Origin of the sequence: Bacillus sp. FSL W8-0519 (assembly GCF_038005585.1) — a bacterium.
GTDB classification, from domain to species: Bacteria; Bacillota; Bacilli; order Bacillales; family Bacillaceae_G; genus Bacillus_A; species Bacillus_A paranthracis.
Genome location: NZ_JBBOTL010000001.1, coordinates 2579092 through 3040464, shown reverse-complemented (window position 1 = coordinate 3040464; position 461373 = coordinate 2579092). Strand labels below are relative to the sequence as shown.

Annotated in this window: 476 protein-coding genes, 24 pseudogenes, 2 riboswitches and 5 other annotated features (2 of these 507 cut by a window edge); of the genes and pseudogenes, 341 read left to right on the top strand and 159 right to left on the bottom strand. The window is 33.7% G+C overall.

Annotated features, from left to right (window positions below):
* A protein-coding gene (locus NST14_RS15975; protein WP_061536548.1) for a serine hydrolase domain-containing protein crosses the window boundary here: on the top strand, positions 1–149 show its final stretch. 1927 nt of this gene lie to the left of the window's left edge; only the last 149 of its 2076 coding nucleotides appear in the window; its start codon lies off the left edge, out of view; its stop codon occupies positions 147–149.
* Positions 150–302: 153 nt separating this feature from the next.
* Here the strand turns inward: NST14_RS15975 and NST14_RS15970 are convergent, their stop codons facing one another.
* Positions 303–623 carry a hypothetical protein gene (locus NST14_RS15970; RefSeq protein ID WP_229142799.1) on the bottom strand — a complete coding sequence of 107 codons (321 nt, stop codon included), beginning with the start codon at positions 621–623 and terminating at the stop codon, positions 303–305.
* A gap of 69 nt (positions 624–692) precedes the next feature.
* Positions 693–1085 carry a VOC family protein gene (locus tag NST14_RS15965; protein WP_001145273.1) on the bottom strand — a complete coding sequence of 131 codons (393 nt, stop codon included), beginning with the start codon at positions 1083–1085 and terminating at the stop codon, positions 693–695.
* 111 nt (positions 1086–1196) lie between these two features.
* Between NST14_RS15965 and NST14_RS15960 the strand changes: the two genes are divergently transcribed.
* A complete protein-coding gene (locus NST14_RS15960) occupies positions 1197–3506 on the top strand; it encodes an AAA domain-containing protein (protein ID WP_229142798.1) in 2310 nt (769 codons plus the stop codon).
* Between the two features lie 75 nt (positions 3507–3581).
* Positions 3582–3683: riboswitch (SAM riboswitch) on the top strand.
* Between the two features lie 88 nt (positions 3684–3771).
* Positions 3772–4977 (top strand): M20 family metallopeptidase, encoded by a 1206-nt coding sequence (locus NST14_RS15955; protein ID WP_000501353.1) that lies wholly within the window; start codon positions 3772–3774, stop codon positions 4975–4977.
* Between the two features lie 65 nt (positions 4978–5042).
* Here NST14_RS15955 and NST14_RS15950 read toward each other — a convergent pair whose 3' ends face one another.
* Complete coding sequence (locus tag NST14_RS15950; protein WP_001178573.1) at positions 5043–5483, bottom strand: Lrp/AsnC family transcriptional regulator; 441 nt, start codon at positions 5481–5483, stop codon at positions 5043–5045.
* Between the two features lie 168 nt (positions 5484–5651).
* On the opposite strand from NST14_RS15950, the gene NST14_RS15945 reads away from it, so the two are divergent.
* The 3 genes from NST14_RS15945 (at position 5652) to NST14_RS15935 (ending at position 7728) form a co-directional block, all read left to right on the top strand.
* A complete protein-coding gene (locus NST14_RS15945; protein ID WP_229142797.1) occupies positions 5652–6416 on the top strand; it encodes an SDR family oxidoreductase in 765 nt (254 codons plus the stop codon).
* A 439-nt stretch (positions 6417–6855) separates the two neighbouring features.
* Complete coding sequence (locus NST14_RS15940) at positions 6856–7038, top strand: hypothetical protein (RefSeq protein ID WP_001037653.1); 183 nt, start codon at positions 6856–6858, stop codon at positions 7036–7038.
* A gap of 243 nt (positions 7039–7281) precedes the next feature.
* Complete coding sequence (locus NST14_RS15935; protein WP_000577089.1) at positions 7282–7728, top strand: hypothetical protein; 447 nt, start codon at positions 7282–7284, stop codon at positions 7726–7728.
* A 310-nt stretch (positions 7729–8038) separates the two neighbouring features.
* Here NST14_RS15935 and NST14_RS15930 read toward each other — a convergent pair.
* A pseudogene (locus tag NST14_RS15930) lies at positions 8039–8197 on the bottom strand (DUF2812 domain-containing protein); the annotation flags it as partial.
* Positions 8184–8309: pseudogene (locus NST14_RS15925) on the bottom strand (PadR family transcriptional regulator); the annotation flags it as partial. The pseudogenes NST14_RS15930 and NST14_RS15925, both read right to left, overlap by 14 nt.
* Here NST14_RS15925 and NST14_RS15920 point away from each other — a divergent pair.
* Both NST14_RS15920 and NST14_RS15915 read left to right on the top strand, forming a co-directional pair.
* Positions 8309–8539, top strand: a pseudogene (locus NST14_RS15920) (CorA family divalent cation transporter); the annotation flags it as partial. The pseudogenes NST14_RS15925 and NST14_RS15920 sit on opposite strands and share 1 nt — an antisense overlap.
* A gap of 139 nt (positions 8540–8678) precedes the next feature.
* On the top strand, positions 8679–9116 hold the full coding sequence (locus NST14_RS15915; protein ID WP_048556935.1) for a MarR family winged helix-turn-helix transcriptional regulator: 438 nt from the start codon (positions 8679–8681) through the stop codon (positions 9114–9116).
* Positions 9117–9667: 551 nt separating this feature from the next.
* On the opposite strand, the gene NST14_RS15910 is transcribed toward NST14_RS15915, so the two are convergent.
* Entirely contained in the window at positions 9668–10246 is a 579-nt protein-coding gene (locus tag NST14_RS15910; protein WP_001190900.1) for a TetR/AcrR family transcriptional regulator, read from the bottom strand.
* A gap of 363 nt (positions 10247–10609) precedes the next feature.
* On the opposite strand from NST14_RS15910, the gene NST14_RS15905 reads away from it, so the two are divergent.
* The 5 genes and pseudogenes from NST14_RS15905 to NST14_RS15885 all read left to right on the top strand — a co-directional run bounded on the left by NST14_RS15905 (position 10610) and on the right by NST14_RS15885 (position 18505).
* Positions 10610–11800, top strand: a complete 1191-nt coding sequence (locus NST14_RS15905) for an MFS transporter (RefSeq protein WP_048556936.1) — start codon at positions 10610–10612, stop codon at positions 11798–11800.
* 231 nt (positions 11801–12031) lie between these two features.
* Positions 12032–12306: pseudogene (locus NST14_RS15900) on the top strand (protein adenylyltransferase Fic); the annotation flags it as partial.
* Positions 12307–12721: 415 nt separating this feature from the next.
* Complete coding sequence (colA, locus tag NST14_RS15895; protein WP_001038986.1) at positions 12722–15604, top strand: collagenase ColA; 2883 nt, start codon at positions 12722–12724, stop codon at positions 15602–15604.
* A 419-nt stretch (positions 15605–16023) separates the two neighbouring features.
* Positions 16024–16590 (top strand): TetR/AcrR family transcriptional regulator, encoded by a 567-nt coding sequence (locus NST14_RS15890; protein WP_229142796.1) that lies wholly within the window; start codon positions 16024–16026, stop codon positions 16588–16590.
* 58 nt (positions 16591–16648) lie between these two features.
* Positions 16649–18505, top strand: coding sequence for an alpha/beta fold hydrolase (locus NST14_RS15885; protein ID WP_048556938.1), 1857 nt, complete (start codon positions 16649–16651; stop codon positions 18503–18505).
* Positions 18506–18830: 325 nt separating this feature from the next.
* On the opposite strand, the gene NST14_RS15880 is transcribed toward NST14_RS15885, so the two are convergent.
* The 3 genes from NST14_RS15880 to NST14_RS15870 form a co-directional block, all read right to left on the bottom strand.
* The gene (locus NST14_RS15880) at positions 18831–19772 is read right to left on the bottom strand and encodes a ketopantoate reductase family protein (RefSeq protein WP_001269750.1); all 942 of its coding nucleotides are present in this window, start codon (positions 19770–19772) and stop codon (positions 18831–18833) included.
* A 296-nt stretch (positions 19773–20068) separates the two neighbouring features.
* Positions 20069–20236 carry a hypothetical protein gene (locus tag NST14_RS15875; RefSeq protein ID WP_162837235.1) on the bottom strand — a complete coding sequence of 56 codons (168 nt, stop codon included), beginning with the start codon at positions 20234–20236 and terminating at the stop codon, positions 20069–20071.
* A 107-nt stretch (positions 20237–20343) separates the two neighbouring features.
* A complete protein-coding gene (locus NST14_RS15870; RefSeq protein ID WP_229142795.1) occupies positions 20344–20889 on the bottom strand; it encodes a dihydrofolate reductase family protein in 546 nt (181 codons plus the stop codon).
* A gap of 347 nt (positions 20890–21236) precedes the next feature.
* On the opposite strand from NST14_RS15870, the gene NST14_RS15865 reads away from it, so the two are divergent.
* The 6 genes from NST14_RS15865 to NST14_RS15840 all read left to right on the top strand — a co-directional run bounded on the left by NST14_RS15865 (position 21237) and on the right by NST14_RS15840 (position 25541).
* A complete protein-coding gene (locus NST14_RS15865) occupies positions 21237–21746 on the top strand; it encodes a DinB family protein (protein WP_001076313.1) in 510 nt (169 codons plus the stop codon).
* Positions 21747–22260: 514 nt separating this feature from the next.
* Complete coding sequence (gene arsR, locus NST14_RS15860) at positions 22261–22566, top strand: arsenical resistance operon transcriptional regulator ArsR (RefSeq protein ID WP_001982246.1); 306 nt, start codon at positions 22261–22263, stop codon at positions 22564–22566.
* 60 nt (positions 22567–22626) lie between these two features.
* Positions 22627–23064: an ArsI/CadI family heavy metal resistance metalloenzyme gene (locus tag NST14_RS15855; protein WP_229142794.1), complete on the top strand. Its 438-nt coding sequence runs from the start codon at positions 22627–22629 to the stop codon at positions 23062–23064.
* An 18-nt stretch (positions 23065–23082) separates the two neighbouring features.
* On the top strand, positions 23083–24123 hold the full coding sequence (gene arsB / locus NST14_RS15850) for an ACR3 family arsenite efflux transporter (RefSeq protein WP_000826568.1): 1041 nt from the start codon (positions 23083–23085) through the stop codon (positions 24121–24123).
* 26 nt (positions 24124–24149) lie between these two features.
* On the top strand, positions 24150–24554 hold the full coding sequence (gene arsC / locus NST14_RS15845) for an arsenate reductase (thioredoxin) (protein ID WP_163257972.1): 405 nt from the start codon (positions 24150–24152) through the stop codon (positions 24552–24554).
* Positions 24555–24707: 153 nt separating this feature from the next.
* Positions 24708–25541 (top strand): GNAT family N-acetyltransferase, encoded by an 834-nt coding sequence (locus tag NST14_RS15840; protein WP_048556940.1) that lies wholly within the window; start codon positions 24708–24710, stop codon positions 25539–25541.
* A 90-nt stretch (positions 25542–25631) separates the two neighbouring features.
* Here NST14_RS15840 and NST14_RS15835 read toward each other — a convergent pair whose 3' ends face one another.
* Positions 25632–26114: a hypothetical protein gene (locus NST14_RS15835; RefSeq protein WP_048556941.1), complete on the bottom strand. Its 483-nt coding sequence runs from the start codon at positions 26112–26114 to the stop codon at positions 25632–25634.
* A gap of 147 nt (positions 26115–26261) precedes the next feature.
* Here NST14_RS15835 and NST14_RS15830 point away from each other — a divergent pair, with 147 nt between their 5' ends.
* Positions 26262–27272, top strand: coding sequence for a phosphotransferase (locus NST14_RS15830; protein WP_229142793.1), 1011 nt, complete (start codon positions 26262–26264; stop codon positions 27270–27272).
* Between the two features lie 5 nt (positions 27273–27277).
* On the opposite strand, the gene NST14_RS15825 is transcribed toward NST14_RS15830, so the two are convergent.
* The 4 genes from NST14_RS15825 to NST14_RS15810 all read right to left on the bottom strand — a co-directional run bounded on the left by NST14_RS15825 (position 27278) and on the right by NST14_RS15810 (position 32434).
* Entirely contained in the window at positions 27278–27886 is a 609-nt protein-coding gene (locus NST14_RS15825; protein ID WP_139120474.1) for a response regulator transcription factor, read from the bottom strand.
* Entirely contained in the window at positions 27864–29453 is a 1590-nt protein-coding gene (locus tag NST14_RS15820) for an ATP-binding protein (RefSeq protein WP_076867892.1), read from the bottom strand. Before NST14_RS15820 ends, NST14_RS15825 begins: the two co-directional genes overlap by 23 nt.
* 231 nt (positions 29454–29684) lie before the next feature.
* Entirely contained in the window at positions 29685–31655 is a 1971-nt protein-coding gene (locus tag NST14_RS15815; RefSeq protein ID WP_048556943.1) for an FtsX-like permease family protein, read from the bottom strand.
* A gap of 23 nt (positions 31656–31678) precedes the next feature.
* Positions 31679–32434 (bottom strand): ABC transporter ATP-binding protein, encoded by a 756-nt coding sequence (locus tag NST14_RS15810; RefSeq protein WP_048556944.1) that lies wholly within the window; start codon positions 32432–32434, stop codon positions 31679–31681.
* Positions 32435–32759: 325 nt separating this feature from the next.
* Between NST14_RS15810 and NST14_RS15805 the strand changes: the two genes are divergently transcribed.
* From NST14_RS15805 to menA, 3 genes are all read left to right on the top strand, one after another.
* The gene (locus NST14_RS15805) at positions 32760–33755 is read left to right on the top strand and encodes a CgeB family protein (RefSeq protein WP_048556945.1); all 996 of its coding nucleotides are present in this window, start codon (positions 32760–32762) and stop codon (positions 33753–33755) included.
* 167 nt (positions 33756–33922) lie between these two features.
* Positions 33923–34807 (top strand): alpha/beta fold hydrolase, encoded by an 885-nt coding sequence (locus NST14_RS15800; protein ID WP_048556946.1) that lies wholly within the window; start codon positions 33923–33925, stop codon positions 34805–34807.
* Between the two features lie 186 nt (positions 34808–34993).
* On the top strand, positions 34994–35905 hold the full coding sequence (gene menA / locus NST14_RS15795; RefSeq protein ID WP_048556947.1) for a 1,4-dihydroxy-2-naphthoate polyprenyltransferase: 912 nt from the start codon (positions 34994–34996) through the stop codon (positions 35903–35905).
* A gap of 80 nt (positions 35906–35985) precedes the next feature.
* Here menA and NST14_RS15790 read toward each other — a convergent pair.
* Positions 35986–36093, bottom strand: a pseudogene (locus NST14_RS15790) (GNAT family N-acetyltransferase); the annotation flags it as partial.
* 188 nt (positions 36094–36281) lie between these two features.
* Between NST14_RS15790 and NST14_RS15785 the strand changes: the two are divergent.
* The 8 genes from NST14_RS15785 (at position 36282) to NST14_RS15750 (ending at position 45968) form a co-directional block, all read left to right on the top strand.
* Positions 36282–37211, top strand: a complete 930-nt coding sequence (locus NST14_RS15785) for an AAA family ATPase (protein ID WP_000353260.1) — start codon at positions 36282–36284, stop codon at positions 37209–37211.
* A complete protein-coding gene (locus NST14_RS15780; RefSeq protein ID WP_048556949.1) occupies positions 37208–38305 on the top strand; it encodes a DUF58 domain-containing protein in 1098 nt (365 codons plus the stop codon). The genes NST14_RS15785 and NST14_RS15780 overlap by 4 nt, the downstream gene beginning before the upstream one ends.
* A 12-nt stretch (positions 38306–38317) precedes the next feature.
* Positions 38318–39013, top strand: coding sequence for a hypothetical protein (locus tag NST14_RS15775; protein ID WP_000362141.1), 696 nt, complete (start codon positions 38318–38320; stop codon positions 39011–39013).
* Positions 39014–39423: 410 nt separating this feature from the next.
* Positions 39424–39786, top strand: coding sequence for a DUF2294 domain-containing protein (locus tag NST14_RS15770; protein ID WP_000798157.1), 363 nt, complete (start codon positions 39424–39426; stop codon positions 39784–39786).
* A gap of 626 nt (positions 39787–40412) precedes the next feature.
* A complete protein-coding gene (locus NST14_RS15765) occupies positions 40413–41945 on the top strand; it encodes an NADH dehydrogenase subunit 5 (RefSeq protein WP_229143725.1) in 1533 nt (510 codons plus the stop codon).
* A complete protein-coding gene (locus NST14_RS15760) occupies positions 41945–44569 on the top strand; it encodes a DUF2309 domain-containing protein (RefSeq protein ID WP_048556951.1) in 2625 nt (874 codons plus the stop codon). Before NST14_RS15765 ends, NST14_RS15760 begins: the two co-directional genes overlap by 1 nt.
* Positions 44570–44641: 72 nt before the next feature.
* Positions 44642–45154 carry a carbonic anhydrase gene (locus tag NST14_RS15755; RefSeq protein ID WP_229143724.1) on the top strand — a complete coding sequence of 171 codons (513 nt, stop codon included), beginning with the start codon at positions 44642–44644 and terminating at the stop codon, positions 45152–45154.
* 103 nt (positions 45155–45257) lie between these two features.
* The gene (locus NST14_RS15750) at positions 45258–45968 is read left to right on the top strand and encodes an alpha/beta hydrolase (protein ID WP_000758802.1); all 711 of its coding nucleotides are present in this window, start codon (positions 45258–45260) and stop codon (positions 45966–45968) included.
* An 87-nt stretch (positions 45969–46055) separates the two neighbouring features.
* Here NST14_RS15750 and NST14_RS15745 read toward each other — a convergent pair whose 3' ends face one another.
* A complete protein-coding gene (locus NST14_RS15745) occupies positions 46056–46421 on the bottom strand; it encodes a YxeA family protein (RefSeq protein ID WP_001992554.1) in 366 nt (121 codons plus the stop codon).
* Positions 46422–47104: 683 nt separating this feature from the next.
* Between NST14_RS15745 and NST14_RS15740 the strand changes: the two are divergent.
* Together NST14_RS15740 and NST14_RS15735 are read left to right on the top strand one after the other, a co-directional pair.
* A pseudogene (locus NST14_RS15740) lies at positions 47105–47705 on the top strand (DUF1349 domain-containing protein); the annotation flags it as partial.
* An 11-nt stretch (positions 47706–47716) separates the two neighbouring features.
* Positions 47717–47950 (top strand): transcriptional regulator, encoded by a 234-nt coding sequence (locus tag NST14_RS15735; protein WP_011181751.1) that lies wholly within the window; start codon positions 47717–47719, stop codon positions 47948–47950.
* A 568-nt stretch (positions 47951–48518) separates the two neighbouring features.
* Here the strand turns inward: NST14_RS15735 and NST14_RS15730 are convergent.
* Positions 48519–49415: a DMT family transporter gene (locus NST14_RS15730; protein ID WP_000802593.1), complete on the bottom strand. Its 897-nt coding sequence runs from the start codon at positions 49413–49415 to the stop codon at positions 48519–48521.
* Positions 49416–49535: 120 nt separating this feature from the next.
* Here NST14_RS15730 and NST14_RS15725 point away from each other — a divergent pair, with 120 nt between their 5' ends.
* Complete coding sequence (locus NST14_RS15725; protein ID WP_048556953.1) at positions 49536–50408, top strand: LysR family transcriptional regulator; 873 nt, start codon at positions 49536–49538, stop codon at positions 50406–50408.
* 191 nt (positions 50409–50599) lie between these two features.
* Here NST14_RS15725 and NST14_RS15720 read toward each other — a convergent pair whose 3' ends face one another.
* Complete coding sequence (locus NST14_RS15720; protein WP_001055915.1) at positions 50600–52030, bottom strand: IS4-like element ISBce2 family transposase; 1431 nt, start codon at positions 52028–52030, stop codon at positions 50600–50602.
* 472 nt (positions 52031–52502) lie between these two features.
* On the opposite strand from NST14_RS15720, the gene NST14_RS15715 reads away from it, so the two are divergent.
* Together NST14_RS15715 and NST14_RS15710 are read left to right on the top strand one after the other, a co-directional pair.
* Positions 52503–52874, top strand: a complete 372-nt coding sequence (locus NST14_RS15715) for a hypothetical protein (protein ID WP_157408159.1) — start codon at positions 52503–52505, stop codon at positions 52872–52874.
* Positions 52875–52972: 98 nt separating this feature from the next.
* Positions 52973–53272 (top strand): annotated as a pseudogene (locus tag NST14_RS15710) (alpha/beta hydrolase); the annotation flags it as partial.
* A 103-nt stretch (positions 53273–53375) separates the two neighbouring features.
* On the opposite strand, the gene NST14_RS15705 reads toward NST14_RS15710, so the two are convergent.
* A complete protein-coding gene (locus tag NST14_RS15705) occupies positions 53376–53495 on the bottom strand; it encodes an acyl dehydratase (RefSeq protein ID WP_074541039.1) in 120 nt (39 codons plus the stop codon).
* 119 nt (positions 53496–53614) lie between these two features.
* Here NST14_RS15705 and NST14_RS15700 point away from each other — a divergent pair, with 119 nt between their 5' ends.
* From NST14_RS15700 to NST14_RS15675, 6 genes and pseudogenes are all read left to right on the top strand, one after another.
* Positions 53615–54001, top strand: a complete 387-nt coding sequence (locus NST14_RS15700; RefSeq protein WP_000549420.1) for a general stress protein — start codon at positions 53615–53617, stop codon at positions 53999–54001.
* Positions 54002–54076: 75 nt separating this feature from the next.
* Positions 54077–54469, top strand: a complete 393-nt coding sequence (locus tag NST14_RS15695; RefSeq protein WP_000683204.1) for a hypothetical protein — start codon at positions 54077–54079, stop codon at positions 54467–54469.
* 35 nt (positions 54470–54504) lie between these two features.
* Positions 54505–55530 carry a ParM/StbA family protein gene (locus NST14_RS15690; RefSeq protein WP_000839467.1) on the top strand — a complete coding sequence of 342 codons (1026 nt, stop codon included), beginning with the start codon at positions 54505–54507 and terminating at the stop codon, positions 55528–55530.
* Positions 55531–55986: 456 nt separating this feature from the next.
* A complete protein-coding gene (locus NST14_RS15685) occupies positions 55987–56937 on the top strand; it encodes a magnesium transporter CorA family protein (RefSeq protein WP_000388894.1) in 951 nt (316 codons plus the stop codon).
* Between the two features lie 460 nt (positions 56938–57397).
* Positions 57398–57830: pseudogene (locus NST14_RS15680) on the top strand (MarR family winged helix-turn-helix transcriptional regulator).
* Positions 57831–58055: 225 nt separating this feature from the next.
* Positions 58056–58934, top strand: coding sequence for a LysR family transcriptional regulator (locus NST14_RS15675; RefSeq protein ID WP_061402447.1), 879 nt, complete (start codon positions 58056–58058; stop codon positions 58932–58934).
* A 309-nt stretch (positions 58935–59243) separates the two neighbouring features.
* Here the strand turns inward: NST14_RS15675 and NST14_RS15670 are convergent, their stop codons facing one another.
* From NST14_RS15670 to ycaC, 4 genes are all read right to left on the bottom strand, one after another.
* Complete coding sequence (locus tag NST14_RS15670; protein WP_163257965.1) at positions 59244–61079, bottom strand: amidohydrolase; 1836 nt, start codon at positions 61077–61079, stop codon at positions 59244–59246.
* A 13-nt stretch (positions 61080–61092) separates the two neighbouring features.
* Positions 61093–61686: an antibiotic biosynthesis monooxygenase gene (locus tag NST14_RS15665; protein ID WP_048557733.1), complete on the bottom strand. Its 594-nt coding sequence runs from the start codon at positions 61684–61686 to the stop codon at positions 61093–61095.
* Positions 61683–62327, bottom strand: coding sequence for a hydrolase (locus NST14_RS15660; protein WP_229142792.1), 645 nt, complete (start codon positions 62325–62327; stop codon positions 61683–61685). The genes NST14_RS15665 and NST14_RS15660 overlap by 4 nt, the downstream gene beginning before the upstream one ends.
* A 182-nt stretch (positions 62328–62509) precedes the next feature.
* The gene (gene ycaC / locus NST14_RS15655; RefSeq protein ID WP_000131219.1) at positions 62510–63154 is read right to left on the bottom strand and encodes an isochorismate family cysteine hydrolase YcaC; all 645 of its coding nucleotides are present in this window, start codon (positions 63152–63154) and stop codon (positions 62510–62512) included.
* Positions 63155–63646: 492 nt separating this feature from the next.
* Between ycaC and NST14_RS15650 the strand changes: the two genes are divergently transcribed.
* The 5 genes from NST14_RS15650 (at position 63647) to NST14_RS15625 (ending at position 70506) form a co-directional block, all read left to right on the top strand.
* Positions 63647–64483: a bromoperoxidase gene (locus NST14_RS15650; RefSeq protein WP_048557734.1), complete on the top strand. Its 837-nt coding sequence runs from the start codon at positions 63647–63649 to the stop codon at positions 64481–64483.
* Between the two features lie 113 nt (positions 64484–64596).
* Positions 64597–66237, top strand: coding sequence for a catalase (locus tag NST14_RS15645; RefSeq protein WP_048557735.1), 1641 nt, complete (start codon positions 64597–64599; stop codon positions 66235–66237).
* A 547-nt stretch (positions 66238–66784) separates the two neighbouring features.
* Positions 66785–68374 carry a bifunctional metallophosphatase/5'-nucleotidase gene (locus NST14_RS15640; protein WP_061184489.1) on the top strand — a complete coding sequence of 530 codons (1590 nt, stop codon included), beginning with the start codon at positions 66785–66787 and terminating at the stop codon, positions 68372–68374.
* A 528-nt stretch (positions 68375–68902) separates the two neighbouring features.
* A complete protein-coding gene (locus NST14_RS15630) occupies positions 68903–70168 on the top strand; it encodes a Y-family DNA polymerase (protein ID WP_000272631.1) in 1266 nt (421 codons plus the stop codon).
* Complete coding sequence (locus NST14_RS15625; protein WP_001243172.1) at positions 70165–70506, top strand: YolD-like family protein; 342 nt, start codon at positions 70165–70167, stop codon at positions 70504–70506. The genes NST14_RS15630 and NST14_RS15625 overlap by 4 nt, the downstream gene beginning before the upstream one ends.
* A gap of 77 nt (positions 70507–70583) precedes the next feature.
* Here the strand turns inward: NST14_RS15625 and NST14_RS15620 are convergent, their stop codons facing one another.
* A complete protein-coding gene (locus tag NST14_RS15620) occupies positions 70584–71717 on the bottom strand; it encodes a zinc-dependent alcohol dehydrogenase (RefSeq protein WP_229142791.1) in 1134 nt (377 codons plus the stop codon).
* 246 nt (positions 71718–71963) lie between these two features.
* On the opposite strand from NST14_RS15620, the gene sasP reads away from it, so the two are divergent.
* Together sasP and NST14_RS15610 are read left to right on the top strand one after the other, a co-directional pair.
* A complete protein-coding gene (sasP, locus tag NST14_RS15615; protein ID WP_000002841.1) occupies positions 71964–72176 on the top strand; it encodes a small acid-soluble spore protein, SasP family in 213 nt (70 codons plus the stop codon).
* A 293-nt stretch (positions 72177–72469) separates the two neighbouring features.
* A complete protein-coding gene (locus tag NST14_RS15610) occupies positions 72470–72985 on the top strand; it encodes a DUF3231 family protein (RefSeq protein WP_000512141.1) in 516 nt (171 codons plus the stop codon).
* Here the strand turns inward: NST14_RS15610 and NST14_RS15605 are convergent.
* The 3 genes from NST14_RS15605 to NST14_RS15595 all read right to left on the bottom strand — a co-directional run bounded on the left by NST14_RS15605 (position 72982) and on the right by NST14_RS15595 (position 75499).
* Positions 72982–73497 carry a YndM family protein gene (locus NST14_RS15605; RefSeq protein WP_341118920.1) on the bottom strand — a complete coding sequence of 172 codons (516 nt, stop codon included), beginning with the start codon at positions 73495–73497 and terminating at the stop codon, positions 72982–72984. The genes NST14_RS15610 and NST14_RS15605 overlap by 4 nt on opposite strands.
* A 288-nt stretch (positions 73498–73785) precedes the next feature.
* Positions 73786–74643, bottom strand: coding sequence for an MBL fold metallo-hydrolase (locus tag NST14_RS15600; protein ID WP_000368272.1), 858 nt, complete (start codon positions 74641–74643; stop codon positions 73786–73788).
* Between the two features lie 193 nt (positions 74644–74836).
* The gene (locus tag NST14_RS15595) at positions 74837–75499 is read right to left on the bottom strand and encodes a DUF1796 family putative cysteine peptidase (protein WP_001997746.1); all 663 of its coding nucleotides are present in this window, start codon (positions 75497–75499) and stop codon (positions 74837–74839) included.
* A 446-nt stretch (positions 75500–75945) separates the two neighbouring features.
* On the opposite strand from NST14_RS15595, the gene ppsA reads away from it, so the two are divergent.
* The gene (gene ppsA / locus NST14_RS15590; protein WP_341118919.1) at positions 75946–78552 is read left to right on the top strand and encodes a phosphoenolpyruvate synthase; all 2607 of its coding nucleotides are present in this window, start codon (positions 75946–75948) and stop codon (positions 78550–78552) included.
* 56 nt (positions 78553–78608) lie between these two features.
* On the opposite strand, the gene NST14_RS15585 is transcribed toward ppsA, so the two are convergent.
* Positions 78609–79226, bottom strand: coding sequence for a TetR/AcrR family transcriptional regulator (locus tag NST14_RS15585; protein ID WP_001205689.1), 618 nt, complete (start codon positions 79224–79226; stop codon positions 78609–78611).
* A gap of 171 nt (positions 79227–79397) precedes the next feature.
* On the opposite strand from NST14_RS15585, the gene NST14_RS15580 reads away from it, so the two are divergent.
* Together NST14_RS15580 and NST14_RS15575 are read left to right on the top strand one after the other, a co-directional pair.
* Positions 79398–80579 carry a YhgE/Pip domain-containing protein gene (locus tag NST14_RS15580; protein WP_000475860.1) on the top strand — a complete coding sequence of 394 codons (1182 nt, stop codon included), beginning with the start codon at positions 79398–79400 and terminating at the stop codon, positions 80577–80579.
* Between the two features lie 159 nt (positions 80580–80738).
* On the top strand, positions 80739–81236 hold the full coding sequence (locus NST14_RS15575; RefSeq protein WP_000417624.1) for a GNAT family N-acetyltransferase: 498 nt from the start codon (positions 80739–80741) through the stop codon (positions 81234–81236).
* Positions 81237–81280: 44 nt separating this feature from the next.
* On the opposite strand, the gene NST14_RS15570 is transcribed toward NST14_RS15575, so the two are convergent.
* Complete coding sequence (locus NST14_RS15570) at positions 81281–81436, bottom strand: hypothetical protein (RefSeq protein WP_002170213.1); 156 nt, start codon at positions 81434–81436, stop codon at positions 81281–81283.
* A gap of 159 nt (positions 81437–81595) precedes the next feature.
* On the opposite strand from NST14_RS15570, the gene NST14_RS15565 reads away from it, so the two are divergent.
* The 4 genes from NST14_RS15565 (at position 81596) to NST14_RS15550 (ending at position 86389) form a co-directional block, all read left to right on the top strand.
* Complete coding sequence (locus NST14_RS15565; RefSeq protein WP_229142789.1) at positions 81596–82924, top strand: YjiH family protein; 1329 nt, start codon at positions 81596–81598, stop codon at positions 82922–82924.
* A gap of 613 nt (positions 82925–83537) precedes the next feature.
* On the top strand, positions 83538–84125 hold the full coding sequence (locus tag NST14_RS15560; RefSeq protein WP_000402574.1) for a GNAT family N-acetyltransferase: 588 nt from the start codon (positions 83538–83540) through the stop codon (positions 84123–84125).
* Between the two features lie 330 nt (positions 84126–84455).
* Positions 84456–85088 (top strand): YdcF family protein, encoded by a 633-nt coding sequence (locus tag NST14_RS15555; protein ID WP_000662214.1) that lies wholly within the window; start codon positions 84456–84458, stop codon positions 85086–85088.
* Between the two features lie 152 nt (positions 85089–85240).
* Complete coding sequence (locus tag NST14_RS15550) at positions 85241–86389, top strand: acyl-CoA dehydrogenase family protein (protein WP_001218397.1); 1149 nt, start codon at positions 85241–85243, stop codon at positions 86387–86389.
* A 137-nt stretch (positions 86390–86526) separates the two neighbouring features.
* Here NST14_RS15550 and NST14_RS15545 read toward each other — a convergent pair whose 3' ends face one another.
* A complete protein-coding gene (locus NST14_RS15545; protein WP_000716631.1) occupies positions 86527–86886 on the bottom strand; it encodes a nuclear transport factor 2 family protein in 360 nt (119 codons plus the stop codon).
* A gap of 138 nt (positions 86887–87024) precedes the next feature.
* Positions 87025–87495, bottom strand: a complete 471-nt coding sequence (locus NST14_RS15540) for a DinB family protein (RefSeq protein WP_000991268.1) — start codon at positions 87493–87495, stop codon at positions 87025–87027.
* Positions 87496–87564: 69 nt separating this feature from the next.
* Between NST14_RS15540 and NST14_RS15535 the strand changes: the two genes are divergently transcribed.
* The 12 genes from NST14_RS15535 to NST14_RS15480 all read left to right on the top strand — a co-directional run bounded on the left by NST14_RS15535 (position 87565) and on the right by NST14_RS15480 (position 97700).
* Complete coding sequence (locus NST14_RS15535) at positions 87565–88269, top strand: ArsR/SmtB family transcription factor (protein WP_001103828.1); 705 nt, start codon at positions 87565–87567, stop codon at positions 88267–88269.
* A 203-nt stretch (positions 88270–88472) separates the two neighbouring features.
* Positions 88473–89603 carry a stage II sporulation protein P gene (gene spoIIP, locus NST14_RS15530; RefSeq protein ID WP_001045277.1) on the top strand — a complete coding sequence of 377 codons (1131 nt, stop codon included), beginning with the start codon at positions 88473–88475 and terminating at the stop codon, positions 89601–89603.
* Between the two features lie 195 nt (positions 89604–89798).
* Positions 89799–90476, top strand: a complete 678-nt coding sequence (locus tag NST14_RS15525; RefSeq protein WP_163257958.1) for a copper homeostasis protein CutC — start codon at positions 89799–89801, stop codon at positions 90474–90476.
* Between the two features lie 23 nt (positions 90477–90499).
* A complete protein-coding gene (gene lepB, locus NST14_RS15520; protein WP_000662493.1) occupies positions 90500–91051 on the top strand; it encodes a signal peptidase I in 552 nt (183 codons plus the stop codon).
* A gap of 257 nt (positions 91052–91308) precedes the next feature.
* A complete protein-coding gene (locus NST14_RS15515) occupies positions 91309–92061 on the top strand; it encodes an IclR family transcriptional regulator (RefSeq protein WP_029438826.1) in 753 nt (250 codons plus the stop codon).
* A 14-nt stretch (positions 92062–92075) separates the two neighbouring features.
* Entirely contained in the window at positions 92076–92789 is a 714-nt protein-coding gene (pxpB, locus tag NST14_RS15510; protein WP_000672250.1) for a 5-oxoprolinase subunit PxpB, read from the top strand.
* Positions 92780–93769 (top strand): 5-oxoprolinase subunit C family protein, encoded by a 990-nt coding sequence (locus tag NST14_RS15505; RefSeq protein WP_220779284.1) that lies wholly within the window; start codon positions 92780–92782, stop codon positions 93767–93769. The genes pxpB and NST14_RS15505 overlap by 10 nt, the downstream gene beginning before the upstream one ends.
* An 18-nt stretch (positions 93770–93787) precedes the next feature.
* Positions 93788–94549, top strand: a complete 762-nt coding sequence (gene pxpA, locus NST14_RS15500) for a 5-oxoprolinase subunit PxpA (protein WP_000190811.1) — start codon at positions 93788–93790, stop codon at positions 94547–94549.
* Between the two features lie 23 nt (positions 94550–94572).
* Positions 94573–95268: a DUF969 domain-containing protein gene (locus NST14_RS15495; protein ID WP_000239804.1), complete on the top strand. Its 696-nt coding sequence runs from the start codon at positions 94573–94575 to the stop codon at positions 95266–95268.
* Between the two features lies 1 nt (position 95269).
* Positions 95270–96232: a DUF979 domain-containing protein gene (locus NST14_RS15490; RefSeq protein ID WP_001021671.1), complete on the top strand. Its 963-nt coding sequence runs from the start codon at positions 95270–95272 to the stop codon at positions 96230–96232.
* 16 nt (positions 96233–96248) lie between these two features.
* Entirely contained in the window at positions 96249–96896 is a 648-nt protein-coding gene (gene pcp, locus NST14_RS15485) for a pyroglutamyl-peptidase I (RefSeq protein WP_229142788.1), read from the top strand.
* A gap of 75 nt (positions 96897–96971) precedes the next feature.
* Positions 96972–97700 (top strand): NAD-dependent protein deacylase, encoded by a 729-nt coding sequence (locus tag NST14_RS15480; RefSeq protein WP_061536510.1) that lies wholly within the window; start codon positions 96972–96974, stop codon positions 97698–97700.
* 55 nt (positions 97701–97755) lie between these two features.
* Here NST14_RS15480 and NST14_RS15475 read toward each other — a convergent pair whose 3' ends face one another.
* A complete protein-coding gene (locus tag NST14_RS15475) occupies positions 97756–98337 on the bottom strand; it encodes a hypothetical protein (RefSeq protein WP_000132272.1) in 582 nt (193 codons plus the stop codon).
* A gap of 289 nt (positions 98338–98626) precedes the next feature.
* On the opposite strand from NST14_RS15475, the gene NST14_RS15470 reads away from it, so the two are divergent.
* Together NST14_RS15470 and lepB (NST14_RS15465) are read left to right on the top strand one after the other, a co-directional pair.
* A complete protein-coding gene (locus NST14_RS15470; RefSeq protein ID WP_001249210.1) occupies positions 98627–100780 on the top strand; it encodes a peptidoglycan D,D-transpeptidase FtsI family protein in 2154 nt (717 codons plus the stop codon).
* Positions 100781–100862: 82 nt separating this feature from the next.
* Positions 100863–101384 (top strand): signal peptidase I, encoded by a 522-nt coding sequence (gene lepB, locus NST14_RS15465; protein WP_000806877.1) that lies wholly within the window; start codon positions 100863–100865, stop codon positions 101382–101384.
* Between the two features lie 33 nt (positions 101385–101417).
* On the opposite strand, the gene NST14_RS15460 is transcribed toward lepB (NST14_RS15465), so the two are convergent.
* Positions 101418–102050, bottom strand: a complete 633-nt coding sequence (locus NST14_RS15460) for a CmcI family methyltransferase (protein ID WP_071713438.1) — start codon at positions 102048–102050, stop codon at positions 101418–101420.
* A gap of 195 nt (positions 102051–102245) precedes the next feature.
* Between NST14_RS15460 and NST14_RS15455 the strand changes: the two genes are divergently transcribed.
* Positions 102246–102770, top strand: coding sequence for an NUDIX hydrolase (locus NST14_RS15455; protein ID WP_229142787.1), 525 nt, complete (start codon positions 102246–102248; stop codon positions 102768–102770).
* Between the two features lie 143 nt (positions 102771–102913).
* Here NST14_RS15455 and NST14_RS15450 read toward each other — a convergent pair whose 3' ends face one another.
* Positions 102914–103675, bottom strand: coding sequence for a class I SAM-dependent methyltransferase (locus tag NST14_RS15450; protein WP_048557747.1), 762 nt, complete (start codon positions 103673–103675; stop codon positions 102914–102916).
* 197 nt (positions 103676–103872) lie between these two features.
* Between NST14_RS15450 and NST14_RS15445 the strand changes: the two genes are divergently transcribed.
* Positions 103873–104364 carry a DUF2716 domain-containing protein gene (locus NST14_RS15445; protein WP_000800375.1) on the top strand — a complete coding sequence of 164 codons (492 nt, stop codon included), beginning with the start codon at positions 103873–103875 and terminating at the stop codon, positions 104362–104364.
* A 63-nt stretch (positions 104365–104427) separates the two neighbouring features.
* Here the strand turns inward: NST14_RS15445 and NST14_RS15440 are convergent, their stop codons facing one another.
* The 3 genes from NST14_RS15440 to NST14_RS15430 all read right to left on the bottom strand — a co-directional run bounded on the left by NST14_RS15440 (position 104428) and on the right by NST14_RS15430 (position 107269).
* On the bottom strand, positions 104428–105198 hold the full coding sequence (locus NST14_RS15440; RefSeq protein WP_229142786.1) for a DNA alkylation repair protein: 771 nt from the start codon (positions 105196–105198) through the stop codon (positions 104428–104430).
* 33 nt (positions 105199–105231) lie between these two features.
* Positions 105232–105537, bottom strand: a complete 306-nt coding sequence (locus NST14_RS15435) for an iron-sulfur cluster biosynthesis family protein (RefSeq protein ID WP_001026180.1) — start codon at positions 105535–105537, stop codon at positions 105232–105234.
* Positions 105538–105802: 265 nt separating this feature from the next.
* Positions 105803–107269 (bottom strand): amino acid permease, encoded by a 1467-nt coding sequence (locus tag NST14_RS15430; protein ID WP_001083374.1) that lies wholly within the window; start codon positions 107267–107269, stop codon positions 105803–105805.
* Positions 107270–107381: 112 nt separating this feature from the next.
* Positions 107382–107574, bottom strand: a riboswitch (Lysine riboswitch).
* A 323-nt stretch (positions 107575–107897) separates the two neighbouring features.
* Between NST14_RS15430 and NST14_RS15425 the strand changes: the two genes are divergently transcribed.
* Positions 107898–108359, top strand: a complete 462-nt coding sequence (locus NST14_RS15425; protein WP_000764614.1) for a GNAT family N-acetyltransferase — start codon at positions 107898–107900, stop codon at positions 108357–108359.
* Positions 108360–108379: 20 nt separating this feature from the next.
* Here the strand turns inward: NST14_RS15425 and NST14_RS15420 are convergent, their stop codons facing one another.
* Positions 108380–109282, bottom strand: coding sequence for a sulfite exporter TauE/SafE family protein (locus NST14_RS15420; protein WP_048557749.1), 903 nt, complete (start codon positions 109280–109282; stop codon positions 108380–108382).
* A gap of 206 nt (positions 109283–109488) precedes the next feature.
* On the opposite strand from NST14_RS15420, the gene NST14_RS15415 reads away from it, so the two are divergent.
* The 6 genes and pseudogenes from NST14_RS15415 (at position 109489) to NST14_RS15390 (ending at position 113639) form a co-directional block, all read left to right on the top strand.
* Positions 109489–110286, top strand: a complete 798-nt coding sequence (locus tag NST14_RS15415; RefSeq protein WP_048557750.1) for a VOC family protein — start codon at positions 109489–109491, stop codon at positions 110284–110286.
* A 14-nt stretch (positions 110287–110300) separates the two neighbouring features.
* Positions 110301–111227: an aminoglycoside phosphotransferase family protein gene (locus NST14_RS15410; RefSeq protein WP_048557751.1), complete on the top strand. Its 927-nt coding sequence runs from the start codon at positions 110301–110303 to the stop codon at positions 111225–111227.
* A 13-nt stretch (positions 111228–111240) separates the two neighbouring features.
* Positions 111241–111984: a metallophosphoesterase family protein gene (locus NST14_RS15405; RefSeq protein WP_000410980.1), complete on the top strand. Its 744-nt coding sequence runs from the start codon at positions 111241–111243 to the stop codon at positions 111982–111984.
* Positions 111985–112155: 171 nt separating this feature from the next.
* A pseudogene (locus tag NST14_RS15400) lies at positions 112156–112293 on the top strand (uridine kinase); the annotation flags it as partial.
* A 126-nt stretch (positions 112294–112419) separates the two neighbouring features.
* Positions 112420–113244, top strand: a complete 825-nt coding sequence (locus NST14_RS15395; RefSeq protein WP_061403031.1) for a DUF2785 domain-containing protein — start codon at positions 112420–112422, stop codon at positions 113242–113244.
* Positions 113245–113324: 80 nt separating this feature from the next.
* Positions 113325–113639 (top strand): DUF3892 domain-containing protein, encoded by a 315-nt coding sequence (locus NST14_RS15390; protein WP_000358184.1) that lies wholly within the window; start codon positions 113325–113327, stop codon positions 113637–113639.
* 76 nt (positions 113640–113715) lie between these two features.
* Here the strand turns inward: NST14_RS15390 and NST14_RS15385 are convergent, their stop codons facing one another.
* Positions 113716–114156: a YaiI/YqxD family protein gene (locus NST14_RS15385; RefSeq protein WP_000708752.1), complete on the bottom strand. Its 441-nt coding sequence runs from the start codon at positions 114154–114156 to the stop codon at positions 113716–113718.
* A 163-nt stretch (positions 114157–114319) separates the two neighbouring features.
* Between NST14_RS15385 and NST14_RS15380 the strand changes: the two genes are divergently transcribed.
* Positions 114320–115099 (top strand): GNAT family N-acetyltransferase, encoded by a 780-nt coding sequence (locus tag NST14_RS15380; protein WP_103102606.1) that lies wholly within the window; start codon positions 114320–114322, stop codon positions 115097–115099.
* A 92-nt stretch (positions 115100–115191) separates the two neighbouring features.
* Here NST14_RS15380 and pdxR read toward each other — a convergent pair whose 3' ends face one another.
* Positions 115192–116634 carry a MocR-like pyridoxine biosynthesis transcription factor PdxR gene (gene pdxR, locus NST14_RS15375; protein WP_229142785.1) on the bottom strand — a complete coding sequence of 481 codons (1443 nt, stop codon included), beginning with the start codon at positions 116632–116634 and terminating at the stop codon, positions 115192–115194.
* Positions 116635–116759: 125 nt separating this feature from the next.
* Here pdxR and NST14_RS15370 point away from each other — a divergent pair, with 125 nt between their 5' ends.
* Positions 116760–117671: a DMT family transporter gene (locus NST14_RS15370; RefSeq protein WP_229142784.1), complete on the top strand. Its 912-nt coding sequence runs from the start codon at positions 116760–116762 to the stop codon at positions 117669–117671.
* A 33-nt stretch (positions 117672–117704) separates the two neighbouring features.
* Here the strand turns inward: NST14_RS15370 and NST14_RS15365 are convergent, their stop codons facing one another.
* Complete coding sequence (locus NST14_RS15365; RefSeq protein ID WP_103102609.1) at positions 117705–118157, bottom strand: NUDIX hydrolase; 453 nt, start codon at positions 118155–118157, stop codon at positions 117705–117707.
* A gap of 96 nt (positions 118158–118253) precedes the next feature.
* Between NST14_RS15365 and NST14_RS15360 the strand changes: the two genes are divergently transcribed.
* Genes NST14_RS15360 through NST14_RS15345 form a run of 4 tightly spaced genes read left to right on the top strand, consistent with a single transcriptional unit; the run spans position 118254 to position 121051 of the window.
* Positions 118254–118661 (top strand): DUF3980 domain-containing protein, encoded by a 408-nt coding sequence (locus NST14_RS15360; protein ID WP_000610502.1) that lies wholly within the window; start codon positions 118254–118256, stop codon positions 118659–118661.
* A gap of 17 nt (positions 118662–118678) precedes the next feature.
* Positions 118679–119149, top strand: a complete 471-nt coding sequence (locus tag NST14_RS15355) for a GNAT family N-acetyltransferase (RefSeq protein WP_103102610.1) — start codon at positions 118679–118681, stop codon at positions 119147–119149.
* 48 nt (positions 119150–119197) lie between these two features.
* On the top strand, positions 119198–120088 hold the full coding sequence (locus tag NST14_RS15350) for an AraC family transcriptional regulator (protein ID WP_103102611.1): 891 nt from the start codon (positions 119198–119200) through the stop codon (positions 120086–120088).
* Positions 120089–120112: 24 nt separating this feature from the next.
* Positions 120113–121051, top strand: coding sequence for a serine hydrolase domain-containing protein (locus NST14_RS15345; protein ID WP_061536647.1), 939 nt, complete (start codon positions 120113–120115; stop codon positions 121049–121051).
* A 220-nt stretch (positions 121052–121271) separates the two neighbouring features.
* Here the strand turns inward: NST14_RS15345 and NST14_RS15340 are convergent, their stop codons facing one another.
* A complete protein-coding gene (locus NST14_RS15340) occupies positions 121272–122027 on the bottom strand; it encodes a CPBP family intramembrane glutamic endopeptidase (RefSeq protein WP_073541993.1) in 756 nt (251 codons plus the stop codon).
* A gap of 226 nt (positions 122028–122253) precedes the next feature.
* Here NST14_RS15340 and NST14_RS15335 point away from each other — a divergent pair, with 226 nt between their 5' ends.
* Positions 122254–123291 (top strand): SDR family oxidoreductase, encoded by a 1038-nt coding sequence (locus NST14_RS15335; RefSeq protein ID WP_000697743.1) that lies wholly within the window; start codon positions 122254–122256, stop codon positions 123289–123291.
* 59 nt (positions 123292–123350) lie between these two features.
* Here the strand turns inward: NST14_RS15335 and NST14_RS15330 are convergent, their stop codons facing one another.
* Complete coding sequence (locus NST14_RS15330; protein ID WP_229142783.1) at positions 123351–124142, bottom strand: DUF4240 domain-containing protein; 792 nt, start codon at positions 124140–124142, stop codon at positions 123351–123353.
* 193 nt (positions 124143–124335) lie between these two features.
* On the opposite strand from NST14_RS15330, the gene NST14_RS15325 reads away from it, so the two are divergent.
* Both NST14_RS15325 and NST14_RS15320 read left to right on the top strand, forming a co-directional pair.
* On the top strand, positions 124336–124803 hold the full coding sequence (locus NST14_RS15325; RefSeq protein ID WP_061536648.1) for an NUDIX hydrolase: 468 nt from the start codon (positions 124336–124338) through the stop codon (positions 124801–124803).
* A 21-nt stretch (positions 124804–124824) separates the two neighbouring features.
* Positions 124825–125469 carry an alpha/beta family hydrolase gene (locus NST14_RS15320; protein ID WP_061536649.1) on the top strand — a complete coding sequence of 215 codons (645 nt, stop codon included), beginning with the start codon at positions 124825–124827 and terminating at the stop codon, positions 125467–125469.
* A gap of 47 nt (positions 125470–125516) precedes the next feature.
* On the opposite strand, the gene NST14_RS15315 is transcribed toward NST14_RS15320, so the two are convergent.
* Entirely contained in the window at positions 125517–127460 is a 1944-nt protein-coding gene (locus tag NST14_RS15315) for a GTP-binding protein (protein WP_061536650.1), read from the bottom strand.
* Positions 127461–127724: 264 nt separating this feature from the next.
* Here NST14_RS15315 and NST14_RS15310 point away from each other — a divergent pair, with 264 nt between their 5' ends.
* From NST14_RS15310 to NST14_RS15265, 10 genes are all read left to right on the top strand, one after another.
* On the top strand, positions 127725–128153 hold the full coding sequence (locus NST14_RS15310; RefSeq protein ID WP_000204172.1) for a MarR family winged helix-turn-helix transcriptional regulator: 429 nt from the start codon (positions 127725–127727) through the stop codon (positions 128151–128153).
* An 18-nt stretch (positions 128154–128171) separates the two neighbouring features.
* Positions 128172–128810, top strand: coding sequence for a nitroreductase family protein (locus tag NST14_RS15305; RefSeq protein WP_048557760.1), 639 nt, complete (start codon positions 128172–128174; stop codon positions 128808–128810).
* 46 nt (positions 128811–128856) lie between these two features.
* Positions 128857–129150, top strand: coding sequence for a putative quinol monooxygenase (locus tag NST14_RS15300; protein WP_048557761.1), 294 nt, complete (start codon positions 128857–128859; stop codon positions 129148–129150).
* A 272-nt stretch (positions 129151–129422) separates the two neighbouring features.
* Positions 129423–129950, top strand: coding sequence for an SMI1/KNR4 family protein (locus NST14_RS15295; RefSeq protein ID WP_103102614.1), 528 nt, complete (start codon positions 129423–129425; stop codon positions 129948–129950).
* Between the two features lie 176 nt (positions 129951–130126).
* The gene (locus NST14_RS15290; protein ID WP_000694018.1) at positions 130127–130513 is read left to right on the top strand and encodes a hypothetical protein; all 387 of its coding nucleotides are present in this window, start codon (positions 130127–130129) and stop codon (positions 130511–130513) included.
* Positions 130514–130711: 198 nt separating this feature from the next.
* Positions 130712–131218, top strand: a complete 507-nt coding sequence (locus tag NST14_RS15285) for a DUF3902 family protein (protein ID WP_229142782.1) — start codon at positions 130712–130714, stop codon at positions 131216–131218.
* A 258-nt stretch (positions 131219–131476) separates the two neighbouring features.
* Positions 131477–132643 (top strand): serine hydrolase domain-containing protein, encoded by a 1167-nt coding sequence (locus NST14_RS15280; RefSeq protein WP_073535843.1) that lies wholly within the window; start codon positions 131477–131479, stop codon positions 132641–132643.
* Positions 132644–133260: 617 nt separating this feature from the next.
* Positions 133261–133737 (top strand): YbaK/EbsC family protein, encoded by a 477-nt coding sequence (locus tag NST14_RS15275; protein ID WP_000278064.1) that lies wholly within the window; start codon positions 133261–133263, stop codon positions 133735–133737.
* A gap of 22 nt (positions 133738–133759) precedes the next feature.
* A complete protein-coding gene (locus NST14_RS15270; RefSeq protein WP_001143350.1) occupies positions 133760–134521 on the top strand; it encodes a YqcI/YcgG family protein in 762 nt (253 codons plus the stop codon).
* On the top strand, positions 134514–135152 hold the full coding sequence (locus tag NST14_RS15265) for a LysE family translocator (protein WP_000624905.1): 639 nt from the start codon (positions 134514–134516) through the stop codon (positions 135150–135152). The genes NST14_RS15270 and NST14_RS15265 overlap by 8 nt, the downstream gene beginning before the upstream one ends.
* Before the next feature lie 287 nt (positions 135153–135439).
* On the opposite strand, the gene NST14_RS15260 is transcribed toward NST14_RS15265, so the two are convergent.
* On the bottom strand, positions 135440–135778 hold the full coding sequence (locus NST14_RS15260) for a DapH/DapD/GlmU-related protein (RefSeq protein ID WP_103102615.1): 339 nt from the start codon (positions 135776–135778) through the stop codon (positions 135440–135442).
* A gap of 218 nt (positions 135779–135996) precedes the next feature.
* On the opposite strand from NST14_RS15260, the gene NST14_RS15255 reads away from it, so the two are divergent.
* The 6 genes from NST14_RS15255 (at position 135997) to NST14_RS15230 (ending at position 142926) form a co-directional block, all read left to right on the top strand.
* On the top strand, positions 135997–137745 hold the full coding sequence (locus NST14_RS15255; RefSeq protein ID WP_229142781.1) for an adenine deaminase C-terminal domain-containing protein: 1749 nt from the start codon (positions 135997–135999) through the stop codon (positions 137743–137745).
* Positions 137746–138081: 336 nt separating this feature from the next.
* On the top strand, positions 138082–138561 hold the full coding sequence (locus tag NST14_RS15250) for a MarR family winged helix-turn-helix transcriptional regulator (protein WP_001044428.1): 480 nt from the start codon (positions 138082–138084) through the stop codon (positions 138559–138561).
* An 89-nt stretch (positions 138562–138650) separates the two neighbouring features.
* The gene (locus NST14_RS15245) at positions 138651–140096 is read left to right on the top strand and encodes an aryl-sulfate sulfotransferase (RefSeq protein ID WP_000509954.1); all 1446 of its coding nucleotides are present in this window, start codon (positions 138651–138653) and stop codon (positions 140094–140096) included.
* Positions 140097–140270: 174 nt separating this feature from the next.
* Complete coding sequence (locus tag NST14_RS15240; RefSeq protein WP_109629738.1) at positions 140271–141293, top strand: ABC transporter substrate-binding protein; 1023 nt, start codon at positions 140271–140273, stop codon at positions 141291–141293.
* Positions 141294–141307: 14 nt separating this feature from the next.
* Complete coding sequence (locus tag NST14_RS15235) at positions 141308–142087, top strand: ABC transporter ATP-binding protein (RefSeq protein WP_000255349.1); 780 nt, start codon at positions 141308–141310, stop codon at positions 142085–142087.
* Between the two features lie 14 nt (positions 142088–142101).
* A complete protein-coding gene (locus NST14_RS15230) occupies positions 142102–142926 on the top strand; it encodes an ABC transporter permease (protein ID WP_000114663.1) in 825 nt (274 codons plus the stop codon).
* A gap of 81 nt (positions 142927–143007) precedes the next feature.
* Here the strand turns inward: NST14_RS15230 and NST14_RS15225 are convergent, their stop codons facing one another.
* Positions 143008–144384 carry a catalase gene (locus tag NST14_RS15225; protein WP_103102618.1) on the bottom strand — a complete coding sequence of 459 codons (1377 nt, stop codon included), beginning with the start codon at positions 144382–144384 and terminating at the stop codon, positions 143008–143010.
* A gap of 272 nt (positions 144385–144656) precedes the next feature.
* Here NST14_RS15225 and NST14_RS15220 point away from each other — a divergent pair, with 272 nt between their 5' ends.
* Both NST14_RS15220 and NST14_RS15215 read left to right on the top strand, forming a co-directional pair.
* A complete protein-coding gene (locus NST14_RS15220) occupies positions 144657–145874 on the top strand; it encodes an aspartate aminotransferase family protein (RefSeq protein ID WP_061536730.1) in 1218 nt (405 codons plus the stop codon).
* Between the two features lie 238 nt (positions 145875–146112).
* Positions 146113–147570, top strand: coding sequence for an MFS transporter (locus NST14_RS15215; RefSeq protein ID WP_001186942.1), 1458 nt, complete (start codon positions 146113–146115; stop codon positions 147568–147570).
* Between the two features lie 56 nt (positions 147571–147626).
* On the opposite strand, the gene NST14_RS15210 is transcribed toward NST14_RS15215, so the two are convergent.
* From NST14_RS15210 to NST14_RS15200, 3 genes are read right to left on the bottom strand one after another with little or no spacing between them, the layout of a single operon-like run.
* A complete protein-coding gene (locus NST14_RS15210; RefSeq protein ID WP_103102619.1) occupies positions 147627–148736 on the bottom strand; it encodes a DUF4018 domain-containing protein in 1110 nt (369 codons plus the stop codon).
* A complete protein-coding gene (locus tag NST14_RS15205; protein WP_229142780.1) occupies positions 148711–149874 on the bottom strand; it encodes a DUF58 domain-containing protein in 1164 nt (387 codons plus the stop codon). The genes NST14_RS15210 and NST14_RS15205 overlap by 26 nt, the downstream gene beginning before the upstream one ends.
* Positions 149871–150800, bottom strand: a complete 930-nt coding sequence (locus NST14_RS15200) for an AAA family ATPase (RefSeq protein WP_103102620.1) — start codon at positions 150798–150800, stop codon at positions 149871–149873. Before NST14_RS15200 ends, NST14_RS15205 begins: the two co-directional genes overlap by 4 nt.
* A 206-nt stretch (positions 150801–151006) precedes the next feature.
* Between NST14_RS15200 and NST14_RS15195 the strand changes: the two genes are divergently transcribed.
* On the top strand, positions 151007–151324 hold the full coding sequence (locus NST14_RS15195) for a PadR family transcriptional regulator (protein WP_001092642.1): 318 nt from the start codon (positions 151007–151009) through the stop codon (positions 151322–151324).
* Positions 151325–151331: 7 nt separating this feature from the next.
* Positions 151332–151868, top strand: a complete 537-nt coding sequence (locus NST14_RS15190; protein WP_000448685.1) for a DUF2812 domain-containing protein — start codon at positions 151332–151334, stop codon at positions 151866–151868.
* A 335-nt stretch (positions 151869–152203) separates the two neighbouring features.
* Here the strand turns inward: NST14_RS15190 and NST14_RS15185 are convergent, their stop codons facing one another.
* Positions 152204–152449: a hypothetical protein gene (locus tag NST14_RS15185; RefSeq protein ID WP_000433609.1), complete on the bottom strand. Its 246-nt coding sequence runs from the start codon at positions 152447–152449 to the stop codon at positions 152204–152206.
* Positions 152450–152732: 283 nt separating this feature from the next.
* Here NST14_RS15185 and NST14_RS15180 point away from each other — a divergent pair, with 283 nt between their 5' ends.
* The 8 genes from NST14_RS15180 (at position 152733) to NST14_RS15145 (ending at position 158041) form a co-directional block, all read left to right on the top strand.
* Entirely contained in the window at positions 152733–153116 is a 384-nt protein-coding gene (locus NST14_RS15180; protein WP_001049851.1) for a VOC family protein, read from the top strand.
* Between the two features lie 14 nt (positions 153117–153130).
* Positions 153131–153673, top strand: a complete 543-nt coding sequence (locus NST14_RS15175; RefSeq protein ID WP_000506659.1) for a GNAT family N-acetyltransferase — start codon at positions 153131–153133, stop codon at positions 153671–153673.
* Complete coding sequence (locus NST14_RS15170) at positions 153673–154254, top strand: kinase (RefSeq protein ID WP_000107742.1); 582 nt, start codon at positions 153673–153675, stop codon at positions 154252–154254. Before NST14_RS15175 ends, NST14_RS15170 begins: the two co-directional genes overlap by 1 nt.
* A gap of 162 nt (positions 154255–154416) precedes the next feature.
* Positions 154417–155151, top strand: coding sequence for a response regulator transcription factor (locus tag NST14_RS15165; RefSeq protein ID WP_000021630.1), 735 nt, complete (start codon positions 154417–154419; stop codon positions 155149–155151).
* The gene (locus NST14_RS15160; RefSeq protein WP_061130954.1) at positions 155151–156467 is read left to right on the top strand and encodes a GHKL domain-containing protein; all 1317 of its coding nucleotides are present in this window, start codon (positions 155151–155153) and stop codon (positions 156465–156467) included. Before NST14_RS15165 ends, NST14_RS15160 begins: the two co-directional genes overlap by 1 nt.
* An 89-nt stretch (positions 156468–156556) precedes the next feature.
* Positions 156557–157240, top strand: a complete 684-nt coding sequence (locus NST14_RS15155) for a YhfC family intramembrane metalloprotease (protein WP_001013699.1) — start codon at positions 156557–156559, stop codon at positions 157238–157240.
* On the top strand, positions 157237–157623 hold the full coding sequence (locus NST14_RS15150; RefSeq protein WP_001230588.1) for a DUF3887 domain-containing protein: 387 nt from the start codon (positions 157237–157239) through the stop codon (positions 157621–157623). Before NST14_RS15155 ends, NST14_RS15150 begins: the two co-directional genes overlap by 4 nt.
* Positions 157624–157729: 106 nt before the next feature.
* Positions 157730–158041 (top strand): hypothetical protein, encoded by a 312-nt coding sequence (locus NST14_RS15145; RefSeq protein ID WP_000845529.1) that lies wholly within the window; start codon positions 157730–157732, stop codon positions 158039–158041.
* A 40-nt stretch (positions 158042–158081) separates the two neighbouring features.
* On the opposite strand, the gene NST14_RS15140 is transcribed toward NST14_RS15145, so the two are convergent.
* Together NST14_RS15140 and NST14_RS15135 are read right to left on the bottom strand one after the other, a co-directional pair.
* The gene (locus NST14_RS15140) at positions 158082–158297 is read right to left on the bottom strand and encodes a helix-turn-helix domain-containing protein (RefSeq protein WP_000974621.1); all 216 of its coding nucleotides are present in this window, start codon (positions 158295–158297) and stop codon (positions 158082–158084) included.
* 10 nt (positions 158298–158307) lie between these two features.
* Entirely contained in the window at positions 158308–158790 is a 483-nt protein-coding gene (locus NST14_RS15135; RefSeq protein WP_000809098.1) for a DUF2975 domain-containing protein, read from the bottom strand.
* A 267-nt stretch (positions 158791–159057) separates the two neighbouring features.
* On the opposite strand from NST14_RS15135, the gene NST14_RS15130 reads away from it, so the two are divergent.
* The 4 genes from NST14_RS15130 to NST14_RS15115 all read left to right on the top strand — a co-directional run bounded on the left by NST14_RS15130 (position 159058) and on the right by NST14_RS15115 (position 166163).
* Positions 159058–160731: an alkaline phosphatase gene (locus tag NST14_RS15130; protein ID WP_229142779.1), complete on the top strand. Its 1674-nt coding sequence runs from the start codon at positions 159058–159060 to the stop codon at positions 160729–160731.
* Positions 160732–160989: 258 nt separating this feature from the next.
* Positions 160990–163374 carry an immune inhibitor A domain-containing protein gene (locus tag NST14_RS15125; RefSeq protein ID WP_229142778.1) on the top strand — a complete coding sequence of 795 codons (2385 nt, stop codon included), beginning with the start codon at positions 160990–160992 and terminating at the stop codon, positions 163372–163374.
* A gap of 295 nt (positions 163375–163669) precedes the next feature.
* Positions 163670–164701 carry a fatty acid desaturase gene (locus NST14_RS15120; protein WP_229142777.1) on the top strand — a complete coding sequence of 344 codons (1032 nt, stop codon included), beginning with the start codon at positions 163670–163672 and terminating at the stop codon, positions 164699–164701.
* Positions 164702–164975: 274 nt separating this feature from the next.
* Positions 164976–166163, top strand: coding sequence for an RtcB family protein (locus tag NST14_RS15115; RefSeq protein WP_000916224.1), 1188 nt, complete (start codon positions 164976–164978; stop codon positions 166161–166163).
* Positions 166164–166223: 60 nt separating this feature from the next.
* Here the strand turns inward: NST14_RS15115 and NST14_RS15110 are convergent, their stop codons facing one another.
* The gene (locus tag NST14_RS15110; protein WP_000079971.1) at positions 166224–167648 is read right to left on the bottom strand and encodes an amino acid permease; all 1425 of its coding nucleotides are present in this window, start codon (positions 167646–167648) and stop codon (positions 166224–166226) included.
* Positions 167649–167915: 267 nt separating this feature from the next.
* Here NST14_RS15110 and NST14_RS15105 point away from each other — a divergent pair, with 267 nt between their 5' ends.
* Together NST14_RS15105 and NST14_RS15100 are read left to right on the top strand one after the other, a co-directional pair.
* Positions 167916–168665, top strand: a complete 750-nt coding sequence (locus NST14_RS15105) for an IclR family transcriptional regulator (protein ID WP_000250772.1) — start codon at positions 167916–167918, stop codon at positions 168663–168665.
* Between the two features lie 75 nt (positions 168666–168740).
* Positions 168741–170381, top strand: coding sequence for a M20/M25/M40 family metallo-hydrolase (locus NST14_RS15100; RefSeq protein ID WP_229142776.1), 1641 nt, complete (start codon positions 168741–168743; stop codon positions 170379–170381).
* A gap of 137 nt (positions 170382–170518) precedes the next feature.
* Here NST14_RS15100 and proC read toward each other — a convergent pair whose 3' ends face one another.
* Entirely contained in the window at positions 170519–171337 is an 819-nt protein-coding gene (proC, locus tag NST14_RS15095; RefSeq protein WP_229142775.1) for a pyrroline-5-carboxylate reductase, read from the bottom strand.
* Between the two features lie 341 nt (positions 171338–171678).
* Positions 171679–171889, top strand: a binding site (T-box leader).
* Between the two features lie 145 nt (positions 171890–172034).
* On the opposite strand from proC, the gene proB reads away from it, so the two are divergent.
* Together proB and proA are read left to right on the top strand one after the other, a co-directional pair.
* Complete coding sequence (proB, locus tag NST14_RS15090) at positions 172035–173138, top strand: glutamate 5-kinase (RefSeq protein ID WP_000744725.1); 1104 nt, start codon at positions 172035–172037, stop codon at positions 173136–173138.
* A gap of 29 nt (positions 173139–173167) precedes the next feature.
* Positions 173168–174415 (top strand): gamma-glutamyl phosphate reductase, encoded by a 1248-nt coding sequence (proA, locus tag NST14_RS15085; RefSeq protein WP_001006729.1) that lies wholly within the window; start codon positions 173168–173170, stop codon positions 174413–174415.
* Positions 174416–174464: 49 nt separating this feature from the next.
* Here proA and NST14_RS15080 read toward each other — a convergent pair whose 3' ends face one another.
* On the bottom strand, positions 174465–175658 hold the full coding sequence (locus tag NST14_RS15080) for a NupC/NupG family nucleoside CNT transporter (protein WP_000273608.1): 1194 nt from the start codon (positions 175656–175658) through the stop codon (positions 174465–174467).
* Positions 175659–175821: 163 nt separating this feature from the next.
* Between NST14_RS15080 and NST14_RS15075 the strand changes: the two genes are divergently transcribed.
* From NST14_RS15075 to NST14_RS15055, 5 genes are all read left to right on the top strand, one after another.
* A complete protein-coding gene (locus tag NST14_RS15075) occupies positions 175822–176865 on the top strand; it encodes an ArsR/SmtB family transcription factor (protein WP_000454568.1) in 1044 nt (347 codons plus the stop codon).
* A gap of 51 nt (positions 176866–176916) precedes the next feature.
* Entirely contained in the window at positions 176917–178137 is a 1221-nt protein-coding gene (locus NST14_RS15070) for an MFS transporter (protein WP_000769371.1), read from the top strand.
* Between the two features lie 96 nt (positions 178138–178233).
* Positions 178234–178560: a heme-degrading monooxygenase HmoA gene (gene hmoA / locus NST14_RS15065; protein WP_000469503.1), complete on the top strand. Its 327-nt coding sequence runs from the start codon at positions 178234–178236 to the stop codon at positions 178558–178560.
* A gap of 69 nt (positions 178561–178629) precedes the next feature.
* On the top strand, positions 178630–179322 hold the full coding sequence (locus tag NST14_RS15060; RefSeq protein ID WP_002163617.1) for a nucleotidyltransferase domain-containing protein: 693 nt from the start codon (positions 178630–178632) through the stop codon (positions 179320–179322).
* Between the two features lie 284 nt (positions 179323–179606).
* Positions 179607–180110: a GNAT family N-acetyltransferase gene (locus NST14_RS15055; RefSeq protein ID WP_000204931.1), complete on the top strand. Its 504-nt coding sequence runs from the start codon at positions 179607–179609 to the stop codon at positions 180108–180110.
* Between the two features lie 99 nt (positions 180111–180209).
* Here the strand turns inward: NST14_RS15055 and lsrF are convergent, their stop codons facing one another.
* Genes lsrF through NST14_RS15035 form a run of 4 tightly spaced genes read right to left on the bottom strand, consistent with a single transcriptional unit; the run spans position 180210 to position 183881 of the window.
* Positions 180210–180992, bottom strand: coding sequence for a 3-hydroxy-5-phosphonooxypentane-2,4-dione thiolase (lsrF, locus tag NST14_RS15050; RefSeq protein WP_000219760.1), 783 nt, complete (start codon positions 180990–180992; stop codon positions 180210–180212).
* A 6-nt stretch (positions 180993–180998) separates the two neighbouring features.
* A complete protein-coding gene (locus NST14_RS15045) occupies positions 180999–181361 on the bottom strand; it encodes a cupin domain-containing protein (RefSeq protein ID WP_000909989.1) in 363 nt (120 codons plus the stop codon).
* A gap of 25 nt (positions 181362–181386) precedes the next feature.
* Positions 181387–182949 (bottom strand): autoinducer-2 kinase, encoded by a 1563-nt coding sequence (gene lsrK / locus NST14_RS15040; RefSeq protein WP_000018831.1) that lies wholly within the window; start codon positions 182947–182949, stop codon positions 181387–181389.
* Positions 182949–183881, bottom strand: coding sequence for a sugar-binding transcriptional regulator (locus NST14_RS15035; protein ID WP_000192720.1), 933 nt, complete (start codon positions 183879–183881; stop codon positions 182949–182951). The genes lsrK and NST14_RS15035 overlap by 1 nt, the downstream gene beginning before the upstream one ends.
* A 197-nt stretch (positions 183882–184078) precedes the next feature.
* Here NST14_RS15035 and NST14_RS15030 point away from each other — a divergent pair, with 197 nt between their 5' ends.
* The 4 genes from NST14_RS15030 to lsrB are packed head-to-tail and all read left to right on the top strand — an operon-like array spanning position 184079 to position 188536.
* Positions 184079–185560 (top strand): sugar ABC transporter ATP-binding protein, encoded by a 1482-nt coding sequence (locus NST14_RS15030; protein WP_229142774.1) that lies wholly within the window; start codon positions 184079–184081, stop codon positions 185558–185560.
* Entirely contained in the window at positions 185557–186510 is a 954-nt protein-coding gene (locus NST14_RS15025) for an ABC transporter permease subunit (protein ID WP_048557978.1), read from the top strand. The genes NST14_RS15030 and NST14_RS15025 overlap by 4 nt, the downstream gene beginning before the upstream one ends.
* Entirely contained in the window at positions 186507–187496 is a 990-nt protein-coding gene (locus NST14_RS15020; protein WP_113732524.1) for an ABC transporter permease, read from the top strand. Before NST14_RS15025 ends, NST14_RS15020 begins: the two co-directional genes overlap by 4 nt.
* Complete coding sequence (lsrB, locus tag NST14_RS15015) at positions 187493–188536, top strand: autoinducer 2 ABC transporter substrate-binding protein LsrB (RefSeq protein ID WP_098487278.1); 1044 nt, start codon at positions 187493–187495, stop codon at positions 188534–188536. Before NST14_RS15020 ends, lsrB begins: the two co-directional genes overlap by 4 nt.
* Before the next feature lie 44 nt (positions 188537–188580).
* Here the strand turns inward: lsrB and NST14_RS15010 are convergent, their stop codons facing one another.
* Positions 188581–190083 carry a malate:quinone oxidoreductase gene (locus NST14_RS15010; RefSeq protein WP_000069168.1) on the bottom strand — a complete coding sequence of 501 codons (1503 nt, stop codon included), beginning with the start codon at positions 190081–190083 and terminating at the stop codon, positions 188581–188583.
* Between the two features lie 381 nt (positions 190084–190464).
* Here NST14_RS15010 and NST14_RS15005 point away from each other — a divergent pair, with 381 nt between their 5' ends.
* Positions 190465–191511: a DUF2332 domain-containing protein gene (locus NST14_RS15005; protein ID WP_001260248.1), complete on the top strand. Its 1047-nt coding sequence runs from the start codon at positions 190465–190467 to the stop codon at positions 191509–191511.
* A gap of 133 nt (positions 191512–191644) precedes the next feature.
* Here the strand turns inward: NST14_RS15005 and NST14_RS15000 are convergent, their stop codons facing one another.
* Both NST14_RS15000 and NST14_RS14995 read right to left on the bottom strand, forming a co-directional pair.
* Entirely contained in the window at positions 191645–191992 is a 348-nt protein-coding gene (locus NST14_RS15000) for a hypothetical protein (protein WP_000752495.1), read from the bottom strand.
* A 124-nt stretch (positions 191993–192116) separates the two neighbouring features.
* Positions 192117–192599, bottom strand: a pseudogene (locus NST14_RS14995) (hypothetical protein).
* A 365-nt stretch (positions 192600–192964) separates the two neighbouring features.
* Here NST14_RS14995 and entB point away from each other — a divergent pair.
* Positions 192965–194431 (top strand): cell wall-binding protein EntB, encoded by a 1467-nt coding sequence (gene entB / locus NST14_RS14990; RefSeq protein WP_341118911.1) that lies wholly within the window; start codon positions 192965–192967, stop codon positions 194429–194431.
* 57 nt (positions 194432–194488) lie between these two features.
* Here the strand turns inward: entB and NST14_RS14985 are convergent, their stop codons facing one another.
* Positions 194489–194998: a kinase gene (locus tag NST14_RS14985; protein WP_000070097.1), complete on the bottom strand. Its 510-nt coding sequence runs from the start codon at positions 194996–194998 to the stop codon at positions 194489–194491.
* A gap of 100 nt (positions 194999–195098) precedes the next feature.
* On the opposite strand from NST14_RS14985, the gene NST14_RS14980 reads away from it, so the two are divergent.
* The 3 genes from NST14_RS14980 to NST14_RS14970 are packed head-to-tail and all read left to right on the top strand — an operon-like array spanning position 195099 to position 196498.
* Positions 195099–195404, top strand: a complete 306-nt coding sequence (locus tag NST14_RS14980) for a YfzA family protein (protein WP_000387948.1) — start codon at positions 195099–195101, stop codon at positions 195402–195404.
* Between the two features lie 13 nt (positions 195405–195417).
* The gene (locus tag NST14_RS14975; protein ID WP_341118910.1) at positions 195418–195951 is read left to right on the top strand and encodes a GNAT family N-acetyltransferase; all 534 of its coding nucleotides are present in this window, start codon (positions 195418–195420) and stop codon (positions 195949–195951) included.
* Between the two features lie 16 nt (positions 195952–195967).
* Complete coding sequence (locus NST14_RS14970) at positions 195968–196498, top strand: cysteine hydrolase family protein (RefSeq protein ID WP_000709526.1); 531 nt, start codon at positions 195968–195970, stop codon at positions 196496–196498.
* Between the two features lie 189 nt (positions 196499–196687).
* Here the strand turns inward: NST14_RS14970 and NST14_RS14965 are convergent, their stop codons facing one another.
* Entirely contained in the window at positions 196688–197125 is a 438-nt protein-coding gene (locus tag NST14_RS14965) for a YndM family protein (protein ID WP_000997701.1), read from the bottom strand.
* 150 nt (positions 197126–197275) lie between these two features.
* Between NST14_RS14965 and NST14_RS14960 the strand changes: the two genes are divergently transcribed.
* The 10 genes from NST14_RS14960 (at position 197276) to NST14_RS14915 (ending at position 214451) form a co-directional block, all read left to right on the top strand.
* Entirely contained in the window at positions 197276–200788 is a 3513-nt protein-coding gene (locus tag NST14_RS14960; RefSeq protein WP_001997690.1) for a DUF4020 domain-containing protein, read from the top strand.
* A 108-nt stretch (positions 200789–200896) separates the two neighbouring features.
* Positions 200897–201133: a binding site (T-box leader), on the top strand.
* Between the two features lie 54 nt (positions 201134–201187).
* Positions 201188–201424, top strand: a binding site (T-box leader).
* Positions 201425–201619: 195 nt separating this feature from the next.
* Positions 201620–202696 carry a bifunctional 3-deoxy-7-phosphoheptulonate synthase/chorismate mutase gene (locus tag NST14_RS14955; protein ID WP_001273581.1) on the top strand — a complete coding sequence of 359 codons (1077 nt, stop codon included), beginning with the start codon at positions 201620–201622 and terminating at the stop codon, positions 202694–202696.
* 9 nt (positions 202697–202705) lie between these two features.
* Positions 202706–202925, top strand: a binding site (T-box leader).
* Between the two features lie 53 nt (positions 202926–202978).
* Positions 202979–204151: a chorismate synthase gene (gene aroC, locus NST14_RS14950; protein ID WP_001269408.1), complete on the top strand. Its 1173-nt coding sequence runs from the start codon at positions 202979–202981 to the stop codon at positions 204149–204151.
* An 18-nt stretch (positions 204152–204169) separates the two neighbouring features.
* Positions 204170–205270 (top strand): histidinol-phosphate transaminase, encoded by a 1101-nt coding sequence (gene hisC / locus NST14_RS14945; RefSeq protein WP_001197358.1) that lies wholly within the window; start codon positions 204170–204172, stop codon positions 205268–205270.
* The gene (gene tyrA / locus NST14_RS14940; RefSeq protein ID WP_000549200.1) at positions 205263–206363 is read left to right on the top strand and encodes a prephenate dehydrogenase; all 1101 of its coding nucleotides are present in this window, start codon (positions 205263–205265) and stop codon (positions 206361–206363) included. Before hisC ends, tyrA begins: the two co-directional genes overlap by 8 nt.
* A gap of 16 nt (positions 206364–206379) precedes the next feature.
* Positions 206380–207669: a 3-phosphoshikimate 1-carboxyvinyltransferase gene (gene aroA / locus NST14_RS14935; RefSeq protein ID WP_000664604.1), complete on the top strand. Its 1290-nt coding sequence runs from the start codon at positions 206380–206382 to the stop codon at positions 207667–207669.
* A gap of 134 nt (positions 207670–207803) precedes the next feature.
* On the top strand, positions 207804–208961 hold the full coding sequence (locus tag NST14_RS14930) for a GNAT family N-acetyltransferase (protein WP_001100974.1): 1158 nt from the start codon (positions 207804–207806) through the stop codon (positions 208959–208961).
* 289 nt (positions 208962–209250) lie between these two features.
* Entirely contained in the window at positions 209251–209817 is a 567-nt protein-coding gene (locus NST14_RS14925; RefSeq protein WP_001107293.1) for a TetR family transcriptional regulator, read from the top strand.
* Between the two features lie 253 nt (positions 209818–210070).
* The gene (locus NST14_RS14920) at positions 210071–213187 is read left to right on the top strand and encodes an MMPL family transporter (RefSeq protein ID WP_048557968.1); all 3117 of its coding nucleotides are present in this window, start codon (positions 210071–210073) and stop codon (positions 213185–213187) included.
* Positions 213188–213602: 415 nt separating this feature from the next.
* On the top strand, positions 213603–214451 hold the full coding sequence (locus NST14_RS14915; protein WP_000992226.1) for a hypothetical protein: 849 nt from the start codon (positions 213603–213605) through the stop codon (positions 214449–214451).
* A gap of 192 nt (positions 214452–214643) precedes the next feature.
* Here the strand turns inward: NST14_RS14915 and NST14_RS14910 are convergent, their stop codons facing one another.
* A complete protein-coding gene (locus NST14_RS14910; RefSeq protein ID WP_001997685.1) occupies positions 214644–215084 on the bottom strand; it encodes a hypothetical protein in 441 nt (146 codons plus the stop codon).
* A 233-nt stretch (positions 215085–215317) separates the two neighbouring features.
* Here NST14_RS14910 and NST14_RS14905 point away from each other — a divergent pair, with 233 nt between their 5' ends.
* Both NST14_RS14905 and NST14_RS14900 read left to right on the top strand, forming a co-directional pair.
* Positions 215318–216943: an ABC-F family ATP-binding cassette domain-containing protein gene (locus NST14_RS14905; RefSeq protein ID WP_000633868.1), complete on the top strand. Its 1626-nt coding sequence runs from the start codon at positions 215318–215320 to the stop codon at positions 216941–216943.
* A gap of 517 nt (positions 216944–217460) precedes the next feature.
* Positions 217461–219434, top strand: coding sequence for an LTA synthase family protein (locus NST14_RS14900; protein WP_000808752.1), 1974 nt, complete (start codon positions 217461–217463; stop codon positions 219432–219434).
* A 56-nt stretch (positions 219435–219490) separates the two neighbouring features.
* Here the strand turns inward: NST14_RS14900 and NST14_RS14895 are convergent, their stop codons facing one another.
* Entirely contained in the window at positions 219491–220165 is a 675-nt protein-coding gene (locus NST14_RS14895) for a TerC family protein (RefSeq protein WP_000346935.1), read from the bottom strand.
* Positions 220166–220470: 305 nt separating this feature from the next.
* Here NST14_RS14895 and NST14_RS14890 point away from each other — a divergent pair, with 305 nt between their 5' ends.
* From NST14_RS14890 to NST14_RS14875, 4 genes are all read left to right on the top strand, one after another.
* Positions 220471–222576: a BglG family transcription antiterminator gene (locus NST14_RS14890; protein ID WP_000599624.1), complete on the top strand. Its 2106-nt coding sequence runs from the start codon at positions 220471–220473 to the stop codon at positions 222574–222576.
* Positions 222577–222589: 13 nt separating this feature from the next.
* On the top strand, positions 222590–222859 hold the full coding sequence (locus NST14_RS14885; RefSeq protein WP_000757318.1) for a PTS sugar transporter subunit IIB: 270 nt from the start codon (positions 222590–222592) through the stop codon (positions 222857–222859).
* Positions 222860–222883: 24 nt separating this feature from the next.
* Complete coding sequence (locus NST14_RS14880) at positions 222884–224155, top strand: PTS ascorbate transporter subunit IIC (RefSeq protein WP_000459665.1); 1272 nt, start codon at positions 222884–222886, stop codon at positions 224153–224155.
* Positions 224156–224309: 154 nt separating this feature from the next.
* A complete protein-coding gene (locus tag NST14_RS14875; protein WP_000575898.1) occupies positions 224310–224735 on the top strand; it encodes a WapI family immunity protein in 426 nt (141 codons plus the stop codon).
* Between the two features lie 39 nt (positions 224736–224774).
* On the opposite strand, the gene NST14_RS14870 is transcribed toward NST14_RS14875, so the two are convergent.
* A complete protein-coding gene (locus NST14_RS14870) occupies positions 224775–225602 on the bottom strand; it encodes a peptidoglycan-N-acetylglucosamine deacetylase (protein WP_000551424.1) in 828 nt (275 codons plus the stop codon).
* 222 nt (positions 225603–225824) lie between these two features.
* Here NST14_RS14870 and NST14_RS14865 point away from each other — a divergent pair.
* From NST14_RS14865 to NST14_RS14745, 25 genes and pseudogenes are all read left to right on the top strand, one after another.
* A pseudogene (locus tag NST14_RS14865) lies at positions 225825–225989 on the top strand (hydrolase); the annotation flags it as partial.
* 191 nt (positions 225990–226180) lie between these two features.
* Positions 226181–226570, top strand: coding sequence for a VOC family protein (locus tag NST14_RS14860; protein WP_000800674.1), 390 nt, complete (start codon positions 226181–226183; stop codon positions 226568–226570).
* Between the two features lie 119 nt (positions 226571–226689).
* Positions 226690–227191, top strand: a pseudogene (locus tag NST14_RS14855) (pyridoxal-phosphate dependent enzyme); the annotation flags it as partial.
* 222 nt (positions 227192–227413) lie between these two features.
* Positions 227414–228097: a DNA alkylation repair protein gene (locus NST14_RS14850; RefSeq protein ID WP_000923435.1), complete on the top strand. Its 684-nt coding sequence runs from the start codon at positions 227414–227416 to the stop codon at positions 228095–228097.
* A 16-nt stretch (positions 228098–228113) separates the two neighbouring features.
* Complete coding sequence (locus NST14_RS14845) at positions 228114–228815, top strand: nucleotidyltransferase domain-containing protein (RefSeq protein ID WP_000646301.1); 702 nt, start codon at positions 228114–228116, stop codon at positions 228813–228815.
* 15 nt (positions 228816–228830) lie between these two features.
* Positions 228831–229376: a GNAT family N-acetyltransferase gene (locus NST14_RS14840; protein WP_001102434.1), complete on the top strand. Its 546-nt coding sequence runs from the start codon at positions 228831–228833 to the stop codon at positions 229374–229376.
* Positions 229377–229410: 34 nt separating this feature from the next.
* On the top strand, positions 229411–229911 hold the full coding sequence (locus NST14_RS14835) for a GNAT family N-acetyltransferase (protein WP_000620333.1): 501 nt from the start codon (positions 229411–229413) through the stop codon (positions 229909–229911).
* A 15-nt stretch (positions 229912–229926) separates the two neighbouring features.
* Positions 229927–230448, top strand: a complete 522-nt coding sequence (locus NST14_RS14830) for a DinB family protein (RefSeq protein WP_000654213.1) — start codon at positions 229927–229929, stop codon at positions 230446–230448.
* Positions 230449–230517: 69 nt separating this feature from the next.
* Positions 230518–231456, top strand: coding sequence for a DMT family transporter (locus NST14_RS14825; RefSeq protein ID WP_000643675.1), 939 nt, complete (start codon positions 230518–230520; stop codon positions 231454–231456).
* A 56-nt stretch (positions 231457–231512) separates the two neighbouring features.
* Complete coding sequence (locus NST14_RS14820) at positions 231513–231914, top strand: GNAT family N-acetyltransferase (RefSeq protein WP_001053313.1); 402 nt, start codon at positions 231513–231515, stop codon at positions 231912–231914.
* A gap of 112 nt (positions 231915–232026) precedes the next feature.
* Positions 232027–232638, top strand: a complete 612-nt coding sequence (locus NST14_RS14815; RefSeq protein WP_001242153.1) for a hypothetical protein — start codon at positions 232027–232029, stop codon at positions 232636–232638.
* Between the two features lie 20 nt (positions 232639–232658).
* Complete coding sequence (locus NST14_RS14810) at positions 232659–233906, top strand: glutathionylspermidine synthase family protein (protein WP_061184563.1); 1248 nt, start codon at positions 232659–232661, stop codon at positions 233904–233906.
* A gap of 176 nt (positions 233907–234082) precedes the next feature.
* A complete protein-coding gene (aacC, locus tag NST14_RS14805) occupies positions 234083–234880 on the top strand; it encodes a BA2930 family N-acetyltransferase (RefSeq protein ID WP_130776749.1) in 798 nt (265 codons plus the stop codon).
* Between the two features lie 15 nt (positions 234881–234895).
* Positions 234896–235585 (top strand): phosphopantothenoylcysteine decarboxylase domain-containing protein, encoded by a 690-nt coding sequence (locus tag NST14_RS14800; protein ID WP_000676710.1) that lies wholly within the window; start codon positions 234896–234898, stop codon positions 235583–235585.
* Positions 235586–235708: 123 nt separating this feature from the next.
* Entirely contained in the window at positions 235709–236182 is a 474-nt protein-coding gene (locus NST14_RS14795) for a tetratricopeptide repeat protein (protein WP_061536289.1), read from the top strand.
* A gap of 12 nt (positions 236183–236194) precedes the next feature.
* Complete coding sequence (locus NST14_RS14790; RefSeq protein WP_000117469.1) at positions 236195–237244, top strand: hypothetical protein; 1050 nt, start codon at positions 236195–236197, stop codon at positions 237242–237244.
* The gene (locus NST14_RS14785) at positions 237237–237731 is read left to right on the top strand and encodes an NUDIX hydrolase (RefSeq protein ID WP_000525962.1); all 495 of its coding nucleotides are present in this window, start codon (positions 237237–237239) and stop codon (positions 237729–237731) included. The genes NST14_RS14790 and NST14_RS14785 overlap by 8 nt, the downstream gene beginning before the upstream one ends.
* A 102-nt stretch (positions 237732–237833) precedes the next feature.
* The gene (locus NST14_RS14780; protein ID WP_001037865.1) at positions 237834–238343 is read left to right on the top strand and encodes a DUF402 domain-containing protein; all 510 of its coding nucleotides are present in this window, start codon (positions 237834–237836) and stop codon (positions 238341–238343) included.
* Positions 238344–238552: 209 nt separating this feature from the next.
* On the top strand, positions 238553–239143 hold the full coding sequence (locus NST14_RS14775; RefSeq protein WP_000822635.1) for a TetR/AcrR family transcriptional regulator: 591 nt from the start codon (positions 238553–238555) through the stop codon (positions 239141–239143).
* Positions 239140–239868 carry a hypothetical protein gene (locus NST14_RS14770; RefSeq protein WP_000699947.1) on the top strand — a complete coding sequence of 243 codons (729 nt, stop codon included), beginning with the start codon at positions 239140–239142 and terminating at the stop codon, positions 239866–239868. Before NST14_RS14775 ends, NST14_RS14770 begins: the two co-directional genes overlap by 4 nt.
* A 227-nt stretch (positions 239869–240095) precedes the next feature.
* On the top strand, positions 240096–240851 hold the full coding sequence (locus NST14_RS14765; RefSeq protein WP_000218629.1) for an ABC transporter ATP-binding protein: 756 nt from the start codon (positions 240096–240098) through the stop codon (positions 240849–240851).
* A 17-nt stretch (positions 240852–240868) separates the two neighbouring features.
* Complete coding sequence (locus NST14_RS14760; protein ID WP_000276922.1) at positions 240869–241855, top strand: aliphatic sulfonate ABC transporter substrate-binding protein; 987 nt, start codon at positions 240869–240871, stop codon at positions 241853–241855.
* A 16-nt stretch (positions 241856–241871) separates the two neighbouring features.
* Positions 241872–242720, top strand: coding sequence for an ABC transporter permease (locus NST14_RS14755; RefSeq protein WP_000432113.1), 849 nt, complete (start codon positions 241872–241874; stop codon positions 242718–242720).
* A 76-nt stretch (positions 242721–242796) separates the two neighbouring features.
* Positions 242797–243909 (top strand): FMNH2-dependent alkanesulfonate monooxygenase, encoded by a 1113-nt coding sequence (gene ssuD, locus NST14_RS14750; RefSeq protein WP_000422271.1) that lies wholly within the window; start codon positions 242797–242799, stop codon positions 243907–243909.
* Positions 243910–244047: 138 nt separating this feature from the next.
* Complete coding sequence (locus NST14_RS14745) at positions 244048–244140, top strand: putative holin-like toxin (protein WP_001289320.1); 93 nt, start codon at positions 244048–244050, stop codon at positions 244138–244140.
* A gap of 228 nt (positions 244141–244368) precedes the next feature.
* Here the strand turns inward: NST14_RS14745 and NST14_RS14740 are convergent, their stop codons facing one another.
* Entirely contained in the window at positions 244369–245190 is an 822-nt protein-coding gene (locus tag NST14_RS14740; protein ID WP_000189721.1) for an HNH endonuclease, read from the bottom strand.
* 149 nt (positions 245191–245339) lie between these two features.
* Between NST14_RS14740 and NST14_RS14735 the strand changes: the two genes are divergently transcribed.
* Entirely contained in the window at positions 245340–246425 is a 1086-nt protein-coding gene (locus NST14_RS14735) for an AI-2E family transporter (protein WP_048557962.1), read from the top strand.
* Between the two features lie 241 nt (positions 246426–246666).
* On the opposite strand, the gene NST14_RS14730 is transcribed toward NST14_RS14735, so the two are convergent.
* From NST14_RS14730 to NST14_RS14705, 6 genes are read right to left on the bottom strand one after another with little or no spacing between them, the layout of a single operon-like run.
* Positions 246667–246807, bottom strand: coding sequence for a YrzI family small protein (locus NST14_RS14730; protein ID WP_000142740.1), 141 nt, complete (start codon positions 246805–246807; stop codon positions 246667–246669).
* 25 nt (positions 246808–246832) lie between these two features.
* Positions 246833–246973, bottom strand: coding sequence for a YrzI family small protein (locus NST14_RS14725; protein ID WP_000669815.1), 141 nt, complete (start codon positions 246971–246973; stop codon positions 246833–246835).
* A gap of 25 nt (positions 246974–246998) precedes the next feature.
* Positions 246999–247142, bottom strand: coding sequence for a YrzI family small protein (locus tag NST14_RS14720; RefSeq protein ID WP_000668966.1), 144 nt, complete (start codon positions 247140–247142; stop codon positions 246999–247001).
* 25 nt (positions 247143–247167) lie between these two features.
* Positions 247168–247311: a YrzI family small protein gene (locus NST14_RS14715; RefSeq protein ID WP_000668983.1), complete on the bottom strand. Its 144-nt coding sequence runs from the start codon at positions 247309–247311 to the stop codon at positions 247168–247170.
* Positions 247312–247339: 28 nt separating this feature from the next.
* Positions 247340–247483, bottom strand: coding sequence for a YrzI family small protein (locus NST14_RS14710; protein ID WP_000142725.1), 144 nt, complete (start codon positions 247481–247483; stop codon positions 247340–247342).
* Between the two features lie 27 nt (positions 247484–247510).
* Positions 247511–247651, bottom strand: a complete 141-nt coding sequence (locus tag NST14_RS14705) for a YrzI family small protein (RefSeq protein WP_000156198.1) — start codon at positions 247649–247651, stop codon at positions 247511–247513.
* Between the two features lie 440 nt (positions 247652–248091).
* Between NST14_RS14705 and NST14_RS14700 the strand changes: the two genes are divergently transcribed.
* The 7 genes from NST14_RS14700 (at position 248092) to NST14_RS14670 (ending at position 252564) form a co-directional block, all read left to right on the top strand.
* The gene (locus NST14_RS14700) at positions 248092–248685 is read left to right on the top strand and encodes a DUF4825 domain-containing protein (RefSeq protein ID WP_229142772.1); all 594 of its coding nucleotides are present in this window, start codon (positions 248092–248094) and stop codon (positions 248683–248685) included.
* A gap of 14 nt (positions 248686–248699) precedes the next feature.
* The gene (locus tag NST14_RS14695) at positions 248700–249188 is read left to right on the top strand and encodes a DinB family protein (protein WP_000424651.1); all 489 of its coding nucleotides are present in this window, start codon (positions 248700–248702) and stop codon (positions 249186–249188) included.
* 125 nt (positions 249189–249313) lie between these two features.
* Entirely contained in the window at positions 249314–249694 is a 381-nt protein-coding gene (locus NST14_RS14690; protein WP_000805196.1) for a GntR family transcriptional regulator, read from the top strand.
* A complete protein-coding gene (locus tag NST14_RS14685; protein ID WP_000560908.1) occupies positions 249691–250563 on the top strand; it encodes an ABC transporter ATP-binding protein in 873 nt (290 codons plus the stop codon). Before NST14_RS14690 ends, NST14_RS14685 begins: the two co-directional genes overlap by 4 nt.
* Positions 250560–251231 (top strand): DUF4052 family protein, encoded by a 672-nt coding sequence (locus tag NST14_RS14680; RefSeq protein WP_000178194.1) that lies wholly within the window; start codon positions 250560–250562, stop codon positions 251229–251231. The genes NST14_RS14685 and NST14_RS14680 overlap by 4 nt, the downstream gene beginning before the upstream one ends.
* Positions 251232–251267: 36 nt before the next feature.
* A complete protein-coding gene (locus NST14_RS14675) occupies positions 251268–251747 on the top strand; it encodes a CcdC family protein (protein ID WP_073535816.1) in 480 nt (159 codons plus the stop codon).
* 190 nt (positions 251748–251937) lie between these two features.
* Positions 251938–252564, top strand: a complete 627-nt coding sequence (locus tag NST14_RS14670) for a CPBP family intramembrane glutamic endopeptidase (RefSeq protein ID WP_048557959.1) — start codon at positions 251938–251940, stop codon at positions 252562–252564.
* A 215-nt stretch (positions 252565–252779) separates the two neighbouring features.
* On the opposite strand, the gene coaW is transcribed toward NST14_RS14670, so the two are convergent.
* The 8 genes from coaW to NST14_RS14630 form a co-directional block, all read right to left on the bottom strand.
* Positions 252780–253610, bottom strand: coding sequence for a type II pantothenate kinase (coaW, locus tag NST14_RS14665; protein WP_098487199.1), 831 nt, complete (start codon positions 253608–253610; stop codon positions 252780–252782).
* Positions 253611–253703: 93 nt separating this feature from the next.
* Entirely contained in the window at positions 253704–254102 is a 399-nt protein-coding gene (locus NST14_RS14660) for a 3-hydroxyacyl-ACP dehydratase FabZ family protein (RefSeq protein WP_000547657.1), read from the bottom strand.
* Positions 254103–254157: 55 nt separating this feature from the next.
* Positions 254158–255357: an LL-diaminopimelate aminotransferase gene (locus NST14_RS14655; RefSeq protein ID WP_000222674.1), complete on the bottom strand. Its 1200-nt coding sequence runs from the start codon at positions 255355–255357 to the stop codon at positions 254158–254160.
* A 180-nt stretch (positions 255358–255537) separates the two neighbouring features.
* Positions 255538–255900: a hypothetical protein gene (locus NST14_RS14650; protein ID WP_000722267.1), complete on the bottom strand. Its 363-nt coding sequence runs from the start codon at positions 255898–255900 to the stop codon at positions 255538–255540.
* A gap of 170 nt (positions 255901–256070) precedes the next feature.
* The gene (locus tag NST14_RS14645) at positions 256071–256370 is read right to left on the bottom strand and encodes a hypothetical protein (RefSeq protein ID WP_033687998.1); all 300 of its coding nucleotides are present in this window, start codon (positions 256368–256370) and stop codon (positions 256071–256073) included.
* A 153-nt stretch (positions 256371–256523) separates the two neighbouring features.
* Positions 256524–257726, bottom strand: a complete 1203-nt coding sequence (locus NST14_RS14640) for an MFS transporter (RefSeq protein WP_000269249.1) — start codon at positions 257724–257726, stop codon at positions 256524–256526.
* Between the two features lie 304 nt (positions 257727–258030).
* Positions 258031–258465, bottom strand: coding sequence for an exosporium protein ExsC (gene exsC, locus NST14_RS14635; RefSeq protein ID WP_000148803.1), 435 nt, complete (start codon positions 258463–258465; stop codon positions 258031–258033).
* Between the two features lie 155 nt (positions 258466–258620).
* The gene (locus tag NST14_RS14630) at positions 258621–258773 is read right to left on the bottom strand and encodes a YqbF domain-containing protein (RefSeq protein ID WP_071729165.1); all 153 of its coding nucleotides are present in this window, start codon (positions 258771–258773) and stop codon (positions 258621–258623) included.
* Positions 258774–259251: 478 nt separating this feature from the next.
* Here NST14_RS14630 and NST14_RS14625 point away from each other — a divergent pair, with 478 nt between their 5' ends.
* The 8 genes from NST14_RS14625 (at position 259252) to NST14_RS14590 (ending at position 264417) form a co-directional block, all read left to right on the top strand.
* Positions 259252–259620, top strand: a complete 369-nt coding sequence (locus tag NST14_RS14625; protein WP_000067092.1) for a hypothetical protein — start codon at positions 259252–259254, stop codon at positions 259618–259620.
* A 196-nt stretch (positions 259621–259816) separates the two neighbouring features.
* A complete protein-coding gene (locus NST14_RS14620; RefSeq protein ID WP_000031333.1) occupies positions 259817–260602 on the top strand; it encodes a class I SAM-dependent methyltransferase in 786 nt (261 codons plus the stop codon).
* A gap of 70 nt (positions 260603–260672) precedes the next feature.
* Positions 260673–260861 carry a YvzF family protein gene (locus NST14_RS14615; protein WP_000621882.1) on the top strand — a complete coding sequence of 63 codons (189 nt, stop codon included), beginning with the start codon at positions 260673–260675 and terminating at the stop codon, positions 260859–260861.
* 77 nt (positions 260862–260938) lie between these two features.
* Positions 260939–261904, top strand: a complete 966-nt coding sequence (locus NST14_RS14610) for a nucleoside hydrolase (protein WP_000029504.1) — start codon at positions 260939–260941, stop codon at positions 261902–261904.
* 179 nt (positions 261905–262083) lie between these two features.
* Positions 262084–262326 (top strand): GlsB/YeaQ/YmgE family stress response membrane protein, encoded by a 243-nt coding sequence (locus NST14_RS14605; RefSeq protein WP_000638307.1) that lies wholly within the window; start codon positions 262084–262086, stop codon positions 262324–262326.
* A gap of 77 nt (positions 262327–262403) precedes the next feature.
* Positions 262404–262799, top strand: a complete 396-nt coding sequence (locus tag NST14_RS14600) for a hypothetical protein (protein WP_000847587.1) — start codon at positions 262404–262406, stop codon at positions 262797–262799.
* A gap of 99 nt (positions 262800–262898) precedes the next feature.
* Positions 262899–263744, top strand: a complete 846-nt coding sequence (locus NST14_RS14595; protein WP_061184503.1) for an aminopeptidase — start codon at positions 262899–262901, stop codon at positions 263742–263744.
* Positions 263745–263772: 28 nt separating this feature from the next.
* Positions 263773–264417: a YjgB family protein gene (locus NST14_RS14590; RefSeq protein ID WP_001267135.1), complete on the top strand. Its 645-nt coding sequence runs from the start codon at positions 263773–263775 to the stop codon at positions 264415–264417.
* A gap of 79 nt (positions 264418–264496) precedes the next feature.
* Here the strand turns inward: NST14_RS14590 and NST14_RS14585 are convergent, their stop codons facing one another.
* Positions 264497–265723, bottom strand: a complete 1227-nt coding sequence (locus NST14_RS14585; protein WP_001016135.1) for an MDR family MFS transporter — start codon at positions 265721–265723, stop codon at positions 264497–264499.
* A gap of 101 nt (positions 265724–265824) precedes the next feature.
* Here NST14_RS14585 and NST14_RS14580 point away from each other — a divergent pair, with 101 nt between their 5' ends.
* From NST14_RS14580 to NST14_RS14560, 5 genes are all read left to right on the top strand, one after another.
* Positions 265825–267561, top strand: a complete 1737-nt coding sequence (locus NST14_RS14580; protein WP_000470221.1) for an ABC transporter substrate-binding protein — start codon at positions 265825–265827, stop codon at positions 267559–267561.
* 160 nt (positions 267562–267721) lie between these two features.
* A complete protein-coding gene (locus NST14_RS14575; protein WP_000102247.1) occupies positions 267722–268345 on the top strand; it encodes a YhbD family protein in 624 nt (207 codons plus the stop codon).
* 13 nt (positions 268346–268358) lie between these two features.
* On the top strand, positions 268359–269069 hold the full coding sequence (locus tag NST14_RS14570) for a bactofilin family protein (RefSeq protein WP_001258377.1): 711 nt from the start codon (positions 268359–268361) through the stop codon (positions 269067–269069).
* A gap of 18 nt (positions 269070–269087) precedes the next feature.
* On the top strand, positions 269088–269795 hold the full coding sequence (locus NST14_RS14565; RefSeq protein ID WP_229142771.1) for a cytoplasmic protein: 708 nt from the start codon (positions 269088–269090) through the stop codon (positions 269793–269795).
* 23 nt (positions 269796–269818) lie between these two features.
* Positions 269819–271354, top strand: a complete 1536-nt coding sequence (locus NST14_RS14560) for an MDR family MFS transporter (protein ID WP_073535812.1) — start codon at positions 269819–269821, stop codon at positions 271352–271354.
* Positions 271355–271408: 54 nt separating this feature from the next.
* Here NST14_RS14560 and NST14_RS14555 read toward each other — a convergent pair whose 3' ends face one another.
* Positions 271409–271729, bottom strand: coding sequence for a hypothetical protein (locus NST14_RS14555; protein ID WP_001062732.1), 321 nt, complete (start codon positions 271727–271729; stop codon positions 271409–271411).
* Between the two features lie 237 nt (positions 271730–271966).
* Here NST14_RS14555 and NST14_RS14550 point away from each other — a divergent pair, with 237 nt between their 5' ends.
* Both NST14_RS14550 and NST14_RS14545 read left to right on the top strand, forming a co-directional pair.
* Entirely contained in the window at positions 271967–272746 is a 780-nt protein-coding gene (locus NST14_RS14550; RefSeq protein WP_073535811.1) for a BC_2878 family exosporium-associated protein, read from the top strand.
* Between the two features lie 287 nt (positions 272747–273033).
* The gene (locus tag NST14_RS14545) at positions 273034–273786 is read left to right on the top strand and encodes a GNAT family N-acetyltransferase (protein ID WP_073541758.1); all 753 of its coding nucleotides are present in this window, start codon (positions 273034–273036) and stop codon (positions 273784–273786) included.
* Positions 273787–274288: 502 nt separating this feature from the next.
* Here NST14_RS14545 and NST14_RS14540 read toward each other — a convergent pair.
* The gene (locus NST14_RS14540) at positions 274289–274720 is read right to left on the bottom strand and encodes a GNAT family N-acetyltransferase (protein WP_000027225.1); all 432 of its coding nucleotides are present in this window, start codon (positions 274718–274720) and stop codon (positions 274289–274291) included.
* Positions 274721–275575: 855 nt separating this feature from the next.
* Here NST14_RS14540 and NST14_RS14535 point away from each other — a divergent pair.
* The 4 genes from NST14_RS14535 to NST14_RS14520 all read left to right on the top strand — a co-directional run bounded on the left by NST14_RS14535 (position 275576) and on the right by NST14_RS14520 (position 278548).
* Positions 275576–276187: a spore coat protein gene (locus NST14_RS14535; protein WP_025991985.1), complete on the top strand. Its 612-nt coding sequence runs from the start codon at positions 275576–275578 to the stop codon at positions 276185–276187.
* A gap of 370 nt (positions 276188–276557) precedes the next feature.
* Complete coding sequence (locus tag NST14_RS14530; RefSeq protein ID WP_000342253.1) at positions 276558–276758, top strand: spore coat protein W; 201 nt, start codon at positions 276558–276560, stop codon at positions 276756–276758.
* Between the two features lie 14 nt (positions 276759–276772).
* Entirely contained in the window at positions 276773–277225 is a 453-nt protein-coding gene (locus NST14_RS14525) for a spore coat protein (RefSeq protein WP_000361679.1), read from the top strand.
* A 462-nt stretch (positions 277226–277687) separates the two neighbouring features.
* Positions 277688–278548: a DegV family protein gene (locus NST14_RS14520; protein WP_000538297.1), complete on the top strand. Its 861-nt coding sequence runs from the start codon at positions 277688–277690 to the stop codon at positions 278546–278548.
* A 150-nt stretch (positions 278549–278698) separates the two neighbouring features.
* Here NST14_RS14520 and NST14_RS14515 read toward each other — a convergent pair whose 3' ends face one another.
* Positions 278699–278902, bottom strand: a complete 204-nt coding sequence (locus tag NST14_RS14515) for a hypothetical protein (RefSeq protein ID WP_000498065.1) — start codon at positions 278900–278902, stop codon at positions 278699–278701.
* A gap of 463 nt (positions 278903–279365) precedes the next feature.
* On the opposite strand from NST14_RS14515, the gene NST14_RS14510 reads away from it, so the two are divergent.
* Positions 279366–280637, top strand: a complete 1272-nt coding sequence (locus NST14_RS14510) for a helix-turn-helix domain-containing protein (protein ID WP_000402339.1) — start codon at positions 279366–279368, stop codon at positions 280635–280637.
* Between the two features lie 88 nt (positions 280638–280725).
* On the opposite strand, the gene NST14_RS14505 is transcribed toward NST14_RS14510, so the two are convergent.
* Positions 280726–281160, bottom strand: a complete 435-nt coding sequence (locus NST14_RS14505; RefSeq protein ID WP_000343324.1) for an Lrp/AsnC family transcriptional regulator — start codon at positions 281158–281160, stop codon at positions 280726–280728.
* Positions 281161–281302: 142 nt separating this feature from the next.
* Here NST14_RS14505 and NST14_RS14500 point away from each other — a divergent pair, with 142 nt between their 5' ends.
* The 6 genes and pseudogenes from NST14_RS14500 (at position 281303) to NST14_RS14475 (ending at position 288124) form a co-directional block, all read left to right on the top strand.
* A complete protein-coding gene (locus NST14_RS14500) occupies positions 281303–282559 on the top strand; it encodes an APC family permease (protein WP_000064913.1) in 1257 nt (418 codons plus the stop codon).
* Between the two features lie 117 nt (positions 282560–282676).
* Positions 282677–284260: a M3 family metallopeptidase gene (locus NST14_RS14495; protein ID WP_000544309.1), complete on the top strand. Its 1584-nt coding sequence runs from the start codon at positions 282677–282679 to the stop codon at positions 284258–284260.
* 12 nt (positions 284261–284272) lie between these two features.
* Positions 284273–285022 (top strand): WecB/TagA/CpsF family glycosyltransferase, encoded by a 750-nt coding sequence (locus NST14_RS14490; protein WP_229142770.1) that lies wholly within the window; start codon positions 284273–284275, stop codon positions 285020–285022.
* Between the two features lie 17 nt (positions 285023–285039).
* Positions 285040–286420 (top strand): annotated as a pseudogene (locus NST14_RS14485) (5'-methylthioadenosine/adenosylhomocysteine nucleosidase).
* Between the two features lie 281 nt (positions 286421–286701).
* Positions 286702–287406, top strand: coding sequence for an alpha/beta hydrolase (locus NST14_RS14480; RefSeq protein ID WP_000910325.1), 705 nt, complete (start codon positions 286702–286704; stop codon positions 287404–287406).
* Positions 287407–287674: 268 nt separating this feature from the next.
* Positions 287675–288124: a GNAT family N-acetyltransferase gene (locus NST14_RS14475; protein WP_000651670.1), complete on the top strand. Its 450-nt coding sequence runs from the start codon at positions 287675–287677 to the stop codon at positions 288122–288124.
* 72 nt (positions 288125–288196) lie between these two features.
* Here the strand turns inward: NST14_RS14475 and NST14_RS14470 are convergent, their stop codons facing one another.
* Positions 288197–288598 (bottom strand): hypothetical protein, encoded by a 402-nt coding sequence (locus tag NST14_RS14470; RefSeq protein ID WP_229142769.1) that lies wholly within the window; start codon positions 288596–288598, stop codon positions 288197–288199.
* A 121-nt stretch (positions 288599–288719) separates the two neighbouring features.
* On the opposite strand from NST14_RS14470, the gene NST14_RS14465 reads away from it, so the two are divergent.
* The 3 genes from NST14_RS14465 to NST14_RS14455 all read left to right on the top strand — a co-directional run bounded on the left by NST14_RS14465 (position 288720) and on the right by NST14_RS14455 (position 292731).
* Positions 288720–289367, top strand: a complete 648-nt coding sequence (locus NST14_RS14465; protein ID WP_000865966.1) for a response regulator transcription factor — start codon at positions 288720–288722, stop codon at positions 289365–289367.
* On the top strand, positions 289360–290736 hold the full coding sequence (locus NST14_RS14460) for a sensor histidine kinase (protein WP_229142768.1): 1377 nt from the start codon (positions 289360–289362) through the stop codon (positions 290734–290736). The genes NST14_RS14465 and NST14_RS14460 overlap by 8 nt, the downstream gene beginning before the upstream one ends.
* 201 nt (positions 290737–290937) lie before the next feature.
* Entirely contained in the window at positions 290938–292731 is a 1794-nt protein-coding gene (locus NST14_RS14455) for a Xaa-Pro dipeptidyl-peptidase (RefSeq protein ID WP_229142767.1), read from the top strand.
* Positions 292732–292790: 59 nt separating this feature from the next.
* Here the strand turns inward: NST14_RS14455 and NST14_RS14450 are convergent, their stop codons facing one another.
* Positions 292791–293072 carry a hypothetical protein gene (locus NST14_RS14450; RefSeq protein WP_229142766.1) on the bottom strand — a complete coding sequence of 94 codons (282 nt, stop codon included), beginning with the start codon at positions 293070–293072 and terminating at the stop codon, positions 292791–292793.
* A 188-nt stretch (positions 293073–293260) separates the two neighbouring features.
* On the opposite strand from NST14_RS14450, the gene NST14_RS14445 reads away from it, so the two are divergent.
* From NST14_RS14445 to NST14_RS14435, 3 genes are all read left to right on the top strand, one after another.
* Positions 293261–294025: a class I SAM-dependent methyltransferase gene (locus tag NST14_RS14445; RefSeq protein ID WP_000490898.1), complete on the top strand. Its 765-nt coding sequence runs from the start codon at positions 293261–293263 to the stop codon at positions 294023–294025.
* 206 nt (positions 294026–294231) lie between these two features.
* Entirely contained in the window at positions 294232–294495 is a 264-nt protein-coding gene (locus NST14_RS14440; protein WP_001262613.1) for a hypothetical protein, read from the top strand.
* A gap of 311 nt (positions 294496–294806) precedes the next feature.
* Positions 294807–295037, top strand: coding sequence for a hypothetical protein (locus tag NST14_RS14435; RefSeq protein ID WP_000789033.1), 231 nt, complete (start codon positions 294807–294809; stop codon positions 295035–295037).
* A 254-nt stretch (positions 295038–295291) separates the two neighbouring features.
* Here NST14_RS14435 and NST14_RS14430 read toward each other — a convergent pair whose 3' ends face one another.
* Positions 295292–295723, bottom strand: a complete 432-nt coding sequence (locus NST14_RS14430; RefSeq protein WP_229142765.1) for a cytidine deaminase — start codon at positions 295721–295723, stop codon at positions 295292–295294.
* 153 nt (positions 295724–295876) lie between these two features.
* Here NST14_RS14430 and NST14_RS14425 point away from each other — a divergent pair.
* The 9 genes and pseudogenes from NST14_RS14425 to dltD form a co-directional block, all read left to right on the top strand.
* Positions 295877–295963: pseudogene (locus NST14_RS14425) on the top strand (ankyrin repeat domain-containing protein); the annotation flags it as partial.
* A complete protein-coding gene (locus NST14_RS14420; RefSeq protein WP_229142764.1) occupies positions 295960–296556 on the top strand; it encodes a DJ-1/PfpI family protein in 597 nt (198 codons plus the stop codon). The pseudogene NST14_RS14425 and the gene NST14_RS14420, both read left to right, overlap by 4 nt.
* A gap of 388 nt (positions 296557–296944) precedes the next feature.
* Positions 296945–297301: an FtsB family cell division protein gene (locus NST14_RS14415; protein ID WP_001228720.1), complete on the top strand. Its 357-nt coding sequence runs from the start codon at positions 296945–296947 to the stop codon at positions 297299–297301.
* A gap of 259 nt (positions 297302–297560) precedes the next feature.
* A complete protein-coding gene (locus NST14_RS14410) occupies positions 297561–297887 on the top strand; it encodes a DUF3870 domain-containing protein (protein WP_000271328.1) in 327 nt (108 codons plus the stop codon).
* Positions 297888–298030: 143 nt separating this feature from the next.
* Positions 298031–299092 (top strand): dipeptide epimerase, encoded by a 1062-nt coding sequence (locus tag NST14_RS14405; RefSeq protein WP_053083442.1) that lies wholly within the window; start codon positions 298031–298033, stop codon positions 299090–299092.
* 39 nt (positions 299093–299131) lie between these two features.
* Positions 299132–300133, top strand: coding sequence for a C40 family peptidase (locus tag NST14_RS14400; protein ID WP_000755452.1), 1002 nt, complete (start codon positions 299132–299134; stop codon positions 300131–300133).
* A gap of 20 nt (positions 300134–300153) precedes the next feature.
* Positions 300154–301776, top strand: a complete 1623-nt coding sequence (locus NST14_RS14395) for a peptide ABC transporter substrate-binding protein (protein WP_000758242.1) — start codon at positions 300154–300156, stop codon at positions 301774–301776.
* Between the two features lie 116 nt (positions 301777–301892).
* Positions 301893–302420, top strand: a complete 528-nt coding sequence (locus tag NST14_RS14390; protein WP_000461337.1) for a GNAT family N-acetyltransferase — start codon at positions 301893–301895, stop codon at positions 302418–302420.
* Between the two features lie 266 nt (positions 302421–302686).
* Entirely contained in the window at positions 302687–303868 is a 1182-nt protein-coding gene (gene dltD, locus NST14_RS14385) for a D-alanyl-lipoteichoic acid biosynthesis protein DltD (RefSeq protein WP_000782290.1), read from the top strand.
* Between the two features lie 38 nt (positions 303869–303906).
* On the opposite strand, the gene NST14_RS14380 is transcribed toward dltD, so the two are convergent.
* A complete protein-coding gene (locus NST14_RS14380; RefSeq protein WP_000558703.1) occupies positions 303907–304131 on the bottom strand; it encodes a hypothetical protein in 225 nt (74 codons plus the stop codon).
* A gap of 144 nt (positions 304132–304275) precedes the next feature.
* Here NST14_RS14380 and NST14_RS14375 point away from each other — a divergent pair, with 144 nt between their 5' ends.
* The gene (locus tag NST14_RS14375) at positions 304276–304764 is read left to right on the top strand and encodes a DinB family protein (protein WP_001982153.1); all 489 of its coding nucleotides are present in this window, start codon (positions 304276–304278) and stop codon (positions 304762–304764) included.
* 39 nt (positions 304765–304803) lie between these two features.
* Here NST14_RS14375 and NST14_RS14370 read toward each other — a convergent pair whose 3' ends face one another.
* Positions 304804–305409, bottom strand: a complete 606-nt coding sequence (locus tag NST14_RS14370) for a DedA family protein (RefSeq protein WP_048557940.1) — start codon at positions 305407–305409, stop codon at positions 304804–304806.
* A gap of 277 nt (positions 305410–305686) precedes the next feature.
* Here NST14_RS14370 and NST14_RS14365 point away from each other — a divergent pair, with 277 nt between their 5' ends.
* From NST14_RS14365 to NST14_RS14355, 3 genes are all read left to right on the top strand, one after another.
* Positions 305687–306799, top strand: coding sequence for an HD domain-containing protein (locus NST14_RS14365; RefSeq protein WP_048557939.1), 1113 nt, complete (start codon positions 305687–305689; stop codon positions 306797–306799).
* 35 nt (positions 306800–306834) lie between these two features.
* Positions 306835–307332 (top strand): GNAT family N-acetyltransferase, encoded by a 498-nt coding sequence (locus tag NST14_RS14360; protein WP_000454877.1) that lies wholly within the window; start codon positions 306835–306837, stop codon positions 307330–307332.
* Between the two features lie 64 nt (positions 307333–307396).
* Positions 307397–308233: a metallophosphoesterase family protein gene (locus NST14_RS14355; protein WP_048557938.1), complete on the top strand. Its 837-nt coding sequence runs from the start codon at positions 307397–307399 to the stop codon at positions 308231–308233.
* Between the two features lie 180 nt (positions 308234–308413).
* Here NST14_RS14355 and NST14_RS14350 read toward each other — a convergent pair whose 3' ends face one another.
* Positions 308414–309178, bottom strand: coding sequence for a DUF1836 domain-containing protein (locus NST14_RS14350; RefSeq protein ID WP_000447224.1), 765 nt, complete (start codon positions 309176–309178; stop codon positions 308414–308416).
* Between the two features lie 259 nt (positions 309179–309437).
* On the opposite strand from NST14_RS14350, the gene NST14_RS14345 reads away from it, so the two are divergent.
* Positions 309438–309887, top strand: a complete 450-nt coding sequence (locus NST14_RS14345) for a hypothetical protein (RefSeq protein WP_000914477.1) — start codon at positions 309438–309440, stop codon at positions 309885–309887.
* Entirely contained in the window at positions 309875–310183 is a 309-nt protein-coding gene (locus tag NST14_RS14340) for a YxcD family protein (RefSeq protein WP_000447759.1), read from the top strand. The genes NST14_RS14345 and NST14_RS14340 overlap by 13 nt, the downstream gene beginning before the upstream one ends.
* Positions 310184–310207: 24 nt before the next feature.
* On the opposite strand, the gene NST14_RS14335 is transcribed toward NST14_RS14340, so the two are convergent.
* From NST14_RS14335 to NST14_RS14320, 4 genes are all read right to left on the bottom strand, one after another.
* The gene (locus NST14_RS14335; RefSeq protein WP_229142763.1) at positions 310208–311443 is read right to left on the bottom strand and encodes an NAD(P)/FAD-dependent oxidoreductase; all 1236 of its coding nucleotides are present in this window, start codon (positions 311441–311443) and stop codon (positions 310208–310210) included.
* Complete coding sequence (locus tag NST14_RS14330; RefSeq protein ID WP_000087049.1) at positions 311440–311772, bottom strand: (2Fe-2S)-binding protein; 333 nt, start codon at positions 311770–311772, stop codon at positions 311440–311442. The genes NST14_RS14335 and NST14_RS14330 overlap by 4 nt, the downstream gene beginning before the upstream one ends.
* Positions 311769–312041 carry a (2Fe-2S)-binding protein gene (locus NST14_RS14325; protein WP_000182238.1) on the bottom strand — a complete coding sequence of 91 codons (273 nt, stop codon included), beginning with the start codon at positions 312039–312041 and terminating at the stop codon, positions 311769–311771. Before NST14_RS14325 ends, NST14_RS14330 begins: the two co-directional genes overlap by 4 nt.
* 74 nt (positions 312042–312115) lie before the next feature.
* Entirely contained in the window at positions 312116–313777 is a 1662-nt protein-coding gene (locus NST14_RS14320; RefSeq protein WP_048557936.1) for a sigma-54 interaction domain-containing protein, read from the bottom strand.
* Positions 313778–313957: 180 nt separating this feature from the next.
* On the opposite strand from NST14_RS14320, the gene NST14_RS14315 reads away from it, so the two are divergent.
* The 7 genes from NST14_RS14315 (at position 313958) to NST14_RS14285 (ending at position 321596) form a co-directional block, all read left to right on the top strand.
* On the top strand, positions 313958–315133 hold the full coding sequence (locus NST14_RS14315) for an NAD(P)/FAD-dependent oxidoreductase (RefSeq protein WP_001215270.1): 1176 nt from the start codon (positions 313958–313960) through the stop codon (positions 315131–315133).
* A complete protein-coding gene (locus tag NST14_RS14310; protein ID WP_001257530.1) occupies positions 315130–316167 on the top strand; it encodes a proline racemase family protein in 1038 nt (345 codons plus the stop codon). Before NST14_RS14315 ends, NST14_RS14310 begins: the two co-directional genes overlap by 4 nt.
* Complete coding sequence (locus tag NST14_RS14305) at positions 316164–317105, top strand: proline racemase family protein (protein WP_193635933.1); 942 nt, start codon at positions 316164–316166, stop codon at positions 317103–317105. Before NST14_RS14310 ends, NST14_RS14305 begins: the two co-directional genes overlap by 4 nt.
* Positions 317106–317127: 22 nt before the next feature.
* On the top strand, positions 317128–318024 hold the full coding sequence (gene dapA, locus NST14_RS14300; RefSeq protein WP_000789612.1) for a 4-hydroxy-tetrahydrodipicolinate synthase: 897 nt from the start codon (positions 317128–317130) through the stop codon (positions 318022–318024).
* A gap of 18 nt (positions 318025–318042) precedes the next feature.
* Positions 318043–319527, top strand: coding sequence for an aldehyde dehydrogenase family protein (locus NST14_RS14295; protein ID WP_193635932.1), 1485 nt, complete (start codon positions 318043–318045; stop codon positions 319525–319527).
* A 107-nt stretch (positions 319528–319634) separates the two neighbouring features.
* Positions 319635–321125, top strand: coding sequence for an alanine/glycine:cation symporter family protein (locus NST14_RS14290; protein ID WP_000436985.1), 1491 nt, complete (start codon positions 319635–319637; stop codon positions 321123–321125).
* A 30-nt stretch (positions 321126–321155) separates the two neighbouring features.
* Positions 321156–321596, top strand: coding sequence for a carboxymuconolactone decarboxylase (locus tag NST14_RS14285; protein ID WP_162837244.1), 441 nt, complete (start codon positions 321156–321158; stop codon positions 321594–321596).
* Between the two features lie 67 nt (positions 321597–321663).
* Here NST14_RS14285 and NST14_RS14280 read toward each other — a convergent pair whose 3' ends face one another.
* Positions 321664–322305 (bottom strand): HD domain-containing protein, encoded by a 642-nt coding sequence (locus NST14_RS14280; RefSeq protein WP_000875266.1) that lies wholly within the window; start codon positions 322303–322305, stop codon positions 321664–321666.
* A gap of 105 nt (positions 322306–322410) precedes the next feature.
* On the opposite strand from NST14_RS14280, the gene NST14_RS14275 reads away from it, so the two are divergent.
* The 4 genes from NST14_RS14275 (at position 322411) to NST14_RS14260 (ending at position 326647) form a co-directional block, all read left to right on the top strand.
* Positions 322411–322914 (top strand): GNAT family N-acetyltransferase, encoded by a 504-nt coding sequence (locus tag NST14_RS14275; RefSeq protein ID WP_001180575.1) that lies wholly within the window; start codon positions 322411–322413, stop codon positions 322912–322914.
* A gap of 224 nt (positions 322915–323138) precedes the next feature.
* Positions 323139–323804: a lytic polysaccharide monooxygenase gene (locus tag NST14_RS14270; protein WP_048557933.1), complete on the top strand. Its 666-nt coding sequence runs from the start codon at positions 323139–323141 to the stop codon at positions 323802–323804.
* A gap of 161 nt (positions 323805–323965) precedes the next feature.
* A complete protein-coding gene (gene ppaC / locus NST14_RS14265) occupies positions 323966–324895 on the top strand; it encodes a manganese-dependent inorganic pyrophosphatase (protein WP_000416843.1) in 930 nt (309 codons plus the stop codon).
* A gap of 105 nt (positions 324896–325000) precedes the next feature.
* Positions 325001–326647 carry a M3 family oligoendopeptidase gene (locus tag NST14_RS14260; protein ID WP_048557932.1) on the top strand — a complete coding sequence of 549 codons (1647 nt, stop codon included), beginning with the start codon at positions 325001–325003 and terminating at the stop codon, positions 326645–326647.
* An 18-nt stretch (positions 326648–326665) separates the two neighbouring features.
* On the opposite strand, the gene NST14_RS14255 is transcribed toward NST14_RS14260, so the two are convergent.
* Positions 326666–326863: a DUF4017 family protein gene (locus tag NST14_RS14255; protein WP_000789869.1), complete on the bottom strand. Its 198-nt coding sequence runs from the start codon at positions 326861–326863 to the stop codon at positions 326666–326668.
* Between the two features lie 293 nt (positions 326864–327156).
* Between NST14_RS14255 and NST14_RS14250 the strand changes: the two genes are divergently transcribed.
* From NST14_RS14250 to NST14_RS14240, 3 genes are all read left to right on the top strand, one after another.
* Positions 327157–327606 (top strand): DUF6884 domain-containing protein, encoded by a 450-nt coding sequence (locus NST14_RS14250; RefSeq protein WP_001253260.1) that lies wholly within the window; start codon positions 327157–327159, stop codon positions 327604–327606.
* 239 nt (positions 327607–327845) lie between these two features.
* Positions 327846–328580 (top strand): N-acetylmuramoyl-L-alanine amidase, encoded by a 735-nt coding sequence (locus NST14_RS14245; protein ID WP_000135297.1) that lies wholly within the window; start codon positions 327846–327848, stop codon positions 328578–328580.
* 404 nt (positions 328581–328984) lie between these two features.
* Positions 328985–329815, top strand: coding sequence for a GH25 family lysozyme (locus NST14_RS14240; protein ID WP_000540610.1), 831 nt, complete (start codon positions 328985–328987; stop codon positions 329813–329815).
* Positions 329816–329967: 152 nt separating this feature from the next.
* Here the strand turns inward: NST14_RS14240 and NST14_RS14235 are convergent, their stop codons facing one another.
* The 3 genes from NST14_RS14235 to NST14_RS14225 form a co-directional block, all read right to left on the bottom strand.
* Positions 329968–330420: a hypothetical protein gene (locus tag NST14_RS14235; protein WP_000877581.1), complete on the bottom strand. Its 453-nt coding sequence runs from the start codon at positions 330418–330420 to the stop codon at positions 329968–329970.
* A gap of 133 nt (positions 330421–330553) precedes the next feature.
* Positions 330554–330910, bottom strand: a complete 357-nt coding sequence (locus NST14_RS14230) for a hypothetical protein (protein ID WP_048557931.1) — start codon at positions 330908–330910, stop codon at positions 330554–330556.
* A 129-nt stretch (positions 330911–331039) separates the two neighbouring features.
* Positions 331040–331663 carry a hypothetical protein gene (locus NST14_RS14225; RefSeq protein ID WP_000287702.1) on the bottom strand — a complete coding sequence of 208 codons (624 nt, stop codon included), beginning with the start codon at positions 331661–331663 and terminating at the stop codon, positions 331040–331042.
* 1073 nt (positions 331664–332736) lie between these two features.
* Between NST14_RS14225 and recQ the strand changes: the two genes are divergently transcribed.
* From recQ to NST14_RS14210, 3 genes are all read left to right on the top strand, one after another.
* Positions 332737–334854, top strand: a complete 2118-nt coding sequence (recQ, locus tag NST14_RS14220) for a DNA helicase RecQ (RefSeq protein ID WP_073541734.1) — start codon at positions 332737–332739, stop codon at positions 334852–334854.
* Between the two features lie 25 nt (positions 334855–334879).
* Complete coding sequence (locus tag NST14_RS14215; RefSeq protein ID WP_000546576.1) at positions 334880–335263, top strand: gamma-glutamylcyclotransferase family protein; 384 nt, start codon at positions 334880–334882, stop codon at positions 335261–335263.
* Between the two features lie 184 nt (positions 335264–335447).
* A complete protein-coding gene (locus tag NST14_RS14210) occupies positions 335448–336185 on the top strand; it encodes an SAM-dependent methyltransferase (protein WP_001004313.1) in 738 nt (245 codons plus the stop codon).
* Positions 336186–336224: 39 nt separating this feature from the next.
* Here the strand turns inward: NST14_RS14210 and NST14_RS14205 are convergent, their stop codons facing one another.
* Complete coding sequence (locus NST14_RS14205; RefSeq protein ID WP_000127497.1) at positions 336225–337079, bottom strand: CPBP family glutamic-type intramembrane protease; 855 nt, start codon at positions 337077–337079, stop codon at positions 336225–336227.
* A 365-nt stretch (positions 337080–337444) separates the two neighbouring features.
* On the opposite strand from NST14_RS14205, the pseudogene NST14_RS14200 reads away from it, so the two are divergent.
* The 7 genes and pseudogenes from NST14_RS14200 to NST14_RS14170 all read left to right on the top strand — a co-directional run.
* A pseudogene (locus NST14_RS14200) lies at positions 337445–338029 on the top strand (HelD family protein); the annotation flags it as partial.
* A pseudogene (locus NST14_RS14195) lies at positions 338028–338780 on the top strand (hypothetical protein); the annotation flags it as partial. The pseudogenes NST14_RS14200 and NST14_RS14195, both read left to right, overlap by 2 nt.
* A 34-nt stretch (positions 338781–338814) precedes the next feature.
* Entirely contained in the window at positions 338815–339327 is a 513-nt protein-coding gene (locus tag NST14_RS14190; protein ID WP_000617502.1) for a GNAT family N-acetyltransferase, read from the top strand.
* A 144-nt stretch (positions 339328–339471) separates the two neighbouring features.
* Positions 339472–340248: a serine hydrolase gene (locus NST14_RS14185; protein ID WP_109629624.1), complete on the top strand. Its 777-nt coding sequence runs from the start codon at positions 339472–339474 to the stop codon at positions 340246–340248.
* Positions 340245–340607: a hypothetical protein gene (locus NST14_RS14180; RefSeq protein ID WP_076872152.1), complete on the top strand. Its 363-nt coding sequence runs from the start codon at positions 340245–340247 to the stop codon at positions 340605–340607. Before NST14_RS14185 ends, NST14_RS14180 begins: the two co-directional genes overlap by 4 nt.
* A 26-nt stretch (positions 340608–340633) precedes the next feature.
* Positions 340634–341050, top strand: a complete 417-nt coding sequence (locus NST14_RS14175) for a GNAT family N-acetyltransferase (protein WP_044792169.1) — start codon at positions 340634–340636, stop codon at positions 341048–341050.
* Between the two features lie 44 nt (positions 341051–341094).
* Positions 341095–341257, top strand: a pseudogene (locus NST14_RS14170) (N-acetylmuramoyl-L-alanine amidase C-terminal domain-containing protein); the annotation flags it as partial.
* Between the two features lie 80 nt (positions 341258–341337).
* Here the strand turns inward: NST14_RS14170 and NST14_RS14165 are convergent.
* Positions 341338–341550, bottom strand: coding sequence for a DUF3006 domain-containing protein (locus NST14_RS14165; protein ID WP_000820164.1), 213 nt, complete (start codon positions 341548–341550; stop codon positions 341338–341340).
* Between the two features lie 2 nt (positions 341551–341552).
* A complete protein-coding gene (locus tag NST14_RS14160) occupies positions 341553–342938 on the bottom strand; it encodes an S-layer homology domain-containing protein (protein ID WP_229142761.1) in 1386 nt (461 codons plus the stop codon).
* Positions 342939–343191: 253 nt separating this feature from the next.
* Here NST14_RS14160 and NST14_RS14155 point away from each other — a divergent pair, with 253 nt between their 5' ends.
* From NST14_RS14155 to NST14_RS14115, 9 genes and pseudogenes are all read left to right on the top strand, one after another.
* Positions 343192–343596 carry a GNAT family N-acetyltransferase gene (locus NST14_RS14155; protein WP_229142760.1) on the top strand — a complete coding sequence of 135 codons (405 nt, stop codon included), beginning with the start codon at positions 343192–343194 and terminating at the stop codon, positions 343594–343596.
* Positions 343597–343609: 13 nt separating this feature from the next.
* Positions 343610–343963: an MmcQ/YjbR family DNA-binding protein gene (locus NST14_RS14150; RefSeq protein WP_000994635.1), complete on the top strand. Its 354-nt coding sequence runs from the start codon at positions 343610–343612 to the stop codon at positions 343961–343963.
* Between the two features lie 21 nt (positions 343964–343984).
* Positions 343985–344692 carry a class I SAM-dependent methyltransferase gene (locus tag NST14_RS14145; RefSeq protein WP_061184394.1) on the top strand — a complete coding sequence of 236 codons (708 nt, stop codon included), beginning with the start codon at positions 343985–343987 and terminating at the stop codon, positions 344690–344692.
* Between the two features lie 65 nt (positions 344693–344757).
* Positions 344758–345153 carry a ribosomal maturation YjgA family protein gene (locus NST14_RS14140; protein ID WP_001093430.1) on the top strand — a complete coding sequence of 132 codons (396 nt, stop codon included), beginning with the start codon at positions 344758–344760 and terminating at the stop codon, positions 345151–345153.
* Between the two features lie 15 nt (positions 345154–345168).
* Positions 345169–345306: pseudogene (locus NST14_RS14135) on the top strand (aminoglycoside phosphotransferase); the annotation flags it as partial.
* A complete protein-coding gene (locus tag NST14_RS14130; RefSeq protein ID WP_000755804.1) occupies positions 345302–345820 on the top strand; it encodes a DNA topology modulation protein in 519 nt (172 codons plus the stop codon). The pseudogene NST14_RS14135 and the gene NST14_RS14130, both read left to right, overlap by 5 nt.
* Before the next feature lie 32 nt (positions 345821–345852).
* A pseudogene (locus NST14_RS14125) lies at positions 345853–346059 on the top strand (hypothetical protein); the annotation flags it as partial.
* Between the two features lie 100 nt (positions 346060–346159).
* Positions 346160–347353 (top strand): macrolide family glycosyltransferase, encoded by a 1194-nt coding sequence (locus NST14_RS14120; protein WP_000124899.1) that lies wholly within the window; start codon positions 346160–346162, stop codon positions 347351–347353.
* 357 nt (positions 347354–347710) lie between these two features.
* Positions 347711–349078, top strand: a complete 1368-nt coding sequence (locus tag NST14_RS14115) for a lytic polysaccharide monooxygenase (protein WP_000795733.1) — start codon at positions 347711–347713, stop codon at positions 349076–349078.
* Positions 349079–349208: 130 nt separating this feature from the next.
* Here NST14_RS14115 and NST14_RS14110 read toward each other — a convergent pair whose 3' ends face one another.
* The 3 genes from NST14_RS14110 to NST14_RS14100 form a co-directional block, all read right to left on the bottom strand.
* Positions 349209–349643: a GNAT family N-acetyltransferase gene (locus tag NST14_RS14110; RefSeq protein WP_000555715.1), complete on the bottom strand. Its 435-nt coding sequence runs from the start codon at positions 349641–349643 to the stop codon at positions 349209–349211.
* 107 nt (positions 349644–349750) lie between these two features.
* A complete protein-coding gene (gene rpiA, locus NST14_RS14105) occupies positions 349751–350413 on the bottom strand; it encodes a ribose 5-phosphate isomerase A (RefSeq protein WP_073541730.1) in 663 nt (220 codons plus the stop codon).
* Between the two features lie 4 nt (positions 350414–350417).
* Complete coding sequence (locus tag NST14_RS14100) at positions 350418–350738, bottom strand: 2Fe-2S iron-sulfur cluster-binding protein (RefSeq protein WP_001125380.1); 321 nt, start codon at positions 350736–350738, stop codon at positions 350418–350420.
* A gap of 143 nt (positions 350739–350881) precedes the next feature.
* Between NST14_RS14100 and NST14_RS14095 the strand changes: the two genes are divergently transcribed.
* Both NST14_RS14095 and clpP read left to right on the top strand, forming a co-directional pair.
* Positions 350882–351568, top strand: coding sequence for an RNA polymerase subunit sigma-70 (locus NST14_RS14095; RefSeq protein ID WP_000337494.1), 687 nt, complete (start codon positions 350882–350884; stop codon positions 351566–351568).
* Positions 351569–351589: 21 nt separating this feature from the next.
* Entirely contained in the window at positions 351590–352171 is a 582-nt protein-coding gene (gene clpP, locus NST14_RS14090; protein WP_000991625.1) for an ATP-dependent Clp endopeptidase proteolytic subunit ClpP, read from the top strand.
* A 45-nt stretch (positions 352172–352216) separates the two neighbouring features.
* Here clpP and NST14_RS14085 read toward each other — a convergent pair whose 3' ends face one another.
* Positions 352217–353074, bottom strand: a complete 858-nt coding sequence (locus tag NST14_RS14085) for a glycine betaine ABC transporter substrate-binding protein (RefSeq protein WP_001227647.1) — start codon at positions 353072–353074, stop codon at positions 352217–352219.
* Between the two features lie 170 nt (positions 353075–353244).
* Here NST14_RS14085 and NST14_RS14080 point away from each other — a divergent pair, with 170 nt between their 5' ends.
* The 8 genes from NST14_RS14080 (at position 353245) to NST14_RS14045 (ending at position 358410) form a co-directional block, all read left to right on the top strand.
* Positions 353245–354450 (top strand): quaternary amine ABC transporter ATP-binding protein, encoded by a 1206-nt coding sequence (locus NST14_RS14080; protein WP_000370624.1) that lies wholly within the window; start codon positions 353245–353247, stop codon positions 354448–354450.
* Entirely contained in the window at positions 354443–355279 is an 837-nt protein-coding gene (locus tag NST14_RS14075; protein ID WP_001084764.1) for an ABC transporter permease, read from the top strand. The genes NST14_RS14080 and NST14_RS14075 overlap by 8 nt, the downstream gene beginning before the upstream one ends.
* Positions 355280–355575: 296 nt before the next feature.
* Entirely contained in the window at positions 355576–355746 is a 171-nt protein-coding gene (locus NST14_RS14070; RefSeq protein ID WP_001992228.1) for a hypothetical protein, read from the top strand.
* A gap of 102 nt (positions 355747–355848) precedes the next feature.
* Positions 355849–356334 carry an HIT family protein gene (locus tag NST14_RS14065; protein ID WP_002163623.1) on the top strand — a complete coding sequence of 162 codons (486 nt, stop codon included), beginning with the start codon at positions 355849–355851 and terminating at the stop codon, positions 356332–356334.
* On the top strand, positions 356318–357154 hold the full coding sequence (locus tag NST14_RS14060; RefSeq protein WP_000557569.1) for a PP2C family serine/threonine-protein phosphatase: 837 nt from the start codon (positions 356318–356320) through the stop codon (positions 357152–357154). Before NST14_RS14065 ends, NST14_RS14060 begins: the two co-directional genes overlap by 17 nt.
* 41 nt (positions 357155–357195) lie before the next feature.
* Positions 357196–357534 carry a DUF4181 domain-containing protein gene (locus NST14_RS14055; protein WP_163258297.1) on the top strand — a complete coding sequence of 113 codons (339 nt, stop codon included), beginning with the start codon at positions 357196–357198 and terminating at the stop codon, positions 357532–357534.
* A gap of 35 nt (positions 357535–357569) precedes the next feature.
* Positions 357570–358010, top strand: coding sequence for an NUDIX domain-containing protein (locus NST14_RS14050; RefSeq protein WP_001082139.1), 441 nt, complete (start codon positions 357570–357572; stop codon positions 358008–358010).
* 19 nt (positions 358011–358029) lie between these two features.
* Positions 358030–358410, top strand: a complete 381-nt coding sequence (locus NST14_RS14045; protein WP_000381562.1) for a DUF4181 domain-containing protein — start codon at positions 358030–358032, stop codon at positions 358408–358410.
* A gap of 47 nt (positions 358411–358457) precedes the next feature.
* Here NST14_RS14045 and NST14_RS14040 read toward each other — a convergent pair.
* Together NST14_RS14040 and NST14_RS14035 are read right to left on the bottom strand one after the other, a co-directional pair.
* Positions 358458–358961 (bottom strand): annotated as a pseudogene (locus tag NST14_RS14040) (GrpB family protein); the annotation flags it as partial.
* 41 nt (positions 358962–359002) lie between these two features.
* Positions 359003–359848 (bottom strand): oxidoreductase, encoded by an 846-nt coding sequence (locus NST14_RS14035; RefSeq protein WP_001036864.1) that lies wholly within the window; start codon positions 359846–359848, stop codon positions 359003–359005.
* Between the two features lie 188 nt (positions 359849–360036).
* Here NST14_RS14035 and NST14_RS14030 point away from each other — a divergent pair, with 188 nt between their 5' ends.
* The 5 genes from NST14_RS14030 (at position 360037) to lpdA (ending at position 365358) form a co-directional block, all read left to right on the top strand.
* On the top strand, positions 360037–360516 hold the full coding sequence (locus NST14_RS14030; protein WP_000951610.1) for a DinB family protein: 480 nt from the start codon (positions 360037–360039) through the stop codon (positions 360514–360516).
* Between the two features lie 169 nt (positions 360517–360685).
* Positions 360686–361684, top strand: coding sequence for an acetoin:2,6-dichlorophenolindophenol oxidoreductase subunit alpha (gene acoA / locus NST14_RS14025; protein WP_000921306.1), 999 nt, complete (start codon positions 360686–360688; stop codon positions 361682–361684).
* 17 nt (positions 361685–361701) lie between these two features.
* A complete protein-coding gene (gene acoB, locus NST14_RS14020; RefSeq protein WP_000198894.1) occupies positions 361702–362736 on the top strand; it encodes an acetoin:2,6-dichlorophenolindophenol oxidoreductase subunit beta in 1035 nt (344 codons plus the stop codon).
* 27 nt (positions 362737–362763) lie between these two features.
* Positions 362764–363963 carry a dihydrolipoamide acetyltransferase family protein gene (locus NST14_RS14015; RefSeq protein ID WP_229142759.1) on the top strand — a complete coding sequence of 400 codons (1200 nt, stop codon included), beginning with the start codon at positions 362764–362766 and terminating at the stop codon, positions 363961–363963.
* 15 nt (positions 363964–363978) lie between these two features.
* Positions 363979–365358 carry a dihydrolipoyl dehydrogenase gene (gene lpdA, locus NST14_RS14010; RefSeq protein WP_000041197.1) on the top strand — a complete coding sequence of 460 codons (1380 nt, stop codon included), beginning with the start codon at positions 363979–363981 and terminating at the stop codon, positions 365356–365358.
* A gap of 82 nt (positions 365359–365440) precedes the next feature.
* Here the strand turns inward: lpdA and NST14_RS14005 are convergent, their stop codons facing one another.
* Positions 365441–366037: a hypothetical protein gene (locus NST14_RS14005; RefSeq protein WP_229142758.1), complete on the bottom strand. Its 597-nt coding sequence runs from the start codon at positions 366035–366037 to the stop codon at positions 365441–365443.
* A 221-nt stretch (positions 366038–366258) separates the two neighbouring features.
* On the opposite strand from NST14_RS14005, the gene NST14_RS14000 reads away from it, so the two are divergent.
* The gene (locus tag NST14_RS14000) at positions 366259–366915 is read left to right on the top strand and encodes a DUF4085 family protein (protein WP_000873325.1); all 657 of its coding nucleotides are present in this window, start codon (positions 366259–366261) and stop codon (positions 366913–366915) included.
* A gap of 48 nt (positions 366916–366963) precedes the next feature.
* Here NST14_RS14000 and NST14_RS13995 read toward each other — a convergent pair whose 3' ends face one another.
* Entirely contained in the window at positions 366964–367455 is a 492-nt protein-coding gene (locus NST14_RS13995; RefSeq protein ID WP_061184325.1) for a hypothetical protein, read from the bottom strand.
* A 250-nt stretch (positions 367456–367705) separates the two neighbouring features.
* Here NST14_RS13995 and NST14_RS13990 point away from each other — a divergent pair, with 250 nt between their 5' ends.
* From NST14_RS13990 to NST14_RS13930, 13 genes are all read left to right on the top strand, one after another.
* Entirely contained in the window at positions 367706–368476 is a 771-nt protein-coding gene (locus tag NST14_RS13990) for a DeoR/GlpR family DNA-binding transcription regulator (RefSeq protein WP_061184326.1), read from the top strand.
* Positions 368477–368488: 12 nt separating this feature from the next.
* Positions 368489–369031, top strand: a complete 543-nt coding sequence (locus NST14_RS13985) for a GNAT family N-acetyltransferase (RefSeq protein ID WP_080444394.1) — start codon at positions 368489–368491, stop codon at positions 369029–369031.
* Positions 369032–369058: 27 nt separating this feature from the next.
* Positions 369059–369397: an NIPSNAP family protein gene (locus NST14_RS13980; protein WP_229142757.1), complete on the top strand. Its 339-nt coding sequence runs from the start codon at positions 369059–369061 to the stop codon at positions 369395–369397.
* 23 nt (positions 369398–369420) lie between these two features.
* Positions 369421–369588 (top strand): hypothetical protein, encoded by a 168-nt coding sequence (locus NST14_RS13975; protein ID WP_061184636.1) that lies wholly within the window; start codon positions 369421–369423, stop codon positions 369586–369588.
* Between the two features lie 123 nt (positions 369589–369711).
* Positions 369712–371562 (top strand): sigma-54-dependent Fis family transcriptional regulator, encoded by a 1851-nt coding sequence (locus NST14_RS13970; protein WP_229142756.1) that lies wholly within the window; start codon positions 369712–369714, stop codon positions 371560–371562.
* Between the two features lie 112 nt (positions 371563–371674).
* Positions 371675–371932, top strand: coding sequence for a DUF3977 family protein (locus NST14_RS13965; protein ID WP_000873860.1), 258 nt, complete (start codon positions 371675–371677; stop codon positions 371930–371932).
* 149 nt (positions 371933–372081) lie between these two features.
* Complete coding sequence (locus NST14_RS13960) at positions 372082–372231, top strand: hypothetical protein (RefSeq protein ID WP_001997635.1); 150 nt, start codon at positions 372082–372084, stop codon at positions 372229–372231.
* Positions 372232–372516: 285 nt separating this feature from the next.
* Positions 372517–373359, top strand: a complete 843-nt coding sequence (locus NST14_RS13955) for a MurR/RpiR family transcriptional regulator (protein WP_000364407.1) — start codon at positions 372517–372519, stop codon at positions 373357–373359.
* Positions 373360–373376: 17 nt separating this feature from the next.
* On the top strand, positions 373377–374516 hold the full coding sequence (locus NST14_RS13950; protein WP_048557913.1) for a M20 peptidase aminoacylase family protein: 1140 nt from the start codon (positions 373377–373379) through the stop codon (positions 374514–374516).
* A gap of 41 nt (positions 374517–374557) precedes the next feature.
* Positions 374558–375364 carry a GNAT family N-acetyltransferase gene (locus NST14_RS13945; RefSeq protein ID WP_050587898.1) on the top strand — a complete coding sequence of 269 codons (807 nt, stop codon included), beginning with the start codon at positions 374558–374560 and terminating at the stop codon, positions 375362–375364.
* Positions 375365–375417: 53 nt separating this feature from the next.
* Positions 375418–376524, top strand: coding sequence for an o-succinylbenzoate synthase (menC, locus tag NST14_RS13940; protein WP_000635662.1), 1107 nt, complete (start codon positions 375418–375420; stop codon positions 376522–376524).
* Between the two features lie 82 nt (positions 376525–376606).
* A complete protein-coding gene (locus NST14_RS13935) occupies positions 376607–377683 on the top strand; it encodes a YkvI family membrane protein (RefSeq protein ID WP_073536465.1) in 1077 nt (358 codons plus the stop codon).
* 299 nt (positions 377684–377982) lie between these two features.
* Entirely contained in the window at positions 377983–378420 is a 438-nt protein-coding gene (locus NST14_RS13930; protein WP_000028082.1) for an NUDIX hydrolase, read from the top strand.
* A 35-nt stretch (positions 378421–378455) separates the two neighbouring features.
* On the opposite strand, the gene NST14_RS13925 is transcribed toward NST14_RS13930, so the two are convergent.
* A complete protein-coding gene (locus NST14_RS13925) occupies positions 378456–379067 on the bottom strand; it encodes a TetR/AcrR family transcriptional regulator (RefSeq protein ID WP_000799604.1) in 612 nt (203 codons plus the stop codon).
* Between the two features lie 159 nt (positions 379068–379226).
* Between NST14_RS13925 and kynU the strand changes: the two genes are divergently transcribed.
* From kynU to NST14_RS13905, 4 genes are all read left to right on the top strand, one after another.
* Positions 379227–380513, top strand: a complete 1287-nt coding sequence (gene kynU / locus NST14_RS13920; protein ID WP_073541721.1) for a kynureninase — start codon at positions 379227–379229, stop codon at positions 380511–380513.
* Positions 380514–380515: 2 nt separating this feature from the next.
* Positions 380516–381145: an arylformamidase gene (gene kynB, locus NST14_RS13915; protein ID WP_000858056.1), complete on the top strand. Its 630-nt coding sequence runs from the start codon at positions 380516–380518 to the stop codon at positions 381143–381145.
* Positions 381146–381178: 33 nt separating this feature from the next.
* Complete coding sequence (gene kynA, locus NST14_RS13910) at positions 381179–382018, top strand: tryptophan 2,3-dioxygenase (RefSeq protein WP_000661965.1); 840 nt, start codon at positions 381179–381181, stop codon at positions 382016–382018.
* A gap of 116 nt (positions 382019–382134) precedes the next feature.
* The gene (locus tag NST14_RS13905) at positions 382135–383052 is read left to right on the top strand and encodes a serine hydrolase domain-containing protein (protein ID WP_048557912.1); all 918 of its coding nucleotides are present in this window, start codon (positions 382135–382137) and stop codon (positions 383050–383052) included.
* A gap of 112 nt (positions 383053–383164) precedes the next feature.
* On the opposite strand, the gene NST14_RS13900 is transcribed toward NST14_RS13905, so the two are convergent.
* Positions 383165–383497 (bottom strand): DUF3889 domain-containing protein, encoded by a 333-nt coding sequence (locus NST14_RS13900; RefSeq protein ID WP_000734898.1) that lies wholly within the window; start codon positions 383495–383497, stop codon positions 383165–383167.
* A gap of 144 nt (positions 383498–383641) precedes the next feature.
* Here NST14_RS13900 and sleB point away from each other — a divergent pair, with 144 nt between their 5' ends.
* From sleB to NST14_RS13865, 7 genes are all read left to right on the top strand, one after another.
* Complete coding sequence (sleB, locus tag NST14_RS13895) at positions 383642–384421, top strand: spore cortex-lytic enzyme (protein WP_001249248.1); 780 nt, start codon at positions 383642–383644, stop codon at positions 384419–384421.
* 15 nt (positions 384422–384436) lie between these two features.
* Positions 384437–385777, top strand: a complete 1341-nt coding sequence (gene ypeB / locus NST14_RS13890) for a germination protein YpeB (RefSeq protein WP_000943715.1) — start codon at positions 384437–384439, stop codon at positions 385775–385777.
* A gap of 26 nt (positions 385778–385803) precedes the next feature.
* Entirely contained in the window at positions 385804–386400 is a 597-nt protein-coding gene (locus NST14_RS13885; RefSeq protein WP_000698002.1) for a YhcN/YlaJ family sporulation lipoprotein, read from the top strand.
* 112 nt (positions 386401–386512) lie between these two features.
* Entirely contained in the window at positions 386513–386869 is a 357-nt protein-coding gene (locus NST14_RS13880) for a hypothetical protein (RefSeq protein WP_000976537.1), read from the top strand.
* A gap of 25 nt (positions 386870–386894) precedes the next feature.
* Positions 386895–387392, top strand: a complete 498-nt coding sequence (locus NST14_RS13875; protein WP_048557911.1) for a GNAT family N-acetyltransferase — start codon at positions 386895–386897, stop codon at positions 387390–387392.
* A 108-nt stretch (positions 387393–387500) separates the two neighbouring features.
* A complete protein-coding gene (locus tag NST14_RS13870) occupies positions 387501–388568 on the top strand; it encodes an aromatic acid exporter family protein (RefSeq protein WP_229142755.1) in 1068 nt (355 codons plus the stop codon).
* A gap of 16 nt (positions 388569–388584) precedes the next feature.
* Positions 388585–389121 carry a DUF1697 domain-containing protein gene (locus NST14_RS13865; protein WP_048557909.1) on the top strand — a complete coding sequence of 179 codons (537 nt, stop codon included), beginning with the start codon at positions 388585–388587 and terminating at the stop codon, positions 389119–389121.
* Between the two features lie 44 nt (positions 389122–389165).
* Here NST14_RS13865 and NST14_RS13860 read toward each other — a convergent pair whose 3' ends face one another.
* Positions 389166–389570, bottom strand: a complete 405-nt coding sequence (locus tag NST14_RS13860; protein ID WP_001015806.1) for a hypothetical protein — start codon at positions 389568–389570, stop codon at positions 389166–389168.
* A gap of 209 nt (positions 389571–389779) precedes the next feature.
* On the opposite strand from NST14_RS13860, the gene NST14_RS13855 reads away from it, so the two are divergent.
* Both NST14_RS13855 and NST14_RS13850 read left to right on the top strand, forming a co-directional pair.
* On the top strand, positions 389780–390949 hold the full coding sequence (locus tag NST14_RS13855) for a ParM/StbA family protein (RefSeq protein ID WP_000025610.1): 1170 nt from the start codon (positions 389780–389782) through the stop codon (positions 390947–390949).
* A gap of 11 nt (positions 390950–390960) precedes the next feature.
* On the top strand, positions 390961–391296 hold the full coding sequence (locus NST14_RS13850; protein WP_001257754.1) for a hypothetical protein: 336 nt from the start codon (positions 390961–390963) through the stop codon (positions 391294–391296).
* Between the two features lie 110 nt (positions 391297–391406).
* Here the strand turns inward: NST14_RS13850 and NST14_RS13845 are convergent, their stop codons facing one another.
* On the bottom strand, positions 391407–392270 hold the full coding sequence (locus NST14_RS13845) for an alpha/beta fold hydrolase (RefSeq protein ID WP_048557908.1): 864 nt from the start codon (positions 392268–392270) through the stop codon (positions 391407–391409).
* A gap of 421 nt (positions 392271–392691) precedes the next feature.
* Between NST14_RS13845 and NST14_RS13840 the strand changes: the two genes are divergently transcribed.
* Complete coding sequence (locus tag NST14_RS13840) at positions 392692–393723, top strand: DnaA N-terminal domain-containing protein (RefSeq protein WP_048557907.1); 1032 nt, start codon at positions 392692–392694, stop codon at positions 393721–393723.
* 18 nt (positions 393724–393741) lie between these two features.
* Here NST14_RS13840 and secY read toward each other — a convergent pair whose 3' ends face one another.
* Entirely contained in the window at positions 393742–395046 is a 1305-nt protein-coding gene (gene secY / locus NST14_RS13835) for a preprotein translocase subunit SecY (RefSeq protein ID WP_000490140.1), read from the bottom strand.
* 448 nt (positions 395047–395494) lie between these two features.
* On the opposite strand from secY, the gene NST14_RS13830 reads away from it, so the two are divergent.
* The 4 genes from NST14_RS13830 (at position 395495) to NST14_RS13815 (ending at position 402081) form a co-directional block, all read left to right on the top strand.
* A complete protein-coding gene (locus NST14_RS13830; protein ID WP_048557905.1) occupies positions 395495–395995 on the top strand; it encodes an AraC family transcriptional regulator in 501 nt (166 codons plus the stop codon).
* 382 nt (positions 395996–396377) lie between these two features.
* On the top strand, positions 396378–398081 hold the full coding sequence (locus NST14_RS13825; protein ID WP_061536528.1) for a M4 family metallopeptidase: 1704 nt from the start codon (positions 396378–396380) through the stop codon (positions 398079–398081).
* A 482-nt stretch (positions 398082–398563) separates the two neighbouring features.
* Positions 398564–401110, top strand: a complete 2547-nt coding sequence (gene pulA / locus NST14_RS13820; RefSeq protein ID WP_229142754.1) for a type I pullulanase — start codon at positions 398564–398566, stop codon at positions 401108–401110.
* 371 nt (positions 401111–401481) lie between these two features.
* Positions 401482–402081, top strand: coding sequence for an undecaprenyl-diphosphatase (locus NST14_RS13815; RefSeq protein ID WP_048557902.1), 600 nt, complete (start codon positions 401482–401484; stop codon positions 402079–402081).
* 169 nt (positions 402082–402250) lie between these two features.
* Here NST14_RS13815 and NST14_RS13810 read toward each other — a convergent pair whose 3' ends face one another.
* Both NST14_RS13810 and NST14_RS13805 read right to left on the bottom strand, forming a co-directional pair.
* Positions 402251–402433, bottom strand: a complete 183-nt coding sequence (locus NST14_RS13810; RefSeq protein ID WP_000273226.1) for a hypothetical protein — start codon at positions 402431–402433, stop codon at positions 402251–402253.
* Positions 402434–402580: 147 nt separating this feature from the next.
* Complete coding sequence (locus NST14_RS13805) at positions 402581–403117, bottom strand: DinB family protein (RefSeq protein WP_048557901.1); 537 nt, start codon at positions 403115–403117, stop codon at positions 402581–402583.
* Between the two features lie 264 nt (positions 403118–403381).
* Here NST14_RS13805 and NST14_RS13800 point away from each other — a divergent pair, with 264 nt between their 5' ends.
* The 8 genes from NST14_RS13800 (at position 403382) to NST14_RS13765 (ending at position 409781) form a co-directional block, all read left to right on the top strand.
* Entirely contained in the window at positions 403382–404074 is a 693-nt protein-coding gene (locus NST14_RS13800) for an HAD family hydrolase (protein WP_048557900.1), read from the top strand.
* 136 nt (positions 404075–404210) lie between these two features.
* Entirely contained in the window at positions 404211–404579 is a 369-nt protein-coding gene (locus NST14_RS13795; protein WP_000403460.1) for a DUF4180 domain-containing protein, read from the top strand.
* Positions 404580–404687: 108 nt separating this feature from the next.
* Entirely contained in the window at positions 404688–405191 is a 504-nt protein-coding gene (locus NST14_RS13790) for a MepB family protein (protein ID WP_001058770.1), read from the top strand.
* Between the two features lie 138 nt (positions 405192–405329).
* On the top strand, positions 405330–406097 hold the full coding sequence (locus tag NST14_RS13785) for an arylamine N-acetyltransferase family protein (protein ID WP_048557899.1): 768 nt from the start codon (positions 405330–405332) through the stop codon (positions 406095–406097).
* Positions 406098–406245: 148 nt separating this feature from the next.
* A complete protein-coding gene (locus NST14_RS13780; RefSeq protein WP_229142753.1) occupies positions 406246–406899 on the top strand; it encodes a YdeI/OmpD-associated family protein in 654 nt (217 codons plus the stop codon).
* A 125-nt stretch (positions 406900–407024) separates the two neighbouring features.
* Positions 407025–408140 carry an NAD(P)/FAD-dependent oxidoreductase gene (locus NST14_RS13775; RefSeq protein ID WP_229142752.1) on the top strand — a complete coding sequence of 372 codons (1116 nt, stop codon included), beginning with the start codon at positions 407025–407027 and terminating at the stop codon, positions 408138–408140.
* Between the two features lie 202 nt (positions 408141–408342).
* A complete protein-coding gene (locus NST14_RS13770; protein WP_001202608.1) occupies positions 408343–408783 on the top strand; it encodes an NUDIX hydrolase in 441 nt (146 codons plus the stop codon).
* A gap of 335 nt (positions 408784–409118) precedes the next feature.
* The gene (locus NST14_RS13765) at positions 409119–409781 is read left to right on the top strand and encodes a serine/threonine protein kinase (RefSeq protein ID WP_130776739.1); all 663 of its coding nucleotides are present in this window, start codon (positions 409119–409121) and stop codon (positions 409779–409781) included.
* Between the two features lie 102 nt (positions 409782–409883).
* Here NST14_RS13765 and NST14_RS13760 read toward each other — a convergent pair whose 3' ends face one another.
* Both NST14_RS13760 and NST14_RS13755 read right to left on the bottom strand, forming a co-directional pair.
* Complete coding sequence (locus tag NST14_RS13760; RefSeq protein ID WP_048557895.1) at positions 409884–410063, bottom strand: hypothetical protein; 180 nt, start codon at positions 410061–410063, stop codon at positions 409884–409886.
* Positions 410064–410153: 90 nt separating this feature from the next.
* Entirely contained in the window at positions 410154–410411 is a 258-nt protein-coding gene (locus tag NST14_RS13755; protein ID WP_000173556.1) for a hypothetical protein, read from the bottom strand.
* Positions 410412–410547: 136 nt separating this feature from the next.
* Between NST14_RS13755 and NST14_RS13750 the strand changes: the two genes are divergently transcribed.
* The 4 genes from NST14_RS13750 (at position 410548) to NST14_RS13735 (ending at position 413781) form a co-directional block, all read left to right on the top strand.
* Entirely contained in the window at positions 410548–411978 is a 1431-nt protein-coding gene (locus NST14_RS13750; RefSeq protein ID WP_229142751.1) for a PQQ-dependent sugar dehydrogenase, read from the top strand.
* A gap of 181 nt (positions 411979–412159) precedes the next feature.
* Positions 412160–412732: a hypothetical protein gene (locus NST14_RS13745; protein ID WP_001079219.1), complete on the top strand. Its 573-nt coding sequence runs from the start codon at positions 412160–412162 to the stop codon at positions 412730–412732.
* Between the two features lie 27 nt (positions 412733–412759).
* Positions 412760–413323 (top strand): GNAT family N-acetyltransferase, encoded by a 564-nt coding sequence (locus NST14_RS13740; RefSeq protein ID WP_048557892.1) that lies wholly within the window; start codon positions 412760–412762, stop codon positions 413321–413323.
* Between the two features lie 77 nt (positions 413324–413400).
* A complete protein-coding gene (locus tag NST14_RS13735; protein ID WP_001048949.1) occupies positions 413401–413781 on the top strand; it encodes a nucleotide excision repair endonuclease in 381 nt (126 codons plus the stop codon).
* Positions 413782–413834: 53 nt separating this feature from the next.
* On the opposite strand, the gene NST14_RS13730 is transcribed toward NST14_RS13735, so the two are convergent.
* Positions 413835–414041 (bottom strand): hypothetical protein, encoded by a 207-nt coding sequence (locus NST14_RS13730; protein WP_001225592.1) that lies wholly within the window; start codon positions 414039–414041, stop codon positions 413835–413837.
* 132 nt (positions 414042–414173) lie between these two features.
* On the opposite strand from NST14_RS13730, the gene NST14_RS13725 reads away from it, so the two are divergent.
* From NST14_RS13725 to NST14_RS13705, 5 genes and pseudogenes are all read left to right on the top strand, one after another.
* Entirely contained in the window at positions 414174–414953 is a 780-nt protein-coding gene (locus tag NST14_RS13725) for an undecaprenyl-diphosphate phosphatase (RefSeq protein ID WP_001104267.1), read from the top strand.
* Between the two features lie 82 nt (positions 414954–415035).
* Complete coding sequence (locus NST14_RS13720; RefSeq protein WP_229142750.1) at positions 415036–416358, top strand: FAD-dependent monooxygenase; 1323 nt, start codon at positions 415036–415038, stop codon at positions 416356–416358.
* A 63-nt stretch (positions 416359–416421) separates the two neighbouring features.
* Positions 416422–416949, top strand: a complete 528-nt coding sequence (locus NST14_RS13715) for a GNAT family N-acetyltransferase (RefSeq protein ID WP_000708331.1) — start codon at positions 416422–416424, stop codon at positions 416947–416949.
* Between the two features lie 16 nt (positions 416950–416965).
* Complete coding sequence (locus NST14_RS13710) at positions 416966–417487, top strand: YfiT family bacillithiol transferase (protein WP_000999059.1); 522 nt, start codon at positions 416966–416968, stop codon at positions 417485–417487.
* A gap of 1 nt (position 417488) precedes the next feature.
* A pseudogene (locus tag NST14_RS13705) lies at positions 417489–417962 on the top strand (GNAT family N-acetyltransferase); the annotation flags it as partial.
* Positions 417963–418083: 121 nt separating this feature from the next.
* Here the strand turns inward: NST14_RS13705 and NST14_RS13700 are convergent.
* Positions 418084–418461 (bottom strand): PH domain-containing protein, encoded by a 378-nt coding sequence (locus NST14_RS13700; RefSeq protein ID WP_000522480.1) that lies wholly within the window; start codon positions 418459–418461, stop codon positions 418084–418086.
* 179 nt (positions 418462–418640) lie between these two features.
* Between NST14_RS13700 and NST14_RS13695 the strand changes: the two genes are divergently transcribed.
* From NST14_RS13695 to NST14_RS13675, 5 genes are all read left to right on the top strand, one after another.
* On the top strand, positions 418641–419492 hold the full coding sequence (locus NST14_RS13695) for a patatin-like phospholipase family protein (RefSeq protein ID WP_000789271.1): 852 nt from the start codon (positions 418641–418643) through the stop codon (positions 419490–419492).
* Positions 419493–419504: 12 nt separating this feature from the next.
* Positions 419505–419876: a YxiJ-like family protein gene (locus tag NST14_RS13690; RefSeq protein WP_000765967.1), complete on the top strand. Its 372-nt coding sequence runs from the start codon at positions 419505–419507 to the stop codon at positions 419874–419876.
* A gap of 253 nt (positions 419877–420129) precedes the next feature.
* Positions 420130–420495, top strand: a complete 366-nt coding sequence (locus NST14_RS13685) for a hypothetical protein (RefSeq protein ID WP_000428034.1) — start codon at positions 420130–420132, stop codon at positions 420493–420495.
* Between the two features lie 87 nt (positions 420496–420582).
* The gene (locus NST14_RS13680) at positions 420583–422208 is read left to right on the top strand and encodes a DnaJ family domain-containing protein (protein WP_000207492.1); all 1626 of its coding nucleotides are present in this window, start codon (positions 420583–420585) and stop codon (positions 422206–422208) included.
* A 78-nt stretch (positions 422209–422286) separates the two neighbouring features.
* Complete coding sequence (locus NST14_RS13675; protein ID WP_061130446.1) at positions 422287–423102, top strand: YwqG family protein; 816 nt, start codon at positions 422287–422289, stop codon at positions 423100–423102.
* Between the two features lie 724 nt (positions 423103–423826).
* Here NST14_RS13675 and NST14_RS13670 read toward each other — a convergent pair.
* From NST14_RS13670 to NST14_RS13660, 3 genes and pseudogenes are all read right to left on the bottom strand, one after another.
* A complete protein-coding gene (locus tag NST14_RS13670) occupies positions 423827–424222 on the bottom strand; it encodes a RidA family protein (RefSeq protein WP_001169703.1) in 396 nt (131 codons plus the stop codon).
* Between the two features lie 109 nt (positions 424223–424331).
* The gene (locus tag NST14_RS13665) at positions 424332–425417 is read right to left on the bottom strand and encodes a hypothetical protein (RefSeq protein WP_000494910.1); all 1086 of its coding nucleotides are present in this window, start codon (positions 425415–425417) and stop codon (positions 424332–424334) included.
* A 135-nt stretch (positions 425418–425552) separates the two neighbouring features.
* Positions 425553–426530: pseudogene (locus tag NST14_RS13660) on the bottom strand (LAGLIDADG family homing endonuclease).
* A gap of 249 nt (positions 426531–426779) precedes the next feature.
* Here NST14_RS13660 and NST14_RS13655 point away from each other — a divergent pair.
* Positions 426780–427181: pseudogene (locus NST14_RS13655) on the top strand (MBL fold metallo-hydrolase); the annotation flags it as partial.
* Between the two features lie 53 nt (positions 427182–427234).
* On the opposite strand, the gene NST14_RS13650 reads toward NST14_RS13655, so the two are convergent.
* The 13 genes from NST14_RS13650 to NST14_RS13590 all read right to left on the bottom strand — a co-directional run bounded on the left by NST14_RS13650 (position 427235) and on the right by NST14_RS13590 (position 437190).
* Entirely contained in the window at positions 427235–428068 is an 834-nt protein-coding gene (locus NST14_RS13650; protein ID WP_000269889.1) for an alpha/beta fold hydrolase, read from the bottom strand.
* Between the two features lie 45 nt (positions 428069–428113).
* Positions 428114–428635, bottom strand: a complete 522-nt coding sequence (locus tag NST14_RS13645; protein ID WP_229142749.1) for an NUDIX hydrolase — start codon at positions 428633–428635, stop codon at positions 428114–428116.
* 22 nt (positions 428636–428657) lie between these two features.
* Complete coding sequence (gene dnaN, locus NST14_RS13640) at positions 428658–429788, bottom strand: DNA polymerase III subunit beta (RefSeq protein ID WP_229142748.1); 1131 nt, start codon at positions 429786–429788, stop codon at positions 428658–428660.
* A gap of 30 nt (positions 429789–429818) precedes the next feature.
* Positions 429819–430262 (bottom strand): NUDIX hydrolase, encoded by a 444-nt coding sequence (locus NST14_RS13635; RefSeq protein WP_000757633.1) that lies wholly within the window; start codon positions 430260–430262, stop codon positions 429819–429821.
* A 214-nt stretch (positions 430263–430476) separates the two neighbouring features.
* Positions 430477–430902 carry a GNAT family N-acetyltransferase gene (locus NST14_RS13630; protein WP_214328907.1) on the bottom strand — a complete coding sequence of 142 codons (426 nt, stop codon included), beginning with the start codon at positions 430900–430902 and terminating at the stop codon, positions 430477–430479.
* 189 nt (positions 430903–431091) lie between these two features.
* Positions 431092–431718, bottom strand: coding sequence for a cadmium resistance transporter (locus tag NST14_RS13625; protein WP_073536480.1), 627 nt, complete (start codon positions 431716–431718; stop codon positions 431092–431094).
* Between the two features lie 270 nt (positions 431719–431988).
* Positions 431989–433197 carry an L-lactate MFS transporter gene (locus tag NST14_RS13620; protein ID WP_073536481.1) on the bottom strand — a complete coding sequence of 403 codons (1209 nt, stop codon included), beginning with the start codon at positions 433195–433197 and terminating at the stop codon, positions 431989–431991.
* A gap of 284 nt (positions 433198–433481) precedes the next feature.
* Positions 433482–433625 (bottom strand): hypothetical protein, encoded by a 144-nt coding sequence (locus NST14_RS13615; RefSeq protein ID WP_000653680.1) that lies wholly within the window; start codon positions 433623–433625, stop codon positions 433482–433484.
* 31 nt (positions 433626–433656) lie between these two features.
* Positions 433657–434673 (bottom strand): serine hydrolase domain-containing protein, encoded by a 1017-nt coding sequence (locus NST14_RS13610; RefSeq protein WP_229142747.1) that lies wholly within the window; start codon positions 434671–434673, stop codon positions 433657–433659.
* A 101-nt stretch (positions 434674–434774) separates the two neighbouring features.
* Positions 434775–435041 (bottom strand): heterocycloanthracin/sonorensin family bacteriocin, encoded by a 267-nt coding sequence (locus tag NST14_RS13605; RefSeq protein ID WP_001071388.1) that lies wholly within the window; start codon positions 435039–435041, stop codon positions 434775–434777.
* Between the two features lie 203 nt (positions 435042–435244).
* Complete coding sequence (locus NST14_RS13600) at positions 435245–435691, bottom strand: NUDIX domain-containing protein (protein WP_076873861.1); 447 nt, start codon at positions 435689–435691, stop codon at positions 435245–435247.
* A gap of 22 nt (positions 435692–435713) precedes the next feature.
* The gene (locus NST14_RS13595) at positions 435714–436172 is read right to left on the bottom strand and encodes a GNAT family N-acetyltransferase (protein WP_001025602.1); all 459 of its coding nucleotides are present in this window, start codon (positions 436170–436172) and stop codon (positions 435714–435716) included.
* Between the two features lie 106 nt (positions 436173–436278).
* Positions 436279–437190: a DMT family transporter gene (locus tag NST14_RS13590; RefSeq protein WP_103141138.1), complete on the bottom strand. Its 912-nt coding sequence runs from the start codon at positions 437188–437190 to the stop codon at positions 436279–436281.
* 145 nt (positions 437191–437335) lie between these two features.
* Between NST14_RS13590 and norG the strand changes: the two genes are divergently transcribed.
* Positions 437336–438772 carry an efflux pump transcription regulator NorG gene (gene norG / locus NST14_RS13585; RefSeq protein WP_445662294.1) on the top strand — a complete coding sequence of 479 codons (1437 nt, stop codon included), beginning with the start codon at positions 437336–437338 and terminating at the stop codon, positions 438770–438772.
* Positions 438773–438816: 44 nt separating this feature from the next.
* Here the strand turns inward: norG and NST14_RS13580 are convergent, their stop codons facing one another.
* Positions 438817–439347, bottom strand: a complete 531-nt coding sequence (locus tag NST14_RS13580) for a DUF4269 domain-containing protein (RefSeq protein WP_000495181.1) — start codon at positions 439345–439347, stop codon at positions 438817–438819.
* 173 nt (positions 439348–439520) lie between these two features.
* Between NST14_RS13580 and NST14_RS13575 the strand changes: the two genes are divergently transcribed.
* Entirely contained in the window at positions 439521–439982 is a 462-nt protein-coding gene (locus tag NST14_RS13575; RefSeq protein ID WP_000021740.1) for a DUF2306 domain-containing protein, read from the top strand.
* A 185-nt stretch (positions 439983–440167) separates the two neighbouring features.
* Here NST14_RS13575 and NST14_RS13570 read toward each other — a convergent pair whose 3' ends face one another.
* Entirely contained in the window at positions 440168–441031 is an 864-nt protein-coding gene (locus tag NST14_RS13570) for a glycerophosphodiester phosphodiesterase (RefSeq protein WP_101219219.1), read from the bottom strand.
* 45 nt (positions 441032–441076) lie between these two features.
* On the bottom strand, positions 441077–441877 hold the full coding sequence (locus NST14_RS13565) for a GNAT family N-acetyltransferase (protein ID WP_101219217.1): 801 nt from the start codon (positions 441875–441877) through the stop codon (positions 441077–441079).
* Between the two features lie 507 nt (positions 441878–442384).
* On the opposite strand from NST14_RS13565, the gene NST14_RS13560 reads away from it, so the two are divergent.
* A complete protein-coding gene (locus tag NST14_RS13560) occupies positions 442385–443083 on the top strand; it encodes a hypothetical protein (protein ID WP_000035797.1) in 699 nt (232 codons plus the stop codon).
* Between the two features lie 40 nt (positions 443084–443123).
* Here NST14_RS13560 and NST14_RS13555 read toward each other — a convergent pair whose 3' ends face one another.
* The 6 genes and pseudogenes from NST14_RS13555 to NST14_RS13530 form a co-directional block, all read right to left on the bottom strand.
* The gene (locus NST14_RS13555) at positions 443124–444428 is read right to left on the bottom strand and encodes an MFS transporter (protein WP_000202837.1); all 1305 of its coding nucleotides are present in this window, start codon (positions 444426–444428) and stop codon (positions 443124–443126) included.
* Between the two features lie 112 nt (positions 444429–444540).
* Positions 444541–445764 (bottom strand): MerR family transcriptional regulator, encoded by a 1224-nt coding sequence (locus NST14_RS13550; RefSeq protein WP_000690085.1) that lies wholly within the window; start codon positions 445762–445764, stop codon positions 444541–444543.
* 821 nt (positions 445765–446585) lie between these two features.
* Complete coding sequence (locus tag NST14_RS13545; protein ID WP_229142745.1) at positions 446586–447035, bottom strand: GNAT family N-acetyltransferase; 450 nt, start codon at positions 447033–447035, stop codon at positions 446586–446588.
* A 320-nt stretch (positions 447036–447355) separates the two neighbouring features.
* The gene (locus NST14_RS13540) at positions 447356–447988 is read right to left on the bottom strand and encodes a type 1 glutamine amidotransferase family protein (protein ID WP_001193573.1); all 633 of its coding nucleotides are present in this window, start codon (positions 447986–447988) and stop codon (positions 447356–447358) included.
* A gap of 74 nt (positions 447989–448062) precedes the next feature.
* Positions 448063–449025, bottom strand: a complete 963-nt coding sequence (locus NST14_RS13535; protein WP_001124121.1) for a helix-turn-helix transcriptional regulator — start codon at positions 449023–449025, stop codon at positions 448063–448065.
* Between the two features lie 63 nt (positions 449026–449088).
* Positions 449089–449620 (bottom strand): annotated as a pseudogene (locus NST14_RS13530) (recombinase family protein).
* Between the two features lie 594 nt (positions 449621–450214).
* On the opposite strand from NST14_RS13530, the gene NST14_RS13525 reads away from it, so the two are divergent.
* Positions 450215–450787, top strand: a complete 573-nt coding sequence (locus tag NST14_RS13525) for a DJ-1/PfpI family protein (RefSeq protein WP_000684439.1) — start codon at positions 450215–450217, stop codon at positions 450785–450787.
* A 173-nt stretch (positions 450788–450960) separates the two neighbouring features.
* Here NST14_RS13525 and NST14_RS13520 read toward each other — a convergent pair whose 3' ends face one another.
* The 10 genes from NST14_RS13520 to NST14_RS13475 form a co-directional block, all read right to left on the bottom strand.
* Positions 450961–451767 carry a DegV family protein gene (locus NST14_RS13520; RefSeq protein WP_000831948.1) on the bottom strand — a complete coding sequence of 269 codons (807 nt, stop codon included), beginning with the start codon at positions 451765–451767 and terminating at the stop codon, positions 450961–450963.
* Positions 451768–451966: 199 nt separating this feature from the next.
* Positions 451967–452473 carry a DUF3189 family protein gene (locus NST14_RS13515; protein WP_000576331.1) on the bottom strand — a complete coding sequence of 169 codons (507 nt, stop codon included), beginning with the start codon at positions 452471–452473 and terminating at the stop codon, positions 451967–451969.
* 254 nt (positions 452474–452727) lie between these two features.
* Positions 452728–453360, bottom strand: coding sequence for a VanZ family protein (locus tag NST14_RS13510; RefSeq protein WP_000281836.1), 633 nt, complete (start codon positions 453358–453360; stop codon positions 452728–452730).
* 142 nt (positions 453361–453502) lie between these two features.
* Positions 453503–454096 (bottom strand): GNAT family N-acetyltransferase, encoded by a 594-nt coding sequence (locus NST14_RS13505; RefSeq protein ID WP_000350625.1) that lies wholly within the window; start codon positions 454094–454096, stop codon positions 453503–453505.
* 4 nt (positions 454097–454100) lie between these two features.
* Positions 454101–455123, bottom strand: coding sequence for a serine hydrolase domain-containing protein (locus NST14_RS13500; protein WP_229142744.1), 1023 nt, complete (start codon positions 455121–455123; stop codon positions 454101–454103).
* Positions 455124–455234: 111 nt separating this feature from the next.
* Positions 455235–456473 (bottom strand): MFS transporter, encoded by a 1239-nt coding sequence (locus NST14_RS13495; protein WP_000792988.1) that lies wholly within the window; start codon positions 456471–456473, stop codon positions 455235–455237.
* 65 nt (positions 456474–456538) lie between these two features.
* Positions 456539–456797 (bottom strand) — a binding site (T-box leader).
* 55 nt (positions 456798–456852) lie between these two features.
* Positions 456853–457674, bottom strand: a complete 822-nt coding sequence (locus tag NST14_RS13490) for an SDR family NAD(P)-dependent oxidoreductase (protein ID WP_000504475.1) — start codon at positions 457672–457674, stop codon at positions 456853–456855.
* An 84-nt stretch (positions 457675–457758) separates the two neighbouring features.
* Complete coding sequence (locus tag NST14_RS13485; protein WP_001042680.1) at positions 457759–458355, bottom strand: TetR family transcriptional regulator C-terminal domain-containing protein; 597 nt, start codon at positions 458353–458355, stop codon at positions 457759–457761.
* A gap of 180 nt (positions 458356–458535) precedes the next feature.
* Positions 458536–460674, bottom strand: a complete 2139-nt coding sequence (locus NST14_RS13480; protein ID WP_000549357.1) for a penicillin-binding protein — start codon at positions 460672–460674, stop codon at positions 458536–458538.
* Positions 460675–460987: 313 nt separating this feature from the next.
* A protein-coding gene (locus tag NST14_RS13475) for an undecaprenyl-diphosphatase (RefSeq protein ID WP_001104979.1) crosses the window boundary here: on the bottom strand, positions 460988–461373 show its 3' portion. It continues 214 nt past the right edge of the window; 386 of the gene's 600 nt are visible here — the last part of the coding sequence; its start codon lies beyond the right edge, outside the window; its stop codon occupies positions 460988–460990.

The window sequence follows — 461373 nt, the reverse complement described above, 5'->3', positions numbered from 1 at the left end:
CAGGAAGTTCATTCGCGGTGTATGATGAGAATGGAGTATGCGTCAATTTTACTGTTGTTAGTGACAATAACAAAGTAAAACTACCAGAGAACGGAACCGTTGTATTTGCTGGCGCACCGAACTCAGAATTTACAGTCGCATTGAACTAGTTACAACTCGGGATAGACTTTAATAAAACAGTATTACTTCGAAAAGATATTTTATTTGTATCTTAAGTATTCCCTTAAATGATATTACATTTAAACTCTTAGCTTGATAGCAATGTGGCGCTACCCATTAAAAAAGAAATAGGAGTGGATATCCTATTTCTTTTTATTAATATAATAAAATGTAACGACTAAATCCAAAGTAATGATAATAATTAGAAGTAACAAGTGCATAAGTGCATCAGTTTTTCCGTTTAGTAAAGACTTTACAAAGAAATCCCATTCTGTTTCATAGGGAGGTTCTACCCAATTTCGTTGCAGTCCTAACATCATTCCATTTATGAAATAGACAATGCTTAATAGAATCCTTCCAACAAATAAAGCAGCTACTTTTATATTCCACTTCTTTATCAGTATTATATAAAGAAGTGGAAATAGTATAAGTATCCAAAAAACGATAATAAAAACTGTATTCATCAGTTTCTACTCCTTATGTGGATCATAAAGTTATAATCCCGTTAATTGTGGGCTGACTAAAGCTTCGTTTTATCTCTCCGTCTCAAAAAACTCAATCCATTCCCCATCAGGACCCGCGAAGAATATGTAACGTGTTCCATCTGGTAATGTTTCGATTTCTTCTCCTAGTAAGAAGGTTACTGCATGTTTCTTTAGTCTTTCAATTTCATCCTCTAATGAATCCACTTTAAAGCAAATGTGATGTACTTTTCCTTCTGCCGGAAGGGAAGAGTTGTAGCCTTCAATTAATTCGAGTATCGTTTCTTTTGATTCTTCCACACCTAAAAAAGCGAGTTTTAAGTCTGGATTCGGGTGTCCCATTCTCTTAATGAGTTGTAAGCCAACTACTTCTTCATAAAATGCGATAGATGTTTCTAGGTTTGCAACCATAAGTCCAACGTGTTCGATTCTTCTAACTGGCATGTAGATTCCTTCTTTCTGAAAATTATATACAATATGTTATTGAAAATTAAGAAAATAAGCAAGATAAAAACCTTACAAATTTTAGCGTGTTATATGGTATAGTGAGAAAGTATGTTTGGGGAGAAGGAAGGAGATTATACGATGAATACACCTACTCAAACTCCTTCATTATCGGAAACGATGAAAGAGTGGCATTATGCATTAGCGTATGAAATTAAACATTGGAAAACGATAGGTGGTAGTAAAATTTCTATCATGAATGGTCGTTTTTTATATACAGATTATGAAAGTACAGTATACGTATTTCAGCTTATTTCGGAAGTAAGCTTACCTGAAGGTTCACCGATTCGAATTGAGTTCGATGGTGAGGAAGCGACAGGGGAAGTATTATCTGTACATGGATTAGAAATAGAACTGAAATTAAATGATTATATACAAGGTGAAATACGAGAAGCTGTTTTATACAGTGAACCGTGGCAGCTTTTAGAGCAACTGCAAGAGAGGTTGAAGGAAGCGCGTAAAGATAAGCTGAAACGTAATCGTATAAAGCGTCTTGTTGATGGGACGAGTAGTCCGAAACATATTGAGAAGATGAAAAATCCGAAAAATGAATTGGCGTATCGCTCGTTTTATAATCCGACAACGTACGTATGGGGACCACCTGGAACAGGGAAGTCTTACAATTTATCACGTATTATTTCGGCTCATTATCAAAAAGGAAAGTCGGTACTTGTGTTAGCTCATAGTAATGCAGCAGTGGACGTATTAATGAGTGAAGTAACAAAGCAAATTGAAAAGAAAAAGAAATGGACGCCTGGTGAAATTGTTCGTTACGGTTATAGTCAGCATGAACATATACGAAATCATGAAACGTTACTTGCGTCGAAGTTAGTTGAAACGACGAACGGATCTTGGGGAGAAGAAAGACTCTATTTAGAAGAGACACGACAAGAGCTTCGTGAAAAGATTTTATCGTATAAAGCAACATCTGCTGATAAGAAGCGTATACAAGAGATAGAAAGTGATCTTCGAAAGCAAAAGGCAAAAATTAAAGAAGTAGAAAAAGAATATATTGAAAATGCGAAAGTAATCGGCGCAACTTTATCGAAATGTGCTATTGATTCACTTATTTATGAGCGTACATTTGATTTAGTTGTCGTAGATGAAGTAAGTATGGCGTTTGTTCCGCAAATTGCATTAGCTGCTTCACTTGGAAAACGTATCGTCGTTTGTGGTGACTTTTTACAGTTACCTCCAATTTCGATGGCAAACCATGAACTCGTTCGCAAATGGCTTGGCGAAGATATGTTTTACCATGCCGGGATTGTGGAGTCTGTTAATAAATCAGAAGCACATCCGAACCTGTTTATGTTGCAGGAACAAAGACGTATGCATGCGGATATATCTAAGTTTACAAACTCATTTATTTATAAAAATAGAGTATACGACCATCCGTCTGTTTCAGAACGTAAAGAACTTGCGCAATTGCAGCCGTTCGCAAATGAAGCAAGTGTTTTATTTGATACGAGCCAAATGGGAGCTTTTTCGTTAAAAGACGCTGCTTCAGGATCTCGTTTTAACATTATGTCTGGTTTAGTAGCAATGCAAATGATGTTAATTGGACTGTTAGATGGTGTGCAATCCATTGGTGTTGTGACGCCTTACAGGGCGCAGTCTCGCTTTTTATCAACGTGTATTAGAGAAATGTTACAGAGAACGAAATACCAAAACATACCTGTTTTAGCAGCGACAGTTCATAAGTTCCAAGGATCTGAAAGAGATATGATGATTTTTGATACAGTAGATAGTTATCCGCAAGAACGACCTGGCGTATTATTCTTTGACCATAAAAACCATCGCCTCGTCAATGTAGCAGTGACAAGAGCGAGAGGGAAGTTTATTCAATTATCAGATTGCCATTATATGCGTAAAAATCTTTCGAGAAAACAAGCGTTGTCACAATTAACAGCTCATATAGAACGTCACGGAGATGTGTATGATCGCACGACATCAAGACAATTGTGGGAACGAAAAATATCGAAACGATTACGTTGGTTTATGGAAATGAATCTTGAGGAAACGAAAGGGCTATTAAAAGATATTTTAGCAGCAAAACGAAAAATTATTATTTCGCTTCCAAGTACAAAACAAGTGGATAAGCGAGTATGGCAAGCGTTAATGCGTACAAATGCACAGATAACAGTGTATAGTGACGGACCAGTTCCACTGAAAAATGTAAAGTTACAAAGACAAAATAAAGCTTTCCCGTTTATCGTAATTGATGATGAAATCTTCTGGGCAGGCGCACCGCTCACATCTCAAATGATATTTGAAGGGAGTACGGAATTTCCGTACGTATGTGCAAGACTGCAAGCACCTGAGACAATTGGTGTATTAAAAGGATTTTTAGATATTCGGTAAATTCGGATAGGAATTTCTTGACTTTTATTTGGAATGAACTTAGAATGAATATAATTTAATATAATTTTATGAAAATTCTTATCACGAGAGGTGGAGGGACTGGCCCTATGATACCTCGGCAGCGGATTCGTTATGAATACTGTGCCAATTCCAGCAAGGTAACTTGAAAGATAAGAAAGAAGCTCAGTTTGACTGTATATACAGAAGCCTCTTTCTATCTTTTAGAAAGAGGCTTTTTTACGTGAAAATAAAAGGAGGAAGAAAAATGGGAGCGACAGGAGTAGCGTCACAAAGAAAAACAATTGAAGAGAGTATCGAAAGAAATAAGGAAAAGTACATAGAAACAAGTCATGATATTCATGCGAATCCGGAGATCGGTAACCAAGAGTTTTATGCATCTAGAACGTTAAGTTTATTACTAGGTAGTGCAGGATTTCAGTTGCAGCACAATATAGCTGGACATGAAACGGGATTTATTGCGCGAAAAAGTTCAGGAAAACAAGGACCAGCAATCGCATTTTTAGCGGAGTATGACGCTTTACCAGGACTTGGCCATGCGTGTGGTCACAATTTAATCGGCACCATTAGCGTTGCAGCAGCAATCGCGTTATCAGAAACGCTTGAAGAAATTGGCGGGGAAGTTGTCGTTTTCGGAACACCAGCTGAAGAAGGAGGACCGAACGGTAGCGCAAAATCGAGTTATGTAAAGGCAGGCTTATTTAAAAATATTGATGCGGCGCTTATGATTCATCCGAGCGGAAAGACAGCAACAACGAGTCCTTCACTAGCAGTCGATCCACTTGATTTTCATTTTTACGGAAAAACAGCTCATGCTGCAGCTTCACCTGAAGAAGGAATTAACGCATTAGATGCGGTGATTCAGCTGTACAACAGTATTAACGCACTTCGCCAACAACTTCCGTCAGACGTGAAAATTCATGGCGTTATTACAGAAGGCGGAAAAGCACCTAACATTATTCCCGACTACGCCGCAGCAAGATTCTTCATCCGTGCAGCAACGAGAAAAAGATGTGCGGAAGTAACAGAAAAAGTAAAAAATATCGCACAAGGGGCAGCACTAGCAACAGGCACAAAAGTAAAAATCCATCAATTCCAAAATGAAATCGATGAACTACTCGTAACAAAAACATATAACGACATCGTAGCTGAAGAACTAGAGTTACTAGGTGAAGATGTAAACCGTAAAGAAAGACTTGGTATTGGTTCAACCGATGCAGGAAACGTTAGCCAAGTCGTACCGACAATCCACCCGTACATTAAAATTGGTCCGGATGATTTAATTGCACATACGAATGAATTTAGAGAAGCGGCACGTTCAGAATTAGGGGATAAAGCATTAATTACATCCGCAAAAGCATTAGCAAATACAGCGTATCGATTAATTACGGAAGAAGGGTTGTTAGAGAAGGTGAAGGAGGAGTTTAGAGAGGCGCAGAGAAATCAGGGATAGGTGATTGAAAGGAGTGGATGATCCACTCCTTTTTCTTTTTTGGAAAGCTGGTGCCTATCACTTTATTAGAACGACAATTTCTCCTCAAACTCACTCTTTAAAACAATTAAAGGAGACGATAAGCCGAATTGCATTAAAGAGTCTAAAAATGCAGCGAGAGAATCCATCGAATCGCTCATGACCTTCATCATATAATTAAATTCCCCGCTAATTCGATATAAATCAGTTACTTCAGGAGCGGCATTACAATATTGGATAAAATCAGAGCATTGGCTCGTTTTAAACATGATGAATGCTTGAATGTTTTTATTAATTTTAGAAGGCTCAAATTTCGTTCGGTAAGCCGCTATAACGCCTTGATCTTCAAGTTTATTCATACGCTCCTTTACAGCTGGTTGTGTCATGGATATGATCCGTCCTATTTCTGAAACGGAAATTCTTGCATTTTCATACAACAAGTTCATTATTTTATGGTCGATTTCATCTAGTTTTACTGCATTTTGCATTGTGTAGCCTCCTTATTTTATTTTTTAAAGTGAATCACAAACTATAACTATAATATCATAAGTGAACGAACTAAATTACCTATAAATATATATTTAAAATAATTGGTTTTTACATAAAAATATAAGTATAGGTTTTTATCAAACGTAAATTTAGGAAGGATGGAAAAAATGAAGAATCTTGATGGGAAAGTAGCGTTAGTAACAGGAGCGAGTCGAGGAATTGGTCGCGCGATTGCGATGAGATTGGCAAACGACGGTGCATTAGTTGCGATTCACTACGGACGAAATAAGTCAGCTGCAGATGAAACAATTTGTGAGATTGAATCTAATGGAGGAAAGGTGTTCTTAATTGAAGCAGATCTCAAATCAATTGATGGTGTCAAAAAGCTAGTAGAACAATTAAAGAGTGAATTACAAATAAGAGTTGGTACATCAGAGATTGATATTTTAGTAAACAATGCAGGGATAGGTACACAAGGGACGATTGAAAATACGACAGAAGAAGTTTTTGATGAAATTATGGCCGTAAATATGAAAGCACCATTCTTTTTAATTCAGCAAACATTACCGTTACTACGAGCAGAGGGGCGCATTATTAACATTTCATCAGCTGAAGTACGACTTGGTTTTACAGGGTCCATTGCATACGGCTTAAGTAAAGGTGCTTTAAATACGATGACACTGCCTCTAGCTAAACATCTTGGAGAAAGAGGTATAACAGTGAATACAATTATGCCTGGATATACGAAGACAGATATCAATGCAAAATTGCTAGATGATCCGGAAATACGAAATTTTGCTACGAATTCATCTGTGTTCGGACGAATTGGGCAAGTTGAAGATATTGCAGATGCAGTAGCATTTCTTGCTTCTTCTGATAGCCGCTGGGTAACGGGGCAGAATATAGATGTTTCTGGTGGGTTTTGTTTGTAGGGGCACTACTCCATACCTATTAAGCTAACCAAGTAAATTACTAGATATGAGACGACCCTCGTTTCATATCTGGTGATGTATAGAAAGGTAGGGATGCTAAAGAAGCCTATTCAATTGATACTTTTGTTTTATAATCAAAAGAATACCTCCAGTATTTTGAAAAACCTCCACGTTAAGATTATGAACGATTTTATACAGTTTTTTGACTGATTCAGTAACAAACAAGGAACCTAAAACTGCACTATAATAGGGATGTATAAAAATTATATAGGTAGATAGAACACAAAAGGAGCTTCCCTTGTTAGAGTAGGGTTCCTCATTTTTCCTTGCTAACAATAATGAGACATTATGTTGACTTAACATGAATACCATATACACTCAAAATCACGCGAGATATCGTTTAATTATAATGTTAAAATGAAAGAGGAGGTGTAAGATAATGAATAAGCTTTTAGGTTTCTTGTTTGTTGCGGTTGGTATGTGCTTTTTCATGTTAACTTTGACAATGAACATTCAGAATGTTACATGGGCTGTAATGTTAGGAGTGAGCATTGTATCTAATATAGCGGGTACAACCTTATTGTTCAGATACATTAATGAGTATAAGAAACAAGCAATTTAATTGTTTTTATAGTGTTGAAAAAAGCAAACTCCTCTCTGTTCGGGGAAGAGTTTGCTTTAATATTAAAAATTAGTTTCCTATAACGAATTTTACGTCAATTAACATCTTTTGCGTGGGACTATTTATTTTTTACAGTAGTAAATATTACATTTTACTTTTAGTAACTATCTTAGCGTATAAAATCCGCGTTTTGCCACCAGTCCCCTAAGTAGTTGAATAATCACTTTTTAGAGGTGTTGTATTATGATTTTTAACTGGAAACCAAGTTGGTATGAATTAGATCAAACTATAGTTGTAGGTAACACTGATTATTTTTATCTTGTTAAAGATAAAAAATCATTTGCAAATAATTTAATTAACAATGAGGACATTGAAGTGCGTGGAGAGGTATTAAAGATAACGCATTCTGAATTAGGAGAATTGTTAGGGATATATACAATTGGGTTAAGCTATAAGTTCTTTTTAAAAGATGGTAAATATATAGCAGTAGACGCTGAACAGGATATTGGTCAAATTGAGTATCCCATTGATTATAAAATAAATGATTGGAATTTTAATGTTGAAATAAATATTCTCGAAGTGACTGGTTTTTCATCACAACAGAGGCATGAGAGTTTATTAAAAAACGAAAGATTAAGGGTAGCAAAGGAAAGAATAGAAAGATATAAACGATTATTAAATATTGAATAAGATGTCTTAAAGTCGGTTTCCTAATTTAGAAATCGGCTTTTGGGGATTTTTTTATAACAAACGGTGTCATAACTTAATGTTACTAATATTTTGCTTAGCGTGGTTTTTTCAAAAATACTGGCGATACCCTATACCCATCAACTTAAGAATTTTCACTACCCTTAAGTGTAAAAAAACGTTATTCTTTCTAAAAAAGCTAGACTAGAAAGGATGACATTTTCTTATGAATCTCTCGCTTCAAGAAGAACTACAACCATTTGCGGAAGAATTACAACGATATATTACACCTGTATTTTTAGAAGAACTTGCAATCTTGATAATCCAGTCGCATCACATATCTCTTGCCGGTTTTTTCGAAAGTGTATATTCCTAATCCACTAATATTTGTACAACGATAGCCTTTTTGTAATTGCTCATTCAGCCATTGCTCCTCTTTTTCTATATCAAAAAATATCTTAGCTTTCTTCATTCGATTCACTTCCTTCGTACAGGGATAAAATATGTAATAGCCTATTTTGCTCCATTTTCAAAATGGCACTTCCTTCCGCAGTTATCATATAAACTTTTCTCCGACCTGACTCTCTTGGACAGTATAACTGATTCATATTCATCGGTAATCTCAAATGAGATGAATAATATCATGAAAACTCTCACTTTATTCACCGTTTTTTTAACTGTTCCAACACTTGTATTTAGTTTTTTTGGAATGAATGTCTCTATACCTCAAACTTCATGGGGGGAAACAATTGTTTTATCAATAATTTTTATTATATGGATAGCGCTGGCGTTATGGAGAAGGAAAATATTCTAATTTATTACTACTTCAAAAGTATGAGCATCAGCAAACCTTTTTACGTAAGGATTGACGATTTTTTTATAGGTAAGAAATTACGCGTGTTAAATATTTAACTTTATTAAAAATTGACTGATTAAAATAAAGAGGTAATAAAATGAATAATCTTGATAAAATTCAAGCAATGGTAATTTCCATTGGAAAGAAAATGCAAATGGAGTTATTTGAGCAAATACCAGTACCAAAACTTACAACATCACAGTTTTATATTTTAAAAATTATAAACTATTACGGTGCATTAAGAGCAAGTGAGCTGGCGAGAGAAATGAATGTAAAGCCAAGTACAATTACAGTTACAATTAATCGATTAATTGAACAAGGATTAGTCAATCGTTATCACGATAGAGAAGATCGCCGCGCCGTTATCATTGAACTAACAAAAAAAGGAGAATCTGTAGTTGAAGAAACTATTATCGCTCGTAATGAGCATATTGCTAAATACTTATCCCTTTTAGAATTTCAAGAGAAAGAGAAATTATTACAATTACTTGAAAAGTTAAGGGCGATAATATGCGGGAAACCAGAGAAAGAGTAACAAGACTTGAGAGAGCTTTAAAGTGTATGTAGTTTGATTTTTCATGAACTGTTCTACATCTGTTAGGTTTTATGATGTATTCACGATAATAAATCGTAATATCGCATAATAAGATACATCTTTATTGCAAGATTCATTATTTTGTTATAGATTCTTACGCTGTGTTTTCAAAAGATAGAATGTCAATTTTGGTAATCCTAGCATTGTACACAATTTTATTACAAACATGTTATCTTTCACTTCATTCCAATATATCATAGCGGAACTTGGGTCTTTGTAGTAATGGAACAAGAACGGCAATAAGACTTAATTGTGTTAGCAAAAATCAGGGTTTTTTGCTAATGATAAAAACGGTATTAAATAAAGCTTGGATGTGTTAATACTACGTTATCAAAATAGCTTGTAGATTAAGCCTTTTTTAAAACTGATGCATATGGGGGAAAACCCCATATACAACAGTTTTAAAACATTAGATACTTTATTTACCAAGTTAATACTAGTTACATCAGTATAGGAAACAGTGGAAATCTAAATCTTTGTTTATATGTTAATTACCTCAAACGTATCCCTTCGAAGGCGTTTATAACCAAATCATGTACATAGGAATCATCCAACTTTTCACCAGTTACTAGCAAACGATAAAAAATTGGTCCGTAAATGAGATCGATGCTTAATTCAATATCGAGGTTTTCTTTTAATTCTCCTCTTTTAATTCCCTTCTCCAGAAGTTGCTTTGCTTGCAGTCGACGTGGTTGGAAGTATCGAACACGATATTCCTCTGCTAGTTTCGAATCAAATTGTCCTTCGCCAACTAACTCATTGATAATGGTTCCTTCTCGACTGATTAAAAAATTGGCTAAACTTGTGGCGTGAATTAAAATATCATTCAACGCTGAACCTGTGTCAGGTACAGGCAATCTGGCAGCAGCAGCAGAAAGAAAACCATCCATTACCACAGCAGCCTTATTTGGCCACCATTTATAAATCGTAGCTTTGCTGACTTTAGCACGTTCTGCAATTTTATCGACTGTGACTGCTTTAAAGCCACTTTCCAATAATAACTCATAGGACGCAGAAAGGATGGCCTTTTGGGTTTCAATATTACGTGGTCGACCTCTTTTACTTTGCACATTAATCATTCCTTTCAAAACATAAACTATACGTTTAGTATACTTAATACGAACAAAAAACGAAATAGCCTATTTACAAAACTGAACGTTTAGTATATATTTTAGTTAATTAATGAACTGTACGTTCAGTTTATTAATTAACTAACATCTTGTAATGGTATGGATATATTTAGGTTCCAAAAATCACAAATTACATTGCTAAAAAACATTTAGAAAAGGGGGGGAAAGAGAGGAAATTGGACCTTTTAAAAGCAGAATGGAAATTAGCTCAGACTTAATTTATTACAATAAAAAATGGCATCGCAGTAGTACTTGCCAAAGTGATTTAGTAATTTTGAAATAAAAGTATGGGAGGAAATACTTATGTCTAATTTTAAAAATAAAGCAATTGATAAGGACATTTCATCAGGTTTAATCATTCTTTTAGCAACTGCATGTGGTATTATTGTGGCTAATCTTTATTATGCACAGCCTTTAATTGGGCTAATTAGTAATGAAATTGGGCTTTCTAATAGTAGCGCTGGATTAATTGTAACGCTAACTCAAATTGGATATGTTGTTGGCTTATTATTTCTTGTGCCTTTGGGGGATATTGTTGAGAATAAAAAATTGATACTTATATTGTTATTTTTAAGTGCATTTGCACTCATTTCTATGGTTTTTGTAAAAAGCGCAACCTTGTTGTTAATTGCTTCATTCTTTATCGGACTGGGTTCGGTCGCAGCGCAAGTGCTCGTACCTCTTGTATCATATCTTTCATCTGAGAATGCACGCGGTCGCGTAGTTGGCAATGTCATGAGTGGTCTGTTATTAGGTATTATGCTTGCGCGACCGATCTCTAGTCTAGTAGCCGATATGTGGGGATGGAATGCAATATTTGCTTTATCTGCTACTGTAATTATTGTTTTAGCGTTTGTATTATCGAAAGTACTCCCTACTAGGAAACCAAAGGCAAAAACAAATTATATAGCCTTACTTAATTCAATGTGGCAACTGCTACGTACTACTCCAATTTTACGCCGTCGCGCCATTTATCATGCTTGTGTATTTGGGGCTTTTAGTTTATTCTGGACCACTGTTCCATTATTATTATCTAGTCCTGCTTTTCATTTTTCTCAGACTGCCATAGCATTATATGCACTTGTCGGAATTACAGGTGCAATAGCCGCTCCAATAGGTGGTCGTCTAGCTGATCTTGGCTGGACACGACCCGCCACTGGGATAGCTCTCACTGTTGTTATTATTTCTTTAATACTCCCACTTTTTATTCAAAGTAGCTCGCCCTTTGGAATAGCTGTTTTAGTAATTGCTGCAATTCTGTTGGACATGGGAGTATCTGCAAACCTTGTGCTTAGCCAACGTTTAATTTTCTCGTTGAGTCCAGAAATTCGTAGTCGATTAAATGGACTATTTATGGCTATTTTCTTTTTAGGAGGTGCTGTTGGATCCTTTATTGGAGGATGGGCATATGCCTTAGGAGGATGGAATCTAACATTATGGATAGGAATCGCTTTTCCGACCATAGCCTTGCTTTATTTTGCTAGAGAAAAATAGTTTTATAATCAAATTTAAACAGCCCAGATTCGTTTGAATGCTTCTTCATTAGTATGTCCGAGTTTTATAGATTAATTGCGGTTATTTTGAAGTTTTTATATCAGAACCAGACTTTTTTTCTATATTGCTGTAATTGAAAAAGACTCACCTTGTTGAATATATTTGAAATGCAATAAAAAAGAGCTTGTGCCAAAACACAGACTCTCTTTAAGTTGAAATGAATATATATATAGCCACCACTTTAGAGAAGGAAACGGTAGAGAGAATAGAATATGGCTAGATTTAATCTTTAAAAATGAACTTCATCAGGTGGTCGACTGCAATAAAATTGATAAAGAAGATTATTTACTGCAATGGAACGCAGCCCAATTAAAGATATTGAAATTAAGCATTTACTCCAAAATGCATTAGTAGACGAAATAAATAGTCATGAAATATTCATGAAAAGTATTAATATTATTTACTATCATGAGGGATATACCGAATATAATATAGAGGATTTATAAAACAAAAAGGGCTGAGATAGCCTTTTTGTTTTACACTTTGACGAGTATTTTTTATGAAAAAATACGTTATTCTTTTTGTAAAATTAATAAGAAAGGATGACGTTTTTGTATGTCTATTTCTGTATCCGATGAATTACAACTATTTACTTAAGAAATTCAAAGATTTTTATCGCTAAATATCTTACGAAATCTTGCCAGAGAGTTTGGTTTCTTGCGATGAACCCGTAAATTTCAAACAAAAGATATACCCAATTCATGAGTAAGAATGAAAAAAGAAAAAAATTCTATAATGTTTTATTTAATATCAGTTTATAGGGAAATTCATGTAATTAAATATGAAATAATACATATTATAATGATTTATTAAGATAAAATGTTATATTTTTGGATGGAATATATAAATGGAGGAAATGTAATGAACAAGAATTTAAAATTCACCCAAATGATGATTGGGATTAGTACAATGGCATTATCATTTGGAAGTATTCAAACACAGGTATCAGCAGAAGAAACAGCACCCTATAATATCTTACAGATGAAACCAATGGGGACAGAAACTTCAAAAGATGAAATTGTACATGCTACAAAAGCGGACGAAACTTTGACTTTTGAAGAGCGTTTAAAAATAGGAGATTTTTCACAACGTCCTACTCCGGTTATGAAACGTGATGAAATTCAATTAAAGCAAAGCTATACTTTGGCAGAACTGAATAAAATGCCTAATAGCGAACTCATTGATACATTATCAAAAATTTCTTGGAATCAAATTACGGATTTATTTCAATTCAATCAAGATACGAAAGCATTTTATCAGAATAAAGAACGCATGAACGTTATCATTAATGAATTAGGACAACGAGGAAGGACGTTTACGAAAGAAAATTCAAAGGGCATTGAAACATTTGTTGAAGTATTACGTTCTGCTTTTTATGTGGGATATTATAATAATGAATTAAGTTACTTAAAAGAGAGAAGCTTCCATGACAAGTGTTTACCCGCATTGAAAGCGATTGCGAAAAATCCAAACTTCAAATTAGGTACAGCTGAGCAAGATAGAGTCGTAACTGCGTATGGAAAATTAATTGGTAATGCCTCTAGTGATACTGAAACAGTACAGTATGCGGTAAATATTTTAAAACAATATAATGATAATCTTTCTACGTATGAAAGCGATTATGCGAAAGGACAAGCCGTATATGAAATTGTAAAAGGAATTGATTATGATATACAGTCTTATTTGCAGGATACGAATAAGCAACCTAATGAAACAATGTGGTATGGAAAGATTGATAACTTTATAAATGAGGTTAATAGAATTGCTCTCGTGGGGAATATAACAAATGAAAATAGTTGGCTAATTAATAATGGCATTTATTATGCAGGTCGTTTAGGGAAATTTCATAGTAATCCATACAAAGGATTGGAAGTTATTACACAAGCGATGAGCTTGTATCCTCGTCTAAGTGGACCTTATTTTGTAGCAGTAGAACAAATGAAAACAAACTATGGTGGAAAAGATTATAGTGGAAATGCAGTAGATCTACAGAAAATACGTGAAGAAGGGAAACGACAATACTTACCTAAAACATATACATTTGATGACGGATCAATTGTCTTCAAGACGGGAGATAAAGTAACAGAAGAAAAAATTAAGAAATTATATTGGGCAGCCAAAGAAGTAAAAGCACAATATCACCGTGTAATTGGTAATGATAAAGCGCTAGAACCAGGTAACGCTGATGATGTACTAACAATAGTAATTTATAATAATCCAGATGAATATCAATTAAATAGACAATTATATGGATATGAAACAAACAACGGTGGAATTTATATTGAAGAGAAGGGGACCTTCTTTACATATGAGCGTACGCCAAAGCAGAGTATTTATAGTTTAGAAGAGTTATTCCGTCATGAATTCACTCATTATTTACAAGGAAGGTATGAGGTTCCTGGTTTATTTGGAAGCGGAGAAATGTATCAAAATGAACGATTAACTTGGTTCCAAGAAGGAAATGCAGAATTTTTTGCAGGATCTACACGTACAAATAATGTTGTTCCGCGTAAAAGTATGATAAGTGGCTTATCATCTAATCCAGCAAGCCGTTATACAGCAAAGCAAACTTTGTTCTCAAAATATGGATCATGGGACTTTTATAAGTATTCCTTTGCACTACAGTCATATTTGTATAATCATCAATTTGAAACATTTGATAAGCTTCAAGATTTAATCCGTACAAACGATGTGAAAAATTATGACTCATATCGTGAATCATTGAGCAACAATACACAATTGAATGCAGAATATCAAGCGTATATGCAGCAGTTGATTGATAATCAAGAAAAATATAATGTACCGCAAGTAACAAATGATTATTTAATTCAACACGCACCAAAGCCGCTAGCTGAAGTGAAAAACGAAATTGTGGATGTAGCAAATATAAAAGATGCCAAAATTACAAAATATGAGTCGCAATTCTTTAATACATTTACCGTGGAAGGCAAGTACACAGGTGGTACATCAAAAGGTGAGTCTGAAGATTGGAAAGCGATGAGTAAACAAGTAAACCAAACTTTAGAGCAGTTATCCCAAAAAGGTTGGAGTGGTTATAAAACAGTTACAGCCTATTTTGTAAACTATCGTGTGAATGCAGCTAACCAGTTTGAATATGATATTGTTTTTCATGGTGTTGCAACAGAGGAAAAGGAAAAAACAACTACTACAGTAAATATGAATGGACCATACAGTGGGATAGTAAATGAAGAGATTCAATTTCATAGCGATGGTACAAAAAGTGAAAATGGAAAAGTTATTTCTTATCTATGGAACTTTGGAGATGGTACTACAAGTACAGAAGCAAATCCTACCCATGTATATGGAGAAAAAGGAACATACACTGTGGAACTAACAGTAAAAGATAGTAGAGGAAAAGAAAGCAAAGAACAAACAAAAGTTACTGTAAAACAAGATCCGCAAACAGGTGAATCTTATGAAGAGGAGAAGGTACTCCCGTTTAATACGCTTGTAAAAGGAAATCTGATTACTCCTGATCAAACAGATGTTTATACGTTTAATGTTACAGATCCAAAAGAAGTAGATATTTCTGTGGTAAATGAACAAAATATTGGGATGACATGGGTGCTTTATCATGAATCAGACATGCAAAATTATGTAGCTTGTGGTGAAGATGAAGGAAATGTTATAAAGGGGAAATTCGCAGCGAAACCAGGTAAATATTATTTAAATGTATATAAATTCGATGATAAAAACGGTGAATATTCATTATTAATAAAATGAATTTATTTCTAACATGTATAGAATGGCTATTTTAAAGAGGAGTCTGTTAATATAGGCTCCTCCTACTTTTTATTTACATATTGGGAGAGCACCACATCACCATCAAGCTAATACTTTCATATCCCCCTAAATTAAAATTTTCTTTCTCTACAGATAATTATTCTGAGAAGCCGTTCATTTTTTGTTTTGGGGGTATTTCTTTTTCTAAAGTTGTGATGGGTATGTATGGTGACCTCTATTAGACAATAGTGAATGAACAATTTCGGGGTTCAGTTCAACTTTATTCAAAATAAGATTTTTTTGCAGTAAAATCAATGTTAGTGGAACTTTTTTAATTAAACTTTTTTAAAAATTAACATAAATGCTTGCGATATTTAAATTAGTACTATATAGTTCTAATTATGACAAAGGTAAAATTAATGAATCAAAAACATGTGATTGAAGTAGCTGCAACATTATTTTTAGAAAAAGGGTTTGCTTATACAAGTATGGATGAATTGGTACGTGTAAGCAAAGTTTCAAAGTCTAATGTGTATTATCACTTTTCTAATAAGGAAGTATTATTAGAAGCGGTCGTTGATTATTGGATTGAAATGTATCAATCTGCAATTGATGACGTAATTTCTCAGAACCAATTTTTAGTTGAAGATCGTATCCAACTGTTTTTAAAGCAATTATCACAAGGAGTTCAATCGAGAGAGTATAAGGGAAGCTGTCCATTTATTACTCTTTATATTCAAAGTCCTACACAGGCCACGCAAATAAAAGAAAAAATAGGTCTTTTTTTTACAGGATTACAAAAGAAAATGTCTCTATTACTTAAACAAGGGGTAGAGAATGGAGAATTCAGAAATACGATTCATATTGATGAGGTTGCATCACTTTTTATTACAAATCTTGAAGGGGCGTTATTTATTTCAGAAACATTGAAGGATGCAACTGTAATCACGAAAACAGCAGATCATTTTTTAAAATTGCTTCGATAAAAGAAGCATTTTTTTTACATCAAATTAGTACTAAGTAGTACTAAAAAGGGGATCTTATATGAGAACAGTATTTTTAACTGGTGGAACAGGCTTTATTGGAAAGCAATTAGTGAAAGAATTAGCCAAAGAGGATGTTAAAATTCTTCTTTTAGTGAGGTCGAAAAGTAAAGCAACAAGCATTTTTCAAGAAAGAGACATCTTAAAAAAGGATGTTATGCACTTTATTGAAGGTGATTTGACGAAAATAGATTTAGGTCTAAGTGGTGAAGATAAGGAGAGGGTATTGAAAACGGATGTGATTATTCACGCAGGAGGCCCCATGGATATTCAAGCGACAAGTAAAGAGGCAGCTTCCGTATTTTTAAATGGCGCCAAACATATTAGTGAATTAGCTAAAAGTATTCATCAATTGAAGGGTTTGCAACAATTTATTCATGTTGTAGGTTATATGAGTCCCTTTGATGATAAAAATAGCAAGATTGCAATTGATGTGTTTAAAGAAGGAAACAATTATTTGAAAATAAAAAATCCATATGAGAGAACAAAATTTTTAGCAGATCTTTATATCCGTCAGCAGGCATCAGCAGTAGGTTACCCGCTTTCTGTAATTAATCCGCCAACTGTAGTCGGTAGTAGTAAAACAGGAAGTACAGAGCAGATAGCAGGATTAGGTTTGCTTGTGATGAGTATGCGAAGAGGGCTCATGCCAGTGATTCCTGGAGGTAAGGGATATAGGTTACCACTTATTTCAAACGATGAACTTGCGAAGTTTATTGTGCAGGTTTTGAGATTGGAGCAACCGACTCTTCAAACATATACACTTGTTGAAGACAAACAGCACGATCAAAACATTGCTGAATTATTAAGTATTATGTCGGAAAGTATGAATATGAGGGCACCAAAAATCTCTGTTCCAATGCCATTTATGAAAGCAATTATGAATAGTGGAGGAAGTAAAATAACAAAAATTCCTTCTGATGGACTGAATTTTATTACAAAACAAAAATTTTCAAATGTTTCAGCGAAAAAAATTATGGGAGGAGATTGGTTTAAGAAGACGAGTGTAATGAAATTTTTCCCTGCCGTAGTAGCTGATCTGGATTATCGAATGATGTATCAAAATGGCCGGCATAATCATTTATTTAAACGAACATTATGCGATAACACTACCCTTTACCAATTACAAGGAAAGGGTAAACCGTTTATTTTATTACATGGTTTATTGAGTGATGGAGAGGATTTATTTCCTTTAGCACAAGAGCTTCATGAAAAAACTGGTCAACCTGTATGGATTTTGGATCTTCCAGGTTTGGGACGTTCTCCTTTTAAACGAGAGAAAAATCTTCTAGATATCTATTTGAATGTAGTGAAAAAGTTATTGGAGAAAGCTACGAATGGTGCACATCTAATTGGACATTCATTCGGTGCGTTTCTTCTTCTGGAAGCATTGGTACAAGAGTACATAGATAAGAAGTATGCAATCACTTTACTTCAGCCACCTGTTGCTAAAAAAAATGCTAAATCGCTAAATGTTCCTCAATTTATGAACAAATGGACATTAAAATTAGCAACTACTAATTTGATAGGGCGTTATTTATTAAGTAATGGTTTGTTTGAAAGTACGGAGAGCATCCCTGAACATTATATTGAAAAAATAAGTAAAAGTTTTACTTCTCCTAGAATTTTAAATACTACGGTTCAGCTTAACAGTTTACTACTGAAAAACGATCAAGGTGATTCCAATGAAGTAACAAAGTATAATCTTCACATTATTTGGGGGGATTATGACAGAGCCTATTCTGCTCCATCGCATCTTGGTAAGGTTGATTTTGTTCCATATGGCCATCATTTTCCTCTTAGCCATCCGAGTGAAACGGCAACATTAGTAATAAAAAATAGTAATACTAGTAGATGAGAGTGTGGGATAAATAAAAAGTGTGTAGTAAGATCGTTGTGTCTTTGAAATAAAATCGTACTGTTTTGGGGTCCTACCCCATCGCTATCAAGCTATGAAAAGCAAATATCCCAAAACGAAAAAAATGACCTGAATTCTTATGAGTAACAGTAGAGATATAAAATTTTTCATTAATTAAAAACCAAGGAAAACTCGACAAAATGATTGGATTTACCTTGGTTTTTTGTGAGTGACTCAAAAAAGAACGAATTCTTGTCTTGCCCTATCAAATTTGATATCATTTATGTAAAATAATGTGAAACATTAAAATGAAATATCGAAGTTTTTAAGATTTTTTGAGCCATGACATAATGTATGGTTCATATGAAGCCCAATCATGCATAGATATTTCCATTTTTAATCCTTCTTTCAATACTTCGTTATATCCATATACCCATTCTGATAAGCCTTCTTTCATATGATTTTCCACCATTTCCATAGTATTTTCAGATAAAAACATTTTTTGTATTAAGTGTGCAACTATGAAAAGGGGAAGGTTAAAGAATTTAGACGGAAATATTTTATTTGTGGGTACACCATAAGCTTTACATACATTGATTCCTTCTCTAAAAGCTAAAACCATTTTTTTTACGCTTTTATAATCGTTTGCAAATTTTAAATATGAACCGGCTTCAAGAACCGCTCCTGCTGTAATAGATTGTTGTAAATAATGAACTTTTAACCAATCAAATATGTTTTTATCAAACTTGGTTTTAATATTAACTCTTTTTAGCGATTCCTCCATATTATTTATACTTCCTTTAGTTGAACCACCTAATCTGGTTGCTTCATCAAAGATAATTATTTCTGTTTTATTAGATTCACGTCCTCCACCTATAGAAGATGGAAATGCTATAATATATTCTTCATCACTAAAGTAATCTTCCAAGTCTTCTTTTATATTCCAATTATTTTGCATGAAAGCAAAGTAATTAGTGTTTTCTTTTAAAGAATTAAGTTGTGGGAGTATGTTACGTAATTGATACCGATTAACAGCTACTAAAATACCATCATATTTATTAGTTATTTCTGTTATACAATTTACAGAAATATTTTTCTCGCTGTACGTTGTTTCTTTTACACGCAGATCTTTTACATACAGTTTCCTTTTTTGAAATTCCTTTTTTTTATCTTCGTTTCTCACATAAACGTCTACTTCATGCTGGTGTGATAACAACCAAGCATAGGCTGTACCTATTGTTCCTGCTCCATAAATCAAATATCTCATGTCTCAACACTCCTAAAAAAATAATCATATACAATATTTTACAATAATACGTATTACAATAATACATATTACGATAAAAAAGACCCTTTAAAACCCGATCTTATTATAGGAGTACAGCCATATCGCTCTTAAGCTAATAAAAAGAAATACTCTTAAAATGAATAAAAGACGTTATTCTTTCCTATAATTCTACAGAAAGGATAACGTCTTTTTTGTTTTATAGATAGTGCAAAATCTTAGTTCCTCTTATATAATCATTAAACTCGGAAGTCAATAGAGCTACTAGTTTAATTAGATTATATGTTCTTCCCATAAAAAATCTTTAAAATGGTTTTATAATCTGGAATTTGTAACTTTAAGTATTGATTTATAAAGTTTTCGTTATCATATGGTACTTTTTTCAATTCAACAGAGAATTGCCCAGCATCAAAATTAACAATACCGTGTTGAGCGAAATGCTTCATGGTTACATCCTAGTGAGCCAGGATGTAAAAAAGTTTTGTCCATTGTTTGAAAAAACTCAACAGGATTTATTCTGATGAGTTTTTTTGTTTATATAATTTATCAATAATTATTCTTTTTTCTCCGGCTGATAGGAAAGAATAACGACACCTGAACTGGTCGTTCTTGTTTCTATAAGTTTTAATGCTTTTGTATTGCTCTGGTCTTTAAAGAGACGCTTTCCGCTTCCTACGATAACGGGATTGACTATAAAGTGATATTCATCAATGAGGTCATGTTGCATTAATGTTTGTGTAAGATCACCACTGCCATAGATTAAAAGGTTCTGACCGGGCTGTTCCTTCAGTTTCGATATTTCTTCTATAACATTATCCTTGATAAGATTTGCATTCCATTCGGTTTTTTCTAAAGTTGTTGAAGCAACAAATTTAGGAATGCTGTTCATCTTATCAGCAAAACCTTCTTCATCAGTCATAGAAGGCCAGGCAGCTGCAAAACCTTGATAGGTTACTCGCCCTAGTAGAAGAGCTTCACTTTCAAACAGTAAATTGGATTGAAACTTTGCTACTTCTTCATTGAAGTATGGAGAAGTCCAAGCTGGTTCCTCCATGACACCATCTAGTGAGAGGTACATCGATACAATTATTTTTCCCATTTTGTTCTCCTTTAGTTTTAAATTGAGATGTTTACATATTGGTAAAACAATTATTAATTCTCCAGCTAGAGAAAATTTACCTTTTTAATAGTTTCGACAAAATGTATTTATGTATGTTGTGGAATAAACTAATATATATTCATAACTTTGAAATATTGTATAACTTCTAATTTTTATGCATTATTGATTAGCATTGCTTATTGTGCTAACGAATCAGGATAGTGTGGCGACCGACTAAATAGTTGCTTATCCTCATTTATTAGAAGGGAAGTTTTATCATTTCACGAATTGATTAGACATAGACGAGTGCTATAATTTTCTATATATACATAAAGAGGTGACTACGCATGAATCAAAGACCGTCAGAAGAAGAATACGCTGGGAGCTCCGGCGAATATATCCGTTTGGTGCCAGACGGTAACATCATCGACATTTTGCTCGCTCAGGAAAAGCAAATGACCGAACTCCTGGCATCGTTGACCGAAAGCCAGGCCGCATATCGGTATGCGGAAGGAAAATGGACACTGAAAGAAGTTGTGGGCCACATTACAGACGCGGAACGCGTCATGACCTACCGCCTGCTCCGGTTCGCAAGAGGGGACCAGACGCCTTTGACCGGTTTCGATCAGGAATTATTCATACCTCCTTTCGGAAGCTGGACAACCGCGCAATTGGCCGAAGACTACCGGGCCGTACGGCAATCAACGATTACATTACTGCGCGGGCTACCAGCGGAGGCGTGGATCCGCAAGGGCACAGCCAACAACCTAAGCATTACGGCGCGCGCCCTCGCGTACAGCATTGCAGGACACGAGCTTCATCACATGGGGGTTATCCGAAACCGGTACTTGAGTTAATCGTCGGCAGAGGCCTTTGGAATGGAACGAACACCACTCATACAACCTTAGATACCGTTCTTATTAGGGTCCCGCCCCACAACCATCAACTTAAGGATTTAGACTATTTTTGAAATAAAAAGCACGTTACTATTCTCTTATGTTAATGAGAAAGGGTAACGTGCTTTTTATGAATATGCACCAAAAACAAGAGTTATATCGATTTTTCTCATTTTGGGGTATTTGTTTTTCTTAGATTGAGGGTGACGGGGCACTACTCTATAATGATCAAATTAAAATTAAAAATAGTTATAGAGACTCCATTTCTCGGAAATGTTGTAACTATTAAGTTGTAAAAAGAACCATAGTTTTTCATTTTTGAAAAGGCTATGGTCTTTTTTAGTTGTAGCAAAGTGATGATGCGAGGAAGTTTTTTTTATAAATCAAAAAAACTTGATTAACAAGTTGCATATAGAACTCATCTACGTATATACTAAAAACATCAAAAAAAGTTGATGAAGGGAAGTGAACTACAGTGGTACAAGATTTTCAGCTCTATGAGAAAAAGTTTAAAGCGTTGGCGGATCAGAAACGTCTAGAAATCATGTATGAGCTTTGTCAGAGAGGCCAAACGTGTGTATGTGATTTAACAGAGATTTTTGAAATGACGCAATCTAAGCTGTCATATCATTTAAAGATTTTATTAGACGCAGGTTTAATTGTAAAAGAAACAAAAGGTACGTGGAGTTATTATGATTTAAATGATACGGAAGTGAATAATTTATTATCAGAAGAATTGTGTTGTATCTTTAGAAAAACAGGCAAAGGTAGCTGCTGTTAAAATTTTAATTTATTAATCAAAAAAAATTGATTAATGATATGTAAAGAGGAGGAATAAGGTATGAGATATGTTCACGTTGGTATAAACGTTACGAATTTAGAGAAGTCCATTGAATTTTATGAAAAAGTATTTGGTGTATCACCAGTTAAAGTGAAAACGGATTATGCAAAATTTTTATTAGAGACGCCAGGACTTAATTTTACGCTGAACGTACGAGATGAAGTGAAGGGAAATCAGGTAAATCATTTCGGTTTCCAAGTGGATACAGCTGAAGAAATTACATTACATAAAGAAAGATTAGAAAAAGAAGGTTTCTTCGCGCGTGATGAGATGGATACGACTTGTTGCTATGCAGTACAAGATAAGTTTTGGGTAACAGATCCTGATGGGAATGAGTGGGAATTCTTTTATACGAAAGCACATAGTGATGTTCACAAAATTGAAGAGTCATCTTGTTGTACGACTTCTAATGAAGTAGTTAAAAATTCTTGTTGTTAATAGGAGATGGAAAATAAAATGAAACGTTTATCTTTTCTAGACCGATATTTAACACTATGGATTTTTCTAGCGATGGCTGTTGGGATTGGTTTAGGGTTTGTGTTCCCTAGTGTAGTAGACGGACTGAATACATTACAAGTTGGCACGACGTCTATTCCGCTTGCAGTTGGTTTAATTGTAATGATGTATCCACCATTGGCGAAGGTTCGCTACGAGGAAATGGGCCGAGTATTTAAAGATGTAAAAGTGTTAGTTCTATCATTAGTACAAAACTGGATTATTGGTCCGGTACTTATGTTTGTGTTAGCAATTATTTTTCTTCCTGATAAACCAGAATACATGGTTGGTCTCATTATGATTGGGTTAGCACGTTGCATTGCAATGGTCATTGTTTGGAATGATCTAGCTGATGGTGATAAAGAATATGCGGCAGGTTTAGTTGCTTTTAATTCGGTATTCCAAATGTTATTCTTCTCGGTTTATGCATACGTGTTTGTAACCGTAATTCCAGAATGGTTAGGAATTGAAGGTGCTATTGTCGATATTACAATGATAGAAGTAGCAAAATCAGTGTTTATCTATTTGGGAATTCCTTTTATAGCAGGTATGTTGACGCGCTTTGTACTAGTTAAGTTAAAAGGAAGACAGTGGTATGAAAAGGTTTTTATACCTAAGATTAGTCCACTTACATTGATTGCATTGCTATTTACAATCATCGTTATGTTCTCCTTAAAAGGGGAAATGATTGTTAGCGTACCATTAGATGTAGTAAGAATAGCGATTCCGTTATTAATCTATTTTATTGTAATGTTTTTTGTTTCTTTCTTTATGGGAAGAAAGATTGGTGCAAACTATCCGGTGACTACAACATTAGCATTTACAGCAGGTAGCAATAATTTCGAGTTAGCGATTGCTGTAGCAGTTGGTGTGTTTGGTATTCATTCGGGCGCAGCATTTGCAGCTGTTATCGGTCCTTTAGTTGAAGTACCTGTCATGATTGCACTTGTAAACGTTGCTTTTTGGTTTAAACGTAAATATTTTAATGATCAATCAGTCTAAATTTAAAAATAAAGGTGGAAAACAACATGGAGAACAAAAAGACAATCTACTTTTTATGTACGGGAAATTCATGCCGAAGCCAAATGGCAGAAGCATGGGGCAAACAATATTTAGGAGATAAGTGGAATGTATATTCTGCAGGAATCGAAGCACATGGAGTAAATCCAAACGCAATTAAAGCAATGAACGAAGTAAATATCGACATAACAAATCAAACATCAGATATAATTGATGCAAATATTTTAAATCGTGCTGATTTAGTCGTTACGCTTTGTAGCCATGCAGATTCTGTTTGTCCATCTACTCCGCCGGATGTGCATCGTGTTTATTGGGGATTTGATGATCCAGCAGGAAAAGAGTGGTCCGAATTTCAACGTGTTCGTGATGAAATTGGTGAACGTATAAAGCGATTTTCTGAAACAGGGGAGTAAATAAAGGAAAGAGTCAATCTTCTATTGTGTTGGAGATTGGCTCTTTTTTATTATATATTTCAATGATTTAAAACAACTATTAAAAAGAATAGAGAATATTCTGTCATGGTGTTAAAGTTATAATAAAGCGATTTCAAAAAGGTGGTTTAACTTATGATTTCTGAATTAAGCAAGAATGATTTTTATAAATGTAGTAGTTTAATAAATGAACGAGGTCAATTAGAAGTCAAAGCTGTAATTGCAGGGGTGAATCCTGGTCGTATATTTGTAGATAACATATCTTCCCCTAATTCGGGGCTTATTTGGTTAGGCAATAATGATGGCTTCTTTTTTATTGGAAATGCTGAAAATGAAGAGTTTAATAAAGAAATGAATCATCTTATTAATAATGTAATAAAACCTGAGGCGAAAAAGGTTGGACTAAATTGTTTTGAAGGAATCGGTAATCATTCAAAGTGGAACAAAACAATTGAAAGAATATTTCAGCACCGTAACTTAAAGAGTTGGAATCAAAGAGTGTATATGCTAAGAAAAGAGGATTATGAAAATCATCATGAGCCTAAATTTGAACAGGGATATACTGTGCTAAAAATGAGTAAAGCTCTCTATGAAAATAATAATAACACATTTAAGAACATTGATTTTTTACAATCAAAAATTTTAGAGTTTTGGTCTTCACCAGATTGTTTTTTCAATGAAGGAATCGGTTATTGCATTGTTTATGGTGATCTAATTGTGAGTGTTTGTTTTTCAGGATTTGTATTTGAAAATATACACTGTATAGATATTGAAACAATAGAAGAGCACCAGGGGAGAAAATTAGCTCAAACGATAGCTCATAGTTTTGTGAAAGATTGTTTGGAGAATGACATTACTCCATATTGGGACTGTATGGAATTGAACAAGTCTTCTATCGCAGTTGTGGAAAATGTAGGGTTTATAAATGTATGTAACTATGTAGGATATTATTTTCTATTTGATGAATAATTTGTTGATGCGATGAAACGATAGGCATGAGTTAGTTCTATAAGTTTATGAGCCGCAAATGCGGCTTTTTTATTTGTGTCGTAATTCGTTTTAGAATTCTTTTTCGAAAAACTGAATGATTTTTTTAGAATTATCTTCACTTAAATCATAACCTTCACAGTGTGTTTCATCGCTCGCTTTTGCTATTACGATGTCACCATCAGACTCTATCCAAACAAAGAATTCTTGTATAGAATTATCTTGATAAGTAACCTTCATTTTTGAATGTATATAGTCTTTGGCCTCTTGATCTAGAAGTAGTGTTTTTTTCTCTGCGCTTTCCATGCTTGTGAAAATTGTTTTCATATTTTTTTTATTTACTACTTGATTACTACTTTTTGAATTTACAGGACTAATCTCAAGTTTTCTCACTTCTTTTTGTTCAAACATAACGTTTTCATATACAAATTCTTTTTCTTTCACTGCTGTGGATGCTTCTTTATTGGAAGCTTTCGTCTCATTTGAATTACTTGTACATCCAATTAATAAAGTGATACTTAATGCTCCAATTATACCGAATGTTAATCTCTTCAATAATAGGCCTCCCATCTACTATTTTCTATAATTCTATTTCCTATTTGAAATATCCTAGCTATGCTTAATGAAGTGAAATACATTTTGTTATGGGAAGCGCAATGAATTACATGTACCCTAATTTTTTGTATGGAAGGAGAGAACGTGGTGAAACACATAATAAGAAATGTAGTAATGAATTATTTTAAAGAGATTCATTCATTAGCAGTGGAAGAAGAATTACATAAGAAAAGTTGGCATACAGATTTACACTATAAAATCATCGTAAATGGAAAGCGATATTCCGCAAGATTTATAAATAGCAAGCGAACAATCAATCCAGCTTTTGGGGCGTTATCAAACGAACAACTGATAGAGCAAGTACGGTTTACGTATTATGTACGCGAACATGGAATTCCTTTTATGCAGATAAACAAGAATAGGGCAGGAGAGCCATTTACACTTGTCGCTTGGAATGAGAAACAATACCGATTTGTCTTGTCTAATTGGATTGAGGGAGAACATATTACACATTGTACAGAAGCTATCGCAAAAGCCTTTGGAAAGGAATCAAGAAAGATTCATGACATATCTTGCGCATTTCAAAGCTCGATTTTTCAAAAGAAATCACATTTGGATGGGTATGCCCAGTTTATTCATATGTTAGAAAGTAAGGCAAGCGCATGCAAAGAATTACGGGAGTATATAAATCTAGCTACATATCATATAGAGTGTGCATATACGAGTGAATTAAAGTTTCACTTTATCGTACATACAGATTTAAATCCTTTGAATGTTTTATGGGACTCAAGTGAGCAGGTAAAAGGAATTGTAGATGTCGAATCGATTGGATATGTTGATCGTATTGAAGGACTAGCCTTTTTACTAAAGTGGTATTCTCGAACAGAAGGAATACATTCGCATGAAGTATGTTCAAGTGTTGCTAGTGCATTTTTAGAAGGGTATAAGGCTCATAATATTGTTACATCAAATGATTATAAAAGACTTTCTTCGTTACTATGGTTATCCGGTAGTTTAAATTGGAATTTTGTGAAGAAAACACTAAGTGTAATAAGTGATGAGAGGGAATTAGAAGAACATTTGGAAGTTTATAGAGTGAGGGGAGAAAGGTTGTCTTCATTAATAAGTAGAGAAGAAAGAGCCAACTCGTTTGAGTAGGCTCTTTAACGATAAGTAGGTTGAATATAACCTAATTTTATCCCTTTAGTGACAGCTTCTAAAGAAGATGAAACATTTAATTTATCAAATACGTGCTGAATATGATTGGAAATTGTACGTTCGCTAGCGTATAACATAGAAGCAATTTCTTTGCGCTTATAGCCATCACACAGTAATTGTAAAATTTGTTTTTCACTATGAGTCAATTCTTCAATTGTTTCTGTAGGGGTTGGAAAATGAGATGCGCCTTTATTAATATCGTGTAGTACTTTCACCAATACTTCAGGTAAAATATTTTTATTAATAAAACCACTTACACCTAGTTTTTGAGCTTCATACTGGTAAACAGGTAAATCATAACCGGTTAATATGACAATTTTTGTATCACATTTACTATCCAATATTATTTTTGCTATTTCTAAACCATCTTCACTACTTATATTGCTTAAATTAATATCTAATAAAATAATATCTGGTTTAAACTGGTTGATAATTGTAACGACATTTTCAACATTTTGTAATGAACGGAATTCATCTATTTCAGGATAATCTTCTAAGGCTATTTCCAAGCTTTTAGCAAACAAAGCATGATCATCTATTAATAAAATGTTTATAGGAATCGTCTCCTTTCATAGGAATGATAATAGTAATGCATAAACCAGAAGGGTTACTATTTGAAATGGTCATTTTACCATTTAATAAAAATAGCTGTTCTTTAATCGAATTCAATCCTTTATGACCATTCAAAATATCTGCTTCGGTAGTTGTTAAACCTTTGCCATTATCTTTCACAACAAGTTTTATTTCCCCATCTTCTTGTACTACATGTAAATGTAACTTTGAACAATTTGAATGTTTGAATGCATTCGTTACTAGTTCTTTTAATATTCGATATACGACAAGGTGATAGGGTTCTACTAAAAACAAGTCGTCGTTACACGTAAAGGATATATTAACATGTTTCGTTTCATATTTTTTTTGTATCATTTTAAGTAAATTACGATAATTTTCTTTTAATGTAAGTGTTTTTAATAGAGTTGGATGATACTCTTGCATTTCAATGCGTATTGTATGACTTAAGTTATCCAGTGTCGCTACGATCATATCATGAATTTCTTTTTTGTTAGATTTGTTCATCATATTTTTAACAGCTAATATGTCTTGTAGTATTTCATCATGTAAATAATTAGAAAAACCACTTTTTAATTGTTCTTCTTTCACTATTTGTACTAAGTTATGAATATAAGAACTGTCGGGTAAAGTTTTCAATTCTTTTGTATTCAAATTTGAAATAGTGTTTTTGGTGTCTTGAAATAATAATGTGAAATAAAGCTGAACGAACCAAATAATTGTATGTATAAAAATGAAATAAGTAATCATATTAAATTGAAATAGTACTCCAAGTGAACTCATAAAAATAAAAATGCATACAAACATAAAAGCAATTGCACTTTTTTTTAAGGGGAAATATTGTTTCATAGATATATGATTTTTAAAAGCAATTGCATGAATACTAAATAGGGGGAACAGAATTATTGTGTACCATCCTAAATTATTTACATATTCGGGACTCCTCCCAAATAACGTAACATATACGATAAAGGGGAAGATAAGAATTGCAGTAGATGTAAGTAAATGCTTTTTTTCAGTTTTAAAAACAAATTTAATTCGTTTGTTATGTTTCAGGAATAGAAAAATAATCCAACTAACACTGATAAGCCATTGAAATGAAAATAGAACGGAAAATATTCTATCGTTTATTAAATATGCACATAATGTTAGTAAACATGTAACTCGTAAAATCCAATCTTTTTCTTTTTTATAACTATAAATAGAATCTTGGAAAAAGAATAGGAGTATAAATTGCACGATTTTATATAGAATGAATACACTTAGTAGTGTACTGAATGTACGAAAAATCTGGTTGTCATTCAGTGTAAGTAAAAACTGCCAAGAAGTAAAAAGTAGTAAACTAGAAAACTGTGATAATAGAGTATTGTTTTTTAAGTTGATAAAACTAAGATATGATCCATAAATGGCCATGATCGTTATAAGCAGTAAAGGGAGTAATTTTGCTGTTCCTATAATATTGTCTATTGAAAATTCGTTGCATAGAAAAATAATCATACAAAGTTGGTTAATTAATATTAAAATTTGTTTTTGCTCATAGTACTTTTTCATAAAATCACTTACCTTTGTTAGATTACATACAGATAAAGTTGATGTTTTTTTATCCCGCTTTAATGGGCAGTAAGACCCCCACCTCAAAATTCAGCGAAAGCAAAGAATTTAGGTGGGGATCAACTGCCCATAAAAGTCCGATTGGTGAAGGCTAATAATCAGTGGGGGATGAAGAAAACCCCCACTGATTAAAGTTTCACTTTATTTATCATCAGCTTTATTTATAGTTTTTTACTTTTTATTGTTAAATATAATTTTATAACATGCTCTTTTTGTTAACAAATAATAAACGATATATACAACAGTAAAAATAAATATTGCAAAAAGAATCGGTAATATAAACGCACTACTTTTTCCTAATAGGTCATCCATTAAAGCAGTCTTATAAGCTATTAATGCAAAGATACTATGTGCTAATCCTATTATGTAAGGAATGCTAAACAAGGTGAAAATTTCTTTACTTATTATTCTTTTTATCTTCTTTTTGTTATAGCCCATTCTATTTAAAATAATAAATTCATTTTTATTTGCCATCATACTTGAAAGGTTATGGAAATAGAGAATACTGCCTGTTGCAATAAAGAAGATGATAGTAACAAAACTAATGAGCAAGAATGTTGAGCTATTTTGCTGAATAATATAATCATTTTTCTGGTAACTGCTTGTAAAATAACTATTATTTTTAAATAGTGGAGCTAAGTTTTCATAAACTGCTTTATTATTCCTCATATCTAATCCATTAAAACTCACTATCGTTTTTTCGGGTAATTCTAAAGTTTTTATTTCTTTATAAAGTTGATCCGAGATAATAAGTGTTGCGACACTATTTGCAAATCCAATTGAATTAAGTAACGTAGTGTCTTTTACTTTAATATCTATATTAGTTGTAGGCGTTAAATTTAAAGTATATATTTTCCCTTTATCTATATTTTCTTTTTCAGGTCGATATTTTACTAGGATGCTTTCATTTTTAGCTAGATGATTAAATTCTACATTTTTATCTTGAATATGTATTAACTTTCTGTAATCTGACTCAGAGATAAGGTCAAATCCGTGTTCCTTTTTTATACTATATTCTTTCGGTAAATTATCAGAATTAGATTTCCCGTTAATAATGGTTGTTTCTGTATATCTTGTATTTTCTTCACCGACAGTATTTTGTACAGTTTGTAGTGCTTTATTGGCTACGTCCTTATCGTCTAAAGGAAACTCGATAGCTGAAGGTACGATCCGTTCTGTAGCGGCAACAGGATAGTAAAGAGTCAGTAGAGTAGAACTGAATATAGCTAAAGTTCCTGCGGTTAATAAGGTTAATAAAATGAAAGTTTTTGCTTTTGAACGAATTTTAAATATAAAGTTTGGGATGACGATAATATTGGATTCTTTATAAAACCATATTTTATTTTTCTTTAGCTTTTGAATCGCATATGGTAAAAATGAATGAATAAAGAAGATCGTCCCTAATATTACACTGAACATTGTTAAGAGAGCGATTGGAGAAAAGCCAATTGTTTTCCACAAAGATTTCGTGCCCCTTGTAATATCGATTGCTAAGAAATAGCCAATTAAAATGAAAAATAATCCTAGTAGTGAAAAAACTGTATTGATTTTTATCTTTTTATCTTCTTTTTGTTCCATACGTACTAAAGTTAGTAAGGAACTTTTTCGAAGAATAATCCAATTTGATAAAGATAAAACAAAAAGAACAGCAAAGATAAAAGCAAAGGTGAATAGTACTGCATCAAGGTTAATAAATGGTACTTTAGAAGTATCGATTTGTAATTTTAATATTTTGATTATAGCTCCTACAATTCCTTTATGAGCAATAGCACCAAAAATAATTCCTACAAATAGGGCAGCAAAGCAAATCATAATATTTTCAAAAGTTAACAGTTTTAGCATTGTTGATTTTCTATATCCTAAAAGGGAGTAAATGCCGAGTTCGTTCATTCTTTTTTTCATAAAAAATGTATTAGAGTATGACATATAGAATAGTACAAATGCCATAACAAAGATTGCCACCGTTTTTGACATCGTTTCTACTCTACCATCAGACGAAATCTTTTCCATGACAATGTCGTTCATGGAAAAAGAGATAAAGGAGAAAAATACCATCAGTACAAAAGCTACTGAAATAAAATAGAATGAATAGAAGGAGAAGTTATTTTTTAAATTCTTTTTTGCGATTGTAAATAATCCCACAGTTCAATCTTCCTTTCATATTTCTAGTTATATCGATTTTCATCAATTTTAGAGATTTCTTTTAATATTTCTTCGAAAAATTCTTTTCTATTTTGTTTATTTTTCTTTAATTCTTTTATAATGTTTCCGTCTTTGAATATTAAAATTCTACTAGAAAAACTGGCTGCATAGGCATCATGAGTTACCATTAAAATGGTAGTTTGAAGTTCCTCATTTACCTCTTTTAATTTTTGAAGTAGTTCTGTTGCAGAATTTGAATCTAACGCGCCTGTAGGTTCATCTGCAAATAAAATACTAGGCTGCTTTGCAAGGGCTCTTGCAGCTGCAACCCTTTGTTTTTGTCCACCCGATAATTGACTAGGATACTTGCTTAATTGCTCAAATATCCCAAAACGCTTTGCTAAATTTTCTATTGTGGATTCAATTTCCTTTGGAGATTTTTTTAACAGAGTAAGTGGAACAGCAATATTTTCCTTTACGGTTAAACTATTAAGTAAAAAATACTCTTGAAAAATAAACCCTAAGTAATCCTTCCTAAAATCAGCAGATTTATTATTGTTAAGCGTTTGGATATTAATCCCGTTTATAAAAACATCGCCATCTGTAGGTGTGTCGATAGTGGATAAAATATTTAATAAAGTTGTTTTTCCGGATCCAGAGGCCCCCATAATCCCCACAAACTCACCCGCTAGAATATCAAAAGAAACTTTATTAAGCCCTGGTAATTGATTCTTGTTATAAATTTTTGTCACATTCCTTGCAGATACTAATGCATTCATTTTATTTACTCCTTTTCATCTATTTATATATGAAGTGTATCTTTTGATATAAAAAGAAGCATGAGTAAAAAGCGCAATCTTGTGCTCATATGCTGTTACTTTGTATTACGAAATTGTGTAAATGATAAAAAATATAGATACATCATGATAGGGAGTATGAATAAAAGAAACATCATCTTCCAAAATCCCATTACCTATAAAATGAGGGAAGTTCAACATAATGGACATAAACGGTGCTTATACATGTAAAGTAAGAGGTCATGAAAATGAATAAAGACTGCTAATTTTCGTGCGCTTTGATTATGTAGAAATAGGGGGAAGTGACATGAAAGACAACACTCCTAAGAAAATTTTATTTATTCAATCAGGAATTCCTTTTTATTATCCAATGATCGAAGCAGCAATTTTGAATAGTTTACAAAAGATAAACAGCGATACAAGTATGGTGAGTCCAGAAAAAGCTATAAAAACCGCATTGAAAGTGAAACCAGATTTTATTTTGGTATTAAGCGGTTTAAGTGAAGAATTTAATCATATTATGCCATTCTTAAAAAAGGCAGGGTTTACTACTGGGCTTTGGCTGACAGATGATCCTTATTATACGGATGTAACACAACATCTTGTTCCGTATTATGATTACATATTTACGCAAGATTTAAATTGTATCAAGTTTTATAGGGGAATAGGATGTAACAATGTGTTTCATCTCCCTTTAGCAGCAAACCAAGAGGTATTTAAACCTTCTCTTAAAGAAGATACATATAAGTATGATCTTAGTTTTATAGGAACCGCATTTGAAAATAGAATTAACTTTGTTGATTCTATTTCAGAGTATTTAGCAGAAAAAAATATAAAAATTGTAGGTTTCGGTTGGGAGAATTTAAAGAGTTATGAAAGGTTAAAGGATAAAATACAACTCTTGCCACTTGCAAAGTATGAAGATGCGTTACATTTTTACGTATCTACTAAAATCAATATAAATTTGCATCGTTCACTAATTGATCAGGAATTGAATTGTAACTCTGCAAATATTCAAGCGTATTCCGTAAATAATAGGACGTTTGAAATTAATGCCGTAGGTTCTTTTCAATTAACTGATATACGTCCAGATGTAGCAAAACATTACATACCAGGTGTTGAAATAGAAACTTTTAATAGTGCATCGGAGTTTATACAAAAAGCAGAGTATTATTTGGAACATGTACAAGAAAGAAAACGTATAGCAAAAAATGGACTGGATAGAACTTTGAAACATCACACATATGATAAACGTATAGTACAATTATTAAACTATATTAATTTCATAGGTGTGCAGATGTAGTCTAACCATTAACTGAAATGATAAGCATTTGGTGCTTTCTAACTCTCGTATTCTATAAAAATTATTTACGAAAAAGGGATTTGGATACATTTATAGAATTTGTTTATTCTGAAAAAACAATTTTGCATTCAAACTAATTTATATCTAATAATTAGAGGAGATTAAAAATGAATCACTTTTTTGTAGAATTTGGTGAATATGAAGCAAGTGGTTGTGAATGGGGGGATAAAAGTAACCCTCAAATCATTTGTTTTCATGGTTTAGGAAGTACAAAATTAAGTTTTATAGAAATGGCGGAATTTCTAAAAGATAACTATCATATTGTATTGTTTGATCTACCTGGACATGGGAAAACACCAAATTTTGAGAAGGATGAAGATTACGGTGCAGCCCATTTAATAAATTGGGTAGTAGCATTATTTGAGCACATAGGAAAAGAAACATTTCATATAGTAGCACATTCATGGGGCGCAAGCGTTGCGCTTCACTATGCAGCCGCATGTCCAGAAAAAGTGAATAAAATGGTTTTGTTAGATGGTGGTTATCATCATGGAAAAATGAATGCAGACTATTTTGCGAAGCTATATAAAAATGCGAAAGAAGGAGAGTGTCCACCGCGATCATTAGAAGAAGAAATCATTCATTACGAAAAAGATTTTGATGAATATATTTTTGACAGTAAAGAAGCGTTCATCCAATCAGAAAAAATGGTTTACAGCAGGTGGTCTCCATTATTAGAACGTGCGGTTTATGATTTAATGCGAGAAGAAGATAGTAAAGTGAAATGGCATGCTACTGGCGATACCGCTAGAGGTGTAATTAAGTTTCAATATACGGTGTATAAAACATTGAAATCGCATAAAATTAAAAGCGATATTTTATTATTGTATTGTGACCTTCCTAATAATTATTTAGAAATAAGAGAATTGCAGATAGCAGAATTTAAGAAGCGTATTAACATTACGACTAAGCTTTACAAAGATACAGGGCATTTAATGCACTGGGATAGACCAGAAGAGATTGCTAAGGACGTTTTAATTTGGTTACTATAAAAAAGGTCCGTTGTTCGCATTTGAGCAACGGATTTTCTTTTGAAAAACTGAATCTAAGAGAGATAAGCAAGAGCATTACAGTTCTATTACCAATTCATTTTTTGATATAATAGATGCGTGGCAGAAAACAGATAGAAAGATACTGCTAGGAATTTATACTTAAATGTTGGGAGATTGAACAGAGTTATGGGGACAGAAAAAGAAATTAGTTCCGCTAAATTAATATGGAAGATGACGCGCCCGCATACGTTAACGGCGACATTTTCTCCTGTAATTTTAGGAACAGTGGCATCACTTTATGTTGCCGAAATTGATTGGCTTTTATTTATTGCGATGATGGTTGCATGTTTAGCATTGCAAATAGCGACGAACTTATTTAATGAGTACTATGATTTCAAACGTGGATTAGATACAGCTGATTCTGTTGGAATTGGTGGCGGAATTGTCCGTCATGGATTGAAACCAAAAAATGTGTTAACAGTCGCACTTTTATTGTATGTACTAGCTGCACTTATCGGAATTTATATTTGTATGAATAGTAGCTGGTGGTTAGTCGTCATCGGTTTAATCGGAATGGCGGTTGGCTATTTATATACAGGTGGTCCATTACCAATTGCGTACACTCCGTTTGGAGAATTAGTTTCTGGATTGTTAATGGGGACATGCTTTGTACTTATTGCTTTCTTTATTCAAACGAATACGATAACGACTGAAAGTGTATTAATTTCCATTCCAATTGGAATTTTAGTCGGTGCAATCAACATGTCAAATAACATCCGAGATATCGAAGAAGATATTAAAGGTGGAAGAAAGACATTAGTAATCCTCCTTGGGAGAGAAAAAGCAATAGTAACACTAGCTGTAGCCTTTTTCATTGCTTATTTATGGATTGCGGTAATTGTATTAATGGGTTATATAAGCCCTTGGGCATTAGTGATGTTCCTAGGTTTAAGAAAACCAATCTCTGCCATTCAAAGTTTCCAAAAAGGAGCAAAGGATCCCGGATATATGCGCATCGCAATGAAATCAACAGCGATGACAAATACGATTTTCGGCTTTTTATTATCAGCAGGATTATTAATTAGTTATCTGTTTTAAATAACTTAACCCCAATTTCTCGATTTTAATATGGAGAGATTGGGGTTTTATTTTGGGTTTGTTTAATGTTAAGAACATTTTCATTCGAAGTGAAAATACCAATAAATTGCAACTTTTTCACTTGCCATATCCAAACCTTTATAAACAAGAAAATCAAACCCACCAATTACAAATTTGTATTTTACATAAATTAACAAAAATATTTACAATATACAGAATTTTTAGTATTTTTAAAGAGAAGGCTTTAAAATACATCTCTTTAATTTTATTTTTAGATACTAATATCGCTATATCAATTGCAATAGTTTACAAAACTAATAAATTGGGAGAATAAAGGTTTTCTTGTTAGAATTTCTGGATTAAAGGAGAGGGTTATATGGATATATTGAAGGCGGTTAAAAGTAATATTGCTCAGATCATTGTTGGAAATGACGCTGCAATTGAACTAGTCATGATTGCTTTGGTAGCAAACGGTCATATCCTTTTAGAGGATGTTCCTGGAACAGGAAAAACATCATTGGCAAAAAGTTTAGCAAGAAGTATAGATGGTAAGTTCCAACGTTTACAATTCACATCTGATACATTACCAGGTGATGTCATTGGTCTCGAATACTTTGATATGAAAGAATCTGATTTTAAAACTCGAATGGGTCCTATTTTCGCAAATATCGCACTGGTAGATGAGATTAATCGTGCGGTACCTCGTACACAATCAGCCTTATTGGAAGTAATGGAGGAGCGTACTGTAACTATTTCTGGTCATACTTACAAATTGCCGAGCCCGTTTTTAGTATTAGCTACACAAAATCCTTTGGAATCATCTGGTACATTTCCACTCCCAGATGCACAATTGGATCGTTTTTTGTTAACTGTTCGACAAGGGTATCCCAATAGGGAAAATGAAAGAGAAATGCTACGTAGATTTCGTCTAGGGAATCCAATGGAGTCTTTACAAAGTGTTTTATCATGTGAAGAGATTCTAGATTTACAACAACAAGCTCAGAATATTTTAATCCATGAAGAAGTAGAAAACTATCTATTAGATATTGTTAAGGCTACCCGCGAACATAATTTGGTGGAAATTGGTGTTAGTCCACGAGGTTCTTTAGCTTTTATGCGTGCCGCTCAGTCACGAGCATTATTAAATGGACGTAGTTATTGTACACCAGAAGATTTTCGATTTCTTGCAAAACCAGTTTGCTCACATCGATTAACGTTAACGATTGAAGGAGAAATGAAAACAACTAAGACACAAGTTATACAAGAAATTTTAGAAACTGTATCAGCCCCAGTGGAGTCAGTATGATGGAGACTATCGTTATAAAACATCGTATAGCAGAGTTATCTAGTATTATAGTATTTATAATTATAACTGTTATGCTTTGGTTAATTTATCAAAATTTCGTTGTATTTCTTTTGTTGTTTTCTTATTTTTTATTAATTGGGTTTGCCCATTGGTATGTTAGTAAAATCTCTAAAGTAAAATGGAGAATTGTACAGTATCATGAGCGACTTTTTATTGGTGAAAAGGGACATTGTAAAATATATATTCAAAATGATATGAAAATGCCTATTCCCTTTCTCAATTTCTGCTTTCGTTCACAAAGAGGGATAGACTGGCATATAAAAGAAAACTGGGTAAAGCATGGGGATTTTTATAGTATTCCATTATCTCTTTCGAAAAATGAGGAGATTGTCATTGATTTGTATGCGCAAGCTAGGCAACGTGGTAAATGGAAATGGGATCATATAGAAATTGTAATGAGTGATCCTTTTCGCCTCGTTACTTTACATTATACATACAAATATAAACAAGTGCCTTTATTTCATGTTTATCCAAGAATCGCGAAGGTAACTATCCCAGAAACGAAGCGATGGCAACAAGGATATCGTACAGCAACGGTTTCGCCTTTATATAACGAAACAAAAATTATAGGTGTAAAACCATATGAAGGAGAAGCGTTTCGATCTATTCATTGGGGAGCAACTGCAAGGACAGGTGTATTAAGTGCTAAAAAATACGAACCTTCGCAAGGGGACCGTTATGCGATTTATCTCAATCTTGTTGGTAAGAATTCTTATACATGGCGTACAGATATAGAATGGTTAATTGAGGTAACGACTGGGGTGTGTAAGCAGTTACTTGTACAAGATTGCTCTTTTGAACTATGGGTAAATAGTGTACATAATAACGGTATTTTACAAATCCATTCGGGAGGAAATCGCTCACAGTTATATAAAGCTTTACAATTGTTGTCTACAATTACGGAAAACGACCAGCCTGTGTCCTCAGAGGTATTTTATAAAACCGGTTTCCGAAAGCAAGAACCGGGTGCTATCCCACTTATAATTGGATATCCACCACAGCAGCAAACAAACTGGTTGCAGGTTGTAAAATAGAAAGGAGATAGTATGGACAAGTGGATGGTTGCTAGGTTTCGCTTAATTGTATTTTGTATTACTATAATTGTTGCCTTTTTTCTAACACAAGGAGCCCTATATTCACGTGAAATATTTCAGGAATGGATGATTAATAACACAAAATTTTATCTTATAGATGGTTTTGCAGAAACGTTGACCAGTGGAAAGAGTAAGGAAGACTTTTATGGTGAAGCGAGTAATAAATCAGATGACGAAAAGGGCGGGAAATTATGGATTGATGAACCTAGAGAAACAGGGGATGAAAGTTCACACATTCCGCTTGTAAAAGGAGAAATCACATCTAAGAATAATATAATAATTTACTTTTGTATTATAATATTATGTATTGTTGGGCTCATTTATAAGTCCAGAAGAAATAAAGAACAATTACTACAAGATAAGATAGATGAAAAAAAGCTTCCGTTCCAAATAGATCAATCTCCCATCGGAACGAAAAAAATAAATGCATTGCCTCATAATCCTATACGTGCAGAATTAGTGAAATGGGAACGGAATTTACCAGTATCTAAACAAAGACGTTCCTATGAAACGATTCAACAATGGTTAACACGTATCGGTTGTTCACATGAAATAGTAGAAGTGTACGAGAAAATTCGTTATGGGGATCTAGCCTTTACTCCAGATGAAAAACAATTTATACATGAATGGATACAAAAACATATATAAGCTGTAGAATGATATGATCGCATCAACTTAAGTCAGAAAAAAAGATCGTATGCCATCGTTTGGGGAGTACAACCTTTAGTGATACAGTTGATTCAACAGTAGTAGAGCTATTAAAAAGAGAAAGAGTCTACTCATCAGAGTAGGCTCTTTCGTTTATGTATTATGTCACAAGAAATCCCTTACTTTTGCCGGAATGTCCTTTTTAGAAATGTATGCAACAGAGTCCTTATAGTAAGAGTAGCTTATTTGGGATAATCAAAAAAACGTATATTGCAATATAAAAACTTAGTTTAATCCTAAAGGATACCCTACAACGATTCCTATAAATTGTTCTCAATAATTGAAAATAAAATCAATCCAGATTATTATATTGTTATTGTAAATTTATTTTATTGAAGGAGGATACATAAATGAAAAACTCAAAAGGCTCTATTGAATCAGAGATAAGCAAAGCAATTACGCACTGGGAAAAGGACTACCTAGGACGCGGGTCTATATCCGTTAAAACAGATATATTACGAGATATGATTATCGTAAATTTACAAGGTATTTTAACACCGGCTGAGTATACTGTTTGCGAAACGAAAGACGGTATGCTAACGATAAAGAAAAATCGATCGGAGCTAGTTGAATCTGGAATTGACGATTTGAAAGAGATTATACTAGAATTAACTGGAGAAGAAGTAAAAAGTTTTCATACGGATATAAGTTCTCGTACTGGTGAACGAGTAATGATTTTTAAATTGTTCCATAATCTTGAGGAGAAATTTTAAAAATTAAAACCACCGTAGTGTTAGTGGGAGATAATTAAGAAACCTAAAAGTTTTGCACTTTATTTATATTTATTAACATGATAATAATTAAAAACTTGAAATTATTTACGTATAATGAATTTTGATTGAAATAACGCTTGAAAAAATGGATAAATAAATTGACAAACTGCTTAATATGGTTTATCTTATAATTGTTTTAAAAATTAATAGATGCTTATTTTAACTGTTTGCTATAATTAAGGCTTTAGCATTTTTTTAATATGTAATATTGACTAAATGAAAAAGTTTCTTAATTAAAAGATAGCGCATAACATAAATTGATATATTGATTGCATAATCTAGGAGACCAGAGATATACTGTTATTTTTCATAGGAGTAATACATACATTATTATCCTCTATAAAATGGGAGCTCTTCAAAAAACTTTATTGAAGTTAGTTGAAGGGAAACCGACAATCTCCATAATTCAATGATGATATAAAATCATTGAATTATGGAAGTTGTCGGTTTTTTTTATGGAAAAAAACGATGTACGAAAAAGAGTGAATGAAAATTAAAATTAAAAAAATTATCGTAATGAAAAGGAATTTTTATAGGTTATTTTCGTTTGGAAGGGAGTATTTTACATGTTAATTTCGCTAAGTTCATCAACACTGTTAACATTATTTTTTATCGCGCTTAGTGCTTCTTGGCTAAGTGGATTATTGTTTTTACATGCAAGGATGCCTTTACGTTTTGTTCATATCCATATTGGTATCGCTGCTTTGCCTTCATTGGTTTCTTTACTTGCACTTGTTAATCACAATGGAGATAGAGTTGTGGGGCCTTGGCATTTAGATACTTTAGCTTGGTTCATGGCTTTCTTCGTTCTTACAATTGGTTTAATCATTCAGCGTTTCTCTGTACGTTACTTAATGGGAGATCGCTCATATCGAAAATACTTTGCACTTTTTACATTTACTACAGGTGTATCTTCGGTCGCATGGTTAAGTGATGATCTTCGCTTCATGATTATGTGTTGGGGAGCAACTCTTATAGGATTGGTTCTACTCATCGGGCTAAATAAAGGGTGGAAGGTAGTTAGTGAAGCAACAAAAATCTCAGGCTATTTATTTACAATAAGTTGGATTGCCTTGCTATCAGCTATCATTTGGCTGTTTCAAATAACTGGACAGTGGCAGTTAACATCAGTTGTAACGAATGAAAATGTAGCTCAATTTGGAACATTGGAGAAAACAGGAATTAACTTATTGATTATAGTAGCTGTGATGATTCCAGCAGCACAATGGCCTTTCCAAAGATGGTTAATTGAATCAGCTGTTGCTCCGACGCCTGTTTCGGCTATTATGCATGCGGGTTTAGTAAATGCTGGTGGTATCATGTTAACTAGATTTTCACCTCTTTTTCATGATGATATTGCACAAATCATTTTACTCATTTTCTCTAGTATTTCTGTCTTAATAGGAACAGGAATTAGTTTAGTCCAAGTTGATTATAAACGTCAGCTAGTAGGATCCACTATTACACAAATGGGGTTTATGCTGATTCAATGCGCATTAGGAGCGTATTTAGCAGCTGTTATACATTTAATGTTACATGGTTTATTTAAAGCCACACTGTTTTTACAAGCTGGTTCTTCCGTACAACGTTTTGAGGGAGTGAAGCAATCTAATGAAAAGATGTCCAATTTATGGATGATAGTCGGACGTGTTTTCGGATTATTTATAGCAATTGCTTTCTGGTTTATGACTTCTGGAGAGGGGTATCAATTCGTTAGTGCGTTCATCTTAGGTTGGTCATTATACGTTTCATGGAAACAGCTTGTTGTTTTTGGAGAGGGAAGAATGGGAAGAATTGCTGGCTTAATTGTTTTGAGTGGATTTTCTCTCATTTACTTTACCGTTCATAACTCTCTTTATAAATGGTTGCATACTGACATGTATCAAAATGTTCAACCTTCAGCTCCAGCCGTTATTTTTGTTATAAGTCTCTTATTATTTGGTAGTGTTATTAGTACTCTCGTTACTCGTAATCAATCTTCTACAATATTTGCTGTAATGTATCTTTGGTTCGTTCGAGTAGGTGAAGCGAGACAAAAGTCAGTAGAAAGTCATCCAAGCTATCTGAAACATGATGTATCAAAGGGAGGTAATCAGTGATGAGCATACAGTCAATCGTAACGAAAGAAACTTTAAAAAAGAAAGATACAAACATTGAAATACAAGAAAAGAATATGAATGATTTAGTTGAATCTGCTAGCCGAGTGATTGCACCACTTTGGCCTATCTCAACCTTTGCAGCTCATCACCCTTGGATGGGACTTGAAAAACAATCATTTGAACAAGTTGCAGATTGGTTAAAAGAAGCTCGTAATGTAGATATATATCCTAGTGCCTCCATGATTCATTCGGCAAAGATGAAAGGGGAGATTGAGGAATCATTTTTACAAATAGGCTTGTCTCGTTGGCTTGATTCACAATCTTTTCATATTCCTCGAGAGAGAGCAGAGCGTTTTTGCCAAGCAGCTTTAAAGTTAGAGAGATTACCTTCTAGTTTATTATCATCGCCAGAATTAAATAAATTAGCAGAAGAAATAAGTTATATAAATACAGGGAGTATGGAAGACTCTTCTATGCAACCAATCAGTTCACTTATAGAGAATCAAAAGGGTGACAACCTATCAGATGTTCTTAATTACCATATTATTAAATGGTGTAAATTATATCTTGATGACTCCGGATCAAGTTGGACGATGCCAAACCGAGAGAAAGGTTTGTATCGTGCGTGGCAACACCTTATTACATTTGATCCAGCGCTCAGTAAAACTGAACGTAAAGTTTTAAAAGATTGGCCACAGGATGCCCAGGGAGCTTTAACAAAAGCATTATCTGAATTAGGAATTTCTGAATCTAATAGGCAAGCTTACCTTGAAGGGCACTTACTTTCTTTGCCTGGATGGGCAGGAATGATACGATGGCGCTCGCAACAATCAATTAAGGAACAGGCACTTGTTATAGAATATTTAGCAGTTCGAATTTCTATGGAGCTAGCCATTGTAAAACCGTATTTACCTTTGAAAAATCAAAAGGTTGAGAAAAAAGTTTCGATCGTCCCACTGATAGCTTCTTGGATCTATTGGGGGGATATTTCAACCCGGGAATGGTCACAAATGTCTGCAACTGAACAAAGTGAATTATTAGCATTCGCTTATCGCTTTGATGAAAATACTCGCAAGAAACTTTGGCTGGAAGCTTGGGAACAGACGCATGCAGAGCAATTAAGGGAGAAGATCGCTTCTAAACAACGTGCAACGAATGATAAAAAGCATGTAGTAGCTCAATTAGCATTTTGTATTGATGTACGTTCAGAACCGTTTCGTCGCCACCTTGAAAAATTAGGTCCGTTTGAAACGTTTGGAATAGCTGGTTTCTTTGGGTTACCAATTGCGACTACTGAACTAGGCAGTAATAACAGCCATCCTTCTTTGCCAGTTATATTAAAACCGAAACATCAAATAAAAGAACTCGCGGATGAAAATGAATATAAATCTTATGAGCAACGTAAGAAGATAGACAGCTCAGTAAGTTATACGTTTAAGACGATGAAAAAAAATGTACTGACAAGTATGCTATTACCTGAGGTAAGTGGCCCTTTACTTGGTTTACAAATGATAACAAGGAGTTTTGTGCCAAGAAGAGTAGGTGGCTTCATTCGTAACCTTCGTAAAAATATGTTACAAAAACCTAATACAACATTCTCACTTAATCATGTCCATGATACAAAATGTGAGATACCTATCGGTTTTACGAAAGAAGAAAAAGTGAACTATGTGCGTCAAGCTTTAAAAATGGTGGGACTGACAGAAAAATTTGCGCCTTTAGTTGTAATGTGTGGACACAGTAGTCAAAGTACGAACAATCCTTATGCTGCAGCGCTTGAGTGTGGTGCGTGTGGCGGAGCAGCGGGAGGGTTTAATGCAAAAGTTTTCGCTACTTTATGTAATCTTCCAGAAGTAAGAGAGGCGTTGTCTGCTGAAGGCATTAACATTCCTGAGGACACTATTTTTGCAGCAGCTGAACATAAAACAACCGTGGATGAATTGGAATGGATTTACGTCCCAAAACTTTCGGAAGCTGCGCAAGAAGCATTTGATTGTATTGAGTCGATTATGCCAAATGTGAGCCAAGAAGCAAATAGAGAGCGTTTAACGCAATTACCTAATTTTAAAACGGAAATAAAAAATCCGAGTAAAGAGGCACATCGATTTGCAGAAGATTGGAGTGAAATACGTCCGGAATGGGGATTAGCTCGTAATGCATCTTTTATTATCGGGCAGCGTGAATTGACTCAGGATTGTGACTTAGAAGGTAGGGCTTTCCTTCATAATTATGATTGGAAACAGGATGAAAATGGCGATATATTAGCTAGCATCATAGCGGGACCAGGAACAGTAGCGCAGTGGATCAATCTCCAATATTACGCTTCAACTGTAGCTCCTCATTATTATGGTAGTGGAAACAAAACAACACAAACCGTTACGGCAGGTCTCGGTGTTATGCAAGGAAATGCAAGTGATTTGTTATCAGGCTTACCTTGGCAATCCGTTATGCAGTCAGATAGTGAGACGTATCACTCACCACTTCGTTTACTCATTGTAATTCAAGCGCCTATTGAATATATAGAACGCTTGCTAAATAAGGATTTCACATTTCGAGAAAAAGTTCAAAATGGATGGGTCAGACTTGCAAGTATTGATCCAGAGGGACGCTGGAAAAACTGGTAAAAATCATGTAATGAATCATTGTTACTAGCTTAAAAGTTTCATAAATACAATCATGAAGAAGGAGTGCTATATATGAATGCAAAGCATAAAAAGGTTTTATTGTTAACAGAGATGGAACAAGGAATAGAGCCTATTATCCAACAAGTAACTAACATTCAACGAGAAAATATGTTGACTATACACAGCTGTGATTCTGTAATTGTACATCCTTTTGGAGATATAATGAGGTCTATTATTATTGCTATTTATCAAGAAAATGTGGAAGAAATTGCTGTTGTCGGAATAGAGGATAAAGAAACTAATGTAGTTAATCTACAAATTCAACGTGATTCCATAAAAAATAACAAGGAACTAGACTATCTCTTTGAAAATTGTATGCCTGAATTTTCAAGTGGTAGCCTTGAGGAATGGCTAAGTGGAAAAGAAAATGTTAGTGAAAATATTGAGAAGAGTATAGATATGATTCGTCATCATCCATTAGTACCTTCTAATGTTAAAGTTCATGGCTTCATAATTGATAAAACAGGTGGAAAAGAAACGGTTGTTAAAGTTTCAGCTAATAAAGTAGCTGAATGCATAAATTAAAAACGTAAATAAAAACTTGAGCATAATAAAAATGCTCGAGTTTTTATGTGTATGAATGGTAATCTGAAATATAGAATATATACATCTTAGGGAGGTCATCTTTGTGAAGAAATGGATAAAAATTATTCTGTACTCTTTACTAGGTATTTTACTTATAGGAAGTATTAGTTTTTTTGTTTGGTCTCAGTTTAGTTACAAACCGACGAAAGAGGCTTTGTCGTTAGTGGATGATAAAAAAGATGAAGATTATATAGCTTTTGGAGAGAAAGATGCGAAAATAGGTGTTATTTTTTATCAAGGAGCGAAAGTAGAAGCCGAGGCTTATAGTTATTTAGGAGAAGCTCTTGCGAAAGATGGACATTTTGTAGTAATGCCTAAATTACCATTAAACTTAGCGATACTTGGAATCAATGAGGTAGATAGTGTAATTGAAAAGTATCCGGAAGTTCAAAAATGGTATGTTGCGGGGCATTCAATGGGCGGAGCTATGATTTCTAAGTATGCCTTTCAGCATGAAGAAAAGGTAGACGGAATCATTTTCTTAGGTTCTTATCCTGCAGATGATTTTTCTACGAAATCGATTCCGATGTTATCAATTTATGGGGAAGTAGATGCGTTAGCAACTGTAGAAAAAATAGAGAACAATAAAAAGTTCATGTCAAAAAATACAACTATGCACATGATAAAAGGGGGCAATCATGCTCATTTTGGCATGTATGGCGAGCAAAAAGGTGATAATGCGAGTTTAATTACGCCAAAAGCACAACGAGATGAAACAGTGAAAGTAATGGAAGAATGGCTATTGAAACAATGATAACGAATTTAATAAATCTACCGAAAGAATTCTCTAAACGATAGGTGGGAGAGATAATAAAGAGCCAACTCGTACGAATTGGCTCTTTTATTTATTTGCCATCTCCAATTGTCCCCTTATTTTCTCCGGAATATCCTTTTCAGCGATAAGATCGTAAGAATACACATACTTTCCTTTTACATGAATTTTCAAGTAAGTTTTTCTTATAAAATCATTAGGGGTGTTCGTTCCCACTTTATATTCTTTCTCATTGCTTAATTCATCGACACCTTTTAGTGAGTAAATAGCCTGGCCTTTATAATGATAATCTGGAATGCCATACCCCTGCGCAACGGCGTATACATTTTTTTCTTCAGCAATCGGATTAAATCTGTCTAAATCACCGCGTAATATGAAAGGTAGTAAGTATATAGGAAGACCTATTCCTATTATGCAAATTACAAATTTTTTCATGATCGTTTCTCCTCTTGTTAAATTACTTATTTTTAAGTATAGGAAAAAATTCTTATGAATTTAGAAGTGAATTTCTTAAGTTTTTCTTAAATAGATGTTTTAAGGAGCCATTGTATGGTTATTCTTTCGTACAAATCGTATTATTTTTTATTTATATCTTCGTGGCTTTTATGCAAAATACAATATTTCTAGATAAAATATAAACTCCTTATATATTAGGAAATGTAATTTCGTAAATTAATTATGAATATATTTTATTTTGAAAAACATCCCTTGATAAATACACAGAATTATTGTAAAGTGATGATAATTAAAATATATATTGTTTGAAAGCGATAAAGGGAAATAGTACAAGTAGTTTTTTTGGAGAGCCGGTGGGTGGTGTAAACTGATAGAAGGAACTTGTGAATCCGTCCTTGAGGGAAATGAGGAACAATTCAATGTGAAGTGCGTAATCGTTTCCACCTACAAGCAGTTAATAATTTAAGTGGAGGGCGTATATTTTTACGTTTTTAACTAGAGTGGCAACGCGGATTAGCTTTCGTCCCTTTTATAGGAACGGGAGTTTTTTGTATTTTATCTAGTTAAAATGCAAATTTGAAAAAGGTTAGTTCCTTCATTAATAAATATAAAAGATTAAGGGGATATTGTTCATTAATAATCAATATAAATTAATATAATAATTTAATAATGCGGAATTTGATAAAAGTTTAAAGTGGTTTTCTCCCCCCTAAAGATTGGGAGGTTAATAGCAATAAATCGAAGTTAATAGTCAAACCGGATAAAGAGACAGATTTCTGGCAAAAAACACATTATGAATTTCAAGTTGATAATGGACATTTTTTATACTATGAACTAAATGGAGACTTTAGATTGATCACGAAAGTAAAATCTAAACCAGCGAATAGATATGATCAAGCAGGTTTAATGGTTCGATTTTCAAAAGATACTTGGTTAAAGACATCGGTTGAGTATATACCTGATGACAATAGTAAATTAGGTGTTGTTGTAACAAAGAATGGATATTCTGATTGGTCTAGTCAGGAGTTTTTTGGAGATTTAAATTCTCTTTATTATCGCATAACAAGAAGGGGAAATAATTACTACGTTGATTATTCATTAGACGGGGATTTATGGAAACAAATAAGAATGGTTCACCTTTTTGAAGAAAAAGATTGCATGAAAGTTGGCATTTATGCTTGCAGTCCACAAGGAGATGGGTATGAAGCAGAGTTTGAATTTATTAAGATTGAAAATATAGATGATAATACAAAAGTTTATTAAAGTGGAACGTTTTGAGGTATCATATTGATGCAATCAATGCAGCTGGCATTCCAATTGTCATCTATCAAGGAATAAATAGTGGCGTTGGTTTGCCAGAAGGTTATCGTCTGGATCGAAATGTTCTAATAAATGATGAGCTTGCTGCTATCGTTACCGCTCTCCGTAGTATCTCCACTTCATATGGTAGAGAGCAATACCGACGTCTAGTAGAAAAAATACATAGTTATTATATAGCTATCATATGAAGAAGAATTTCAAAATAAAACAAACCGCGTACTAATCAATTATTCTTCTTGGGATGGTATTGGGTATTTTCGACCGAAACTAAAAGTATTAGACGAAGCGTTAGATGGCTATGTATTAGTAAACTTCACCTATTCAGATGCAAAAGGTGAAGTTTACAAGCGAATAGTAGAGCTACATATGCTCATTCTCAAAGGAAGAGAATAAGTATTAACAAATTTATTGCCTAGAGAAAGAAACGATCCGTCTTTTTAAACTAAAAAGAATGAAAGAGGTTGTGATAAATCGTGAAAGAATCTTCATTCGTCGGGATGCTACTATTCAGGAGCATATCAAAAGCGAGAGTAAATCTAAGCCATCCAATGTACCAGAAGTTCTCCTACGTTTCCAAGATGAAGCTCGCCATTTGGCAGAAGAATGGTTTGATATTTAAGTGCTTTTACCACTTGAGGATGGCAGTTGGCTAATAAAAAAGGCGTATCCTGAAAATATCAATTAAAAAAGTTTACTTAATTGTATTAGAATTTTATTGTAATTAGGAAAACTATATATAAATTAGGATTTATAGTACTACTCTGTGCATTCCATCTCTCTCTTTTTTGCTTTAAATGTAGATTTTCGTTTTACCTTTATCTCAGCAAGTATAACACCGCTTAGAATAAGTAATGCTCCGATATACCCTTGGATTGACAATAATTCGTTCATGAACAGGTATGCAAACAGTGCAGAAAATACAGGTTCTAATGAAAAAATGAGTCCTGTATGTGTCGGTGTTGTGTATTTCTGTGCCATCGCCTGAATGATGTAGGCAAAAGCACTGCAGAAAATACTTAACACCAGTACAGCGATCCAACTCTCTTTAGTGGATGGAAGTTGCGGCTCTTCGAAAATCAGGGCAGAGAGTACGCCAAACCCTCCTGCAAATCCCAACTGAAGAATCCCAAGCTGCAATGTATTGGCAACTTTAGCCGCTCTTCCGGTGACAATAATATGAAAAGCATAAAAGAGAGCAGCGAGTATACAAAGTAAATCTCCAGAATTGAGTGTTAATTGATTATTCAAAGTCAGTAAACCAATTCCAGTCATTGCAACAAGGGAACTAATGATCAGTCTGTAACTCAGTCGATCCTTGAACAGAACGATAGATAATAAAGGGATAAAGATTACGGTCAAACTGGCTAGAAAACCAGCATTTGAAGCTGATGTCGTTTTTAAACCTAAGATGACTGAAGCAGATACAACGAAAAGTAAAAATCCTAGAATAAAGCCGTATTTTAGAGTGACAAAATGAATTGAACGAAATTGTTTAAAAAAAACAGCAGCACAAACCAAAAAAGCAATACCAAAGCGCAATGCAACAAGAGAAAATGAAGGGACAGTTTCCAATCCGATTTTCATAAAAAGATAGGAAGTACCCCAGGTCATTGTAACAAGTAAGATCATAAGATTAGCCTTTATTGGTTTCATTTTTAGTTCTCCTTTAAAATTTTTATGTACTTAGTTTAATTGTGATTCAAGTATTAGTAAAACGAATATATGTAATGATATACTTGAATAAAATTCATACATGAGAAAGTAGGAGAATCGATGAGTCTGACTAAGTTAGAAATCTTTCTGAAGACGGTTGAAATGGGGAACTTATCAAGAGCGGCCGAAGCACTGAATTTGACTCAGTCAGGTGTCAGCCATGCGATTAGAAGTCTTGAATTGGAGTATGGTTTTCAATTGTTACTCCGGAATAAAACAGGTGTTCGATTAACGGAAAATGGTGAGCGTGTTTTAACGCATGTTCGTGAAGTAGTAAATCATAATGAGCGATTAAAGCAAACTGTTGCAGATATTAATGGCATAGTGGCAGGAACTTTGCGCATTGGTACCTTTACAAGCGTGTCTATCCACTGGCTGCCTACAATCATCCATCGCTTTCGCTTGGAGCATCCTCGAATTGAAATCAAATTAATGGAAGGTGATTATGGAATGATTGAAACGTGGATTCAACAAGGGGTGATTGACTTAGGTTTTATGTCACTACCATCATCGGGCCATCTAGAATCTATTCCACTAAGAAAAGATCGAATGTTATGCATCCTTCCTAAAAATCACTCATTAAGTAAACAATCCATAATTCAGTATGATCAGCTCGAGAAAGAGCCTTTTATTATGCCTGCTTCTTCATGCGGTTACGATGTTAGGAAAGTATTAGAAGCGGCTAGGGTTCAGCTCGATATCCAATTCGAAACCGGTGATGATCATGTGATTGTCGCGATGGTGGAGAACGGGCTGGGAATCAGTGTCATGTCTGAACTCGCATTACAAGGACAAAGCGAAAATGTTACGATTGTGGAGTTGGAAGATAAACCTGTACGATCACTTGGGCTGTCACTTACTTCAATTAAACACGCATTACCAGCAACAAAACGGTTTATCGAATATACTCAAAAATGGTTAGATGGTGATTGAATATATCGGCAATCAAAACAAAATCAACAGTCAATGATTTTCAGGCCATATAGGGGTAGCTCCACACATCCATCAACTTAACGTATATTTTTATATAAAATGCGGTCTTTCCACGTAGTTTTTTATTATCTTTTATAGATGTTATAAAAGTAGGCACATCAAATAAACCCTGACGGGTTTCAAATTTTTCGCTATGCTACCTGATGGGCAGAAGTGGTATACTCATACACAACACCTAAAATATCAAAGACTGTTTTTTTCTCATATCTGTGAGATTTTCGTCCGTTTCGCTGTAGGAGGTTAAACAGACGAAGGAGAATCTTTGATAATTCTTGGGTGTTTTTATGTAGTGCTTGATGAAAAAGTAAGAAATAATCTTTAATTATGTACATCGCTTTATATTCACTTAGTTCTTTCTGTTTCTTACGTAACAGGAGTTCTCTCATTTTAAACATAGTAGAAGAACATAATAGGATACTAATGAGTTGTCCATAAAGGTGGCATTCTAATCGCTCTTGTTTAATAGATTTACAACGATGAATTCGAAACCAAGATTTCCATATTTTAAATAACAGCTCAATTTGCCAACGCAGTGAATATAAATCATAGATTTTCTCTTTCGGTACCCATTCCGTAGGAATGTTTGTCATATATACCGTAATTCCTTGTAAAAGTTTCGTACGCTCTGTATATGTAATCCCTTTTTTCTTTTCACGAATAGCTCGATCATGTAGACGTTTCTGTTTTTGCTCCTCTGTACATCTATAAACCACAATGCGAGTGGGTAGTTTGTCTTTGCTCCCTACATATACATCATGTAATTCATACACTTGGCCAGGTTGTAATTGGTTCATGATGTCTTCCAAATGAATTTGTATATATACCGGTCTCAATTGAGCAGGTTTTGTTTTAAATACCACTGTTTCGAATTCTTTTCTATATATTTTAGTTGGTAATTTAAGACGCGATAAATAATACCCTTCCTTATCTTGGATCGATTTAAAGTCTTGTAAACGAAAATACCCTAAGTCACGAATATATAGTTCATTCTTTTGTGTCATGTCCATTCGAGTCGCCCCATATGCCTGATCACTTCGTTTTCCTGGTTCAATTTTCACATCAGAAAACTCTCCGCTCAACAAGTCATACTCTAATTGAATTTTCACACCAGCTGTATGACTACAGCCTCCGGCACCAGGATAAGTAGCTGCGAATCGATCTGGAACTTGAAAGGTTGTAGAATCAAGGATGCGAATCCGCTTAAAGTAAGCAGAAAGAGAATGAGAAATTGTAGATGATCCTCCAATTTTAGCTTGTAGAAGTGTAGTAAATACATTTCGAAAGAAGGCTACAGAAGCCGAGTTAAATCGTCGATTCAGTCCCTCAGGACTTAATAAAATTCCTGTTGAAGTTTCTAATTGACTACAAAGTTGAGTAAGAGAGGTTGTAGCGATTTGTTGATTTAACCATACACACAAAGATAAAAAATGGTGCCCATGGCACTTACGTTTTCGTTTCATTCCACCTGCTTCTATAGCTAATTGATTAAGTGTAGCGGGAGACATATATCGATATAACTCTTCGGCAAATAAAGACAGCTCTTGTTTTTGATGCATATTCATAAAAAGCACGTCACCCTTTCTCATTAACATAAGAGAATAGTAACGTGCTTTTAAGTTTAAGAATAGTCTAAATCCTTAAGTTGATGGATGTGGGGTAGCTCCACATACCCATCAACCTAAGAATCCAGAATTACCCCAAAACGAAAAAATGAGCTTTTTGTTACAAGTTAGCACAAATTTTCATTCTGGTGGGTACTATAAAATTTTAGCTTGATGGCGATGGGTTATAATCATAATAATGTAAGTAAATAGTTTTTTTGCGATACTTCAATAGTGAAGTATCGTTTTTCTTTGTATAACTAAAGCCCAACTATAGAGCTTAGATTTGCAATAATAAATGTTTTTTCATTAGATAATTACTTTACCAAGAATCGGGATGTTTGCGGATACATTTATTTTTGGGATACATAATTATATTTAGAGAATACCCAGTTACAGTATTTGAACTTTTAATAAGAAGGGATGCGAAGGAATGAACTCACAGAGACAAGGCTATGCAGGCTGGTGGCAAGGCGGACACGGTGGTTGGCCGGGTGGACACGGCGGTTGGCAAGGTGGACACGGCGGTTGGCAAGGTGGACACGGTGGTTGGCCGGGTGGACACGGCGGTTGGCAAGGTGGACACGGTGGTTGGCAAGGCGGACACGGTGGTTGGCAAGGCGGACACGGTGGTTGGCAAGGTGGACACGGTGGTTGGCAAGGTGGACACGGTGGTTGGCAAGGTGGACACGGTGGTTGGCAAGGTGGACATGGTGGCTGGCAAGGTGGACATGGTGGTTGGCCGGGCGGACACGGTGGTTGGCAAGGCGGACATGGTGGCTGGCAAGGTGGACATGGATATTAAAAAGGTACTATAAAATCATTTTTTTATGCAAAGTTTGTATATTTTCATTTGTATAGTAAGGATATAATGAAAACAGCAAAAAAATTCTGTGAAGTAAGGATTCTATCCGTAAAATGAAAGCAGTGGAAATGTCAAAAGAACAAAAGACACCGCTTTTTATTATTCAAGGAGAACGAGACTATCAAGTTCAATCGAAAATCGAAATCCCTCTTTGGAAAGAACAACTAAAAGAACGAGGTAACGTTGATTATCGACTATATCCAAAGTTAAATCCCTTATTTACAGAAGGTTATGAAGAAATAAGTAAAACGGATGAATATTATAATTCTGCTAATATCCCTGAGTATGTTATAAATGATATTACTGCTTGGGTGCAAGGAAGACTGCAATTAAATTAGCAACCATATGTTTTAATAAAGACTTTCTTTCTGCGATTAAAATAGAAACATTACTATTAGGTTATATATTTTTTTAAAACACTCTTTGAAAAGGAGTGTTTTTTTATTTTTCCAAATAGAAATTTTCTATAAAATAAAGGGCTTGCCTTCCAAACAAATCGTTATTTGTAACACTGCTATCAAAGGAAAGTGCTCGTGACATCTCGTTAATATTGAAAAACATTAATAACTTATTGTGTGAAGTTTTTTGAAAATTTAGGTTTAACATCTTTAAAATAGGTGTATTACATATTACATAACAACTAAATAAGAAAATAAAAAATCTAAAGGAGGAAAAATACAATGCATAAGAATGAAAGAAAACCGGTGGTTCATGAATATGATAATGAACATGAAGTAGTTATGAAAGTAAAAGAGCTAGAATTACAAGGGATTCACCAAGATGACATTTACGTCTTAACACATGAAAAACATCTAACAAAAAAGATTGCGGATGATACAAATATAAATACGATTGGAGTAAAAGAACAAGGATTGGGCACAAGTATTATCAACTTTTTCTCCAAAAAAGGGGACGAACTCCGAAATCAAATGGAGGAAATGGGGTTGTCGAAGGAGGAAGCTAACTTATATGAAGAAAAACTAGATCAAGGGAGAATCTTACTCCTAGTAACAGCTGAAACACCAACGGCGAGTGATAGGCAACCGCAAAACTATTATTCTCTCTAATAGACTGCAATAGGTAAGGTAATTATTTTAGCTTGTAGCATGGAAGAAAATAAAAGTGGAGAAGGGTGAGAAAAAATGAAACATACAATATTTAAATACGCTATGATTGGGATTACGACTGGAGTTATAGTCTCCTTATTAAAAAAGGAAAATCGGAAAGCGATACAAACAAAAGGAAAAAGCGTAAAAGAAAAATTGCAAGAAGGAAACATAAAGGAAACATTGGAGAAGGTAACCGAAACAAGTAAACAATTCTCTGTAACTGCAGCTAATGTTGCAAAACAAACATTACCACAACTGCTTACAGCCACACCAGTTGTCATTTCTACCATTAAAGACTTAACAGAAAACGAAACGAACAAAAAGAAAACAGATGAAAAGGATAACGAAATAAATCAAAACAGTAAGGACATAGACGGAGAAAAAACGAAAAATGAAAAGAAATATATGAAAGAAGAGAGTGCTTAGATTTAATTCTAAAAAGAGAAAGTGAGGAAGAAAGTATGAAATCTCTGTATGCAATTGATGTAGGAATTGGTTTTACTAAGCGGGCATATCGACAGGATGTAGATTCTGAGGTGACGATTAAGAGTGAAGCTTCCACACTAGCCCCTGTACCTAATCATGATGAAAGTGAAGATTTAACAAAGGTAAGTTTTATAGATTTAGACTTTGCATACTACATGGGAAATGAAGCGCATCAATCTGACGCTTCATTGCTTCCTCCATTTGACGAAGAAATAGAAAATTATTATGAAAGCGAACGGTTTAAACAACAAATATTTGGTTGCATTGCAAAGGATTATAAAGAAAATGTCGTGTTACCTTTAGTTGTTACCGGGCTTCCTGTCACTTATTTTGGTAGTCAGCATGAGCAATTACAACGTGCACTAAAAAAAGAAACTTCTGTGCAAATTGATGGGAAATTTATTACTATTACGGTGGAAAATGCTTTAATTCTTCAGCAACCGGTCGCTTTACATGCCTATTTCTTAAAAGAGGGAATCATTCAGGAACAAGATCGTATCTTAATTATTGATGGTGGATTTCGTACATTAGAAATGACAGATATGAAACAGAATGTCATTTTAAATCATTATGAGACGGAACTAGGATGTAGCAAGCCTTTGAAAAATATTAAGAATATCGTGCAGAATCATGCGGGTGAAAGTAATCAATTGCATATTAACGATATGCCAAACATATTAGAAAAAGGATATGGAGGTCGAGAAGAAGATCCTCAGACAAGTCAGGTTCATACTTTGATTCAAAAAGAGTTGGATGCACACTTCCAAGACGTTATGCGTGTATTACAAGAACAATTTAAGTTAGACCAGTATGACACTATTATTTGGACAGGAGGAATAGTAGATCTCCACAAAAAACGAATTGAAAAAATACAAGGTGAAATTTCTTCTTTCCGTATGGTAGACGCTTCGAAAGAGGCTGCACTTCATGGATACTACATGATTGGAAGTCAAGTATTTGACGACATCACCAATCAATCTGTATATGAATCTAAATTATAATAACGACCAAAATGGAGTTCGTTGAATAGACGTGCCCAATTATGTAGCTTCTTTTCCATATATAAAAAATGCTTTATAAGAAAAGATAAAAAGTGCTTGTATAGAGGAAATGTTTAAATTTGAGAATAAAAATAGCTAATATATAGGGGGTCTTCCTTTTAATAGAATAAGACCTCCTATGCCATTTATCCCACTTTAATGGGCAGTAAGACCCCCACCTCAAAATTCTGCGAAAGCAAAGAATTTAGGTGGGGGTCGGGCTCCCATAAAAGTCCGATTGGTTCAACTAATAATCAGTGGGGGATGAAGAAAACCCCCACTGATTAAAGTTTCACTTTATTTTGTAATTTAGTTGATCTAAAAACTTTTCCTCCAAGACATGAATACCTACATACAAATTTCATATTACGGATATGATTCGATCAAACATAAAACTGTTCAGAAAGGAAGAATAATATGGAATGCATAAAAATGCCGAAATGGAGTTGGTATCATGTGAAAACTAGTGAGCTTGAAAAACTTTCTTCTATAATTCCTCGTGATGTAACATCTTATTTCTCTCAATTTATAAAGAAAATAAGTTCTCCTTGTGAAAATGGATTATATGTTTATACGTTATCATCAAGTCAAACTTGTGTATATGGTTCGTTTTTATTTGATCAAGATAAAAAGGACGCCAAAATTCAAAAATTTCTTCATTATTTCGTAGCTCATGGAATACTCATAACGGTCCAGGAAAAAGAGGAAGAGGATTTCCAAAAATTAATACATAATTCCTCTTTTAGTGTGAAAAATTGTAATAGTTCCGCTGAAGGATTATGTGCTATCTTATCAATCTTTATATCTCACTACTTGCGAAAGGTTGACTATTTCGAAAACAATTTTAGGAATGTATTATGGGATTTTTATCATCATAATAACATAGCAGTTTTAGAAAGAATTTATCATATTCGTCATGAACTATTTATGAACACACATGTGTTTCGCTTAATACAAGAAGTGTTACAAGGCCTGAAAGAAGCTTGGTTAGAAAACTTAACAAACACTCTTTGTTATAAGCAAACAAACGTAAAATTAGAGCGTGGATTACAACTTGTTAAAGAGTACCAAGAAGAATTGGACACGATGATTCATTTACAAGAAGTTGTTTCTTCACATCGTGGGAATGAGATTATGAAAGCTCTTACTGTATTAACTGCTGTAAGTACGCCTTTGACGGCCTTAGGAGCATTGTGGGGGATGAATTTTAAATATATGCCTGAACTAGAATGGAAATATAGCTATTTAATTGCTCTCTTATTTATTATTTTCACAACAGGTGGTATGTATTTGTATATGAGAGTGAAAGGATGGACAGGTGACTTATTACGAGTAAAGAAAAAGAAATCCTTTTTTAAATCTAATTAATCTTGTTTATAAAAAATGTGATAGATATGTGGTTAGTAATATTATTAATTGAGGTAGTATCATATCCCCATCAAGTTAAAGTTTTGATGTCCCTGCAATGATAAAAATGGTGAATATTTATTATGAAAGATTAGAGCTCCCTTCTTGTAGGAGAGCTCTAATCTTTGTTTAAAAACTATATCATATACATGGGGGGTAGACTCATTATCTGAAATTTGTCCGGATCCAATTTAGAATATGGCAAAAGAGAACTTGCGATTAAAAACAAGCTCTCTTTAAAAGAAATAACGTAATTGAGATACTTATATAGTAACAATTGTTGTCTTCTAATTCCATATGTCTTATGTTGAGAAATAAATTATAAGTGGCTTGATAAAGCTAAAACGAATGATTGACATAATATTTTGACGATAATATAATAAATCTCGAATTCAAGATAATTTGTAAAGGATTGGTAATTATGAGCGTGATTAACGATGAGAGCTTATCTTTAAAGTTATTTGTTATATTATCAAGGGAATTACAGCCAATCACTAAACGTATTGAAAAGGATCAAAAAAATTTATGGACTTAATCCAACTGAATTTGCAGTGCTTGAGCTACTATACCGTAAAGCTGATCAGCCTATAAAAAAATGGGGGACAAAATATTACTTGCAAGTAGTAGTATCACGTATGTAGTGGATAGGTTGGAAAAGAAGAGGTGAAACCATGTTCTAAAGACCGCCGTGTCACGTATGCATCAATTACTTCAGAAAGTATTGAATTGGTGACACTAATTTTTCCTCAGCATAAAGAGGGGATTCGGAAAATATTTGGTAGTTTGGACTATATTGAGAAAAAATGATAATGAAACAGTTGAAAAAGTTAGGATATTACGCACAGAAATTGTAAGTTTTTAGAGGTTATTTCTGTTTAGTAATATCCTAATTAAATATAAATTAAATAAATAGGAGGGAAAATTAATAAATAGTAGTAAATGTATTGTAGTATAAAATAAAGAAATTATGTAATTGCAATTGATATAGTAGGAAAGATAGTTGTTATGCATAACGTATACATATTGTCCTTTTCATTATAAATCTTTCATAAAGCGGAGAGTGGGAGTGGGTATCAAGAATGGAATTACGTCATTTAGAGTACTTTATTCAAGTTTGTAATAATAATAGCTTTACTAAAGCTGCGGAAGTTCTAGGTATTTCACAGCCGACTTTAAGTCAACAAATCCGTGTGTTAGAAGGTGAACTTGATACACCTTTGTTTCATCGAGTTGGAAGAGGTATCAAAATGACAGAAGCGGGTAAGCTGCTATTTGATAAAGGAAAATTTATCATGCAACAATTTGATGACGTTTATAATGAAATTTTTGAATTAAAGGGTGTAAAAAGAGGTGTGATTACTATAGGAGGTTTATTAGAGGATCTCACTTATTTAACACCTTATATTATGAAGTTTCAACAACATTATCCGAACATCGTTGTAAAAATTATAGAGTCCGAAGTTGCGGTAAATCAAATCGTTGACAAAAATATTGATATAGGGATTACACGTAGTGCTCAAATTCCAGACACATTAACAAGCACCCTTTTGTATAGCGAAGAGCTTGTCCTTGTCATTCCAAAAAATCATCCTTTGAATGAAACATCATTTGTTTCTTTTCGAGAATTAGTAGGACTGAGTAGAATAATGGTTGCATGTAGTTGTCGTGAATCTATTAAAATATATTGTGAGAGTTTAGGGTTATCTTTATCTGAAGCAAATATAGAAACAAAATCTTCTATTTCTCTATTGAGCCTTGTATATAATGGGCATGGGGTTGCCATAATACCTCTTTCACTAGTTGACTTTGTTAATAATGATACTTTGAGCATAGTTCGTATTATTGATCCGACACCAAGGCAAGATATTAATCTTATTCACTTTGATGATAAATTTTTAAGTTTTGCAGCACGTATCTTTATGCAGAAGTTAAATGAACCTGAAAAGGTATTAGTATAATAATGATTATAGTGTGAGAATTAAAAATGATACATAATTCTTAGGATAAGACCTAAATTACAGTCAAAGGGCTAGTAGATTTATAGGTGTGGTGTAGTCGCTTCAAAAGGGAATATCATGGGCTTTTACTTAAGGGAAAAAGGGCAGACTTTGCAAGGAGAGAAGGCTGTTAAAAACAAGTCAATTTAATCAATTAACTCTTCGGTCTTATCGCATAGTAATAGATTCCATTAGGGATATACTGCTATTTCTTTCTACATATCCTTATTGCATAAAGAAAACCACCGGCATTATACCGGTGGTTTTGACTTAGAAAGCAAAGCAAGTACAACCAATACCCCATTTAGTTCCATCTTTTCCTATTACGGTATGAGTGTGTTGATGGAGAGGGTTACTGCAACTATGTAACTTGTTATCATGGGAATTTTGAGAAAGTATAGTGTGGGCTAGGTTAGCACCACCGTAACCATAAACTCCCGTCGGTGACCAATCAGGTGATGCTGGGGGCAATTCAGGTGATAAATTTTTAAATTCATCATTTCCATAAACAACCTGCCCACCCATAATTGTGAGTAATGATTCAAGGTTCTTGATTTCTTCTTCTGACACAGTAAAGTAGTCAGCAGACAATACAGCGATATCAGCAAATTGACCTACTGCAAGGGTTCCTTTTTTACTTTCATCACCAGAGAACCATGCACTTCCTTTTGAATATAATTCCAGGGCTACTTTTCTATCAAGTTTATTTTTTTCATCGTATATGGAAAGCCCACCAATGGTTTTTCCGGCAACCATCCAGTAAAGAGCGACCCAAGGGTTATAACTGGAAACCCTAGTTGCATCACTACCAGCGCCAACAGGTATACCTAGGTCTAACATACGATAAATTGGAGGAGTACGCTTTGCAGCTTCCTTTCCGTATAAATCAACAAAGTATTCACCTTGAAAAGCCATGCGGTCTTGGATGGCAATACCGCCATTTAAAGCCTTAACACGTTCCATACTACGATCTGAGATTGTTTCTGCATGGTCAAACCACCATCGTAGACCATTAAAAGGAATTTCTTTGTTGACTTCCTCAAATACATTTAAGAAACGTGTTATTGATTCGTCATAAGTTGCATGTAAACGGAATGGCCAACGGTTTTCCACCAATAAAGAAATTACTTTCTTTAAGTCAGCTTCCATCATCGTAGCTAGTTCGGGCCGTGGCATTTGAAATTTTTCAAAATCGGCTGCCGAGAATACTAACATTTCTCCGGCACCATTCATTTTATACTTATCATTTCCTTGACCTGGAGAAACAATTTTTGCCCATGAAGCAAAGTCTTCATATTCATGATTAGGATTTTGCGTAAATAGATTATAAGCAATACGCAAAGTTAATTGTTCCTTCTCGGCTAAATGTTCAACAACTTTGTAGTCGTCAGGATAATTTTGGAAACCGCCACCTGCGTCAATGGCACTTGTAATACCTAATCTATTTAATTCGCGCATAAAATGGCGAGTTGAGTTAATCTGATCGTCAAAATTAAGTATGGGAGCTTTACCCAAACTTGAATAAAGAATAGAAGCGTTAGGATTCGCAATTAAAAGGCCCGTTGGATTCCCTCGTTTATCTCGCTCAATTAAACAACCTGGAGGATCTGGGGTATCTTTTGTGTATCCCAGTGCACGAAGCCCTGCACGATTTACAAGTGCTCTATCGTAAAGATGTAGCACAAAGACAGGTGTGTCTTCAGAAACAGCATTAATCTCTTCCAAAGTTGGCATCCGTCTCTCTTTAAATTGAAATTCAGACCAACCTCCAACTACTCTTACCCACTGAGGAGCAGGAGTACGCCTTGCCTGCTCTTTGAGCATTTCGAGAGCAATGGTAATTGAAGGCACACCTTCCCATCGTAATTCCATATTATAATGAAGACCGCCACGAATAACGTGTATATGAGAGTCATTCAGGCCTGGAATAGCTCTTTTTCTTTTAAGGTCTATTTTTTTTGTTTTTTCTGTGGCACTATTAAGAAGCTCATCTCCACCTACTGCAGTTATTAAACCATCAGTTATGGCGATAGCAGATACCTCAGGTTGAGAGGGATCAAGAGTAGTGATTTTTCCGTTATATAAAATCATATCCGGTACATTCATATTCACACCTCATCTACTTCCTATTATTTTGTAACCATGGATGAAATAATTTACCGAAAATCGGCATAACTACCCATGATAGCAAGGACACTATACATACAGAAACGAAAAAAGCGGACATAATAGGATTCATATGTTTTATAATAGGTCCTATCAATTTAGGAACTAACATGCTAAGAGGCCATACACCCAGAAGGGTAACGATAGACATTTTCCATTTTGGCGGTGGAACTGGCGTTTTCGGAGTAACAAACCAATAAGCCAAACTGCTTTCAGTTTTGTAAGTTGGATTAGTAACTTGAAATTGTTCTGCCGTTTTTAATAAATCTCGGCGAACATCTGATTCTTGCCAAGCACGTAGATGCTCATACGTATCAAAGCGAAAAATAACAGTATACTCTCTGGATTCGTTATTGGGGACTATTAGATTTACACCTAAATGCCCTGGGAATTTAGTAGCGGCAGCTTCGATTTCATGTCTCCATGTTTCAAACTGTTTTTCTTTCCCTTGTTGAATTTCCCATGTAACAATTGTTGTTACTGGATCAGTAGCATCCATTGTGCCCCCTGTATAAGTCTCTTCGACAGCTATTCCTTCTTGTTTCATATTTTCCTGCTTGGAAGCGCGCCATGCACCATAGTATATGCGTATTCTACACCTTGACCATACGCACCAGTGTGTTCCTTTACAATCTCCATTACAGCATCATAAGTGTCTCTGTGTGCCCAGTCACGTTGGTATTCAAGTAAAACTTGAATGGCTGTAACTGGAATTGCACCAGCTTGCTCTACACGACGCATAGCAGCGTTATGTGCTGTCAAACTAGTACCACCTGAAGCATCATCAACTGCATACACCTCATAGCCAGCTTTAATTGCTTCAAGCACAGGGAATGCAAGGCAAACTTCAGTCCAAAGTGCTGCAAATATTAATTTCTTTCTACCTGTTGCTTTAACTGCCTCAACAAATTTTGAATCTTCCCAAGAGTTCATTGAACTGCGTTCTATAATTTCATGGTTTGGGAATATGTCAAGAATTTGTGGCCAAAAATAACCAGAAAAGCTGCGTGTCTCAACTGTAGTAAGAATAGTAGGTACGTTAAAAGTTTTTGCTGATTTAGCAAGCAACATAACGTTATTAATCAATGTTTGTCTATCAATACTTGCAACTCCAAAAGTCATTTGAGGTTGAAAATCAATCAAAATTAAGGCACTGTTCTCCGGATTTAACAATTCTAAATTACTCATAATAAAACACTCCTTTTGTAATTGTTCAAAATATTTTTGAAAGTAATGTTTTTTCTGTTAATTAAAGTTGTAATCATAAAAATAAAAGCTCTGCTATACTTTTTAATTTAAAAATCTAGTGCTGATTAAATCAGCACTAGATTTATACTATCCACTTAAAGAAGGGATTTAAAGCGGTACATTTATACATTTTGTTTACTAAGATCTCGTTGAGCTCCTAAATAGCTTCCAATTATATTTTGATAGCCTGGAAGATTACTAGCAAGCAAATTGCCAAAACCTTCGACATCGTTGCGCCAATCGCGTTGTAATTCGCAAGCTACGCTAAACCAGTTCATAAGTTGCACGCCATTATGTGCCATACGCGTATTGGCAGCATCCGCAACTTGTTTGCTGAAAGTTCCTGAAGCATCCGTAACAGCAAATACTTCATATCCAGCTTTTATAGCAGAAAGTGCCGGGAAAGCAACACAAACGTCCGTAACTACGCCCGCGATGATAAGTTGTTTTTTTCCAGTTTCTTCGATTGCTTTTACAAAATCATCATTATCCCATGCGTTAATTTGTCCAGGTCGAGCTATTTTTTGTGCGTGAGGAAAGAGATCAACCAATTCTTGCATTAAAGGTCCATTAGGTCCGTTTTCAAAGCTTGTTGTTAAAATAACTGGTAAATCAAAAAACTTAGCAGTGTGAGCAAGAGCTAAAACATTGTTTTTGAATTCATCAACACCATAGTCACGTACTAGTCCGGACATAAGACCAGTTTGATGGTCTACTAAAAGCACGACAGCATCATCTTTGTTAATACGAGAATAGAGATCAGTCATTATGTATTCCTCCTAAAAATTAAGTGATCGAAGAAAGTTTAAATAGTCGAATACTATCATAAGTTTCTTCGTTTATAACTAAGCTGACCAATAATATTGGTTATAGCAGCATTCACAGAACATGAAGTGCTATACAAATTTATAGTATTTGAAAACTGATTCGTTAATCAATTCTAAATTATCTATAATTTACATAGGTCGTAACTATAGTTGTTTTCACTCTAAAATAGATTGATTTTACCTATACATTCTATAGATAGAACGATATTGATAGTCACCTATTTTTGTTATTAGAATTGAATAGAAGGAATGTTCAGCAAATACTTCATGATGAAAAAGGTAGGGGATGGGGAATTATCCATAAACAGAAAATGAATGCATCGAAACAGTAGAGTTTCATACATAGAGTTCACAATATAAATGGGCATAAATAGGTTATGAGATTTATCCGGATTATTGAAGAAAAGGATACATATTAAAGGAGGTAGGACAATGGCAAAAATTACTGTAGGAACCGAAAATCAAGCACCAATTGAGATATATTATGAGGATCATGGCACAGGAAAACCAGTTGTACTCATTCATGGTTGGCCGTTAAGTGGTCGATCTTGGGAATACCAAGTTCCCGCTCTTGTTGAGGCTGGATACAGAGTGATAACATATGATCGTCGAGGTTTTGGAAAATCATCTCAGCCGTGGGAAGGTTATGAATATGATACCTTTACTTCTGATTTACATCAACTATTAGAACAGTTAGAGCTTCAAAATGTCACACTTGTTGGTTTTTCTATGGGTGGAGGCGAGGTAGCTAGGTACATTAGTACGTATGGAACAGATCGTATTGAAAAGGCCGTTTTTGCTGGAGCAGTTCCTCCTTATTTATACAAATCAGAGGATCATCCTGAAGGGGCATTAGATGATGCAACAATTGAAACATTCAAAAGTGGTGTGATAAATGACCGCCTTGCATTTCTTGATGAATTTACTAAGGGATTTTTCGCGGCTGGTGATCGAACAGATTTAGTTAGTGAGCCATTCCGTTTATATAATTGGGATATTGCAGCCGGTGCATCACCTAAAGGAACGCTTGATTGTATTACTGCCTTTAGTAAGACAGATTTTAGAAAAGACTTGGAGAAGTTTAATATACCTACTCTTATTATTCACGGAGACTCTGATGCAACTGTACCATTTGAATATAGTGGGAAATTAACACATGAAGCAATTCCTAATTCTAAAGTATCGTTAATAAAGGGTGGTCCACATGGGCTAAATGCAACGCATGCTAAAGAATTTAATGAAGCACTTCTATCATTTTTAAAGGACTGATTATAACTATATAATTGTTAATTGATACATTATAAATAAGTTGCAATTCTATCATATTTTTTCTAATAAATGGAAATACCTAAAGATGAATAATTTTGAGGAGGTTTTCAATTATGGCAGAAAACCAGGACAAGAATTCTCTAGAGGAACAAGACGTGAAACGTGAGACATTGACAACGCGACAGGGGCACCCTGTGAAGGATAATCAAAATATCCGAACAATTGGGAATCGTGGTCCAGCAACACTTGAAAATTATCATTTCATCGAAAAAATTTCTCATTTTGATCGAGAAGAGGTTCCAGAACGTGTAGTACATGCGCGAGGAGCTGGAGCATTTGGGTATTTTGAAACGTATGGAAAAGTTGGAGATGAGCCGGTAGAAAAATATACTCGTGCGAAAGTGTTTTCGGGGGCTGGCAAAAAAACACCGTTAATGGTTCGTTTTTCTACAGTAGCTGGAGCTAAGGACTCACCAGAAACAGCAAGGGATCCACGAGGCTTTGCAGTGAAAATGTATACGGAAGATGGTAACTGGGATTTAGTAGGGAATAATTTGAAAATTTTCTTTATTCGTGATGCGATGAAGTTCCCAGATATGATTCATGCGTTTAAGGTTGATCCGGTTTCGAATGTGGCGAATCCTCAGAGAATGTTTGATTTTGTTTCTCGTACCCCGGAGGCAACGCATATGATTACATTTTTATTTTCTCCATGGGGTATTCCAGCAACATATCGCCATATGCAGGGATCTGGTGTAAACACTTATAAATGGGTAAATGAAAAAGGCGAAGCGGTATTGGTGAAATATCACTGGGAGCCGAAGCAGGGAATTCGAAATTTAACACAAGAAGATGCAAACAGTATTCAAGCAATGAATGTTAGTCATGCAACACAAGATTTATATGAAGCAATTGAGCGCAAAGATTATCCAGAGTGGGAGCTATTTGTACAAATTATGGAGGATGATTATCATCCAGAACTCGATTTTGATCCGCTTGATGATACGAAGCTTTGGCCAGAGGAGCAGTTCCCCTGGTTACCAGTAGGACGTATGGTTCTTGATCGTAATCCAGTTGATTACCATTCAGAGATTGAACAAGCTGCTTTTGGTACAGGAGTACTTGTTGATGGCATGGACTTCTCAGACGATAAAATGCTACAAGGTCGTACTTTCTCTTATTCAGATACGCAACGTTACCGCGTTGGTGCAAACTATCTACAATTACCTGTTAATGCACCTAAAGCACCTGTTCGTACAAATCAACATCGTGGTCAAATGGATATGCGTAATCCGAAAGAGTCTGGAGAAAATCCGCATATTAACTATGAGCCATCTATGCTGGGTGGTTATAAAGATGCAAAACAAGAAAAGCACCATCCACACCAACCAACTTACAATGCGGCTGCTATGAGTGCACCAATCGATCGTCCTAATAATTATGGTCAAGCAGGTCACACGTATCGTAGTTTTGAGGAGTGGGAACGAAATGAGTTGGTTAAAAATCTATCTGAAGCACTTGCAGTATGTGACAAAAGAATTCAGAATGCGATGATTGAACACTTCACACAAGCTGATGAAGATTATGGCCGTCGTGTTAAAGAAGGTATTGAAAAGAAAATGAAAGAAGCTAAAACGGAAAACAAACTTCCAGGCCGCGAAGTAAGTAAATCAAAATATGGCCAAGGTTCATTAGCTGCAAACGAAGCAACAAAAGATGCAGTAAAGAAAAGCCATGAATCAGATGCTTATTAATTGAAGTGAGCACAGTAGAATACCTAGAGATTCCGTGAAAATAGTTAGGTAGCCTTCCATATGATTGTTAAAATGTTTTTTTATATGAGAAGTACTAAATATCATAAGATAGTTCATAAACAAATAAAAAATAAAGTTTCAAAAAGATGCTCTTGGATAAATCCAGGAGCATCTTTTTGAATGCGGCGTAGTGCACCACTGTAACCAATTTAAAGAATCGAAATCTTCTATAACGAAATTTTTGCTCATTTTTAAATGTTGATATTGAAATGTTAGGTTGATAAATCTCTATTAGTTTCGAGTTGAATATTTTTCTTAACGGCTAAAATTTATGGATTAGAGTTTTTTTGTCTCTTAGGTGGATTGCTATATTACTATCAAGATAATATTTTGAATAATCCTCAAAATAAAGAAATGTTTTTGTCAGAAAACGATAAAATCTTATTAATTTTTATAATTAGTAGAATTTTTATAGAAATAATCCTCTTAATATATTAAAATAACATCGTGTTATGTAAGATTTTAATTATTAGGGGAGAGAAATTTTATGTTGAAAAAAATCATTCCAGTTGCTTTAGCATTAAGTACAGTTACTTTTACTAGTGTATTCGCTGTGCCTTCAGCCCAAGCAAGTACAGAACCAAACCGCTACATAGATGTGCAAATGCTCGGTATTAACGATTTTCATGGGCAACTAGACACAGTAAAAAAAATTAACAATAAAGATGCAGGGGGAATCGAGTACTTAGGGGCTTATTTACGCGATCGTGAAAAACAAAATCCGAATACATTAAAAGTACATGCTGGCGATGTTGTTGGAGCAAGTACTCCTGTTTCAGCATTATTACAAGACGAACCTACCATTGAATTTCTAAATGATTTAAAATTCGATGTTGGAACAATAGGAAATCATGAATTTGATGAAGGTGTTGAAGAAATGAACCGCCTTATTTATGGTGGATACCATGAGAAAACAGGGAAATTTAAAGGAGCAAAATTCCCATATGTTGCCGCAAATTTCTATAATAAATCCACCGGTCGTTTATTTTTACCACCATTCACTATAAAAAAGGTACAAGGAGTTCCTGTTGGATTTATCGGAGTCGTAACAACGGATGTGCCTAATCTTGTTATGCCTACTATGCTAAAAAATGTAGAAATTACAGATGAAGTTGAAGCTATTAACAAATCCGTAAAGCAATTAAAAAAACTAGGTGTTAAATCTATCGTTGTTCTTGCACATAACGGGGGGACAACAGATGGGAACGGCGTAACAAATGGTGATATCGTCCGATTAGCAAATGAGACTGATCCAGAAGTCGATGTTATTTTTGGTGGGCATAGCCACACTTATGTAAATGGAACTGTTAATAATAAACTTGTCGTACAAGCAAATTCTTACGGTATGGCTTTTGCTGATGTTGATGTAAAGATTGATCGTAAAACACAAGATATTGTTGAGAAAAAAGCAGAAATTGTTACAACTTACCATGAAGGCATGGAGCCTGATAAAAAAATAAAGAAGAAGATGGAGAAATATCAAGCAAAAATCGCACCTCTTGTTAATGAAGTTGTAGGTAAGTCTATTGCTCCACTAGATCGCAAACTAAATACAGCTGGTGAGTCTACTCTTGGAAATTTAGTTGCTGATGCCCAGCGTGCAACAATGCAATCTCAAATTGCACTTATGAATCCTGGTGGTATTCGTAATGACTTAGATGCTGGTGATATTACATGGGGAGAGATATATGGTATTCAACCATTCGGAAATCAATTAATAAAAGTAAATTTAACGGGTCAAGATATTCGTGATATTTTAAATCAACAATGGCAAAAAGATATAACAAGAATGCTTCAAATTTCAGGGATCCAATACACTTGGGATGCAAACAAACCTAATGGAGAAAAAGTAACAAATATGCGCCTAACTAATGGAGAAGAAATTATTTCTTCTAAAACTTACAGCGTCGTTGCAAACGCATTTCTAGCTTCAGGTGGAGATGGATTTGTATCCTTTAAAAACGGTAAAGATGCTGAAACAGGACCAACTGATTTTGAAGCATTAGTAGATTACATAAAAAAATCAAAAGAACCAATTCAGTCTATTATTGATGGAAGAATTCAAAAAATAAATTAGGTTTTTATTAATCACAAAAACGAATAGATTACCTGTACTTTTTAGTGTACAGGTAATCTATTTTTTGTGGGTTTGAAATAACGTCTTACTGTGACCAATTAATAGTGACGGTAAATTTGGCCCCTATGGAACATTAAAATCAGATGATCCAAACAGTTAAAACTACATCTTTGTCCAAGATAAAAAAGGTCAATTTATCCCGCTTTAACGGGCAGTAAGACCCCCACCTCAAAATTCAGTGGAAGCAAAGAAGTTAGGTGGGGGATGAACAAAACCCCCACTGATTAAAGTTTCACTTTATATAAATTATGTTTTGACAATAAGGGGTTAATTGGTTTGTTTTAGTAGTTATATACTTATGAGTTATTTGAAATTCTAGCGGTTTTGTATACATAGTTTATCCTGCCTTAATTGATAGTGAATAGATATGACGGATATTTTAACCAAAATTTTCATGAAAATACCTTTAAAAAGAACGTTAGTTCGTATATAATAAGAACAAACGTTCTTTTGTTAGGGGTGATAACCTTGTATGATTATTCTCTTTTACCGAATCGTATTATTTTATGTGTAGATCTTCGTAGCTTTTATGCAAGCGTATCATGTATTAAAAAAGGACTTGATCCACGATATACAAAATTGGCCGTCGTAGGAGATGTAAACCGGAGTGGATCAATCGTATTAGCAGCAACCCCGCCATTAAAAGCGTTAGGAATTAAGAAGATGGCACGGTTGTACGAAATACCGAAGCGGTCAGATATTATTATTGTGAATCCAATTATGCATACGTATATGAAATGTTCAACTTACATAACAGGATTAGCTTTAAAGTATGTTGCGCCGGAAGATTTTCATCAATATAGTATCGATGAGTTTTTCATGGATATGACTGCAAGTATTCATTTGTTTGCGAGTAATCCGCGCGAGTTTGCATTAAAGTTTAAGAGAGAAATATATGAACGTACGCGAATTGAAAGTACGATTGGTATTGGTCCGAATTTATTATTGAGTAAAGTAGCGATGGATGTGGAAGCGAAAAAGAATAAGGATGGAATAGCGCATTGGACATATGACGATATACCCGAGAAGTTATGGCGTATTAGACCGCTCAGTAAATTTTGGGGTATATCGTATAAAACGGAAATAAAATTAAATCGAAAAGGTATACATACGATTGGGGATTTAGCACAGTACCCATTGAAGTATTTAAAGCAATCCTTTGGTGTAATAGGAGAAGAATTACATTTACATAGTAATGGGATTGATTTTAGCAGAATAGCAGAGAAATATGTTCCAGCGACAACATCTATAGCAAAAAGCCAAATATTATTTCGTGATTATTCCATAGAAGAATTCATCGTTATTTTATTAGAGCATGTAGAAGAAGTTTGTTATAGGTTGAGACGAGAAAAGAAATACGCGCAAACGATTCATTTTTCAGTCGGATATAGTAAGGAATACGGAGGAGGAATAAAAAAAGCACATACGTTAAACAGAGCAACAAATTTAACGATGGATATTTATAATGTTTGTACTTATTTTTTATACGAGAGACATGCAGGAGAACCGATTCGATCAATAAGTGTTTCGCTAACTAATTTAATACATGAAGGAGAAGAACAAATTTCACTTTTTGATAACATTATACAAAGGGAAAAAGAAATGCGATTAACGAAGGTTATGGACGAAATTCGAACACGATTTGGTAAGAACAGTATTTTACGTGGGATTTCCTACACGAGCGTCGCAACAGCAAGATATAGAAATACATTATTAGGAGGACACAAATCGTGAGGAATGCGAATATACCAAAAGGAAGAGGGATGGTAAAGTGGCAACCGTTTGCCAGTATGCCAGAGCAGTTCACCTGTATTAAAGAAATGATACAGGAGCAAACAACAGTTCCGCGTCCAATCTTAACGCAAGATGAAAAAGAAAGGATTGAAAATAAGCTGTTAATTTCATATTTAGGTGAGGAAGAAGTTTTACTTACATATTATAAAAATGGCTACCTATATAAAAATTACATAACAGTAGCTGAAATAAATCCATTAAATAAGACGATTATTTGTACCGACGCTTTTCATAATCAAAGAATGTTTAAGTTTGGTGATGTAATGGAAGTGAATTAGAGTATCTTTCTATGCAGTAGGGTATTTTTAGCAGTCTACTGCATAGAAAAATCAAAGATCCAGCCACATATCAATTTTCAAGGTTTTAAAATGACTTTTATACAATCATCTTCACGATTATTGAAAATTTGATAACCGTAGCTCGCTTCTTCAAGGGGGATTTTGTGCGTAATAATCTCTTTTGGATCAAATTCTTTATTTGTTATTTTTTCAAATAGTTCCGGCATAAAATGAATGACAGGTGCTTGTCCCATTTTAAGGTTAATATTTCTAACCCAAAATGCCCCGAGTGGAAAGGCATTATAATTACCGCCATAAACACCAGTCATTTGAACTGTTCCATATTTTCTTACAGCTTTCGTAGCGATTTGAATAGGACCGAGGGTACCGCCTTGTAATTTTAATTTTTGTTCCAGAAATTCTAGGGGAGATTTTTTCCCATCCATGCCTACGCAATCAATAACTACATCCGCACCGCCATGCGTAATTTCCTTTAAATGTTCTCCCATATCAGGAAATTTTGTAAACTCAAATACCTCAACATTGTTAATCTTTTTTGCATAATGTATTCGATAATCTAAATAATCCACTGCAATTACACGTTTAGCACCTTGCATCCAAGCGAATTTTTGTGTCATTAATCCAACAGGGCCACAACCAAGTACGATAACAGTATCGCCTCGCTTAACACCTGCATTTTTTACACTCCAATAGGCTGTTGGCAAAACATCAGATAAAAAGAGTAGGGATTCATCTTCCAGTTCGCATGATTCTGGTATAACAAATGGAGTGAAATTTCCAAAAGGAACTTTTAAATATTCAGCTTGTCCGCCTGGATGGTTACCAAATTTCTCTGTGTAACCAAAGTATCCACCAGAATCATAATGAGGATTGGAGTTATCACATTGACTTTCCATTTCATGTTGGCAATAGAAACAATGTCCACAAGCAACGTTAAAGGGGATCACAACACGGTCTCCTTTTTTTACTTTCGTAACATCTGGACCAACTTCTTCAACAATTCCCATTGGTTCATGACCAATAATGTACCCTGGAGGTAAAGGCATGTTGCCTTGATATAAATGTAAATCAGAACCGCAAATAGCGGTTGAAGTAATTTTTACAATAATATCATCTTTTTTTTCTAACTTTGCATCATCCACTTGTTTAACTTGTACTTTGTTTGGCCCTTGATAGGTTACGGCTTTCATCTCATATCTCCTTAGGAATCATTTTTTATAATTTATATGTATCTCTTGGCAAAACAGAAATCTTTAGTAAAGAGGAATCAATACATAGTGTTGTTATGACAGTATGTTATAGCAACTCTTCTTTCTTATGTCTTCTGCCCTATTTTAAGAAGAAACTCAATATTTATACATGATCTAATTCCCATAAAAAGGATAACTATTTTTTCATAATCCGTAGCATATTAAAAACATCGGAGGTGAAACGATATGGCAAACAATAATAGTGGAAGTCGTAATGAATTATTAGTTCGAGGCGCTGAACAAGCTCTTGATCAAATGAAATATGAAATTGCACAAGAGTTTGGTGTGCAACTTGGTGCAGATACAACAGCTCGTTCAAACGGATCTGTTGGTGGTGAAATTACAAAACGTTTAGTAGCAATGGCTGAACAACAACTTGGTGGTAGAGCTAACCGCTAAGGAAATTCGTATAAAATATAGCGAATATGTAAATCAATTTCTTTTGTATATGTATAAAAAACAAACCCTTATAGTAAATGAATTCTCACTCAAAGATTATTGATAATCTTCTTTCATAATCTTTGGGTATTTTATTTGTAAACTACTTTCCTAAACAATAAACACGCAGTGTTGGAAAGGTGTTTTCCATGCATAGTAGAAAAGCTTTTGCAGGAAAAAGCATACTTAAAAATTTGATTTCAATATTGAAATCAATATTTATTATGATATTTTCGAAAGGGAGGAATTTAAAAATGGGTATATTAAGTGGAAATCCTCAAAATGAGCCGTTACATTACGGAGAAGTATTCGACATTTGGAGTTATCTTCTTGCTGTACAAGGTGCAATCGCAAGTCATCAAGTATTTATGAATCATACAGGTGATGAAGATTTGAAGAAGTTTTTAGAAGGCTTAATTGAAAATGATATGAATTCGGAAATAGAAGAGTTAAAAACTCTTTTAAAGGTTAATGGTGTAGCTTTACCGCCTGCTCCGCCAGAACGACCAGTCGCATCTATCGAAGACATTCCTCCAGGAGCGCGTATTAATGATGCAGAAATTGCAGCAGCTGTTTCTACAGGATTAGCAGCTGGACTTGTCACATGTAGCCAAGTGATGGGAAAATGCCTTCGAGAAGATGTAGGCATGTTATTTGGACAATTTCATATGAAAAAAGCGCAGGCAGGTGTAACGTTGCTACGTTTAAGTAAGAAAAAAGGGTGGGTAGTTCCACCTCCGTTACATGTAAGAAATTCAGATCAAGCTTAATAAACAAAAATAAAAAAGTGGCGTTGGCCACTTTTATATTTTTTAGATGTATCCTCAAGCTTGGATTTATTTATTGTGGAAGAATCTATATATTCATCTGACATTTCCATAGCATATTTATCATGATGAATATGATTGTGATTTCTTAATTCATTGTCGTTACGCAATACTAGCCTCTTCATATAAATGTGGAAGAAAATTTCTGTTCCACCAATAATTAAAGCTGCTATAAATGAAGAAAGTCCAATATTACGAGTAGCATCTAAATCAGTAAATAAGGATGTTAGTAACCAAATGCCAAAGAAGCTTAAGCCTAAATCTGCTATTGTAGCAATCATATTTCCGTACTTAGGTAAAATGAAGAGATCTCCGATTAAATAGGCAGCTCCTGTAAGGAAAAGAGAAATTAGTAATACTCTAGGAATTGAAATGCCTGTAAAGATACTAAGTATGATTAGTAATACTGCAGTTATCGCTGTATATTTAATTAATAAAGCAACAATATGTTTCATCATTTTCCTCCATTGTTTAAACGTATATGGAATAAAATATTTCATTAAAAATGGGTTATGCTTTTATATAGCGTAACCCGTTTTAATCATCCTTAAATGGTAAGAAGTACAAGCCGGGTAAGAAGCAGGCTTATACTATGGATAGTATTTGCGGAATATCGAGCTTTATTCACAAAGGGGCGTTCCACTCTTATAATCGAGATGTTGCCTAAGTACAGTATTTTTTTACTAAACTTAATAATTTTTGCCGTTTTAATTCTTTAATATAAAAGCCAAAGTTTCTTGTGCTTAATGTATCTTTTTATCTACATATTTTCCGTAATCAGGTACAGCAATTTTATCAAATTCCTTAACGAGTGTGTTGAGGCTTGTTGATAGCAATTCACCTGACATAGGTATCCCATGTCCAGTAACAGTGACTAGAGGCTTTAATTTTTCTAATTTAATAACGGATTCTTTAGCAGCGTTCCAGTCTGTTGTTAAATAACGAGGCGGACCGCTGATTTCCTGTTCCTGAGTAATTACCTTATATAGATATTCTTGCTTCACTGTAATAAAAGCGTCCCCAGCAATTAAAGTTCGGTCTTTTTCTCGGAATAATGAAATATGACCTGGAGTGTGTCCTGGTGTATGCACCCATCTAAACTCTGGCATATGAGGAACAGTTCCATCTGCAGGTAGTACTTTTACGCTATTTCCTAAATCAATCGGTTCATTAGGGAACAGAGGCGACATTTTCGCTACCATACCACCTTCAACTGTTGGATCTGGTTCAGGATAGCCTTGTAGTCCAGTCAGGAACGGTATCTCCATTTGATGGGCATAGACTGGAATATCCCAATACTTAATGAGTTCAATTATTCCACCAACATGATCAAAATGCCCGTGAGTTAAAATAATTGCTTTTGGGCGACTATTTGTACCAAATCGCGTCTCAGTGACAGAGATAATTTCATTTGCACATTTAGGCATTCCAGCATCAACTAAAACAAAATCATTGCTCTTGGGATGTCCAACAAAACAGATGTTGACGATTTGAATCGTGTAACAAAATAAATCAGGCAATACTTCAATGCCATGACCACTTTCAATTGAAGTTGCCGGAATAAACTTGTAATCACTTCCATAATTCATTTCATTGTCCAATTTTTCTCCCCCTTAACTTATTCCAATATGACATTATAGTTCCCTAATTTTGAAAATCCATTTTGGAGCATTTGAGAAAAGAATGAGTGGGGGATTACAAAAAACAATAACTTAGTCTTAGAATTAAGGGAGAGATATGTCAATTTATATAAAATGTAAACAAAGAATATTGATTTTAAAGTCGTAGTTTATATTATTTTTTTGAGTTTAAGTGTATATCTTTTAAGAGGACATACCAAGTTCTTTTATTTTGATAATTACTTGAAACTTGAACGGGAAAAACATGATCAAGCGCCCATTCTAATTTGTTTATTTCATTTTCAAGTCCTGTTGGATAGAGTAAAAGGATCTTAAAATTATTTTTAACAATATTTGATAAAACGGTTTGTAATTCAAGCGCTTCAGTCAAGCTTCCGCCCCATCTAACAAATAAAATGGATTGTGAATTATGCATTCTTTCGTAAAGGTTATCAATTCTTTGATCTAATTTTTGTTTAAAATCATGGTATGTGATGAACCAATCTTCATTCGGAATAACAGGGAAATCATGATAAGATGTTACGTTATATTTTGTATCTTTTATAATATGAGAAAAAACAGGTTGTATCACGCCATCATTAAACACAATATTTTGCTCCGGCATTGATTGCATGTTTTTTAAATCCATAAAGTCTACGAAATTATTTTTCAATAATGTGTTGATAGAAGAAAGATTCGGTGATACAAACCAATCTAGAGGACCTGAATATTTCCGCAGCTTATATTTTTTTAGATGAATAGCAGTATAACAATTTTCCCCTAAACTAATAACATCATCATACATTCCTTGAAGCTTTTTCATTTCCAATACAATCATCCTTTTTTAGAAAAATTAGAAGGTATATATAAATTCTAAAAAGCGTTATTATGACACAAAATATGCTTTTGAAAAATAGGAGAACGAGTTAATTATAAATAATATATGTATGTATAAAACCTCCTGTGAAAAGGCTCACAGGAGGTTAAACTAAGGCGTATTTCAAGTTATGTACCATTTGTTGAGGTAAGAATTGTGAGTGATAATTCATGGCGTTCCTATAATAAAAGGGGAAAACAGAAATACATTGAAGTTAGTTGTGAACAAATTGTAATTTAAAATTGAGAGGAAATAAGAAGCCCTAGTTGCTTCATTATGCAACTAGGGCATTATTTAATCTCTTCCTAACTTAATTATATCATGTAAATCAAATTCGAAATAGACTGTTTCTTCTCCTTTACTCCTGCTACAATCAAGAACACATGCATAGTAAGGAGAGATGTTATATGAGTTCTTTCGTTCTCGATTTTCAGGAAATAGAAAAGGGGCAGCTTTCACTCGTCGGCGGAAAAGGGTTGAATTTAGGGGAGTTATCTAACATTCAAGGTATACAGGTGCCAGAAGGATTTTGTGTGACAACGGTAGGATATGAAAAGGCCATCGAGCAAAATGAAGAGCTTCAAACTTTGTTGCAGCAGCTGACCAAGTTGAAACTTGAAGACCGAGCTCAAATTGGTGAAATGAGTAAGGAAATTAGAGAAGTCATTATGGCAGTACAAATCCCTACTGATGTAGTGGAAGCAGTAACTCAGTATCTCTCACGTTTTGGAAATGAACACGCGTATGCCGTGCGTTCTAGTGCTACGGCTGAAGATTTACCGTATGCCTCGTTTGCAGGTCAACAAGATACGTATTTAAATATTATCGGAAAAGAAGCGATTTTACAGCATGTAAGAAAGTGCTGGGCTTCTTTATTTACAGAGCGAGCAGTCATGTACCGTATGCAAAATGGTTTTGAACATAATCAAGTTTCTATATGTGTTGTCGTTCAAAAAATGGTTTTCCCTGAGGCTTCGGGCATTCTATTTACTGCTGATCCGATTACATCTAGCCGAAAGATATTATCAATTGATGCCAGTTTTGGACTTGGTGAGGCGTTAGTATCAGGACTCGTCTCTGCTGATAATTATAAAGTAAAAGAGGGGGAAATCGTCGATAAGGTGATTTCAACTAAAAAAGTAGCTATCTATGCCTTAAAAGAGGGCGGAACAGAGACGAAACAGATTAATTCGGCTCAGCAAAAGATTCAAACATTGTCTGAACAACAAATATTACAACTAGAACAGATCGGAAGACAGATAGAAGCTTATTTTGGCTGTCCGCAAGATATTGAATGGTGTTTAGCCCGTAATACATTTTATATTGTTCAAAGCAGGCCGATAACGACTTTATATCCAATTCCGGAAGAAAATGATGGGGGAAATCATGTATATATATCAGTTGGTCACCAACAAATGATGACCGATGCGATGAAACCATTAGGGTTATCTTTTTTTCTGTTAACGACAAGTGCCCCAATGCGCAAAGCGGGCGGAAGGCTGTTTGTTGATGCTACGCAACAATTAGCTTCACCTGCTAGCAGAGATTACTTAATAAATACGTTAGGAAAATCAGATCCGCTCATAAGAGATGCATTAACGACTGTAGTCGAGCGAGATAATTTTATTACATTGTTACCGGATGAAGAAACGGAAAAGAGTGCTAGTAAAAGTAAGCCACCAGTAAGTTCGCGACCAGAAATCGAAAATGATCCAGCAATCGTTACGGAATTAATAAAGAATAGTGAAGTATCACTTGAAGAGTTAAAAGAAACTATGCAACTGAAATCAGGAGTGGACGTACTTGATTTTATTTTGGAAGATATTCAGCAATTAAAGAAAGTATTGTTTAATCCGCAAAGTATAGCAGTTATTATGGCAGGTATGAATGCTTCAACATGGATCAATGAAAAAATGGAGCAATGGCTGGGCGAAAAGAATGCAGCGGACACCCTTTCTCAATCGGTGCAAAATAATATTACGTCGGAAATGGGTTTAGCATTAATGGAAGTTGCTGATGTGATTCGGCCGTACGAAGAAGTTATTGCGTATTTACAACATGTAGAAAATGATAGCTTTTTAGATGAACTCGTTCAGTTTAAAGACGAGGAAAAAGCTCGAGAGGCAATAGATGCTTTTCTAAATAAATACGGAATGAGATGTAGCGGAGAAATCGACATTACGAAAACGCGCTGGAGTGAGAAGCCAACAACCATTATCCCGATGATTTTAAATAATATAAGAGATTTTGAATATGGTGCAAGTAAACGGAATTTTGAAGAAGGACTGCAAGAAGCTTTGAAAAAAGAAGAAGAGTTAGTAGATCGATTGCAGCAATTGCCGGATGGAAAACAAAAAGTAGAAGAAACGAAGCGAATGATTCGCAATATCCGTAATTTTATCGGCTATCGTGAATATCCGAAATACGGTATGATTAATCGTTATTTCATATATAAGCAGGCGTTACTAAAAGAAGCTGAGCAACTTGTGCAGAGCGGTGTCATTCATGAAGTTGATGATATATACTATTTAACTTTTGAAGAGCTTCACGAAGTTGTTCGCACGAAGAAACTAAATTATGAGCTTATTCATAAACAAAAAAATGATTATAAATTATATGAAAAACTAACGCCTCCTCGTATAATGACGTCTGATGGAGAAATCATTACAGGTAAATATAAACGAGAAAACCTCCCAGCTGACGCGATTGCAGGTCTGCCTGTTTCTTCTGGAGTAGTTGAGGGGAGAGCTCGCGTTATTTTAAACATGGAAGAAGCGAATTTAGAAGAGGGAGATATATTAGTTACAGCTTTTACTGACCCTGGCTGGACGCCATTATTTGTATCTATAAAAGGACTAGTCACTGAAGTCGGCGGACTTATGACTCACGGGGCGGTTATTGCACGGGAATATGGATTACCGGCAGTCGTTGGAGTAGAGAACGCTACGAAATTAATAAAAGATGGGCAACGAATACGAGTACATGGAACAGAAGGGTATATTGAAGTGTTGTAATGAAGTAAAAGATCATCCGCTATAAATAGTGGATGATCTTTTTATTTTGCAATAACTCACTTCTTTAAGCCAGCTGCATAAAAAGGTCCATGAACTGCGATTGTTGATAAAATACGAGCAATTTCCTCTGGTGTTTCTTTTTGGCCACTATTTAACCATTGCTGAATGACACCAATATGAGCAGATGCCATATAAGAAGCTAAATATTGGCTTGGAACAAGTAAATTTTCCTTATTAATGAGAGCACCATTCGTATCTTCAAATAATGTTTTCCACATAAAGTCTTTCAACTTTGTTTGAAAAGATAAATCTCCTTTTGGGCTTAATACAGCTTTCATAAAATCACTATTTTCATTTAGAAATTCAAGAATAGAAGTGATAAGTAGAAACGGCATTGTTGGAGAAGGATTCGATCCGAGATCCGCAATCACTTCTGGGAATCTCTTTTTTGCAATGCTAGAAAACTCATACATAATGTCTTCTTGGCATTTTGTCATTAAATCAAATTTATCTTGATAGTGCGTATAGAAAGTACCGCGATTAATGTTTGCTTTCGTTGTAATATCTTTCACTGTAATGGCGTCAAAACCTTTGTCCTCAATTAATTCCACCAATGCATTTCGTATGGCAGTTTTCGTACGAACAACACGTAAATCTAAATTACTATCGCGCAAAGCATGTCCCTCCTTAATTTTACTGAACACATTTAGAAAATGTGTCTTATAACCGACACATTCACGATTTTTGATTATTGTATAAGGTTCAACTCGAACATATAATTCAAAATATAAATAAACAACACGTTGTTGGTTATTATAAATCAAATGTAAGGAGGAGAAAAGAAAATGTTTAAAAATAAACTTTTATTATTATCACCAGTTATTGCCCTACTTGTTGTTTTTATTTTTTCATTAACGTTATTTCCAACCGTTCAACCTCAGCCGAAAAACTTGCCAATCGCAATTGTAAATGAGGATCAAGGAGTAGAAATTCCGGATCAACCGAAGATGAATATGGGGCAAACAATTGTTGATAATATGAAAAAGACATCAAAATCAGAAGAAGAACCTGCGGTGAAGTGGATAGAAGTGAACAATAAAGAAGCAGTTCAAAAAGGCTTAAATAATCAAGAGTATTACGCAGCATTAGTCATTCCGAAAGACTTTAGCGCAAAACAATCATCATTACGAACAACACAGCCATCTTCGCCAGAGGTAGAAATATTTATAAATCAAGGAATGAATACAGCAGCATCAACTATGGCAGGGCAAATGCTAAATGGTGTAGTTGATAATATGAACAATACTGTTCGCGCGCAACTATTAGAAGGATATAAAGAAAAAGGAGTTACGTTAACAGCAGATCAAGTTTCAAATGTAGTCACACCGATTGCAAAGAAAGTAACGAATGTAAATGAAATTGGCAAAAACAGTGCGAACGGTAACTCGCCAATTTCTTTATTCCAACCGTTATGGATTGCAAGTTTAGCGAGCGCAGCAATTATCTTTATTGCGATAAGTAAAATGCCAGTAGGTACAAGAAAAGAAAACTTCATATTAAAACTAAAACAAATCATAACAGGGGCTGTCGCAGCATTTGTCATTGGGTTCGGTATTACATGGATTGCGGATGGAATGGTAGGACTAAATATTTCAAATTTCACTGATACGGCACTGTTTTTAACTATTACGTCCTTTAGTTTCTTCTTAATGATATCGGCGGTACTTTCAATAGTCGGACTAAAGGGAATCAGTATATTTGCTCTCTTACTATTCTTTGGTGCACCGTTATTATCATTAGCGCCTGAAATGTTGTCTCCATTTTACCAAGACTGGGTGTATACATGGTTGCCGATGCGATTTATGATTGAAGGACTTAGAGAAATATTCTTCTTCGGAAAAGGGTTAAGCTGGAGTACACCTGTTATTGTGCTTATTTGGATTGGTGCGGTAAGTATCGTTATTATTTTAGCGACTGCTTTAAAACGTAGTGTAGTAAGGGGACATAAAACGGAATTACAGGCATAAAAGATAAAAACGTTTCACTATGAGTGAAGCGTTTTTTTTGTGATGGATACAAGTTATCAAATAGATAAATTTAAAAGTGCAGTAATTAATTTTGGTATATAATGTATAAAATGAAAATTAATAAAGAGCGAAGTAAGCATAGGAAAGGGGAACGGAAATATGGAGAAATATACAATTCGAACCGCTACTGAAGAGGAAAGCGATAACATTATTACTCTATTAAAAGAAGTAGCACAATGGCTACAACATAAAGAAGTGGACCAGTGGCAGTACCTTTTAGGAGGAGAAGCTACGGCTGAAATATTAGAAGGTATAAGAGAGAAATATACATATGTGGTTACGAAAGAAGATGAAATTATCGGTACAGTTACAGTATCTCCTAAACAAAATGAATGGGATGAATATATTTTTGGTAAAGAGGAAGTTTCTAATTCATTATATATTCATAGATTTGCGGTGAATCGGAAGTATAAGGGGAACGGAATCGGAGAATGGATGTTACGGTGGATAGAAGAGAATGTACAACATGACAAAGAGTTGTTAAAACTAGATTGTGTAGGGCATAATGTTACGTTGAATGATTTCTATAAGCGATGTGGTTTTGAATATGTCGGTAGTACGGATGGACATAGTATGTTTCAGAAGAGCATAATATAGTTGAAAAGAAATAAGAAAAAGCGTAGGAATTTCTACGCTTTTTCTTATTTCTTCTCACTGTCTTTTAAAACTTGATTTATTTTTAAGTTAACTACTTGGGCAGCTAGATATCCAAGACCTCTAGCAGCTTGCAGTTGAGTTTTTTTTACAATTTTCTTTTTGAGCAATGTTTTTTCATGATTAATATTTATTTTTTTCATAGTTTATATGCCCCTTTGAAATATCCTTATTATGGTTATTTTAATTTATTTATTCAGATAAAACAATCGATGTCTAAAATCTGTTTACATATTTGAATATGAAAGAAGGAATTCAATATAATTATACAGAATATTTAGATAAATAGGGGGTGTCGAATTTTGAGTGAAATTGAATTAAAAAGGAATGTAATTAAGACAGGGAGTGAGAAGAGCATCATTCTTCGGTTTATACTTGCTAGTCTCGTTGGGGTGTTTATGTTTTTCGTACCGGTTACGATAAACGGTGCTTCTTCCATAATGATTGATCATATCGTGTCGTGGATTAGAGCTTCGGTCCCGAGCGCCGTACCTTATTACGCACTACTCGTTATGGTAATGGGTGCAATTTATCCGTTTTATACGAAAAAATGGAATACATCTATCGTAGATATTTGCTTTTCGATTTTAAAAGTGGTTGGCGTCGTTTTCGGTGTATTATATTGTTTGAAAGTAGGGCCAGCTTGGTTCTTTGCGCCAGATGTTGGGCCGTTTTTGTATGAGAAACTAGTAATATCGGTAAGTTTACTCGTTCCGATTGGTTCGGCTTTTTTAGCATTATTAGTCGGGTATGGATTACTTGAATTTATCGGTACGTTTTGCCGTCCGATTATGAGGCCGTTATGGAAAACACCTGGACGATCAGCAATTGATGCGGTTGCATCCTTTGTGGGAAGTTATTCACTGGCTTTATTAATTACGAATCGCGTATATAAAGAAGGAAAATATACGACAAAAGAAGCGGCCATTATCGCTACAGGATTTTCTACAGTATCCGCAACATTTATGATCATCATCGCAAAAACATTAGACATCATGCATTTATGGAATGTTTATTTTTGGACGACTCTCGTTGTAACATTCATCGTAACTGCTATCACCGTAAGACTTCCACCCCTTAGTAGAAAACCAGATACATATGTAACAGAAGAAGGGTTCCCAGAGCCCGTTTATAAGGAGAAAATGCTAGAGCGTGCTTGGGAAGATGCGCTAGAAGTATCGAAATCTGCACCGAGTATTATAAAAAATATTGCAGTGAACTTAAAAGACGGTTTTATCATGACGATGGGAATTTTACCATCTATTATGTCTGTAGGGTTAATTGGTATTGTCTTAGCGAAGTTCACACCAATATTTGATTGGGTCAGCTATATTTTTTATCTTTTTACATGGGCTTTACAACTGCCAGAAGCAGACTTAGCTGCTAAAGCGGCATCCGTCGGTATTGCGGAAATGTTTTTACCATCATTATTAGTAGTTAGTGCACCACTTGTGACAAAGTTTGTCATTGCGGTTGTTTCGGTATCATCTATATTGTTTTTCTCAGCATCCATCCCATGTATTTTATCGACAGATATTCCGTTAAAAGTATCAGAACTTATTATTCTGTACGTACAAAGAACGATATTAACATTGCTTATCATTACGCCGATTGCTTATTTGTTACTTTAAAAAGGGGAAAAGTATAAAAAAGAATCCTTCTATAAAAGGAAGGATTCTTTTGTTTAGTGTTTTTATCAAGTAAATACTTTAAAATGTACACTGTTTTGATGTTTTATTTGTTTTTCGAATATGACGTAATACTTCTTAAGAAAATTCCTAATCCTGCAAAAAAGAATCCTAAGCATAATAAGCTGCCTGGCGTTCCCCAAGTAATTTGATCTAGCATTTTTATATCCTCCCATTTACCCCATATGAATTAACTGTAAAACTTTCACTTTATTATTATATAGTATTTTTTGGGTGTAATCCAGAATTATCCATACTACCAAATTGAAAAAATAATCTTTTTGTAGAAATAATAGCGTTTTTGGTGTGCAAATCTTTCAATAATGCACACTAGACCTTTAGAAAAAGAAAAACCTTACATGAAATGAAACCAATATAAATGTAGCTTGATATAATGGGATGGACACGGTATTTGTTACAGGCTTTTACGGATTATTATGTAAGAAGGTATTAAAACTTGAATTTTAAGTGCATTTAAAAGTTAGTGTTAATGTTTTAATATCTATATAATTAAATGTTTATTTCTGTGATATAGTAAGAAAAAGGGGGCTTACAAATGGAAATCATTCACGAAAGAGCAAAGCTACGGTTAATGGACGGTAATGATGTCGAAACTTTGTTTTCGATTGTAGAAGGAAATCGGGAAATTTGGGCGTATTTAATCTCTAAAATGGATAGTGTGCAAGATATGCAGCAATATGTTCAAAAAGCGATACAAGGTTATGGAAAAGGTACGCAAATACCTTTCGTTGTAGTGGATCAACAGACGAATAAGATTGTAGGAAGTACACGTCTATATAATATTTCGGTAGAAGATAAAACAGTCGAGTTAGGACAAACGTGGTATCATCCAAGTGTCCAGCGTACGAGTATAAATACAGAGTGTAAGTATATGCTTCTCCAGTATGCTTTTGAAAAACTCCATATGCTCAGGGTACAAATTAAGACGGATGCAAGAAATGAAAAAGCACAACGAGCAATTGAAAGGTTAGGCGCAGTAAAAGAGGGTGTGCTTAGAAATGAAAGAAAATTACCGAATGGTTATGTGAGAGATGCAGTTGTGTACAGTATTATCTCAAGTGAATGGCCAGACGTGAAAGAACAATTGTTAGAAAAATTAGAGTTGTATAAAGAAAAGCTATAATTCGTGTTTTGAAAGGTATATTGTTCGTAAGGCATGAAAAATATACCTTTTTTCTTACAAAATGCTACTTTATTTTAATTCCTTTTGTTTCATCGTTCCCTTCTGAGAAAAAATTCGTTACAATGTAGTTGTATGGTAATAAACTTATGAATTTAAAACATGTAATGAAAACCGCAAATGAAAATGAATTGATAATCCTCAATTTTAAATGAAAACCCTTTTATACATAAATAACAAGTAAAGTTCCTTCTTTTAAATAAACTCAAACAAAACGATTTGATATAAATGTTTTTTTATAGAAGTATGGATGATGTACGGAGGCAATTACAAATGAAAGAAAATAAGAAGAGTAAGAAAAGGCGAATCTTTCAAGTATTTTTACTAATGATTTGTTCTGCTATTTTATATGTAAGTTATGCAGCTTACGATATTTGGAGTTATCGTTTTAAAGCAAATGATGACGTAAAAACGGATGCTGGTATTGTACTAGGAGCAGCTTCATGGAACGGAAAACCATCTCCTGTATTTAAAGAAAGAATTAATCATGCGATTTCTTTATATAAGAACGGAAATATTAAAAAGATTATTTTTACAGGTGGTACAAAGTTCGAGGCCGAACTTGAGGAAGCTCGTACTGCAAGAGTATATGCAATGAAACAAGGTGTAAAAGACGAAGATATTTTAATTGAAACAAAATCCCTTTTCACTGAAGAAAACTTAAAGAATGCGAAGGAAGTTGGAGTAGAGAACGGCATACGCACATACACGATTGTAAGTGATCCACTTCATATGAAACGCGCAATGAGAATCGCAAAACATATTAATATTGAAGCGTATGCTTCACCAACGCCGACATCAGCATATAAAACGTTAGATACAGAAATACCATTCTTCTTTAAAGAATTATTCTCGTATATTGGATATGTAACCTCGTTGCCATTAAAGGCATTGAAGGGAGACTAATAAGAAAAGAACCTATCTTTAAATAGGAACTTTTCTTATTAGTCAAAAACATTGTATTTTTATCGGAATAGTGAAACAATAGAGAGGTAGCTTCATATAATCATAATGACAAAATGAACGGTTTATGAATCGAACATAAAGGAGATTATAGTATGGCACTCTCATTTGTTGAAACAGAAAAACAATCTTTCATTATTGAACAAATAAATAAATTGATTCCGAAGTTCATGGAAAGGGAGCATCAACTAAGTGAATTAGGATCATTTCCGTATGAAAATATAAATGATTTGAAACATATCGGATATACGAAATTAACGTTACCGAAGGAATTTGGTGGTAGTGCGATTTCTTTATATGACTTCGTTCTATTTCAAGAGAAAATTGCGGAAGGCTGCGGGGCTACTGCATTATCGATTGGCTGGCATCTTGGCATTGTGAAAGAACTAGCGGAAAATCGCTCTTGGAATGATGAGATGTTTAAATGGTTTTGCGAAGAAGTGCGAAATGGGGCGCTCTTTAATAGGGCAGCAACAGAACCGAAAACAGGGAGCCCGACGCGTGGCGGTAAACCAGAAACAATAGCGGTTCAACAAGGCGAGAAGTGGGTTATAAATGGAAGGAAAACTTTTACAACGATGGCGCCAGTACTTGATTATTTTATTATTTCAGCAAGTATGGAGGGCAAAGAAGAAGTTGGTGAGTTTGTCATTCCAAGAAATACAATCGGTGTATCCATTGAAGAAACGTGGGATAGCGTTGCAATGCGAGGGACTGCTAGCCACGACCTTGTCTTACAAAATGTAGAGATAGAAAGTCGCTTTTTTACGGATGTAAAAGGCGGGAAAGTGAAACAAAAGGGTATTGGCTGGTTGCTACATATACCAGCATGCTATTTAGGAATTGCACAATCAGCAAGAAATTATGCAGTTCAGTTTGCGGGATCATACAAACCAAATAGTTTAAACCATTCTATTAGTTTATTACCGAATGTTAGAAGATTAGTTGGAGAATTAGAACTCGAGCTTATGCAAGCTCGCGTCTTTTTATATCAAATTGCGAAAAAATACGATGAGGCAGAAGATAAACTGTCACTGCAAGCAGAATTAGCGGCAGTGAAATACGCCGTAACAAATGCGGCGATATCGATAGTGGATAAATCAATGCGCATCGTAGGAGCAAAAAGTTTATCAGAAAAAAATCCGCTTCATCGTTACTATTTAAACGTTAGAGCAGGACTACACAATCCGCCGATGGATGATGCAACACTATCTATGTTGGCGGATGCAGCGTTTCGGTCGTAGTTTTTTTAGCTTGAACTTTATTATTTAAGTACAATATAGTTGTTTTGAAAGCACGTGTTTGATTAGTAATCGAACGCGTGCTTTTTATTCGTTGGATATACTAGTTTAAAAAGCACGCGTTTTAATATAAATGGTTATCATGATTTTGTAAGTGTTCCTTGATGGAAAAACATTTGCCATCTTCCCTCTATCAGTTTCCAAATGGAGCTTCGCAAAGTATTCTGCATTCTAGTTTCATCTCTTACAAGATATGTCGCCAATACAGTATCCTTCGATAAAGGGTATATTTCAAAATTAGAAAGAGTCATTTCTCTCACACTAAGTCCGTCTCCACCAACAGAATCCTTCTTATACCAAACGTTTCCCGAACTTCCAAACTCAAAAAAGTCGTCTGCAAGTAATTTGTCCAGTTCTGCTGGATTTGTACGAGTTTTAGGTTCTGATAGTTTTTCTTCCAGTTCACATAAATGCTTTTTTAATTCAGAGTGCTTTTTCACGTGATCATCCCCATATATTAATTATCGTACAACAACTAAAAACTGCTCTTTTTAACTAACGAAAAGAATTTTGACTAGTTAGATAATTGGTTGCGTATTATAATGCCAGTTTGGAAGCTTTGTAAACATTTGTTATATTTAATCCCAAATTAAAGGTCTTTCCAAATCTACCATGCGTAAATATTGTAAAAATTGACCTGCATGGACCGCATCATGATAGGCAATTCGTAATAGCATATCGCCTAAATATCGTTGATAGCCAACATCGCTTCGATCAATAAGTCTTGCATCTAGCTCTGCTATGCTTATTGATTGAACATATTCTATGAAATCGGCAAAACATGATTGTGCTAATTCAATTTCTTTTTTAACACAAGTAATTGGCTCGTCATCATACGGGATATGTATGTCGTTTATTGAGCCGTTGTTTTTTAAAATCATATGATAGTAAAAAGTTGAGGTCCATACGTGACGAATCATTTCACCAAAGGACATAGCCTCGTGATCAGGCTTCCAATTAAGAAAATTATCGGGAAGAGAATTCCATAATTTTTCTGAGCGCCTTCTCGTTTCTTTCAAATTTAATATACTAAGATCAATTGCATTCATAATACATTCTCCTTTACTGTTAAATTTAAAATAATTGTATCAATTTAATAGTTAGGGTATCATCGAAATATGAATGTATATCCGAATATCTCATATATAGCTAAACTTATTGCTGAACCTACAAGAGCAATTATCTTAGAGTGTTTAATGAATAATCAGGCACTACCTGCTAGCGAATTAGCTTATATGGCAAAGGTGTCACATCCAACAATTAGTTCTCATCTTTCTAAATTAGTAGAGGGGAATCTACTTAAAGTTGAACAACATGGTAGACATCGTTACTATCGACTTGCTAATCAAGAGGTAGCAGAGGTTCTTGAAAAGTTAGGAACAATCGCACCAACAGTTCAAGTTCGGTCTTTAAAACAATCAGATCAACTAAAACAAATTCGTTATGCTCGAACTTGTTACGATCATCTTGCAGGTAGACTCGGTGTAGAGATAACCGAAAAATTATTAGATAAGGAATTTATCATTTTAGAGAAAGGAGAATACATTGTAACGGAACAAGGTAAGCGATGGTTTCTGAATTTTGGAATAAATATTGAAACGGCAAATATAAAGAGAAGAATATTTGCAAAACCTTGTCTTGATTGGAGTGAACGACGCTACCATATTTCTGGTTGGTTAGGATCTGCAATAGCAAAACTATTTTTTGAACAGGAATGGATTACAAAAACGGATAAGAATCGGGCTGTCCATCTTACAAGAAAAGGTATGAAGTTCTTGAAAGACGAATTAGGCATTGACATGGAAAATAAAGAAATGAAATAACCTGAGTCTATACAAATGTAGACTCAGGTTATTTCATTTCTTTTAAAAATCTTTAGTGATATTTGCGCACGGCAAATTAACCTCACTTGCTTTACGGAAAGAGATTAGCTGAAAAAATAGTAGTTGAGACGATTCTATTAAATTAGTAATCATATTCATTGAAAATTATGCGTAAGAATATAGTAAATGAAGGGAGATATAAAATGAATAAAGTGAAACTGAAAGTATTTAATATAAAGTATGTAATGATATGTCTTTTATTCACGATTATATGTATTCTCACTTCATTCTTCATTTCTAGTAATTCAAACGTATTTAAATCTTATTATATTAATCAATTATTAGGAACGAATTCTACGAAAGGCCTTATGTATATGATAGGCAGTGAAAATCGTTATTTTGCCGAAGAATTTCATAAAGAAAAAGGACGAGCGTCTTTGGAATCTTTTTTACTTTCACTTTCTACAAATATTAATGTAAATGACCTCCGGAGCTTATTAACTCGAGAACTTCCAAATATGAATCAATTTTATTCAGAAATATTAATTGCCGGGGAAGGAACAGATTATACGAACATTCCTGAAGAATCCAGCATTCCTTTAGAGAATATTCAAGATAAAGGTACTGCTGTTAAACACCCAAAGAGTGAGAAAGAAAACAATTCAAATACACAAAATAACGGTGAAAATAAAGTTTTTATTTATCATACACATAGTTGGGAGTCGTTTATTCCTCTCATTCCAGGTGCTACTAAACCTGATGATGCCTCTAGTACAAATAATGAAGTGAATATTACGTTTGTTGGAAATTATTTAAAACAAAAGTTAGAAGAAAAAGGAATAGGCGTTTCACATGATACGACAAATATGAGGGACTTTCTACGAAATAAAAATTTAAACTGGGCCCAATCTTACAAAGGATCTCGTCAAATATTACAAGAAAAATTAGCACAAGATAAAAATATTATGTTTCCCATTGATCTTCATAGGGACGATGCACGAAAAAATATTACGAAGAAAACGATTAATGGAAAGGATTATGCACGACTCTATTTTATTTTAGGTCGAGAAAATCCTAACTATGAAAAAAATAAAAAAATAGTAACGGCAATCAATTCATATTTAGACGAGAAGTATTACGGTTTAAGCCGAGGCATTTTTATTAAAGATCGTAAAAGCGGGAATGGAGTATATAATCAAGATCTTTCTCCAAATGCATTACTTATTGAAATGGGAGGGGTAGATAATACTCCAGAAGAACTGTATGCTTCCGTAGACGCATTAGTAGAAGCATTTAGCCATTATTATAATGAAGTAACTAAGAAAAATAACTAAAATAAAAAAGGAGTGACACCTAGTCGGAAGTGCTAGGAGGTTACTCCTTTTTTGTAGAAAATAAAATTACCAATAGATGTTAGTAGTTAAAAAATCTTTCTTTTCATTCTTCTTTTTATCGTTTTATAGGAGAATGCTATGCTTCTTATTTCACCTACTGTATAATAAGAAAAAAGCACGAAAAGAGGTTATCTCATGCTAGAGGTTATTGCAACATGTTTAGAAGACGTGAAACGAATTGAACGAGCTGGCGGGAAGCGAATTGAATTAATTTCATCTTATACAGAAGGCGGTTTAACGCCGAGTTATGCATTTATAAAAAAAGCGGTAGAAGCAGTACATATACCAATTCACGTTATGATTCGTCCGCATGCGAAGTCTTTTACATATACGGAAGAAGAAATTGAAATGATGAAAGAAGATATTGTAGTTGCTCAGAATTTAGGAGTAGCTGGTGTTGTATTAGGTGTATTAAATGAAAAGAATGAAGTGGATGAAGAGAAACTAGCGAATTTATTATCTGTGGTAGATGGGATAAATGTCACATATCACCGTGCAATAGACGACACGGAAAATCCAGTAGAAGCGATGAGAACGTTAAAGAAGTTTCATAAAGTGACTCATGTCTTAACTTCAGGTGGACAAGGGAATATAGTTGATAATATTCCGGTGCTTACAGATATGCAAAAGGTAAGCGATGGTCAAATTCAGCTTGTAGTTGGAGCTGGTGTAACGAAAGAAAATATAAAGCAATTGCTAAATGAAACTGGAATTTCGCAAGCTCATGTCGGTACAGCGGTAAGAGAAGGGAAATCATGTTTTGCTGAAATTAATCTGGATTTAGTACAAGAATTAGTTCAAATCATAAAATAAATGCGTAAGAAAGAGGAGAAACGATGAAGGAAAATACGAAGAAAGAATTATTCTCATGGGCTAAAACGATAGGATTTACTCTTGTATTAATCGCAATTATTCGCGGTGTTTTATTTACACCTTCATTAGTACAAGGTGAATCGATGATGCCCACTTTAGAAAATAACGAACGAGTTCTCGTGAACAAGATTGGTTACAGTATAAGTGGATTAGAACGTTTTGATATTATCGTCTTTCATGGAAAAGAAGGATACGATTTAGTAAAACGAGTAATTGGTTTACCAGGCGATACAGTTGAGTATAAAAATGATGTTTTATATGTAAACGGAAAAGCGATGGAAGAACCATATTTAAAAGAGTTTAAAGAAAAAGCAGCAGGCCGTGTATTAACTCCAGACTTTACGTTAGAACAAATCACAGGAAAAACGAAAGTGCCAGAAGGCCAAGTATTTGTTTTAGGGGATAATCGTGAAGTTTCTAAAGACGGTCGTATGTTTGGGTTTATTTCAGAAGATGAAATTGTCGGAAAAGGACAAGCTGTTTTCTGGCCGTTGAAACAAGTAAGAGCGTTATAAAGAAAAAGTATGGGAGAAATATTCTTCCATACTTTTTTTATGCCTATTTATTTAAACGTTTGGTTCTGCTATAACTTGAGGTTTTGAAAGAGAACCATCATTATTTCTAAATTTTATTTTGTATTGACCTTACATAAAGGTTAAGTAGCTGAAAAATATATTGATAGAATTGAAAGAATATTTTATAATTTTAAATTATATGTTTGTTTCGAAAAACGGAATTTAAGTTCCGAAATTCGGAACAAGAGGGAGATAGAATGAGTATAAATAAAACGGCAGTTAAGACAATGGACATTTTAGAGTTGTTTTATGAGCATGAAGAGCTCAGTTTAACAGAGATGGTTCAGCTTACGAGTATGCCGAAAACATCTGTTTATCGTTTAATTGGTTCGTTAGAAGAAATGGAGTTTTTACAAAAAAATGAGAAGGGGAAATATCGTTTAGGAGTTGTGTTTTTACGGTTCGGTCAACTTGTTTCACAAAGACTATCCGTAAGAAATATTGCGATTCCATATATGAAAGAGCTTAGAGATAGTTTAGGGCAGGCAGTTAATTTAATTATTCAAGATGGTAATGATGCGATTTATGTGGAAAAGATGGAAGGCGTTCAGCCTGTACGTGTGTATACGGCGGTTGGAAGAAGAGCGCCACTTTATGCCGGTGCATGTCCGAGAATTTTACTATCGTATTTTTCTGAGGAAAAGAAACGGAAATACATAGAGGAAACGAATTTAAAACAGTTTGCAGATGGAACAATCGTAGATAAGAAACAATTACTAGAAGTGTTACAAATGGCGAAAAAGGAAGGACACACCATTAGCTATTCTGAGTTAGAAAATCATACAGCAGCTATAGCAGCGCCCATTTTCGCAAATGATGGAACGGTTGTAGCAGGCATTAGCATTTCAGGATTAGCAATTGAGTACAGCGAAAGTAACATTCCATATTTTATCGCGAAGGTGAAAGAGACAGCGAATCGCATTTCGAAAGAACTCGGCTTTTTGGCATAGAAAGAGGGAGTAGGATGAAATTTTCTGCGTTAGGGGATCAAGCAATTATTGTTACATTTGGTGAAGAAATCGGGATGGATGTATACGAAAAAGTACAACGACTATTTCAAGCGTTGCAGCAACATCCGTTTGTAGGGATGGTTGAATGTGTTCCGTCGTTTACTTCATTAGCCGTTTACTACAATTTGTATGAAGTATGGAAGGGAAATGATAGAAAGATAAGACCATATGATTGCGTATGCCAATACATAGCTAGAATGTTAGATACGTATAAGGAAGAGCTGAAACGAGATGTGAAACATATTTCTATACCCGTTTGTTACGGGGGAGAATATGGACCTGATTTAGAAGAGGTGGCACATTATCACGGTTTACAAGTAGAAGATGTCATTCGCATACATAGTGAAACAACGTATTTTGTATATATGTTAGGCTTTACACCAGGGTTCCCATATTTAGGAGGACTATCAAAAGAACTAGAAACACCTAGAAAAGAAATACCGCGGTTACAAATCTCTCCTGGTTCGGTAGGAATCGGCGGAAATCAAACAGGTATTTATCCGCTTGAAACACCGGGTGGATGGAATATTATTGGCCGAACACCAATCTCCTTATTTAATCCGGAAGAAGAAACACCAACCTTTATTCAAAGCGGGATGTATTTACGATTTATCCCAATAACGAAGGAAGAGTACGTATCACTTGAGGGGGCTAAAGAATGGATGTAGAGGTTTTGCATGCAGGGATGTTTACAACAGTCCAAGATTTAGGACGATCTCATTATCAACAATACGGTGTGCCAGTTGGCGGGGCGATGGATCAAAGTGCACTTCGGATGATCAATATGTTAGTTGGTAATGAAGAGAATGAGGCGGCACTCGAAATGACGATTATGGGACCGAAATTGTTAATAAAGAAAACGACGTTACTTGCGATTGGCGGTGCAGATATGGAACCGTTACTAAATGGGGAGCGTATACCATTATGGCGTCCCATTTTAGCGGAAGAAGGTAGTATGCTTTGCTTTGGAAAAGTGAAAAGTGGTTGCAGAACGTATGTGACTTTTGCAGGTGGTATCCATATTGATCGTACGATGGGAAGCAAAAGTACTTACATACGTGCTGCGATTGGAGGTATAGAAGGAAGAATGTTGAAAAAGGGTGACTACTTCCAAATTGGTGTACAACCAGAAATGGCGAATCGTTTCGTTCAAGACTTACAAAAAGATGAGAGAATAAAAACGAAATGGGCAATTAGCAACAGCGTACTACCAAAGTATAAGAAACATCCTAAGCTTCGTGTCATAGCTGACTTTGAATATGATCAATTTACAGAAGAAAGCAAAAAGGCATTTTTTACGAAAGAGTATACAGTATCTAATTATGCTGACCGTATGGGCTATAGGGTTGAGGGAGAAGTATTAAATAGGATGGAAGAAAAAGAGATTTTATCGAGTCCTGTTACATTTGGAACCATTCAAGTTCCTAATGGTGGACAGCCGATTATATTAATGGCAGATAGGCAAACGACAGGTGGCTATCCGAGAATGGGAAATATCATTTCAGTAGATTTACCTCTTCTTGCCCAGCTAAAGCCGGGGGACTATGTTTCTTTTGAGAAAATTACGCTTGAAGAAGCGGAACAATTGTACATAGAACAAGAAGTAAATATGAATCTATTAAAGAAATTCATTGCTTTACGAAGCTGAAATTAGGAGGGAAACAGTGTGGCTACAATTGATTTGAATTGTGATTTAGGAGAAAGTTTTGGCGCTTATAAAATGGGGAATGATGATGAAATTCTTCCGTTCGTTTCCTCTATAAACGTTGCTTGCGGTTTTCATGCGGGTGATCCGTCCGTTATGCGGCAAACAGTCGAAAAGGCAATGCAACATAACGTTGCGATAGGGGCACATCCCGGATTTCCAGATTTAATTGGATTTGGTAGAAGGAACATGAACGTTCCAGCAAGTGAAGTATACGATTATGTTCTATATCAAATTGGTGCATTAGATGGTTTTGTAAAAGCAGCTGGCGGGAAGATGCATCATGTGAAACCACACGGTGCTCTATATAATATGGCGGCAACTAATCCGGAAATTGCAGATGCAATTGCAAAGGCAATATATCATATAAATCCAAGTCTATTACTTTACGGATTAGCAAATAGCGAGGCGTTTATACAGGCTGCGGAAAAATACAATATAATTCTCGTACAAGAAGCTTTCGCAGATCGTACGTATAAGCAAGATGGAACATTAACGAGTCGTACGGAAGAAAATGCGCTTATAAAAAATGAAGACGAAGCGATAAAGCAAGTGCTTCAAATGGTGAAAGAAGGCTATGTAAATTCGGTGAACGGGCAGAAAGTAGCAGTTCAGGCACAGACGATCTGTTTACATGGTGATGGAGAAAAAGCAGTACAATTTGCGAAAAGAATATACAGAACATTTGAACAAAATGGTATTTCTATTTGTGCACCGAAATAAAAAAATGTGGGGAAGTGTTGGAATTGGTGAAATTAATCGGGATATTACTAGTTGCAGTGGGCTTTTTATTTAGATTAAATACACTTTTAGTCGTTATGGTTGCAGGTATTGTTACTGGTATGGTTTCAGGATTAAGTTTTTATGATGTGATTAGCATGTTCGGTAAATTTTTCATAGAAAATAGATATATGTCTATGCCTATCATATTAACTTTACCGGTAATCGGAATTTTAGAGCGTTACGGTTTGAAAGAAAGAGCAGAAGCACTTATAACGAAATCAAAAGGTGCAACAACTGGAAGAGTATTAATGTCATATTTTACGATAAGAGAATCATCAGCAGCACTAGGGCTTAATATTGGTGGTCATGCACAAACGGTAAGACCACTCGTTGCACCGATGGCAGAAGGGGCTGCGCAAGGTAAATACGGTAAGCTCCCTGAAAAATTAAGAGAAAAGATTAAAGCAAATGCAGCGGCTGCGGAAAATACAGCTTGGTTTTTCGGAGAAGATATTTTTATCGCAACTGGTGCGATTCTATTAATGAAAGGGTTCTTCGATTCAGTAGGTATGCATGTCGGAGTATGGGATATGGCGCTTTGGGGTATCCCAACTGCAATATCTGCACTTATCGTAAGCTGGATTAGATTTAGAAGGTTTGATAAATATATAGCAAAAACGATGACATCAAAAGAAAAAGAAGAGAAGGAGGCGATATAAAATGAACATCATCACAATGGATACAATCTACTATGTATTAGGTATAATCGTTGCCTTTATCGCCGTTCGTATCGCATTCGATCGTGAACATCCAAATCGATTTGGTTCTAGTCTATTTTGGGCATTGTTTGCCGTTACATTTTTATTCGGAAATGTGATTCCTTCGTTTTACGTTGGCTGTATCGTACTCGCTATGGTTGTGTTAGCGTCAATGAATAAAGTAACAAAATCTCAGGAGAAAGAAGCACCAGTACAAGAACGTGTGAAACATGCGGAGAAATTAAAAAATAAAATTTTTATGCCTGCACTTTTAATACCTATTTTTACAATTATCGGTACGTTAACGTTAGGAAAAATCAAATGGGGAAATGTTTCTCTTGTTGATCCGGATAAAGTAACGCTAGTAGCATTAGCATTAGGAGCATTACTTGCATTCGTTGCGGCAATGCGTATTACAAAATCGAAAATAACAACGCCTGTACAAGAAGGAAGCAGACTATTACAAGCTGTCGGCTGGGCTGTTATTTTACCACAAATGTTAGCGGCACTTGGCGGTATTTTCGCAAAATCTGGCGTTGGACAAGTCGTTTCTGATTTAGTCGGACAAGTGTTACCGACAGAGTATCCGTTCGTTGCTGTTATGGCGTATTGTTTAGGAATGATGCTTTTCACAGTTGTAATGGGAAATGCTTTCGCAGCATTTGCTGTTATTACTGGCGGCATTGGTTTACCTTTAATTGTACAAATGCACGGAGGAAATCCGGCGATTATGGCAGCACTCGGTATGTTTGCTGGATATTGCGGAACATTGCTTACTCCAATGGCAGCAAACTTTAATATCGTTCCGGCAATGCTTTTAGAGCTAAAAGATAAAAATGCAGTTATTAAAGCGCAAGTACCAATTGCTCTTTCAATCTTTATCATCAATATGTTTATTATGTACGGCCTAGTATATCGTTTCTAATTAGGAGGGGAAAACTATGAAAACAGTATTATTAACAGGATTTGATCCGTTCGGTGGAGAAAGTATCAATCCAGCTTGGGAAGTCGCAAAAAGTTTGCATGAAAAAACAATCGGAGAATACAAGATTATTAGTAAACAAGTACCCACTGTATTTCATAAATCAATCAGTGTATTAAAAGAGTATATAGAAGAACTAGCACCGGAATTCATTATATGCATTGGACAAGCTGGAGGTAGACCAGATATTACGATAGAGCGTGTCGCAATTAATATTGATGATGCAAGAATTGCTGACAATGAAGGGAATCAGCCGGTAGATGTACCGGTTGTGGAAGAAGGACCGGCTGCCTATTGGTCTACTCTTCCGATGAAAGCAATAGTAAAAAAACTTCAAGAAGAAGGCATACCAGCTTCCGTTTCACAGTCAGCGGGTACATTCGTTTGTAATCATATATTTTATGGTCTTATGCATGAACTAGAGAAGCGTGATAAGAAAATAAAAGGCGGATTTATTCATATTCCGTTTTTACCAGAACAAGCGAGTAATTATCCAGGGCAACCGAGTATGTCACTTTCTACTATTCGTAAAGGGATAGAGTTGGCAGTTGGGGTAACGACGACCGTTGAGGTGGATATTGTAGAGGTTGGTGGCACGACGCATTAAGTAGAATGAATTGTACAACATCTCCTGTAAACAACTGGTATAATAAGTATAGCAATATACATAGAGGTGATTGTTGTGCAACAATTTGAAGAAGTACGTTTGATTTTAGAAAAAGCGAAGAAAATTACAGTATTAACAGGAGCTGGTGCAAGTACGGAAAGTGGTATCCCAGATTTTCGTTCAGCAAATGGATTGTATGCTGATGCGAATGTGGAAATGTACTTATCAAGAGGGTACTATAACCGAAGTCCGAAAGAATTTTGGAAGCATTATAAAGAAATATTTCAAATTAATACGTTTCATCAATATAAGCCAAATCGTGGCCATCGCTTTTTAGCTGAATTAGAAGAAAAAGGAAAAGACATTACGATTTTAACGCAAAATATTGACGGTTTACATCAATTAGGTGGTAGTAAACATGTCATTGATTTACACGGCACACTGCAAACTGCACATTGTCCGAAGTGTAAAACGGGATATGATTTGCAGTATATGATTGATCATGAAGTGCCGCGCTGTCAGAAGTGTAATTTCATTTTAAATCCAGACGTTGTTTTATACGGAGATACATTGCCGCAATATCAAAATGCGGTCAAACATTTATATGAAACAGATGTGCTTATCGTTATGGGGACGTCACTCAAAGTACAACCTGTTGCTTCATTCCCGCAAATCGCAAAGAGGGAAGTAGGAGCAACAACGATTTTAGTAAATGAAGAGTTAACAGGACAGGAATATAACTTTGATTATGTTTTTCAAAATAAGATTGGTGAATTTGTTGACGGATTGTCTTCAAGGAAATAAGTTATCGAAAAAACTGAGGTATCCGCCTCAGTTTTTTATTTGAGTAATCGTTATACTAAGCAGCGTGAAAACATGTCGATAATGTAGTAACAACATCTCTATAATTAATAAAAAAGTGTTTCGTAGGTAAAATAGCAGAGTAAGAAGTAGTATTATTTTTAACGAATACACAATCGTCATAAAGTAAGCTAATATGTAGCTGTTGTAAAGGTTTTATTTGGTGTTGTTTTATATATAAAACTAAGTCTTCGTAAAGTTGTCTACTAAAATCACTTACAGACCATTCTAATGAAAGCTGACCTGCTATGCTAGTCCACCATACTTTAAAACTACATATTAATTCTTTGAATAATTCTTTATTACATAAATGATTATCAAAAAGATTCTCATAAAAGATATGGTTTTCATCATAAAAAATTTGCGAATCATACTTGTCATTAGCCATTTGTTTGCGAAGTGAATGCCATAATTCTTTGAAATTTGCTTCAAAGTTAGTAGAAAAATTGAATTGTCTTGCTATGTAAGGAAATTTTAAATTTTCCTTTTTCTCTTTTTGGTTGAGATAAATATTTTGAATATAAATCATAAAGTTTAAACAATGGGGCGCATTAGTATGTATTGTAAATGAATCTGTCATTTTCGTTCTCTCCTTAAGTAATGTCTTTTATGAATTTATTTCTTTAGTATACAAATAAATGTAAACTAATGGTATAAAAATAACTTTGTACCATTTTTCTTTTAGAATAATATTCATGTTATTGTGCATTAAGGGAATGGTAATAAATAGGATATAAAATTAAAAAACTGAAAATTAAATCTTTTATTTCTTTTATAATTAATATAAAATTCTATATATATCATATAAATAAATTTGATACATAATGGTTCCATGTAGAAATGTTAATAGAATGAAGCGAGGGAGCGAAATGAGACAGAAAAAGGAGCAGAAGAAACAATCGAAAAAGAAAAAGACTCATATTCCTTTTCGGTTAAATGTACTATTTTTTATCGTCTTTCTTTTATTTTCAGCTATTATAATTCAATTAGGTAAAGTACAAATCATTGATGGAGAAACGTATAGAAATGAAGTGAACAAAAAGGAAGATGTAACGGTAAGTACACCTGTTCCTAGAGGGAAAATGTTTGATCGACAAGGTCAGGTGATTGTAAATAACAAACCACTACGAACCGTTACATATACGAAAATGAAAGGAGTAGATTCGAAAGAAGTTTTACAAGTAGCAAGACAGTTAGCCCAGTTAATTGAAATGTCGCCAGAGGATATAGACAAGTTAACAGAAACAGATAAAAAGGATTTTTGGATGCAGTTAAATGAAAAGCGGGCAGCAGAAAAAGTAACGAAAGAAGATGAGAGTAAATTTAGGAAGCAGGAGATAGAAGGGAAAGAATTAGATAAAAAAGTGGAAGAGTTACGTAGGGAAAGAATTACACAAGAAGAATTAAGCGAACTTTCAAAAGAAGACCTAGAAGTACTAGCTATTAAAAGCAAAATGAATGCGGGATATAAAATGACGCCGCAAATCGTTAAAAAAGATGTAAGTCAAAATGAATATGCAGTCGTAAGTGAAAGATTGGCAAGCTTGCCCGGAGTAGATACGACAGTAGACTGGGAACGTGAATACCCAAATGATAAAATACTTCGTTCTATTCTTGGTAGCGTTTCTACTGAAAATGAAGGATTGCCAAGGGAACAATTAGATTATTATTTAGTGCGTGATTATAACCGAAATGACCGCATTGGTAAGAGTTACATCGAAAAGCAATATGAAGACGCATTACATGGAACGAAAGAGCAATCTAGAAGCATTACAGATAAAGCAGGAAATATAATCCGGACAGAAAAAGTGACCGAAGGAAAAAGTGGAAATAATTTAATGTTAACAGTAGATATGGAGTTACAGAAAAAAGTAGAGGAAAGTCTTGAAAAGAATTTACGAGCATTTCATTCTGCAGAGCCGATGATGGATCGTGCATTCGTTGTAATGATGAATCCGAAAAACGGTCAAATTTTATCGATGGCAGGAAAGAAAATTGTAAATAAAGATGGCGGGATGCAAATAGAGGACTATGCTTTAGGGACGATGACAAGTTCTTATGAGTTAGGGTCAACTGTGAAAGGGGCTACATTATTAGCCGGCTATCAAACTGACACAATTAAGCCGTATACACATTTCTTTGATGCACCTATGTATTTTAAAGGAAGCTCTAAGCCGAAGAAATCGTGGAAAGACTTTGGTGATATTGATGATTTAAGAGCTTTACAAGTTTCATCAAACGTATATATGTTTAATACAGCATTAAAGATGGCAGGTATAAATTATGTGCCAAACAATCCATTAGATATTAAACAAGAGACATTTAATAAAATGCGCTACTATTTTAGACAATTTGGTTTAGGTGTACCGACTGGTATTGACTTGCCGAATGAATCGATTGGTCAAATGGGTAGAACGGATAACGTACCTGGTTTTTTACTTGATTATGCGATTGGACAGTACGATACATATACGCCGCTTCAACTTGCTCAATATATTTCAACCATTGCAAACGGTGGTTACAGAATGAAACCGCAAATTGTGCAAGAAGTGAGAGAACAACCACATAGACCAGAGGATGTTGGAAAAGTTATTCGATCTATTGAACCAGTTATTTTAAATCGAGTGGATATGAACACTTCATACATTAATCATGTAAAAGAAGGATTTAGAAGGGTTTTTCAAGAGAATGACGGAACAGGTACTGCAACGTTTAAAGGATTACCGTATAAACCAGCTGGAAAAACAGGGACAGCTGAAACTGTGTATGGTGGAGAAAGTGAAATTGGAAGAGATGAAAACAATAATCGAAAAAAATGTTATAATTTAACTCTTGCCGGTTATGCGCCGTATGATGCTGATCCGGAAGTAGCTTTTTCAGTTGTTGTACCATGGGTAAATGATGACAAATCAGGAATTAATTCCGCGATTGGTAAAGAGATTTTGGATGCGTATTTTGAATTGAAAGCGAAAAGAGCAGGTGGAAATCCAGTCCCAGTAGAGCAGCCGAACAAGGCCCAGTAAAAATAATATCACTGCATTGAGACATATGGTGCAGTGATATATTTTTTGATTTAAAAAGCGTTTGAATAAGGTGGGAATGGATATGAAACAGGAGATTAAAAGAGGTTGGGGGAAATACATACTCTTCGTGTTTGTTTTGGTAATAGCCTATCATTCTTTTACTTTATGTAAAGTGGAAGGGAAATCGATGCAACCGACTTTATATGAAGAAGACTACGTATTTGTAAATAAAGCAGCCGTACACTTTTCTGATTTAGAGCATGGAGAAATTGTCATTATAAAGGAAGAGGATGAGTCAAAATATTATGTAAAACGAGTAATAGGGCTTCCTGGTGACGTAATTAACATAACGAATGGATCTGTATATGTGAATGATAAAAAACAAGAAGAACCGTATACAAATAAAGATTTATTCAATAATACGCAAGTGTTTTATAACTTTCAAAAGACAAAAATCCCACCAAATAAATTATTTGTAATGGGAGATAATCGTGAACTTAGTAGAGATAGTCGAAACGGTTTAGGATATATTGAAGAAGATAATATAATAGGCAAAGTGGAATTTGTATATTATCCTTTTTCAAAAATGAAGATCATAGAATAAGTGGGGGTTTCTCTATCCCCACTTATTAACGTTTCACTTTATCTTCTTTAAAAAACCTTTTGGGTTAAACGATATGAAAAACTTATGCTTAGATTCATCGATTATGAAATTGTTGTTTGTAGCTAAAAACTCTTCAACAGCTTCCATTGGGCCAGGTCCCCAATCAGGAGAAACAGGATTTCCATTAATAGATGTATCTTCTACTATAATATAACTGCCTTTAGTAACGATAGATTTATAAAGCAACAATTCTTTTGCTACATGCTCTTTACTATGATCAGAATCTAAAATAACTAAAATTACATCATTAGGTTTGCGCATACTTAATATTGTTTGCACAGCGGTTACTGAAACAGAAGAAGCTGTTAAATACGTAATACGATCATGGGATGGACGATTTGGTTGTGGAAATATATCAATAGTAAGAACATGACCTTTTCCAATTAAATCTAAAATGGAAGCTAAATACAGTGCGCTACCACCATAACAAGTGCCACATTCAATAATTAAATCGGGTTTTAATTCGTAAATCATTTCTTGATACAAAAAAAGATCAGAAGGAAGTTTGAGAATGGGGACTCCAAGCCAATGTGTATCATATAACCAGACTCGACTATCGTAAAATTGTTTTAAAAATTCGCTGCTTATGTTATCGATTTTGAACACTCCTTTCTGGAAACGAAAGTTGTACAATATATTATGTGAGATATGATTGTAAGGAGAATGTTTTTGAATAAAAATGAGCAAAATACCTCATTAAAAAAACAGTTGTTTGTATAATAAGAATTTTTTTATGCAGCAAGTCTAATCAAAATGCTGTTTAAATTTTTAGATGAGGGGAAAAAGAAAGGAAAGGAACGTATGTATAAGTACACAATTTGTTTCATTAGAAAAGGAAATAAAATACTCTTATTGAATAGAAATAAAAAGCCGAATATGGGAATGTGGAATGGTGTTGGCGGAAAAATTGAAGATAATGAAACGCCATATGAAGGAATAATTAGAGAAACGCTTGAAGAAACAGGCATAGATCTTCCAAGTGTAACGTATAAAGGGAATGTCGTTTTTAAAAGTAAGGACGCGTCTCAGGGGCGTGAAGGAATGTATGTATTCCTTGCTGACCTGCCAGATGGAGTACATATGGACACGCCATTAAGTACGACGGAAGGATTATTAGAATGGAAAGAAATTGATTGGATATTAAATAAGGATAATAGAGGTGTAGTTAGCAATTTACCAAAATACTTACCAATAGTATTAACAGAAGAAAATAAGTTAGAGCATATATTCACGTACGATAAAGGGAATATTATTACTTACACAACTTCATATTTGACAGATGATAATGCGAACAAACGGTATGAAAAACAACTCGTTTCTCAATAGGGAAAATATGACAACAATCACTCTTATAATCTAGTAGATTGCAATTAGATAAAAAGTGGGATGATATAACTTTTCTTATTATGAAAGAGTAGAGAACATACGTAAACGGAGCAAAAAGGAGGTGCTTTGCCACCTCCTTTTTGCTAGCTGTGAATCGCCTTAATGATAAAGCGATGTTGCTTCACATCAAAATATCTTTTTTGCAAGATGATTTCATGTATACGATATAATTCCTCATAATACCTTTCGACAGTAAAATCAGAAATTTGCCACGGAATTGCTTTTAAATAATAGACGATAGCGCCAATATCATAAAAGCGTTGGAAAGGTAATTCTTCTTTTGCTTCTAAGATAGTAAATCCATTTTCCTGTAGTTCATTACATGCCGCTTCAAGCGACCAACTTGCAAATTCACTATTTAGTGGTGTGTCAAACTGTTCATTAAGTTCAGCGCAATCGAGACCACCAACTTGTTGTGTAAGGAACATTCCATTAGGAGAAAGAATTCTGTTTACCTCAGAAGCGGCATAGGATTCATGTTGATTCACAACTAAATCAAACTGTTCATCTTGAAATGGTAATACAGTATCGTCAGTCACCTCTACAACAGTAACCCCTAAAGGCTCTAATTTCTTTCGAGCAATTGGCACGTTTGGAGCGTAGCCCTCAGTCGCATAAATAGTTGGCGGGAATGGTTGTAACATAGATAAAAACTCTCCGCCGCCAGTCCCCATATCGAGCATTGATTCTGCACGCTGCATAAGCTGGAAAGCAGTACTGCCGTACGACCATGATAAAGGCTCGCTCTTCATTCGGCCAGTTTCTGAAATGAAAGAAAAATCCCAGCCGCTAAAATGTGTATTTGCACTTTCTAATAAAGTTAAAAATAATGGATCACGTTTCATAAATTTTTCCTCCTATTTCATAAATGAATGATATGATGAGAAAAGAAAAAGGGAGGACCTCTTATGAAAGAGAAGCGGTTTTACGTTTCGTGTTCGAATAGATTCATATAAATTCGCTCCTTGTGAAAATGGTTATTTATATATTCGGGATTTTTGAGTGGAATTCCTTTGAAATATAAAGAGAAGGTAGATATTTAATGAAAAATTGGATTGAGTTTACAGATAAAGAGTACGATCGAATTTGGGATAAAGTATATAGTGATTATGAGTTTTCACCAAGTGTTTCAATATTTCCATCGTTTAAAGTACCGGGACCGTTTATCACATATGACATCTCTCATTATTTTGGAGAGTTGGTAGATTTAAATGTATATGATGAACTTGAGGAAAAAGCATTAAAAGTTTTCAAAGAGAATACAGCATCGAATGAATATATGATGGCACTGGATTGGCAACATGAGTGTTATTGGGTGAATCCACATTTAGAGTTTGAAAGAAATGAATTTGATGAGTGGATGATACCCGTATTTCCGAATGGAGATTACTACTTCTTTATTCAGAAGGACTTTAAGTGGGGTTATTTAGGCCACCCTTGGGAAGAGAGTATAACGATATTTGGAGAAGAACTTATAGAAAGCTTTGAACGAAATAAGCCGGAAATGTTTCAAAATATTTTAAGGCAAGGATAATGTTTGAAAGAGAAAACCGCTTATACTTCATTTTTGAAGCATAAGCGGTTTTGTTTAAAATACTCAAAAATAAAAATCTTTTGGTAAAGTATCATTTTTTATTACCGTCCTTAACCCATGTTTTATAATCCAAGGATTAACTGGATGCTGTTTATCACGTAATTGCTGCAACCATTGAAAAACGAATTCTTTATCTTCTTTCGTAATATCGTTAATATGATTGGCTACAGATTTTTGAACATATTTAGAAGGGTCATTCATTAAAGGCTCAAGAAACTGTAAATTGTACTGAAAGTCACCTTTCAGAGCTCCTATTTTTTTAGCCCAAGGAAGTCTAGGTCTCGTACCTTCAGAAACTAATCTTCTAATGTGACTGTTTTCATCATGAATCCACTTTTGTAATATGTTTAGTGTGTCTTCATGGTATGTTTGAAGAAAAGGCCGAATGGCATATTCAGCAGTATTCCTTTTCGTTATTTCATACATGGCGTTGAATGAGGTTTCAAAATCGTTAAGCCCATATTTTTCAACGTATTTTGCAATAGGCATGTACATATATCCGTTTGTAAATGTGCCTACTTCTGTTGTATTTTCTGGTCCTAATGTTTTCAGTAATATATGTATTGCTTCATTAAAATCTTTTTGTAAAGCATTGTGTAATTCATCTGCCATTACTTCAATACGCTGCTTTAACTCTAAATTTTCAACTTTACATGTTACGGAAGACACAAAGTTTCTTTTAGAGAAAGTAGGATCGTGTTTACAAATAGAATCAGCCATTTTTTCTGCCAATTCTTCGTTAAATAAAAATTTTAATGGAACATATTTACCCATTTTTTCACCTCAGTGGTCAGTTGAAAACAAGTTTTATTTTTTAATCGACAATCCATAAACTAAAGTCTCACTCGGAGTCGTAATACTAAAACCTGTCGTCTTATAATCAAGCTTCACTGTATCACCAGTGTAGTCTTTCGTAAATGAATCCATTTGCAAGATAAGGTCTGCATCTTCATATACAACATCATCTGCAACATATGTATCCCAAATTAAATCGACATCAACGAAAATACTACAAGAGTTTGTCATTGTCCCTCTAATGCGAATGATTTTTTTATCTTCACGTTCTAATCTATGTATAGCTGCTTTTGCTTCATCAGTAATACGAATGTTCATTGTATCCCAACCTTTATTTATATTTCCTTTATTATTGCAAAAACAGGGGCAATAGGGAAGTAAAGAGGTTTGCAATAAAAAACGAGCAAACAAATTTGTTTGCTCGTTTCACTTTATCCGACTTTAATGGGCAGTAAGATCCTCACCTCAAAATGCAGCGAAAGAAAAGAAGTTAGGTGGGGGATCAACTGCCCATAAAAGTCCGATTGGTTCAACTAATAATCCGTGGGGGATGAAGAAAACCCCCACGGATTAAAGTTTCACTTTATTTCAGTTCACATTTATCAAGTGGAATGACTTTTGTTTTTTTCGTAAATTTGTATCCTAACCAAAGTACTAAGAAGAGTGGTAAACCGATGTAAGAAACGAGTACGCCGTTCCAATCGATTGATTCACCCATAAATGCGCCGTAGTTTTGACCTAAAATTACGATGACGCAAAGTGCAAATGCGAAGATTGGTCCGAATGGGAACCATTTTGCTCTATAAGGTAAGTCATTTAAATCTTTTCCTTGTGCGATATATGCTTTACGGAAACGATAATGACTAATTGCGATTCCAACCCATGCGATAAAGCCAGACATTCCTGATGCATTTAATAACCAAATGTATACAACACCGTCACCGAATAAAGAAGCAATGAAAGCGATACTACCGACAATCGATGTTACGATTAATGCGTTAACAGGTACGCCGCGGCTATCTAATTTACCAAGAAACTTCGGTGCTTTCCCTTGGCGAGCTAAATCCCAAAGCATACGAGTTGATGCATACATACCAGAGTTACCAGCAGATAGTACTGCCGTTAAAATAACAGCGTTCATAACAGAAGCAGCGAAGGCAACGCCCGCTTTTTCAAAAATAAGTGTAAATGGACTTACTGTTACATCACTTGCGGCAAGACTTTCAGTTGTATAAGGAATTAATAAACCGATAACGAGAATCGCAAGGATATAGAATAAAAGGATACGCCAAAAGATCGAACGAATTGCTTTCGGAATATTACGCTCTGGATCAGATGTTTCACCAGCAGCTACACCTAATAATTCAGTACCTTGGAATGAGAAACCAGCTGCCATAAATACACCGATAATTGCCATGATGCCGCCATTAAATGGTGCATCTGCAACAGTGAAGTTTTTAAATCCAACAGTTTCGCCGCCCATAATTCCGAAAATCATCATGAACCCGACAATTAAAAAGATAATAATTGTAGCTACTTTAATAAGTGCAAACCAATATTCAGATTCACCAAATCCTTTAACAGATAAGTAGTTTAAAAGGAAAATAATAGCTAAACATAATCCGCTCCAAATGAGGGAAGGAGTATCAGGAAACCAAAATTTCATAATTAATGTTACTGCAGCTAGTTCAGCAGCAATTGTAATGGCCCAGTTATACCAATAGTTCCAACCAAGTGCAAAGCCAAGTGATGGATCAACAAATTTTGTTGCGTACGTGCTAAAAGATCCAGTAACAGGCATGTAAGCTGCGAGTTCAGCTAAGCTTGTCATTAAAAAGTAAACCATAATTCCAATTGCAGCGTATGCAATTAATGCACCGCCAGGTCCAGCTGAATGGATGACACCACCGCTGGCAAGAAATAGTCCGGTACCAATTGTACCGCCGAGAGAAATCATCGTAAGGTGCCTTGATTTTAGACCGCGTCTTAATTCACCTTTTCCTTTTGTAGCTTCTGTTTTAGAGGTAGCTTGATTCGTTGCGCTATTCATGTTCAACACTCCTTTTCTTGTAAGATAGGAAGGAGCGGGGGAGAAAAATACAAAAAACCGCCAAAGGAATTTGGCGGAACGTTTCACAAATAACCACCCCATCATACCCTTCCGTTAAGATAGCACCCCACGTTTACACGGTAATTTTGTAAACGTGACAGTTCTGTTCCTTTCGGAGACAGCCCCAGCTCATATTTCCAGAGAAGAAATATAAACTTCGGCAACTTTTCCTTTCAAACGGAGTCGGTGACTTTCCCTGTGTCTCGTCCGTTTTACTCTTAAAAGTCGCAACCTCTACCTCATCGGATTGATGAGGATTTGATATATTGCTAAGATTTTTAATATATGGCAATTGTAATGAGTTTCTGAATATATTGCAAGATATTTTGTAGGAAAAAATCAAAAAATATCGGTTATTGTATAGGAAACGCTTGCAAAACTCCACCCGAACCTACTATTATGTAACAATAAGCAAAGAAAAAATTGTTATACAAATGTTTCGCAAAAAATATTGAAAAACCCTTCAAAAATTAAAAGAAAATTCAGAAAATATAATTCGACATTCATAATCAGGTCATATTTTTTGATATAATTAGAGTAACGTGTAAGTAAAAAAGGGGAAATCAAAATGAAATTAGAAACAGAAAGGCTCTATATAGTGCCGTGTACAGAAGAGAGTATTCACGTTGCTAACGAGCAAGGATATAATAGTGGCCCACATATTGTAGGGCATGTAGAAAATGTAAAACAGGATAAGGATTTATTACCTTGGGGCGCGTGGTATGTCATTCGAAAAGAAGATGACATCGTTCTAGGTGATATAGGTTTTAAAGGGAAACCAAATGAGGAACATACAGTAGAAGTTGGTTACGGATTTATTGAGAAATACTGGAATAAAGGGTATGCGACAGAAGCTGTACAAGAACTAATAGATTGGGCTTTTCAGACAGGAGAGGTAGAAACGATTATTGCAGAGACGCTCCTTGATAATTATGGTTCGATTCGTGTGTTAGAGAAGTTACATATGAAAAGAGTAGATTCGACAGAAACAATGATGAATTGGAAAATAGAAAAAAACCGCTCGAAGTAAGTTGAGCGGTTTTTTAGTAATTAAGGTAGCATCTGTTTTTGATCATTCGGATATTGGGCTGTTGATGTGTTAGAACGATTGGAATGATTGCGAACAGCAATGAAAATAGAAATAATAACGACAAGACCAATTGCCACGTAAGAAAGTGAAATAATAGTTGGATCCACCTTAAATGTAGTAAGTAGTGTACGAATGTTTGTAAAGATAATAAGGCCACCAACTAATACGCCAAGTAAATGAGAAGGAACGATGCGGACTAACCACGCAGCGATTGGTGCTGCGACAATACCACCAAGCATTAACGCAAATACCCAAACCCAGCTTACTTGTTCCCAGCCAAGTGAGATGAAGAAGCCAATTGTTGCAGCGAGTGAAACAGGAAATTCACTCGTATCTACAGATCCAATAACTTTTCTCGCTTCATTTCCTCTTGCTAGAAGAACAGGTGTCGTAATCGGTCCCCAGCCACCGCCACCAGTTGAATCAACGAATCCAGCGAATAAGCCAAGCGGAACAAGTTGTTTAGCCGACATACGTTTATTTGAAGTAACAATCTGTTTTTGAATAATGAATCGTAATAAAATATAAACCCCTAAAGTAAATAAAAATACAGAAATGTACGGTTTAATTACATCCCCAGGTAAATTGCTTAAAAAACATGCTCCAATAAATGCGCCAATTGCTCCTGGTAATGTAAGCCTGGAAACGGTGTATTTATCAACGTTCCCAAATTTGAGGTGAGATGCACCAGAAGCGGCGGTTGTAACAACTTCAGCTAAATGAACAGATGCGGAAGCTACAGCCGGTGCGATACCAAACATTAGTAAAAGTGAGGTAGACGTTACCCCGTACGCCATTCCAAGCGCTCCATCGATCAATTGAGCGAAAAATCCAATAATAGCAAAGACAATTAATTTCTGCATAAATAATCCCCCTGTAATAGTAAATGAAAAAGGCACTTTTCCCGTATGAGAAAAGTGCCTTTGGTTTTTCCAATCAGCAATAATTAAATTTGTTTCATTATAATACACATTAATCGTATAAATCAACTAGGTTTTAAAGTTTTTTGAATTGAACGAAAGAAAAATAAAATATACAATAAAAGGATGGAGAGAAAGGGGAGAAAGACATGTTATTATTTGATCATCTCGTTCACGCAGTTCATGGCACACCGGAGGAAGCGGCAAAACAAATGCAGGAACTTGGATTTCATACGGCACTAGGCGGAGAGCATACTACTTGGGGTACTTGGAATAGTTTAAGTTATTTTGATTTATCATACATAGAATTTTTAGCAGTTCAACATGAAGAAAAAGCGAAAGAAGCAGAAAATCCGTTAGTACAAGAAACGGTAGTGAAATTACAAGATGGTGAAGGGATGCTGCAAATCGCAATTCGAACAGATACCATTGAAGAATTAGCAGATAAGTTTAGTAAATACGGTTTACAAACAATAGGACCATTTGAAGGGAAACGTATGAGAAAAGATGGCCGCCTTTTAGAATGGAAAATGTTATTTGTAAAGCAAGAAGAGAATGGGCCGAAATTACCTTTCTTTATACAGTGGAATGAAACAGATGAAGAAAGAAGAAAAGATTTACGTAACATTGGAACAATCACTGAACATAAAAACAAAGTACAACAAATTGAAACGATTCATTACGCAGTGAAAAATGTTCGAGAAACAGTACGGAAATGGAAAGCAGTCATGGAGCTAACTGCAACTCCAGTCATGAAAAATGAAGAATGGAATGCGGAGTGTCAAAGTGTATCGTTTGGTGACATTCAAGTACAGTTTTGTGAACCGATTGGAGAAGGTCTAGTACAAGAATACATAAAGAATTATGGTGAATATCCATTTGCAGTAGAATTTAAAGGGGAAAATAAACGAGAGTATGAAGTGTTAGGTAGTTTGTACATATATTGATAGAGGTGAACGCTTTGGAAGAAATACTTAGAGAGATAGAGAGAAAACTAGAATGGCCTCGTATTGTAAAGTGTACAGCTATTTCAAAAGGTTTTTCACATGAAGAGAAATATAAAATAAAATTAGAAAATAGAGTAACATATTTTGTAAAAGTATGTGATGCTGTTTATTTTGAACGTAAACAAGAAGAATATACGTATATGAAACAATTAGAGTTATTACATATTCCAACGCCGAAGTTAATTCATTTCATAAAACTTGAGGAATTAAATAAATGTGTTCAAGTATTTGAATGGGTCCAAGGTGTAAATGGTCAAGAAGGTTTAAGGAAGCTATCGGCGGAAGAACAGTATCATGCAGGAAGAAAAGCAGGAGAAGTATTAAAGAGGATTCACTCGATAGAAAAAGAAAGTGCAAGTAATAAATGGAAAACATCTAGATGGAATAAATACGAAAGATACATAGAGGCATTAGCAAATTACGAAGTGAATTTTCTAGATTTGAAGCCAGTATTAACCTTTGTAGACAATCATAAAGACTTATTAAAAAATCGTCCAATCACATTTTTACACGATGACTTCCATCCAGCAAATAGTATGATTCATAATAAGGAATTTATCGTTATCGATTTTGGTGGATATGATTTTGGCGATCCTATACACGATTTTTATAACGTAGCGATTTTTACTACAAGAATAAGCAAACCATTTGCGGTTGGACAAGTCCATGGTTATTGCGGAGGGGAACCATCACTTCATTTTTGGAAACTGTACTCATTATATGCAGCAATGACATTCCCAGCTGATATCGTATGGACAAACCGAAGCACGCCGCATTTAGTAGATAATATGAAGGAAAGATTGAACCAAATTTTAGAAGATCATAATCAATTTTCATCCTATATTCCAAAATGGTATCAATCAAGTGAATTTAATAAATAACGGAGGAATTTATATGGAAAAAATAGCAGTAATTTCAGATATACATGGTAATATTCCAGCTTTAGAATCTGTACTACAAGACATTAAATTGAGAGGAATCAAACGCATAATTTGTCTTGGAGATTTAGTAGGGAAAGGTCCTCATTCTAGCGAAGTAATTGAAATCATTCGTAAAGAATGTGAAGTAGTCGTAATGGGAAACTGGGATGATTTTATTACAAAGCCGACTGAATTTGAAGCATTAAAATGGCATCAAAAACAACTATCGGAAGAACAAAATGACTATTTAAGAAGCTTGCCATTTTCAATCGAGTTTTATATGAGTGGAAAACTCATTCGAATGTTTCACGCTTCACCGAGAAGTTTATATGAAAGAATACAACCACACGCTTCAAGAGAAGAGCGTATTAGTATGTTCGAAAACAGTGAGCTCACGGAGAATATAGAAGGAGAAAGAAAACCAGATGTCGTTTGCTACGGTGACGTTCACCAAGCATTCGTTCAAAATTTCAGAGGGAAAACGTTATGTAATGCTGGTAGCGTAGGAAATCCGCTTGAAATTACACAAGCTTCCTATTTAATATTCGAAGGAACTTACAATGAAAAAGAAGCAGCAAGTTTTTCCATCCAACTTGTACGTGTACCGTACGATATTGAATTAGCTATCAGGCTGGCAGAAGAGCTCGATATGCCAGAAATTGAAGAATACAAACAAGAATTACGGACTGCTTTATATCGAGGGTTTAAGGGGAAGTAAGCTAATCAAAATATATCAACGATTTTTCAAATGTATCTATCGTAACTTAAAATATATCAACGATTTTTTCGATTTATCGACGATTCGACATAGGATATCGACTTACCGACAAATAGTGACATAGAAAGTTAATTATAATTTTGTTATGTAAACTAAACGGGGGGAAATATCATGAACCGAAAACAACAAATTAAAGAAATTGTAGATCATATTTTAAAATTAAACTTAACTCACCCAATAAGAGTTGGAGTAAGCGGTATTACAGCATCAGGAAAAACAACATTTGCAAACGAATTAGCGGAAGAAATACACAATCAAAAGTATATGTATAGCCTTTTATTAATAGTTATAATTCTCGTATAATTATATTAGCTTTAGAAAGTGAAAAACGGGGGATAAGGCAATAAGAAACGCAAAAAGGGGAGAAAAAATAGAATGAATGAAGTACTAGAATTAAAAGAAGAATTACTACAAATTAAAAATAATAATTATGCTGTACCAGAAGACGTAGATGCTTATCCATATGCGCAGTGGATGCTAGATTATATCGGATCACCAGATGCTGAATTACGCGATGATTTAATTTATAGTACGCTTCATACATGGATTACAACTGATGTGTTTAGACAAAAAGAATTACGAGGGTTAATGCTACAAGCAATTAGTCCTGATTATTTATTTTATAAAATTGGTGAAAAGGGAACAGACTCTGTTTTTAAACGTGCGTTCTCTGTTTTAATTCCACCACTTATTTTATCTGTTCATGAAAGAGAACCGTTGCTATCTGAAGAACAACTATACAGCGTAGCAGAACAAGTGCTGGAATATGTATATTTAGAAGAAGATGTAAGAGGTTATGTAGAAGGAAAAGGATGGGCACACTCTACTGCACATGCAGCGGATGCGCTCGATGCATTAGCACGTACCATACAAAATCGTGAGTTTTCATATGCAATATTAGCTGCTGTTCGTCAGAAGGTTCGATTGAGTGATTACGTATATGTACACTTTGAGGATGAGAGATTAGTAAAGCCAATTATGTCATTACGTAACCAAAATCTTTTAACGGAAGAAGAGTGGAGCAATTGGCTACATAGTATAGCCACTGTTGAAGACATCCGACATCCGCAGCATGCTATTTTAATACAAAATATTAGAACTTTCTTAAGAAGTTTTTATTTCAGAGTTTTAGAGACAGAAGGTAGTACAGCCTTTACAGATGATATATTGGAGACTTTGAAGGGTTTGCGTAGGTATTAAAAATACATTTTGCTAAAAGGAAATTACATAAAACCAACACCTCCCAACCATACTAATAAAATGTGTTGGAGGTGAGTTTAATGGACAAAAAAGATTTTGAAAAAGTGTATAATGATTATTTATATCAAGGAGAAGAACAAGCTCAATTCGAAGTAGACCATGAAGTTAATACAGGAGCAGAACAAATTGTTGCCGTTCGTAAAAATGATGATGGGGATTTAATAGCGTTTAAAACAAGTAGCGGGAGAGAGTTAGATTATATGACTGCTCTTAGTGAAGCAAAATCAGGGAAGTTAGCTCATGTGGACGTATTTCATAAGTATGGCAGAGATATTATACGTAGCGAACCTGATGGAATAAAAGAAAATAACTTAGATAATTTACCTTCATTTTAAACGGGTAAGTCTTAAGAAGAGAATGTTCATTTGGATATTCTCTTCTTTTCTTTCTTTACAAATAGACGGTTCATTTCTACAGTGCAATCATACTTTTAAAGAGCACTCTAAATTTTTCTTTATCTTCTGCTGTAAATGGTTTTGGTCCCTTTGTACGCTTACCGCTTTTTCGAACCATTGCACTTAAATATCGTGTTTGTAACAATTGTTCAATGTTATCATTCGTATACTTATAGCCTTTATGGTGTAGTACGATACAGCCTTTTGCTAAAGCAAGCGAAGCAAGACCGTAATCTTGTGTTATGATTAAATCTTCTTTTTGGGCTAACTGCATAATTCGGTAATCCGCAGCATCTGCTCCAGAATCAACATAAATTGTTTCTACGCCTTTTGGCTGCTCTGCATTAGAATAATGAGAAAAGCTTGTAACGAGGGTAACAGGAATTTCTGCCTTTGTAGCTTCAAAAATAATTACATCTTTTACAGGACAAGCATCTGCATCAACATAGATTTTCATTGGTATCACTCCTATAACTAGGTTCGTGTTGATGATAATGGTAGATTTAGGTTTTGTCAAACGAGGATTTTGTATTTTAACTTACAAAAATTGTATGTATTTAAAAATATATGTTAATATACAATTGGTGTAATAATAATAATTTTCAGAAATGGGGAATTGAATGATTTATAAAGCAGATAACAATAACAATGTAAGGCAAAAGTTAGTTGAGATGTTTGATGATTTCGATAGTACGATTGTACTTTCCTATCTCCAAGGGCATATGGGAAATGCGTGGGTAGACAATCTCGAAAATCCAACTGTTGCTCAAATAACTGTAGGAATTTTTGTGTTTTATGCCGGGAATCCAAACGCAGAAGAGGCGGAAGAATTATTATATAATCTACCTGATTTTACTCTTGCCATTGTTGATTCGGATGAATGGAAAAAACGGATAGAGACTGTTCACAAAGGATCAATTGAGAAGTTTCAAAGGTTTAGATTTAATAAAAACCCCGGCGATTTAGATAAAGAATACATACGGGATATATTGTCTACATTACCTCAAAATTACGAAATGAAAAAAATTGATAAAGATATAGCAAAGTCATCTTCATTTCATGCACTCTCAGAAGATTTTACTAGTCAGTTTGATTCAATCGCTGATTTTATTGATAGGGGCGTAGGGTACGCCATTTTAAATAAAGGACAAGTTGTTTCTGCTGCAACATCATTCAGTATATTTGATGATGGTATCGAGATTGAAATTGCGAGTCATCCTGAACATAGAAGAAAAGGCTTAGCTATGATTGTAGCATCTGCAATTATATTAGATTGTTTAGATAGAGGAAAATATCCTAGTTGGGATGGAGCAAATTCTGAATCTGTTGAACTAGCAAAAAAGCTAGGCTATACTTTGAAAGAATCTTATGATACATATTTTATTGAAATAAAAAAATGAACCAATACAAGTACATAAACTAAAGTGTTTTTTAGTTTATGTACTTAGTTAAAAATGAATTAAATTATATTGATGATATGCAAGGATACTACTTACTTTTCACAAACCAAAATAGCCTCCCGCAAACGAGAAATACCTTCCTCAATTTGATCAATATCCACTTTTCCATAAGATAAACGTATATAACCATCTTTCGCGCCGAAAATACTACCAGGCATAAAAGCAATTTCTTGTTTTAAGCTTTGCATAATGAGTTGTTTTTCGTTGATCGGTTCTTTTAATTTCCCCCATATGTATATACCACCGGTCGGATTTGAAAAAGAGATTTTATCGTGAAGTTGCTCGTTTAGAGCGTGGACGATAACGTCTCTTTTTTCTGCTAGTTGTTTTCGTAACGGTACGATATGAGACTGAAATGGTACGGTTTCGAAAAATTGCTGCATAAGCCACTGCGGGAAAATGCTCATACCTAATTCCATTTGGTGCCTTGCGTCGGATAACCTTTCTACTACCGATTGCGGGGCGACAAGCCAACCAACTCGTAATCCCGGTGCAATCATTTTTGATAAAGAATGTACATAGATGACAGTTCCATTTTCATCTATTGATTTCAAAGTAGGGCAAGGTTGTTTCTTTTCAAGCGTAAGTAAACTAGACGGATCATCTTCCACAATCGCAATACGTAAGTCTGCACAAAGTGATAATAGTTTTTTTCTACGGTTTGGATGCAGCATTGTGCCCGTAGGATTTTGGAAATTTGGATTTAAAAAGATCATTTTAATACGATGCTTTCTATATAGCTCTTGCACATCATCTGGATTAATACCGTGTTCATCAACAGGTAATGGGAAAATACGAATACCTGCTGATTGGAATAACGGTAAGGAATAACAGTGTGATGGACTTTCGAAAGCGACAGCATCACCCGGATTTAATAAACATTGTACGATAAGGTGAAGTGCTTGCTGTGCACCAGATGTAATCATTATGGATTGCTCAGTCGCTTCAACTTTTAAATGTTCTTTCATATATTTTACTACCGCTTGTCTAAGCGGGAGATAGCCTTGCGGATGATCGTAACTTAATGAATGTGTTAACGGTTGTTCCCGTAAAATCGTTTGTAGTTGATCGTGAGGATAGAGATTACAACCGAGTTCTCCGTTTGCAAAATCAATAATGTTTTCATTTTGTTGTACTTCTGCCCGAATATGGCGAAGTAACGGCAAGTTTGGTAAGAACGTACCGCCTTCTACGAAATTTCTCCAGTTCGGCGTTAATGTTGGAGAAACACCCCACATATGTGTACTCACGCGTGTTCCTTTACCAGTCGTACTTTCTACAATTCCCATAGCACGTAGTTCATTATAAGCAGTCGTTACTGTACTTCGGTTTACATTTAACTGCGTAGCTAATTTCCGTTCGGAAGGTAGGAAGCTACCTGGAGGAAGTTCTCCGTATGTAATACGTTTTTCAATAAAGTCAACAACTTGCTGATAAATAGGGATTTTACTGTCACTATCTAGCTTCCATTCCATAAAAAACGCCTCCGTATCTCTTATATACATCCAGTATAGCAAATTGGCTGGGTAAAAAAACAGCCAATTGGACGGTGTTTTATCCAGCCAATTTTACTATGCTAAATAGGGAAGGGGAGATTCGGATGAAACGATGGCAAATGGAATGGCTCCTAGTATCAGTTGCATTAGTATGGGGAGCAAATTATACAATAGGAAAGTATGGTGTGGCATTTATGTCATCCATTCAATTTAATAGTTTACGATTTTTAGTAGCATCACCGGTATTATTACTTATTACTTTTATGATGGAACGCTCATTACGTATTGAAAGAAAAGATTGGCTACGATTAGTAGCAGTCGGCATCGTTGGAACGACAATGTATCAAACGATGTTTATGCTATCTGTGAAATATACTTCAGCAACGAACGCCTCATTATTAATTGCGATGTCACCTATATTTACAGGGATATTAGCAGTATTACACAAACAAGAACGCTTTTTGATGAAAGTACAGATTGGTTCAATAGTAGCCTTTATTGGTGCAGCATTTGTCCTATTAACAGGACATACGGGAGGAGCTACTTACGAGTATGCATGGCTCGGAAATATAATTGGATTAGTCGCAGCAATTGCATGGGGATGGTATCCAATATTAGCGCAACCTCTTATTACAAAATACTCTGCAATGAGAGTCACATCATGGTCTACTTTAATTGGAATTGTACCTCTCATTATTTACTGTTTATTTAACGTAAATACATTAACGTGGCCAGTAGATACGCCAAGCTGGGGATCACTAGCATATTCAATTGTCTTTGCGACCATCTTCGGACTAGCAATGTGGTATGTCGGTATTAGTCAAATAGGCTCAACGAAAGTAATGGTTTATATGTATCTTGTACCGTTGTTCGCAGTTATTTTTGCGGCAGTAACAATAGGGGAGCAAATCAATATGATGCAACTCGTTGGCGGGCTTATAATCTTTATCGGTTTATATGTTGTAAAAAAAGGCGGAATCAAAAAGCCAGCTCTCAATTTGAAAAAAGTAAGTTAACAGTAAAAATGATCTCTTTCATATAGAAGGAGATCATTTTTTATTTGGTAATAAAAGTGCTTGTTCAACAGCCCATTTTTGATGATCGTGAATGAGAAGCTCTACAGCATGTAAAGGGGACATCCACCTTAGAACATGATCCTCCTCGCAGCTTTCAGTTTGTTTCTGCACCATGTTCGCAATATAAAAGAACCCATCGTTTAAATAATAAGTATCTTCTTTTTCCGCATAAAAATATCGCATTGCATTACCGATATATTGATTAATTTCAATTGCCCATCCTAATTCCTCTAGTAGTTCACGATGTAAGCATTCATCTTTTGTTTCGGTACCTTCCATACCGCCACCAGGTAAAAAATAACGGTCTCCTTTTTGGATAATAGCAATTTTTGAAGAAGTAGAGTTAAAAATAATTGCATAACAACTAGGGCGTAATACATATTGCTCAGTAGGCTTTTTATAACCAAAAGTAAGTTTAGATATCATAAAACACGTCACCTCTCTATAAAATACATAAAAGGAATAATAAGGTAAGGTTAGAATTATATAAGTACAATCTTAATAGATTGGAGTGATAACAAAATGATAAATCGAAAGTGTACTCGCTGTAAAGAAATTACAGGTACATTGCACGGTGGTAAAAAAATTAAGGAAGAATTTTTATGTGAAGACTGTTTGCAAAAAGGAATTGCGAGTGGGGAAATCGAATTATCACAAGTGGAAGAAAAACAAACTTCATATCTTTCTATAAAAATATTAAAAATAATGAGTGTGATTTATTTAATAGGATCAATTTTAATGGCTTTTTCAACTGGTCCATTTATATATAATCTTGGGTTTGATGAAATATCTATTTCGGGATCGGAATTAGGTTTAATAAGTATTGTTATGTTAGGTTCTATATTTCAGTCAGTTCTTGTATTTTGCGGGATATGGGTATTTATCCTTTTAGTAGAAACAGTCATTAAAATTTATGAAAAAATGAAGTGAGTGAGAGGGAGAAACGTATGCGAGTAAGAAACATCCAAGGGGAAGATTATGTAAAGATTCATTCTGTTTTAAATGATTGGTGGGGCGGGAGAGACATGGCTGCTATGCTGCCAAAATTATTTTTCGTTCACTTTCAAGAAACGAGTTTTATTCTTGAAGAAGATGGCGAAACGTTAGGTTTCTTATGTGGATTCTTTTCACAAACATATAAAGATGAAGCATACGTTCATTTTATCGGTGTGAATCCGAGGTATAGAAGAAGAGGAATCGCATCGACATTGTATTCTTACTTCTTTGATATCGCTCGTGCAAATAATCGTAAAGTTGTAAAAGCAATTACATCACCAGTTAATAAAAAATCGATACAGTTTCATAGGGAGATTGGCTTTCGAATTGAGGCTGGAGATGATGAGATAGAGGGTGTATCGGTACATACAAATTATGATGGGAACGGCGGTAGTAGAGTGTTATTTTTGAAAAATGTGTAAAAGTAGGCTAGCGCGAAGTTAGCCTTTTTGTTGTGAGGAGGTATGAATATGGAGAGTTCTCAAAGTAGAAATGAGTACATAAGGCGCATTTATAAAGTACAGGATTATATAGAGTCACACATAAATGATTCACTATCCATTGAAGATTTAGCCAATGTCGCAGGATTTTCAAAATATCATTTTCATAGAATTTTTAAAGGAATAGTAGACGAGCCGTTATCACGATATGTAAATCGATTGAAACTAGAAAGGGCAACAAACCTTCTTACATACCGTTCGGATATGACGATTACGGATATCGCTTACCATTTTGGTTTTACAGATTCCGCAGTTTTCTCTCGGACATTTAAAAATTATTACGGTGTAAGTCCGTCTCAATATCGAAACCATAATAGCAAGAATTGCAAAGACGTAAGAAGAACTTCACAATACAATGAATATAAGAAGGTTCGAGGTAATGTTGAAATTGTAACAGCGGATAATATAAACGTCGCATACATAAGACATACAGGTACATATGAAGAGTTAGCTATAGCTTTTCCAGAAATGATAGAAAAATTATTTCGTTACGCAGCTAAGCAAAACTATCATGTATTTGAGGATACGAAAGTATTAACCATTTACCACGATCATCATGAATTTACTGAGGACTATCATTTAAGAACAAGTTTATGTATAACAATTCCGGATGCGTCCACAGTAGAAACGAGTGATATTGGAATAATGATAATACCTTCAGGCAAGTATGCAGTAGGACATTTTGAAATATTCCAAGATGAATATAAGGGAGCGTGGGACTTTATATATGGTGAGTGGCTGCCAAATAGCGGATATAAACCGAGAGACTCGTATCCTTTTGAAGTATATAGAAATGATCCAAAGCAGCATCCAAAGCATAAACATTTAGTTGATATATATGTACCTATCGAACCTTTTTAATCATAGGTTAAAGGGGAAAGAATAATGAAAACTGCTGAAAAGTTAGATCAAATTATAAAAGAAGAATACAAAAATATGAATGGTATGTTAGTAGTGCAGAAAGGTAATGTTATTTTTGAAAACTATTATAACGGGCATGGTCCAGATGATGCATTTCATGTAGTGTCAGTCACAAAAACGATAATCTCGGCCCTAATTGGGATATGTATAGATAAAGGCTATATAAAAAGCGTTGATCAAAAAGTAATAGAGTTTTTTCCTGAATATAAACGTAAGGAATCTGAAATAACAGTGCGACACTTACTTGCAATGACAGCTCCATATCCTTTTGTAGACTGGCAGGAACCGTTAGAAGAATTATGTACACAACCAGACTGGGTACAGTATACACTTCATAGAATGGGGAACGGCGGAGAGATTGGAACTTTTAAATATTCATCTGCAGGAGCGCATGTACTATCAGCAATTATCACGAGTGCAACAGGAAAAAGTGCGCGTGAATTTGCGAATGAACAGCTATTTCAGCCACTCGACATGAGAGAAATTCCAAACTACAATATGAAAGCGTTTGGATTTGATGACTTATTCGGAAAAGATGTAAAAGGATGGGTTCATGATCCAAATGGTATTTCGACAGGCGGCTGGGGACTAACGTTAACAGTTAAAGATATGGCTAAGTTTGGACAGATGTATTTGAATGAAGGTATTCATAATGGAAAACAAATACTATCAAAATCATGGATAAAAGAATCAACAGAAATGAACCAAAATCAATATGGTTACTTATGGTGGTTACGAGAAGATGGAATCTTTTCATACTGTGCAATGGGTGATGGTGGGAATATGATTTGTTGTATTCCAGAGAAGGAATTGGTTGTAGTAATTACTTCTGAAGTTATGCCGAATGCACGGGATAGATGGGAGTTAGTTAAAGGATACATACTTCCTTATTTAAAAGATTAATATGGGTATTTTTATGAAAATAAGAATGAAAGGTTTAGTTAAACTTGTTTTGTACTTCATGATAGAAAAAAGTGTGGTGTTAACAAAGTTATGTAACTAAGATTATAAAACTTCAACACCTATACGATTATTAAATAATTGCAAGGTGTTGAAGTACTTTTTAATCTATTAAGGCTGCTTTCAACTAAAAGAAGAAACATCTTTTTTCTTAGCTGTTTAACTATTTTTTAACTTTGTGTAGCATAAGATACATCGTGCCCAGCACAATTGCTAGTAAGGTAAATTTAATTAATTCTATTAGGCTGGCATCCCACTTGTTTTGTACTACATCTGTTAAATAAAATACATTAAACATACCATGTAAAATTGCTGGTGATATTACGGAACCACCATATTCCCTTGTGTACGTCAAAATGATAGATAATATAAATAATAAAGCAAGATAACTTAATATTCCTACAAACCAAAACTCATAGTTTTTATAAAAGATTGCTACTGGAATATGCCATAAAGACCAGAGAAAAGCTATAATAATAGCTGTTTGTTTGAATGAATATTTTTTTCGTAAATAGTAATGAAAATTCCCACGCCATATAATCTCTTCTAATAATGCAGATAAAAATCCGACTGTAAGACCAACGAGCAAGAGAAATCCTAATTCATTCCAATGATGATATAAGAACTTTATATCATCATTATAAAAATAGAAATGGAGACATAGTCCTAGAAGTAGTGGCAATAATATGGAGAAAATTAGTGTTTTTATTTTGGGACGTGAAAATCCAAATGTGTGAACTAAGTTTTGTTTCTTAAATAATTTTTGAAATAAAATAACAGCTAAAAGTGGAACAACCATGGTAAACCCCAAATAATTACGACCATTTTCTATGTTCAGCAAGATGATATATACAAGTGATGTGAGAAAATAAATACATAATGTTGAATGATAAACTATGTGTTTATTCATATTCTTCACCTGCCTAAGTATGTAGAAGTGGTTAATCGAATATCCGATATTTTAATTATATATGAAATGGAAATCGACAGAATGAATATTTCTATATTATTGTTTTTAATATAGAAAAAGTGTCGAAATTACATATATTGAACTTGTAGAAAAAATTAAGCTTTCCCCGTAACTTTCCACAACAAAAAATCGTTTAACAAAAGAAAGGATTTTCAATCACGAATGGGGGAGAACTATGAAGATATTAATTCTAGGTGGTACACGATTTTTAGGAAGAGCTTTCGTAGAAGAGACTTTACAGAGAGGGCATGAAGTTACATTATTTAATCGTGGAACAAACCAGGAGATTTTTCTAGAAGTGGAGCAGCTTATCGGGGACAGAAATGGTGATGTATCCAGTTTAGAAAATCGAAAATGGGATGTTGTCGTGGATACATGTGGGTTTTCTCCACATCACATTAGAAATGTTGGAGAAGTACTTAAAGATAATATTGAACACTATATATTCATCTCAAGCCTTTCCGTATATAAAGATTGGATTCCGCATGACATAAAAGAAGACTATATATTACAACCTGAACCGACGGCTGAGCAAATAAAGACTGTAGAAAATGGTGAAATATCTCCTTATGAGCATTATGGTGCACTGAAAGTATTATGCGAAAAAGAAGCAGAGAAGTATTGGCCGGGGCGTGTTTTACACGTAAGAGCAGGACTTCTTTCAGGAATGTTTGATTATACGGATCGACTTCCATACTGGATTGGGCGTATAGCAAAGGGAGGAGAAGTGTTAGTTCCAGGAAGAAAAGACCGTCCAGTGCAGATAGTTGATATAAAAGACGTCGCAAACTGGGGACTCAACATGGCAGAAAACAATAAAGCAGGTATATTCAATGTTACAGGTCCGAATGATGAATTGACGATGGAAGAGCTATTAAATACGTGTAAAAAGGTTACGAATAGTGATGCTGAATTCATTTGGGTAGATGAGTCATTTATGAAGGAACAAAAAATAGAGCCTTGGACAGAGATGCCTTTATGGATTCCGGAAACTTTTCCATTAGAAGGGGAAACGAAGCCGTGGAAAGGTGGATTTTCAATTAGTATTGAAAGTGCTGTTAAAGAAGGACTTACTTTTAGAAGGTTAGAACATACAGTTACAGATGTGTATAAGTGGATGAAGAGTGTGGACGAATGGGAATTAAAAGCAGGTATTTCAAGGGAAAGAGAAAAGATGTTATTGGATAAGTGGTATGAAATAAAGAGAGCTTAAATAGGAATCTTATGAAAAAAGGACTCTGTTTATTGGTTAAACAGAGTCCTAATATGAATCTACCACTCAATCGGTTCTTCCCCATACATCTCCCATAGCTTAGGAAACATCTTTTTTAAACCTTCTTCATCGTCTTCATCCCAGTCAAATTCAAAATCAACATCGTCGAATTCTTCATTAGATAAGACATGGTAAAGTGTAAAGTAAGTATCATCTTCGTCACCAGTTTTTTCTACATATACAGTGAAACCGAGATATAAAGAAAGTTCTTCTATTTCTGGAACGTCATACTCACTCAAATTTTCTAATACAGGGATTAATCGTTCTGGATCTTCAATACAAGCTTCGTATGTCTCTTTTCCTTGATATAATAACCATCCACGGAAGTAATCAAAAGGATCATCTGAACAGCCACCCATAATAATATAAGCGGCTGCCCATAAACGGGAGGTATAGGAATCTTTCAAAATACGATGCATATGCGTATCAAAAGCAACAATTTCATGTACTGTACGTTTAGCAAGGTGGGAAGTAAGCCATTCTATTTGTTCTTCTTGGTCCTCACCTTTCGTTTTTGCACGAGCGAGTAGTTCCCAAAATTCTTCTTCGGTTATCGTCTTTTCTTTTATGTAATCTTCCCCTTGAATAGGGTCTATATATCCTTTTTTACGTTTGGAAGCAACTAGTTTATTAGCTTCTTTCATACATTCTTCTTCTGTTTCAAACTCTTTCGCTTTTACACTACCAGCTGTGCCAATTTTTCCGTAAAACACAACGTAGTCTTTTTCTTTCACAACGATTTTCCAAAACTTATTTGATTTCTCAGTTTGCTGGATTAATAACGTTTCCATCCGTACCCCCATAATGTTTTCTAGTGTGCAATGTGATTGTAACATATGTATATATAATTGTAATGATGAAAAACAAAAGTTTGGAAAATTCGAAAAAGATTGAATGAAGTGGATAAATTTAGTAACCTTATTTGTACAGTAATTACATAATTGTTTTGTGATAATTCGATATTTATATAAGGGGGCATTACGGATGGATCTTACGTTTAAAGTTGAGGAAACATGTTTTAATTACCGCGTCGGAGCAATTTGTAAATACGATAGTAAAATACTCATTCTGCAAGGTGACGGTGAAGATTTTTGGTATGTACCCGGCGGAAGAGTGAAAATGCTAGAGAATAGTGAAGATGCATTAAAACGAGAGCTTGCGGAAGAGATAGGTGTTCCTATTAAAAGGAAAAGGTTAATATGGTCAGTAGAAAATTTCTTTACACTTTCTGAGCGAAAGTTTCATGAGATTAGTTTTTATTATGAAGTAGAGCTACATGAATTACCTGCAAATGGAGCGGATCAATATATTTTGGAAGAAGAGGGTAGAACGTATTTGTTTAGATGGGTGCCAGTAGAAGAACTGCATACATATAACTTACAGCCTGCATTTATAAAAGAGAAAGTAAAGGATGTATCAGTTCACACAGAACATATCGTACTACAAAAGTAAATGTATTCGGAGGGAGAAACGATGAAGGGGACTAAAAAAGAGGTACATATAAATGACAAAGTAATTCGTTACACACATATCGAAAAAGGTTCTAGTAAGGTTTGCTTTATGTTCTCAGGTTCAGGATATAATTACGATAAGCCGTTATTTTATTACTCGACGATGCTTATGCTTGAACATAAAATTGATGTTGTACATATTCATTACTCTTACGATGAACAGGTAATGAATAAACCAATAGAAGAACTAACGAAAGTAATGATGGATGATATTAATCCCGTAATAAATGAAGTGTTGAAAAATGAACAATACAGCAAATCGATGTTTTTAGGGAAGTCACTCGGGACAATTCCGATTGCAAATGATTTAATGAGGAGAGAAGAATTCGCGCAGTCAAAAATGATACTACTTACACCTTTACTGACGTTTGATAAAATTTTTGATTCTCTCTTACATAGTCGACACGTAGGGCTTTTAGTTATTGGGGATAAAGATCACCAATACAATGCAAATCAAATTGATCAGTTACATAAAACGAATTTAACGATCGATGTTGTTAAAAATACAAATCATTCTGTAAATGTTGGGGAATATGAAACAGAGAATTCAATTGAAGCGATAGCAAATATAATAGAAAAGCTTAAAGAAGTTGTTAGGGAAAAATAACTTATCAATACATGCAAAAAGAGGTGCGAATTGCACCTCTTTTACTTTTAATAAGCCTTCAACACATGAAGCAAATAATCTTTACGATTCAGCGGATTATAATCAACACGTTTTCGAGTAGGGAAGGGAGCCGTAAGCTTTGTGAAACCAGCTGGCTGCGTTGTAAATATGCCTTCTCCTTCTGTAAATGAATGTAGTATTCGTTTGAAACTCTCTGTTTTCGCAACAGGTAATGATCCTGTTAACTGATAAGAATTGTTATTGAATATAGGCTCTGCAAAAGTTGCTGGAACGGCAGCGAGCTTATACATTGCAGTACTAATTGCATGCTCTGGTACAGTTAATTCAAACTTATTTACTGGTTCATATACATATGTTTCAGCTTGCTTTAAAGCATCCATTAAAACGAGTGGCGTTACGTTTCTAAAGTCACTCGCTGTTGTAACAGGACTAGCATAACCTGTATGCGTTAACGTGACAGAAATATCCGTAACTTCCCAACCGTATAAACCTTGTTTTAACGTTTGAAATACAGTATCTTCAATCGCTTTATGAAATGCTAAAGGTAGTGAGCCAAGTTCAACGCCTAATGTATATGTTATGCCAGAATTAAGTTCACCACGTTCGACTTTGAATCCAACTGTTGCGTAAAATGGATTCGTTTTTTCGCCCATTACTTCAACGGAAATCCCAATGCCAATTGGCTTCTCAATACATACAACTCGCGTATTTGAAAAAGTAACCTGCAAATTATATTTCTCAAAAAGAGTCGTTTCAATTACTTCTTTTTGTACTTGACCGAAAAGGCGAATGTATAGTTCATTATGAACATCATCTTTCCACACTTTAATGAGTGGATCTTCTTCACATAGTTCCATAAGAGCAGTGTATAAATCATGAATTCGTTCTTTAGGTACTGCATCGATGGCAGCTTCCATTTGTGGTTCGGCAAAGTGAATATCTTTTATATAATCAGTCCGTGCACCGATAATATCACCAATTTTAATATCACTTAGTCCCCACACTTTGCAAAATTCTCCGCTAGGAATGGTAGAAGTTTGAACAGCATCTCCATTATGAAACATGCACATTTTTTTAATCTTTTCCTTATGTGGTAGAGACTGATCGCGCTGTATATCAACATGTTTTCTAACGTGTAAGTTACCAGAAAAAACTCTTACATATGCAATCTTTTCTCCAGAAGGTTCACGTTCAATTTTAAAAACAATACCGGACAATTTTTCGTCTTGAGACAGATTATGAGCTGGAAGTAAGGTTGAAATATTTTCAAGTAGTTCAGATACTCCTATACCCGTCATTGCGGAACCGAAGAAAATCGGATACACATTTGCTTGCGCTATTTGTTTAATGAGTTCTTCTCTTAACATTGTGTCCGTTACGATTTCGTTATTTACATATGACTCAAGTAACGATTCATTATATGGTGCTAATCGTTCTATACAATCATCATATGATTTATATTCAATAATACGAGCTTCCTTTGTTCCTTCGTTTAGGACAGAGTAAAAGGGGAATGCTTCATTTGAAAGAATCGTTTTTATTTGCTTTACAACTTTTTCACTATTTGCACCACGACGATCAATTTTATTTACAAATAAAATAGTCGGTATGTTTAGTTTCTGTAACGTTCGCATTAAAATCTTCGTTTGTGCTTGCACACCTTCAACGGCAGAAATAACTAAAATCGCACCGTCTAAAACGCGGAATGATCGCTCCACTTCAGCGATAAAATCAGCGTGTCCCGGTGTATCGATGACATTTACTTTTAAGTCATCAATAAGGAAAGAAACGACGGATGCTTTAATCGTAATTCCGCGCTGCCTTTCTAATTCCATTGAGTCTGTTTGCGTACTTCCGCCATCAACTCGGCCAATTTCTTTAATCACATTCGTTTCATAAAGAATACGTTCAGTCAAACTCGTCTTGCCAGCGTCTACATGCGCGACAATCCCTATATTTATTGTTGTCATATATCAATATCCTCATTTCATTTTCCATTTTCATTTCCTCATTTCTATTTGTGTATTGCCGCATTACAATCACTCTCCAGTCATTTAAATTATTACTATTATAATGTAATTTACATTTTTTGTAACGCTACAAAGCGCCTTAATTTGGAAAAAATAAAATGAAAACAAAATGCTTGCATTCTTAATCGATATAGATTATATTAATTGACGTATCAACTATTGATATATCAAATGTTTTTTAATTGGATGTAAAGGAGGGGTAATTTGACAAGTTCATGCTCAAAAGAAGCGATTATTTTATATAAATTACACTTTCTAAATAAAGAAGTAAGTTCGAAGTTTGAAGGGTGTACAGGTATGAGCCAATCTCGTTTAGAGCTTATACTTCAGTTATATGAAGTAGGTGAAATTAGTCAAAAAGCACTTCAGCAAGAAGTGAATATTGATAATGCGGCGATTACGAGGCATTTAAAGCAGCTTGAGGCTAATGAAATGATTGTAAGACGTAAAAATCCAGATGATAACAGAATTACGTTAGTTTCTCTAACTGAAGAGGGACGAAATAAAATTCAAGCGTTTCAAGAGGAAAAAGAACGTTTTGCAGCATCGGCATTTAAAGGATTAAGTGAAGAAGAACGCGATAATCTTTTAAATATGTTAAATCACATTCAAGAAAATATAAAAGAATTATAAAAAAGGGAGAATACAACTATGACTAACTCAGTAAAAACAAATGATTTTAACGAAATTTTAACAGGACGTCGTTCCATTCGTAAGTACGATCCTTCAGTGAAAATTAGTAAAGAAGAAATGACAGAAATTCTTACAGAAGCAACACTTGCGCCATCTTCAGTAAACATGCAACCATGGAGATTCGTAGTGATTGAAAGTGACGAAGCGAAAGCAACACTTGCACCACTTGCGAAATTCAATCAATCTCAAGTAGAAACATCTTCAGCAATGATCGCTTTATTTGGTGATTTAAACAACTTTGATAACGCAGAAGAAATTTACGGAACAGCAGTAGAGCGTGGTTTCATGCCAGCAGAAGTAAAAGAAGACCAAATGAAAAAACTTTCAGCTTACTTCTCAATGGTTACACCAGAAGTAATGAAAGATACTGTACTTATTGACGGTGGTCTTGTAGCAATGCAATTTATGCTAGCAGCTCGTGCTCACGGCTATGATACTTGTCCAATTGGTGGTTTTGAAAAAGACCAAATTGCTGAAGCGTTCGGATTAGATAAAGAACGTTACGTACCAGTTATGTTAATTTCAATCGGAAAAGCAGCTGACAGTGGTTACCAATCAGTACGTCTTCCAATTGAAAAAGTTGCAGAGTGGAAATAATTTTATAAAAGAACTTCAATAAGTGAAAGATGAGAGGGGAAACACCATGATTATTATTCACGCAATATTTCAAGTAGATCCAGCGAAACAACAATCATTTTTAGAAGAAATTCAACCACTCATTCATAGTTCAAGAGAAGAAAGTGGAAATGTGTCTTATGATCTTTATAAAGATACAGAAAAAGAAAATGTGTATACGATGGTAGAAGTATGGAAAGATGAAGTAGCAGTTGCGAGTCATAATACGAGTGAACACTTCACATCTTTCGTTAGCAAAGCAAAACAGTATTTAACTGCTCCACTTGATATAAAAGCTTATAATGGAGAGTTAGTAAAATAATGAGGTAGAAAAAGATGACTTTAGCGTGTTGCTGGGGTCATCTTTTTTGTATAAGTGGAATCCATTCTCGACATAGCTATGTTGGAAAAATGGTGGTGTTCTTATCTTTGGAAATAGAAATTAATGATAAAATAAATAATTAGGACAAAGAAATTCCTTTTGTGTTTAATACAAATTAGATGGAAAATTGAATCTGCATAGTTGGTTAATTCTTGATGGACAGGCTAATAGATAAACCTACTGCACTTAAATTTATAGAGGAGGGCTAAAAGGTGATTAACTGGAAAGATAGGATAACAACTTTAGTTTTAGTGAAGCAAGAGTTAATGAAGCAAGATGTCGAGCAAATATGGCAACATCACTTTCCTGAAGTAGGAGCAAGTGAAGAGGATATATATGCTTTTGAACAAGAATGGGGGTATAAACATGATTTAAAATATCGAGATTTTTTAAATCATGTTAATGGTTGGAAAGGGTTGTATCAAACTGTGGACTTATTTGATATAGAACAACTGAAGAAATCAACTATAATGGAGTACGCTCAAATGTTATTAACAGTTATTGATGACGATGTGTTAAAAGAAAGTGGCGTTGTAAGGCAAGAGTTATTACCAATAGCGGTAACTGAATTTGATAAGGACTTATTTGTTTTATGTTTACCAAATTCATCTAGACCAGGTGAGATCATTTGGTTTGCTGGAGAAGAAATAGATAGGTTTAACAATTTTGACGAGTATTTCTTGGCAATGGTTGATTACAATAGAGAAGAAATATTGGCTTTAAAAAATTATATACAGTAGTAGGATGGAGAAGTTAGCATGAAAGTCTGAAATACATACTGCTGTTTTAAGGAATGTAGAGCAGCCTAAATCACAGAGTAATGTGGGGTACAACAAATACATCATTAACATGAAGAAGTATGAGATTATGAGCTAATAAAGAGTTTTATTAAAGTTCCAATTCAGAGGTGAAATCTGTGAAAATTAAAATTATAAAAAATGAAGGAATATATAATGACCAGAATGTAGTAAGCTTTTCTTCTCCGTTTGGTTGTGGAAAAGCTAGTTGGAATGGAGAAGCTCCAATAGAAGGTCGAGAATATTATGTCGAGCTAGAAATACGAGATACAGTAGCGTGGAGAAAAGATGTTAATAAGTCTGACAAAAAGCAATACTGTATTAAAAATAATAGAAATTCCACAATTATAGTATGTGAAGTGGAAACATTTTTTGAGCATGAATGTTATAATTTTAAAATTGGCCGAAGTATATTTACCCTTGATATTGAGGGAGTACCATATCCGAAAGGAACATTTGTTGAGATAAGTTCTCAGAATCTCATTTTGTATGATATAAATTTCTAAGTATGAGAAATAGGCGAAATACATATATTACGTTTTATTGAAGCCTTAATTGTTGTAAAAATGAAACCGCCTTTAAATAAGAAAATAAAATTAACTGTAAATTAACTTTATTTACTTATACTTCATTACATGTTAACCTATACTTAATTTTTATAAATTATAATTAATTTTTAAGTTTTTTAAGGGTGTGAAAATGTAATGAAATCAGTATTAAAAAGCATACTTATTTCCTTTGTTTTTTCTGCAGTAGGTATGTGTTGGTTGCTGTTCTTATTATTCAAAGGGGACGGAGACTGGTTATTGTCTTGGATAGGCGTATTAATGGCATATTTATCTTTATTCACTTTAATAGATTTATATTGTAAAACTACATACGACAAAAAAATAAATAAATGGCTTATAAAAACAGCGGTGACTAGCTTTAGTTTTGCTGTGTTAGGAATTTCATTTTGTATCATACACGAGCTATTAACACCATGGAGTCTCAGTTTAATGGTGTGGTATTGGTTGGTAATGTTAGTGTTATTTTTAACGACCATACTATCATTAGTCAGTCTCGTATTTGTTAATCGTAAAAATCATAATTTCACCGGTGGATATAGAATACTCATACTTCTAAATGTATTACTTACATTAGGACCAGTATTATGGCCACTATTACTTTCTATTATTGGAAATGGAATGAATGCTAGTGCGGGCTGGTAAAAAGGAATTTAGATTAGTTGTGTAAAGAATAGGATGACAAGTTGATATAGAATTTTAAATGTTTATGAGAACATGTTTACATAAAAAATGAAAACATGTTCTCTTTTTATTTGCATGCATAACTCTTCCTCAGTTAACTTTATTTAAATTTAAACGTAAGTATTTCGTAAGGAATGGATAAGAAAAAAGACAGTTTTATCATATAGGATGAAAGTATAGCTTGAATCAATACGATATGAATAGGGGAGAGAAATCCTTATGAAAAAACGTAATTCAATGAAGTTAGCGAGTTTGACAGTTTTATTAGCGGGTACTACTCTATTTACACCTGGTTTTACTGTGAAAGCAGAGTCTACTCAAAGTATTTCTAATTCGTCAAAAGTACATGATCAAAAGAATCGGAATGGCTGGAAACAAGTATTACAGGAAACAATCCAAATTGGAGCACCAGGGGTATTAGCTAAGACGTCTAATAAAGGGAAAATTAGTAGTTATACTGCTGGCGTAGCAGATTTAAGCACAAAGAAACCGGTGAAATCAGATTATCGCTTTCGAATTGGTAGTGTGACGAAAACTTTTACCGCCACGACGGTTCTTCAATTAGTTGGAGAAAATCGCGTACAACTTGACGATTCAATTGAGAAGTGGCTACCGGGTCTCGTTCAAGGAAATGGGTATGATGGCAATCAAATTACGATACGCCAACTTTTGAATCATACAAGTGGTATCGCTGAATACTTAAAGTCAAAAGATGCTGACATAATGAATTCGAAAAAAACGTATACAGCAGAAGAAATAGTGAAAATAGGTCTTTCTCTACCTCCAGATTTCTCGCCGGGTAAAGACTGGTTGTATTCAAACACAGGATATGTAATATTGGGAATGCTAATTGAAAAAATAACTGGTAATAGTTATGCGGAAGAAATCGAAAATCGGATTATTGAACCTTTGGACTTGTCAAATACGTTTTTACCAGGTAATTCACCCGTCATTCCAGGAAAGAATCATGCTCGTGGATATGTGAAAATGGACGAAACAGGCGAGTTGAAAGACATTACGTATTATAATCCGAGTTTAGCTAATGCAGCTGGAGATATGATTTCTAATGCGGATGATTTAAACAAGTTCTTTTCATCTTTACTCGGTGGTAAGTTACTGAAGGAACACGAGTTAAAAGAAATGCTTACTACAGTTCCTATAGAAGGAAAAGGGGTTGGTGATGGATATGGCCTTGGAATCTATGAGACGAAACTTCCAAATGGTGTCTCAGTTTGGGGGCACGGAGGATCAATTCCTGGGTTTATGACTTTTGCTGGTGGAGTAATTGGAGGCAAGCATACATTTGCTGTCAATGCTAATTCTTTAGGTCCGGTTGAAATCCTTACACAGTTTAATAAAATGATGCAAGTTGAATTTAATAAATAATAGATGAAAAGAGTTCTACTATAGAGGTATATAAGGACTTGTATGTGATTTAATTGTTATGAAAATATACTCTTAAAAAATCCCGAATCATGAGCAATTTACTTCCCATGATGCGGGTTTTTTATGTGCTGTTACAAGAAAAGTAATGATGTATTTAAATTTCTTCATTTTACTATAAATCTATTATGTTTATTTGATATTTCTTATTTATAGTGACTTTTACATTTTTAAAATATTGCAACATACAAAGGTAAGTAGTTCTAGATTTCGGGGTTAATAATAAGTGAATTCTGATTTTTGTTGAAAAATATTTAAATGTATTTCCGTAATTTACATAATAAGGTACTTTTATCGTATGAATTAATAACAAATAGAATTAAGTATACAAAAATAGATAATTATGATTTGTGTAAGAATGATTGACTATTATGAAAAATAATGATTAATATAAGTTTTATATTTTAGTTCCATTTATATCACAAATTTGTATTTTATTTCAAATTTAATTGTGTCGTAAACTATAATTGAATATATTGTGAAAAAGAATAGGGAGCGGGAACAGCAATAGAAAAGGCTATCTTTTCAAATTTTGTAATGAAATCAAAGGAAGGATAAATATGTATAAACAAGTAGTAGAACTGTTAGAAGAAGCGGCTATATCGTATACACAATATACACATGAGCCAATATTAGATTATGAAACAGATAGAAAAATTAGAGAAAGGTTTAAATTAGAAGGTGTACCCAGTAAAAGTTTATTTTTAAAAGATAAATCAAATAACTATTACATATTTGTAACTGTTGAAGGAGAAAAATTAGATTCAAAACTTATGAAAGATTTGGTTGGAAAAAAGATTTCTATTTGTTCAGCCGAGGAGTTAATAGAAAAAACTTCTTGTGTTCCAGGGTGTGTATCTCCATTTGGCTATTCAGATGAAATCACACTTATTATAGATCGAAAAATTTATAACTATAATAAATTTTTGTTATCTCCCGGTATACCTGAGATAACAATTGAAATACCTACAAAAAGTATAAATAAAATCTTAAATATTGTTGAGAATAATATTTTAATATATGAGAAAAGATCATAAATATATTAGGGGGATTTTAGTAATGCCAACTACAAAAATGTATTTATACGATCAAAAGAGAATAATTGAAGAACAAAATAAAGGGATTTTAGATGAGTGGAAAACTATATCTTTCAATAATTTTCACGATAGCATTTTAGATCAATCTAAACCATTTCCGTGTTATTTTGCAGTAGATTCTGAGAAACATGGTTGGTCTAGATATATATTTTCTGAATCGGCTTATGATGAAAATGAATTGTTCAAACTAAGAGATGGGATTTATGAATATATTAAAACATATCAACAAATTGCAAAGAGAACTACTTTAGTAATATTTTTTAAACCATCTAATAAACAATTACTGGCTGAAGAATACAAAAAACAATTTTGGAATGTATTACAATTTTTAATGAGAAATGATCCGGAGCCATGGAATGCAGAAATACCAATAGATCCTTATAACGCTAAATGGGAATTTTGTTTTGGTGGTGAACCTATATTTGTCGTTTGTAGGGCTCCAATATATTCTGAGAGAAAAAGTAGATATACAGGAACCGGCCTTGAAATTACGTTACAACCTCGAGGTACTCTAGATGATATTACAGGTGATACAAAACAAGGGAAACAAGTACGGAAAGTGATTAGAAAACGTTTGTTAGCATATGATGATATTCCAATGCATCCAGATATAGGGGATTACGGAATAAAAGAAACCTTTGAATGGAAACAATATATGTTACCAGAAACAAATGAAGAAAGTGTAATGAGATGTCCTATTACGGGGTTGAAGAAAAATGATTAGCATGATATTCAGTTATATATTATTAGGGATTTCATTGTCTGCACCAGTCGGTCCGATTAATGTTGCTCAAATAAATAAAGGAATAAAAAATGGTTTTTTGAGTGCATGGTTAGTAGGAGTTGGAGCAATGTCAGCAGATGTTGTAATGATGTTTTTAATTTACTTTGGTATTTCGACTTATTTAACAACTCCAGTTGCCCAGCTCTGCATTTGGATTTTTGGTTTTGTAACGATGATTTATTTAGGCTATGAAAGCATGAAAGAAGCTACTAAACAAGTTCAATATATTTCATCAGGTGAAAAAGAACATCCTTTAAAATCTTTTCTATCGGGGTTTGCTATCGCAATTTCTAATCCATTAAATATTATTTTTTGGATAGGGATATATGGATCAGTTCTAACTAGTGCTATGAATACTATTGGAAAAGAACAAGCTTTATGGTATAGTGCAGCCATTTTTGCTGGGATTATGCTTTGGGATATATTTATGGCTACATCTATTCATTTTGGTAGAAGATTTATTAATCATACAGTAATGAAATGGATTTCTATAGTAGCAGGAATTGTTTTAATTATGTTTGGAATATATTTTGGCTATGAGGCAGTAAGAGGGATTAATAGACTATTATGAAATGATTGATAATTAGAGTGGATAGTTATTTTTTAGAACTTTATTCATAGCGAACCTTTTGGTTTTTGAATTTGTTAATTGATAAGTATAGGTTAATTCCTTATAGTAAAAGACTTATAGAATCATTCTATAAGTCTTTTTATTGCTGTATAGAAAAATATATAGGTACATTCTCTTCTCACAAGAAGAAATAAAATTTTTAACAAGAGTGATAAAATAAATATATAAGCAGTAAAGCAAATTTCAATAAAAGTAGCTTGTTTGCATTTGAAAAATCTAGAATGTTTTTAATTGCTATGAATTACTTTCACAACTTTTGTGAGCACTCCTGCAACGACAATGTTTGCAGGTACATCTTTTGTAACAACTGCACCTGCAGCAATAACTGAATTGTTTCCAAGTGTCACACCAGGAAGTATGGTTGCACTAGACCCGATCCATACATTTTCACCAATTGTAACAGGGGAGGCGTATGTCGTGTTTCTTGTTTCTAAAGTTAGCCCGTGATTAAGTGTGGCAATTGTAACATTCATACCGATTATACAATTGTCTCCTATTTGAATCCCATCTCTATCCTGAAAAGAACATCCATTGTTAAAAAATACGTTTTTGCCCTTGCAAAATATTCATTATTCTTTCAAAGGTTCCAGTAAAACAACTTCACAGAAATGTTCATGTTCAAATGAGGAAGAAGTGAACAATAAAACGATTTATATTCCGAAAATTGTAATTTTTATGATTGTTAAATATAATAGTGGTATATATTGAGTGGACTTAAATAGAAAATAGTTTAGTTAATTAATTATTTTTCGTCTTAACTAATATGGCATTGGAGTGAAATACATTGGGACAAAATCAGTTCAGATGGAGTAACGAGCAATTACGAGAACATGTTGAAATAATAGACGGTACAAGAAGTCCTCATAAATTATTAAAGAACGCAACATACTTAAATTCCTATATACGTGAATGGATGGAAGCAAATATTTGGATCTATGATGACAGAATTATATATGTAGGAGAAAAACTACCAGAGCAACTACATGAATGTGAAGTTATTGATTGTGATGGAAAGTATGTCGTTCCTAGTTACATAGAACCGCATGCACATCCATATCAATTATATAATCCAGAGACGTTAGCGAATCATGCGATGCAATTTGGGACAACAACTTTTATTAATGATAATTTAACTCTATTTTTCACATTAAAGCGTGAGGAATCATTTCATTTATTAGATGAATTTAAAAAGCTTCCAGCTAGTATGTATTGGTGGTGCCGTTTTGATGGACAAACTGAATTGCAAAATGGGGAATCTTTATTTAATAATGAAGAAATAATAGAATGGCTACAGCATGAAGCAGTTCTTCAAGGAGGAGAGCTAACAGCATGGCCAAAATTATTACATGGCGATGATGAAATGCTAACTTGGGTGCAGGAAACAAAGCGATTACAGAAAAAAGTAGAAGGACATTTCCCAGGAGCATCTGAAGCAACGTTAGTAAAATTAAAACTGTTAGGTACAGACTGTGATCATGAAGCAATGACGGGGCAAGAAGTGTTAACTCGTCTTATGCAAGGTTACACTGTTTCTCTTCGAAACTCTTCCATCCGACCAGATTTAGAAGTTTTATTAAAAGAACTACTGGAATTAGGTGTGAAGCAATTTGATAGATTCTTTTTCACAACAGATGGTTCTCATCCGTCCTTTTATGAAAACGGAATGACGAATGTAATGATTACTACTGCTATAAAGCAAGGTGTTCCAGTAATAGATGCATATCATATGGCAAGTTATAATATTGCTCGTTATTATAATATGGAGCATATACATGGTTCGATTGGGACAGGGAGAATTGCAAATATCAATATTTTAGAAAGTAAAGAAAACCCAGTACCAGCGAGCGTTATTGCAAAGGGGAAATGGGTGAAGCGTGACGGTGTAAATACGCATGAAGCATTACATATAGACTGGAGTAAATGTAAAGTAACTCCATTATCATTAGATTGGTCCATAGAAAAAGAGGATATGATTTTCTCTAATAAAACGGGTATACACTTATTAAATAACGTTATTACAAAACCATATACTAGTAAAATCAACATAGAATGTAATGAATTGTCCACAGATCATGATGAATGTTTCCTTATGATGATTGCTCGTGATGGCAGTTGGCGAGTGAATACAGTTGTGAAAGGTTTTGCGAAAGAACTAGGTGGGCTTGCTAGCTCTTATTCTGGTACAGGTGACATCATTCTTATCGGAAAAAGAAAAGAAGATATGCTTATAGCTTTTCATAGAGTAAAAGAGCTTGGCGGGGGAATGGTAATAGCTGAGAAGAATGAAGTATTACATGAAATCGCATTACCATTGCTCGGAATTATGTCTAATTTAAAAATGAGTGAATTAATACAGGAAGAGAAACAGATGGTGAAATTACTACAAGAGCGTGGCTACGCGTATGATGATCCAGCATTTACAATTTTATTCTTTTCTGCGACGCACTTGCCTTTTATACGGGTAACGCCTATAGGGCTATATGATGTGAAAAGTGGACAGGTAGTTGCTTCGCCGGTGAATTTGATAAAGTAATATTAGAAAGAACTCCTCCGCTACAGTAGTTATGTAAAGTGGGGGAGTTTTATATTTTAGATGTATTGTTATAAATAGGGTTACATATAAATAACCTCAAAAATAACCTTAAACGAGAACAAATAGATAAATTAGGAAAATATATTTTTAAAACATACTTGACGCATAGGAATTAATGGATTAATATGTGGATATTACTTATTTTACCACTCATTATTTTAATGCTAAAACAAATTGAATAGCTGATTGGATAACCAAAGGCACGTATACATTTCATAATTTTGAAATGTGTTCGTGCCTTTTTGTATTATTCATAGAGCAAGGAGCGGAGGAGATATGAATAAAACGATGCCAACATTAATCGAAGAAACAGATTGGTTGTTTCGTAAAATGGTCCGTAAGTTTGTAAAGGAACGTGACAAAATTAAGATTGAAGGTATTATGTTGCCGGGCATCTTAATATTAAACAAAATTATTCGAGATGGTGAGCAGCGTCTAACTGATTTAGCAGAAGAACTGGATTTTACATCAGGAGCGATTACGGCATTATGCGATAAGTTAGAAGAAAGAGGCTTGGCTATTCGGAAACGTCATCAGGAAGATAGACGAATCACTTTACTTGATATTACTGAAGATGGCCTGAAATTTATAAAGCGAAATAATAAAATAAGAACAAGTTTTATGTCTGTTTTATTCGATGGATTTTCAACAGAAGAATTACAAGTGCAGACCGAAGTTTTTAAACGCTTAGCCCATAATTTAGAACACCTTTCGGATACAATTATGAAACTAAGCAATGAGAATACAGAGGAATAACAAAGAATACTATTACTCTAGTTATTTAGGTCTGAAAATTCAAACTGTTAAAAGGTGACTTATTAATAATATGAATAGGAGTGGAAAGAATGGGACATCCAACAATTTATCCAACAGGGGCAACAGTATATAATCCCGGGAAAGCTTGGAGTGGTTATACAATTTATCAAGCTGCAGATCATGGTGCGTTATTAATTGATATGAATGGAAAGGAAGTACACTTATGGAAAGGACTGCGTGGATTTCCAAATAAGTTATTACCAGGCGGATATGTTTTTGGTCATACAGCACAAAGAGATCCTGAGTACGGTTTTCAAGATGAAGTAGATTTAGTTCAAGTAGATTGGGAAGGAAACATAGTCTGGAGATTTAACCGTCTGGAACACATTGAAGACCCAGGCCATGATCCGCAGTGGATGGCTAGAGCTCATCATGATTATCAGCGTGAGGGAAATCCCGTGGGTTACTATGCACCAGAATTAGAACCGAAAACAGATGGTGGAAATACGTTAATTTTAGCACACAAAAATGTACATAATCCGAATATATCCGATAAGCCGTTATTAGATGATGTCATTATTGAGGTAGATTGGGAAGGGAATATTATATGGGAGTGGGCTGTCAGTGATCATTTTGAAGAACTTGGATTTGATGAAAGTGCTAAAAATGTACTATTCCGTAATCCTAATATTAGATCCTTTGGTGGTAATTCGGATGGAGATTGGATGCATATAAATTCTATGTCTACAATTGGTCCGAATAAGTTTTATGACCAAGGAGATGAACGTTTTCATCCTGAAAATATTATTTGGGATGCTAGGGAGTCAAATATAATTGCCATTATTGATAAGAAGACAGGAAATATAGTTTGGAAACTCGGTCCTGATTATTCTAGCCCAGATGTTAAGCATTTAGGATGGATCATTGGACAACATCATGCACATATCATTCCGAAAGGATTGCCTGGAGAAGGGAATTTACTTGTATTTGATAATGGTGGTTGGGCAGGATACGGTCTTCCAAACCCTGCATCTCCATACGGTTCCAAAAATGCTGTTCGTGATCACTCGAGGATTCTAGAAATTAATCCAGTAACTTTAGAAATTGAGTGGCAATATACGCCAACTGAAGCTGGATATCAAGCTCCTTTAGATTCGTATCGATTTTACAGTCCATATATTAGTTCTGCCCAAAGGCTACCAAACGGAAATACATTGATTACAGAAGGAGCAGATGGTCGGATTTTTGAAGTTACTCGTGAGCATGAGCTTGTATGGGAATATATTTCACCTTATAAAAATAACAGAAACTCCAATATGGTTTACCGTGCGTATCGTGTACCGTATGAGTGGGTACCTCAACTAGAAAAACCAGAGGAGAAAGAAATTACTCCTCTTGATATAGCAGCATTTAGAGTCCCGAATGCTGCAGAAGCTGGTACGGAATCTGTTGTGACAGTCGAAGGAACAATATCTTACGGCACCGGAGATTTCTGTGTAGCGACATTGGAAGAAATAAATAAAATACGAGATTAACGTTAGTAATTTAAAGTGTGGGGAGAGTCATTTCCCCCACTTATTAAAATGAACTTGATAGGTTTGTTATATGACAAAACGTTTCCATTTCTTTATTTGTAATAATTCAACGTAATATTTCGGTTAAACAAATCTTACTTCAAGCTTGAACAAATTGTTATGGAGGAATGATAAATGGTGAAACTAAAGCCTTTATTTTTAAGTTTATCAATGGTTACTAGTTTAGCTGTAGCAGGATGCTCAAACTTTTCAAAAGAAAATGCGGGAACGACAAAAAGTAATGGAAAAGAAACGGCCGCGGTGAAAATGGCTATAGATACAGCTGCTGGTGGATCTTTTCAGTTTAGAGCTGCCGAGAAACAAGGCTATTTTGAGAAAAATAGTATTAAAGCTCAACTATCGAATTTTGCTTATGGAATTGATACAGTTAATGCGGTATTAACGGAACAAGCTGATACAGGTCTTGCTGCTGATTATGCGCTTTTAAATTCGTTAGGAAAAGGGGATATGGTCGTAATTTCAACACTTACGCGAGGAAATGAAAAATCATCAAAAGACAATGAGCTTCTAGTTAGAGAGGGGATTAAAACAGAAAATGATTTAAAAGGTAAAAAGTTAGGCGTACCTAAAGGGACTGTAACGGAGTATGTTTGGGCGAAATATTTGGCAGCGAAACATATTAATGAAAAGGATATTTCCTTCGTTCCATATAGTACACCAGACGAAGCTATTGTAGGAATGAAAAATGGTGATATAGATGCTGTTTGGAGTTCTGGTGCATTAAAGGATAAATTTAAAAATATAAAAGGTGTAACAAAATTAGGTGATTTAGAAAGTGCAGGCGTTACAATTGACAGCTATTTACTAGCAAAAAGATCATTCGTCGAGAAGAATCCAAAAGCCGTTGAAAACACACTTAAGGCTTTATCTGAAGGTATTAAATATGTAGATAACAATAAAAAAGAAACCGCTAAGCTTGCTTTTGAGCAATTGAAACTACCAGAGAAAGATGCGTTAAAAGATATTGAAAGACAAAACTATGTTCTTGGATTTACAGAGGAGGACGCAAAACATTTAGAAGATATGAAAGTATGGTTAGAAGAGAAAGGGAAACTGAAAGATAAATATGAATTGAAAGATAAAATTAATCTTGAAGCACTTAAAAAAGCTTTCCCTGAATCTGTTACTTATAAATAGAATAGGAGTGAAGTATGGTGAGTACAGTAAGTGAAAAAGAAGTATTGAAATCTCCTGTGGCCATTTCTATTTCTGGGTTATCTAAATCATTTAATAACGAACAATTTGTTTTAGAAGATGTAAATTTAACAATTGGGAATGGTGAATTTTTTATATTACTTGGCCCAAGCGGATGTGGAAAATCTACGTTATTAAGTATGCTTGCTGGATTTGTTGAAAAGACATCAGGGAAACTAATAGTCAATAATGAAGAGGTAATTAAGCCTGATAGAAATCGTGGCGTCGTATTTCAACAAGCAGACGCAGCGCTTTTTCCGTGGCTAACAATTAAAGAAAATATTGAATTTGGTTTAAAAATGAAAAAAATGATAAAGCAGACCCGAAATGATATATCCTCTCACTATATAAAACTTGTTGGACTAGATGGGCATGAAGGAAAATATCCAAGAGAACTTTCTGGAGGAATGAAACAAAGAGTTCAATTAGCACGTGTGTTAGCCAATGACTCGCAATTTTTATTAATGGATGAACCATTTGGAGCACTCGATGCAATGACTAGAAGAACAATGCAAATAGAGTTAATTCGAATTTGGAAAGAAACAAACAAAACGATTATTTTTGTCACTCATGATATTCAAGAAGCTCTATTACTTGGGCAAAGAATAGGGGTAATGTCTAAAGGACCTTCTTCAAAAATTGAAAAGATTTACGATATTCCACTACCGTATCCGAGAACATTTACAGATAAAGAATTTAATTACTATTATCAAATGATTCAATCACACTTTGATTGAAAGGAGGTCCAAATATGAGCGTGTTGAAAGATGAGATTGCAAGAAAAGAGACTATTTATGAAACAAATAATTTCAAGATTGGTTTACAAAAGAAGCTATTACAAAGTGGAATTATCGCTTGGATACTTATCCTTACGATATGGAGTGTTGTAGCGAAATTTTCTGATCCGCAATTTTTGCCAAGTCCGATAGCAGTTTTGTATGGAGCAATTGAACTGAGTCAAAATGGTTCCTTATTTATATATATAGGAGTTAGTTTTTTAAGAGTAATAGCTGGATGGATTTTAGGGAATCTTGTAGCCATTCCGGTAGGATTATTAATTGGCCGAATCCCATGGTTAAGAGCGCTATTTGATCCAGTTATCAATTTTATTCGCTTTATTCCACCTCTTGCCTTTATAACATTATTTATGCTTTGGTTTGGTATTGGAGAGCAATCTAAAATTTTTCTCATTATGTATGCAACTTTCTTTATTGTGACGATTAACACAATTACCGGTGTGCAAGCTGTTGAAGAAGATAAAATTCGCTCAGCGAGAAGTATGGGAGCATCAGAATGGCAAATTATGTTCCATGTCATCATACCAGCAGCACTTCCTTATATTTATACGGGGGCAAAGCTTGCAATGGGATCCTCATTTATGGCCATTGTTGGAGCTGAAATGGTTGCAGCTAATGAAGGAATTGGTTATATGATTTGGAATGCAAGGTTATATTTCAAAACAGATTGGATTTTTGTCGGTCTTGTTATTCTTGGATTGATGGGCTTCTTGATGGATCGGATATTTAATAAATTCGGAAGTGTAGTTCTGAAAAGATATAATGTGGTGAAAAAATAAAAAAGAGCCATTTAGCTGACTAAAAAAGGTTAGATAAATGGCTCTTTTTTATGAAAAAAGTCGATGCGTTCTTACTTCTTATTATTTTTCTATCTTGGTTTCAATCCTCTTCACCAAATCAGCTGACACGTTATGAAAATACTCTAACACTATCTTTCTAATATCATCAGATATAACTTTCAAATCACCAGCTAAGTTTTCTGCAAGATGTTCTTTTTCTATCGGTTTTAACTTCGAATAAAATTCACCAGCCTGCGTAAAGTCATCTTGTTTCGATATAGAAGTTCTCTCAATTTTACCTTCAACGTACCTTTCGTCACCGCTCGTTATTTGATTAGCAGGTCTCCAATCTTGCTGTTGGTTAATTGCTAATTTACGAAATTCAGGACCAATTCTTCTTCTTTGAGAATCACTATAAATGTTAGCTCGCCCTTGCAACATTTTATCATCTGATAATTCAGCACCGTCAAGTAAATTAGAAGGGGAGAAAGCGACTTTTTCTACTTGTTCCATATAATTTTCAGGGTTTTTATTTAATACCATTTTGCCGACTGGTATAAGAGGATACGCTTTTTCATCCCATATTTTTGTATCATCTAAAGGGTCGTAAGAAAGATGCGCTTCATCTTTCGGGTCCATGAGCTGGACATATAAACCATATTCCACTGGTTTACCGTTTGCAATTGCATCATATAAATCTTTGCCGCTATAATCAGGGTTTTCGGCAGCCAGTTTATTTGCTTCCTCGCTAGTAATGAATTGTACACCTTCAAATGGGTACCAATGATACTTTACATACTTTCGATTGCCTTCTGCATTTCTCCAAACATATGTATTTACACTATGTCCTGGGATGTGGCGAAGGCTTTTGGCCGTACCATTATCAGAGTACAAACGGACAACGAAATGTATGGATTCAGGTGCTCTAGCGACAAAGCTCCAAAATCTATTAGGGTCTAATAAGTTATTTTTAGGTGAAGGTGACAACGCTTGAATGGTTTCAGGGAAACGCATCGGATCGCGTACAGAAAAGACAGGAATGTGATTACATAATAGATCGAAAATACCTTCTTTTGTATAAAATTTTGTAGAAAAACCGCGTACATTTCTAGAAGTATCAGGTGTTCCTTTCGTGCTAACAGCTAATGAAAATCGCACCATAACGGGAACTTTCTCATTAGCATTTTGTAGGAAATTTAGTTTAGTATGTTCGGGCATTGGATAGATTGTTTGAAAATAACCGAACGCACCAAATCCTTTTACATGAACAGGTCTTTCTAAAATTTTTTCGTGAATAAATTGTTGTAACGCCTCGTGAAGCACACTATCTTGCTCTAGAACAGGTCCACGTGAACCAACTGTTTGAGAGTGAAGGATTGCTTGTTCATTACGTTCTCCATTATCATTAAAGTCTTTCTTTAGTAAAGATTGTCTCTGTTTATCATAGTGTTCATTCATCAATATAGCCTCCAAATCTTTTTCGTCCATTTTTACTAAATATGATTTTATAGCCTTGATTATGTATAACACGCTAAGTTCAAACTAGTTACAGACCGCTAGATGAGAAAAACGCGTATGTAGTGGACCTGTTGAAATAGAAGAAATTATGGAAAAATGAATATCGGGAAGAACATTACTATTAAAATTTCAATCTTAAAAATGAATTTATACATGACTTTATAGAAAATGAACATAAATAAAACAGGGAAAATAACTAGGAGGAATGTAACATGTCGGATTGGTTTCAATTAGATAAAGAGTATATGATGTCAACGTACTGTCGTACAAAGCTTGCGATAGAAAGAGGAGCAGGGTGTAAACTGTATGATGTGGATGGTAAAGAGTATATAGACTTATTTTCTGGTGTCGGAGTAAATGTATTAGGATACAATCACCCGAAAATCGTACAAACAACAATGGATCAAGTTACGAAGTCGTTGCATTTACCGTTTCATTTTTTAAATCCAGTTGCGATTGAATATGCAAAGAAATTAGTTGATTGCTCTTTAAAAAACGGAAAGGTCTTTTTTACAAACTCAGGTACGGAAGCGACAGAAACGACGTTGAAATTAATTGATAAATATAGAGCTATTATGCATGAAGAACGTGAAGGAATTGTAGTGTTGAAGAATAGTTTCCACGGGCGTACGTTGGGGGCACTTCATTTTACAAGACAAGAAAGTGTATATCAAAATTTCCCGAAAACATCGATCCCAGTATATGAAGTTGAGCGCGAGAATATAGAGCAATTAGAAGAGACAATAATTCATGAAAATCCAATTGCAATTATGTTAGAACCTGTATTAGGAAGCGGGGGAATTTATCCATTATCGGGTGAATATTTACATGGTGTTCAAAATTTATGTGAGAAATATAATGTACTACTTATCGTTGATGAAGTTCAAAGTGGTATGGGGAGAACAGGAAAACTATTTGCTTATCAAAATTTCAATATTACACCACATATTATTCAAATTGGTAAAGGAGCAGGAGGCGGGATACCACTTGGCGGAATTATTGTAGGTGAAAAGTTATGTGATGTATTTGCACCAGGAGATCACGGCACCACATTTGCTCATTCATCAATGGGAACGGCTTTAGGTTTAACTGTATTAAATACATTACTTGACGATGGTTTAATGCAAGAAGCATATGAAACGTCACTATATTTGAATGACAAACTGCAAGACATTCAGAAAGAAAATTCTTATTATATTCAGGAAGTGCGTCATGCGGGGATGATGTTTGGGATAAGTGTGAATGACACGAATGAAAATGTGAAGAAATTACAGATTGAGTTAATGAGTAAAGGAATGTTGGTCGATGTAACACAAGGGAATATTATTCGATTACTTCCGCCGTATATTATTACGAAAGAGGAAATTGACGCATTCATTTATGAGTTTATTTCCTGTATTCATAACATAGCTGCTACAGCAAGTATTTAAAAAAATATAAAAAAATATAAAAAGCTGAAGAAGTCGCTATTTTAGCGGCTTCTTCAGCTTTTTAAAATAGTAAATTACTTAACCTAGAGAGCATCTCATTGGACAAATAATTAATTATGTGAAACAATAATAACAGATAAGGAGACGTTAATTTTCCTTAAGTGCTTCGAATTAATTTTATTCAATAAGAGAAGGTGTGCTTAAAGAAGTTAAATTAAATAAGGAGCTGTTTTATTATATGCAACAAAATAATGATTTAAATTTTGAACCTCAAGACGTTAATATTGTCAATCCTAAACAAGCCAGGAAAGCAGTCGTTGCTACTGGTATTGGGAACGCAATGGAGTGGTTTGACTTTGGATTATACGCGTATTTAGCGGTAATTTTAAGTCAATTATTCTTCTCAGGTGTTGATAATAGTGGATTGCAACTTGTACTTACATTCGGTACATTTGCAGCGGCCTTCCTCGTTCGACCAATCGGAGGTGTATTCTTTGGTAGAATAGGAGATAAGTACGGCCGAAAAATCGTGTTAAGTACTACTATTATTTTAATGGCACTTTCTACATTATTCATCGCATTACTACCAACCTATGAACAAATTGGTGTATGGGCACCAATACTACTTTTAGTTGCCCGAATGATTCAAGGCTTCTCTACAGGCGGCGAATATTCAGGAGCAATGGTTTATATCGCAGAATCTTCTCCAGATAAAAAGCGTGGTATACTCGGTAGTGGTCTTGAAATTGGAACACTCTCAGGTTACATTGCTGCATCGGTAATTGTTACCATTTTGACGTTATTGTTAACAGATGAACAAATGCTCAGCTGGGGCTGGCGTATTCCTTTCTTAATAGCTGCACCAATTGGTTTGGTCGGTTTATACTTACGCCGTCATTTAGATGAATCTCCCATCTTTGAAGAGATGGAAAAAGCACAAGAGGAATCTGAAGACAATGAACAATTTTCATTTATGGATATTATGAAATATCACAAAAAAGACTTCTTATTAAGCACAGTAATTGTCGCCTTCTTTAATATTACAAATTATATGATTCTTTCGTATATTCCTTCTTATCTAACTCAAGTACTTAAAGTCGAAGAAACAACAGGCTTACTAATTATTTCTATTACGATGGCACTTATGATTCCACTAGCACTATATTTCGGTAAATTAAGTGATAAAATTGGTAATAAACGCGTCGTGCAAATTGGTTTACTTGGTTTAACTGTATTTGCAATTCCAGCATTTTTACTAATAGGTAACGGGCATATTGCAGCTATATTTGCAGGTATTTTCGTATTAGGTTTCTTCCTAAGTGTATATGAAGGAACATTACCTTCATTATTACCATCACTCTTTTTCACTGATGTACGTTATCGAGCACTTTCAATCTCATTTAATATTTCTGTATCGATATTTGGTGGTACAACACCACTTGTATGTTCATACTTAGTTCATGCAACCGGTAACCCGCTTGCACCGGCATTTTATTTAACAGGTGTAAGTATTATTGGATTAGTTGTATTTAGTGTACTATTCGTTACAACATCAGGACGTGCGCTAAAAGGTTCATATCCTACAGTAGAATCGAAAAAAGAAGCACACCAAATTGCTAAAGAAGATCCTGAAGAAACACTTTGGTGGCATGAAGAGTCATTAGAGATTGAAGCAGGGAAAAACGCCTCAATTTAAAAAGTAACGTAGAAGTATAAAAAGACTCCTATGAAAATAGGAGTCTTTTTGTTGTATTATTTTTTCCTTTTCTTTAAATCCTTCTGATACATGTAAAGCTTATGAATTTCATCCTTAAATTCCTGCAAAAGTACGATGTTTTCCTCATTTGAATAACGCACTGTATTATAAGCATTAATAATAATATGACTCTGAATATTTACATCTTCTTCACTATTTATTCTATCTAACCATGCCTCAATAGTTTCTCCTCGATTTCTATTTAAAGGGGGAGTTAACTTACTTTCAAGCTTAAAAATCTCTTTTCGAATTTCGTTATGTGGCGGTTTGTTTCGTTTCAAACGTTTTTGGCTCATTCCTTCTTTATCAGTGATGATAGTAGATTCAAAGACAGGTATATTTGGTAAACTGAATTGTTTTCGTTTTTTTATTATTTTCCAAACGACATAAATAGCAATGAGTGTACAAACTAATATGGTAATGCTATTTATAAGAGTTGGATCAAAAGAACGTGGCTCCAAATCATCCTTAATTGTAGGGTCTTTTAGATTTCCTTTATTCGACCAAAAATCATCTGTTTCTTTTAACACGGCTGCTGAAAATAATGGATTGATAGCGTATCCGAACCCTAATGCAACTGCTTCTATGATAAATGAAAAAACAAGCCGAATGAAAGGAAACACTTGAATAAGTACTATACTCATTACACCAATCGTAATAATAGAAGCGAAACGTAATAACTGTTGATTACGATTTGCTCCAGTTAACCAAAATGTAATCATAATGTGTATAACTAATAGTAATAGTTTCCCGAGTGGTGGAAAAGGCGCATAAAATATAGCTGAAACACCAAACCAAACAATACCACCAAACGATTTTTGAACTGGGTATCCTGGTCCAACTACATGTACGATAAAGAAGAAAAGCGGTAACATAATTGTGCCAAATAGAGAGAACGGGAGAAAGATAGAACAACCGATTATTTGAGTCATTAACAGTATGACAAATCCTGTTGTTTTTTTCTTCGTGAATGTATGGATTAGAAATACACCAATATAGCTTAGTGCTAAAAATATAGCAATAGCAACAAGTTCGTCCCTTTCTGTTAATAACGAAAGGAGGAGCAGCAGAATAAAGTCATTAACGTGATAGAGCCAAGTTTTCAAGCTTTTCCACCATCCCTTCGTTATTTATGAGAAACGTAGGTTGCGATAGAAGAGAGAGGTCATTCTTCTGCAAGCCAATGTAAATCATTGTAGACGATCGTTCTCCTTTTCTATTTGTATAATGGAGAAATCCTTGTTTCGGAATTAGTGTGCTATCGTCTGAAATACGTGCCAATTCCTCTAAAGCTTTTGCGTAATGTGTTTGTCCTTCATTTAATGGTAAGTGCAGAGGGCCACCTTCAGCTAATACACTAATAAATAATTCAAACGGTATTTGATGCTTCGTAGCATATTGACAAATGTATGTTGCAAATGAAATAAGGTCTTCTATATTATCTTTCCAACTAAACCCGCGATCAGCAGCTAATGAAAGACAAATTGTCCAACTATAATTTTTAACAGGCTCATATTGCTTTGCTTGTAATTCCTGCATTTTGGCAGATGCTTTCCAATGAATGGAACGGAAAGACTCACGTTCGTACCGTTTCACACCGATAATAGATGTTTCATCATTGTAAAAAGAAAAATTCGTTCGATAAGATCCATTTAAAAGTTGCTGAAGTTCTTGCAAATCTGTTACTTCTTTAGGTGATGGATACACAATAATTTCAGTTCTTAATTTATCAAATACAGGTAAATGTACAGATAATAAATGAAAAGGATCTTTCAAAACACATTCGAACTGTTCAATTTGAAACACGCCACGCTTCGTTGCAGTTAATGATAAATCCCATTTTTGCGCTGAATGAGCAGGTTGTGAAAATGGGAAAGAGAATAGTGTTTTTGATATTTGTTCAATTCCTTGATCTTTATTCGGTAGTAGGGACGGGTCTAAATGAAAATAACAAACACCGTTAACGAGTGGTATGTTTGCTCCGTTTTTTAAATGAATAAAAAATTGTCCAGATTCATTAGGAAATAAACGAGTTGTTTGTTTCTCGTTTAGCACTTGAAACTGTTTCTCTATATATGCGACATATTTATAAATGAAAATCGCAAATAAATAGTAGAAGAAAAAGAAAAACATAATGATTCGTTGCGGCATAAAAAATGTAAATAGTATCGCGCCTGGAACAGATAGTTGAATAATATGAAGTTGAAAAAATAAAGGTACAGTTACAACGCGCTGTCCATTCATGTTTGCTCAATCTCCACTGGTACGTCAACCTCTTTTAAAATCTTTTGCATCATTTCATTTTTTGTCGTACGTAATGCGCCTTCCATTGATAAGATGATACGGTGATTCCAAACAGAAGGAACTAACAATTGTATATCTTCTGGTGTGCAATATTCTCTCCCGCGTAAAAAGGCTAGCGCTTGAACTGCACGTACTAAAGCAAGTGTGGCACGCGGACTTACACCGTTAGCGATATAATCATGATTTCTTGTAGCATGAGCAAGTTTAATAATGTAATGTTCTAACGGTTCTGATACGAAAATCTCTTTTACTCGTTTCTGTGCCTCTAAAATATCATCTAAAGTAATAACAGATGTGACACTTTCTAGTGGTGCATCGTTACGAAAACGTCGCATCATTTGTAGTTCATCTTCAGAATTCGGATAACCTATAGAAATTGTCATTAAAAAGCGATCAAGCTGTGCATCTGGAAGAGGGAACGTTCCTTGTGATTCAATTGGATTTTGCGTCGCAATAACAAAGAACGGTTTTGGAAGAGGAGTTGACTGCTTTTCAAGCGTCACTTGTCGTTCTTCCATCGCTTCTAATAAACTAGACTGTGTTCTCGGCATTGCACGGTTAATTTCATCTGCCAGTAGAATGTTTGCCACGACTGGTCCGAGTCTTAACTCGAATTCGCTCGTTTTCAGATTGAAATATTCAATACCTGTCACATCACTCGGAAGTACATCCGGTGTAAATTGAACGCGAGAAAAATTACCACCAATACTTTTTGAAAGTGTTTTCGCAAGTAACGTTTTCCCAGTACCAGGTACATCCTCAAGAAGTACATGACCGTCAGCAAGCAAGGAAACAATTAATAGATCTATAACATTTTCTTTACCTACAAAAACTGATCCTATATTTTCCTTCAATTTATTTATCATATGTATCATTCCTTTCAAAATATAAACGGATATTTCTATATTTTAACAAATTATTCAGAAAATTTATATGATTTTTCAATTCAAAGAAATAAATATTCAATTATTAAATTATACTCTTGCATATTTTGGAGTGTGAATATATAATATCGGTATACGATGTATCGCGAGTCGATATATCATGAGGCGATGTATCGGAGGTGGTTATAATGAATACGAAAGCGAGAAAATATATTCCGTTAACTGAGGCGACATATTACATACTGTTATCACTAGTGAAACCAATGCACGGTTATGGAATTATGCAAATGGTAGAAGAGATGACAAATGGAGAAGTAAAGCTCGGTCCTGGAACTTTATACGGGAATACGACGAAGTTATTAAAAGAGAAATTAATTGTTGAAGTTGCCTCAACAGATAGAAAGAAGTGCTATGAGTTAACGCCACTTGGTAAAGAAGTGTTAGAGCTAGAGTATAACAGGTTGCAGAGATCTGTAAGGAATGGGAATAGTATATTAGGGGAGTGAATGGAAGATGGAGACAAAAAGGGTATTCAAGTTTTTTACGGCATGGAATTTAGAAAAAGAAGAAGCTTTTTTACGAAAGATGCATCAGCAAGGTTGGGCATTACAAAAATATAATTTAATGTATACGTTTCAGAAAACGGAGCCAAAAGATGTAATATACAAAGCTGATTTTAGATTGGTTTATAGAGATTCGAAAGAACAACAACAAGAGTATTTCGAAATATACGAAATGTCAGGTTGGAAACGCGTAACAAGTTTCACAAGATGGAATTATTTTTGTAAAGAAGTAGAAGAAGTAAATGAATTGCCTGATATTTACTCAGAAAAGGAGACGAGGATACAAAAACTAAATGAATTATTGTTATTCCTTGTTATTATATCAGCAAGTTTATTACCATCAATGTATAATCTGTTTTTAAGCCCGATGGAATCAAGAGTGCCAATGTGGGCGAAAGTTATGACCGGTCTTACAGGTGGTATGTGGATGTACTTCTTTATAAGACTTTCTTGGAAAATCAAGAAATTAAAAAGTGAAATATTATAATAAAAAGTGGAGTTTAAAAGAAGTTGATTTTGTAAAGAGGTAATAATATGGGAATCAACTTCTTTTGTTTCTATATAATCGTATTTTTGCTCACTCTTTTTTATATAATAAAAATCTATATGAAGGCATAAAATTAACAATATCAAAGCCGCAATTTATCCTGAAAATAATAAATGAAGAAAAAAGATTCATATTGAGGATCAAAAAATAAAAGATGACTAAAAAGATGTGGGGTGTAACTTATAATAAGGAAGAAACACGTTTTTTATTAAAGTATAAAACGAAAAAATCCCTTATAGAAAAATCTATTTCTACAAGGGATAATCATGTTTTTATTAGAAAGACTGATTTTGAGCAGGTTTAATAAATTGTTCAGGATTTTCAACAAGCCCACATACAGCGCATTGGACTCTGTAAGTAGGTCCTTGATAGGCCATATGAAAAGCATTCATCGTTTCATTTGTATATTCTTCTTCTACTTGACCAGTTTGTGGATTTAATTTGACTGGTTTTACTTGTTGCTCAAGAATATTAAAGCGAGTACGGTTCGTTTTACAACTTGGACATAGCATTGGTTCCATATGTATACACCTCCATTTGTAGCATTTCTTAAACTCATTAATTTTATGCAAGCGAAAAAACTTTCTCAATATAAATAGGTGTTTAATGTATTTAAAATTCAGAAAAAATAAAATATAATAAGAGTACGAACTGGTTATGTCCAAACCAAATCTCCTGTTTTATGCCAATAAGCTGGGAGGCCGAGAAATCGGCCTCATTTTTTTGTGCTCGTTACTATAGGAAACAAGGTTTTTATGAGACTTTTGTCGAAATTTTAGGGATGGATATAAAGGGGGATGTAAAATGAATTTGAAAATGAAGTACATCATTTTATATGTAGAAAAGTTTGAGGAATGTTTAAAATTCTATAAAGATATTTTACAGTTACCTATAAAATCAGAGCACGGTACATATATTGAATTTAATACGGGATCTACAATATTAGCAATGAATACGCGGCAAGATGTGAAAGAATTAACAGGATTACCACTTACAGAAGGCGAGTTACAATCTTCTCATTTTGAATTAGGATTCGTTGTCAAAAATGTACAAGAAACGATTGAGCAACTTAGAGAACAAGGTATTAAGGTTTTAGTTGAACCAATTGTAAAGCCGTGGGGGCAAACCATTGCATATATTGCTGATCCAGATGGAAATTATATTGAAATTTGCAGTTCATTAGAATAGAAGGAGAAAAAGAGATGGGATTTCCGAAACTAGAAACAGAACGTTTACAATTAAGAGAACTAACACTGTTAGATGCAGAAACGATGTTCCATTATTTTTCAAAAGAATCTGTAATACGTTATTTCGGAATGGATTCTTTCGAAAATATTGAGCAAGCGAAAACAACGATTCAAACGTTTAAAAATCGTTATGAAGAGGGAAGTGTATTTCGCTGGGGAATAGAGAAAAAGGGGACGGGCCAATTAATCGGAACGTGCGGTTTTCATTTAATTAACCATCATCATAAGCGAGCTGAAATTGGTTATGAATTAGACGATACATATTGGGGACAAGGATACGCCTCGGAAGCGTTACAGGCGATTTTAGCTTACGGGTTTGAAACGTTGCAACTTATAAGAATTGCTGCTGTTGTATATGTAGAGAATAAAGCTTCTCAAAAATTATTAAGTAAAGCAGGATTTCAAGAAGAAGGATTACTTCGAAAACATATGATTCAAAATGGAGTTGCGCATGATACGATTTTATATTCTTTATTAAAAGAAGAGTGGAAGAAATAATGAGTACGAGTGAATTGATAAATGTTATGAAGAAGCATAAAGAAAATAGGTTCATTTTAGGTATAGATGGTTTAAGTCGTTCAGGAAAAACAACATTTGTTGCAAATTTAAAGGAAAATATGAAACAGGAAAGCATTCCGTTTCATATTTTTCATATTGATGATCATATAGTGGAGCGTAATAAACGCTATGATACCGGATTTGAAGAATGGTATGAATATTATTATTTGCAATGGGATATTGAGTGGCTTCGGCAAAAGTTTTTTCAAAAGTTACAAAATGAAACGAGACTGAAATTACCGTTCTATAATGATGAGGTAGACTCATGTGAAATGAAGAAAGTACAGATTCCCATAGTAGGCGTAATTGTAATTGAAGGTGTTTTTCTACAGCGAAAAGAATGGAGAGATTTCTTTCATTATATGGTGTACTTGGATTGTCCAAGAGAGACAAGATTTCTACGCGAGAGTAAGAAAACACAGAAAAACCTTTCAAAGTTTGAGAATAGGTATTGGAAAGCAGAGGATTATTACTTAGAAACGGAATTGCCGAAGGATTGGGCGGATTTAGTTATAAATTGATTTGAAGAAAACCTCAACTTTTTGTTTGAAAAGTTGAGGTTTCTCTATGTAATAGCAGATTAATTATTTCAATTAATGAGAAGGAGAATATTATTATAATTTGAATTATATATTTATAGATAAATCTATAGATGAAAAGATTCCAATAAAGCGAGTGATTACATGAGTATTTTCATTTTAGAAGACGATGTTATACAAGCACAGCAAATGAAGCGGTTAGTTGAAGAGATTTGTGAGAAATATATGTTGCCTTTTGATTTTATTGAGGTGACTAGTAAAAGTGAAAATATTATTACTAATATTCCGAAGGCGAAGTATGTTCCAATCTATTTTTTAGATATAGAGATTAAAAGGGAAGAGCGTAAAGGGTTACAAGTAGCACAAGAGATACGAAAGTATGATACGCAAGGAATTATTGTGTTTGTAACGACGCATTCTGAATTTGCACCTATTTCATATCAATACATGGTATCAGCTTTAACTTTTATTGATAAAGGGTTGCCATACGAGGAGAGATATAAAGTTTTTGAACAATGTTTACTTCAATATGAAGCAAGAAATAAGCATATTATTCCGTCGGATGACTTTATCGTTGCAAATAGTAATGCCACTGTGCGGGTTCCTTTTCATGAAGTTGAATATGTTATGACTGATGAACCGCACCGGTTAGCATTAGTGACGTTAGATCGAATCGTTTATTTTTATGGAGCATTAAAGGAGATAGAAATAATAGATGAACGTTTATTTCGTTGCCATCAGTCATATATCGTGAATACGAAGCAAATGTCTTCTTACGATGCGAAACAAAAAATGATAGTTTTAAAAAGCGGGAAACGCATTCCAGTGTCACGGCGTTTAGTGAGTAAAGTACGTAACATGTTAAAGGGTGAGATGTAATGTATATTTATGATTTATTTGCAATACTGCTTACTAGTATGTGTCATACGTTTTTATATATACAATTAATCCGATACAACAGATTGTCAGTTAGAATGTTAATAGCTTTAAGTACGGTATTCATTATTTTACTTGCTATTGTTGTAACAGTAACGAGATATCCAGAATTGAATAGTACGATTGTGTTATTTTTAATAAGTTTAGGATTAATGCAAAATGAATTGAAATTTAAGCATAATGTATATTTTGCACTGGTGAGTATGGTGATTATAACGTTAGTGAAAATGTTGCTATTAGATTTAGGGATGAAAATCTTTATGTTAACGCCATTCAATTTATATTTATGGACAGGTAGTATTATTCATCTTATCGTATCAATCCTTACTTTTATCGGTATTTTAGTAGCGCGAAAAAGAATTCAAAAAATCGCTCAATATATAGTAAGTAGTCCGTTATACTATGTAACTTATATATTATTAATGATCGGGTTTATTATTGAACTAATTTTAACTCAGCCGTCAACTGAGTTTTTAGCAAAAATAAATCAACAATACAGTGAAGTAAGTTATAATTCAGCGATTATTATTTTTTTATTATTACTAATCATTGTACTAATAAGCTCACATTTATCGAAAGAAAAGTTACGAGAAGAGCATGAAAAACGTTTAGATAAAGAGTTATTAGATTATGTGGAAAAATTAGAGGATATGCATGATGAGCTTGCTAGTTTTCGTCATGATTATATGAATGTATTACTATCGTTAGAAGAAGGAATACGTACAAAAAATGTGAAAGAAATTGAGCAAGTGTACTACGATGTTATTGCTCCCACATTAAAAACAATAAATGATCATGAACTTGATATCGCAAAATTATCTCGCATACAAATTCCTGAAGTAAGAAGCGTATTAAGAGCAAAAGTTAGCACTGCTCAGCAGCAACAAATAAAAGTAATGCTTGATATACCAGAGAACATTGAAAGTGTTTCGATGACGATTATTTCATTTATTCGTATCATTTCAGTTTTAGTAGATAATGCAATTGAGGAAGCAGTATGTAGTGAGGAAAAGATATTACAAATCGCATTCTTTGAAATGGATTCACGACAATATTTTATCGTGCGTAATAGTTCAAAGGGTGAAGCGATTGATTTACAAAAAATTTATGAGAAAAACCATTCAAGTAAAGAAGGTGCTAGAGGGTACGGGCTATTTTCGTTAAAACGAATCATAAATAAAACAAATAATGCGACGTTAGAAACAACTTATGTAAGTCCTTATTTCACACAAACATTTATATTAAATGAGATGAAATGACCATCTATGATGAAAAGGAAACCGAATAAGAAATAACTACATACTTTCTTCACTCAATTTTATACACTTCAAGTAAGAGGTGAAGCGAGATGAATGGTCTTATTTTTACAACAATGATTAGCTTTGGTTTACCGCTTATAGCACTTTTATATGCTTTTTGGAAGAAACGCTATATTCCATATATGTTAGGTATATTGGCTTTTGTTGTATCACAAATATTGATTCGCATACCAATGCTAAATTATTTAAATGGAACTAGCACAGATTTTCAAATGTTTTCTGTTATGCAGCCTATACTATTTGCAGTTTTGCTTAGTATATCAGCTGGAATTTTTGAAGAGATAGCTCGTTTTATCGCAATGCGTTATTTTATGAAGCAACGAGATTGGCAGTCTGGTTTTTTATTTGGAGCAGGGCATGGTGGTATTGAGGCGGTGTTGATAGTCGGTATCCCAGTAATATCCCTATTATTATCACAAACAGTCATTCAAAATGGTGACAGTTATTATCTCGGTGGTATTGAACGCATCTTTGCGATGGTATTGCATGTTGGGCTTTCTTTCATTGTATTGCAAGCTGTTGTCCAAAAGAAATTTCGTTATGTTGTATATGCAATTCTCATCCATGGGACTGTAAATGCATTAGCTGGCATTATATCGCTATATGTGCCAGGGAAAAGCGGGATTATTATGTCAGAAGTTTCAATAGCAATTTTTGCGTTACTCACTTTTAGTTATAGTTTCATTTTAAAAAGAAAGGGTGTATTCAAATGAGAAAAATGTTACTTATTATTATAAGTGCTATCGCGGTGTTTGTACTTGTAGCATGTACCGGTAATAAAGTAGATGAAAGTACGTCTAAAAAAATTATTTCAAAAGCGGAAGGAATTGTATCATTATTAAATGAGGCAAAATATAAAGAAGTGCATGAGAAATTTGATAGTAAAATGAAAGCTGGATTACCAGAAGAAAAAATGAAAGATCTTACACCTGTAATTGAGAAAGCTGGTACATTTGAAAAAATTGAAAAACAATCGATTGAAGAAAAAGATGGTTTATATACGGTTATTCTTGTAGCGAAGTACAGTAAAGAACAACGTACCTTTATTATTACTTATAATGACAAAGAAGAAATCGCAGGTTTATTTATTAAATAAAAAAGAGATACAGCGGAAGTTCCGCTGTATCTCTTTTTTTGTTTTAACCAAATTATGGTTATTTGTGCTACTATGAACTTATAGCTATATAGAAGGGGGGATTAGTATGAAAACTGAAATAGGTCCTAAAAAGAAGTACAGTATAATAAGCTACATATGTTTACTCATCGGCATTTTATGTTTTCTGTTCGTATTTATTACACCGACAAGGATAGCGAATGCAGGTAATATAGTGGGAGATTATGTTACAGTTGCCCTGACAGTTGCAGGTATCATACTTTCTGTCATTACAATGGCGAAAAAAACTGAGAAGAAGGGGATTGCTATTCTTTCGTTAATACTGTCCTCATCATTTTTTATATTTTGGATCATCGCAATTATTTTATTGTTTACTGGTCAAATTAGTTTTGCGCCGTAATGTGCAATAAAAAGAGTCCTTCTCGTATGAAGGACTCTTTTTATTCGCTTTCTTCTGGTTGATATTCTAAAATATCCCCAGGTTGGCATTCTAATGCTTTACAAATGGCTTCTAAAGTTGAAAAACGGACTGCTTTTGCTTTACCATTTTTCAAGATCGAAAGGTTAGCCATTGTAATTCCAACCTTCTCCGAAAGCTCTGTTACACTCATTTTTCTTTTCGCTAACATTACATCAATATTAATAATAATTGCCATTTTATTCACCTCAGACCGTTAAATCATTTTCTGATTTTATATCTATCGCATCTTTTAATAGTCTTTGGAGAACGGCAGCAAAGACCGCGATTACCATTGAAGCAAAAATTATAATCATTCCAATAACAATAATACCAGGGGCGTCATCTCTCTCTGCCACAAGATAGAAAAGTGGCATACCTAATACATATAATACACTAATGGCTAGTGCGCTGTACTTAATATTTTTTAAAGCTTTAACAGACAACTCTGAGAATGCGTTGTTTTTATCAATATAGTTTAAAAGTTTGAATGTTTGATACAGCGCAAAGTAATAAGGTATTGCTGTTGCGTATAAGTTGATAAATACAAGATATTTAATATATGCAATATCAGGATATAATTCTGCGGCGAAGTTTCCTATTTTAGGAACTAAAAAAATGCACATAGCAAGAACAGGGATACCCATTAGAATCACAGCTGTCTTTAGGAAGAGTGTTGATCCTTGTTTCATAAAAAGCACCTCATTTATTTAATATCTTATTAATTTACCACGAAATTTATTGTTAAACAATAAATTTTTATTTAATTCAATTGGGGATTTATTGTTTAACAAGTTAATAATGAAAAATCTTCTTTATAAGATAGATGAACTATACCGAGATGTAATGAATAAGAAAGTTCCTATTGTTAGCTTTAGAAAAATTGGGAACTAATAAAACATATGTAGGCAGTCAGAATTTTGTATGTAAATGAATGTGAAACTAATGGAGGCGCAATCATGTTTGTATTGGGTTTAAAGATGAAGAAGTTACTGTTAGTAGGAACGATAACACTAAGTATGTTATGTACTGAAAGTATGATGGATGATCATACGGTGGAAGCGAAAGTGAAAAAAGTAGAACAACAACCGAAAAATGTAATCATGATGGTTATGGACGGAACGAGTTCTTCAGCAACCACATTAGCTCGCTTGTATAAAGGGAAACCACTTGCATTAGATGGAATTGTAACAGGAGGAGTTCGTACATATTCGGCGGAATCAGCTATAACAGACTCAGCTCCAGCAGCTACAGCTTTAGCAACGGGGAATAAATCGAATTCAGGATATGTAGGGGTATTACCTACTATTGTGAGTTCACCTGGCCTAAAACCAATAAAAGAAGAGGACAAGTTACGGCCAGTTGCCAATGTTTTAGAAGGTGCCAAACGTACTGGTCGCGCTACTGGAATTGTTGCCACAGCTGAAATTCAGCATGCTACTCCTGCTGGATTCTCCGCTCATCATGTGAATCGTAAAAATTTTGAAGTGATCGCGGAGCAGCAAGTGTATCAAAATATAGATGTCGTATTAGGCGGGGGAAAAGCGGCACTTCTCCCTGTGAAAAGTAGTGGAATTCGAAAAGATGGTGAAGATTTAATAGAAGTAATTCAAAACAAAGGATACGAATTTGTGGAAACGAAAGAGGCATTATTGAAATCTAAATCTAATAAAATTTGGGGCTCTTTTTCACATAATGCCTTAGCGTTTGATATGGACCGAGAAGCAACAAATCCAAAGCAACCAACGCTTTCGCAAATGACGGAAAAAGCAATTGAAACGTTATCAAAAGATAAAGACGGATTCTTTTTATTTGTGGAGGGAAGCAAGCCAGACTGGGCAGCACATGTGAATGATCCAATTGGGATGATTAGTGATGTGTTAGCATTTGATCATGCAGTTGCAGAAGCATTAAGATTTGCAAAAAAAGATGGTAATACGATGCTAATCGTCGTAGCGGACCATGGTAATAGCGGTATTTCTATTGGCAATATGAATACGACAAAAGGTTATAATACTACGCCGGTCTCTGCATATATTGATCCATTGAAAAAAGCGAAAATGACACTTGAAGGGGCTATCAATAATTTGAAATCTGATCTATCCAATGTAGAAGAGGTAGCTAAATTATACGGGTTGGACAATTTAACTTATGATGAAAAAGAAAGGTTAAAAGTGGTTAAAAAGAAAATAGACGTAGGTCCAATTTTCACTACATTATTGGCTAACCGTGCGAACATAGGCTTTACAACAGGAGGTCATACTGGTGAGGATGTATTTTTATATTCATACGGCCCTCAAAAGCCAGTTGGTTTGATTCAAAACACGGACGTTGCAAAGACAATAGCGAAAGCGATGGGCTTTAACTTAGAAGAAGTAACAAACAAATTATTTGTAGAGAGTGAATTAGCTTTTAAGCAGAATGGTGCAACTGTAACAATAGATAAAACTGATGTAGCGAACCCTGTACTCATAGTAAAACATAATAATGTAACAGCTCAATTATTTGTTAACAAAAATATAATTCGTATTAAGAATAAAGATTATGAATTAGGAAGTGTTGTTGTAGAAAGCAATGGTAAGTTCTATGTACCAAAAGAAGCAAGTCGTTTATTCATAAAGCATTCTCGTTAAAAAAATGCCAATTCCTTAGCTACTACTTAGGAATTGGCATTTTTGTATAGATGAGATTTCACTCGAAAAAAAGAGGAAAGAGAACCACAAATTCTAGAGTGAACTTCCTGTGAATTTACCTATTTTATGTTTTTCATCCTAGAAAAAATATTTCTCAACATTTTAGTGCTTTAAAAAGATTGAATATTCGTATTATAACGAATATTATATTGCTATCGGCAAAAATCGATAATTTGCAGACACTGGGGAGGAAATACATTGAGAAAGAAAAAGAAATTAAAACCTTTAGCGGTATTAACAACAGCAGCAGTGCTAAGTAGTACGTTTGCTTTTGGAAGCCATGCAGCGTATGCTGATGCGCCACCATCTCTACCAATTGATGAGCATTTAATACCAGAGGAGCGATTGGCAGAAGCACTGAAGCAAAGGGGAGTAATTGATGAATCTGCATCACAAGCTGAGACATCAAAGGCTGTCGAAAAATATGTTGAGAAAAAGAAAGGGGAAAACCCTGGAAAAGAAATCTTGACAGGAGATAATCTTACGCAAGAAGCTTCAGATTTTATGAAAAAAGTAAAAGATACAAAAATGCAGGAAAATGAACAGGCGCAGCAGCCCGAAGTAGGACCAGTAGCTGGGCAAAGTGCAGGATTGAACCCAGGAAAATTAAATGGAAAAGTACCAACTACACCAGCGAAGCAAGCTGAGTACAATGGGGCTGTTCGAAAAGATAAAGTACTTGTATTACTCGTAGAATTTAGCGATTTTAAGCATAATAATATCGATCAAGAACCGGGGTATATGTATTCTAAGGACTTTAATCGTGAACATTATCAAAAAATGTTATTTGGTGATGAGCCATTTACGTTATTTGATGGATCGAAGATTAATACATTTAAACAATATTATGAAGAACAATCTGGCGGAAGCTACACAGTTGATGGAACTGTAACAGAATGGCTTACTGTTCCAGGAAAAGCGTCAGATTATGGTGCTGATGCGGGAACTGGTCATGACAACAAAGGTCCTTTAGGCCCAAAAGATTTTGTGAAAGAAGCATTGAAAGCAGCAGTAGCAAAAGGCATTAATTTAGCTGATTATGATCAATTTGATCAATACGATCAAGATGGTGATGGAAATAAAAATGAGCCAGATGGAATCATTGATCATTTAATGGTAGTACATGCAGGCGTGGGTCAAGAAGCTGGCGGTGGTAAATTGAAAGATGATGCGATTTGGTCTCATCGTTCAAAACTAGGATCGAAGCCATATGCGATTGATGGGACAAAATCTTCTGTTTCGAACTGGGGCGGAAAGATGGCAGCATACGATTATACAATCGAGCCTGAAGACGGAGCGGTTGGTGTGTTTGCACATGAGTATGGTCATGATTTAGGGTTGCCAGATGAATATGATACAAAGTATTCAGGACAAGGTGAACCAGTTGAATCATGGTCCCTAATGAGCGGCGGTAGCTGGGCTGGAAAAATTGCAGGTACAGAGCCAACAAGTTTCTCACCGCAAAATAAAGAGTTTTTCCAAAAAAATATGAAGGGGAACTGGGCGAATATTGTTGAGGTAGATTATGATAAACTTCGCACGGGAATAGGTACTGCAACGTATTTAGATCAAAGTGTGACAAAATCAAAACGACCAGGAATCATTCGTGTTAACTTGCCAGACAAAGATATAAAAAATATTGAGTCAGCATTTGGTAAGAAGTTTTATTACAGCACGAAAGGAAATGACATTCATACAACACTTGAGACACCAGTATTTGACTTAACGACTGCAACGGATGCCAAGTTCGATTATAAGGCATTTTACGAACTGGAAGCGAAGTATGATTTCCTTGACGTATATGCGATTGCAGAAGATGGAACGAAGACACGCATTGATCGAATGGGCGAAAAAGATGTAAAAGGCGGTATAGATACAACGGATGGTAAGTGGATTGATAAATCATATGATTTAAATCAATTCAAAGGAAAGAAAGTAAAACTGCAATTTGAGTATGTAACAGATATTGCAGTAGCATATAAAGGATTTGCGTTAGACAATGCAGCATTAACTGTAGATGGAAAAGTTGTTTTCTCTGATGACGCAGAAGGCCAGCCAGCAATGACATTAAAAGGATTTACTGTGTCTAACGGATTTGAACAGAAGAAACATAACTACTATATCGAGTGGCGTAATTACGCTGGGTCTGATACTGCATTACAATATGCACGTGGTCCAGTATTTAATACAGGAATGGTTGTATGGTATGCGGATCAAAGCTTTACAGATAACTGGGTAGGCGTTCATCCAGGTGAAGGGTTCCTTGGAGTAGTAGATTCTCATCCAGAGGCACTCGTAGGAACATTAAACGGACAACCTACTGTGAAGAGCAGTACACGTTATCAAATTGCCGATGCGGCATTCTCATTTGATCAAACGCCAGCATGGAAAGTAAATTCACCAACTCGCGGTATCTTTGACTACAAAGGATTACCAGGAGTTGCAAAATTTGATGATTCTAAGCAATACATCAACAGCGTTATTCCAGATGCGGGACGTAAGTTACCTAAACTAGGATTGAAGTTTGAAGTAGTAGGTCAAGCTGAAGACAAGTCTGCAGGTGCAGTTTGGATCCATCGATAAAATGAAATGAAATGAAGAGGAGCTGCCATAAGCCGGTGAAACTGACTTATGGCAGCTCTTTTCTGCTTGTAAAAAGTTCTCGGTTTTAATTGTAAAGATTGGAAATGTATTTGATAAATAAAATGCTCAATCTGTTCAATTATAGCGCTATTTTGAGCGTAAGTAATTTGTAAGTATTGAGTAAGAAAAAAGAGATTTTTATAGTATATAATATTTATTACATCTACTTTTAACACCTGATACTAATAGTATGCTATAATATGAATTAGCAACAAAAAGGAAAGGAATTAGTAAAATGACATTAGAAAATACTAAAAATTTAAAAAAACAAGTTGCTCCATATGAAAAATCAACAATTAAAAAAAGTGTGTGGCAACTTATTAACACAGTCGTGCCATTTGTTGTTTTATGGTATCTCGCTTATAAAAGTTTGTCTGTTTCTTATCTGTTAGCATTAGTTCCATCTTTGTTAGCTGCTGGTTTTATGACGCGAATTTTCATAATTTTTCATGATTGTACCCATTATTCATTCTTTAAAAGTCGACGTGCAAATAGAATAGTAGGTACATGTATGGGTGTGTTAACGTTATTCCCATTTGATCAATGGGGGCATGAGCATGCGATTCATCACGCTACAAGTGGTAATTTAGATAAGCGAGGTACAGGAGATATTTGGACGCTTACAGTCGATGAATATGTAGCTGCACCATTTAGACTTCGTTTAGCATATCGTTTATATCGCAATCCATTCGTTATGTTTGGATTAGGTCCGATTTATGTTTTCTTGCTTAAAAATAGATTTAACCGAAAAGGTGCAAGACAGAAAGAACGTATGAATACGTATTTGATGAATATTATTATCGTTGCTGTAGTAGCTATACTTTGCTGGGCAATAGGATGGCAATCGTTTCTATTAGTACATGGTACGATATTCTTAATTGCAGGTTCAGTAGGAATTTGGCTGTTTTACGTACAGCACACATTTGAGGATTCTTATTTTGAAGAGGATAAAGATTGGGAATATGTGAAAGCCGCAGTGGAAGGAAGTTCATTTTATAAACTTCCAAAAATCTTGCAATTCTTAACTGGTAATATTGGATTCCATCATGTTCACCATTTAAGCCCAAGAGTACCTAACTATAAACTAGAAGAGGCACACAATAATACGCTTCCGTTAAAAAATGTACCAACAATTACACTTGCTACAAGCTTACAATCACTACGTTTCCGTCTGTGGGATGAGAAAAGTAACAATTTTGTTAGCTTTAAAGATGTAAAAAATATAATTAAAAATAATGTTTCTGTTCGGGTGAAATCGGAACTATAATTTCATCGGCTATAAAACTCCCCTTAATGATTAACGATGTAAGGGGAGTTTTTGTTATATATAACGGATATTGAGGACGTGGAATACTCATATGTAGGTATAAATTCAAGAATATGATAATCATATTATGTAAACAAGATAAAACATCATTATTTTTTATTATTGTGAAGGATATCATACATATATAATGGAAAGCAGAAGGTGGATGAGAGTAATGATGAGAACAGAAACAACGTAATAAAATAATTCTTTCAAAAGGAAGGGGAAATGAAAGATGTTGAAATTACAAGGAAAATACAATGAAGCGAAAGTATTTACGAATAACGTTGATGAGACTGCGACAGGGCAGATTATTGATCTTTGTAACCAAGAATTTGTAAAGGATAGTCAAATTCGTATTATGCCAGATACACATGCGGGAGCAGGGTGTACGATTGGGACAACAATGACAATACAAGATAAAATCGTTCCTAATCTTGTAGGGGTAGACATTGGTTGTGGTATGGAAGTTGTTGTAATTGATAAGAAAAAAGAAGAAATTAATTTCGATTATTTAGACGAAACAATTCGTAAATTCGTTCCAAGTGGTTTTCGTATCCGAGATAAAGAACATCGATTCTCAAAAATGATTGATTTTGATGGTGTGAGAGCACCATTTACATTACAACGCGCTCAAAAAAGTATAGGTACTCTTGGAGGAGGGAATCATTTCATCGAACTAAATGAAGACGATAAAGGGAATGTATATATTGTCATTCATAGTGGTTCTCGTAATTTAGGAAAGCAAATAGCAGAGTATTATCAGAACTTCGCATATGAACAACTCATTGATGTTACATCAATGAAAGATGAGATTATTAAGAGATTAATGAAAGAGGGGAGAGAAAAAGAAATACAAGAAACTTTACGTGGAATAAGGAAGCCTAATATTCGAAAAGAATTAGCTTATTTAGAAGGACAGGGATTCAAAGATTATATGAATGACATGAATATTGCTCAAAAGTATGCTGCGTTAAATCGTAAAGCAATGATTGATGAAATTGTTACGAAAATGGACTGGAAAGTAACCGATCAATTTACTACAATACATAACTATATAGACATAGAAAATATGATTCTACGAAAAGGTGCTATTTCAGCTCAGAAAGATGAACGAGTCATTATTCCAATTAACATGAGAGATGGTTCAATTATTGCATTTGGTAAAGGTAATCCAGACTGGAATTTTTCTGGTCCGCATGGGGCAGGACGTATCATGAGTCGTAAGAAGGCTAAAGAATTATTGAGTCTAGAGGACTTCCATAATACGATGACAGAAGTTTGGACTACATCGGTAGCAGAGAGCACAATTGATGAGGCACCAATGGTATACAAGCCAATGAATGAAATTATCGAAAATACGAAAGAGACAATAGATATAAAGCATATTATTAAGCCATTATATAATTTTAAAGCGAATTAAAATGATAAAAGACCGCACATGAAGTGGAATCCATGTGCGATCTTTTAGATAAGCAGGGTATTACATCGTCTCGCTAATTTTAGTTTCACTATTAGTGTTAGTAGAAATTCTTTTCTTCACTTTAAAGTGATAGTACGTGTAGCAAAAGATGATAAATGGTACAGTGCAATAGATTCCTAGACGTTGTTCTGGGATAAAGATTAGACTGATTAATATAATGCCATACAATCCAAAACCAAGTATTGGTACAAGTGGATAAAGTGGCGTTTTGAACTTTAAGTCTTCTAATTTTCCGCCGTCTGCTACATAATGTTTACGGAAAAAGAATTGAGAGACACAAATTGACATCCAAACAATGATTGTTATAACTCCAGAAATGGAAATGAGCCATAAGTAAACCGTTTCAGCAGCTACAACGCTTGTTAAAAGAGAAAAAGCAGAAATAGCAATTGTCATAATTAAAGCATTCAAAGGTATTCCTCGTGATGATAATTTCTTTAAAAAGGCTGGAGCCATTTCATTTTTGGATAATGACCAAAGCATACGAGTTGCCGCGTATAGTCCTGAGTTTGCGACAGAAAGAACAGCAGTAAGAATAACAAAGTTCATAATATCAGCCGCATAGGGAATACCGATATTATCAAAAACGGCAACGAACGGGCTTTTTGTTAATCCTGCTTCTTCCCAAGGAATTAAAGCAACAAGAACAAAGATTGCTAAGACGAAGAAAAACATCGTACGCCATATAATATTTCTAATAGAACGAGGTAAAGTTTTTGCTGGATCTTCACTTTCACCTGCAGCGATTCCGACAAGTTCTGTACCCTGGAAGGAATAATTGACTGTAACCATTGTTAATAGAATAGCTGCAAGTCCATTTGGAAATAAACCACCATGATTCACGAAATTTGATAATAGCGGTGCTGGTTCGTCGCCTTTTAAATCAATAAAACCGAACATAGCGGCGCCACCAAGAATAATAAAAGCGATAATGGCAGATACTTTTATACTTGAAAACCAAAATTCTGTTTCTGCATAACTACGAGCAGATAATGCGTTAATCGTGAAGATTGTAACTCCAAATATTAAACACCAAACCCAAACAGGAATATCAGGAAACCAGCGCTGCATTGTAATGCCAGCAGTTGTAAATTCAAGGCCGGTCGTATTCGCCCAGCTTAACCAATACAACCATCCGATTGTAAAGCCAGTTGCAGGATTGATAAACTTAGTGGCATATTCCTGGAAAGACCCCGAAACAGGCATGGCTACAGCGAGTTCACCAAGACATAGCATAACGAAATACATTAATAATCCACCGGCCATAAAGGCAAGTACGGATCCACCAGGTCCAGCCTGACTTATAATAAAACCAGATCCGTTAAATAATCCCGTTCCAATCACGCCACCGAGTGCAATCATGAATAAGTGTCTACTTTTCATCGTACGTTTTAATTCATTGTTTGTATTATTTACTTGCGCCATTGTTTTCCTCACTTTCGTAGTTGATAGAATAAAGTTTGATGTTTTTCCGTATTGTGGAATATATTCCGTGATGTGAAATCTTGTTATAATTTTCAGATAATTAAAAAGAAAAGTCAATATTTTTTTGTTTACGCTTTCAAATTATTGTTCGCAACATATTTTTATTTTTAGAAAATTGAATAAATAGATTGATTTCATTTCGAATGTTTGTTAAATTGATAGGTAATTGAGCGTGCTAACATATTACAAGTGAAGTAGAGGTGAGTTATGGTACAGTCCATTGATCGAGCGATAAGTATTATAAAGTTATTAAATTCTACTAATGAAAAAGAGTATTGGGCCATTTCTGATATAGCGGACAGAACACATCTCCCAGTTAGTACAGTACATAGATTACTTAACTCTCTAATCGAGCATGGGCTAGTTACACAAATTTCAGAGACGAAACAGTACAAAATTGGACCAATGTGGATGGAAATAGGATTACGACAGTTGGAGAAGGTAGACTACAGATCAGTCGCAAGAGAAGTAATGAAACGATTGGCCTATGAAGTGGAAGAAAGTGTTTATTTGAACATTCCAAATGGAACACATTCTATTATTATTGAAAGAATGGATAGCCCTTTAAAAATTCGAGTTATTGATAACTTAGGGGAACAGATTCCTCTTTCAATTGGTGCTGCAAATAAAACGATGCTTGCCAATATGAAACAGAATGAAATGGAATATATTGTTGAGCAACTACTTTCTGCTTTACCAGAACAAAAGCAAATTCTTCTTGATCAAATAAAGCAAATAAGAAACGAAGGATATGCTGTCAGTTATGGAGAAAAAACAGAAGGGACAGCTTCAGTAGCTGCACCTATTATCGGATTTAATCATAAAGTAGTAGGAGCATTAAGTGTTGGGTTAATTAGTCATCGCATTAATGATGATCGACTATCTTTTCTTATTAGTAAGGTAAAACAAGCAGCACATGAAATATCAATAAAAATCGGCAGTACATCAGAACTATAATTTTGATAACTGTCGTCATTTTTTATTCATATACTGGAATTCATTTTCATAATGCGGAAAAATAGGGGGATTTATATGTCAAAGTGGCAATCAAAAGAACAATTGATTCAATTATTAAACGGTCTTGTTGAAATTCCTAGTATTACAGGTACAGAAGCTGAAGTGATATTGCCAGACTTCGTTGTGGAACAATTATCTGATTTACAGTACTTCAAAGAAAATCCGCACCATTTGCAAAAAAATCCGACTGGGGACGGACGATATTTTGTTACAGCACTAGTAAAGAAAAGCGATCGTACAAAAAATACCGTAATTTTAGTAAGTCACTTTGATGTTGTAGATGTACAAGATTATGGAGTGTGGAAAGAAGATGCATTCAATCCTAAAAAGTTAACGTCTATGTTTTATTCTCATAAAGATGAGCTTCCAGACCATGTACGTGAAGATATAGAACATGGAGATTGGCTGTTTGGTAGAGGAACAATGGATATGAAATGCGGCCTCACGTTACAAATGGCAATGATTGAGCAAGCTTGTGAAGGAAGATTTGATGGGAATGTTCTTTTATTGGCTGTACCAGATGAAGAAGTAAACTCTGTAGGGATGAGAGCTGCTGTCCCAAGATTACTAGATTTAGCAAGAGAACATGATTTAGAGTATAAAACGGTACTAAATTCAGAGCCTATGTTTTCAAGGCACCCTGGTGATCAAAAGAAATATATTTATACTGGTTCTATTGGTAAAGTGTTACCTGGTTTTCTTTGCTACGGAAAAGAGACACATGTAGGTGAACCTTTTGCAGGCTTAAATGGGAGTTATATGGCTTCATTAATAACAGCAGAATTAGAGTTGAATACAGACCTTTGTGATATTGTAGAAGGGGAAGCGAGTCCTCCGCCAACTAACTTACTTCAAAGAGACTTAAAGGAGGAGTATTCTGTACAAATTCCGCATCGCGCAGTCACATTATTTAATTTGTTTTTACTAGAAAAATCAATGACAGATGTCGTTTCATTGCTGCGTCAAAAAGTAACGAAAGTAGCAGAAAAAATAGAAGAGCAATATGAAAAGCAAGCATATCGTTTTTCTAAATATAATCCGTTTATACCGCCTAATATGAAGGTGAATGTATTAACGTATGAAGAGCTTATCACTTATGCAATTGAACAACATGGGCAAGAGAAAATAAATGAAATTCAATCTAGCATTATTAAAAATAGAGAAGGTAAAGATGATCGTGCGGTAACGATTGATTTAGTAGATAAACTAGCTATTTTATGTAAAGAAAAGGCGCCGATGATTGTGCTTTTCTTTGCTCCGCCATATTATCCAGCTGTAAGTTCACGCAACAACCAGTTAATTAAAGAGGTAGTTGGAGAGATGGAAAAGTATGCACACTTCAATCATAATATTTCATTTGAAAACCAAAACTATTTTGGAGGAATTTCAGATTTAAGCTACGTGGGCTTACAAAATCCATTACATTCAATGAGTTCACTTGTAGACAATATGCCATTATGGGATAAAGGTTACTCAATTCCACTTCAGGAACTAGAAGAATTTGATGTTCCAGTATTAAATATGGGGCCGGTAGGAAAAGATGCACATCAATGGACAGAACGTCTAGATGTAAATTACGCATTTGAAACGCTATTAGATATGTTACCGATTTGCATTGAAAAATTACTTGTTTCTAATAAAATTACACAAGTATAGTAGGGAAGGGAAAAGATAAATTATTTTAATATAATTAATAGCTAAAACGGCCAAACTCAAGTAAATTCGAGTTTGGCCGTTTATCATGTAGTGCATTTCTAATTAAATTCATAACTAATGTGATCTCTTTTATAGTTTTACTTTTTCGTTTGACCAGATAGTTCAACAGACTTTTGTGTACAACGTTGCATAGCTGAAATGATAGCTGTTCGTAAACCTTTTTCCTCTAATGTAGCTACAGCTTCTATCGTTGTTCCCCCAGGAGAACAAACCATATCTTTCAATTCACCAGGATGTATGCCTGTTTCTAGTACCATCTTTGCAGATCCTAATACAGCTTGAGCTGCGAATTTATATGCTTGATTTCTTGGCATACCATCTAGTACAGCAGCATCTGCCATCGCTTCTATTATCATATATACGTATGCTGGTGAAGAGCCACTTACAGATGTTACAACATCCATTAACTTTTCACTTACAATCTCTGATTGACCAAAACTATTGAAAATGTTTAGCACATCTTCTAAATCTTTTTCTGTCACCATTTCATTCGGACATAATGCTGACATTCCTTCTCCAACAAGAGCAGGAGTATTAGGCATTACTCGTACAACTTTTATTTTTTTATTAAAGGCATTTTCAGTACTTTCAATACTTTTACCAGCAGCGATCGTAACGATGATAGCATCGTTTTTTATTACTTCTTTAATTTCGTTAATTACTAATGAGTATAAGTCTGGTTTAATTGATAAAATTAAAATATCAGCATTTTTAGCGACTTCATTGTTGTCAGTAGTTATAGTTATTCCGTACTTTTCACTAGCATTTTCTAAATTCGTCGTGTTTAAATCTGAACACATGATTTTATTTGAAGACACTATCTTTTTATTTAGCATCCCGCCAATTATAGCCATCCCCATATTTCCGCATCCGATGAATCCAATTTGTTTATCCATAATAACTCAATCTTGCTCCTTTTTTAATAAATTATATCATTTTGAAATTGTTATCTTAAAATAACAATAACATCTCCATGCAATATAAAGAAACATTCTAAGAGAATATTTTCCTTTTTGCAACACCAAAAGATAAAAAATCAATTATATTCGACATTCTGTAAATATATACACTATAATGTAAGGTATTATGTTTATGAATATGAGTTGTAGTTATATCAATTTGTATTTTCATTCAGTAGAGCAATCTTTTCATGCAAGTAACTTGCTCCTCTATTTATTTTTAAAAATACCTCTTGACACTAAATCGAACTATATCGCATAATATAAAAAAATTAAACCGAAAATCGTTGAAGGGAAATAGTACATATGTCTTCTTGCGAAAGAGAGTGGAATTCACCGGCTGAAAGATTCCTCGTATAGAATATATCGAACCTATCCCTGAGTCTTAAATGAAAGTTTAGGCGTTCGCCTGCGTTATAGGCACCAAGTGGATATCTATGTATATCAATTAAGGTGGTACCGCGGAACAATGACCGTTTCGTCCTTTTTATTTTATGAAGGGCGAAGCGGTCATTTTTATTTTGCTCTTAAATAGGCTACGTGCAGCACTCATAAGAATAGAAATCGCTGCAAGCTGTATGAATAGAAATGTAATGTATAAAAAACTTTGATTTTAGACTTGGGGGATAAAAAAGTGAAGAAACAGCGAATAGTTGTAAAGATTGGGAGCAGTTCTTTGGCGGATAGTCATGGAGGCATTTCTAAAGAACAACTTTCAGATCATGTTGCCGCATTAGCTCGATTGAAAGAGGAAGGGCATGAAGTGTTGTTAATTACATCTGGGGCCGTTGCTGCAGGTTTTTCTGCTCTAGGATACCCTAGCAGACCTGTAACAATTAAAGGGAAACAGGCTGCAGCGGCAGTCGGACAAAGTTTGTTAATGCAGGCGTACACGGAGGAATTCCGTAAATATGGTATTGTTACTGCGCAACTTTTGCTGACGAGAAGTGATTTTTCTAGAAAAGAACAATATAGTAACGCATACGCTACGTTAGGAGAGTTACTAAACCGTTCTGCTCTTCCAATCATTAATGAAAATGATTCCATCTCTTTAGAGGAGTTAACGTTCGGTGATAATGATATGCTGTCAGCTTTAGTAAGCGGACTTGTTTCGGCAGATATGCTGATGATTTTTACAGATGTGAACGGTTTATATGATAAAAATCCTCAAAAAAATGAGGATGCGAAAAAATATTATTTCCTTCCTGAAGTTACAGAAGAAATCGCTTCTCTTGCTGGAGATGCTGGCTCAAAACTTGGGACTGGTGGTATGAAATCAAAAATCGATGCTGCAAAGACAGCACTCTCTCTTGGAGTAAGTGTATTTATCGGAACAGGACGTGGACAAGAGAAATTTGTTGATGTTTTAAAGGGGAAAGGTGACGGGACGTATGTCGGAAATGCCCCTCAAAAAGAAATGAAGATGAACAAGCAATGGATTGCCTTGCATTCGGTTGTTAGCGGACAAATTGAAATAGACGCTGGAGCAACTACAGCTATCATTCAGCATGGCAAGAGTCTTCTTCCTGCGGGTGTTACAAATGTGTCAGGATTTTTCAAAGTTGGCGATGTTGTAGAAGTCATGACGCAACAAGGGCGCGTAATTGGAAAAGGACAATGCACATATAGCGCAGAGGAATTAAGAGAGATAAAAGGTATGCAAAGCCAACATATTCAAGCAAGAGGCGAAAGGCATAGTTATGAAGTCATCCATAGAGATCATTGGGTTTCACTTTAAGAAGAGGGATCAAAAAGGAGGAAATAAAAATGAATGAAGTGTTAGTAAAGGGAAAAAAAGCGAAAGAAATCGCTGGAGAACTTGTGCTTAAAAATACGGATCAAAAAAACGAAGCACTTGCTGCAATTGCAAATCAATTAATAAGTGAAACAGCTTATATTTTAGAGGAAAACAAACGCGATATAGAAGAAGGTAAGGCAAAAGGATTTTCGGATTCACTCCTTGATCGTCTTATGCTAACTGAAAATCGTATTATTGATATGACAGAGGGGATTAAGCAGCTAATTGAATTACGTGATCCTGTAGGAGAATGTGTAAGTGCATGGGAAAGGCCAAATGGACTATCTATTCAGGAAATGCGTGTACCACTTGGTGTTGTTGGGATGATTTACGAGGCAAGACCGAATGTAACAGTGGATGCTGCTACTATTTGTTTGAAGACAGGAAACGCAGTCATATTACGTGGTAGTTCTTCTGCTATTCATTCTAATAAAGCCATTGTTGCCGTTATTCACAGAGCGCTCAAACAAACAAGCTTACCAGAAGAAAGTGTACAGCTTATAGAAGATACAACGCGAGATAGCGCGAAGCAGTTATTTACAATGAATGATTATTTAGACGTTCTTATTCCAAGAGGTGGCAAACAATTAATCGATACTGTTGTGAGGGAAGCGTCTGTTCCAGTACTTGAAACAGGTGCGGGGAATTGTCATATTTTCATTGATGAAACAGCGGGTAAACAAATGGCATTTGATATTATTATAAATGCAAAAACGCAGCGTCCATCTGTATGTAATGCGATTGAAACGATTGTACTTCATGAGAAGTGGGCAGAGCAATATGGTAGCGAGTTGTTTTCTTCTTTGAAGGCAAGAGGCGTGGAGCTACGTGGTGATCAAAAAGCATTGGCAATTGATTCATCAATTGTACTTGCTTCAGAAGAAGACTGGGGGACAGAATTTTTATCTCTCACGCTAGCAGTTAAATTAGTTTCTTCTATAGAAGAAGCGATTCACCACATAAATACGTATGGATCTATGCATTCTGAAGCGATTATTTCAGAAAACGAGGAAAACGTCAGCAAATTTTTCGTATCTGTTGATGCTGCTGCGCTGTATCACAATGCATCAACTCGTTTTACTGATGGATCTGAATTCGGATTCGGAGCTGAGATTGGCATCAGTACACAAAAGCTACACGTAAGGGGACCAATGGGACTTCCTGCATTAACTTCCACAAAATACGTCATTCGTGGAAATGGACAAATTCGAAAATAAAAATAAAAGACACTCAATTCGTTTGGGTGTCTTTTATTTTAAAAATTATTTACCATACAAAAAGCCCAACAAGCATAGCGCTTAATAAGGAAACAGCCATTCCGCTCACAAGAAGCTTCCAAACATTTTTCCCGATGACTGATGATTTTTCGCCGCCAAATAATGAATTGTAAGTTCCATAAATCATACCTACTGTACTAAAGTTAGCAAAAGAAGCTAGAAATGTTGTGGCAACCGCAACCGTATGCGGTTGTAAAGACTTTAAGTTTGATTTTAAATCCATCATTGCAACAAATTCATTCGTCGTTATTTTGATCCCCATTAGTTCAGCTACATACATGGCATCACTGCCCGATAAACCGAGTAAAAAAGCGAAAGGACTAAAGATAATAGAGAAGATTTTTTGAATTGTTAAACCCGTTACAAAAAATCCTAAAATCCCATTTAAACATGCTGTTAAAGCTACATATCCAATTACCATAGCTAAAATAACGATAACCATATTCATCCCGACTAACATACTGTTGGAAATAGTAGAAAAGAAATCCTTTTTTTCATGTTTGGAAGGTGAATAAACAACATCTTCTTCTTTCGAAACTTCCACAGGATTTAATACATTGGCTAAAATTAATGCGTTAATACAGTTTAATGGGATTGCGCTGAAAATATATGTTGCTGGAACCATTGATAAATAAGCACCAAGAATGGATCCGCTGACGCTACTCATACTCATAATTCCAAAAGTCAGCAGACGATTTTCTTTTAAAACAGATAATTGATCCCGAACAACAGCAAGCGCTTCGGTGTTCCCTAAAAACATCATTTGAATCGAAAAGAAGCTTTCTAACTTTGGTAAACGAGAAATCTTTGAAATAATTGCACCAACTTTATCAATAATCCAAGTTAAGATTCCAAAGTAAGAAAGAATATCAAAGAACGTGATAACAAAAATGATAGGAAGTAATGCGCTAAAGAAGAAATCAATTGTTTGATTTTCCATAGCAGAAGGAAATGCAAATCGAATTCCTTCATTCGCACATGCCAGTAGCCAACTGAAAAATGAAGCAATTTTATTAATGATAATACTGCCTAGCTTTGTGCCTAACATAAACCACGTAATAAAAAGCTCCAATATGATGAGAATTACAATTGGTCTCCATTTTATATGTTTTTTATTAGGCGAACATAAGTAAACAATTAATATGACAACGAAAATCCCTAACATATTCAATATGAAATACATGTCAACAACTCCTTGAGGCTTATTATTTGTATATAAAAAAGCTCCTATTCTCCTTAATTTAGAATGAATGTATTTCAACTAAAATTTTGTTGATTCTAAAAATATAGAAGGTAAAATTCGATAAAAATAGAATTTAATATATAGCAAACAAGGAGGGATAAAAATGGAGGTCTATCACATAACGAGTAGAAAGAGGGAAACTTATAACGTTCAAGTGAAATATTCGATACTTTTCGAATGTGCTCTTGGAATTGCAGCAATTACTCATAAGAGGTTAATTGATACACTTGAAAAGAGTCAAAATGAATGGGAAGAAATTAAGAAATCATTAACAGAAGAAATGAGAGAGCATTTACAATTTGTCAAAGAAAATAATACGTGGAAAGCATTGCTTCAGTTGTTGTATGAAGAAGATTTTCACGATGTATCGCAGTTTCACGCTAAAATTGATTCACTTTCAGAAGAAGATTTGAAGTATATATGTTTACCGTTTTTAGGAGAGAAGTACCAAGAAAAAAGAATTTTAGCGGCAAGTGGAAACGTAACTGCAATACATGAACTAATGGAACTGACACAAGAACATCAGTTTTTCTCTACTTATATTCGTTTTATATGCGATGTTGATGTACAAGTGCTAAAATCCCATTTAATTGCTGTTATGACAGGATGGTATGAGAGCGTTATTCAGAAAGAGGAAGAAGAAATACTTTCTATATTAAAACGAGATTATGAAGCAAAGAGTGAAATGAATAAAAAGATGAAACCAGAAGAGTTTGTCGAGTGGGCTACAGGTGGCGTTCATTATATGCCAGAACCAAGTGTTCATCACGTGCTTCTTATCCCGCAAATAACGTACAGACCGTGGAATATTGAGGCGGATGTTGAAGATACGAAAGTATTTCATTATCCAGTTGCAAACGAAAGTATCCATCCTGAAGATCCATATGAACCGAACTATTTTTTAGTTCAAAAACATAAAGCTCTTGGAGATGAAGCGAGGTTACGCATTGTAAAAATGTTGTTCGAAAAAGAACGAACATTGCAGGAAATTACAGAAAGATTGCAACTTGGTAAATCGACTGTACACCACCATTTGAAATTGTTACGTGCAGCGAAGTTAGTGGATATACATGATGGGAAATATGTATTAAGAAAGAAAGCAGTACAATCGTTAGCGAAAGAATTAGATGCGTTTTTAAATAGATAATATACAACAAGAATGTACATAAAGGGAGGAATATAAAAGAAAAGTTGGTGTGTGAAATTGAAAAATGTATTGAAAAATCGTTCGTTCTTTTTTATGTGGATTGGTAGTGCAATCTCAGAATTAGGAGGGGGGTTCGGAACGTTATGTAATTCAATTCTAGTATATGAGTTAACAGGATCGGAAATGGCTTTAAGTAGTATGTGGCTATTATATTTCATCCCATCACTCATACTGCAATTAATCAGTGGCCCATTTATTGATAAATGGAGTCGGAAGTGGATTATGATTTTTTCACAATGGATACGAGCGTCCGTATTCTTATTACCTTTGATAATGTTAGTTTCCGGTAGTTTAGAAGTTTGGCACATTTATGTTGTTCAAATTGTAGTGGGACTTATTACACCACTTTATACACCTGCAAGTCAAGCAATTACACCGAGCATTGTAGGGAAAGAACAACTTCAAGATGCAAATGCGTACATTGATGGAATGACTCGTCTTATGATGTTTCTTGCGCCAGTATTAGGTGGAGTAGTCATTCATTTGATTGGCACAGAACTTGCGTTATCTTTCGTATGCATTTGTTTATTTGTTAGTGGCACTTTCTTACTTTATATAAAAGAAAATAGAACGTCGCAACCTATCCGGAAAACGTGGCTAGAACAGTTTCTTCACGGTTTTACATATTTTTTCACAAAACCAATCATCGTTTGGCTCGGTATATTTCTAACTTTTGTTCAATTTGGAGTAGGAGTAACAATGGTCACAAACCTTCCTTATATAAAAGATGAGCTATCAGCGGGATATGCGGAATTTGGTTATTTTATGGCCGGATTCCCACTTGGCTATGTAGTTGGATCTATACTAGTCGGAAAAGTAACATATAAAAGCCGGCGTATACTTATGCTTGGAGGATTGTTTATAGGGGGGCTCACATACATTTCGCTAGGGTTCAATCATAGTATTATCATTGCAATAATAGTTGAAGTAATAGCAGGGATTTGTATTGCATTTTTCAATGTTCATAACACAACGATATGCCAACAGTCAGTTCCGAACAATATGATAGGACAAGTATTTTCAGTGCGATTATTTTTCATACGATCCGCTATGCCGTTAGGTGTGTTAGTAGGGGGAATATTGAGTGAAATGTGGGGAGTAAGAGCGCTATACTTTATTATCGGTTCAATTATATGTGTCACTTCTTTAATCGGAATCTTACTCCCATATTTCAAATTTTTAGATGGGGCAGTTGAAGAGAAAACAGCATAATTCGAAAAATCTAAACTTTATAATTGAAAATAATTATCATAATCAACTATAATAGAAGAATAGTAGTATTCGTATTACAATGAAGGAGTGGGATATATGTTTATCGAAACGAAAACATTTACAGTAAAAGAAGGTACATCAAATATAGTTGTAGAACGTTTTACTGGAGAAGGTATTATTGAAAAGTTTGAAGGCTTTATCGACTTGAGTGTTCTTGTGAAAAAAGTAAGACGAGGCGACGAAGAAGTAGTCGTTATGATTCGCTGGGAATCTGAAGAAGCATGGAAAAACTGGGAAACAAGTGAAGAACATTTAGCTGGACATAGAGCGAGCCGTGGTAAACCAAAACCAGATCATATTATTAATGTGGATCACGCAGTTTATTATGTGAAATCATCGAAAGCGGCTTATCAACAGTCGTAATATATAAGTAGAGGATACATGTTGTAGATGCTAACATGTATCCTCTTTTTGTAGTAATGGGGGATGGAAATGATGGAGAGTTTTTCATTCATTACAAATGAAAAACATAAAAAATTGGTACAAACAATTTTAAATGAATATGTATTTAGAGATAAAGTAAATGGATTGATGCTAATTGGATCTGTCGCAAGAGGCGATGCATATCCTGAATCTGATTTAGACTTCTATATTCTTTTAGAAGACGGACAAAAGAAGAAATTTCATTCTGAAACGCGAGAAGGTATTTTGGTTGAATATAAGGGTGCAGATTTTAATCAAATTCAAGTAAACTTTAAAAACAATCCGATGGAACTATACTCATTTCTAGAAGGGAAAATTTTGTTTGATAAAAGCGGTGAGTTAAAAAAGTTAAAGGAAATAGCTACATATGAATTTGAAAACTATCGTGTTTCTAGCGACAAAGTGAAAGGCATTTCTCATTGGTTGCATAGTTCGCTTATTAAAATTCAATCTGCTTTGAAAGCAAATGATGAGTTAAAAGCTTCATACATAGTTCATACGTCAACTTGGACATTGGTAGAAGGAATATGGGCTATTAATAATAAGCCAGTACCTCCAGCTGGATCTGTTTTGAAGTATATTCAAACGTTACCGAATAAGCCAATTCATTTAGATGCGTTACTTAATAAACTATTTTTAGATGATACGAAGGACCGTATTAAAGCAGCAATTGAGTTAATTGAGTGGATGCTTTATAAATAATATTGTTGGTAAATCGATATGTTGTGTTGAATCGTCGATATATCGAGAAAATCGTTGATATAAATTTCATATACTGTATAAGTAGCAACTAAAAGAGTGTAATCTAGTTAAATTTTTAAAATGAAGTTTCATAACAAGGTCTATTTTGCAAAGGAATTGCTTATGCATAAAATAACAATAATGTATCTTAATGCAAAAAAACTAGAGAATCTAGCAGGTTTCCCATATGGTACAGTACGAAACGATTATAAGTAGTACAGTGATATAAATAGGAGGTTACCGCTATGACATCTGTATTTAAAGATATGGCGTTCCAGCTGAAAACGGAACGACTCGACCTGAATATGTGGGAGGAATCCGATGCAGTCTGGCTTAGAGAACTAGTTGGTGAACGTGGAGTTGAAATGCCAACCGTTGAATCTGTTCGTAACGATCTTATTGAGAAGCGCAAGATAGCAGCTGAAAATGGTATTTCTCTTCTCACGATTCGTAGACGAGACGAAGGCGATTTCATCGGTTACTGTGGCTTAATTATCGGTCGTTCCACGCTTGAAGAGCCGGAGATTGCATACGAGTTGTTCCGTAGTGCTCATCGCATGGGTTATGCGACAGAGGCAGCATCAGCGGTATTGGAGGCTGCGATTGCTACGGGGCGCAAAAGACTATGGTCTACTGTAGGCGCTTGGAATACTGCGTCTTTTCGGGTGTTAGAGAAGTTAGGATTTACGCGACATCATAGTACGTTTGGCGAACGCGGTGAGATTGTTTGGAATGTGCGCGATCTATAGATTAAATTCAAAACAATGAAAAACGTAAAAGAAAGCCCATATGTTAGATTACTCAGTAATCTAGCATATGGGCTTTTCCTTTAAATGCAATAGTTTGTTTTAATTTTTTACATCCTCATATAATTGGAGTGCCTCTTTCACATTCAACCCATTTTTCACAATCCCATGTATCGCTTGAATCATCGCAGCTGGATGTTCGGATTGCCATATGTTGCGGCCCATATCTACGCCGATTGCACCTTCTTGCAGGGCGTTATACGTAATGTTTAATGCGTCTTCAATTGAATCTAGTTTTGGGCCGCCCGCGATGACGACTGGGGCAGGGCAAGTGCTTGTAATTTTTTCGAATCCTTCGCAGTAATACGTTTTAATAATGTCAGCACCCATTTCAACGCATACACGGGAAGCAAGTGCTAAAAAGCGAGCTTCACGTTTTTGCAGTTCTTTTGCAACTGCGGTAATGCCAAGTACTGGCAGACCATAATCGTGAGCTTCTGAAACTACATTTGCGAGATTTGTAACTGTTTGTGTTTCATAGTCTGATCCGACGAAAACAGATACGCCGACGCCAATTGCATTTTGTTTTACTGCTTCTTTTACAGGGGTAACAATTGTTTCATTCGCTAAGTCTTTACCGACGACAGTAGCTCCGCCTGATACGCGCATAACCATCGGTGTACTGCAATTTTCAGGAATGCAGGAGTTAAGTACACCTCGCGTTAAAAAGAGGGAATCTGTGTAAGGAAGCAAGTTTTTAACTGTTTCAAGTGGTTGTTCAAGCCCGTGAATTGGTCCTAAAAAGTAGCCGTGATCTATCGCTAACATAACCGCTCTACCATCAGGTAAAATTGTATTTAATCGATTTTTAAATCCCCAAGTCATTCAAAATCACTCCTTCGTTAATGTTGGATTTTCCGTTTGAACAGTATCTTTATTTGGTAAATGTGGTGACTTTATAAAAACCGCTTTAAAAGGTTTGTCAGAATGGTTAATAAGATAGTGAGATTCATGAGGACGAACTTGCAGGACGTCACCTTGTTTCATTGGAACTCTTTCGTTATTTACATAGAAATCTATTTCACCTTCTAATGCATAAAAGACCTCTTCGCACGTCGTATGATAATGGTTTTGAAACTCCTGCCCAGGCTGAATGACAACAAGGCCAAGATCAATATTCGGACCTTGTATTAAATATTTCGGCCCGTTATCACCGAAGCGATAGGAGAAGTCATTTTCATTCGCTTTTAACATACATTCCACTCCTTTATGTAATGTGTTACAGTGCACCAGGCGCAATCCACATATGTGAAGTGAGTCCTTTATCAGCTAAAGCGAGCTGACTGTCATATACAGTTTTCCATGTTTCATAGAACTCTTTATATAGTTCGTGATTTTCAGTTACTGGTTCGAATGTTTGCTCCCACTGTACAAACTCTTCGGCAGTCTCTTCCATAGATGCATATATGCCAGCACCAACTCCTGCAGCAATCGCAGTTCCTAAAGCAGCTGCTTCTTTCACAACAGGTACTTTTACAGGAATACCAAGGACGTCTGATAAAATTTGTGGCCATAGTTTTCCTTTAGCGGCACCACCAGCAAAAACGACTTCAGAAGGGAATGTCCCTGTGAGATTTTCTATTAATTTTAAGTTTCCAAGTGTAACGAAGGCGGCATTTTCTTCAATAGCACGGAACAGTTCTTTTTTTCCACATTTGTCAGCGTCTAAACTTAAATTTAAAAAAGATGGTGCGGCATGACGCCAAGAAATGTAGTTCATAACGTTTGAAAAAGTAGGGATAATGCCATGTGAGCCGACAGGTACGTCTTTTGCTTGTTCTTCTAATAATTCATAAGCATCTACACCGAGTTTGTCAGCAAGTTTCTTTTCCTCTTGGCAAAAAGCGTCTCGAAACCAGCGCATAACGAGGCCTGGAAAAAAGGCAATCGTTTCATATTGCCATAGGTTACGTACGACGTGACAATTTATACGAATCGCAGCATGCGGATCTGGTATTGGCTCAGTAACATTCACTTCTTGTTGCCAAAAACTACCTCCGCATATTAATGTTTGATGTGGTTTCACGACTCCAGTTCCAAGTGATGCCATTTGAGCATCTCCGCCCCCGGCTACAACAGGAATTCCTTCACGTAATCCAGTTAATGCTGCACATTCTTTTGTAACATTACCAATCACAGTGCCAGCTTCATTTACTTTTGGTGAAAATAGTAAAGTTATACCACACTCTTTAGCTACATCGTTATCCCAATTTCTATTTTGTAAATCAAAGATTCCAGACGTACAACCGTTTGAAGGATCAATTTGCAGCACGCCGCTTAATTTATATAAGATCCAATCGTTTAACATTGTAAAAGAGTGAATAGAATTATAGACGTCGGGTTCATGTTTTTTTATCCAAAGTAGGCGAGGTAAAGCACCTAATGAAAAAGTTTGACCAGACTTTGTATATAAATCTTTTTCAAGATGTGACCGAATTTCTTTTAGTTCACTAACCTCCGCGGATGCACGCCCATCAACATTTGCACACGCCCATATTTCTTGCCCATTTTTATCATATAAAACAAAACCTTCTCGCATACTAGTAGCGCTAACAGCTTGAATGGAAGAGGGCGAGATATTACTTCTTTGTAAAACTTCTTTCGTGCATTGTTGTACCAGCTTCCAATTTTCTATTACATCAAAGTTCATAGAACCAGGGTAACGTGGGTCAGATTTATGAATCCATTCTTTTTGACTTACTGCAATTTGATTACCCTGTAAATCAAAAAGAACTGCTCGTATGCTTCCTGTACCAGCATCGAAAGCTAATAAATGGGACATTAACAATCACCATCCTTTCGTAATAAGGAGAGGGCAGTTTCCTCATCGGTAATTAATGTATGAATAAACTTTCCTTTTAAGGCACCATAAATTGCATCTATCTTTTCTATACCTCCAGCAACACCGACGACATGATTCATATTGCGCAAAATAGAGAGAGGCGTGCCAATTAGACGATTGTGATGCGAGAGCTCTAATAAATTGCCATTTGTATCATAAAACTGTCCTAAAATATCGCCAGCACCGTTTTGACTACGAATATATGTCATCTCACGTAATGTTAATTTTTCTTTTTTTACAATCGTAGCGTCTTGAGATAGTCCTCCAATACCGACAACAGCCGTATGAGCAAGTGAAGCGACATGAAGCATATCTTTTACACTCGGTTCTGATAGAATACTTTGTGCCATTTCGGTTGTAGACGCTAGAAACGGCGTAGGGATAATGTGAAGATCACCTTGCATGTAATGTAAATAGTTTTGTTTTCTCGGGAGATAGTGATTTACTCCGCCTGTTAACGTTACGATTGAGAGATTAATAGAACTTTCGAAATGAATGTTTTCTAGCATTTTGCTAATTGTTTCTCCCCAGCCAATACCGAGTAAATCTCCTTGCTGGAGCTGAGTTTCTAAATATTGTGCAGCAGCTTTTCCGAGAGAATCGTGATAATTGTTTACTGGGGTCGGGATAATAAAAGCATCTTTTAAGTAGAACTTTTTCATTAAGTCACGCTCAATACTTAAACAGTGCAAACCAGTCCCTTTTACGTGAAATGTAACGATACCTTCACTCCGCGCCTTATCTAATAACCGGACGACTTTATTTCTTGAAATATGAAGAAGTGAAGCGATTTCCTGTTGTGTTAATTGGTCCTTATAATAGTACCAAGCTACTTTCGTTAATAAATTCTCTTCAAAGTTCAGCTGAGTCATACTCTTCATCCCTTTCAACAATTGACCACAGCTTAAACATATGTACCATATATTTTGTTTATTCCAGTTGAAGCGATTAATAGTATGTAGAAAAAAGTGTTCTAGATATAAAAAAAGGAATATACAATGCTACAAAACAAGTAGAACAAATAATCATTTTCTCAAAAAATGTTCTGTATAAAGGCAGGTGACATCATGTGGAGAACGTACCTTTATTACAAGTAAAAAAAATGAGTAAGGCGTTTTTAAATCAACTTGTATTAAAAGAAGTGAACATTCAAGTAGAGCGCGGAGATATATACGCATTAGTTGGAGGGAATGGTGCTGGGAAATCAACATTAATGAAAATATTAACGGGGTTATATTCGTATGATGATGGAGAAATATATGTAAAAGGAACGAAGCAACAGTTTTCAAATCCGTCAGAAGCACACCGAAAAGGTATGTATTTAATACCGCAAGAACCGCTCATTTTTCCGCATATGACTATTGAAGAAAATATATGTATCGGGTTAAAAGAAAAGAAAAAGAAATTAAGAGTACAGATTGAGCAATTGATTAACAGTCTAGGGTGGGATATTGACCTTAATGAACTAGGAGGATCATTATCGATTGCGCAACAACAGTTAGTAGAAATTGTGAGAGGATTAATACGAGAAGCCGAGATTCTTATTCTAGATGAGCCAACATCGACATTAACAACTCACGAAATTAAGAGTCTTTTTGTGTTGATGAAAAGTTTACAAGAAAAAGGAATAGGGATGATTTATATTACGCATCGTTTTCCAGAAATCTTTGAAATTGCCAACAAAGTAGCAATACTACGTGATGGAATGATTGTAAGTCAAGGAGATGTATGTGACTATACATATGACATGCTGATGGAAGGGCTATTGCCAAAAGGGTATAAACAGAAAGAGAAAATAGAAGTAGTTCAAGAGACCACAAGGATGAAAAAAATATTAGAAGTGATTGATATAAATGGTCACGCATTCGAAAATATTTCATTCACTGTACATGCTGGTGAGATTGTAGGTATTGCTGGCATTGTTGGATCGGGCAGAACGGAATTAGCAGAAGCGATATTTGGATTGAAAACTGTAAAAACAGGGTCTATTTTATTAGATGGGAAATCAATTGATACATGTTCTTTGCATAAAAGGCTAGACGAAGGACTAGTTTATGTGCCGGAGGATAGGGCGAGGAATGGCATTTTCTCAATTGCTTCTGTTAAAGAAAATATTGCAGCAGCAAGTTTACAGCAAAATAATCGCTTTTTTATAAAACAAGAAAAAGAAAGCGCTTTAGTTAATTCGTTTATAGAACAGTTCCGAATTGTTGTACAGGATATGAATGAAGAACTGGCATCTTTATCAGGAGGTAATCAGCAGAAGGTCGTGCTTGCAAAGTATCTCGCATGTAATCCTAAAGTTATTATTCTTGATGAGCCGACTCGTGGAATTGATGCGAAAGCAAGGCTTGAAGTGTATGAGACGATCGAAAAAATGAAAAGGGAAGGACTCGCAATTTTATTAATCTCTTCAGATGTTGAAGAAATTGTTCAATTAGTAAACCGTGTATATGTAATGAGAAATGGACGATTTGTTTCTCATATGGAAAAAGAACAACTGAGTGTGAATGAAGTTACACGCCTTGCATACGGAGGTGTAGCGGAATGAAACGCATGCTAAAAATGCACGAAACGTCTATCATAACGTTACTACTAATTTATATAGCTATTGTAGGAATGATAAATCCTAGTTTTATTCAATTTAACTCGTTATCTTTAATGGTGAAATCAAGCGTTATTTTAGTCGTGTTAGCAATTGGCCAGTCGTTCGTCTTATTTACGAAAAATATAGATGTATCAGTTGGTTCAAGCATGGGGTTAAGTGCAGCAGTTTGCGGAATGTTGTTAACTGATGGATATCATGCATCTCTGTCCATACTTGCTGCTATTACACTTGGCGCTATTATCGGTTTCGTAAACGGGATGGGCGTTGCGAAGTTTCGAGTACCAGCCATTATTATGACATTAGGCATGTTAGGAATTATTAGGGGTGCCATGTTAATTTTTACAGGCGGGAAGTGGATTGAAGATATTCCAAACGATTTTAAGCAGCTGTCATCTATCGTCATTTTTGGTTTACCTATAACTGTATGGTTCGTTCTTATTATTTTACTACTACTATATTTCTTTTTAAGGAAAGTGCCATTTGGAAGATACTTTTATGCGGTAGGTGATAATGAAGATGGCGCGAGACTTATTGGTATACCTGTTAATAAAGTGAAAATATGTGCGTTTATGATTTCAGGCATAAGTGCTGCGCTCGCTGGTTGCATATTTGTTATGAATATCGGATTCGTTCCTAATCAAACAGGAACTGGGATAGAACTACAGGTTATCGCAGCTGCTGTACTAGGGGGAGTTCATTTAAAAGGAGGAACAGGTTCTATAGTTGGAGCTGCATTAGGAGCGATATTTTTAGAGGCGATAAGCAGTTCACTCGTCTTTTTAAAAATACCAGCATTTTGGAATAATGCTATTTCAGGTTTCTTATTATTGCTAATCGTCATATTAGATAGCGTTATGAAAAAGTGGAAGGCAGAAAGGAGGATGAATCTATGAAGTATGTATACAGATGGGAAGGTGTTCTAATTGTATTGCTTCTTATAGAATTCATTCTCTTTAGTTTAATCAATAGTGATTTCTTAAATATTAGTAATCTCCTTTTTAGTACAAATGATTTCCTATTTATCGCAATTGCGGCGATACCAATGACTTTTGTTATTGTAACAGGAGGAATTGATGTATCGGTCGGCTCAATAATGGGGCTCACTTCGATCTTGATCGGTGTACTTTGGATGAACGGAATACCTATTTTGTTTGCTGTCATAATCGCCCTAATAATTAGTTGTTTAGCAGGCGCTATAAACGGACTCATTATAAAAATGACAGATGTAGAACCACTCGTCGTTACACTCGGAACGATGTTTTTATACGGAGGAATTGCACTCGTTATTTCAGGAGGAGCAGGTGCTTCTGGGTACGAAGGAATAAGCGGTTTACCTGACACATTTGTACAACTGGCAAACGGTAGTTTTATAGGAATACCGAATTTATTATGGCTACTGATCGTATTAACAGTTTTATGTACTGTATTATTTCACCGAACTATATACGGGCGCCATGTAAAATTAACAGGTGCGAACGAGAATACTGCAAAATACACCGGGATTAAAACGAAAAAAGTAGTCATTATCGCTTACATATTTTCCGGGTTAGGAGGTGGATTAGGAGGTGCTTTCTTAACCGCATATTTTGGTTCCGCACGTGCTGATATGGGAAGTGAAACAATTTTACCAATCATTACAGCAGTCGTATTAGGCGGGACACTTATTACGGGGGGAAAAGGAAGTATTATTGGTACTGTACTAGCGAGTGTTTTTATTGGGCTCATGCAGTATGGCTTGCAAATGACGGGTTTAACAAATGAACAATCCAATGTAGTAATAGGTATTATCCTTATTCTTTCAGTTATTATGAGACATTTCAAATTACATCAATTCTTAGCGGAGAAAAGAAGGAATTTGCATAAGGGGGAAATGTCATGAAGAAAAAACTAGGGATTGTATTGATTGTATGTATTTGTTTAATCGGTTTAATTGCGTGTTCTAGCCAAACGGCAGATAAGAAAAAGGCTGATGATGTAAAATTTGCATTTATTCCGAAATTAACAGGAGTTGGTTTCTTCACATCGGGTGGTGAAGGGGCAAAAGAGATGGGAGATAAGTTAGGCGTGCAAGTGAAGTATGATGGAGCGTCTGAAGCGAGCGTATCAGGGCAAGTAAAGTATATAAATAATTTTATTAACCAAAACTATGATGCACTTATGGTTTCCTCTACATCAGTTGATGGTTTATCGCAATCACTACAACGTGCTAAGAAAAAAGGAATGACGGTGTTAACATGGGATTCCGATGTGAATCCGAAAGATCGTTCCTTTTATATAAGCCAAGGAACACCAGACCAACTTGCTAATTTATTAATAGAAATGACTTCCAAGCAAATTGGAGATAAAGGGAAAGTAGCATTTTTTTATTCTAGCCCAACAGTAACAGATCAAAACCAATGGGTAACGAAAGCGAAAGAAATTATTAAAGAGAAATATCCGAACTGGGAAATTGTAACGACGCAGTACGGTGAAAATAATGCGCAAAAGTCTCTGTCAGTAGGGGAGAATATTTTAAAAACGTACCCTGATATTAATGCGGTCATTTGTCCAGATGCAACGGCACTTCCGGCAATGGCACAAGCAGCTGAAAATTTAAAAATGGATAAAAAGGTTGTCGTAACTGGCTTCTCTACACCAAACGTTATGCGTGATTACGTAAAACGAGGAACTGTACAACAATTCGGATTATGGGACGTAAAACAACAAGGTGCACTCGCAACGTATGTAGCAAATGAAATTGTTGTAAAAGGGAAGAAGTTAAAAGTAGGGGATAGCTTCGAAGTAAAAGGAATTGGAAAAGTGAAAGTAGAGCCAAACTCCATTCAAGGATATGATTATGAGGCAGAAGGAAACGGAATTATCGTATTGCCAGAGCGAGTTGTATTTACAAAGGATAATATTGAAAAATATAATTTCTAGTAACGAAAAAACGTCCGAATGTATCGGACGTTTTTATTTCTTCATTAATTATGAACTGTTTCTTTTTCATTTAATCCAAGGGTACGACCTGTAGAAGTGTGAAGGTCTTGGAATAATCTTGGATTTTCTGTTAATGAAATGCCGTAAGAAGGAATCATTTCTTTTATTTTTCCTTCCCATTCTACCATTCGACTTGGGAAACATTTTTCTAATACTTCAAGCATAACATGAACGGCAGTAGAAGCACCCGGTGAAGCACCTAGTAATGCTGCGATTGATCCATCAGCCGCACTAACAACTTCTGTACCGAATTGAAGTGTTCCTTTACCGCCAGCATCAGTATCTTTAATTACTTGTACACGCTGACCAGCAACTACAATATCCCAATCTTCACTTTTCGCGTTCGGAATGAATTCGCGTAATTCTTCCATACGTTTTTCGTGTGATAACATAACTTGCTGAATTAAGTATTTTGTTAGTCCCATTTCTTTTACACCAGCAGCTAACATCGTTAAGACGTTATTTGGTTTTACAGAACCAATTAAGTCAAGGTTTGAACCAGTTTTTAAGAACTTAGGAGAGAACCCTGCGAATGGTCCGAACAGTAAAGCTTTTTTGTTGTCTATATATCTCGTATCTAGATGAGGTACAGACATTGGCGGAGCGCCAACTTTAGCTTTACCGTATACTTTCGCATGATGTTGCTCTACAACTTTTTGGTTTTTACATACCATAAATAGTCCACTTACCGGGAATCCACCAATATGTTTTGATTCAGGGATACCAGTCTTTTGAAGTAGGGGTAGGCTACCGCCACCGCCGCCGATAAAGACGAATTTAGCAGTGTGATGCTCAATTTTACCACTATTCATATCGTGTACTTTCACTTCCCACAAACCATTTTTCGTGCGTTTAATGTTTTCGACACTATGTTTGTAGTTTAGCTCGACATTTTTCGTTTTTAAGTAATCAAACAACATTCGTGTTAATGCACCAAAATTAACATCTGTTCCAGAGTCAATTTTCGTTGCCGCCATAGGCTCATTAGATGTACGACCTTCCATAATGAGTGGAAGCCATTTTTTTAATGTTTCAGGAGAATCGGAAAACTCCATTCCTTGAAACAGCGGATTTTTTGAAAGCGCTTCAAAACGGTTTTTTAGAAACTGCACATTTTTTTCACCTTGTACTAAACTCATATGAGGTAGAGGCATAATAAAATCTTGTGGATTACGAATTAATTTGCTTTTTACAAGATATGCCCAAAATTGTCTTGAAAGCTGGAATTGCTCATTCACTTTTACAGCCTTACTAATATCTATAGATCCGTCAGATTTTTCGGAAGTATAGTTCAGTTCGCATAGCGCAGAATGCCCTGTACCTGCATTATTCCATTCATTAGAGCTTTCTTCCCCGGCACTTGCGAGTTTTTCAAAAACTTTAATTTCCCATTCTGGTGCTAATTCTTTTAGCAATGAGCCTAACGTTGCACTCATAATTCCTGCACCAATTAAGATAACGTCTGTTTTTTGCTGCATGTTGCTCATGATAATCTCTCCATCCCCTATATTGGCAAAAAAGAGTAGGTGTTTACTGTGTCTAAGCCGTAAAAAGAAAACACCGCCTAGGCCCCACCTAGGTATTTACCTTTTTTGTCTCAATTATATAACCATCTCATACTCTATTATAATAATTAATAGACTAAAATATCTAGTGTTATCTGATAATTTTAAACTATTTAACGTTTTATTCGCCAAAAATCTTATTTAACAAGCTCTTTTAAGGTGATAAATAGAAAAAAATTACAGTTTGAAATTATCTCGAAAAAGCTTACGTATCCAAAAGTGGGTAGAAAGGATACCTTTTTTATGGGACTTTTTTCAAAACCTATTGTATGATTATTCTGAAAGTTAAAAGGAGGGATACACATGCGTACACAAGAACAAATCGCAAACTTATTTCGAAATTTTTCAATAAAGGAATGTAAAGGGTCAAGTGACTTATATGAATATTTATCAATGAAAATTGCTGAAGATGAGGAAGTACTTACACTATCGTCCTATGCTCAGATAGGTCAACCAGTCCCAAACTTATTATTAGGTGCAGTACATTATTTATTGTTAGCAGGGAAAGAACATCATGTAAAAACGTATTATAGTAGCTTAGTTGAACATGCTAATACGGATTTAGATCAAGCTTTTAATCATTTTAAAGATTTCTGTAAAATGTACAGAGAAGAAATGATTAATTTATTACAAACGAAACTCGTTCAAACGAATGAAGTAAGACGATGTGCGTACTTATATCCAAGTTTCAGTTACATATTTAACAAAGTGAATAAACCGTTAGCGTTAATAGAAATTGGGACAAGTTCTGGATTACAATTATTTTGGGACCAATATAGCTATTCGTACGGTACAGATGAAACATACGGAAATATAAACTCGAATGTACATGTAACTTCTGAAATAAGAGGGGAGAATGTGCCTCATTTATTAAAAGAAAGTCCACCTGTCGTAGAAAGAATTGGACTAGATTTACATGTAAACGATTTACATAGTGATGAAGATTATTTATGGCTACGTGCACTCATTTGGCCAGAACATAAAGAAAGGCTTGAACTGTTTGACAAAGCTGCATCTTTAGTAAAAAATAAATCTGTTCAATTAATAGAAGGAGACGGTGTAGAGTTATTACCATCTATTATTAAACAAATAAGTGAAGATGCTGTTATCTGCATTTTCCATACACACGTCGCCAATCAAATACCAGAACAAGTAAAACGTAAGCTGGAAAAACAAATCCAAGAAATCGGTGCAAAGCGTGATGTATTCCATCTTTATAACAACATGTGGGACCGGGACCTTCATATTGATTATTATATTAACGGAAACGAATATCGTGAAACGGTTGGAGAAACGGAAGGGCATGGGAGATGGTTTAGCTGGAAGCTTGGGAATGAGACGCTTATTTAGATTAATAGGGGCGCCCTCACTTGTAAAAGGTGAGGGTATAGGTTCAAGCATTGATTAAATGACTAATGAATAAATTTATTAGTACTATACAAAAAACTCTTGGGAGAAATTCTAAGCATTTTTTGTATTACATTTAAACCCCATAATGGATCATGTACTTTTGTTCTGCTACAGCTTGTACAATTTTTGAAGCTAATTCATTCAGCTCATCAGATTTTTTGAAGAACTTTGAAGATGTAACTGTTTCATAGAAAATTGCTAATGATTCAGGAGGGATAATTGTAATACCCCAATAAGCTAAACCATATTCCTGATTTTTTACTGTATGAAAGTAGGTTTTCATAATTGATAAATTTTGACTTAAATTACTGATAATATCATCATCAACAGAAACACAATCATATTTCTCTGGTGTATAATCGTTGTAACTTTTTTGAGAATCAAATTCTTCAATTATTCCAAAATCATGGACACATGCCATCATTATCGTCCTTTCAAATTTAATAAAATGATTTCTATTAAAGTAAAATGGTCATTCGTTTAAGTGTAATAGAAATAGTTATGTAGTTCATAAAATATCGTCGGTTCTCCTTCGGGAAGACAGTTTATTTATCGATAAACTCATCGGGAGTCCAAGTGGCGATTTCATTCCCAGGTGCAGCAACTACAAGCCATTGCTCATATTGGACACCAGCTTGCCAACATTCATAATAATCATGAAAACCATTTACAAAAATAATTTGTCCACTCTCTAATGTAACAATTAAATAAGGGCTTTCTAAGCCGAGTTGTATATTGGTAACTTTTTGTCTTCTTATCTCAAATATTCTCCCATATTCTTCTTCCTCAGAATAATCTTCAAATTCATTTTCATGTAATGGATATCTTTTTGGAGGTTTATTAAATAAACATCATTTTGATTCGATATTGATATATAATTGTCCGTCATAATCAACGGAGTCGTGAAAGTTTGTGAAATGAATCTTTATAGCGCCTGGAGAAATACCAAATTGTAATCCATCAACTTGTGATCCGATGAATAGATTTTTCAACACTTTCTCAGCGTGAATTTTATCCTCTTTATTCATTCTTGAAATCCTCCTTTTAAAAAAATATATCTTATATTCTTATTGTAATAAATAAATTTTTATGTAAAATGAACTTTTTGCAAAAAACGAGCGAATGTAGTGTGAAAGATCATGAGGGGGCTATAGTCGCTCGTAAGTTTATTTTGGTGGGAATTGCGACAACTATTTAGTGTGAAGACGGATATGAAACGTTTATAGAAGATAAGGAGACTTATAATATATAGAATTAGAAATAAGAATTTGATAGTATTGGAGTAAGGAGTTTTAATAGCAGTATATTAAGTGGTACTAATATACTGTTGCAAATGCTTCCGTAAATTTATGGAAGCATTTGATAGAATTCAAAAAATATAATGGAGGCTCATATGAAAAAAGTAATTGGCGCAGCAACAGCAACTGTTTTCGGATTGGGAGCATTTACTACAACTGCTACTGCAGAAACGATCGTAACAGCAGATGTACTCAACGTACGTGAAAAACCGACTACAGAATCAAAAGTGGTCGAAAAAGTAAAAAACGGGGAAGAGTTAAAAGTCATCAATACCGAAGATGGCTGGTCAAAAATTGAGTTAAATGGTAAAGAAGTATTTGTAAGCTCGGAGTTTACGAAAGATATTTACCATGTAACAGCAGATTTGTTAAATGTACGTTCTGAATCAAACACAGAATCAAAAATTCTTGGCAGACTGAAAAAAGATGATGTAATTGAATCAACGAAGCAAGTAAAAGACGGATGGCTACAATTTGAGTATAAGGGAAAAACAGCTTATGTAAATGTTTCTTTCTTATCAAGTAAAGCACCAATTGAAAAAAAGGCTGACGAGAAAACGAAGCAAGTAGCGAAAGTACAAAAATCGGTGAAAGCTAAGGAAGAAGCTAAAACACAGAAGATAACAAAGGCAAAAGAAACAATAAAACCTAAGGAAGAAGTGAAAGTGCAAGAAGTAGCGAAACCTAAGGAAGAAGTGAAAGTGCAAGAAGTAGCGAAACCTAAGGAAGAAGTGAAAGTGCAAGAAGTAGCGAAACCTAAGGAAGAAATGAAAGTACAAGAAGTAGTAAAACCTAAGGAAGAAATGAAAGTACAAGAAGTAGCGAAACCTAAGGAAGAAGTGAAAGTACAAGAAGTAGCGAAACCTAAGGAAGAAGTGAAAGTGCAAGAAGTAGTAAAACCTAAGGAAGAAGCAAAAGTGCAAGAGATAGCCAAAGCTAAGGAAGAAGCAAAAGTGCAAGAGATAGCCAAAGCTAAGGAAGAAGCAAAGGCACAAGAGATAGCAAAGGCTAAGGAAGAAGCAAAAGCGCAAGAAATAGCCAAAGCTAAGGAAGAGGCGAAAGCACAAGAGATAGCCAAAGCTAAGGAAGAAGCAAAAGCACAAGAGATAGCCAAAGCTAAGGAAGAGGCGAAAGCACGAGAAATAGCAAAGGCTAAGGAAGAAGCGAAAGCACGAGAAATAGCCAAAGCCAAGGAAGAGGCAAAAGCACGAGAAGCACTAAAGGCAAAAGAAGAGTCTAAAAATAACGCGCAGTCTGCTAAACGTGAATTAACGGTGGTGGCGACAGCATATACTGCTGATCCGAGTGAGAATGGTACATATGGTGGACGCGTTTTAACTGCGATGGGGCATGATTTAACGGCTAATCCAAATATGAGAATTATCGCAGTAGATCCGAAAGTAATCCCATTAGGATCTAAAGTATGGGTAGAAGGTTATGGAGAAGCAATCGCTGGAGATACCGGAAGTGCAATTAAAGGTAATCGCATTGATGTATTAATGGGTTCAAAAAGTAAAGCGATGAATTGGGGAAGACAAACAGTTAAAGTGAAGATTTTATAATAAATCTAGAATATAACATAATGAAAATAAGACTGACATATTCTGTCGGTCTTATTTTCATACCATCACATCATTAAGAATCGCATCAAATATATCTTTTTGCGTGAAGTTATCTGTAAAAATAGTTTCTCTAGTAACTTCAATTGTATCGTGCGGATTATACCATTTTTGTAGGGAATCCTCACCAAATTCATGCCGCTTTTCCCTTGTGTTATGTCGTCGAATCGTTTCTTTTAACGATAAATCAAAGTAATATGTATACGCGTTTCCTTCAAAAAAATGTATTAATTCTTTCAGCATATCACCGTATCTACGACTGTTTAAAATACCTTCTAAAATAACAAACTCACATTTCCCTTTTCCGTACTTTGTAATTTCAAATAGTAAATTGTGTGATAAATTACCGATCGTGTCGTGTACTCTAAGCATATCTCTACGTACAACATCCTGTGATACTAAAAGTGTGCCTTGTCCGAAATGTTCTTGTAGTTGCTTTGCGATTGTTGTTTTACCACTTGCGGAGTTTCCTCTAAGGATGATTAATGTTGATTTTATAGGATTAGACATAATGTATTCCCCCAACGTGAATGATTATATAGAAAATTTTAACAAATGAAACGTAGAAATTGTATAATTAATATGATGTAAATAAAAAAGGTGGGGCGAAATGGAAGCGAATTTAAATAAGGCGCAACCAATTTGGAAACGAACATGGTTTCGCTATCTTGGGGTATTTATAATTTTACAATTGTTGTTTATTATTTGTGAAGTAACTGCATGGGCACCAAACTTTAGACCTGGCGGAGAATTTTTTAATAGAGTATTAAATTCTCAATTTTTCACAGAATGGTTCACTCCATATGAAATTCCTCATTTTAATGTGTTTACAGCATTTTTTGCCATTACATTGTTACCATACGCACTAATAGGTGCAATGAAAGATTTCACTACAAGAAAAAATATAAAGAATTAAAAAGAGGTACTATATGTTATTTCAAAAAGATAATGTATCGGTTAGGTACGTAGTAGAAGAGGATGCACCAATCATTTCAAAATGGTTAACAGACCAAGAAGTACTTCAATATTACGAAGGACGAGATAACCCGCAATCAGTAGAAATGGTACTGGAGCATTTTATACATAATCCAAATAGTCATGAAAAAAGATGCTTAATAGAGTTTGATGGTGTGCCGATCGGTTATATTCAAATGTATCCAGTTGATTCGGAGTGGAAAACTTTATATAGCTATGAAGCATCACAAAATGTATGGGGGATGGATCAATTTATTGGAGAACCAACTTATTGGGGAAAAGGAATTGGAACAAAATTTGTTAAGGCCGCAATTACATACATTTTGAGCGGAATAGGAGCAGAAGCAATCGCAATGGACCCGAAAGTAAATAATGAACGTGCAATAAAGTGTTATGAAAAATGTGGATTTAAAAAGGTGAAGATTTTAAAGGAACATGAACTGCATGAAGGGGTATTAGAAGATTGTTGGATGATGGAATATAAATAAAAGGGAGCTGCGCGATATGAAAAAAGCATTAATAGTAATCGATGTACAAGCAGGTATGTATACAGCGGGAATGCCAGTACATAATGGGGAAAAGTTTTTAGAGACATTACAAGAGCTTATTGAGAAATGCCGTTCAAATGATATTCCGGTAATTTATGTGCAACATAATGGACCGAAAGACCATCCGTTAGAAAAAGGTACAGACGGGTGGAAAATCCATGCGGCAATTGCTCCACTAGAAGGGGAGTGTGTGGTTGAAAAAACGACTCCAGATTCATTCCACAAGACGAACCTAAAAGAAGTATTGCAAGACAAGGGAATCGATCATGTTATCATTTCAGGAATGCAAACGGAGTACTGTGTGGATACGACAACGCGAAGAGCGTTTAGTGAAGGGTATAAAGTAACGTTAGTGAGCGATGCACATAGTACGTTTGATACAGAGGTGTTACGTGCTGAAGACATTGTGAAGCATCATAACGTAGTGTTTGGAGCGTTTGCTAATGTTGTTACGTTAAAAGATTTGAAAGAAACTGTCTCTAAATAAGAGGCAGTTTTTTATTAGAGGAAATCGTGTCAAATAATGTCGGTAAGTCGATATCCTTTGTCGAAACGTCGATATATTGCAATAATCGTTGATATATTTGAAAAATCGTTCATATAATTTCACGTACCATAATGAAAACACAAAAAAGGAGCACCACATAATTAAAAAGGGCGCTCCTGTATCAAAATATTACTTCTTCTTATCTTTATCCAATATATTCTGTTCTTCCGCAAACTCCGTACCATATGCGAAGCGACGATTAATACGAATATTATCGTTGTGGTGCTTTGTATGAGAGTTAGAGAAGCGATGAACGATTACTTCTGATAATGTGAAGACAATTGCGGAAAGGATGCTTCCCCATGCAATTTGCATGTAGTTGTCTAATAAAATATTACCGAAAATCCATACGCTTAAATACGTTAGTAAGAAATCCGACATAATAGCACCGGTATTACCGATTCGATTTAATATGATTTTATCAACGAACATATAAGATACGATTGTAACAAAGAGACTGAACGAAATAATTTGGACGAACGTTGCTGGGAAAAATAAAGCGAGTCCGATACTAAATGCGATAATGCACGATATAAACTTGATAAGCACTACTGTGAAATCATTCAAAATTTACACCTCCGTTTTATCCATAGTTTTGCAATAAATATAGGAGTTCATACATTGTAACGGATATATTTACATAAAACTTTTTCATGTCAATTATTTGTCTAAATATTAAAAAAACAAAGGGAAAATGTTATAGTAAAATGAGAGTATATGACATTTTTAGGTAAGGGGGAATCCTCGGTGTGGATTACTTCAGAAGTAGAAATTCCAGACGAGTTAATTGATCATCTTGAAAAAGGAAAGTTAGTGCTATTTGTTGGAGCGGGAGTTTCTATGAAAGGGAAATCAAACTTACCGAATTTTGATGATTTAGTTGATGAAATTGCAAAAACGTTATATGTCGAAAAACGTGAAATTACAGAACCGCATGATTATTATCTTGGTAAAATTGCGAAAACAAAAGATGTACACCAAGTTGCAAGAGATTTAGTTCATATTGAAAAGTCAAAGCCGAATCCGCTTCATTATGCGATTCCGAGGTTGTTTCCTTTAGATACAGAAGTCCGCATTGTAACAACAAATTTTGATCGACATTTTACAACTGCGATAAAAGAAATGAATAGAGAATTAAACGTATATTACGCACCTGCGTTACCTACAGGTAGAGCGTTTAAAGGACTTGCTTACATACATGGCAATATAGAACAAGAAAAAGAAGCGTTAATTTTAACAGATGGTGATTTTGGAAGGGCTTACTTGACAGAAGGATGGGCAAGAAGGTTTTTAGTTGATTTATTCTCGAATTATACCGTTTTATTCGTTGGATATAGCCATAATGACCCAGTAATGAAATATTTAGCAACTGGTTTACCACCAAGTACAAGACGTTATGCATTTGTCGCACAAGGGGAAAATACGTACCACTGGGAGCATTTAGGAATACGGCCGATTGTATATCCGAATAAAGGTAATAATCATCAATCTCTCGTTAAAGCAGTAAAACGATGGGCGGAGTTAATGGGGGATAATTATATTACAAAACGAATGCGAATTCGTGACATAGTAACAGTACCGCCGTCAGTAGAGCAGGAACAATTATCATACATAAAACAATCTATAAAAAAAATTGAAACAGTCCGCTACTTCGTTGAATTTGCTCACGATTATGAATGGGTGGAATGGCTTGAAGCGGAAGGGAAATTACAAAATTTATTTTTAATTACATCAAACTATAATGAGGTAGATGAATTACTTGCAAAATGGTTAGTGGAACAATTTCTTTTTAGTCATCAAAAAGAATTATTTCAATTAATTTTTAAAAATCATTCTAAACTATCTCCGTTATTATGGAGAACAATTTGTAGCTACTTAAACGAAACGAAAATGAAAATGGACCCGTTGTTGTTTGCAAGGTGGACACTGCTTTTATTAGAAACAGCTGAAAAAGATAGTAAATCGATCGAAACAATTTCTTACTTACTGCAAAAATGTTATTTTCCTGAGCATAAAGAAATCGCTTTATTGTTACTAACGTTTATTTTGGACGGCAAACTTAAGTTGAAGCGTGAAAGAAAGTGGGGAAATGATACCGGGGAATCAATAGAACTTGAGGAATCGAGTCGTTTACCCGTGTCTACATTTTCTTTTGTGGAGCAAATTTGGAATAAAAAGATGAAACCGCATATTTCCTATTATGCCGTTCCAATTATGATGATGGGAATAGAGAAGATGCGGATGTTATCACTAAGGCAAGCGGCACTGAAAAAAAGGGATAAGGAAAATGTGGAAAAAGAGTTTCAGCAAAATGATCTAGCGTTTTTAATTCAAATTGTAAAAGAATGTTTAACCTATCTATGTGAAAACGATGAGAAAAAAGCAAATTATTATATTACAGAAATGATAGAAGCAAACAGCGTACTTCAAAATCGAATTGCAATTGATGCGATGAATAAAAATGTATTTGTTAGCGCCGATGAGAAAATGAAATGGTTGTTACAGGAAGGAATTCTTTTAGACGTCACGTATAAACACGAAGTTTTTCAACTTATAAAAAATCATTACGCACTCTCTTTAGAAAAAACAAAGGAAGAAGTCATTCAAATTGTATTAAAGGACCTTGCGGAGGAAAGAGCATTTGATGTTTGTTTCGTGTTGGATTTATTATTCACTTGTGATTCGAATAGTCCATCTACGGCAAAAGGTTACGAGTTAATGAAGCAAAAACATCCTCATTTTCATTCTGAGCGATACAGTGTACAAAAGAAAGAGGCGGCAGAACAAAGTATTACTTGTAATGTGACAGCTGATGGATTATTGCAACTAAAAGACGATGAAATTATGAAGCAAGTTCAGCAATTTTCTCAAGATGGTGTTTTTGAACAACGTCATTTTTTAGAGATGTTATCGAAAGCATGTAAATTGAATACAGAATGGAGTATTTCATTTGCATATCAATTAGTTGGAATGCACGAAATAAGTAATGAAGTATGGTTTGTTTGTATTAGGGAGTGGCGAAATAACCGAGGACTGACAAATGAACAAATACAAAAAGTTATTCCTCTATTACAGAAATTCGTTAGAAATACAGCTTTTCATTGGTTAATTAGTAGCTTTCTATATGAAATTAGTAATCGATTAGAAGAGTTAGAGGAAAATAGTATACGCAATGTAAAGCGGTTTGCTTTTTCGGTATTCCCTCAAGTCATGAAAAGTGACACGGATTTTAAGCTGGCAAAACAAGATTTTTACAATGAATCGATTCAGCATCCTGTTGGGAAAATGACAGCAGTATTATTAAAACTGTTATCATATGATCATTTATACGATCGTAATGTGTATGAATATTTATTTTTGTTTGAAGAACAAGTAAGAATTAGTACAGAACGAACAAATTTTATGATAGCTCGTTTAGTAGCAGATATTACATTTCTTTATCATATTGAGAAGCAATGGTGCCGAAAATATTTGTTACCGTACTTAGAGTTAAAGAAGGAAAATGAGATTACGAAATATGCATGGGCTGGCCTATGTTACACACAAATCAATTTACCTTTATTTACAGAAATGAAGCGATTTATTAAGTATGCGGTAGAACATTTGAAAGTATTACATCCGCATACGAGGGAAGCTTTCTTAAAATGGCTCAGTTTTGTATTTATTAAATGTGTACTGTATTGGGAACAAAAAACAGACTGGTTATACCCTTTACTTATACGAGAAAATGAAGAAAATAAAATTAAATTTATGCAGTTCTTATGCTATTATGTCAAAACGTTAAGTGCAAAAGAACAACAAAAATTTTGGGCAGCTTGGCTCAGTATATTTTTGCGAGAGCGACCGAAAATGGGGGGAATCACAGCTAGAGAATATGTAATGCTTTTACGTATTATTTTATTTATGGATGAAATAGTAGAAAGAGGATTATCTATCATTTGTAAAACATTTTTGGACGTGGGTGGAAAAGGGAATCAAACGGAGTTAAAACAGTTATTTCATGAAATACTTGAGAAGACAGAGAGTATAAAAATGTATAAAGAGTTGTATGCAAACGTATTTTTCACTTTACTGCAAACGCTTCAGGAAGCTAATTTACTTGAAACGGAAATCATTCAAATAAAAGAATTATTAATTGGATATAGAGTAGAAAAATGTGTAATAAATGCAATAGATAATGAGATAATTCGCATCGGAATTGTTCTGGAGAATTTACAAGAAGAAATGTAGGGCAAAAATGTAATTTAAAAAAATATATAAAAAGTTGTTGACAGTGTTTTGAAAAGCGTTCTATAATACGAATCATACTTATTCAATTTCAAAAAACATTTGAATAAACAAAGTGCAATGAAGAGATCACAGTAGTGGTTAGTCTTACTGTAACAGAGAGCTGGTGGTTGGTGTGAACCAGTACAGAGATAATCATGAATTACAGTCTTGGAGCATCTTTTTCGTAGTAAAGATAGTATTGTCTTTATGAAGAAAAAGCGGTCAATTGATCGTTAACAGTGAAGAGAGGTAGACAGAAATTTAGTCTACAACTAGGGTGGTACCGCGATAAATATCGTCCCTACTGATTTATTCAGTAGGGACTTTTTGTATTTTAGTGGCCCAACTTGAAAATTAAATATGTATGCGTTGAAAGGAAAAGCAGTAGTTGTTGTTTCCCTGTAACAGAGAGCTGGTGGTCGGTGTGAACCAGTACAAAAACAAGAGCGAATTACAGTCCTAGAGCATCTTTTTCGTAGTAAAGATAGTATATATCTTTATGAAGGGAAAGACGGTCAGATGATCGTTAACAATGAAGAGAGGTAGACGAAAGAAGTCTACAACTAGGGTGGTACCGCGATAAATATCGTCCCTACTGATTGCATCAGTAGGGATTTTTTGTACAAAAAAAGTGGGTTTTTAACTAGTAGAGAGTGTCTTTGTACGAATGATTAGTTTAAAATAAGAAGAGGTATCGATTCCACTTTAAATTTGTATAATTGACCAGTTCAGAAAATAGAGAATTTTTCATTCTCTTACTATACTTTTAAAACATTAGAGGAGGATTTCCAAATGGCAAATCATGAATTAGATCAATTACGTAAACAGGTAGATGAAATTAACTTACAACTATTACACCTTTTAAACAAACGTGGTGAAATCGTTCAAAAAATTGGGGAGCAAAAGCAAGTACAAGGTACGAAACGTTTTGATCCAGTACGTGAGCGTGAAGTACTTGATATGATCGCTGAGAATAACGAAGGACCATTCGAAACGTCAACGGTTCAACATATTTTCAAAACAATCTTCAAAGCTAGCTTAGAATTACAAGAAGATGATAACCGTAAAGCATTACTAGTATCACGTAAAAAGAAACAAGAAAACACAATCGTTGATGTAAAAGGTGAATTGATTGGTAACGGCACACAAACGTTCATCATGGGACCTTGTGCGGTAGAAAGCTTAGAACAAGTTCGCCAAGTAGGGCAAGCGATGAAAGACCAAGGCTTAAAATTAATGCGCGGTGGTGCTTTCAAACCGAGAACATCGCCATACGATTTCCAAGGTTTAGGAGTAGAAGGATTACAAATTTTACGCCAAGTAGCAGATGAATTCGACTTAGCAATCATTAGTGAAATTTTAAATCCAAATGATGTTGAAATGGCATTAGACTACGTTGATGTAATTCAAGTTGGTGCACGTAACATGCAAAACTTCGATTTACTACGAGCTGTAGGTAAAGTTAACAAGCCAGTATTATTAAAACGTGGATTAGCAGCAACAATTGATGAGTTCATTAATGCAGCAGAATACATCATTGCACAAGGTAACGACCAAATTATTCTATGTGAGCGTGGTATCCGCACATACGAAAGAGCAACACGTAACACATTAGACATTTCAGCAGTACCGATTTTAAAGAAAGAAACACATTTACCAGTTGTTGTTGACGTAACGCATTCAACTGGACGTAGAGATTTATTATTACCAACAGCGAAAGCGGCTCTTGCAATTGGCGCAGATGCAGTAATGGCTGAAGTACATCCAGACCCTGCAGTTGCATTATCAGATTCTGCACAACAAATGGATATTCCAGAATTCCATAAATTCATGGAAGAGTTAAAAGGATTCAAAAATAAATTATCTTAATTCCATATCATATATGCGCTGAAGAGGAAACAGTAGTGCTTATCTCACTGTTAAAGAGAGCTGATGGTTGGTGTGAATCAGTACAAAGGTAAGCATGAATTACAGCCTTGGAGCATCTTTTTCGTCAAGTTTTGATGGGAAAGACGGTCTAATGATCGTTAAAGAAGAAGAGAGGTAGACGAAAGAAGTCTACAACTAGGGTGGTACCGCGATGAACATCGTCCCTACTGAGCGCTCAGTAGGGACTTTTTTGTACAAAAAAATAGTAAAGGGGCAAGAGAAATGAGATACATTACAGCTGGAGAATCACATGGACCGCAGTTAACAGTTATTTTAGAAGGTGTACCAGCAGGTTTAACGCTGGCGGCGGAACATATTAATAAAGAATTATTAAGAAGACAAAAAGGGCACGGACGCGGAAGACGTATGCAAATTGAAACAGATACAGTTGAAATTGTAAGTGGTGTTCGTCATGGGATGACACTTGGCTCACCCATTACGTTAATCGTAAAAAATGATGATTTCAAACATTGGACGAAAGTAATGGGTGCAGAGCCAATTTCGGAAAAAGAAAGTAAAGAAATGAAACGTACAATTACGAAACCACGTCCAGGACATGCGGATTTAAACGGGGCAATTAAATACGGTCACCGTGATATAAGAAACGTACTAGAGCGCTCATCTGCAAGAGAAACGACAGTTCGTGTAGCTGCTGGTGCAGTTGCGAAACAAATTTTAAAAGAATTAGGCGTAGAAATAGCAGGGCATGTACTTGAAATTGGTGGAGTAAAAGCAAAACATATTTCAAACTTGTCAATTGAAGAAATTCAAACAATTACTGAAAATTCACCAGTTCGATGTTTAGATAAAACAGTAGAACAAGAGATGATGGATGCGATTGATAACGCAAAAAGTAGCGGAGATTCAATCGGTGGTATAGTTGAAGTTATTGCAGAAGGTATGCCAATTGGCGTCGGTAGTTACGTTCATTACGATCGTAAATTAGATGCAAAACTTGCTGGTGCGATTATGAGTATTAATGCATTTAAAGGTGCTGAAATTGGCGTTGGTTTTGAAGCGGCAAGACAGCCAGGAAGTAAAGTGCATGATGAAATTTTATGGGATGAAGAACAAGGATACACGAGAAAAACGAATAATGCCGGCGGTTTAGAAGGCGGTATGACAACGGGAATGCCAATTGTCGTAAGAGGTGTAATGAAACCAATACCTACATTATACAAACCGTTAGCAAGCGTTGACATTGATACGAAAGAAGCATTCCAAGCGAGTATTGAAAGATCTGATAGCTGTGCAGTACCAGCAGCAGGTGTAGTAGCTGAATCTGTTGTAGCATGGGAACTTGCACATGCACTAGTCGAACAATTCGGAAAAGATCGTATGGAATTAATTCAACAAAACATTACGCAACATAATAAATACGCAAAAGAATTTTAATAAAAAGGTGGTTTTAACATGCAAGTAAAAGAGCAACTATCATCATTACAACCATATAAACCAGGTAAATCACCTGAACAAATGAAAGAAGTGTACGGAGATCATTCGTTTGTTAAATTAGCATCGAATGAAAATCCATTCGGCTGTTCACCACGAGTTTTAGATGAGTTGCAAAAATCGTGGTTGGATCATGCTTTATATCCTGACGGAGGTGCTACAACGCTCCGTCAAACAATTGCAAATAAGTTACATGTGCAAATGGAACAAGTACTTTGCGGTAGTGGTTTAGATGAAGTCATTCAAATAATAAGCCGTGCAGTACTAAAAGTAGGTGATAACATCGTAACGGCTGGAGCAACATTCCCGCAGTACCGTCATCATGCAATTATAGAAGGTTGCGAAGTGAAGGAAGTTGCGTTAAATAACGGTGTATACGACTTAGACGAAATTTCTTCAGTAGTAGATAACAATACAAAAATCGTATGGATTTGTAATCCAAATAACCCGACAGGCACATATGTGAATGACCGAAAATTGACTCAATTTATTGAAGGCATTAGTGAAAATACGTTAATTGTCATTGATGAAGCGTACTATGAATACGTAACAGCAAAAGATTTTCCAGAGACATTACCGCTTTTAGAAAAACATAAAAATATTCTTGTACTTAGAACGTTTTCTAAAGCGTACGGATTAGCTTCTTTCCGCGTTGGATATGCGGTTGGACATGAAGAGTTAATCGAAAAATTAAATGTCGTACGTTTGCCATTTAACGTATCTTCATTAGCACAAAAAGCAGCGACGATTGCTTTTGGTGATGAGGAGTTTATTGAGGAAATAGTTCGTGTAAATACAGAGGGATTACAACAATACGAGAGCTTTTGTAAGGAACATGATATTCCATTTTATCCATCGCAAACAAATTTCATCTTTTTGCCAGTTGAGAATGCTGGAGAGATTTATGAAGCTTGTGCACACGCAGGATTTATTATTCGTCCGTTCCCAAATGGCGTCCGTATTACAGTCGGAACAAGGGAGCAAAATGAAGGAGTGATTTCAGTGTTACAACAACACTTTGAAAATAAAAAAAGAAAGTCTCGAGATGAGGCAAATGCATAAGAAGGTAGTATTAATTGGAACTGGTTTAATCGGAGGCTCTCTCGCATTAGCAATTAAGAAAGAGCACGATGTAACGATAACAGGTTATGATATATTTCAAGAACAAGTAGAGCGTGCAAAAGAATTACACGTAGTAGATGAAATAGCAGTAGATTTACAACATGCATGTGAAGAGGCACATTTAATTGTTTTTGCTTCACCAGTTGAAGAAACGAAGAAGTTATTACACAAATTAGCGTCATTTCGTTTACGAAAAGATGTTATTGTAACCGATGTTGGTAGCACAAAAGGAACAATTATGAATGAAGCGGAAGCTTTATTTTCAAAGGAAATTTCTTTCATTGGTGGACATCCGATGGCAGGTTCTCATAAAACGGGAGTTGAAAGTGCAAAAGCGCATTTATTTGAAAATGCATTTTATATTTTAACGCCAATGAATCATGTGCCAAATGAACCTGTGGAAGAGTTAAAAGATTGGTTAAAAGGAACAGGGTCACATTTCCTTGTTTTAAATACAGAAGAACATGATTATGTAACAGGGATCGTTAGTCATTTCCCGCACCTTATTGCCGCTGGATTAGTAAAGCAAGTGGAGAAACATGCAGGAGATAATCCACTTATCCATCAGCTAGCTGCTGGAGGTTTCAAAGACATTACACGTATCGCATCTAGTAGTCCGAAAATGTGGAGTGATATTGTTAAGCAAAATCGAGAGCATTTAATGGTATTATTAAAAGAGTGGATCTCTGAAATGGAAGATTTATATGATACAGTTTCTAGCGGAGATGCAGGCGAGATTCAAAACTATTTTGCGGATGCGAAAGAATACCGTGACTCTTTACCGGTAAGAAAGAGAGGGGCGATTCCTGCCTATCACGACTTATACGTCGATGTTTTAGATAAAGTAGGGGCATTGGCTCACATTACAAGTATTTTAGCGCGCGAAGAAATTAGTATTACGAACTTGCAAATATTAGAAGCACGTGAAGGATTGCTTGGGGTATTACGTATTAGCTTCCAACGAGAAGAAGATCGTATGAAAGCAAAGCTAGCGCTTGGAGAAGAAAAATACCAAACGTATGAAACAATTTAAATGAGAAGGTGAAAACGTGAAGGAAAGAACAATACAACCTGTTAATAACGGATTAAATGGCAATATTACAATTCCAGGAGATAAATCGATTTCTCACCGCGCTGTCATGTTCGGTGCGATTGCAGAAGGAAAAACAACAATTAAAGGTTTCTTGCCTGGTGCAGACTGTTTAAGTACGATTTCTTGTTTTAAAGAAATGGGAGTAGACATCGTACAAAACGGTGATGAAGTCACTGTAGCTGGTAAAGGATTAGAAGGTTTACAAGAACCGAAAGCTGTATTAGATGTTGGTAATTCTGGTACAACTATACGTTTAATGTCAGGAATTTTGGCAAATACACCATTTTTCTCTTGCGTACAAGGTGATGCGTCTATTGCAAAAAGACCGATGAAACGTGTAACAAATCCATTAAAACAAATGGGTGCAAACATTGATGGCCGCGAAGAAGGAACGTTTACACCGCTAACAATACGTGGTGGGGATTTAAAAGCAATTGAATACACTTCCCCGGTAGCAAGCGCACAAGTGAAATCAGCTATTTTACTTGCAGGACTTCGTGCAGAAGGTGTAACAGCTGTTACAGAACCACATATTTCTCGCGATCATACGGAAAGAATGCTTGAAGCATTTGGCGTCAAAGTAACTCGCGAAGGAAAGACAGTGAAACTAGCAGGTGGACAAAAGTTAACAGCGACGGATGTTCAAGTACCAGGTGACGTATCATCAGCTGCCTTTTTCTTAGTAGCAGGTGCAATTATTCCAAATAGTAAACTAGTATTACAAAACGTAGGTATGAATCCAACACGTACAGGTATTATTGATGTTTTAGAGAAAATGGGTGCTACGTTCACTGTAGAGCCAATTAACGAAGGAGCATCAGAACCAGCTGCAAACATTACAATTGAAACATCTTCATTAAAAGGAATCGAAATCGGCGGAGATATTATCCCTAGATTAATTGATGAAATTCCTGTAATCGCATTAGCGGCAACGCAAGCAGAAGGAATTACAGTAATTAAAGATGCACACGAATTAAAAGTAAAAGAAACAAACCGTATTGATACAGTCGTAGCGGAATTAACGAAACTAGGTGCTCGCATAGAAGCAACTGAAGACGGGATGATTATTTACGGGAAATCAGTTTTAAAAGGAAATACAGTTAATAGTTATGGTGATCACCGCATCGGAATGATGCTTGCGATTGCCGGCTGTCTAGCAGAAGGAAAAACAACAATTGAAGACGCAGAAGCAGTAGGCGTATCATACCCTACATTCTTCGAAGAACTTCAAAGGTTAACTAAATAAATGGATGAGAAGCAGATACAGGATGTATCTGCTTTTTTATATTGAATTTGTGTCGTTAAGTCTATATAATTTCATTCACCGCACTGTAATATTTTAAATTATGGTACAATTCAAATAAAGAAGGGGGAAAATTTATGAACGTTATACGATTAAAAGAAGATAAATTTAGAGAAGCATTACGCTTATCAGAATACGCTTTTCAATATAAAGTTGAAGAAGAACGAATGCAGCAGCAACTTACAAGAATGAAGGAAAGTCATGAAGTATACGGTATTATGGAAGGTAATGACTTAGCTGCAAAACTACACCTTATTCCGTTTCATATATACATAGGAAAAGAAAAATTTAAAATGGGTGGCGTTGCAGGGGTAGCGACGTATCCAGAATACAGAAGAAGCGGATATGTGAAAGAATTGCTTCAACATTCTCTTCAAACGATGAAAAAAGACGGATATACAGTATCAATGTTACATCCATTTGCTGTTACATTTTACCGTAAATACGGCTGGGAACTTTGTGCGAATCTTCTCGTATGTCATTTGACAAAGAGTGATTTAGTTATGAAAAAACAAGTGAATGGTACTGTGAAACGTTTCAATAAAGAAAATCACCCAGAAGAAGTCGAGAAGCTTTATGAAACATTTGCAGAACGTTTTTCTGGTATGCTTGTTCGCAATGAAAAATGGTGGTTACAAGCTGTTTATGAGGATTTAACATTAGCAATTTACTACGATGAAAATAAAACTGCAGCAGGTTACATGTTATATAAAATAGAAAAATCTAAAATGACTGTAGAAGAATTCGTACCACTGCATAATGAAGCTCGAAATGGTCTATGGAACTTTATTTGCCAACATGATTCTATGATTAAAGAACTTGAAATGACAGTAAGTGAAAACGAACAGTTGTTATATACATTGCAAGAACCACGTGTGAAAACAGAAATAAAACCATATTTTATGGGAAGAATTGTAGATGTAGAGCATTTCTTAAAACAGTATGAGTTAAACTGGAACAATGTACAACAAGAAGTCATTCTACACATTACAGATTCATTTGCACCGTGGAATAATGTATCAGTGAGACTTGCAAATTATGAAATAACAATTATAGAAGAAACGATGGATAAAGGGATCAAGCTAGATATAAATGCACTATCTACAATATTGCTTGGATACAAACGCCCATTAGAACTAAATGAATTAGAATTAATTAGCGGAAGCGAAGAGGAAATACGGGCATTTGAGAATGTAGTGCCAGTGCACAAGCCGTTTATTTATGATTTCTTTTAATCTGCATATTTGAAATCGGGCTATTCTAAAATTTCATTTGGAATAGCTTCTTCAAATGTTGTCAGTTTTTGTCGGTAAGTCGATATATTTTGAAAATCGCTGATATAATTAGAGATGCGCCGATATATCCTGAAAATCGCTGATATATTTTAATAATCGCTGATATAAATTTTTTCACAAAACAAGGGATTAAAAACGCAATGATACTTGTCACACACTTGACTTTTAACCGATGTAATTTATAATTAAAAACGGAATGAATTTTCATTCCTGAAATTGAGGTGAAAAAATGGCTAAAAATAAACAAGAAGACATTTTTGATGCGGCAATACAACTTTTTGCAGAACGAGGTTATGATGGTACAACAATTCCGATGATTGCTGAAAAAGCAAAAGTAGGTGCTGGTACCATTTATCGTTATTTTGAAAATAAAGAAGCACTTGTTAATTCTTTATTTACGAAAAGTGTTTTACAGCTATCAGAGTTAATAAAAACCGACTTTCCAGTCAATGCAAATATTCGTGAACAGTTTAGCCATACATACAACCGTTTATTTGAATTTGCAAGACAAAATGCAGATGCTTTTCTTTTTACGAATTCTCACTGTGATAGTTATTTTCTCGATGAACATAGTAATGAAATATTCGAGGATTTTATGGGTTTCTTTATGGACTTGATTGAGGATGGAATCGAAAAAGGTTTTCTCCGTCCATTACCACCAATTGCGTTAATTATCATTGTATATCAACCGATTGAAAAATTAATTAAAGTAATGGAAACAGGCCAATTAGAATATACAGAAGAATTGGTAAAAGAACTGGAAGAAAGCTGTTGGAATGCTATTAGAATCATTTGATTCTATAGCGTTATAAGGATAGGAATGAACATTCATTCCGATGAGGGTGTGAAAAAGAAAAGTAGGAGATGATCAATCTGTACAATTAAAGGAATGAATATTCATTCCGAAATCCATAGTTTAATAGAGCTAAAAAGTAAATTAATAGAACGAGAGGAATGAACGTTCATTCCGAAAGGGTGTTTTCAAAATAATAGGAATGAATATTCATTCCGTAACTAACGTAAAATTTTAATCGTGGGAGATGATGCAAATGAGCAAGCTGAGAAATTGGAGAAGTTTATCTTTTCTATTGTGGATAGTTATTACCATTACAATGATCGTTACGATGCCTAATATGGATAAATTAGTGAAAGAAAAAGGGCACATTACGATTCCTAATACAGAACAAAGTAGTATTGCTGACAAAATGATAAAAGAAATGAATAAAGACGGGACAGAAAAGTATGAGATTATAGCAGTTTTTAATAGTGGTAGTAAAACAGCTTTAACGACTGAACAAAAAGAGGAAATAACAAAAACAATCAATGCTTTGCAAAATGAAAAAGAACAATTAGGAATTAAAGAAGTTGTTTCACATTTAGATAATAAAGAATTAGAGAAACAATTAGTTTCTAAAGATAATACGACTATTTTAACGCAAATATCGATAGATAAAAAACATGGTGAAATATCGAAAGTTTCAAATAATCTTCATAATAAAGTGAAAACGAAAGGGGTAAAAACGTACTTAACAGGAAGTGACTTAGTAGCAGGTGATTTTCTTACATCTTCTCAAGAGGGAGTGAAAAAGACTGAAGTTATTTCTATCATTTTCATTCTTGTAGTATTAATCATTGTATTCCGTTCACCTGTTGTTCCGATTATTTCACTTCTTACAGTTGGTGTATCGTACTTAGTTTCAATGGGGGTTATTGCCCATCTTGTAGATCAATTTAATTTCCCGTTTTCAAACTTTACGCAAGTCTTTGTAGTTGTTGTCCTGTTTGGGGTTGGAACAGACTATAACATTTTATTATTTACGAGATTTAAAGAAGAATTAAGTAAACAAGAAAACGCATTTTTGGCTACGAAAGAAACATTTAAATCGGCAGGGAAAACCGTTTTATATAGCGGGATAGCAGTACTAATTGGTTTTGCATCTCTTGCTTTAGCGAGCTTTAAATTATATCAATCTACTTCAGCGGTAGCAATTGGTGTTGCAGTATTATTACTCGTATTAACTACGTTAAATCCATTTTTTATGGTGCTTCTAGGAAAAGGGATGTTTTATCCAGTTAAAACATTTAAAGGCCATGAAGATAGTCGTCTATGGGGATTCTTTGCGAAAAATTCAGTTGCAAGACCGTTTGTCGCTTTAATTATTGTATTCGTGATATCGATTCCTTTCGTATTAAAGTATTCTAATACACTTAATTACAACGATTTATTTGAAGTAGACAATAAATATGAGTCGAAAATGGGGATTAACGTAATAGAAGAACATTTTCCACCTGGTTTTTCTTCACCAAGTACGTTAGTCATTCAATCGAATAATAAGTTAGATGAGGCGAGTTCGCTTCAAACTTTAGATGAACTAACTGAAAAGATTTTGAAAGTGAAAGGTGTTTCAGAAGTATATGCACCGACACGTCCAACTGGTGAAAGAATTAAAGAACTATATATAAATAAACAAGCGGGTGAACTAAATACAGGTTTAGGAGATGCCAATGGTGGTATAAAGGAAATTAATGATGGATTAACTACTGCGAAAGATAAAATGGGTAGTAAGGATTCAAATAGTCTTGCAAACGTTCAAAAGTTAATTGATGGAACAAATGAAGCGAAAAATGGTGTATCGGCATTAGGAACAGCTTTAAATCAACTATCAAATGGCATAAATGACGGAGCAAAAGGTGCGCAGCAAATTGAGAGTGGGTTAACTTCAGTAAATGAAAATATAAGTGTATTATCTCATGCAACTTCACAACTTCATGCTGGCTATACGCAGTTAGAAAAAGGTTTAAGTTCTTACGATCAATACTTCGGAAGTATTTCTCAAGCGATTGACGGTGCGAAGAAAGGTTATGAACAAATTGAAATGTTAATGACCAATTTCATTCAAACGAAACCAGAATTAGCAAATGATCCTAACATTCTGCAGACGATAGGAATTGCTAAAGAGGCTCAAAAGCAATTAGGTGGGCTGTCAAATGAATTAAATCAATTAGCAGCGCAGCACAATGCGGCGATGGGATCATTTAAAGAAGCGAATCAATCGTTATTGAAAGTGGATAACGGCTTAAAAGAAATGAGCAATGGAGTTACTAAGTTACAAAAAGGAGCAGCTGATCTTAAAAATGGATTAAATGAAGGAGCAACAGGTTCAAAACAAATTGCAAACAAGTCATCTGAGTTACAAACCGGATTAACGAAAATAAACGATGGGCAAGGTCAGCTATTAACCGGACTGAAAGACTTGCAAGAACAGATGGGACAATTACAATCAGGACTATCTAAAAGTACAGAAGGCCTTGAAAAGGTAAGTAACGGCCTAGGGGATGCTCAGAAATATTTAGGAGAACTAAATGAATCAAAAAGCTCTGAGAAATTTTATATTCCAAAAGAAGTTTTGGAGGGAGAAGATTTCCAAAAAGCTTTGAATACGTACATGTCACATGATAGAAAGACTGCTAAAATGACAATCATTTTAGACGTAAATCCGTATTCAAAAGAAGCCATGCCAATTATTCAAGAAATCAATAAAACGATAGATGGTACTTTGAAGGGGACGGAATTAAATCATGCGAAAACAGCAATTGGAGGAACAACAGCTAGAAACGTTGATTTAAAAGAAGTAACAGGGCAAGACTTCTTACGTACAGCTACAATTATGTTAATTGGAATTGCAATCGTATTAATCGTGATTACACGTTCATTATTAAACACAATCTTTATTATTGGATCTTTAATATTAGCTTATTTTGCATCACTTGGTATAAGTGAACAAATTAGTACACACTTACTAAACGTAGATTCACTAAGCTGGAATGTTCCATTCTTTAGTTTCATAATGATTGTCGCTTTAGGAGTGGATTATAGTATTTTTGTAATGATGAGATACAATGAGTTAGAAGAGGACCCAGCGACGAAAATTGTAACTGCTTCTCGTCATATCGGAGGAGTCGTATTATCAGCGGCACTTATTTTAGGTGGTACATTTGCTGCATTAATCCCTTCAGGTGTATTAACGCTTATACAAGTAGCATCCGTTGTTGGTGTTGCATTGTTACTATTAGCTATTATTGTGATGCCGATATTGCTACCTGCTTTAATAGGCTTAACGAGTAAAATGAAGAATTATGCAAAGAAATTAAGTGAAAGGAAATAAAAGAATCGCCTTTTAAAAGTAACTGTTTCAGTTATGGGAGAGAACATATAAAATAACACACAAATTAGGGATGTAAATCACATATGATTTAGCATCCCTTTTTTAATTGGTATTACATTGTTTAAGTACTTTTATATAGTAAAATTGCAAAGGAAGAGAAAAAGAAAACAGTAAAAACAGCAGCGCAACGATTGGGGATTACTGACAAAGTATTTGGTTTAAAAGATAGATGGAAAATTTATGTTAAAATAATGGTAGAGATTGTGAAAAAATGTTCTTAAACTAACGGTCAGGATACTTTAAGAAGGATTTTTCAAAGGAAATGGTGAATATCATATTTTGAAGGAGTGATTGCAGTGGAGTAATTAATTTTTTAAATCTTGGTTAAATACTTTGAAGGAAGGGATTTATAAATATGAATGCAAAACTAATAATAGTAGAAGGTTTACCTGGATTCGGAAAATCGACCACTGCAAAGCTAATAAATGAAATTCTAAGCCAAAATAAAATTGAAGTTGAACTATTTTTAGAGGGGAATTTGAACCACCCCGCCGACTATGATGGTGTATCTTGTTTTAATAAATTTGAATTCGATAGATTAGTATCTAACAGTGGAGATTTTAAAGAAGTGCTTCTTAAAAGAGTTTTAAAAAAAGGAAGCAATTATTTATTACCATACAGAAAGATAAAAAATGAGTTTGGTGACCAGTTTTCGGACGAATTATGTAACGATATTTCAAGAAACGATATATATGAATTACCATTCGATAAAAATGTTGAATTAATTGCTGACAAATGGAATGACTTTGCTGAAATTGCTCTAGAAGATGATAAGGTTTATATTTTTGAATGTTGTTTCATACAAAATCCATTAACGATTGGGATGATTAAATACGGTGAACAAAAAGAAAAAATAATAAATTATGTAATGAAAGTTGCAAAAATCATAGAGAATCTAAATCCAATGTTATTCTATGTAGAACAAGATAATCTTGAACTTTCATTTAGGAAGGCATTAAAAGAAAGAACTCCAGAATGGTCTACAGGATTTGTCGACTATTACACGAACCAAGGCTATGGGAAAGAACATAACCATTCAGGTGTAGAAGGAACGATAAAAGTTCTTGAAGCTAGAAGGAATTTAGAGTTAGAAATATTTGATATGTTAAAAATGAACAAAGAAAAAATCAATAATACAAAATATGAAATTGACTCGTATAGGTCAATGTTAAAAGATAAGTTAATAATACAAATGGTGAAATAGCTTTTTACACTACCTGGTGCTTTAGTTGGAGAAGGAAATGAAAACGCTCAGAATATTTTCTGAGCGTTTTAGTTTGCTCTTTATAATACGAAACGTGGTGTGAAATGCATACAAATTATTGTGTTATTTATAATGGGTATTAACATTTTTCTCTCCCTAAATTGAACCCGTTCTTTTAAAAGGTGATTTTCCTTATTTTACAAACTTGTCCATCACATCTTTATATTTTACAAACTCTTCATCTTTCATATCGCCATTCATTTGTAGAAGAAAATTGCCTTTTGCGTGTGTATGAGAGAATAACATAGGAGCAGAATTTCCTAATTCATCGTAATATTTCTTTACTTTTTCTAGGTCTTCTTTCTTTGTAATTTCGAATAATCGACCGCCTTTATCTTCACCAAGAGCAGGTACGACAATACGCTTACCTTCTTTTCGAAGGTTACCAAATTCTTTTTGTGGAAGATCGGTTGGATTTTCTGCTTGGAGACCAGCATTTTTAAATTCAGTGATAATTGAATCGACAGTTACTTTCGTTTCTTTTTTCTCTTGTTTTGATTCAGTAGGTGTTTTTCCATTGTTATTACTACATGCAGTTAAGGAAATAAGAGATAAACATAATGCACCAATCATAAATATTGTTTTCAAAATGAATCCCCCTTAAAGTGTGTATGTAACTTTAATATAATTAAAAACAAAGGTTTTATTCAAGTTTGGAAAGAAAGGAATAGCAATCAACCGTTGCTATTCATCCAGCTTCTACTATATAATAACTATAGTCTACAATAATTGAGTCGTAATATGCGATTTTTTAAGACAATCGGTGAGAAAACGCTGAAATAAGCGGTATTAGTAGGAGGACACAAATGATTACAGTAAGTAACGTTAGTTTGCGTTTCGCGGATCGCAAATTGTTTGAAGATGTTAACATAAAATTCACGCCAGGTAACTGCTACGGTTTAATCGGAGCAAACGGTGCTGGTAAATCAACATTTCTAAAGATTTTATCTGGAGAAATCGAACCATCAACAGGTGACATACATATTACGCCAGGTGAGCGTCTTGCAGTATTAAAACAGAACCACTTCGAATACGAAGAGTTCCCAGTATTAGAAACTGTAATTATGGGTCATACTCGTCTTTACAAAGTAATGCAAGAGAAAAATGCCATTTATATGAAAGAAGATTTTAGTGATGAAGATGGTATGCGTGCTGCTGAACTTGAAGGTGAGTTTGCTGAGCTGAACGGTTGGGAAGCTGAGTCAGAAGCTGCAATTCTTCTTAAAGGTTTAGGTATTGGTGAAGACCTTCATGATAAGAAAATGTCAGAATTAACTGGGGCAGAGAAAGTAAAAGTATTACTTGCTCAAGCTTTATTCGGTCAACCTGATATTCTATTACTAGATGAGCCTACCAACCACTTGGACTTAAAAGCGATTCAATGGTTAGAAAACTTCTTAATGAACTTTGAAAATACAGTTATCGTTGTATCCCATGACCGTCACTTCTTAAATAAAGTATGTACGCACATGGCTGATCTTGATTTCGGTAAAATTCAACTTTATGTTGGTAACTATGACTTCTGGTATGAGTCAAGCCAATTAGCTTTAAAATTAACACAAGATGCTAATAAGAAAAAAGAAGAGAAAGTAAAAGAGTTACAGAACTTCATTGCGCGCTTTAGCTCAAACGCATCTAAAGCGAAACAAGCAACTTCTCGTAAAAAATTATTAGATAAAATTACATTAGATGATATTAAGCCATCATCTCGTCGTTACCCATTCGTTGGCTTCACACCAGAACGTGAAGTAGGAAATGACTTATTAACTGTTGAAGGTCTTTCTAAAACAATTGATGGTGAAAAAGTGTTAGATAATGTGTACTTCACTTTAAATAAAGGTGATAAAGTTGCATTTATCGGTCGTAACGATATTGCGATGACGACATTATTTAAAATCCTTATGGGTGAAATGGAGCCAGATAGTGGTTCATTTAAATGGGGCGTTACAACATCTCAATCGTACTTCCCAAGAGATAACTCTAAATACTTTGAGAACAGTGACTACAACTTAGTTGAATGGTTACGTCAATTCTCTCCACAAGATGAGTCAGAAAGCTTCTTACGTGGTTTCTTAGGCCGTATGTTATTCTCAGGCGAAGAAGTTAAGAAGAACGTTTCAGTACTATCTGGAGGCGAAAAAGTTCGTTGTATGTTATCTAAAATGATGTTAAGTGGTGCAAACGTTATTACACTTGACGACCCAACGAACCACTTAGACCTTGAGTCTATCACTGCATTAAACAATGGTTTAATTGCATTTAAAGGTACAATTTTATTCACATCACATGACCATCAGTTCGTACAAACAATTGCAAACCGCATTATCGAAGTAACGCCAAACGGTGTAATCGATAAAGAGGCTACTTACGATGAGTTCTTAGAAAATGAAGAACTTCAAAAACAAGTAGATGCAATGTACAAAGGTCAATAATAAATGATGAAAACCCTCGCTCTCGTTTTGGGAGCGAGGTTTTTTTTATAAATTGTATTTTATGGATTGTGAATAATTATTCAAAAATAATTTTATTGAAGGAAAGGGATTTGAATGTTGTACATAGAAGAATGGCTGAAGCATAAATAACTGAAGAAATATAATATACATTAAAAATAAATGTTATCTATTGTGAATTTAATTATATTACATTAATGTTCCAGAACTGGAGACATATTTATTTGCGAAGTAGGGAATAAAGGTATATAGTATGTGATGTCATAATTAGTGGATGAATCTTGGGAGAAAACAGAAAATGTTACAAATTTATTTTGTTAAATAGAAACCAAGGTCAAAATGTATAGAAAGAAATAGTTGAATAAATACTAGCTTCAAATTATAATTACTATTATTCTTCATATAGTTAAATAAATAGAATCTATTTGAAGATAAAAAATTGAATAGAGAGACAGACTTATAAAAAAATAAGCCTTGGATGATCAAAAGAGGTGGAGAAATGAAACAATTCTTATTAAAGAGCAAAAGCGTGCTAAGCAATCATTTTGGATTCTTTCTGTTTGCCGTTATTTTATTTTGGCTCAAAACATATGCGGCTTATGTAACAGAATTTAATTTAGGTATTTCAAATACAATCCAAAAATTCTTGCTGTTTTTCAACCCGCTTAGTTCAGCAGTGCTATTTTTAGGACTTGCATTATTTGCAAAAGGGAAACGATCTTATATTTGGTTAATTGTTATCAACTTGTTATTGTCGATTCTTTTATATGCAAACGTCGTATATTATCGCTTTTTCAGTGACTTTATTACGTTCCCGACGTTGACACAAACGAATAACTTTGGAGATTTAGGTGGTAGTATTGTTGCGTTGCTACATCTTTACGATCCGCTATACTTCTTAGATACAATTATTTTAATTGTGTTAGTAGCAACGAAATTTGCAAATCCAAAACCAATTCGTGTTGCGAAGCATAAAGTATCACTAGTATTTGTAGCAGGTATTTTATTATTCAGTGTTAACTTAGGACTTGCAGAATCTGACCGTCCTGAATTATTAACAAGAACGTTTGACCGAAATTATATTGTGAAATATTTAGGGGCGTATAACTACACAATTTATGATGGAATTCAAAGTGCGAAAGCATCAACGGAAAGAGCGTTAGCTGATGGAGATAATATGACAGAAGTAAGAAATTATTTAACATCAACTTATGCTAGTCCGAATCCTGAGTATTTCGGTAAAGGTAAGGGAATGAACGTAATTTATATTCATTTAGAGTCATTCCAAAACTTCTTAATTGATTATAAATTAAACGGTCAAGAAGTTACGCCGTTCTTAAACTCATTTACAAAAGATGCGAATACGCTTTATTTTGATAACTTCTTCCATCAAACAGGACAAGGGAAAACGTCTGATGCGGAGTTTATGTTAGAGAATTCTATGTTTGGTTTACCACAAGGGTCTGTATTTACAACGAAATCTCATAATACGTATCAATCAGCACCAGCAATTTTAGGACAACAAGGATACACATCAGCTGTATTCCATGGTAACTATAAAACATTTTGGAACCGTGACGATATTTATAAATCATTTGGTTTTAATAAATTCTTTGATGCTTCATACTATGATATGAACGAAAAAGATGTAGTAAACTATGGATTAAAAGATAAACCATTCTTTAATGAATCCATTCCGTTATTAGAAACATTGAAACAACCGTTCTATACGAAGTTTATTACGTTATCGAATCACTTCCCGTATCCGATTGATAAAGAGGAAGCGACAATTGAACCAGCAAACACAGGTGACTCGTCTGTAGATACGTATTTCCAAACAGCACGTTATTTAGACGAATCTGTAAAAGGTTTCATCGATTACTTGAAACAATCTGGTTTATACGATAATTCTATTATCGTTATGTACGGAGACCATTACGGTATTTCAGATAATCATAATGCAGCAATGTCAAAAGTAATGGGTAAAGAAATTAACTCATTTGAAAATGCACAGTTACAACGTGTACCATTTATCGTTCGTGTACCAGGTGTGAAAGGTGGCGTACAACATCAATATGGTGGTGAAATTGATGTTCTTCCAACTCTTTTACACTTACTAGGAACAGATACAAAAAATTATGTTCAATTTGGTTCAGATTTATTATCACCAGATCATAAACAAGTTGTTGCGTTCCGTAACGGCAACTTCGTAAGCCCAACAGTTACTGCATTAAACGGCAAATACTATGATACAACGACTGGAAAACCAGTAGAATTTACAGATGAAATAAAACAAAATGAACAAATGGTTCAAAACTCGTTAAAATACTCTGACCAAGTCGTAAATGGTGACTTATTACGATTCTACACACCGGAAGGATTTACACCGATAGATCGTTCGAAGTATAACTATAACAATCGTGATAAAAACAAAACGAAAGTAAAAACGACTCCGGAAGGGGAAGCTAAATAAATAACAAAAGGCACTATTCCTATGAATAGTGCCTTTTGTTTGTAAATAAAACATCATCATGAGATAGAACCATCTGTTGCTTTCTGTTTTGCCTTTCCGAAGAAAACTACACCGGCAATAATGATAATGATGAATGCCCATTTTATGAAAGGGTTACTTTCGAAAAATGCAGCGAACCATTTCTCGTCTACAATCATTTTCGCAGCGGTATAAGCTAAAACAGCTGCTCCAATCGTAATGATGATAGGATAACGGTCAACCCATTTTAAAATTAATGTACTGCCCCAAACTACTACTGGAATTGAAACTAATAGCCCGATGATTACTAAAGAAAAGTTGCCATGCGCAGCTCCAGCAACAGCGAGAACATTATCAATTCCCATCAATGCATCAGCAATGATAATGGTTTTAATAGCAGACCAGAAACCTTCTTCCGCCTTAATATCGTGATCTTTGCCTTCAGCAATTAATTTGTAAGCGATCCATATAAGGAGTACACCACCAATTAGAAGTAGCCCTGGTATTTTTAACAACCAAACGACAACTAAAGTAGCGAGGGCTCTAATCGCGATTGCCCCGATAGTTCCCCATATAATAACTTTCTTTTGTTGATCTTTCGGTAATCGTCTTGCTGCTAACCCAATTACAATGGCATTATCACCTGCTAACACTAAATCAATTACAATAATGGCAAGTAAGGCTGACAAATATTCAGCTGAAAGGAAATCCATATACATATCACTCCTTAAGAGTAATATGTGCTAAGCTACTATACAGTATTAAAAATTCTGAGGGTAATATTCATGTTTTATTGAAAAGGAACATGAAGGGGAATAATAGCATTAAACATAAGCTTAAGAAATTTTCAAAGCACAATCTTTGCACTACAGAGAAACAAAAATTTGGACTTATATTTAGAAGCAATAATAGATATTATATTAATAGAAAGCGATTTCAAAAAATCTAATTTTGCAAAGTTAGTATCTATACTTGCAAGTCAATTAGTGAACAAGTATAGAAAGGGTGTACACCAAATATGATATTAGATACTCGAAGTATAAATATTTTGCAACAAATTATTCAAGCAGAGGATTATGTGTCTATAAATCAATTAATTGATGTGATTCAAGTTTCCAAACGAACGCTTTATTACGATATTAAGAAAATTGACGATTGGTTACAAGAGGAAGGATTACATTCTATTGAATATATACGACACTTAGGTTATTGCTTAAATAAAGAAACGAAACAAATGATAGTAAAAAAATTAAATGAGTGTATGAATAATCAATATGAATATTCTCCGAAAGAAAGAAAAATATGGTTAATATTATATTTACTAATACAGGAAAAAAGAATTTTATTGAAAGACTTAATAAATCTTTTGCAGGTAAGTCGTAATACTGTACTTGCAGATTTGAAAAAGCTAAAAGTAGAGTTGAATAAGTATAATTTATCTTTACATTCTTTTCGTAAGGAAGGCTATCAAATTGTTGGAAATGAACAGAGTAAACGAAATTTATTAATTTTAAGCCTCTCTCAAATTATTTCTCAAAATGGCTGGGAGTATTTAATATCACAAGTAAATTATATTATGAGTGATATGGGAAGTGAAACAGATACACTTGCAAGAGAAACATTGTATATTATAAAAAAAATTCTTGCGAATTGTGAAGAGTTTTTAGGTGTCCAATATACAGATGAGGTACTAGAAAATTTAAGCGTTTACATGTATTTGTTCCATAGACGTATTCTAAAAGGTAAGTGCGTCGAGATGGAAGAAGCTGAAAAAAATGTTCTGAAAGATTCAAAGCAATTTGAAGCTGCGAAATATATAGCAAAGCAGTTTGAACGAGCGTTTGTTGTCAAATTTCCAATAGATGAAATCTATTATATTACGACTCATTTGCTAGGTGCAAAAGTAAATTATCAGGAAAATGTTTATGAGAAAAATAACATGGATGAAATACATTCAATTGTTGACTGTATGATTAAAGATTTTCAACACTATGCTTGTGTTTTATTTCAAGACTTTAATGGGTTGTTTACAGATCTATATTTGCATATGAAACCTGCATTTTATCGTGTGAAGTATGGAATAGAAATTGAAAACCCATTACGAAATACAATTCAAGAAAATTATGAAGAGGTATATTTTCTTACGAAAAAGGTAATTCATCATTTTGAAGAATATGTGAGAAAATCTGTTTCCGATGATGAAATTGCGTATGTTACTATGCATTTTGGAGCTTGGATGAGGAAAGAGGGAATCGTTCCCAATCCACGAAAAACAGCATTACTTGTTTGTCCAAATGGCATTGGCACATCACGTATGTTGCAGTATCAATTAGAGAAGTTATTTTCAAACATAGATATATTAAATGCAATTTCAAAACGGGAATATGAATCAAATACATTTGATGTAGATTGTATAATTACGACTACTGAAATTGAAAAAGGGAATGTGCCGGTTTTTAAGGTGAATCCAATTTTATCGGATTCTGAAAAAGCAGCTCTATTAAGAAAAGTAAATGGAGTATTGTATGGAGAGAATCAAAAAGATTCTGTGGATTTAGTGATGGGGATAATTCAAAAATATGCTGACGTAGTGGATGAAGAATCTTTAAAAAGAGAACTGATTGAATTTATGAGTGGTCCGGCGTATTTTGAGAAGGAGGAGAAGTATAAACCAATGTTAAACGAACTTTTAACTAGAGAATTTATTCAGCTTGAAGATCGTGTTGATAATTGGAAAGATGCGATAAGATTAGCGGCTGATCCGTTATTACAAAATCAATACATCTTTAAAGAATATATCAATGAAATGATTGTAAATGTAGAAAAATTAGGTCCTTATATTGTTATTGCACCTAAAATTGCAATACCTCATGCTCGCCCGGAAGCAGGGGTCAAAAAATTGGGGATGAGTTTATTACAACTAAAAGAAAGTGTTCTATTTTCAGAAAAACAAGAGCATGCTGCAAATTTAATTATTGTATTGGCAGCGATTGATAATGAGACACACTTGAAAGCATTAGCACAATTAAGTGAGATGTTATCGGATCCGAAAAATGTGGAAATGTTAATTCATTCAAATTCAATAGATGAAATGCTAAAAATGATAGCTAAATATTCTAATTAAAGGGGAGATTAAAATGAAAAAAGTATTAGTTGTATGTGGAAATGGATTAGGAAGTAGTTTTATTGTAGAAATGAATGTGAAGAAAATTTTAAGTGAATTAGGATTACAAGCAGAAGTATCACACACAGATTTAGCATCAAGTAAATCAGAACAAGCAGATCTATATTTAGGTTCGAAGGATATTATTTGTAACCTTGAAGATGGTAATCGAACAGTTGCTGGATTAACGAATATTTTAGATTTAAATGAAATTAGAGAAGCATTACAAAAACACCTAATGTAGTAACAATGAAGGGGGAGTAGTGCTATGTTTGATATAATTATGAAGGATATTTTAGGACAACCCGCAATATTAGTCGGATTATTTGCTATGTGTGGTTTACTACTGCAAAAGAAAAATTTTGCTGATACGGTTTCAGGGACTTTAAAAACAATTATGGGCTTCGTAGTTTTAGGAGGCGGAGCCACTATATTAATAGGAGCTTTAGATGTTTTTGGTAAAATATTTGATAAAGCATTCCATATTAAAGGGATTATACCAAATAATGAAGCTGTAGTTGCAATAGCACAGCAAACATTAGGAAAAGAAACAGCGTTAATTATGGTATTTGGTATGATTGTGAATTTACTAATTGCACGTTTTACAAAATTTAAATATGTGTTTTTAACTGGTCATCATACATTATTCATGGCATGTTTAATTTCAGCGGTATTTTCAACTACCGGAATGAAAGGTGCTACATTAGTTACTGTTGGATCAATCATTTTAGGGTCACTCATGGTGATTTTTCCAGCATTATTACAACCATATGTTAGAAAAATTACAGGAATGGATGATATCGCAATCGGTCATTTTGGATCAGTTGGATACTTAGCGGCAGGGTTTGTTGGGAGTAAATTTGGAAATAAGGATAAATCAACAGAACAAATTAAAGTACCTAAGTCACTAGGGTTTTTACGTGATACATCAGTTTCTATGTCATTAACGATGGCTGTATTATTCTTTATTGTTGCACCATTTGCGGGTAAGGAGTTTATCGAAACGGAATTAAGTAACGGACAAAATTATCTTGTGTATTCTTTCATGCAAGCAATTACATTTGCAGCAGGAGTATATATTATTTTAGCGGGTGTCCGCATGTTAATTGCAGAAATAGTACCTGCATTTAAAGGGATTGCAGATAAACTTGTACCAAATGCAAAACCAGCGTTAGATTGTCCAACAATCTTCCCATTTGCACCAAATGCAGTTATTATTGGCTTTTTAACAAGTTTTATCGCTGGATTACTTTCCATGTTTATACTTCCATTTATCGGTTTAAGTGTAATAGTGCCAGGGTTAATTCCTCACTTCTTCACAGGAGCAACAGCAGCTGTATTCGGTAATGCAACTGGAGGAAGACGAGGAGCAATACTAGGAGCTTTTGTAAATGGATTACTAATTTCATTCCTACCAGCAATATTATTACCTATATTAGGTGGATTAGGATTTGAGAATACAACATTTGGTGATTCTGATTTTGCAGTTGTAGGTATTTTAATTAGTGAAATTGTGAAGTTAGTAGGATATATTTTTTAATAGATAAGATGAAAAAGACTTGGATTCTTGTAAGGAATGCAAGTCTTTTTTATTATCTTATTAATGAATTTAAAAATTATGATAAAATAATTTGAAAAACATTATTAAATATTAATTGGATAGTCTCTATACTTGAATAATAAGGAGGTAATTTATGATTTTTTTTAATGAAATTGTATCATTACATTTAGAAGCTGTAAAATACGAGTTTAACAATGCATTTGATACATTTGATCGTAATTGGCTAATAATAAAAGTGAAACTTTCAGAGGGAAATAAAGTTTTTGAAACGATGGATCCTTTTTTACAAACTAGCGAATTACAACACATGAAAGAATGGTTTCAGACATTACCGAATCCTACGTATACCCGACTAGACTTCATAGAACCTAATCTGTCGTTTGAATTTATAGGAGAAAAAGAAGAGATATTTCAAATTATAGTTCGTTTATCTATAGAACTAAATCCTTCATGGTGTAAAGAAGAAGAGTACGAATTTTGTATTACTATTACGCAAGAGGATAGAAAAAATATTATTCGTTTGATTGAAGAACAACAAATAAAATTTCCAAAACGATAAAAAAGACTTGATATCCTAAAGGAAATCAAGTCTTTTTTATTACATACGATTATCGTGCCAGAAGTTTAATGGGAAGTGTTCGTTCTCACTATAGGCTTCTAATTCATATCCTTTTTCTTTCAGCCCTTTAATAATACCAGGTACTGCTTTTACGGACTGTGGATGAATGTCGTGCATAAGGATAACTTCTGTTGGCTTGTTTGCACCATTAATAACGTTTTCTACAATTTTAGCTGATGCAGCGTCAACCGGCATTTTGTTATATCTCCAGTCTAATGAATCAATTGTCCAATCCCAAACTTTTAGCCCATTCTCAACAACTTTGTTGCGAAGCGCTTCGTTTAATCCTGGCATTGAGCCGTAAGAAGGACGAGTTAATACTGGTGATTTACCTAGAACGCCAGCGATTAATCCTTGATCTTCTTTCATCTCATCTACGTAATGACCTTCTGTGTAAAGTTTCTTGTAGTTATGAGTCATACTGTGCATCCCAACGTAGTGGCCTTCAGCATCTTCACGCTTTACAAGATCAGGAAAAGCTTTTACATTTGAACCAATAAGGAAGAATGTTGCTTTTGCATTTTCTTTCTTTAACATATCTAAAAGCTCAGCTGTGTATTTTCCAGGACCATCATCAAATGTTAAATAAGCTACTTTTCTAACTTGCCCATTGTATTGTTTTGGAGCTTCTTTCGGTGCAAGAGACGATTGAATTTCACTTACAAGTTGAACAGATTTTGCTTCATCCTCTGTACTTGCTAGAGCAGTATGTGTTGATCCTAAAGCCGCTTCGTATGTAAATAATACCCCCGCGCAAATCAAAATAGCCCTTTTCACTAAAGTTGTCATTCGAATTCCATTGTGCATAATTTTCCTTCTCTCTATAAAAGTTCTACTCTACTATATTAGCAATTATAGGGAGGTAATTGCAAAAAAACTTTTTTACAAGTGCAAAAAAGTTTGTCCAAAAGTATGCAAGATTTCATACTTTCGTATCACTTCATTTTCGTTCCAATTATTGATTCGAATATTTTTGTTTTTTATTAAGATATTGGTAAAGAAACAATGAAATGAAAAGGGAGGGGGAATATGGCTAATTATATTTGCAATACATGTGGAGTACAGTATTCCTAAAATGAAGAAGCACCTTCTCGTTGGAAAATTTGTAATGAAGAAAGACAATATGTGAATCCAATTGGACAGTCATGGACAACATTAGAAACTATGCAAAATAGCAATTTATACAAAAAGGAAGAAATGTTTATTTTATCTTGATATTCATATAATTAATTTTATATGAATTTAATACTAAAGGCCTACTATTTATAAACTAATAGGCCTTTCAACTTAAGTAGTTCTCACACTAATGAGGGATGTTAAAGGAAATATATGTTACCTATAATAATGACTGTAAATCTTTGGAAAATGAAAAGGAGGAGATTTGCATGAAGAATTGGGTTCAATTTAGAATTGCAAGACCAACAGATAAATTTGAAGAAGTTATAAGTTTTTATGAGACGGGGTTAGGATTAAAGCGTATAGGAGAATTTCACAATCATGAAGGATATGATGGAGTTATGTTTGGAGTACCGGATGCCGAGTATCATTTGGAGTTTACAACGCATGTTAACGGAAGTCCCTGTCCGGCACCGACAAAAGATAATTTACTAGTTTTTTATATGCCTAATAAAGATGAAATTGAAAAAATAGTGAATCGATTAAGCAATATGGGCTATCATGAGGTGGAACCAGAAAATCCGTATTGGATAGAGAAAGGAATCACAATAGAGGATCCAGATGGTTGGAGAATTGTGCTAATGAACGCATTTGAATAAAGAAGCTCTTTTCGTATGTAATGAAGTGTAACAAAATGATTGAGTCATAAATCCCTACAGCATTTGTAGGGATTTTTATATAAGAAGATTTAGTTAAGGGAGTTATTAAAAAGTATAGAGTATTAAGTCATATAGAAGGTACAGGCCAAGAAATTATTGTACAAATGAATGGGAAACCAATTCATGCATGGGTAGCATCTGCTGGTATTGGTGGAACTCTAATGGGGGGTATAAAGCAGTAAAGAATTATACAAAAAAATTGAGCTACATTTAGTAATGCCTGCTGAATTGCCTTATGGTTCTGAACAACCACCAAATGATTTAAAGAAATATGCTGGATCAGGTGGGTTCGGCTTAGGAAGGAAACAGGAAGACAATTTGATAGAAAAACAATGGACTTATTCATATGAAGAGACCTTGTATGAAATGGCGCGTTTTTATAATGAAACTAGTATGAAAATAGGAACGTCTGCGGCAGCGAATTTATTAGCCGCTAAACAAATTGGGAGAGAAAAAGGTTCTGATTTTAATGTAGTTACAGTTTTTCCAGACGCAGGGTCCATAGAAGAGTGGTCAGATGTAAAGAGCTTACCAAAAATAAGGAGAGAATCAAACCATTAAAAGTTCTTTCATATTCTATTTCTTACACTATAGGAAATCGATGAAACGAAAACCTGTATATGTAAAATGTACAGGTTTTTCGTAGTGGTTTTAGATGTTTGTAGCAACTAAAAAATTTCACATACCGAATTTAAAAAGTAAATATAGGAAAACCAAAAAGTAATGTAGAATATATCGTACATACATATATGAAGTCAACAGAAAAGATAAAGAGGTGGGTATATGTTACTTGAAGAAGTAATGCAGCAACTAGAGGAATATGGAACAGAACAAAATCGTAAAACGTATAAAAACCACGGAGCGAAAGAACCACTATTCGGAGTTAGTTTTGCTAATTTAAAATTGTTAAAAAAGAAGATAAAAAAAGATCATGATTTAGCAATTTCATTATGGGAAACAAAAAATATGGATGCAATGACATTAGCAACAATGATATTAGATCCAAAAAAAGTTACGACAGAACTACTAAATAAATGGGTACAGGAAGTTGATTATTATTGTTTAATGGACGTTTTAATGACAGCTATTTGTACGTCGCCAATCGCGATAGAAAGAATGGAAGACTGGACAAAGTCTGATGATGAATGGATTGGAAGAGCAGGCTGGGCTTTATTAGCAAATATAGCGATTAAAAATAAAACGTTACAAGATGATGTCTTCTCTCCTTATCTAGATGAGATTAAAGAAAATATACATAATGAAAAAAATAGAAAAAGAGAAGCAATGAATCGTGCTTTAATTGCGATAGGAATTCGTAATGAAGACTTAGAGCAAGCAGCGATTGAAATTGCACGTGAAATTGGAAAAGTACACGTTGATCACGGAGCAACGTCATGCAAAACACCAGACGCAGAGTCGTATATAAAAAAAGCGAGAGAAAGAGCTGCAAAAAAGAAAGTGAAATAAGAAAAGGGGAACGGTTATGAAAGCAATGGAAGCGGCAAAAAGCATCATTACATCACACTTTCCGAATTGTGATGTAGCTTTACTTGGAGGAAGCGTTGCAAGAGGGGAAGCGACAAAAACATCTGATCTGGACATTGTAATAATAGATCCTAGTTTGTCATCTTGTTATAGAGAATCTTTCTATAGTAATGGATGGCCAGTTGAAGTGTTTGTACATAATTTTGAAACGTATAAAACCTTTTTTAAAATGGATTGCGATCGCGGGAGACCTTCGTTACCACAATTAGTTGCAGAAGGTGTTGTATTAAAAGGTGAAAATGAAATTGTTGAAAAACTAAAAAGAGAAGCAAATAATTTACTAAATAAAGGACCAGCAAAATGGACCGAAGAAATGATGAAGCAGAAGCGGTATTTTATTACAGATACTTTGGATGATTTTATTGGTGCATCAAAAAGAGAAGAAGAGTTGTTTATCGCGAATTTATTAGCTGATTTATTACATGAATATGTATTAAGAGTAAATGGGAAATGGCTTGGAAGTTCAAAATGGTTTATAAGGGTACTTAGAAAATATGATGAACAATACGCAGATCAATTTGTAGCGGCGTTCGATCATTTTTATACAACGGGAGAGAAAGGAAACTTAATTACTTTTGTAGAACAAACGCTAGAACAGTATGGAGGAAGAATGTTCGAAGGGTTTTCTATAGGAAAATAAAAAGGGGATAGCATAATGAATGTACCATTTGTTCAATTAAGAGAACTGACATTAGATGATGTAGAAGATCGATATCAATGGTCATTAGATACACAAGTAACGAAACATTTAGTTGTACCAGATCAATATCCACCGTTCACTCGTGAAGATACAAAAAAATGGATTGAAGCATGTATAAATCGAAAAAATGGTTACGAACAAAGAGCTATCACTGCGGAGAACGGCATACATATTGGATGGGTAGATCTTAAAAACTTTGATAAAACAAATAAAAATGCAGAATTGGGAATCGCGATTGGTAATAAAGAATACTGGGGTAAAGGGTATGGAATAGCCGCCCTATATAGTATGTTACATGTAGCATTCTTTGAGTTTGAATTAGAAAAAGTATGGCTACGTGTAGATGAAGATAATTTACAAGCTAGAAAGAGCTATGAAAAGGCTGGTTTTGTATGCGAAGGGTTAATGAGAAATGATCGATTACGTAAAGGTCAGTTCATTCATCGCTATCGTTATAGTATGTTAAGAGAAGAATATCAATCTTTAATTAGTAGTTTGTAAAAATATTATGTTAACTAAAAGGAGATAGAGAAATATGATTCGATTACTTACGAAAGAAGATGCAAAAAAATATTGGGACTTACGTTTACAAGCATTACAAGTAAATCCAGAGGCATTTGTAACAACTTATGAAGAGGCGATTCACCAAGAAAATCCGATTAAGCGAGTGGAAAGTAATTTAACAGCTGCTACTAGTTGTACATTTGGTGCTTTTAATGAAGATCATCAATTAGTTGGAGTTGTTACTTTACTAACAGAAGAGAAAGAGGCGTATAAACATAAAGGCCATATCGTTGCGATGTATGTAGATGCAAGCAATCGAAGAAGTGGCCTTGCACGTGAGTTAATACGTAAGGCAATCGAAAAAGCAAGAGAAATGAACTTGGAACAATTGACATTAGGTGTTGTATCCACTAACGAGCCAGCAAAAAGGTTGTATGAATCAATAGGCTTTAAAACGTATGGGATTGAAAAGAGAGCTATAAAGATGAATGGTGTGTATAGTGATGATGAACATATGGTTTTGTTCCTTTAAAAGAGGGAGTTTACTATGAAAGATCTCTATTTAGAAAAAAATATGAACCCGCAAGTAGCAATTCTATATGCGACAGTTGCCGATACATTTAAACGGTTGCAAAAGTTAGTAGAGGGTACCGATGAGAAAGAACTGTCTTTTAAAGGGTTAAAAAATAATGAAAATAGTATTGGACAACTACTTCAACATTTAGCAGTTGTCGATTTGCATTGGGTATACCGCTTAAAAGGAGAACCCGTTCCACTGGCACTTGATAATATATATGGACCTATGTTAAATGAAGCAGGAGAGCTGCCCAGTTTAAGAAAACATACATTGCAACAATTAATGCAAGATTATGAAGCAGTGCAACATATGTTTTATGAGGAATGTTTGAAACTAACAGAAAATGATTTAACACGAGAGGTTTTTTATGAAAAGGGAGAAAATGCGACTATAAGGTGGGGAATATGGCATATAGCTGATCATAATCGGTACCATCAAGCTCATATTAGTCAGTTAAGAAAACTATATAGAGCTAGAATGCATACAAGATAAAGATTTCGAATTTTAATTATATTTAATTTGTTGTATAGTATAAGAAGAAACTAAACAAGGGGTTTTATAATGAAAGCTATTGCAGTAGGGATATTGGCATCATTTTTCTTTGCCTTTACCTTCGTTTTAAATCGGGTAATGGACCTAGAAGGTGGAAGCTGGATTTGGAGTGCATCATTACGGTACTACTTTATGGTTCCAATGCTTTTACTTATTGTCATGTATAGAGGGAATTTAAAGCAACTCTTTCAATATATGAAAAACAATCCGAAAGAATGGTTAGTGTGGAGTATCGTTGGATTTGGTCTCTTCTATGCACCACTTAGTTTTGCTGGAGCTTTCGGACCTGGTTGGCTCGTTGCATCAACATGGCAAATTACGATCGTAGCAGGGATTTTGTTAACACCATTTTTTGCAGTAGATCCGTTACATAAAAAACTCCCAATGAAGGAATTAGTTATGTCGGGTATTATTTTATGTGGTGTTGTACTTATGCAAGTAGAACATGCTTCTTCATTAGGAATTCGTGAAACCGTTTTATGTGTCGTTCCTGTACTTATTGCAGCGTTTGCGTACCCTCTTGGAAATCGAAAAATGATGCAAGTTTGTAAAGGGGAATTAGATGTATTTCAGCGAGTTCTCGGTATGACATTAGCAAGCTTACCATTTTGGTTTTTACTATCTGGTTATGAAGTATCAACAGGTGGTCTACCGTCAAGTAGCCAAGTTTTCCAATGTTTTATTGTAGCAGTTAGTTCTGGCTTAATCGCAACGGTATTATTCTTCTTTGCGACAGATCTTGTAAAAGATGATCCGCAAAAACTAGCAACAGTGGAAGCAACTCAGTCCGGTGAGGTTTTATTTGCGCTAGTAGGAGAACTTATCTTGTTATCTGCACCAATTCCGTCATCTTTATCTTGGATTGGTATGAGTCTAGTTATTATTGGAATGATACTACATAGTTATGTAGCGGTCGTTGTGAAGAAAGAAGAAAAAATAACGGCGTAATGAGATTAGCTCTTTATATAAAGAGCTAATCTTTTTTCATAGAAAGGAATGATGATATGAATTTGCAACGCGTTGAACAAATTGAGAAAGATCCCATTTTAAATGTACTACAGTATGCAGTCGGACCAAGTGAAACTAGCTTAAAGAAAGCAGTTTTATTTTATGAAAGGAATAAAGCGACTTTGCATAGATATGAAGAAAAGGCTTGCATAGGTATTGAAATAATTGGAGCAAAGAAAGCGAGAATTTGTCATATAGCAGTCGTTCCACAATATCGTCATAATGGAATTGCGTGGCAAATGATAAAGGAAGTATTAAGAATGCATCAATTGATGTATCTAGAGGCAGAGACAGACGATGAAGCGGTAGAATTTTATAAAAAAATTGGTTTTCAGGTTAAAAGTTTAGGAGAAAAATATCCGGGGGTTGAAAGGTTTTGTTGTTATTTGGAAATGTAGTATAAAAATATATAAATATACATCTTATGTTTAGTTTGAAAAAAGTGATATTTACATTATATAATAAAGGTATCTGGAAAAATATAGATAATAGAAATTAGGTGTATAACACATGAGAATGGATAAAAGTAAATTTATAAAAATTGCTACTTCAATAGGAGTGTCATCTTTTTTATTAACGGGCTGTGGCGATTATGAAGAAGATACTGCCCAGCAAGAAAGTACTGCTGTTAAAACAGATGGTGCAAAACAAGGAAATGAACAAGAAAGATTAAATTGTGATGATAAAGCTCCAACTAATGAAAATGTAGAAAAAGATGAGTTATGTAAGGAAAATAATCCGTCATTTTCTTCTTATCATGAAAATTCACATTTACCGATACTGCCGTTCGTTGCAGGATATTTATTAGCAAGCAGAACTTCAAATATGAATTATGCAGTAAAACCGAATATAATGAAGAAACCGTATGCAAATAACATTATTCCATATCGTGAAAAAGACCAAAGTAGAACTGGAGGCAGCGGTGGTGGCGGGTATTACGGCGGAACTAACAGTAACAATAGTAATTCTTCCAATAAAGTAGATTTAAATAAACAGCAGCCAAATCCATCAAATAAAGTAACACCAGATACAAATGCGCCGAAATCATCTACGACACAAACGCCGAAAGTGAATTCTGGTTCTAGTGGAATTGGGAATGCAAAAGCGCCAGCCGGATCATAACACGAAAGGATAATAGAATCATGTATACAGAACAAGAACAGAAAGAGTATATGAAAGTATGGTTTTCACTTGCAGAAGAGGCTGGTCGGAATGGGTTTACTTGGCCGAGTCTATTAGAAAATGAAGAATGGAATCAATATATGGCAACAGGTATGTATCGTATGCCAGTAAAAACTTATACTGCTATTTCAAAAGCGACAGAAGAAATTATGTATGTGTTATATAGAACGTATCAATACATTCTCAATACGACAGAAGATTTTCAAAAATTAGGATTTCCAGCTGAAACGTGGGAAATTGCGAGAATGAAACATACAGGTTTATTTTCATATTTTACAAGGTTTGACTTTATCGTAAATGGTGAAGATATAAAGTTAATAGAAGTAAATTGTGATACACCAACAGGTTATTTAGAGCCATCTGTCGCAAATGAAGTGTTATGCCGTTATCACGATGTAAATCATCCAAATCATATAGAGGAGCATATTGTGCAGGCGTGGGAACAAATTAAACATGACTATAGTATAGATCCTAGAGAAACGATTTATTTTACGAGTTATGATTGGCATGATGAAGACCATCAAACAGTTCAATTTTTAAGAAGCTATTGTTTAGATCAGTCAACGGATTATATAGGTATTCAAGATATCGTTGTTGCAGATGATGGTATATATACGCAAAATGGTGAGAGAATTCATTATTTATATAGACTATATCCAATTGAATATTTAGTTTCAGATGCTGATAAAAGCGGGAAAAGAATTGGACTCCAGTTTTTAGATCATATAGCGCAAGGCAGAGTGAAAATCATTAATCCACCAGCTGCTTTTCTTATGCAAAATAAAAGTGTACTCGCATTAATTTGGCAACTTTACGAAGAAGAAGTTTTCTTTAAGGAAGAGGAGCGAGGAATCATTCAGAAATACTTCCTACCAACATATTTTACAAATAAACCGTTTATAGAAAGAAATGAATCCTATGTTTCTAAACCTTTATACGGCCGTGAAGGCGGAGGAGTATCTATATACGAAAATAATGAACTATTAGCTGAAGATAAAACAGAGTATTACTTTGAACAGCGGAAAATATATCAGCAATACATAGAAATGCCAGACTATACAATTGACACGTGGGACGGTCCGTATACTGGTAAACTATTAATTGGTTCACACTGTATTAGCGGGAGAGCTGCTGGTTTATTTTTACGTGTAGGTGAGAAAATAACAGGAAATTTATCGATGTTTACTGGAGTTACAATTGAAGGATAAATGAAACAAAGAGCTTATCATTTTTGGTGAGCTCTTTGTTTGTATATAGTGTTTTTATGTTTTTGATGTAACGCCTTCATTTTTTGCATAGATAAAATGATTAAGTTAAAAATTAAGAAAAATATGATAATATATGTATGTAGTAGTTTAAAACAAATGGGGGAACAATAGTGAAAATGAATGACATAGTGGCAAGTACGCAATTGCCAAATACAATCAAAACAATTACAAATGATTTAAGAAAATTAGGATTAGAAAAAGGAATGACAGTTATTGTACATTCTTCGTTAAGTTCCATTGGCTGGGTATCAGGCGGAGCAGTTGCAGTAGTAGAGGCGTTAATGGAGGTTATTACAGAAGAGGGAACGATTATTATGCCAACTCAGTCTTCGGATTTATCTGATCCGAAACATTGGTCAAGACCACCTGTACCTGAAGAATGGTGGCAAATTATTCGGGATAACGTTCCAGCATTTGAGCCACATATAACACCAACAAGGGCAATGGGAAAAGTAGTTGAATGTTTTCGTACATATCCGAATGTAGTACGTAGTAACCATCCATTAGGAAGCTTTGCTGCATGGGGAAGACATGCAGAAGAAATAACAGTAAATCAGTCACTATCGATGAGTTTAGGAGAAGAATCTCCATTAAGAAAAATATACGATCTAGACGGATACATATTATTAATTGGTGTTGGATATGATTCGAATACTTCTGTACATTTATCAGAAGTACGTTCTGGTGCATGTGAGTTAATAAAAGTAGGGGCACCTATTATAGAAAATGGTGAAAGAGTATGGAAAGAATTTGTTGATATGGATTACGATTCTGACAAATTTGTAGAAATTGGTGTAGAGTTTGAGCAAAAAGGAACCGTAACAATGGGGAAAATAGGAAACGCAAAGTGCCGTCTTATGAAACAACGTGATATAGTTGACTTTGGAACAGAATGGTTTCGTAAGAAAAATTAGTAAGGGATGGTTACGATGAAGGGGAAAAAGGTATTAATTACAAGCGGTGGTTGTTTAGAAAAATGGGATCAAGTACGCGGCCATACAAATATGGCAAAAGGAACAATTGGAAGAATAATCGCCGAAGAGCTTATAAGTAAAGGGGCCCATGTTATATATTTACATGGTTATTTTGCGGAGAAACCGAATGATATAAACAATCAATTAGAATTACATCCATTTGAAGGAATTGTTGATTTACAAGATAAAATGAAAAGTATCATTACGCATGAAAAAGTCGATGCGGTTATTATGGCAGCGGCTGGATCTGATTGGATTGTGGACAAGATTTGTGATCAAGAGGGTAATGTTCTTGATATGAATGGAAAAATCTCAAGTGATATAGCACCAATTATACATTTTCAAAAGGCACCGAAAGTATTAAAACAAATAAAAGAGTGGGATCCAGAAACTGTACTCGTTGGCTTTAAACTTGAAAGTGACGTAAATAAAGAAGAATTGTTTGAAAGAGCGAAAAATAGAATGGAAGAAGCGAAGGCGAGTGTAATGATTGCAAATTCACCACATTCTTTATATTCGCGCGGAGCAATGCACTACGTAATTGGACAAGACGGTAAAGGGCAGTTATGTAATGGAAAAGATGAAACAGCGAAAGAAATTGTCAAAAGGTTAGAGGTACTATGTAATCGCGTTACTGCTTCATAATTTCAAGTATTTGGATAAGAGTGAATCCGCATAGTATATATTGGTAAGCGAAACTTTTTGCTTTGATACAAACGTTAACCATTCAATATGGATACATAGAATAATTGGTGAGGAGTGAATTCTATGGAACATTTATTAAAGCAAGCTATTAAACTCCGGAAAGAAAAGAAATATGCGCAGTCTAAAGAGATACTCATTGGATTAACGAATTTTACGAGGGATGCAGAAGTACTTTATCAATGTGCTTGGATACATGATGTAATGGGGCTGGAAACAGAAGCTATGCCGTATTATGAACAGGCAATTGCAAACGGTCTTGAAGGTGAGTCACTTTGCGGAGCTTATATCGGCCTTGGTAGTACATATCGTTGTATAGGTGAGTATGACAAAGCAATTACTGTTTTAGAAACAGGATTACAGCAGTTTCCAAATAATGATGTGATGAAAGTATTTTTGTCATTAGCGAAATATAACGTAAACGATCATGAATCCGCGATGAAATTATTACTTGAAACAGTCGTAAAAGTAGAAGAAGTGAAAGAATTTGAACGTGCTATTTCATTTTATAAAGATCATTTAAATGAGGTTTTTAAATAGAGGAGTGAACATATGAGTGTCACACTTTCGCGAAGGCGAAAAGGTATATGGATTGGACTCGTATCTTTAATCTTGTTATCAAACTATTTATTATATGCTCTTCCGATTGTACCAGCTGCTCCGAAAGAAGTTGTCCTTGGGTCAATATTAGATTGTATGTTTGTAATTCCAATCATTACGTATTTCTTTATTATTCGAAAAAGGTACTCGTTAACGTATATATTTCCTGTTGTAATAGCTGGTTATATATTTGCAAGATTTATTATTCCAAGCGACTATTTACAAGCTTTTTCATACGTTTCTTATATTATAGTTGCAGGGGAAATTGCTTTTGTATGTTTTGAGTTATTCCTTCTATATAAAATTGTTAGAATGCTTCCTACAATAAGAAAAAAATATAAAGAATATAAAAGTGAGTATTCTTCATTTTCTTATGCAATTGATGCAGCGTTTGACACCACTATGAAAAGAAATAAATTAGTAGATATCATTGTAACAGAGTGTAAGTTAATCTATTATGCATTTTTATCGTGGCGTGAAAAAGTGCCAGAAGGTGAATGCGTATACTCATATCACAAAAAGACTGGTGCAATAGGTGTATATATTATGATCATCCATGCGACTTTAATAGAAAGTATCGGTTTTCATTATTTGTTTCATCAATGGAATCCAGTTGTAGCATGGGTGTTACTTATTTTAAACGTATATGCAATGTTTTATTTTTTAGCTGAAATACAAGCAATGCGTAAAAATCCAATTATTGTTACGGAAGAACAGGTAATTATTCAAATTGGATTAGGGAAGAAAATCATTATACCGTTTACACAAATTGATAAGATTACGTTTTATAAAGGAGAACTTTTAAAAAAAGAGAAAGAGCTTCTTGACGCAACGGTGATGGAATTTATAAAGGAACCTCCAACATTTGAAATAATACTTAAAGAGCCAATAAAAGCACAATTGTTATATGGATTTTCTAAAACAGTAAGTCGTGTTCACTTAAATGTTGATGAGGAACGGAAATTTTATGATGCAGTTACCGAGAAATTAAAACATGGGTAATGCTATTAATTTTCATCGTGCGTTTGGTGTGTACGGTATTTGTATCGAAAATAATAATATATTAGTAATCGATAAATCAAAAGGTCCATATAAGAATAGATATGATCTACCTGGTGGGAGCTTATATGAAGAGGAGTCGCTGTTAGCGGCACTCCATAGGGAATGTAAAGAAGAAACTGGATTAGAAGTAAAGGTTATAAAGCAAGTAGGAACGGTTGATTTTCAATACCCTTCAAAGTTTAAAGATTATACACATGTACACCATATTGCAGTTTTGTATGAAGTTGAAAAGAGTGCAGGGAAAATCATAGTACCAAAACAATTTGAAGGTCAAGATTCTTTAGGAGCGAGATGGGTTTCTATAGAAAGCATTACAGAAGACAATTCATCTCCGCTTGTATGTAGTGCAGTAGAGTGGCTGAAAACAAATGAGCTTCCATTAGAAGTAAAAAAATATGAAACATGGACAGTGAAAAACTCCTTCTAAAATAAGAGGGAGTTTTTATTGTGTATTTGGAGACCAAACACTTCTTTATCACTATATAAATGGATATAATAAAGCTAGAAATAGCATAAGGGGAAACAAAGAATGAATAAATTACTAACACCAAAAAGTGAAATTATAGAAAGAAAAATAAGATATGACTCGACAACAGTAGAACACACTTGTTTATTACTTGAAAAGCAGTTGCAAAGTATCGTGCTATTTCATGAGGTTCAGTATTCATTTACAATGACTGCACATCTTGCGAGTTTAACAATCCCAAAAGGAAGTTACACCATTGCATACTATTGGGAAGATCGTCCGTACAATTTATACATATGGAGAGATAAGAATGGAACGTATTTAGGCTCTTATTTTAATGTTGTAAAAAATACGCAAATAACAGATGAACTAGTGTCATTTGAAGACTTAATTATTGATATTTTGGTACTTCCAAGTGGAGAATATTTTATTTTAGATGAGGATGAGTTACCTGAGTCTTTAGAGGAGTTTGAGGATGGTTATGTGAATGAAGCTCTTAATGTATTAGAGGAAATAATTCAAAAGACGCTTCCTCAAATGATTGTAGAGACAGAAAGAGTGAGGTTAAACTAAATTGTAATCGATTTGAAAATAGAATACGTGTTTAATGAAATTGAGTAGTCTCAAGTTATATAATCTAACTTTTTTGATAAGTCTAAGGTTAGATGTATATTTCTTGGGATTACTCTTTTTTTGTGGAAATTAATATTGACTGAATACAGTTCAGTCGTTTATGATTGAATTATATTCAGTCGCAGAAAAAACATAATAGGAGATAACATATGAAAAGAATATCGAAAGAACCAGATGTTAGAAGGCAAGAGTTGATGGATATTGGTTTTGAACTATATATGAAAAATGGTATGAAAGGATTTGGCATAAAAGATGTTGTGAATCATGCTGGTGTAGCAACGGGCTTATTTTATTATTACTTCAAGTCTAAAGAGAATTTTGTTGATGAAGTATTAAATGATTTTATTGTGAAAAATATGGAGTTAATTGAAGAAATACTTGTTTCTAATGAACGGTCTGTCATGCAAAAGCTGAAAGATTCTCTAAATATATTTTGGACATTTATCGAAAAATTAGCGCCTTATAAAAATGTGAGTTCGTTTCAGACGGAACAACATTTTCAACTGGAACAGAAATTATTTACGCGAATGCAGCCATTAATTCGACAAGTAATCGAAGAAGGGGTGAAAACTGGGATTTTTAATATTGATAACTCATTATTAGCATCAGGATTTATTTTATACGGTCTTAGCAGTATTGCTCATTCAGAGGTGAATTTGAATCTAGACATGAAGCGAGAAATGGTTAATTTAGTATTAAATACACTACGATATGATCAAAGAGAAGGAGAATGTATATGAAGATCATGATTGATGGAAACAATATTTCGAATGAACAACTTACAAAGTGGAAAAAAGAACGTATGAAAAAAGTTTTCAATACATTAGGACATAAAGAGCCAGAATTAAATGATACAGACGTTATGATAAAAAAACTAACAGAACTAAAATTAAATTATTCATACAATGAAATGTATGATAAGTTAAAATCTAAACTTAAATTAAGTGAAATGGGTATGCGTATTTGTACTGCTTTATCTGGTGATAGACGAAAATTTTCAAAAACAAATATTTATTTAGATGGGATTACAGCAGAAGAGGCGATAAATGGAATTGATAGTTTTATGCTTGAACAATCAGATGAAAATAATCAAGTGAATTTATCAGCCTGTCCAGATCACTACGTACTAAGACCCTTTGGGGAAAATGAATTGGAGGTTATCGAAACTACTGGTAATTCTCCATTTCCAGTTCAATTTTTTATTGTTTTTGGTGACGAAACAGGATTAAAGACACCTAGAGATAAGTCTTATCAATACCAATCAACAGGTGTTGCACGTATGAAAGACGGTACTACTATTGGTGGAGTTCGACATCAATTCAAAGATACAGATACTGGTATAGAAGTAAGTCTAGTTGTAGAGTTTCCGGCACTTTGTCCTAATAGTCTTATTGAATCGCATCAAATGCATTTGGCATGTGAGTTTTCTTATTGGTTACAGTGGATTAAGGAACATAAAAAATAATTTTTATATAAATAACAATAAGGGTATTTAAACGAATCATATGTATTTTTTAATAAAACCTAGTTGACTTATCGGAAATATTTGTATAATATGTACTTAATTCTATTACGTATTGCTGATTGGAGAAACCAAAGGCATTTTATCTATTGATAAAATGCCTTTGGTTTTTTTATTACATAAATACTGAATCTATTCATTTAGATGAATCATTTCAAGGAGGGGAAGAAGTGACTGTTTCAATTAATGAGGTATCAAAATATTTTTCGAAGCAAACTGGTACTGTTCAAGTATTAGAGAATATTAATTTTCAATTAAAAAAAGGGGATTTTGTTACAGTAATTGGTCCGAGTGGTTGTGGAAAAAGTACATTATTAAAAATTATTGCAGGTTTAGACAACGATTTTGAAGGTGAAATCATTATTGATGGGGAGCGTATAACAAAACCGAGTAAGAAGCAAGGATTTATATTTCAAGAGCATCGTCTGTTTCCGTGGTTAACAGTTGAAGAAAACATTGCAGCTGATTTGTCATTAAAAGATAAGTATGTGAAGGATAAGGTAAAGGAATGGGTTAAAATTGTTCGGTTAGACGGTTTTGAAAAATCATATCCGAAAGAAATATCAGGCGGGATGTCACAACGTGTTGCGATTGCAAGAGCGTTGCTAAGAGATCCTAATGTATTATTACTTGATGAACCATTTGGAGCATTGGATGCATTTACCCGAAGTCATTTGCAAGAAGTACTGCTCAACATTTGGGAACAAAAAAAGACGACAATGATATTCGTTACACATGATATAGACGAAGCAATATATCTTTCAAACAGAATTGTCATCATGAGTGCAAAGCCTGGAAAAATACATAAAGTAATTGAAAATAATTTACCTTATCCGCGTAGTAAAACTTCGGAGTCATTCCAAGAAATTCGAAAGAAAGTATTACAGCAGTTTGAGTATGGAGGATTGATTCAAACAAGTTTATAGGGAGAGGGTGAGTATTTATGTATAAAAAATTTAAAGTTCTTTCTTTTGCATTAGCTATTTCTTTATTTTTATTCGGATGTGAGAAAAGTACAGCAAGTAGTAAGAAGGAAGATGTAACAGTACAAATTGGTATTCAGCAAGGGTTAAGTCCACTATTACTCGCGCAGAAAAAGGGATGGTTTGAAGAGGAGTTTAAAAAAGAAGGAGTTAAGGTGAAATGGACAGAGTTCCAAAGTGGACCTCCTTATTTTGAGGCAATCGCATCAAATCGATTAGACTTTGGTGAAGTTGGCAATTCTCCAGTTATTTCCGCGCAAGCAGCAGGTATTGAATTTACCGAAATTGCTAATACAAGTTATGCGAGAAAAGGAACAGGGATTCTTGTACAAAAAGATAGCAAGATTACGAGTGTAAAAGATTTAAAAGGTAAAAAAATCGCAGTAGCAAAAGGAAGTAGCGCATTTAATTTATTGTATCGAGTGCTTGATAAAGAAGGTATCAATGCGAAAGATGTAAATGTTATTCAACTGCAACCAGATGAAGCGCAGCCAGCATTTGAATCAGGATCAGTAGATGCATGGGCAATTTGGGATCCTTTCATATCGTTACATACGGTAAATAAAGGAGCGAAGGTGATTACAGATGGTGAACAATTAAATGTATCTTCTCCAGAGTTTTTAATTGCGAGAACAAAATTTGCGAAAGAGCATCCAGAATTAGTGGAGAAATTCCTTAAAGTATATGAAAAAGCACGTGTATGGCAAGATGAAAACTTGGATGAAGCAATAAAAATATACACTTCTGCAAAGAAAATAGATGCAGATATTGTAAAAGAAGTGTTTAATCACGACAAACCCATCTTAGTTCCGGTAACGAAAGAAATAGTTGCAGAACAGCAACAGACAGCAGATTTTCAATATAAGCTTGGTTCTATAAAGAAAGAAATTAAGACAGATAAAGTTGTAGATAATTCTTTCGTAGAAAAAGCGTTAAAGGCGAAGTGAAAAGAGGTTGTATAAATTGGAGAATACGAAAGCGGTTATTAAAAGGGCGAGTATAACGATTGAGAAAAACAATGTAAAGAAAGTACAGAAGACGAATATCAAATTTTTGATAAGGGCAATTACTATACCGATTATTATATTAATAATTTGGCAATTGGCCGGCGTATTCGGTCTAGTTTCTAAAACAGTTTTACCAACGCCGCTAGATATATTTTTAGCTTTTCAAGAACTTATAAAAACAGGAGAGTTATTCGGTCATGTAAGTATTAGTGTATTCAGGGCTGCGGCTGGTTTCTTTATTGGCGGGAGTTTAGGAATTATTTTAGGAACAATTGTTGGATTTTCAACGAGAAGTGAGCAATATTTAGATCCGTCAGTACAAATGTTAAGAACTGTGCCTCACTTAGCTGTTGCACCGCTTTTCGTATTATGGTTCGGTTTTGGGGAAACATCAAAAGTGTTATTAATTGCAGATGGTGCATTTTTTCCTTTATACGTAAACGCGTTTCTAGGAATACGAGGTGTAGATTCAAAGTTATTTGATGTTGCGAGAGTGTTAGAGTTTAGTAAAAGAAAATTAATTACAAAACTAATTTTACCGGCAGCATTGCCAAACCTATTACTTGGGGCAAGATTATCATTAGGAGTAGCATGGGTGAGTTTAGTAGTAGCAGAACTTATGGGATCTACAGAAGGTATTGGCTATATGATTATGGATGCAAGGCAATTTTCAAATACAGATATTGTATTTGTCGGTATTATTATCTTTGCATTTGTTGGGAAGTTTTCGGATTCACTCGTACGTTTACTAGAAGTGAAGTTTTTAAGATGGCGAGATAACTTTAAAGGCGAGATAGGAAATTAACATATAAATTATTAGGGGTAATTTATATAGAGTAGTTTAGTGTACGTTTCAAAATAAATAAGGGGTGTGTAAAGGTATGGAATTATTATGGTTTATTCCGGCGTATGGAGATGGACGATATTTAGGAACGACAAAACGAGGAAGAGCAGCTGAGTATGGTTATTATAAACAAGTTGCACAGGCAGCTGATTATTTAGGATATACAGGTGTGTTACTTCCAACTGGCCAAGGTTGTGAAGATCCATGGGTATTAGCATCGGCACTTGCAGCTGAGACAGAAAAGCTAAAATTTTTAGTAGCAGTTAGACCGGGACTAATGTCACCGACAGTTGCAGCAAGGATGGCATCTACATTTGATAGAATTTCAGACGGGAGGTTACTTATTAATGTAGTCGCTGGAGGAGATCCAGTTGAATTACAAGGAGATGGATTGTATCTTGAGCATGATGAAAGATATGAAGCAGCTGATGAGTTTTTAAAAGTTTGGAAATCGACATTGCAAGGTGAAACATTTTCTTTAGAAGGAAAACATATTAAAGTTACGGAAAGTAAAGTTGTGTTCCCGCCAGTGCAAACGCCATACCCTCCTATATATTTTGGAGGATCATCCGCTGCTGGAAAGGAAGTTGCAGCAGAACATAGTGATGTATATTTAACGTGGGGCGAGCCACCAGAGCAAGTGAAGGAGAAAATAGAGGAAGTAAGAAAACTGGCAGAAGAGAAGGGACGTTCAGTGCGATTTGGCATCAGGTTACACGTAATTGTAAGAGAAACAGAAGAAGAAGCGTGGGAAGAGGCAGAACGTTTAATTCAATATGTAGATAATGAGACAATTGAACTTGCTCAAAAGACATTTGCAAGATATGATTCAGTTGGTCAAAAGCGAATGACCCATTTAAATAAAGGTACACGGGAGTCGTTAGAGATAAGTCCTAATTTATGGGCTGGCATCGGGCTTGTAAGAGGTGGTGCAGGTACTGCGCTTGTTGGAGATCCGCATACAGTAGCAGATAGAATAAAAGAATATGAAGCGTTAGGAATTGATACGTTTGTATTATCGGGATATCCTCATTTAGAAGAGGCATATGAAGTGGCAGAACTGTTATTTCCTTTATTGAAAGAAGATAAGAAACAAGAAAATAAAATTGTTGGTGAAATGATAGCTGATGCATATGCATTAAAAAAATAGTGAGAAAAAACCCGCAAGTAAATCACTTGCGGGTTTTCATCGTAAACTATCAGAAAATATGGTAAAATTAAATAGTAACTTAAGGTACGGTTGGTTGTTCAATTATCACTTCTCCAAGTAGGAGGGGGGTGATAATAAGTGAGTGAAATAGCGTTGTTACTGCAAGGTGGACTGTTTCTCGTTGCATTGTTAACATTCGTCGTCGTTTTAATAGACAAGCTCAAAAAATAACAACCCACCTATGCCAATAGAATGTGGGTTGTTTTGTTTGTAAGAAACAAATAGGATAAATGAACAATCCAATCTGCTAAGTTACGTGGACTAGTGTGTAGCCGCACACTAGTCTTTTTTATTTATATACAATTTATAATTGGTTTATGTGATTGTATTGTTCTTTTCATACTTATTATAACACAGTGTCTTTTCATCAAGAAAGGAGACCGTATGTTCTGTTTCTAATTAAATAGAAGGTGACTTTTCTTTAAAGAGCCCGTCCATATACTGTTTTAAAGTTTGAACGTAAAATTTTTGCTTATTTACATCATTTACACCGACTATTGGTGATGGAAGTTCATATCTCTTTTCGGATAAATGAACGACAACGTCAAAAATATCAAATAGACGGATGAAACAGAACAGACCATCTTTATCACTTAATAAAATAAAGTAATGGTTTTCACTATTTGTATTTAATGTATTCCATAATGAACTTTTGCTTAAATCGCGAACAATGCTCTTTTCTTTTAATTCCATGAAGTCGGCATTCGATAGGATGCTAGAAATATCAATCGCATCTGGATCTTCAAAATAGCCATCGACTGCTTGTACAGCGAAAGTATAAGCCATTTTTAATACACTCATTTTATACTTACGGTTATCTAAAAGTAATTCCCGTTGAATAGAGCTAGCTACTTTCGTTACACGTTCTTCTTTCCAGATTTCGTTATGTAGTGAAATATCGTGCTTTTTACATAGTTTCATAATTAATGCATTGGAATAAAGTATTTCGTCACTTACTTCAACAACATCTGTCTCAGCGGCCGCAAGTTCCTCACCATGCTCATTCGTATAGAGCGGGGAGTCAATCTGTTTTTTCATATGTTCAATCTTAAACTGACTTAATTTATGCCGAATTAAGGGGCGATCAATATTTGTTGTCATTTGTTCATAACAAGTATCACAAATTGAGTTTGTGAAATAATATCCACATAATATTTCTGGGATGACATATTGTTCACTAAGTTCTTTCGTATCTTTTCTGCAAATGATGCATTGTGTCATTTTTATCACCTTTACCTGCAAATTTGTATGTAATCTCATTGTAGTGTATTTATTGGTATTTTGGAATATTGTAAAGGAAAATATTATGTGAAATTGTTACTTATTTTGGTACAATGAAGAGAAGTGCTAGTTTAAAGGAGGACGTTTTTTTGAAATCGAAAGTGCACTTTTGGACATTAGAAGTGCTAATGGTTGTAGCGATCATATTTATTTGCACAAAAATATCGTTTCTATTTCAACCGTTTGGTATCTTCATATCAACGCTGTTTTTCCCAATCTTAATCGCGTTATTTTTATACTTCATATTTAATCCGGTGTTAGTCTTTTTAGAGGAGAAAAAAGTACCTAGAAATTTAGCGATTTTACTGTTATATCTTTTTATCATAACATTAACTGCGGTTGGCGTTGGGGTAGTTGTTCCAACGATCTCACAACAGCTAATGGATTTAGTGAAAAATATGCCAGGCTATATAAAAGAGGGAAAACTATACATACAAGATTTATCCCATCATAGATTGTTTGAATGGTTATCTACACAAAATTATGTTTCCATTGAAACAATTGAAAAAAATGCAATTGAATACTTAAAGGATATACCAAACACAATTACGTCGAGTGCAACGGCTTTATTTGGTATCATAACGAACGTCGCATTAGTTATTTTTACAGTACCGTTCATTTTATTTTATATGTTTAAAGATGGACATGCGTTTCCAGGAAAAGCAGTAAGCTTATTACCAGAGTCATACCGTGAAGAAGGGCTTCGTATCATTAAGGAAACGAACGAAACATTATCTGCATATATTCAAGGGCAAGCGCTCGTTTGTATATTTGTAGGTGCTTTTACTTTTATCGGTTATTTAATTATCGATTTACCGTACGCTTTTGTTTTAGGAATTATAGCTGCATTTACAAATATAATTCCTAACTTAGGCCCATTTATCGGTGCAGCACCAGCTGTTATTGTAGGTTTGTTCGTATCTCCGATGCAAGCGTTGTACGTAATTATTATCGTAACAATTGTACAACAATTTGAAAGTAACATCATTTCACCGCGTATTATGAGTTCAAAATTAAATATCCATCCGTTAACAATTATTATTTTAATTTTAGGGGTAGGTAACTTTGCTGGAATTATTGGAATGATCTTGGCGGTGCCAGTGTACGCAGTAACGAAAACAGTTGTATCGAACTTAGTGAGACTGTTTAAGACGAAACGAAGTAATCGAAAATAGTATATGTTGAGAAAGATACACCACTTTTTAAGTGGTGTATCTTTTGTTTATTAATCAATGTTAAAAAGTGTACGAATGCAATTTTATTATATATTTATTACATATCAAATAAAACGGTAAAGTTGTATGATATAGCCCCCAATAAACTATGTGGAATCCCTCTGAACTATCCAAATCATTTCCTTACAACGTGCTATCAACATCATAATCGACTCCTTTCAAGTTTTATATTTTTAAAGGATTATAGGTGAGTGTAGTATTTGCTTCTACGATCTCGAATTTCGTCCATAATCTTTTTGTATTGTTGCTCTTGTTTTAATTCATCTTCAGAAAAGATTTCTTTCTGGATTGTAATTGTTAAGAAGAAAAGATGAAACGTCATGATACATTCCTCCTTTCGAAAGGAATTATAGATGGCTACAGTAGTGACTTTGACGTTCTTTTACATCTTCCATAGCTTTATTAATTTGATGGTCATGCAATACCTCACTGTCCGAGAACTTAGTTTTTTGAATGGTAATCGTTAAAAAGAATACTTTAAATTTCATTAGATAAAACCCCTTTATAATTGATTTAGAAAAGACGGCTGTAATAAGAAGCTTGACGCTCTTTTACTTCGTCCATAATGGTTTGAATGTGTTGCTCACGTAAAATCTCTTTCTGTGAAAGTTTACGTTTTTGAATAGTGATAGTTAAAAAGAATGCTTTAAATTTCATTAGATAAAACCCCTTTATAAGTTTATTAGAAAAGACGGCTGTAATAAGAAGCTTGACGCTCTTTTACTTCGTCCATAATAGTTTGAATGTGTTGCTCACGTAAAATCTCACTTTGAGAAAGCTTACGTTTTTGAATGGTGATAGTTAAAAAGAATGCTTTAAATTTCATGAAGGTATTGCTCCTTTAAAATATATTTTTAATACATATGCGTATAATATGAACTTTTAATGTCAGTCATTTTATCAGTCAGTTGTTTTATTTGTTGTTTACGAATGATTTCACCTTCAGATAAAGTATTTTTCTGAAGTACAGTCGTAAAAAAGAAAATATGAAAAGTCATAAATGAATTCCTCCTTTCGAAAAGGAATTACATGTGATCACAATAAAGTGCTTGGCGCTCCTTAACATCATTCATAGCTTTTTCAATTTGCTCATTATGAAAAATTTCATGTTTGGAAATTGTATTTCTTTGAATCGTAATACTTAAAAACAATACGCTAATAGTCATCGAATGTTGCTCCTTTCTTTAAAAAATAATGTAAGAGACTAAAAAATCGCACAAAAAAGCCACAGGAAGATATAGTTCTCCTATGGCAGGGCGTGAAAAAGCCACAGGAAAGCATACGACCTCCTGTGGCGAATTTATGAATTAATCGAAATAATGTACGATTTTCAATTCTCCATTAGGGTGGTCGAATTCATATTTAATTGTCCAGAAAACACAGGTGCAGTTAACGCTAAAGTTAAAGCATGTAATTGTAATTTCATCATTTCCTTCGACCTCCTTTTAGAATATTTTTCTTACGTTAGTAAGTATATACAATTAATGGATAATTGTAAACATAAAAAATGAAAATTTTTAATTTTGATTAAAATGCGTATATTTTAAAGGGTTTTGAGAAGGTGTATTGTAATTAACGAAATATCGATAAAAATGGGGGATGCTAAATGAAATATATGCATCGTAATGTAGTTGTTATGCTAACAATTTTTTTATGTATTACTGCTTGTTCTAGCGGAGAAAGAATAAAAGAAATATCTGATGTTGAACCTGGTGACTTTAAGCAATATGCTGGGACATATGTTGGGAATAACTCAGATGTGGTTGCAATTGTTAATCGTTTACCCGGTGGTGAAACATTTCAAAGTGTAAGTTTAGAGAATGAAAGTATAAAGGTGAACTATGGTACAAAAGGAAATGGAACTTTGACAGAAGACATGGTTGAGACGTATTGGTTTGATGGTAAGGATACGATGGAGAAGAATTTTCTCTTTAACGTTATTTATTTAGCGATTTTAGTACCAAATGCAAAAGGTTACGAGTTGCAAGTAGAAAATAAAAATTTCACGATAAAAAGAGAAGAAATACTATCAATCCTGTATGAAAAGTTTGATAATTTCCCAAAAGAAAATGATTTATGGGATAAAAAGAAAGTAGTAAAGTTTCTTAACGAAAATAACGAAGAAATTACAATGCTTATGAATGATAAAGAGTTTAGGAATGCTTTATTTGTAAAGTATCCAGTACAGCAGTTGAAATGATGGGAGGAAAATAGGTGGAGTTAGTATATAAAATTACTTATCATCGAATGCAAGATCATTATTTACCTAAGTTAATACAGGCAATTAGCTTCGTTAGTGAAGAAGATTTATGGAAACAAGGGGATTCTGTGAATTCAATTGGTGGAATCGTACTACATATTTGTGAACATATACAGAGAAATACTAGTCGTTATAAAAATCCAAATATAGTCTTTGAAAAGGGAATTGAGGAGTATTTTCCAGTAAAGCGACAACGTACTGAACTTTTGCTACAGTACGTTGAAGACGTATTTGATGAATGGGGAACAGAATATATACAAGCATGTGGAGAAAAAAGACATATTGACCTTCATAGTTTATTACATTTAGTGGAGCACACAAGTTATCATTTAGGGCAAGTTGTAGATCGTACAAAGTCTATAAAGGGACAACAATTTAATTTTTGTCAAAATGGTATAAATGAAAAGAATTTAAAAATTAGAGTTGAAACTTCAAAATTTTAGAAAGAGAGTCATTCTTAAACGAATGACTCTCTTTTTTTATAAAAGAAATTTATGGAAATATACATTTTTATGTGATATGGTTAATTACATAAGTAATGAACCTATGAACCTAAGGTGGTGAAATTATGAAACCTACTCTGGAGCAAAATAAATTAATATACTTGCAAATTGCAGAAACGATTGAATCTGATATTTTAAAAGACATATTACTTGAAGAAGAACAAGTTCCATCAACAAATCAATTTGCGAAGATGTTACAAATAAATCCAGCTACTGCAGCTAAAGGGGTAAACGTATTAGTGGATGAAGGGATTTTATATAAAAAGAGAGGGATCGGGATGTTTGTTGCAAAGGGAGCGAAAGAAGTTGTACTTAAAAAAAGACAAAATACTTTTATGACCGAATATTTACCTAAAGTGTGGGAAGAAGCGAAAGTATTAGAAATATCCAAAGATGAATTGATGGATATGATTCAAAAAATTACGAAGGGGGGGAACGAGGGATGATTGCACTTGAAACGAAAGATATAACGAAAAAATACAAAAAGAAAGTAGCAGTAAATGAAGTAACGATTTCATTGGAAGAGCATAAAATATATGGTTTGCTCGGTAGAAACGGAGCAGGAAAAACGACACTATTAAATTTACTTGCAGGTCAAATTACTTCAAGTAGTGGAAGCGTATCAATATTTGGCGAACATGTTTTTGAGAATAGTAAAGCGATGCAAAATATTTGTTTTGTTAGAGTAAAAGAAGAAGCTCAGTTAAGTTTTAAAGTAAAAGAAATTTTTAAGATGTGCAGCATGTTTTATAAAAACTGGGATGGAAAGTATGCTGAAGAACTCGCTAATAAATTTCAGCTTAATATGACAGTGAAATATCATAAATTATCACACGGCATGCAAACAGTCGTCGGCATTATTCAAGGGTTAGCAAGTAGAGCACCAATTACTATTTTTGATGAACCAACTACAGGTTTAGACGCAGCACACCGTGAATTATTTTATAGTCTACTACTAGAAGATTACGGTGAGTATCCACGAACAATTATATTATCAACACATTTAGTAGAAGAAGTAACCCATGTGATTGAAGATGTGATAATCATAAAAGAAGGAAGATTAGTTGTTCAATCATTGGTAGAAGATTTATTACAACAAGTTCAGATTATTTCAGGGCAAAAGGATAAAGTGGACGAGTTCTTGATCAATAAAAAAGTATTAAATCGAGAAGTTTATGGAAATAAGGGTATTGCTGTTATATGGGAAGAACTTTCTAATGAAGATTATTACTCTCTTGAAAAAGAAGGTTTAGCAATTGATAGAATTACATTGCAAAAATTATTTATTCATATAACTGGTGGTGAAGTGAAATGACGATGTTAATGAAGCAGTTAAAGTTACATATTAATTTTCATTATAAAGCAATTTTAATATTTTGGATTGTAGCCTTATTAATAAAAGGAGCTTTAAATGCTGCGCATTTAAATGGAGTGAACATTGGTTATTTACCCGAAATTATAAATAACCCGTCAATAGCAATTATGTTGTTTATAGTAGGGAGTGTTTTCATCATTCAAGATGAGCTATTTCGTTTAGCTGTTTCATTTGGTGTAACGAGAATTCAATATTTCATCGGAGCAATTTGTTATATCATCTTGCAATCCGCAATGTTTTCGTTTCTTCAAATAATGCTTTTACAAGATATAAAATATAATTTAGTAAATGTTAGTTTTGGGGAGCAATCGGTGCAACAATTTATTTTGCAATTTTTATTTTATGTTACAACAGCATGTTTCTTTCAAGTGGTAGTAGTTTTTAAACAACGATTTCAGTGGATCGGTCTTATGATTGGTGGGACCCTTTTCTTATCAACAAATAGTGTACTTTATGGAGAAGCAGGGGTAACCAGTTTATTATTTACGAGTGATGGATCTTTAGTAAATATACCGTATTTTACTGTTATTTCAATTGGATTAACTGTCCTTTATATCATAACTAGTAGTATATTTATTCGTAAAGTATCATTCGAAAAAACGATTTGAAATATTATTAGATTACTATAGAGAGAAGGATAGCAAATGGGAGACACATCTTCACTCATTACAGTCTTTTTAGGCATTGCACTATTAATATTCTGGCGTCGTTATCGCTCCATGCATAAGCCAATAAAGGGATCAGGAAAACGTATTTTATGGCCGTTATTATTTTTAACACCAGGTGTTGTATGGTTTTTTGGTCCAGTACATCCAGCTATATTACAAGTAGTTATAGCGGTATTCATTGGGGTACTTTTCTCTGTGCCGCTTATAGTATTAACAAATTATGAACGAAGAGATGATGGGAGTATTTATACGAAAAAAAGTGCTGTCTTTTTAATTACTTTTATTGCACTTGTCGTTTTAAGATATGGTTCAAGACAATTTATTGTAGATTTAGATCAACAAACGGTTGGTTTATTATTTTACGTAGTTGCAGTATCGTATATCATTCCGTGGAGAATTGCTTGTTATATAAAGTTTAGGAAAGTTTTGCGGGGGAATAGTAATCATACAGTGTAAAAACAAAGACTTCTCAATAGAGAAGTCTTTGTTTTTATGAAATCATTATATGCTATGTAACTAATTTTCCCTCTCAAAATCATCACTATATGGTAAAATTTTATAATGAATGAAAGAAATGTATGGTAATGGGGGTAAATCAAATACATGAAATGAAATAGTTCTTTTTGAGAGGAGGTAATGAGTCGATATGAGCTACTTTATTGCGTTAGTATTTGCTGTTTTATTAGCTTTTTCATATAAAATTGTTGATATTACAGTTGGCATTATTATTGGAAAAACGTTGTACCGCAAGATAGAAAATGAGATTATTTATATATGGGGGACAATACTGACGATAATTAGTTATTTTTATGTAGATAATTATGTATTCCGTTTACCAATTCACTATGAATCAATTGTTGTATTAATCTTGATTGCTTTGATAACGAATATTGTCATTTCACGATACTCAGGATATAATCCAATTGGGAAAAAGAATATCTTAAACTTTGTAATTATGTATCCTATTTTTGAAGAAGTAATTTTTAGAGGGATGATTATACCAATACTTAACAACGCATTCCCAATCCTCTCTAATTTTGAAATAGCTTACATACCAGTTACGCTACCAATTCTAATATCTTCCTTTCTATTTGCTGTATCTCACTTACAATATTACAAATTTAATCAGACTAGTATAAAATTTATGCTGTTCGCATTTTTAGGTGGAATAATACATGGTATGATTACGGATTCCACACTATCAATTGTTTTCCCAATATTATTACATATAGAATTTAACTTCCTTTCTGTATATTACGCAAAAAAGCTGTAGTAAATTGATAATTGAGTTAGTGTATTTATAAATGAATTATTGAAATCTTATTAAAAAAGGTAAGAAAATAGTTTTTTTACTACAGCTAACGAATTTTACGTCAACAATCACCTCTAGCTGGGGAACTAGTTGATTTTTACAGTAACAAAGATAAAATCTCACATGTAGAGACTGTTTTAGCGTATAAAATCCGCATTTCAAAAAGCTGACAAAAGTCAGCTTTTTTTATTCGTAGCATAAAGTAAAGCACCAATCGCACCGCTATTACCACCATCTTGTAAAAAAACAGGTGTTTTATTTTGATATTTTGTGTAGCTACTAATAATATTTTGAAGGTGTATGTTATTACATAGAGTTGAACCAATATAAATAATATGGTCAATGTTTTTTGTTTCGGCGAATTGAAGGCTTAATGCAGTAACGACTTCACCGACAAGTCCTTGTACAGTAGCAAGTATATCTGAATTATTATAATTTGATTCTATAGTAGCGGCTTTACCAAAATTGCTTGCAGTTAAACTATTATCAATAGGGGAGAGAATACCAACATAAATATCTCCAACCGTAATATCTAGTTTTTTTCTAGTTCCTACTTTTGTTAAAGGGATCACATCTTCAAAATGATCTAGATTTGTTAATAATTTTGAAAGTCCCATGATAGTACCACCGCCAACACCAGTTCCGCCAGCTCGAATATATTGGTCATTATAAACGTAATGAATAGAAGTACCTGTACCGATATTTGTTAAAATAAAGTTGTTTATATCATACTTCTCTTCTTTTAAAATGTATCGGACGCCTATAAGAGTAGCTTCAAATTCATTTAGTTCTACTATTTTATATGAGTTTGAAAGTAGTTGCTGTAATTCTTTCGCTTTACCACCTGTAATACATATTTGCTTTTTACCAGTGTTTTTCTTAAGCCAATCTATTATTTTATCTTGTTCATTTGAATAAAATTTTTCAAAAGCTAATTGCCTTTGTTCATCCAAATAAGCAATTTTCGTTAATGTGCCTCCAGCATCGATACCAATAGTACTTTCCATTTGTCTGCTCCTAACTAAGTAATTTATTTACTCTGTTCATGTTGATGAAACGAATTTTTAGGAGATAGACACCCCCGTTGAATTACATGATTTTTATTCTGCTTGATATATTAATAGCTTTTCTATCGTTACAATCGGTTGATTATTAACGGTTGCGGTACCTTTACCGAGAACAAAACCTCGGCGATTGCGAGTTAACTCATAATGCAAATTAAGTTTATCACCGGGATATGCTTTTTCATGGAACGTAACCCCATCTAACGAGGAAAGGAAGCCTAGTCCGTTAGAATCACTTGTATGTACAAATGCACTAAGCTGAGCAAGTGCTTCTACAATTAACATATGAGGCATATGTTTTTGACTATCATTTATAAACCATTCGTTATTTGTAATGAGTTTATATCCTGTAACGGATTCACCTTGTTTTACATTTGTTACTTTATCAATCATTAAAAATGGATAACGATGAGGAAGAGTGTCTTTAATATGCATTTAAGTACCTCCAATGAATAATACCCCTGCTTATAGTTAAGCAGGGGAGTTATCATTAATTTTTAACTAATTCTTCTGCTTTTTCAAGAGAAAAAATGCCACTATTTCTAATGTTTTCAACAACTTGTTGTAACACTGCTTTATCTTGAACGAGTGCAATGCGTACAAAGCCTTCTCCGTGAGGTCCAAATGCATGACCTGGCGTAACAACGACATTCGCACGATCCATTAATGCATATGCGAAATCTATAGAAGTCCAGCCGTTCGGAATTTCGGCCCAGACGAACATACTGCCAGCTGGTTTATCAACATTCCAGCCAAATGTTCGGAATCCATCAACTAAAGTATCTCTACGTTCTTGATAAATACCGCGGTTTTTCTCACAAAAAGCAGCGCCATTTCTTAGTGCAACACATGCCGCTTTTTGAATTGGTAAAAACACTCCGTAATCTGTATTAGATTTAAATTGTGTAAGTGCCCCGACAATTTCTTCATTTCCAATCATATATCCAATACGACTACCTGCTAAACTATAACTTTTTGACAAAGAGTTAATTTCTACGCCAACTTCTTTAGCACCAGGCACAGAAAGGAAGCTAATTGGTTTATTACCATCAAAATAAAATTCAGCATAAGCAAAATCATGGACAACAATAATGTTATGCTTTTTCGCAAATGCGATTACTTCTTTAAAGAAATCTTCATGAGCCATTGCTGGAACCGGATTCCCTGGGAAGTTTAAAATCATCATCTTCGCTTTATCTGCAATTTCTTCAGGAATTAGCTCTAAGTTAGGTAAGAAATCATTTTCTTTTTTTAAAGGCATGTAGTAAGATGTTGCTCCAGCCATTTGAATTCCTGTTTCATAAGCTGTATATCCTGGGTCAGGAACTAATATAATATCTCCTGGATTCGCATAAACCATAGGTAAATGAACGAGTCCGTCCTGTGACCCCATTAATAATAAAACTTCTTTATCGGCATTTAATATAACATTATGAGTGTTGTTGTAATATTCAGTTACAGCTTCGTGAAATTCTTGAATACCACTTAATGTGTATCCATAGCTTTCTTTTTGATTTGCTGTATGTACCATTTCTTCTCTTACGAAATCAGCAGGTGGCATATCAGGATTCCCGATACTTAAATCGATCATTTTGTGACCTGCTGCAATTTTTTCTTTTTTATAGGCCCCTAATTCACTAAATATAGAAGATTGGAATGCTTTCATTCTAGTTGCTAACGTGTAAGTCATCAAAACCCCTCCTAAAAAACAGTGTTTTCTTTCTGCGTTTTTAATTATTCTGAAAACACATGGTTACATTTTATCACTTTTTTGTGAAAATTAAAATGATTGACAAATTTAGAGGGAGGATAAAGAGATGGAATACAAAATAACGCAGAAAACATTTTCTGCGTTTGATATGAAGTGTAATTATTTCTTTTTATATGTACATAATTTTTCCACTGCATAAAAGTATACGTTTAATTTGCCATCGACAACTTTTAAAGTTTGATCTGATGTAAATGAGTTACCATAATCAATGTGATATACATTAGAATCCTTAACAAATGAGCCTTTGTATAAATCTTCTTTTTTCTTCGTTGTTTGCATCTCTACTAAATATTGAATGATTTTTTCTTTCTTTTCTTCTTTTACAACTGTTTCAAATTTATACGATATAGGACAAAGACCGTTTTTATTGTCAACGACTTCCCAAGAACCGTAAATATCATTATTGCTACATCCGCTAAGTAAAACGATGAATATTGGAATAATTAATAGAATCTTTTTCATTTTGTACTCCTTTCTTTGCATTTTCAATAAACGTGCGAATACGATACGAACATTGTAATAAATAAAGTTTAAATTTTTATAAAGAATTATTTAATTTCATATAAAAATTTAGGGGGGATTGAAAAAGCATGAATCTAGTGTAAAGTCAGATTCATGCCGAGTACAATAGTTTATGTGATGTTTCTTTTGAGGAAGAATAAAGAGGAAAGTAGGATCACAATTCCATTTAAAATATATACAATTGCAACAATAAAGGCTAATGTACCTGCGACAAATCCAGCTTTATCAAATATAGAAGCGAATGCTACGGTAGCCAAAAAAACAATAGGAGTTATCAGTAAAAATATGAAACCGGCGATAATTCTTTTTTTAAAGTTATGTCCAGATAAGGAAATAGCTAAAAAGTTTATGATGCTAAGCAGAGCTAATACAAAAATAAATATACTAAATAACCGCATGCCATCAGACAATTGCGCACCCCCTATATATATCATGTTAGTATACTGTATTCGAAAGAGAAAAGGGGTACTCCTTTAAATAATTACAATAAGCGTAATAAATAAGTTTTCATATAACAAAGACGCATGGATTAATCTAATAGGACCCATGCGTCTTTGTTTATGTTATAAATTCGCAGATTGCGATGGTTGTTTTTCATACTGTTTCTGTTTAGAAAGCGATATGAAGATAATGAATAATGAAATAACACCGAAAATAAGAACCATATATTGCAATCCAATCGTATCTAAGAAGAAGCCTGTGCCAAGTAAGACAATTTGGAACATCACTCTCTCAAACATATTACGGAATGAGAAGAGTCGGCCGTGATAGTTCTTTTCCACTTTCGTTTGGAAAATTGTTGACATAATAGGGAAGAAACAACCAACACTAAAACCAAACAACCCAAATGATGTAAGAGACATCCATTTTATATCGCTAAAGAACAATGATAGATGTGCAAAAGCGGTACAAACAGCGAAGAAATATAGTAACTTTTCAGGTTTGAAATGATCAGATAAACGTTTAATAACGAAGGCACCTAACATAAATGCGATACCTTCAATCGTATATATAAAGCCTTTAATCGTTGGATCATGTTGCATTTCGCTAATATTAATTACCATTAAATTAAATCCAGCTATAAATAATAGAGGGATAATACTTAATATAAGTGCTGTGAAAGCAATCGGAATTCCTCTTAAAATACGAAATACTTCCATAAAGCTATTATCTTTTGCCGCTTGCTTACTAGGTGTTGTTGATTTCTTATCTTCGAATTGTAGGAAGAAAGTTGAGAGGAATAATAAAGCATATGCTGCCATTGAGAAGGCGTACATATATTGTAAACTCATTACAACTAAAAGAATTCCACCTAGTGAAGTACCTGCAATACGAGCGATTGTACCTACATTCATATGTACACCGTTCATTTGTAATAACTCATGCTCACGTACGATGAGTGGAATTACAGATTGTAATGCAGGGAAATAAAATGCTGCTGAAATTTGAAGCGCAACCATAAATGCAATCATAAAGGCGATACTTTCAAATTGGATAGCGAAAAACATAAAAATAACACTAATAACACGACCAAAACCAGCATAAAGAAGGACTTTTTTCTTTTCATATTGATCGATGATACGACCAGCCATAGGTCCCACTAGAACACCTGCTAATAGCCCGATAAACAATATAACTGATTTCATGAAATCAGAAGGGACATATTTTTGCATAAATTCCAGGTTGCCAAGAATTCCAAGCCATAACCCTAAACCAGCAATAAACTCCCCAATTAAAACAATCCAAACATTTTTGTTACGCCACATAATATAAAACCTCTCCGTCTTTTAAAATGAAAAACTCGTATATAAAACCTCCTTATTTTATGTATTATTTTTAACGAACTTTTTTAGAGTCAGAGTCTATATTACGTGTTTCATGAGTGGATTTCAATTTTTTTGATTTGTCAAAAAATCGATTCGTTAATTGATAAAATAAGCAAATCAAAATGTAAATACTAAATGATTAAAACATAATGAATAGTAGGGATAAATATTAAAAAAATAAAAAAGCAAGAACATATAACTATGTCTCGCTTTTCTCAATTGCAAAATTAAACATTAGATTCACTTAGCAGCATTTACGCTCTTGTCCAATAGCTAAAGCGCTAAAAGATAGAGGACCAACAACTTCTGCGCTTGCACCACTAGTAAGGTTTTCTACAGTTAATGAATATTGGTGTGTTCCACTGCTAACATTTTGATCTATAGCTTGAAATGTTTGAGTGTAGAATTGCTCAGAATCTGTAGATTCAATACCTGCTTGTGCATTGAAAATTTCAAAGTTATCACGGAAAATTCGGAATAAAACTTGTGAAGTCCCAGATATACCTTCTATACCAATTGTAGCGATTAACTCTACACGATTATTACGTGAATTTCTACTTGAAATTCTTACTTTCAAATTTGCTAGAATTGCTTTATTTGGAGAAGCTGGAATTGCAAAAGTGGTTTCACCCGTTTTACTTATAGGTTGAGTAGCTTGGTAATCAATGATATGAGTCATATTCGTCACCTCCTCTTATACTAAAATATGAAAATAGCAATGAAATAGCTTGGACAAATAATAGAGTCGACATTAATTGTTGAAAAGGAGTAATTCACAAAAAAGCATCAAGAAAATATCACAATACAGTGATGGTTTTCTTGGTGCTTTTGTACTTAGGCCGAAAATTCTTCTTTGCGTACTTCGAAAAATTCATTACGACGTAAGTAATTATAAACTTTCTCGGAAACCTCTTCTTCTTCAGACATTAAGAAACGATGATTAAAAGCATAGAAGGATTGACCTTTAATTAATTTTACGTAGTAAATTTTACACGCCTCCTCTAGCAAAATTAGTATTCACTTAATATTATGATGACCTATATGCTTGTGAATCATACTTGAAGTTTCAAAGTATAGAAGCGAAACAAATTAAAAAGCTTACAAAACTGTAATGTTGTTGTCACGTTTTCCGATAGTTAAAAATAACCAATCTCTTCTATACTACAAATAAGTTACATAAAATAAGGGGGTAAAAATGATGGATGAAGTGATTGGAGAAGTTGTAGCAGGAATTTGTGAATTTGTGGTGGAAGTAACAGCAGATGCTATTGGGAATTTAGTTTCTGGAAAGGATGAGGAAAAAGAAACATTATAATAGTTTGTAAAAGTATACAGATGATTAAACTATAAAGGCTGATTTCTAAAGGGAAGTCAGCTTTTTTATTTTTTACATTATATTAATATTATTTGAATATTCATTTGTTATTATGTTTATGAAACTCATAAAGGAGGTGAATAAATAAAGATGTCGAATTTAGAGGCTGATTTATCTGATTTTCGTTTAATTGTGGCGAATGTGGAGGAAAAGGAATATCACTTTATTGTTCGTGAACACCCGATTGTAGGAAAAATTATATCGCTATTGGAAAATGGAAAAGAATATGGTTTAATAGATAAACAAATTGCTAATAAAGATAAATTTATTAAATCGGAGCTTACTAAATTAGAGTATTTTAACATAGATGTTCTCTATCATACACCTGGATGGATATGGATTGGTATGGATCAATTTGGTTTACATGCTCGTGAGGCTACTTATAACGAAGTAGACGTTATTATGAAGTTGAAAGAGGATTTATATTATATAGATGTATATGAAAAAGTAAAAATGTAATTGATATTTGGTCAGGTTAGGGGACAAGTTCCCGTAGCCTTTTTTGTTTTATATGTAAACGGAAAATCGATTTTATGTTGATGATAGGACAGCATGATAAGAAGTGAGCTGAAAAGAGGATTTGAAAATACATAAAGAGAACTTTAATTATTATATGAATTCTATATGTAAATAACAATAGAAAGAAGATGATAAAATGAGTAAAGAAGAGCTTGTGAAACAACAGTTTGGTAATAATGCGGAGAAGTATGTAAAAAGTAAAATTCATGCTAAAGGACCGGATTTACAATATGTAGTTCAACAAGTTGAGTCTCGTCATAATAATCGTCTTCTTGATATTGCTACTGGCGGAGGACATGTTGCAAATGTATTAGCGCCATTGTTTAACGAAGTAGTTGCTTTAGACTTAACAGAAAAAATGTTAGAGAATGCAAAAAAATTTATTATAAGTAACGGCCATGAAAATGTGTCTTTTGTTGCTGGAAACGCTGAGAGTTTACCGTTTTCTGATAGTTCTTTTGATACAATTACGTGCCGAATTGCAGCACATCACTTTACGAATCCAGCTCAGTTTATTTATGAAGTAAATCGTACGTTAGAAGATAATGGATTGTTTATTTTAATAGATAATGTTTCACCGGAAAATAATGAATACGATACATTTTATAATTTTATAGAAAAAAAGCGGGATCCGAGTCATGAACGGGCTTTGAAAAAAACAGAATGGATTACCTTATTAGAGAAAAATGGTTTGCAAATGCAGTCATGTCTTACTTTTGACAAGAAATTTGATTTTGACTGGTGGTGCGATATGATGAATGTACCTTTGCAGAAGCGGGTGAAGTTAACAGAATGTATGATGAAAACATCAGTTGAAATGCAAGAATTCTTTAACATTCAATATGAAAATAATAAAATTATATCGTTTTATACTGAAATGGCATTGTTTGTATGTAGAAAAAGTTTAACATTAAAAAGATAAATTTCTTGCAGTCTTTCCAAAGTACGTTATACTTAGTAACAGAGAAAATGAGAATTGAGGAAATGTAATAATGATTCGCGTACGTATTGAAGGAACTGAAGAAGAAATGCTTGAATTTATGGAGAAAATGCCGGATATTCCTGGATTTGAAAAAACACATACGAGAGAACCAAGAAAAGGAAATAATCCAAAGTATGATTCAAGTAAAAATGTGCTAGCATATTTATCTTATAAAAAGATTGAAGTCGCCAATAAATAGGTGGCTTTTTTAGTTTGCACCGTTTCACAGCCTTGTCTTTTTTACATACTAATAATAGTAGATAATGCTGAAGAGGGGTGAGTATAGTTAATAAGAAAATCATCTTTTTTGGAGACTTTGGTATTGATGATGCTGTGGCGTTAATTTATGCAAATAAAACATGTAAATTAGATATTTTAGGTATTGTTGCTGAATATGGGAATGTATCGCGAGAAATCGTAACAGAAAATGTGTATTTTTTAGAAAGATACTATGCTACAGAAGTAAAAATCATTGAGGGTGCAGCAAGACCGATGACAGCTGAAGAACCTTTGTTTTTTCCTGAAATTCATGGAGAGCACGGCCTAGGTCCCATTATTCCACCTGAAATGAGGATTTGTAAACGAGAAAATTTTTGTGAATTAATTAAATTAATTGAGCCTTGTCCAGAAGATATTATTATCGTAGCGACAGGACGATTAACAACGTTGGCAACATTATTTTTATTATATCCAAATGTAATGGATAAAATATGTTCGTATTATATTATGGGCGGTGCGTTTTTATTTCCTGGTAACGTTACTCCTGTATCGGAGGCAAATTTTTATGGAGATCCAATTGCTGCAAATATTGTAATGAAGTACGCAAAGAATGCGACTATTTATCCATTAAATGTAACGCAACAGGCCCTAATTACGCCTGAAATGGTGGATATTATTAATAAAGAAGGAACAGGGCAGGCAAAGCTTATTAAACCAATGATTGATTTTTATTATGAGAACTTTTATAAAAAAGAATACCCGGGTATTGCTGGAAGTCCGATTCACGATTTGCTTCCGTTCATTTCATTTATAAATGATGATATTTTTGAATATAAAAAATCTGCAGTTTGGATTAGTACGACAAATGACGTAACAAGAGGACAAAGTGTGGCTGACTTTAGAAAAATAGCTGAGCCGACGAGGTTTGATGATCGGCCGATACAAAGAATTGCGGTTGGTTTTAATTATCCTGCATTTAAAGAAGAGTTTATGCGGACAATATTGAAGCCCGATTGTCCATAATAAGTGTAATATCTCAAGCTGCATAAATCGTTAGTCTAAAAAGTTAATTAACATGTATTATTTTTACAAAAAAATACAGTTATGCTCCATGAATAACTTATGAAAAATGTAACATAACTAATGGTAAGCAATTGTTTCTAATTATATTTTGATTGGTGAAATATAAAGGAGGTTATCATATGATTTGGTCTTTAATCGTTGGTGGTATATTAGGGTGGCTTGCTAGCTTAATTACTGGTAGGGATGTACCAGGCGGTGTAATTGGTAATATTATTGCTGGTATTATTGGTTCTTGGATTGGTGGGAAATTACTTGGTAGTTTCGGCCCAGTAATCGGCGGATATGCAATTATTCCAGCTTTAATTGGTGCGATTATTTTAATCTTCATCGTAAGTTTCTTATTGCGAGCAATGCGAAAATGAATGTAAGGACTGTTTACATTTGTAAGCAGTCCTTTTTATATGTTATGCTAGTATTATACAATCAGGAGGTGTCAGCATTGAAAACATTTACAGTCAATTTTCATCAAGAAGATAATGCTAAAGCGACAACAGTACATAAATTAAGTGAAGAGGACTTCAATAAAGCGACAGAAAAAGGTACTCGTCATCTATTTGATTTAGATACAAACGTTGGATTCTTCGTATTCTTTGACGCAGAAGATGCAGAAGGAAATGATCAATACTTAATGCTACAATATGAAGGAGATCATGAAGAGCCAACTGCGTGTTACGGATTTGACTTAAAATTATACTATCAATTTTTAGCACTATACTTAAATGATCTTGAATTCCAAGGCGAAACGGATGAGGAAGAGGAAGAATATGGTCCAATTCATCATTTAGCTCACTTACTTTACCATATTGTTGAAGATGGTAAGTCAATCGAAGTGTAAAAATACATATGTAAAGCTGTCCTTTTTGGGCAGCTTTTTTCTATTTAAGGAAGGAGTGCAGTGTAAATGGCGAGAAGGGATATATAAGGAGATGGAAAAATGATAAACAATACAATTCCAAGTTTTTTAAAATTATGGGAAAGCACCGACGTAGAATTAGCAGCCCTCAATCAATACTTCACTTCGCATCCAGAGATATTTGAAGAATACTTTAAGTATCATTGTCCTAATACGAATGAACGTCTTTCTAATGCCATAAAACAATATCCCGCAAAAATAGAAGACATTCGTATCATTACTAAAACATTACCAATCATTATCCAAGAGGTAACAAATGCATATCATAATAAATTTAACTTTGATGTAAAAATGAAATTTCATTTATTTGTTGGAGGATTTGGATCAAATGCATTTGTAGAAAGAGAGATTATTGGAGATATGTTTTTTGCCGCAGAAAAATTATCTCCAAATTTAAATCACCTTCGTGTTATTGTCGCTCACGAAATAGGGCATATATATCATAATGTTATGTTACAAAATAATGGAATGGATTGGGAGAAAGCTGAGTGGACCGATGCGGCAGTTAATTTGTATCGTGAAGGTGTTGCAACATACGTATCAAAGCAAATTGTGAAAGGTTTAAATGAATCCGTGTATTACTCATATGACGATGATGGTGAACGTTGGTTACAATATTATATAGAAAATGAAGAACAAATAAAGAAACGTTTTTTGAAAGATTATATAGAAGGATGGACGTTTGAAAAAGAGAAAGAGTGGTTTCGGTTATCTGGCGGACAATATTTTGGATACAACCGACTCGGTTATTTTTTAGGAACAGCTTTTGTAGAATATGTTGCACAAGCATTGGGCGAGAGTGAAGTATTTACTTTTTGGAACAAACACAATTTGAAAAGAGGTGTAATGGATTGGTTATCGAAATGAATCAGATTATGATAGGGGGCTGAAATGTATGAGAGTGTATGTAAAGATAGGTATGTTATTTCTCGCTTTTACATGTATTTTTGCATTAGTAGCATGTAAAGGAACGGACGAAAAAAAGGAAACAGATCCAACAACGGAAAATAGTAAAAATGAACAGAATAATACTTCTGAAGAAAAGAAAGAGCCTGAGGTTAAATCAAATACCGATTCAAATTCGAAGGATACAGTTATAAACCAAAAATCAATTAACCACGTTAAAAACTTGTTTGAACTAGCGAAAGAAGGAAAAGTACCTAATGTTCCGTTCGCAGCTCATACAGGAGATATTGAAGAAATAGAAAAAGCGTGGGGGAAAGCAGATAAAACAGAACAAGCAGGAAACGGAATGTACGCTACCTTTACAAATAAAAATGTTTCCTTCGGTTTTAATAAAGGATCACAAGTTTTTGATGTACGCTCCTATCATGCAGAACTAAAATCAATTACATTTCAAGAAATAGAGAAAGCTTTAGGAAAACCAGCTGCAGTTAAAGTAAATGGGGAAGATAAAATATATGTATATAAAGTAAACAATCAGTTTGAGTTAAAATTCATTATTCCAAAATCGACTGGTAAGGTAAATCATATTTCGGTATTTTCGCCTGAGGATAGTATTAATAAAATGGCAGGGTAATAAAGAAAGGATGTCACAAAGGTCATCGAGACTTTTGTGACATCCTTCTTTTTACTGTTAAAAGGGTGGGGAATGCAGCCTATAAAACATGGGGAGTATGCTCCGAAATGTCTTTTTTTATTTTATTACGCTCTAAATTTTGAACAAAAAGAGCTTGAATAATGCCCCCAATTATTAAGAAACAAGCACAAATATAAAATAGCATGCTACCGTTTAGTTTACTTAATAAAACGGCACCAAGTACAGGACCGCACGTTCGGGATATATCCCAATGTAACCCGTAAATTGAAAAATACAATCCACGTTTATCTGTAGGGGCGATTTCTGAAACAAATCGAAGTAAATGGTTTAAAGCGATGCTTCCACCAATGACTAAAAAGAGTAATGTAAAAAATAGTGACGCGATTGTTGCTGAAAGCCCGTAGCCAATTGCAGCTATTGTATAGCATGTGTAAGAAATAAGAATAATTTTCGCCATAGAAAATCTTTCAGACCATTTCACGAGGAAAACTTGCAGAAAGATTTCCATAATAGCTTTGCATGTTGAAATAAAAACGAGTGTGAGTTCGAAATCCGGAAAATTATGTTTCGCGAAAATAAGATAATTCGTCTCAGTTTGTGCATAAAAAAAGCTAATAGGAAGTGTAGAAATCATAAGTCCAAATACTGCGTAATGTTTGTGTACAAATTGTTTTGGAGATGTTACTTCAAATTTTTGCGTTGGTGTTGTCATTGCCGGAGCGGTTTCTGGAAGCTGCGTCCAAACAACGACTGCATATACTATAAGTGCAATGCTTTGTACTGTAAATACATATTCAGGGTGAGTCTTATAAAAAATAGTACCAATTAAAGGGCCGATTAGGGTACCTATTGCTCCCATCGTTTGCAGAAGAGAGAAGATTTCTGCTTGCTGATTTTGTTTTGTTAAATCAGCTATTTGTGCACGTTGAGCAGGAATATATAAGGAACGGCCAACCCCATTTATGACATATAACAAAGCAAATATAAAAACGGATTGAGCAAAGATGAAGCTGCCGATTGCAACGCCTTGCAGCAGTAAGCCGAGTAACATAATTTTCTTTCGCCCATATTTATCAGTCACTCTTCCAGCAATAAGTGTAAATATAATGTCCGAAAGCGGTTGTAACCCGAAAATAAGCATAGTCATCATAATATTGCCGTTTAGCATCTTATTAACGTAAATAATCATAATGATAGCTAACATGGATTCTGTTGTTCGAGTTAATAATTCACCGCACAGTCTAATGATGATTGGTTTATTGTAACGTAATAAGAGATGATTCAATATTATTTCCTCCTTTCTATATTGAAATGATAAGATGAAAGGAGAAATGGAAAAAGGGTAAAAAGAATAGGGAGTATTTTTCACCTTTTAGGGGGAATATGATGTTTATTTTAGATCAATACATTGAACTATGGGTTGCCTATGGGAAAGGGAAAAAAGAAGGAGAACAATTAGAAATAACAGTCCAAAATATATCCGAAACATTATTTTGTACAGAACGTAATAGTAAATTGATTATAAAAAAATTAGATGAGTTAAATTGGATTGCTTGGTTTCCAGGACGAGGGAGAGGGAGGCGTTCTAAAGTAATATTTCGAAAGCATCCGAAGTCATTAATTTTAGATAAGGGAAAAGAAATAACGAAAAAAGGGGATGTGAGGAGCGGAATCGAATTTGTGGAACGCTATAGCTCGCTATTTTCATCCGTACAGAGTGAATATCAGTCATGGATTGATTCAATATTTGGTCATAAAATAGAAATGACATCTGAAGGGAGAAGAGATGTCCTTCGTTTGCAAGTACAAATGAATCTAGATATCGCTTTAGATCCGGTTTACGCTACGATGCGATCGGAATGTCATATGGTTAAACATATTTTTGATACACTTGTATATGTAAATGAGGAAACAAACTCTATAGAACCAAGGCTTGCTTTTCAATGGGAATATGATGATGCTGAAAAGGTATGGACTTTTTATTTACGAAAAGGCGTTCGTCTTCATAATGGGAAACGACTTACTGCACATCATGTCATACATTCATTAAAACGATTTATGAAAGCTGAAAACAACCCACATGCATGGATGTTACAACATGTTGAAAGTTTCCGTGCAGTGGATGAATTTGTTGTTGAAATTCAATTACATACGGAAAATAGGATGTTTTTACATATGCTAAGTGCAGAACAATGTTCTATCGTAAAGGAAGATGAAGCGGGAAACTTCATAGGTACAGGACCTTTTATATTACAAGAGAAGAATACACATTTATTTGCATTAGAAGTACATGATTTATATTATCGTGAAAGACCTTTTCTTGACCGAATTGAACTATTGAATGTAGAGCAAAATGTAAATACATATGACGTATTAGTAAAGGCACAGTATAAAGATAAAGAAAATCTTAATAAAGAACTTTCACGGCTTGAATCGAATGTGACATATGTAACGTGTAATCTTGTAAAAAAAGGGCCAATGCAAGATGAGCTGTTTCGAAAAGCGCTATACAAAATTATTCATGGTGATAAAATCGTTCAAGAACTCGGCGGAGAACGTGGAGAAGTGGCAAAGAAACTAATATTAGCAAATGAAAGTATAGTAGATATTGACGAAGATATCCAAAGTTTAATTAAAAGGAGTACGTATCATAGTGAAGTGCTACAACTATACACATTTACAGGACGAGATCACGTTGAAGATGCACAATGGATACAAAAAGAGTGTGCGAAGTACGGGATTCGTGTAGAAACCAATTTTCTTGAAATAGAAGATCTTTTAGAAATTAGTACGATACAAAAGGCTGATATGATGCATGATAGCGCAACAATTAGCGAACGAATAGAAGATAGTTTGTTATATATGTTTCTTACAAAAAACAGTTTTATTCATGGGCAAAGCAGCGTGGATTTTCATAAATTATTGTCCCCTTATTTTAAACAAGAACAAGTAGAGGAAAGAGTTACACTGTTACGCGATATTGAGGAGACATTGTTACGTCAAGTTCAAGTTATTCCTTTATACCGTAACAAACAACAAGTAACTTCTCATGAAAAAGTACAAAATATAATGATTAATTCACAAGGGTGGATTGATTTTTATGAAATATGGTTTACATGTTGATATATAAGGGTTTTTACGCATTTTATAAGATGCGTGAGAACCCTATTTTTTTTGTGTGAAACAGGATTGTTTTACACATTGTTACGCTACTTGTGATAAAAGTCTATTTACAGCGTAACAGTGTTATGTTACATTGTTATCAGGAAGGAGTGTTATACAGTTGAGTACAGATTTAATTTCAAAAAAAGATTTATTAGAACTTACTGGTATTTCATATGGACAGTTATATAGGTGGAAAAGAAAAAATTTAATACCGGAAGATTGGTTTGTACGAAAGTCTACATTCACGGGTCAGGAGACATTTTTTCCGAAAGAAAAGATTTTAGAGCGAATTGATAAAATCCAAACGATGAAAGAGGATCTATCACTTGATGAACTAGCGAATATGTTTTCACCGAGTGTGAGGGAAATTCTTTTAACGAAGGAAGACATTTTACGTAAAGGGATTGCATCAGAACCAGTTTTACAATTTTTCATAGAACAAACGAATAAAACAGCGGAGTTTCAATTTGTAGATATTCTTTATGTGTACATGTTAGAAGAATTACTACAATCGGGAGAGATTAGTTTAGAAGAAGGAAAAATGGTCTTGCAAGTTTTATGTGAAAATTATGAAGCAATGAAACATAAAACGTGTGACTTAATCATTATCCGAAAGTTAGGGATTTCTACATGTTTCTTAGTTTCAAACGTGGACGACTTAATTTTTGAAAAAGGCACCAAAATCGTTTTACGCGAAGCGATTATGAAATATACCGAAGCATTAAAAACTAAATTGTTGTAATGGAGGAGAAAGTATGCGTACAGATAATTTGATTATAAATGGTTACGGTTCATCGAATGGCGGTGAGTTTCATAAAGTGCAATTAAACGGAAAAGGAACTGTGAATGGAAATGTCGAATGTGAGCAATTTGAATGTAACGGTTACGGAGCAGTTACTGGCGATTTGAAAAGTAACAGTGCACGAATTAGCGGATCTGGTAAAGTCGATGGCACAGTTCATGCTGAAACGATGCGAATTGATGGGAAAGCTACAATTACGCAAAATGTAAAGGCAAACAGTTTGAAAATTGCAGGAAAAGGTACGATAGGCGGAAATGTCACAGGTGAAGAATTTAAAGTCAATGGTCAAGCAACAATTGACGGTAATTGTGAAGTGGATACTTTTTCTTCAGAAGGACAATTTACAATTGGCGGATTATTAAGCGCTGATGAAATAAATATTAATATTCACGGTACATGTCGCGCGAAAGAAATTGGTGGTCAAACGATTAAAGTAAGACATAGATCAGGTACATTAAGTAGGCTATTTAAAACAGTATTTGGCTTGCAATTAGAAGCTGAACTATTAGAAGGTGACAATATTGATATTGATTATGCTCACATAAGAACGGTAAGAGGAAACAATATTACAGTAGGACCGAACTGTGAGATTGAACTCATTGAATATACAGGTGTTCTTACTGTTGATAAAAGCGCAAATGTAAAAGAAATTAAGCAGGTTTAATGGGAAGGAGAAAGTAATATGGAACATCCACATAGTCTCACAGTAAATGGTTCCGGTAATTCAGCAGGCGGAGATTATAATAAAGTGAAGATTCGCGGTGAAGGAACGATTTCTAATGATATGAGCTGTAATGAATTTAAAACGTACGGCACGAGTGATGTACGGGGGAATATGAAAGTAAAAAATTATGTTGTGTATGGAGATAGTGAAGTACAAGGAAATGTCGATGCAGAATATGTAAAAGTATATGGTAATACAAAAATGCATGGTGATGCACATATTGAAAAAACAAAAGTTAGAGGTATGATAGATATTGCTGGGAAGTTTTCAGGTGATTTTGTCGATGTAAAAGGTGCTTTAAATGTGAGGGGAAATATTGAAGTAGAAAATTTATCATTAACTGGTGGTCTTGAAAGTGATGGATTACTTAATGCTGAAAATATTCAAATCTCACTTCGTTATGAAGGAAGTAAGGTAAGGGAAATTGGTGGTAAAAAAATTAAGATTCGTAAAAAAGCGAGATTTCTTCCTTTTATTAGTCATGTTGGAAACCTCCAAACTTCAATTGTTGAAGGAGATGATATTTATTTAGAACATACGATTGCTGACGTAGTGAGAGGAAACAACGTTACAATTGGCCCTGGGTGTGAAATTAGTGTTGTAGAATATCATACTAGTTTTAATCAAAAGGGTAATACAGTCGTAAAAGAACATAAACAAATATAAGTAGTATGAGGGAGAGCAAGGTTATGGTTGAGAAGAATAATAAGCTCGGCTTTATTGTGGCGGGCTTATTGCTAGGTATTTTAATGGCATCAATGGATAATACCATTGTCGTAACAGCGATGGGAACGATCGTTGGTGACTTAGGAGGTCTTGAAAACTTTGTATGGGTCGTTTCTGCCTATATGGTCGCAGAAATGGCAGGTATGCCGATATTCGGTAAACTATCAGATATGTATGGTAGAAAGAGATTCTTTATTTTTGGTTTAATCGTCTTTATGATTGGTTCGGCACTTTGTGGTACTGCTGAAAACATTACACAGTTAGGTATTTATCGTGCCATTCAAGGTATTGGCGGCGGGGCATTAGTACCGATTGCATTTACTATTGTTTTTGATATTTTCCCTCCTGAAAAGCGCGGGAAAATGGGTGGTTTATTCGGAGCGGTATTTGGATTGTCAAGTATTTTCGGGCCGTTACTTGGCGCATATATTACAGATTATATTAGCTGGCACTGGGTATTTTACATTAACTTACCGCTTGGTATTTTAGCACTTATTTTTATTACATTCTTTTATAAAGAATCACGAGTTCATAGAAAGCAAAAAATTGATTGGTTTGGCGCAATTACTTTAGTTGGTGCAGTAGTTTCTTTAATGTTTGCACTTGAACTTGGCGGACAAAAATATGATTGGGATTCTAGCTTTATTTTAAGTTTATTTGGTGGATTCGCTATTTTAATTATTGCATTTATTTTTATTGAACGAAAAGTAGAAGAGCCAATCATATCATTTGAGATGTTTAAGCAGCGCTTATTCGGAATGAGTACCATTATTGCTTTATGTTATGGTGCTGCGTTTATGTCAGCAACTGTATACATTCCGTTATTCATTCAAGGTGTATACGGAGGTACCGCAACAAACTCAGGATTACTACTATTACCGATGATGTTAGGATCAGTTGTAACAGCGCAATTAGGTGGGTTTTTAACGACGAAGCTTAGCTACCGAAACATTATGATTATTTCTGCTATTATTATGCTAATTGGACTATTTTTATTAAGCACATTAACGCCAGAAACAAGTCGTGTATTATTAACAGTGTATATGATTATTATTGGATTTGGAGTTGGTTTCTCATTCTCTGTACTAAGTATGGCGGCTATCCACAACTTTGGTATGGAACAGCGAGGGTCTGCGACTTCAACGAGTAACTTCATTCGTTCATTAGGCATGACGCTTGGTATTACAATCTTCGGAATGATCCAAAGAACAGGTTTCCAAGATCAATTAGAAGAAGCATTTAAAGGTATGAACGGGGGAATGAATACAAACGCTTTAGGAGATTCAAGAGCTATTTTATCAGAATCGGCAAGATCTCAAATTCCACCGCAAATATTAGATAAAATTATTGATGCTCTTTCTAGCTCAATTGTCCAAACATTTATGTGGGCATTGGTACCAGCTGGTTTAGCATTCATATTTATTTTCTTTATGGGAAATGAGCGCATGGTAATTAAAAAACAACAAAAGAATAAAAAGAGCGAAACATCAAAAGCGTAATGAAAAAGCTCCCTTCCAATTGGAAAGGAGCTTTTTCGTATGTACGGATTTAGATTAGCCTTCGATGATTTCGTATTCTTCGTCTGCTAATAATAAAATTTGTGTTTTCTTACCTTTGTTTTGAACTTCGATTACATCGTAAGCACCTAAGTCTCTTATTTTGCTTTGAGAAGCGTTAACCATAACTTCAATAGAATCAATTAAGATATCTTCTTCAATGTATGATTCAGGCAATGCCATATCTTCAGTATCTAATACACATGCGTATAGATTTTGTAAGTTTTCAGCAGTTGGATTTTGTTCTTCAACATCAATGATGTTTTTTACTGCTTCCATATTTTCTTCTTTTGCTTGGTATACTTTAATTTTAGCCATTGTTTTAATCTCCTTTATAACGTAATCGTAGAGGCTACACTTCATTATAACGTTTTTTTCATGAAAGATGAAATTGTTATATGTATTTATAGGGAAAATTATGTGTTAGTACTCATTTTTAATGCGATAAGTAGGCAAATATATTCCTACGTTAAAGTTATATTGTCCAAGCTTTTCTCATATCCCCCTCATATTATGTGTATGAGATAAAACATATAGAGAAGGGATGGAGTGTAAGTGGGTTGTGAGCCGAAACGAAATGATCGATGTTGCCAAAATAGTATTTGTGAATTTTTGCGAAGTCTAGAGCCTTTTACAAAAGTTGAGAGTATTGTAATTGCCGGAAATGAAATTGTTGTATCTTATTTTCTTTCATTTAATAAGAAGAATGGTGTCGTATCCTTCGTACAAGAGGACGATGAGGTTATTTTTGTAGATTTCTCTAAGATTGATGCAATTCGAATAGGAAAAGTTTGTAGTTGTAAAACGAAAGTCAAATTTATTGAAGAGGATTTCAGTCTACTTGGAAACGTTTGTCCGCAATGTTTAACAGAGGGAAGCACACTCTTTTTTGATTTTCACAATTCAGAATTGAATTTATCACTTCAAGCAAAAACAATTGATGGACCTAGTTGTACTGAGTTTATAGATGAGATGGGAAATGTAGTAAAACAAATTACTATAATAGGTGAAGCAATTGTTTCTAAAGATTTTGTTCAAGTGCCTGAATTATTAAGTTTCCGACTAGTATTATCTGATACGGCTACGAATCCTTTAAAGTTTGGAATACTGTTCATTAATTTCCCTGATCTTACGTTTATTATTCTTTTCGCATCGAGTGGACACCTCAATATTTCGAACTGTTTGAAAATTAAGAGTGGAGCTGGTAATGTTGAAATAGAAGAGATGAAAAAGATAATATCGAATGACGATAATACGTACACATCAGTTGTTAAAGTGACTAAAGTATATAAAAACGGAGGAACAGAATCATTTGTTTATAAGAAGGAGTTATAACATATATTTTTAAATGAACCCTTAAACTAATGTTAAGGGTTTTACATAATAATATAGATTGCGAATTATTATTAAGTATATTATCTGTAAACCTTTTTACAGGACAGTCATTTACTTATTTTTAGATGTTATAATAATTTTATATTTATGAATAATTTATAATTATATGGAATGTAGTAGACGTTTGCTTATATGTAGAAAAGAGTAGAAGTACATTAATTCTAAAGAAAGCAGGAATGTAAATGATATATGAAGCGAATATACATACAAGAGAAAAATGAGTTACTATGTTCGAAGATTTCAATAACGTTGTTTTACTTTCTTATTTACAAGGACATATGGGTACCGCTTGGGTAAATAATCTTGAAAATCCGACAGTAGCGCAAATTACGGTAGGGATCTTTACATTTTATGCTGGGGATTCAAAGGTGAAAGAAACAGAAGAATTGCTTCGAAATATTCCTGATAGAATGTTAGTCATCGTAAATAGTGTAGAATGGAAAAAGCGTTTAGAAACATTTTACGAAAGAAAAATAGATAAGTTTTTACGCTATAAATTTAAACGTAATGCAGAAGTTTTTGATCATTCAAAATTACAATCTCTTATATCAGCGCTTTCAAAAGGATACGAGTTAAGAAGAATAGATGAAAATATCGTAAATAACCCTACATTACATAAAGTCTCTAAAGATTTTACAAGTCAATTTCAATCAGTAGAAGATTATATAAACCGAGGTATAGGGTATTGTATTTTGTATAAAGGAGAAGTTGTATGCGGTGCATCATCATATAGCATTTATGATAATGGCATTGAAATTGAAGTTGCGACTGATCACAATTATAGAAGAAAAGGATTGGCGACTATAGTTAGTGCAGCACTCATCTTGGACTGTTTAGAAAAAGGGATATATCCAAACTGGGATGCAGCGAATACTACATCTGCAAAACTAGCTGAAAAACTAGGATATGTTTTTGATAAGGCGTATGATACTTATTTTGTGGATAATAGTTCAAATAAAAGAGCAGTTAGCCAAAGCTAACTGCTCCTCTCCAAAGGGGGAATGGAGAGATACAATCATGTTATTTACATTATTGACGGGAGGTTGATTTTTAATCAATCTTCTATAAAAGTTGAGATAAAATATTTTTAATTAATCCTGAGGATCCAATTAAGAGTACTGATAAAAAAACGATTGAGAATATACTTTTTTTAGGTTTTTTAAATTCTATGTATATGTTAATAATGGCACCAATTGCAACTACAGTAAAGATAACGAGTCTTATTACATCTATCATAAATAACGCTCCTTTTAATTACTTAATTGTATTATATAGGAATTGTCCTTTCGATTAGTTTATTTGAATACGATTTAAGGTAATTTTAAACAAACTAATCATTTATACAAAAGTAAGGTTAAGAAAAAAGACAGCGTAAGAAGTAATAGTATATCTTGTAGAAGCTGATGTTGACCAAATAAATTAGGGTTATTATCTATGCGGAAAAGTATAATTAATATTTATATATACTCACTTTAGGTACTTTTACAACTTAAATAATAAAACATGCTTTTCATAATGATCCAAACACCAATTATATTTTTCTAGAATAATTGGATGAACAACTTCTTTCGGAGTATCGACCTCAGTATAGCCATATTTCTTATAAAAGTTTTTTAATTCCTCAAAAGGAAGACAATATACATTTGGAACTTGTAATTTCTTCGCAGTTTCTACTAAAAATGAAACAAGATCCCCAGCTAATTGTAGCCCTCTAAATTGAGGAAGAATATAAATTCCACCCATTTCTAAAGTATCTTCATCTATTTGGACTAATCGTCCAACACCTGCATACTCATTGTTGTATGTAATAATTGCAACTTTGTCTCTTTTTAAATCACTTCGTACAAATCCTATTGAGTCATATTGATTATTAATCCATTCTAAATCATTAGATGTAGCCATTTGGATACTCATAGACATCCTCCTTCGGAATACTAGCACTATCTTTATTATATAAAACATAAGATGCTATATCAAAAGAACCTTGATATAGCACATTTGCAAAATTTATTAGTTGAAGTTGTAGATTTGCTGGTATTGAAATGATAATTTCAACTAAAAGAGGATAAGAACCTTGTGAATTTAGTGTAAAACTAGTTCTTGTGTTTGGTAACGCATTATTATTTAAGCGTATAGAGTTTATAGGCTTATTTTAATTGGTGTAGCTACTATATTATTGGAACTAGTAAGGAAATATAATAATCCCCAGCCTGAGTGATAAAAATCGTATTAGGATTTAGCAAAAAAAACCTCCTGAAAAAGAAAAGGGATTTAAAAATAAGAGCACTTCGAAAAGTGCCCTTCAGTAACGACTACTCATTCTAAAAAGAAAGGATGCAATATATCATATGAAGTTAAGTGTATTTAATTATGGGCCTTTTATATAAAAGTTTTATTTTGTATTTTGTTCCGAATAAAAAGGCGGTTGTTTCCGCAACCACCTTTCAGTAAAATAAAGCACTTTTTATGAAATAAATTATGGATGATCCCTAAAAAAGGTTATAGGATATACTCACATTTTTATAACTAAAGTGACGAGTTCAGGTTATAAGAAAGGAACAATTATATTGTATGAAATCTATTCCAGAGTAGTCGCAAAGAAAGCTGTCTTCTTATTTGAAGGCAGCTTTCTTTTATTAGAAAAAGAAGTAGAAGTAAAATAAAAGATTAAGTTACTTGTCCAAACAAATCTTTAAAAAATACATAAAATGCTAATAGTTAGTCAATATTTTAATATTGCTAACTTTTAAGACTAAAAGGGGTGATTTTATGTGTGAATGTGAAGTTTGTAGAAGAAAGAAAAACCGAGATCCATTAAATCGGGATTGTGAGCCGAAAAAACGAGCTCCTAAGCTAAAAAAAGAGGATTGTGAACCAAAAAAAGAGGATTGTGAACCAAAAAAAGAGGATTGTGAACCAAAAAAAGAGGATTGTGAGCCAAAAAAAGAGGATTGCGAGTCAAAAAAAGAAGATTGCGAATCATTAAATTATTATTCGTTTAGTAAAAATACAAATTTTTTAGAGGAAGCTATACAAACAGATAAAATCGATCAAATTTCTGAGGAATATATTGAAATAGTTGATTCAGCAGATGTACAAGTTACTACTACAGATACAAAAGCTGCGCTATCTATCCAAGCGGCATTACAAGCAGCTATTGTGGTTGTAGTAAGTATTTCTATAGCAGATAGTGAAAAGGCAGATAAAATAACACAAGAATTATTTCAAAAATCAGCTATTAAACAAATTAATAGACAAAAAACATTTATTAAAAATTCCAGAAACGTAACCGTAACAACTACTGATACAGATATTGCAGTGAATATTCAAATTCTCCTTCAAATTTTATTAGCTTTATTAGTTAAACTAAACATTTTATAAAGTGTCTATCCTATTGATATTTAGCTATAAGTTTTCACTCTAAGTAAACGTTTTTTGTTGTAACATATGGTACAAGCTTGGACTTCTTATTATGACTGAATTAATATTCAAGATAAATGAAAAAGCAAGTGTGGAAAACTACAAATAAAGTTGAAATACATTATTTAACAGTAAATGAAACTTATATTTATGTGAAGTGAAGGAAAGAAAGCTGACTTCTTATTAGAAGCCAGCTTTTTGAAGTTATTAGTAAAAAGAAGTGGAAAATAGAAGATTAAGTTACTTGTCCAAGCAATTTTTATTAAATTACATATAATGCTCTTAGTTATTTGAAATTTTTATAGAAAATTGATTGGAGTGAATATTGTAAATGGATGATTTAAACAAATTTTCTTCCTTTAAGTTTGATAAGGATCAAAAGAATATAATTATAGACCTTTTACTCTCAGATATTTTTAATAGGCATGGGATAAATGAAGAAAAACTAAAAAATTTATCGCCAGAAAAAAAGCAGCAAATTAAAAGTATTGTTTCTGAAATACAATCACAAGTTAATAATTATTTAGATTGAAAGGGGGTGAACGTATGGACAAAACATGTCATTCAGATGAAAATAAAAAATGGAGTGCATTAGATTACTCAAATCCTCATCCATCTTTTAAAAATGCTAGTGTTTCAGAAGCAGCTGCGCAAGAAAGTAAAACTTACCAAATTTCTGAAGAATCAATTACAATTGTCGATTCAGCAGATGTAGAAGTTACTACTACAGATACAAAAGCTGCGTTATCTATTCAAGCGGCATTACAAGCAGCTATCGTGGTTATAATAAGTATTTCTATAGCAGATAGTGAAAAAGCTGATCGTGTTGCACAAGAATTGTTTCAAAAATCATCTATTAAACAAATTAATAAACAAGAAACTGTTATTAGAAATTCTAGAAATGTTACAGTTACGACTACTGATACAGACATAGCAGTAAATGTTCAAATTCTTCTCCAAATTTTATTAGCGTTACTAGTTAAATTGAATATTTTATAAAGTGTTTAACTTGTTTTTTATCTAGTGATTCTTTTACTGTTTTAATTATAGTACAGGCTATAAATATTACTCATAACTGGACTAATATTTAACATCGCTAAAATAATAATGAGAGCAATGTGATGGAAAATGAAGTTTGGTTATTTTATGAAAATTTAAAAGCCATTTCCTTTATTGGATTTGGCTTTTAAATTTTAAACAGTATGAATTTGAAAAGATTATATTAAGATAAAGAATTAAAATATAATGATACAAAATACTTATAAAATTATTCGTGTTTTAGAAAAATAATAAGAAAAAGGTGTTTAAAATAGAATCATTTGTATTAACAGTTCAAGTTTTGAAGAATAGTGCATACAATATAAAGTGTTTTCCTTTCTTCATTTAAGTTTTACGTATATAATTTAAAAGTACTATTTTTATTTTATTATTTTATATTTATAACAGAATAGAGGTTTAAAAATGGGTGTTAAAATCATTACGGATAGTGCGGCGGATTTACCGGTAGAATTGCTGCAAGCATATGATATTGATTTAATTCCACTCCGTGTTTATGATGAATCAGAAACAGAGTATTTAGATGGAGTAACATTAGAGTCAGTTACATTATTGCAAAATATGAGAGAAGGCGCTGTTTATAGAACGTCATTACCTTCCCTTGAAACTTTCCAAGAAAAATTTGTTTCTTATGCAAAAGAAGGTAATCCTTGTATATATTTAGCTTTTTCATCTGAACTGTCTGGTACATATCAATCATCAGTTCTCATTAAAGAGGAAGTAAAAGAAACATATGCTAACTTAGATTTAGAAATTATTGATACGAAATGTGCTTCGCTTGGTCAAGGTCTTGTTGTTTTAGAAGCTGCTAAAATGGCAAAAGACGGTGCATCAAAAGAAGATATTTTAAAGCGTGTTGATTTTCTAATGAACCATATGGAACATATTTTTACTGTAGCTGACTTACAGTACTTAGTGAGAGGTGGACGTTTAAGTAAAGTCGCAGGATTTATCGGTGGTTTACTAAACATTAAGCCGATTTTAAACGTGGAAGAAGGAAAACTTGTACCACTTGAAAAGGTAAGAGGGAAAAAGAAAGTACTTGGCCGAATTGTCGATATAATGGAAGAGCGTGGAAAAGAACTTAAAGGTCAAACAATTGGTATAACTCACGGTGACGATCTAGAAACAGCTGAAGCGTTAAAAGCATTAATTACAGAAAGATTTGGCTGTGAAGTATTTATCGTAAATACAATTGGTGCAGCAATCGGAGCACATACAGGACCTGGAGTTATAACGTTGTTTTTCTTAAATGAAGTAGAGTAAAGGATTGATCTTTTGATCAATCTTTTTTTAATCTAATTTATCCCGCTTTAACGGGCAGTAAGACCCCCACCTCAAAATTCAGCGGAAACAAAGAAGTTAGGTGGGGGATGAACAAAACCCCCACTGATTAAAGTTTCACTTTATATGTAATTATTTATTAACTTTCTCTTTAAAAGGTAAGAAGGTAGATAGGAAAGTGATAATCGCTAGTCCAAAGCCGAATCGTTCAGTTTGATCAATTACTAAGTCGTTTTTCCACTGAAAAATGAAAGAAGCGAATATTAAAAGTAAAGCAGCGCCTCCAACATATCTTACTATTTTTCGTGAAGATGCATCTTTAAGTCTTACAAACATGTGTATCATCCTTTCGTATTTATTAAATAATTCGACAAACTAATTTCTAGGATTTGATATTAATAATCCATCTATTAAATTTATTTGATTTTTTTGTTTACAATAGATATCTTCTATCTACTAGACAAATGTAATGAACTATAACTATCTTAAATGAATAATAATAGTTTACATGTAGTTAAATCCTTTTCATTAAGTTTATCGTAATTCAAGTATATGACTCTGTCTTTGTTAATAACAAGTAGTAAAATCTCATGAAAAAAATGGACGAAAAACCCAAATTTTAACCATAAAATTTAACAAGCCATCTAGAAATAATCATAGTATGAATGTAAAATTAAAATGCGTGAGACATTTTTTTACATTTGTGAAATTATACATTTTCTTAATATGAAAGATTAAGAAATGCATAATGGCTGATTTGGTAAAAAGTAAGAAATGGTTAAGCAGGGAGAGTAGAAAGATGGAAATAGGGGAACGTATTCGCTATGTTCGAATGCATAAAGGATTAACACAGGGGGAGCTCGTATCAGGAATATGTTCAATAACATATTTAAGTAGAATAGAAAGTGGAAAAATAAAACCGTCATCTTCTTTTATAAAAAAAGTTTCTAAGAAGTTAGATGTAGATAGCGATTATCTTATAAATGGAAATTATGAGGAAATAAAGATTACTATTTTTAATATATGTAATAAATATAAAAAAGATAAAAGTATTACAGAAGCTGACTTATCTTTGTTAGAATTATACGTTCGTGAAGTACACCATATACCTTTATTACTAAAGGTATATGGTGTACTTATATACTATCATGCCCGGCAAAAAAATATGTTATATGTGAAGTCGCTTATAGTTCAAGCTTCGCAAATGATACCAAGTCAGGTTGAAATGCAAGATCCTGAAGATTATATTTATTATTTAAAAGCTCGAGGTTTATATTTTTATAATAAACAAGACTACAGTGCTGCTCATGATATATATGTACAGGCTGAGAGTTTACTTGGAGCAGAAGAAACTGAACAACATGGTCATATATACTATAATTTATGTCATGTATATAAGGAGCTTTATAAAGATAAAAGTATTAGTCGTTTGTATGCCTTAAAAGCTTACAACATATACAGAAAAAATGGTATGCAGAAGAACGTAGTAAATACACTTTTAATGCTTGCAATATTGTATATTATGGATGAATTATATGAAAAGGCACTTGAAATTTTACAGCAAGTAGAAAATAGTTTGGCTATTAATGGTGAGTCAAAGTATTTACCTGTAATTTCTTATGATTACGGGAAAATTTATCAAGGTTTGAAAGACTATGCGAATGCCATTAAATACTACGAAAAAACTTTGGAATTAAGTGAATTTTTATCACAGAAAGATCAAAAAGTATATGCGTTACGAAACATGTTGGAGGTTTACATAGAACTTAAAGATTGGGAAAATGTTAATAAGGTTATGAATGAAGCATTTCATTTTTTATCAATTTATGATGTACCAATTGCACATGTTCAACTATATGGTTTGAAAGCTAAAGTATTCAAAATACGTGGGGATTATTATGAATATGAGAAAAATATGCAAAAGGCAATTGAAGTGGGAGTAGAAAAAAACCAACATCGTTTAGTTGCTGAATTATCCTATGAATTAGGTAACTTTTATAATGAAAATCGCTCTTATAAATTATCTGCGAAGTATTTTAAAATATCAGCTGAAAATAAAATGGATTTATAAAGAAGTTTAGTTAAAAGTTCTTATAAATTGTAAAGGGTTATCCAAAAGAGTAGAGTATTTTATACTTTTTGGATAACCTCTTTTATTGCTATTCTATAATTACCGGTCGATATGGTATTGGTGAAGATAAAATCATAGAAGTTTTAACTGTTCCAAATGGTATAACAATATCAATCAATTCCTCTAATTCCTTCATAGAGTGAACTGCCACTTTTAAGTAATAGCTACTTTCACCTGTTACTCGGTGGCATTCAAGAATCCTTTGTTCTTCGTATATTTTCTCCTCAAATTTTTTGCATGGAATCTTTAAGTTTTCGATTCTTAAAAATGCTTGAATTGATTTTCCAATTATATCAAGTGATATTCGAGCTGTATACTTTTCAATTATTCCTGCATCTTGTAATCTTTTTAGTCTTTCTGTAACACTAGGGCGGCTGAGGTGCAGGTGATCAGTCATTTCTGTAATTGTCATTCTGGCATCCTCTTGTAATAAAAGGGTTATTTTTTTATCGATTTCATCCATGAATTATGCTCCTTTACAAAATTGAAAGTAAATTTCTGAAATAAATACACAATATAAAATCTTATATTAAATTACATACACTTTTGTATATTGAATAGACTGATAAGTTCCTATAATTAAAATATAAATGGAGGTGTATGTAATGTCTAATCATTTTAATGAAACAATTTCTATTAAAAAAGGGACAGCTTTATACGTCGGAGCGGTTTTAGGATCAGGAATTCTTATATTACCTGGTATGACAGCAAGTGTAGCAGAAGGGAATGCAATTGTTTCGTGGCTTTTTATGATTTCACTTAGTATTCCACTTGCATTCACATTTGCTTTTTTATCAATTGAATATCCAAGTGCTGGTGGAATTGCTACTTTTTCAGAGAAAGCTTTCGGCAAAAATATAGGCGCCATTATAGGTTGGTCTTTTTTTATTGCAGGTAGTGTTGGGCAAATTGTTGTCTCAATGACTGGTGGAATGTATATAGTGAGAGTGTTTGCTTTATCATCATATTTTTCTTACGTTATAGCGCTTATTATTTTAAGTATTTCAATCGGTTTCAATTTATATGGGTTAAAAATGAGTGGAGTGTTTCAAGTATGTATAGGTGTATTAACTTTCTTTATTTTGCTAATAACAATTATTAGCTCACTACCTTATATTGAAATAAAAAATATAAATGTACATATTTCTATGCATGAAATAAATCCAATTTTAGAGGCATCTTTATTAATTTTTTGGTCTTTTTTCGGCTGGGAAGCTATTGCAAGTTTAGCTCCTGAATTTAAATCACCTAGAAAAAGAAATATTATTTTATCTACGGGATTTGCGATTGTTATTATTGGAGTTTTATATATAGGTATTGCATTATCAGTAATTGGAACGAAATCTTATTATATCAATGCTGATAATACTACAGCTCTTGTGCTTGTAATCAAGCAAACATTAGGTGCCCAATTTGCATGGATAATTGGATTTGTAGCTTTTATCATTTGTTTAGGGACGACAAATGCATTTATTGCAAGTATGGGGCGCTTAGGTTATTCACTAGGGAAAGAAGAAATTGCACCTCGTTATTTAGCACATATTAATGAAAAAAGAGAAAACCCAACAAATGCAGTAAAAGTGGTAGGTTGTATTGCAATAATTGGTTTGCTAATAAGTTTCGTTTTTCAAATTAGTATAGAGAACATCGTATTAATACCAAACTCATTAGGAATTATTACATATATAGTCGGTGCTGCGGCTGGAATGAAATTAATAAAAAACAAGTTAGGAAAAGTTTTTTCTGTAGTAGCTTTTACATGTTGCATAGTGGTTTATCCTTTTATTGGGGGAGTAATACTTATTCCATTGGCAGTATCATTCATATGTTTATGCTATTTGCGGTTTCGTAACAGAAGATAAATAAGAATGAGATTATAGAAATCTAAATATTTAAAGATATTAAAATTTTTTCGTTTCATATATAATTGTGAAGGGGGAATATTTGTAACTATTTGTAAAAAAGGGGGCGGCTATAAAATGCATGAAATTGCTAAGTGGGATTTAGATTCATTGTATTCGAATGAAGATATCCTAACTCCAATATTGGAGTTAAAAGAACAATTTTTTGTAACAAAAGATATAGGGATTCTTTCAAATCTTATACAAGCTATTGAAAAAGCAGAATACTATTTGTACTGTCGATTGGCTGAAGAAAGTGTTTCATCTGACATTACTAGATTGACTGTGAAAGTAAAGGAACTAAAAAGTGAAGTGCAGCAAGTCATACAGCAAAGTGAAGTGGAAATTACTGATAATACTAGGCTAATAAAAGATGAACTACATGCGTGGGAAAATATGTACATACAATTAAGGAATAGGATAGAAATAGAGCACAATAATAAGCAATTATCATTTGGACAAGCAAATCATGTTGCAATGAATAGTGATAATGAAAAGGAAAGACTAGAAGTATTCGAGTTATTAACATGTACTTTACATAAGGAGAAAGAAATTTTTGCTACTGTATTAAATCAAATAGGAAGATTGCGTAATACAAAGAGTAATGAATTAGAAGATAGAGAGATTTTAGCAAGGTCCCTTCATGCGAATGGTGTTTCAGAAACTGTATTATTACAAATATGGAATGCGACAGAAGAAAATCTAGATAAATTAGTTAGTGCTTTAAATGTGTATAAGAAAGGCAGAGCTTCGATTACATGGCATGAACTTATGACAGTAAAGGAGAATAATGAGGTTATTATTCCTTTTTCAGTAGCAGTACAAAACATATACGATGCATTAAAAAATATAGATGAAGAATTAGCAGAATTTGCACGTCATGCGATAGAAAGTGGTTGGGTAGATGCAGAACCGAGAGAGAATAAACCCCCAGGTGGATTTTGTGCTCCTTTTTTCAGTGAAAAAGAATCTCGAATCTCTATGCGTTATGACGGAAGTATCGATAGTGTAAGGATACTTGCCCACGAACTAGGACATGCTTGGCATTTTTATAATATGAGTTTTGAGCAATCCTCTTCTTTTTTAGATGATTATTTGCCAATGAGTACAGCTGAATCAGCGTCTATTTTCTTTGAAACATTGCTTATAAATTATCTAATTCAAACAACAGATAGTATAGATATAAAAAAGTCATTGCTTAGCTGGAAAATAAGAAACTGTTTTAATTATGTAATGGCAATTCGAGCATCGTACGAATTTGAGAAGAACTTTTACGAGAAATGTAAAGAAAGTCCTTTAAGTGCTGATCAAATCGAGAAATTATCTATAGTAGCGCAAGAAAAAGCATATGGAAATTCATTATCAGAATATCAGCCGTTCGTGTGGATGAAATATATTCAATTTTATATAGCAGATGTTCCTTTTTATAATTATCCATACACATTTGGATATTTAGTTAGTTTTAGTTTATTAGAAATAGCTAAAGAAAGGAAAAGTACTTTTCATTTGAAATATAAAGAGTTTTTACGAGAAACAGGAAAAGCTCCAGTGGAAGAACTTATGAAAAAACATTTTGAAATAGATATAACGAGCTATGAATTTTGGGATAAAGCCTTTAAACAAATTTCTAAAGATATTGATGAATATTTGCAACTTATGTAAGGGGAGAGTAAAGTGAATCACCAACTTATAAAGGGAATACCTTTTTCAACTTTAGAATATGCAAAAGCTATAAGTTTATTAAAAGGTTGGCTACATGAAAAACAAGAGAAACCAAGATTTGTAGTAACTGCAAATCCTGAAATTGTTATGTCTGCAAAGGAAAGTACGGCTAAATCTAAACAGTTTAAAAAGATGTTACTATCTGCGGATTTAATAACAGCGGATGGAATTGGTGTCATAATTGGCTCGAAAATATTAAAAGGAACGCTGAAAGAACGCGTCACTGGGGCAGATATCACTCACGATTTAATAAAATATTGTAACGATAATAGATACCGCGTCTTTCTTTTTGGAGCTGCTCCAGAAAGTAATAAAAAGGCATTAGAAAAATTAAATGAGCAGTTCCCAGGAGCACAGTTTAAAGGACAGCATGGATTTGTAAATGGTGAAGAAATAGAAGAAGTAAAAATGAAAATAAAGCAATTCAAGCCGCACTTACTGTTAGTAGGACTAGGTTCACCGAAACAAGAAGAATTCATCTATGAAAACATACAAATATTAAACGTTCCACTATCTATAGGTATCGGAGGTATGATCGATATAATATCTGGTACTGTAAAAAGAGCACCAAAAATTATGAGGGATACAGGAACTGAATGGCTGTATAGGTTACTTTCACAGCCCAAAAGATTAAAGAGACAAATCGTACTTCCGAAATTTTTATTGTCGGTTATGTCTGAAAGAATTAAAGGGAGTAATTAATAAAGGAGAGTACATTCATGAACAGAATCAGCATTATCGGAGCAATGCAAATTGAAATAGACTTACTTTTAGAAAAATTAGTTTTACAAGAAGAACAAACAATCGCAGGAATGCCTTTTTACGTTGGGGAATTCATGGGAACAGAAATAATTGTTACAAGATGTGGTGTAGGGAAAGTTAATGCAGCCGCATGTACGCAAACGTTAATTCATAAATTTGATGTAGATGCTATCATCAATACCGGTGTTGCTGGCGGGCTACATCCAGATGTAAAAGTTGGCGATATAGTTATTTCAACGAATGTAACTCATCATGATGTAAGTAAGACTCAAATGAAAAACTTATTCCCGTTCCAAGAGGAGTTTTACGCAAGTAAGAAATTAATGGAGTTAGCACGTACTGCATGCAATAGTAGTAGTTTACATATTGGAGTTCATGAAGGGAGAATCGTAAGCGGTGAATGTTTTGTTGAAGATTCAAACCTAAAAGCGAAATTAATAGATGAATATGCACCGCATTGTACAGAAATGGAAGGTGCAGCAATTGGACATGTTGCCTACATAAATGAAGTACCGTTTCTCGTAATGCGATGTATTTCTGACAGTGCAGACGATGAAGCACAAATTTCTTATGATGACTTCGCGAAAACGGCCGCAAACTATTGTTCAGAAATTATCGTTGAGATGCTGAAAAATATATCAAGTAAAACTGTATTATAATTCAAAAGGAGAGAATGAAATGTTACAAGCATTAATTTTTGATATGGACGGAACGTTATTTCAAACAGATAAAATTTTAGAATTATCGTTAGATGATACATTTGATCACTTAAGATCCCTTCAATTATGGGATACGGTAACGCCTATCGATAAATACCGTGAAATAATGGGTGTACCTTTACCGAAAGTTTGGGAAGCTTTATTACCGGATCATTCTCTTGAAATAAGAGAACAAACAGATGCATATTTTTTAGAAAGATTAATTGAAAACATTAAGAGCGGAAAAGGTGCTTTATATCCGAATGTAAAAGAAATTTTTACATATATAACAGAAAATAATTGTTCAATTTATATTGCTAGTAATGGTTTAACTGAATATTTACAAGCAATCGTATCTTATTATGAGTTAGATCAATGGGTTACTGAAACGTTTAGTATTGAACAAATAAACTCACTTAATAAAAGCGACTTAGTAAAAAGTATTTTGAACAAATATGATATAAAAGAAGCAGCTGTAGTCGGGGATCGTTTATCTGATATAAACGCAGCTAAAGATAATGGCTTGATTGCGATTGGATGTAATTTTGATTTTGCACAAGAAGATGAACTTGCCCAAGCTGATATAGTAATAGATGATTTACTGGAGTTGAAGGGGATATTGCCTGCTATACAGAGATAATGAAGTTGTTTAAATTACAATATAATCATTCTAAAAATAATAAAGTCGTTTAAAAATCTTTCTTCCATTAACGGAGTAAATTGCTTAGTGGGGAATTAAAATAAGTACTTGTGGCTTCTGAAGAAATGGAAAAAGAAAGATGTTAAATGCAAAGTAGACTCTGTTATACAGAGGTAGAGATAGTGGTATTCATTTGTGATGGATTAGTAATGGTTTGATTTGGATTATAAAGTGTGTGCGTTTTTTGCCAAGTACTATATGACTTATTCTATGGAGGAAATATGCTTAAAGATAATTTTAACATTAATAATATTCCCACGGTTTTGTGGGGAGATAAAAGTGAAAAAGTTTTTATTGCAGTACATGGAAATATGTCAAATAAGGAAGATGCAGTTATTCAAATATTAGCTGAAGAAGCTAATCAAAAAGGTTATCAAGTATTAAGCTTTGATTTACCTGAGCATGGAGAAAGAACAAATGATAATACTCCTTGCAAAGTACAGTTTTGTGTTAGTGAATTATCTATAATTATGAATTACGCAAAAGAGCATTGGAAAGAAGTGAGTGTGTTTGCATGTAGTATAGGAGCTTATTTTAGCCTTTTAGCCTATCAAAATGATGTGATTGAAAAGGCATTATTTTTATCACCAGTAGTTAATATGGAACGAATTATCGAAAATATGATGAAATGGTTTAATGTAACACCAGAACTTTTGCAAAAAGAAATGACTATAGAGACACCAATTGGTCAAAAGTTATATTGGGATTATTTATGCTATGTAAAAGAACATCCTATTAATACATGGAATATAGATACATATATTATGTACGGAGCTAAGGATGAACTGTGTGAATTTGAAATTATTAACGATTTTACAAAAAAACATCGTTGTGCATTAGAAGTCATGGAGACAGGTGAACATTATTTTCATACTGAAGAACAGTTAAAGATATTTGAACTGTGGTTACAAAAGCTTATAGATTAACAAATTATAACTTAACTTGAACAATGTTAGAGTAGAATGATGAATTTATAAACTGATATTATATTTGAGAGACATTATAAATGTAAATCTATTCATTTAAGCAAACAGCTACTTTAGTTCAATAAGACTTAAACAACTATATTATCGATTTAAAACTGAAGTGAAGAATACACATACTACGAATTGAATAAGATAACAATCATAAAAATGCTCAGAATAAATGATTCTAGAGCATTTTTATGTGTTTCTATATTAAGGGGGGATTTACTTGAAAGATATACATATTCAACAAATTGAAGATTTAATGATATACGAATCCGATTATCTTGTTCAGGAAAGCAAAGATGAAGGGTTTTATTTCCTAATAAAACTAATAAGTGAATATGAAAATAAAATAAACACATTTAATAAAACGGGTGAATGTCTATATGGTATTTTTCAAGGGGAAAAGTTAATTGGAATAGGAGGGTTAAATGAGGATCCATATACAGAAAATAATAAGATTGGCCGATTAAGGCGATTTTATATTTCAAAGGACTATCGTCGTATAGGGCTAGGGAAGTCGTTATTAAACAAACTATTATCTCATGCGGAAAAGAATTTTAAAGTAGTTGTTTTACATACAGATACAAAACAAGGTGATGCATTTTATAGTGCAAATGGATTTGTGAAAGGGCAGGTATATAAAGGCTCTAGTCACTATAAAGTATTATGTTAGTAAAAAAAGAGACCTCTGCTTCGAAAAATAAGCTTATGAAGTCTCTTTTTTCTAGTCAATTATGTTTAACATTCATTTTTTCAATAGTCCCTTCGGATCACCTTTTACATAATAAAAATGTGGATTATTTTCATCGTCGTAAAGCATAATATAAGGTTTTTGATTAAGGGGGAGAAGAATAAGTACTTCATCAATTGTTGTTTGTAGCCATTGATTTGTAATAGAAACTGGTTTAGATAAAGGAATTTTTATCATGTGACCATCTTTTGGAACGACATTTAAGTTTTTGAAGGGGCCAGTAATGGATTTAGCAAATTGAACAGCTTTTTTTTGAATAGCTGGATCTAAAGATTGTTTTTGAATGACCATTTCTTTTTGACAATCAAATACTTCAATTTGTTGATTTGTATTTGCTAACACATTTGTCGATAATAAGAAACAAAGAAGAGTAATGACTCCAATTTTTTTAATCATAATACAACACCTCGTCTTTACTATACCCTTAAAAATTTCAAATATTTTTCTGTCACATTTATGTAACAAAGAAGTTGTATGATACAATTGATTTTTGTTTAAAAGCAATGGAGGATAATGTATGAAAGTATTAATCGCAGATGATGAACAAGATATGCTAAGGATTTTAAAAGCTTATTTTGAGAAAGAAGGCTTCGAAGTTTTCTTAGCGAAAGATGGAGAAGAAGCACTTCAAATATTTTATGATGAAAAAATTGATTTAGCTATTTTAGATTGGATGATGCCGAAACATAGTGGTATTACTGTTTGTAAGGAAATAAAGAAAAACTCAAGCGTAAAAGTATTAATGCTTACGGCGAAAAGTGAAAGCGAAGATGAATTAGCAGCTCTTCAAAGCGGGGCAGATGAGTACGTAAAAAAACCATTTCATCCAGGTGTACTCATTACTCGAGCGAAAAAGCTAATACAGCACGATGATGTCATTCAAGTTCAAGATTTGAAAATAGATTTTACGAAAAATAAAGTTTATAAAAATGACAAAGAGTTAGATATTACAAAAACAGAGCTAGAATTAATAAAGTGTTTTTTAAGTCATAAAGGCATGATTTTGACTCGTAAAAAATTGTTAGATATCGTATGGGGATTTGACTATTTTGGAGAAGAGCGAACTGTTGATACACATGTAAGAAGGTTACGTAAAAAAGTAGGAGAAAATATTATAAAGACGCATCGTGGTTTAGGGTATAGTTTGGAGGAGCAGAGTGAATAAACTTGGAAAAAAACTATTTCTCAGCATTTCTTTAACTGTTATTCTTATTTTTACGATCTCTTTATTATTAATTAACTATCTTTTACCGAAATATAATATTTACAAAACGAGAGAGAACTTAAATGAATTTACAGTGCAAATACAAAATACATCTGTAAATGAGTTAGAAGAGGGAATTCGTACAATTGAAAGCGAAAATAACGTTACGGTTGCATATACGTCAATCAATCAGTCAGAAGATGATATGAACGAAGCGTTACGCATGCAACTTACGAAAAAGAAAGTAGTTTTAAATAAACTGTGGATTACGAAAGACGAAGTCATGAAGGTGAAAGCGGAAGGGCAATCGAATAAACTGTATGATCAAGAGAAGTTAAAAGCAAGTTTTTTCGCTAAATATATTGCAAAAGATAATACAATAATTTTAATGGGAACTTCTATTGCACATTCTAACGAAATTATAAAAACGTTAAATACATTTTATTTATACATTCTTTGTTTCTCACTCCTTCTTATTATTTTACTTGTGTGGATACTTTCAAAAATAATAACGACTCCATTAAAAGAGCTAAGTGATGTAGCTCAGGACATTTCACATTTGAAGTTTAAAAGAACAAAAGTGAAAACGAACGATGAAATAGGGGAGTTAGCCGATAGTATTAATATCATGAGTGATACACTACATGAAGCACATCAAGATTTAACAGATCGTAATGAACATTTAAAACGATTTATGGGTGATGTGACGCATGAATTAAAGACACCAATTGCATTAGTAAAAGCATATTCTATGGGAATTAAGGATGGGTTAGATGATGGGACATACGTAGATACAATTATAAAACAAACAGATCAAATATCAAACTTAATTGAAGAACTATTACAATTTTCGAAGTTAGAAAGAGATGTTTTACAAAAAGAAGAATTCCCTATTGAACCATTAGTCCGAAGTATAATAGATAAGCATAAAATTGAACTGGAGTCGAAAGAAATACAGTTGCAGACGAACAGTAATATTAAAAATCAGGTCATTTATGCGGATTTGAATAAAATGGGAATGGTGTTTCAAAATTTAATTTCTAACGCAATAAAATATACAACAAATCAAAATATAAAAATCATTTTAGAAGATAGAAATAAAAGTGTATATTTTCAAATTGAAAATGGGATTAATGCAGAACAAATTCAAGATATCGAAAAAATTTGGGAACCTTTTTATGTCTTAGACTCTTCACGAAGTAAAGAAAAATCAGGCACAGGATTAGGACTAGCGATAGTGAAAAGTATTTTAGAAAGGCATGGTTTTGACTATGGCGTATCTACTAAAGAGGGAGAAATACGGTTTTATATTACTATGAAGAATGACTAATTCAATACAATTAAAAGCATCGTCTATTAATAGGTGATGTTTTTTATTGATTATATGAGAGCAGTAAATCAGAATATATAACCTTGAAAGCCCGTTGGAAGAGTGTTCTACAAATTTCTCAAGTTGCTGCATAAAATATAAACTGAATTTTCAGTAATTATATTGTATAGTAAAAGGAGACATAAATGGGGAGGGAAGGATATGGGGAGAAAGAAAATAGCAACATTATCAGCAATATTATCTTTATCAATTACGTCAGGAGTTTCTAGTATGACTGCGTATGCAGATAATAAAGAAACAAACTACATAAATGAGCATGACGTGAAGTTAAATGGAATTGTTTCAGATGCGTTACGTTCAAGTACGAAAATTGAATTAGAAAATGGGATGACAAAACCGATTTATTCGCTTGATGAAGCAATTATTGAAAATTTATTTGTAGAAACGGAAGTAGATAGTGATCGAGATGGAAAAAAGGATCGTGTATCGGTAAAAGTTATGCGTCCAAAAACTGATTCGAATGTGAAAGTTCCTGTTATATATGAAATGAGTCCATATCGAGCTGGCTTAAAAGATGTACCTGTATATAACGTAGATGAAGAATTGTATGCGTATGAAGGGAAACCGTATGGAGCTGTTAATCTTGGTTCGTATGGAAATTATTATGTACCAAGAGGCTATGCAGTCATTTTAGGTGAAAGTATTGGAACTGGGAAATCAGATGGGTGTCCGACGACTGGGGATGAGCAAGAAATATTAGGGACGAAATCTGTAATTGATTGGGTAAATGGACGTGCGAAAGCATATAAAGAAAATGGTGAGGAAGTTAAAGCTGATTGGTCAACGGGAGATGTCGGTATGACAGGAGTCTCTTATAATGGTACGTTACCAAATGCTGTTGCGACGACTGGTGTTGAAGGGTTGAAAACAATTATTCCAATCGCAGCGATTAGTAGTTGGTATGATTATTATCGTGCAAACGGTGCAGTGATTGCGCCAGGTGGATACCAAGGAGAAGATACAGATAATATGGCAGAAGCAGTATTAACAAGGGAAAACCCTGAAGTTTGCGGACAAGTAATAAAAGAGCTAACAGCCGGACAGGACCGGAAAACTGGTAATTATAATGATTTTTGGGATAAACGAAATTATGTAAAAGATGCTAAAAATATAAAGGCGAGTGTGTTTGTTGTTCATGGTTTAAATGATTGGAATGTAAAAACGAAGCAGTTCGCGCAATGGTGGGAAGCGCTTGGAGAGAATGATGTTCCTCGTAAAATGTGGCTACATCAAGGTGGACACGGTGGAACATCAACGAATGACTGGCAAAGAACACAAAATAAATGGTTCGATTATTGGTTGTATGGAATTGAAAATGGAATTATGAATGAACCAATGGTTGATGTACAACGTGAAAATAAAACTTGGGAAAAATTAAAAAACTGGCCGGATCCAGCAGCTGTACCGTCAAAAGTTCGTATGTATTTAAGTAATAAAGCAGTAAATTTACCATTCAGTATGGGTTCTGTTAATAAGGTGTTTTCATTCGTAGATGATGCAAAAATGAAATCAAACGAATTAGTAGCAAACCCAGAATTAGAAGTAGCCAATCGATTAGTGTATACAATGCCTGTACTGCAAAAAGATACGCGTATAAGTGGTACACCAAAGATTTCAATTACAGGTAATATTAATCGATCTGTATCAAATTTAACAGCATTACTTGTTGATTACGGAGGAACGAAGCCGGAAATCGTAACACGAGGCTGGATGGATCCACAAAACGTAAAAAGTATAGAAAATTCAACAGCGATTCAACCAGGCAAAGATTATATATTTACATGGGACATGCAGCCAGATGATTATATATTTAAAGCTGGGCATCAAATTGGAGTTGTTTTAATTGCAAGTGATTATGATTATACAATTAGACCAAAAGCGGGCACGAAGCTTACAGTGAAATTAAGTGAAGTGACATTGCCAATTGTGAAATAAATAGTTATGGATAAAGAGCTTACTACAAAGTAAGCTCTTTACATTTTGAAAGGGAGAGTTTAATGTGAATGTTTATTGGTAGATACAAAAAGACTTACAGTAAACAAAAAAATTGCATTTATGATCAATAGGCCACTAAATGTAAGCCCAGCAAAACCTCCAGCGAATCCATCTCCTACTTTTTCACCAATTACATGCAAAGTGGCGAAGAAAACGATGGGGGAAGAAAGAATGAAAATGCCACTGGTAATTTTCCATATTCGTCTATACTTCTTTGCAATAAAGAAAATTACAGCATTAAAAGCAATAAGAAGTAAAAGAAATACAATGAATGAATTCATCATATTCTCCTTTCGGTATAATTCTGAATTTTCATTCGGAAGGGGATGTTATATAATATGATTATATTCTATGGAAAGCGAGTGATATAGTATGACAGTCAGCTCTTTCGAATTTTCATTAAAATACAGGTACAGGGAGATTAATTGAATTTAAATCTTCCGTACGTAAAAAACGGGGGAGAAAATAAATGTTTAGTTTTTATAGTACACTTTGCACGGAACTTTATGATTACACAAAGCCTGTCGGTTATTCTTTAAATGGTGATATTGAGTATTACGAAGAACGTTTGAAAAATTGTAGAGGTAGAATTCTCGAAGCAGCAGTAGGATCAGGGCGTGTCATCATCCCGCTTCTTGAGGCTGGTTTTACAGTAGATGGGATTGACTATTCACCTGAGATGCTAGAATCGTGCCGTATAAGATGCAAAGAGAGAGGCTTACACCCTAATTTATATGAAGGAAGCTTACAACAATTTTCACTTCCGCATAAATATGAGGCAATTATCATTCCTACTGGTTCTTTTTGCTTAATTGAAAATCGAGAGGATTCTATAAATGCATTGAAATGTTTTTATGAACACCTTAATCCAGGCGGACGATTAATCGTAGATATTATGCTTCCGTATGACTGGAAGACGGGGGAGATTCATACATCGACTTTTTCTTTACCAAATGGTGACGGAATTACATTAGAAAATAAATCAATTGAAATAGATTGGCTGAACCAAGTTACTCTATCCTATTTAAAATATGAAAAATGGAGTAAAGGGCAGTTAGTACAAACGGAATTGCAACGCTTTGCGGTGTGTTGGTATGGAATAGAAGAGTTTAAACTTCTTTTAGAAAGTATTGGTTTCTCTAATATTACTTGCTCTGCTGATTATGTTTATGAAAAAGAACCGTCAAATGCTAATCAAATGTTTACTTTTGAAGCCGTGCGAAAAGAAAAATAAAGAAGTATGTAAGAAAACAAGGCAATCGATACAATATCGATTGTCTTGTTTTAATTGTATATTATATTGCGTACATGTTATTACGTTTTCATTGTCCAAGCATCCTTCTACTAACTACATATACTATTTATATTAAAGACAGTCACTATTTTAAATAGAACTGTAATGTTTCTATAAATGATATTTTAGAGAGGTAGGGGATAAATTTGGCAAACGAAGAACAAGATAGAATTGAAAATCAAGTGTATTCCAATCGTGTAGTAAGATCAGAATTTGATGCGAATTGGGAAACTTGTATATCAAAAAGTGGTTATATAATTTATGTAGCAACAAGTAATAATGCTGAAGTAATAGTACTTCTTGCAGATGGTTCAAGTAAATTATTAATTTTCGAACAAGGCGGTAAAGTAGTAGTAGGCGGTGGTGGAACAAGTCATTACAGTAAGCCGCATATCGCAAGAAATATTTAAGGTAGAACAAAATGCCGGAAAATGGTTAACTCATTTTAGTAGAACTTGATGTACTACAAATACTTTTGAATGATCAGAGAAGTTTGTAGGGAATTGTACGGATCAATATTTGAAATATAATGTATGGTTTAAAGAATTCTATAAGCAATAAAAAAGCATTTCCTATTTCGGGAAATGCTTTTTCTATGTTATAGTATAATAGTGTTTTAAAACAATGTTATTTTAATATATTTCAAATTTTGTTATGTATTATTTTTATATTAAATTAGTTGCGTAAGTATTTTTTTATATAAGGAGTAATAATTAGAGAAATGAAAAATATAGACTTTATACTAGAAAGTGATGAGGCATTAAAACCGTCTGAACGATTAGTACTATTATTATTAGAGAAGCATAGAATGTTATATACGAACGATCTATTGGCATTATCTAATTTATCATATAAAACATTAACAGATTCATTAACGTCGCTTGTATTAAAATCATATGTGTTAAAGGAAACAGGTAAGGGAAGAAGACAGAATTGTTATAGATTGGTATGATAAGACTGCTGATTTTAGAGAGTTTATATTAATATTTATCGAATGTAAGGAGAAAACGCATTTTTGTTTTTAAATGAAAAAATGTAATAAACTTAAATATTTTTAATTTCATTTTTGTTAATGATAATTTAATTATTTGAAAAATAGAAAAATAAAATAAACTGCATAAAACAGAAATAAAAAAACAATCCGTTTTTAAAACGGATTGTTTTTTATTGGAATAATATTATAAGATGAATGGAACACAGGAATAATTATTCTACTTCACTTGTATACTTTTCAGGTAATAATTCCATTATGTTACATTTTACAAGTTCACCATTATAAGAGAGTATAACATTCGTATTTTTTCCGTAATCACTTATTAATTCTCGACACATCCCACATGGAGCAACAACCCAACATTTTTCTATATCTTCATGAGGGTGTGGGTGTGCAACTGCTACAATGGTATCAAATTCATGATCACCTTCTGAAATAGATTTTCCAATTGCCATAGCTTCACCACATACTGTTATTCTTCCAACATTCGCTTCAACATGTACTGCTGCATAAATATTACCTGTTTTAGTGCGTACTGCTGAACCGATATGATGACGGCCATATTTATAGTTTTTTTCGATTACTTTTTCAGCCGCTTTAATTAAATCATAGTCTTCACTATTTAAAGGTATTACGTGTAACATAATTTCTCCTCCATACTAAACATGATTAGCATTATTTTAGCAGAAAATTTTAATATTTAAAATAAAAGATAAATGTTGAATAGATAATATTATTATGTAAACTATAATTAAAAAAGGAATTTATAATAATCAACAGAACATATAGAAGAGTGTGATGATGAGAAAACAGCCTATGATATAGCCTTAGAAAAAGGTCATACTCACCTTTTACATTATTTGCAACAGGGAGTGAACGTGTGATGAATAAATGGAGTGTAGGGATATTTTTATTTAATGAGGTGGAAGTGTTAGATTTTGCAGGGCCATTTGAAGTTTTTTCTATCACTAAAGTACATGAAGAGAAACCATTTACTGTTTATACAGTTAGCCAAAATGGAGAAATGATTACAGCAAGGAACGGATTAAAGGTAAAGCCTGATTATAGTATTGAAGATTTACCACCAGTTGATATATTAATCATTCCAGGTGGTAAAGGCGCACGGGAAAATGAAGTGAAAAATGATATTGTAATAAATTGGGTTCGTCAGCAAATGAAAGAAGTAAAGCTAATGACTTCAGTTTGTACCGGAGCGTTATTAATCGCGAAAGCTGGTTTACTGGAAGGGTTAAAAGCAACAACACATTGGGCTAGTATTCAAACTTTCAAAAAAGATTTTCCGAATGTAGAAGTAATGGAGAATGTGAAATTTGTAGATGAAGGACATATTATTACATCGGCAGGTATTTCAGCTGGTATTAACATGTCATTTCATATTGTGAAAAATTTGCTAGGTGTGGAGATCGCTGAAGAAACGGCCAAAAATATGGAATATGATATTGATTTACAAAATTAAAAAAGCCCAAATTGGGCTTTTTTCTTATTTTGAGTGTATATAGGTATGATCTATGCTCTAAACTTAAGCTCTTAAACAGTCATTCTAGTTTTATCGAATGTACGAAAATGCATCTCTTTTCTCCTTGTAACCATGTTAAAACAAGGAGAACTTTGTATGTAAAAAAACTCTTCTACAATAGTAGAAAAAGAATAACAGAAACTACTATTTTATGCCAGCATACATAAAAAAATGCAATGTAAATATGGAAATGTCGTCGAATGCTATCTTTAATTGGTTAATTAGTGAGATATTTTTGTGAAGGAGCTTATTTTATAAGAATAGAATTAAAGTTAATAAGAAATCATGCCGATGGTAGTGAAAATATATGTGTTAGGGGGATTTCATAATGAGGAAACTCAAGCGAATAAATGTTCCTAATATACAAGAACAACTATCACAGTCTAATGAAAATCGAGCAATTAATAAGAAAAAACTAAGGCGATTTATATTCATGTTTATATTTATTGCGGCGGCTACTTTGTACGTTCAATTTATTTTAACGAAACAACAAGAAATAATTGTAGAAAAAAAAGATACAATTACGAATCAAAAAAAACAATTGGTTTCTTTAAAGAAAGATGAGGCTTCTTTAAAGACTAACATAGAAAATTTAACAGACGATGATGAAGAAATTTTGAAGTTTGCGAGAAAAGAATATCAATTTTCTAAGTCAAATGAAACTATATTTGTGTTGCCAAAGTAGTGTAATAGAACAGTTAGCAATAGCTAGCTGTTTTTTCATGTAGGAATGTCATGGTACAAGAAACAATTACATATTGTAAAAATGAAGAGCTGGAGCTGTTTTTATACTTATGGAATATATACGAAAATAAATGTTGTTAAAATTCTGTCAATTGTATTATAATACAAGGTAAGCGGATACATTTTTTAATCCATGTTGAGTTTATCACTCATACGACTATTAAGAAAACCGTTATCCCGTATTAGAAAGGAAGAGAGCTGTGTACGCTTCAAATACAATTTATGTCGTAGGGGATGCGAAAGCACCTCAAAATAATCCCATTACCGAAAAGTTTAAAAGCTATTTTGTAGCGTTTGTACTTGTTAAGGAGACTGGGGAAATTGTAGATGCAGATTGCTCAGCGACAATTGCATTAACATCTCAATTTGTTAAATATTTATTTCTACATAAAAATATTAATGACCCAGAATTAGTAATGGAAATAAAAGATCGTTATTTCGGTTCGTCTCAAAAAGCATTACTTGTAGCATTAAAAGATGCACAGAAAAAATATAATCAAATCGCTGCTTTGTCTACCCATTCATAGACAAAATCCAGCCGTAAGAATCTTCTTATGGCTGGATTTTTTTATTTCACATTTACCTTCTATATGAAAAGTAAGCGAAAACGGAGATCTTTTGCTCCAAAAAAGTTGAGAATTAAGGATCCGTTTTGCCAGACAACGAAAGGATGAACAAAATGAAAATTACCGATGTAAAAGTAAATCGTAGACGTGTAAATCTTCATACACCGTTTAAAACCGCGCTTCGTACCGTAACCGAAATAGAAAGTATAGATGTATATATTCATACAGATGAAGGAATTGTTGGCAAGGGTGCAGCAGCTGCAACACCAGTTATTACGGGGGATTTCGCTAACGGGATTGAAGAAGCAATTTTAGGGCCGATGCGTTCCAATTTAATTGGTCAAGATATCATTCAATTTCAGCAGTTACTACAGCACATCCAAATGAGTTGCATTGGAAATCCAAGTGCGAAAGCCGCGGTAGATATCGCATTATATGATGTGTATTGTCAATATCATAACATTCCACTTTACGCATTATTAGGCGGGAAGAAAGAAATTCATACAGATATTACGGTGAGTGTAGATGAACCGCTCATTATGGCGAAAGAGGCAAAGCAACATGTAGAAAAAGGATTTCAAACTTTAAAAATTAAAGTGGGGAAATCTGCACACTTAGACTTAGAACGTATTGAAGCGATTCGAAATAGCGTACCCAAAAATACGACGTTACGATTAGATGCAAATCAAGGGTGGAATCCAAAAGAGGCAGTTTCTATCATTAAAGAGATGGAAAATCGCAATTTAAATATTGAATTTATTGAACAACCTGTTCATGCGAAAGATTGGGATGGATTAAAGTACGTCAAAGATCATGTACAAACACCTATTATGGCAGATGAAAGCATATTTTCAGCGAGTGATGCATTAAAAATTGTGCAAGGAAGATATGCAGACTTAATCAATATTAAATTAATGAAATGTGGAGGCATACGTGAAGCGTGGCGTATTGCTGATATCGCAGAAGCAGCTGGTGTGAAATGTATGGTAGGAAGCATGATGGAATCTTCTCTTTCTGTTAGCGCTGTTGCACATTTAGCTGCTGCACATCCTAATATTCATTACTTCGATCTTGATGCGCCACTTTGGTTAATGGAAGAACCGGAAGGAATGACTTATTCTGGATCAAAGGTAAACCTTCAATCGACAGTGAATAGTAAATCTTAGGAGAAGAGACTAGTAAATTATCTTTTAAGGGGGATATGTATGAAAAAAGTAGGAACTGCATTTTTAACAACTTTATTTATATTTTCATCGTTTACATCAGCAAATGCTGAGGAAAAGAAAGATAGTAAGGCGTTTATCGATGTATCTGCTGCAACACTTTGGACCACGCCTGATTCATTACGGCCAATTGATGCACCAAGTGCTACAAATCCAGTTGATTTGTGGAAGTGGACGAAATCGATGACGCTGGATGAGAAACTTTGGTTAACAAGTGCAAATAAATTAGAAACGCAAGCGTTATTAGGCCAAGAAGTAACAGTTGTAGATAAAAAAGGGGATTGGGTGAAAGTGTTAGTCCATGGTCAGCCAACACCTCGAAATGAAGAAGGCTACCCAGGATGGATGCCTGAAAAACAGTTAACATATAATCAAGAATTTGCAGATAAAACAAATGAACCTTTCGTATTAGTAACGAAACCGACAGCCATTTTATATATAAATCCTTCTGAAAAACATAAATCGCTTGAAGTGAGCTATAATACGCGGCTGCCCCTCCTAAGTGAAGATACAATTTCATATCGCGTGTTGCTACCAAATGGGCAGAAAGCTTGGCTACGAAAAAATGATGGAACGGTTTACCGTTCTCAAAATGATATTCCAACCCCGACGGCCGATGATCTAATAAACACAGGGAAAATGTTTTTAGGATTACCGTACATTTGGGCTGGTACAAGTGGCTTCGGATTTGATTGCTCTGGATTTACACATACGATTTATAAATCGCACGGTATTACAATTCCACGAGATTCTGGTCCGCAATCGAGAAATGGAGTTGCAGTTGATAAAGAACATTTACAAAAAGGAGATTTAATCTTCTTTGCACATGATCAAGGGAAAGGCAGTGTTCATCATGTGGGGATGTACATTGGTGATGGAAATATGATTCACTCACCGAGAGCTGAAAGATCGGTAGAGATTATACCGCTAAATACACCAGGATATATAGAAGAATACGCTGGCGCCCGTCGTTACTTACCTTAAAAAATAGAGGGGGTTTTCAAATGAAAAAAGTTGTTCGTTACTCATTAGTTAGTACTCTATTCGTTTCTTCAATTTTAGTTGGCTGCGCAAAAGAAAAAACAACGACAAAGCCGAAAGATGAGAAGAAAGTATTACAGTTACTAGAAACGGGTGAAATTCCGTCATTAAATTCAGGGAAAGTAACAGATGCAGTATCATTTAACGTTTTAAATAACGTCATGGAAGGATTATTCCGCTTATCGAAAAACGATGAAGTGATTGAGGCTGGAGCACAAAAATATGAAGTGAGTAAAGATGGGAAAACATATACATTCCACTTGCGTGATGCGAAGTGGTCTAACGGAGATCCAGTAACAGCGCAAGATTACGTATATGCTTGGAAGCAGCTTATTAATCCGGATACTGCTTCTCAATATGCATACATTGCGTACGATGTGAAAAATGCGGAGAAAATAAATAAGAAACAACTAGGGTTAGAGGAATTAGGAGTAAAAGCGAAGGATGATAAAACGTTCGTTGTAGAGTTGGAACATCCTGTACCGTATTTTACGAAACTACTTATTTTACCGTCCTTCTATCCAATTAACGAGAAATATGCGAAAGAGCAAGGCGATAAATATGGATTAGAAGCAAATAAAACGGTATATAATGGGCCATTTACATTATCTGATTGGAAGCATGAAGCTAGTTTTACGATGAAGAAAAACGATAAGTATTGGGATAAAAAAGAAGTGAAGCTAGATGAAGTAAACTATCAAATTGTTAAAGAAATTTCAACTGCGGTAAATTTATATGAAACAGATAAAGTTGATAGAGCTGTCATTTCTACAGAATTCGTAGATAAATATAAAAATAATAAAGAGCTAAAACAATATACAGATCCAGTTATGTACTTCTTCCGATTTAATGAAAATGTGCCGATTCTTAAAAATAAAAATGCACGTCTTGCACTAAGTACAGTGTTTGATAAGAAAGGACTTGCGACTTCATTTTTAAATGATGGATCGGTTGCTGCAAACTATTACGTGCCAAAAGGATTTTTAAAAGGTCCAGATAAAAAAGATTTTAGAAGTACAGCAGGTGAGTTTAATAAAACGGATGTAAAACAGGCGAAAGAATATTGGGAAAAGGCGAAGCAAGAAACAGGTACAAATGAAGTAACGCTTGAGTTATTAAACTATGATTTAGAAAACTTCAAAAAAGTAGGAGAATATATTAAAGAGCAGCTTGAGAAAAACTTACCTGGCTTAAAGGTAAATGTGAAATTACAACCACACACGCAAAAATTAGCGCTAGAGAAGAAGAAAGAATATGAAATGTCGTTATCACGCTGGTTACCAGATTATCCAGATCCAATGACTTACTTAGAAGTATTCCTTTCTGGAAGCAGTGTAAACAATACTGAATATGCAAATCCAGAATATGATGCGTTAATTAAGAAGATTAAAACAGAATTAGGTAATGATGAAAAAAACCGTTGGAAAGCATTGCAAGATGCTGAGAAGATGTTGCTGGATGATGCGGTAATTGCTCCAGTATTCCAGCGCGGATTATCTTACTTACAAAAGCCGTATGTGAAAGATTTATACGTACATCAATTTGGACCAGCAACAAGTTTAAAGTGGGCAGATGTACAAAAATAAAGGATGAGAAAACAGACTCCACGTTTGTGGTAGTCTGTTTTTTAGTTAAAGTCGGGTAAATAGTACATGGTATAATTTACTAGTCTGTATAAAATTTTGGAGGGGAATGAAGTTTTATGTTTGAAGAAAAGAAAGTAATACATACAAAAAGGTTATTCATGAGAAAGCCCATTATAGAAGATGTTGATCAATTTTATAGCATAGTAAAAGAAGAGGCTGTTGGCAAATGGCTTGCTAAATCAAAGGGAATGTCAAAGGAAGAAGCAAAGGACTATATTATGCAACTAATATCACATTGGGAACAGTATGGTTTCGGGGTATGGTTGTTAGTTAATAGAAATACAGGAGCGCTTTTAGGACATTGTGGTTTAAGAAAAATAGATGAAACAGGTGAAATAGAAATTATGTATTTACTTGATCCGGAATATTGGGGAAATGGATATGCGTCAGAAGCAGCAAAGGCTTCCATTCAATATGCAAAAGAGATGATGAATGTAAAAAGAATAATTGCTAGAGTAAAAGTAGCAAATGAGAACTCGAAAAAACTTTTACGAAATCTAGGGTTTATATATACTCATGAAGTTGATTATAGCGGGCGCTTATTATCATATTTTGAACTCAATACATCATCCGAAGAATTCTAGACATTTCATATGTTTTTTCATTGTTAAAAAATAAAATTATTACTAAAATTTCAGTGTGAAATGTATGTAGAATCTTGTATAATTAACGTGTTTCTATGGAAACATTTTCTTGCGCTATATATAGGTCTTAATAGAACAAGGAAAGAAATACATACATGTATATAATAGATAAATAGAATGGAACATGTATAGAGAAAAAGGAGAGAAATGATGACGTGTCAAAGACAAGGGTTACAATTTAATTGCGATAGGAAGAGGAATAAAAAATGAAAATGAAGCATGCCTTTGGTCCCATAATTTTAGCGTGTGTGCTTTTTTTTATTATCATACTCATCCCATCGAAAAGTTTAGTATCACTGATTAGTGATAAGAAGGTAGCAGATGCGGCAACTTCCTTACAAAAAGAAAAATTACAAAGTGTATTCTTGCAACAGAAAATGTTAGAGAATTCGCAGTATTTACCGATGTACGGTTCATCTGAATTTTTACGAATGGATGCATATCATCCGTCTAATTATTTCAAAGTAAATCCCGCTGGTTTTACGCCATATTTAATTGGGATTGGCGGTACACAAAGTTTAGCTCATATATTAAATATGACATCTACAATGGATGAGTTAGAAGGTAAAAAAGTAGTCTTTGTTTTATCACCACAATGGTTTACAAAGACTGGTGTATCGCAGGGGGATTTTACGAACAATTTCTCTAAACAACAAGCATATCATTTTATTTTTAATGATAAAATAAATGTAGAAATGAAGAAGCAAATTGCGAAACGACTTTTAGATTATAAAGTTGTTCAAGAAGATGATATATTAAAAAATTCCTTAGAAGGTATTGTATTTAATGATACGAAACATAACGTAAAAGCGGGTTTAGTTAAACCACTTGCTTATATGCATCGAAATATTTTAGATCATAGAGATTTATTTAACTCCATATTTAAGATTGAGCCGATGAAAGAAAAAACAAATGTGGGACTACGTTCAATTTCTTGGGTAGATGCACGTAAACATGCGGAAGAAGAAGGGAAAGCGGAATCTACTACAAACACATTCGGAATTGAAAATCCATATTACTATAAACATAATTTGAAGAAAAAGTTAAAAGGTTTAAAAAACTTTAGAGCAAATGAATCGTATGAAGAATCACCAGAATATGATGACTTACAAATTGTTTTAAATATTTTTAAAGAGAAAAATGTCAAGCCGCTCTTTATTTCTGTACCTGTAAATGGACCGTGGTATGATTATGCTGGCTTCCCTAAAGAACGCCGTGATGTATATTATAAAAAAGTTCGGGAACAAGTTGAGAAAGCGGGGTATCCAGTAGTCGATTTCTCTGGCCATGAATATGATAAGTATTTCTTAAAAGATACAATTCATTTAGGGTGGAAAGGCTGGATTTACTTTGATGAAGCAGTGCAAAACTTTTATACTGAGAAATAAGTGTGGAGAAAAAGGAACGGCTATAAGCTGTTCCTTTTTTAGTATAGAGGATTTTGATGTGGGCAATTCGGAAAGGCATGTATATCTTGAATTTGTCTAAAATCATAATGTTTCATTGCGAATTGCGCTTGATAAAGGTATTCATATACATACAATTGACCATCATGTGCAGAACATAATACACCAGAGGTTCCTTGCCCATTAATGAAGGAAATACCGATAGGGCGTCCGATTAAGTATTGTATTTTTTGTTGCCAATGCATAGGGGAATCACTCCTTTTTGAGATAATATACGAAATGAATGAGTGAATTGTAGCTTATCCACATAATTATGAAGGCTTTTTATACAATTTCTAGAAAATATTAATATGAATGAATTATAAGTGCGAGAAAGGAAGGAAGGAATAATGAAGAAAGAGAATGTTTTGGAAGAAAAATTATATTTAATAGAATGGTGTCAAACATTACAGCGAGTACCTGATGATATATGGTTTCAGGCATTAAGAGAAGGTTCATGGGCAATTGCGGATGTGATTTCACATTTTATCGTTTGGGACGTGTTTTTAATAAAGGATAGAATTCCATACTTTATAAGTGGACAATCTGTACCAAATGTTCCAATAGATGTTGAGGAAATGAATAAGGGAGCAATTAAATATGCGAGATCTGGTATTTCAAAAGAAGGACTATTAAATCAATTCAGTGTTACTCGTAAACAGTTAGTGGATGAAATTGAGCGAATTCCCACCAAATATTTTTATAATGTCTACCAATTTGGCACTAAAAAAGTGAAATTAAATCATTACTTTTCATCACTCATTCAACATGACTTAAAGCACAAAGAAGAAATAATACAATTTCTAATACAAAATCAAGCCTATAATAAAAACCGCTAACATTCGTAATGAATGTATAGCGGTTTTTATTATATATTTTTACGCAAAATTTTTACGTTTTTTTGTCCATTTTTTTATAACGAAGTATAAAACAATAAGTATGACGCCACCAATTGCGAATGATTTCACATATGGTCCAGCGATATCATTAATATTCTCCCAATTTTCACCTAGTTTTTCACCTAAGTAAATGAAAATGATAGACCAAGGGATGATTGCGAGTGCTGTTAACGTAGTGAAACGTAGGAATGACATTTTTGTAATACCAGCAGGAATTGAAATCGCATGACGCACTACTGGAATGAAGCGTGCTGTAAAAATGACGCCAGTTCCGTAACGATTAAACCAATCTTCTGCAGCATCTATTTGTTTTTTATGTATGAAAATATATTTTCCATAACGTTCTAATATAGGGCGTCCACCGTATCGTCCAAGCCAATAAATAAAAATTTGAGCAATAACGCCGCCAATTGTACCAAATACAACTGCACCTACAAATGAGATACTACCATTGAATACTAAGTATCCCGCATAAGCAAGGACAATCTCACTTGGGATAATCTCAATCATAAGTCCAAGCATAATGCCCCAATAACCTAGCCCTTCAAAAAATGTTAATACTGAGTGAATAAAACTACTTACCATTGTTGCACCTTCTAGTTTATGTATTTTTGAATAGGTGAACCTTATAGTTAATAATATAAAAGATTCACTATGTGTAGATTATACCTTATTTGTATAGGGGATTGCTATTTCAATTCTTTTATGTCCTTTATAAGTATTATAGTAAAGTATATAAGTTCAATTTTCATGAAGAGAGAATGAAAAGATTATTAAAAATTTCTCATATTCCAATGATAATAGACTGAAAATTAAGTATAATGGTGAAGGTCTTTAATTTACAAAAATAGGAGGAGAACATATGTATATTACAGATCCGATTTATGGACCAATATCTATTCAGGATAGATATATTCTTCAATTGATAGATACAAAAGCATTTCAAAGGTTGGCTTATATTAAACAGCAGGGACATACATACTTTTTACACGAAAACGCAATACATACGAGGAAAGAACATTCAATAGGTGTATATGTACTTGTAAATAAAGTGATAGAACATCTTACGAATATTGGTGATATTCGTTTATCAGAATATGAGAGGGAATTATTATCTGTTGTAGCACTTCTACACGATATTGGCCATGGCCCGTATTCGCATTGTTTTCAACAAATATCAGGTGAAGATCATGGTGAGTGGACTATACGAATCATTCAAGAGGACGAAGAAATACGCACGATTTTAAATCAGACCCCTGAATTATTAGATGATGTAATGAAAGCTTTAACAGAAGATGGAGTCTTTCTAATTATAGATGAACTATTATTTAATTCATTAGGCATGGATCAATTAGATTTTTGGAATAGAGATTTATATTATTCTAATCTTGAATTAGAGGGCTTAAGAATTGAAGAACTGATTGCTAGTATGCGTTTTATTAATGGTAAACTTGTAATTGAAGAATCTGGAATCCCTTTGATTGAACAACTAATGAAAATGAAAGAAGGACTTTATAATAATGGCTTTGGTCATCCGTTTGTAATAGGAAAAGATTTATTGTTGCAATCCATTTTTCGAAAGGTAATGGAAAAAAATCTTAAGTTCTATACTCCTGAATTACAAAATTTCTTTTATAAAGAAGATTTACTAGTAGAAGACTTTCTTCCGTTACAAGATGAAATGATTTTACATGAAATTCAGTGCTTTGCAAAATCAGAGGACAAACAATTAGTGGCGTTAATTCAGCTTTATTTTTCAGGTACTAAAAGTTTATCATTTCAAAAAGGGCTGGAGGGTGATTTTAAGAGGGAGAATAATAATTTAGCAATAATAATTGAGAAAAAGGCGTACAGTTCATATGTAGGTGGTATTTACGTCTATAGTGAGGGGCAGCTAGAGGATATTGTAGAAAAATCCCCTTTTATTCGAGAGATAGTAAGGTTACCTAAAAAAGAATATGCATATTCAATTTAATTAGTTTGAAAACATAAAATGGATGAGGTGGAAATGTGGAGTGGAAAGAACGCCTTTTAGAAATGGATGATTTACCAGTTATATTAGAATGGTATAACGATGAAAAATTACATAACATAGCGGATATAAAACCATTTAAGCGATATACAATCGAAGAGCTTCGTCAGTACTGGACCGAAAAATTGTCGCGGTCTCATGCAAGTTATCATGTAATAGTAGTGAAGGATGAAGTAATAGGTAGAGTTGGATTAAAAAAGACGAAATATGATGATATATATGTGATGGAATACTCTATTCTCATTGGCGTTTCGAATTTATATTCAAAAGGGCTTGGAACGGAGATTACAAAGTATTTTATTAGTAAATCATTTTTAGACCCTGATATAGAAGCAGTTCTATTGCAAGTTAGGGAAGATAACAAGAGGGCGATTCGTTGTTATGAGAAAGCTGGATTTGAAAAAGTAAAATCGTATGTGGAGAATGAAGTGAAAGTGTACGAAATGCGTAGAGTTAAGAAAGAGGAAACAGTATAGAAAGAAAAAAGCGTGTGTATTTAATTCTGAATATAGCGTGAATTAGGGAGAGTGAATAAAATACATGAAACATAAAATTGCATTACTGGCAGATGTACATGGAAATGCAACTGCTTTACAAACAGTTATCGAAGATTCTATGAAAGAAGATGTGACTGATTATTGGTTTTTAGGAGATTTAATTATGCCAGGTTCTGGATCGAATGATTTATTTAAAATGTTAGAAAGTATAAACGTTGATACTTATGTACAAGGAAACTGGGAAGATAGCTTTCTTGACGTTCTTAATAAAAACATTGATATTGATAACGCAACTGATATTTATGTTTCTAGATTAGTTCAGTATCAATGTGAAAACTTGGATGAAAACTATATTAAGCATATTAAAAATTTACCATTACAGATAATAAAACAGGTTAATGATTTATCAATCAGTATTAGTCATAATTTACAAAATAAAAATTACGGAGGAGATTTGTGGCCCACTAATAATCAGGAACAGTTTGATCGGTTATTTGATCGTGAATATGATATTGCGATTTACGCTCATACCCACCATCAATTGTTGCGCTATAGTAGCAATGATCAATTAATTATTAACCCAGGAACAGTTGGACAACCTTTTTACAAGTGGAATAAGCTAAACTCTGACTTACGTGCTCAGTATGCAATTCTTGAGATTGATGAGGCAGGGATTGCGGAGGTGAGATTTAAAAAAGTTTCTTATGATGTAGAAAAGGAATTAAAAAACGCTATTAGTAAAAATCTTCCTTATATTGATTTATATCGCGAATTGCTCGAGACTGGAAAAACTCATACTCACGATATTGAATTATTGCGAGAAATTAATGATAAATACAATTACAACGATGATGTAATTAAGTTTATCGAGAAAATCTAATAGGCATTTAATAGCACGAAATGAAGATTGTTGAATGAATTATAGATTAGTAATGATAATTACATAATCAAGAGCAATTGTAAAATGAAACTTATATGTAAACGATTTTTGCATCTTATATTGATATAAAAAACAAGCATCTCCCAGTTCTACATATAAGATAGGGGGATGCTTGTTTTTTTACGGCTTCACATCTAAATTTTGTAGAAATAAAGTTGCTGTTACGTAACGTTTCGCTAACATTTGTACATATGCGGTATGTACAGAAAGTGTGGCGATAATAATGGCGTTACGGATTGCTTCACGTTGTTCGTTATTAACCTGATCGAACTTGCTTGCAATTTTATCAGCTCTTTCTTTTACGATGTTTTCAATTGTATGGATTGTATCTGTTGCATTTAATTGTAAGCAATTCCCTTGATTGAGTTCTTCAAATAGAGAAGAGTATGCTCCATATAAATGAACAGGATTGATTAAGTCATCACTTCGATCGGCTGGATCATTTACGATAAGGCGTAATAGCTTACGAATGGATTCAAAATCAAGTGCTGTTTTTAAATCTTCAACAATGAATAGTAAGGCTGCTTGTTCAATTGAATATTTTTTTCCTTTTTGAGGAGAGCCAATCATTTCTTTTATATCTCGTTTCACCCAGTTTTGCATGGCAGTTACAGAGAAACTTGTGTTTTCGATCTGATTGCCAAGCGCGACTATTTCATTTAAAGAGAAACCGACGTCTGTATCGTCAATTTTTATCAGTTTTTCAAAAATAGGTGAAAGTGCGGTAGTGATAAAAGCAGTTACGCTTTGTCCGCTTTCAATATCTTTTTTATGTGACTTTGCCCAAGCTTCTTGTAAAATACCGAGAGGCTTTTTCGTATTCCATCCTCTTAATGATAGAAGAAGGGTAGCCATTTCGTTTCGTGTGAGATGAAATGTTTCCATCTTTTCACCTCCATAAATAATAAAAAGTTCTTATGAACCTATAATATGTTTTGTTTCATTTAAAGTCAATTCTGTTTTGCTTAATTTTTCCTTTGTCACTAAACTGTCGGAAGTAAATAACACTTGCATATTTCGACAAAAGTTCATATAATAAGTTCATAAGAACCTTTAAAATGTTTTTAAAAATAAATCTATCATTCTGAATTTACTAGAAAGGTAGATTTCACATATATCTATATAAAAGGAGAATGGATATAATATGTTGAAAAAACTTGTAGCAGTCATGACAGCATTCATGGTTATCTTTGGAGCTAGTAGCTTCATGTTTGTAGATCACGCAGCAGCGAAGAGTTACAAATCTGGTAAAAAGTCGTTTACACCAAGTTCAGGTCAAAAGTCAAAAGTTGATTTAAACAAAAAAGACTCAAATGTAAATTCTCAAAAAACGACTCCTGATTCAAAAACAAAAGCAACAAATACAGCACCAAAAAGTAATAAAGGAAGCTTTATGAAAGGTTTATTACTAGGTGGTCTCGGTGGTTTACTAATGGGTAGCTTATTTGCAAATATGGGAGCTCTTGGTTCTGTATTAGCATTTATGGTAAATATGTTAGTAATGGCTGGTATCGTAATGTTAGCAATTCGTGCATTTAAATACTTCAAAGATCAACGTAAGAAAAAGGAAGATGAAGTAGCATGGAAACGATAAAAATTTCTGAACAAGAACTGATCAATGCCCTTTGCGTATATATCGCTGAAAAAAGACAAGTTGGTCCAGAAGAAGTTTTAGTTGAACTTATGTACGACGATGACTATGGTTTTTCTGCTGAAGTAGAGGTAAATGGTCGCCAGCAAATTTTAATTCAAGCGAACTTAATCGAAGCACTACGCTTATTACTTGACAGAGAATATAATGTCAATTCATTTGCGGCGAGATTACAACTTGAATTAGATGATGAAGAAGGTATTTACGCGTTAGCGAAATTTAATAACTCAGATGAGTAGGAAAAAGAGCTGTTGAGAGTATTCTCAGCAGCTCTTTTTAGTATGTGCATATGCAAGGGAATAATCACGCCAAATTTCATTCATTTTCCGTCTACCGACATCAACACCTTGGTTAAATTGAATGGCAGCTTGTTGACGTACCGCATGTACATGTTGGATTGCTTGTTGCAATTGTTGTTCCACAGAATGGGATTTTTTATTTGCCTGTTTTACAATTGAATATCCAGCAACAGTCCCTTGTGCCATTGCAATTTTCCCGCTTTCAATGCCAGTTATATTGCCGGCTACAAATAAACCAGAAAGAGGGGTTTCCATTGCTTCGGAATGGAGAGGAACATGCCCGCCTAATTCCGGAATGTAACGGAACGGACAGCCAGCTACAGCGGCTAGTTCAGCGAGAGGATATAAGCCACCGGCAATACAAACGAAGTCTGCTTCATATATTTGTTCCGATCCGGTTACGATATTTCCTTTCGTATCAATATTAGCAATGCGTACACCTTCAACTTGATTTGTTCCGATAATTTCAAGAGCTGCTTTTCGAAGGTGAAGAGGTGTACCGTTTATTTTCATTCCGCTGTTTGGATAGAAGGTTAATCCGGCTTTTCGAATCCAGTCATATTTCATAAAATGGCTACCTATGCGTAGAAAAGCAGAAGGAGCGAGATGAGCCGCATTTAAAAGAGAGTTTAAAACTTCTTCTGGTTCTCCAGCCTGTTGACTTAATTCACTTTTTTCAGGAAGTACGATATGTTCAATTTTGATGCCTGCTAATTGTAATTCATTCAAAATAGCGAATGACAAAATGTTAGCACCAATAATGATTCCTTTTTCCCCAACTTGAACGCGATGAACATTTGTCATTACTTGGGCTGCCCCGATTGACATGACTCCTGGAAGTGTCCAACCGGGAAGGGAAATGGAGTACTCAGCAGCGCCAGTAGCAAGTAAAACGAACGGTGCTTCTAACGTACCGATATTCGTATGTACGTACCAAGAACTTTCATCTTTATCTAAATTATAGACGGAAATGCCACATTGAATATTAACTGAAAGAGATTGTGCTTCTTCGTGAAGGCGTTTTGATTCTTTTATCCCGTTCCACCATTCTCCAGTAGGTTCTTGATGTAATTGTCCTAACAATCTTCCGCCAGGCTTCATAAATTCATCAATAACAAGTACATTCAGTCCAAATCGAGCGCAAGAGATAGAGGCTGATAAACCCGCTGGGCCAGCTCCGATAATTATGACATCATTCATCGCTTTTTCACCATCTCTCTCACGATATTTGGATGCTGTTTACCACTAGCAACAACCATATCTTTTTCAACGACAGTTAAGCATGCTCGTACGTTTGCTTGATTGTTTACTGTGACGCGGCATTCAGAACAATGTCCGATATTACAGTAAATACCTCGCGGCGTCCCGTTATCTTCGTGCACTCTTAATGTTCTTATTCCGTTTGCAAGTAAAGCGGCCGCAATCGTTTCATGTTCATATGCTTCATATTGTTGACCGTTAAATTGAAAAGTAATGCGATTACTATTATGTAAACTTCCTAAAATAGGGTGATGTGTAATTCTACTCATTTACTTTCACCTACCGATCCAAAAGTAACTGCTCGTACCGGTGGTTGATATTTCAATGGAATATCATTTGTAGTTACGCCTGGATTTGCATGTTCAATCATTCGATCTATCATCATTCTACATGTGCGGCCACCGCAAAATCCCATGCCAGCACGTGTTCTTAGTTTTAATTCTCTTGCCGAGCATTTATATTCAGCAATTGTCGATTGAAGTTGACCGTATGTAACTTCTTCACATCGACAAACAATTAAGTGGTCTTTATTCGTCATATGTATTCCTCCTCTAGTTCGGTTTGCACAAATTATATAATGCAAAAACTATGCCAATATAGAGGAGGTAAGGTTTATTGTAACCCGAGCTTTTTTAAACGGTTATATAAAGTGGCTCTCGTAACACCAAGTTGTTTCGCACATTCTAATTTATTTCCATTCAAAATGCGTAAAGCCCTCTCAATGACCTTTTTCTCATGTTCCTCCATCTCTTCTTGTAAAGAGAGGATTGTATTATTGTTGCTGAGTAATAAGGAATGAGCCGCATGATTATCTAAAGTTTCGGTTGTATGAAATGGTAAATATTCTTGCTTTATAATACCGTCAGTCGCAAATACGACAAGTCTTTCAATAACGTTACGGAGCTCGCGAATATTACCTGGCCAATTGTAATGAAGCAGTTCATGCATAATGCTTGAAGGTAAGTCGCGAATGGGTCTGTTATAGTTTATTGAAAAATCGTTTAGGAAAGAATAGGTTAATTCAATAATATCTTCGCGTCTTTCGCGCAGCGGTGGAATATGCAAACTAACTACATTTAGGCGATAGTATAAATCTTCTCGGAACGTGCCTTTTCTCATTTCTTCTTGTAAATCACGATTGGTAGCAGCGATAATACGGAAGTCAATATGAATCTCTTTTTCTCCACCAACTCGGTAATATTTTCGTTCTTGTAGTACACGTAAAAGTTTCACTTGCATATCGAGCGGCATTTCTCCTATTTCATCAAGAAATAATGTGCCACCTTGGGCGAGCTCTATTTTACCTTTCTTACCTTTATTATTTGCACCAGAAAACGCCCCGCGCTCATAGCCGAATAATTCGCTTTCAAATAACGCCTCTGGAATGGCACCACAGTTAATTGAAATGAATGGAGCTTTAGCTGCTTCACTTGCATCATGAATTGCTTTCGCAAATACTTCTTTTCCAACACCACTTTCACCGAGTATTAAAACAGTTGATTTCACCGAACAAACTTTTCTAGCTAATTGTATCGTTCTTTGTATAACGGGGCTCTTTCCATTCATCGCAAGAAAAGGGTCTGATTCATCTTTATACTTTGCTACTTCTTGTTCTAAACGGTGCATTTCATGTGACATATTGAATAGTTTTTCATTTAATGCGACTTGATTTGTAACGTCAGTTTCTGAAACGACTGCTCCTATAATTTCATCGTTACAATAAACTGGATTTGAGTTAATTAATACGAACAAATCTGGACGAGGTTGATGGAACTGAGCGATTATACTTTTTCCGTCATGTAATGATTGCAAAATTTCCAAATCTTTATAGTCAAAAAAACGAGTGATAGGTTGCCCAATAATCTCATTATGCTTGACTGAAAAGATCTTCTCGGCGCCATCTGTCCAGGTGCAAACGCGTTCTTTATCATCGATGACTGTAACGGAAGAATCCGTTGTTTGTATTACGGTGTTATAAAAAGAATGGAGTTCATTGTATGACTTAACAAGAAACGGGATGATTTGCTGAGCTGTTATACAGCATATAGGCTCTTTATTTTCGTTCATTATGATAACGACTATTTCATTGGAAAACGCGTCAATTAAAGCGGTGAATGATTCATCTTCATATATTACTGCGCAGTTATATTTTTCTGTAGTAGAAGGGCGGTAATAATACTTTCCGTTAATTTGCTCAATATGTTGCAAGCAGTATGTATGATTAATGGATAAAATTTTTAGAAATTCTTTTATTGTGGGAAATGAGAATGCCATATTGTCCTCCTATTATGTATAAAAATTTTGACAGTGATAAAAAAATAATACACTTATTTGCGATAAATTTAAAATATTTTTACAAATAAAAATATTATTTATAAAAATTGTATATATGTACAGTTGGCACGTCAATTGCATAAAAGAAAGTGAGAGCTTTAGGGGAAGGAGGAGTATTTTGTGAGGCACTGCGACGTTTTAATAATTGGCGGCGGTATTATTGGCTGCTCGATCGCGTATTACACTTCAAAATACGGAAGAGACGTAACAATCATTGAAAAAGGAGAATTTGTCAGCGGGACGTCTTCACGGTGTGACGGAAATATTTTGGCTATTGATAAAGACCCCGGGTTTGATAGTCAAATGTCGTTAGTAAGTCAAAAATTAGTAACGGATTTAAGTGAAGAGTTAGAGCACTCATTTGAATATAGGGCACCAGGAAGTATTCTCGTATGTGAGTCAGAAGAAGAAATGGAAGCAGCGCAGCAATGGGTGAATCGTCAAAAAGAAGCGGGTTTACCGTTTCGAATGCTTGATAGGCAAGATATAAGAGCAGAATCGCCATTTTTTGCAGATGATTTATTAGGCGGGTTAGAATGCGCAACAGATTCGACTGTAAATCCATATCTTCTTGCTTTTTCACTTCTTGCAGAATCGAAGAAATATGGTACGAAGGCTTTTAATCATACGGAAGTAAAAGAAATGAAAAGAGATAAAGAAGGTTCCTTTATTGTAGAAACGACAAATGGGACGTTTACTGCGAAGCAAGTGGTGAACGCAGCGGGTGTGTGGGCTCCGAAAATCGGACAAATGTTGGATATAAATATCCCAATTGAACCGAGAAAAGGGCATATTATTGTAGCTTCAAGGCAACAACACGTTGGTTGCCGTAAAGTAATGGAATTTGGTTATTTAATTTCTAAATTTGGCGGACAACGAAAAGTGGATGCTTTAACTGAAAAATATGGGGTAGCTCTTGTGTTTGAGCCGACAGAAAGCCAAAATTTTTTAATTGGTAGTAGTAGAGAGTTTGTAGGGTTTCATACGAGGATAAATAACGAGGTTATTAAATGTATTGCGAACAGAGCAATACGTTTTTATCCGAAAATGGCGGATATGATGGTGATTCGTTCCTATGCTGGATTACGCCCGTGGACAGAAGATCATTTGCCGATTATTTCACGTGTGGAACATATCCCAAATTACTTTATAGCAGCAGGGCATGAGGGGGATGGCATTAGTCTTGCCGCAGTTACAGGAAAAGTGATTGAAGAGTTATTAAATGAAAAAGAAACAATCATTCCTATTGAACCACTTCGTTTGAGTCGTTTTACAGAAAGGGTGTTAAACGGATGAGGTCACAAAGAGTCTTTACGACGATTGATACACATACGGGCGGGAATCCAACGAGAACATTGATTAGCGGCCTGCCTAAGTTAATAGGCGAGACGATGGCAGAGAAGATGTTACATATGAAAAAGGAGTATGACTGGATTCGCAAATTGTTAATGAATGAACCGCGTGGTCATGATGTAATGTCAGGAGCACTATTAACAGATCCGTGTCATCCTGAAGCAGATATTGGTGTTATTTACATAGAGACAGGTGGATATTTACCGATGTGTGGTCACGATACAATTGGTGTATGTACAGCTTTAATTGAATCAGGTTTAATTCCGGTAGTTGAACCGATTACCTCGTTAAAGTTAGACACGCCAGCCGGCTTAGTTGAAGTGGATATCTTTGTTCAAGATGGAAAAGCGAAAGAAGTCTCCTTTTGTAACATACCAGCTTTTTTACTGAAACACATTACTGTAGACGTCGAAGACATTGGAACTGTAGAGGCGGATATTGCGTATGGAGGGAATTTTTATGCCATTATCGATGCGAAATCAGTAGGGTTAGAGTTAGTACCAGAAAACGCATCTACAATCATAGATAAGGCAATTCATATAAGAAATATCATTAATGAGAAATTTGAAATCATTCATCCAGAGCATTCGTTTATTAGAGGATTAACCCATGTGGAGTTTTATACAGATCCTACACATGAAAGTGCGCATGTGAAAAATACAGTTGTCGTTCCGCCTGGAGGAATTGATCGTTCTCCATGTGGTACAGGAACATCAGCAAAGTTAGCGGTATTATATGCGAACCAAAAAATTGAGATTGATGAAGAGTTTGTTCACGAGAGTATCGTTGGCTCTTTATTTAAAGGTTGTGTCATAAATACGACAAATGTTGAAAATATTGAAGCTGTCGTAACGAAAATTACAGGTTCAGCTTGGCTTATGGGGATGCATAGATTTTTTTACAATGAAAAGGATCCACTGAAAGAAGGCTTTTTGCTAATTCCGCCGATGGAACATGAAACGGAGGATGTAAAATGAACATTCAAAAAATGTATACAGCAGTAGACGTACACGTAAATGGCGAGGTATTCCGTGTAATAAAAGATGTACCATGCAAGTACTACTACAATTTAGAACAATTAAACGAACAATTTTCAGGTGAATTAGCAGAAGAAATGCAGCTTTTATTAAATGAACCGCGTGGTTTTATCGGTTTAAATGGATGTATCGTCGTTCCTTCTATTCATACGGAAGTTGATGCAGCTGTATTATTTTTTAATCATGAAGGATCAATTCCTCTTCATTACGGAGGTATTGTCGCAGTCATAACGATGTTACTAGAAAGTGGGTATGTAAAAAAGAGAGAGACGAATCAATACAAAATCGAAACGTTATCTGGCATATTCTCAGTCTATGCGTATGTAGAGAATGATGAAGTTGTATCTGTTTCGCTTGAAAGTAAACTATGTTATATGATTGAGAAAAATTTACAAGTTGGTAATATAAGTTACTCTCTCATACAGGCAGATAAAGTATACGCAGTTGTAGAAAAAGGTGCGTATTCGCCAGAAATTCGTATTGAAAACATTTCAGAATTGAAAAAATGGGGAGAAGCCACACTTCAAGCTATACAAAAACAGTCACTTATAAAAAGACTTATTTTAGTAGATTCCACGCAAAAAGAAAAGAACCATATAAAGTCGATTACATTTCATGAAGATAACTTTATCGTACGATCGCCAGGTTTTGTTTCTACTATTGTGTCTTATGTTCACGCGTTATTTAAAAATGATTATATAGCGGATAAACCTTTTATAAATGAAAGTATATGTAATAGCTTTATAACTGTTGAAAAAGTGAAGAAGGAAGAAATGGGTTACATTTTCCGTTTTGAAAGTAGAGGATTTATTACAGGGATGCAGACGTTTCTATTAGATCCTACAGATCCGTTTCCGACAGGATTTTTATTAAAATAAAATAGTAAAGGGAGAGATAAATATGAAAAATATTAAAGGGGCATTTCCAGTATTAATCACACCGATGGATGAGTTTCAAGAGATTAATTGGAACGGTGTAAAACAAAACGTAAACTACTTTATTGAGCAAAAAGTGGCTGGCATTATTATTAATGGAAGCACAGGAGAGTTTGTTAGTTTATCAAAAGAAGAACGATTTAAAATGGTAGAAACAGTATTAAAAGAAGTTGATGGTCGTATACCAGTTATTGTTGGAACTGCTGCGGAGACGACGAAAGAGACGATTGAATATACGAAACATGCAGAAGCGCATGGAGCGGATTGTGCATTAATTATAAATTCGTATTATTGTAAACCGAAAGAAGAGGAAATATATTTTCATTTTAAAGAAATCTCAAACGCTGTAAATATTCCAATTATGTTATACAATAACCCGTTTACATCTGGTGTTGATATGAGTACAGAACTCATGCTACGTATTGGAAAAGACTGTGAAAATGTTACACATATTAAAGAATCTAGCGGAGATATTCGAAAAGCGAGAGATTTAGTAAGACAAGGCGAAGGTGCTTTTCAAGTGTTCTGTGGATCTGAAGATTTAGTTATGGAATCTTATTTAGTTGGTGCGACGGGCTGGGTTTCAGTAGCAGGTAATATCGTACCGGGACTTGTTACAAAAATGTATGAGCATTTCCAAAATGGTGAATTAGAAAAAGCTTGGGAAATAAACGACGCTATTTTACCTCTTTGTGAGTTTCTTGAAGGGTCAGGAAAATATGTACAAATCGTGAAACGATCAATGGAATTATACGGGCAAGCTGGAGGACCTTCACGTTATCCGAGACTCGGATTAACTGAAGAAGAAGAGCAAAAACTTCAAACGATTATTTCAAAAATTGCAGCTCATGCAGCTGTTTAAATAAGGGGGAGAGCATATATGTTAACGAAAAACATTGAACTAAAACCAAAAGTGAAAGCGTTTTTAAATGAAGAAATTAAAATGTTTATTAATGGTGAATTTGTTCCTTCAATTAGCGGGAAGACGTTTGAAACATACAATCCAGCAACAGAAGATGTTTTAGCGGTCGTATACGAAGCACAAGAAGAGGATATCGATGTCGCAGTAAAAGCGGCACGATCTGCATTTGAATCAGGACCTTGGGCAGAAATGACTACTGCTGAAAGAGCACATCTTATTTATAAATTAGCAGACTTAATAGAAGAGCATGGAGAAGAATTAGCACAGTTAGAAGCTTTAGATAATGGGAAGCCATATCAAGTAGCACTGGATGATGATATTGCAGCGACTGTAGAAAATTATCGCTATTATGCGGGATGGGCTACGAAAATTATCGGGCAAACCATTCCGATTTCAAAAGATTATTTAAATTACACACGCCATGAACCTGTTGGCGTTGTAGGTCAAATTATTCCTTGGAATTTTCCGCTCGTTATGTCTTCTTGGAAAATGGGAGCTGCACTAGCAACAGGTTGTACGATCGTATTAAAACCAGCAGAACAAACTCCTTTATCGTTATTATATACAGCGAAACTTTTTAAAGAAGCAGGTTTTCCAGATGGTGTTGTAAACTTTGTGCCAGGTTTCGGCCCTGAAGCGGGAGCTGCAATTGTAAACCATTATGATATTGATAAGGTAGCCTTCACAGGTTCAACAGTTACAGGAAAATATATTATGCGTCAATCTGCAGAAACAATTAAACATGTAACGTTAGAACTTGGTGGTAAATCACCAAATATCATTTTAGAAGATGCTGATTTAGAAGAAGCGATTAACGGTGCATTCCAAGGTATTATGTATAATCACGGCCAAAATTGTAGTGCTGGATCTCGCGTGTTCGTTCACCGAAAACATTACGAAACAGTCGTAAATGAACTAGTAAAAATGGCGAATAACGTGAAACTTGGAGCAGGTATGGAGAAGGAAACGGAAATGGGTCCTCTCGTATCTAAAAAGCAACAAGAGCGTGTACTACATTACATTGAACAAGGAAAAGCTGAAGGCGCGACTGTTGCTGCTGGTGGTGAACGTGCATTTGAAAAAGGTTATTTTGTACAGCCAACAGTATTCATAGATGTTACTGACGATATGACGATAGTTAAGGAAGAAATCTTCGGTCCAGTTGTCGTTGTACTTCCATTTGATTCAACGGAAGAAGTAATCGAAAGAGCAAATCGCTCTTCTTACGGACTCGCTGCAGGCGTATGGACACAAAATATTAAAACAGGACATCAAGTTGCCAATAAATTAAAGGCAGGAACGGTATGGATTAATGATTATAACTTAGAAAATGCAGCGGCACCATTTGGTGGATTTAAACAATCTGGTATCGGCCGTGAGTTAGGTTCATATGCGCTTGATAATTACACAGAAGTGAAAAGTGTTTGGGTAAATATAAAGTAATAGAGAGATGAAATAATGAGATAGACGGACAACTGGAAGTTTTAATAATAGTTGTCCGTTTTCTTATATATAAAATAGTGTTCTAAAGAATGATAAGGGGGATTTGGATGGAGCAATTAGTAGAGTGGTTAGTAGGGCAAGTATGGAGTATAGGGCTAGTTATTTTCGCATTAGGGGCAGGGGTGTATTTTACTATTGCAACTCGTTTTCTACAAATTCGTTATTTTAAAGAGATGATTAAACTATTATTTGAAGGGAAGAGCTCGGAGACGGGAATTTCATCCTTTCAAGCATTTTGTTTAGCCTTATCAGGTAGGGTCGGAATAGGTAATATTGCAGGGGTCGCAACAGCTATCGCTTTCGGCGGGCCTGGAGCTGTATTTTGGATGTGGGTAATGGCTCTTTTAGGAGCAGCTAGTGCATTTGTTGAATCAACATTATCTCAAGTATATAAAAGTAAAGTTGGAAATGAATATCGCGGTGGTACACCATATTTCATTGAAAAAGGATTGAAAATGAAATGGTTTGCAATCATTGTGGCAGTCGTTGTAACACTTTCATATGGTGTTTTATTACCAGGTATTCAATCTAGTAGTATCGCAGTTGGATTCGAAAACTCTAATGGTATTAGCAAATATATAACTGGTATATTGTTAGTCATATTATTAGCGGCAATCATTTTTGGTGGCGTAAAGAGAATTGCGGGCGTTTCACAAATGCTCGTTCCATTTATGGCAATTGGATATGTAATTGTTACATGTATCGTATTAATTGCGAATGTAACGGAAATTCCAAGTATGTTCGCTTTAATTTTCTCTAGTGCTTTCGGTATAAATGAAATGTTTGGTGGAATCGTCGGTGCAGCAATTGCATGGGGCGTAAAGCGCGCTGTATTTTCAAATGTAGCTGGCGTTGGAGAAGCGACGTATAGCTCTGCTGCGGCTGAAGTATCTCACCCAGCAAAACAAGGGTTAGTTCAAGCCTTTTCTGTATACATTGATACAATTATCGTATGTACAGCGACAGCTCTTATGATTTTAATAACAGGTATGTATAATGTTATACCGGAAGGGAAAAGCGCTATTGTAAAAAATATAGGGAATGTTGATGCTGGTCCAATCTATACACAACAAGCAGTTGAAACTGTTATGACTGGGTTTGGTCCATTATTCATTTCAATCGCAATCTTCTTCTTCGCATTTACAACTTTACTCGCATACTACTATATCGCTGAAACGACACTTACTTATTTAGATCGTGAGCTTAAATATAGCTGGTTAAAACCAGTTTTGAAAATTGGATTTTTAATTATGGTTTACATCGGTAGCATAGAATCAGCGTCGCTTTTATGGAATCTTGGGGATTTAGGAATTGGTAGTATGGCATGGTTAAACTTAATTGCGATTCTACTATTAAGTAAAATCGCATTAAAAGTGTTAAAAGATTATGAAGCGCAGAAAAAAGAAGGGAAAGATCCAGTATTTGATCCTAAAAATGTAGGAATTGAAGGTTTAACATTTTGGGAAGAAAGAAGTAAAGAGGTTCAAAGAAAAAATGTTAAAGAACAAGAGGTAGTGGATGATAGTCTGAAGCTGTAGTTTAAATAAACTGAACATTCACTCTATTGAATGAGGTATATTGCCTTCTTTTCATCACATACTACAGTAGGTACAGATAATTTGAATGGGGGTAATAATAAGATGGAACACGAACAACATCATAGTTCAGTAAATGACGTTCTACATCATTATAAAGAAGGAATCGGTAGTTTTACAAACCAAATTCCTGAAATTGCTGAAACATATAATGCATTCACGCAAGCTTGTTTTCAAGAGGGTTCTTTAACAAAAAGAGAAAAACAACTTATTGCATTAGGAATTAGTCTAGCAACGCAAGATGAATATTGTACCGTTTATCATACAAAAGGGTGTCTTGATCAAGGGTGTTCAGATAAAGAAATTCTGGAAGCGTGTGGTGTATCAGCAGCATTTGCTGGTGGAGCTGCAATGAGTCAAGCGGTAACTTTAGTGCAAGAGTGTTTAACAGAACTGAAAAATCATAAGCATTGAATAGAAAAAAACGTTTTAAACTTTATGTTTAAAACGTTTTTTATGTGAAATTACATTTGTATTCACTTTAATATTTTATATCTTCATAAATCGAATTCTCTACATCAGGAAGAACTGTGTATATGCTTTTACCGATTAAAGCTTCTAATTCTTTCTTAATTGCATAAAACCCTTTCCAATGTAATGATGTATGAGACGTTGTACCGTGACGTAAACCAACGGAAATCAATCTTCTTTCCAGCGTAGTAAAACCATCCGCGTCAGCAAGAGCATCACAAAGAGTAATTACTTTATTGTATAAATCGTAGTTACAATGTTCATTCAATATTTCAACTAACTGGATTCTCATATGATCAGGAACGAGACTCCACTCCGCTGCGATATCTATATGTTCATTTTTGCATGGGAATGAGTGTGTAACACAAATAACAGCGTTTCCTGTATACCCTAAATCATTCATATACATATAACCATCGTAGGAATGAATGACCGATTTGGTAAAACCTTTGTATCTTCCGATATCATGCAAAAGGGCAGCATTATATGCTATATCAGCATCTAGGTTATACCCATTTTTAATAAGTTCTATAATTATGTTTTCAGTTGCCTGAGCAACATTTATTGAATGTTCAAACCAAGGACCGGGGTTTTGTTCATATGCCCATTCGAGTAATTCTTTTGCATATGTTCTATCTACTATATATTTCATATCGTTATCCTTTCCCTAAAAAATCATGTTTTAAAGAATTTCATCTTAGTATATCATTATTCCTCCTTTAAAAATTGGTACAATGAAACAAAAGGGGGATTAGTAATGCAAAATTTAGTAATTGAAGAGATTAAGAAAATAAATGATGATATGGAAGAGCTTTCTGAACTTTTGAAAACGGTTGTAAATGATGGGGCGTCAATTGGTTTTTTACCTCCACTGGATCAAAAAGAATCAGCGAAATATTGGGAGACTGTTTTAGCACCAGAAGTGATCTTATATGTTGCTAAAATAAATAATGAAGTGGCAGGGAGTATTCAATTACATTTCGTTACAAAGCCTAATGGGATTCATAGAGCTGAAATTTGTAAGTTAATGACTCATCCAAACTTTAGACGTAATGGCATTGGACGTTCACTTATGCGCAAAGCAGAGGAACGAGCGAAGCAAGAAAACAGGACTCTTTTAGTGCTAGATACTAGAGAAGGAGATCCTTCGAATAAATTGTATAAATCATTAGATTATCAAGAAGCTGGAAAAATACCAGAATACGCAATTTCTCCAAATGGTAATTTAGATGCAACAGTTATTTATTATAAATTTTTATAAGTGATGATTAAAATGCTGTCATGCTTAAAATAATAAAGTTTGATTTTTAACACCGTCTATATTTCTCTAGCGGTGTTATTTGAATTTAATTAATGTGCTAATTGAATTTGAGAAAGTTTTTAGAGGGTTCTTTTCGTAATGTTCCTCGACTTATAATGGATGTAGAGAAGATGACTAGGCAACTATAGTTATTTTCGCTTTATTATGGGAAAGGGGATGACGAGATGAAAACGAAAGGTTTACAGAAGGTGAAGAAAGTTATATTAAGTGGTGGGATATTACTTACAGGATTGTTAACTTTCGGTTTTTCAGAAAAAGCTTCAGCTCATGGATACGTAGAATCACCAGCGAGCCGTTCTTATTTATGTAAGCAAGGGGTAAATGTAAACTGCGGTCCGATTCAATATGAGCCGCAAAGTGTAGAAGGAATAGGTGGATTCCCGCAATTAGGACCTTTGGATGGTCAAATCGCAGGAGCTGGCCATTTCCCTGCTTTAGATGTACAGACTGTAGATAGGTGGAAGAAAGTTACGTTAAACGGTGGGACGAATACATTCAAGTGGAAACTAACGGCTCCTCATAGTACGAAAGAGTGGAAATATTATATTACGAAGAAAGATTGGAATCCGAATAAGCCTTTAACGAGGTCTGATTTAGATTTAGTGCCTTTCTATGTAAAAAATGATGGAGGAGCTAGACCTGGAACTTCCGTAACACATGAAGCAAATGTGCCAACTGATAGAAATGGATATCACCTTATTTTAGCTGTGTGGGAAATCGCAGATACTGGAAATGCATTTTATCAAGTTATAGATGTTAACCTTGTAAATAACGGTTTAGCATCAAATAACGTGCTAAATCATGTAGTGCAAGTTCCTACTTTATTTTAAATAAAGTATACATTTCGATCATCTAATTCATTTTAGATGATCTTTTTTACGAAAAACGATGAAAAATATAGAAGAAAGTGCAATTATTTATAAAAAATTATGCTTTAAATATTGTCATATTTGCTTCTTTAAGATATCCTTTTCATGAAGAGGTGGAAAACATGGAAAAAGTACTAGTTTTCGGGCATAAAAACCCAGATACAGATGCAATTTGTTCTGCAATTGCTTATGCAGAATTGAAAAAAGAATTAGGAATGAATGCTGAGCCTGTACGTTTAGGCGAAATCAGCGGTGAAACTCAATTTGCGTTAGACTATTTTAAAGTAGAAGGACCGCGTTTTGTTGAGACAGTAGCAAACGAAGTGGACAACGTTATTTTAGTTGACCATAACGAGCGTCAACAAAGTGCTAACGATATCGAATCTGTTCGTGTGTTAGAAGTTATTGACCATCACCGTATTGCTAACTTTGAAACAAGCGATCCTATTTACTACCGTTGTGAGCCAGTTGGTTGTACAGCTACAATTTTAAACAAGATGTACAAAGAAAACGGCATTACAATTCGTAAAGAAGTTGCAGGTTTAATGTTATCTGCAATCATTTCAGATTCTTTACTATTCAAATCTCCAACTTGCACAGAGCAAGACGTAGCAGCAGCTCGTGAATTAGCGGAAATCGCTGGTGTAGATGCTGACAAATACGGCTTAGAAATGTTAAAAGCTGGTGCTGACTTAAGCGGAAAAACAATGGAGCAATTAATCTCTCTTGACGCTAAAGAATTCCAAATGGGTAATGCGAAAGTTGAAATCGCACAAGTAAACGCTGTTGATACAAATGACGTTCTTGTACACCAAGCTGAACTTGAAAAAGTTATCTCTGCAGTAGTAGAAGAAAAAGGTTTAGACCTATTCTTATTCGTTGTAACTGATATCTTAACTAATGATTCTGTCGGTCTTGCGATCGGTAAAGCAGCAAACATTGTTGAGAAAGCATACAACGTATCTCTAGAAAACAATACTGCTACATTAAAAGGTGTAGTATCTCGTAAAAAACAAATCGTACCAGTATTAACAGAAGCATTCCAAGCGTAATATTATTGAGTATGATTTAACAAAAAGACAAGTAGTCAGATTGGCTACTTGTCTTTTTCTTTCTCTAAAAAACAGAAAATTAGATTTTTAAAAGGAGAGTTGTGTATGTTTAATGATTTGGAGAGTAAATTACAGTCACTTTTAGAGCGAAATATTACTTCTGTTTTAGAATTAGAAAATTGGCTTTTCGATGAATTGCGTGTAAACGCTGAAATAGAAGAGAAGATAACAAGTAGTTTAATCGCCACGTATAGAGATACAGGTAACAGAAATATGCGTGATTTACATATGTATAATCAAAATACAATTCAACCACTTTTAAAAAGATACAATGCAAAGTTTGACCAAAAATTTATAGAGTGTCCGTTTTCTAACTTATTAGACGAGCGAAAATATGCATTTATGAAAAAAGCAAGATTTGTAAAGAGTAAAATGTTTAATGAAAAAAACATTGCTCTTTCTATTAAAGAGCAAGAGTGCATTACGAAGTATAGAGAAATAATGTCTAACATAACAATGAATTGGGAAGGCGAGCAAAAGACGTATGCACACGTTAAAGCAAAGCTAGATAACCCAAATAGAGCTATTCGCGAAAAAGCTTGGTACGCTTTATGTGAAGCAAGGAGTGCAGTGAAACCAGAAGTGGATCGTATTATGAATGCACTTATACAATTGCGGAATGAGATAGCTTTAAATGCAGGGTTTAATAATTATAGTGAATATGCTTTTAAACAAAAAAACAGAGATTACAGTATTGATGATTGCTATAAGCTCCATGAATCTATAGAAAAGTATGTTGTACCAATTTGGAAACAGTTGGGGAGTATTTCTAAAAAGAATCTCGGTGTAAAAACGTATCGCCCTTGGGATCTTTCTCCATGTAATTTACCAAAAGTCCCATTCCAAAATGTGATTGATTTATTAAATGGTGTGGAAGAAATATTTCGAAAGACAGATTTATATTTTTATGAGAAATTTATTCATATAAGGAAAGCTGGATGCATTGACGTAGAAGAACGTGAAAATAAAGCACCAGGAGCTATTTGTTTTACCTTGCCTCATAGTAAAGAGGTTTTTGTGTATTCTAATTTTAGTCCTTCATTTTATGCAATTAATGCACTTATACATGAAGTGGGGCATGCATTTCATTTTTATAAACAATTTAAAAACGATAGTAGTATGCAGGAAAGATATCTGCGCGAAGAGGTGGCTGAACTTTATTCCCTCAGTCTTGAGTTATTAGTAATGGATAAGCTGAATGTTTTTTATAAGCAAGAGGATGAATATAAAGAAGTGCAACGCCTACAAATATATCGTGCTTTGTCTTTATTAATGTCGTCAATTGCAGGAGATGTATTCCAGCACTGGATCTATGCGAATCCAAACCATACACCAGAAGAACGTGATAAGAAACACGCCGAACTATGCAAAAGATATCAATATTCAACAGTCGACCTTGCAGGATTAGAGGATGAAATCGGTGCAAGCTGGATAGAGTCATTTCACTATGTTCAGTTTCCTTTTTATAAAATTGAATATGCAATTGCACAAATAGGAGCAATGCAATTGTTTCAAATTTACTGGGAAGACCCAGAAAAAGCGATTGCTTTCTTTAAAGAAGGTGCGAGTGCAGATTGGAATTTATCTATACAAGAAATATATGAAAAAACAGGTGTCACGTTTGATTTTTCGGAAGAAAGGATAGAAAGTACTGCAAGTGTTATTTTGGATGTGATCAATGAATTAAAATAAGAATAGCATTCGCTATCCTTATAACTGTTTATTCGTAGATTTTTTCTTGTTTATATAAAATGTAATAATAGCTGTAATGAGAAAAATAGGTATAGCATACGCTTGCCCAACAAACAACTTCCAGCCCGCATGATTATAACTTTGAGATGCTGGAGCAATCATAGCGATTACGCAAACAATAATATAGAGTACTAGTGCAGGGAGTATATTTTTCATTTGTTCACCTCCTTCTAAAGATATCCTATTTGGTTATTTATATACTTTAATTATTATTAAGGGCTTTGAAAAGTAAATATACTATTGTTTATAGTATTATAATATTTACAAGGGGTACTATGTTTAAATAGGGTAATGGGGGTTCAAATCTTAAAAAAGTGAATTATTAGTAAAAAAGATGGCTATATGGTAAAAGATGTAATTTTTATATTTAATATCATTATATAGCATGTTGAGGGCAAAATGTATAAAATAATTAACTTTACTTATGCAGGAGAAGAGGTAAGAAATATATGAGAAGGTTATGCATAATTCCATGCGGAAAGAAGAAAATTTGGGATAAGTATCCAGGTTATGGACCAATGGAAGCAAAAGATGTATATATTAGCCCGTTCGGAAAAGCATGTCAATCGTATGCAACTATGTTTTTCGAGAATTGGGTTATATTATCAGCGAAGCATGGATTTTTAAGGCCAAATGATATTGTACTAGAAAACTATGATCTTGCGTTTGATTCAAAGAGCGATAAGGTAATAAGTATAGAGCAATTACAAAAACAGATGGTAGATAAAAGTTTACTACAGTTTGACGAAATCGTCTTACTTGCAGGGAAAAAGCATAAAAAAGTAGTAACAAAGCTATATCCAGAAGAAATGATTACATATCCGTTAGAAGGATGTAAAGGAATTGGATATATGTTGCAGAGGTTGAAAGAGGCAGTGAAGGAAGAGGAGGAAATATAAGTATAGTTTCGGTCACTATGAGCTTAAACTGTTTTTAGGGAATTAAAACGTAAAATAGAGTTTTTAAGCATCGCCAAAAAGGTGATGCTTTTTGTTCGTGTCACCACTTTTTATAACGAAAACGAATTGCCTTCACTTTTAGAAAATGTAGGATGTATGGGTACAGTTAAGATTGTAAGTGGGAATAGCAATAAGACAAGTTTTGAATATGATATTAAGAAAGGAGATGTTGATAAATAATGGCCAGATATAGTTTGCACGGAGGACACAATAGTATTGTTCAAGGTGCTAATTTCGGGAATCGGAAAGAACATGTTCTAGATAGGCAAGTTAAAGATGCTGTGGCGACTAAGTTAAGGTCCCTAGGACACACGGTTTATGACGATACGGACGAGGTAGGGACAACTCAATCACAAAATTTAAATAATATCATTCGGAATAGCAATTCCCATGCTGTGGATTTAGTTATTTCTTTTCATCTTAATGCAAGTGATGGAAATGGACAGGGTGTTGAGGTTTTGTATTATGATCAGAAAGATTTGGCGGCTAAAATCTCAGCTCAACTAGCAAAAGATATTGGATGGCGTGATCGAGGTGCGAAACAACGTACAGATTTAGCAGTATTAAATGGAACGAAAGCACCGGCTATTCTTATTGAATTAGGATTTATTGATAATGAATCCGACATGGCAAAATGGAATGTTGATAAAATCGCTAATTCTATTGTATTTGCTCTTACAGGACAAACTGGAGGAGGTGCAACGGACTTGCTCAAAGTAAAAACTGGCGGTGTAGCATTTAGTAATTTACAAGATTTGGCTCAAGCTATGGTAGATGCGGGTATTGATGGACAAATTGTCGTTCAGAAAGATGGCATTGGTTATGCTATAACGAATGGCTATCCGTCCGGAAATATCGATAAATTTACAGCTTGGTTAGATGCACGTAAATGGTACTATGAGTACGTGAGATAAAACGAAAAATTGTCTTATTTTTAGTTAACAAGTATATTAAGTAACTAATAATTATGTAACTATAAAAATATGAACAATGTATATGTAAATTAGTACACAAAACCACCTGTCAGAAAGGTGGTTTTGTGTATCACGCTTTAATGGCAGTAAAATTCATACCTCAAAATTCGGATGAAGCTAAGAAATTAGCTGGGAATTGCACTGCTTGTGGCCTCCTACTGATTATAGTTTAGAGCTTTGTAAGTCTTTACTTATTAAACCTGTAATAATATTTTATTTTCTCAATACATAAGCCGAATTTTAAAATATTACGCAATAATACACTACCTTTCATACTATTTATTAGTTGATAATAGCAAAAAAACAAGCTTTGAATATAATAATGAAAAAGGAGATGTGAAATAATGGGTTATATTGTAGATATTTCGAAATGGAATGGCGACATTAACTGGGATATCGCAGCACCACAATTAGATTTTGTAATTGCACGTGTGCAAGATGGTTCAAATTATGTAGATCCTTTATATAAAAATTATGTGCAAGCAATGAAAGCAAGAAATATTCCGTTTGGTAATTATGCGTTCTGTCGTTTCGTTTCAGTAGAGGATGCACGGATAGAGGCGAGAGACTTTTGGAACCGTGGTGATAAAAATGCAACCGTTTGGGTAGCTGACGTAGAAGTAAAAACAATGAACGATATGAGAGCGGGTGCACAAGCTTTTATTGATGAATTACGCAGATTAGGAGCTAAGAAGGTTGGTTTATATATTGCTCATCATATGTATGATCCATTTGGAATGGCAAATGTCAATTGTGATTTTGTATGGATTCCTCGTTATGGTGGTAACAAACCAGCCTACCCATGTGATATTTGGCAATACACAGAAACAGGGAATGTAGCTGGCATAGGAAAATGTGATTTAAATAAGTTAATGGGAAATAAGCCGTTAGTTTGGTTTACTAATCAAACTGTTGAACAATCGACAAAACAAGAAGGAGTTGGAATTATAGTGAATAAATTTAGTAAAGTTGTTACGTATGAATTTGGTACAGCGTTAGTAGTAGAAATGTTAGGAATGATGGATGCTCTGGGGTATGAATCTCGTATTATCTCATATGGAGATAAACAAGGATTAGTTAGATTTGAAACAGCATATCGCCAAGGGAATGAATTAGATCGAGCGACAGCGTGGTTAGATGCTAAAGGACTTAAATATTTTTATACAAAAGAATAGTTTGCTAAATAAAAAGCCGTCATGTGACGGTTTTTTATTTTTATGTAATCTTTTAACTCTATGTAAAACAAAAGCGAAATGCCATTGTAGGCATGAAGAGGAAAGGTATTAATAATAAAAAGGAGTACGATACGTACTCTTTTTTTTGGTGATTATATTCCATCTTGAACAGATTTCTTTACAATTAACCATGTGTCTTTCTTTTTAATCGTTATAGCTACATTAGTTCCATTAGATTCCTTATAAAAGATATATCCATTGTTTGAGTTTACATATGTGACTGGTTCGCCTATGCAATCTCGCGAGCAGGATTTGTTGACTAGTTCAATTAGGGATAGTTCGCTGGGATCTGTTTTACTGGCTTCTATAACAGCATCAAGGCTTGTTTTTCGATAACCTTGCAAGTTTATATGAAAAAGCTGCTCTATTTCTCCTGTAATGCTAGTATTCATTACTTCTATTGAATTCTTTTTTTCTTGAAGAAATCCGTTTTCATAAAGTAATTTTGTATATCCAATCCATGCGATTAAAACTAGCATGATAAACATACTACATATTTTAAGTGTTCGAAGGCGTTTACTAACTATCGTTTCTGAGTATTTCATTCACTTTAATCCTCCAATGTTTTTAATTTAAAGTATGCCTCAATACATATTTTTAGAAGAAGGATAGAATTTAAAGAGTTCTAGATAAAAAAGAAAGCATCTGAAGTGGGATGCTTTCTTTTTAGTATTTTCACTATCTGTTCGTTACTTGTTTCATAAGTGGTCTAATTTCTTTAACGGGTGGTTTTTTATCATAGGCATCAACGTAAGAAAAGTAATAATTTAAGTTTCTGAGAAGCCCTTTTCCTATTTTAGCACTTAAAAAGGGAAAGACTTGTCCAGTATAATCATCAAGAGATTTACAGTAGTATTTTTCATCTAAATATATACTGTATTTACATGTTAGTTCTACTAGTGAGTTCCCTTCATCATCAATTACTTCCTTAGAATCAATAATGTCTATTAATGCGAATTTTTCATTTAGATAAACTTTCTTCCTTTTCTCATGTTTATTTGTAAGTATAAATACGAGACCAATGGCGTTAATCAAACTGTTTCCTCCTATAAAAAACGGATATTAATAAAATATATCGATATAAGCTAAATGTAAAGAGCGGGGACGAAATATCATTGATAGAAAGCTCAATAAGCCGATTTGTTTTTTCAAATCGGCTTATTGTTATTGAAATACTTGCGGGAATTGCTTTACGATTGCGTTTGTTATCATGTCGGACATTTCTAAAGCTTCTTTTTCAACTTTATCGTACAATTTTACTCCTGCTTCATAATCTTTATTTAGAAATGCCAGTGCTTCTGCTTTTGTTAATGCTAGATGTTCATAAAACATTTGTGTAAATTCTTCTTTTTGTATATATGGGTTGATGCTAGTAAGAAACGCTACAATTTCATCACCGTTAGCGTACCATTTTTTCTCTATAGCGACAGCTGCGTTTTGGTCACCAGCTTTTGCAGCTTTAACAAGATCTGCTGCAATTACTAAGTGGTCTTTAATTAATGCACTATATTTTTTTACTGCATCTTCACCATAGAATGGTTCAAGAGATAGTCCCATATGTGTTGCATTTTGAAGAAGCCGTTTAACTGTAACGTTTACGTCTGGTAAATGAAAGACAATACTTATAATAGCTAATCTCGTCCAAGCGACATGTTGTTCCCAAAAGGAACGCATATAACCTTTTAAAAAGTTCTCATTTTTACTAATTCTGTAATTACGTACAGATGTATCAAAGTGTAGATAATGGTTATGATAGGGGGAGTAATACGATTGCCAATAAGAATACATAAACGGTAACACTCCTTTGAACATGTATAACTCAAAGTATGATGGGAATTTATAATTAGTTACGTGTCCTCGTTTATTTTCAGAAATTGCTATGGAAAAAGATGAGTAATTTTATTGCGTTATATATAAATAAATTGAATATAAAGTAAAAGAGGCTCTGCAAGGGAAGTTGCAGAGCCTCAAAAGGGTATTGCCGAGATGTCGGACTCGACTACGTAATATTATCATAAAATTCTATTAAAAAAACCTGGTAAATGTGTCCAATTGAAAGTGAGTCTTTAATAAAGTGAAAGGGACCTGCTTCCCGCGGCAGATCCCTTTCACTAGATAATGTCGATGAGCAAAAACTCATCTGGAGTACCTTTATAGTAACAAGTGAAATTCGTTTTGTGTATTGAGAAAAAAGAATTAGATAATTAAATGTTAAGCATTTATATTTTACCTTTTGTGATTATCACCATTTGTAGTGAGTGGATTAAGATTATAAAATGGCGATAAGATTTATAATTACATCTAATATTATGAAATATATAATAATAATAATAAAAGACCCACTTATATAAGCAGGTCAACTTAGGGGGTTATCAAACAGAATATTTCATATGTTAACAACTGTATTGTATTAAGTCTATAAGGTTCATATTGAGAAAATGATTATGAACGATTTATTTCGCACGTGTATTAACGTTTAAAAAGTTGAGAAAGAAAATGAAAAAGCTTTCTATAAGAAAATAATGGTAGATACTTATAGTATGATTCATATTTCCACGCTTCATTATTTGAGAATTGGGGTTGGTTCGATACGCTTTTCTGTTTGATGAAACTAATATTATGGTGCTTCATATAGTAACCTCCTGAATTCATATGTATAAGATTAGTAGTATTCAAGGAGAATTAATAAAATGTGTATTTATTTTGAAATTCGTTATAATTGTTAATCATTCTCAAAAACGTAAAGAAGCATAAAATAATGAAAAAGCAGGCTGATAGTCATGTATTCATCACTTTCATGATGCATAAGAGATGATATAATAGGAGTAGATGAAAGATAAAGAAAAGCAGGTGACTCTTTTTTGTTTACAAAAGCACAAGAACTTTTAGCGTCTTATTTCGGTTATTCGTCATTCCGAAGAGGACAAGATGAAACAATTAAAAATGTATTAGATGGGAAAGATACTGTCTGTATTATGCCTACAGGTGGTGGTAAGTCAATTTGTTATCAAATTCCCGCATTAGTATTTGAAGGAACAACGTTAGTTATATCGCCTTTAATATCACTTATGAAAGACCAAGTAGATACATTAGTACAAAATGGTATTTCAGCTACATATATTAATAGTTCTATTTCGATTACAGAAGCGAATCAACGAATTCAATTAGCGAAACAGGGCCATTATAAGTTACTTTATGTAGCGCCAGAGCGACTTGATTCAATGGAGTTTGTTGACCAACTGATCGATATGAAAATCCCGATGATTGCCATTGATGAGGCGCACTGTATTTCGCAGTGGGGACATGATTTCCGTCCGAGCTATTTACATATACACCGTATATTAGATTATCTTCCAGAAAAACCGCTCGTATTAGCATTAACTGCTACGGCAACACCACAAGTTCGTGATGATATTTGCAACACGCTTGGAATTAATCAAGAAAACACGATTATGACAACGTTTGAGCGCGAGAACTTATCATTTTCTGTTATTAAAGGACAAGATCGTAATGCATATTTAGCGGATTATATTCGTCAAAATCAAAAGGAATCTGGGATTATATATGCAGCTACTAGAAAAGTAGTTGATCAGTTGTATGAGGATTTAATGAAAGCGGGAGTTTCTGTATCAAAATATCATGCCGGTATGAGTGATAACGATCGAAATGAGCAACAAGAACTCTTTTTACGTGATGAGGTGAGTGTAATGGTAGCCACATCTGCGTTTGGGATGGGTATTGATAAATCGAATATTCGTTACGTTATCCATTATCAACTTCCAAAAAATATGGAAAGTTATTACCAAGAAGCAGGACGTGCTGGCCGTGACGGATTAGATAGTGCATGTATATTGCTTTATTCTTCTCAAGATGTACAAGTACAACGCTTTTTAATTGATCAATCGACAGGAGAGTCTCGTTTTTCAAACGAACTTGAAAAACTGCAAAATATGACTGACTACTGTCATACAGAACAATGTTTACAATCATTTATTTTGCAATACTTTGGAGAAGAACCAAAAGAAGATTGTGGCCGCTGCGGTAATTGTACAGACGACCGAGAAAGTATCGATGTGACGAGAGAATCGCAAATGGTTTTATCTTGTATGATTAGGACGAACCAACGATTTGGTAAACAAATGATTGCACAAGTACTAACTGGATCTAAAAATAAGAAAGTCATTGAATTTAATTTTCATACTTTGCCAACTTACGGACTTTTATCAAATCGTAGTGTAAAAGAAGTGAGTGAATTTATTGAGTTTTTAATTTCAGACGAGCTAATTGCAGTTGAACATGGTACTTACCCGACACTAAAAGTAACGGAAAAAGGGAAAGAAGTGTTACTTGGTAAAGAGAATGTTTTACGTAAAGAACGAGTAGAGACAAGACAAATCGTTCAAGATCATCCTTTATTTGAAGTACTTCGCGAAGTACGTAAAGAAATTGCGCAAGGAGAAGGGGTACCTCCATTCGTTATTTTCTCTGACCAAACGTTGAAAGATATGTGCGCAAAAATGCCGCAAAGCAATTCTGAACTTTTAACTGTGAAAGGGATTGGTGAACACAAACTTGTGAAGTATGGTTCGCACTTCTTACAAGCAGTTCAGCACTTTATTGAGGAAAACCCAAACTATGCTGAAACTATTAAAACAGAAGTGATGACAGAACGGAAGAAATCAGGGAAAGCTTCAGCAAATTCTCATTTGGAAACGTATGAAATGTATAAACAAGGTATTAATCTAGATGAAATTGCGAAAGAACGTGGATTATCAAGACAAACGATTGAAAATCATTTAATTCGTTGTTTTGAAGATGGAATGGAAGTAGACTGGAACAGTTTTGTTCCTGCAGAATACGAACAACTGATTGAAACTGCTGTGCAAAATGCTGATGGTGGTCTGAAATCGATTAAGGAACAACTTCCGAATGAAGTGAGTTACTTTATGATTCGTGCTTATTTACAAATTAGAAAGTAGTGACATGTAAAGGGGATAGGAATTAATGCATCACGTTTTTGTGTATGGCACGTTAAGAAAAAAGCAAACGAATGCTCATTATATGCAAGGTGCAATATGCATTGCAGACGAAGCATGGACGTATGGGGAATTATTTGATACAAACGAAGGGTATCCGGCGATGACTTATTCGAATGAAGAAAAGGTGTATGGAGAAGTTTATGAAGTAAATGATGACATATTGCATAAGTTAGACGAACTAGAAGAATATACAGGTAATGCAGAGACGGATTTATATGAACGAATCACACAAATAGTATTTGATGGTGATAGGGAAATAGAGGCATATGTGTATCTCGCTCAAGATAAAAATATGCTAAAGAAAGTTATCATTTCTGGTGATTGGTTGAAGTATCAACAAGGGAAATAATAGCAGCCATAGAGCAGATATTGGAATTTTCCATTATCTGCTCTTTTATTTTTGGTACTTTAAAAATTCTTATTATTTAGATAAAATGTAAATGTAGGGAAATCAAAAGGAGGATTTTTCATGGGTATCAGAAATTTAGTTTCTCACCTGTAGTAGAAAAATAACGTACAGGAGGAGAATAATAATGAACGAATTAAATGTAAAAGAATTTTATAAAAAACAATTTGAATTACTAAGCTATAATATAAAAAATGAAAATTGGTTGCAGGAAGTTGCGAAAGAAGTACAAGAACAAATTGGATATTCATTTCAAACGATGTTAGAACTAGGAGCTGGAAATGGTGGTTTTGCAAGAGCGATGTCTAATTTGGATGTAAAAATGACTACTGTTGAGCTTGTACCAGAGTTAGTTATGTTTGCTAAAGAACATTCTACTAGTGATATTGAGATTCATTGCGCTGATTTTTATAAAATTAACTTTGAAGAAAAGTTTGATGTTGTTAGTTATTTAGATGGATTTGGTGTAGGGACAGATGAAGAACAATTGGTTTTATTAAAACGAATCCATAATTGGTTGAAAGATGATGGGTGTGCACTTATTGATATTTATCAACCATTATATTGGGAAAAAGCAAATGGACAAGAAATGCCGATTTATTCTGCAATGCGAAAATATGAATATGATAGTGAGAATGCTAGGATGCTGGACCACTGGTGGGAAAAGGATTCTTCAAATGATATCGTGACACAATCTTTACGTTGCTATACGATAGATGAGATTAGTAATTTATGTGCAGAGGCTGGTTTCAGTATAGTTGGGATTTTCCCAGGAGGAGCGTATGACTTTGAAGAGAGGAAATATAAAGAGCAAGCGTCTTTAAATGAATGTTTATCATATCGAATAAAAATAAAAAAAGAGTAGGGATTAATTCCTTACTCTTTTGTGCTTTTATAATGTGAATCATTGACTGTTTTTCGTATTTAATTGTCGTTCTTTTTTAATTCTTATAGATCTTAGTACAATCCCAATTCCAAGAAATACAATAGTAGCAACGACTCCGCTAATAGGGTTTAACCAAAAATCACTGCCTTTGGTAAGTGTAATAATCCCTGTTATTGTAACTAAAACGGTAGGAACAGCATCTTCAATTGCATGCATGATAACGCATGGCCATACTGACTTTGTAAGTCTATATATTTCAACATACATAATAGACCAAGAAACCATAAGTATGCAACCGGATAAAAGCATATTTAACCTTGAAATAGATTCGAAATATTCATTTGGTAAAAAAACTAAATAATAAGCGGCATGCCAAAGAGACCAAACTAAACCAGAAATAATATAAATAAACCAATCGTTTAACTTTAGTTCAATGAGCTTAGGGGTTAAATAACCGCGCCATGAAAACTCTTCAAAAATATTTTTAATAAAGTTACCAATAGTAGACATGAATATGAGTGACAATAACGAATATATTTCAAAACTAGTTATGTTTGCTACTCCAAAAATAAGTGCTAAACTTATCGTTATTACTGTAACGAACGGGTAAATTAGTATCGCAACGAAGTACCATTTAAAGTTTGCCTTCAAATTTAGTTTTATACCAAAATCATTCCAATCTCGGCTAATAACTCTAAGGAAAATACATGAGAGGAAAGGTAATATTAACCACAGTCCCATGCCTAAAGAGTTTCCTTCAGGCTGATCTGTTAGAAAAGAATCTAGAATTACGCCAATCCAGCCACTTGCCAATACAATGAACACAAAAATAAGTAAATGTAACTTAAGGGTTTTTCTTTTGGTAGCAGTCATTTTCAATAGACTCCTTTACTCTTATTTTTGACTTTTGTGACCTTGGGTATTTTATCAATGAAATAATAGATAACTAGAAAAGAAGCTGGAGAGTATGTAAGGGGAACTTAGTTAGATAGTATAAAGTCCTTTTAATCAATAGAAAATAGCGGCTTTTGTATAAATCACTTTATTATATGTGTAGTTGTATGATTTAGATGTTATATATTCTTATCATGTAAAAATCTCATTGGAATTTCAATATTAGAAAGGTGAAAAGTAAGTTTTTTCAGAAAAAACAAATTAAGTCCTTGACTTTATAATTGGATTTTTAATACAATTATATTTCGACTGAAAAATTAGAACGGACAGGAGGGAATCATCAAATGAACAACATTTTTGAAGAAGAGTTACAAAAAATGAAAGATACATTACGTACGATGGATGATCAATTAGAACAGCTTGAAAAAATTCCAGTTTATTACGGCGATGATTTTAAAGAGCAAATTCTTGAAAGTATGAGGGAGTCTAATAGACAAAACTTACGTATTGGGGTACAAGAACCGTACTTTGGTAGATTAGATTTTCAAGAGGATGGCAAGGAAGAAGTTATGCCGATTTACATCGGTAAAGTAGGTGTTTCACATAAAGATACGATGAAGCCAATTGTAATTGATTGGCGGGCACCTGTCGCAAGTATGTTTTATTCATTTACCGGCGGTGATGAACTAGCATTTTATCAATCGCCAGATGGATTAGTAGAAGGTGATGTTTATTTAAAGCGAAATATCTCTATTCGAAAAAGAGAATTAGAACGTGTTGTTGATACATATGTAAAAGGAAATGAAGATGTCTCGCATGCCGATGATTTTCTTCTATATCGATTAGGTGAGAATAAAGATAATAAACTAAAGGATATTGTTTCGACGATACAATCGGAGCAAAATGATATTATTCGTGCGGAAAGAAATTGCAGTTGTTATTGCACTCATTGCAATGGTTGCAGAAAATTTTTTAAGTTATACTGGTGATCAAGCAGTATTAAATGTTATTTTACAAGTAATAGGTAAAGGCATTGGAGAAATTTTTGAAGTAGCCCTCCATGTATTTTTCTGGTTAACACTCGTATTTGCTATTTTAGAAAGAACGGATAAAAACAAAGATACCGAGCCGTTGACGACAAGTTTAAAAAAGTGGACGCCAGATGATTTGAAAAACATTTCGTACATTCCGAAGAAAAAAGCAATTTCCAAGTTTGAAGTTTTTGGAGGGTTAATGTGGACGGCAATATGGGGTACACTTTATTTTTATGCGAATCATCTCGTTGGCGTATACAGTGGTACGGGAAGTGGATTGAAGTTTGTCGCGCCAACGTTTAATCAAGATGTGTTACTTCAGTATTGGCCAATCGTTGTGATGATAATTGTTTTTGAAATAGCGATATCTCTTTATAAATTAGTACAGGGACAATGGACAAAAAGATTGGCAATCGGGAATGCTATTCTCCAAATAGCTGGAACGATAGTATTCATTATAATTGTAGTAAATCCGCACATATTTACCGATGGATTTATTACGTTTGTGGCAAATGTGTTCACTATTTCTCCGGAAGAACTTAAAAAGTGGCTAATTAGTGGGGGTATTCTCATTTACGTTTTATCTGCTGCATTAAACATTTATGATGGCTTTCGAAAAGCTAGTGTTCGTGTAACAAATAGGTAGTTAAAAAGAGAACGTATATGAAAGGAAGAAAACGATGATAAGGGAAGCAACGGAAAAAGATGTAATATACATTTTAGATATTTATAATGATGCGATACTGAATACAACTGCTGTATATACGTATAAACCCGTAACCCTTGAAAATAGAATAGATTGGTATGAACAAAAAAAGGCTGATGGTTATCCGATTTTTGTATACGAACTAGATAATAAAGTAGTAGGATTTGCGACATTCGGTCCGTTTAGAGCTTGGCCTGCCTACAAATATTCAATTGAGCATTCTGTGTATGTTGATAAGGAATATAGAAAATGTGGGATTGGAACTTCTTTGATGAGAGCATTGATCACAATTGCAAAAGAAAGAGAATATATGACTTTAATTGCTGGAATTGATGCGGAAAACGAGAAAAGTATTGCCTTACATGAAAACTATGGATTTGTTCATGCAGGGACGATTAAAAAGGCTGGTTATAAGTTTAATAAATGGCTAGATTTAGCTTTTTATCAATTGGAGCTTAATGGTCCTAAAAATCCTTTAGAAGAATAGAAAATTAGTATCTTAGGTAGCATGGAGTTATTCATGCTACCTTTTTCTTATTGTAATCATAAGAATGCTTATCTAAAAAAGGGATTTCATATTATATATTGAATTATTAAAAAATAATATAACGTTTGGAAAAGAGGCTGGGAAATGGAAACTGTCATTCAAAAAATGAAAGAGATACAATCTGATCATGTTGGAATAGCTATTTATTCTACAAAAAATAATCGCATAGTTGCTTCATATAATAGTGAATTAAAAATTCCGTTAGCATCGGCAGCAAAAGTAACAATAGGATTTGTAGTAGCGCAGATGGTGAAGGAAAATAAATGTAATTGGCATGATATACTTCATCATGTTAAATTTAATCCAAATGAAGATAGTGCGCAGTTGTATCCACATTTACAAGGAAGAAGGACTTTAACACTTGGTAAAGCAGTAGAAGTGATGATAGCATGTCATGATAGTTACGTTGCACAGTCAGTTGTAATGTACTGTGGTGGATGGGATGCTGTGAAAATGTATGCCCAAACGTACTTTTCAAAAATTTATATACAAGAGGACGCTAGAGATGAGAAAAATGTTGGAGAATTAAATGAAGTTCTTTCACTTTTAGTACATATTTTTCAGGGTTATAAATCAGAAGCAGAATTATGGGAACCAATTATTAGCGGCATGGTAAGACAGCAAGGTGAATATGAAGGAATACATTCATATCACTTAGCTCATATGACAGGTGGGCTATCTTCAGCTGCAATAAATATTGGTATAATAGGAATATTTAACGAATTTCCGTTTCTTTATGTTATTGGGGGAAAAGATTTACCTAATCGACTTGAAAATAAAGAGGTAGATGAAGCTTTTGCGGTAGCTTTGAAGTACATATACAAAGAATATAGTGAAAGCATGCTAGGAGTGAGTAATTGAAAAGAAACTTAAAGACATCAACAATCATTATGTTAATTGTAACGATTATTGCTCTTGAAGTGGGTATCGCACTATACAATCACAATTTGTCATTAGATACTATTTATTTTGCAGCGATCCTCATTTGTATTGTATTACTTTTTGGTACACGTGTTTCTGAGAAGAAAGAGAGACGAAAAAAAACAGCTCTTTTATTTTGGCCATCTATTTTACTATCTATCGCTTGTTTTGCAGTTATAAGTTACATAAGAATAGGCTATGTTTCTGTACCAGGTATAATTGGCTTTTCATGCTTTGTTATTTATGGTGGTTTCGTATTTATTAGTATGTTAAAAAGGAAAAGTAAAAATGAGAGGTAGCTTACTAAGTTGAAAGGAAGAGATATATGAAACGCATAGAGAATGGTACTCGCATAGAAGGAGAATATATAAAGAATAAAGTCATTCAATATAACATGTCTATTTTAACAGATGAAGCAAAACAGCCGATGGAACAAGTAAGTTTTGTTCTGAAAGATGAGGCTGGGAAAATCTTTGGCGGCGTAACAGGTACGATGTATTTTTATCATCTTCATATAGATTTTTTATGGGTTGATGATTCAGTTCGTCATGATGGTTATGGTAGTCAACTATTACATAAAATTGAAGATATTGCGAAGGAAAAAGGTTGTAGATTAATATTATTAGATTCATTTAGTTTTCAAGCACCAGAATTTTATAAAAAGCATGGCTACCGAGAATATGGTGTTGTTGAAGATCATCCGAAAGGGCATAGTCAACACTTTTTAGAGAAGAGGTTATAGTATTCGTGTTTTACAAAAAAGTGGATTTTTAGAAGCATCGCTAACAAGGTGATGCTTTTTCGCCTTATGCAACTTCAGACGTTATGGCGGCGTTAACTTCTTTAAAAATGACCGCTACCTTCATTTTACAATCGGATGGTTTAGCATATTGGTTACTGAACCCACTAGTGATACGCAATGAAAAGTTGGCTTAATCGAAAAGGTTGATGGTATGAAGTTAAATAATAAAAAAACTAGCTATCATTTGTGCAAAAAAAGAGCCGTCCAGTTTTGGAGGGCTCTTTTTACTATTCAAATAGCTTATTCATTAAATCTTGTATTTCACGTCTTCTTTTATCTGTTTCATCCTTATCAATTGTATACGTATCATCCTCTATTATAAGAACATCACCCTCTTTTGCAGTGGAAGGGAGTTTGGATTTAGGTACATCAATTGTTACGTTATTCACTTCAATAACTGCTAGTTCGCCTTCAAAACGGTCAATAATACCTCTCTTCATAATTATCTCTCCGTTCTTACAGAAATGTTAGAACCATCACTAGTAATAATTACAGTTCCATTTAAATCAGTTCTATATACTTTAACAGACATTGCATTTAACTTTGCTAAAGTTTCCTGAGTAGGATGGCCATATCGGTTACCTGCACCTGCACTGATTACAGCGATACTTGGTTTCACTGCATCTAAAAATGGCTGAGAAGAAGATGTCTTACTTCCGTGATGGCCAGGTTTTAATACATCGGATTTTAGGCCGGAACCATACGTTGCAACCATATCTTTTTCACCTTTAGATTCAGCATCACCAGTAAATAAGAAAGATTTGCTGCCATGTGTTACTTTTAATACAGCACTCCACTCATTTAGATCGTTACCGTATTCTTTAACAGGAGCTAAAAATTGTGAGTTTAAACCATTGATTGGTAAAGTTACTCCAGACTTCGCTTCTTTAATAGTTAACCTTTTGTTAGCTACTGCAGTTAAAAAGTCTTGAAACGTTTGTGTCGTATGGCTTACTTTAGGTGCGTAAACGTTTTTTACATTCATAGCATAAAGTACTTCATCCAATCCACCTACATGATCGGCATCAGGATGAGTAGCAATCATATAATCGATAGTTTGGAATCCTAATCCTTTTAAATAATTTGCTACTACTTTACCTTTTCCGTTGTTACCACCGTCAATAAGGATCGTTTCGCCACTTGGAGATTTAATAAAAGTAGCATCACCTTGTCCTACATCAATATAATGAACTTCTAACTCTCCTTTAGGCTTAGGAAGAGCCGGACGGAAACTAGGCTCTAATACACGAGCTAAAAATGCGGCGAACTGTTCACGAGTTACTTTTACGTCTGGACCAAATGTACCATCAGGAAACCCAGCTGTAATATTATTTTGAGCTAAAATTTTGACAAAATTGTAACCCCAATGAGTAGATGGAACATCAGGGAAATTGACGTCTGCACCTGTAGGTTGCAAATTAAAAGTTTTAACTAAAACTACTGCCATTTCTGCACGAGTTAATGAACGGTCAGGGAAATAGTTTGTTTCACGTTGTACAATGTTATTATGTGCTAACTTATGTACAGAATCATAGTAATAGATACCTTTGGCTACATCGGAAAAAATATGATTATAGCTAGATGGTTTTTCTAATTTTAATGATAAATCTAGCATTAAGGCCATTTGTCCACGAGTTACATCATCATCCGGTTTAAAAGTTCCTTCTGGCGTACCATTAATGATACCTTTATCTGATAAATAGTTAATTTCCTTAATTGCCCAATGATTAGATTGGACATCTGGGAAAGCTTTAGCACTTGTAAGATTTGGAATGAACAATGTTAAAATCATGACAAATGCTGTTAATAATAAACTAAACTTTTTCAAAAAATCGCCTCACTTAATGTATTTTTTACCTTATTAACTTTACCATTTATTACAAGTAATTCAAAGTTTAATAAGTAAATATTTTATTAGTTGTTTTGTATTTCCATAAATTCGTTAATTTGAAATAATCTAACTTAATAGAGGGGATAGGAAAGGTATTAGAGAATTGTTTATATTGCAATTGTAAAATCCATATTATAAATTTATAAAATCATTTATAATAATTTATATCATGTTAAATGGGAGAAAGAAAATGTATACATATAAATTACAAGATGAGAAACCAATCTGTTCAGAAAAATTAAAGAGGCTTTACGATTCTGTCGGTTGGTGGCCAGAAAGAAAAGAAATCGATATTCAAAAAATGTTAAAAAATAGTATAGCAATTGGGGTATGGAAAGAAAATGAGTTAATTGGTTTTGCTAGAGTTGTTTCAGATGGTGTTTTTCGAGCGTACTTAGAAGATGTTGTTGTGCATGAGAGTGTAAGGAATAAAGGTATTGGAGAGAAGATGCTTACAATGTTACTTGAAGAAATATCTCATATCGATATTGTGAGCTTATTTTGTGGAGAGAAGCTTATAAAGTTTTATGGTCAAAAACAATTTCAAGTGACGAAACAAATTGTGATGCATCGTAATCAAATAGTGAAAGAATAAGGGGAGAATTAGAATGAATGCAACAAGGGAATATTGTTTATCGAAAAGAAAAGCGACAGAAGATTCACCAGATGGTTGGAATGCAACGTGTATGAGGCTTAATAATAAAATATTTGCGATATTGAACCATGAAGAAGGCGAAAAAGCGGCAATAACATTAAAATGTGATCCAGAACTTGCGCTAAGATTAAGAGAAGAGTATCCAGAAACAATCATTCCGGGTTATCATATGAATAAAAAACATTGGAATACGGTGTATATACATAAAGATGTGGAACAGGTGCAAATTAATAAGATGATTGATTGGTCGTATGATTTAGTTCTACAATCATTTTCAAAGAGAAAGCAGCAAGAGTTATTAGATTAATATGTATAAGGGGTGGATGTATTGAAAGACACGATCAAAGATACATATGATAAATTAGCGAGTACATATAAAGAAAATCTAGATGTGGCAAATCCATATAACAGCTATTATGAAAGACCAGCGATGATGGAGATGGTTCCAAAGAAATTAGAAGGGAAGAGTATACTAGATGCCGGATGTGCAGCTGGATGGTATACTTCTCAATTTGTAGAAAGAGGAGCAAATGTTACTGCAATTGACGTAAGTTATGAAATGGTAAAAGCTGCAAAGGAAAGTATGGGGGATAAAGCAACGTTTCTTTGTCATGACTTGCAAGATATATTGCCATTTGAAGACAATACTTTTGATGTAATTGTAAGTTCGTTAACTCTTCATTACTTACAAAATTGGAATCAAGTATTTCAGGAGTTTCGTCGAGTACTGAAGCCAGGTGGAGAATTTATATACTCCATTCATCATCCTTTTATGGACTTTACAAAGTTTACTTGTAAAAATTATTTTGAAAAACAATTATTAGTAGATACTTGGATTAAACCTAATATTACAATTGAAGTTGAATTTTTTAGAAGGTCACTTCAAGATATTATTAATGAAACAACAAATTATTTTATGTTAGAAAAAATGGTCGAACCAAGGCCAGTTGAAAAGATGAAAGAAGTAAATGAAAAATCTTATTACTATTTAAATACAAATCCACATTTTCTTATTGTTAAAGCAGTTAATAAATAGCTAGTAAAATGATTATATTTTACTAGCTATTTTGCAGTTATAAATGATGAATTAGGAGTTTTGAAATGAATACGAAACGAAATAGATTACTATACGCAATGTTTACAATCCTTGTTATTATTTTAGGGCTTAGTTCAAGAAAGTTTGCTTTTGCGCTGCCGGCTCTATTAAATGATTATTTAGGTGATGCTTTATGGGCGTTAATGATTTTTATTGGATTTGGATTTTTATTTCCTAAAATAGAAATGAAGAAATTGGCTTTTGTTAGTTTAATGTTTTGCTACGGGATTGAAGTGAGCCAATTGTATCATGCTGAATGGATAGATAGTATTCGTGCAACGACTTTAGGTGGACTTGTATTAGGTTATGGATTTTTGTGGAGTGATTTAGTTGCTTATACAATTGGTGTTGGGGTAGGATTTCTTTTTGAGTTTATATTAAGGACGAATAAGCGATTTTAAATGGAGGTATTTATTATGGAGGATATATTAGAAATTGTGAATTTTTGGTTTGAAGATAAAGATGTCACAGCTACTGAAATAAAAGCAAACGTAACAAAGATTCATTGTAATAATAAATCCTATATTTTGAAGGAAAAGGGATCGATAAATGAAAAAAGTTATATTAATAGGTTCTGGTGGTTCAGGGAAGTCTACATTAGCAAGGCAGTTAGGCAATAAATTAAATATTAAAGTACATCATCTTGATGCACTATTTTGGAAACCGAATTGGGAAGGAGTACCGAAAGAAGAGCAAAGAACGGTTCAGAATGAATTAGTGAAAGAAGATGAGTGGATTATTGATGGGAATTATGGCGGGACAATGGACATAAGAATGAACGCAGCTGATACAATTATTTTTCTTGATATTCATAGAACAATATGTGTTTATCGTGCTTTTAAAAGAGTTATACAATATCGGAATAAAACAAGACCAGATATGGGCGCGGGATGTAAGGAAAGATTTGATTTACAATTTTTTAAATGGATATGGGAATATCCTAAGACGAAGCGACCTACAATTTTAAAGAAGTTAAATCAATTGAGTAAGGATAAAGATGTTATTATTTTAAAATCTACAAATGAAGTAAGACTATTTTTAGAGAAGTACAGTGCTATAAATGGTTAGATTATAAAAAGAAATAACCTGGGGGTATAGAATTGGATAGATTTATTAGGCTAGTTGATTCTAATATGGTGAAAATTCCAGCAGGAAAAGTAGAATTAAGAGATGATCGAATAAAGAAAGAATGGAAAGCCCAAGTTAATTCGTTTCTTCTTGCAAAGTATGTTGTAACGATGGAATTATATGATGCGATTACGAATCATACATCAAATTTATCCAAAGATAAAAACAAACCAGTTGTAATTTACATAGATGACCTTGGATTTAGGCTCGCTAAGTCCATTTAGAAAAATTATAAGAGCAAAATAATATAGATAAGATTTAAAGTAAGGAGTGTTTTAAGTGGCACGTGTTTTATTCATTAATGCTGGATCAGAAGGACATATAAATCCAACGTTGCAAGTTGTAGAAGAATTAGTTTCGCGTGGGGAAGAGGTAGTTTATTTTTCGATAGAAGCTTTCAGAGAACGTATTGAAAAAACAGGGGCTATTGTAAGAACAATTGACGACCAAAGGTTTATAAAAGCATTTCTTTCCGGTGGCCGAAATTATTTGCAGGAAAGAATAAATGGCCTTCTACATACAGCAGATGTTATTATACCAAGTGTTCTTGAACAAATTGAAGGAGAACATTTTGATTATATGATTCATGATTCGATGTTTGGCTGTGGCCGTATAATTGCTCAAATTTTAAAGCTTCCGGCAATAAATTCCTGTACATCTTTTGCACAAGATGAAAAATCATTTCAACAAATGTTAGATCACTTGTCTAAAAGTATCCCAGTGAAAGTTCAGGAGAGGATACATAATGATTTTGAAAGATTAACTAAGGAGGTTGCGGAAAAGTATAGTGTTGAAATAAACTCACCATATGAAGTTTTCTGTAATCCAGCGTCACTTACTATTGTATATACAATAAAAGAGTTCCAGCCTTTTGGAGATATGTTTAATGAAACATTTAAATTTGTAGGTCCATCCGTCCCTGCACAAGTAAAAAATGAAGACTTTGATTTTACTTCAATTGAAGAAAAAAGCCCGATTTACATTTCGCTAGGCACTGTTTTTAATGAAGCGCTTGATTTTTATAAACTTTGTATGAAGGCGTTCGAGAATAGCGAGCATACTATTGTAATGTCTATTGGTAATAAAACGAACATAAGTGATTTAGGTGAAATTCCTAAAAACTTCATTGTGAAAAACTATGTACCACAAACGAAACTACTTGCATATACAAAGTTGTTTATTACACATGGTGGAATGAACAGTACACATGAAGGGCTATATAACGGGATTCCACTCATTGTAATTCCGCAAAGTGCAGATCAGCCAGTAATCGCAAAGCAAGTGGAGAATCTAGGAGCTGGGATTAAGTTATCTATGAAAGAATTAACTGTAGAACAACTACGTGAAAGTGTAGAACTTGTATTAAATAATCCATCATATAAAGAAGTTGCATGGAATTTGAAGGAATCTTTCCTGAAATCTGGTGGCTATCAGGAAGCTGCTGATGAGATTTTTACATTTATAGGTCAATAATAAATAGAAAATTATACATGAGAAGAGTGTCTATATGAAATGATATAGACACTCTTTTTTTATATGAAGCGGAGAATTCGTTGTTTTGAAATGTTAAATATTCTGTTTTGCAAATTCGGACCATAGTTTTACGTGTTACTAATGCTTTCATCATTTCTGCACAACTTCTGCACATACTTTGATGATTTCTATGTCATGATATATTCATCAAGTGAAATATTTCACAAGAAATGAAATATATTTTCACTGCGGTGTATGCATAACACACACATACATCGTTACAAGATTGTCTCTTGTTATTCTTTTACATCGAAGCCCACATTACACTACGAATTATAACAAGAAGGGGACAGGAACATGAAGAATCAATTTTTAAAACAACTACAAAACATGAAAATGAACAAAAAAAGTCTAGGAGCTGTTGCATTAACAGCTGGAATTATTGGCACGACACTTATTCCTCAAAACGCATACGCGCACGGTTTTGTTGAAAAGCCGAGCAGCCGATCTGCTTTATGTAGTCCAACTTATGGTGCACTAAATGTAAACTGCGGAAGTGTTATGTATGAACCACAAAGTTTGGAAGCTCCAAAAGGGTTCCCGCAAACTGGCCCAGTTGATGGTCAAATCGCTTCTGCAGGTGGTAAGTTTGGTGGTATTTTAGATCAACAAACTGCCGATCGTTGGTTTAAAAATACAATTACAGGCGGGGAAAATACATTTACGTGGAAATATACAGCGCCTCACTTAACGAGCAAATGGCATTACTATATTACAAAAAAAGGATGGAATCCAAATAAAGCGCTCACAAGAGCAGATTTTGAACCAATTGGAACTGTGCAACATGATGGTTCTGCAGCCTCAAATCATTTAACTCACAAAATCAATGTACCTACTGATAGAAGTGGGTATCATGTAATTTTAGCAGTATGGGATGTAGCTGATACAGCAAATGCATTCTATAATGTAATTGATGTTAATCTCATCAATGACGTAAAACCAGACACAGAAGCTCCAAGCATTCCAAATAGAATTCAGGCACAAAAAGTAACAGCGAATAGTATAGAACTAGCATGGACCGCTTCTACGGATAATGTAGGGGTAAAAGGGTATCAAATCTTCCGTAACGGAGAGATGATTGATACAGTACCAGGAACTCATTTTATTGATAAAAAATTACAACCAAGTACAGAATACTCTTATACTATAAAAGCAATTGACGCAGCTGGAAATGTATCGAAAGAAAGTGCAACGCTTACAGTGAAAACAACAGTTGAGGCTCCTGATACAGAAGCACCAACACAACCAAAAGGATTACATAGTATGGGAACGACAGCGTCAAGTGTGGATCTAATGTGGAGTCCTTCTGACGATAATATTGGTGTAGACCATTACGATATTTATAGAGAAACAAAAGGATCAATGGAAAAAATTGCAACATCCAATACGACTTCTTATATGGATAAATATTTACTCTCTAATACTACTTATAAATATGTAGTGAAAGCTGTTGATGTAGCTGGAAATGAATCTGTACAGAGTGATATATTCATAATTACTACAAAAACTGAAAGCGTTTCATATGAAGAATGGGATGCAAAGAAAGCATATGAAAAGGGAGATAAAGTTCTACACGAGGGAAAAGTATATGAAGCAGTCCAAAGTTATAAAGGAAATGGGGATCCAAACTGGATTTATGCCTTATCATTATGGAAAACAGTGTAAGCTTTACCTTGGTATGAACTAAGAGATAATGGGCTTTGATGCAAAAGGACATCTTGAGAATTCATTTTTCTATAAATAAAAAAGGGCAGTATATGAATACGTAAAGTAGTTTCATATACTGCCTTTTTTATTATGATAACATTTTCGTCATAAGTATATGCGGAATGCCATCTTCCATAAATACATCAGAAGAGGTTTGATAACCTAGTTTTTTATAAAATCCTTCAGCCTGTGTTTGACCGTGTAGTTTTACTTTTGTAGATTCTTTTTCACGAGCAATTTCTTCTAACGTTTGAATAATTACTTTTCCTAAACCGTATTTACGATAGTCTTTTAAAATACAAATACGTTCTAATTTTCCAGTTCCATCAACAAATCGTATGCGACCTGTACCAACAGGAAGCTCGTTATAATAAACTAAAATATGTTTACATTTCTCCCCGATTTCATCAAACATATCGAATTCATCTTCAAGTGGGACATTTTGTTCTTTTACAAATACTTCTTTTCGAATATGAAAGGCAGTTTCTAAATCTGTAAGTTCTGTTATGAGTTTGGAGTGCAAATTGTTCAATCCTTTCTAGTGTAATGTGCTTTTGTTTTCATAGTATATCATAATGTTACGTAATAACGAGAAAATATAAAAAAGCTGACTGTAAGAGTCAGCGTTCATTATAATTCCTGTATCCCGTTTTTTGTTCCAATAATCGCCTTACTAGTCATATTAACAAACAATCCGGTTTCAACTACACCAGTAATCATTTTTAATCTTTTGTGTAAATCGGAAGGAGTAGCTATATGATTAGGAAATATACAATCGACAATCATATTATTATTATCGGTTATAAATATTTCATTATTTTTTAAACGTAACGTTGTTTGACATCCTAAAGATTGAATTTTACTTTCGGTTTGTTTCCATGAAAAAGGTATAATTTCAACAGGTAATGGGAAAGTACCTAAATGCGTTACGAGTTTCGATTCATCAGCAATGATAAGTAGTTCCTTAGAGGAAGAGGCAACGATTTTTTCGCGAAGTAATGCGCCACCGCCTCCTTTAATAAGCTGTAAATTAGAATCAATTTCATCAGCTCCATCAATTGTAAGATCAAGACTTTGTACGTCGTTTAACGAAATCAACGGAATATTTAGCTGCTGTGCCAATGCTTCCGTTTCCTTTGATGTCGGGACAGCTTGAATTGATAATCCCTCTTTTACACGTTGACCTAATTTTTGTATCGTCCAGTATGCGGTTGATCCTGTACCAAGACCAATCTTCATACCATCTTTTACGAAGGTTGCAGCATATTCACCAGCTATCTGTTTTAAATCCATCGCTTTACTCCGCCGGACGTGGTCCAGCATCAAGACCTGAACTTTCAACTGTAAGTACTGGACGAACTACTATATCCTTATGTACACGCATTTGACAAGATAATCGTAAATGATCTTCAATTCCTTTTTCTGTCATCGCATTTTTTTCATTCGCACTCGCTTCACAAAAATCACCGGCTATAATTTCTACTCTACAAGTTGTGCAACGTGCTTTTCCGCCGCAACGATGGAGTATGTTTACACCGTTATCTTCAATTGCTAATACTAATTTTGTTCCTTCTTTTACATCAAAAGTTCCCGCACCTTCAATTGTTAATTTTGGCAAATTTGTTCCTCCTCACGTAAAATTGTACATAACATATTTATGACCGCGAATTATTGAACATAAACATAATTTTTTTATATGCCCCGTAACTTTTTTATTTGTTGAATCGTTAATTAAGTAAGCGCTGAAAAGGAGTGGTTATTTTGTGCACAAAAGTAACTCATATTTTGAAAAATCATATCGATATGAATCATTCAAATATAACTTTTTTAATTGAGCAATACGGAGAGTTGAAAAGATACTGTACATTTTTAACGAAAAATAAATGGGATGGCGAAGATCTTGCCCAAGAAACAGTTTGTAAAGTACTTCAAAAATATAGTAATAAAGATATTTGTATGACGCTCGTATATAAAATAGCTAGAAATCGTTGGTTAGATCAAATAAAGTCAAAATCAGTTCATGAAAAAATAAGAGACCAAATTACTTTTGAAGAACCACATGAAAAAATTGCAGATTTGCATGAAATGGTAGGGAAAGTATTATCTTCATTAAATGTACAGCAATCCGCAATTCTATTATTAAAAGATGTTTTTCAATATAGTATCGCTGATATTGCTAAAGTATGTTCCGTATCGGAAGGGGCAGTAAAAGCTTCTTTGTTTCGGAGTAGAAATAGGTTGAAAACTGTAAGTGAAGAAGGGATAGAGATAGTTGAATTCACAGACGATATGGAAGTTGTAGTAACGTCTATTCGAGAAGAGAGACCGGAATTATTAACGAAACTGCTTCCAACAATAGATTTTACTAAGTTACCATCTAAACAGCCAGTCTTATTATTTAATGTGAAACAACCTTCTTCCTACAGTTGTATGCTTTTAGCAGCATAACAATTATTGGAGGGATTTAAAATGAATGCAATTCCATATGTTGTAGAGCAAACGAAATTAGGAGAACGTTCCTATGATATATACTCAAGGTTATTAAAAGACCGTATTGTTATTATCGGTTCAGAAATAAATGATCAAGTAGCGAGTAGTGTCGTAGCTCAATTATTATTTTTAGAAGCAGAAGATGCAGAGAAAGATATATTTTTATACATTAATAGCCCAGGCGGATCAACGACAGCAGGTTTTGCCATATTGGATACGATGAATTTAATCAAACCAGACGTGCAAACGCTATGCATGGGCTTTGCAGCATCATTTGGTGCATTGCTATTATTATCAGGTGCAAAAGGAAAACGGTTTGCACTCCCAAATAGTGAAATTATGATTCATCAGCCGCTTGGTGGTGCACAAGGGCAAGCAACGGAAATTGAAATCACAGCAAAAAGAATTTTAAAGTTAAAACATGATATTAATAAAATGATTGCAGAAAAAACAGGGCAACCGATTGAAAGAGTAGCACATGATACAGAAAGAGATTATTTTATGACTGCAGAAGAAGCGAAGGCATATGGGATTGTAGATGATGTTGTTACGAAAAAATAGCAGAAAGCAGGCTAGAGAGTAAAGTATATTCTCTAGCCTGTTTTATTAATCTTTTATCCATTCATCGACTAACGCTTGATTCTTTTTAATCCATTTTCGCGCCGCTTCTTCGGAATCTTTCGTTTTATTTAACTCAACCATTAATGTACCAAGCTGTTCATCGTTCATTTTCCATTTATCAAAGTATTTTATGATATCCGGATGATCTTTTTCGAAACCTTTACGAACGGAGTAATAAATGTCATCTTTTTCACCATATACTTTCTTAGGGTCTTTTAAATATTTTAAGTCAAATTCTGAAAAACCCCAATGTGGATTCCAAAGCGTAACAGCGATTGGTTTCTTTTTCGTATATGCTTTTTTTAGTTCACTCATCAAAGCAGCTTCAGAAGACTGGACAAGTTTTAGCTTTATATCATATTCCTTCATCGCTTTATTCGTTAAATTCATAAGACTGCTGCCAGGTTCAATTCCGACAATTTTATTATCTAGTTCATCTTTATGTGCATTTAGATCTTCAATGCTGTTTATGTTTTTCACATAAGAAGGGACAACTAAACCTAGTCCGGTTCCTTCATACCATTTTGATTTTAAGACAATATCATCTTTATAACGATCATTTAGTGGTTTATCCGTAACGGGTAGCCATACTTCTAAATTAGCATCAACATCACCGCGAGCAACACCAGTCCAAATTGCCGCTTTTTCTAAATACATGAGTTCAACTTTGTAGCCTTTTTGTTCTAGTAGTACCTTCCACATATTTGCAGTTGCAATGTTTTCTTTCCAACTTGTTACACCTAGTTTAATTTTTCCTTTCGAATTTGCATTTGTTGCATTACATGAAGAGAAAATCATAGTAATAAATAATGCAAGGCATATGAGCCATATTTTCTTTCTCATTAAAAACCTCCTAAGAAACGTTTGCTTTTTAAATAAATGTATAAGTAAGCATTCTTATTATGAACGGAAAAAAGAATTTTAAAGAAATCTTATAAATGTTATTTTTATGTAATATTTCTTTGCAAAATCGCAACACTATGTGAATAGATGGGTAGAAAAGGAGTAGTGACATGGATAATACAAAGGTACGTGTTGAAAACGTAACAAAAGTATTTGGGAAACACCCGCAAAGAGCGCTTACCTTATTAAAAGAGGGAAAAAGTAAATCGGAAATTTTGAAAGAGACAGGAATGAACGTTGGCGTAAAAAAGGCGACGTTCGAAGTATATACGGGAGAAATTTTCGTTATTATGGGATTGTCTGGTAGCGGGAAATCGACATTAGTTCGTATGTTAAACCAACTGATTAGACCAACAGCGGGGCATATATACATAGATGGAGAGGATATCGCAACGATGGGAAAAGAAGAGTTGCGAAGAGTGAGAAGAACGAAGATGAGCATGGTGTTTCAGAAATTCGCTCTATTCCCTCATCGTACCGTTTTGCAAAATGTTGCATATGGGTTGGAAATACAAGGAGTTCCAGTAGAGGAACGAGAGAGAAAAGCGTTAGAGTCCTTGAAGTTAGTTGGACTTGATCATCATAAAGATAATTATCCAAGTCAACTGAGTGGTGGTATGCAACAGCGTGTCGGCATTGCGAGAGCGCTTACGAATAATCCGGATGTTTTACTTATGGATGAGTCATTTAGTGCATTAGATCCACTGATTCGAAAAGAAATGCAAGATGAACTGTTAGAATTACAAGATAAAATGGAAAAAACAATTATTTTTATTACGCATGATTTAGATGAAGCCCTTCGAATTGGTGATCGAATTGCGTTAATGAAAGATGGAGAAGTTGTCCAAATTGGAACGCCAGAAGAAATTATGATGAGTCCTGCGAATGAATTTGTAGAGAAATTCGTGGCGGATGTGAATTTAGGAAAAGTAATAACGGCGGAATCTATATTAAAACGACCAGAGACGTTATTAATTGACCGTGGACCACGTGTAGCACTTCAAATTATGAGAAATGCCGGCGTTTCTACAGTGTATGTTGTTAACAAAAAATATGAGTTTTTAGGAATATTAACGGCAGATGATGCGAGTAAAGCAGTACAAAAGCAATGGCCGATTGCTGATTTATTACTTACCGATATTCCGCACGTGTATTTAGATACTTTACTGGAAGAAACTTATGCGAAAATGGCGGAGATGAAATATCCGTTACCAGTAATTGATGAGAAGAAAAGGCTAAGAGGAATTATTAAACGTGAAAGTGTCATTCAAGCTCTTGCAGGTAATATTGAAGAAGAGGTGAAAGACGATGAATAGTATACCGCGTATTCCTTTAGGGGAATGGGTCGACTCATTTGTTGCAAGTTTATATGAGCACTTTGAAGGCTTATTCCGAGGATTCTCTTATATTATCGGCGGATTCGTTGATTTACTCACTAATTTTTTAACAATAATACCGGCTATATTGATGATTATTATTTTGTGTTTCCTCATTTGGTACACAACGAGAAAAGTATCTTTAGTTATTTTTACACTCATCGGATTATTATTTATTTTGAATATTAACTACTGGGCACAAACGATGCAAACATTATCACTCGTACTTACTTCCGTTATTATTTCAATTATTGTCGGAATTCCAATTGGGATATTAGCATCTCAAAATGAGCGTTTCTCAAAATTTTTAAAACCAACGTTAGATTTTATGCAAACAATGCCGGCTTTCGTATATCTTATTCCCGCGATTACATTTTTCGGAGTAGGTGTAGTACCCGGGATTATTGCATCAGTAATCTTTGCAATGCCACCGACAATTCGTTTTACTGATTTAGGAATTAGACAAGTTCCAGAAGATTTAATTGAAGCAGCGAATGCATTTGGCTCAACCGCATCACAAAAATTATTTAAAGTACAATTACCACTCGCAACTGGAACGATCATGGCTGGTGTGAACCAAAGTATTATGCTCTCTTTATCAATGGTAGTAACAGCATCGCTTGTAGGAGCTCCAGGTCTTGGAGTTGATGTATACCGCTCTGTGACACAAGTTAATATCGGGATGGGATTTGAAGCGGGACTAGCCATTGTTGTCATTGCGATTATATTAGATCGTATTACACAAGGATTTCACCAAAAAAGAAGATAACAAGAAAACACACTTTATTATACAAAGTGTGTTTTTTGTTTGAATAGATTATATTCGAACGATAACAGAACCGTCAGCTGACGCAAAAACTTGTTTTTTTATTTCATTGATTTAATTCTTCGATGAATAACGATATGTTTGTTTAACAGCGACTTGAAAATCTCTTCTTAAGAAGAGGATTATGTGGTGGAAAAGTATAAGTAATAAAGTACATTTTTTGGAAATTATTAAGTGGAATAGCGAATATATTAGGAGACAGTGACTTCATGTAAATAGATAGTATTTTGGAAGAAATTATGAGAGGAGATGCTATTTTGTCTAAAAAGAAAAAAAGCAATGATGCCTTGGCGATAGGCGTCGGTATAGGGGTTGTAATCGGTGTAGTCCAAGGTTATTTTACAAATAATTTAGTAATCGGAATTGTGATTGGGATTGTAATTGGAGTTGTGGTTTTGAAGAAAAAATGAGGTGTAAATTCAATTCAAAATTGTCGTGTTAAAAGAATGAATTTTCGGAATATAAATCCTATTTTTCCTTTTTTTATGATATTATATATAAAAAGGATGGTAATGGATATGCCAACAAATAATCAAGAAGAACAAAACTGCTTCATTTGTGAAAACCATAAAGGAAATATTACAGTTCCAGGTGGAGCTATTTACGAAGATGAACTCGTTTACGTTGGACATGTCCACTGGGATAGCGAAGAAACGTATCTTGGTTATGTAATGATAGATATAAAAAGATATGTACCTGGTCTTGCTGAGCTAACAGATGAAGAAGCAAAAAGGTTCGGACTTATATCAAGTAGAGTAAGTAAAGCACTAAAAGAAAGTGAAGGTGCCGAACATATTTACACTTTTGTTTCAGGGAATGGTGTACCACATATGCATATGCACATCATACCGCGTTATGCAAATACACCAAAAGAGTTTTGGTCACTGACTGAAGTAGAGAAATGGAACGGTGCGCCTTATAGTGATACAGAAAAAATCAAAAAACTATGCGAAAGAATACGAAAGTATATGGTGAGTGAATATGCATACAACAAATAATAGACAACATTCATGGATTGGAAGTAGAGAAATGTGTTTAGACGAAATTTCGGTAAAGCAATATGGTGATATCGTGCTCGGTGCATATGGTGGGAATATTAGTGCCGGAGCAAAAAAGAATGAAGATGGTGCGTTAGTTTGGTCAAATGGTGATTGGGAATTTGCAGCTATATTAGATGGACATAATAGTGCAGAAAGTGTTGATTTAGTAGTAAATACAATTCAAAAAGAATATGAAAATATAAAAGAAATGATGAATGAATCGATTGATACAGTATTTCGATCTATTGAAAATCATATTCTTACAATCTTACAATCTTCTTCATTTAAGGAAAAGTGCAAAAGAATTAAAGGTGAAACAGCTTGCTTACTATGTGTAAGAAAAGAAAACTATATATGGTGGTTATCTATCGGAGACTGTTTAGTGTATGTATTTCATGATGAATTACACAAATTAGGACAATACGCACTAAATCAACGTCATTTTTACGAATGGATTGGTAACGTAAATACTTTTGATTTACCTGTTCCTTGTTATTCAACAGGCATTCGTGAATTACGTAATGGAAAGAATCGAATTGTAATGGTGACAGATGGAGTATTAGAATGCGGGGAACGTCGGTATGAAACTCCTGTAAATCTGTATAGTGATATGAATAGAAATAATATAAAACTTGAAGAAAGTGTTCATCATGTATTAGAGCACGTTCATCATCAATTCGGACGCGATAGTGCGACAATTATTAGTTGGGACATTGATAATAAAGGAAAAGCTACTTATCCGAGTGATCAGCCAGAGAAAATAAAAGTAAGAAAATAAAAGGAGAGGGTTTTCTGTCAATTACCAAAATAACGCTATTAATTTTATGGGTACTATGTATATTCGTTTTTGAAAAAATAGCAAGAAGAAGATTAAACATACCGAAACAAAAGGGATGGGATAATCAATATGTGAATAAAACACATAAATGGGGGAATAGAATTATTATTTTCTCTTATATAGTTGTTATTGCGATAAGTGCTTTGTTTCCAAACCGTATATTTATGGGGTATGTACCTCTTTTGTTTTTTATCACGTTATATGGATTTCAATCATATATGGAGTGGAAATATGATAAGGAATCGCGCGAGTTCTTGATTTCATTATTTGCAGTTACAGCGCTAATAATAACTGGATTAATTATATACTTCTTTCTTTAATAAATTTTCAATTAAAGAATTAAAGGAGGAAAATAATGAATAGATCTGTATTACGTGTAGAAGTTATTATTTATAATGGAGATAACTCAAAAGTGCTCGTTCAATGCGATGAAAATGAATCATTTTATCGTTTTCCAGGAGGCTCTATTGAATTTGGTGAACCAGCAAAAGAAGCGATAATACGAGAATTAATGGAAGAATACGATTTGAAAATTGATGTCCAAGAGCTAGCTGTTGTAAATGAGCATATTTTCGAGTGGAACAACGAAAAAGGACATCATTGTACATTGATATATTGGGGAACTGTTCAAGAGATGGTTACAAATGAAATAAGGCATAAAGAACATGAGAATATTATATTAATATGGAAGAGCATAGAGGAATTAAAGGAGAAGCCAACATATCCTGAAGGAATTGTAAGTTATTTAGAAGAGAATAACCATAATATAGTCCACTTTGTTTCTAAAAATATATAAAGTAATTGGAGGGATAACAATGGATACCTCTACAATTTTAATTATTATTATTGGACTGGGTATAGGTGGTTACTTTTTAGAACAGTTTTTAAGAAGAAAATTAAATATGGAGAAAAGAGGCTTCTTTGGATATAAGCATGTGAATAGTTTACATGTAAAATTAGAAATAGGTCTTATTATTATTTATGTAATAAGTAGTTGTTATTATATGTTTAAATTTGAAAACGCTAAAATGGCTTATGTCATGTTCACTTATTTAGGGATATCATGGACTTTAAGAGCATGGATGGAATGGAAATATGATAGAAAATCAAAAGAATATATACTTTCGATAACGGGAATGGTTTCTTTTATATTGATGCTCTCGATACTATTTTATTTCGTTCCACCTGCTGTATAATTAAAAATTTGATTATAAATAATGAGATAACTAATAAATAAGAAACCATTTAATTTCGCTAATACGGATTTAATGAAATTTGTTTTATCCTCTGCATATTGATGTTTATCATTAGGATTAGCTTGTGAAAGTTGAATCTTCAACTGTTCATACTGTATACGAGCAGTCTTATTGTCTATTAAGTAATCTCGAAATTGTAATTGTTCTATTAAATGTTTATTCCTTTGTTCATACATATGAATTTGATGAGTTCTTGGTTCACCTTTATTAAAATAATATCTTTCGGGTAATACATCCTTTCTATATTTATAATTTAATAGTTCTAACTTTTGAATACATTTTAAAGCGTCTTTATAATCTTCTAGTTCGATTGCAATATCAATAATTGGCTTTGCACTTAAATGCGTAATAGCAGTACTGCCAATATGGTGTATCGCTAAAATATGTTCGCCAATTTGTTCCTCAATGAATTGTTTCTCCTTTATAAATTCAATTGCCCACTCTTCAGTCCACGGAACTAAAAACACTTTACCACAGGGTAAACCTAACATTTAATTAGCACCTCTTTCAAAATGTTTTTCAATAAAGGTAATTACATTTTCTTAAAGCTTCTCAAAACAAGATATTCCCACAATCTCCAAGGAAGAATTTTCTTTGCAAAGATCATAAATTTTACACCTTTACCGATTGGATAACGTAAATTCGTACGCTTAGACTCAGCAATTTCTACAATTTTATTAGCAACATCTATCGGATTACCAAATGTATCACTGCCGCTATTAATATGTTTTTGTATTTTATCCATATATTCTTTGTAAGGAGAAGTAGTATCAGATTGGTTTGTAGCTAGTTGTTTACCAACTTCCCATATATTCGTGTTATAAGAACCAGGTTCCACTAAAGCAACATCTATTCCAAAAGGTTTTACTTCTAAACGAAGGGATTCACTCCATCCTTCTAATGCATGTTTTGAAGAAACGTAAGGAGATAGACCAGGGAATCCAACTTGACCACTAATGCTACTTATATTAATAATTTTCCCACTTTGTTGTTCTCTCATATATGGTAAAACAAGCTGAGTAATCGATATAGCACCAAAAAGATTCGTTTCAAATTGTTTGCGATATTCCTCTACTGGAATTTCTTCTACAAAGCCACCATTAGCATATCCTGCATTATTAATAAGGAGGTCTACTCTGTTTATTTCTTTTAAAAATAATTGAAAGGTATGTATAGAGTTTTGATCGGTTATATCTAATTGTTGGACTGTTATGTTGTGCAGCAAGTTTAGTTGAGTAGCTTGAGATAGTAAGTTCGCTTGTTTTTCAAGGTTTCTCATTGTAGCGATAACTAAATAATCTTTTTTTGCGAGTTCGAGTGTAGTTAATAGTCCAAATCCACTTGAGGATCCTGTAATAATTGCGACTTTTTTGTTCATTTTCTGCCAGCTTTCTTTTTCTTTTATCATAACGATTTATGATAAGAAAATCTATTATTCTTACATTCGTTTTGAGAGCATTACCCGTTAATTCTATATTCTATGAGATTTTTAAAAGAGGAAATTATACGGACTCAGCGTATATAGAGAAGTGAGTATGAATACGTTTATGAAATGAGGGAAGAATAATGGCCCATGTGAAGGATGTATTAGCAGATCAGTTATTAGCGAATGCGAACGATCCTAGTTGGTATATTCCGTTTTCAGATGCAGTTAAGGGTTTATCTGAGAGGGAAGCTTTCTGGAAACCGAATGAAGAGAGTAACAGTATAGCTGAAATTGTACAACATTTATTGTATTGGAATTCTACGTGGCAAACTAGATATAAAGAATCGAATGTGAATGCTGTGCCCGCTATTGGAGATAATAACAAAAGTTTTATGCTTTCAAATAATCAAACTTTCGATGAATTACGAGAAAAACTACTAGAGAAACTGTTACTATGGCAAAATCTCATAAATGAAGAAAGGGTTGAAAGCGATGTAGTGGGATTTCCTGTTTCTGCAAAGTGGTGGGAAGTGCTAGCCAATGTAACTACTCATAATGCATATCATATCGGTCAAATTATTTACATCCGAAAATTACAGAAGAGTTTTGATGGTGAATAAGATAATAATTTTCAAATTAGGTGAACAAAAGTGGACAAAACGAGACTAATGTCTCGTTTTGTCCACTTTTTTATTTTCAACATAGAGAGAAAACCTATTAAATCAAGGATTGGAAATTGGCACGGTACTTGCAATATAAAAGATGAACAAGAAAATAGGAGGGCTGAACATGTTAAAAACAACTGAAAGTAAAGGGAATGGAATTACGAAAGAACAAGCTCGCTGGATGTACGAAAAAATGTTAGAGATTCGTAAGTTTGAAGATAAGGTACATGAATTGTTCGCTCAAGGCGTGCTACCAGGTTTCGTCCATTTATACGCTGGGGAAGAAGCGGTAGCAGTTGGTGTATGTGCCCACTTAACGGATAGTGACAGTATTACAAGTACGCATAGAGGACATGGACACTGTATCGCAAAAGGTTGTGATTTAAACGGTATGATGGCTGAACTTTTCGGGAAAGCGACAGGATTATGTAAAGGTAAAGGCGGATCCATGCATATTGCTGATTTAGATAAAGGAATGCTTGGTGCAAATGGCATTGTAGGTGGTGGTTTCCCGCTTGCTTGCGGTTCGGCATTAACAGCTAAATATAAAGGAACGAAAGATGTAAGTGTTTGTTTCTTCGGTGATGGAGCAAATAATGAAGGTACGTTTCATGAAGGGGTTAACTTAGCGGCGATTTGGAAGTTACCAGTTATTTTTATCGCTGAAAATAACGGTTACGGTGAAGCAACGACATTTGAATATGCTTCAAGTTGTGATTCTATTGCGGATCGTGCAAAAGCTTACAATATTCCAGGTGTTCAAGTAGATGGAAAAGATCTGCTAGCTGTATATAAAGCTGCTGAGGAAGCAGTAGAACGTGCGCGTAATGGCGGTGGTCCAACAATAATTGAATGTATGACATATCGTAATTACGGTCATTTCGAAGGTGAAGCACAAACGTATAAAACTTCAGAAGAAAAAGAAGAACATTTAAATGAAAAAGATGCGATTGTGAATTTCCGTAAGCATTTAATTCATGAAGCTTTATTAACTGAATCTGAGCTTGTAGATATGGAAAAGGCAGTAGATGAAGCGGTTCAAAAATCAATTGAATTTAGTGAAAATAGTCCATATCCAGAGGATGAAGAGTTATTAAAAGATGTATACGTTTCTTACAAATAAGAGGAGGGTGAAAAATAATGACTAGAACAGTAAGTATGTCAACCGCAATTAATGAAGCGATGAAAATATCGATGCGCCGTGATGAAAATGTAATTTTAATAGGAGAAGACGTTGCAGGTGGTGCACAAGTTGATCACTTGCAAGATGATGAAGCATGGGGCGGTGTTCTTGGTGTTACGAAAGGCCTTGTACAAGAATTTGGCCGAAATCGTATTTTAGATACACCAATTTCAGAAGCGGGTTACATGGGAGCAGCAATGGCAGCTGCGGCAACAGGACTACGTCCGATTGCTGAATTAATGTTTAATGATTTTATCGGTAGTTGTCTTGATCAAGTATTAAACCAAGGTGCAAAGTTCCGCTATATGTTCGGTGGTAAAGCGAAAGTACCAGTTACAGTACGTACGATGCATGGTGCAGGTTTTAGCGCAGCTGCACAACATTCACAAAGTTTGTATGCGTTATTTACGAGCATTCCAGGTATAAAAGTTGTCGTTCCTTCTACTCCATATGACGCAAAAGGCTTACTATTAGCGGCAATTGAAGATGATGATCCGGTAATCTTCTTTGAAGATAAAACACTCTACAATATGAAGGGTGAAGTGCCAGAAGGTTATTACACAATTCCATTAGGAAAAGCGGATATTAAACGGGAAGGTTCTGACGTAACAATCGTCGCAATTGGAAAACAAGTTCATACAGCACTTGCGGCTGCTGAGCAATTATCGAAAAAAGGACTTGAAGTAGAAGTAATTGATCCACGTTCTTTATCACCACTGGATGAAGATACGATTTTAGCATCAGTTGAAAAAACAAATCGCCTTATTGTTATTGATGAAGCAAATCCAAGATGTAGTATCGCAACGGATATTGCGGCAATTGTAGCAGATAAAGGATTCGATTTGTTAGATGCGCCTATTAAACGAATTACAGCACCACATACACCAGTTCCGTTCTCGCCACCACTTGAAAAGTTATATTTACCAACGCCGGAAAAAGTAATTGAAACTGTATCAGAAATGATCGGAGACCAAACTTTATTACATGTGTAATAAAACGATGAGAAGGGAGAGAGAAGCATGGCTGTAGAAGTTGTAATGCCGAAGTTAGGTATGGCGATGAAAGAAGGTATTATTACAAGCTGGAATATTAAAGCAGGCGATCATGTCTCAAAAGGTGAACTAATTGCTAGTATTAATTCGGAAAAAATCGAAACTGAAATAGAAGCACCAGCTGATGGAACTGTTCTTGATATAGCTGTAAGTGAAGATGAGGGAGTTCCACCTGGCACTGTCATTTGCTATATCGGTAAGCTGAACGAAAAAGTAGAAATCAATGAAAGTATAAATGTTGTAGAAGAAAAAGCACCTAATCTAGAGCCTAAAAAGGTCCAACATCCAGAACCATATGCGAAAGAAGTGGCGAAGAAAAGAATCAAAATTTCACCTGTAGCGAAGAAAATTGCAAAGTCTGAAAATCTAGATATCAAAGCATTAGTTGGTACAGGCCCTGGCGGAAGGATTACAAAAGTAGACGTATTAAAAGCGATTGAAGAAAGAGTAACAATTCCAGAAGTACTTGAACAAGAAGCAAGTAAAGTAATTCCTGTTACTGGTATGCGGAAAGCAATCGCAAACCGTATGCATGCAAGTTTACAAAATAGTGCACAATTAACATTAACGATGAAAGTAGATGTTACAGATTTAGTTGCTTTACATAAAGAAATAGCTTCAGTTGTACAAAAACGATACGATAACAAACTAACTATTACGGATTTCGTTTCTCGTGCTGTTGTATTAGCGCTTGGAGAGCATAAAGAAATGAACAGCGCTTATATGGATGATACAATTCATCAATTTGAACATGTTCATTTAGGCATGGCAGTCGCATTAGAAAAAGGATTAGTCGTTCCAGCTATTCGCTTTGCTAATAATCTATCTTTAGTAGAGTTATCTAAACAAATTAAAAACGTTGCACAAAAAGCAAGAGAAGGTAGTTTAAGTAGTGATGATATGCAAGGGACAACCTTTACAATTAGTAATTTAGGTAGCTTCGGTATTGAATATTTTACGCCAGTATTAAATACACCTGAAACTGGTATTTTAGGTGTAGGTGCAATTGAACATGTTCCAGTATATAAAGGGAAGAAAATAAAAAAAGGCAGTATGTTACCTTTAAGTTTAACATTCGATCATCGTGTATTAGATGGTGTACCAGCAGCTGCATTTTTACGCACAATTAAACGTTATTTAGAAGAACCTGTAACAATTCTTTTATAAAGAGAAGGTGAGAGAATGAGTAAACTAGTCGTTATTGGTGGCGGACCTGCTGGCTATGTAGCGGCAATTACCGCAGCTCAAAATGGAAAAGATGTCACTCTTATTGATGAAGCTGATCTTGGCGGGACTTGTTTAAATGTTGGGTGCATGCCTACAAAATCATTGTTAGAAAGTGCAGAAGTGCATGACATTGTAAGAAAAGCGAATCATTATGGAGTTACACTCAATAATGGAAGTATATCAATTGATTGGAAGCAAATGCAGGCGAGGAAATCACAAATTGTAACGCAGCTCGTTCAAGGAATTCAATATTTAATGAAGAAAAATAAAATAAAAGTTATACAAGGTAAAGCGAACTTTGAAACGGATCATCGTGTGCGGGTTATATACGGTGATAAAGAAGATGTAGTAGATGGAGAACAGTTCATTATAGCGGCAGGTTCAGAACCGACTGCATTACCCTTTGCTCCATTTGACGGAAAGTGGATTTTAAATAGTAGCCATGTAATGTCCATAGATTATATACCAAAATCATTATTAATCGTTGGCGGTGGGGTAATAGGATGCGAGTTTGCAAGTATTTATAGTCGTCTTGGAACAAAAGTTACGATTGTTGAAATGGCACCGCAATTATTACCAGGTGAAGATGAAGATATCGCACACATTTTAAGAGGGAAACTAGAAAATGATGGTGTAGAAATATTTACAGGAGCAGCTTTAAAAGGATTAAATAATTATAAGAAGCAGGCTTCATTTGAATATGAAGGAAGTATCCAAGAAGTTAATCCAGAATTTGTTCTCGTTTCTGTCGGCCGAAAACCACGTGTACAACAATTAGATTTAGAAAAAGCAGGCATTCAATATTCAAATAAAGGAATTTCTGTGAATGAACATATGCAAACCAATGTATCACATATTTATGCAGCAGGAGATGTGATTGGTGGAATCCAGCTTGCTCACGTTGCATTCCATGAAGGAACGACGGCAGCATTACACGCGAGTGGAGAAGATGTAAAAGTAAACTACCATGCTGTACCTCGCTGTATTTATACCGCTCCAGAAATTGCTAGTGTCGGTTTAACAGAAAAAGATGCAAGAGAGCAGTATGGTGACATACAAATTGGAGAATTTCCTTTTACAGCAAATGGAAAAGCGCTTATTATTGGAGAACAAACGGGGAAAGTAAAAGTTATTGTGGAACCTAAATATCAAGAAATTGTTGGAATTTCTATTATTGGTCCTCGTGCAACAGAACTAATTGGTCAAGGAACTGTAATGATTCATACGGAAGTTACTGCCGATATTATGAGAGATTATATTGCAGCGCATCCAACTTTATCTGAAGCGATTCATGAAGCTTTATTGCAAGCGGTAGGACATGCTGTACACGCTTAAATGGAATTATAATAAACCACTATTCTCTAAATGAATAAGAGAATAGTGGTTTGAATTTTTACGGGAGAAATTGAATATCCTATTATTTTTTTACGTCAATCGCTGAAGTAATATCGTTCCAATCAGCAGCTAAATTAGCAGTTTTACCGTACCAATCCGCATGTTTGAATACAACACCTTTTCCATAGCCTTGTGTTGAAGTATGCTCCCAAAGTGTCGTTGAATAACTTGCTGAAGGTGATGCTGTACTTACAGAGGAAATTCTGTCGTTCCAGCTAGATGGTAAGTTTTTAAAGCCGCTGCTCCAGTAAATATATTGGCCACCTTTATCTTTATGTTCATAAAAATCAGTACTACCAGCACCGCTACCTAAAGGATTAATTTTATTTTTAAGTACTTTTTTATCCTTTTCAATATAAGCATCTAATGTTTCACGGCTAGTAAAACCATAAGCTAGCCAATCTCCATTTTCATTTTGCTCTGGTAATACCATAGTAATTTGGATGTATTTCTTATCTTGATCACTTAATTTTGTAAGAGAATTAACATTCTGTTCATCCACTTTTAAATAATCAAAAGACTTAATTGTGTTACCTTTTTCTTCAGCACTTGCTACTCCTAGTCCTCCAGTTAATGCAAATCCCGCTACTAATGTACCTGCTACTAATTTCTTCAACATATAACCATCCCTTTTAGTTTAGATTTTTGTACAGGTGAATCTTTGTACTAGTAAAATGTATTCTAATTATCAACTATTGTAAATATTCTGAAGTTTTAGAAATAAAAGATGGAATATTTACAGTTTTGCATTTTTTCTTTAGAAAAAATAGTTATTAGAATGATATAATAAATAGATATATCGCTTTTGTTGGATCTTAAAATGTTTTAGGGGGAAAGTCTTTGAAGTATTTTAATAAAGATTGGTATAAAGAAATGCAAGTATCTGGTTTTTTAAATTTCCCAGAAACAGTAGAAGAATGGGAAGAGATGTTGCGAGAGAGCGAAAAGGTAGGAATGGATTATAAGCAAAGTTTAAGAGAAGACGTGGAAGAAAAGAAAGAAGATTTATTAAAGTTCCTCCCTAAATCACTGCATCCATACATTCATGACAATACAATTAATTCAGAATACCCAACGGAAAAATTAAAGAGACTTATGCTTGAGTGGACAAAAGATTATGAGAAAAGAATGAATGATTTAGAGCAAGCCTATATAGATAATTATAATTCTATAAAAGAAAAGCTCGCGCAGAATGTCGTTCAACTACATGAATACTCACTACATGACAGTGTAGTCAAATCAGTGGAGAAAAAATCAGAAGCTACGCTAATTATAACTTTAGATTGCAGTGGTACTTTTAGTGAATTTGATAAACTACAAGCAACTTTTATAGGAGTAACGAAATGTTCTATCCCGGAAAATTTTGAAGGTGCTTGGTGGTTATGTCATGAAATAGATTTTGCTGAAGATGGTTTTGAACTAGGGGTTTTATTTGATTGTCCATTTGAAGAAGTGATGATTTGTGCAAAAAATGTATTGCTGGAAATAGATAACTAGTAAACTTTATAACTCTATAAATAAAAAACAGTCTTATATGACTGTTTTTTATTTAGATACTAAATGATCCAGCTTCCAATATGTATCTGTTAATGGCGCAGCTTTGCTATCTATGTATAAATACATATTATTTAAATCTTTTGGAGAATCTTTCATATTAAATACAATGTCGGTAGTTAAAGAAAACTCAGATGGAACCTTTTTAGCATTTTCATTTTGTATAACTTCACCTTTGTATTTTTTACCCGTTTTTTCATCTTTTATGAAATATTTTATTTCTGAAAGATCTATCGTTTGTCCGTCAACACGAGCATTATTTATAGTAACGCGAGCTGTGAGACGCCACTCTTTGTCTATTTTTTCAAATTTAGCATTTTCAACAGTTGCTCTATAGTATTCGTTTTTAAAGATTTCCCCATAGTGCATTGCATTTTTTGCTAGAGCGCTTTTTTCTTGTTTTGGGGTAGCATTTCCACTACATCCTGCCATTATCCCTGTAAATAATAATGCTGTACAAGTTACTTTCATTATAGATTTCATAGTAATTCCTTTCTGTGTTAAAAAGTAAAACATAGGAATAATTTTACATCAATAGGAAGGTAAATGGAAGTGTGTTTGTGGAATATGTAAATATACATTTATTTCGTTATCTAGTTAAGAGAATAGAAAGAGGGAAAAAGCTGAATAAAACGGAGTGAATAAGAATTGAAAATATTGTAAAGCGGAAGAGACATGCATATAATTAAAATAAGGATAAGATTTCAGAATCTTCAATAATGGCGGTGGACACATGTTTACTGAAGAGCGTAGAGAGAAAATTTTAGAGTTACTTAAGAAAAATGGAAGGGTAATTGCAAAGGATCTTGCGGAAAGTTTCGATATGTCTATCGATTCTATAAGAAGAGATTTGTCTATTATGGAGAAGGATGGCTTGTTAAAAAGAACACATGGAGGAGCAATTGAACTTGCTAGAGTAAGGGATTTAGCTACCAAGCCATTGAAACGTTATAGTAATGGTTCTGTATATGAAGACGCAATTGCAAAAATCGCAGCTTCTTATATACAAGAAGGAGATTCCGTTTTTATTGGTGGAGCTTCTATTCATTATGCCATGTTAAAATATTTACCTGAAACATCATTTACAGTTATTACGAATGCTTTAGAAATTGCTAGTACGTTACAGGAATATAAGAACATCGATATGTACTTAATTGGTGGAATGGTGAAACCATCAGGAAATATGACAGATACACTTGCTTCAGAGTTAATAAGTAGATTTTCTATTGATCTTAATTTTTCTACAGGTGATGGTATTTCATTAAACGGTATAAGTACTGCAACGCCGGAAGTTGCTTTTTTTAGTAAAACAGTAAGTAAGATTGCTAGAAGAAATATTTGTTTAGCTCCTCATAATAAACTTGGAATAGACTACTTTATAAAAGGAGAGTCACTGATTGAAATTGATCTTATAATAACAGATTCGGAGGCTAGTAAAGAAACAATTCAAGAATTTGAGAAACAAGGTAAAGAAATTGTAATAGCATCAATAGACTACGTTTAAAAGGAGTTTGAAATGATTATAAAAAGACAAGAATTTCATATAAATGGATTAGTTTATACAATTCGTTCTGCAGCTGAAACAGATGCGGAACAGTTATCGGAAATTAGAGTTCAGATCGATGGAGAAACTGAAAATATGGATAGAGAAGCTGGAGAGGGATTTATAGATAAGAGGGGGTTTCAAAACATAATAAAAACAGATAGTGAAGAGACAAAGAATCTGTTTTTAGTTGCAGAAGTACACAACCGAATCGTTGGATTTTCAAGATGCGAAGGCTCAAATTTGAAGAGATTATCTCATAAAGTAGAATTTGGCGTTTGTATTTTAAAAGAATTTTGGGGATATGGAATAGGTAAGAGTCTATTGGGACAATCTATTCATTGGGCTGATGAAAATGAGATTAAAAAGATATCATTACAAGTATTAGAGACAAATGAAAAAGCCATTCAGCTTTATAAAAAGTTAGGTTTTGAAGTAGAAGGTATTTTAAAAAATGATAAAAGGCTGTCGGATGGGAAGTATTATAATACGGTAGTAATGGGAAGGTGTATTTGAGTCTGTTCATAAAAGAGGTGAAAATATATGTTTTACAGAAGAAAGTACTATATAGTAAAGAATGAATTTGTAGAAATATTTAATGGGCATTTTAATAACACGAATTTACCTAATCAGTTAAAGTATGGTTCCAGGCTAATAGGACGCTGGATGAAAGATAATAAGAATGGTACGATTGAAGTGTTTGCCATATGGGAATATGATAGTTATGAACAGTATAAAGAAATAGAATCAAAGATTAGAAATGACGAGAAGCATATTAGAAAAATACATGAATGGTATGAAAAACATGGCGGAAGAGAATATGTTTTACAGGAGTACATAGTAGAGATGAAAAACGAAGAGTTAGTATATACTGTAAAGTGATAGAGAGGTGGGAGATAGTCGGAATGAAAACAAAATTATATTTTTGTGTAGCATCCACAATTTTATTTGCAATAGTCGTGAGTGTTTTCTTTATAAATGGAAATCCACAAAAGTGGTTTTGGTTATGTATTTTCTTTGCTTCCATTATACAAAATATAGTGCTACTAAAAAAGAATAAAGAAGTGCATTAAGATATTCAAATTATTAACATATTTGTGTCGTCTTTCTAGTTTTGTTGAAAACGCTTTTATTCAGTTTTATAATAAAAGTATGTTTTTACAAATCTCCAAAATAATGAATAGGGAGATGATACAATGCTAGCTTCACCGTTTTACTTACATACATGGAAAAAGTTTGTTGATGAAGGTGTCCTTGATTCGAACCGTATAAACGAAAGAATTTCAGAGTCATGGTATCGATGTAAACAAGCAAATGTGAATCCTCATATGAATAAAGGTCAGAAAATTTTGTCTTCTAATGTTTTTCAAGACCAAAAGAAAAAGAGTGAAATCTTCCTAGATATAGCAATACCTCAAATACAAAATATGAGAAAAACCATTGATGAACTGCAAATGATGGCATTATTAATCGATCCAGACGGTTACGTTCTATCGTTAAGTGGAAATAAACAAACGTTGCAACGAGCGAAACAGATTAATTTCATTGAAGGTGTGAAATGGACGGAAGCGGCTGTTGGTACAAATGCGATAGGAACAGCGCTTGAGATTGAAGAGGCTATTATGATAAGTGGTACAGAGCATTATTCTGTCGCATCTCATAGCTGGAGCTGTGCGGCCGCTCCTATTCATAATGATGATGGGAAATTAATAGGCGTTCTAGATTTCTCTTGTCCGATTGAGTTTTCGCATCCATATATGCTCGGTATGGTAACTTCGATTGCACATGCGATTGAACGTGAATGTAGTATTCGAGTACATCAAAATGAACTGCAGTTAATCCATCGTTTTTTAGATGTCATTGATAGTGATGAACAAGTTGTAATTTGTAATCATCGTGATGTTATCGTTTCTGCAAGCAAGAGGGTTCGGGAACGAGTATGTAATTGGTCACGGATGAAACTTGAAGATTTAATGCACTATGGATTGAAAACTAAATTAGAAGTTCCAGTATACAGTAATAATAGAATGATTGGGAAATGTATTTATGTAAAGGGAAATAAACAAGTAAAATCATTTTCAACGTCCCCATTTATAAATGGCATCACTTTTCCTGGAGTAATTGGGACAAGCAGTGCATTTCAACATACTTTAGAAGAAATTAAGCTTGTATCACCAACTGACGCAAGTGTATATGTTTGTGGTGAAACAGGTGTAGGAAAAGAATATGTAGCGAGAGCGATTCATGAAAATAGTCCAAGAAAAAATGGTCCTTTTATAGCTGTTAACTGCGGTTCATTACCGAAAGAATTAATGGAAAGTGAATTGTTCGGTTATGCTGAAGGAGCGTTTACAGGTGCACGGCGCCAAGGATATAAAGGGAAATTCGAACAAGCAGACGGAGGAACAATATTTTTAGATGAAATTGGTGAAGTGCCACCAGAGATGCAAGTAGCATTATTGCGTGTTTTACAAGAACGAACAGTAAACCCAATTGGCAGTTCAAAAGAGATACCAGTAAATATTCGTATTGTTACTGCGACACATAAAGATCTATTGCGATTAGTAGAAGAAGGGAAATTCCGTCAAGATTTATATTATCGCTTACATGTTTATCCACTATATGTCCCATCGTTAATAGAAAGAAAAGAGGATATTCCATACTTCATAAAACATTTTTGCAAACGAAAGAATTGGAATGTTGTATTTCCAAAAAGTATTTGTAATCAATTTTATCAGCATACATGGCCCGGAAATATTCGAGAATTATTAAATGTATTAGAACGCATCTACATTTTGTCGCAAGGACGAGAAATATGTGAAAAACAAATCTCTTTTTTATTACAAACAATGATGGGAAATCAACATCAACTTGCATTGCAAGAAGAAAATAAAACAGAGAACACATTAAATTTCCGTGAAAAAATACAGCGTGATAGCATGATTGAAGCGTTAGAAAAGACAAATGGAAATGTTTCATTAGCTGCAAAACTTTTAGATGTACCTCGAAGTACATTTTATAAACGAATGCAAAAATATAAGTTATAAAGTAGATTTTTGTAATCTACTTTTTCTTTGTGGGCTCATGTTCTGTCGGAATGTGCGCTTACCGGGGAAATAATAGAATAGTTAGAAATTAATTTCCGGAAGGAGGACTTAGGTGAAATATATTGAAATTGGTATTGGGAATACGTGGTTCGTTCGAACAGAAACTGAAAATAAAGATGGAACTGAATTTGAAGAACGAGGAATTATAAAACCTATTTATTTTGAGTCTTTATATGTACGAGTGTGGTTTCGAAAAACGTGTTTAATTTTTGATACGAAAGAAGGGTTTAAAAAAGTTAAGAAGAGGAGGATTGAATATAAATTTATAGTTGGAATTGTAAGTAGACTGAATGAAGAAAAAGTACGCTAGTTGGCACCTGTAATTTAAGGAGCTATCAATATACAACTGATGAACCAATACCGCGATTTCTTAAAATAGATTACAGTATGAAGAAGTTTTTTACGTACAGTATTACACTCGATGTAATTTCGTCATGAAGACCTCTTAAAGAGTGTGAAATGTTTGAATGGAGAGGAAGCTATTCGTCTTCAGTTGTGCTTATTGTTTTTAGGAGAATACCATATTTTAAACCGACTAACTTTTTAGATGTGTATGCAATTGAAGCACTAGAACGTTTTATAATCGCATATGAAGGAACGATTGAATAAACCATTACTTAACATTTGGGGTAATGGTTTATTTTTATAAAGATTTCTCGTTAAATATTTCAGTAATTGGGGATTTATCTTTCTTATCTTGATAGAAATGTGGCGGTACCCCTTAAGGTAATGATAAAAAAATAGGAGAGATTATTATAAAAGATTAAATTTTCAGAATTATTATTGAGTTTTTTAGTAATATGTGTTAATCTTCTATCAATCGCAAATGTGAAGTTTAGACTTCGTGTTTTCGATTGATAGAAGTTTTAAATTCATTTAGGAAGGATGACATGTTTGGATCTGAAAAAAATTATTCAACAGGAATATAATCAACTTTCTAAAGGTCAACAAAAAGTTGCTAAATATTTATTAGAACAACCAGGCGAATTTGCTGTTAAATTAGCAAGTGAGATTGGTGAGCAAGTTGGAGTCAGTGAAACAACGGTGATTCGTTTTTGTTACTCTATAAAACTATCGGGATTTTCTGAACTTCAAAAAATGGTTCGGGAGCAACTTCTTTTAATGCAAAGCAGTCTTGGACAATACTTTTCTAGCAAACTCGAGTTAGCTGAACAACCTCATTTTTATGCAAAAGTCATGGAACGAGATTGTCAATATATACAACAAACAATCAATAATATTGATGAAAATGAGATTGAACAGGTTGTTGATCAATTAATAAAAACGGAGAAAATCTATGTTTTAGGGTTAAAATCTTCTTTTTCTGCAGCTAATTGGCTTACAATGACTCTTGGTTTAGTGAGGGGAAATGTTCAAATTCTTCATCCGGAAACAAACGATTTGCTTTGTACTTTAAGCGAGATGGATCATCGATCAACTTTAATTACTATTTCGTTTCATCGTTATTTGAAAGAAACAATTAAAGTGGCTGAGATGGCTAAGGAGCAAGGAGCTTTTGTGATTGGAATTACTGATTCACCACTTGCTCCAATTAGGGAATATGCAGATGCTATTTTTTCCATGTATTCATCTGAGAGGTCAACGATTGATGCTACTCCGGTACTGTTTTCGTTTTTGAATGCTATTGTTGCCGGTGTTTCTATCAAAGATAAAGAGCGATTTGAAAAGCGTAAGGACCGATACGAAAAGCTGAATGGAGATTACTTTTTTGTATAAAGTGAGGAGAAGAAAAATTGAAGGAATATATACAAGAACTTAAGTCGACGATTGATTCAGTCTACGAATACTTACATAATCATCCAGAAATTAGTTGGAAGGAGTATAAAACAACGGCATATATACAACGTTTTTTACAAGAACGGGGCTTTATTGTGCAAACCTTTGATGATTGTCCAGGTCTTGTCAGTGAGGTAGGAACCGGAGACTTTTGCATTGCTTTACGTACAGATATGGATGCGCTCTGGCAAGAGGTTGATGGTCAATTTCAAGCGAAACATTCTTGCGGTCACGATGCACATATGGCCATAGTTCTTGGTACAATGCTTTTATTTCAAAAGTTAGATGTTTCCACTGTTAAACTTAAATTCATTTTTCAACCTGCGGAAGAAAAGGGAACAGGCGCATTAAAAATGATTGAAAAAAACGTGTTGGATGATGTGCATTTTTTATATGGTGTTCACCTTAGACCAATTCAAGAATTACAAGATGGTCAAGCTATACCTGCAATTTATCATGGGGCAGCAAAATTTATAGTAGGTGAAATCCATGGTGAAGATGCACATGGAGCACGACCACATCTGGGGCAAAATTCGATTGAAATTGGGGCATCTATAATTAATGAAATGAAAAGCATTCATTTAGACCCGATGGTGCCTTACACCGCGAAAATGACAAAGTTCTATGCCGGGAGTGAGGCAGGAAATATTATTCCAGGTAAAGCATCATTTAGTATAGATTTGCGTGCGCAAACAAATGGAGTCATGAATGAACTTACCGAAAAAATCGAGAATATTGTTAAGAGTATGGAAAAGATTTATGGGGTTGAAATTGAGCTAGAAACAAAAGCGAGTGTAGCTGCCGCTGAGGTAAATAAAGAAGCTCAGCATTTCATGAAAAAAGCGATTGTGGAATCCTTAGGTGAGCAACTGCTTCGAGAGCCTATAATTACTTCAGGTGGGGAAGATTTTCATTTTTATACGTTGAAAAATCCAACCGTTAAAGCAACTATGTTGGGATTAGGGTGCGATTTGCAGCCAGGACTTCATCATCCGCAGATGACCTTTAATCAAAATGCTATATATACTGGTATGGAAATTCTAGCAAGGACAGTATTAAATACAATAAAAGCATATAAAACGGGGGAGTTAGCGTGAATTCAACAATTGAAATACGTGAATTAAACAGTTATCACGAGATGAAGTTTGTGCAAAACCTTGAAAAAGATGTATGGAATATGGAACCAATTCCTCTTCACCAAATAATTACAGCTTCCCAAAATGGAGGTCTTTTACTAGGAGCTTTTGTAAATGAGGAAATGATTGGATTTTGCTACAGTTTTCCTGGTTTTCTTGAAGGACAAAACTATCTATGTTCCCATATGCTTGGTATTCATCCAAGTCATCAAGGAAAAGGAGTTGGAGTTAGACTAAAACAAGTTCAAAAAGAACTTGCTTATGAAAAGGGATATAACTTAATCACATGGACGTATGATCCACTTGAAACACGAAATGCGTATTTAAATTTATCGAAGTTACGTGCTTTTTGTTCTACATATATGGAAAATTGCTATGGAGAAATGGAAGATAACTTGAATCGAGGACTTCCTTCGGATCGTTTTAAAGTTGAATGGTGGATTAATAGTTCTCATATTTCTAAACGGCAAGAGGATTATATGAAACAAGCGCAACATATTTTTCAGTGGATACAATCGAAGAATCATTTGCCAAAACTTATAAATATTGAGCAAGGTCTACATTGTATTGCTACTATGGATCAACCTATATTAGTACCGGTACCATCTAGCTTTCAACAAGTGAAAAATAAAGATTATGAACTTGCAATTGATTGGCGTTTTAAAACGAGAGAAATCTTTCAAACTTTATTTTCATATCAGTATGTTGCTGTTTCATTAATAAAAGATACTAATGAACTTGTGCACTATTATGTTTTTGTCAAGCAACAAGACTTAGAGAAGAACGGAATTATGAGAAGGATTCAATAGCGGAGGATAAAAATACACTTATACTTATCTAAATATAGAGGGGGAAATGAAAAATGATAGTAAAAGAGATTATTTTACGACGTATAAAAATGCAATTGAAAGCGCCGTTCACGACAAGTTTTGGAACATTCCAAGACAAAGAGTTTCTCTTGCTTGAAGCGAAGGATGAAAACGGTATTAGCGGATGGGGAGAATCGGTTGCATTTCATTCGCCCTGGTATAACGAAGAAACTCTAAAGACAAATTGGCATATGTTAGAAGATTTTATTATTCCTAGTATACTCAATAAAGAAATTGAACATCCACAGGAAGTATTTGAACGCCTATCATATATTCGTAAGAACAATATGGCAAAGTCTGCTATTGAGGGTGCTATTTGGGACTTATATGCAAAGCAAAAAGGAATTCCGCTCGCATTCGCCCTTGGTGGAGAGAAGAAAGCAATAGAAGTTGGGATTAGTATTGGCATCCAGGAAAAGGTTGACGATTTACTTCAATTGGTTGATGAGTATGTTAATGAAGGATATAAAAGAATGAAAATAAAAATAAAACCGGGTTGGGATGTCGAGGTGATCAGGGAAGTCCGGAAACAGTTTCCTAATGTTCCATTGATGGCTGATGCCAATTCTGCCTATCGACTAAAAGATATAGAACGATTAAAAGAGCTTGATGAATTCGATTTAATGATGATTGAGCAACCTTTAGCCTCAGATGACATCGTTGATCATGCGCAGTTGCAAAGGGAACTTTTAACTCCAATTTGTCTGGATGAGAGTATTCATTCTTATGAGGATGCTAGAAAAGCAATTGAACTAGGAAGTTGTAAGATTATCAATATAAAAATTGGAAGAGTTGGAGGGCTAACTGAGTCTAAACAAATACATGATTTGTGCCAGGAACAAGGTATTCCAGTTTGGTGCGGTGGTATGCTGGAATCGGGTATAGGGAGAGCACATAATATTGCTTTAACAACATTATCAAACTTTATTATGCCTGGCGATACTGCAGGATCTTCTCGCTATTGGGAGCAAGACATTATAGAACCTGAGGTAGTTGTTGAAAATGGAATGATTATCATTCCAGAGCGACCAGGGATTGGCTATGAACCAGATCGAGAAATGATTAAGCGATTTACAGTTTTTGAAAAAAAATATATTTAATATAGCTAAAGGGAGGACATGTTCCTCCTGGTCTTTATTTACATTAACTTATCAGAAAATTCAGATTAAAAAGGAGGTAAGTATGAAGGAAAGTACTCGAATTGCAGGAGCATTTATTGGTTTAATTGTCGGAGCAGGATTTGCTTCAGGACAGGAGGTTTTACAATTTTTCACAAATTTCGGATGGGTAAGTATTCTGGGAGCATGTGTTGCAACTATTCTTTTTGCATTTTTAGGAATGAATTTAACTCAACTGGGCAGTCGTTTACAGACAAATTCTCATAAAAATGTGATTTACTACATTTGCGGCTCATACCTCGGTATAGTTGTTGATATAATCATAACATTTTTCTTATTTGGTGTAACAGCTGTCATGATGGCTGGGGCAGGTTCGATTTTTGAACAGCAGTTTGGTATTCCAAGTATTATCGGTAATATTATTATGACTGTATTAACTATTGTAACAGTTTGTTTTAATATTCAAAGGGTTATTTCGATAATTGGGCTTGTTACACCGTTTTTACTTGTGCTTGTTATCATCATTGCTGTTTATTCTTTTATTACAATGGATATGGGTTTTAATGAATTGCAACAAATCGCAGATAAACAAAACGCAGCTGCATCTAATTGGGGATTAGGAGCGTTATTATACGTTTCATATAACATTGCCGCAGGTGCTGCTATGCTTATCGTGATGGGAGGAACGATAAAAGATGAAAAAAAAGCGGGATTTGGAGGGATATTCGGTGGTATAGGATTAGGCATCCTTATTTTACTTATTAATCTTGGTATGCTCACTAAACTAAATAAAATTACAGACGTAGATATGCCTATACTATTTTTGGCTAATGAGATTTCTCCAATATTTGGAATGCTGATGTCTATTGTATTATTAGGTATGATTTACAATACTGCAGTAGGAATGTTATATGCTTTCACAGCAAGGGTTATAAAACCAGAATTACCAACATTTAAAATGTTTGTTGTTCTATTTGGAATTGTGGCATTTAGTGCTAGTTTTATCGGATTTACTAAATTAGTAGGAACTATATATCCTATAACGGGCTATCTTGGATTTATTCTTATTGCCTCTATCACCATTACCTGGCTTAGGGGTAAACAGCGAATGAAGAATGCTATTACTAAAATAGACGCTTAATTACAAAATATAGATATTATACGTGAATTTAAGTATTATAAAGAGAGGATTATTTATTTCATTTAGAAACAAATATCCTCTTTTCTATGCATAGTAGAAGTCTTATAAATAAAGTTGCACGAATGCAAACTCAAATAAATTATAGTACTGTATTTGGTTTTGTTGAAAAAAAATTATGTGTTTTATGGAACATCTTCTTTCTTATCATTACTTCTACCGTTTTGGCAAAGTTAAAAACACCTAGCCAGGAGTCTATGAATCAGTATTGTTTCGAATTGGATTTAAAAGGGGTGAAATATATGTCAATCTCATTATATTATAAAAAAATCCGTGAGCAATTAGGCCATGAACTAATTCTAATACCGAGTGTAGCTGCTGTTATTAAAAATGAGCAAGGGAAAATCTTGTTTCAATATCCTGGTGGAGAATACTGGAGTTTGCCAGCTGGAGCAATTGAGCCTGGAGAAACTCCAGAAGAAGCGGTAGTTCGTGAAGTGTGGGAAGAAACAGGGTTGAAAGTGCAAGTAAAAAAACAAAAAGGGGTGTTTGGAGGAGAAGAGTATCGCCATACATATCCGAATGGCGATCAAGTAGAATATATTGTTGTTGTGTTTGAATGTGAAATTACTAGTGGAAAACTGAAATCAATAGATGGTGAATCTTTAAAACTACAATATTTCTCATTATCTGAAAAGCCTTCTTTAGCGCTACCATACCCAAATAATATATTTTTATAGATGTAAAATAGCACACCTTATGTATTGAAGGTGTGCTATTTATATAAACCAGTCGTATACATTTTCGTCAATGTATGCACAATTTCTTCTAGGTCGATCTTTTTATCATTTTGCACAATCGTCCAAAGAAACATCTCATTCATAGCGAACCAAGCACGCGCTACAATTTCTCTATTTAATTCAGTATGTGCTAATCCACTTTTTTGAGAGTATGTAATATCTTGCGTAATACTGTTTATAAAGCGTTCCCGTATCTCGTCCCATTTTTGACGTATCTCTTTTGATAACCCAATTGCTTCTTCTACAACTTGTAAAATTGCTCGTTCTTTCTCTGCTAATTGTAGAAATGCTTTAACTTGATTTTGAATCATTGTACGTGCTTCTTCTGTCGTTTGAGGCGAAAAAGAGCGCTCAGCAATATCATAAAATTGATTCATAACATCTTCCATTAAAACGATGAGGAGATCATCTTTGTTTTTAAAGTATACATATGCCGTGCCATAACCAGTTTCTGCATGTTTAATAATTTGTGTAATTGTCGTTTTTTGAAATCCGTTACGAATAAAAATAGTGTAACCAGAGTGTAATAGTTTCTTCTTTGTTTCTAAGGAGCGGTGTTTTCTTGATGAAAGAGTCGTGTTTTTCAAAGAATCACCTCTTTATACTGAAATATCTGAAAATATAACTGTATTGTAAAAGAAATTCATATATAAAGTCAACTGACATAATATCATTGACGTTATATCAACTAAGGTGATATATTTCAATTAGTTAGAATAAAAAGAAAATTAAGAGAAGGTGACACCATGTATACAGAACCATTTCAACCAACTTATGAGTATGCGCTTGAATGTGATAAACATGATGAACTGAAAGATTTTCAAACTGAATTTTATAAAAAAGAAGGAACAATATATTTAGATGGAAACTCATTAGGGCTACTTTCAAAGAGAGCAGAGAAATCATTACTTACTTTGCTAGATTCATGGAAAGAGTATGGCATTGACGGCTGGACCGAGGGTGAGCATCCGTGGTTTTTCCTTTCGGAGAAATTAGGTGAATTGACTGCACCTCTTATTGGAGCTTTACCAGAAGAAACTATTGTAACCGGTTCCACGACAACGAATATTCATCAAGTAATCGCAACTTTCTATGAGCCGAAAGGAATTCGCACAAAAATTCTTGCGGATGAGTTAACATTCCCGTCTGATATATATGCACTTCAAAGTCAAATTCGTTTAAAAGGCTTAGATCCAGATGAGCATTTAGTACGAGTAAAGAGCCGAGATGGTAGAACACTTTCTGAAGATGATATTATTCATGCAATGACAGATGATATCGCGTTAATTTTATTACCTTCTGTACTATATAGAAGTGGCCAAATTCTTGATATGGAACGTTTAACAGCGGAAGCACATAAGCGTGGTATTCATATCGGGTTCGATTTATGTCACTCAATCGGTTCTATTCCGCATCATTTCAAAGAGTGGGATGTTGATTTTGCTATTTGGTGTAATTACAAATACTTAAACGCAGGACCTGGTGGTGTTGCCGGCCTTTATGTAAATAAAAAACATTTTAATAGACTTCCAGGCTTGTCTGGCTGGTTTAGTTCTAGAAAAGATAAGCAGTTTGATATGGAACATACATTAACAGCTGCTGATCATGCAGGTGCGTATCAAATTGGTACACCGCACGTATTAAGTACTGCACCTTTAATCGGTTCACTTGAAATATTTAAAGATGCTGGTATAGAACGTTTACGTGAAAAATCCTTACATATTACAAGATACATGCTTAATTTAATTGCTCACGAATTAAGTGATTTTGGATTTACAATTGGAAATCCATTAGAGGATGAAAAACGAGGCGGGCATATTTATTTAGAGCATGCAGAAGCAGCACGTATATGTAAAGCGTTAAAAGCAAATGGAGTAATTCCAGATTTTAGAGCGCCAAATGGAGTGAGACTTGCGCCAGTTGCTTTATATAACACATACGAAGAAGTGTGGAAATCTGTACAAATATTAAAGAAAATCATGAAAGATGAAGAGTATAAGCAATTTGAAAATAAGCGAGAGGTTGTGGCATAAGTATGAAAACATCAGAGTGGATTGATATTTCACAACCGCTAAATAATGATATTGCTACTTGGCCAGGGGATACACCGTTCTCGTATGAAGTATCATGGTCAAAAGAAGAGAGTGGCTCAGTAAATGTCGGAAAGTTAACGATGAGTATTCATACAGGTACTCATATTGATGCACCGTTTCATTTTGATAATGATGGAAAGAAAGTGTTAGATTTAGATATCCAAGTTTATGTCGGACCTACGCGAATCATTGACGTTTCTAATCTTGAAAGCATTGGGAAAAAGGAATTAGAGAAATTTCATTTAGAAGGCGTAGAACGCTTGTTGTTACGCACATCTTCACATGGTAAAGCGAATGAATTCCCAGATATAATCCCGCATTTACGTGCGGATATAGCACCGTTTCTTTCAGAAAAAGGTATACGTTTAATCGGGGTGGATGTACCATCAGTTGATCCATTAGATGATAAAGAATTAGCAGCGCATCATCAATTGTTTAAACATGGTATACACATTTTAGAAAATGTCGTACTAGATCATGTAGCAGATGGCGATTACGAACTAATCGCATTACCACTTGCCTTATCAGATGCAGATGGAAGTCCAGTTCGAGCAGTTATTAGACCAATATAAGTAGAAATATATATAAAGGGGCGTTTTGCTAATATGAAAGAAAATGAAAAGGTAATTATGGAAAAAGGGATTCATACGGACTTTAAAGAGAATATGACGTACGGGGAATATTTACAATTAGATAGTTTACTATCTTCTCAAAAGAGATTATCAGACCACCATGATGAAATGTTGTTCATCGTTATTCACCAAGCAAGCGAACTTTGGATGAAGCTTATTTTACATGAGTTAAACGCAGCAATTGAATCTATTAAACAAGACAAATTACAACCAGCTTTTAAAATGTTAGCACGTGTATCAAAAATTCAATCACAAATCATTCAATCTTGGGATATTCTTGCGACATTAACGCCGTCAGAGTACATTGAGTTTCGTGACTCGCTCGGTCAAGCTTCAGGTTTTCAATCGTATCAATATCGTATGATTGAGTATGCACTTGGTTATAAAACGCCGCATGCCTTAAAAATTTATGAAAAAGATCCAGAATTACACGCTCGACTTCATACGGCGCTACATGCACCAAGTTTGTATGATGTCGCAATTCAAGCTCTTGTAAAAGAAGGATTTCCTATTCATAAAGATGTGTTGAATCGGGATATTACGCAGCCTTATGAAGAAGACGCTACAGTAGAAGCGGCATGGCTTGAAGTGTATGCGGATGTAAAAAAATATTGGGATTTATACCAACTTGCTGAAAAATTAATTGATATCGAAGATTGGCTACAACAATGGCGTTTCCGTCATATGAAAACAGTAGAACGTATTATCGGACATAAAATGGGAACAGGTGGCTCTTCTGGTGTATCTTATTTAAAACGAGTACTTGATCAACGCTTCTTCCCAGAGCTTTGGAATGTTCGCACGAAATTATAAAAACAAACCTGTCAGTTCATTACTGGCAGGTTTGTTTTTTATTTGAACACAAGTATGTTTTAATTAAAGCTACAAGATATAATAAATTAGGTAATGATTTAATTGGAGGTAAAGTATTGGATTTCAAGCAGCTAGAAAATAAATTTGAAAAGAAAAAAGTAAATACATTTCTTGTTTATCAAAAAGGTGAGTTAACGACTGAATATTATAAAACGTTAGAATGCGAAAATAATGTATTTAAAATAAATTCGATTACAAAAAGCATTGTATCTATATTAATTGGTATTGCAATTGATAAAGGCTATATAAATGATATACATACACCGATTACAGAGTGGATTGAAAATATACCTGAGGGAAAACATGATTTGACGCTTTATCACTTATTAACAATGACTACTGGTGAGGAGTGGAAAGAGTTTGGAAATGGAGTAGTATTCCCGAATGACTTTGTAGAATCAGCGAACTGGGTGCAATATATATTAGAAAAACCAATAATTGAAGAACCCGCTACAAAAATGAATTATAACTCAGGTTCTTCGCATTTGCTTAGCTACATTATCCAAAAAGCTACTGGAATATCGACAGAGCAGTTTGCAAAAAGATATGTATTTGATCCATTAGAAATTACCGAATATGAGTGGCAGCAAGATCCCCAAGGAATATATGTCGGTGGTTTCGGTATGAAAATGAAATCAAAAGACTTATTAAAGCTAGGAATATTATGTTTACAAAATGGATATTGGCAGGGGAATGAAATTGTATCATCGAAATGGTTAGAAGAATCAAGTACACCTCTATTTGAAACGTATGAACATGTCGGGGCGTATGGATATCACTGGTGGGTATTGAATAACGAAAGATTTCACATACCGTACTGTATGTACTTTGCTATGGGATATGGCGGGCAATATATCGTTATCATTCCGCAGTTAGAGGTAGCTGCTGTAATAAGTAGTCATATGCCTAAACGTGGACTTGTTCCATTAAATTTATTTATTGAACATATACAAGAGAATTGTAATTTTCAGTAAGGGCACAAGTAAATCCATTTAATCCAGTTCAATTGTTTTATTTCTTCACAATTGAAAGTAATTTAGAAATGAAAACCTCACTGTTTATATTATAAACAGTGAGGTTTTCATTTTATCTACTCGTCTTCTGAAATGACACCTTAATAAATTTCTCCGTCTTCGTTTCAAATTCTACATCAACAAAAACGCCATATTCTTTTCCGTCCTCACGTAGCCATAATTTAAATTTTTCAACTGTTATTTGAACGGTTTTTGGTTTTCTACCTATATGAAGGTAATCAATAATCTCTGCTTTTGGGTATTGTTCTTTCGTTTTTTCTACAGCAAGCTTACCCCATTTCGCATACGGCGGCTGTGCATGAACAATTGCTGAGCCTGTATATACATTTGAACATATTGTTAGGAACAGAATAACGAGTGCGACACGCTTTAACAATTTTTTCATAATGAACTCCTTTTACCTTTTTTTATATTGTTTACATACTTTTTCAACGATATTAGTTTGGATTTTTTTGTCTTCATTACATAAAAGCGAGCCTTTTACAAAACATAACCAAGAAATCATTTACATAATTAAGGAGGGAAAATTATGCGCCAAAAACCTGTTTTTAAAATAGCAGTTTTGCTTGCGTTCATAGGACTGTCTTTCATGGTCAGTAGTATACAACTAAAAAATGTAGAAGCCTTTTCTAATCAAGTCATTCAAAGGGGAGCATCTGGTGAAGATGTCATTGAACTGCAATCTCGTTTGAAATATAACGGATTTTATACGGGAAAAGTAGATGGTGTTTTCGGATGGGGTACATACTGGGCACTTCGGAATTTTCAAGAGAAATTTGGTTTACCGGTTGATGGTTTAGCTGGAGCTAAAACGAAGCAAATGCTCGTGAAGGCAACGAAGTATGATAAGTCAACTGCTAATAAAGGAACGACAACGAATAAAGGAAATAGTGGAGGTACTGCACAAGAAAATAAACCACCTCAAAATAAAGGGACAAATGTTCCAAATGGTTATTCTCAAAATGATATACAGCTCATGGCAAACGCAGTATATGGAGAGTCTCGTGGGGAGCCGTACTTAGGACAAGTTGCAGTCGCTGCAGTTATTTTAAATCGTGTTACAAGTGCATCATTTCCAAATACTGTTTCGGGTGTGATTTTTGAGCCAAGAGCATTTACAGCGGTAGCAGACGGACAAATATATTTAACACCAAATGAAACAGCGAAAAAAGCTGTATTAGATGCAATTAATGGATGGGATCCAACAGGAAACGCATTGTATTATTTCAATCCAGATACTGCAACAAGTAAATGGATTTGGACTCGTCCACAAATTAAAAAGATCGGGAAACATATTTTCTGTAAATAGAGCGGAGGTGGAACTATGTTACGAGGTATTATAATCGTATTATTAACAGTTGGTGTAGTTGGAACTGGATACTGGGGCTATAAAGAGCACCAAGAAAAGAATGCAGTATTAATTCGAGCAGAAAATAGCTATCAACGTGCGTTTCATGATTTAGCGTATGAGGTTGATTTATTGCACGATAAAATTGGAACAACGCTTGCGATGAATTCGCGCGCATCTTTATCGCCTGCATTAGCAGATGTATGGAGATTAACATCGGAAGCTCGTTCGGATGTAGGACAACTTCCTTTAACATTAATGCCTTTTAATAAAACGGAAGAATTTTTAGCGAATATCGGTGATTTTAGTTACCGTGCAGCCATTCGTGATTTAGAAAAAGAACCATTAAATGATCAAGAATACAAAACGTTGCAAACTTTATATTCCAATGCAGGGAATATACAAGATGAACTAAGAAAAGTGCAACATCTTGTTTTGAAAAACAATTTACGCTGGATGGATGTTGAGATGGCACTCGCATCAAATCGTGATCCTGCAGACAATACAATTATTGACGGGTTAAAAACAGTAGAAAAAAATGTAACATCGTATTCATCTACAAACTTCGGACCTACCTTTACAAGTGCACAAAAAAATAAAAAAGGTGGATTTGAAGCAGAAGGAAAAGCAATTTCAAAAGATGAAGCGGCGAAAATTGCAAAATCGTTTTTAAATTTAAAAGGAAATGAAAAAGTAGAAGTCGAGAAAAGCGGAAAAGGTGCGAAAGAATCTTTCTATAGTGTGAAAATTAAAGACGAGGCAACGAATAATGAGTTTTATATGGATATTACCGGAAAAGGCGGATATCCAATTTGGGTTATGAATAATCGAGAAATTAAAGAACAGAAAATTAGTTTAAACGATGCAGGAAGTAAAGGTTTGAAATTCTTAAAGGACCATAAGTTTCATAATATGGAGCTTTATGATAGCTCACAATATGATAATGTTGGAGTATTTACGTATGTAGTAAATGAGAATGGCGTACGAATTTATCCAGAGGCAATTCAAATGAAAATTGCTTTAGATGACGGTTCTATCGTCGGATTTTCGGCGAAAGAATATTTAGCATCACATCAAAAACGAACAATCCCTTCGGCAAAGCTAACTGCAGCAGAAGCAAGAAAGAAAATAAACCCTGATGTAAAGGTAATGGAAGAGCGAAAAGCAATGGTAGTAAACGATTTGCATAACGAAGTACTTTGCTATGAATTTGTAGGTACTTTAGGGAAAGATACGTACCAAATTTTCATCAATGCAAATAGCGGAGCAGAAGAAAAAGTGAAGAAAATGCAAGCTGTTGAAAAAATTTATGATTAAACTTTAATGGTAAAGTGGTGAGAATAATGAAGATTTTAATATATATGTTGATGGTTTGTTTTTTAATAACTGGATGCAGTATTGGAAAAAAGGATAATCCAAACGAAAAGCCCGAGCAAAAAAATGTTTCAATGAAAAATGTTAATTATACAAATAAGTCAAATAAGCCAAATGAAAAAGCAGCGGACCATTTAGCGTCTTTAGCGGCAAGTGTGCCAGGTGTGAATGATGCGACAGCGGTAGTAGTTGGGAAATATGCTATCGTAGGAATTGATGTAAAAGCGAAACTAGATCGAACACGTGTTGAATCCATTAAATACTCTGTTGCAGAAAGTTTGAAAAACGATCCTGATGGTGCTAATGCAGTTGTTGTAGCAGATGTTGATACGTATGAACGACTGAAACAAATTGGAAAGCAAATTAAAAAAGGAAAAACAGGCGAAGGTATACTGGATGAGTTAGCAGCAATTGTTGGCCGTGTAATGCCACAAGTTCCAAATGACATGATTGAAAATAAAGAAACGAATCCAATTCAAGATAATGATAAACAATTACCAAAAGATGAAGAGCAAGAACTGAGAAAAGAACAGAATGACCAATCAAATAATCATTTAAATAAATAAATTTAACAGTAACCCTGTACTAAATTGTACAGGGTTTTTCAATATAATATTAAATATTCAGTTTATTTTTAAGGGAATATATGGTTTAATTATTATGGGAGGGACAACTGTTATGATGAAAAAAAGCACATTAATATTATGTAGTTTATGCTTAGGTTTCAGTATGACAGCGTGTGAACAGAAGAAAGAAGTAAAAAAGCACACAGCGACTTCTTCTACTGTGATGGAAAATCAAAAGAAAAAATCTATCAATATAAATCATTTCTCCAATATAAATGAAGGAATGACTTATAAAGAAGTGAAAGATTTAATTGGTTTTGAAGGGGATTTACTCATAGAAGAAGGGGTGGAACATTCTACACAAATTAAGCAAATTTTTGCTTGGAAGGGAAGCAATCCAACTGCATTAGTTGAAATTACATTTTTAGATGGCAAAGTACATTCTAAAGTGCAGCAAGGTTTAAGTTAATAAGTAAAAAATGGGAGAGTTTATCATGAACATACATACAGGGGAGATTCAATTAGTTCCGTATAAAGAGGAATATAAAGAAGTTATAGAAACATTTACTTTACCAAGTGAACAAGTTCAATTTACGTCGGACCCAGCTGAATTATTGAAAAAAGCAAAAAATGATCGTACAAAAAATGTCATTGTTATTTTAGATTACAATGGGGTACCTGTTGGTCTTTTTGCATTGCAAACAGGAGATAGAGTACAGGAATTCACAGAAAATGAGAACGCTTTACTTTTAACTTCATTTTCTATAAATCACAATAGACAAAGGAAGGGATACGCTAAAAAATCACTGGCACTATTACAAGAGTTTGTACAACGTTATTTTTCGATGAAAAATGAAGTTGTACTTGCTGTGAATGAAAAAAATATTCCAGCACAAAATTTATATAAAAAAGTTGGTTTCCAAGATAAAGGACTTAGAAGAATGGGACCAATTGGTCAACAAATTATAATGCATTTACCTATCATAAAATAATGAGAAGAAAAACTTACTCTTGCATAGTAAAGTAGTAAGTTTTTTTATTTGGAACAATATATGTTGTAAAATATATAAATAAACGAAATAGAAATGAAGGAAATACAAATGAATCAAGTTAGAAAATGGAATATTATTGGTGGAAGGGTGATAAAAACAGGAATTGCGGTTTTTCTTACAGTTCTAGTTTGCGAATTTTTCAATATACCAACTATTTTTGCTGTTATTACAGCAATTGTAACAATTGAGCCAACCGCAACGGATTCTATAAAAAAAGGACTAGTTCGTTTTCCAGCTTCAACAATTGGATCAGCGTATGCAATGACTTTCACATTTTTCCTAGGTCATCAGGCGCTTTCTTATGCGTTAGCGGCAATGTTTACAATCGTTACATGTCAAAAACTAAGGCTACACGCAGGAACGTTAGTCGCAACTTTAACTGCTGTTGCAATGATTCCCATTACGGCAGATCATTATTTTACTGCATTTTTAATTCGATTAGCTACTACATCTACTGGTATTATAGTGTCTACTTTAGTGAATTTTTTCATCTTACCACCACACTATGTTAAAACAATTTCGGGATGTACAGAAGAGCTATTTGTTAAAACGGCAAATGTTATGGAGGAATGGCTTACTGCGTTAATGGATGGGAAAGTTATAAAAAAGGAGACAACCTATACTCTTTCTAAATTAACTGTATTATTACATAAAGCAGTACAATTTGTTCAATATGAGCAAAAAGATTGGAAATACCATCGACATACAAAAAAAGAAATGAGAAGCTTTTTACTTGTACAAAAGCAACTTCATTTATTACAGCAAATTATTTATCATATAGATAATTTAGCTCGAGCACCAATTGAAACATGTGATTGGTCACAAAATGAAAAAGAAATTTTACGACGAACAATTCATTCTATAATTTCTATATTAAGAAATCATTGTGAAAAAATAGATGAGGAACATTTTAAACTGATTGATGAATTAGATAAGCAATTTTGGACTAATAAAAATGATTTAGCACATTGTAAACCGAATCAATATCATCATCATTTTTCAAGTGAATCTATCATTTTATTTGAGATATTATCTATACATGATATGTTAGAGGAATTAGAACAAATATTCGAGAAATATGAGAGTGACAATCAACTTAATTGCTCAGTTCATTAAAATGCGGAGGATTGATATGACAATTTATATTGCATTACTAAGAGGAATCAATGTAGGCGGGCATAAGATAATCAAAATGGCTGATTTAAAACAAGCGTTTGAATCAATAGGGTTGAAACAAGTGAAAACATATATTCAAAGTGGGAATATCGTGTTCGAATCTGAAAAAGATATTGATTTTCTAAACAAACGAATACAATCTGAAATTAAAAACGTTTTTGGTTTTGATGTTCCGGTTATGTTAAGAACACATGAGGAATTTATAAACATTACAAAAAGATGCCCCTATGAAGTCAATTCATTGCGAGAAGGCGAAAGTATACATATTGCCTTCTTAGCACATGAACTTTCTAAAACAGAAAAAGATCAGCTACTTATGCAAAAAAATGAGATTGAAGATTGTTGTATTCATGAAAAAGTTGTGTATTTATTTTTCAAAAATAGCATTCGAAACTCTAAATTAATGAACCAGTTTCAGAAGTTGCATACACCAGCTACAGTAAGAAATTGGCGGACTGTGAATAAATTAAAAGCGATTGTAGAGAGTATATAACTATAAAAAGAAGAGGTTTTCTGTCTATAGAAAACCTCTTCTTTTTATTTATATTGTTTCGCTACAATGAGTTCAATGATAGGATAAATAAAGAATGAAGAGCACAGTGCAATAAAAAGAGGGAAGTTTTTAACCCCATCTAAATTAGCTCCCATAGAAAACCCTTCAGAGAAGAGTAATATAAGGAACATTACAACTACGAGCGTAAAATATGCAATTTTAGAGCTTTTATATGTAATTTGTTGTCCCATTTCATCTTGACTTTCTTCTGATACACCGTGAGGATCTCCCCATGTAATATGATTGATAAGGTAGCTAATTATTATAGCACTAGTGAAAATTGTGCCACCTAAAATTTCACCTTCAGCGATGTATTTATAAACTCCATGTATAAGCACTCCAAGTAATGATAAAACGATAATTATGAAAATAAATTTTTTATGGTTCAATTTAAAAATGGCACCTCCATTGTTGTAAAAAACTCTTTACAACTATAGTATAAAATTGGGAAAGTTTAATGTCAAATACTTTTTACACACAGAGCCGCGAAAATGATATTTTGTATGTACGGTTAATAAAAAATTATATTACATTTGAATGTAAAAGAATGGGCTCGCATATATTTGGAAGGGATGTCAGATTAATTTAGGGGGTAGTTATGTCTATTCTTTTAAAAGCTGGTGCTGATGCAGGAAATAATGGTTTGAAGTTAATGGTGAAAGGGCAAGATCCTATTTTTATTCCGAGTATATATGCTTTATATATAGGAGAGCCTACAGGACTTTTAGATGAGGAAGATGTTTCATTATCTGAATTAGAAAATCACATTGACGTGACCATTAGTTCTCCATCGTTAATGTTAAATAATGTGCGGTATATCGTTGGAGAAAAAGTCATTCAAGATCAATTAAAAGGTACTGAGGTTGAGAAGAAATCGAATAAGTCAACTGATGAGTTAATGGTTATTACGATTCTATCTGGTTTAGCCGTAAGTGCTATGCGTCAAAGTCCAACTTCTAGCCATATTAACATTCGATATGATTTATCTGTTGCTCTCCCTATGCAGCTTATTACACAAGAAATAGCGGCGGAAAATGCGAAACGTTATATGGGGAATCATAAGGTTGTGTTCCATTATCCAAACGGACGTGATGTTACAATTAATATTTCCATCGAATATTGCAAATGCCTACCTGAGGGTGCTTCTGGGACGTGGGGCATTGTATATGATGAAGAAGGAAATGTTGTAAAACATAAAATAGAATGTGAACAAAATAAAGTGTCAGAAATTGATTTTGTTGATAAAACATTATTATCTTTTGATATTGGTGCAGGAACGACAGAAGAAGTCGTTTCACTAGGTGTAAACTTTAGACCACAACTAAGTAAGGGTTTATCGTACGGTGTGAAAGAAACGTTACTACAAATTATTACGAGATGGAACCGGAAGTATCCAACAAAGACAATTGATAGTATTACAGAATTCAATCAAATTTATTTAAATGATAAACACCCTAGAAATGCATTATTAGTTGAGGAATCACAACCAGCACTATTAGGTTTAGCAGCGCGCGTTGCAACGGATATTATTAACAAAATTGATGATATGAAAGACGATCCATATGTTTTTATTTATGGCGGGGGCGCAGTTATCATAAAAAATAGCCTGAAAATGATTTTAAAACAAAAAGGGCGTTTAACAAATGTAATCTTTGTAGATAATCCATTATTTACAAATGCACGTGGGTTATTAGTCTACACTTGTTCGCCAAAATATAGAGAGCATAAGCAAAAAGAGTTAGGATTTACAAACTTAACAATAAGTTAGTTGGTGGAAGTATGCGATCTAGGCGATATAAACGTGGTGACCGAGTAAAAATTAATATTCATAAGTCAGTATCACCTGAAATGCTTGCATGGCTGAATAAACAATCAAATCCAACCAACTTCTTTTTCTTTGCAGCGCAGCAACTTTTTAAACAAGTAGGAGATATTGATGTGTCAAAAGCTATACCAAGTAGCCATGTTTTCTCGTTATACGTTGAGCCATCATCTTTATTAAAAGTAGAAGTTAATCCTTTTAAAAGCTTACCACTAGAAGCAAATAAATCCACCGATAATATAAAAAAAAAATCATGGGAAGCTGTTGATCAATTAGATTGTCCGTTTTTTTAAACATAGAAAAATATAAGTATTGCCCATCACTATACATACGGATACAGTGATGGGCGTTTTTACATGTAAAGATAGGAGGGACACAAATTGCGGCGTGCCCCTCCTATTCATTATTTTTCTATTATTTTGGCTGTATGTTCAGTAACAGTATGAATGATGTCTTCCCAGTCATCAGGATGAATCTCATGTCCAGCGCCTTCAAGAGTTAATAGAGCTGAGTTAGGAATCTCATCGATAAGTGCGAGACCATGTTCAAAAGGGAGTGCGGTATCGTCTGTTCCGTGAATGACTAATGTAGGTGCTTGTATGGAGTGAAGCACCCCTTCATATGCATCATCGCCTTGAAGTAAAGCGTGATTAAACATGCTTAATAAATTGTTAGCTCGTTCAATTTCTTGTTTTACTTGATTATAGACTCTTTTTTCATCAAATGTGCGTTTGGACCCGCATAATAGACGGGACCCTGAAACTAAATATTCTGCTACAATATTTTCATTTGTCCAATCTAAATGCGTGCCATTTGCGTGATGTGTTAAAATTCTTTCATCCATCGGGGGTAAGTCACGTGTGTTATTGTCAGAGCCTATCACACTTGTAGCTAGTAATGTTAATGTTAATATTCTTTCGGGATGTTTTACAGCAGCAATTTGAGCGATCATACCGCCTAAAGACATACCAAATAGATGCGCTTTGTCAATATGATAAGCATCTAGTACCCCAATTGCATCTTCAGCCATATCCGTAACGGAATAATTAGAAGTTCCAGGTTCATATGCGACAGAGCGTCCCACATCACGGTTATCAAAACGAATAACAAATTTCCCCGTGTTAGCCAACTGTTCACAAAATTCTTCATCCCAATAAACCATTGAACACGTAGCACCCATAATTAATAAAATAGCTGGATTTTTAGGGTTTCCAAAGCTTTCTGTACATACATCAATCTCGTTTATTTTAAATATCTTTTCAGTCATAGAGTTCTCTCCATTTCTTTTGAATGTAATTAAACATAAAATTTTGAATGACTCTAAGTTGTGTGTTAGATTTGCTTTGTTTTTTGCGTAATTACCCCCAAAAATAAGTTTATGATAATTTAAGGGGAAAAATTTTGAGAAATAATTGTATGTTATTAAAATAAACAGCAAGGGAGAGGACATGAAAGCAATTGTTATAGATCAATATAGTAGTGTTGAAGAATGAAAAGACAGACCAGTTTTAAAACCAGTTGTTAAGAATAACGAGGTATTAAAATGAAGAAGGCGTTAGAGAAGCTTATATTTTGAGTGAATATAAACATGTTTCATTTTATTCATGATACGGATTGACTTTATTTATTGGAAAGGCGTAATATTATCAAGCTATATGAAAGAGATCTGTAAGAAGAGGGGAGTTATTATGAAAATAAATTGGACTGAAGTAAAGGAAAAAATTCGACCGCAAATTTCAAAACCATCATATGAAACTTGGTTTACGAATACTACTGTTTATTTAGAGGATGATATATTAACAATTTATTGTCCAAATGAATTTGCACGTGACTGGTTAGAATCTCATTATAAAGAATTAGTATTTAATACATTAAGAGAAATGTTTAATACGACGTTTGAAATTCAGTTTGATCTATGTAATGGCGAACCATCTAACTTGAAAGATGTCCAAAAAGAAAAGCTTAGTAGCTGGGATGAAGTAAAGAAAGCGTTAAGACCAAAATTAGCAGAGAAAACATTTATGACGTGGATTAGAAATACAAATGCTACGATAAAAGATAATAAAGTAATAATCTTTTGTGAAGATGCGTTTCATCGTGATTTGCTTGAAGGTGAGTATAAAAATATAATTTCAAGTACCGTACAGAAACTTACTGATGAAGAATATCAAATTTGGTTCGAAATAGGATCAAGCGCTACTTCTAAAGCACAGATCCATCACGTGCAAAATAATCAACGTACTTCCGGACAAGAGGAATCAAAAACAATTTGGAATAAAATAAAAGATAAAATGCAATTAAAAATTTCGAGACCGTCATATGAAACTTGGGTCAAAGAAACGACAGCTAGAATAAATGAAGATTCATTAATCATTTATTTTGAAAACGAATTCCAACAAGAGTGGGTTAAAAAGTCTTATAAAGATTTAATTTCGCAAATAGCTAAAGAGTTAACTGGAAATACATATGAGCTTCAATTTGAATTAAAATCAAATACAAATGCACTAGATAATGCTGGAAAATCAACTGTTAAAGATATCACTTCCGAATTAGGGGAGCAGTTCAAAGTATCCAATAACAGTTTAAAATATAATGATGTAGACGAGAGCAATAAACGCATTCGAGCCCTAGAAGAAAAAATAATGAACTTGGAAAAGATCATTGGTACATTAGTAGAAAAATTAGATGCAGTAGAATTAAAAACACAGTTGGAAAAATAACCAACTGTGTTTTTTTACTTAATTCGCTTTTTTTATAAACCCTTTATAATGACGTTTTACAAGCTGACTTTCTAACGTTTTCATTGTTTCAAGTGCCACACCGACAATGATCAGTAAGCTTGTACCACCAATTTGTGCAGAAGGTGGTAATGTAGCAATCTTTGTGAATACAAGCGGTAAAATTGAAATTGCACCTAAGAAAATTGCACCGATAAATGTTAAACGGTATAAAATTTTCGTTACATATTGTTCTGTTGATTTACCAGGACGAATACCAGGTACATATCCATTTTGCTTTTTCAAATTCTCTGCCATTTGCTCAGGATTTACTTGAATGAATGCATAGAAGTATGTGAAAGCAACGATAAGACCGACATAAAGTGTCATTCCAATTGGATGTGCGAAATCAAGGTTTGCAACTAACCATTTTGATACGCTTGAATCAGGGAAGAGCTGCGCAATTGTACGCGGCGTCATTAAAAATGCGGAAGCAAAGATTACTGGAATTACACCAGCACTATTTACTTTTAGAGGTAAATGAGTGTTTTTTGCTCCTTGATATTGATTGTTTCCTGAAACAGCTTTTGCATATTGAATCGGTATTTTACGCACAGCTTGTTGAATGTAAATAACCCCAACAACTATCGCTAAAATTATAAGACCAATTAAGACCATTTTTATGATGTGCATGAATAATTGATCGCCTGCATTTTGAAATTGTTGTAAATAAATTTGATTCGCAACATTTGGAATCGCTGCTACAAGTCCTGCGAAGATAATCATCGAAATACCATTACCTACTCCGTTAGCGGTAATTTGTTCACCTAACCAAAGTAAAAATGCAGTACCTGCAGTTAAAACTGTTGCAATAAATAAGTATGTAGTCCAGCTTTGATCTGTTATTAATTGTCCACCTGCTATATTATTAAAGCCATAAGACATCCCAATGGCTTGTATGAATGCGAGAATGATTGTAAAGTATCGAGTAAATTGAGCTGATTTCTTACGGCCCATTTCTCCTTGCTTTGCCCATTCCGAAAATTTTGGTATGACGTCCATTTGTAGTAATTGTACTATAATGGAAGCTGTAATATATGGTGTAATACCTACAGCAAAGATTGAGAAGTGTTGCAATGCTCCTCCGCCAAATACGTTTAGCATACCTAAAACGTTAGCTTGATCTTGTACTTTTAATACCTCTGCGTTAGTATGAGGAACTGGAATAAACGTGCCAATTCGAAAAACGATTAACATCGCTAATGTAAAAAGGATTTTCCTTCTTATCTCAGCTACTCTCATGAAATTTGAAATCGTACGAAACATTATATCGCCTCCTATATTTTTATCAGTTTAAAACTGATTATTATATCCCGATGAAGTAACCACAAACCTCCTTCCGCATTAAATTCATTTGACAAATGGAATTTTATACATTTTGTAGTTTTCACGGATATAAAAATATAAGGTATTTTTAGCGAGCTATAAGTTTTTCGTAATCATTCAATACACATAATATATCGAATAAATTAACAAATGTACATACATACGCATGAAAAATGAATAAATAGGGTCATTTTTTACATTTATTTAATGATAATCGAAAGAAGGATGCTTTTAATTATTGTATTTCAAGAAATTTGCTAGGACGATGAAAGGAATTCTATTATGTTATTTAGTATAAAAGTGGCAGGGTATTTTTTATTTATGAAGGAATATATGAAAATAAAGGCTAAATAATTTGAGTAGAGATTTGTTAAAGGGAGTGATGTATATGAAAGTGATTATAAAAAATTTACCATCATTAGAAGTGGCATATATAAGACGAACGGGCAGTTACTTTGAACCACAAGATCATTGGGGAAAGTTATTGAACTGGTCTATTGAAAATAAGCTTTATCCACCGGAGCAATCATTTATCGGAATCTCATTAGATAATCCTGAACTTGTTGCAAGCCATATGTGCTGCCATGATGCTTGCGTGACCATACCTGAAAACTTTGAGAAAGAACAACATGAGGGTGTGCAATTTAAAAGTGTAGATGGAGGTCTATACGCTCTATACGAATTCTATGATGAACCTCATAAATTAAGTGTAGCGTATCAATACATGTACGCAGAGTGGCTACCAAATAGTGAATATGATGCAGATTATGATAGAGATAATTTAGAGTTTTGCTTAAATAATGTTGCAGAAGATTTAGAAGGAAAGTTAAAGGTTGATTTATTTGTGCCAATTAAAAAAGTACCAATAAATATGAATGCAAATAAGTAGTATGTTTCTATCTAGCACTATCTTTACTATATTTTTTATTTGCTAATCAAATAGTAACGGAGGATACCGGTGTATTGGATGATATATTTTTAAAAGATTATTGGGTAGAGAAAACATTAAATAAACAATTAAATGAGACGAGCATATACTAATAAATGACACAATGCATAATTTATAATCGTATTTGAAGAGCACCTTAAAGTGCTCTTTTTTTATTGAAATTCATGCACTTATATAAGTTGTTCTTAATTTGAATCATCGTCCTTATATTATGTAATTTTGCATAATGTTACATAAATTGTGTATTTTCCCTTTTTTTCGACAGGAACAGCAAGTATACTTTGTACAAGCTTTCTATTTCAAAATTATACGAGGTGAAAAAATGAAAAACAAAAAGACGTTAACTAAGGTAGCATTAACAACAGGTTTAGCTTTAACAGCAGTAGCACCATACGGAGTAGGTCATGCAGAGGAAACAGATCAACTACAAGTTCAAATTCAGGAGGAATCATTCCGTTCAGGTGAACTTACACAACCGTCACAAAAGGCACCAGAGAATGTAGTAAAAGATGCTCTGAAGGAGAAAACAGAACAAGCTCTTTCTCCAAAGCAAGTCAATGGAGAAACTGGAGTAGATTATAAAGTTCTTCAAAAACGTGGTTCATATGATGGGACTACACTTGTACGTATACAGCAAACATATGAAGGAAAAGAAGTATATGGCCATCAATTAACTGCACACGTAGATCATAACGGTGTTATTAAAAGTGTTTCAGGCGATAGCGCGCAAAATTTAAAACAAGAAGAATTGAAAAAGCCTATCAATCTATCAAAAGATGAAGCGAAACAATATATTTATACGAAGTACGGGAACGATATCAATTTTATTTCTGAGCCAGAAGTTAAGGAAGTTATTTTTGTTGATGAAAATAATGGACAGGCTAGCAATGCATACCAGGTTACATTTGAAGCGGCAACACCAAAATATGTTTCCGGAACATATTTAGTAAATGCACAAAATGGTGATATGTTAAAAAATATGGTACAAGAGTCTAACTTGAAAGCAAGTGAAAAACTAGTTGGAGCCTTAAAGAAAAGTAAAAAAAGCAGTCTTACATCATTAACGGGCACTGGAAAAGATGATTTAGGGATCTCTCGTTCATTTGGTATTTCTAAACAAAGTAATGGCAAATATGCTCTGGCTGATTATACAAGAGGGCAAGGAATTGAAACATATGATGTGAATTATAGAGATATTACGAAAGAAGAAAGCTATTATCCTGGTACATTAGCAACTAGTACTTCAACAACATTTAACGATCCAAAAGCAGTAAGTGCTCATTACTTAGCAACAAAAGTTTTTGATTTTTATAAAGATAAATACAACCGTAATAGCTTTGATAATAAGGGACAAAAGGTAGTTTCAGTTGTACACGCTTGGGATTCTGAAGAGACGAATGATCCGAAAAATTGGCAGAATGCATTGAGTGCTAATAATGGAAGTATGCTTGTATATGGTGATCCTATCGTCAAAGCATATGACGTAGCTGGCCATGAATTTACACATGCTGTTACTTCTAGTGAATCTAATCTTGAATATTACGGTGAATCTGGTGCGATTAATGAGGCACTATCTGATATTATGGGAACATCTATTGAGAAATACGTAAATAATGGAAGCTTTAACTGGACGATGGGAGAACAAACTGGATCTGTCTTCCGTGATATGGAAAACCCAGCCTCTGTTCCATCTTCACTTGGAGTACCTTATCCAGATGATTACAGCGAATTTAATGATTTTAATGGATGGGATCAAGGTGGCGTTCATTTTAATTCAAGCATTATCAATAAAGTTGCGTATCTCATCGCAAAAGGCGGAACTCATAACGGTGTAACTGTTAAAGGAATTGGTGAAGATAAAATGTTTGATATTTTCTATTACGCAAATACAGATGAGTTAAACATGACTTCTAATTTCAAAGAATTAAGATCAGCATGTATTCGAGTGGCAACTAACAAATATGGTGCAAATTCAGCTGAAGTTCAAACAGTACAAAAGGCATTTGATGCAGCAAAAATTAAGTAAGTTAGAAATATAGTTCTTATTCATATATTATTACATTATGAAAAACAGCTAATGTCGTTTTAAGGATATTAGCTGTTTTTTTCATACCAATGTATTTGAAAAATAAACTTACTAAGCAATAATTAGGTACTCTACCTTTAAGAAGTTGCGACAAAGATTTTAGGTTTATAGTATATAAAAACAGAAAATTAATAATATATTGACCCCTTAATGGGAAGTGCTATAAAATGAAAGCGATAACAAACGATTGCTTTAAAATAATTTCCCTGATCTTTTCGTATTTACAGATATATGAAGACATAAATAAACTATTTTTTTAACAATCAATGCAAACGTTTTCGTATTGGAAAGATCATTGAAATACATATGTGAAAATAACCAATACGGGGGGAAGCAAAAGAGATTTCTAGATTAATTTAAATTGTGTAATGCAGTACGGGCATAATAAATCGTCCGTACTATTTAAAGAAAGGGTGTATGTAGTGCAAATGACAAAAAGATTAATTAACAAATCAGTTTTATTGCTTACTATAATCGTTATGTTATCATCTGTTTTCTCGTTTCAAAGTGTAAAGGCAGTTTCAAATTCGAAAATAACTGAAGTTATCGTTCATTACAAAGAGCAGCTTGGAAATACAAAAGACTGGAATCTTTGGTTATGGGGAGAAAATGCAAATGGTACATCTTATGAATTTACTGGTGAAGATGAATTTGGAAAGTACGCTAAGATTAATATAGATGGTGACTATAATCGTGTAGGATTCATCATTCGTACAAATGAGTGGGAAAAAGATGGTGGGGATCGTTGGATTGAAAATATAAAGGACGGTCGTGCTGAAGTATGGATTCTTTCTGGTGATGAAAAGGTATATAACGCTAAGCCTTCTTCGGATCTATCAATTCAAAAAGCAACTATTGATAGTTTCAATGAAATCACTGTAACGACGAATGTTCCATTTCATATTAAGGAACAGAAAATCGAAATTGAAGGTATTAAAATTAAGAATATTACTCCTTATGATATAAATAGTGGAGATATTACGAATAAGGTGAAAATAATTACGGAACAGAAAATTGATTTAAAACAAACATACAAAGTTAAAATAGAAAACTTAGCTGATACGAATACTGAAATTGGTAAAGTCATTCGTAGTGAGGAATTTGATCATTTATTTTATTATGGTGGTAACGATTTAGGAAATACATATACCGTGCAACATACAAAGTTCCGTGTATGGGCTCCTACTGCGAGTGAAGCGAAGTTAGTTACATATAAAAAATGGAACGATAAAATAGGTACTGAAATAAATATGCAACAAGGTGAAAAGGGCACCTGGAAAGCAGAACTTAAAGGGAATCAAAAAGGTCTCTATTATACGTATAAGGTAAAAATTGGTGATAAGTGGACAGAAGCAGTTGATCCTTATGCACGTGCTGCTTCTGTAAATGGAGATAAAGGTGCGGTTATTGATTTAGAAGAAACAAATCCGAAAAAATGGAACACTAACAAAAAGCCTAAATTAAAAAATCCGGAAGATGCTATTATTTATGAATTGCATGTACGTGATCTTTCTATTCAGCCCGAAAGTGGCATTAAACAGAAAGGAAAATATTTAGGTGTAACAGAAAAAGGAACAAGAGGGCCTGAAGATGTGAAAACAGGACTTGATCATATAAAAGATCTTGGTGTTACACACGTTCAGCTTTTGCCGATATTTGATTATGCTTCAGTAAATGAAGAGAATGTAAACGAACCACAATATAACTGGGGATATGATCCAAAAAACTTTAACGTACCAGAGGGGTCCTATTCTACAAATCCATACGAGCCAACTGTTCGAATAACTGAATTAAAACAAATGATTCAAACACTACATGATAATAATCTTCGTGTTGTTATGGATGTAGTTTATAACCATATGTATAATGCTGCTGAATCTAATTTTCATAAGTTAGTTCCCGGTTATTATTATCGTTACAATGAAGATGGAACATTTGCAAATGGAACCGGTGTAGGAAATGATACGGCTTCAGAAAGAAAAATGATGAGGAAATTTATGATAGATTCCGTCACATATTGGGCAAAAGAATACAATTTAGACGGATTCCGTTTTGATTTAATGGGTATTCATGATTATGAAACGATGAATGAAATACGTAAAGCTGTTAATCAAATTGACCCTTCTATTATACTGCATGGAGAAGGTTGGGATTTAAATACACCTCTTGCAGCAGAGTTGAAAGCAAATCAAAAAAATGCAGAGAAAATGAAAGGGATTGCTCATTTTAACGATAATATACGTGATGGATTAAAAGGTAGTGTATTTGAAGAGAAAGAAAATGGGTTTGTAAATGGAAAGGAACACATGGAAGACCGTATTAAAAAAGGTATTACCGCAGGCATTGACTACGATACAAAATCGTCGACTTACCAAGATCCAGAGCAGGTACTAACGTATGTGGAAGCACATGATAATCTTACATTATGGGATAAACTTGAGTTGACTAATCCAAGTGACAGTGAAGAAGTGCGAAAACAAATGCATAAATTATCTTCTTCGATTTTATTAACATCACAAGGTATTCCGTTCTTACATGCGGGACAAGAGTTTATGCGCACGAAATATGGTGATCATAACAGTTACAAATCTCCAGATTCAATTAACCAGATGGACTGGTTGCGCCGTGCAACGTTTAATAATGAAGTGGATTATATGAAAGGTTTAATAGAATTACGCAAAAAGTACTCAGCTTTTCGAATGACATCTGCAGAGCAAATAAAAACACATGTATCATTTATTGATGCTCCGAAAAATACTGTAGCTTATACAATAGAGGGGAATAAAAATGAATACTTTACGGTGGCTCACAATGCAAATAGAGAAACTGTTGAAATAACACTTCCATCGAAAGGTCCTTGGAAAGTACTAGTAGACGGGAAGCAGGCGGGAAGTAAATCCCTTTATGTTGTGCATGACAATAAAATTAAAGTTCCTGCGTTAAGTTCATTTGTTTTAAAGTTAAAATAGTATAATTTCACATACTGTAATTGTATTACAATTTAATCAATCAAAAAGAGAAGAACTCGCCAAGGTTCTTCTCTTTTTTATGTGTGATTAGGGTTTCCGTAATTGTGGATATACGAGTTTATGAATATAGCAAAAGGCAAGACGATGAATCTATTTTCAAAGTGACGAGAAAATGACAAAACTGTAAGAATGCATGAATGATTGTAAGAAAGTTCGATGTTTTCCTTTTTCTTTTTTTATTAAAGTGAAAAAGAAGAAAGCGGTGTCATAAGAGGTTGGTATTTTTAGGTGTGTACAATAACCAACACTATCCATGTAATAAAAGTATATGGCAATCAGTAAGACACCATACTAATAAGGAGGGATTTGAAATGTCTTTTTCTCAATTCAATATCGATATTTTTCGAGCCATTAATGATTTAGGTAAACAATATTCATTCCTAAACCCGGCCATAGTATTTTTGGCAGAATATATGGTATATATTTTAGCTTTAATTATTTTAACTTATTGGTTTATTGGATCTAGAAAAAGTAGGATGATGGTTATTCAAGCGATGGTTGCTTTTGTAATTGCTGAGGTGATTGGAAAAATAGCAGGGAAATTCCATCTGAATTATCAACCGTTTGCAGTATTGCCTGATGTTAATAAACTTGTCGACCATGCTGTAGATAATTCATTTCCTAGTGACCATACGATTCTCTTTTTTTCAATTTGTTTTTCATTTTCGCTTGTTCGTAAAAAAACTGGATGGCTATGGCTTATACTTGCGCTTTGTATAGCGATCTCTCGTATTTGGGTAGGGGTTCATTATCCTTTTGATGTTGCAGTAGGGGCTTTAATAGGATGTATTTCGGCGGTATTTTCGCATTGGTTAGTACCGAAATTATCTTTAATTAGGCAATTACTTACTCAATATGAAAGAGTAGAGAAACATGTTTTACCATCCAAAAACAAATCAAAAGGATTGTGAGTATAGACCTTTATCACCCTCATTACTATTCTTCACAAGTTGAATGTTCAATGCACTTATTTACATTCATGAAGATGAAAAGGAATGAGTAGTACATCTAGGTAATAAAATAGCTTGTTACCTAGATGTATAATCTAAATGCTGTTCCGTTAACATTTTGAATGTATCGTTATTGCAGAATTAAACCTACAATCATAATGAAACTAAATAGTATCATCCAACCAAACGCACAATAGCCGAAGATTCTAATCCATTTTGGCAATTGATTCATGTTAACTCTATTTGTGGGAACTCCTTGCATAAAAAACATCATTTTTTGATCTCTATCCCTATTATTTTGTTGTTCATACATAATATCATCACCTTTCTAGAACTATTGTGTTTATAGTATATCAGTCTGAAGAAAATTATGTATAAGGGCTCGTTTGCATCTTGCGTGGTGAATTTTATAAATAGCAAAAAAGAGTCCTATATAAATGGGACTCTTTTTCTTCAAGTATTAACTTACTGGATATGCATTAGAACCTAGATAACGTTCTTTTATAATTTGTAGATGATGAAGCTCATGTCCAGCTATGATGTATGCTAATGCACGAACTGTAACTTCAGATTTGTTCGCATATCCTTTTTGTAACCAAGTGTCTTTATCTAAGCTTTTCAGTAAATGCAAGGTAGATTGGCGAACAACTATTAAATTCTCAAGAAGATCTTGCATAGATTGCTTATCAAAAGCAGCTTTAAGAACATACATATCATCGTTATAGCCTGGAAGTTCTGCTGTCTCGCCTCGAGCGATAGATAACAAGCGATACGCCATAACACGTTCTGTATCCGCAATATGGCCGATTACTTCTTTTATACTCCATTTAGTAGGAGCATATCGAAAAAGTCCCTCACTATCAGAAATCTCTTTTAATAAAAGATTTGTTTCCTCTATTTGTTGCGCTAAAATTTGTATGATATTTCCTTCTGATACTAAGTTAACATACGTTGCATAATAGGAGTTATATTCACTTGCCTTTGGTTTAATTTGCATACGAATCATCCTTTATATTTAATCTTTACGTACAGCTTATCACAAAATAATTTCAAATTAATCTGAAAGTTCGAAATTACGATTAAAAAATTCACCTACTACCTTAGTTGAAATTGTTTATTTTCACATCAATTAACAAATAGAAAAAGGATTTTTGATTTAACTCTTAGAATATCGTTCTATTACGAGCTCTTTCATATGAATTGTTTTTTTGATTACTTTTGATGATATCTAGGAAATATAGAAAGGTTGTGAAGTTATTTGATGGGTTATAAAGCTATGCTGTTTGATTTAGATGATACGTTACTTAATAGGGATAAGGCAGTAGATACATTGTTTTTATTTGTTTTAGAAAAATGTTATGAAGATGTTAGTGATACAGTTAAAAACAATATGCTACGGAAATTTAAAGAATATGATAAAAGGGAATACGGCATGAGTGATAAAACAATAGTTTTAGAATCGTTGTTTGATGAATTTCCGCCGAAGTATAGGTTGCAACGCAATTATATCCAAGATTTTTGGAATGAAAATTTCCCTAAATGTTTTTCAATAGACAAAAATACTATTCATTTCTTAAATCATATAAAGAAGCACTTTGAAGTTGGAATTATAACAAATGGCTCAACTCAAAGGCAAAAGGCTAAAATAATTAACACAAATTTAAACAATTACTTTGATACGATCATTATTTCTGAAGAAGTAGGATTGAGTAAACCGGATAAACGTATATTTGAACTAGCATTAAATAAACTTGATGTGCAACCAGAAGATGTATTATTTGTTGGAGATGACTTAGAAAAGGATATTGCTGGTCCTCAAAATGCAAATATAAAAGGTGTGTGGTTTAACCCTCAGAAAATCAAGAATACTACCAAAATACAACCATATGCCGAGATTAACACTTTGGATAGCTTGTTAAGTTATGTTACGCCACAATATTTCTTTAACAAGTAAAATTAATTTCATTGACCGTATTAGTAATAAAAAATAGAGGCGATTTTAATAGCTGCGGCTAATTTAATCTATGATTCATACGAAGTTTTGTAAAACAATTTTACTTATACTGTGTAAATTATAAAGGGGTGAGACTATGGAAATAAAGAAAGTAGTAATCGATGGAATCAATATTGCGGTCATTAGAAATGATAAGGTATTAATATCCGATGTTCAATCTGCATTAGATACTATGGCAACTGTTCAATATGAGGTAGATGCAAAGCATATTATTATCCATAAATCTTTAATAAGTGAAGATTTCTTTGATCTAAAAACACGTCTTGCGGGCGATATCCTTCAAAAATTTATAAATTACAAGGTGAAATTTGCTATTGTTGGAGATTTCTCTATGTATACTAGTAAAAGCTTAAAGGATTTTATTTATGAATGTAATAAAGGTAAAGATATTTTTTACTTAGCAACTGAACAACAAGCAATTGAAAAACTAAGTACATTAAAGTAATAATTATATCTTGCTAAATCCCCCGATTTCACTTAGTTCATGATTATATACGATATAGAAGAACTGACGTTTGTGGTAAACTAAGAAATGAATAAAGGGGGAGTTTTCTTGAATAATTTTAATGATACGATCCGACATTTAAACAATATAGTTTACAAACCTAACAATTTAATAATTACGAATCTAAAAGAAGAAAAGCAAAACGCAGAATATGCAGGATGTATATTTCACTTAAATAACAAAACCATCCGTTTTAGAAAATCCAAAATTACTCCTAATAAAATTGGTCAATTTGTTTCTTTTTGGGAGAAAGATGACGATATGCAAAATCAAGCATTCTCTTATGACGCTGCTCCTGACTTATTAATTATTACTTGTATAGATGATAATAAACTAGGACAATTTATCTTCCCTAAAGAAATTCTTCTTAAGGAAAAAATCTTGAGAACACAAAATCAAAAAGGAAAGATGGCTATGCGGATTTATCCTATATGGGATAATCCTGTCAGTAATCAAGCTAAAAAGAGCCAAATGTGGCAGCTTCAGTATTTTGTTGATTTAAGCGATCATAATAATTTACCTATAGACAAACTATTACATTTGTATTCGTAGCTTCTTATCTTAAGTAATCTTGTTGGTTAGACTTTTTGTACCGGTACAGTTAAACGAAATGTACATTGTTTCAGTACCCCATCAAAATTACAATCAGCATATACTAGTTTAACTTATACATTTTAAGGGGTGCTGACTATGACAAGTCTACAACATAAGCTTTTTACAAGATTGAATCTTGCAAAGCGTACTAAAGTGAAGTTTGAAGAATTAAATACAATTCTTTTTGCATTTGCACACACTATACCATTTGAGAATTTAGATGTTATAGCAAGTAACACGAATACAATTACTATGGAAAATTTACAGAATAAAATTTTAAGTACATCCCGCGGTGGACTTTGTTATGAATTAAATACGCTTTTTTATTACTTTTTAAAAGATTGTGGTTATGATGTACAACTCGCATTAGGTACCGTATATAAAAATGATATAAACGCATGGGCACTTGAGAATGGACATATAACGATTATTCTAAATTATGATAACGTACGATACGTAATTGATGTAGGTATTGCTTCATTAGTACCTCTAGTCCCTGTACCTTTTACTGGTGAGGCTGTTTCTTCTAAAAATGGTACGTATCGAGTGAGACGAAAAGATACGAGTAAAGGGAATTACGTTCTAGAAAGAAAAGATACAAACGGTGAGTGGAAAGTATGTCATGCTTTTTATAATCGTATCATTGATGAAATAGTAGTGAATGATGTTCAAAAAAGAGTAGTAGAAGATGAGAAATCTATTTTCAATAAAGGACCAATTGCAGTGAAATTGACGGAATCTGGTCATGTCTCTTTAACCAATACTAGTTTCACTGAAATAGTTCATGGCGAAAAAGCGAAACGTGAAATTACAGAAGAGCAATATAGAGAGCTTTTATATACTTTATTTGCTATTGAGTTATGATAACGCGAATAGCTAGCCGGTTCTTATGAAGAATCGGTTATTTTAATTTAAAACAATTATTAAAGTTTGATTTTCTTAATAGATATAATACACTAGAACAGTATAAAAAAGGATAAACAATGAATTTTAAATGTAAAGGAAGATCTTCATGTCAATTATCGATAAATTGAAACTTAATAAGTATACGAATATGGTTGTTATTAATGAACCAAGTGATTACGAAGTTTTTACAGGAAAAGAAACTGCATTTTCAAAAGAACACGATGCTATTTTTATTTTTGTAGAAACACTGGATGAAATGGTGAAACAAACGAATTATATTATTAGTAATGAAGAATTATTAATTGAAAAAGGATACATATTCTTCGCATATCCGAAAAAAGGTAATTCTCGCTACAGTACGTTTATTCACCGTGATGAGATGTTTCCAGCATTAAACGTTGGAGAAGATGGATATGTGGGAGAAAGCGATATTAAATTTGCGCGAATGGTAAGTATGGATGACATCTTTACTGTTGTAGGTTTAAAGCGTGAGAAGAAAAAAGCGACGAAAACGCCTGCAATGAGCCAATGTGTAGCTGATTATGCAGATCGAATTCAAGATGTTGAAGCTTTATTAGTTAATCATCCAAATGAACTTAAGTTTTATCAAAGTTTAACACCTGGATACAAAAAAGATTGGGCACGTAATCTGTTTTCTGTCAAACAAGAAAAAACACGTGAAAAACGTCTTGAGAAAATGATCGAAATTCTTTCCCAAGGATATAAAACAATTGAATTATTTCGTAAAAAGAAAAAGTAAAACTAGGTAATTCACAATGATGCAACAATTAATTGAGCTTAGCACATTGTAAAAAGGATTCCTTTCAGTATACTAAAGTATGTTCTTATATTTAAATAATTAGCAAAAGAGAAAAGGTGTTTGAAATGAAATCGTATATTGTAGTTGGAGCTGGTATTTTAGGAGCGTCTACTGCTTACCATCTTGCTAAGGCTGGCGCGAACGTTACTATCGTGGATCGTCAACAAGTAGGTCAAGCAACAGATGCAGCAGCAGGTATTGTCTGTCCATGGCTTTCGCAACGTCGTAATAAAGCATGGTATAAAATCGTTAAAGGCGGTGCACGTTACTATTCTTCGTTAATTCAGCAATTAGAAGACGACGGTGAAACGGATACAGGTTACAACCGTGTAGGTGCAATTAGTTTACATACTGATGAGAAAAAACTAGATCAAATGGAAGAGCGAGCGTATAAACGTCGTGAAGATGCACCAGAGATTGGTGAAATTACGCGTTTATCAGCTGAAGAAACGAAAAAATTATTCCCAGCATTATCAGAAGAATTTAGTTCTGTTCATATTAGTGGTGCTGCACGAGTAAATGGAAGGTTATTACGTAATGCATTAATAAGTGCTGCGAAAAAACATGGTGCAACTTTTATAAAAGGCAATGCAGTATTAGTCCGTGAAGGTAGTCAAATTACGGGAGTTAAAGTAAACGATGAAACAATTTTAGCAGAGAAGGTTATTGTAACGGCTGGTGCATGGGCGAACGAAATCTTAAACCCATTAGGAATTAACTTCTTAGTTACATTCCAAAAAGGACAAATTGTTCATTTGCAAATGGAAAATACAGCAACAGAAAATATGCCAGTTGTTATGCCGCCAAATGATCAATACATTTTAACATTTGACAATGGCCATGTCGTAATTGGTGCAACACATGAGAATGATACTGGTTTCGATCACCGTGTAACGGCTGGTGGTTTACATGAAGTATTCCATAAAGCATTAACAGTTGCACCTGGCTTAGAAAATGCTACTATGCTTGAAACGAGAGTTGGATTTAGACCATTCACACCAGGGTTCTTACCTGTAATTGGCCCGCTTCCTAACTTTGAAGGTATTCTCGTTGCAAACGGATTAGGTGCCTCAGGTTTAACTGCAGGTCCATATTTAGGATCAGAACTTGCTAAGTTAGCGCTGGGACAACCAATTGAGTTAGATTTAAATGATTATGACGTTGCGGGCGCAATTGAATAACATCGGGTATGAAAAAATACACTAAGCAAATTCGATAGGAAATAAGTAGTTTTTTCTCCGTTCAGAGTAAGACTGTTTACGAAAAATGAAATTCTTTAAAAATAAAGAGCCGACACCATGAACGTGCATTATTAATGTAGAATTGTGATGTTTGCTCTTTATTTCTATTTATTTAAAGCTTTTTTTGAGAGGAGGTTAAGTAATGAGAGCACCATATCAAGTATTAATATTTCCTTATATAAAAACTGACGATTCTATTCAATATGCGATTTTCAACCGAAGTGATTATGGTTATTGGCAAGGAATAGCTGGTGGTGGAGAAGACGGTGAGATTCCTATTGAATCAGCAAAACGTGAAGCGTTTGAAGAGGCTGGTATTACAAGAGAATGTTCATATATACAATTAGATTCTGTGTCTTCACTACCAGTAGAGGATGTAGTTGGAGAATTCCTTTGGGGAGATGACGTTTATGTAATAAAAGAATTTTCGTTTGGAGTTAAAGTACCTACAAAAAACATCTCATTATCTAAAGAACACTTACATTATAAATGGTTATGCTTTGAGGAAGCCGTAACGTATTTGAAGTGGGATAGCAACAAAACAGCATTGTGGGAATTAAACAAAAGACTATTAAAACAATAAAAGTGTTAGCTAACAAAGATAGTAGTAGAACAAGAATTGAACAATTTAAAAAAATCAAATATAGATTTGGCATGACCAATGAACCAAGAGAACTTGCACTAAGAAAAGCTCTATACAGTTGCCTCTGAAAAAATGAAAATAGTTAGAAATATTTTTTTGTTGTATGGTTTTTGGCTCTGAATAGCGGAATACATATTAAGTATTCAACAGTTCAAATAAAACGAGTCATCTTTTTATTTGAAGAAGAAAGATGACCAGTTTTATGCTAAAATTCGCTTAGTGTATATTTTCGTTAAAATGTGGGCAGGCCCACTTTTAGCAAAACCGGAGTGGAAATGATGAGTATAAATTGTTTTGTGGGATTGATAAAGAATGAATTATTAAAAGAGATAAGCATAAGAAGCGAGGATGAATCCGAGCCTGTAGTAGTTAAAGATATTCCTAGACTTTGGAAGTGTTTAGGGAAAGGTAATTATGCCGCGGTATTCATGCACAAAGAGTACAAAGATTGGGTAGTGAAAGTATACGCGCGCGAAGGAGAAGGCATTGAAAAAGAGTCAGAAGTATACCGCAGAATCGGAAACCATCCTTCTTATTCAAAGCTTATTTATAAAGGAGAAAATTTCATAGTATTGAAACGGTTAAAAGAAATTACCTTATACGATGCTGTTCATAAAGGGATTAAAATCCCTAAGCAGGTGATCCTTGATATCAATAAAGCTTTAGAGTATGCAAGAGAACAAGGATTAACCCCCTGCGATGTTCACGGGAAAAATGTGATGATGGAAAAAGGAAGGGGATATGTAGTCGATGTATCTGATTTCTTAAAAACAAATGAAGATAGTAAGTGGAGAGATCTAGAAAAGGCATATTTTACATTTTATTTGCCTTTCATTTATAAATTGCCTTTCCCTGTTAAAATTCCGTATTTTATGTTAAACATTGTTAGACGTTCGTATAGAAAATATAAGAAGCTTAAAAAGAAATTCAAGTTGTAATACTTATAAGTGAACCGCTAGTAAACAAAAGGACCGTACATATTAGAGATGTACGGTCCTAATCTTTTTTATGCATACATATTTTTGCTAGTTATATCACTATCAATCCCAAAACGAGATATTTTGAATAAATGAAATCGTCAAAATAAGTGTTGATGCGGAACCAGCAGTTAATAACATTACTATTTTTCGTCCATTCTGTTCTTTTGAAGGTTTTATAAGTTCTGTAATCAACATAATCCATATTATTATAGAAACTATAGAAATAATATTTATAGACATATGTAACACATCCCTTCGTGTTTTTACATAAACATTTCTTTTTTATAAATTAAAAGCAGTTTAACAATAAAATATGTACAGCATTATAAATCAATATTTTCCTGTTAAACCACCTTTTTTAAATAGAAATACGACTGATAAAACGATAATAACTGCCTTTAAACTGCTCCAATATGGATAAACAACATGATCTGTTAGATGAGCATGCTGAAAAATGTTCTCTAATCCAAAAATCCCAATAATGACCGCTAAAAGAAAAGCAGCTTTTCCAATAGTTGTATTACGATAGAGGGTAAATAAATATAGTGCAAATATAAGCGGTAAGATGATTTGGAGTAAAAGTGTCATAAGTAGCCCTCCTAGTTTATTTATAATTATATTATATACAAAATTGTAATAAAAAGGAATTGATCTTTTTGATACTAATAAGATCCCTCTAATCATACTCTTCTATTAAAAAGAATATAAAGGGGTGTAAAGTTAATTGACAAAAGTTAAAGTTCGTTTACGACCCATTGTTCATAACATCAATTTACCCACTGTAATAAAAACAGCAATTCTTCCAGGTGAATCGGCTGAAAGGCTATTTATCGCAACGCAATTAGGAGAGGTTTTTTACATAGGAGATGACGTCATAAAAACATTTTTAAATATTCGTCAACGAATTATAAAATTAGGCACATCTGAAGAAGGTGTCTCTAGTAGTGGTTATGATGAACGAGGATTGCTAGGACTAGCATTTCATCCACAATTTTATCAAAACGGTTTATTTTATCTTCATTATTCTGTCGCTGGCACTCAAGGACCTAGTGCACTTTCTGAACAATTTAAACCGAATCCTTGTGACCCGAAAACTTTAAATTTAAAATGGCTAAATAGAGATACGCAATATGATCATATCGATACAATTGAAGAATGGATTTTACAATCAAACGGTCACCCTCAAAAACGTAGAACATTACTTAATATAAAACGCCCATTTTTTAATCATAATGGAGTAAATACTTTAAACTTTTCTCCAGAGACGGGGAAACTTGTTTTTACAAATGGAGATGGTGGCTCGGGTTATGATCCGTTCAATTTAAGCCAAGATGATTTAGAAATAGCAGGTAAAATTATTGAAATCGATGTAAGTAAAAATACATTCATAAATAATCCTCCAGTCGTTACACGCTTTAATGAACTTCCTCTATCTATACAAGAAACACTTACAGTAATTGCGAAAGGTGTTCGTAATATAACCGGTATTTCATTCCAAAGGTTTTATAATCAGTATATTAAATATGCAGGTAATGTCGGACAGGATATTGTAGAGTCTATTTTTTCATTTGTTCAATATAAACCAATCCGGGTTACCGAACTTGTTCAAATGCATGTAATGAGACTCACTTCAAATCAAGATGGATTTATTAATTTTGGTTGGAGAGGATGGGAAGGAGAATTGCCTACTTCTTTTATAAAACACTGTTCTGAAAATCCTACTTTTGATGAGAGAACAATGGCTTATTATAATGAAACAATAGAAACATCAGTGAAGCGAATTCAGCCACTCATTAGTTATTTTCATAAAGATCCAAGACCGGATAAGTTTGGAGGAACTTCACTAACAGGCGTTCAACCATATATGGGAACTACAATCCCGAATTTACATGGTAGTGTTGTGTTTACTGACCTTGCTAAAAAAGAAGAGTCTCGGCCGCCAGTTAAAGGTGTATTAGCATATACTAGAGCAGGTACAGATGGTAAACATACTGATTTTCATGTTATTGAAACTGATTATGATTTTGGTACGCAATCAGCTTATTATATGAGTTTAGGAACAAATTTGGATCAAACTAGGTTATATTTAGGAGTTTACGGTTCTATGAAAGTAACTGATTTTAACAAAGGTACCATTTTTGAAATTATCCCTTAATACGATATACACTCGTAGTTTAATCGTACAAGGAATTCCCTTTGTTTTAAAACGTACAAGTTCTCCCCCTAAAAGCCTTTTATTGTATAGTAACTCATTACAAGTAGAACACAGCTCATAAACCACTAGTGTATGAATAAGATAGAAAGTGATGGATGAGATATCTTTAGGGGGTATTTTGATGAATCGATTTGTACGTTATTGGTGTCAACTTATGATAAAGAATAATGGGGACTTTGTTCATAAAAGAAAATTATCCCTAGCAAATAAAGTAGTCATTACAGCTTTAATGAGTGCTTTGGCCACCATGTTTCAAGCAGCAGGTAACTTAATTCCTGGTATAGGGTTATTTATTAGCCCTTTTGCGACGTTACCAATTTTTTTGGCGATTTGCTACTCTATTCGTGAGGGAGTACTTTCTTATTTCCTTACTATTCTCCTATTATTTATTATTGAGCCAAGTGAACTAATTGTTTTTCCTTTTACTACAGGTTTATTAGGTATAGCCTTAGGGCTTTCCTTTATACAATTCAAGAGGAGAATTTGGGTTGTTTCCTTTTCTGCAATTTGTCTACTTATAGGAATTATGATAGTTCTCGATATTTTCCGTTTTCCAGTACTTGGTCCTACTATTCATACAACTATGGATATAAAAATTATTTTATCAATATTTATACTGAGCTTTCTATACTGCTGGATCTATGCAGGGCTTTGTAGAATATTGTTGAATAGAGTATATAGAGTATGGTTTTAACACTTGTATGGAATGGAGACTTAAAACATGTATAACGTTGCAATTAGGAGACCAAATTCGGATGATTTAGAGGAACTACACTTATTTTTCCGTATAGTTATTACGAATACATATAAAGACGAAGGATTATCACAACTATTGGATGACATAGAAAATGAAATTGACATGAAAAAGCAATATTTGAAAACAGATTTTGATAGTAATGGAGAAAAACGTTACTTTTTATTAGCAATAGATACAAATAACGATAAAATCATTGGTACAATTGAAGTTGGTCCAGCAAGTACATTGATTAATAGTTGTACAGGCGGTGTACTTAAGGATTTGTATGAAATAGGAACTGTTTTTATACTGCCAGAGTATCAAAGAAAGGGTATTGGAAGTTTGCTACTAAACACAATGTTTCTTACGTTACTTAGCAGAGGAATAACAGAATTCTGTTTAGATAGTGGCTACAAAAAAGCACAAAGTATATGGACGAAGAAGTTTGGAGAGCCTAGTTATGTACTGAAAGATTATTGGGGAGAATCAAGTGATCATATAATTTGGAAGAAGAGTTTATATGATACACCTATAATATTTGAATTATAAAATGAAATATGGCTATGAACGTAGCTTTTCTTACATATGTATGCTATTATTTATCTTTATAATAAAAGAGGACGTGAATGAACTTGATTAAAATTAGTATCCCTGAAGTTGATGTTACAATTACTGAACGTAAACAAGTTATTAGAGGAGACGAGCCAAGAATTACGCCAATCAATGGTTTTATCGATTTCCACTTGTTCCCTAGAGATAAAGGCGGCATTTTTATGTTTTACAATATTAATGACGAACTACTTTTCGTAGGTAAAGCTCGTAAAATTAGACAACGTATTAAGAAGCATTTTGAAGATAATGTTTCTCCAATCAAAAACCACCGTGATGAAGTATACCGCATTGATGCATGTATCGTAGAAGATCCAACTGAAAGAGAAATTTACGAAACATATATCATTAACGAATACAAAGCAAAATATAACGTTGATAAAGTATTCTATAAATAAGCAATAAAAAAACAATCCTAGCACATATACTGGGATTGTTTTTTTAGTTAGATTTAGCCCTCATATTTTTCTCCTTTTTTTAAATGATTAGCAACAATAAAACAAACTACACCTATACATATAAGTACAATTCCAATTGTTTTATGTTTTCCAAAAAAGAAAGGAATATCAGAAATAACATTTGTCATACATAACCCTACAAATACAAGGATAGGTCCTATCCACAGTAATACATTGCCGAATTTTGTATGTTTCCGCATAGTAAGCCTCCTCATCCCTTTTTACATATATATCCATGGATTGAAAGTAAATTCATAGAGAAATATAGTTTTTTTCATATCGAAAATTTAACCTTCATATATTGGTACAAGCAAACAAGAAAGGGGCCCATCATGAATTGGTTAGAAGCTTTTATATTAGGGATCATACAAGGTTTAACAGAGTTTTTACCGATAAGTAGTACAGGTCATCTTTATTTAGGAAGGCATTTGTTTCAATTAGATGAAGCAGGATTGTTTTTAGATACGATGCTGCATATTGGCACTTTACTTGCAGTCTTTATTTATTACAAAAAAGAATTTATATATTTAATCAAAAATCCGTTTTCAAAGCTGATGCTACTACTTATTGTTGGGACGATACCCGCAGTTGTAATCGGGTTGTTATTTAAAGACTTTTTTGAGGATATTTCAAAAACAGGTATTACGATTGGTTGGGAGTTTTTAGTGACCGGATTCTTCCTCTACATGGCGGATAAACAAAAGAATGGTCGTAAAAAAATGGATGACATTACATATAAAGATGCATTTATCATCGGTTCATTTCAAGCAGCGGCTATTTTTCCGGCTATTTCTCGTTCTGGTATGACAATCGTCGCTGCATTATGGAGGAAGTTAGACCGCGAAACCGCTGCTTACTTTTCCTTTTTATTATCAACGCCAGCTATTGTCGGAGCTATCATTTTGCAATTTGCAGATGTTTTTCAAGGGAAAGCAGAATCTATTTCTAGTACATCTTTAATTGTCGGAACGTTATCAGCAGCGTTTTTTGGATACATAGCCGTTTCATGGATGATTCAATATTTAAAACGTCACTCTTTAAAAGTATTCGCGTATTACGTATGGGGATTAGGTATTTTAATTTTAACGTTGCAATTTACTGATGTATTTTAAGTATAATGATAAAGAAGTTAATTTGTTTAAGATCCTGTTTCATTCATACAAGGCAGGATCTCTTTTTATTAAGGGGGAAAACATGTTTAATAAGGCTATCGTTATTGGTGGAAGTATGGCAGGAAAGTTCGCAGCAAAAGCATTATCAACTTCTTTTAAAGAAGTAATCATTATAGAAGCTGGTGAAAGATGGGACGGAAAGTCTTCGAGAAAAAGAGTTCCACAAAGTAATCATCCTCATGTGTTATTAAAAGGTGGAGAAAACGCAATTGAAGAATTATTTCCTAATATTACGAATGAATTAATAAAAGCAGGTAGTATCGTAAATAACTTTACTCGTGATTTAAAATGGCATCAATTTGGTTTATGGAAACAGCCATTCACAGGAGAAGTACATATGATTCAACAAAGTAGGTTTTTGCTTGAATGGCATATTCAAAAACGAATACATCAAATTTCAAATATCACCAGTAAATTTAAAACACTAGTGGAAGGGTTAATAGTAGACAGAAAAGCTAACAAAGTATGTGGTGTAAAAGTTAAATGTTTAGAGACAGACACACAAGAAGAAATACATGCAGATATTGTTGTTGATGCAAGTGGATTTAGTTCAAAAAGTATAGAGTGGCTACGAGAATACGAAATTGAAGTACAAGAAGAGAAAGTTCGTATTGATTTATTTTACGCAACGAAAATGTTCAAACTTAAAGAAAATGAGGAGTTAGACTGCTGTAATATGCTAATGTCTCCAAGTTTCCCTGACAATCCGTATGGCGTACTTATTCAAACGATTGAGGATCATCGTTATTTTGTTACTTTCAGTGGATACGCAAATGAGAAAGCACCACAAACAGATGATGAGTTTTATGATTTTGCTGAAAACCTATCAATTTCTAATGTTACAGATTTTCTTAACAAAGCTGTGGCAATTTCAGATATCAAAACGTATAAAATTCCTTATCAAGTACGTCGGAGATTTGATCTCACTACAAATATGCCAGAAGGATTATTAGTCGTTGGAGATGCACACTGTCGTTTTGATCCTGTTTTCGGTCAAGGTGTTTCCGTTGCAGCTATGGAAGCTCACCAGTTGCAATTACTTCTGCAAGGTAGAAAACAACTTGATAAAACATTTACAAAACAATTTTATAAAAAGGCAGCTACTATAATAGAAACCCCTTGGGATATGACAACAACGGAAATATCACGTCACCCGCAGCTACAGAGAGAATTAACTACAAAACAAAAATTTCAGCTATGGTATACGAAACAAATATATCGACTATCCGCAAGTAATTCTGATGTTTATATTCGGTTAGTACGAGTGATGAATTTAATTCGTAGTCCATTTCACCTATTTCATCCAAAAGTGCTACTTGCTGTGTTATTAAAACGAAAGAAATAGCAGGAAAATAGTTGATTAAAAAAGAATATATAACAGTTAGTAGATATAGAAGGGGTAATCGAAATGAAAATATACATAGAACAATTAAAGAAACACGATGCTAAGGATTTATTTACGTTTGAACTTACGAATAAGTCTTTTTTTGAAACAATGGTACCTAATCGTGGCTCGCAATATTTTGATTTTGAATATTTTCAAAAACTACTAGATGATTTATTAATAGAACAGGCGGATGGAGAATCTTATTTTTATTTAATTCGTAACGAAGAAAATGAAATTGTAGGAAGAATAAATTTAATAGATATAGATTCGGAGACTCGAATCAGTTCGTTAGGTTATCGGGTCGGAGAAAAATTTACTAAAAAAGGAGTTGCAACTGCAGCCGTAAAATTAATTTTAGACGTAGCAAAAAATAATGAAATTAATGAGGTTCATGCTAAAACAACTTCTAATAATCTTGCATCACAAATTGTACTAGAAAAAAGCGGGTTTTCTTCTTATCAAAACGAAGCAGATACAACATCTGTACAATTGAATGGGGAACAGGTGAATTTTGTACATTATATTTGGAGAAATACTTCGCGCTTATAAGAAGGGGGACTTATTCATGAATGATTTACGATATCCAATTGGGCAATTTACATACAAACGTCCTATAACGGAAGACATGATAGATACATGGATTCAAGAAATTGAAGATTTACCTAATGAACTAACGAAAGCTATTAAAGATTTAGATCAGAAGCAGTTAGACACACCGTACCGCGTTGGTGGATGGACAGTTCGTCAAGTAGTCCATCACGTTGTTGACAGCCACATGAATAGCTACATACGCTTTAAATTAGCACTAACAGAAAAGAATCCAACGATTAAACCATATAAAGAAGAAAAGTGGGCAGAATTACCTGATTCTAAATTACCAGTAGATGTTTCATTAGTAATGTTAGAGTCATTACATAAAAGATGGGTTAACCTTTTATATTCTTTAGAACTTGAAGATTTAGAAAAGACATTTAACCATCCAGATACTGGTGAAACAAAACTTGCTGCTGCAATTGGACTATATGCATGGCATGGTCGTCATCATACAGCTCATATAACTTCATTAAGAAAACGACTAAATTGGTAACATGGAGATTACATTAGAGAAGGCAACAGAAAGTGATGCAGCAGTTTTATTTCAAATGCAAATAGACTCATTTAACCCTTTATTACATAAATATAAAGACTATGAAACAAACCCAGCAAATGAATCTATTGAAAAAACTATATTTAGAATAAATAATCCCAGCAGTAATTTTTATAAGATGATAATAGATTCGAAACTTGTTGGAGCGATATGTATATCCCAAAAAGAACTACCTTATAAATTTTGGATCAGTCCAATGTTTATTCATCCAATCTATCAAGGGAAAGGAATTGCTCAGAAGGTACTTATTTTAATTGAAGAGATGTTTCCAGAAGCACGAAGTTTTGAACTTGCTACGATTTTAGAAGAAGAAAGAAATTGTTTTCTATACGAAAAGATGGGATATAAAAGAACAGAAGTAACTAAGAAATTAAATGATAAAACTACACTTATTTATTACAAAAAAGAAAGGTAAAGCGTTTAAAATACGCTTTACCTTTTTATGTTATTTTAGATTAAATATACAATTTTAATGTATATTCTTCCAAAATAATCGGATTAGTAATTTTTAAAATGAATAAACATGCAAAAATGCACTATTTCGTCGTATATGTTACCAACGCTTTTTGAATGCTTAAAACACTATCGTCACCTTTAAATTCTTTCGTAATTGGCGTGCTCAAACTAGATACCCAAATTTTAAGTTCAGCGTCTAAATCAAAATGCCCAGCTGTTTCAATGCTAAATTGTGTAATGCTTTTATAAGGGATTGAATGATACTCAGTTTTTTTACCTGATATTCCTTGTTTATCTACTAAAATAAGACGACGATTTGTGAATACAATTAAATCACGAATTAATTTATAAGCATGTTCAACTTTCTCATCGTCTAACATAATCTTCTCTAAATCACGTTCTACACTTTCTGTACTCGTATTTGATGCATTTCCTAAAATACCGCTAAATAAACCCATAGGAAATTCCTCCTCCATTATTTGTGGAATGTGTTACTTATATTGTACCATGCAACTCGGTGTGAAGTTATGATATTACATTAGTAGTTTCTGGCTATTGTTGTAATCCTTTTATACAACCTCATCTTAATATCTTATGCTAATATGTAAGTAAGAAAAAAGAAGCAGAGGGATATAGCATGAAAAATATCGGTTTAGTATTAGAAGGCGGAGGAATGAAAGGTTTATATACTGCAGGCGTACTCGAATATTTTATGGAAAAGAACTTATTTTTCCCTTATGTAGTGGGCGTATCCGCCGGAGCTTGTATGGGAGCAACTTATTTATCACGTCAAAAAGGGAGAAATAAAAAAGTAAATACAGAGTTAGTAGCAGATCATCGCTATATATCTTATCGAAATTTAATTCGAAAACGTGAATTATTTGGAATGGATTTTTTATTTGATGAAGTACCGAATAAAATTGTACCGTTTGATTTTCAAACTTTCTTAAACTCAAATGAACAGTTTGTTATAGGAACGACTGACTGCAAATCAGGACAAGCTATTTATTATAATAAAGCAGAACACGGAAATGATATTTTAAAAATCATTCGTGCATCTAGCTCAGTACCGTTTATAGCGCCTGCTGTAGAATATGATAATCGAAAATTACTAGATGGAGGAATTATAGATCCTATTCCGGTTTTAAAAGCGCAAACTGATGGTTATGAAAAGAACGTTGTAATTATGACAAAACCAGAAGGATATGAGAAGCAACGAAATAAATTTTCTAGCCTAGCTAAAATTTTATATAGGAAATATCCGAATATCGCACAATCTTTAGTAGAACATTATCGTTTTTATAATGAGACGATATCTTATATGAATCAAATAGAACAAAAAGACAACTTTTATATTATTCAGCCTAGCGTACAGCTTCCAATAAGCGGAATAGAAAGAAGTAAAGAAAAGCTCGTTAATTTATATAATCTTGGCTATACAGATGCTCAATATCATTATGAAAACTTATTAAATTGGATAGAAAACTAAAGGGGTGGAAAGTTGAAGTTAGGAAAAAGGGTTATTTTTAATGAATTGCAGAAAATGCATAGTCCACTGCATAAACCGTTTCCGAATTGTGACATTCGAAAAATACGAAAAGATTTTAATAATATGTTTACAGAAGATGATTGTATAAGCGCTGATTTAAATTATTATTGGATGCATACAGCAGGTACTTTAAGTTACGTGCTTAATAATAATGAACAGGAGATTGTGTTCAATCAAATAAAGTGGCTAAGGAAATCTTTGTTTGAATGGTTTCCACAATATCGTTTTTTAGAAACAGAGATTATGAAGTATCCCATTTTGTATAGAGATTTCATGAATTATGAAAAGACTCGAAAGTTATTACTTTATTACCTTACTGATTAAAAACGTACAAGCGGTGCTACTTGTACGTTTTTTGTTCATAAAATATTCAATATTAACAACTTGTTCATGTAGGTATTTTAACGAGAAAAAAGAAGTACATATAGAGAATGTGTGAGGGAGGAGATAGAAGTTTGTTAGCTGTTTTCCTTTCAATTCATGTCCAACTCAAATATTTCGAGTAAAATTCGCTTCTAAATGGTATTATCAAATATCAAGAAAACTAATTTAGAAACGAAGAAGGGACAGGTTTAATATGGAAAACATATCAAATGTAGATAAAGTAGAATCAATTAAATCTTTACAGTCAACAATCCGTAAACTTGAAAATGCGCTATCTCAAATGACTCAAAAAGGCTCAAACACTACTTTAGTGAAAAAAAGACTCAAAGCAGCTAGTATCGGCTTAGCTATGTTAGAAAGTATTTGGAATCAAGAAACCCATCATTACACGCAAGAGGATTTAGCAGACGCTCGAAATGTTCTAATTGGTTTGCTTCCATCAATTGAAAAGATTTATGTTAAGTCAAAGCTCGGGAGTCCTCAAAGAACTCTTTTAGAAAGAAGAATAAAATCATTGGAACTTTCTATTCAAGCAATTGATCATTTTTCTAATCAATAACTTCTCTAAACACATAACTTACGACTACTTTTATATAGGGATTCTAATGAAAAACTACATATAGAATACTACAAAGGAGGAAGAGAGGTGACTACAATAATCAGTCCTAAGTTAGAGAAGCTTAAAAATCAATTAAAGAATGGAAACGAAAAAGCTCTTTATACTTTTTTGGATGAAATCAAGTCAAATCATACACCACTAGTAGAACAATGTCCTATAGATAATCAGTATAAACTTATAACGTATATATGGTTAGGTGATCAAAATACTGAAAATGTTTATGTAGTCGGTAGTTTTCCTGGTTGGGATCTGTCTGTAAATCAATTACAACGATTGTTACAGACAGATATTTGGTATGTTACGTTTAGGACGAATAAAAGGTTCATTTCAACTTATTATTTTACAGTAAATGATTTTTTCAAAAATGATTGGAGAAAGCGTAGTGAACAGTACCGACTAGACCCATTCAATGAAAATGTATTTGGAGAAGGTGCCAATAAAGCGTCTGTGTTAAAAATAGATATGGAAGTGCAGTATAGCAGTCGTTTTCCTTCAAATGATTATCCATCCGGAAAGATTGAAACATATTCTTTTTATAGTTCGATTTTAAATAACACACGTAAAATTCATATTTATACGCCTCATGATTATTCTCACACTTCACATCTTCAAGAACTTCTCATTGTATTTGATGGGAATTCATTCATTAATGACCTTTCAATCATAAAAACACTTAATTATTTAATTTACGAAAAAGAAATCCCATCGTGTATTGCTGTTGCCATAGATCCTGTTGATAGATTAGAAGAGCTAACTTATAACGATAAAATGAATACATTTTTAAGGAAGGAATTACTTCTGTGGATTCAGGCTAAGTATCGTGTGCATAAAGAAGCGAAACATACAACAATTGCAGGTTTCAGTCTTGGTGGCCTAGCAGCTTTTTATGCAGCACTTCAAAATCCATATATTTTCGGAAATGTGTTGTCAATGTCTGGATCCGTACATTGGGAAAAGGATAATTACGAAAATACAATTCCTTGGATTGAAAATCAAATTTCATCAATAGATTTTAATACGACTCATCTCAATTCTTACATAGCAGTAGGTGAACTTGAAAACGAACCTCTTTTAACGGCTAATAAACGGCTATATAGAGCTTTAGAAGAAAAGAAATACCAAACCACTTATGAAGAGTTTCAAGGCGGACATGATAGCGTGTGGTGGCGAGAAAAGCTATTCGATGGATTAAGGGCATTAGAACTTACAAAAACGACACTAAAAAATAAAAAGGAGAGAGAATCTATGAATCAAGAAGAACTAGATAAAAAACTAAAAAAGCAAGAGATTTTAGTAAAAGATGAGAAAGTTTGGTCCTATACGTATGAGGATCATATTAGTTCTATCGTTAAAGAAGCAGAAAAGAAAGGGTCTTTTGATAATTTACCTGGTAAAGGGAAACCACTGAATCTTGATAAAGATCTTTCGTACAATCCTGAAAAACAACTGTATAGAACTTTGAAAAATAATCATGTTTTACCTAGGTGGATTGAGATTTCAAAGGAAATTGATGACTTAAAAGAAAAACTAAAAGAAAATACAAATACTGCAGAAGCAGCGAATTTAATTCGGACTATTAATAAAAAGGTTTTAGAACATAATTTACTTTGTCCAGCAAGTGCGCAAAAAACGAGGGTGAAAACGGACTTTTAACAATTTTTCATGAAGCTATCTCTTGCTATATAATTAAGTAAGGCATTTTCAATTCATTATGAAAGGGAGGCAAATGTGATGAAGAATACGTATCAACTTCAAATTCCGAAAGAACTAGAGCAGTATCGTAGTATTTTAGAAGAAAGTGTAAAACCGTATATTAAAGTGTCTGGAACATTAGCAGAGACAACCCTTTTTGAAAGTAAGTTTGGTGGTTATCCGTATTTACCTATAGATCAAGAGCATCCTAAAGATTCAAATGGACAACCTATGATGTTACTTGCACAGTTAAACTTTGAAGAAATTCCGCATGTTGAATATATGCCCCAAAAAGGAATATTGCAGTTTTTCGTAAGTACTGATGATGAGCTTTATGGAGCAGATTTTGATCACCCAACAATCCAAAAAGACTTTCGAATTATTTATCATTCTAAAATTACTGAAGATTTAAATAAGGTAATTACTGATTTTAGTTATTTAAACATTTTAGAAATAGAAGACTTTATCATACCTGAAGCAGCAAAATTACAATTTGAATTAGATTATCAACCCATAACATCTAGAGATTATCGATTTGAAAAGATGTTTAGTGAGGATATTGATTGGGAAGAAATTGTTGATGAAGAAAATAATACAGAATTAGGCGAACTGTATGATGATTTATGTAAAGATTTCGGACATAAAATTGGTGGTTATCCATTTTTTACACAGACAGATCCAAGGGAATGGGAAGAAAAATACCAACAACATGATATATTATTACTACAAATCGATACAGACGACTCATTAAATATTATGTGGGGAGATTCTGGTGTTGCTAATTTCTTTATTAAAAAAGAAGATTTGTTAAATCTAGATTTTTCCAATGTTATTTACAACTGGGATTGCTACTAAAAAGATATAAATGAAATACTAGCAAGCTAAAAAATCTTCCTGAAGGTGAGGGAGATTTTTTTATGTTAAAAATAAACGTTATGTTAACTAGAGTGTAAGATAATACGAATAATAAAAGTCAAGCGTAAATAACAGAAATAACAAGAAATAATGTAAAGTTGTAAAACGTGTGTAAATAGCAATAAATTTATAAAGTACAACATAAAATAAAATTATTAATTTATATTTTGTAAAAAGATTTTTCCGCATAAAAAAATTGTTACTGATCAAAAATGTTTTTGATTCGTTAAATCTTAATCAATAATCGATTAAGATTTGCTGTGATGAATTTATAAATAAAAAAAAGATAAAAAACTGTATAAATGCGTTTAAAGAAGATTTTATGTGAATCTCACTAAAAATCTCTGTTTCGTCTCATTAAGTATAGTTTACTTGTATTTTGATACCTGATATTACTTTGGTTCTATAACTGCCTATAATATATATTATGTTAACTGGATAAAAGTAATAAACTTATTATATGTTAGTTTGTATTGTTACGCTTCCCTTTTCATCAGATTCATTCTGTATAATCAATTGTGTGCTTATTTGTTGTTGTTTTATGAGTTGTTGATGATAATGTCTCCAGATATAAATTATATTTAAGACAATAAAAAATGCAATCCGTTTTAAATGAACACATTAAACGAATTGCATGGATATGATTCATAATAAGTTTTTAAAATTAGTTTGCTACAGCAATTGCTTCGACTTCAATTAATAAGTTATCGTTAATTAACTTTCTAACTTCGACAGCTGAACTTGCCGGTGGATTATTAGTATCAATGTATTGATCTCGAATATCTCTAACAACGGCCATTTGAGAAATGTCTGTTAAGAAAAATGTTAATTTTACTACATCATTGAAATTTAAGCCTGACGCTTCTAATGCGATTTTAATATTTTCAAATACTTGTCGTGTTTGTGTAGCTAAATCATTAATTCCAACAATTTGACCGTCTATATTAATTGCTACTTGTCCAGATATGTAAATCGTTCGTTTAGCGTTACTAACTTCCACTACATGTGAGTATCCAAAAGTTGGTGGCATCGTTTCTGGATTGATAAATTTCTTTTGCATGGCTCTTCTCCTCTTTGAATATCTTATTTTCTTTATATTAGATTTTAAATTCAGATTTTACCGTTCAGCTGCTACATTTGTAAAAGTATATTAGCACTTTAATTTAAAGTTATTGATGGATTATGTACGTTTGATTTTTTGGGGTGCTTGTTATAATTACACCTTGTTTTATTAATTCTTCAGTTACTTTTGTATAGAAAAAGTGATACCACCAGATAAAAAACTCTTCATAAGTAATTTCTTTTGAGTATCTGCTGCTGGCAAAGTATTGTTTTAAAGGTTTATCGTTTTCATTGAATAATAAGACTAAATCTTCACTGATTGTGTTTGCAATTTCGTTAAGTATAAATAAGTCTGTTGATTTAAATACAGGGATAACAGGTTGTGAATTTTGATATAAGCCTAATTTTTCGTAAACTACGTTTAAATGTAAGTCTTTTTGTCTATCTGCTGCTACGAAACCTTTTACTAATTGTTTTTTCTTATAATTAATATCGGTACTATTGTTTTGAAAATATTCTTTAAATGTTTCGTTATCTGCTGTTATTAAATTTAATGTTGAATATCGAGAATTTCCATAAAGACCAATTTGAACTTCTCCTAAATCTAAATACGTATTACCATACATCCCGAAAGCCTCTATATCTGTTAGTTCTTGTTCTTGAATAGCATAATAATATCGTTTCTTATTTCTTAAAGGTCGTTTCTTTTTTAAATAGTTTTCTTCAATGTAATTTATTTGTCCAAAATCTAATAACACACCACTATACAATAAAAGACTATAAGATTCTCTAGATAAATGATTAAACGTGTCGATTCTTTTTGAAATATCTTCAATATGACTTGAATAGTTTTCAAAAATCTTAAGTGTTGGTTTAATTAGAGGTTCACAAAGATTATAAAGCTTTTCTCCTTCACAAACTGTTATAATCATACACGTTGGATAGTACCTCCCTCCTATTTGTTTCAATAGCCCCTCTGCTTCTAATAAATTAACGCGCTTTTCAAATTCATCATTCGTCCAATTTAACATCATTTTTATAGCATTTGACTCAAAACCAAGATGAATCAATACAAGTAAATATTGAAGTTTCGTTCCTTTTATTTTTATAGATGGCGAATTATCTCCAGACGAAATCATTTTTGCTTCATAAGCTGTATGTAATATATTCTCCGGACTATTATTAGTGAACATTTCATATTCTCTCCCTTACTAATAAATTCATTATAAAATCTATGTATTTATTAAGTTCTATAAACGAAAATGAGTGTCCTCTAATAATCCCAAATTAAAAACCTTAGCATAGATATACTAAGGTTCCTTACATTTTTATAATGAATGAATTCTTTCATAGTCTTTTTTAAATTGATTATCATTTTTTAACCAACTTTTAAAAGTTGGTTCTTTTATTTCTAAAATGGAACAAGTTTTAGCGATACATTTATTTTTCATATATTCCTTAAGGAAATTTTGTTTTCTCTGCTTAACAGCAGCTTAAGTTCTTTTTAGCTTTCGATCTTTTAATTGATCTAGACTTAGACTTTCTTTCTGAAATTCTTTATATTTTCTATGCAGATAAATATCTTTATCTTTATAAATCCACTTTGGAAATAGTTGTATTGGTTTTCTTCCGGTTAAAATGACGCGATAATGTTTATTTTGATTTAGTAATTCGGCTGGTAAATTATGATTTTGTAGTACCTGATTTAAAGAATTCATAAAGCTATATGATCCTCCTACAAAGCTTACTGTATAAGTTTCATACTTGACGTAACCATCCCCATCAAAATATCCACGAACAAAATGATGTAAATATTCTTCTGGTACGAAAGGGAATTCAATGTTAAAAGATTTACATGGCATAATTCCATGTATGTTCATAAGGTCATCTTTTATTGTTTTGCTATTAATATTTAGCATATATACACCTGTTTTTTTGTTTTGGTATAGCGGCTGATTTGTTTTTAGTTCTTTTTTTATGTCTTCTAAAATATAACTTTCTTTTTGTGATATACTGACGCATTGATTTTCTTTTGGTATAACACCGTCAGCTGCTATAAACCCTAAAATATAAGCCATGTTATTTGACCACGTTTTAAAATAATCTTCTGTTATGTCATACTTTCTCTTCCAGCTCCCTATAGTGCGCCTTGGCACGTTGCTGTCTGATAGAACCATACGAATATACCTTGCAGACACATTAGCAAGCGTAGCTATTTCTGAGGTACTCTTCCCTTCTGTATATAGCTGCGTTATTTCAGATTTTGATAGTTTACATTTTGATTTCTTTTTTCTCTCTATTTGCACTTACATCCTCCCCTTCCTTTTAATAATTAGGGACATATTTTCTTCTATAACATATAACAAAACGTATGTTCTTTGTTACTTGTAAGAAGAAATTTACTAAATTAAAACAATTTACATTTACTTAGTATTCGTTTTATCTGCTGCTGCATGGTTTTTATTTTGTATATAAGAATAATGAATTTGACAAATTTATTAAATGTACTGCAATTACGGTGAAAGGTAAAATGATTTCGTTTAAACTACAAATAGCCACAGTTTGGAGATGCCTCTTCCCCGTTTCCTCTGTTTAATAGTAAACGTTATAGTGGTGCTTTTTCTTTAGAGCATGAAGATCTTCAAGAGATTGATGCAAAATACGGTCCATTCGATCTTACGTTAATGGAATGCGGGCAATATGATCCAAGGTGGTCTGCAATTCATATGTTGCCTGAAGAAACAGTACAAGCTCATATTGATGTACAAGGAGAATTACTTCTTCCGATTCATTGGGGTGCTTTTACATTAGCATTACACGAATGGAGTGACCCGATAGAACGTGTTACGAAAGAAGCTAACCGTTTAGGAGTTAAAATTACAACACCTCAAATTGGCGAATCTATTACGTTAAAATCTACAGACTATCCTAGGTATGCTTGGTGGCAAAAAGTCTAATTATAATAAAAAGCGAATCGTCTTATATAAAAGATTCGCTTTTTACTTATTGATTATAATGTATCGTTGACAAACTGATTAAACTTGTCTATTTCTTCAACAAATGGATTATGATTACTTTCTTCAAATTTAGTTAATGTTGCGTTCGGGATTAAATTTGCTATTTCACGAGAAAATATGTAGGGACATTGTGCATCATGCTTACCACAGTATATAAAACTTGGGATTTTTACGAATTTAAGTTTCTGACGAACATCATAATCTTTATATTCAACTTGTCTAAAATAATTTAACCGATTGCCAACTGTCTTTCCGCTATTTGGCAATTTTAATGCCTCTTCAAGCTTTTCTTCAGAATAAAAAGACATAAGTGCCCACTCTCTACTTAATGCTTTTCTTTCTTCTTGTACTGTACTATCATCATTTAATGCATTCATAATTGATACGATTCTATTAAATTTTACATTTTCACTACAATATATACTATCTTTATGAGATGCATATTCCTTGCTCGCCGCTGCGCCACCAACAATTATTTTCGTTAAACTTTCTTGTGCTTCAGTCGCATATACAAGAGCTAACATCCCTCCTGTCGAATGACCAGCAAACCCCCACTTATTAATATATAAAGCTTCTCGAATCGCTTCTAAATCTTTAATCGTTTCGGTCATACTATATTCAGAATCAGTTTTAGCCAAATCTGAATTGCCACATCCTTTTAAGTTAACTAAATATACGCTATAATGGTCAGTAAATGGGTTTGCAAAAGTATTTCCATTATCATTATACTCACTATACAAATGAGTAACGCAAAGTGGAGGTCCTTCTCCCTTTAGAAAATATTCAAACTTTCCTCTTGGAGTTTTGATAATATTTGTTGTCCACATATCGAATCTCCTATCTGAAATTTTCATTTTCTCTTAGTTTGTTATTTAAAAGCGAATAGTATTATATAAAGAAGTAAGTAACCTATCCTGCTTAACCAATTTCTGATTCCTATAATTTATTAATTTATGATTAGATAAAATAAAATTATGCTCTAATATTAATTCATTGTGGAGCACTTCAACTAAAAATTTAGGGATCATCTCTCCTACGCCGTAATTATAGTCACTAAGAATCCAAGAAACCTCTTTCCAATCTAAAATTCCTTCTGAGACTTTTTTTGGAGTGTGATATATAAATTCATGAAGTAACTCTACTAGATAAACATACATTCCGCCAGAATATGAAGAATCCTCCCATGTAATAATGCCTTTAAATTGAATTTGATCATGCGTAACTTTTATATTAGTCTCTTCTTTTATTTCACGAATGGCATTTTCTAAAGGTGTTTCTCCTGGTTCTATCTTCCCTCCTACCCCATTCCACAATCCTTTTACAGGGTCATATTTTCTATTTAGCATAAGTATCTCTTCATTTCTTTTTATAAAACATAAAGTGTGTTTGTACATAATGTGATTCCTTCCTCCGTTTTTAATAAGCTCTAACTGGAGATATAAGATGGATTGCTGCACATTGTGTCCCTGCTTCAATTAATATTGGTCTCATAGAACCGCTGAAACTTAAAGTAACCGTTTCTTCTTTTATTGCCCTTAAAGCATCCAACATAAATCGTCCATCGAAAGATATATTGAATTGTTTTTCACCTTGAATTGCATCTATCTGTTGTGTCTCAGATATTTTTCCAATCTGAGAAGCATTAGAAGAAACTTTAATTGTAGATTCATTTACAATTTCTAAGTTAACATTGTTATTTGCCCATTCACTTGCTAATAAGCTTGATCGATCTACCCCTTGTAACATTCTTTGTCTATCTATGTTAATGACTGTTTGAAATTCATTTGGAATTAAACTAGATATATTAGGATATTTCCCTTCAATTAATCTTGAATATAACGTAGTTGTGCCGAATGTAAAAATAATGTGACTTTCTGATAGATAAATAGAAACGAATTCTAAATTGCTGTTCATTAATTTTAAAAGTTCATTAATGGTTGCACTTGGTACAATACAATTCGCTTTCATATTAGTAGAAATTAATGTTTCATGTATAGCTAGTCTATGAGAGTCAGTTGCAGCGCATATTAATTTGTTATGGTCTAACTCGATATGTACGCCGGTAAGAACGGGTCTAGATTCATTTTTCGCTACTGCAAAGACTGTTTGTTTAAACGCATCAATCAATTGTTTTGTTTCTATTTGTATTTCTGCATGATCGTCTATTTGTGGTACGTTAGGAAATTCATTCGCTGGAAAACCATTTAAGTTTAATGTGATTTCTTCTGATTGTATGGTAATTGTTTGCTCATTCTTACTTTTTATTACTATATCGCTTGGCATTTTCTTTATAATTTCAATGAAGTATTTTGCAGGTACAACAATAGTTCCTGCTTTTAAGGTAGTCGTAATTTGTTCGTCATCCATGGAACTAGGGATGAATTTTTCGATGAAAATATTTGAATTACTTGCGATTAAAGTAATTCCAGATTGATCTGCAGTTATTTTTATACCGGATAGTATAGGAATTACAGCTTTCGTAGATATTGCTTTACTTACTTCTGAAAGTGCTTGAGTGAAATGTTTATGATTAACCATAAACTCCATTTTTTCCCCGCCTTACATGAAATGATAGTTTTATGAAGATTGATGAATGATTGTTCCGTTAAAAAAGTAAGGTACTGTTTCTTTCCTTTGTAATATATTTAATAAGTGTTCTGGTATTCGTAAATGCGGTTCTGCTCTATGTAATTCCATCCAAGTAATCTCTTCAATTTCTTTTGGCCTTGTTATATTTGTTTCCCCGCCGATTATTTCACCTAAAAAATTAAAGAATATTGCATGGTGTCCTCTCTCCTCGAAAAAAGCTTCGCTAATGTAACAAATACCCTTTACAGTTATATGTAGACCGGTTTCTTCTTTAACTTCTCGAATGACTGCCTCCTCTAACGTTTCTCCTAATTTAACTGCACCACCTGGTAGTGTGTAATAAGAACCATTCTTCCCTTTGTTTTTTACCATTAAGATCTTTTCATTTGTTTTATCGTATAAAAGCGCATATGTAACATTTACTTTTTTCATCTAAGTCCACCTTCAATAACAAGAATTTTCTGTCTTTGTTACATTCTACCATTTAATCGTTTTAAAATATAAAAAAATTAATAGAGTATTTCATTTATCTACCCTTAGTAAAGGTAATAATTGATCCCCCTTCATTTCTAAATAAAAAGAACGTATTTTGAAAGTAATTATTCAACGTACGCTCTTTATGATTTGATTGATTCATTTTGGGATTCTATATATTTTCTAACCTTTTTTCCAAATAGTATCGATTATGCCCTTTAGGGTGATCTTCACTTACTCCAATTACTTTATATCCATGTTTTTTATAAAAAGCAGGTGCCTGAAAGCTAAAAGTATCTAAATTGATTAGGCTACACTCTTTTTCAAGTGCAAATTCTTCAATAAGTTTTATTAACTTGGTTCCATAACCTTCGTGTCTATATTCTTCAGAAACCCATAAGAAATCAACATGTACGTGGTGCCAAAATGTAATTCCAGTTATTCCGCCTACTATTTCTTCATTTTCATTTTTCAATATAAAACTAATTTTTTCTGAAGGCTTTTTCTCTTCATCTGAAATATGTTTTTGATTATATTCAATTACTTTTTCTCTTATGTAATCACTATCTTCTTGGACCCATTGTTTTACTATTTTCATTTTAATTATCACGCTCCTTTTAAAGTATCTATTCAATTTAATAATCGTAATATCCTGTCTAACTTAATTGTCGTAGTGCACTGTTTCATTTCACTAAAATTTAAAAAAGCCGTACTACATTTTATTTGTAGTACGGCTTCTTACCGCGTTTGATTCTTTTTAATTAAAACTTCCGTTAGTTTGAACGTATTAGTAAAATAATTCTATTGTATTACTGCGAAAAAGAATGAACATTCCTAAACCAATTAGAACGATTGGAACGATAATATGACAATTTCTCTCAAGTACTTTAGCAAAAATAGGAGCCCTTAACAATGTGTAGCCAATCAAACACCATATTGCTATCATGCAAAAAAAGATAATTAATGTAACGAAATTTGCTTCCAAGGATTGACTAGTGAACATTGGTATATAAATTGAGATATTATCAGCTCCATTAGCTAATGTAATCGCAGCTACTTTAAATAATGAGCCAGAAGTGTTATCAATGACTTCATTACTTTTGTTAGAACGAAGCGAGAATAGTCCTTTAATCCCCATATAAATTGGCACGAATCCTAATAATCCGATCCACGATATAGGAATGAAAAAAGAGCTTAAGAAACCAATAATACTTAGAAAAATAATTACACTAAACCCCAAATATTGTCCAATAACAATATAAAGTTCTTTTATCTTAGTTTTCCCCTGGAAAGTTCTATCTTCTTCCTTACATACTCCTGTCTTTACTTGTGAAAATAAAACAAGGAGTATAAAAATATCATCAATATTTGTTGAAGTAAATGCAATAAAAGAAGAAATTATAGTTGTAACCAAAATAAGCCAACTACCTTTATAATGAAATGTATGCCTACTAGCGAAGCGGATTAACTGTAGTTTTTTATCAATATTTTGATTCTTTTATAAAACAATATGAATATTTTACTTATCTGCTACTTGATTCGTTAATAAATAAACCACTTTATTGCTTCTAAAATCATTTCATTTTAAATTAAGTAAGTGTATTCTTCCTACACAATGGCTAAAAAGGGAAAATCAAATGTTGTGTAATATAAAAAGAGCCCTTTATGAGGACTCTTTTTAAAATTAAGCTACTTTTCGATATAAATGTTGTGTTTCTTTTTTCTTTTCTGCTTTTGGTGGACGAATTAAAATAGATATAACGAAAGAGATAACAGAAAGTACGCCGATTATAATAAAGGTTGGTTCAAATCCTCCAAGAAGCGCCCCGATGAATGATCCTGCAAGTGCACCAAATCCGAAACCTTGGTATACAATCCCATAATTTGTACTATGGTTTTTTAATCCGAAGAAATCTCCAACAATGGCTGGGAATATAGTGATATTACCGCCAAAGCAAAAGGCAACACTTGCTACACATGCGAAATATATGCCGTAATTTAGCGGAATGAAACTTAATGTAAAGACTGACAATCCAATGATAATAAACGTTGCAGAAACGATTTTCATTCGACCTATTTTATCTGATAACGTTCCAAGAACAATACGACCTACTGTATTAAAAATTGCAATCATTGCAACGGCGTTAGCGGCAGTTGCTGCGCTAAGTCCAACGAGCTGCACTCCGATATCTTTGACCATACCGATTAAATATAGACCGCCCATACACGATGTGAATAGCATAAAAAACAAAAGGTATACTTGTTTCGTTCGCATCATTTCACGAGGTGTATAATCATTGTGTAAAGTCTCAGCTACAGTGTTACTTACTATTGCTTCACGTAAGAAGAACGATCCGATTAATACTAAAAGTAAGACGATAATCCCCCAATATAAAAAGGCTTGTGATACACCAAGGCTGTCGATCAGATTTCCGTTTATATATCTAAAGATTAAGCTACCCATTCCATATGCTGATACAGATATACCTGAAATAAGCCCTTTCCGATTCGGAAACCATTTAATTAAATTAGATAATGATGTGATATAAGCAGTTCCATCGGCATAACCAACTACTACACCAGCTAATAAATATAGTAATGGTAAGGAGGAAACTTGTGAACTTAGTATTAAACCGAGTCCCAGCACAATCCCTGCAGTAGCGATGAGTTTTCGAAGCCCTAATTTTTGCTGTAACTTTCCTGCAAATAATGTTGAAAATGATAAAGAGAAGCTTGTAATGGAGAAAGTTATAGCAACTGAATTAAGGTTCCATCCAAACTTACTTACAAGGGGCTGATTAAATAAACTCCATGTATAAATTGTTCCAAGGCCAATTTGAACAATGATTGTACCTAGAACAATTAGTAACGGATTTATAGAAGTTTGTTTCATACTAACTGTCCCCTTCTTTTATCGTGACATGAATTTTCACAGTTAGTATAACCATCATAAAAAGCAAGATACTGCATGAAAAATGGAAATTGAATTCATGTACACAAAAAGACACTCCATTATGAAGTGTCTTTCTGCAGGTTATATTAGATTTACTTAAAGAAAGCTTTGTTAAGATAAGACATTTTCAAATGCTTATGTATATAGAATACCAAAAGATTTCTGTCATGAGATGGGACTTAAGATGTATTTTTCATTCATCATATAGTCGGATAAACGAAAAATTAATATTCAATTTCATCAAAATCTTTCGGCTGCGGTACCGTTTGCATATTAGCTGCATCTTTTGGATCGCTATAAATTGCATTTTGTTCTGTATTTACATCCTTAATGTTTTGCTTTTTATTTTTGTTCACTTTATCTTTCACTTTCAATCACTCCTTTTTGTTATAGGAGTAATTATTCCCTATTACTGTTACGAAATGTATCAACGACTAAATTACTAAATTCACGTAAATAATATAAATAATTATCACCGCCGTAATTGTATCTTTTATTATACATTTTCGCAACAACTACATTATATTCAGGTATTACTAATATAGTTGGTCCCGTAATTCCTAATATTTGATACGAGCCTTTTGGTACACGTTCGCCTAGTTCACTTAATTGTGCAGGTTCATTTTGAACGAACCAAAACAAGCCATTTTGTGGTAGCTCTTTATTTGCATATGTTGGACTCTGCAAACTCGTAGCGATTTTTATAACTTCTTTTGGAACAATTTGTTTATCATCTATCATACCTTGATTTAAATGAAGGTTGCCCCACTGTGCAAATTCTTTAGCGGAGACAAACAGATTTTTTTCAGTACCGTCATCTACTGTACCAATTTCACTAATTGCGTCTTTATTTGGATTATCAACAACTGCAACTAAATTATCATCTTGCTGTATTCTCCATCCTGTTTCTTGGAAATTAGCAGGTTTAAACACACGCTCTTTTAACAATTCAGGAAAACTTTTGTTATATAGCTGATAAATAAGACGTGTCATCATTCTTACATTAATATCTCTATACGCCCATCCTTGCCCCGGTTCAAATTCACGAAAAATTATCCCGTCATTCGTTTCTTCTAATCCGTGCGAATGTGTTACTAAATTTCTTATCGTCGTTTTACTAAGCAATACAGGATCAAAGTCTTTAAAATATTTTATCGCTTCATCATCAATAGAGTTTATTTTCCCCTCGTAAAGCGCATACGCTATCATTAATCCTAAATAACTTTTTCTAGCAGAAGCAACGTTAAATTGTGAAGATGCTGTTACTTTCTTGCTTGTAGATGTATTTGAGTGATAGCCACTATAATGCTCCAGTACAATTTTGTTATCTTTCATTATGCAAAGCGCTGCTGCAGAGCTATGGTTTTGTTCTTTTATATTTTCTACCCAAGAAATCAACTTATCATATGTATACAAATAAATCCCCCTTAATACACATAAAAATTACAGCTTGAAAGAAAAGTGCAAAATAGTTTTCACACCTTTCCTTCAAGCAAAATATCTTTGATGTTCTATACTTAAATGATCCACCAGTTCCAGCAATTAAAGCAACCGAAACATCCAGCGCATCCTATGCATCCGCCGCAACGACCTGCACAACCACCACATCTGCCGCCACATCCGCCACAGCGTCCACCACAACCTCCGCATCCGCCGCAACGACGTGCATCGTCTTGAATGTAGTAGTATGGATATTGACTTTGTTGTTGATCCCAATACACAACATTACCAGTTTGATAATCATTAAGGTTTAATGATTGTAGTTCTTGTTGAAACTGATTCATTATGAAACCCCTCCATTTATAAATATAAATTCCGTCCACATATTGAAGTTAATAAATGTTAATAAACAAAGTAGAAACAAATGGCTATATACTTGAATACGTACATCAACAAAATATGAACTTACACTAGGTGATGTACCTTGTTTTTCAGCCTATTTTCTTAATCACTTTTTGCTGGACGAATTTATTATTAATAGAGGTTTTTAAAAATTACTAATCCAACAGTTTAGTAGTTCATCACTTAATTTTCTTTCTAGTAACTCTTTAACTGAAGGTTCTGGCATGATTTTATAAGTATGTAAAGCTTCTTGATTATAATCTATCCAGTGAAACGCCAAATGAGATTCTTTAGATTTTGGTATGAAATCAATATGTAGCTCTTGTGAATCTATCTCAAAAATATGATTGATTTCATGGTGAAGAACTTCTCGATCTTGCCATCGGTTTTCTATGACTCCTAAAAATTGTTTTATACTACAATTTACTCCGAGCTCTTCCCTTAGTTCTCTTATTAATGCATTCTCAGCTGATTCGCCAACTTCAACATGACCACCTGGTAAAAAATAATGATGGCCAATATATTCAGCTACTAACAATTTTTTATCCTTTATCATAACAGCTCGTACAATATGATGAAATTTATTGCTCAATTGTTATTCCTCCCATTCATTGTTAAACGAATAAACGATAAACTTCCTCACCATCATAATCATGCCCTAATGGTCGAAAACCATAATGTTCATATAATTTCTTTGCAGAGATATTATCTTTATGTACTGTTAATCTAATTTCTTTACACGCCTTAAACGTATTTTTTATTAAGTATATACTTTCTTGTAATGCCGCTTTTCCATAACCGTTACCTTGCTGCTTTTGATCGATAATAAATCCGTTTATCCAATACATATCAGTTGTTTCTTTTACAACAGCATGCATAACAAAACCAACCATTAGATCGCCATTGTATATCGCAAATGGTTGGTATTCTACAGCGTCCCCATCTGGTTTTATATATACTTTAGCAAGTGAAACTGCTACAGATGGAACGAATTTCGTCTGATTATCTTTAACTTGCAGCTTTAAAGCATCTTCCCAATTCTCTCTCGTAACAACCTTTAACTGGATATTCAATATTTTAAACCCCTTTATTAAGAATATATTTACATATTCAACGTAGTGAAATAATTCCCTGTTTCTTAATTATAAAAAACAGGGAATTATCATTTCTAAATAGAATTTATCCAGTTATATCGTTGTACTTTTCACTTCGAATATCTTTCTTTAATGATACATGCGCTATTAAAACTCCAAGTATAGTAATTACTCCACCAACTACCGAAATAAAAGTAGGTACTTCACCTAACCATACCCAAGCTATAAAACAAGCAATTACTGGCGTTAAATATAGAGAGCTTGTTGCCTCGGAAGCACCAGTATGAGATATAATATAGGCCAATGCAATATACGGGAGTACTGTTGGAAATAAACCTAAATATATAACGCTCAAATTCACTTCAAGAGGAGCCACCAGTATTTCTTGATACATTCCCGGTAAGAAAATAAGCATACATACCGTACTAGATAAAATTGTATATATGGTAAATGGCAAGAAGCCGTACTTTTTTAAGTACGATGTTTGAAAAACGAAAAATAGACTTTCTGAAACGGCTGCTAATAATATAAATAATCCCCCGCTATTAAATTGAATAGACCCCCCTTGACTAAATGATATGAAAGCAATTCCTATAAAGCTAATTACACCACCGATCCATCCATTTGCTTTCATTTTTTCATTTAAAAAAACAAAAGCAAGAACTGCCGTTACTATAGGTGTGACGGAAACGATTAAACTTGCCGATCCAGCATTTACTGTTTTTTCACCATAGTTTAATGCGATGTGATAAAAAGTAAATCCTAAAGCACCAAATAAAAAAATCGCTGGAATATCTTTTAGATCAGGTAATCGTAGTTTGTATAAAAACGAAAACAAAAGAAGTATGAATGAAGCGATTAACAAACGAAGTAAAGTAAGATGTTCAGGTGTGTAAGATTCAAGACCCATACGAATTGCCGGAAAGGCCGTTCCCCAAATTAAAATTGTAAAAGAATGAGCACATATAATTCGATAATCCCATTTTTTATAATTCATGTTTTCTCTCCCCCTTCAAACCAACCACTTTATAATTACCAATTATTTCTTCCCATCATATTTAATAGTTGATACAATGTCTTCAACCAGTTTTTTATCGTAAAAACCAACCACTTGGTATTTTTCAAGTGAACGAAGGAGTTTTTTGATGACAACTAGTAAAAAACTGCCTAAGTATCGGCAGATAGTAGATTATATGAAAGAAAAAATTGAAAATGGAGAATGGCCAATTGGAAGTAAGATCCCTAGTCAAAGGCAGTTAGCAAAATTATTTCAAGTAAATCGTAGCACTGTAATAACTGCACTAGATGAACTTATGGCTGATGGATTGATTCAAGGGAAAATTGGAGCAGGAACAATTGTAACGAATAATACATGGTCATTATTAGCAACAAATCCACCACCTGATTGGAGTCAATATGTAAAGGCCGGTATTCATAAACCAAGCAAGTTAATGGTACGAGAAATAAATGAAGCAGAAGCAAATAACAAGCTTATCCATCTTAGTAAAGGCGAACTTTCTCCTCATCTTTTTCCATTAGAAACGATGCAATCCATTATGAAGAAAGTAAGTGAGGAATTAGACTATTTTGGATATGAGGAACAAAAAGGGTTTTATCCGTTACGTGAAGCAATAAGTAAATACGTAAAATCATTTGGAATACAAGCATCACCAAGTTCTATATTAATCGTCTCGGGTGCATTACAAGCATTACAATTAATATCAATTGGTCTTTTACATAGAGAGTCAACCGTTTTACTTGAACAACCTTCTTACTTATATTCACTTCATGTATTTCAATCAGCAAATATAAATCTATCTGGTATATCAATGGATCCTCACGGTATATTACCTAACGAGTTATTAAAACGAATTAAATACAGTCAGAAGAAAAATATTTTATATTCAATCCCTTGTTTTCAAAATCCAACAGGCATATTAATGTCTAAAGAGCGAAGAAAAGAAATATTAAAAATATGTGAAAAGGAACAGTTACCTATTATTGAAGATGATATTTACCGCGAGTTATGGATTGATGCACCGCCCCCAGCTCCTTTAAAATCAAGGGATAAACATGGACATGTATTATATATTGGTAGTCTCTCTAAGACACTTACCCCAGGACTTAGAATTGGATGGATTATCGGTCCAGAACCGGTTATTGATAGATTATCAGATATAAAAATGCAAACAGATTATGGATCGAGTTCATTATCTCAAAGAGTTGCTGCTGAATGGATAAATAAAGGATTTTATGAGGAACATGTTGCAAACGTAAGAATTCAACTAAAAGAACGAAGACAAATAATGATACGAGCTTTACATAAGCATTGTGCAGATATTGCCACCTGGGATATACCTAGTGGTGGATTTTTTATATGGCTAAAGGTAGTACCTAGCATTCCGATGAAGAAATTATTTTCAAAGGCACTATCAAAAGGGATTCTATTAAACCCGGGACGTATCTATGAAGAAGAATCAGATCGATACATTCGTTTATCATATGGATATGCTTCTCCAGAGCAAATAACTAACGGTATTAAATTGTTAAGCGAATTAATTCGTAAGTTAATGACATAATAAAAACTCCTCTTTTTCCATAGAGGAGTTTTTGTGTATTTTATTTACCACAACCGCATTTCCTGCCCCAACACAATAAGTCCTTCATAAGGATCCCCGTCAATGTTTAATACTTGAGCAAAAGCAGGTTCTGTTTTTAAACCGTTCTCTTTTAAGCGAATAATTTCTTCTCTTATATGTGGATGCTGCATTAATAGCATGTGCTCTACTATCATATGTCTATATGCATTTTGGTTACGCACCGGCTTAGGCTGAGCAAATAATTCAAATTTAAAACCTTCAAATTCAAAATTTACTTTTATCGATTCAGTATTTTTAATTTTTTTCTTTTTTATTTTGAATCCTTCATAAGAGCCATATAAAGATCTCATTTCTTGTTCAAAAACATCAAAGTTATGTACTTCCATTACTATATCTAAGTCAGATTGAAGCGTATCAATTCTAATAGGTATAGTCCCGCAAAGAACGGGGCTATACAAAGCTAAATCCTCCATGATGTTTAGTTTATTCAAAACATCATATACCTTTTGTTGTTTGTCATTCCCTGATTGTAAATATGTAATAGATGTAAACATGGAAGTCTCTCCTTCATTTCACGTAATACGTGACTCACTAAATTCAAGAAAATTTGTCCGTTTAAATTTGTTCTAAGAGTACCTTTATTTCAATATATTAAGACGAACAAACGATGTTTTTCAACTTTTCTCCTATACTGCAATACTATAAAAATAAAAAAGGAGGAATTATTATGAGCATTTTTAACATTCTTTTAACCATCCACATATTATTTGGGACAATATGCTTAATTACCGGTATTGTAGCGATGGTTGCTCAAAAGAAGAAAGGAAAACATACGGAATGGGGCGAAATATATCATGCATCCTATGTTGTCATTACCCTCACTGCAATTATATTATCCATTATAAACTGGGATAAAATCGCATATTTATTTTATGTAGCAATTTTCTCTTATGCTTTTGCGATTTATGGCTACCTTGCACGAAAAAAACGTTGGAAAAATTGGCTTCACCACCATATTAGAGGTATGTTAGGTTCTTATATTGGTGCCGTTACCGCGTTATTAGTAAACATCGGTATTCATATTCCTATTATTAATTTATTGCCGCCTATATGGTTTTGGTTTTTACCTACATTAATCGGTATTCCTCTCGTAGCCAGTGTATCAAAAAAATATAAAAAGCGTAGTTAAAATTCATTACATTTTCGTTACTTTCTGATGATTATTATAAAAAATTATACTCAATGTAATATTTTATTAATAAGTTCAAAATTGTACTGCTTTAAGTTAGTCACTTATAGCTAAATAAAAAGAATCCAATAAAAGTATTGGATTCTTCTTCTATAAACTATTACGTTAAAAATAATATCTTTTAATTAAGACTTTAATAATGAATGTAAACGATCCGGATAATTCGTAAACATCCCGTCCACTCCCCATAAAATTAGCTTTTTCATGTCTGCTTCATTATCTACAGTAAATGGATGAACTTCTAATCCGTGTTTCTTTATTTTCTTTACATAAGCTGCATCAATATATTTGTAGTTCATACCAAGACCTATGCAATATGTACTATACTTCTCTATTTCTGATTCAGTTAATTGAACTGCTTTTTTGTAAGATAGTAATTGGACTAGAGGTATATTAACATGTAAACTATGTAGCTTTTGCAAACTTTCTTCACTAAATGATTGAATAATAACTTTATCCTGTATTTCATAGTGATTGATAATTTCTAATAACTTTTCTTCCATTCCTGGATATTCATCAGGTGATTTGGTTTCAATATAATAGTTCGCGTCATGCCCAAACACTTCAATTACTTCTTCGAGTGTTGGGACTTTAGCATTTTCATATTTTTTCTTTGCTAAAGTTGGATGTTTTTCATTAAAAAAAGAACCTGCCTTTAATTGCTTTAATTCTTCTAATGTATGTTCCTTAACTAGCCCCGTACCGTTTGTAGTACGATTTACTATTTCATCATGCATAGCTACTAAATGTCCATCTTTTGTCATTTGAAGATCAATTTCTATATAATCTGCTTTTAATTGTTGTCCTAATGTATAAGCTGGTATTGTATGTTCCGGCGCATAGGCAGAGGCGCCTCTATGTGCAATATTTTTCATGTGATTTGATTGATTAATAGCTTTCGTGTACTTAAGTTCATTTACTTTATGATAAACAAAAGTACCTATTACTATAAAGGCGAAAATGATTGTAACGATATATATCTTTTTCATAATGATGTATTGACTCCTACATAAAAGCAATTTGGCTTGGATAATTTATTCAAATAAATGTCGATTTTCAAATACAGTCATTTGTCCAACAGATTGAAAACCAGCTTTTTTATAAATAGTAATCCCATCAGGTGAAGCTTGTAATACACATTGAGCAACGTTTAATTCCTTTGCTTCTTGCAGCAAGTAATGAAACATAGTAGAACCAAATCCTTTTCCTCTCATTTCTTCTTTCGTTGCTATATCATAAATACCAATACTATCTTGTGTACACACTAATGAACCAACCGATACGACTTCATCTTTATAAAACCCTAAGTATAGTTTCATATTTTCACTATTCCATAAATGGAAAGAAGCAGTTTGATTGTAGAATGCTTGTACATATTTCCCTTCCTCTGATGTACAAAATAGACTAGCTAACGCTTCTCCAAACTTTTTAATTTGTCCTGACGAAGATGCTTTTTGTATCGTAAAACCTTCTGGCAAGTTTGTTGTTGGATGTATTGTATGTAAGTTTGCTACCATCGCGATATTTTGTTCTGCTTCTTTTAATCCAAGCTTTATTAATTCATTCTTTAAATTACCCTCCAGCTTCTCGTCCCAAAACCAAACACTCATTGGGTACTTCTTTTGATTATAGTATGCTACTTCCTTATATAATTTCTCAATATCTTCCGTTACATTATTGTTTAGTAAAGTAATGATATTAAATGTATCTGCAGGTAAACCACAGTCGACAGCGATGTAATCCTTCGTTTCTTTTACATTCATTCCCTGTGTCTGCCGCGCAATATATGAAGTTTTATATGTAAAATTATCAATTAGTAACTGTTTAAAATTCATTCATTTTGCTCCTTTCATAAAATTTGTATTCGAATACTTCAGTATTAAATATAACATATAAGAAATGTACCTATTTCTATAAAAATATCTCTTTACATTACTCTTTGCGCCCTAAAAGAATAAAAAACGATATAACGTTGTCGGAATGAAAAAAGTGGTATATAATAAATATTAACATTACTAGTAATTATTTTAGGTATTCCTAGAATAAAGGAGCGATACATATGAAAATTACTATTTATTTCGGAAGTCATGAAGATCAAGATGTTCGTACAATGGACTGTCATTTAGATGTAGAAGATACAGAAGAAATTGTTTCTGTATCATAATATAAATTGTATGGATGAACCCTCTTCCCTACAGCGTTTAAGACACCTTTTACAGGTGTCTTTTTTGTTGTTTTTTTCGTCAAAAACCCTTTACTTTATAGCGTTTTAATAGTAAAATATAAATATACGAACAAACGTTCTTTTTATTTTACTTGTACATGAAGGGATGATTTTTACAATGGCTCAAGCAAAGCGCAGAGGAAGAAAAAAGCAAACACCTATCATTTCAAATACAGGCTTTATCGGCTCTGTCTTTATTGATACATTGGAGTTACAAAAGAAATCCTATTATTTCGCCCGTAAAAAACTTCAAATTGTTCATCACGTATTAGATGGTCTATCTGGGGCAACAAGCTCTCTATTTAAAGAGCATAACATTTCAGCATACATGTCATGTGTATATTTACATAAACAAAAGAAAATCGGATTTGTTCTTTCAACGAAGCCTTTTGAACAAAGTGACGGTGTTGCTTACTTTATAAATTATTTAATCGAAAAGAATTTTTACGGTAACGAGGAAGTAGAATATCAAGAAGTATATAATACAGGTTTTATTGGTGTAGTATTCGCCGATTTATGTAGTATAGATCGTTTTAATTTCGAGTTTGAAATGGGGATGTTAACGAAATTAATGAAAGATATGATTATTCCGGTTAAAGAACTCTTTTTACGCCACAATGTACCGGCATACATTTCCACTTCTCATCTAGAGGAACAAAACAAATTAGGTTTCGTTCTATCTGTAAAACCATATGATGAACGTGCAGAAGCAGATTTATATTTTGAGGCGTATTTAAAAGAACGCGGGTTATTTATTGGTGATGAAGAAGACGATATTGATAAGATTGTTATTAGAAAAACAGCTGAATTACGATAGATAAGCGCAGGATGATGATCCTGCGCTATTTCGATATTATTTAATTACGTTCAACACTATACCCTTTTGAATGAATTTCTAAATTCAATTTATTTGAGTAAGCCTGATTTAAAATAAGAAATACGATTCCTCCTCCAATTGGAAGCGTGTAGGATGGAATATGATTTAATAATAGACCTGATAATGCCAGTGCTATCGGCTGCATCATTTTACCTAAACTTAATCCAATACTAAGCACTCTGCCCCTATATTCATCTGGAATCTCTCTTTGCATAAAATAAATTAAAGGGATATCGATTAATGCTATCATTAACCCTAAAAAGAACATAATGGCGCAGTACATGGTCACAAATACAATTTTATTCACTTCAATACTTTTGAATAGAACAGGTGCACCTGAAACTATCATAAAAATTGCCATCATAAAACTTGTTTTTTTCAATAGATAGGAATAAGAAAAACGATTCGTTATCTTTTTTACTATTATTGCACCAACTATCATACCTATTGGAAAAGTCCCTTGGATCAAACCAAATTGTTTAGAACTAATGTTGAGAACTGTATTCATAATGTATGGCAATGGAACAGTTACAGAAAATCCTAGAAAAAAATTAAGTGAAATTAAAATACGAAACGTATTTTTTAAGCTCTCCCGCTCCATTAAGTAAGAGTATCCCTCCTTTATATCTTTCATAAAATTAATTTCCCTTATTGAACATTCCTTATTTATGTATTGCTCGCACAATTTAAAGTTGATAAACAATATGGATATAGCCGAAAGGATAAATGAAATACCGTTAATAATTATAAAAGTGTTCATCTCAAAGACTGCAAAAACAATGCCCCCTAACATAGGCCCTAGAATTAAAGATATAGAATCGATAATTTTACTTATAGAGTTAAGACTCATTAGTCTCTCTTTAGAGACGATATTTGGTTTTGCAGCCTCTAAACCTATTACAAAAAATGTTGTAAATACTGTCATCAGAAAGGTAGTAGTATAAATGATGAATAAGTTTAACCCATAATAGTTGCTTACTATATAAACAGTTATTAATAAGCATCCGCTTAGTACATCCATACAAACGACGAGTTTCTTTTTATCAACCTTATCAGCAATTACACCGGCAAATGGATTCATAACAATCATTGGAATCGTTCCTAAAATAAGCGTAATCGCGAAATTTAAAGCAGATCCGGTTATTTGTAATACATACAATCCTAATGCAAAACTATAAATAGAGCTACCGAATATTGATACTGTTTTTGCAATTGAATATAAACAAATATTCCTTAGTTCTTGGTTTCTTTTTTTATTTTCTATATGTAACCGTAAACTTGTCATAACTTTTCCCCCTGCCTAATTTTGTGTTACGTACATTGTAAGTTCTTGGGTCAACCCAATCGCAATATGTACGATTTGAATAATTTTAAGGGGAAATAAATAAAAGATGGGGTTACCCCCATCTTTTTCCAAAAAATGAATATGTATAAATTTCTTCACCTTGAACAAAGAAATCCTCGTACTTTCCGCCTCGTTTCAAATAATTTGAAGTACTTTCATCAATGGATTGAAACTGTAGATTTTGGATTTCTTTCTTTATTTTTGAAAGTGAAAAATTTGCTCGAAAGTTATTTGTAATTTGGCTATTTAAGCTGAAATTTTTAAATAAAATAAATAAACTTAATAAATAACAATTGGATTTAAAAAGTGGGTTTAATTCGTGAAGTAAAAAATCCGCATGTTCAAAACTATAATTGCTCGTACCAGAGTGATCAATTACAATATCTACTGACCGATTTTGAATAGGGATGTTCAAAAAATCCGCACAGATAAAGAGAATATTTCTTCTCGGATTTTTTCTCGCTAATACGTCTTTTAAAAATAAAAGTTTATTGAAATCTCTATCTACTGCGATGTATAGGCAATCTTCGGGTAGTTCTTCATAAATGCTCCTCAAAAAGAACCCAAGTCCTGATCCTATATCTAGTATTAATTTGTTATTTAAATCTAAATGTATTAGTTTCTTTTTCGCCCATTCCCCTTCTTTAAGCATATTTTCCAAATATGCATTATCAGTTTCATGAATATAATCCGAAATAGTATCTTCAAGTGACGTTCGCTCATTTGCTTTAAATGATTTACCAGCAGTTATTATTCCTGAAGTAATTATATATTCTTCACCACAATTACAAATTAACTTTCCCTCGGTAATTTGATTGTTATTAATAATTCCATCTTGAAGAATTAGTTTTTGTCTACACTTAGAACATGTAAGTAAATGTAGTATACTTAAATCTATCCCTATAATTGTATTGGAAGTTTCATTTGTTAATAATAAATCATGTAACACTCCCTTTAATTTATCCCGTTTCTTCTCCAAAAGTTCTATTTCCTGTTCCATTTTGTCATATTTTAGTTTGAATAAAGATTGGTAAAAGATATCTTTTTCGTAATTCATAGATTTTGCTAAATTTTTATAAAAAAATAGTTCTTTGATTTCATTCAAGCTAAATCCTAGATCTTTGTAATGTATTATAAGTTCTAAATCTGTTTGACAATACTCATCAAAAAAATAGTGGCCTCCCTTTTTTTCAGGAATAATAAGACTGAGATCCATATAATGTCTAATTGTATCAATACTTAAGTTATTTACTTCTCCAAACTTACCGATTTTCATAATATCCCTACCATTTAAATATTTTTTTATATAGATTTCTATTTTTACCTTTAAAAATCCTTTCACCTTTTTTATCAACAATATTTACGGAATAAACAAATGGTATCATTTATATTGTTGTGCCTAGTAATATAACATGCAACTTTTGGTTTAATGTATGTCAAATTATCAGTATTAGAATTATTAAACCTCAATAAATTTATTAATTTCTACTTAATGAAATGTACCTATAAACGGTGAACTATTGGAGTAGGATTACTGTAGAAGATTACATAGGGGTAAAGTGAAAAGTGATATGTTCTGTATTTTAGGTTGTATAATGCTCACATAACGTCTCATTATCGGTAGCAAGGAAAAGGCGAAATCTTCAATTAGGATGATGATATAATTAAGTGGGAATTTACTTTATTTTATAATTTATGAGGTGGGAAATGGACTCTTTAGAATTAAATAAATCTAAATATATTATCTCGAACATCAAAGATATTCTGTATAAAAAGCTTATTCTTAATAAACCACTAACCAAAGGATACTTACTGGTTCGTTATACAAAACCAACATCTCTAGCAAGATCCCGTAAGGCATTTGGAGATAAAAAACTTTGAATGTCCTGTGCAAATAATTGTAATTCATCAGATACAGGAATAAACATACAAAAACGCCATCCTTTCCTATGATTCTAAAAATAGAATAGCGTAATTTTTAATTTAAGGAAATTTTGTTCTGCTATCTTAATAGCAATGGGGAGCTACTCCTATAAGAGTTGAATAGTAAACATTTCTTTACCTTTTGGTAAAGAAATAATCGATTTCAAATGGCTCTCATTTAATTGCGTACTTAAATAAGAGTTCTCCATTATTTAGGTCTCTTTCATTCATAAACTCGAATCCTATACTTTCGTATAAGTTATAAGCTGTTCTGTTTTCCTCAGTGACACTTAAATATATAACGTTTACCCCATATTCTTTTGAAACTATATTAATAAGTTTCATCATAGCAATTTTCCCATAGCCTTTGCCTTGATATTTTTCATCTATCATTATTCTATCAATCCAAGTATCCTTATTAGGACCAAAAGAACCGTACATAGCAAATCCGATAATTTCTTCATCATAATATATAGCTACCGGATGCCATTCATGATAGGTATTAGCTTCATTTAAACATTCATCTATGGTTTCAATAAATTTTTCTTGTCCAGACCTTAAATTTATATTTCTAACTTTGAATTCATTAGTATCATCTATATCTCTAAAATGTACATTACTCATGTATTAACTATACCCCCATCACTTAAATCTTATTTAATTATCATCCTGCTTGTTTTAAACAATGATTTTTCTGAATATTTAACTTTATTTTACCATAAGATGATACAAATCCGTGTGTTTTCTCATAACAGATTAAAATTGACATACTAGGGGTACAAATACATACCTATCAAGCTAAGATTTTATCGTATCCTCTAAACGGGAATTTTGTTTTTTATAACACCGAAGTTCATTTTTATCGTTATCGATAAGGGAATTCCAAATTAAAAAGCCTAACTTCTCTGCAAATCAAAATAGAGAAATTGAGCTTTTTAGTTATTTCATTTTTTTATTGAATTCATTAACTGGAAGAAGTATTTAGGTTTATGAGTCTTATTTAGGTTATACCATGAATGTAATGTATCTGGTGTAAATACATCTATTTTTTTCAGTACCTCCCTTGCAAATTCCAGAGGAGCTATTCCTGAGGCAGTAACTAAATTCGCATCAGATACCGCAGGTCCCAACTCATAGAACTTTTCTCCTTTATAGTTAGGACATACCATTTTAGTATATTCTAAGTTATTACTTGTATGCTTTCTAGTATCCAAGTATCCCATATTCGCAAGGGCATCAGTTGCACCACAAATTGCAGCAACAATAGTGCCACGCTTTAAAGCTTGGTCAATTTTTTCCAAGATAGGTTGATGAATTTCTTCACTCCAAGTAGTCCCTCCTGGTAAAATTAAAAGATCTTTACTCTCAAGAGTACATTCATCAAGGGAAATATCTGGTTTTATCCTCAGTCCTCCCATAGTAGTTATCATTTCTTTATTAGCTCCTACTGTAATTACTTTTAAAGGTGCTAAATCTTTTTTGAAATATCTTCCTGAGTTTAGTTCAGCAATTAAATATCCATATTCCCAGTCCGACATTGTATTAAATACATATAAAAAAGCTTTTTTTGTTTGCATCTAATAACACTCCAATCACAATTTATATAGCTATTATAATATAACTTCCCTGACAGTTAACGTCAGGGAAGTTATCATACTTGATGAAATTTTATTAATTCAGACAGAACTTCAATAATTCTATTCTTAAGACTTATTGGCTCAATAACTTTAATAGATTTATTGTACGGTAAAAGTAAATAAGGTACATATTTATGTATCATATCTTTTTCAAGAAGAAAAACTGCTTGATTTGAAGTCCGTTCTTGTAAATAATGTCCTAAAAACCAATGTTGGCAAATATCAGCCAATACATTTTTATCCCCATTAATAACCAAAGAAATAATACTTTCCTTATCTTCTATAGTTGGAAGAAGACTTTTTATAAAAAAATCACTTGCTGAAAAATTATCTGGCCGGTTAAACTTATTTTCGGTTTGTATTAAACTTTCAATTCGATCTACTTTAAAACTACGGATATCATTCCTAAGATGACAAAATCCAATTACATACCATTTATTATTCCAATAGATAATTCTGTATGGATCGACCGATCTATAATTTAATTGCTTTTCGCCACTTTTATGGTAAAGAATTTTTACTGAATACCCGTTAGCTACGGCCTGCTCCAACTCCTTCAAAAAAGTTTTTATAGAAAGTGAACTTAATCGACTTATTACTTCAAGACTAGTTAAATGTTGGTTTATCTTTGTTTCTTGATCTTGATTTGAGTATTTACTTAGTTTTGAAATGGCCCTATTTAATGCTTCACCTCCATAATATCCGGCTTCTTCTGCAAAAACAGCAGCGTGAAATAGTGAAGTTTGCTCCTCAAAATCAAAAAAAAGAGGAGCCTCTACAAAATTGTTCAATAAAGTGTATCCACCGTTATGTCCTGGTTCTGAAATTATAGGTACGCCACTAGTTGAAATTGTATCAATATAACGATACACAGTCCTTATATTTATCTCTAACTTTTCTGAAATTTGTTTTGCAGTGATTTTTTCACCTGAACGAAGCATCCATAGAATTGCTAGCATATTGTCAATTTTAGGCATATAATTTCACCTCTATATGAAACTTATTTTCTATTATATATTTCCGATCTTTGGTATAACTCATCAACTGTTCCTTTCCGATAGCTTTCTATATAATAAGCCCTAGACACATTTGTAATTTCATAAGTTTTTTATTTACAGTCATATCTCCCTCTTTATAAAGCTTTACTGCATAATTCATTCCTGCATGATTTTTATGGTACTTCTTTGACCGACCTTTAAACTTTCTTTCGTTCAATTCCTTCGCGCTATCGCATACGGATAAGATCACGTTCTAATCGGTTTACACCCGCCATAACAGTAATTAAGAATTAGCTGTAGGGATTATCTTCTGATAAATCTAGCCATGTATCTTTTAAGGATATTAAATTTGCCTTTTTACTCCGTATGTTATCGATTAATTCAAATAAATCTTTTGTACTACGAGTAATTCGAGTTAAGTCCGTAACATAAATGATGTCACCTTCTTGTATACCATGTAACATTTTTGGGGGTTTCTTACAATCTTTCGTTTCTCTGGGGACTTTTCCTTCAAATTAATATCCATTCCGATTTCGTTCAGTTGCTGAAATGGCCTTGAAGAATTTCGGTTAATTGAACTGACACGTATAATAGTGTAAATGGTACTACAAGCGTAACTAGTTTCTTTACTTTCATATTAACCTTTCCCCTTAAAACTAAAGAGATTTATACCTATGCATATAAAAAGATACATCTTTTATATGGTATTGGTTAAATTTGGATGAATATTATTTTATATTGAAAAAATAAATACGTCAAAATTATTTTAGGGAAATTATAAAAATCATATTATATATAGATTAACAAGCTAATGAAAAAATGCCCTCCTAAAACCGAAAAACGTGTTTCTATCTGAGAATTTATAAAAAATGATGACGTTTTTATTTCTATTTGTATGTGTAATAAATTACACCTATTTCCTTGAGAATTTTAAAGATTCTCATCCCCAATACCTTACGAGTTATTGCTACAGATCTTGGTTTTGTACAAAAAACAGATAGAAACCAAGAAAAAGATTTTATATCTTTTTATGTTTAGAGGCGTTAAAAAATTACTACACCTCCTTCATATACGTGTAATATACAGGGATTTATAACTGGATATAGAACATAAAAAAGAGATGTTTATATTATTAATAAAATGATATACATAAGTGGAGGGTTAGAAAATGAAAATTGCAATAGTCTGTTTCGATAACTTTACCGATATAGATGTTTTTCTACCATGGGATTTATTAAATCGTGTACGTTTAGTCGGTGGTATTTCCGATTGGGATGTCCAGCTTTTAGGGACGGAACAATCTCATATATCTATGTCTGGCTTGCGTATTCCCATGACAGGAAGCATATCTGATATCCCTTTTGCCGACGCTGTAATTTTTGCGAGTGGTAAAGGTGTAAAGGATTTATATAAAAATCAACAATATATTAATAGCATTCATGTAGATCCTCAAAGACAATTAATAGGATCTATGTGTTCTGGTTCACTACTATTAGGAGCTAAAAAATTACTAACTGGTAAAAAAGCTACTACATATCCCTCAGCAGTAGAACAGCTAAAAGAATTTGGTGTAGACGTTATTGAGAAAAGTTTCGTAAACGAAGGAAATATATCGACTGCTGCGGGTTGTTTTGCTGCTCAAGAACTATCGGCTTGGATTATAAGGACCCTACTTAATGAAGAAATGGTTGATATTGTACTAGAAACTGTTCAGCCAGTAGGAAAAGGTTTATATTTTTAATCTCAAATCAAGTCAAGAAATTGTGGTTGCTCTCCAAAAATGATAAAATAAGATTTTTGTTTCGAGTTAACACAAATTTCGTTCTAGAGTGCTATAAAACTTCAACTTGATGGTGGCGTGGTATGCACCATTTATAAATAAAAAAACCCGCGTATCATTCACGGGTTTTCTTCTTAATAACTAATTGCTATTGTACCTTCACCTGCATGTACCGCAAATGAAATTGGTAATGGATATAATTTGAAATCCATTTCAGGGAATGCTTGTCTAATATCTGAAATCCATTCTTCAGCTCCATCTTTATCGTTAGCATGGAACATGTGAAGTACTTTTGGTAATTCTTTTTCAAGTTCATTTTTAATGTATTCTCGACATTTTTGGATTTTACGTACTTTCTTTTCAAGTAAAAGCTCTCCACCTTTTACTTCTAATATTAAGTTGACACTTAATAAACTTCCAAGTAAAAATTGAACTCCCTTTACACGTCCACTTGCATAAAGGCCTTTTAAACTTTTCGGGAATACGTGGAAAGGTCTTCTTTTTTCATCTACTAATGTTTTGTGTATATCTTGTAAAGTCATACCATCATTGTATAACGATTTTGCTTTTCTAATTAGTTCGTCCATTGGATAACTTGTTGTTTCACTATCTAATACCGTTAATGGGAAACCTGCCATTTCTGCAGCTAACTTCATGTTTTGATAGGTTCCACTTACTTTTCCGCTAATAGCAACTGCAAATCCTTCTTCATATTCTTCTTTGCATTTCGAAAATAACTCTACCATTTCCCCTATGTTAGGTTGTGATGTAGTGACAGTTTTACCTTCGTTTAAAGCATTATAAACGCGCTCACGCACACCTTCTTCACAATCTTTGTACGACACACCATCAATAATAACTTCAATTGGGATAACAAAGTTATCTCCTTCTGTTGTAAAACTCGCAGTTGTACTATCAGTAATCCAAGCAACACGCTTCATGTTGTTCCTCCCTTAATTCAATTCCTCTTTTCTAATTTTTCTATATATTTATGTTATGAAAAGAGAATATCCCTGTAATAGTAACAGGACTTTATTGTTTTGGCTATAGTAGATAGATGATAAATGTGAATATTTCTTGTCTTTTTCACAAATTAAAAAGAAAATCAAGAAATTTGCTTGATTTTCCTTTTATCCTACATTATTTAAAAGTTTCATTATCTAAAATCACAACATAATCATTTGTTAATCGTCCGGCTTCTTTCGTATAACTAACAAGTCTTTGTACATTATCACAGCTAAGTTTTGCACCCCATACGAGTAATGGTACGCCGATAAAGTCGATGTGAAACCTTCTAGAAAACAGACCGCCAAAAGTCATTGGTAAAGGTACTGTTGGTGATGTATTAGAAAAAACAATCTTTTCATGACTTTGATAATGTTTTTGCAGAATCTCTCCTAAATGCTTCATCGCAGGTACAACGATTTTTGATGCGCCGCATCCAATCGTATAAACCGGGTTACCATTTTCATCTACTCCATGAAAAATAATTTTCCCCATATCTTCAGTTTTCAATTTATTAAAGTAATCCACATTTAATATTTCTTCTTTTGTTAGCTTACGATCCGTTGGTAATTTATTTAAATGATAAGCTGCTGCAAGTGCAGTTGAATGCGTTCCGCCGAAATCCGTGTAAATGAATATCATATGATCATCCCTTGTTATAAAAGTTCAATGTTATTTAGTATTACCGTTCACAGCATTGATAAACAAGGGATGAATGTATTTATACTTTTTTATTAATGTATTATTCATTTCCGATTATACTATTGTCTATTTATTATGTTACACCATGTAATAGCCATAAGCTTATTTATAAAAGTAAAAAGACGTACTTTTGACTCGTACGTCTTTTATCATCTTTATTCAAAATAAATGTATACTTTAACACGTATGAATTGTTAGTTATCAATAGTTTCTATTCTTTTAGAATCCGTCTCATTAAATACTTGAATGTTAAATTTAGCAGCTAGCATAATAGTGATTTTATAAATAAAGTATCCAAGAATACAACCTATAACGTTACATATTACATCATCAATATCAGTAACTCGTCCCACTCCACTAAATAAAGACTGAATTAATTGTAGCAATTCAATACTAGTTGATATAGAAAATCCTAATAAAATTGTATTTTTGAATTTTTTATATTTATCCCATAGGATTGGTGCTAAAAATCCTAAAGGCATTAATAATAAAATATTTCCGCCTACATTTCTTATAATTAGACCAATCATAAATAGGGCATCTCCATCATAAGCACTACCAATTTGATTGATGTCTTTAATAATTGATGCAAATGGTATTATATTGACCGAGCGATTCAGATTTTCAATATTAGAAGGAAAACCGATTGGTAAAGGGAATAAAGTTACTGCAACAACCATACAAATGTAGACCAAGAATAAAAAACTTATTATTTCTTTCCACCAAATCACATGTTTTTTATTTTTGATACCAATTAATATTCCACGTACAATTAAATAACAAATAACCCCTAAAATAATAAACAAGCTACCGTTGATCATATACAAATTGTTAACACATCCTTTCATATGAATTAATAATTAAAATTTATAACTATATAGTAATGTTTTTTAATTTAAAAATCCATATATCCATATGTAATCGTGCAGAATTAGAAAACCCCTTATTTAGTAAATAAAGGGTTTCTCGTTAACTAAAATACTTTTCAAAACAAAAACAATCATGCACTCGTTTAAATTGTTTTCTTATGTCTTCTTTATTTTCACCTGTATAATGAGCAAATGTTTGAACTGGATATAACTGATCTATATTACTTTTCATTACACCTTTTATCTCGTCTGTGTGATCGCTATATACGTGTAAATAGGAATCTACTTTTACAAATCCGTTCTTTTCATACCATCCATGTACCCATAGATTGTCCCTAGTCCATGCTTCTAGGCGATTTAGGTTACGTTCATTCGCTAACTTCTCCGCTTCCTTTAATAGCTGATTACCAATTTTCATTCTACGGAAATCCGGATGAACTGCAATATGCCAAATCATACCACCAAGACCAGTTCCTCTTGAACAAACTGTACGTTCTTCTAATTCATATTCGATATCTATTAAACCTACAATTTGATTTTCATATACAGCTACTAGTTCAATAGCCGGATGTTCATATCTTTCCTTTTCTCTAAATACATTATCGTAATAAGCTGTATCTAAAAAAGATAACACACGGCAACGTACCCAACCGGTTTCATCCTCTTTTCTATACGCTCTAATTTCTATATCCATATAATTAAAAACCTCCTTCTATTTCTATCATTAATTTTTCGGGTCCTGCTTCTTTATTTGATGGAATAACTAATGTAATTCCTAAGTCTGGATATACGGCCGAACGAAAACTGACGCCTGGGTCATATCCCATTACATGATATTTGAATATCTTGTTTTCTCTTGTTTCAATCCATATTCCATAGCCATAAGATTGATTATTATTTACTTGGATGTGAGGAGTTAAAAGTATTTTTGTATATTCTTGGCTTATAATTTTATAGTTAAATAACGCTTCCCAAAACTTCAGCATGTCTGACGCAGTAATAAAAGCTCCACCATCCGAACCACCTTTTATCGGAATAGAGTAAGCATTTGTTCTCCATGTCTGGCTAATTTCATCTTTTATATATCCGAGAGCTGTCTGCCTTGGTAATCTATCTAAAGAAAAATAGCCCGAATGATTCATACCAATTGGATTAAATATGTTTTTTTCTATATACTCCGTAAATTTAAATCCTGTCTGTTCTTCGATTATTAATCCCAGTATGATAAAACCTGCATTGTTGTAGTGAAACTTACTTCCTGGTGCATACATCATATCTCTGTTTTGAAATAATGGTAAAAAGTCTTTTAAACTTTTTAATAAATACATAGGTGTTTGTTTCCAAAGATCTTCGAAGTTATCCATAATACTTTCATCAAAATAATCTGGAATACCCGAACTATGCGTCAAAAGGTGATGTATTGTAATATCTTCATTAAAGTTTGGAAAGTTAACACTTAAACACTCTTTTAACTTTGTTTGAAAAGTAATTACCCCATTTTCAACAAGTTGACAGACACCGATAGCTGTGAATATTTTACACCCAGAGGCAATTCCAAACCTAGTTTGTAGCGTATTGTTTATACACTCATTTCGATTTGCATAACCAAACGCTTCTTCATAAACTATGCCCTTTTTTTCTTTCACTAAAATTACCCCAGAGAAATCTATATGACGATATGTTTCTTTTACAATGTTATCTATTTGATCTTTTGTTTTCATTACAAAAATCACCCTCGTTTATCAATATTGTTCTCCTTTCTTATATTTCCATATATAGGAGGGATAACCCTCCTATTGAACATCGTAAGATTTAAATCAAAACTAAGAGAATTATTTCGAATGTATTGATTCAGAAGAATGCACTTTAGAATGTGATGGCAATAAAGTAAACACACACAAGATGATAGTAATAAATAACATTACTAAAGAACCTATAATAACCACAAGTTGTATAGAAATAAATTGAGTGGCAACTCCGAACAAAATCGTAATTAAAATGGTGATACCTGCAATAAATAATCCATATATGCTCCCAATCCGTCCCATTATATGGACAGGGACATTATTTTGATAAAAGGTATTAAACCCTGTATTTGCATATGCCATAGAGAAAGATAAAATAAAAAATCCGATAGCAGCTATTAAAAACCCATTTGAAAAAGCATAAATTATATAACCGATTGCGATGAAAAATGATCCTATTCCAATTAAAAATGAAGGTGTTAATTTTTTTGATAAAATTGTATTTGTTATTGCTCCTAAAATAAATCCGGCTCCAGCAATACTAACTAAAAAACCATATTCACTATCTGTTAACAATAAAACTTCTTTCGCAAATGACAATTCAAGTGAATCATTTGCGGCAGTTAACACTATCATCCCTTGAAATAAGAAGTACACGAAAACGATATACAAAGATTTTTTACTGAAATTTAAAACGATGGTCCAATCTTTTTTTAGTACAGCTAGAGACAACCTGTCATTTGATGTATGAATATCAGGTTTTTTATCAAGATTAGGTAGTAGCAAGGTAATTACTCCTGATAAGAGAAATGCTATGGCATTCATATATATAGCAAACTCTGGTGTACTTGCTATTAACAATGCTCCCGCTATCGATGGACCAATTACAGAGGCACCAGACCCTATTAAACTACGCAATGAGTTGAAACGTTGTCTTTGTTCAACTGGTATTAATTTCGTCATATACGTCATCGCAGTTGGCTCATAAATTGCATTGGGCATACTAATAAAGAATACGAATACATAAACGATCCAAAGTGATGGAAGTAATGGTAAAATAGCGATAAATACCGCGCGATATATATCGAGGTGAATCATTAATTTTCGTTTATTTAAACGATCAATCATACTTCCTGACCAAGCGTTTGTAAATAGAGTAGCTAATGGTTTAATTACATATAAAGTAGCAACAGCTAAGGCTGAGCCACCCATATGATAGACAAGTACATTCAGTGCTATTAAGTAAATCCATGCCCCTAAATTTGCAATACCAACTCCGGACAGTAGTAATAAAGGATATTTCCAATCTTTAATTAAGTTTTTCATTTTTGGCCCCCGCTTTCCAAATTGTTTTAAACCAATAAAAAAATCCCACCCCCAAGACTTTTAATCTTAGGGACGAGATTTATTATCGCGGTGCCACCCTAGTTTGTTAATATGTCACCATATTAACCTTATCTGGTACTGCATTTTCATTCATGCTTATACCATAGCTCTATAACGGGAGCTCCCGTCACACCACCCTCTATTAATAGATTCCGATGCGCTGCTCAGAGGCTTGGTTCAATAAAGAATTTTTACTCCTTTTCAGCTAAATGGAGCTCTCTGTGAAAAATTCATCTTATTTACTCTTCTCTTCACTGCATTTGATTTTTTCCATATTATCACAATTTACTTTAACTGTAAATACAAAATAATCAGATATTTATAGTTGCCTCATTTTTGCTTTTCGACCAATTCGGCATATGAAACGCATTAGCTTTTTATGAAGATAAGGAAATAAGGTAAAGAATACGTCCATTGTTTTTTTAAACGGCATTGGACATATAACTAATTTATTTTTATGAATAGCTTTCAGTGCAATTTCAGCAAACTTGTCTGCTGAAATCGGCTTATTTGTTTTTAGTTGTTTTATAATTTGGCCCTTATTCATATTAATTGCAATTGATTTTTCAAATATGGGTGTATCTACAAAAGTTGGACAAAGTACACTTACATTTACACCGTATTCTTCTGCCTCATAATGTAATGACGTTGTTAAACCGACGATAGCATGTTTTGTTGTTGCGTACGCGGTACAAAGTGGAGCAGGTCCTAAACCTGTTGCAGACGCAGTATTAATGATATGACCAAATCCTTGTTTTTTCATGAATTGGTAAGCCAATTGTGTCCCGTAAATTACTCCTAATAAATTTATTTCAATAATATGTTTCCAATTATCTAAAGACATATCGAATACTTCTCCATACATAGCAATCCCAGCATTATTAAACATATAATCAATTCTACCAAACTCATTAACTATTTTTATAATAAGTTCCTCTACGGATTCGGCGTTAGTAACATCTAAATATTCGAACCTAGCTAGTTGATTATTATTTTTTATATTATTCACAAGCTCTTGACCACTTGTTTCATTAATATCTGCGATAATTACAAATATATCTTTATTTGCTAATTGAATAGCTAAAGCTTTACCGATACCAGAAGCTCCGCCAGTTATAATTGCGACTCTTTGTTCACCCATATAAAAAACCTCCTGTTGTTAATACATATAATGAAAACGGACGAGTGTAAAGATTTGAACAATCGTTCTAATTCGCTTGTAATGCTACGCATGTTTGTTTGAAATAGAAAGTAAAAAAATCGTAATGGCTTCATTAAATAAAACTTCTAATTTCTCTGTTTCAAATGAATGAATGAATTGACATAATCCACCTAGCCATGAACCTAATAAAAGACTTGAATCCTCAACATTTTCTATATAAAATTCACCACTTTGTATACCTTCATCCAAAATTTTTTGATATGTTTTTAAAGGGATAACAGCTAAACCATAGAGTTGTTGAATTGTAGAAGGGTTCGCGCTCGGATCAGAGGCAAGTTCTTGTCCTGCTCTTAATAATGGCGTTGTGTAATTATAAAGTACAAATTTAGCTATCCCATATAATTTCCCAGTAGCGTTTGTATACTGTTTTTCTGCTAATTCCCATTTATCGTGCCAATTTCTCATACTGTCTTTAGCTAAATAAACAAATAATTCTTCTTTATTTTTATAATGGTAATATATATGTCCTTTACTATAACCAGAGGCTTTTGCAATGTTATCAATTGAAGTTCTTGTATATCCTTTTAAGGAAAATAATTCTGTCGCCTTCTCTGCTATTATTTCTTTGGCTAAATCGCTATCGTATCGTCTTTTATTCAATGTAGACTCCTTCCGTCGTTTCATACAAAAATTTGAACAGTCGTTCTAATTTCAATATATGTAGGTTTTTCTGTTTTAGTAACTGTTAAGTTTATTATTTCCCCTAAAAATTACGGTGCGTGAAATTACTTGAATCATAAAAAAAAGAGTCTATTATATAGACCCTTCATATTTCCTGAATTAATTTGTATTTGCCTCTGCTAACGGTTGTAACGGTGGTTCTAATTCTAGTTCTAATATATCGCCTTCTTGTATAGCTTGTCCTTTTTCAATACTTTGATTTGTGACATAACCCGTACCTGAAGTTTTTAAATCTAATTTTAATAGTTTAGAAAAATACATAACATCACGCATGGACCAACCTTGTAAATTGGGCATTGTTGCGTTGTTTCCTAATAAAAATATACGATCACCTTCGCTCATTACTTCACCAGACTGCGGATATTGTTTTTTAATTTTTCCTTCTCCTAAAATTATCGGTTGGAGTTTCTCTTTTTTTACATTATTCTCTACCGTATCTATTGATTGATTCACATAGTTTTGCACTTTTAATTGGGATTTTTTCGTTGCATCGGTCATTTGTTGTTCTGTATATGGTTTCACCTTTAAATATTCAAGGCTATTTTTCACAACTGGTTTAAATATTTCAGCGAGTGGCTGAGCTCCATATTCATCTCCCTTTAACTTTGGCTGCTTAATAGCTAAGTATACAATTAACTCTGGGTCATCAATTGGAGCCATACCTAAAAATGAAAAAATATAATTTTCTTTTCCTTCCATATATCGTCCATTTTCAGGATTCGGAATTTGCGCTGTTCCTGTCTTGCCTCCTATTGGGTAACCATCGACTTTATACATTGTACCTGTACCTTTTGAAGACGTAATAACACGCTCCATTAAGTCTCTTACCTTGTCCGCAGTCTCTTTTTTTATCGGATTGCCAACTTCTTTCGGTTGATTTTCCATAATAACTTGCTTGTTTGTTGGATTTACAACTTTGTCAACGATATATGGTTGCATCATTTTCCCGTCATTTGCTATAGCGGTTGCAGCTTGGATTAATTGAATTGGAGTTACTGTAGAACCTTGTCCGAAAGAAGTTGTTACTTGTTGAATTTGTGTATTTAATAATAAAGTATTTTTACTTTCACCAGGTAAATCTATTCCCGTTTTTTGGTTAAAACCAAATTTGTTCATATATTGCTTAAATTTATTTGGTTTTAATAACTGATCTTCTAAAATAGAAAAAGCTACGTTTGATGATCTTTCAAAACCTTCATCAAATGTAATAGATCCCCATCCAAATCCACCATTATGATCTTTTATATCAGATGAACCTACTGAATACTTGCCGGATTGAAAATATTCTTTCCCGTTATATACACCTTCATTAATTGCTGCAGCTAACGTAAATACTTTCATCGTTGAACCTGGTTCATATGCATTTGCGATTGGATCATTTAAAAAGTATTCAATATCCCCTTTATTAGGATTAAAACTAGGTTTACTAGACATAGCTAAAACTTTCCCCGTCTTTGGATCCGCTATAATACCTACTAACATAGAAGGATCATAGTGCTCTTGCGCCTTATTCATCGCTTCTTCTAAAAAACTATTAATTTGTTTATCAAGCGTAAGATATACGTTATTTCCATGTTTAGCAGGTTCTATTTTTCCTATATCATTTGTAAGCGGGATACCTCCTCGCGCTCCCACATATTCTATATTCCCATTTGTCGAGCGCAAATATTTATCTAAACTTTTTTCAAGCCCAAACTTCCCTTCTGTATTTCCTTTATCGTCTGGTCTAGCAAAACCAAGTATATAAGATGCAAAATCTTCATTTGGATACACTCTTGCTTTCTCAGGCATAAAAGAAACACCTGGGATTTTCAATTTTTTAATTTGTTCTTTCTTTTCCCTAGACAAATTCCGGCCAACTTTTCCGATTTCAACTTGCGTACGCCCTTCATGGAAATTCTTTAACACATCTTCTTTATTAATTTCAAGCGCATCAGCTAATTGCGCTGCGGTTTCATCTTTATTTTTCAATTTGCCATTACCTTTCAAATTCACAACAACACGATACGTTGTTGAATCTTGAACGAGCACTTTTCCAGTTTGATCATAAATCGTGCCACGATTCGCTTCCAAAACACCATTTTTATTATGTTGTTCAGTTGCAAGATCCTTTACATTCACATTATGCACGACCCCTACTGCTTGAATATAGAAAAAACGCAAAAGCATAATAAGAAACAAAACAATAAAAGCAATCATAAAATACCGCGCGCCTTTATTCGTTTGAAGTTTATGCATATTTCGCTCCTTTCTTTCACCATTAATTACTACAAAGATGTGCTACAAAATATGTAGTTTTTACTTTCAATACTATATGTTTCGAAGTTTTCGTATGAATTCCTTTAAAACAGTGTGAAACTAGTTATAGTTATTGTCAGTTATTTAAATACTTAAAATACAGTACGTGAAATTTAAGAATATTCATTCTTTTTTTGCATAACACTCAAATTGTTATTGCAAGTAATCTATTCACTTGTATACAACAAAAAATCCTCCTCTGAATTTCCAAAGGGGGATTTTTTCCTAAACTATAAAAGGCTAGTTATGAAATTTAAGCTACATGGTTATATTTCTCTAAAAAACGAATTCGTTTCGCTACGAATGCATACATTTTGAAAACAAGTTTTGCTATTGGTTCAAAAATACGTTTTTTCTGCAATAATAAACAGCTTGTTAAAATCGTTATGACAGCCGCACCCATTACATCTAAAGGAAAATGAACACCTACATACAAACGTGATATACAAACTAATACTGCCCACAAAAGTGCGATATATCTTAACTTTTCTCCTCTAAGAATAAACATGAATGCAATCGATAATACAAGTACAGAATGATCACTAACAAAGGATGAGTTTTCTGCGTGGGGTACTAATTGATTCACATCATATGATACAAAAGGACGTGGATGATAGTATACTAAATGAATAAAAACAT

Excerpts from the sequence above, each read along its gene's own strand:
- NST14_RS15935 (WP_000577089.1), top strand. The coding sequence starts at position 7,282 with ATGATTTTTAACTGGAAACCAAGTTGGTATGAATTAGATCAAACTATA.
- colA (WP_001038986.1), top strand. The coding sequence starts at position 12,722 with ATGAACAAGAATTTAAAATTCACCCAAATGATGATTGGGATTAGTACA.
- NST14_RS13565 (WP_101219217.1), bottom strand. The coding sequence starts at position 441,877 with ATGAATTTTAAACAGTTACTAATTGATAATTTTACATATAAAACTTCA.
- NST14_RS14670 (WP_048557959.1), top strand. The coding sequence starts at position 251,938 with ATGAGCTACTTTATTGCGTTAGTATTTGCTGTTTTATTAGCTTTTTCA.
- NST14_RS14085 (WP_001227647.1), bottom strand. The coding sequence starts at position 353,074 with ATGAGAAAGAAAATATGGCTCATATGCCTTGCATTATTTATTACTATG.
- NST14_RS15685 (WP_000388894.1), top strand. The coding sequence starts at position 55,987 with ATGGAATGCATAAAAATGCCGAAATGGAGTTGGTATCATGTGAAAACT.
- NST14_RS13525 (WP_000684439.1), top strand. The coding sequence starts at position 450,215 with ATGAAAATTGCAATAGTCTGTTTCGATAACTTTACCGATATAGATGTT.
- NST14_RS14245 (WP_000135297.1), top strand. The coding sequence starts at position 327,846 with ATGGCCAGATATAGTTTGCACGGAGGACACAATAGTATTGTTCAAGGT.
- NST14_RS14975 (WP_341118910.1), top strand. The coding sequence starts at position 195,418 with ATGTTATTTCAAAAAGATAATGTATCGGTTAGGTACGTAGTAGAAGAG.
- NST14_RS15190 (WP_000448685.1), top strand. The coding sequence starts at position 151,332 with ATGGAGACAAAAAGGGTATTCAAGTTTTTTACGGCATGGAATTTAGAA.
- NST14_RS15395 (WP_061403031.1), top strand. The coding sequence starts at position 112,420 with ATGAATGAAGTACTAGAATTAAAAGAAGAATTACTACAAATTAAAAAT.
- lsrF (WP_000219760.1), bottom strand. The coding sequence starts at position 180,992 with ATGACTTGGGGATTTAAAAATCGATTAAATACAATTTTACCTGATGGT.
- NST14_RS15690 (WP_000839467.1), top strand. The coding sequence starts at position 54,505 with ATGAAATCTCTGTATGCAATTGATGTAGGAATTGGTTTTACTAAGCGG.
- NST14_RS13855 (WP_000025610.1), top strand. The coding sequence starts at position 389,780 with ATGTCTATTCTTTTAAAAGCTGGTGCTGATGCAGGAAATAATGGTTTG.
- NST14_RS14705 (WP_000156198.1), bottom strand. The coding sequence starts at position 247,651 with ATGACTATTAGCGTATTGTTTTTAAGTATTACGATTCAAAGAAATACA.
- NST14_RS15110 (WP_000079971.1), bottom strand. The coding sequence starts at position 167,648 with ATGGCGCAAGTAAATAATACAAACAATGAATTAAAACGTACGATGAAA.
- NST14_RS15575 (WP_000417624.1), top strand. The coding sequence starts at position 80,739 with ATGGAGAAATATACAATTCGAACCGCTACTGAAGAGGAAAGCGATAAC.
- NST14_RS14075 (WP_001084764.1), top strand. The coding sequence starts at position 354,443 with ATGAATAGTATACCGCGTATTCCTTTAGGGGAATGGGTCGACTCATTT.
- NST14_RS15075 (WP_000454568.1), top strand. The coding sequence starts at position 175,822 with ATGGAGGTCTATCACATAACGAGTAGAAAGAGGGAAACTTATAACGTT.
- NST14_RS15420 (WP_048557749.1), bottom strand. The coding sequence starts at position 109,282 with ATGCAGAAATTAATTGTCTTTGCTATTATTGGATTTTTCGCTCAATTG.
- NST14_RS15360 (WP_000610502.1), top strand. The coding sequence starts at position 118,254 with ATGATAAATCGAAAGTGTACTCGCTGTAAAGAAATTACAGGTACATTG.
- NST14_RS15175 (WP_000506659.1), top strand. The coding sequence starts at position 153,131 with ATGGGATTTCCGAAACTAGAAACAGAACGTTTACAATTAAGAGAACTA.
- ppaC (WP_000416843.1), top strand. The coding sequence starts at position 323,966 with ATGGAAAAAGTACTAGTTTTCGGGCATAAAAACCCAGATACAGATGCA.
- NST14_RS14770 (WP_000699947.1), top strand. The coding sequence starts at position 239,140 with ATGAAGATCATGATTGATGGAAACAATATTTCGAATGAACAACTTACA.
- NST14_RS13540 (WP_001193573.1), bottom strand. The coding sequence starts at position 447,988 with ATGCAAACAAAAAAAGCTTTTTTATATGTATTTAATACAATGTCGGAC.
- NST14_RS14380 (WP_000558703.1), bottom strand. The coding sequence starts at position 304,131 with ATGCATTGGCAACAAAAAATACAATACTTAATCGGACGCCCTATCGGT.
- NST14_RS13870 (WP_229142755.1), top strand. The coding sequence starts at position 387,501 with ATGAATCAAGTTAGAAAATGGAATATTATTGGTGGAAGGGTGATAAAA.
- NST14_RS14150 (WP_000994635.1), top strand. The coding sequence starts at position 343,610 with ATGAATGCAACAAGGGAATATTGTTTATCGAAAAGAAAAGCGACAGAA.
- NST14_RS15275 (WP_000278064.1), top strand. The coding sequence starts at position 133,261 with ATGTATAAACAAGTAGTAGAACTGTTAGAAGAAGCGGCTATATCGTAT.
- kynA (WP_000661965.1), top strand. The coding sequence starts at position 381,179 with ATGAAAGAAAATGAAAAGGTAATTATGGAAAAAGGGATTCATACGGAC.
- NST14_RS15315 (WP_061536650.1), bottom strand. The coding sequence starts at position 127,460 with ATGACAACAATAAATATAGGGATTGTCGCGCATGTAGACGCTGGCAAG.
- NST14_RS15650 (WP_048557734.1), top strand. The coding sequence starts at position 63,647 with ATGGCAAAAATTACTGTAGGAACCGAAAATCAAGCACCAATTGAGATA.
- NST14_RS15670 (WP_163257965.1), bottom strand. The coding sequence starts at position 61,079 with ATGAATGTACCGGATATGATTTTATATAACGGAAAAATCACTACTCTT.
- NST14_RS15645 (WP_048557735.1), top strand. The coding sequence starts at position 64,597 with ATGGCAGAAAACCAGGACAAGAATTCTCTAGAGGAACAAGACGTGAAA.
- NST14_RS14840 (WP_001102434.1), top strand. The coding sequence starts at position 228,831 with ATGAATGTACCATTTGTTCAATTAAGAGAACTGACATTAGATGATGTA.
- NST14_RS14680 (WP_000178194.1), top strand. The coding sequence starts at position 250,560 with ATGACGATGTTAATGAAGCAGTTAAAGTTACATATTAATTTTCATTAT.
- NST14_RS15535 (WP_001103828.1), top strand. The coding sequence starts at position 87,565 with ATGAATGTATATCCGAATATCTCATATATAGCTAAACTTATTGCTGAA.
- NST14_RS14465 (WP_000865966.1), top strand. The coding sequence starts at position 288,720 with ATGAAAGTATTAATCGCAGATGATGAACAAGATATGCTAAGGATTTTA.
- lepB (WP_000806877.1), top strand. The coding sequence starts at position 100,863 with ATGAAACAGGAGATTAAAAGAGGTTGGGGGAAATACATACTCTTCGTG.
- NST14_RS14470 (WP_229142769.1), bottom strand. The coding sequence starts at position 288,598 with ATGATTAAAAAAATTGGAGTCATTACTCTTCTTTGTTTCTTATTATCG.
- NST14_RS14115 (WP_000795733.1), top strand. The coding sequence starts at position 347,711 with ATGAAGAATCAATTTTTAAAACAACTACAAAACATGAAAATGAACAAA.
- NST14_RS15730 (WP_000802593.1), bottom strand. The coding sequence starts at position 49,415 with ATGAAACCAATAAAGGCTAATCTTATGATCTTACTTGTTACAATGACC.
- NST14_RS13795 (WP_000403460.1), top strand. The coding sequence starts at position 404,211 with ATGGAAATAAAGAAAGTAGTAATCGATGGAATCAATATTGCGGTCATT.
- NST14_RS15550 (WP_001218397.1), top strand. The coding sequence starts at position 85,241 with ATGGCACTCTCATTTGTTGAAACAGAAAAACAATCTTTCATTATTGAA.
- NST14_RS14810 (WP_061184563.1), top strand. The coding sequence starts at position 232,659 with ATGTATACAGAACAAGAACAGAAAGAGTATATGAAAGTATGGTTTTCA.
- NST14_RS15770 (WP_000798157.1), top strand. The coding sequence starts at position 39,424 with ATGAAAAACTCAAAAGGCTCTATTGAATCAGAGATAAGCAAAGCAATT.
- NST14_RS14885 (WP_000757318.1), top strand. The coding sequence starts at position 222,590 with ATGAAAAAAGTATTAGTTGTATGTGGAAATGGATTAGGAAGTAGTTTT.
- NST14_RS14225 (WP_000287702.1), bottom strand. The coding sequence starts at position 331,663 with ATGTATTCTTATTGGCAATCGTATTACTCCCCCTATCATAACCATTAT.
- NST14_RS14130 (WP_000755804.1), top strand. The coding sequence starts at position 345,302 with ATGAAAAAAGTTATATTAATAGGTTCTGGTGGTTCAGGGAAGTCTACA.
- NST14_RS14325 (WP_000182238.1), bottom strand. The coding sequence starts at position 312,041 with ATGACGAATAAAGACCACTTAATTGTTTGTCGATGTGAAGAAGTTACA.
- NST14_RS14925 (WP_001107293.1), top strand. The coding sequence starts at position 209,251 with ATGGCTAAAAATAAACAAGAAGACATTTTTGATGCGGCAATACAACTT.
- NST14_RS14590 (WP_001267135.1), top strand. The coding sequence starts at position 263,773 with ATGAGAGTGTATGTAAAGATAGGTATGTTATTTCTCGCTTTTACATGT.
- NST14_RS15610 (WP_000512141.1), top strand. The coding sequence starts at position 72,470 with ATGGGTATATTAAGTGGAAATCCTCAAAATGAGCCGTTACATTACGGA.
- NST14_RS14625 (WP_000067092.1), top strand. The coding sequence starts at position 259,252 with ATGTCGAATTTAGAGGCTGATTTATCTGATTTTCGTTTAATTGTGGCG.
- NST14_RS15960 (WP_229142798.1), top strand. The coding sequence starts at position 1,197 with ATGTTTGGGGAGAAGGAAGGAGATTATACGATGAATACACCTACTCAA.
- NST14_RS13630 (WP_214328907.1), bottom strand. The coding sequence starts at position 430,902 with ATGAAAATAGTAAAACAATGGGTCCAAGAAGATAGTGATTACATAAGA.
- NST14_RS15455 (WP_229142787.1), top strand. The coding sequence starts at position 102,246 with ATGTATAAGTACACAATTTGTTTCATTAGAAAAGGAAATAAAATACTC.
- NST14_RS14775 (WP_000822635.1), top strand. The coding sequence starts at position 238,553 with ATGAAAAGAATATCGAAAGAACCAGATGTTAGAAGGCAAGAGTTGATG.
- NST14_RS15240 (WP_109629738.1), top strand. The coding sequence starts at position 140,271 with ATGGTGAAACTAAAGCCTTTATTTTTAAGTTTATCAATGGTTACTAGT.
- NST14_RS15450 (WP_048557747.1), bottom strand. The coding sequence starts at position 103,675 with ATGAAACGTGATCCATTATTTTTAACTTTATTAGAAAGTGCAAATACA.
- NST14_RS15620 (WP_229142791.1), bottom strand. The coding sequence starts at position 71,717 with ATGAAAGCCGTAACCTATCAAGGGCCAAACAAAGTACAAGTTAAACAA.
- NST14_RS13755 (WP_000173556.1), bottom strand. The coding sequence starts at position 410,411 with ATGACACTTTTACTCCAAATCATCTTACCGCTTATATTTGCACTATAT.
- NST14_RS15300 (WP_048557761.1), top strand. The coding sequence starts at position 128,857 with ATGATTATTATTCACGCAATATTTCAAGTAGATCCAGCGAAACAACAA.
- NST14_RS15945 (WP_229142797.1), top strand. The coding sequence starts at position 5,652 with ATGAAGAATCTTGATGGGAAAGTAGCGTTAGTAACAGGAGCGAGTCGA.
- NST14_RS13550 (WP_000690085.1), bottom strand. The coding sequence starts at position 445,764 with ATGAAAATCGGTAAGTTTGGAGAAGTAAATAACTTAAGTATTGATACA.
- NST14_RS15570 (WP_002170213.1), bottom strand. The coding sequence starts at position 81,436 with ATGAAAAAAATAAATATTAATCATGAAAAAACATTGCTCAAAAAGAAA.
- NST14_RS13935 (WP_073536465.1), top strand. The coding sequence starts at position 376,607 with ATGAAGGAAAGTACTCGAATTGCAGGAGCATTTATTGGTTTAATTGTC.
- NST14_RS14760 (WP_000276922.1), top strand. The coding sequence starts at position 240,869 with ATGTATAAAAAATTTAAAGTTCTTTCTTTTGCATTAGCTATTTCTTTA.
- NST14_RS14370 (WP_048557940.1), bottom strand. The coding sequence starts at position 305,409 with ATGGTAAGTAGTTTTATTCACTCAGTATTAACATTTTTTGAAGGGCTA.
- NST14_RS15305 (WP_048557760.1), top strand. The coding sequence starts at position 128,172 with ATGACTAACTCAGTAAAAACAAATGATTTTAACGAAATTTTAACAGGA.
- NST14_RS15435 (WP_001026180.1), bottom strand. The coding sequence starts at position 105,537 with ATGAACATTCGTATTACTGATGAAGCAAAAGCAGCTATACATAGATTA.
- NST14_RS14970 (WP_000709526.1), top strand. The coding sequence starts at position 195,968 with ATGAAAAAAGCATTAATAGTAATCGATGTACAAGCAGGTATGTATACA.
- NST14_RS14980 (WP_000387948.1), top strand. The coding sequence starts at position 195,099 with ATGGAAGCGAATTTAAATAAGGCGCAACCAATTTGGAAACGAACATGG.
- NST14_RS15390 (WP_000358184.1), top strand. The coding sequence starts at position 113,325 with ATGGACAAAAAAGATTTTGAAAAAGTGTATAATGATTATTTATATCAA.
- NST14_RS15720 (WP_001055915.1), bottom strand. The coding sequence starts at position 52,030 with ATGAATATGCATCAAAAACAAGAGCTGTCTTTATTTGCCGAAGAGTTA.
- NST14_RS14880 (WP_000459665.1), top strand. The coding sequence starts at position 222,884 with ATGTTTGATATAATTATGAAGGATATTTTAGGACAACCCGCAATATTA.
- NST14_RS13980 (WP_229142757.1), top strand. The coding sequence starts at position 369,059 with ATGTTTTACAGAAGAAAGTACTATATAGTAAAGAATGAATTTGTAGAA.
- NST14_RS14850 (WP_000923435.1), top strand. The coding sequence starts at position 227,414 with ATGTTACTTGAAGAAGTAATGCAGCAACTAGAGGAATATGGAACAGAA.
- NST14_RS13505 (WP_000350625.1), bottom strand. The coding sequence starts at position 454,096 with ATGGATATAGAAATTAGAGCGTATAGAAAAGAGGATGAAACCGGTTGG.
- NST14_RS15820 (WP_076867892.1), bottom strand. The coding sequence starts at position 29,453 with ATGAAAAAGTACTATGAGCAAAAACAAATTTTAATATTAATTAACCAA.
- NST14_RS14450 (WP_229142766.1), bottom strand. The coding sequence starts at position 293,072 with ATGAATTCATTCATTGTATTTCTTTTACTTCTTATTGCTTTTAATGCT.
- NST14_RS14555 (WP_001062732.1), bottom strand. The coding sequence starts at position 271,729 with ATGGCTAAAATTAAAGTATACCAAGCAAAAGAAGAAAATATGGAAGCA.
- NST14_RS14295 (WP_193635932.1), top strand. The coding sequence starts at position 318,043 with ATGTTAACGAAAAACATTGAACTAAAACCAAAAGTGAAAGCGTTTTTA.
- sleB (WP_001249248.1), top strand. The coding sequence starts at position 383,642 with ATGCGCCAAAAACCTGTTTTTAAAATAGCAGTTTTGCTTGCGTTCATA.
- rpiA (WP_073541730.1), bottom strand. The coding sequence starts at position 350,413 with ATGGATTTAAAACAGATAGCTGGTGAATATGCTGCAACCTTCGTAAAA.
- menA (WP_048556947.1), top strand. The coding sequence starts at position 34,994 with ATGGGGACAGAAAAAGAAATTAGTTCCGCTAAATTAATATGGAAGATG.
- NST14_RS13670 (WP_001169703.1), bottom strand. The coding sequence starts at position 424,222 with ATGCAAAAGAAATTTATCAATCCAGAAACGATGCCACCAACTTTTGGA.
- NST14_RS15675 (WP_061402447.1), top strand. The coding sequence starts at position 58,056 with ATGGAATTACGTCATTTAGAGTACTTTATTCAAGTTTGTAATAATAAT.
- NST14_RS15660 (WP_229142792.1), bottom strand. The coding sequence starts at position 62,327 with ATGAGTAATTTAGAATTGTTAAATCCGGAGAACAGTGCCTTAATTTTG.
- NST14_RS13865 (WP_048557909.1), top strand. The coding sequence starts at position 388,585 with ATGACAATTTATATTGCATTACTAAGAGGAATCAATGTAGGCGGGCAT.
- NST14_RS14395 (WP_000758242.1), top strand. The coding sequence starts at position 300,154 with ATGAAAAAAGTTGTTCGTTACTCATTAGTTAGTACTCTATTCGTTTCT.
- NST14_RS15745 (WP_001992554.1), bottom strand. The coding sequence starts at position 46,421 with ATGAAAAAATTTGTAATTTGCATAATAGGAATAGGTCTTCCTATATAC.
- NST14_RS13850 (WP_001257754.1), top strand. The coding sequence starts at position 390,961 with ATGCGATCTAGGCGATATAAACGTGGTGACCGAGTAAAAATTAATATT.
- NST14_RS15785 (WP_000353260.1), top strand. The coding sequence starts at position 36,282 with ATGGATATATTGAAGGCGGTTAAAAGTAATATTGCTCAGATCATTGTT.
- NST14_RS14710 (WP_000142725.1), bottom strand. The coding sequence starts at position 247,483 with ATGACTTTTCATATTTTCTTTTTTACGACTGTACTTCAGAAAAATACT.
- NST14_RS14895 (WP_000346935.1), bottom strand. The coding sequence starts at position 220,165 with ATGGATTTCCTTTCAGCTGAATATTTGTCAGCCTTACTTGCCATTATT.
- NST14_RS14270 (WP_048557933.1), top strand. The coding sequence starts at position 323,139 with ATGAAAACGAAAGGTTTACAGAAGGTGAAGAAAGTTATATTAAGTGGT.
- NST14_RS15055 (WP_000204931.1), top strand. The coding sequence starts at position 179,607 with ATGACATCTGTATTTAAAGATATGGCGTTCCAGCTGAAAACGGAACGA.
- secY (WP_000490140.1), bottom strand. The coding sequence starts at position 395,046 with ATGTTTCGTACGATTTCAAATTTCATGAGAGTAGCTGAGATAAGAAGG.
- NST14_RS14580 (WP_000470221.1), top strand. The coding sequence starts at position 265,825 with ATGTTTATTTTAGATCAATACATTGAACTATGGGTTGCCTATGGGAAA.
- tyrA (WP_000549200.1), top strand. The coding sequence starts at position 205,263 with ATGCATAAGAAGGTAGTATTAATTGGAACTGGTTTAATCGGAGGCTCT.
- NST14_RS14785 (WP_000525962.1), top strand. The coding sequence starts at position 237,237 with ATGGGTAATGCTATTAATTTTCATCGTGCGTTTGGTGTGTACGGTATT.
- NST14_RS13580 (WP_000495181.1), bottom strand. The coding sequence starts at position 439,347 with ATGTTTACATCTATTACATATTTACAATCAGGGAATGACAAACAACAA.
- proC (WP_229142775.1), bottom strand. The coding sequence starts at position 171,337 with ATGGATAAACAAATTGGATTCATCGGATGCGGAAATATGGGGATGGCT.
- entB (WP_341118911.1), top strand. The coding sequence starts at position 192,965 with ATGAAAAAAGTAATTGGCGCAGCAACAGCAACTGTTTTCGGATTGGGA.
- NST14_RS15760 (WP_048556951.1), top strand. The coding sequence starts at position 41,945 with ATGAGCATACAGTCAATCGTAACGAAAGAAACTTTAAAAAAGAAAGAT.
- NST14_RS14820 (WP_001053313.1), top strand. The coding sequence starts at position 231,513 with ATGAATTTGCAACGCGTTGAACAAATTGAGAAAGATCCCATTTTAAAT.
- acoB (WP_000198894.1), top strand. The coding sequence starts at position 361,702 with ATGACTAGAACAGTAAGTATGTCAACCGCAATTAATGAAGCGATGAAA.
- NST14_RS14565 (WP_229142771.1), top strand. The coding sequence starts at position 269,088 with ATGGAACATCCACATAGTCTCACAGTAAATGGTTCCGGTAATTCAGCA.
- NST14_RS13725 (WP_001104267.1), top strand. The coding sequence starts at position 414,174 with ATGAATTGGTTAGAAGCTTTTATATTAGGGATCATACAAGGTTTAACA.
- NST14_RS15840 (WP_048556940.1), top strand. The coding sequence starts at position 24,708 with ATGATTTCTGAATTAAGCAAGAATGATTTTTATAAATGTAGTAGTTTA.
- NST14_RS14900 (WP_000808752.1), top strand. The coding sequence starts at position 217,461 with ATGAAACAATTCTTATTAAAGAGCAAAAGCGTGCTAAGCAATCATTTT.
- NST14_RS15475 (WP_000132272.1), bottom strand. The coding sequence starts at position 98,337 with ATGACAGATTCATTTACAATACATACTAATGCGCCCCATTGTTTAAAC.
- NST14_RS15100 (WP_229142776.1), top strand. The coding sequence starts at position 168,741 with ATGTCAAAGTGGCAATCAAAAGAACAATTGATTCAATTATTAAACGGT.
- NST14_RS13770 (WP_001202608.1), top strand. The coding sequence starts at position 408,343 with ATGAGAGCACCATATCAAGTATTAATATTTCCTTATATAAAAACTGAC.
- pcp (WP_229142788.1), top strand. The coding sequence starts at position 96,249 with ATGAAAACAGTATTATTAACAGGATTTGATCCGTTCGGTGGAGAAAGT.
- coaW (WP_098487199.1), bottom strand. The coding sequence starts at position 253,610 with ATGGAAAGTACTATTGGTATCGATGCTGGAGGCACATTAACGAAAATT.
- NST14_RS15780 (WP_048556949.1), top strand. The coding sequence starts at position 37,208 with ATGATGGAGACTATCGTTATAAAACATCGTATAGCAGAGTTATCTAGT.
- NST14_RS15200 (WP_103102620.1), bottom strand. The coding sequence starts at position 150,800 with ATGATAAATAAATTGAAGGAAAATATAGGATCAGTTTTTGTAGGTAAA.
- NST14_RS15955 (WP_000501353.1), top strand. The coding sequence starts at position 3,772 with ATGGGAGCGACAGGAGTAGCGTCACAAAGAAAAACAATTGAAGAGAGT.
- NST14_RS13985 (WP_080444394.1), top strand. The coding sequence starts at position 368,489 with ATGATTATAAAAAGACAAGAATTTCATATAAATGGATTAGTTTATACA.
- NST14_RS13900 (WP_000734898.1), bottom strand. The coding sequence starts at position 383,497 with ATGAAAAAATTGTTAAAGCGTGTCGCACTCGTTATTCTGTTCCTAACA.
- NST14_RS15595 (WP_001997746.1), bottom strand. The coding sequence starts at position 75,499 with ATGATTGTATTGGAAATGAAAAAGCTTCAAGGAATGTATGATGATGTT.
- NST14_RS14890 (WP_000599624.1), top strand. The coding sequence starts at position 220,471 with ATGATATTAGATACTCGAAGTATAAATATTTTGCAACAAATTATTCAA.
- NST14_RS14685 (WP_000560908.1), top strand. The coding sequence starts at position 249,691 with ATGATTGCACTTGAAACGAAAGATATAACGAAAAAATACAAAAAGAAA.
- NST14_RS14455 (WP_229142767.1), top strand. The coding sequence starts at position 290,938 with ATGGGGAGAAAGAAAATAGCAACATTATCAGCAATATTATCTTTATCA.
- NST14_RS15235 (WP_000255349.1), top strand. The coding sequence starts at position 141,308 with ATGGTGAGTACAGTAAGTGAAAAAGAAGTATTGAAATCTCCTGTGGCC.
- NST14_RS15365 (WP_103102609.1), bottom strand. The coding sequence starts at position 118,157 with ATGATATCTAAACTTACTTTTGGTTATAAAAAGCCTACTGAGCAATAT.
- NST14_RS15180 (WP_001049851.1), top strand. The coding sequence starts at position 152,733 with ATGAATTTGAAAATGAAGTACATCATTTTATATGTAGAAAAGTTTGAG.
- NST14_RS13810 (WP_000273226.1), bottom strand. The coding sequence starts at position 402,433 with ATGTATGAACAACAAAATAATAGGGATAGAGATCAAAAAATGATGTTT.
- NST14_RS13960 (WP_001997635.1), top strand. The coding sequence starts at position 372,082 with ATGTTTGAATGGAGAGGAAGCTATTCGTCTTCAGTTGTGCTTATTGTT.
- NST14_RS14505 (WP_000343324.1), bottom strand. The coding sequence starts at position 281,160 with ATGGATGAAATCGATAAAAAAATAACCCTTTTATTACAAGAGGATGCC.
- NST14_RS14960 (WP_001997690.1), top strand. The coding sequence starts at position 197,276 with ATGACATTTTTAGGTAAGGGGGAATCCTCGGTGTGGATTACTTCAGAA.
- dltD (WP_000782290.1), top strand. The coding sequence starts at position 302,687 with ATGAAAATGAAGCATGCCTTTGGTCCCATAATTTTAGCGTGTGTGCTT.
- pdxR (WP_229142785.1), bottom strand. The coding sequence starts at position 116,634 with ATGGAATGGAAGCTAGATAGTGACAGTAAAATCCCTATTTATCAGCAA.
- NST14_RS13730 (WP_001225592.1), bottom strand. The coding sequence starts at position 414,041 with ATGCGGAAACATACAAAATTCGGCAATGTATTACTGTGGATAGGACCT.
- NST14_RS15280 (WP_073535843.1), top strand. The coding sequence starts at position 131,477 with ATGAAAAAACGTAATTCAATGAAGTTAGCGAGTTTGACAGTTTTATTA.
- NST14_RS14305 (WP_193635933.1), top strand. The coding sequence starts at position 316,164 with ATGAACATTCAAAAAATGTATACAGCAGTAGACGTACACGTAAATGGC.
- NST14_RS13805 (WP_048557901.1), bottom strand. The coding sequence starts at position 403,117 with ATGCAAATTAAACCAAAGGCAAGTGAATATAACTCCTATTATGCAACG.
- NST14_RS15885 (WP_048556938.1), top strand. The coding sequence starts at position 16,649 with ATGAGAACAGTATTTTTAACTGGTGGAACAGGCTTTATTGGAAAGCAA.
- NST14_RS14350 (WP_000447224.1), bottom strand. The coding sequence starts at position 309,178 with ATGGAAACATTTCATCTCACACGAAACGAAATGGCTACCCTTCTTCTA.
- NST14_RS15940 (WP_001037653.1), top strand. The coding sequence starts at position 6,856 with ATGAATAAGCTTTTAGGTTTCTTGTTTGTTGCGGTTGGTATGTGCTTT.
- NST14_RS14620 (WP_000031333.1), top strand. The coding sequence starts at position 259,817 with ATGAGTAAAGAAGAGCTTGTGAAACAACAGTTTGGTAATAATGCGGAG.
- dapA (WP_000789612.1), top strand. The coding sequence starts at position 317,128 with ATGAAAAATATTAAAGGGGCATTTCCAGTATTAATCACACCGATGGAT.
- NST14_RS13675 (WP_061130446.1), top strand. The coding sequence starts at position 422,287 with ATGAAGAATACGTATCAACTTCAAATTCCGAAAGAACTAGAGCAGTAT.
- NST14_RS14525 (WP_000361679.1), top strand. The coding sequence starts at position 276,773 with ATGGACAAAACATGTCATTCAGATGAAAATAAAAAATGGAGTGCATTA.
- NST14_RS15515 (WP_029438826.1), top strand. The coding sequence starts at position 91,309 with ATGAGTATAAATAAAACGGCAGTTAAGACAATGGACATTTTAGAGTTG.
- NST14_RS15605 (WP_341118920.1), bottom strand. The coding sequence starts at position 73,497 with ATGAAACATATTGTTGCTTTATTAATTAAATATACAGCGATAACTGCA.
- NST14_RS14345 (WP_000914477.1), top strand. The coding sequence starts at position 309,438 with ATGTTGAAAAAACTTGTAGCAGTCATGACAGCATTCATGGTTATCTTT.
- NST14_RS15700 (WP_000549420.1), top strand. The coding sequence starts at position 53,615 with ATGCATAAGAATGAAAGAAAACCGGTGGTTCATGAATATGATAATGAA.
- NST14_RS14800 (WP_000676710.1), top strand. The coding sequence starts at position 234,896 with ATGAAGGGGAAAAAGGTATTAATTACAAGCGGTGGTTGTTTAGAAAAA.
- NST14_RS14715 (WP_000668983.1), bottom strand. The coding sequence starts at position 247,311 with ATGAAATTTAAAGCATTCTTTTTAACTATCACCATTCAAAAACGTAAG.
- NST14_RS14390 (WP_000461337.1), top strand. The coding sequence starts at position 301,893 with ATGTTTGAAGAAAAGAAAGTAATACATACAAAAAGGTTATTCATGAGA.
- NST14_RS13710 (WP_000999059.1), top strand. The coding sequence starts at position 416,966 with ATGAATGATTTACGATATCCAATTGGGCAATTTACATACAAACGTCCT.
- NST14_RS14210 (WP_001004313.1), top strand. The coding sequence starts at position 335,448 with ATGAACGAATTAAATGTAAAAGAATTTTATAAAAAACAATTTGAATTA.
- NST14_RS15715 (WP_157408159.1), top strand. The coding sequence starts at position 52,503 with ATGAACTCACAGAGACAAGGCTATGCAGGCTGGTGGCAAGGCGGACAC.
- NST14_RS15560 (WP_000402574.1), top strand. The coding sequence starts at position 83,538 with ATGGAAATCATTCACGAAAGAGCAAAGCTACGGTTAATGGACGGTAAT.
- NST14_RS14165 (WP_000820164.1), bottom strand. The coding sequence starts at position 341,550 with ATGAAGAGAGGTATTATTGACCGTTTTGAAGGCGAACTAGCAGTTATT.
- NST14_RS14640 (WP_000269249.1), bottom strand. The coding sequence starts at position 257,726 with ATGTGGCGTAACAAAAATGTTTGGATTGTTTTAATTGGGGAGTTTATT.
- NST14_RS14495 (WP_000544309.1), top strand. The coding sequence starts at position 282,677 with ATGCATGAAATTGCTAAGTGGGATTTAGATTCATTGTATTCGAATGAA.
- NST14_RS14030 (WP_000951610.1), top strand. The coding sequence starts at position 360,037 with ATGGCCCATGTGAAGGATGTATTAGCAGATCAGTTATTAGCGAATGCG.
- NST14_RS15250 (WP_001044428.1), top strand. The coding sequence starts at position 138,082 with ATGAATAAAACGATGCCAACATTAATCGAAGAAACAGATTGGTTGTTT.
- pxpB (WP_000672250.1), top strand. The coding sequence starts at position 92,076 with ATGAAATTTTCTGCGTTAGGGGATCAAGCAATTATTGTTACATTTGGT.
- NST14_RS15025 (WP_048557978.1), top strand. The coding sequence starts at position 185,557 with ATGAAACGCATGCTAAAAATGCACGAAACGTCTATCATAACGTTACTA.
- NST14_RS14215 (WP_000546576.1), top strand. The coding sequence starts at position 334,880 with ATGCATCACGTTTTTGTGTATGGCACGTTAAGAAAAAAGCAAACGAAT.
- NST14_RS13760 (WP_048557895.1), bottom strand. The coding sequence starts at position 410,063 with ATGTCTATAAATATTATTTCTATAGTTTCTATAATAATATGGATTATG.
- NST14_RS14035 (WP_001036864.1), bottom strand. The coding sequence starts at position 359,848 with ATGAACAAAAAAGTCGCAATTATTACAGGATCCTCAAGTGGATTTGGA.
- NST14_RS15890 (WP_229142796.1), top strand. The coding sequence starts at position 16,024 with ATGAATCAAAAACATGTGATTGAAGTAGCTGCAACATTATTTTTAGAA.
- NST14_RS13545 (WP_229142745.1), bottom strand. The coding sequence starts at position 447,035 with ATGAGTAATGTACATTTTAGAGATATAGATGATACTAATGAATTCAAA.
- NST14_RS15765 (WP_229143725.1), top strand. The coding sequence starts at position 40,413 with ATGTTAATTTCGCTAAGTTCATCAACACTGTTAACATTATTTTTTATC.
- clpP (WP_000991625.1), top strand. The coding sequence starts at position 351,590 with ATGAATGCAATTCCATATGTTGTAGAGCAAACGAAATTAGGAGAACGT.
- NST14_RS14365 (WP_048557939.1), top strand. The coding sequence starts at position 305,687 with ATGTATATTACAGATCCGATTTATGGACCAATATCTATTCAGGATAGA.
- NST14_RS14515 (WP_000498065.1), bottom strand. The coding sequence starts at position 278,902 with ATGTTTGTAAGACTTAAAGATGCATCTTCACGAAAAATAGTAAGATAT.
- NST14_RS15800 (WP_048556946.1), top strand. The coding sequence starts at position 33,923 with ATGAATCACTTTTTTGTAGAATTTGGTGAATATGAAGCAAGTGGTTGT.
- NST14_RS14185 (WP_109629624.1), top strand. The coding sequence starts at position 339,472 with ATGGAAACTGTCATTCAAAAAATGAAAGAGATACAATCTGATCATGTT.
- NST14_RS14375 (WP_001982153.1), top strand. The coding sequence starts at position 304,276 with ATGAAGAAAGAGAATGTTTTGGAAGAAAAATTATATTTAATAGAATGG.
- NST14_RS13800 (WP_048557900.1), top strand. The coding sequence starts at position 403,382 with ATGGGTTATAAAGCTATGCTGTTTGATTTAGATGATACGTTACTTAAT.
- aroC (WP_001269408.1), top strand. The coding sequence starts at position 202,979 with ATGAGATACATTACAGCTGGAGAATCACATGGACCGCAGTTAACAGTT.
- NST14_RS15060 (WP_002163617.1), top strand. The coding sequence starts at position 178,630 with ATGATGGAGAGTTTTTCATTCATTACAAATGAAAAACATAAAAAATTG.
- NST14_RS15775 (WP_000362141.1), top strand. The coding sequence starts at position 38,318 with ATGGACAAGTGGATGGTTGCTAGGTTTCGCTTAATTGTATTTTGTATT.
- NST14_RS13970 (WP_229142756.1), top strand. The coding sequence starts at position 369,712 with ATGCTAGCTTCACCGTTTTACTTACATACATGGAAAAAGTTTGTTGAT.
- NST14_RS14070 (WP_001992228.1), top strand. The coding sequence starts at position 355,576 with ATGAGAGGAGATGCTATTTTGTCTAAAAAGAAAAAAAGCAATGATGCC.
- NST14_RS14780 (WP_001037865.1), top strand. The coding sequence starts at position 237,834 with ATGAATAAATTACTAACACCAAAAAGTGAAATTATAGAAAGAAAAATA.
- NST14_RS13715 (WP_000708331.1), top strand. The coding sequence starts at position 416,422 with ATGAAAATATACATAGAACAATTAAAGAAACACGATGCTAAGGATTTA.
- hisC (WP_001197358.1), top strand. The coding sequence starts at position 204,170 with ATGCAAGTAAAAGAGCAACTATCATCATTACAACCATATAAACCAGGT.
- NST14_RS13845 (WP_048557908.1), bottom strand. The coding sequence starts at position 392,270 with ATGACTGAAAAGATATTTAAAATAAACGAGATTGATGTATGTACAGAA.
- lpdA (WP_000041197.1), top strand. The coding sequence starts at position 363,979 with ATGAGTAAACTAGTCGTTATTGGTGGCGGACCTGCTGGCTATGTAGCG.
- NST14_RS15870 (WP_229142795.1), bottom strand. The coding sequence starts at position 20,889 with ATGGGAAAAATAATTGTATCGATGTACCTCTCACTAGATGGTGTCATG.
- NST14_RS15335 (WP_000697743.1), top strand. The coding sequence starts at position 122,254 with ATGAAGATATTAATTCTAGGTGGTACACGATTTTTAGGAAGAGCTTTC.
- NST14_RS14510 (WP_000402339.1), top strand. The coding sequence starts at position 279,366 with ATGGAAATAGGGGAACGTATTCGCTATGTTCGAATGCATAAAGGATTA.
- NST14_RS13885 (WP_000698002.1), top strand. The coding sequence starts at position 385,804 with ATGAAGATTTTAATATATATGTTGATGGTTTGTTTTTTAATAACTGGA.
- NST14_RS15080 (WP_000273608.1), bottom strand. The coding sequence starts at position 175,658 with ATGTATTTCATATTGAATATGTTAGGGATTTTCGTTGTCATATTAATT.
- lepB (WP_000662493.1), top strand. The coding sequence starts at position 90,500 with ATGAAGGAAAATACGAAGAAAGAATTATTCTCATGGGCTAAAACGATA.
- NST14_RS14175 (WP_044792169.1), top strand. The coding sequence starts at position 340,634 with ATGAAACGCATAGAGAATGGTACTCGCATAGAAGGAGAATATATAAAG.
- NST14_RS15000 (WP_000752495.1), bottom strand. The coding sequence starts at position 191,992 with ATGGCATGTGTCCATGATTTTGGAATAATTGAAGAATTTGATTCTCAA.
- NST14_RS13990 (WP_061184326.1), top strand. The coding sequence starts at position 367,706 with ATGTTTACTGAAGAGCGTAGAGAGAAAATTTTAGAGTTACTTAAGAAA.
- hmoA (WP_000469503.1), top strand. The coding sequence starts at position 178,234 with ATGTTTATCGAAACGAAAACATTTACAGTAAAAGAAGGTACATCAAAT.
- NST14_RS14875 (WP_000575898.1), top strand. The coding sequence starts at position 224,310 with ATGATTTTTTTTAATGAAATTGTATCATTACATTTAGAAGCTGTAAAA.
- NST14_RS14825 (WP_000643675.1), top strand. The coding sequence starts at position 230,518 with ATGAAAGCTATTGCAGTAGGGATATTGGCATCATTTTTCTTTGCCTTT.
- NST14_RS14930 (WP_001100974.1), top strand. The coding sequence starts at position 207,804 with ATGAACGTTATACGATTAAAAGAAGATAAATTTAGAGAAGCATTACGC.
- NST14_RS14335 (WP_229142763.1), bottom strand. The coding sequence starts at position 311,443 with ATGAATGATGTCATAATTATCGGAGCTGGCCCAGCGGGTTTATCAGCC.
- NST14_RS15020 (WP_113732524.1), top strand. The coding sequence starts at position 186,507 with ATGAAGTATGTATACAGATGGGAAGGTGTTCTAATTGTATTGCTTCTT.
- NST14_RS14330 (WP_000087049.1), bottom strand. The coding sequence starts at position 311,772 with ATGAGTAGAATTACACATCACCCTATTTTAGGAAGTTTACATAATAGT.
- NST14_RS13645 (WP_229142749.1), bottom strand. The coding sequence starts at position 428,635 with ATGTACAAACACACTTTATGTTTTATAAAAAGAAATGAAGAGATACTT.
- NST14_RS15265 (WP_000624905.1), top strand. The coding sequence starts at position 134,514 with ATGATTAGCATGATATTCAGTTATATATTATTAGGGATTTCATTGTCT.
- NST14_RS14920 (WP_048557968.1), top strand. The coding sequence starts at position 210,071 with ATGAGCAAGCTGAGAAATTGGAGAAGTTTATCTTTTCTATTGTGGATA.
- NST14_RS15965 (WP_001145273.1), bottom strand. The coding sequence starts at position 1,085 with ATGCCAGTTAGAAGAATCGAACACGTTGGACTTATGGTTGCAAACCTA.
- NST14_RS13570 (WP_101219219.1), bottom strand. The coding sequence starts at position 441,031 with ATGAAAAAGATATATATCGTTACAATCATTTTCGCCTTTATAGTAATA.
- ypeB (WP_000943715.1), top strand. The coding sequence starts at position 384,437 with ATGTTACGAGGTATTATAATCGTATTATTAACAGTTGGTGTAGTTGGA.
- NST14_RS14435 (WP_000789033.1), top strand. The coding sequence starts at position 294,807 with ATGAAAAATATAGACTTTATACTAGAAAGTGATGAGGCATTAAAACCG.
- NST14_RS14500 (WP_000064913.1), top strand. The coding sequence starts at position 281,303 with ATGTCTAATCATTTTAATGAAACAATTTCTATTAAAAAAGGGACAGCT.
- NST14_RS15805 (WP_048556945.1), top strand. The coding sequence starts at position 32,760 with ATGAAAGACAACACTCCTAAGAAAATTTTATTTATTCAATCAGGAATT.
- NST14_RS14280 (WP_000875266.1), bottom strand. The coding sequence starts at position 322,305 with ATGAAATATATAGTAGATAGAACATATGCAAAAGAATTACTCGAATGG.
- NST14_RS14985 (WP_000070097.1), bottom strand. The coding sequence starts at position 194,998 with ATGTCTAATCCTATAAAATCAACATTAATCATCCTTAGAGGAAACTCC.
- NST14_RS13590 (WP_103141138.1), bottom strand. The coding sequence starts at position 437,190 with ATGAATTATAAAAAATGGGATTATCGAATTATATGTGCTCATTCTTTT.
- NST14_RS14445 (WP_000490898.1), top strand. The coding sequence starts at position 293,261 with ATGTTTAGTTTTTATAGTACACTTTGCACGGAACTTTATGATTACACA.
- NST14_RS15325 (WP_061536648.1), top strand. The coding sequence starts at position 124,336 with ATGGATCTTACGTTTAAAGTTGAGGAAACATGTTTTAATTACCGCGTC.
- NST14_RS15155 (WP_001013699.1), top strand. The coding sequence starts at position 156,557 with ATGAATGGTCTTATTTTTACAACAATGATTAGCTTTGGTTTACCGCTT.
- NST14_RS14955 (WP_001273581.1), top strand. The coding sequence starts at position 201,620 with ATGGCAAATCATGAATTAGATCAATTACGTAAACAGGTAGATGAAATT.
- menC (WP_000635662.1), top strand. The coding sequence starts at position 375,418 with ATGATAGTAAAAGAGATTATTTTACGACGTATAAAAATGCAATTGAAA.
- NST14_RS14910 (WP_001997685.1), bottom strand. The coding sequence starts at position 215,084 with ATGATTGGTGCATTATGTTTATCTCTTATTTCCTTAACTGCATGTAGT.
- NST14_RS14520 (WP_000538297.1), top strand. The coding sequence starts at position 277,688 with ATGGGTGTTAAAATCATTACGGATAGTGCGGCGGATTTACCGGTAGAA.
- NST14_RS13995 (WP_061184325.1), bottom strand. The coding sequence starts at position 367,455 with ATGAAATCTATAATGAAAGTAACTTGTACAGCATTATTATTTACAGGG.
- NST14_RS15220 (WP_061536730.1), top strand. The coding sequence starts at position 144,657 with ATGTCGGATTGGTTTCAATTAGATAAAGAGTATATGATGTCAACGTAC.
- NST14_RS13620 (WP_073536481.1), bottom strand. The coding sequence starts at position 433,197 with ATGAAACAAACTTCTATAAATCCGTTACTAATTGTTCTAGGTACAATC.
- NST14_RS15285 (WP_229142782.1), top strand. The coding sequence starts at position 130,712 with ATGAAATCAGTATTAAAAAGCATACTTATTTCCTTTGTTTTTTCTGCA.
- NST14_RS14050 (WP_001082139.1), top strand. The coding sequence starts at position 357,570 with ATGAATAGATCTGTATTACGTGTAGAAGTTATTATTTATAATGGAGAT.
- NST14_RS15430 (WP_001083374.1), bottom strand. The coding sequence starts at position 107,269 with ATGAATAGCGCAACGAATCAAGCTACCTCTAAAACAGAAGCTACAAAA.
- NST14_RS14065 (WP_002163623.1), top strand. The coding sequence starts at position 355,849 with ATGGATATGCCAACAAATAATCAAGAAGAACAAAACTGCTTCATTTGT.
- lsrB (WP_098487278.1), top strand. The coding sequence starts at position 187,493 with ATGAAGAAAAAACTAGGGATTGTATTGATTGTATGTATTTGTTTAATC.
- NST14_RS15705 (WP_074541039.1), bottom strand. The coding sequence starts at position 53,495 with ATGTTTTTCAATATTAACGAGATGTCACGAGCACTTTCCTTTGATAGC.
- NST14_RS14255 (WP_000789869.1), bottom strand. The coding sequence starts at position 326,863 with ATGAAAAATATACTCCCTGCACTAGTACTCTATATTATTGTTTGCGTA.
- NST14_RS14260 (WP_048557932.1), top strand. The coding sequence starts at position 325,001 with ATGTTTAATGATTTGGAGAGTAAATTACAGTCACTTTTAGAGCGAAAT.
- NST14_RS15915 (WP_048556935.1), top strand. The coding sequence starts at position 8,679 with ATGAATAATCTTGATAAAATTCAAGCAATGGTAATTTCCATTGGAAAG.
- NST14_RS15350 (WP_103102611.1), top strand. The coding sequence starts at position 119,198 with ATGGAGAGTTCTCAAAGTAGAAATGAGTACATAAGGCGCATTTATAAA.
- NST14_RS14795 (WP_061536289.1), top strand. The coding sequence starts at position 235,709 with ATGGAACATTTATTAAAGCAAGCTATTAAACTCCGGAAAGAAAAGAAA.
- NST14_RS15555 (WP_000662214.1), top strand. The coding sequence starts at position 84,456 with ATGAAAGAAAATAAGAAGAGTAAGAAAAGGCGAATCTTTCAAGTATTT.
- NST14_RS15225 (WP_103102618.1), bottom strand. The coding sequence starts at position 144,384 with ATGAATGAACACTATGATAAACAGAGACAATCTTTACTAAAGAAAGAC.
- NST14_RS14570 (WP_001258377.1), top strand. The coding sequence starts at position 268,359 with ATGCGTACAGATAATTTGATTATAAATGGTTACGGTTCATCGAATGGC.
- NST14_RS15195 (WP_001092642.1), top strand. The coding sequence starts at position 151,007 with ATGAATACGAAAGCGAGAAAATATATTCCGTTAACTGAGGCGACATAT.
- NST14_RS14060 (WP_000557569.1), top strand. The coding sequence starts at position 356,318 with ATGCATACAACAAATAATAGACAACATTCATGGATTGGAAGTAGAGAA.
- NST14_RS15115 (WP_000916224.1), top strand. The coding sequence starts at position 164,976 with ATGTTGAAATTACAAGGAAAATACAATGAAGCGAAAGTATTTACGAAT.
- NST14_RS15045 (WP_000909989.1), bottom strand. The coding sequence starts at position 181,361 with ATGTTAAAAGCGAATGAAAATGACTTCTCCTATCGCTTCGGTGATAAC.
- NST14_RS15270 (WP_001143350.1), top strand. The coding sequence starts at position 133,760 with ATGCCAACTACAAAAATGTATTTATACGATCAAAAGAGAATAATTGAA.
- NST14_RS13605 (WP_001071388.1), bottom strand. The coding sequence starts at position 435,041 with ATGAATCAGTTTCAACAAGAACTACAATCATTAAACCTTAATGATTAT.
- NST14_RS14535 (WP_025991985.1), top strand. The coding sequence starts at position 275,576 with ATGTGTGAATGTGAAGTTTGTAGAAGAAAGAAAAACCGAGATCCATTA.
- NST14_RS14660 (WP_000547657.1), bottom strand. The coding sequence starts at position 254,102 with ATGCATATTAAAGACACTCTTCCTCATCGTTATCCATTTTTAATGATT.
- NST14_RS15405 (WP_000410980.1), top strand. The coding sequence starts at position 111,241 with ATGGAAAAAATAGCAGTAATTTCAGATATACATGGTAATATTCCAGCT.
- NST14_RS15230 (WP_000114663.1), top strand. The coding sequence starts at position 142,102 with ATGAGCGTGTTGAAAGATGAGATTGCAAGAAAAGAGACTATTTATGAA.
- NST14_RS15525 (WP_163257958.1), top strand. The coding sequence starts at position 89,799 with ATGCTAGAGGTTATTGCAACATGTTTAGAAGACGTGAAACGAATTGAA.
- NST14_RS13480 (WP_000549357.1), bottom strand. The coding sequence starts at position 460,674 with ATGCATAAACTTCAAACGAATAAAGGCGCGCGGTATTTTATGATTGCT.
- NST14_RS13560 (WP_000035797.1), top strand. The coding sequence starts at position 442,385 with ATGGCTCAAGCAAAGCGCAGAGGAAGAAAAAAGCAAACACCTATCATT.
- NST14_RS15185 (WP_000433609.1), bottom strand. The coding sequence starts at position 152,449 with ATGGAACCAATGCTATGTCCAAGTTGTAAAACGAACCGTACTCGCTTT.
- NST14_RS13945 (WP_050587898.1), top strand. The coding sequence starts at position 374,558 with ATGAAGTTTGTGCAAAACCTTGAAAAAGATGTATGGAATATGGAACCA.
- NST14_RS15010 (WP_000069168.1), bottom strand. The coding sequence starts at position 190,083 with ATGAGCAACATGCAGCAAAAAACAGACGTTATCTTAATTGGTGCAGGA.
- NST14_RS15810 (WP_048556944.1), bottom strand. The coding sequence starts at position 32,434 with ATGAATGCATTAGTATCTGCAAGGAATGTGACAAAAATTTATAACAAG.
- NST14_RS13495 (WP_000792988.1), bottom strand. The coding sequence starts at position 456,473 with ATGAAAAACTTAATTAAAGATTGGAAATATCCTTTATTACTACTGTCC.
- NST14_RS13515 (WP_000576331.1), bottom strand. The coding sequence starts at position 452,473 with ATGATATTCATTTACACGGATTTCGGCGGAACGCATTCAACTGCACTT.
- NST14_RS15695 (WP_000683204.1), top strand. The coding sequence starts at position 54,077 with ATGAAACATACAATATTTAAATACGCTATGATTGGGATTACGACTGGA.
- NST14_RS15345 (WP_061536647.1), top strand. The coding sequence starts at position 120,113 with ATGAAAACTGCTGAAAAGTTAGATCAAATTATAAAAGAAGAATACAAA.
- NST14_RS15755 (WP_229143724.1), top strand. The coding sequence starts at position 44,642 with ATGAATGCAAAGCATAAAAAGGTTTTATTGTTAACAGAGATGGAACAA.
- NST14_RS14045 (WP_000381562.1), top strand. The coding sequence starts at position 358,030 with ATGGATACCTCTACAATTTTAATTATTATTATTGGACTGGGTATAGGT.
- spoIIP (WP_001045277.1), top strand. The coding sequence starts at position 88,473 with ATGAATAAAGTGAAACTGAAAGTATTTAATATAAAGTATGTAATGATA.
- NST14_RS14720 (WP_000668966.1), bottom strand. The coding sequence starts at position 247,142 with ATGAAATTTAAAGCATTCTTTTTAACTATCACTATTCAAAAACGTAAA.
- NST14_RS14155 (WP_229142760.1), top strand. The coding sequence starts at position 343,192 with ATGTATACATATAAATTACAAGATGAGAAACCAATCTGTTCAGAAAAA.
- NST14_RS15855 (WP_229142794.1), top strand. The coding sequence starts at position 22,627 with ATGAGATATGTTCACGTTGGTATAAACGTTACGAATTTAGAGAAGTCC.
- NST14_RS13555 (WP_000202837.1), bottom strand. The coding sequence starts at position 444,428 with ATGACAAGTTTACGGTTACATATAGAAAATAAAAAAAGAAACCAAGAA.
- NST14_RS13535 (WP_001124121.1), bottom strand. The coding sequence starts at position 449,025 with ATGCCTAAAATTGACAATATGCTAGCAATTCTATGGATGCTTCGTTCA.
- NST14_RS15725 (WP_048556953.1), top strand. The coding sequence starts at position 49,536 with ATGAGTCTGACTAAGTTAGAAATCTTTCTGAAGACGGTTGAAATGGGG.
- ssuD (WP_000422271.1), top strand. The coding sequence starts at position 242,797 with ATGGAATTATTATGGTTTATTCCGGCGTATGGAGATGGACGATATTTA.
- NST14_RS13720 (WP_229142750.1), top strand. The coding sequence starts at position 415,036 with ATGTTTAATAAGGCTATCGTTATTGGTGGAAGTATGGCAGGAAAGTTC.
- NST14_RS15415 (WP_048557750.1), top strand. The coding sequence starts at position 109,489 with ATGTTATTATTTGATCATCTCGTTCACGCAGTTCATGGCACACCGGAG.
- NST14_RS13975 (WP_061184636.1), top strand. The coding sequence starts at position 369,421 with ATGAAAACAAAATTATATTTTTGTGTAGCATCCACAATTTTATTTGCA.
- arsC (WP_163257972.1), top strand. The coding sequence starts at position 24,150 with ATGGAGAACAAAAAGACAATCTACTTTTTATGTACGGGAAATTCATGC.
- NST14_RS14740 (WP_000189721.1), bottom strand. The coding sequence starts at position 245,190 with ATGACACAATGCATCATTTGCAGAAAAGATACGAAAGAACTTAGTGAA.
- NST14_RS14605 (WP_000638307.1), top strand. The coding sequence starts at position 262,084 with ATGATTTGGTCTTTAATCGTTGGTGGTATATTAGGGTGGCTTGCTAGC.
- NST14_RS13735 (WP_001048949.1), top strand. The coding sequence starts at position 413,401 with ATGAACTTGATTAAAATTAGTATCCCTGAAGTTGATGTTACAATTACT.
- NST14_RS14915 (WP_000992226.1), top strand. The coding sequence starts at position 213,603 with ATGAATGCAAAACTAATAATAGTAGAAGGTTTACCTGGATTCGGAAAA.
- NST14_RS15215 (WP_001186942.1), top strand. The coding sequence starts at position 146,113 with ATGCAACAAAATAATGATTTAAATTTTGAACCTCAAGACGTTAATATT.
- NST14_RS15905 (WP_048556936.1), top strand. The coding sequence starts at position 10,610 with ATGTCTAATTTTAAAAATAAAGCAATTGATAAGGACATTTCATCAGGT.
- NST14_RS15640 (WP_061184489.1), top strand. The coding sequence starts at position 66,785 with ATGTTGAAAAAAATCATTCCAGTTGCTTTAGCATTAAGTACAGTTACT.
- NST14_RS14240 (WP_000540610.1), top strand. The coding sequence starts at position 328,985 with ATGGGTTATATTGTAGATATTTCGAAATGGAATGGCGACATTAACTGG.
- acoA (WP_000921306.1), top strand. The coding sequence starts at position 360,686 with ATGTTAAAAACAACTGAAAGTAAAGGGAATGGAATTACGAAAGAACAA.
- NST14_RS15380 (WP_103102606.1), top strand. The coding sequence starts at position 114,320 with ATGATTTATAAAGCAGATAACAATAACAATGTAAGGCAAAAGTTAGTT.
- NST14_RS13665 (WP_000494910.1), bottom strand. The coding sequence starts at position 425,417 with ATGTTCACTAATAATAGTCCGGAGAATATATTACATACAGCTTATGAA.
- NST14_RS14725 (WP_000669815.1), bottom strand. The coding sequence starts at position 246,973 with ATGAAATTTAAAGTATTCTTTTTAACGATTACCATTCAAAAAACTAAG.
- NST14_RS15330 (WP_229142783.1), bottom strand. The coding sequence starts at position 124,142 with ATGGAAACGTTATTAATCCAGCAAACTGAGAAATCAAATAAGTTTTGG.
- NST14_RS13840 (WP_048557907.1), top strand. The coding sequence starts at position 392,692 with ATGAAAATAAATTGGACTGAAGTAAAGGAAAAAATTCGACCGCAAATT.
- NST14_RS14655 (WP_000222674.1), bottom strand. The coding sequence starts at position 255,357 with ATGACTTACACGTTAGCAACTAGAATGAAAGCATTCCAATCTTCTATA.
- NST14_RS15505 (WP_220779284.1), top strand. The coding sequence starts at position 92,780 with ATGGATGTAGAGGTTTTGCATGCAGGGATGTTTACAACAGTCCAAGAT.
- NST14_RS14690 (WP_000805196.1), top strand. The coding sequence starts at position 249,314 with ATGAAACCTACTCTGGAGCAAAATAAATTAATATACTTGCAAATTGCA.
- NST14_RS15170 (WP_000107742.1), top strand. The coding sequence starts at position 153,673 with ATGAGTACGAGTGAATTGATAAATGTTATGAAGAAGCATAAAGAAAAT.
- NST14_RS13695 (WP_000789271.1), top strand. The coding sequence starts at position 418,641 with ATGAAAAATATCGGTTTAGTATTAGAAGGCGGAGGAATGAAAGGTTTA.
- NST14_RS14205 (WP_000127497.1), bottom strand. The coding sequence starts at position 337,079 with ATGACTGCTACCAAAAGAAAAACCCTTAAGTTACATTTACTTATTTTT.
- NST14_RS14250 (WP_001253260.1), top strand. The coding sequence starts at position 327,157 with ATGAGAAGGTTATGCATAATTCCATGCGGAAAGAAGAAAATTTGGGAT.
- NST14_RS14790 (WP_000117469.1), top strand. The coding sequence starts at position 236,195 with ATGAGTGTCACACTTTCGCGAAGGCGAAAAGGTATATGGATTGGACTC.
- NST14_RS13520 (WP_000831948.1), bottom strand. The coding sequence starts at position 451,767 with ATGAAGCGTGTTGCTTGGATTACTGATAGTACAACTGCGAGTTTTACA.
- NST14_RS14285 (WP_162837244.1), top strand. The coding sequence starts at position 321,156 with ATGAGGTATATTGCCTTCTTTTCATCACATACTACAGTAGGTACAGAT.
- NST14_RS14845 (WP_000646301.1), top strand. The coding sequence starts at position 228,114 with ATGAAAGCAATGGAAGCGGCAAAAAGCATCATTACATCACACTTTCCG.
- NST14_RS14235 (WP_000877581.1), bottom strand. The coding sequence starts at position 330,420 with ATGAAATACTCAGAAACGATAGTTAGTAAACGCCTTCGAACACTTAAA.
- NST14_RS15445 (WP_000800375.1), top strand. The coding sequence starts at position 103,873 with ATGAAAAATTGGATTGAGTTTACAGATAAAGAGTACGATCGAATTTGG.
- NST14_RS15130 (WP_229142779.1), top strand. The coding sequence starts at position 159,058 with ATGTTTGTATTGGGTTTAAAGATGAAGAAGTTACTGTTAGTAGGAACG.
- NST14_RS13830 (WP_048557905.1), top strand. The coding sequence starts at position 395,495 with ATGAAAGTGATTATAAAAAATTTACCATCATTAGAAGTGGCATATATA.
- NST14_RS14340 (WP_000447759.1), top strand. The coding sequence starts at position 309,875 with ATGGAAACGATAAAAATTTCTGAACAAGAACTGATCAATGCCCTTTGC.
- NST14_RS15865 (WP_001076313.1), top strand. The coding sequence starts at position 21,237 with ATGAATCAAAGACCGTCAGAAGAAGAATACGCTGGGAGCTCCGGCGAA.
- NST14_RS14530 (WP_000342253.1), top strand. The coding sequence starts at position 276,558 with ATGGATGATTTAAACAAATTTTCTTCCTTTAAGTTTGATAAGGATCAA.
- NST14_RS13500 (WP_229142744.1), bottom strand. The coding sequence starts at position 455,123 with ATGAAAACAAAAGATCAAATAGATAACATTGTAAAAGAAACATATCGT.
- NST14_RS15135 (WP_000809098.1), bottom strand. The coding sequence starts at position 158,790 with ATGAAACAAGGATCAACACTCTTCCTAAAGACAGCTGTGATTCTAATG.
- NST14_RS15540 (WP_000991268.1), bottom strand. The coding sequence starts at position 87,495 with ATGAATGCAATTGATCTTAGTATATTAAATTTGAAAGAAACGAGAAGG.
- NST14_RS14405 (WP_053083442.1), top strand. The coding sequence starts at position 298,031 with ATGAACAAAATGAAAATTACCGATGTAAAAGTAAATCGTAGACGTGTA.
- NST14_RS14815 (WP_001242153.1), top strand. The coding sequence starts at position 232,027 with ATGAGAATGGATAAAAGTAAATTTATAAAAATTGCTACTTCAATAGGA.
- NST14_RS13745 (WP_001079219.1), top strand. The coding sequence starts at position 412,160 with ATGAATCGATTTGTACGTTATTGGTGTCAACTTATGATAAAGAATAAT.
- NST14_RS15105 (WP_000250772.1), top strand. The coding sequence starts at position 167,916 with ATGGTACAGTCCATTGATCGAGCGATAAGTATTATAAAGTTATTAAAT.
- kynB (WP_000858056.1), top strand. The coding sequence starts at position 380,516 with ATGAAAACATCAGAGTGGATTGATATTTCACAACCGCTAAATAATGAT.
- kynU (WP_073541721.1), top strand. The coding sequence starts at position 379,227 with ATGTATACAGAACCATTTCAACCAACTTATGAGTATGCGCTTGAATGT.
- NST14_RS13700 (WP_000522480.1), bottom strand. The coding sequence starts at position 418,461 with ATGGGTTTATTTAGCGGTATTTTAGGAAATGCATCAAATACGAGTACA.
- NST14_RS14355 (WP_048557938.1), top strand. The coding sequence starts at position 307,397 with ATGAAACATAAAATTGCATTACTGGCAGATGTACATGGAAATGCAACT.
- NST14_RS14540 (WP_000027225.1), bottom strand. The coding sequence starts at position 274,720 with ATGAGTATCCAAATGGCTACATCTAATGATTTAGAATGGATTAATAAT.
- NST14_RS15875 (WP_162837235.1), bottom strand. The coding sequence starts at position 20,236 with ATGAAGCATTTCGCTCAACACGGTATTGTTAATTTTGATGCTGGGCAA.
- NST14_RS14835 (WP_000620333.1), top strand. The coding sequence starts at position 229,411 with ATGATTCGATTACTTACGAAAGAAGATGCAAAAAAATATTGGGACTTA.
- NST14_RS14400 (WP_000755452.1), top strand. The coding sequence starts at position 299,132 with ATGAAAAAAGTAGGAACTGCATTTTTAACAACTTTATTTATATTTTCA.
- NST14_RS14830 (WP_000654213.1), top strand. The coding sequence starts at position 229,927 with ATGAAAGATCTCTATTTAGAAAAAAATATGAACCCGCAAGTAGCAATT.
- NST14_RS14675 (WP_073535816.1), top strand. The coding sequence starts at position 251,268 with ATGGGAGACACATCTTCACTCATTACAGTCTTTTTAGGCATTGCACTA.
- NST14_RS14320 (WP_048557936.1), bottom strand. The coding sequence starts at position 313,777 with ATGGCATTCTCATTTCCCACAATAAAAGAATTTCTAAAAATTTTATCC.
- arsB (WP_000826568.1), top strand. The coding sequence starts at position 23,083 with ATGAAACGTTTATCTTTTCTAGACCGATATTTAACACTATGGATTTTT.
- NST14_RS14860 (WP_000800674.1), top strand. The coding sequence starts at position 226,181 with ATGAAGAATTGGGTTCAATTTAGAATTGCAAGACCAACAGATAAATTT.
- ycaC (WP_000131219.1), bottom strand. The coding sequence starts at position 63,154 with ATGACTGATCTCTATTCTCGTATTAACAAAGATGATGCTGTCGTGCTT.
- NST14_RS15385 (WP_000708752.1), bottom strand. The coding sequence starts at position 114,156 with ATGAAAATCTATGTTGATGCAGATGCTTGTCCTGTAAAAGATGTAATT.
- NST14_RS13780 (WP_229142753.1), top strand. The coding sequence starts at position 406,246 with ATGTCAATTATCGATAAATTGAAACTTAATAAGTATACGAATATGGTT.
- NST14_RS14905 (WP_000633868.1), top strand. The coding sequence starts at position 215,318 with ATGATTACAGTAAGTAACGTTAGTTTGCGTTTCGCGGATCGCAAATTG.
- NST14_RS14480 (WP_000910325.1), top strand. The coding sequence starts at position 286,702 with ATGCTTAAAGATAATTTTAACATTAATAATATTCCCACGGTTTTGTGG.
- NST14_RS14430 (WP_229142765.1), bottom strand. The coding sequence starts at position 295,723 with ATGTTACACGTAATACCTTTAAATAGTGAAGACTATGATTTAATTAAA.
- NST14_RS13635 (WP_000757633.1), bottom strand. The coding sequence starts at position 430,262 with ATGAAAAAAGTAAATGTTACATATGCGCTTTTATACGATAAAACAAAT.
- NST14_RS15165 (WP_000021630.1), top strand. The coding sequence starts at position 154,417 with ATGAGTATTTTCATTTTAGAAGACGATGTTATACAAGCACAGCAAATG.
- NST14_RS13815 (WP_048557902.1), top strand. The coding sequence starts at position 401,482 with ATGTCTTTTTCTCAATTCAATATCGATATTTTTCGAGCCATTAATGAT.
- NST14_RS15580 (WP_000475860.1), top strand. The coding sequence starts at position 79,398 with ATGTTTAAAAATAAACTTTTATTATTATCACCAGTTATTGCCCTACTT.
- NST14_RS13785 (WP_048557899.1), top strand. The coding sequence starts at position 405,330 with ATGACAAGTCTACAACATAAGCTTTTTACAAGATTGAATCTTGCAAAG.
- NST14_RS14700 (WP_229142772.1), top strand. The coding sequence starts at position 248,092 with ATGAAATATATGCATCGTAATGTAGTTGTTATGCTAACAATTTTTTTA.
- NST14_RS14560 (WP_073535812.1), top strand. The coding sequence starts at position 269,819 with ATGGTTGAGAAGAATAATAAGCTCGGCTTTATTGTGGCGGGCTTATTG.
- NST14_RS15355 (WP_103102610.1), top strand. The coding sequence starts at position 118,679 with ATGCGAGTAAGAAACATCCAAGGGGAAGATTATGTAAAGATTCATTCT.
- NST14_RS15970 (WP_229142799.1), bottom strand. The coding sequence starts at position 623 with ATGAATACAGTTTTTATTATCGTTTTTTGGATACTTATACTATTTCCA.
- NST14_RS13765 (WP_130776739.1), top strand. The coding sequence starts at position 409,119 with ATGATGAGTATAAATTGTTTTGTGGGATTGATAAAGAATGAATTATTA.
- NST14_RS13740 (WP_048557892.1), top strand. The coding sequence starts at position 412,760 with ATGTATAACGTTGCAATTAGGAGACCAAATTCGGATGATTTAGAGGAA.
- NST14_RS14310 (WP_001257530.1), top strand. The coding sequence starts at position 315,130 with ATGAGGTCACAAAGAGTCTTTACGACGATTGATACACATACGGGCGGG.
- NST14_RS15470 (WP_001249210.1), top strand. The coding sequence starts at position 98,627 with ATGAGACAGAAAAAGGAGCAGAAGAAACAATCGAAAAAGAAAAAGACT.
- NST14_RS15145 (WP_000845529.1), top strand. The coding sequence starts at position 157,730 with ATGAAAACTGAAATAGGTCCTAAAAAGAAGTACAGTATAATAAGCTAC.
- NST14_RS14140 (WP_001093430.1), top strand. The coding sequence starts at position 344,758 with ATGAATACGAAACGAAATAGATTACTATACGCAATGTTTACAATCCTT.
- NST14_RS15150 (WP_001230588.1), top strand. The coding sequence starts at position 157,237 with ATGAGAAAAATGTTACTTATTATTATAAGTGCTATCGCGGTGTTTGTA.
- exsC (WP_000148803.1), bottom strand. The coding sequence starts at position 258,465 with ATGACTCATATCATTGATTACCAAGCTACTCAACCTATAAGTAAAACG.
- NST14_RS15950 (WP_001178573.1), bottom strand. The coding sequence starts at position 5,483 with ATGCAAAATGCAGTAAAACTAGATGAAATCGACCATAAAATAATGAAC.
- NST14_RS15370 (WP_229142784.1), top strand. The coding sequence starts at position 116,760 with ATGAAACGATGGCAAATGGAATGGCTCCTAGTATCAGTTGCATTAGTA.
- proA (WP_001006729.1), top strand. The coding sequence starts at position 173,168 with ATGAATGAAGTGTTAGTAAAGGGAAAAAAAGCGAAAGAAATCGCTGGA.
- NST14_RS15205 (WP_229142780.1), bottom strand. The coding sequence starts at position 149,874 with ATGAATGGACAGCGCGTTGTAACTGTACCTTTATTTTTTCAACTTCAT.
- NST14_RS13575 (WP_000021740.1), top strand. The coding sequence starts at position 439,521 with ATGAGCATTTTTAACATTCTTTTAACCATCCACATATTATTTGGGACA.
- NST14_RS14870 (WP_000551424.1), bottom strand. The coding sequence starts at position 225,602 with ATGCACAATGGAATTCGAATGACAACTTTAGTGAAAAGGGCTATTTTG.
- NST14_RS14595 (WP_061184503.1), top strand. The coding sequence starts at position 262,899 with ATGATAAACAATACAATTCCAAGTTTTTTAAAATTATGGGAAAGCACC.
- NST14_RS14275 (WP_001180575.1), top strand. The coding sequence starts at position 322,411 with ATGCAAAATTTAGTAATTGAAGAGATTAAGAAAATAAATGATGATATG.
- aacC (WP_130776749.1), top strand. The coding sequence starts at position 234,083 with ATGAATGACATAGTGGCAAGTACGCAATTGCCAAATACAATCAAAACA.
- NST14_RS15440 (WP_229142786.1), bottom strand. The coding sequence starts at position 105,198 with ATGGGTAAATATGTTCCATTAAAATTTTTATTTAACGAAGAATTGGCA.
- NST14_RS14650 (WP_000722267.1), bottom strand. The coding sequence starts at position 255,900 with ATGAAAAAGATTCTATTAATTATTCCAATATTCATCGTTTTACTTAGC.
- NST14_RS15035 (WP_000192720.1), bottom strand. The coding sequence starts at position 183,881 with ATGACTCAGCTGAACTTTGAAGAGAATTTATTAACGAAAGTAGCTTGG.
- lsrK (WP_000018831.1), bottom strand. The coding sequence starts at position 182,949 with ATGTCCCATTTATTAGCTTTCGATGCTGGTACAGGAAGCATACGAGCA.
- NST14_RS14730 (WP_000142740.1), bottom strand. The coding sequence starts at position 246,807 with ATGACGTTTCATCTTTTCTTCTTAACAATTACAATCCAGAAAGAAATC.
- NST14_RS13930 (WP_000028082.1), top strand. The coding sequence starts at position 377,983 with ATGTCAATCTCATTATATTATAAAAAAATCCGTGAGCAATTAGGCCAT.
- NST14_RS14415 (WP_001228720.1), top strand. The coding sequence starts at position 296,945 with ATGAGGAAACTCAAGCGAATAAATGTTCCTAATATACAAGAACAACTA.
- sasP (WP_000002841.1), top strand. The coding sequence starts at position 71,964 with ATGGCAAACAATAATAGTGGAAGTCGTAATGAATTATTAGTTCGAGGC.
- NST14_RS14290 (WP_000436985.1), top strand. The coding sequence starts at position 319,635 with ATGGAGCAATTAGTAGAGTGGTTAGTAGGGCAAGTATGGAGTATAGGG.
- NST14_RS15140 (WP_000974621.1), bottom strand. The coding sequence starts at position 158,297 with ATGGCAATTATTATTAATATTGATGTAATGTTAGCGAAAAGAAAAATG.
- ppsA (WP_341118919.1), top strand. The coding sequence starts at position 75,946 with ATGAGTTCTTTCGTTCTCGATTTTCAGGAAATAGAAAAGGGGCAGCTT.
- NST14_RS14545 (WP_073541758.1), top strand. The coding sequence starts at position 273,034 with ATGTTCGAAGATTTCAATAACGTTGTTTTACTTTCTTATTTACAAGGA.
- NST14_RS14015 (WP_229142759.1), top strand. The coding sequence starts at position 362,764 with ATGGCTGTAGAAGTTGTAATGCCGAAGTTAGGTATGGCGATGAAAGAA.
- NST14_RS15425 (WP_000764614.1), top strand. The coding sequence starts at position 107,898 with ATGAAATTAGAAACAGAAAGGCTCTATATAGTGCCGTGTACAGAAGAG.
- NST14_RS15490 (WP_001021671.1), top strand. The coding sequence starts at position 95,270 with ATGAACATCATCACAATGGATACAATCTACTATGTATTAGGTATAATC.
- NST14_RS13880 (WP_000976537.1), top strand. The coding sequence starts at position 386,513 with ATGATGAAAAAAAGCACATTAATATTATGTAGTTTATGCTTAGGTTTC.
- NST14_RS14615 (WP_000621882.1), top strand. The coding sequence starts at position 260,673 with ATGATTCGCGTACGTATTGAAGGAACTGAAGAAGAAATGCTTGAATTT.
- NST14_RS15880 (WP_001269750.1), bottom strand. The coding sequence starts at position 19,772 with ATGAGATATTTGATTTATGGAGCAGGAACAATAGGTACAGCCTATGCT.
- NST14_RS14190 (WP_000617502.1), top strand. The coding sequence starts at position 338,815 with ATGATAAGGGAAGCAACGGAAAAAGATGTAATATACATTTTAGATATT.
- NST14_RS13490 (WP_000504475.1), bottom strand. The coding sequence starts at position 457,674 with ATGGGTGAACAAAGAGTCGCAATTATAACTGGCGGAGCTTCTGGTATC.
- NST14_RS13825 (WP_061536528.1), top strand. The coding sequence starts at position 396,378 with ATGAAAAACAAAAAGACGTTAACTAAGGTAGCATTAACAACAGGTTTA.
- dnaN (WP_229142748.1), bottom strand. The coding sequence starts at position 429,788 with ATGGAGTTTATGGTTAATCATAAACATTTCACTCAAGCACTTTCAGAA.
- NST14_RS15665 (WP_048557733.1), bottom strand. The coding sequence starts at position 61,686 with ATGAAACAAGAAGGAATAGCTGTCGAAGAGACTTATACAGGGGGCACA.
- NST14_RS15245 (WP_000509954.1), top strand. The coding sequence starts at position 138,651 with ATGGGACATCCAACAATTTATCCAACAGGGGCAACAGTATATAATCCC.
- NST14_RS14080 (WP_000370624.1), top strand. The coding sequence starts at position 353,245 with ATGGATAATACAAAGGTACGTGTTGAAAACGTAACAAAAGTATTTGGG.
- NST14_RS15005 (WP_001260248.1), top strand. The coding sequence starts at position 190,465 with ATGCGTACACAAGAACAAATCGCAAACTTATTTCGAAATTTTTCAATA.
- NST14_RS14005 (WP_229142758.1), bottom strand. The coding sequence starts at position 366,037 with ATGTTGAAGAAATTAGTAGCAGGTACATTAGTAGCGGGATTTGCATTA.
- NST14_RS13875 (WP_048557911.1), top strand. The coding sequence starts at position 386,895 with ATGAACATACATACAGGGGAGATTCAATTAGTTCCGTATAAAGAGGAA.
- NST14_RS15160 (WP_061130954.1), top strand. The coding sequence starts at position 155,151 with ATGTATATTTATGATTTATTTGCAATACTGCTTACTAGTATGTGTCAT.
- NST14_RS13685 (WP_000428034.1), top strand. The coding sequence starts at position 420,130 with ATGGAAAACATATCAAATGTAGATAAAGTAGAATCAATTAAATCTTTA.
- NST14_RS13650 (WP_000269889.1), bottom strand. The coding sequence starts at position 428,068 with ATGTGGACAACAAATATTATCAAAACTCCAAGAGGAAAGTTTGAATAT.
- NST14_RS13775 (WP_229142752.1), top strand. The coding sequence starts at position 407,025 with ATGAAATCGTATATTGTAGTTGGAGCTGGTATTTTAGGAGCGTCTACT.
- NST14_RS15120 (WP_229142777.1), top strand. The coding sequence starts at position 163,670 with ATGACATTAGAAAATACTAAAAATTTAAAAAAACAAGTTGCTCCATAT.
- NST14_RS15320 (WP_061536649.1), top strand. The coding sequence starts at position 124,825 with ATGAAGGGGACTAAAAAAGAGGTACATATAAATGACAAAGTAATTCGT.